This window comes from Pseudomonas sivasensis (assembly GCF_052938085.1).
Genome location: NZ_CP176442.1, coordinates 3,007,752 through 3,463,695 on the forward strand (window position 1 = coordinate 3,007,752; position 455,944 = coordinate 3,463,695).

Here is a 455,944-nt window from a genome sequence, read left to right on the forward strand (position 1 = left end):
TATCGGCACTGTCGGCTTGACGGAAGAAGAGGCGAAAAAGAACGGCCATAAGGTGCAGATCTTCGAAAGCCGTTTCCGGCCAATGAAGTTGACCCTGACGGATTGCCAGGAGAAAACCCTGATGAAATTGGTGGTTGATGCCGATACCGACAAGGTGCTGGGTTGCCATATGGTCGGCCCGGACGCGGGTGAGATCGTCCAGGGCCTTGCGATTGCGCTCAAGGCCGGCGCCACCAAGCGTCACTTCGATGAAACCATCGGCGTGCACCCTACGGCGGCGGAAGAGTTCGTCACCATGCGCACGCCTGTGGCGGACTGATCAGGCTTTAGGCGTTGCCTCTGGCGCCGTTGCAACGACGGCCGCCAGTCGCAATGCCTCGATACTGGCCTGAGCCTTGATAAGATCCAGTTCCAGGGTCTTATTGGCGTGCTGGTGTTCGGTCAGCGCTTCCTGGCGTGACTGGCTTTCCAGCACGGCTACCCGCAGACGCTCTTGAAGCAGGGCGCGCTCGCTATCTATCTGGTTCATCTGTTCGCTCAGCTTCGCCTGCTGCGCTTGATCTTTGCGGGTTTGCTCCTGCAGCTTCGTCAATTCCTTCGCCGTCACCCGATGCTCGATCAGTAGGCGCTCGTTGTCGCGATGCAGTTGAGTGATCTCATCCTGGCGCACCATAGCGCTTTGTTGGGCCTGGCGCAGTTCCGCCTGTACCTGCTGCAGCTGGCCTTCATGGCGCCGCTGCTCCTGCTCGCGTTGCTCCTTGATCGCATTGCGGTAGTGCTCCAGCGCGTCGCGGGCGTGAAGGTGCTTTTCTTCCAGTGAGCGAATCTGTTCGTCCTTATCGCTAATCCTCAGCTCGTAATCACTGCACGCCTGGCTAAGCCCTGCATTACGGGTTTGCTCGGTCTGAAGACTGGTACTGGCTGTTTGCAGCGCAGCGCTTTCTTCTGCCAGCGCCGCGGCCTGAATATCGAATTGCTGCTTGAGTTGGCCGTGGGCCTCTTGAAGCGCGTCGAGCTCGGCAAGCAGGGCAGCTTTCTGCTGTTCGAACTGCGCCAAGGCCAGGTCAATCGGCTCTTGAGCCTTCTCTTTTAAGCGCTGAGCCAGTCGCGAAACCAGTTCACCCAGCTCGTCGTCAATCGGCGCTTCGGTGATGGTTAGGCGACTTTCGCTGTCGTCCAGCTCCTTCAGGTAGCGATGGATCGTGGTTTTCGAACCGGTATTGCCCATTTCGATGCGTACTGCGTCGATGCTTGGGTTCTCGCCGCGGGCAAGGATCGCCAGGCGTGCCGTTTGAACTACTGCTTTGTTTATGCCGCCGCGAGCCATGGGGTCTCCGTCGATTTAGTATTGTGGTACATAGTATGTATATACGTACTATATCACGAATATAAAGTCCTTAAAAATCAAGCTTTCTCAGATGGGATATTGGCGTATTATCCCGCGTCATAAGCGCTTCACGCGCAGAAACGCATGCCCGCAGTACGAATAGGCCTCCCATGAGCGATCTTGATCGTTATCTCAACGCTGCCACCCGCGACAACACACGCCGTAGCTACCGCGCGGCGATTGAGCACTTTGAAGTCAGCTGGGGCGGGTTTCTGCCGGCCACCAGTGACAGCGTGGCGCGCTATCTGGCGGCCCATGCGGGCGTGCTTGCGGTTAACACACTGAAGCTGAGGCTGTCGGCGCTTGCGCAATGGCACACCAGCCAGGGGTTCCCCGACCCGACCAAAGCCCCCGTGGTGCGCAAAGTGCTCAAGGGGATTCGCGCCGTGCACCCTGTGCAGGAGAAGCAGGCCGAGCCATTGCAGCTCAAGCATTTGGAGCAGGTGGTTGCATCGCTTGACGCTGAAGCGCAAGAGGCAGCCCACGCACACGATCAGCCGCGCCTGCTCCGTGCCAAGCGCGACACCGCGTTAATCCTGCTCGGCTTCTGGCGTGGCTTTCGTAGCGATGAGTTGTGTCGACTGAGCATTGAACATGTTCAGGCCACACCCGGAACCGGCATCAGCCTGTACCTTCCGCGCAGCAAAAGTGACCGCGACAACCTCGGCAAGACCTATCACACGCCTGCGCTGCTGCGCCTGTGCCCCGTTCAGGCCTACAGCGAATGGCTCAGCGCAGCAGCGCTGGTGCGTGGTCCGGTATTCCGGGGCATCGACCGTTGGGGCAACCTGGGCGAGGAGGGCTTGCACCCCAATAGCGTGATCCCGTTGTTGCGTCAGGCGCTGGAGCGCGCAGGCATCGCCGCCGAGCAGTACACCAGCCATTCCCTGCGTCGGGGCTTTGCCACCTGGGCCCATCGCAGCGGCTGGGATTTGAAGTCGTTGATGAGTTATGTCGGCTGGAACGACATGAAATCCGCCATGCGCTATGTTGAAGCGACGCCCTTTCTCGGCATGACATTGGCCACTCAACCGCTGCTTTGAGATTTCTTCTATTAATACAGTCTCCTGATAGGGAAAACCAATCGTCAGCATCAGGTTTGCCAATGAGCCAGCGTCGGAAAGAGTGGGTAGGATTCACCCCATCAACTTCTTAACCCCTGACGGAGAGTCAACGATGCCTATCATCAACAGCCAAGTAAAACCGTTCAAAGCTACCGCGTTCAAAAACGGCAACTTCGTAGACGTGTCTGATGCTGACCTGAAAGGTAAGTGGTCGGTGTTCTTCTTCTACCCAGCCGACTTCACCTTCGTTTGCCCAACCGAACTGGAAGACCTGGCTGACAACCACGCCGAATTCCAGAAACTGGGCGTCGAAATCTACAGCGTTTCCACCGACACCCATTTTGCCCACGCTGCCTGGCACAACACCTCGCCAGCCATCGGCAAGATCCAATACACCATGATCGGCGACCCAACCCTGACCATCTCCCGCAACTTCGACGTGCTGATCGAAGAAGCTGGCCTGGCAGATCGCGGTACGTTCGTGATCAACCCAGAAGGTCAGATCAAGATCGTTGAACTGAACGACGGCGGTGTTGGCCGTGACGCTTCCGAGCTGCTGCGCAAAATCAAAGCTGCCCAGTACGTCGCTGCCCACCCAGGCGAAGTGTGCCCAGCCAAGTGGAAAGAAGGCGAGGCCACCTTGGCTCCGTCCCTGGACCTGGTCGGCAAGATCTAAGTCTATGAAGCATCAAGGGCGGGTTTCCGCACCTACCAAGTAAGCTGCAACCGCCCTCAAAAACGCCCGGGCGAGATTCGCTCGGGCGTTTTTTTATACCCAGAATTAAAGGAAATCGCCCGTATGTTGGACGCCAATCTTAAAGCTCAGTTGAAGTCATACCTGGAACGGGTCACCCAGCCGATCGAGATCGTCGCCTCCCTCGATGACGGCGCGAAATCCCAGGAAATGCTTGCCCTTCTGCAGGACGTAACCAGCCTCACCACGCTGATCGCCCTGAAGACCGATGGCAATGACGCGCGCAAACCGTCGTTCTCCATCAACCGCCCAGGTGCCGATATCAGCCTGCGTTTCGCCGGCATCCCTATGGGCCATGAATTTACTTCGCTGGTGTTGGCCCTGCTGCAAGTCGGTGGCCACCCGTCGAAGGCCAGTGTCGAAGTGATTGAACAGATTCGCGCCCTTAAAGGTGAGTTCAGCTTCGAGACTTACTTCTCGCTGTCGTGCCAGAACTGCCCGGACGTGGTCCAGGCGCTGAACCTGATGGCCGTTCTCAACCCGAACATCCGTCACGTCGCCATCGACGGTGCGCTGTTCCAGGCTGAAGTCGACGAACGCCAGATCATGGCGGTGCCAAGTGTGTACCTCAATGGCGTGAACTTCGGCCAAGGCCGCATGGGCCTGGAAGAAATTCTCGCCAAGCTCGACACCAGTGGTATTGAAAAAGCCGCCGAAAAAATCAGCGCCAAAGACGCCTTTGACGTACTCGTTGTCGGCGGTGGTCCCGCCGGTTCAGCAGCCGCCATCTATGCTGCGCGTAAAGGCATCCGCACCGGTGTTGCCGCCGAGCGTTTTGGTGGTCAGGTGCTGGACACCATGTCCATCGAGAACTTCATCTCGGTACAGGAAACCGAGGGGCCGAAACTGGCCAGCGCACTGGAGGCTCATGTGCGTCAGTACGACGTGGATATCATGAACCTGCAACGTGCCAGCAGCCTGGTCCCGGCGAAAAACCCTGGTGACTTGCACGAGATTCGTTTTGAAAGCGGCGCGACGCTCAAGTCCAAGACCGTGATTTTGGCCACTGGCGCCCGCTGGCGTGAAATGGGCGTGCCGGGCGAGCAGGAATACAAAGCCAAAGGCGTATGCTTCTGCCCGCATTGCGATGGTCCGTTGTTCAAAGGCAAGCGTGTGGCAGTGATCGGCGGCGGTAACTCCGGCGTGGAAGCAGCCATCGACTTGGCGGGCATCGTGAGCCACGTAACCTTGCTGGAGTTCGATAGCAAGCTGCGCGCCGATGCGGTGTTGCAGCGCAAGCTGTACAGCCTGCCGAATGTTGACGTGATCACCAGTGCGCTGACCAGTGAAGTCAAAGGCGATGGCCAGAAAGTCACGGGCTTGGCATACAAGGATCGTGACAGCGGCGAGTTCAAGACCATCGACCTGGAAGGTATCTTCGTGCAGATCGGCCTGCTGCCTAATACCGACTGGCTCAAAGGCACCGTAGAGTTGACCCCGCGTGGCGAAATCATCGTTGATGCGCGTGGCGAAACTTCACTGCCCGGTGTGTTTGCCGCGGGTGACGTGACGACCGTGCCGTACAAGCAGATCGTGATTGCAGTAGGCGAGGGCGCCAAGGCTTCCCTGAGTGCTTTTGATCACCTGATCCGCACCTCCGCGCCAGCGTAACTACCCGGCTGGAAATGAAAAACCCCATGATCACTCATGGGGTTTTTTCGTTACAGCGGCGTGGGCTGGATAATCTCAACCCAGTACGCATCCGGGTCCTTGATGAACGCCAGGCTCTTCATGCGGCCATCGGTCAGGCGCTTCTGGAAATCGCAGCCCAGGGCTTCGAAGCGTTCACACGCAGCGACGATATCCGGCACCGCGATGCAGATATGGCCAAAACCACGCGGGTCGGTGTTGCCGTTGTGGTAGGCGAAGTCGGCGTCGTTTTCGGTGCCGTGGTTGTGGGTCAGTTCCAGGATGCCAGGGATCGACTTCATCCACTGGGTGCGCGCGGCGGCGTCGGCCGGGATCTGGGATTTGTCCACCAGGGCCAGGAAATAGAGGCTGAATTCAGCCTCGGGGAAATCACGCTTTTCAACCAGCGAAAAACCCAGTACGCGGGTGTAGAAGTCCAGTGACTTGGTGATGTCCTTGACCCGCAACATGGTGTGGTTGAACACGAAGTTCGTGGTGGCGGTGTCAGGTTGGGCGGTGACGCCCGGGAAAGTGTTCAGTTCGTGCAGGCTCATGGGCCCTCCAGAAAAAAATGGGGCAAACGCGGCTCCAGGTGAGAGGAGCGTTCCCTTGGCTTGCGGCTGGCATCCGTGCAGCCGGGCCATGATACGCAAGGCCCGCCTGCTGCGCCAAATGAAAAAGGTCACGCGGGTCTTGCGATCAGCGGGTAGCGGGCCTCACACTTTGTCGCTTGAACCTTGGGTATCTTTCGCATGACCGAACGTCGTAATCCGCTGTTGAGTGCTGTATGCCTGCTGTTGGCCAGTCCTTTCGTTTCGGCGGCGGATCCGGAAATCCACTGGCCCAGCGGCTGGCAAGTCGAGGAGGTGGTGCGTGATGGTGAAACGCCGCCAACGCCACAGCCGGTTTCGCGTCAGCGTGCAATCAAGAACGATGAAAACGGCAACACGCTGATGGTGATGGAGTTGACGGCAACGCCGACTGAGGCGGGCCATAACGTTAATCTTCAGGGTGTATTGCTGGAAATGCGCAAGTCCATCCAGAAAGATTTTGCCCAGAGCGGTTACCAAAGTGTCTGCAGCAAAATGCACTCGACAACATTGAGTCGGCTTGAGGCCATGGAAACTACCTGTGTGATTACCGAGAATGGACGGCACGTGCTTTCACAAACATTGGTGGGAGCTGTTGATACCGATAAAGCGTATGTTTTCTCATACGCGGGTCAAGCCGATGCTTACGAGGCGAGTAAGGATGAAGTCCGTTCGGTGCGCGACAGCCTCAAACTTTAAGTGCGTGTTGCGCGTCGAATTTGAACAAAATGAAATGTTATTTAAGTTCGGTTTCGAACCCTTGAATAAAAAAGCCCCGCTGACGCGGGGCTCTTTATTAGTGCGGTGTAATCAGCCGCGAAGCCAGGAATCTACAGTGGCGGCGCCATACTGTTCTTTCCATGCTTTGAGGCCGCGGTGGTTGCCGCCTTTGGTTTCGATAAGCTCGCCGGTGTGCGGGTTGTGGTAGACCTTGACCACGCGTGCACGGCGTTGTTTTGGTGCGTTGGCAGCAGCAGCGCTGGTCTTGCCCGGGTTTGGATCAAGGATCAGGATGATGTCACGCAGGCCTTTGCCGTAGGTTTTCATCAGCCCTTGAAGTTTTTCTTCGAATTCGATTTCTTTCTTCAGGCCAGCATCATTCTTCAGGGATTCCAGCTGGGCAAGCTGCTCTTGAAGGGCTTTTTCTGCTGCGCGAAATTCGGCGAGTCTGGACAAAATCTGTACTCCAATAGTGTTGTTGGCTGATATCAACTGCAGACAAAGCTATTAGCCAATAGCGTTAAGGCGACTCAAAGAGGACGTCGTCCTGCGAGTTCTGCACAGGCAGGAAAAATTGTAGTAGTTAATCCGCTACGAGTAAATCATGTCTTTTGTCTTACTAACATTATTTCAACGCCGCTAATACGTGGCTATTCAATGGCTGGTCAGGTTTTTAATGAATTCATCGCTGGGTAGTGGCTTTCCAAACAGATAGCCTTGCAGGAAATCCACGCCGTGAGCAGCCAGGTATTCGCATTGTTCGACCGTTTCCACACCTTCAGCAACGACACCCAGATCCAGTTTGCCGGACAACTCTATGATGCTGTCCAGGATATGCCTCGACAGCGCGTCTGCACCGATCATGGCGACAAAACTCTGGTCGATCTTCAAGTAGTCCACATTGAAGTTGCGCAAGTAACCCAGGCTTGAGTGGCCGGTACCAAAGTCATCGATGGCAATCATGACGCCCAGTTGGTGCAAGGCGTCGAACAGGCGACGGGTGATATCGGTGGGCTCGATCAGCTCGCGCTCGGTCAACTCCAGCACCAAGGTCACCTGGCCCGGTATGAAGGCGGCGAGAAACTCACGGCAATCGTCCACCAGCGTCAGGTCGAGGCAATGGCGGGCGGTGATATTCACGCCGATGTGGAACCCCGGGCAAAACCGTGCCGCATGGGGAGCCAGTTGTACGGCGGTCTGGCGCAGCAGGGCGCGGGTCATCGGCACGATCAGGCCGGAATGTTCGGCCAGCGGGATAAATAGATCAGGCCGTACCAAGCCTTCCTTGGGATGCTGCCAGCGCATGAGCACTTCACAGCCGGCCCATTCGCGGGTGTCGCCGCGTACCACCGGCTGAAAATACGGAATGAACTCATCGGCGCCCAACGCCCGTCGCAGTTCATGGGTCGGTGCCGAGGAGCGTTTTTGCAGCCAATGCGCGAGCAGGCCTGCCATTGCGCCAAAGAACATCACCAGGCTGAACATCGCACGATAGCGCGCCTGCATGTAACGCCAGACCTCGCCGTCCGGCATGCCGGCGTCGACGCTGTAACCATAGCGTTGCGAGGCCAAGTGATGATGGGCTACGGCAAATTTCGGCACTTCCGTGGTATGAACACTGCCGTCGGCAGCCAGCCAGTTGGGCCCCACTTGCAGGACCAACTGTGCATAGCGGCTGATCAGGCGCAAGGCGTTGGTCAGGTGATAGCCGTCAATTGAAGCAAACGCGCCTTGGTCTCCGTCGACCAGTCGGTACACCAGCAGCGCAGTGTCCGGCGTCACCGGGTTGCCATTCATCAACCAAAGCCGACCGTCCACATAGTCGTCGGGGTTTACGGGCGACTCATAGTTGCTGCCGAACAGTGAGCTGCAATAGATATTCTTCTGCCAGGACAAGGTCGTGGCGCGCACGAACGGGCGCCTTGTGACCTGCTCGCGCAACGCCAATTGGGTGCCGTTATCGCAGGGCTGGCCTGCCAGCGGCAGCAGGGCCTGGGCGGCGAGGGCGGTGTTATCGAGCATCAGGTCGAACTGGCGCACCGCTTCCTCGGCGGTTTGCGCCGTGCTTTGCTCAAGGGTTCTTTCTGCTTGCCAATACAGGATGGCCAAGCCGAGCAGGATCGGCAGCAGACCGCAGAGGGCGCTGATCGAGTAGCGGACGATTGGCTCTCGCGGGCCTTTGACGGTGAGGGGCATGAGTTGTGCGGCCTGTTGCGGAGTAGGGGATGCGCCGGCAGGCCGGTCAGTATTATTTCGATAATAGATGGCTCGGTGGACAATTGCTTGCCCTACCACCGCGTTGCGCAATCTCGATGAACGCCAGCGTCGCGGGTGATGACTGGCGCCGATCAAGCACTGCCAAGCCAATCTGGCGCGGTACACGAGGGGATAACGGTCGTTTCACATAGCGCGGGTCGTCCAGCGGTGGCAACGACGCCTCGGCCACGATGCTCAAACCGTCCCCGCGACTGACGGCTTCCAGAGTGCTCAGCAGTTGGGCGCAGCGATACCGCACCTTGGGCCGTAATTGGGCCGCACCGAACAGTCGGGACACCAGTTCCGACGATCCTGCCTCGGTGAGAATAAAAGGGTCGTCACACAGCTCCTGAAGAGTCAGGGCATCGCGAGCGGCCAGTGGGTGCTCCGTGGGCAACAACGCGACCATTTGGTCGTCAAACAAGGCGAAGGTGTCGAAGCGCTCCTGCTCCAAGACCACAAAGCCTACATCGATCCGCCGCTCATCCAGCCACTGCAACACTTGCCGGTCAGGGCCTTCATCTACGTGGACCTCAATGCCCGGGTAGGCTGCACGAAACTGGCTGAGGATACCGGGCAGCAGGCGAATCGACGCAGTTGGCCCAAACGAGCCGACGCGCAGGGTGCCGCGCTTCATGCCACGGGCATCTGCTGCTTCCTGTTGCAGCGTGTTGGCCAGGCCGAGCATGGCACGGGCGCGTCCAAGCAATTGCTGGCCGATCTCGCTCGGCTCCACCAGGTTTTGATGGCGCCGGAACAGCTCGACACCGAGCTCTTGCTCCAACGCTTTGATCGCATGGGACACCGCCGACTGGCTGATGCCGAGCCGGTGCGCTGCGCTGGTAAAGCCTTGTAGTTCGGCCACCAGTGAGAAAATTTCCAGTTGGGTCAAGGTCATGAGCAAATACTCATTTTACGATGATTGATCATTAGCAGAAGAATACTCCAGATCTTCTGTCACTTGAGCCAACCCAATGAGCCCCGCTTCGGATCGCCTGACCTATTGCAAACTCGCCGCCGTCACCATGATCTGGGGCGGCACCTTTATCGCTGGTCGTTACCTGGCCGATCAGCTCAATCCGCTGCTGGCCGCGAGCCTGCGTTTTATCCTGGCGAGCCTGGCGTTGTTGCTGTTCATGGCCTTCGCACGCATCCCACTGGCTCGCCCGAGTCTTCGGCAACTTGCGCAATTGGCGCTGCTGGGGTTCTTCGGGATTTTCATCTACAACCTGTGCTTCTTTTATGGGCTGCAGTACATCAATGCGTCGCGGGCGTCATTGATCGTGGCGTTGAACCCGGCGGTGATTGGCCTGGCGTCGTGGTTGTTGTTCAAAGAGCACCTGAATCGCACCAAGGTGATGGGGGTTGCATTGTGCGTGGCTGGCTCAGTCGCTGTGATTGTCAGTCGCAACCCTCAGCTGATGCAGGCAGGCGCCCATAGTTGGCGGGGTGACTTGCTGATCCTTGGTTGTGTGGCGGCGTGGGGCGTTTATTCGCTGGCTTCCCGCGGGCTGAACGCAAGCCTGGGGCCATTGCAGACCGTGACGTGGTCGGTATTGCTGGGAACCCTGATGTTGACCGCAACCACAGCGCTGTCAGGAAACTTCACGGTCAAAGAGGTCGCAAGCCTTGGGCTTTCACAGCTGCTGAGCCTGTTGTATTTGGGTGTGCTCGGCTCGGCGCTGGCTTATATCGGTTACTACGACGGCATCCGGCGGATCGGCACGACACGTTCCGGTGTATTTATCGCGCTTAACCCGCTGACCGCAGTGATCTGCGGCGCCTTATTGCTGGGTGAAGCGTTGACCTTGCCCATGCTGATAGGCGGTGCCTTCATTTTGGCTGGCATTTACCTGTGTAACAAACCCCTTGCACGGGCAAGGGCAATAGGGATTTGATGAAGAGTACGGACAAACATCTTTACGCTGTGTAGAATCGATTTACGCATACAAGAATATGGACTTGCGCTCACGCAAGCCTCAGCCGTCAGAGACTGATGTAACCATGAAGCGACTCGGCTCCCCCCTCATCTTTGGTGACTTCCTCGCCCGCAGCGTGCGAGGCCTGTCCTGCGCGCCTCCCTCCCACCTCATCCTTGCTTGCAAATAACCCCTTGCTACCTACAAGAATGATGAGGCACCGACCATGACCGTCCAACACGAAAACCCAATGGGCCTGATGGGCTTTGAATTTATTGAATTCGCATCGCCGACCCCGGGCACCCTGGAGCCGATCTTCGAGATCATGGGCTTCAGCAAAGTCGCGACCCACCGCTCCAAGAACGTGCACCTGTACCGCCAAGGCGAGATCAATCTGATCCTCAACAACGAACCCAACAGCATCGCCTCGTATTTCGCGGCGGAGCATGGCCCGTCAGTCTGCGGCATGGCGTTCCGCGTCAAGGACTCGCAACAAGCCTATACCCGCGCACTGGAGTTGGGCGCTCAACCAATCCATATCGAAACCGGGCCGATGGAGCTGAACCTGCCGGCAATCAAAGGCATCGGCGGCGCGCCGTTGTACTTGATCGACCGGTTTGGTGAAGGCAGCTCGATCTATGACATCGACTTCGTCTACCTCGACGGCGTGGAGCGCAACCCACAAGGCGCAGGCCTGAAGGTCATCGACCATCTGACTCATAACGTCTATCGCGGGCGCATGGCTTACTGGGCGAACTTCTACGAGAAGCTGTTCAACTTCCGTGAGGCGCGTTACTTCGATATCAAGGGCGAATACACCGGCTTGACCTCCAAGGCCATGAGCGCGCCGGACGGCATGATCCGCATCCCACTGAACGAGGAGTCGTCCAAGGGCGCCGGGCAGATCGAAGAGTTCCTGATGCAGTTCAACGGCGAAGGCATCCAGCACGTTGCGTTCCTCACCGACGACCTGGTCAAGACCTGGGACGCGCTGAAGAAGATCGGCATGCGCTTCATGACCGCGCCGCCGGACACCTACTATGAAATGCTCGAAGGCCGCCTGCCGAATCACGGTGAACCGGTGGATCAGTTGCAGGCTCGTGGCATCCTGTTGGACGGCTCATCCATCGAAGGTGACAAGCGCCTGCTGCTGCAAATCTTCTCGGAAACCCTGATGGGCCCGGTGTTTTTCGAGTTCATCCAGCGCAAAGGCGATGATGGGTTTGGCGAGGGCAACTTCAAGGCGTTGTTTGAGTCGATCGAGCGCGATCAAGTCCGCCGTGGCGTATTGACCGCCGACTAGCCATCCAAAGCCTGGCAGGCTTTTCGGGCAATTCAAGAACATGCTCCGTATCGAAAGGTACGGAGCTTTTTTTTGCCTGCCAAACTCGTCAGAAAGGTTTTGCAACAGACAACTCCTCGGGGCTGTGGAACAAAATTTTACGAGACTCCACCCATGGACGTCGCAAGAGCTGATCCTCTCCTGCGTCACAAGTGTGCGTTTCGCGACCCCTAATTTTAAGGAAAGACTGATTATGACAAAACACACTCTGGCGGCTGCAGTGCTGGCTTTGTGCGGCTTCGCTGCCAGCTCCGCTTATGCAGCAGACGGTACCATCACGATCACCGGCTCGGTCAGTGGCACTACCTGCACCATCAGCGGCGGCACCGGAGCCTCGCCAGGTTCAGGTGCCAACTTCCCGGTCGTTCTTGATCGCGTGCAAACCTCGGCCCTCAAGGCCGCAGGCGATACGGCCGGCAGCAAGCGCTACTTTGTCTATGTGGGCGGCTCGGGCGGATGCCCGAACGGTACCAAGGTCGCCGTACGTTACGAGCCGACCAGCCCTGGCATCAACCCGGCAACCGGCAACCTGCGTAATACCGCCACTGCAACACCCGCCTCGCGGGTGGAGGTACAAATTCTCGATGGCGCTTCCAACACGCCAATGGACTTGCGCGTAGGTAATAACTCAACCGTTGCCACCGTGACCAATGGTCTGGCGACCTTACCGTTCTACGCACGCTACATCGCCAATGGCGGAGCGGCAGGCGCGGGCAATGTCACCAGCAGTGTGCAGTACTCGGTCACCTTTCCTTGATGCAGCCGCGCTGATAACCATTGCGTTTGTTGCCTGAGATCCTCGCTCGACCTTGCGGTCGGGCGCAGGACAACTGTTTTCAAGGATTACCCGATGCAGGATTTAATGATGTTCTTAAGTCATCGCGTGGTGTCCGTCGCGCTGAGTCTGGCCTTGTGCATAGCCTCGCATGCGGCGCACGCGGGGGTAGTTATCGACGGTACGCGACAGATTTACCCCGAGCAGCGACGCGAGGTCACCATACGAGTGACCAATGATGACAAACACGCACCCCGTCTGGTCCAGGCTTGGCTGGACGCAGGTGATGCCGAGGCAGCGCCGACACTGAGCGATGTGCCTTTCGTGCTGTCTCCCCCGGTATTTCGCCTGGACGCCGGCAAAAGCCAGTTCATGCGCTTGTCCTACACCAAGGCACCGCTGCCTGCGGATAGAGAGTCGCTGTTCTGGTTGAACGTACTTGAAGTGCCGGGCGCTACCAATGAGTTTGATCCCACCCTCGAAGACAGCCAGCGGAATCACTTCAAGTTTGCGTTCCGTATCCGCACCAAGGTGTTTTTTCGCCCGGCGCAGTTATCTGGAACGCCCGAGGAGGCGCCAGGGCTGTTGCGCTGGTCCCTGGAGCATGTCGCCCAAGACACCGTGATACAGGTGCACAACCCTTCGGCTTATCACGTCACCTTCAACGACATTTACCTGCTTATGGGCTCCCATCCCGACGCGAAAAAATTGTCACTGCCCGAAGCGATGGTGGAACCGGGAGGCACGTTGAAGTTGCCGGTGCCGAACGCCGCGAAGGTAATACCCGCCGATGCGCGGGTGAATTTCACCTACATCAACGATTTCGGCAGCTTTTCATCGGCGCAGCCTGCTGTATTGCATCGCTGAACGCGTCCCCGGAACGTTGCTGATCGCAAGCAAACGTACATTTCTCAGCGTCCACTGAAGTCATAACTATGCCTAGTCACATCCAAGTACGGGTGCATCGTTGCGCCCCGATTTTGCCATTCCAGCATCGAAAGATGATGTTGGGCGGTTTGATGAGTGCGGCCGTAATCGCAAGCGATTCCGCGCTTGCGTCTGAGTTGAGCTTTGATCTGAACGCATTCTCCAGCGGCCTGGCATCGTCGGTTGACATGTCACGGTTCAATACCGGCAACCAGATGAGTCCTGGCCTATATCGCATAGATATCGTGGTCAACGGCCAGGCTTTGGGGCGCAGGGAGGTGGAGTTCGTCGCGGCCCACGCAAAGACCGGTGCGCAGCCGTGTTTGAGTCGCGAAGTATTGGAAAAAATCGGTATCGCGATGGATAAAGTCGATACCGATACCCGTGGGCGCGAGCTCGCGAACCCTGCCGCAGCCGGCCAGTATTGCGGCGACCTGGGGCAGTGGATTCCGATGGCGTCCAGCTCGTTCGATCCGGGCGCCCTTGAGTTAGCCGCCAGCGTGCCGCAGGCCTACATGAACCGGTCCATGCGCGGCTACATTGACCCCGAGTTGTTGGATGAGGGCATTACCGCCGGGCTGCTCAATTACAACTTCAGTACCAATGCGGTCACTGCTGGTGAAGGCGACGGTCGCACTTACCTGGGCCTCAATGCGGGGATTAATCTGGGCGCCTGGCGCTTGCGGCACCAAGGTGCCCAAGCCTGGAGCAACCGCACAGGGTTTGAGACTTATCAGAACACGTCCACTTACGTGCAGCGCAGCATCATCCCCTGGCAATCACAACTCACTATTGGAGATACCTTCAGCAACGGACAGATTGTCGACGGGGTACGCGTGCGAGGCGTAAGCCTGGCAACCGACGACCGCATGCGTCCGCAGACGCAGCAAGGTTATGCACCGCAGGTACGCGGTGTCGCCGACAGTAATGCAACGGTCACCGTCAGCCAGAACGGGTACACCATTTATGAGACGACAGTCGCGCCTGGCCCTTTTGTCATCAGTGATTTGCATGCCACGGGTTATGGCGGTGATTTGATCGTCAGCGTGACGGAAGTCGACGGGCGTCGAAACACCTTCGTCGTGCCGTACTCGGTGGCCCCGGAATTACTGCGGGCCGACACGACAAAATACAGCGCCACCTTGGGTGAGGTGCAGCAAAAGGGCATCGATGCCAAGGGCGCAAACGTCTTTCAAGGCACTCTGCAACACGGCTTGACCGATGACTTGACGGTGTATGGCGGCGGCAGTCTTTCCAACGGTTATGAGCAGGGCAAGATCGGTATTGCATTGAATACGTCCATCGGTGCTTTCTCGCTGGACGGCGCCACCTCGCATACCAAGGTGGCTGATCATGGACGCCTGTCCGGCCAAAGCCTGGGCGTGGGCTACAACAAAAGTCTGCCCGCCTCGGGTACGCATTTTGCGCTGGGTGCATACCGGTTCTCTACAGAGGGTTACCTGAACCTTCCGGATGCACTGAATGTGCGTGAAATCGCTCGCCAGTCCGGTGATGTCAACGGTTATGCCCGGCAAAAAAGTCGGCTCGACCTGACCATCAGCCAGCAGTTGGGCATAGGCACCTTGAGCCTGTACGGCAGCTCTGTCGACTATTGGGGCGGGCAGGAAGGGCGCCAGGTCTCATTCACCGCCAGTTACGGCTCGACCTGGAACAAGGTCAACTGGAACCTCTCGGCGCAGCGCTCAAGGGTCCAGGACACGCGACAACTGACTCAAAGCGAGCTCAGTGACGATGTGTTTTTCGGGCGTATCGGCCAACCCGGGCGCATCGATAACCGCTACATGCTGACGTTATCGATGCCGCTGGGGAGCGAACCGAGGTCGCCGACCATCAATACTTCGCTGTCTCGGGACAGTGGCGATACACGGGGCAGCCAGCAGCAAGTGGGCATCAACGGCTTCCTGGGCGAGAACGCCGAGTTCGACTACGGTTTTTCCGCCAGCCGCGCGACCAGTGATCAATCGAGTTCCAGGCAACTTAACACCCACGCAGGGTACCGCACCGGTTCTGCCAGCGTGCGTGCAGGCTATGGTCAGAGCCGCGATAGATCCCAGCTTTCATTTGGCGCCGATGGCGGCATCGTCGCTCACGCTGGCGGCGTGACGTTTTCGCAAAGCCTGGGAGAGGCCTCTGCGCTGGTTCATGTGCCGGATGCCGAAGGCGCAGTGTTGGGCCACGACGGTGTTACACGCATCAATAGCAGCGGGTATGCCGTGGTTCCGTCACTCAGGGCATTCCAAAACAATACGGTGAGTGTTGATCCACAAGGCATGTCCATGGACGTGGAGCTTCAAGAGTCGAGCCTGGATATCGTTCCAACCCTCGGTGCAGTGCAATTGGTGGAGTTCAAGACCGTCAGCGGGCGGGCGGTGATCGTCCAGGCCAAACAGCAGAATGGCACGCCGCTGCCATTTGCGGCTCAGGTTCTGGACCAGCAAGGCCGGGAAGTCGGCGTAGTGGGCCAAGCCAGCAAAGCTTTTGTGCGCGATATCCCGGCTGCCGGCACGTTGATCGTCAAATGGGGTGAAAAAATTTCTGAACGATGCGACGTCCACTACCAGATGGCTGCGCATGCCGCGAACAGCCGCCAGCAAGACGTCGACTATCTCCAAGGGTTGTGCGTACCCAGCTCGGTTCGCCAAGTAGCCGGCAGTATTGAACGGCACCCGTGAATATTCGGTGCCACATCTGTGGGGCACCAGCAGAGGACTTTTGTATGAACTTATCTTGGCTTGCTGCCTCGACGTTGGGCGGCTGGATGCTAGCGATGCAAGCGCATGCTTTTTCAGGTGGGGATTGTTATCCGCAAGGGGCAACGGCGATCAACATTGCTCCCATCATCCCCCCGACCAACCCTCAGGTCGGGCAAGTGATCGGTTTGCCGGGAGGCTATCCCTTCAATGCACCGGCAAGTGTCATGCAGTGCCGTTACGACTTCTGGAGCGATTTCCACTGGGTAACTGCGACGATCAACGCGGTCAACTCCAGCTCCACTGGCAGGACATTCAACGCCAACGGTGTGTCCATGCCAGTGTTCGCCACAGGCGTGCCCGGGGTTGGTTTTGCAATGATGGCCCGCGACCCGAATCATGGCTTCGCCGCTGTCGGTCAATCGGCAGCATCACTGCTCAGGGTGAAGTATCCCAAGCCAGTTGTCTGGGGCCTGCAGGGACGGCTTTACCTGGTGGCCACGGGAGGGGCGATTTCTCCGGGGACTGTGCCCACACGCACTGTCGCGCATTACAGGGTGCAAAATACCAATACCTCAGCCCCGGGGTATCATCCGGTCAATATGCAGGCGTTGGTCATTAGCCCACCGCTAAAGCCGACATGCCGGGTTTCGACGCCCTCCATTGCGATGTCTTTGGGAAGCGTACCGGTTACGGCGTTCCGTGGCGTCGGCAGTCATGCCGGCAGCGTAACCCGCAATATCACGCTCTTGTGCGAAGGCGGCACCGGAGGCACGCGTGATGTGTTTATCACCGTCACTGACCATACCACCCGCTCTAATCGCAGCGATGTGCTGTCCCTGACCGCAAGTTCCCAGGCCAAGGGCGTGGCCCTGCAGTTGGTACGCGGCGGCAATATTCTGGTTCGTTACGGTGCGGACTCCTCAAGCGTGGGCAACCCTAATCAATGGCTGGTGGGGACGACGGGCAATGGCACGGTGCAAATTCCGCTGACTGCGCGCTATATCCAGACGCAACAGACGATCGCGCCAGGCAGCGCAAATGGCGTGGCAACGTTCACGATGAGTTACCGATGAGCCGGACGTTCCTGCGACGGCTCAACGTGATAGGGCTGCTGATGGCGCTGCAGGCACCTCTGGTCCACGGCGAAATCGTCATCGACCGTACCCGTGTGATCTATCCGGCTCAAGCCCGCGAAGTAACGGTCAACCTTACCAATGAAACGGATGGCCCGCGGCTGGTCCAGGTATGGATCGACGCCAACGATAGCGAGGCGTCACCTGAAAACAGTGATGTGCCGTTCACTGTCACTCAACCGATTTTCCGCATGGAGGCCGGCAGTGGACGAGCGCTGCGCGTGCTCTATCAATCGGCTTCACACACGAACGATGACCGGGAATCAGTGTATTGGCTCAACGTGCTTGCGATCAGGCCGACAGGCGAGCCCGCTGTGCAAAATAACCAAGTGAATCTGGCATTTCGTACGCGGGTTAAATTGTTCTTGCGGCCGAACCAACTAGCGGGGACGGCGGCAAGCTCGATTAATGACTTGAAATGGCAACTAGTTACCGGGGATGAGTCGACGCTACACGTGAATAACCCCGGCGATTACCACGTCACGCTGTCCGGCATCGTTGTGACACGCGAGGGCGTTGAATACCACAGCGAAGACCCGCCGATGATCGCACCACGATCCACCGCCGTCGTGACGATGCCAAGGCTGCCGCACGGCGCGGCGGGCAGCGCAACAGTGCGCTTCACTACACTTGACGATCAAGGTGCAACCCAAACGCATTCGGCGCTGTTGGGCAATACCAAGTAAAGACGGTTCAAGCCCTGCGCTGGCGTACCAGGTGCTTGAACCCTTCGAACACCAGCACCATGACTGCGATCCAAATCGGGATATAGGTCAGCCATTCGCCCGCGTTGATGCCTTCACCCAGCAGCAAGGCTACGAACAGCAAGAGCACCGGCTCGACATAGCTGAGCAGCCCGAACAGGCTGAACGACAGTAATCGGCTGGCAATGATGTAGCTCACCAATGCAGAGGCGCTGATCAGACCCAGCATGGGAATCAATGCGTAAAGCTTTGGGTGCACATCCATCACCGCAAAACCTTGCTCGCCGCTTTGCACGAACCACCAAGCCACCGGCAGCATCAGCGCCATATCCAGCCAGAGCCCACCCAAGTTATCGGTCTTAAGGTATTTGCGCACGATGAAGTAAAGCGGATAGCCAATGATCACCACCAGCGTTGCCCACGAAAACCCACCGGCTTGGTACAACTCGTTGAGTACCCCAAGGCCGGCAAAGAACACTGCGATCTTTTGCAGATAGGACAGCTGCTCACCCCATACCAGCCGTCCGGTGAGCACCATGGTCAATGGCAGCAGAAAGTAACCCACCGAAACATCCAGGCTGCGGCCGTTCAGTGGTGCCCACATGAACAACCACAGCTGCACGCCCAGCAAGGCCGAAGACAACACGACGCCTGCGATCAATCGAGGCTTTGCCGCCAGAACCTGCAGCAATTCCCAAACACGCCGCCATTCGCCGCTGACGATCATGAACACCGTCATGCACGGCACAGTCAGCAGCATGCGCCAGCCGAAAATCTCCAGACCGCTCAACGGCGTGAGCAACGATGTGAAGTAATACATCACGGCAAACAACACCGAGGCCGAGACCGATAACACAACACCTTTAGACACGCTGTCCTCGCGAAAACCGATTTGTACAAGAGAGGCGGGCATTATGGTGCTTGCGGCGTGAAACGGCTGCTCTGTTTTGGGGCGATTGGTGGGAAATTTTCTCACGCCATAAAATTTCTCCTATCCCGGTGGCGAGCGGGCTTGCCCGTGTTGGGCTGCGATGCAGCCCCGCAACCTCTTTCGGTCAACACCCGCTGCCGCTCGCCCCAACAGCACTCGACTACGAGCGAGCGACGCGCCCCGAGACATAGTGGCTAACATCATTGAACCCTGGGGTGGACGAGTGCCCCGATGTCACCAATGAATCGATAAACGCTTCATCCTCAGCCGTGATCTTCACGTCCAGCGCGCCGGTGTAGGCATCCCACTGGGCCTCGGTACGCGGTCCGACAATCGCCGAACTCACCGCTGAGTTGTTCAATACCCAGGCGATGGCAAACTCGACGATCCCCACACCACGTCCCTGGGTATATTGCTGAATTTGCTGGGCAATGCGCAGCGACTCCACGCGCCATTCGGTTTCCAGGATCCGTTTATCCTGGCGTGCGGCGCGGCTGCCCGGCTCTGGCGTGACATCCGGCGCGTATTTACCGCTGAGTACGCCTCGGGCCAGCGGGCTGTAAGGCACCACGCCAAGGCCATAGGCGGCAGCGGCGGTAATCTGCTCCGCTTCAGCCTGACGGTTGACGATGTTGTACAGCGGTTGGCTGATCACCGGTCTGTCCACGCCCAAACGCTCGGCCACGCGGATCACCTCGGCAATGCGCCAACCGCGGTAGTTGGATAAGCCCCAGTAGCGGATCTTGCCCTGGCGGATCAAGTCGCCAATCGCAGAAATCGTGACCTCCAGAGGGGTCGAGTGGTCTTCGCGGTGCAGGTAGTAGATGTCGAGGTAATCAGTGTCGAGTCGGGTCAGGCTGGCGTCGAGCGCATTGAAAATCCGTTTGCGACTCAAGCCACTGCGGTTGGGCAAACCGTCCGGTGGACCGAAACCGACTTTGCTCGCCACCACCCAATCCTGGCGGTGTCGGGCAATGGCTTCGCCGACGAGTTCCTCGGAGCGTCCGCCGGTGTATACGTCGGCCGTGTCGATAAAATTGATGCCCTGATCCCAGGCCTTATCGATGATGCGCAGCGAGTCCTCGGTATTGGTCTGCTCGCCAAACATCATGGTGCCCAGCGTCAAGGCGCTGACCTTCAAACCGGACTGGCCCAATGTGCGGTAAATCATGCAAAGCTCCTTGCGGCTGTGAGACGTCGTCCATGCAATACCAGACTCAGAGGCTCTGGAACAAGCCCTGAGCGTGTTTCTTCATTCGCTCAGCAACGCATGGCAGCGCACTTGGAGAAACCGATGCAGCACTTTTACCCGCTCCGACACTTGCAGGCGGTGCGGGCACATCAGGTTGAATGGCGTCGGTTCGCCTTGCCAATCCGGCAACAAGTGCACCAGGCGGCCGGCCTTCAGATCCCGGGCGATATCCAGGTTGGCTTTATAGGCGATGCCGTGACCGGCCAACGCCCAGCGCCGCACAATTTCACCGTCGTCGCTCAGGTAATCGCCTGTCACGTTGACTTCCTGCAGCTCGCTGCCCTGGCGAAAGAACCACGTACTGTTGGCGCGCCCCTGACGCATGTACCGCAGTGTGTTGTGTTGCGCCAACTGCGCGGGCGTCGTGGGTGTGCCGTGACGCGCGAGGTACTCGGGGCTGGCACATGCAATGCGCTGGTGACCGGGCACGACAGGCAGTGCCACCAGACTGGAGTCACGGGGTACGCCGAAGCGCAGGGCGATATCGACGGTGTCGCGGAAAAGGTCAGCATTGCTGTCGTTGAGCAGCAATTGCAGGCGGATATTCGGGTGTTCCGCCTTGAATTCGTCGAGCCAGCCCAAGACGACATTGCGTCCAAAATCCGACGGTGCGGCCAATTGCAGCAATCCGGTCAACCCCTGGCTGTGCTGCTTGAGGGCTTGTTCACCTTCGGCCAATGCGGCCAGGGCTTCGCGCACGCTGTCCAGGTAGCGCTTGCCTTCCTCGGTCAGGCGCATGCTGCGGGTAGAGCGCGCGAGCAGGCGAATGCCCAGCCGTGTTTCCAGACGCTTGAGGGCGATGCTGGCCGCAGCAGGGGTCAACCCCAGGCCGCGCGCGGCGGCGGACAAACTGCCCGTGTCGGCGGTGCGCACAAAAACTTCAAGGTCTAGGATTGAGCTCATTTGTAAAAATCCTTTAAAGATCTTGTCGTTTTACCGGGATTTTTCGTCGATTGCCAAGCTGGGAAGATGAACGCTCACTTTCTGACCCAGGACATCTCCCCATGGCATCTTCCCTCAACGGTAAAACGGTCGTCGTGATCGGCGGCAGCAGTGGCATTGGCGCGGCGGTGGCCAAGGCCGCCGCTGCACGCGGTGCTCAGGTGGTGTTGGCGGGGCGGCGCCTATCGTCGGGCCGCGACAACGGCCTACGCAGCGAGCCAGTGGATGTCACCGACCCCGACTCCCTGCAGCGTTTGTTCGAAACCGTCGGGCGTTTTGACCATCTGGTGTACACCTCCGGCCCTTCGGTACGCGCCAAGACCTTGATCGAAACCGATCTGGACGAGGCCCAGGACAACTTCAACGTGAAACTCTGGGGCGCGTTGCGGGCGATCCAGCAGGCGCTGCCTTTCCTAGATGAGCGCGGGAGTATCAGTCTGACCTCCGGGCAACTGGGCCGTAAGTTGGCGCCGGGCCAGTTCATCAAAGTTGGTATCAACGCGGCCACTGAAGCCCTGGGCAAGCAGTTGGCAAAGGAGTTGGCGCCGCGACGCGTCAACGTGGTGAGTCCCGGTGTGATTGATACCCCGGCGTATGCAGGGTTGGCCGAGGACCAGCGCCTGGCGATGTTTGCCAAGGCCGGTGGCGCGTTGCCGGTGGGGCGCGTGGGGCAGGCAGAGGAAGTGGCGGCGGGGTATGTGCTGGCCATGGAAAATGGCTACATGACCGGTGCTGTTATTGATATCGACGGCGGCGGGCTGCTGTAAGCGCGGACGAGATGTGGGAGGGGCTTGCCCCCTCCCACATGGACGCCGTCAAGCCTTGAGGGTGCGCGTCATCCGCAACGCCAACACACTACCGGCCACAATCACCGCCGCCAGTAGATACAACGCAATATCGGTGGACCCCGTCGTATCCTTCACAAAGCCCACGATGTACGGGCTGAGAAAGCCCGCCATCTGGCCCATGGAGTTGATCAACGCCAAACCACCCGCCGCCGCGCCCGCGCTGAGCATCGCAGTCGGCACTGGCCAGAACATCGGCAGACCGGTGAGGGCACCCATGGTGGCGATCGTCAGGCCCAGAATCGCAATCGCCGGGGTCGTGGCGAAGTTCACCGCAATCACCAGACCAATCGCGCCCATCAACATAGGCACCACCAAGTGCCAGCGACGCTCTTTGCGCAAGTCTGCGGAGCGGCCCACCAGCAGCATAAAGACCGCCGCCAGCAAATACGGGATCGCACTGAGCCAGCCGATCACCAAGTTATCGCTGAACCCCAGGTTCTTGATGATCGACGGCAGCCAGAAGTTGATCGCGTACACACCACTCTGGATGCAAAAGTAGATCAGGCCGAATGCCCAGATCGCTGGGTTCTTGAACACTTCGGCGAGGGAATCGCTGGTGGTTTTCGGCTTGTTGGCCAGGTCCGTCGCCTGGTCGGCTTCCAGTACCGCACGCTCGTGGGGTTTGAGCCACTTGGCGTGGGCAAACGTGTCACTGAGCAGGAAGTAGGCGAGGGCGCCGAGGATTACGGTGGGGATGCCTTGCAGCAGAAACATCCACTGCCAACCCGCCAAACCGCCTTGGCCGGCGGCGAAGTGGTTGAGGATCCAGCCGGAGAACGGGCTGCCGAGTAAGCCGGACACCGGAATCGCCGACATGAACAGCGCCATGATCCGTCCACGTCGGAACGTTGGGAACCACTGCGACAGGTACAGCACCACACCAGGGAAGAAGCCGGCTTCGGCGGCGCCCGTGAACAGGCGCAAGGTGTAGAAATGCGTCGGCGTGGTGACGAACAGCAGGCACGTGGACAAGGTGCCCCACACGATCATCATCAACGCGATCCAGCGCCGTGGACCGAACTTGGTCAGCGCCAGGTTGCTCGGTACGCCGCACAGCACGTAGCCAATGAAGAAAATCCCGGCACCCAGGCCGTACACGGTTTCACTGAATTTCAGCGCATCAAGCATCTGCAACTTGGCAAAGCCAACGTTGACCCGGTCAAGGTAGTTGAACAGATAGCAGATGAAAATGAAGGGGATCAGGCGCAGGGTAATGCGCTTGTAGATGGCGTTTTTATCGTCATCGGTGGCCAGTGTGGCAGCGGCGCTCTGTGACATGGCGTTCTCTCTTTATTATGATTTTTCGCGATGCGAGGGTAACGTTGATCGCTCAACGAGTCTCGGCCACGGGGCGGGGTGCTGTCTTTGTGCTCGCGCACAGTGATGGAAACTTTGCGCTGTGCCGATGAACAACCATGCTTTTTTAGGAATTTAGACTCATGTTCGAGTTGGATCATGACTTGGCACAGGACATCGTCGATCGGACCATGGCGATTTTGCCCTACAACGTCAATGTCATGGACAGCCAGGGCCTGATTCTCGGCAGTGGTGAGTCCGAGCGCATCAACACCCGCCATGAAGGTGCGCAACTGGTGCTGGCCAATGGTCGCGTGGTGGAAATCGACGGCCAGACCGCCAAACACCTCAAGGGCGTACAGCCGGGTATCAACCTGCCGCTGATGCACGATCAGCGTCTGATCGGCGTGCTGGGTATCACCGGCGAACCTGAACTGCTGCGCACCTACGCGGAACTGGTGCGTATGACCGCAGAAATGTTGGTCAGCCATCGCCATCAGCAAGCCGAGCAGCAATGGCGACGCCAGCGTTGCGACGATCTATTGGCGTTGCTCCTCGCCGAAACCGGTGATTCGCCGCGCCTGGTCGACGAAGCTCAGCAACTGGGACTCGAGCCGCAGCTGGCGCGCACGCCGTACCTTTTCGAACTGGGGCCGGGCCAGTCGGCGGAGGCATTAAGCGCGTGGCTGACGTCGCGCTATCCGGACAGTTGGTGCGTCAGCTCGGCGCAGTTCTCGTTGTTATGGTGCCGGCCCGCGGCGGTGCAAGTGGATAATCCGCGCCTGCTGGAAAAGCTCGAAGGCCAAGGTTGGAATGTGCTGCGCGTAGCCGTCGGCGGGCAAGCGGAAGGACTGGCCGGGCTGCGCCGTTGCTATCGGCGCGTGGGTGACTTACTGGCCTACGGTCGCGATGTACTGCCGCACTCACGGCTGCTGACCCTCAACCGTTATCGCCTGCCGGTGATGCTCTGGCGCCATCGCAACGACGACGCCCTCGATGAACTGCTCAACCCCCTGCGCAAAGTGCTCGCCAAGGACAACAACGGCCAATTGCTGGCCACGCTGCGCAGTTGGTGCGAGCACGATGGCCAAAGCCAGGCCTGCGCCGACGCGCTGGGTATCCACCGCAACAGTCTGCGTTACCGCATGGAGCGCATCGCTGAACTCAGTGGCGTCGACCCGCTGACTCTAGACGGCATGCTCGCCCTGTACCTGGGCGTCCAGCTGTTGCCCCAGGCTTTGTCGGAATGAACAACAAACCTCACCCGCACTTGTGCATCGGACCGGCGTCATTCCCGGTGCCAACTGGCAGCATGGGCGTCATAAAAACCGGAGAAAGCCCATGAAAATCATCATCGCCCCCGACTCGTTCAAGGACAGCCTGAGTGCCGAAGGCGTTGCCCAGGCCATTGCCCAAGGCTTGGCCGAGGTCTGGCCGGACGCGCAGTTGATCCAGTGCCCGATGGCGGACGGTGGTGAAGGAACGGTGGACTCGGTGCTCGCAGCCTGCAACGGCGAGCTGCGCCGCCAGGCGGTTCGCGGACCGTTGGGCGCGACGGTTGACGCGCGCTGGGGCTGGTTGGCCGACAGCCACACGGCGATCATCGAAATGGCCGAAGCCAGCGGCTTGCAATTGGTCCCACCAGGACAGCGCGATGCGTGTATCAGCAGCACTTACGGTACCGGCGAGCTGATCCGCGCCGCCCTGGATGCCGGCGCACAGCGCATCATCCTGGCGATTGGCGGCAGTGCCACCAACGATGGAGGCGCGGGGGCGATGCAGGCGCTTGGCGTGCACTTGTTTGATGCCCACTCCCAAGTGCTGGCGCCGGGCGGTTTGGCCTTAGCTGGCCTGGCCCATATCAGCCTTGAGCGGCTTGATCCGCGCCTGTCTGAGGTGCGCTTTGAAATCGCGGCCGACGTCAACAATCCCCTGTGTGGCCCCCACGGTGCCTCAGCCATTTTTGGCCCGCAGAAAGGTGCCAGTCCCGCACACGTCCAACAACTGGACGCGGCCCTCAGCCACTTCGCCGATCACTGCGCCAAGGTCTTGCCCAAGGACGTGCGCGACGAACCCGGCAGCGGCGCCGCCGGCGGCCTGGGCTTCGCCGCCAAGGCCTTTCTCGGTGCGCAGTTTCGAGCCGGTGTGGAAGTCGTCGCCGAATTGGTTGGCCTGGACGCCGTCGTACGCGACGCTGACCTGGTCATCACCGGCGAGGGCCGCTTCGACGCCCAGACCCTGCGCGGCAAAACCCCTTTTGGCGTCGCTCGTATCGCCCAGCAGCACGGCGTGCCCGTGATCGTCATCGCAGGCACCCTGGGCGACGGCTACGAGCAAATGTACGCCCACGGCGTCGACGCAGCCTTCGCCTTGCCGAACGGGCCGATGAGCCTGGAACAGGCGTGCAGTGAGGCCCCGCGATTATTGCGCGAGCGGGCGGCGGACATTGCGCGGGTGTGGCGGGTGGCGGCTAAGCACTGACGCCACCTCCCGAACATGGGACAATCCGCGCCTTTTTTTGACACGGAGAGTCCCCATGCTGCGCCCCGCACTCCTGGCCTTGCTGTTGACCAGCACTGCCACCTTCGCTCAAACCAACACTGAAACCGTTCCCTTGCTCCGGGAAATCAAGAATTGGGTCACGGGTTGCGACAACCTGCGTAATTGCCATGCCCTCAGCGCACCCAGTGGCGTCGACGAGGAGGACTACAGCTCGCTGACTTTGCATATCTGGCATCAGGCCGGGCCTGAAGGTTACCTGCGTTTGCGCTTCGACCACCGCGGTGAGGCGCTCGACCTGTCGACCCTGCTGTTGGACGGTCAGCCGCTGGGGCTGGAGTTGACGCAGGGTCTGCACGTTGAACTGGACGATCAGGGCGGTGATCCCGAGGTGCAGTCCTATGGCGTGATCGAGGAGGCAGTGGCGCGGCGTTGGTTGCAGCGTTTGCGTAATGGCCAGCGCCTGCAATTGCCGGGGGATGAACAGGCGCATGTGTCGCTGAGTGGGCTGAGCGCTTCACTGCTTTTGATGGATGCGGTGCAGGGGCGGGTGGATAACGTCACGGCCTTGGCCCGCCCAGGTAAGGGCGCGGCCAGCGCCGTGCCTGCACGTTTGCCGACACCGGTGCTGCGCAAATTCCCAGGAGCACCGATGTTGACTGCGCAGGAGCAGGCCGGCCTGATAGCGGCCGCGTTGCACACCGTCACGCCCGAGGACAACGGCACCGGCAGCGCACCCGAGGCGAACGCTGGTGCCCTCACCGCGCAGCAGGCGATGACCGTGGTGCGTTATGACTGCGCGGCCTACAACTGTGAATACGATGTGGTCAGCCGCCAGCGCCAGGCGCCGTATGCCGAAACCCCGATGCAGCTTGAGCCCTTGCCATTAGGGATCGAACCACTGCAAGGCTCTGTGGGATATGACGCAGCTAGTGGCACCTTGAGTTATTTCTACAAGCTCCGGGGAATTGGCGATTGTGGCGCGGGCGCCGTCTGGGTGTTCGACGGCAAGGGTTTCCAGCTCAGTGAATTGCTGTCCATGCCGCGCTGCACTGGGGTGGGTTACGGTGATTGGCCTGCGTTGTGGTCGACGGCGCCAGCGCCCTAGCCATCGGGCGGGCAGGGCCTCTACACTGGCTGGCCACGTGTCTTTCAAAGGATGAAACGCCATGCACACACCTGAACCCCATATCGTGATCCAGCGCTTTACCGAGGCCCATCTTGAGGGCGTCGCAGCGCTCTATAACGAACCGGCGGTGTGTCGACAGGTGCTGCAAATGCCTTACCAATCGGTGGAGGCCTGGCGCAACAAGCTGGTGATGGACAACGAGCGTCGGCTGCAACTGGTGGCGGTGCACGGCGGCGAGGTGATCGGTCAACTCGGCCTGGAACAGTACCTGCGCGTGCGCCAGGCCCATGTGGGTTCGTTCGGCATGGGCGTTGCGCCGGCCTGGCAGGGTAAGGGGGTGGGATCGCGTCTGTTGAAAGCTGCGCTGGACGTGGCTGACAACTGGATGAATCTTCACCGCGTGGAGTTAACGGTGTACGCCGACAACGAAGCCGCGCAACACCTGTACCGTAAATTCGGTTTCGAGGTGGAAGGGCTGCTGCGCGATTACGCCCTGCGTGACGGTGTGTTTGTCGACACCGTCAGCATGGCCCGCCTGCGTCAGCGGGGTTAACCCAGAGCAAACGCCACCGCAGCCTGCGCATGCAGCTCGGTGGTGTCCAGCAGCGGCAGGTCGCTGTGTTCGGGCTTGATCAACAGGCCTATTTCCGTGCAACCAAGAATGATTGCCTGGGCGCCACGGGCGGCCAGGGATTTGATCACCCGTTGATAGATCTGGCGTGAAGTGTCGCTGATCACGCCCACACACAACTCTTCGTAGATGATGCGGTGCACATCCTTACGCTCATCCGTGTCCGGCACCAACACCGTCAAGCCGTGATCGGCCAGGCGGGACTTGAGAAAGTCCTGCTCCATGGTGAATGCGGTGCCCAACAAACCGACCGTCAGCGTGCCGGCCTCCACTGCGGCCAAACCGGCTGCATCGGCGATGTGCAGGAACGGAATCGACACCGCCGCCTCAATACGCGGGGCCACTTTATGCATGGTGTTGGTACACAGCACCACACACTCGGCGCCGCCAGCCTGCAGGCGGCGTGCAGCATCTTCGAGGATCTGCGCGGTGTCATCCCAACGCCCCGCATGCTGGGCCTGCTCCACCGGGCCGAAATCCACGCTGTACATCAACAGTTGCGCCGAGCGTAGCGGGCCCAGCTGGTCGCGCACGCGCTGGTTGATGATGCGGTAATACTCGGCGCTGGACTCCCAGCTCATGCCGCCGATAAGGCCGATGGTGCGCATGTGATGTTCCTGACAAGGGATGTGACTTCACCTTACCCACTGGCCAACCAATAGTCATACGCAGTTGCCTGCCAAATGACCGGTGCAGTTTTAAGGCGTACGGCGAACCGTCGCATCTGCCATGATCAGTCTTCGCAACCTGGCTCACCCAAGGAAATCCGCAATGGACGATGTACAACAACTGGGCGAGATGCTTCGTCATTACGCCGACAGCGAAGCCCACAAAAAACAGCAATTCGACGTGCAGTCAGCCCGCTGGGCGCAAAAGCTCGGCGAGTTGTTCGGGCAGATTGAGCTTTGGCTGGAACCGGTCAAAACCGTCGGGCTGCTGGAAGTCAATCGTGAAGCCTATGTGGCCAGCGGCCCGAGCGTGCCGGTGGAGACGTCCACCTTCAAGACTGAGAAGCTCATTGTGCAGATCACCGGCAAAACCGTGGAGTTCGTGCCGGATGTGATGGGGGCGGGCGGTTCGATTTCCGTCGCGGTGATGGGCTTGACCGCAGCCCGCCATGGCAGCGTCTCGCTGGTGCTGGCGGCCGACAAGAACGACTGGCTGTGGAAGAAAACCAATGGCCTGAAACACCCCGACACCTTCGGCTTCGACGCCAACTTCCTGGCTTCGCAATTACAAAGCCTGATCCCGCGCGATCGCGCTTGAGTCGTCAGCTTTGACGCCGATCCCAGGCCTGGCAAATGCCCGAGGCTAAATAGGGCGTATTCCCCAGGATTGGCTATACCTACAGCTCACTGTTTCGATGATGACCGCCAAGGAGTTCGATGATGAAACTAAGGCTAATGATCGGCGCGCTGTGTATCGCCACGCTGGGGATGACCGGTTGCGCCAGCAAGGTCACGCAACCGGATGAGTATTCGGGCTTTCTGTCCGACTACAGCCAACTCAAACAAGCCCAGTCGCCGTCGGGCGCCGTGGTGATGCGCTGGGTCGATCCCAAGCTGGACCTGAGCCGCTACAACGCGGCGTACATCGAACCGACTCAGTTCTACCCCAAACCCCACGCCACCGCGAAAATCCCCGAGAGCACCCTCAACGGCATCAACGCCTACTACAACCAAGCGCTCAAGCGTGAGCTGGCCAAGTCACTGCCCCTGGCCAGCGCGCCCGGCCCTGGCGTGATCGTGGTGCGCGCGGCAATCACCGCCGTCAGCAGCAAGACCGAGGGCCTGAAACCCTATGAATTCGTCCCGGTGGCCCTGGTGGCAGCGGCGGTGAGTACCGGTACCGGCATCCGTGACCAGGAAACCACTTTGGGGACCGAAGCGCAGTTCCTCGACGGGGCCACTGGCAAGGTGATCGCCCAGGTGGTGCGCAAAGGCACCGGCAAGCCGTTGGACAACGCTGCCCAGGTAATGAAAGCCGATGACGTCAAAAGCGTGATCGATGGCTGGGCGTCGGACCTGCATCAATCCTATGTAAAGCTCAGAAACCACTAGAACGCATTTCTGGCCAGGCGGTTGTAATAGCTGAGCAGGGCGTCGTAGCGGCGGGTGACGCGGTAATAGTCGTCACTCAACTGCTGCGGCGCGGCGTGGTCCTGCCAGTCCTGGTGCAGGGTGGTCAACGCCTTGAGGTATTCATCGGCAGGCGCCTTGATGTTGTACCAGAGGTAAATCGCCTCATCGTCCAGCCTTCTGCTGGGCATGGCATTGAGAAAGACTCTGCTGTCCTCGGCGGCCTTGCGTACCCCCTCGGTCAAGTCAGCCACGCGCTGCGGGGTCAGGTTGGCGTCGCGCACGCCTTGCTCGATCTGGTTCACCGCCTGGCGCGCCGCGATCATGTAGTTGAGCAAGTGCCACTGCATGTCTCGGCCAAAGCGCGCTTCCAGCAACGCCAGTTGGGCGGGACGCACACTCAGGTCTTCATCCGCCAACTGTTGGCGCAGAGAAGTGGACGCTGCCAGGTATTTTTCGACGACCTGATCGTAGGCCAGCAGCAATTGCTTGCCAGCGGCCTCTGACGCTATTTCCTGCGTTGTCGGCGCCAGGCTGCGCGCCTGCACGCGAGTAACCCCATCGGCCAGTGCCGTGACGTTGTACAACGCTTGCGCGTAGGCACCGGCGGCGGCGAGCAAGTTGCTGTCGGGCGCCTGGCGTTCCAGCTTCACCGTGTACTGCTGCGAACATACCGACCGCTGGATAAGGTACGGCTCGGGCTCGTTGCGGTCGCCATAGGTATCGAGGGTGGGTTTGTCGGGCTCCACTTCTGGAATGGGGTAATACGCGAGGCGCGTGTCCCGGTCGACGCGGTTTACGCAATCAATGATCGGTGCCAGGGCACTGGCTCTGGCAGTGTAGGGACTGTCGCGCTGGTCCAGCCACAGTTGCACTTTTTGCAACGGTCTGGTGGCGCTGGCCACCCCGAGCAGGCCAAGGCCCAATGCGATGCTTATGGGTAACAACCATTTTGGATTCATAGCTTGCCCTCCTGGCCGTACCACTGCACTTGGGTGGCGGGCGCCTGGCACTCAACCACGCTACGTGGCATGCGGCTGCACAGGCGTTCGGTCCACTGCTGCAGACCTTGGTTGCGGGTAACCAGGTGCTGGTTGTCAAGCATCTTCAGCCCGGCATAGAGCGCGACCGCGCCAACAAGACAAAGCGCGCCGCCCAGGACGGCCCAGCGTGGATGCCGGGCGGTCCAAGGGGTGTGGTGATTCATGAACGGCCGCTTGATCAAACCCACCAGCGCCAGTGCGACCGCCAGGGTCAAACTGGCGAACGGGCTGAACACATAACCCAACGCTGCGGCCAGAATGAGACCCGGTACCAGGTCACGTATCGGCAGCAACGGCAAGTGGGTCGGGCTGAGCCAGCGGGGCAAGCGTTGGCTGAGCTGTTCATCCAGCACGCGGTAATGGTGGGCCAGCGGTCGCCAGGCCTGCCAGGCTATGCCCGCACACACCACGGCGCCGATCGACCACAGAATGCCCTGGCCCAGGGTCGGTATTACTTTGCCGGCCAAGGCTTCGGCCTTTACCAGCACACCCACCAGGCAACTGAGCACCAGCGCAACGATCCACGGCCAGGTGTCCATGGAGGCCTCCCAGCCCTGCCAGAAATACACCGTGCCACCGGGCATGCCTTCGGCAACGCTGACGTGGTCGGCATAAATATCGGGACTCAACGTCTTGCAGGCCTTCCAGTCGTCTTCGTCGAAGCGCTGGGCAAAGGCACGGCGCTGGCCAAGGCTCATGGGTGCCAGTAGCAAGCGCGCGGCACGCTGTTGCGGGCTGTCGGGCGGTTGTGTGGCCAATGCACGTTGGTGCGCCATAAAAGCAGGACCTTCTTGGCGCTTCAACATCTGCGCCCAGTCTCCAGCGGGGCACCCATGATCTGCGCCGCCGTGCCAGTTTTGTCCGGCGCAAACCGCTTCGAATACAGTGCTCGACCAGTAATCATGGTTGGCAAGCAGTCTGGCCAACCATTCGTTGAACCACTCGGCATGGGGATGATTGTTCACCCAGGCATGCGCGTTGGGTGTAGCGGCGTAGGCCGCCAGGAACGCAGCGTCGTCTTGCTGGCCAAGGGCTTGGTGCAAGGGGTTCTGCAATTGGGTCCGTTGCTGGAACTCCAGGGTGCTGACTAACGCACTGGGCAATTCCAGGCGTTGCCAGGCAGTCAGCCAGTTGAAGGTTTCGAAGGCCCACCGGGTGTCTTCGGCATTCAGATCGCATTCGATGCAGCGCTGCAACAGGTGGACTTCCAGCAACAGCGCGGTGCCATCGGCCATGGCCGCTTCGTAATGCTGAGCGAGGGTTTGGTCGGGCGTCTCGACCAGCACGTCATCAGCGACCTGCTCGTCCGGGTTCCACGCCAGTGCAGCCTCGTAGGCTTCGCGCAGGCGCTGAAAGCCTTGCGGGTCATCGTCCGGGCGGTTCTGTTTCAGCAAGGCGGCGTATTGGCGCTTGATCGTACGGCTATCGGCATCCGGCGTCAGGCCGAGGACATTCCAGCAAGTCATGTGCGGTACAGCTCCCTAGACAATCGCAGGCGCCATGCCTGTTTTACGGCGTGATATTCCAACGGTATGGGGCAGGGCGCGCCCGGTCCAGCGCTGTTGCGACCGGGCGCGAGGTGTCACTTAAGCGGTGTCAGTGGCGGTAGCTTCCATTGACCGGAACCTACCTCAGGCTTGGGCAGGTAGATGCGCAGCACAGCGAAGAATGGGCCGGGTGGAGCCGGCAACCAGTTGCTCTGTTCGGCTTTCGGTGGCTCATGGTGCTGTAGCGCCAGGGTCACGCCGCCATCGGCGTCGCGCTTGAGATCAGGCAACATATGCGAGTTGATCAGGTAGCGTTTCTTGTGGTTCGGCACCAGCAACTTGGTCTTTGCGTCGTACAGGGTCAGGGACCAGAACGCATCGGCTGGCGGCAGTTGGTCCTTGGCGAAATGCACGGTGTAACTGTGGCGCGCACCGTTGGCAGGCTTGCCTTCGCTGTCGACGACGTACTCGAGGTAAGCGGCCTCGTCACTGGAGTTGCCGAAGATCCCCAAGTCCGCACCGGCGTAGCGGTACAGGTAGTTGTTTTGCAGATGGTCGCGACTGCCGAACAAATCACCGCTGGACACTTGATGCGTGTCGATCCTGTCTTTTTTGAACGCTGCAAATTCAGCGCGGGCATCGCTGATGCCATCTTCCAGGGCTTTGCGCTGCTCGGCGGTCAACTGGTTGAGCGCGAAGGGTGCGCCGGGGGCGATGCCGATCCTGGCAAAACGCGCGAGCAGCTCTTTTTCACTGTCCTGAGGGGCGGCGAAGGAGAGCATGAAGTTCAGGTAGCGGAACAACTGCGGGCCTTCGACCATGGTCGCCGTAGGCTTGGGCCATTCGACCTTCGGCGCCTTGGCCGGCGCGGCTTGTTTCACATAGCTGCTCAGGGACTGGACTTTGTAGCCGTTCTGGATCTGCTTGACCTTGTTCAGGTCTTTTTCATCGAACAGCTGCGTGCGGTACAGGGCGTAGGCGATGTTGCTTTCGCTGTACACCACGCGGTCAACGTCCACCGGCTGCTGACCTTTCCAGTCCGGGCCGGCGATCATGTAGTGGCCGCCGTTGTTGCCGGTGCTGCGGGTGCCCAGGTAGGCGAAGTTCTGTGTGTAAAGATCGATCAACTGCACCGAGTAGTAACGGTTGTCTTCGATCTTCGGCAACGTCAGCACCAGCGGTTCGCTGCGCAGGTCCATCCATACAAACGAGTAGGCCGTGTCGGGGCTCGGGGTCAAGGACGCCGTGTCTTTGGGCGTAAACACCTGGGCGGTGTTGCCTATCCGGTTGAACGGCGCCTTGAAGTTGGCACCGCCTTTATCAACTGCCTGGGTGTAAAGCGTCTTGTACATCTGCACGACCGGGTAGCCATACAGATACGCTTCCTTGGCGATAGCCCGCGCTTCGCTCGGGGTCGCGGTGAAATCGGCCAAGGCGCCGGTACTCATGAGTATCGAGAGGCTCGCCAACAGCAGGCGCGTCGGTTGTTTGATCATGTTGTTGCGTCTCTTAATGAGCAGGGGTGATGTCTTCCAGTTTTCAGCTTTTATCGACGTTGGCCTCGGTCGGCGCATACAGCCGTAAAAAGCTGAACCCGTGTTTGCCGGACGAAGTTTGCACCCAGTTGCGCTCGAAGTCTTTTGGCGCGTGCGTTGAGGGGCACGATCGCGCTAGCGTCCTATTGAATGAGTAACGGGGCAGGGCGGCGACGAGTGTCAAACGTGGGGCAGCATCGCTTTGACTTTGTCACGCAGTTGATCGATGGAAAACGGCTTGGCAATCACCTGCATGCCGTCAGGCACATCGATGTTTTCGGCATAGCCGCTGGCGAACAGGATTGGCAGGGAGGGGCGCAGCTCACGCACTTTGGTTGCCAGTTGCTTGCCGTCCATATCGGGCAAGCCAACGTCGGTCATCATCAGGTCAATCACCTGGTCAGTATCTTTAACCTGTTCCAAGGCCTTTTCAGCGTCGCCTGCTTCAAGCACCTTGAACTCCAACTCCTCAAGCACATCGACGATCAGCATGCGCACGATGGCGTCGTCTTCAACGACAAGGATGGTGGAGATGACTGTGGACATAATATGGAATTCCCAAAAAAGGCGAGGTTTACCGGCTGCCGTTCTGACAGGCCTCTTCCTTGAGTAAGCGCGGCCTGTAGACAAGTTCCCGCAAGCGGTAAAAACAATGCAATACAAAAGGCTAGGGAGAATAGCTTGTTCCGCTGTAGGAATCTGTACAAAACAGCTTTAGAAAAATGGTCTTGCCCGCCAGTTTGGGGCAAACTCCCGGTTTTTCCGTATTTGGCCAAGGCATGCCCATGACTCCTGCGTCGTCCGTCGATGAAAAGAGCTTTCGTAACCTCCTGAGCCGGAACGTGGCATTGCCCCTGGGTGTGGGTGTGCTGAGCGCCGTGTTTTTCGTCTGCCTGATTACCTATTTGCTAACGGTGATTAAGTGGGTTGAGCACACCGATCGGGTAATTAATAACCTTAACGAGTCGTCCAAGCTCACCGTGGACTTGGAAACCGGCATGCGTGGTTTCCTGATTACCGGCGATGAGCATTTTCTCGACCCATACGAAGTGGCTAAGCCGCGCATCATTGCCGACCTGCGCAATTTGCAGGAACTGGTGGCCGATAACCCGCAACAGGTCGACCGCCTCAAACGCCTTGAGGCCATGCAGGACGAGTGGAATAAATACGCCCAGTCGATGATCGATATGCAGCGCCAAAGCGGTGATTACCGCGGCGCGGTCAAGGCTGGCCGCGGCAAGCGCCTCACCGATGAAATTCGCAAGGAGTACGACGATGCGGTGGCGATGGAGCAACAGCTTCGCCTCACTCGCAATGAGGACGTGACGCGCACCACGGTGATCAGTGTCACCTTGTACCTGGTGTTCGTACTCGGTTTGAGTGGCTTTCTGGCGTATATCGGCCGGAAGAATTTACTTGCTCTATCACAGAGTTACGCCGCAACCCTCGCGTCTCAGCAGAAGAGTGCACGGCGCCTCGAACAGCAGGCTTGGTTGCGCAATGGGCAAACCGAGCTGGCCGAACAAGTGCTGGGCCAACTGACCCTGAACATGCTGGGGCGCAATATCCTGCAATTTTTCGCTCAATACATGGGCTCGGCGGTTGCGGCGCTGTATGTACGCGAAGAGCACGGCGGCCTCAAGCGGGTCGCCACTTATGGCTTCTCCCGTGACCAGGAGCAACTGGAACAATCGATCTACAGTGACGAAGGCATCGTTGGGCAGGCTGCCCAGCTGGATCGCCTGATTCGCCTGGACGATGTGCCGGTGGACTACTTTAAAGTCAGTTCCGGCCTCGGCGAAGGCGCCACCCGCAGCGTGCTTGTGATGCCGACCAGCGATGATGACCGCGTCAACGGGGTAGTCGAACTCGGCTTCCTGCGCCCGCTGGAGGACCGTGACGTTGAGTTGCTGGAACTCATCGGCGGCAACATCGGCACCTCCATCGAAGCCGCGCGTTATCGTCAGCGTTTGCAGGAAGTGCTGGCCGAAACCCAGCAGCTCAACGAAGAGCTGCAAGTGCAGCAGGAAGAGCTCAAGACCGCCAACGAAGAGTTGGAAGAGCAGTCACGCATCCTCAAGGAATCCCAGGCCCACCTGGAGACCCAACAAGCAGAGCTGGAGCAGACTAACGAACAATTGGCCGAGCAGGCCCAGACCCTGGCCGAACAGCGCGACGCCATGGACCGCAAGAACATCCAGCTCAATCAGGCTCAGGTAGAACTGGAAGACCGCGCCGAAGAGTTGCAGCGGTCCAGCAAGTACAAGTCCGAATTCCTCGCCAACATGTCCCACGAACTGCGCACGCCGCTGAACAGCTCGTTGATTCTGGCCAAATTGCTGGCGGAAAACCCCCAGGACAACCTCAGTGCCGAACAGGTCAAGTTCGCCGAATCGATCTATTCGGCCGGTAATGACCTGCTCAACCTGATCAACGACATCCTGGATATTTCCAAGGTGGAAGCCGGCAAACTGGAAGTGCGCCCGGAAAACTCCAGCGTGACGCGTCTTGTGGACGGTCTGCGCGGGATGTTCGAGCCGCTGGCCGCCGACCGCAAGTTGGGGTTCCAGGTGGAGATCCAGCCAGGTGCGCCGATCATGCTGTACACCGACCGCCAGCGCCTGGAGCAGATCCTCAAGAACCTGCTATCTAATGCGGTCAAGTTCACTGAACAGGGCCAGGTCAGCCTATCGGTATCAAGCGCATCGGAAGGCGGCATTGCCTTTACCGTGCGCGATTCCGGGATCGGCATTGCTCCGGACCAGCAGGAAAGCATCTTCGAAGCCTTCCGCCAGGCCGATGGCACCACCAACCGGCGTTACGGCGGCACCGGCCTGGGCCTGTCGATCTCCCGGGACCTGGCGGCCTTGCTGGGTGGCTACATCAGCGTAACCAGTGAACCGGGCAAGGGCAGCGTTTTCACGCTGGTATTGCCGGAGCAGTACGTGGAGCGCGCCGAAGACGCGCCTCCGATCGAGCAGCCGCGCCAGGCCGTCGTAGTGCCGGCACCAACGCCGATCAAAGTGTCGCCGTTACCGGTGACCGACACTAAACTCATCCCGCGCTTTGCCGACGACCGCGACAAGGCACCGTTCACCACGCGCTGCATCCTGGTGGTAGAAGACGAGCCTAACTTCGCGCGCATCCTGTTCGACCTGGCCCACGAGCTGGGCTACCAATGCCTGGTCGCCCACGGTGCGGATGAGGGTTATAGCCTGGCTGAGGAATACATCCCCGATGCAATCCTGCTGGACATGCGCCTGCCGGACCATTCCGGGTTGACCGTGTTGCAACGCCTCAAGGAGCACGCCAGTACCCGTCATATCCCGGTGCATGTGATATCCGTCGAAGACCGCGTCGAAGCCGCCATGCACATGGGCGCCATCGGGTATGCGGTGAAACCCACCACCCGCGAGGAGCTCAAGGACGTATTCGCGCGCCTGGAAGCCAAGCTGACCCAAAAGGTCAAGCGCGTATTGCTGGTGGAAGACGACGACCTGCAACGCGATAGCATTGCCCGCCTGATCGGCGACGATGACATCGAAATTACCGATGTCGGTTACGCCCAGGCCGCGTTGGAGCTGCTGCGCACCAACGTCTACGACTGCATGATCATCGACCTCAAGCTGCCTGACATGCTCGGCAACGAGCTGCTTAAGCGCATGGCCACCGAGGACATTTGCTCGTTCCCGCCAGTGATTGTCTACACCGGGCGTAATCTCACCCGAGATGAAGAAGCCGAGCTGCGCAAGTACTCGCGCTCAATCATCATCAAGGGCGCCCGTTCGCCGGAGCGCCTGCTGGACGAAGTCACACTCTTTCTGCACAAAGTCGAATCCCAGCTGTCCCATGACCGCCAGAAGATGCTCAAGACTGCCCGCAGCCGCGACAAGGTCTTCGAGGGGCGCAAAATCCTGTTGGTGGACGACGATGTGCGCAACATCTTCGCCCTCACCAGCGCCCTGGAGCATAAAGGTGCCGTGGTGGTGATCGGGCGTAACGGCCGTGAAGCCATCGAGAAACTCAATGAAGTCGACGATATCGACCTGGTGCTGATGGACGTGATGATGCCGGAGATGGACGGTTACGAAGCCACCGCCCTGATCCGCCAGGACCCGCGTTGGAAGAAGCTGCCGATTATTGCGGTGACGGCCAAGGCCATGAAGGACGATCAGGAGCGCTGCCTCGCGGCGGGTTCCAACGATTACTTGGCAAAGCCGATCGATCTGGACCGTCTGTTCTCACTGATTCGCGTATGGCTACCCAAGATGGAACGCATTTAAGTGGAGCACGTTTTTTTGGACAAGAGCAGCGACATTGAGCTGCGCCTGCTGATTGAGGCGATATACCTCAAGTACAGCTATGACTTTCGCGACTACTCGGGTGCGTCGGTCAAACGCCGTGTGGCTCACGCCCTACGCCAGTTCGACTGCGCGACCATTTCGGCGTTGCAGGAACGGGTGCTGCATGATCCAGCGGCATTCATGCAATTGCTGCAATTTCTCACGATCCCGGTGAGCGAGATGTTTCGCGACCCGTCGCACTTCCTGGCGATCCGCCAGGAAGTCGTACCGCTGCTCAAAACCTATCCGTCGATCAAGATCTGGATCGCCGGCTGCAGCACAGGGGAGGAGGTGTACTCCATGGCGATCCTGCTGCGCGAAGAAGGGCTGCTGGAGCGCACGATCATCTATGCCACGGACATCAATCCCGCCTCGCTCGATAAAGCCAAGCAGGGCATCTTTTCCCTGGAGAACGTGCGCGCCTACACCGCCAACTATCAGCAGGCAGGTGGGCAGCGTTCATTTGCCGACTACTACACGGCGGCTTACGATTACGCGATCTTCGACAAGACGCTGCGCGAGAACGTGACCTTTGCTGATCACAGCCTGGCGACCGATAGCGTATTCTCAGAAACTCAATTAATTTCATGTCGTAACGTACTGATTTATTTCAATAAAAAGTTGCAAGACAGGGCGTTTGGGTTGTTTCATGAGTCGCTGTGCCATCGCGGCTTCCTGGTGCTGGGCAGTAAGGAAACCCTGGATTTTTCTGCCTACAGCAAGCAGTTCGAAGCCTTGGTCAAGCAAGAGCGGATCTACCGGAAATCATGAACGACGCGCAAGCCAGCCCGATTCGCGGGATTGAAGCCATCGTCGTCGGCGCGTCTGCCGGCGGTGTGGAGGCGTTGCTGCATATTTTTGGCGAGCTGCCTGCGGGTTTTGGATTGCCGATCATTGCCGTGCTGCACCTGCCAGATGAGCGCCGCAGCCAGCTGGCCGAGGTATTTGCGCGGCGCTTGCGTATCCCGGTCCTTGAAGCTCGTGACAAAGAAATTATTGCAGCGGGCTCCCTGTATTTCGCCGGTCCCGGCTATCACCTGTCGGTGGAGCATGACCGCAGCCTGTCCCTGAGCCAGGAGGATCGCGTGCATCATTCCCGGCCCGCCATCGATTACCTGTTCGCGTCCGCCGCTGATGCCTATGGCAAAAACTTGCTGGCTATTCTGCTGACCGGCGCCAACCAGGACGGCGCGAAAGGGTTGGCCCATGTCAAGCGCTCGGGGGGGATCACCGTCGTGCAAGACCCCGCCGAGGCGCGTATTTCGGTGATGCCGCTAGCGGCCCTGGCCTTGCATACACCTGACCATATTCTCACGCTGAGCCAAATTGGCTCGTTGCTGGCTTTGCTGGAATCCTCCCCATGTTAAGTACCTTCCAGGCCAAACTGCTGATCGTCGACGATCTGCCGGAGAACCTGCTGGCTCTCGAAGCGCTGATCAAACGCGAGGATCGCCAGGTCTTCAAAGCGTTGAGCGCCGACGAGGCCTTGTCCCTGTTACTGGAACACGAATTCGCCATGGCGATTCTCGACGTGCAGATGCCCGGCATGAACGGTTTTGAATTGGCCGAACTGATGCGAGGCACCGAAAAAACCAAGAACATCCCGATCGTGTTCGTCAGTGCCGCCGGCCGCGAACTCAACTACGCCTTCAAGGGCTACGAGAGCGGCGCGGTGGACTTCCTGCATAAACCGCTGGATATCCACGCGGTGAAGAGCAAGGTCAATGTCTTCGTCGACTTGTACCGCCAAAGCAAGGCCATGAAGCAACAGGTTGAAGCGTTGGAGCGCAGCCGCCGCGAGCAGGAGCAGTTGCTGAACCGCCTGCAGGCCACCCAGGCCGAGTTGGAACAGGCTGTGCGCATGCGTGATGACTTTATGTCGATTGTCGCCCATGAGGTGCGTACGCCCCTTAACGGGCTGATCCTGGAGACACAGCTACGCAAGATGCACCTGGCCCGGGATAACGCCGCCGCGTTCACTCTGGACAAGATGCACGCGATGGTTGACCGCGATGAGCGGCAGATCAAAAGCTTGATTCGCCTGATTGAAGATATGCTTGATGTGTCGCGCATTCGCACCGGCAAGCTGTCGATCCGCCCCGCAAGGTTTGACCTCGCGCAACTGGTCAGCAACCTGGTGGAGAACTTCGCGCCACAAGTGGCAGCCGCCGACTCGTCGATGCAACTGGTTGTGCAAGGGCCCGTCGAAGGGAACTGGGATGAGTTCCGCATTGAGCAGGTAGTCACCAACCTGCTGACCAACGCCTTGCGCTACGGGGCCAAAAGCCCAGTGGAGGTGCAGGTGTACAGCGAGCATGGCGAAGCTAGGGTCGAAGTGCGCGACCACGGTATCGGCATCAGTGCGGAGAACCAGAAGCGTATTTTCCAGCAGTTCGAGCGCGTGTCTGCCAGTCAAGTGGCGGCGGGCCTGGGCCTTGGGCTGTTTATTTCCGAGCAGATCGTTGCGGCCCATGGCGGCACCATCGAGGTCGAAAGCCAGATAGGCGAGGGCGCGCTGTTTCGGGTGTGTCTGCCCCTTGAAACGTCAGCGTGAAATCAATCGTCACTTCGACGCAACCTCTGCGTGACCCCATGGTCGTACTTGCAGCAATTGACCGAACGAAGGCTTCCCATGAGTGAAGATGCACAAGATGTCGTACTGATCGTCGAGGACGACGAATCCATTATGTTTGTGCTGGGTGAATACCTGGCAGGCCTGGGTTATCGGGTCCTGAAGGCGATCGACGGCAAGCAAGCGTTCGAGATTCTGGCGACCAAGCCGCACTTGGACCTGATGGTCACCGACTACCGTCTGCCGGGCGGAATTTCCGGGGTACAGATCGCAGAACCGGCGATCCAGTTGCGACCGGAATTGAAGGTCATTTTTATCAGCGGTTACCCGCAGGAAATTCTCGAATGCAACAGCCCGATCACGCGCAATGCGCCGATCCTGGCCAAGCCGTTTGACCTGGATACCCTGCACGAGCATATCCAACGCTTGCTGGCGTGAAAAAGTGGCGCGTGGGCGCCACTCAATTCAATCGTTAACGTTTTAACCTTTGAACATTGGCGTTGAGCGTACTGGCTGGCGTGTACGCGAACTGCCAACCGCGTTTTCCGTCAATACCATTGAGGAACGCCTGCAGACCTTTGTCGTTGCTCAGTGGATAGACCGTCATACCGCCGCTAATTACCGGAAGGTTGCCATTTTTGATCATGGCCATATCCAGATCCGGACTATTAGTGTTGAAAAGGTACAACTGATTATCTTTGGTTTTTTGGATGTAGACGGTATGCGCGAACGCTTCGCCCTCATTGGTATGCTTGAAATTCAATAGCCCGGACTCTGTAATGTCAGCGCTGTTGAACACCGTTTGGAGGCTATCTGTTTTTATCCCCATCAGGTCCAGGTAATGCGGCGAATAGTTTGTGCCGCCGCTGCGGTCTGTAGCCTTTATGACAGCATCGTACACTTCAGATGACAGGCTTTTTTCAGCCTGCCCCACACGCATAGACGCCTCGTAACAAACCAGGCCCTGATTACCCGGCGCTTTGTGCAGTATTTCCAAGTTCTGTCTCAACTGAGTGTTAGACAGTTTTTGGGGGCCGGACGGAGTGAGGGGGGCGCTGTACAAGCTGTTGACGTCCAGATTGAAAACGCTGTTTTTTTGCTGCCAGTCATCCGTGTGATCAAAGACCTTGAATTCCAACTTTGTTGGGTCGGTGCTATGGGTTTTATAGGGGGGCTGAAGTTTCTTGTCACGCGTCAGTTTTTCTAAGCCTTTTTGCATCGCCTCTGCGCTTGAGAAGTTGGCGAGACCATGGTTGGGATCATAAAAGTAATACGTTTTATACCCGCCATCGACTTTTACTCCCGCGGCCATCGCATGGCCTGGAGAGTCGATCATTAATGATTTCGAAACCGTCGAATTGGACAGCTCCCTGACCATGTCTTGAATGGAAACCTGACGGGTGGGCTGTCCTGCATGGAAGGCACTTTGGCCACCCGTTTTGCTTTGGATTTTACTGAGCTTGGCGACAAAATCCCTGGAGGCCGGATCTAAAGCAAAGGCCGCGGCGGTGTACATATTCTTGATTAACACTTGCTCCTTGCCTTGCGCCATCGCCGTTGCCATGGCACGTGCGAGAGCCGCGCACTGACCATCAGACAATTGTCCGGTTTGGGTGAGGTAAATGATTTGGGGCATAGGCGTAACGTCGCCGAAGCGCGGCTCAATGTTGCCTATAAATCGCGCCGATGTGTTTTTACCGAACTGATAGGCCATGTCGTCATATTTTTTGACCAACATGCCGACCTGTTCTGATGTCAGGGTTTTACTGGCGCCAAGCTTCATTAAGTCAGCCAATGACATCTTATTGGAGTAGCCATTGATCTTCCGCGGGTCTCCGTAAATATAGCCGCGGTCAAACGCCTCTTTATCTGGCCCTTCTCGATGGGTTCTAACGGATTTCTTCCAGTCGCCGACCACCGCGCCACTTATTCTTTTTGCAGGGTCCGTTGCTGTCGCAAAACTTCCCAAATCATTGCTGTGTACCGAAGGCAGGAAGTCTTTTATGGCAGGGCCGTAGGGTTGCCCGGTTGCCGGGTTGAAGGCGTGCCACTTTCCATCGAGAAGGGTTGCCGGTGCTTCAATGAACTCGTTGTTGACCTTGAATGTTCCCACCGAGGCCGCGTCGAAACGTTTACTGGCGGACACCAGGTCATAACTGCCAGCAGAATGAGTCAGTGTTCTAAAACCCTTTAGTACTGATGTGGAACCAGTTTTCGCGAGGTAAAAGGCCCCCTTGGCGAGGTCCGTTGCGCCGTCGAAGGGATTAAGACTTCCTATGGCTGTGCGCCCGACAATCTTAGCGCCGTGGAGCAGCTTGCTGAGTGCGGAAGCGCCGGACATCATTGCTTTTGCGCCCTTTGCCGCCACACCGGCCCCGACGATAAAACCAAACACATCCAATGTCAGATCCAAAACGCCTTCAGCGTAATCACCGTTTTGAAAGTTGAAAATCGCCGACCTTAATGGGATCAGATTCAACATGAACTCACGCACCTTTTTGTGAAAAGGCTCCTCAGTGTCAAAGGTCGTTTGTTGTTGGGCCTCCATTGTGAGTGCTTTGATATTGATGTGTTTGATAAACGCATCGGCAATATAAGAGGTACGTTCACTGTTAAAGCTATCGGGCGTGGCGGTTGCGCCAGTTTTTTCATCCGTGAGGCCTGACGCGGACGGTGTGTCGGGAATCACCTGGACAAGTTTTCTATCAGGATGGGTGTGACCGGTTGGGAATCTTCCAGGTCGAAAATCGCCCAGGTCGGTACGTTCGGTAATTTTTGCGTGTTTTAGATCTATCTCGTAGGTATGAATCTGACCCATGCGTTCAGTTTTGACCAACAGGTTGTGATCGTCACGCTCGCGTATTTTCGGCATGAGAGAGAAGGGTGAATAGTCAATGTATTGCTCTTTAACAATAGTTAATTTTCCGAGTTCAAGATTATTTCGCGTGGAAATGGGTTGTTGCGATATCAAGTGTTTGACTTGCGTGCCCAGGCTTTTTTCCATGCCTGAGCAGTACGCCGAAAACGCACTTTTGAAGGCCGAGGAAAGATGAGGGAGTTGCTTTATCGTATTCAGGACCTCGCTGATATTGACGCCAGAGGCTGACGAAACAAACCTGCTGGGCGAGTAGGGGGATCCGTCTGTGAAGAGCGCTCTATAAAAAGCATCGGGTTGGGCGGTGGGTGCGCCATGTGCACTTCTTCCATCCATGTACAAATCCAGGACCGAATAAGGTCCGGGGAAATCCGCAACAGAAGGCTCCAGCGTGATGCACTTTTCATCAAACAGTGCCGCAGCCATGTGCGGCAGCGCCTTCTGTAACTGTTCCCGCGCCATGTCCCTGGCTATCGGCATCGGTGCACGTTGCGCGTCGCTGGCAGTTTTCAATTCAGCGATCCGAGCATGAAACGCGTTGCGCACTGCGTTCATCTGCGTTTCGTTTTCAGGGTAAGGCAAGCCATTGGCACGCCCCCAGTCCTTGAGCGCTTCCTGCTGGACAAGGAACTCAGTACGGCGCTCCTCTTCAGAGATCGGTGCGATCGCCGCTTGCAGCATCACTTCGCCGTAGGTCATCGCCGCCGTTGATCCCGCTGCCTTGGCCTCAAGGCGCCCGACGGCGGTGACAAAACTGACCCAACTGTGAGAGCCGAAGGTCAGGCTTTCGGGGATGTCCTTGACCAGCAATTCCGGCGTACGACTTGCCAACAGCAGGTGGGCTTGCAGCGCGGCTTTCTCGGGTGACGATGCTTGGCCTGAGGACACCAGGTAGTCGCTCAGGTCCTTGACGATGCCCGCTACAGGCTTCCCGAAAACATTAGGGCCCAGAGTAGAAATGCCCGCTACGTAGCCTCTGGGAGCGCCTGGTTGAACCTTACGGTCAATACTCAGCGCAGCCAGCAGCCAGTCGTTGGGACTGCCTTTCACAGACTTTGCATCGAAACTGCTCTGCAGTGCTTCGCCAAGTGCCTGCCCCCTGGGCGACTGGATCAACCTGTCGAGGACCCGTTGAGGATGACGTAACTCGGAAGGCTCGAATGTCGCGTCTTGCGCCAGGTACTCCAGCACGCTCTTGAAAGGCTTCAGGTCAATGTCGCCGATCTTGCCGTGACGTAGGTTTGCCCTCAGTTGCCACTGGCTGCGGGTGTCGAGTGGTATCGGCCATGCCAGTGCACCGCCATAGTTGCCATGGGGCGGGTGTTGGGGTTCTGGTCGGAGTAGGGCCGCGGCGAGATTCTCCGCTTCCTGGTGATTGGTGGGAATATCCCAACCGTTTGCCTGCAGGTAGCGCTCAAGTGTGGCTTCGCCCCATGTGTTCATGGCAGCTTCTGGATAGCTGCTGTCGGGGGCGATCTGGACGTTGTTTTTCTGCAGGTGATCAAGAATCAGCTCGGAGGGAAGATCGCCGCGCTTTAAAAGCATGGCGAGATGCGTGAACGCAAACGCGGCATCACGGCGGGTATTCTTATCTCCCAGGGCCTTCTTTTGCCCTGTGAGTGCCTCCTCACTGCGCGCCTCGTGAAGGCCGGCGGGTAGCTGCGCAAAGGATTTATCCTGCGCCAATTGCGCCGCTCTGTCCTGGCGCTCTGCGACTGACGATTTTTCGGGCTCCCGATAGAAGCGCTTCACCAGCCATAACGGCGCGCTGTTGCTGTGTTCGGACAACGGCGGGGAGAAAGTGGAAAGTCCGTTGCCCGCCGCTATGACCTTCGCCGCCTCAACGACAGGGCCGCTTACCCCGGACCACTGCTTGTCTTCCTGGCCATGCGTCTGTGTCACTGGTGATGCGGTGATATAGCGCTGAACTTTGAAAGATACTTGACCCGATTCGGGCGTGATTTTCACTGTGCGGCTATCCACCCCGATGTGTCTCATCCACTCCTTGACATCATCGGACTGCATCGCTCGCCCTAATTGCGCCCACCACTGACCGAATGTGGAGTTGGGAGGAATGTTTTCTATCATCACCTCCCGATCCTGACTTTCAACATCAGTCAAGCGAAGGAGTGCCTTGCCATAAATCTCGGCCAGAAGGCTGTCGCCCTCGGAACGGGCGGTGTCATGGGAGGGGACGGGACCTTCAGTCCTGAGCCCAGGCTTATTGAACTGGGGTTGATCTACGGACGTCAGTGGCGCGTTGACGTTCATCGGGAGGTGATGACTGAGCACTACATCATTACGGGATGGGATCATTGGCTAGCTCGTCAGGTCGGCAGGGAGGAACACCCTAGGTGTCACTCTCAGTAACCAAAACCGTTCTGGCGATTCCGCTTATCCCGACGCCAATGATTTCCGAACTTTTCCCTCTTAACCTGGCTGTGCCGCAAGCAATACATGCATCACATCACGCCCGGATCATCTCCCGCACCTTCGCCGTCAACAAATCAAAGGTAAATGGCTTGGTAATCAACTGCATGCCAGGGTCGAGAAAACCACCGCGCACGGCGGCATGTTCGGCATAGCCGGTAATAAACAATACCTTCAGATCCGGCCGCATCTGCCGGCCGATCTCTGCCATTTGTCTGCCGTTCATGCCGGGCAAGCCGACATCGCTGATCAACAGGTCGATCCGCTGTTCAGATTCAATGATCGGTAATGCCGTATTGGCGTCCTCTGCCTCAACAAACCCATAACCCAGCTCTTTAAGTACTGCGCTGACCAGCACGCGTACGGCGGGGTCGTCCTCGACGATCAGCACGGTCTCCCCGGAATTGGCAAATGGCAGCAACGCAGGGTCGACGGGTTCGGGGACGACGGTCTCACCCAGAAAACGTGGCAGGAACAAGCTGACGGTCGTCCCCAGGCCCACCTCGCTGTGCAGGGTGACGTGTCCGCGGGACTGACGGGCGAAGCCGTAGATCATCGATAAACCAAGGCCGGTGCCTTGGCCGATCGGCTTGGTGGTAAAGAAGGGATCGAACACACGGCCAATCACGCTTTGCGGGATGCCGCAGCCGTTATCACTGATGCTCAGCTCAACGTAATCGCCTGGGGGCAGGGTGCCAAACGCAGCGGTGAAAACGCTGTCCAGGTGCCGATTCGACGTTTCCACCGTCAGCTTGCCGCCGTTGGGCATTGCATCGCGGGCATTGAGCACCAGGTTGAGCAGGGCGCTTTCCAGCTGATTGGGGTCGGCTTCAGCTGTCCAAGGCTGGTCGGTGAGTTGCATCTCAAGGGTAATGCTTTCATTGATGCTGCGTTCCAGCAGTTCACCCATGGAGCTGACCAGTTCATTGATATTGACCGGTTTGGAGTCCAAGGATTGCCGGCGGGAAAACGCTAGCAACCGATGGGTCAATCCGGCTGCGCGGTTAGCTGACGTGACGCCAAGATCGATGAGGCTATCGAGGTCGTCCAACTTGCCACGGGACACGCGCCTGCGCAGTAACTCGAGGCTGCCGATAATCCCGGTGAGCATATTGTTGAAGTCGTGGGCGATACCGCCCGTCAATTGGCCGACGGCTTCCATTTTCTGTGATTGGCGCAGCGCCTCTTCGTTGTGGCGCAGTTGCGCGGTGCGCTCTTCGACTTGTTGTTCAAGGGTTTCAAGTGTGCGTTGCAGGCGCAGTTCGCTTTCGCTCAAGTCGATCAGGCGGTCACGCGCCTCGTACTGGCGACGACGGCCGCGCAGAGCAGCGCTGACCAGGCTGATCAGGGTCACCGGGTGGAAGGGCCGCTCCAGGAAGGTCACATTGCCGAGCAGGCCACTGAGGTGGGACGAACCGTTCTGTTCGCTGCCGCCGTGATGGGTCATCAGCACGATGGGCATATCCGACCAAGCGGGCTGCTGGTGCAGTTTTTCCAGCAGCGGCTCCAGATCGATACCGCGCAAGCCTTCGGCGGCAATGATCAACAGACCTGCACCTTCTTCCATCGCGTCGCACAGCATCGGCAGGTGGGTCGCGACGATGCCGGAGTAACCGGCTTCGTTGAGCATCATCAACGCCAGTGAACTGTCGCGCCCCACTGGCGCCAGGATGATCGCGCGTTCGGAAACGCCAAGTAGATTCGGCACTATTGCTCATCCTTGAGCAAAGGGGAGCCTGCGCCCATGTAGGTCGGGATGCCGCGCAGTACGCCCTGGAAGTTGTCCAAGGGCTCGCCGACGGTCAAACCACGGTTGCTGATGCGGTATTCACGAATGGTCGACTCGTGGGCGCCGGTACGTTTCTTGATGATCGAAATCGCCCGGCGGACTTTGCCCAGCGCTTCAAAGTAACGCAGCAGAATCACTGTGTCGGCCAGGTAGGTGATGTCGACCGGTGCTTGCATGTCACCCACCAACCCGTGTTGAGCGACGGTCATGAAGGTCGCCGCACCGCGACGGTTGAGGTACAGCAGTAACTCGTGCATGTGCAGGATCAGCGCATTTTCTTCAGGCATCGCCGCCTGGTAACCGTTGATGCTGTCGATCACCACGGTTTTGATACCCCCTTCGTCGATAGCGCGGCGCACCCGGTGGGAGAACTCGCCAGGGGACAGTTCGGCAGCGTCCACTTGTTCGATCATCAAGTTGCCGGTGGCCTGCAGCGCTTCAAGGTCGATACCCATGTTTTTCATGCGTTCAAACAACAACCCCAGCTCTTCGTCGAAGATAAACAGCGCTGCCTTTTCGCCGCGTAACACGGCGGCGGCAGCGAAGATCATCGAGATCAACGATTTGCCGGTACCGGCCGGGCCGAGAATCAGGCTGCTGGAGCCCGTCTCGATACCGCCGCCCAACAATGAGTCCATCTCGCTGATGCCGCTGGTGAGCGTCTGGCGGTTGTAACCACCGCGGTGTTCGGCGGCCACCAGGCGAGGGAATACATGCACCCCGTCCTGCATGATGGTGAAGTCGTGGAAACCGCCGCGATACTTCTGTCCACGGTACTTCACCACACGAACCCGGCGGCGTTCGGCACCGTAGTTCGGCGTCAATTCTTCCAGACGGATCACGCCGTGGGCCACGCTGTGCACGGTTTTATCCAGGGATTCAGTGGTCAGGTCGTCCAACAGCAGAACGGTGGCGTCATAACGCACGAAGTAGTGCTTGATGGCGAGGATCTGCCGGCGATAACGCAACGAACTCTGCGCCAGCAGGCGGATCTCAGAGAGGCTGTCGACGACCACGCGGGTCGGCTTGACCCGTTCCACCACCTCAAAGATCTGCCGCGTGGCTTCACCCAGCTCAAGGTCAGAGGAATACAGCAGGCTCTGTTGGTGCTCGGCATTGAGCAAGCTTTCCGGTGGGGTCAGCTCAAAAATATGGATGTTGTCATCCAGGTCCCAACCGTGGGATTTGGCGCCCTGGCGCAACTCGCGCTCAGTCTCCGACAAGGTGATGTACAAGGATCGCTCGCCGTTTTTTGCCCCGGCCTGAAGGAAATGCAGGGCCACGGTGGTTTTACCGGTACCAGGTTCACCTTCCAGCAAAAACAGGTGGCTGCGCGATAGCCCCCCGGCAAGAATGTCATCAAGACCTTCGATGCCGGTGGCCGCCTTTTCACTGAACAGCTCTTTGGATGTAGACAAGAAGTGCCCTCGGGTCACGTACAAGTGGAAGGGCATGTTCGTCACAACACGCCATGTTTACTTGACCGTGGCACTATGCAACCGTTCAACAAACGGCTCAATTTATCGGTACAGGCGAGCCGTCCCCGAGGTGTCGTGGCGTGTCTTAGAGCCCTTGCTGCAAGGCCGGATCGTCCGGATTCTGTTGCTCAAGCTGAGCCAGCAGCACTTGGACATTCTGCAACTGCCCACTCTCTTTCCAGTAGTTGACCAGCAGCACCCGAGCCTTGCGATTGGCCGGGTGGCGCTGGACGATTTCTTCCAATTGGCGCTGCGCTGCCTCCAGCTCCTGCTGGTCGTGCAGGGTGGTGGCCAGGTCGTAGCGGTAATCCTGATTATCCGGCTCAAGCTCTACCGCTTTGGACAGGCCGAGGAGGGCATAAGGCCGCTCGCCATGGTGCAGCAGCCACATGCCGAGGGCGTGTTGCAAGTAGGCGGACTCGGGGTGAGACGCCAACTGCCGCGCCAGCAATTGGCGGGACTCGTCGGTCTTGCCTTGCTTATCCAACAGCTCGATCTGCGCGACCACTGCTTGCAGGTTGTCCGGTTGCAAACGCATCGCCTGTTCCAGGGCCTGTTGCGCCTCCGGCAACAGCGCGCTGTGGATGTAGAGGCGTGCCAGCTGAATCCACCCCTCGGCGGTTTCGGGCTGGGCCTTGAGGTATTTCACGAATTCGTCCAACACCTGCTGCAGCGGCCCGAAATACAGGCCAAGGGTGTCCGGCGAAAGGCCGAGCAAGGCATTGGCGGCGGCAAAGCGCACGCTTTGCTCGGGGTCATCCAGCGCCGGCCCCAGCAGCAGGGTGCGCTGGCCCGTGGGCACCAGGCCGACAATGCTGTGGATCGCCGCTTCGCGCACCACCGGCGATTCATTGATCAGGTCTTTATCCGCCAGCTTCAGGGCCTGGGGGCTTGGATAGTTGTGCAGTTCGGCATGCAGGGCGGCGCGGCGCTCATCGGTCAGGTCCGGGCGGCCCAATTGCTGATACAGCACTCGGGCGGCGCCAGGCTCGCCGTTACGCGCCTGTTTCAACGCTTTGGCGTACCCATGGGCAATCGCGGGAGCCACAGCCACCGGGGCGGAGCGGGAGAAATACCAGGTGAGCAGCACAATGAAGAACAGGGCGCACAGGCCGACGATGGCGTAACGGCGTGACTTTGACATGCAGGCGTCCGAAAGCTTGAGTAGCTATTACAAAGGCCGTCAGCTTCGGTCAGACCAGGGCAGGTGTCAAACCGGCGTCAGGTGAGCACGTACTCCACTGGCTCCAAGGGCGCTGGCAGTTCGGTTTCGCCCAGCGCCGCGAGAATCTCACGCTCCAAGGTGCGTAGGAGCGCATTGCAGGGCAGGTCGTTTTCATCAAAGCCGAACGGGTCTTCCAGGTCATCGCCGATTTCATCCAGGCCAAAAAAGGTGTAGCTGACAATGGCGGTGAACACCGGTGTCAGCCAGCCCAGAGGTTCGGCCATGGCGAAGGGCAGCAGAATACAGAACAAGTAGATGGTGCGGTGCAAAAGCAGCGTGTAAGGGAAGGGCAGTGGCGTGGTCTTTATCCGCTCGCACGAGGCCTGAACCAGACTCAGGCTGACCAAGCGGGTTTCCAGCTGGGTGTAGCGCCATTCGCTGATGACGCCCTGCTGAGCCAGTACCGAAAACCGCCCGCCGAGCTGTTGCAGCACACGGTCCGGCAGGTTGGGATGGTCCGCTTCCACACTGGCCCAGGGCTGTATCGCCTGGGCTTCATTTTCATGGCGCAGTCGTGCGATCAACCCATGGGCAAAGCCCCCCAGCCCGCGCAACACGCGCGCACGTTCAGCGGCATCGGCGAGTACTTGGGTTTCACGGATCAGCGAGCGCACCTCGATGATCATCTGCCCCAACTGCTTGCGGCCCTCCCACCAACGGTCATAGCAGGCATTGTTGCGAAAGCTCATGAAGATCGACAACGAGAGCCCGAGCAAGGTGAAGGGCGTGGCGTTGACCTTGGAGAAGTACGCGGGGTGCAGGGTTTCCACGAGCACGATCACTGACGCCAGCAACGTGACCAGTAGGCTGCGCAGGGCGATGCGCTTGGCAATCGAACCTTTTAGGGAAAACAGGATACCCAGGAGATTGGGTTTAGGACGCACGATCATGGGGGGGCTTCTTTGGTGGCGCAGGCCATCAGGTTAGAAGCTGATAGGGAGGGCGTCCAATCGCTTGGGCCTACCGGCTGATCGGTGGGGTCTATGATCGGAGGTGTGCCAGCTTCTGTGTCAAGCAGGCCTCTGTGGTGGGCGGGGCAAGTCCACTCACCACCAGTGCCTTGCCCCCCTTGGCCAAACCAGTCAGCCATGTTGAAAGCTTTGACCATTGTCGCTGTGCAGCACCCAAGCGACTATCTGGGCCATACGCTCGTTACCCGGTCCATCGTTCAAGGAAACAATGATGCAGATTGAAAACAAGGTTTTTCTGGTCAGCGGCGGCGCTTCGGGCCTCGGCGCGGCCACCGCTGAGATGCTGATCGCCGCTGGTGCCAAGGTGATGCTGGTGGATTTGAACGCCGAAGCGGTCGCCGCCAAGGCCAAGCAATTGGGTGAAAACGCCCGCAGTGCGGTGGCTGACATCAGCCAGGAAGCTGCTGCTGAAACCGCCGTTCAAGCCACGGTTTCGACCTTTGGCGGCTTGCACGGGTTGGTCAATTGCGCAGGCGTGGTGCGCGGCGAGAAAATTCTCGGCAAGAACGGCCCTCACGTGCTGGCGAACTTCGCCCAGGTGATCAACGTCAACCTGATCGGCAGCTTCAACCTGTTACGCCTGGCCGCTGCGGCCATTGCGGAAACCGAAGCGAATGCCGACGGTGAACGCGGCGTGATCATCAATACCGCTTCCGTGGCCGCCTTCGATGGGCAAATCGGTCAGGCTGCGTATGCCGCCTCCAAAGGTGCCATCGCCAGCCTCACACTGCCCGCGGCTCGTGAATTGGCGCGTTTCGGTATTCGCGTAATGACCATCGCTCCCGGTATCTTCGAGACGCCCATGATGGCCGGCATGACGCCGCAAGTGCGCGACTCCCTGGCCGCCGGCGTGCCATTCCCACCACGCCTGGGCAAGCCTGTCGAATACGCCGCACTGGTGCGGCACATCATTGAAAACAGCATGCTCAATGGCGAGGTGATCCGTCTTGACGGCGCCTTGCGCATGGCAGCCAAGTAAGGAGAGTGACCCATGACTGATCCCATCGTGATTGTCAGCGCCGTGCGCACGCCCATGGGCGGGTTCCAGGGTGACCTCAAGGGACTGACCGCACCTCAACTCGGTGCCGCCGCTATTCGTGCAGCGGTAGAGCGCGCCGGTATCGCCACCGACGCCGTGGATGAAGTGCTGTTTGGCTGCGTACTCCCTGCTGGCCTGGGTCAGGCGCCAGCGCGGCAAGCGGCATTGGGCGCCGGGTTGGACAAGTCCACCCGTTGCACCACCCTCAACAAGATGTGCGGCTCAGGTATGGAAGCCGCCATCCTGGCCCATGATTCACTGCTGGCGGGCAGTGTCGATGTGGTGATTGCTGGCGGTATGGAGAGCATGTCCAACGCTCCGTATTTGCTGGACCGCGCCCGCAGTGGCTACCGCATGGGTCATGGCCGCGTCCTCGACCACATGTTCCTCGACGGGCTGGAAGACGCTTACGACAAGGGCCGCCTGATGGGCACCTTCGCCGAAGACTGCGCCCTGCATAACGGCTTCACCCGTGAAGCCCAGGATGCCTTCGCCATTGCCTCCCTGACCCGCGCTCAGGAGGCGATCACCCACGGCAACTTCGCTGCCGAAATCGTCCCGGTACAGGTCACTGTCGGCAAAGAGCAAAAAACCATTCTGCACGATGAGCAGCCCCCCAAAGCCAAGCTGGACAAGATTGCCAGCCTCAAACCGGCGTTCCGCGAAGGCGGCACGGTGACAGCGGCCAACTCCAGCTCGATTTCCGACGGTGCTGCGGCGCTGCTGCTGATGCGCGAGTCCGAGGCGCACAAACGTGGGCTCAAGCCGTTGGCGGTGATCCATGGGCATGCTGCATTTGCCGATGAGCCGGGGCTGTTTCCCGTGGCGCCAGTGGGTGCGATTCGCAAATTGATGAGCAAGACCGGCTGGAACCTTGATGAAGTGGATCTGTTCGAGATCAACGAAGCCTTCGCGGTGGTCAGCCTGGTGACCATGAGCAAGCTGCAAATCCCCCATTCCAAGGTCAACGTTCACGGCGGTGCCTGCGCCCTCGGCCACCCGATTGGTGCCTCGGGCGCCCGCATCCTGGTGACCTTGCTCTCGGCCCTGCGCCAGAAGGGCCTCAAGCGTGGCGTTGCCGCGATCTGCATCGGCGGTGGTGAAGCCACAGCCATGGCCGTCGAATGCCTGTATTAAGGAGCCACGATGCTGCCCAATGACGAACAACTGCAAATCAGCGACGCGGCCCGGCAATTCGCCCAGGAACGTCTCAAACCTTTCGCCGCCGAATGGGATCGCGAGCACCGCTTTCCCAAGGAGGCCATCGGCGAGATGGCCGAACTGGGGTTTTTCGGCATGCTGGTGCCGGAGCAATGGGGCGGTTGCGATACCGGCTACCTGGCTTACGCCATGGCCCTAGAAGAAATTGCCGCCGGTGATGGAGCCTGCTCCACCATCATGAGCGTGCACAACTCGGTGGGTTGCGTGCCCATCCTCAAGTTCGGCAACGACCAGCAAAAAACGCAGTTCCTCACGCCCCTGGCCAGCGGGGCCATGCTGGGGGCCTTTGCCCTGACCGAACCGCAGGCCGGTTCCGATGCCAGCAGCCTGAAAACCCGAGCGCGCCTGGACGGCGACCACTACGTGCTCAACGGCTGTAAACAGTTCATCACCTCCGGGCAAAACGCTGGGGTGGTGATTGTGTTTGCCGTTACCGACCCAGCGGCAGGCAAACGCGGGATCAGCGCGTTTATCGTGCCCACCGATTCGCCGGGCTACAGCGTCGCGCGGGTCGAGGACAAGTTGGGGCAGCATGCGTCCGACACGTGCCAGATTCTGTTTGAAGACGTGAAGGTCCCGGTGGCCAACCGTTTGGGTGAGGAGGGTGAGGGCTACAAGATCGCCCTGGCCAACCTCGAAGGCGGCCGCGTGGGCATCGCCTCGCAAGCAGTGGGCATGGCCCGTGCCGCGTTTGAAGCGGCGCGCGACTACGCCCGCGAGCGCGAGAGTTTCGGCAAACCGCTGATCGAACACCAGGCGGTAGCCTTCCGACTCGCCGACATGGCCACGCAAATCGCCGTAGCACGGCAGATGGTGCATTACGCCGCCGCCTTGCGCGACAGTGGCAAGCCGGCGCTGGTGGAAGCGTCGATGGCCAAGCTGTTTGCCTCGGAAATGGCCGAAAAAGTCTGTTCGGCCGCCTTGCAAACCTTGGGCGGTTACGGTTACCTGAGCGACTTTCCCCTGGAGCGGATCTACCGCGATGTGCGGGTCTGCCAGATCTACGAAGGCACCAGCGATATTCAACGCATGGTCATCTCACGCAATCTCTAAGGAGCCGATACATGAGTTACGAAACCATTTTGCTCGACGTCCAGGGCCGCGTCGGGCTGATTACCCTGAATCGTCCGCAAGCCCTGAATGCGCTGAATGCGCAGTTGGTCAGTGAGTTGAACCATGCACTGGATGATCTGGAAGCCAATCCGCACATCGGCTGCATCGTGCTGACCGGTTCGAAGAAAGCCTTTGCGGCCGGCGCCGATATCAAGGAAATGGCCGAGCTGACCTACCCGCAGATTTACCTCGATGACCTGTTCAGCGACAGCGACCGCGTGGCCAACCGCCGCAAGCCGATCATCGCCGCCGTCAACGGTTTTGCTTTGGGCGGCGGCTGCGAACTGGCGCTGATGTGCGACTTCATCCTGGCGGGTGATGGCGCCAAATTCGGCCAGCCAGAGATCAACCTCGGCGTCCTGCCCGGCATGGGCGGCACCCAGCGCCTGACCCGCGCGGTAGGCAAGGCCAAGGCCATGGAAATGTGCCTGACCGGGCGTTTTATCGATGCGGTGGAGGCTGAGCGTTGCGGGATTGTCGCGCGCATTGTGCCGGCCGATGAGCTGCTGGATGAAGCGCTGAAGGTCGCCACGCTGATTGCTGGCAAGTCGGTGCCAATCAGCATGATGGTCAAGGAAAGCGTGAACCGTGCGTTTGAAGTGAGCCTGTCCGAAGGCGTGCGCTTTGAGCGCCGTGTGTTCCATGCGGCGTTTGCGACGCTGGATCAGAAGGAAGGTATGGCGGCGTTTGTGGCCAAGCGCGCGCCAGAGTTCAAGGATAAGTAAGCCAATCTTCATGTACTGAAGTGCAAATGTGGGAGGGGGCTTGCCTCCTCCCACAGTAGTTCGTTGGTGTCTGTCAGAGCTGGTAGTTCTTGAGTTCCCTGGCAATCACCATCCGCTGAATCTCGCTGGTCCCCTCGTAAATCTGCGTGATCCGCGCATCCCGGTAGTAACGCTCCACCGGGTAATCCTCCAGGTAGCCGTAGCCGCCATGTATCTGCATCGCTGACGAGCAGACCTTCTCCGCCATTTCCGAGGCAAACAGTTTGGCTTGTGACGCTTCCGACAGGCACGGCTTGCCGGCACTGCGCAGGCGCGCTGCGTGCAGGATCAGCAGGCGGGCCGCGTTCAAGCGGGTCTGCATGTCCGCCAGCAAATTAGCCACGCTCTGATGCTCGATGATCGCCTTGTCGAACTGCACCCGGTCTCGGGCGTAGGCCAGCGCCGCTTCAAACGCTGCTCGTGCGATACCCAGGGCCTGGGCGGCGATACCGATGCGGCCACCTTCCAGGTTCGACAGCGCAATCGCCAGGCCTTTGCCGCGTTCGCCCAGTAAGTTGGCTTCGGGAACTGTGCATTGGTTGAGGGTGACGGCACAGGTGTCAGAAGCGCGTATGCCCATCTTGTGTTCGGTGCGGTCCACCACAAAGCCAGGGGTGTCGGCGGGCACTAGGAAAGCGGAAATGCCTTTCTTGCCCAAGTGCGGATCAGTCACGGCAAACACGATAGCCAACTTGGCGCGCTTGCCGTTGCTGACGAATTGCTTGGCGCCGTTGATCACCCACTGGCCGTCACGCAGCTCAGCGCGAGTGCGCAGATTGTGGGCTTCGGAACCGGCCTGGGGTTCGGTCAGGCAGAAGCAGCCAATCGCCTGGCCACTGGCAAGTTCTGCCAACCAGGTTTCTTTCTGCGCCGTTGTGCCGTAGTTGAGGATCGGCCCGCAACCCACTGAATTGTGGATACTCATCAGTGCGCCGGTGGCGCCATCGCCGGCGGAAATCTCTTCCACCGCCAGGGCATAAGCCACGTAGTCGACGTAGGTGCCGCCCCATTCTTCCGGGACCACCATGCCCAGCAGGCCGAGTTCGCCCATCTTGGCTACCAGGTTGTCGTCAATCCAGCCGGCTTTTTCCCAGGCTTGGGCAGATGGGGCGATTTCACGTCGGGCGAAGTCACGCGCCATGTCGCGGATCATCACTTGTTCTTCAGTGTATTCAATATCTTGCATGGCTTATCTCGCAATTTGCTCGAACTGTTGGAAGAAACTTTCGACGTGGGCAACTGATAGCCCATGCAACGTTGGCGGGTTCCAGCGCGGGGTTTTGTCCTTGTCGATGATCAGGGCGCGCACGCCTTCGATCAGGTCGCCGCGCTTGAACCATTGCTGGTCCAAGTGCAGTTCCAGGGCGAAACACTGTTCCAACGACAGGCGGCGGCCTTTGCGCAACATCTGCAAAGTCACGGCCATGGCCAGGGGCGAGCGGGTCTGCATCAGGTGGGCCGTGTTGAGCGCCCATTCATGGCTGTCGGCAACGGTGACGGCCTGTAATTGCTCAACGATGCTCGGCACATCCGGCAACCCGAAGAAATGGTCGATCGCCGGGCGCAAGGCTGCCAAAGGCGCATCGGGCAGCTGCTGCACCGCAAGCTTTGCCAGCACACCTTGCAAGTCTTTGAGCGCAGAGTCGTGCCATTGCAGGTGGTCGAGTTTCTGGTCCAGGTCGGCGAGCCTGTTGCTGTCGAGGTACCAATCCGCTAAACCGCAATACAGTGCATCGGCGGCGCGGATCTGCACGCCGGTGACGCCGAGGTAAATCCCCAGTTCGCCCGGAATGCGCGGCAGGAAATAGCTGCCACCCACGTCGGGAAAATAACCAATGGCCACTTCCGGCATGCCCAGGCGGCTGCGCTCGGTAACGACACGTAAATCGGCACCTTGCACCAGGCCCATGCCACCGCCGAGGACAAACCCGTCCATCAACGCCAGCACGGGCTTACGGTAGTGGTGGATGGCGAGGTCGAGGGCGTATTCCTCGACGAAGAAATCTTCGTGAAGGGTGTCGCCATTCTTGAAGCTGTCGTACAGGGAACGGATATCGCCGCCGGCACAGAAGGCTTTGTCGCCCGTGCCTCGCAGGACCACGGCGTAGACCGATGGATCGTCGGACCAGGCTTCCAGGTGCCGGGTCAGGCTGCGAACCATGTCGAGGGTGATTGCGTTTAAACCCGCAGGGCGGTTAAGGGTGAGGTGGCCGATATGGTTGCGGACGTCGGCCAGTACCTCTTCCTGAGGTGAATCGGCGCGGCTTGCTTCGGATGAAACCTGAGCAGTCATCTCTAACTCCCTGCTTTTATTGTTCTTTATCAAGATGTTCGCGGACGAACCATCTCGCGATCGTACCAGTGCAAATTTGCGCAGTACAACCCGGAATCATGCAGGTGGTTGTTGCATTTATGCAGGGCGCCCGGGCCTCTGCTCAGGGCGCGCGGTTGGCCAGTACTTCGCCGATGCTGCGACGGCGCGCGTGGGTTTCGGCCGCGTGAATCAGTTGTTCAAGCTCTGCGGGCGCCACGTCGTAGAACTGCTCCATCTCGGCAAGCGCCAGCTTCAAATCGGCGGCGGTCACGGCAGGGTTTCGCGCTGCATCGGGGGTATTCAATACGGCCGAAGGGGACTCGACAGCACCCTTGGGATAACGCGTGCGAGTGGCGTTGTTGTAGGCCAGCGCACATGCCAGCAGGGCGCTGGCGCCGAGCAGCACAGCGCCCAACTCATGCCAGCCCAGTGCGGCGGAAGCCGGGTCGGCCAGCACCAGGGTCATGGCCAGGCCACCTGCGGGTGGGTGCAGGCAACGCAGCCAGCACATCAACACCACTGCCATGCCGGCCGCCAGGCAAGCGCCGCCCAAGGTGCGTCCGAGAACCCGCGCGACCAGCAATGCCACGACACCGGCGCACAGGTAGCTGCCGATGATCGACCAGGGTTGCGCCAGCGCACCGGAGGAGACGGCAAACAACAACACCGCCGAGGCCCCCAGCGGGCCGAGCAGGTGCAGCGCCACCTCCATGCCAAATACCTGGGCACAGAGCCAGACACTGAACAATGTACCCAGTGCCATGCCAATGGCGGCACGGCTCCATTCGGTAGGACGAGTATTGATTGCAGCGGGAAACCAGCGAGCGAGCATTGAAAAGAAATCCATAAACGGCGGGCAAAAAAAAGGCTTGTCTGGTTTCCCGGAAAAGCCCTTTGAACGTTCCTGCATTTGGGGGAGGAACCTGCGCAGTGTGCCGCGCCTCGATTATCGGCGCCAATGCATATTAATGAGGTTTTAATGCATAAATATTGAATTAAAACCCGTTTCATCAAAGGGGAATGTACGCGGTGTTCAGTTTGCCCAATACGCGGATATCGGTCTCTTCGTTGAACATATGCTTTTGCAGGTTTTCCAGGAGCCCTGGCTCGCCAGAGAGGGGACCTTTGAGTGCCACCAGAGCGTTGCGTAGCGACATCAGTCGATCCAACGGCGGAATGGGCAGGTAGCCGATATGCACTTCATCCCGGATCAAGGCAGCAGGAGTATCAGGTAAACGATCATTTGGCACGGCATTGTCCTCTCGCGAAGTGAGCCGCAGTGATGGCTGCCGCTCTTAACGTCCTTGTTGTGTTCCATGGCCTGTGGCGGTAAAGACCTACCCCACATGGCCATCGAGTTTACAGTTGGGTTTCAACCCCCGGAAAGTGAAATGACACCAGCCATTACGCATAGCTGCGTAGGATTCTTCCGGGTCGACTCAAGGCTGTGGGGGTTTGGCCAGGTACAGCAGGACAAAGGTGTTGCGATCGAACTCACCCGTTAAGGTCGGCGTGAGCGTGGCAAAGCGCGGATCTTTAAGCGCGCGGAAATCCTCTTCGCTCATCACCAGCCAGGCTGGTCCTTGCAGCGGCGTCAGGTCAGCAGCTTGCTGGGTAAACAACGGCACCTGATCGCAGTCGAGGTTGACCATGTATTTGATGGCCTTGGCGTCTTTGCCCAAACCGTGCAAGACCACGGGGGCACGCTGCTGCATCACCTGCTCATGAACGTTCAAGGTAAATGTGCGGGTGTCATAGACACTGCGCTCCAGCGGTTCCACCACCAGGATATAGGTAGCCCACACCGCCAACACCGCAGCGAAGGCCGGCCCCACCGGTCGTAAACGAGAGACGAACAACGACAACAGCGCCAATGCCTGCAGCGCACCAAGCACACCCAGCACCAAGCCTAGATGGCTCAGTTGTTCCGGATAACGTGGGCGCACGAACAGCAGCCCGGCGATCAGCAGCGTAGGCAGCAGCGTCCATAGACCCAGCATCAGGGCGCGCAGCCCGGCGAAAAGCCGCCCGCGTGCACCGTAAAAGGGATACGCCGCAATAATCGCCGCCATGGGCAGCATCGGCAGTACATAGCGCGCCTTTTTCGCCTGGGGGATCGACAGGCCAACCATCACCAGCAAGCCGGCAGCGGCGCAGTACAGCACCAATTGCAAGGCCGGCTCCGGCGTGCGCCGCCCACCGGTCGCCACTGCCAGCAGCACCAGCAACGCCAGGGGATAGGCCAAGGCGTAATTACCCAGGGAGCTGGTGAAGTAATACAGCACACCGCTGCTGCCTTCGCTGCCATCCATGCGCCCGAGGAACTGCATGCGGATCACGTCCTGCATGAAACGCTCACCGCCACTGAGTTTGGCCATCAGCAACAGCAGGCCGACACAGGCCAGCAGCAGCGCCAGCGCCAGGAGGCCGAAGCTGAGCAGTTGGCGCCATTGCCGGTTGACCAGGTAATAGCTGCACAGCACCCCGGTGGGCACGACCAGGCCAATCGGCCCGCGTATCGCGAACCCCAGGATCAAAAGCAGAAACAGCCAGTGCAGACGTTTACCCGCAGAGAAATGATCATGGGCGTAACCCAGATAAAACACCGTCAAGGTGATCGCGGCGAGCATCTGGTCCAGGGACACGGCGCGGGTTTCGCTGATAAAGGTGGTGCTCAACAGCAGCACCGCAATGCTCAACAAGCCCCAGCGCTGGGAGTAGGGCGCCGTGAGGCGATACACCAGGATGACGATCAGTGCCGAGGCCATCGAAGTGGGCAGCCAGGCCGTGAGGCTGGTGACCTGGCCCAGGGGCAGCGACAACAGCCAGGTCATCAGGGTCGAGGTGGCCAGATAATCAGCATACGGCTGGCCGTAAGTGGTGGGAAAAAAGCCCGGCCCATGGCGCAGCATTTCCTGGGCGAACAGCACGAAGCGTGAGTCGAAACCGATAATCGCCTGGTGCCAACTGCCGGCGATAAACAGCAACAGCGCCAGCAATCCCAGGCAGAGGGATTGGCGGCGGATCGTGGCACTCAGCAAAGGCGGTCGGGCTGTGTTCACGTATCAGGCTTCCACGACCTGTGGCACCCACTGCTGCTGCGGAATCGGCAACTGACATGAGTCGCCTCGCCCTATCGGGAAGTATTGGAAGCCCTTGCGCGACAGGCGCTCGCCGTCATACAGGTTGCGGCCATCGAAGATCACCGGGGTTTTCAGGCGCTGGTGGATCAGGTCGAAATCGGGGGCTTTGAACTGCTGCCACTCGGTGCACACGATCAGCGCATCGGCGCCAACCAGAGTGGACTCCGGCGTGCCCATCAGCATCAGCCGTTCTTCGTCGCCGTAGAGGCGCTGGGTTTCCTGCATGGCTTCCGGGTCGAACGCGCGCACGTTGGCGCCGGCAGCCCACAGCGCTTCCATCAGCACGCGGCTGGGTGCATCGCGCATGTCGTCGGTGTTGGGCTTGAACGCAAGGCCCCACAGGGCGAAGGTCTTGCCGCGCAGATTGCCTTGGAAGAACGCATTGACGCGCTCGAACAGCTTGCTCTTCTGGCGTTGGTTGATCGCTTCTACGGCTTCCAACAGGTCGCTGGAGCAGTTGGCCTGTTTGGCGCTGTGGATCAAGGCGCGCATGTCTTTGGGAAAACATGAACCGCCGTAACCGCAACCGGGGTAGATAAAGTGATAGCCGATGCGCGAGTCGGCACCGATGCCCAGGCGCACGGCTTCGATATCCGCCCCCAGGTGCTCGGCCAGCTCGGCGATCTGGTTGATAAAGCTGATCTTGGTGGCCAGCATGCAGTTGGCGGCGTACTTGGTCAGCTCGGCGCTGCGCAGGTCCATGAAGATGATGCGGTCGTGGTTGCGGTTGAACGGCGCGTACAGATCGCGCATCACCTCGCGCACTTCTTCGCGCTCACAGCCGATGATGATGCGATCCGGACGGCGACAGTCGGCAACCGCCGAGCCTTCCTTGAGGAATTCCGGGTTGGAGACGATATCGAACTCCAGGTGCCGGCCAGCGACGTGCAGGGCTTTTTCGATATGGGCGCGCAGGGTGTCGCCGGTGCCCACGGGGACCGTGGACTTCTCCACCAGGATTACCGGGGCCACTCGATGACGGGCCACGGCGTCGCCCACCGACAGCACGTACTTCAAGTCGGCCGAGCCATCTTCATCCGACGGCGTGCCGACGGCGATGAACAGCACTTCACCGTGTTCGACGGCGAGCTTCTCATCGAAAGTGAAATTCAGGCGGCCGCTTTCCAGGTTCTCCTTGACCATGGCGGCCAGTCCCGGTTCGAAGATACTCACATGGCCTTGCTGCAGCAGCTTGACCTTGTTTTGATCGACGTCCATGCAGATCACATCGTGACCGACTTCGGCTAATACGGTGGCCTGTACCAGGCCGACGTAACCACTACCAAATACACTGATTTTCATGGGGCATTCCTGGGACGAGTAGCACTGGCACGACGAGAGTTGATGATCAGCACACCGAGGATGACAAGCGCCACCCCCAGGGTTTTTGAAACGGAAAAATGTTCGTTGAACACCGGGAGGCTGGCGGCCAACAGGTACACCAGCGCATAGCTGATGCTGAGTAATGAATAGGCGCGGCCAAGGGGCAGGTGCTTGAGCGCGCCGAGCCAGCAGAGCATCGACAGCGCGTAGGCGAAGATCGCCAGGCTCACCACGCCCAACGCAGCGAAGTCGATGGCGTTGCTGTTCAACGCCGCCAGCCATTCGGTGGGCAAGGGCAGGCGCGTCATGCTCCAGCGCATGCCCAATTGGGCGGCGCTGACCAGGCCAACGCTGCCAAGGGCCAGGGCAAAACCACGCACGCGGCTCATACCTGGCGCCCCAACAGCACCACACCGGCAATGACCAGCACGACACCCAGCCAATGCCGTGTGTCGATGTGTTCCTTGAACACAAAGCGCGCCACCAGCGTGACCAGGACAAAATTGAGGCTGAGCATCGGGTAGGCGATACCGACTTCCAGGCGCTGCAACACCAGCAACCACACCAGCAAACCAAAACCCAGGCACAGCAGGGCCGACCACAGCCACGGCGAGCGCAGCTTCAGCGCCCAACCGTCGGGCTGGTCGCGCCAGCTTTCCACGGCGAATTTTTGCGAAACCTGGCCCATGCATGTCAGCAGGCAGGCGGCCAATAACAGGCACAGCGTGATCATGGCGCAACCTGCGGGAACACCAGGATCACGATGTTGCCTTGCTCGTAGCGCTTGCCGTCTTTGGGCAGCAAGTCCACCTCGGCGATTTCGTCGTCACCCTTCACACGCATGACCACCCCGACGGCGCCGTGTTTACGTGCATCGCTCATCCACTGCTGGACCTGTGTGGTGTCGACCTTGTGATGGGCCGCATCGTCAAAGGCCAAGCCATATTTCACTTCGCCGACGGTGTTATAGAGGGTCACGTCCGGGCGCTTGACACGCCAGGCCAAGGCGGAGGCTGCGCCCAGGTCATTGCTCAGCAACGCGCTGGTCTGGCTCAGCTCCTGGAGGTGATCGATGATGAACTGGTCCGGAGTCTTGTTGTAAACCACCGAATGGGGCAGTGCGGCCGGGACCAACGCCACCAGCAACCAACTGCCGACTACCGGCGCTGCCCACAAGCGCAGCGGGCGTGACGCTTGCAGCAGGTTGGCGATGATCCAGCCGAACAGGAAGACAAACACCAGCACCAGGCTGAGGGTTTCCTGACCGTGTTCGTAGACGGGCCTCTTCAGTTGAAACCACGTCAGCGCCAGTAACGCCGCGACGCCAATCACCAGGTTCAGCCAACCGTTGATACGCACGACACGGCCGCGGCCTGCGGCGAGTTTGTCCGCCAGTGTCGAGCCCATCAGCAGCGCCAGCGGCAACAGGCACGGCATGATGTAGGAGGGCAACTTGCCCTTGGCCAGGCTGAAAAACGCCAGCGGCATCAGCAGCCACAGCAGCAGGAAGGCAGTTTTCGCTGCACGTTTTTCCTGCCACGCCTGTTTCAGGGTGGACGGCAGCAGTGCGACCCACGGCAGGCTGAACGCGACCAGCAACGGTAGGTAATACCAGAAAGGCTCGGCGTGCTGGGCATCCTCGCCGGCAAAACGCTGGATATGCTCGTGCCAGAAGAAGAAATTCCAATAGTCCGGTTCTTGCAGATGCACGGCCAGTGCCCACGGCAGGCTCACTGCAATGGCGACAACCACGGCGACCAGCCCATAACCGAGCAGTTCGCGAAAGCGCTTCTGCCAGATCGCGTAGGGCAGGGCGATTAACACCGGCAACAGCCACGCCAGGAATCCCTTGGTCATAAAGCCCATGCCACAGGCGAAACCCAGCAGCGCCCAGGATCCCAGGCGGCCGTTGCGGGAGGTGCTGTCGAAGCAGAACCACAGGGCAACGCCGGTCAGGTTGACCCAGAAGGTGAACTGCGGATCGAGGTTGGCATAACCGCCCAAGGCCGCGACGCTGACAAAGCTCATGTACAGCACGGTGCTGACCAGGCTCTTTTGCGGGTCATTCCACAGCCGACGCGACACCAGGTACACCAGCAGGATGCTCAAACCGGTGCTCAACGCCGAGGCGAAGCGCACACCAAACAGGTTTTGCCCGAAGATCGCCTGGCCGAGCGCGATCATCCAGTAACCGGCAGCCGGCTTTTCGAAATAGCGAATCCCCATGAAGTGCGGCGACGCCCACTTGCCGGTCAGCAGCATTTCCTGGCTGATCTGTGCGTAGCGGGTTTCATCAGGAATCCACAGGCCATGGGTGGCCAGCGGCAGCAGGTAAAACACGCCAAACGCTAACAGGAGCAGGGGCAAGGCCCAACGCCGAATCATGCCTGCTGCACTCCAAGCCAACCCTCACGGCCGCTCAATGCGCCGCGCACCAACTGTTGCTGGGGCAGGGTGGTCAGGTCCGCAGGCAACAAGTCACCCAGCGGTTTGAAATCGATGCCGCGCTGCCCTGCCTGGGCAAGCAACTGGCGAAAATCGTTGGCCATCAGAATCCCTTCTACTTCTGCGTGGATCGTGTAGACGTTGAGCTTCGACTCGGCAAACCGGTCAAGAATGAAGCTATTGAAGTCTTTGGCGGCCACCACCGGCCCGACGACTTCGTCGAAGGTCGGCAGGTCCACCGGAATTTGTGGCGTACCTGCGCTGCCATCGGCCAATGTCGGCCGAAACAGGCTGGTACCCCGGCAATCGCTGTTGTAGCGAAAGTTGAAACCTTGCTTGGCTTGCACCACTCGCTCATCGGCACGCCAACCGGCGGCCGCCGAACAGTCGATGCGTTCGCCCAGGATGTCGCTCAGGGTCTCCACGCCGCGCCGAATTTGCTCGACCAGTTGTGCATCGCTCCACCGTCCGGTGTTGGCCTGCCAGCCATGGTGATCCCAGGCGTGCAGGCCGACTTCGTGACCCGCGGCCTTGGCCTGGCGCATCAAGTGCCCCAAGTCACGGCCGATCGGCTTGCCCGGCCAGGCAGTGCCGGCGAGCAGGATGTCCCAGCCGTACAGGCCGGCAGCGTTGGAACGCAGCATCTTCCACAGGAATTGCGGGCGGATCAGGCGCCACAAGTGGCGCCCCATGTTGTCCGGCCCGACACTGAAGAAGAACGTCGCTTTTACCCCGGCCTCGTCCAGGGATTCGAGCAACCGTGGCACACCTTCACGGGTGCCCCGATAGGTATCGACGTCAATGCGAAGACCTGCCTGCATTAGCGCTTATCCGCGATTTCGAGCATGGCCTCGCGCAGGAAGAAGTCCAGCGTGTTGCCGATGGTTTCGCTCATCTCCACGGTTGGCTCCCAGTTCAGCAGGCGCTTGGCGTTTTCGATGCTTGGCTTGCGGTGTGCCACGTCTTGGTAACCGGTGCCGTAGAACGCCTTGCTCTCCACATCGCGGAAACCGGCGAACGGCGGGAAGTTGCTGCGCAGCGGGTGCGCTTCGAACTGACGCAGCAGCTCTTCGCCCAACTGGCGGATGCTGGCTTCGTTTTCCGGGTTACCGATGTTGATGATCTGGCCGTTGCAGGCATCGTTGTCGTTATCAATGATGCGGGCCAGGGCTTCGATACCGTCGGCGATGTCGGTGAAGCAGCGTTTCTGCTCGCCACCATCGAACAGGCGGATCGGCGTGCCTTCCACCAGGTTCAGGATCAGTTGGGTGATCGCACGGGAGCTGCCGATACGGGCCGAATCCAGGCGGTCGAGGCGTGGGCCCATCCAGTTGAACGGCCGGAACAGCGTGAAGTTCAGGCCCTTGGCGCCGTAGGCCCAGATCACGCGGTCCAGCAGTTGCTTGGAGACCGAGTAGATCCAGCGCTGTTTGTTGACCGGGCCAACCACCAGGTTGGAAGTGTCTTCGTCGAAATACTGGTCCTGGCACATGCCATAGACTTCAGAGGTCGACGGGAAGATCACGCGTTTGTTGTACTTGACGCAGTAGCGCACCAGCTTGAGGTTTTCTTCGAAGTCCAACTCGAACACGCGCAGCGGGTTACGGGTGTATTCGATCGGCGTGGCGATGGCCACCAGCGGCAGTACCACGTCGCACTTCTTGATGTGGTACTCGATCCACTCGGTGTGGATGCTGATATCGCCTTCGACGTAATGGAAGTTCGGGTGGCTGCGCAGGCGCTCAATGGCGTCGGAGCCAATGTCCAGGCCGTAGACTTCATAACGGTCGTCACGCAGCAGGCGCTCGGACAGATGGTTACCGATAAAACCGTTCACGCCCAGGATCAGCACGCGGGTACGGCGTGGCTTGCGGCCGGATTCGGCACCGCGCAGCACGGAACCGTCGACCAGGCCCAGTTCGTTGGCCAGGGAAGGGCCGGCCAGGTACAGGCCGTTGTCGTTGCGCTGGCCGAACTTGACCACCAGGGAGTCTTCGCCGCAGGCGATGCGCAGCGGGTTGACGCTGATCACCCGGCCCGGTGCCAGGCCTTCGTTGCCCTTAACCACCTCGGCTTGCCACACGATCAGCTTGTGTTCGCCCACGGCACAGAAAGCACCTGGATACGGTTGAGTCACGGCGCGAACCAGGTTGAACAGGGTTTCAGCCGGGTGTTTCCAGTCCAGCTTGCCGTCTGCGGCCGTGCGGCGACCGAAGTAAGTGGCTTGGCTTTCATCTTGTGCGGTTTCAGTCAGCTTGCCTTCGGCCAGTTGCGGCAGGACATCACGCAGCAGGTTGCTGGCGGCTTCACGCAGCTTGGCATGCAGGGTCAGGCCGGTGTCGCTACGCTCGATGGTGACTTTTTGCTGGGCGAGGATCGCGCCGGCATCCGCACGCTTGACCATGCGGTGCAGGGTCACGCCGGTTTCGGTTTCGCCATTGACCAGCACCCAGTTGGCCGGGGCGCGGCCACGGTACTTGGGCAGCAACGAACCGTGCAGGTTGAACGCACCTTTACGGGCGGTGGCCAGCAGCGGCTCGCTCAGCAGGTTGCGGTAGTAGAAAGAGAAAATGTAATCCGGGTTCAGCTTGGCGATGCGCTCAATCCACAAAGGGTGGTTGGCGTCCTCTGGCGCATGCACCGGGATACCGTTGCGGGCGCACAGTTGGGCAACGGAACCGTAGAAGTTGTTTTCCTTGGGGTCGTCGGCATGGGTAAACACAGCAGCAATTTCGTAGCCGGTATTGAGCAGCGCTTCAATGCCTGCACAACCAATATCGTGGTACGCGAATACAACAGCTTTTGAACTCATGACTGAACCTGATCGGCGGAAGTGGAAGTATGGGAAGACACCAGGCCGTCAACGACGACCACAGGAGCCGGTGCTGCCGGTTGGTTGCGCAGCACTTTTTCGATAAAGAAGCGTGGGCGGGCGCGCACATCGCTGTACATGCGGCCCAGGTATTCACCCAAGAGGCCCATGCCGATGAACTGGCCACCGGTGAAGACGAACAGCACCGCGAACAGCACGAACAGGCCGTCGCCCGCCCAGTCGGCACCGAAGGCCAGGCGCAGAACGATCAGCGCGAAGGCAAACAGCATGCCCAGGGCCGCCAGGCTGAAGCCGACAATAGACAGCAGGCGCAGCGGCGTGGTGGTCATGCAGGTCAGCAGGTCGAACATCAGGCTGATCAGGCGCATGGCGCTGTATTTGGACTCACCGTGTTCGCGCTCGGCGTGGTGCACCAGGATTTCCGTGGTGTGGCGGGCGAAGCCGTTGGCGAGGATCGGGATAAAGGTGCTGCGCTCGCGGCAGGCGAGCATGGCGTCGACGATGGTGCGGCGGTAAGCGCGCAGCATGCAGCCGTAGTCGGTCATGGCTACGCCGGTAGAGCGCTGCACGGCAAGGTTGATCAGGCGTGACGGCCAGCGGCGAAACGCCGAGTCCTGGCGATTGTTGCGCACGGTGGCGACAACGTCGTAGCCGAGGGCGGCTTGCTCCACCAGGCGCGGGATTTCTTCGGGAGGGTTCTGCAGGTCGGCATCGAGGGTAATCACCACTTCGCCCTGGCACTGTTCGAAACCCGCCATGATCGCGGCATGCTGGCCGTAGTTGCGGTTGAGGATCACAGCCACCACGTTGCTGCCGTCTTCTGCGGCAGCGTCTTCCAGCAGTTGGGCCGAGTTGTCACGGCTACCGTCATCCACCAGGATGATTTCGTATTCGTAGGCCAGTTGCCTGCACGCCGCGGTGGTGCGACGCAGCAATTCAGGCAGGCTTTCTTCTTCGTTGTAGACCGGGATAACGATCGACACGCGATGAATAGGGTAGGGTTTCAAAGATTTATGACCTCGGGGTTAGAGCAGCGTGGCGCGTGAAAACGCCCGCAATCATTGGATACAAACGCCGTGCAACGGTTGGGAACCGCTAAAAATCGAATTCTAATCAAGAGGTTAGTTCAAAAATGTGAATATCACCTTGAGCTTCCGTATTTAAGATTAAGCTCAAAAATGTAGGAAAGGTATGAAGCGGAAGTCGAAAATTCGTTTATTTGACAGCCAGACAGCCAGGGTTCAGCTAAACGTGAGGGCGCTAAGGGGGGCTGGATCGCGGTGAAACAGGAACGGCATGCAACGCATTTGCTACAGCGTGGGCGAACACAAACAGGCTTCGACCACGATTGAAGAATCTTCTCTGCAATGCCTCTCAAGTGCCGGTAAAGTAACGCGTCTCTTGGCAGGGTAATCGGATGAATAGCGTGCAGCTTTTACGCGGCCAGTTGCGGCCAGTATTGATGGGGTTGTTGATGAGCGTGGCGTGTGTCACGACCGTTCGCGCCGATGAAAGCGTGGCGTTGACCAGCCTCGATCAGGTGCCGGATGGCGTGGAAGTACGTGGCAAGCAGATCGCCGCTTACACCTGGGACGACCGCCAGGGCAAGAATCTGCTGGTGCTGGCTGAACAAGTCAGCGAGCGGGATGACGACGGCACCCAGTCGTCCTTTGTGTATGCCGCTCAGTACCTGATCGACGGTAACCGCCCCAAGCGCGTGTGGATGCTCTACGACGATGTGCAGCATTGCGAATTTGACGCGGCGTTGCGTTTCGACCAAGCCGCGACCAAGGTCACCGACCTGTCTGGCGATGGCATCACCCAGGCCACTGTGGGCTATTCGCGCACCTGCACCAGCGACATCAGCCCCAATGAGTTCAAGCTAATCATGCATGTGGGCAAGTCGCAGAAGTACCGTTTGCGCGGTGTCGACCGCTACGGCGCCGCCTGGTGGGATGAAGAGGCCGGGGCGTTGCGCGGGATGCCGCTGCCCAAGGATTGCAGCACCGCCGGGCAACAGGCGCTCGTCAGCCAGTACAAGGAGCAGGGCACCGAATTGCCGTTACCCGGCTGCTATGGCGATGAGAAGGATTTCGCCAATGCGCCCGAGGCGTATCTCACGTTCATGCGTCAGCATTGGTTCGCACTGATGCAAAAGCAGGACGCCGAATGGAGCCAGGCCCAGACCCAGCCCCAGGAACCCACGGAGGACGAAGAAACCGCCCCATGATTTGGTAAGAGGGCCTGTGCTGCGCTAGACTCGGCCCTCGCCAATTCACTAAATACCTTGATTTAACAATGGCTTGTTCGAGGTATTTAATCCAAAGGCTGATCTATTTTGACTGAGCATATCCGCAACCCGCTGACCCTCTACCTCACCCGCCTGGCCCCCTCCAGCCAACTCACCATGCGCTACGTGCTGCAGGACGCCGCCGACCGCCTGGGCTTCGAGGATATCAACCTTGAAGACATCGACTGGCACCTGCTGCAACCCGAACACGTCATCGCCCTGGTAGCCGCCCTGCGCGAAGACGGCTACGCGCCGAACACCTCATCGTTATATGTAAATGCGGTGCGCGGGGTGATGAATGAAGCGTGGCGCATGAGCCTGATCAGTCAGGAACACTTGTTGAGAATGCGCACGGTCAAGCCAGCGCCCGGTACGCGTCTTGGCCAGGGCCGTAACCTGCGGCGCACGCTGATCCGCGAAATGATGGAAGTCTGTGCCGCCGACCCCAGGCCACAAGGCCTGCGTGATGCAGCGGTCATCGGCATCCTCTACGGCTCGGGCATGCGTAAGTCGGAGTCGGTCAACCTGGATCTCGCGCAGATCAACGTTGAGGAGCGCAGCTTGCGGGTCATTGGCAAAGGCAACAAAGAGTTGATCAAGTACGCGCCGCAATGGGCATTTGCCAAGTTGCAGGCCTGGTTGGCGTTTCGGCGCGAGCAGTTAAAAGAGGGCGAGCAGGACGACAGCTTCCTGTTCAATCGCATCCGCCGGGGTAGCCATATCACCCGGGAACGCATTACTAAACACGCGATTTACTACATTGCCCGGCAGCGAGGGGAACAGGTGGGGGTCAAGATCATGCCCCATGACTTCCGTCGCTCGTTTATCACGCGGGTGATCGAGGAGCATGACCTATCGATCGCGCAGAAGCTGGCGCATCACACCAACATCCAGACCACCGCCAGCTATGACGTGCGTGACGACAACGAACGCCGCCGAGCCGTAGATCGATTCGACCTGTAGTGAGCGGGCTTGCCCCGCGCCGGCTTGCATAGCAGCCCCCAAGTTTATTGGGTCTGCTTCGCAGACCAGCGCGGGGCAAGCCCGCTCACCACAAAAGCCTGATCATCACAAAAGCCCGATCACCTCAAAAAGCCCGGTCACCACAGGCGCTCAGTTCATCAAGGCGCTCGCCACAGGGAGGATGTTCAGCCTTCGAGCGCCTTCAAGGCTAGAGGATGGGTTTTCCCCCGGTAACCGCATAGCGTGAACCGGAGATGTAGCTGGCTTCATCCGAGGCAAGCAGCACATAAATCGGCGCCACTTCCACCGGCTGGCCAGGTCGGCCCAGTGGTGTTTCGCTGCCGAAGCTCTTCACGTCTTCATCGGTCATGGTCGCCACGATCAGCGGCGTCCAGATCGGTCCGGGGGCCACACTGTTGACGCGAATGCCCTTGCTGCCCAGCAACTGCGCCAAACCGCCGGTGAAGTTGGCAATCGCGCCCTTGGTGGCGGCGTAGGCCAGCAGGGTCGGTTTGGGCATGTCAGAGTTGACCGAACTGGTGTTGATGATCGAACTGCCAGCCTTCATATGGGGCAGGGCGGCCTTGCAGATGCGAAACATCGCCGTGATGTTGATATCGAAGGTCTTCACCCATTCCTCGTCCTCGATCTCTTCGAGGGTTTCGTGGGTCATCTGGAACGCAGCGTTATTGACCAGCACATCGATGCGACCGAACTGTTCGACGGTGCTGTCGACCAGTGCCTGGCACTGGGCTTTCTGCGCAAGGTCGCCGGGCAGTAACAGGCATTGGCGACCGGCCTCTTCCACCCAGCGTGCGGTTTCCTTGGCGTCTTCGTGCTCGTCCAGGTAGGCGATGGCAACGTCTGCACCTTCACGGGCAAACGCAATGGCAACCGCGCGACCGATGCCGCTGTCGGCCCCCGTGATCAGCGCGATTTTGTTGGCCAGCCGACCAGAGCCTTTATAGCTTTGCTCGCCACAATCGGGATACGGGTCCATTTTTCTCTGGGAGCCTGGGACCGATTGGGCTTGAGGGGCGAAAGGCGGGCGTGGGTAGTCAGTCATCTCAATCTCCATAGGTTCCTAAGGGTGCTATGGAGTTAGTAATTCCTTGGCCGGCGATAGTTGTGCTGGATCCTGCCCAGGGCCGACGAGTGGTTAACGCCGAGCCCTATTGTTACCCCTCAGGAGGAGGGCGGGGCACTCGCCAAGTGGGCGGGCAAACGGCGCAATGTCCAGATCACCGTGAGCATCGCCGCGACGGCACACATCGCAATACCGATGATCATTGGCGCCGGGGTGTGGTCGGCAAAGACTCCAACAAGGGTCATGGACACCGCCCCTGTGATCATTTGAATCGCGCCAAGCAAAGCGGATGCAGAACCCGCCACCGCGCCATGGTCCTCCAGGGCCAACACACCCGAGGCAGGCAACAGCAAGCCAAGGAAGCCGAAGCCGATAAACAGCAACGTCATCATCAGGACCAAGCTATCAACCCACAGCGTGGTGACCGCCAGCAGGAGCATCACTGCAGCCACCGCCGTAACTGACCAAAGTATCAACGGCACCAGACCGAAGCGTGCGCTCAGGCGCGCCGTCAGTTGGCTCATAGCGAAAAATGACGCCGCATTCAGGGCAAAACACAGGCTGAATTGCGTGGGTGTCAGGCCGAAATATTCGATGTACACAAAGGGCGCGCTGCCGATAAAAACAAAGAAAGTGGCCAGCCCAAAGCCGCAGACCACCGACAATCCGATAAACACAGGATCGCGCAGCAGAGCCCCATAACTGCTGAATGCAGTGCCCAGGGTTTTACCCATACGACGCTCGGGCGGGTGGGTTTCGGGCAATTGCACGGCCGTCATCACCAGGCACAACACGGCCACCACCGCCAGCACGGCGAACACTTCGCGCCAACTCCAGAGCGCAATCACCACACTGCCAGCCAGCGGGGCAAGAATTGGCGAGACACTCATCACCAGCATCAGCAATGACATCAGCCGCGCGGCTTCATGGCCGGTGTACAGATCGCGAACGATTGCCCGAGGGATCACCATGCCGGCGCACGCACCAAATGCTTGCAGGGCACGAAATCCAATCAGCACTTCAATGGTCGGCGCCAGGGCGCAGCCGATACTGCCTATGGCAAAAATCAGCAGTCCGGCATAAATCGGCGGTTTGCGTCCGAATACATCGCTGATGGGGCCGTAGAACAGCTGGCATACCCCCACGATCACAAAGAACACGGTCAGGCTCATCTGTACGGCGGCCGGCGAGGCGTGCAGGCTCGCGCCAAGGGTTGGCAGCGCAGGCAGGTAGATGTCGATGGCGAACGGGCCAACGGCCGTGATCAACCCCAGGAGCAGGGCCAAGTGGGCAATACTTCGAGACATGGGCATTTCCGGGCGGAGCAAAGGATGGCCAGCTTAAGGGATCCTCGCAGATCCGCAAACTTAGGCTTCACTAACCAGTGACTGCTGCCGATAACGTTAATAGAGGTTGGGTTCCCAACCCGCGGCCAAGGTATGGGGATACCCGCATGACGATCAAACTACGCTTGATGCTGTTGATAGCGACCGGGTTGCTTACCGCCCTGGTCATGAGCCTGGCCAGTTACCTGGGCAACACGCGGATGGGCGAGGCTGTGCAGGCCAACGAGGTCGCCATGACGGTACTGCGCAACCACATGGAAGCCGACATGATGCACGACGCCCTGCGCGCCGACGTGTTGTCGGCCATGTTGGTGGGCCTGGGGAAAAGCGCCAGTACCAAGGCCGAGGTGACGAGTTCGATCAAGGAACATTCAGAGCACTTCCGGGAGGTGCTGGGGGACAACCTCAAGTTGCCCCTGGATGACAGCCTTAAAGCCAGTCTGGAAAAAATCAAACCCAGCCTCGATACCTATATAAGCGCCGGCGAACGTATCGTCGCGCTGGCGTTGGAAAATCCCGAAGCCGCTCGCGCAGAACTGGAGAGTTTCAACACTGCGTTCAGCCGTCTGGAAGACCAAATGGCGGCGCTGAGTGAGCTGATCGAAACCAATACCCAGCAGACCGGCGCAAGCACTCAGCACGCAATCAGTAATGCGAACTTCACCCTGGGCACGGTGTTGATTGCCAGCGTATTGCTGCTGTTGGCTCAGGGCCGCTGGGTCATCCTGAGCATCATGGGGCCGCTGCAGACCGCCAGCCGCATTGCGGCGAGTATCGCCAGGGGCAACTTGAGCGAGCCGATTGTCGAACCTAAGCGCAATGATGAAGCCGGTGCGCTGATTCTTAGCCTTGCCACCATGCAGCGCGACTTGCGCGGCATGATCGAAGTGGTGCGCAGCAACGCTCATGGCGTCAATGGCATGAGCGAGCAACTGAGCCACGGCTGCCATGAAGTCGCCGGCAGCAGCCAGCAGCAAAGCGCTGCCGCCAGCACCATGGCCGCTGCTGCGAGTGAAATGACGGCGAGCATCGAAGAAATCACCCGGCACGCCGGCCGCGCCCTGGACATGGCCAATCAGGCTGAAGCCTTGGCCAAGGACGGCGGTCGCGTCATTCACCAAGTGGTCAAGGACATGGACGGTATTGCCCGTTCAGCCCAGCAATCGGCTCAGGTGATCCGCACGCTGGACAAGGAGTCCGAGGCGATTTTCAGCATTATCCAAGTCATCAAAGGCATCGCCGACCAGACCAACTTATTGGCCCTCAACGCCGCGATTGAGGCTGCCCGCGCGGGAGAACAAGGCAGGGGGTTTGCGGTGGTCGCCGATGAAGTGCGCAGCCTGGCGGGTCGCACCAGCGCTTCGACCCAGGAAATTGCCAGCATGGTCGGACGCATCCAGCAAAATACTCGGGAAGCGGTGACCAGCATGGAGGAGGGCGTCACTCAAGTGGACAAAGGCATGGCGGTGACCGCAGAAGTAGAACGGGCAATCCGCGAGATTCTGCAGGCCACGTTGAACACCACGGAGTTGGTGAACGACATTTCGCGCACCATCGGGGAACAAAGCCTGGCCAGCAATGAAATCTCCCATCAGGTGGAGATGATCGCTGGCATGTCGGAAAACAACAGTCGCGTGATCGGGCAAACTGCCTCAACTACGGATGAACTGGCCAATCTAGCAGGCAAACTGTCGCAATCTGTGGACCGTTTTCAGCTCTAACAGGGGTAGCGTAGGAATGACTCATATATAACTCAACTAAATAGATATTTAGTTGAGTTATATCATTATCGAATAATTGGGGCAGGGCCGGGCTAGGGGGATTTCTTAGTACCGTCACCGAAAACAATGCTCTTATGGACGAAATACCCGACGATTCCCCAGTGCTTGTCGTCGTCGCGCATGATCACTTTCTCTTGAACAGAGGTCGTGGAAAACATCGAGGCAAACTCGATCACCGCATAATTTCCGGCAGGCGCGTCAGGTAGCTGATCGATAAAACCAATCGCAACAGGTTCGCGCCTCTGGAATGAACCCAGCCCCAGTCGCAGGCCTTTGAGGCTACTGGCCCACATCAACTTAGAGGTTTTGGCTTGCAGCACGGGACTGACTGCGGGCCAAGTCATTTCGGCTGTGCCCGCATCAAGTAACCCCAAAAATCCCACAGCTGTATCGAAAACACGCTGTTGCTGTTGCGGCGTGCCAGGATCGGTTGCAGTGACATTAGGCGTGGTGTTGTTGAAGCTGACGTCGAAGCCACCGAGCATCGCGAGTATGAACACCATGACTGCAATCGACTTCATGCAAACCCCCCAAGGCACTGACATCCGTTGGAACGAGTAAAGATGACGCTTAAGGGGGTTGCCATCAGCTAGGCGGAAAATGCTGGGGTGGTGTGTGAATTCTGCAGGCCTACGGCTGGCATCCAGAAACATATGGTTACGCATAATGTATATTATGTTAAATCAGGTGCCATGTCAGATATGTTCATAAGACACGTAAGTCACTGATTCGACGAATTCGTATTTGACGTCTACTCTCTCAACGGGCCATGTCCATAGTGTTCATGACGATTCCTTGAATGAGGTGGCTGTCGATGAAACTGATTCAGTGCCGTTTCTCTTCAGGTCAACGACTACCGCTGCTTGTACAAGCTGGTGATGCGACGCCGTTGCCCATAGGCCCTTGCGCTAGGTCCCTAAGCGCCCTCCTCTAACCGACGATAATTTCAAGAGGGAATCATCTCTCGTATACGAGAAGCGATGGCGTCGACCGCGAAGGGTTTCGTCAGAACGGCCATGCCTTTTCCCAGAATAACGTCACCCATCACTGCATTTTCGGCGTAACCCGTAATGAATAAGACTTGAAGTCCAGGACGGGCTTCCTGAGCTGCATCTGCCATCTGCCGTCCGTTCATTCCGCCAGGCAGACCTACATCCGTTACCAATAAATCGATCCGAACATCCGACCGTAAAATTTTCAAGGCCGTGGCACTGTCGCTGGCTTCGAGAACCGCGAACCCCATGTCTTGCAATATGTCCGTGACCAGCATGCGTACGGTTGGCTCGTCGTCCACTACCAGCACCGTAGCCTCGTGCACTGAAGGCGTAAGCATAATCGCCTGTTCTACAGCCGATTCGGCATCGTCATGCCCATCATGGCGCGGTAGATAAATACACACGGTTGTGCCCTTGCCTACCTCTGAATAGATCCGCACTTGTCCACCAGATTGCTGGGCAAAACCATAGATCATAGAAAGGCCCAATCCGGTGCCTTCGCCAAGGGGTTTGGTCGTGAAGAAAGGTTCGAATACCCGCTCAAGCACGTCGCGTGACATTCCGGTGCCGGTATCGGTTACGCAAACCGATAGATACTGACCTTCCACCATATCGAGTTGGCGTGCGGCCTGCGCACTCAACCATCGATTTGCGGTCTCGATAGTAATACGCCCGCCGTCCGGCATCGCATCGCGTGCATTGATCGAAAGATTCAGCAGTGCATTTTCAAGCTGCGGTGGATCAACCAACGCCATCCAGAGATCCAGGACGGCGACGAGCTCAATTTGGATGGATGGCCCTACAGTGCGGCGAATCAAGTCCTCCATCCCTGAGACTAATCGATTCACATTGGTTGGCTTGGGATCGAGTGTCTGTCGGCGCGAGAATGCCAGCAGCCTGTGGGTTAAAGCGGCGGCTCGTTTTGCCGAGCTCTGCGCAGCATCAATATAGCGATCCACCTCGTTGAACCGTCCTTGACGTATACGAGACTGCAGCAACTCAAGGCTACCGGAGATGCCAGCCAGCAAGTTGTTGAAGTCGTGAGCAAGACCGCCGGTCAACTGGCCTACAGCCTCCATCTTCTGCGCTTGGCGAAGGGCTTCCTGCGTTAGGAGCAGGTCCGCGGTACGCTCTTGAACTCTGGCCTCAAGCGTGTCGTTCAACTCCTGCAAGCGCACTTGCGCAAGCTTGGTTGCGGTCACGTCACGTGAGGTAGACAGCAGTTTTTCCGGAAACCCATCGGGCCCCATCACGGGGGTGACGATCACGTCCCACCACCGCGGAGTGCCCTTCATGGTCTTAGCAAAACCTTGGAAGCGGCCGATACGGCCTTCTTTAGCCTCGGCCACGGCGTGCAAAACTTTTCCATGTTCCTCGCCTTGCCATAAGTCAGGCCAGCAAGCGCCTTGGATGGCACCGAAGTCATCGACCTCCATGACACACATGCCGCCCTCAGTCATGAACTCCAGACGGGCATCCAGGTCGAGCACTTTGATACAGTCAGCGGAGCTTGCAAGGACACGACGGTTGAATTCCTCACTGGCTCGCAGGGCCTCCTCCGCGTCTTTGCGCTGAGTCAAATCGACCGTGACCACCAAAAGATTTCCAAGCAAACCCTGGGCGTCAACAATGCGCTGGATGCTGCTGTTGGCCCAGACCAACGAGCCATCAAGGCGGCTATAACGCTTATCAACGGCAGTAATGCTGCCCGTACGAATCGCCTGCTCTACTGCTGCCAGGGTGGGAGGCAAATCCTCGACATAGGTGACGTCTGCGACGCCTAGTTGGAGTACCTCTGCCTCAGAACGCCCAAGAATACGGCATAGTTCGCTGTTCACTCGAATGAAGCGGCCTGCGGCATCCACCTCAGACATGCCCACCGTAGCGCTTGTAAATATGACTCGTAGCCGCTCCTCGCTTTCGCGCAATCTTGCTTCGGCGCTCGTACTTTCGAGCACCGACCACTGGCGCTCGGCCGTGCGTAACCTGTCGCATCGGGCAGCCTCCAGATGCAACGCAATGAGATCCGCGAAGCCTTTGCCCATGCCCAGAATTCGTGGGTTATCGAGTGAGACCGGGTGTTGATGCATTGCGGACAGACCGCCCCATAGGCGGCCATCTTTCAAGACGATCGGTATGAACAGATAGCTCTGAAATCCATGCAGCTGATGAATTGGATAACAAGGGTGTGAAGGGTGCGCTGCAAGATTGCCAATGACTATCGCTTGGTGAAATGTGCCAGCCTGATGGTTAAGGGCAGACAGACATTTCAGCTCATCGCCCGGATGCAAATTCAAACCGATGTCATCGCGTACCGCGCAGATCAGTGAAAGATCGTGGGTAACACGAGCAACGGCTGCAAAGCCCATCCCGGTCATAGCGCACGTGGTTTCCAGCAACGCAGAAATTGCGCCCATGCACGCGATGTCCGCTTGGTCGATTGCGAATTCAGACGGACCCACAAAAACGACCGACATATCTGGCATGGCAGGTTTACTCGAAAAGTGAATGTTCAGCGTTCATAAGATTTTTCGCCAGAATGCACCTGACCTTTCCCACCGCACGATTGGGTGCGGGGGCTGAGCCGTGATTTGTTCTGGTTCAAGCCAAGCCTAACCAACGACCTCAACCCTCAGACATCCGGATGGAGTAAACGTCCACCTGAGAAATGAGAAGTTCATACCTTTTAGCGACGTGGATACAGGTTCTATACAAATCGTTACCACAGCCCCATCCCTTAAAAAACGCGACAGAAAAGTGATGGCTAAGCGACATCAATGATCTCGAAGCGTTCCAAACTTGTACAAAAATAAATATCTGTACAACTTTCAATAAAGTTCTCAATCTCGGCGCCGACACCATGTGTGAAATGTTTAATTACATAAAGACGTGATTAGCCGACTGAGCCGAATAGAGCCAGGCACTCGAGAAAATGGAACGTTCTCAACTACACCTATCCACAAACTGTCCCATTCCGGGCTGTGAGAACTCCATGAATATCCTTGCTCCTGCCGTAAACCTGGCTAACCAATTACGCTTTCGCACGAAATTCGCTGTGCTTGCAGCAATCGTTCTGATCCCTCTGGTTCTGCTGGGTACGCGCGTCATCCATCAGATCAATGACAGCATTGAGGTCATTCGCTCGGAACAATTGGGCCAGCGCTATCTGTTGGACGTAACGCCTGTACTGCGCTTATCAATGTTGCAACGCGCGCTCACCAACCGCTTGCTCAGCGGTGATAGAGCCGCTCAGTCCGATCTATCTGCCAACCAGGAGAAGCTGGAGGCCGCGTTTTCGAAACTGGCCGCCACCGACAGGCAATTCAACACGCAACTGGAAACCGGTGATCGCGTGCAGCGCCTGCACATGGGAGCGCAGAGGTTGATCGAGCAAGCAAAAGCCGATGCCAACCAAAACGAGATGTTCGACAACTGGAACGATCAACTGACCGAGACACTGAACTTCGTTTACTACGTATCGGCCACGTCGGGCATGGTGTTGGATGAAGATTACGCATCGCTGTTCATGATCGACCAGAGCACCTTGAGGCTGCCACGGCAAATCAACATCGTCGGGCAATTGCGCGGGCTTGCCAGCGGACTGCATGACGGGCAAACGTTGAGTGCGGGTTCGCGCGGCGTGATCAAGTCGATGCTTAAAAATGAGTTACTCATCCACAAAGAACTTCAGCAAAGCCTGGCCCTATTGCGCCGCAGGGAACCTGCCCTCGCCGATAGTATCCAGGCACCGATCACCAGTGCTTTTGCGAGCCTGGACAGCTTCCGCGCCGACCTCGAAGTCTTGATTGGCGCACCGAGCGACACCATCACCGGCGTTCAGAATCTGCCAGCCAAAGGCAATGCTGTGGTGGCTGAGTTGTACAAGGCGCAAGACACGCTGCAAGACGCACTGCTGAATACGCTTGAACGCCGAGCTCAGGAGAAAACCTCGGAACGTCTGTTCATCCTGGGCATGTTTGCGGTTCTTGGCCTGTTGCTGGTGTATGTGTTCAGCGGCATCTACAGCGCTATGCGCCGCACCCTCAACGATGCTTTGGTAGCTACCCAACTCATTGCGCAGGGTGACCTGAGCGTGCGCATTCAAGTACGGGGCAAAGATGAAATGGCCGACGTGGGCAACGGCCTTAACCATATGGTGCAAGCCTTTAGCTCGTCGCTTGCTCAGGTCGAGCGCAGTTCACAAACGGTCTCCGACGCGGCTGAGCGAATAGGCGTGTCGATTGACCGGGCTAAACGGTCCATGAGCGCCCAGCAAAGCGAAACCGAACAAGTCGCTACTGCCATCAATGAGATGACCACCAGCGTTGCGGACGTGGCGCAAAACACCGAGGGGGCCGCCCACGCCGCCGAGCACGCCAGCCAATCCTCCAACGCCGGCCTGGCAAAGATGCAGGAAACCCGCGTGACCATTGAAGCCCTGGCGGATGAGGTGGAGCGTAGCGCGCAAAAGGTCTCGGCGCTTGCGCAACACAGCCAGCAGATCGGTGGCGTGATAGAGGTGATCCGTAACATCGCCGATCAAACGAATCTGCTGGCGTTGAACGCCGCCATTGAGGCCGCCCGCGCCGGCGAGCAAGGCAGGGGCTTTGCGGTGGTCGCGGACGAGGTCCGAACTCTCGCCTCGCGCACGCAAAACTCAACAGGAGAGATCCGCCGGATTATCCAAGAGCTGCAACTGGCGACGGACGCTGCCGTCGAGCAAATGAAAGCGGGCAAACTGCGCGCCCAGGAATGTATTGATTCCGCCGACCAAGCCTCCACCAGCCTGGACGCAATCAACGAAGGCGTTGAGCAAATCGTCGGCATGAACACCCAGATAGCCAGCGCGGCGGTTCAGCAGCACGCCGTATCGGAAGATATCAATCGCAACGTGACCCTAATACGCAACGGCAGTGTTGCGCTGATGGAGGGCATAGAAGACAACGCTGTGACGGCCGAAGAACTTTCGCTGCTGGCAGGGGAACTGCGTACTGTGGTTTCGCGCTTCAAACTTTAAAGCGACACACGGGGAACTCCAATTTATGAAGATCCCCGGACTTTGTTTGCGAGTCTTCCCACCCAACCGGCGGTTTCTGGATCGCCGTTGACTAAAGCGCCCGCCGTCACTCCAAAACCTTGGGGTGCAGCCACCCAATTTAAACGCGGTGCTTGAATGGAAGTGAGTCGTGCATACCGCCCGGGCCCCCGAAGCCCACTGATGGAAAGCTCTAGGGACGCAGGGCGATAAGTGCAAAAGGGAACGCCTCTGTCGAAACGTCCTTTTTCCTCAATTCAGCGGCGAAAGAGACGGTCTAGAACCAGCAGAGCAACTGCACCAATCGCGATTGCAGCAACTGGTTTTTCTTTAACAAACGTAGATACGCTTTCCAGTGCATCACCATAGGTCTGGGTCAACTGACCAGCAGCTTGGCGACCAGTACCTTCAGCCTCCAACTTCGAATCACCAAACAGTTTCCCGACTGCGCTCTGCGCTTTGCCGGCAACCTTTTCTACGACGCCTTCTACCTGTTCGCTCTTCATGATTCACCAAACCTTCGTGTGTGATTGAGTAACCCAGGATAACCCTGGGCTTGAGGCAACCTTCACGGCATTAGGGCGGCTCTGGTAATGATTAGTTCAAAGTTGATGAGGCTCATAGGCAACCAACTGTCATTAACCCGAAAACCTCAAGAAACGGCCCCCGCTGACGATATACAGACGCCCCCTGCCATACCCCATGTACTTGCTGATGAAACCGTTGAATCGCCATGAGCCGCACAACGCTCGCTGTTAGTGAAGTTGCTACTCAACTCGCAAAAATTACCTGGTTACGCCCTTGATGTTTGCCTCGATACAACGCCTGATCCGCGCGATTGAGGGCGCTTTCAAAGCTTTCTCCATAGTGAATTTCGCTCACGGCTAGGGTGGCGGTGACAGTAAGTGGATAGTCATTCAATTCCCCAACCCATTCGCGGATCCGCAGCAGGATTCGACCCGCCACGGCCTTTGCCGCATGTGCAGGTATGGAAGGCATCAGCATCAGAAATTCTTCGCCACCCCAGCGTGAAGCCACATCTGTGGCTCGCACATTACTGCTGATGGCTTCAGCTACTCGCTGGAGGATCAAGTCGCCCCGCTCATGGCCCAGACGGTCATTGATCTGTTTGAAATGATCGATATCCAGCAGGATGATCGTTGACGACCCCGAATCGGTTAACTGCAGCACCTCATGCATTCCCCGGCGACGCGTATAGAGATTGGTCAGGCTATCGCGATTGGCGGTCTGAAACAGTTTTGCTTGCATTGAGCGCGTGAAGCGTACTGACAAGGCTGTGCAATGCAGCAGCACGCCAAGGGCAGCTAACACATTGACGACGCCAAATATCTCAAGCCACTGTGGCGCCACGCCGGAGTTGATACCAAGGTGTTTACGCAAGGCGAAACCACCCACCGACACAGCCAGGATAGCCAGGATAGCCAGGTAGAGCAACAATCGTGGTAAGAGCGCATCTTGAAAACTGAACGCGATGATGGGGATTAAGCAGTAAAGGTAAAAATAACAATTGCTGTCCCAACCCAGCACCCAAGTTGCCAATAAAGCGTGCAGAATAATTTCTACATTCATCAATACGCCGGTGAGGCTGTAGCGTCCTGCGTGAATAGCCTTCAGGCAAGCTGCATAAACGAGGATGCTCGATACATTACTCACCGCAAGGGAAGGTAAGTGCATCACGCTAAAGATGAAAATGAATATGAAGTGAATGCAGAAGCCGAGCTTCACAATGGGCACGATATGCTTCCAGAACTGCGCGGTGGTTTCACGGAACAGTTGCGCATGGTCACTCGGCGATAAGGTATTCATGAAGCAGCCCCTTTAAGATGACGCATCGTTGCCCGATGGAGCGGGTCAGCATTGGATTTGTATCTATGTCATCGACTTCCATCTGGTTGACTTTAGGTAGAGGACCGGGCAGACACCTACCGACGCCGTCGTACACCAGGACTTTCATGGGATTAACCCGGCGATGGGCAATGGTTTCGAGATGGAGTTGTTCATCCATCGTGCTAGCGTTGTTTGACACCGTGCATCTCAAGGAAACTGGCCTAAGCGAAAGGCAATTTTGTAAGTCTGATGTCAGATTTGGGTCGATAGTGGCCAATCATGGAAGGCTGCAATCGGTTAATACCAGCCAGTTGGTGACCAGCAAAATCGAAGACGAGCCACGAAGACCTGCAGTGACTACGCCCGATCTATGCGCCCGGAGTAGTGAATCGCCCATGGTTTCGTGGACATATCCTAGGTTGAAAATCGAGATGTGGTTGTCGGTCAGCAGTGCCTGGATAAGGACCCAGATGCCGGTAAACGAAGGGAATGCAATAATCCAGATCGACCAGATGCCGCTCAAACGTGCAAATCGCTCCAGAAAACCCGTGCGCCGTGCTGACGGCGCAGGGTCGGTTTGAAAAAAAGACTCTCCAGAAGAGTTCGTAAACCATCAGCCCAGTGACTAGGGAGGCGAACTTCGGCAGTGTAAGGATCGATACCAGATACCAACCACGTGGGTATCGCCGCCTTTCACTTCAGCAATCAAAAAAGTCGCAATCAATGCGCAATGCACACCGATTTCAACTCGGTGTAAGCCTCAATCACCGCTCGCCCAAACTCGCGCCCCATGCCGGACTGCTTGACCCCACCAAACGGCATCGCCGGATCCAGCAGCACGTGTGCGTTGATCCACACGGTGCCAGCTTCGATGCGGGGCACCAGATTCAGTGCCTTGGTCAGGTCGTTGGTCCATAGGCTGGCAGCCAGGCCGTAGGGGTTGTCGTTGGCCTGGGCGATAGCGGCGTCTTCATCGTCAAACGGCATGACCGCGAGCACTGGGCCGAACACTTCTTCACGGGCTACCGCCATACTGTGGTCCACATCAGCCAACAGGGTAGGCTGCACGTAGAAGCCCTCCCCTTCATGCAACTGGCCGCCGCACACAACGCGCGCACCTTCCGCGCGCGCCTGCTCAATGTGTTTGAGCACGCCTTGTTGCTGCTTGCGCGATACTAGCGGGTTGATTACCGCATCGCCGTCCATGCCCGCGCCCATCGGCAACGCCGATACTGCTGCCGCGAGGCCGTTGACGAATGCGTCGTGGATCGAGCGATGCACGTAGAAACGCGATGCCGCTGCGCAGACTTGACCATTGTTCAGCAGGCCGCCGAGGATCGCGCCCTGGATGGCTTTGTCGAGGTCGGCGTCGGCGAGCACGATCATCGGATTCTTGCCTCCCAACTCCAGGGCAAACCGGGTCATGTTCTGCATGCACGCCACGCCGACGCTTTTGCCTACTACGGTTGAGCCGGTGAACGACACTTTGCTCACCAGCGGGTGTGTAGTGAGCACGCCACCCACCGAGGCGCCGCCGCCGGTCACGACGTTGAACACGCCCGCGGGAATGCCAGCCTCTATCGCAAGTTCGGCCAAGCGCATGGCGGTCAGTGGGGTTTCCATCGCCGGCTTGATGATCACAGTGCAGCCAGTGGCCAAGGCAGGCATCAGCTTCCAGGCGGCGATCATCAGCGGGAAATTCCACGGCACGATACCGACTACCACACCCACTGGCTCGCGTTTAGTAAACGCGGTGAACTTAGCGCCGGGTGGCAGTGGGATCGAAACGTCAAAGGTTTGCCCTTCGATCTTGGTGGCCCAACCAGACATGTAGCGCATGAATTCAACCGTGGCGTTCAGGTCAAGGGCCCGCGACATATTGATCGACTTGCCCTGGCTCAACGTCTCCAGTTGCGCCAGCTCTTCGGCATGCGCTTCTACCAGGCGCGTGAAGTTCAGCAGGATGCGTTCGCGGTCGGCGGGACGCAAACCAGACCACACGCCGGACTTGAACGCCGCATGGGACGACTGCACGGCACGTTCGATCAGCTCGTGCGGGGCATCCAGGGTTTCACACAGGGTCTGGCCGGTGGCCGGGTTGACCACCGCAATTCGCTGCCCTTCGGCAAAGACCCACTGGCCATCAATAAAGCAGCCGTGGCGACGGTCAAGGAATGCAGCAACCTGCGGCAGGACTTTAACGTTGCTCATGATTCACCTTCCGTTCCAATACGTTCACTGTTGTTGTTTGAGGTAGCACACGACCGCCTCGCGATCGCCCGCGTCGGCCAGGCCCATGTAGGGCATATAAGTACCCGGCATGTAGGCCTGGGGCTGGGTGATGAGTTGGGTGATGGTCTCGGCCTGCCAGTCGATGGCTTTGTCGCGCATAGCCTGAGAGTAATTGAACCCGGTCAACGTGCCGGATTTGCGTCCGATTACACCCGATAGATTCGGCCCCATCATGCCGGTGGCGCCTTTGCTTACCGCATGGCAAACCGCACATTCCCGGGCAAAAACCTCGGCGCCTTTTTGGAGGGCCGGAGCGCATTCGGCCGCCAGCACAGCATGGGCGAAGGTCAATGACAGCAAACCGACAAGGGGCAACCGCAGGGAGCAGAACATAAGCAAGCAACCTTTCAATCCAGGGAACTGCCGAGGGTTCGGCAGGGTTGTCGCAATTGTCGGTGCTCGTTGCACGCCTGGGTTTTCCCAGCGTGCCAGTTACTTTGGCCGGGCTGCCAAACCGCGCAATCTGGCAAGCAGAACCAAGGCTTTGGCAACCATACAAAAGGCCGAAAAAGTTCCGCGCCTTAATATCGAAAAGGAGCGCAAGCCCGCGTTCAAGAACAAAAACGGATGCCCCCCATGCTCAAGTCCCCCAAACTTTGCGCGTCGACTCTCGCCCTGCTGCTCAGTGGCGCCCACGCCCACGCGTACGAACTCTACGGTGATGGTGACAGCCATCTGAATGCCACGCTCGAAGCGGTATTCGGCCTGTTCCATAGCCAGGAAAACTACGCCCCGTCCGGCCGCCTGAGCCAAGGTTCCTCAGCGTGGCGCGAGGGCTATTTCAAATATGGCTTGAGCTTCGACAAGGACCTGGCCGGCAAGGGCACCGCCTATGGCGCGGCCAACATACTGAGCTCCGGCACCTGGGGCGACGGCGATGCCGCAGGCTTCAGCGACGGTTCCGAGCGCCGCACACAATTTGAGGACGTGTATCTCGGCTGGCGCTCCGGCAAGGTGTTCGAAGCTTTGGGAGACGACGGTGTAGACCTGTCTTTCGGCCGACAGAACATCGTCGTCGGCGACGGCTTCCTGATCAACGGCGACGCCTTGAACATGGGCAAGGGACTGGCCGCCGGCGACTACAATCGCGGCGGTGCCTACTACTTGGCAGCGCGCAAGGCTTTTGACCAGACCGCCGTGCTGCGCCTGGGCGGAAAACAAGGATGGCGCAGTGACTTGATGTGGCTCAAATCCGATAACAGCGCCCAGGCCAAGACTGAAATGTACGTCGGCACGCTCGAACACGTTACCCCCGAGGGAACAGTCGGCCTGACCTATATCGACAGTACCGAAATCGACATGCAATACGCCTCCCCCACCCAGACGGAGCGCGACGGCATGAAGACCTATAGCCTACGCGCCCAGGGCAATGCCGGGGTGACCAACCTCTTCCTATCCGGTGAATACGCCAAGCAGAACAGGCCGCACACCGCCAGTGAAAACGCCTGGTACCTTGAAGCCGGCTGGACCTTTTCCGACATCGCTTGGGCGCCAAGTGCCAACTATCGCTACAGCCGCTTTTCGAAAGGTTTCGACCCGTTGTTCTACGGCCTCAGCCGTGGCTACGGAACCTGGTTCCAGGGTGAGGTGGCAGGCAACTATGCCGGCCCGTTCAACACCAACTCGCGCATCCAGTCGGTCACGCTGAAAGCCGCCCCCCTCGAAAGCGTGAGCATTGGCGCGGTGCTGTTTGCCTTCGACACCCTCGACCGCGGCCAGGGCAATACCGATGGTCACGAGATCGACCTGTTCGCCGAATGGCGGGTGAACGCGCACCTCACTGTGATGCCGCTGATAGGCCTCTACCAACCGGACAAGAGCGCCGAAAACGGCGGCACCCAGCTGGGCAATAACGACAGGAATGTCTACAGCCAACTGGTCTTCGCCACCACCTTCTAACCCTGCCCGGTGCATAGGTATATGCCATTGCACCGGTGGACTAAGGCTTATCCGATGCCCATAAAACGCCTAACGATTCAGAGCAAGATCACCCTGCTCGCCGGCCTCTGTCTGCTATTGGTAGTGGGATTGTTGATGGGGTTGTCGTTCTACCAAACCCATCAAAGTCGCCAGCAAGTCGACCAAGCCAGCACCGCGATGCTGGCCGATGCAGCTAGGGAACATATGCAGGCCCTGGGTAAATTGCAGGCGATGCAAGTGCAGCGCACGTTCACGCAGACACACGAGTATGGCCAAGGCTTGTCACGGTACTTGCTGTACCTGCGCCAACTGCACGCCAAGGGCAGCCTGACGCGCCAGCAACTGCGCGAGGAAGTGACCAGGCAGGTTCACCAGGCCCTGATCGACAAGCCTGACCTCCTAGGACTTTACGTTATATTCGAGCCCGATGCGTTGGACGGTGCCGACATCGACTTTGCCAACAAGCCTGCACTGGGCAGCAACGACACCGGGCGCTTCTCACTCTACTGGGTGCAAAGCCAGCCCGGCGAACTGCAAGCCGTCGTCGGCGAAGAAGCACTACTCGCCAACACCGCTCCAGGCCCCAGCGGCGCGCCCTACAACGCGTTCTACACGTGCGCCCGCGACAGCCGCAAAGCCTGCGTGCTAGAGCCGTACTTCGATGAAGCCTCTGGCAGCCGCAAGCTGGTCACCAGCGTCGCATTCCCCTTGCTGGAGAATGGCAAGGTCATCGCCGTGGTCGGTCTGGATATCAACCTCGCCGACTTGCAACGCAAAAGCGAAGCCAGTGCTCGGCAACTGTTCAATGGCCAGGGCCAGATCAGCATCGTCAGCCCGCTCGGGGTGATCTCGGCCAACAGTCAAGACGCCAGTCGCCTGGGCACATCCGAAGCGGCAGGCATCGTGGACGCCCTGCGCCAAGGCCAGCCCCAGGTGTTTGTCGACCCGCAACAGATCAAAGTGCTTGAGCCGTTGCCACCGATTGCCGACGTGGCGCCATGGGGCGTGCTGGTCAGCGTACCGCAGGCCGTGTTACTGGCGCCGGTCACCGCACTGCAATACGAACTGGATGGGCAGAGCGCACGCAGCAAGCTGTTGGAGCTAATGCTGGGTGGCGGCTCGGCACTGCTTGGTCTGTTGCTGATCTGGTACACCGCATATCGCATCACCCGCCCGCTGCAGGTGCTGACACGGGTCATGGAAGACATCTCCTTGGGCGAAGGAGACCTGACCCGACGCCTGGACGTGAACTCAAGGGATGAACTCGGCCAACTCGCGACGGCGTTCAACCGTTTCGTCGAGCGCATTCAGCAGTCGATCCGCGAAGTGTCTTCAGCCGCGCTGGGCGTGAATGAAGGGGCTAAGCGCGTACTGCTGGCGTCCAACTCGTCGCTGCGCAACTCGGACGAGCAAGCCCTGCGAACCAACAGCGTGGCTGCGGCGATCAACCAGCTGGGTGCCGCCGCCCAGGAAATCGCCAGCAACGCCGCCGTCGCCTCGCAGCAAGCCTCCGCCGCGCGGCAACAAGCCTGCGACGGTCACGAAGTGGTTCAGCGTACGATTGAGTTAATCAACGAACTGTCCGGCAAGATCAGTACCTCGTGCGCCAATATCGAGGTGCTTAATGACAAAACGGTAAACATCGGGCAGATCCTCGAAGTGATCAAAAGCATTTCCCAGCAGACCAACCTACTGGCGCTCAATGCCGCCATCGAAGCCGCCCGCGCAGGAGAAGCCGGTCGTGGCTTCGCGGTAGTCGCCGACGAGGTACGCAGCTTAGCCCATCGCACCCAGGAGTCGACCCAGGAGATCCAACAGATGATCGAAGCCCTGCAAATCGGCGCCCGCGACTCCGTCACCACCATGATCGAGAGCCAGCAACACAGCGAAGCCAGCGTCAGCACCGTCCACTTGGCCGGCCAACGCCTAGGCAGCGTGACGCAACGCATCGGTGAAATCGACAACATGAACCAATCGGTCGCCGCCGCCACCGAGGAACAGACCGCAGTCGTCGAAGCGTTGAATGTGGACATCACCGAGATCAACGTGCTGAATAGCCAGGGCGTGGAAAACCTGCAAGCGACCCTACTGACCTGTACAGAACTGGAACAACAAGCCGAGCGGCTAAAACAGTTGGTGGGGAGCTTTCGTATCTGAACCTCCCCGCTAATCTGAAACGCCCCGCCAGCCGCGCCTGCGTTCGGGCGCACCGAACCTGGGCGAGATGCCGAGTGGTGGGGCGATGTAAGGGACACACTACCTTTGCGAGCCCCCCTCCTGCACTCGAACCGATTTAAATCCGATAAATCTTGGTGCCTGGCACCAGGCCGTCGCAGGCAAGCCAGCTCACACGAAGTCCGGCGACGCCCCATGCCCAACAACTGGCACAGACACACAAACGGTTGGCACGCAGCCTAATTCCCGCACCCGCCGCCCCAGGCAGAATCGAACTGCACAACTCTGCCACCGCGATCTGCAAGAACAATAACCAAGGGAGTCCCCCCGAATGCGAGCCACCAGAATCACCGTTCCTTCAGCGCTGGGCCTCAGCCTGTTGGTACTGGGTTTGAATACGGCCAACGCGGACCTGCCGGCCGACACCATCGGCAACACCGTGCTGGCGTTCCCACCCGAAGCCCACCGCGCGTTTATCGTCGATGTCGAATTCGAAAGCTTCGTGGTAGGCCGCGTCACCGTGGTCGACCCCGATAAAAAACGCGTGCTCGGCATGGTCCCCACCGGTTTTGCCGCCCCCTCCACGCTCAGCCACGATCAGAAAACCCTCTACAGCGCTGACATCTTCTACTCTCGCGGCACCCGTGGCACCCGCACCGACGTGCTGACCGCCTGGGACAGTTCCACCCTCTCGCCAGCCTGGGAGGTGTTGATTCCCAACAAGCGCGCCGAGTCGCTGACCCAGCGCTACGGCCTGAAAACCAGCGCCGATGACCGTTTTGTCTACATCTACAACTTCACACCGTCCACCTCGGTGACCGTGGTGGACACCCAGGCCAAGACCGTTACCGCCGAGCTGGCGATTCCCGGTTGCGTGCTCAACTACCCGGTGGGTAATCGTCGCTTTGCCTCACTGTGCGGCGACGGCAGTCTGCAGGTCGTCACGCTCAACGATCAGGGCCAGGAAACGGCTCGCAGCCGCACAGCGTTCTTCGACCCTAATGCAGAGAAGCTCAACGAGCGCGCCGTGAACGTGGGCGACACCTACTACTTCACCACCACCACGGGTACTGTGCGCCCGGTGGATTTCTCGGGCGATGCGCCGAAAATTCTCGGTTCCTGGACGCTCACCACCGAGGCGGAAAAGCAAGCCGGCTGGGCGCCAGGAGGCTGGCAGTTGATGGCGGTCGCGCCGAAGCTAAACCGCATGTACGTGTTGATGCACGACGCTCATGAACCAATGAAGTGGGAAGACCCCAGCACGCTGATCTGGGCGTTCGATCTCAAGACCCACAAAAAAGTCGCGACCCTGGAAGCGCCGGTGCCGGTGTGGAGCCTACAAGCGACCGGCGATGACAAGCCGTTGCTCCTTGGCGCCGACATCGAAGGGGGCCTGCAGATCTTCGACCTCAAGACCGACAAGCTCAACGCCAGCATGCCCAAGGTCGCCAAAACTGCGACCCAGATCATGAGCTACTAAGGGAGGCTCGGCTATGCACTTAGACCCGATCTTCATCCTCGCCAGTGCGCTCACGCTCGCGGTATTGCTGGCTAGCGCCGCGACCCACAAGGTGCGCGCACCGGCACGTTTCGCCAAGCAGTTGGCGGACTATCAACTGCTGCCCTATTCAGTGGTACGCCCCATTGCCCGAGTAATCCCCCTAGTGGAGTTGATGGTGGCTTTTGCGTTGTTGGTCCCCGCCAGCCGACGCGGGGCGGCACTGGCGGCCGGTGGACTAATTTCGCTCTACGCCCTGGCGATCGCGATCAACTTGTGGCGCGGCCGTCGGGATATCGACTGCGGCTGTGCAGGCCCGGACCAGGCACAACCACTTCGCCCGGTCCTGCTGCTGCGCAACAGCGCACTGGTGGGGCTGGCACTGCTTGCCGGCGTGGCACCAGTGGCCCGTGACCTGGGTGTTTTCGATAGTTTTGTCAGCGTTGCGGCCACCGCCGTGCTGCTGCTGGTTTACGCCGCGGCCGACGGCCTGCTGGCGAACTCCCCTCTTCTGCTCAAACTGATTGGTAGGTGATCAATGGAAGGCTTAATCGTATCCAACGTGTTGCTCTGGGTGTTGCTGGTGGCCGTGGCGTTTGTTGTCATGGGGCTGGTCCGCCAGATTGGTGTGCTACACGGCCGCCTGGCCCCAGCAGGCGCGTTGATGGTCGACAAGGGCGTGGCCGTGAACGAAGCCGCGCCGCAAGTCACTGCCGCCGACCGTAACGGTCGCCCGGTGAACTTCGGCTACGCCGGCGAAAAGAACCAATTGCTGTTTTTTCTCTCGCCCACTTGCCCAATCTGCAAGTCGCTGTTGCCAGCGATCAAATCCATTGCCAGGGAACAGGCAGGCCGCCTCGACGTGGTTTTCATCAGCGATGGCGACATGGACGCCCAGCAAGCGCTGATCCGTGAACACAAGCTGGAGCACGCCACTTACGTAGTCGGCCCGGAAGTGGGCATGACCTACCAGATCGGCAAGCTGCCTTACGCCGCTCTGATCGACAAGAGCGGCACCCTGCGCGCAAAGGGCCTGGTCAACTCACGCGAGCACCTGGACAGCTTGTTCGAAGTCGAGCACCTCAACAGCGCCACGCTGCAGGAATACCTGAACAGCCAGCCGCACCCACACGTCCACAGCCACTGATCAAGGCAGGAAAACCTTATGAAACTACTGGACCTGTTGTTTGAACGCTCCACGCGCCGGGTGGCCGACACAACGTCCCGGCGCAAATTGCTGTCGCGCATGGGCTCGTTAATGGTGGCTGGCGCCGCACTACCGCTGTTGCTGCCCCTGGACCGCACCAGCAAGGCCCTTGCTGCCGACAATCCGCAAGCCGGCGACCCCGGCGACCCGAATACCTGCGACTACTGGCGCTATTGCTCCATCGACGGTTTCCTATGCAGCTGCTGCGGCGGCTCGGTGACCTCCTGCCCACCGGGCACCGAAGCATCACAGGTCACTTGGATCGGCACCTGCCGTAACCCGGCTGATGGCAAGGACTACATCATTTCGTACAACGATTGCTGCGGTAAGCAAAGCTGCGCCCAATGCGCCTGCACGCGTAACGACAGTGAAGAACCGGCCTATCGCCCATTCAACAACAACGATGTGAATTGGTGCCTGGCCGCCAAATCCCACATCTACCACTGCACCGTGTCAGTCATTCGCGGCGTCGCGGTTTAAGAAGGAGGCGGTCATGCGTAGGTTGCTAGCCCTCGGTCTCGCCTGTGTGATGACCGCTCCCCTGGCGTATGCCAGGGCTATTCCCAACCCGGCGCAGCGGCATGCGCCGGGCAATGAAGCGCCGCAAACCCCGATTTCCCAAGCCGGCTACAGCAACAGCGTGAACTATCAACTGCAATGCGCCGGCTGCCACCTGGGCGACGGCATGGGTTCGGCTGCCAACGACACGCCCCGACTCAAGGGGTTTGTCGGTAACTTCCTCAAAGTGCCGGGCGGGCGTGAGTTTCTCGTGCGGGTGCCCGGTATGTCACAGTCGGCGTTGAACAATGCCCAGTTGGCCGACCTACTGAACTGGCTCGTGCGCAAAGACGGCATGGCTGGCAGCAGCACGCCAATGGACTACAAGCCCTACACTGCGAAAGAGGTCAATTCACTGCGCGAGGAAGCTATGCTCAACTTGCCAGGCACCCGCGCTGCGCTGATCAAGGCGATGCGCGCCCAGGGTATTGCGATTGATGATGGGATGGGCTACTGATTCAGGCACGCAGCCAAAGTATTTTGGCGAGAATCCAAAAGCATACCTCTACAGGCTGTAGCAAAGTGCACTGTCACTGTCCTCGGTTTTCCTCAAGGAACTCAGTCATGTTTTCGTCCGCCGCTTTGCTCAAAAGAACGCCCCTGGCCAGGCTAGCACTGGCCATTGCCCTGGGATCCTTCGGCCTGCCCGGCTTGGAATCCGCAGCACAGGCCCATGGCGGCACTGCCGAAATGGTGCCGCTGCAATCGACTCTTGAAGCGTTTGGCGCCTCCGTCAAATGGGACGACTACGCCAACTTATTCGTGATTGCCAAGGACGGTGCCTACGTCAAGGTCAAGCCTGACAGCAAGGTCGCCATACTCAACGGCAAGCGCATGGAGTTGAAGGTGCCGGTGGTGTTCAAGGGCAAGACCGCGTACATGTCCAAGGACTTTATAAACCAGGTGTTCCAATCCGGCCTGGACAAGACCTTTGTCGTCGAGACCCGCCCCAGCCCCCTCAACCCGCTGAGTGCGGATGAGATCAACAGCGCAGTTGAGATCATCAAGCAATCGGAACACTACAAGCCAGGTTTGCGCTTCACCGAAGTGTCGGTGCACACGCCGCCCAAGGATCAGGTGTGGAACTTCATCTACAGCGGACAGAAACCGACCCAGTCGCGCCAGGCCAATATCGTGGTGCTTGATGGCAAACATGTGATCGAGGGCCAGGTCGACCTGGACAGCAAGTCGCTGTTGTCCTGGAAGCCCATTGAAGGCGCCCATGGCATGGTGCTGCTGGACGACTTCGCCACCGTGCAATCGGTGATAACCACCAGCACTGAATATGCCCAGGCGTTGGCCAAGCGTGGCATCACCGACATCAAGAAAGTGGTGACAACGCCATTGACCGTCGGTTACTTCGATGGAAAGGACGGTCTGACCCAGGACAAGCGACTACTGAAAATAGTCAGCTACCTCGACACCGGTGACGGCAACTACTGGGCGCACCCGATTGAGGGCTTGGTGGCAGTGGTCGATCTTGAGCAGAAAAAACTGATCAAAATCGAAGACGGCGCGGTGGTCCCGGTACCGATGAAACCCACCCCATATGACGGCCGAGGCCGTAAGGGCGTGGCGCTCAAGCCGCTGGAGATTATTGAGCCGGAAGGCAAGAACTACACCATCACCGGCAACAGCATCCATTGGCAGAACTGGGATTTTCATGTGCGCCTCGACTCCCGCGTCGGGCCGATCCTGTCCACCGTGACTTATGACGACAAGGGCAAGAAACGCAAGATCATGTACGAAGGCAACCTGGGCGGTATGATCGTGCCGTACGGCGACCCGGATGCCGGCTGGTACTTCAAGGCCTACCTTGATTCGGGCGACTACGGCATGGGCACCCTCACCTCGCCGATTGCGCGAGGCAAAGACGCCCCGGAAAACGCCGTGCTGCTGGACGCAACCATCGCCGACTACTCCGGCGCCCCGACCACCATTCCCCATGCCATCGCGGTGTTCGAGCGCTACGCCGGGCCCGAATACAAACACCAGGAAATGGGCCAGCCCAACATCAGCGCCGAACGGCGTGAGCTGGTCATCCGCTGGATCAGCACCGTGGGTAACTACGACTATATTTTCGACTGGGTATTCCAGCAGAACGGCACCATCGGTATCGACGCCGGCGCCACCGGTATCGAAGCGGTCAAGGGTGTGAAGTCCAAGACCATGCACGAGTCAACCGCCAAGGAAGACACACGCTACGGCACCCTGCTGGACCACAACATCGTCGGCACGACGCACCAGCACATTTACAACTTCCGCCTGGACATGGACATCGACGGCGAGAACAACTCACTGGTGGAAGTGAACCCGGTGGTTGCACCGAACGAACGTGGTGGGCCGCGCACCAGCACAATGCAGACTGAGCAGCGAGTGGTCAGTACCGAACAGCAGGCCGCACAGAAGTTCGACCCATCCACCGTGCGCCTGTTAACCAACTTCGGTAAGGAAAACAAAGTCGGCAACCCGGTTTCGTACCAGTTGATACCCTATGCCGGCGGTACACACCCGGTGGCCAAGGGCGCCAACTTTGGCAAGGATGAATGGCTCTATCACCGCCTAAGTTTCATGGACAAACAGCTGTGGGTGACACGCTACGACCCGCAGGAGAAGTACCCGGAGGGTAAATACCCGAACCGCTCGCAAAGCGACACCGGCCTTGGGCAGTTCACCCAGGACAACCAGTCGATCGAGAACAGCGACGACGTGGTCTGGCTGACCACTGGCACGACTCACATAGCCCGGGCGGAAGAGTGGCCGATCATGCCGACCGAGTGGGTGCACGTGCTGCTCAAACCGTGGAATTTCTTTGATGAAACGCCGACACTAAACCTCAGCTCACCGAAATAACCCACGCAGGAAAAAGCCCCTGTCACCCTCGTGACAGGGTTTTTTTTGCTTCAGGCGTGTTGCTTGCGATACTCGCCCGGCGAAATGCCAAAGCGCGACTTGAACGCTGTAGAGAAGTAACTCGAATCAGAAAAGCCCCACGAATATCCCAACGCCGACAGTTTCTGTTCCGCACACGATTGGCGCAGGGACTCGGCACATAAATCCAGGCGGCGATTCTTGATGTAGCGCGCCACCACCAACCCCTTGCGCGAAAACATCCGGTACAACCCACGCATCGAAACCCCAACCTCCCGCGCCAGCAACTCAGGGCAGAGGTCTTCGGAGCGAATGTGCTCATCGATGTAGCCAAGGGTCTTGCGAAAGATTCGCTCGTGCAGATCATCGGCCACATCGCTGTGGGTGATAACCGGGCGCAACAGGCTGACCACCGCGTCCAGGGTGGCTTCGCTTTCCTGCTGGCTTAAGGTGTTGTGGCGCGTGGCGTCCAGTATCAAGTGGTGGGACAGCGTGGCGATGGGTGACGTTGCGGCGATTCGATGACCACACTTAACCGGATTGAAGCGCAGGGACTGCTCCACCAGCGGGTACGGCAAAATCAACGACAACTGCCGGGAGCTTTCGCTGTAGGTGAAATCGCTGGGCTGTGAAGCGTCGATCAGGGTGATATCACCGGCTGACAACGCCACCCGGTTGTCGCCCTGGGCCATGCAGGCCGTACCTTCGAGCTGAAACACCGCGAAGTACTTTCTGCCCTCGCCAGCCGCGACCTCCCGTGGAGTGCGGTACAGCCGCGCCTGGCAGGCATCGACAAAACTGAGTTTGAGCGCGCCGCTCTGGTATTCGCTGATATGCCCGGAAAATCCGTCGCCCAGGGTTTGGGCGCTGAAGGCGCCGCAGATCTGGTTAATCTGATGGACCCATTGATCGAACCCATCACGGCGTTGTGCAATTGAAGAATTCATGTGAGGCCTCACGCAGGCTTATTTTTATTATCTACGTCGATCCACGCTAAAACGGACAGCGATACTGCTTGATTGATGGCGGGTTATTTAAGCCCGCCGAAGCGTCGATAGAAACTCTCGCCGACATCCGGCAAGGGTCCGTCGGCGGTTTCCAGTGCGCTGTTCAACCACTCTTCGGCCTTGGCGAAGATCAGACGGTAGATGTTACGGCACAACTGTCGTGCGGCGCGGCCTTCCCAATCGCCGGGCAATAGCTCATCCGGCAACTGCGGGTCGCGCAACAGCAATTTGCGATATTCATGCACAAGCAGAACCCGTGCCAGGAAGCAGTCGGCTGGAAGCAGGTTTTCCTGCTCGCGCAGTGCTTGCCAGAGTGGGCGGAACAACTGAATGAATTCGCTGTAATGGGTCGCCAGTTCCTCGATACTCCAGCTTTCGCGCACTTGCAAACGCAGGGCCTTGGAGGCCAATACGTCCTGGGCGGTGGTTTCGAAGACAATGGTTTCTTCCAGAGCCCCAAGGTCCTGTAACGTCGCATTGACATCGGCGCGGTCGCTGCGCGGGCAGGCCAACAAGACCGGTGAGATCGCACCAAAACCTTGCCATTCCAGTTCTTCACGCACTTGTTTGCGCTTGTCCTGGGCTAACTGCGTGAGCATCACCAAGCACCAGGAACCGTCCCAGGCCGGCACGTTGGAGCTGTACACACGCTTGAAAGCCTTGTCGAAGCGCCGACGCCCGGTGCCGGTCAGGCTGTAGTAGCTGCGCCGCCCGACTTTTTCGGCGGTGAGCCAGCCCTCTTTGGTCAAGCGGAAAATCGAGGTGCGGATCAGCCGTTCATTGATGCCAATGGGCTCGAGCAGTTGGATAAGGCTGCCAAGCCAGACAGTGCCGCCGTGGGGTTCGATGGCATCCCCATAGAGGGTGATGATCAGCGAGCTGGCGCGAATCGGCGTCTGCTCCTGAAAGCGCGTGATCAGGGAATTCAATGGGGCTAGGGACGACATGGGCGTACCGGACAGGAAAAAAGGCTGAAATATACCCGGCGAGCGGGCCTTGTGACCATCCTGCACGTGCAATGCAGGGTCACAGCGTTGCACCCTTGGGCCGCAGGCCGCTGTCGCTAACCCGTGGCCGGTCGCGTTCAACCGCCTGCAGCGGCTCGCATTCCTGCATTTGCGTGAGGCAACGCTTGGCCAGTTTCTGGTACTCGCGGGTGCCGGTCTGCTTCCAGCTCACTTCCCCATCGCTGAGGCTACGCTTGACGCTGGCCGGGGCGCCCATCACCAACGATTGCTCGGGGCATTCGAAGCCCGCCTTGACGAACGCCGTAGCCGATACGAATGAACGCGGACCAATCCTGGCCCCGTCCATGACCACAGCATTCATGCCCACCAGGGCATCCTCGCCAATGCGGCAACCGTGCAACACCGCACCGTGACCGACATGACCATTGCGCTCGATCACCGTGTCGCTCTCCGGGAAACCGTGCATGACGCAGGTGTCCTGAATATTGGCACCCTCCTCCAGCACGATGCGGCCAAAGTCACCACGCAAGCTGGCCAGCGGCCCGACATAACAGTGCGGGCCAATAATGACATCGCCGATGAGCACGGCCGAAGGATGCACATAGGCACTGGGGTCCACCACCGGGGTGAGGCCGTTGAGGCTGTAGCACGTCATAGAAAACTCCTTGAAGACGCAAAGCGATGCACATACACGCATATTTTGTATCATATTGAATTTGGAATACAAACAACAAAAAACGTATCGCTTTTATCGACCCGCCTGCAGCCCTCGAAAAAAGCGAAAATTACTCATTAAATAAGGGCTATAGCCCATAATTTCACTTTATCCGAAGAGCATGACCGCATATATAGGACACGCTAATGTAATTTCATGCTTGATTTTGCGTATCGCTTTATAGGTATACTCGGCCAAAACCGGCCACCTGCGGCCGATCCAACAATAAGCCGGCGTCCACGCCGTGCGTACACCGAGGGCATCCGCCATGCCTCAGACCCTTGCCGTTGAGTTTTTTGCACCGGGCGTGCGCCTGATCACGCTGCAGCGTCCCCAGGCGCTGAATGCCCTCAACACCGAACTGCTGAGAGAGCTGGCCGCCGAATTGGCCATCGCCCAAGCAGATGAGGACACCCGTGCCGTAGTACTCACTGGCAGCCGCAAGGCATTTGCCGCCGGCGCCGACATCAATGAAATGGCCGAGCGAAATTTGGTGGGCATTCTCGATGACCCCCGCCAGGACGCGTGGCACGCCATCACCCATTTCAACAAACCCCTAATCGCGGCGGTAAACGGCTTCGCCCTTGGCGGTGGCTGTGAGCTGGCGATGCATGCCGACATTCTCATTGCCGGCGAAGACGCCCGCTTCGGCCAGCCGGAAATCAACCTGGGCATCATGCCCGGCGCGGGTGGCACCCAACGCCTGCTCCGGGCAGTGGGCAAATCCATGGCCATGCAGATGGTGCTCACCGGCGAGCCCATCGACGCCCGCCATGCGCAGCGCGCCGGCCTGGTCAGCGAAGTGACCCAACCTGAATTCACCGTCGACCGCGCCCTGCAGATCGCCCGCAACATCGCTGGCAAAGCGCCGCTGGCCGTGCGCCTGGCCAAGGAGGCGCTGCTCAAGGCGATGGACACAGACCTGGCCAGCGGCCTGCGCTTTGAGCGCCACGCCTTTACCGTTCTGGCCGGCACGCGCGACCGCGACGAAGGTATCCGCGCCTTCCAGGAAAAACGCCCGCCGACCTTCACCGGCCAGTAATCCCCAGTCTTCCCAGAGAGCACCCTGATCATGACCTTCGAGCACATCCTGTTTTCCATAGACGCCGGCGTCGCTCTGCTCAGCCTCAATCGGCCGGAGCAACTCAACAGTTTCAATACGCAGATGCACGGCGAAGTAAAAGAAGCCCTCAAGCAAGTGCGCCAGAGCCCGGATGTGCGCGTGTTGCTGCTCACCGGTGAAGGCCGCGGCTTCTGCGCCGGACAAGACCTCAGCGACCGCAACGTCGCACCGGGCAGCGCCGTGCCTGACCTGGGCGAGTCGATGGAGAAGTTCTACAACCCGCTGATCCGCCAACTGCGCGACCTGCCGATGCCGGTGATTTGCGCGGTGAATGGCGTGGCGGCCGGGGCTGGGGCGAATATTCCGCTGGCATGTGACCTTGTGCTGGCTGCACGTTCGGCGAGTTTTATCCAGGCCTTCTGCAAGATCGGCCTGATCCCCGATTCCGGCGGCACCTGGACCTTGCCGCGCCTGGTGGGCATGGCCCGGGCCAAGGCACTGGCGCTGCTGGGCAATCGCTTGAGCGCCGAACAGGCCGAGCAGTGGGGGCTGATCTACCGCTGCGTAGACGATGCCGAGTTGCGCAACGAAGCCTTGACCCTCGCCCGCCATCTGGCTACCCAACCGACCTACGGCCTGGCACTGATCAAGCGCAGCCTCAACGCCAGCCTGAGCAACACCTTCGACGAACAGCTAGAGCTGGAAAAAGACCTGCAACGCCTGGCCGGGCGCAGTGAGGACTACCGTGAGGGCGTCAGCGCCTTTATAGAAAAACGCACCCCTAGCTTCAAGGGACGCTGAGCCATGACCGTACTGAACACCACTGCGCGCGTTGGCGTGATCGGCGCCGGGGCCATGGGCGCCGGGATCGCCCAGGTCGCTGCCCAGGCCGGCCACCCGGTGCTGCTGCTGGACAACCGCCCCGGTGCAGCCGCCCAGGCCATCGACGGGATTGACCGGCAACTAGGTCAACGCGTCGAAAAAGGCAAGCTTTCGGCCGATGACCGTGCGGCCACCATCGCTCGCCTGCAGGCCGTGGAGTCCATCGATGCTCTGGCCGATTGCGCGCTGATCATCGAGGCCATCGTCGAGAACCTCGAGGTCAAGCGCGCCCTCTTCCGCCAGTTGGAAGGTATCTGCGGCGAGCAATGCATTCTGGCCAGCAACACGTCTTCGCTGTCTATTACCAGCATTGCCGCCCAGTTGGAACGTCCACAGCGTTTGCTTGGCCTGCATTTTTTCAACCCGGCGCCAGTGATGGCACTGGTGGAAATCGTCTGCGGCCTGGCCAGCGACCCGGCCTTGGCCGACCGCCTATACGCAACGGCCAAGGCCTGGGGCAAAAAACCGGTGCACACCCGTTCGACGCCAGGCTTTATCGTCAACCGTGTGGCCCGCCCGTTCTACGCCGAAAGCCTGCGCCTGTTGCAGGAAGACGTTGCCGACTGTCCGACCCTGGATGCGCTGATGCGTGACGCCGGCGGCTTTGCCATGGGCGCCTTCGAGCTGACGGACTTGATCGGCCATGACGTCAATTACGCGGTGACCTGCTCAGTGTTTGACGCCTACTACAGCGACAACCGTTTTCAGCCCTCGCTGATCCAAAAAGACTTGGTAGACGCCGGGCGCTTGGGCCGCAAGAGCGGCCAGGGTTTCTACAACTATGCGGACGGTGCTGAGCGCGCATCCGCAAAAACCACCCACAGCGAGCGGACCGTCACCTGCTGTGTGGTCGAAGGTGACTTGGGGATCGCCAACCCATTGATCCCACGCCTGCGCGAGCAAGCCATCGAGGTCCTCATCCGCGACGGCCAGGGTTTGCTGCGGGTCGGCGATGCGGTGCTGGCCTTGAGCGACGGGCGCATGGCCTGCCAGCGCGCCCAGGAAGATGGCCTGCGCAACCTTATTCTGCTGGACCTGGTGCATGACTACGGCACTGGGAGCCGCCTCGCCATCAGTTGCGCGGCCGGAATTGACCCGACAGCCTTTGGAGACGGCGTGGCGCTGCTGCAACACGCCGGGTTCAGCGTCAGCGTGCTCAGCGACAGCCCGGCCCTCGCCGTGCTGCGCACGGTGGCGATGCTTGCCAACGAAGCAGCAGACGCCCTCCTACAAGGCGTGGCCTCGGCCGCCGACATCGACCTGGCGATGTGCGCCGGGGTCAATTACCCCGAAGGCCCCCTGGCCTGGGCCGATGCCATTGGCCTGCCCCATGTGCTGCGCGTGCTCGAAAACCTACAAGCCAGTTATGGCGAAGAACGCTACCGGCCGTCGCTGCTGCTGCGCCGTCGCGTGGCCGAAGGGAGATGTTTGCATGACTAATCACGACGCGATGCGCTTGGCCAGTGCCTGCGCCCAAGCCCTGTTCGAGCGCGACAGCGCCAGCCTTGGAATGGGCATGCGCCTGCTCTCGACCGCACCAGGCACCGCCCGCGTGGGCATGAGCGTGCGCGCCGACATGCTCCAGGGCCACGGCACCTGCCACGGCGGCTACCTGTTTGCCCTGGCCGATTCGGCCTTTGCGCTGGCCTGCAACAGTTACAACGAAGCCACGGTGGCCATGGGTTGCAGTATCGACTACGTCGCCCCGGCCCGCTTGGGCGACACCCTGAATGCCGAATGCATCGAGCAAAGCCGCTCAGGTCGCACCGGCAACTATGACGTGCGTATCGAAAACCAACAGGGCGAGCTAATCGCGCTGTTCCATGGCAAATCCTACAAAGTGCGCGGCCCGGTGCTCGCGCAGGAGACCTCGAATGAATGACGCCCTGATCATCGATGCGGTGCGCACCCCCATCGGCCGCTACGCAGGAGCCTTGAGCAGTGTGCGTGCCGACGACCTCGGCGCAGTGCCGCTGCGAGAGTTGCTGCGCCGCCACCCTAACGTGGACTGGAGCACTGTGGACGATGTGATCTACGGTTGCGCGAACCAGGCCGGCGAAGACAACCGCAACGTCGCGCGCATGTCGGCGCTGCTGGCCGGCTTGCCGGTGAACGTGCCAGGCACCACCCTCAACCGCTTGTGCGGCTCCGGGCTGGATGCCATCGGCACTGCCGCACGCGCCATTCGCTGCGGTGAGGCGGGGCTGATGCTGGTGGGCGGCGTAGAGTCGATGTCCCGCGCACCGTTAGTGATGGGCAAGGCCGAGCAGGCGTTTGCACGCGAGGCCGAGATCCATGACACCACCATCGGCTGGCGCTTCGTTAATCCGCTGATGAAGCAGGCGTATGGCATCGACTCCATGCCGGAGACCGCCGAAAACGTCGCCGCGCAGTTCAATATTTCCCGCGCCGACCAGGATGGTTTTGCCCTACGCAGCCAGCAACGTGCCGGCGCTGCGCAAGCCAACGGGCGCTTGGCCAAGGAAATCGTCCCCGTCGAAATACCCCAGCGCAAGGGCCCGACCAAGGTCGTCGAGCATGACGAACACCCGCGTAGCAACACCACCCTTGAGCAACTGCAGAAGCTCGGCACGCCGTTTCGCGAAGGCGGCAGTGTCACCGCAGGTAATGCGTCCGGGGTCAATGACGGCGCGTGCGCGTTGTTGTTGGCCAGCCCGGACATCGCCAAGGCATATGGTCTGAAGGCACGCGGCCGAGTGGTGGCCATGGCCACTGCGGGCGTCGAGCCGCGCATCATGGGCATCGGCCCCGTGCCAGCCACCCACAAGGTGTTGGAATTGGCCAACCTGAGCCTGGCGGACATGGACGTAATCGAGCTCAACGAAGCGTTCGCCGCCCAGGGCCTGGCCGTACTGCGCGAACTGGGCCTGGGCGACACCGACCCACGGGTCAATCCCAACGGCGGCGCGATTGCCCTTGGCCATCCGCTGGGCATGAGTGGCGCACGCCTGGTAACCACTGCCCTGCATGAGTTGGAGGAGCGCCAGGGCCGCTATGCCTTGTGCACTATGTGCATCGGCGTCGGCCAAGGCATCGCACTGATCATCGAGCGCCTATAGAACCAAATAACCTAAATTCCCGAGGACCCGAGCGGTATCCTTGGGGCATGCACTCAAAGCCCTGGTGCAACAGGGCCGGAACACAACAATAATTCGAGTGAAGTCATGAACATGCCAATTGCCCAATCCGTGCTTGAACCTGTGTTGGACCCGCTGGAAACCGCCAGCATCGATGAGTTGCGCCAGCATCAACTGGAGCGCCTGCGCTGGAGCCTCAACCTCGCGTACACCAATGTGCCGCTGTACCGCCAGCGCTTTGATGCGCTAGGCGTGCACCCCCGCGATATCACTTGCCTGGAAGACCTGGCGAAGTTCCCCTTCACCACCAAGTCTGACCTGCGCGACAACTACCCCTACGGCATGTTCGCCGTGCCCATGCAAGACGTGGTACGTCTGCATGCGTCCAGCGGCACTACCGGCAAACCGACGGTGGTCGGTTACACCCAAAACGACATCGACACTTGGGCCAACGTAGTTGCCCGTTCGATCCGTGCAGCGGGTGGGCGACGGGGCGACAAGGTGCATATTTCCTATGGCTACGGCCTGTTCACTGGCGGCCTGGGCGCGCACTACGGTGCCGAACGCCTGGGCTGTACAGTGATCCCGATGTCTGGCGGGCAGACTGAAAAGCAGGTGCAGCTGATCAAGGATTTCCAGCCAGACATCATCATGGTCACGCCCTCCTACATGCTCAACATCGCCGATGAAATCGAGCGCCAAGGCCTCGATCCGCACAAGCTCGCGTTACGCCTTGGCATCTTCGGTGCCGAACCCTGGACTGGAGAGTTGCGCAGCGCCATCGAAAACCGCCTGGGCATCACCGCCCTCGACATCTACGGCCTCTCGGAAATCATGGGGCCGGGTGTAGCTATGGAATGCGCCGAAACCAAGGACGGCCCGACCATCTGGGAAGACCACTTCTACCCGGAAATCATCGACCCGGTCACCGGCGAAGTGCTGCCGGACGGCCAGATGGGCGAACTGGTGTTCACCTCCCTGAGCAAAGAAGCGCTGCCGATGATCCGTTATCGCACCCGCGACCTGACGCGCCTGCTGCCCGGCACGGCGAGGCCGATGCGGCGCATCGACAAAATCACCGGCCGCAGCGATGACATGCTGATTATCCGTGGGGTCAACGTGTTCCCTACCCAGGTCGAGGAGCAGGTACTGAAAGTCAAACAGCTGTGCGAGTGCTATGAGATCCATCTGTATCGCAACGGCAATTTAGACAGCGTGGACGTGCATGTGGAGCTCAAGGCCGAACATCAGCACCTGGGCGACGAACAGCAAAAAGTCATCGCCGGCGAGCTGAGCCGTCACATCAAAACTTACATTGGGATCAGTACGCGTATCGTTTTGCAGCCTATTCATTCGATCAAACGCTCTGAAGGCAAGGCCTGCCACGTGATCGACAACCGCCCTAAAGCATGACTGCTGCACTTTTTAGCCCCGCTCCGGCGGGGCTTTTTTTTGCCCGTTGAGAAACCATAACGCGCGAAGCGATACAAAAACCCTAATGACACGTTATTTTGTGTTTGATAAATATTTCTGTATCACTTATAAAGTTCTCCATGCCTTTAACAGATTCCAGGCGGGAGACTCACCATGTACGCACAGCTTGTAGAAACCGGAGTGAAGCGCATCAAGGACCTGTCGGAGATGTCCGAACAGGAGCGCCATTTCCAGGAAAAAATCGATGCCGAAATCAAGATCGAAGCCAAAAACTGGATGCCTGACGCCTACCGTCAAACCCTGATCCGGCAGATCTCCCAACACGCCCACTCCGAAATCGTCGGCATGCTGCCCGAAGGCAACTGGGTAACTCGCGCGCCGACCCTAAAGCGCAAGCTGCAACTGATGGCCAAGATCCAGGACGAAGCCGGTCACGGCCTGTACCTGTACAGCGCGATGGAAACCCTGGGCGCCGACCGCGATGAAGAGATCGCCAAGTTGCACAGCGGCAAGGCCAAGTATTCGAGCATCTTCAATTACCCGACCCTGAATTGGGCCGACATGGGCGCCGTGGGCTGGCTGGTGGATGGCGCTGCGATCGTCAATCAGGTGGTGCTGCAGCGCACCTCCTACGGACCCTACTCCCGGGCGATGGTGCGCATCTGCAAGGAAGAAAGCTTCCACCAGCGCCAGGGCTACGAAATCCTCCTGACCATGATGCGTCACGGCACCCAGGCGCAAAAAGACATGGTTCAGGACGCAATCAACCGCCTGTGGTGGCCGTCGCTGATGATGTTCGGCCCAAGCGATGAGCACTCGCCCAATAGCGCTCAATCCATGGCCTGGAAGATCAAGCGCCAAAGCAACGACGAACTGCGCCAGCGCTTTATCGACCAGACCATCCCGCAACTGGAACTGCTGGGCTGCACGTGCCCCGACCCGGACTTGAAGTGGAACGCCGAACGCGGCCACTACGACTTCGGCGAGATCCAGTGGAACGAATTCTACGAAGTGCTCAAAGGCAACGGCCCGTGCAACCAAGAACGGGTTGCAACCCGCCGCAAAGCTATTGAAGACGGGGCCTGGGTACGCGAAGCCGCCGTTGCCCACGCCCGTAAAAAACACAATAAGAACGCTGCCTGATCTGGAGTCGCCGCTATGTCTGAATGGACCCTTTTTGAAGTCTTCGTGCGCAGCAAGCACGGCCTTAACCACAAACACGTCGGCAGCGTGCATGCCGCCGATACCACCATGGCCATTGAGAACGCCCGCGAGCTGTACACCCGTCGCAGCGAAGGTGTGAGCCTGTGGGTAGTGCCCTCGGCACTGATCACCGCCTCGTCGCCGGATGAAAAAGACCCGCTGTTCGACCCTTCCGACGACAAGGTCTATCGCCACGCCAGCTTCTACGAGTTGCCGGCCGAAGTCGGGCACATGTGAGGTCGACCATGAACACGCAAACCGATCTGATCGAATACCTGCTGCGCCTCGGCGACAGCGCCTTGATCCAAGGCCAGCGCCTGTGCCAATGGTGCGGCCACGCGCCGGCGCTGGAAGAAGAACTGGCGCTGATGAACGTCGGCCTCGACTTGGTGGGCCAGGCACGCAACTGGCTCGAATACGCCGCCGAGCTGCTGGACGACGGCCGCACCGCCGACGACCTGGCCTTCCGCCGCGACGAACGCGCCTTCCGCAATCTGCTGCTGGTGGAACAACCCAACGGCGATTACGCGGTGACCATCCTCAAGCAATTTTTGTACGACGCCTGGCACTTGCCGGTGCTGGCAGGCCTGAGCCAGTCCAGTGATGAACGCATCGCAGGGATCGCCACCAAGGCCGTCAAGGAAGTCACCTACCACCTGCGCCGCTCCGGTGAGTGGGTGGAGCGTCTGGGCGACGGTACTGAGCAAAGCCATGCACGCATGCTCGCAGCGATTCCCGAGCTGTGGCGCTTCACCGTCGAACTGACCAGCGCCGATGAGAGCGAACAGCGCCTGTGCGCCGCCGGCACCACCCCGGACACCGCGCAGGTCGCCGCTGCCTGGCAAAAAACAGTCAATGAAATGTTCGCCAGCGCCACCCTGCCCATACCCCCGGCACCGAGCTACTTCTACCTGAATGCCCGGCGTGGCCTGCACACCGAGCACCTGGGCATTCTGTTGGCCGAAATGCAGTTTTTACCCCGAGCGTACCCCGATGCGACCTGGTGAGCTGATCGCCAGCGACCGGCCGGCGCAACCCACCGACCTGGCAGCTGCCTGGGCCACCCTGGCCTTGGTGATGGACCCGGAAGTGCCAGTGGTCAGCGTGGTCGACCTCGGCATCGTGCGCGACCTCGACTGGCAGGCAGGCCATCTACATGTGGTGGTCACGCCGACTTACTCCGGCTGCCCCGCCACCGAAGTGATCGAGAGCGATATTCGCGAAGCCCTGGAGCAGGCCGGTTTTCGCAAGCCACACCTGGAGCGCAAGTTGACCCCGGCCTGGTCCACCGACTGGATTACCGACGATGGCCGCGAACGCCTGCGTGCCTACGGCATCGCACCACCAGTGGGCGTTACCAGCAAGCGCAGCCTGCTCGGTGAAAGCCCGACGGTGGTCTGCCCGCAATGTGAAAGCGCCCACACCGAGGTGCTCAGCGAATTCGGCTCCACTGCCTGCAAGGCGCTGTACCGCTGCCGTGACTGCCTCGAGCCGTTCGACTATTTCAAGTGCATCTGAGGGGCCGTTGGCCCTCTCGGTTGGAGAATAAAAATGAGCAAATTTCACAGCCTGGTCATCAAGGATGTGCGCAGCGAAACCCGTGACGCGGTGTCCATCGCGTTCGAGATTCCGCAGCACCTGCAAGACAGTTTTCACTTCACCCAGGGCCAGCACCTGGTGATGCGCACTCAGTTGGACGGCGAAGAAGTACGCCGCTCGTATTCGATCTGCACCGGGGTCAACGACGGAGAACTGCGGATCGCCATCAAGCGCGTGGCCGGCGGGCGCTTTTCGGCGTTTGCCAACGAACAACTCAAGGCCGGGCACAGCCTGGAGGTGATGCCACCCGCTGGGCATTTCCATGTCGAATTGGACCCAGCACGCCACGGTAATTACCTGGCGGTGGCGGCCGGCAGCGGCATCACGCCGATTCTGTCAATTATCAAGACCACGCTGCAAACCGAACCCAACAGCCGCGTAACGCTGTTGTATGGCAACCGTTCCAGCTCTGGCGCGTTGTTTCGCGAGCAACTCGAAGATCTGAAAAACCGCTATCTGCAGCGCTTGAACCTGATCTTCCTGTTCAGTCGCGAACAGCAGGACGTCGACCTCTATAACGGCCGCATCAACGGCGATAAGTGCGAGCAACTCTTCTCCCGCTGGCTGGACGTCAAGCAACTCGACGCCGCTTTCATCTGCGGCCCGCAGGAAATGACCGAGACCGTTCGCGACAGCCTCAAGGCCCGAGGCATGCCGGCTGAGCGTATTCATTTCGAACTGTTCGCCGCCGCCGGCAGCCAGCAAAAGCGTGAGGCCCGCGAAGCCGCTCGCGAACTGGACGCCGCCGTCAGCCAGATCACGGTGATCAGCGACGGCCGCGCCCTGGCCTTCGACCTGCCGCGCAACAGCCAGAGCATCCTCGACGCTGGCAACGCCCAGGGCGCCGAGCTGCCGTATTCGTGCAAAGCCGGCGTGTGCTCCACCTGCAAGTGCAAGGTCATCGAAGGCGAAGTGGAAATGGACAGCAACCACGCCCTGGAGGACTACGAAGTGGCCGCCGGCTACGTGCTGTCGTGCCAAGCGTTCCCGATCAGCGACAAGGTGGTACTGGACTTCGACCAACTCTGACGCGTGCAGCCATACCCCAACACAACAATAAAAAGGACCACAGCGCCATGACTCCCGACGACATCGAACGCATCCACCGGCACCCCGACTTTCTCCAGTTGGTACGGCGCAAACAGCGCCTGTACTGGTCACTGTCGCTGATCATGTTGGTGGTTTATTTCGGCTTTGTGCTGTTGGTGGCGTTTTCCCCCGCCACCCTTGGGCAGTCCCTGAGCGGTGGCGTCACCACCGTGGGCATGCTGGTGGGCGTGGTGATCGTGCTGTTGGCCTTTGCGCTGACTGGTTTTTATGTGCACCGCGCCAACCATGTGATCGACCCGCTCAACGACAAACTCAAGCAGGAGTGCGCCGCATGAGCCGTTTGATCGCGTGGTTCCTGTTGCCCCTGGCGTTGGCCACCGACCTGGCCATCGCAGCCGATGACGTGGCGCGGCCACTGAACTGGAATGCCATCGGTATGTTCCTGGTGTTTGTGCTGTTCACTTTTGGCGTGACGCGCTGGGCGGCGTTGCGCACGCGTTCAGCGAGTGACTTTTACACCGCCGGCGGCGGCATGACCGGTTTCCAGAACGGCCTTGCGATTGCCGGTGACATGATCTCGGCAGCCTCCTTTTTGGGCATCTCGGCGATGATGTTCCTCAACGGCTATGACGGCTTGCTCTATGCCCTGGGCGTATTGGCCGGCTGGCCGATCATCCTGTTCTTGATCGCCGAACGCCTGCGCAACCTGGGCAAATACACCTTTGCCGACGTGGTGTCGTACCGTCTGGAGCAAACCCCGGTACGCCTCACTTCGGCCTTTGGCACCCTTACCGTGGCGCTGATGTACCTGGTAGCGCAGATGGTCGGCGCGGGCAAGTTGATCGAGCTGCTGTTCGGCATCGACTACTTGTATGCGGTGATGCTGGTGGGCGTGCTAATGGTGTTCTACGTGACCTTTGGCGGCATGCTCGCGACCACCTGGGTGCAGATCATCAAGGCGGTGATGCTGCTGTTCGGCACCACATTCATGGCCTTCATGGTGCTCAAGCATTTCGGTTTCAGCACCGAGGCGATGTTTGCCGGCGCTACTGCCGTGCATGCCAAGGGCAGCGCGATCATGGCGCCGGGCGGTTTGTTGTCCAACCCCATTGATGCGATTTCCCTCGGCGTGGGCATGATGTTCGGAACCGCCGGCCTGCCCCATATCCTCATGCGCTTCTTTACCGTCAGCGATGCCAAGGAAGCACGCAAGAGCGTGTTCTATGCCACCGGGTTCATTGGTTATTTCTACCTGCTGCTGATCGTGGTGGGCTTTGGTGCCATCGTCATGGTCGGCACCGACCCGGCGTTCCGTGACGCCAACGGCGCGATCATCGGCGGCGGCAACATGATCGCGGTGCACTTGGCGCAGGCGGTGGGCGGCAACCTTTTTCTCGGGTTCATTTCGGCGGTGGCGTTTGCCACGATCCTGGCAGTGGTGGCAGGGCTGGCGTTGTCTGGCGCTTCGGCGGTATCCCACGACCTGTATGCCTGCGTCATGCGCAAAGGCCAGGCCACCGAGCAGCAGGAGATCCGCGTGTCGCGCATCGCCACGCTGTGCATCGGGGTGCTGGCGATCATCCTCGGCCTGCTGTTCGAATCGCAGAACATCGCGTTCCTGTCCGGCCTGGTGCTGGCGATTGCTGCGTCGGTGAATTTCCCGGTGCTGTTCCTTTCGATGTACTGGAAGGGACTGACCACTCGCGGCGCCGTGACCGGCAGCCTGGCCGGGCTGGTCTCGGCGATTGTGCTGCTGGTGCTGAGCCCTGCGGTGTGGGTCAACGTGCTGCATTACGAGAAGGCGCTGTTCCCTTATTCCAACCCTGCGCTGTTTTCCATGAGTCTGGCGTTTTTAAGCGCTTGGCTGTTTTCCGTCACCGACACCTCGCCGCGTGCAGCCCTTGAGCGCGGCCGATACCTGGCGCAGTTCATCCGTTCCATGACCGGAATCGGCGCCTCGGGCGCCAGCAAACACTAACCCCTGATTTTCTACCCTGGAGGAATCGTGATGCCTCACGCCCCTACCCTGCAAAGCTTTATCGCCGGTCGCTGGATCGGCCAACACGGTGCCCAAGTTCTGCGTAGCGCCATCGACGGCCACGAACTCGCACGCACGCATGAAGAACGTCCGGACTTCGCCGAAGCCGTCGCCCACGGCCGCAGCCTGGGCGTCAGCGGCTTGATGGCGTTGGACTTCCAGCAACGGGCCCAGCGCCTCAAGGCATTGGCGCTGTACCTGAGCGAACGCAAGGAACAGCTCTACGCGATCTCCCACCACAGCGGCGCAACCCGCGCAGACAGCTGGATCGACATCGAAGGCGGCAACAGCACCCTTTTCACCTACGCCAGCCTCGGTTCGCGAGAATTGCCATCCGGCAATATCGTCCACGAAGGCCCGGCGCTGCCGTTGGGTAAAAAAGGCACGTTTGCCGGCACCCATATCCTGGTGCCACGTGGCGGCCTGGCGGTGCACATCAACGCCTTCAACTTCCCGATCTGGGGCATGCTGGAAAAATTCGCACCGAGCTTTTTGGCCGGCGTGCCGTGCATCGTCAAACCCGCCAGCGCCACCAGCTACCTGACCGAAGCCGTGGTGCGCCTGATGGACGAATCCGGCCTGTTACCGCCGGGCAGCCTGCAACTGGTGATCGGCAGCACCGGTGACCTGCTCGACCGCCTGCAAGGCCAAGACGTGGTGACCTTCACTGGTTCCGCCGACACGGCGGCCAAGCTGCGGGTGAACCCGAACCTGGTCCGCAATTCGGTGCCGTTCAACGCCGAGGCTGACTCGCTGAACTGCGCAATTCTCGCCCCGGATGTGACGCCGGACGATGAAGAGTTCGAGCTGTTCATCAAAGAGGTCGCCCGCGAAATGACCGTCAAGGCCGGGCAGAAGTGCACTGCCATTCGCCGCGCTATTGTCCCGGCCAAGCACATTGATGCGGTTGCCAGCCGCTTGCGCGAGCGCTTGGCCAAGGTGGTGGTCGGCGACCCGTCAGTAGAAGGTGTACGCATGGGGCCTCTGGCGTCCCATGATCAACAGAAGGATGTGGCCGAGCGCCTGGAGGCCTTGTTGCACAGCAGCGAGCTGCTATTCGGCGCTCGCGACGGTTTCGAACCGCGTGGTGAAAACGTCAGCCAAGGCGCGTTCTTTGCACCGACCCTGCTGCAATCACGCAACCCACACGCCGAAGGCGGCGCCCACGATATAGAAGCGTTCGGCCCGGTCAGCACACTGATGGCCTACGACGACCTGGACGAAGCCCTGGCGCTGGCGGCGCGCGGCAAAGGCAGCCTGGTGGCAAGCCTGATCACCAAAGACCCGCACATCGCCGCCAAAGCCATACCGGTGGCCGCTGCCTGGCACGGCCGCCTGCTGGTACTTGATCGCGAATCCGCCGCCGAATCCACCGGCCACGGCTCGCCCCTTCCTCAACTCAAGCACGGCGGCCCGGGGCGTGCCGGCGGCGGCGAAGAACTCGGCGGCCTGCGCGCGGTGAAACACTACCTGCAACGCGCCGCGGTACAAGGCTCACCCACTATGCTGGCGGCCGTCACCGGGGAATACGTACGCGGCGCCAAGGTCATCGAGACCGAAGTGCACCCGTTCCGCCGCTTCTTCGAGGACCTGCAAATCGGAGAATCCCTCCTGACCCACCGCCGCACTGTCACCGAGGCAGACTTGGTGAACTTCGGCTGCCTGTCGGGGGATCACTTCTACATGCACTTCGACGACATCGCCGCCAAGGAGTCCCAATTCGGCAAGCGCATCGCCCACGGCTACTTCGTGCTCAGCGCCGCAGCCGGCCTGTTCGTCTCGCCAGCCCCTGGCCCGGTACTGGCTAACTATGGCCTGGACACCCTGCGCTTTATCACTCCGGTGGGCATCGGTGACACCATCCAGGCCCGCCTGACGTGCAAACGCAAAATCGACCAGGGCAAGAAGAGCCCGCAGGGCATTGCGCAAGGGGTGGTAGCGTGGGATGTGGAGGTGACCAACCAGATGGGCGAACTGGTCGCCAGTTATGACATTTTGACGTTAGTCGTAAAGCGCTAAGAGTTACTAAACGTTAGCCGAAGAAAATCCAGTGCGCGTGGTCGATGAACTCGACCTGAGCGCACTTGGTTTTGATGGCATCGATCCTGCCACAACCGGCCGTCCGGCCTACCACTCACCCCCTGCGCCAGGTGCTCGACATACTCGGTGGACCAGCCTTGGTAAGCCTCAGCAAGTGGTTCTGCCGAAGTCCGGCATCAAGCGGCTCGCTCGGATGTCCCAATCGGCCAGCGTCAATCCCCCCAATGAGACTCCCCGCTCATCTACCGCAGCGTCCTAACCGCTGAGTAACCGCCCAAAGGCAGATCGACCAGATGAGCAGAAAACCTCGTCCATAAACATAATTTTATGAACATTTGCACTAATTTTTAGCGCGTCGAGCCATGTTTGGTCGGCTTTCGAGCGGCTTATGAACATCTGACATCGCCCACTTGTAAAACAGGATATTACGTAGAGATGCTCATCGGCCATATATCCCTCAACGCCTACTGTCCCTTTCCCAATTTTCTGCACTCACGTTGAATGGCGTCCATCAGGCATCAGTCAATTTCCAAAAAATGCCGATGCGATCGCCAAGCTGCAGGCTGTCACCGCTTCCAGCCGTCCATTTGTCAGCGTCTGGTACTGCCAACGATATTTTGCCTGGTTGGCACGTAGCTAGAATCCTGAGCAAAGCTTCTGGGGCTTGCTACGTCGAAACCACACGCCTCGGGCGCCTTCTAAACTCACCAGAGTATTCGGCGTTCTGAACTGGGCACACGTACAAGGAACCAGAAAGTCAGGGCTGTCGGCCAACAGTTGGTCAAAGCGCCGTAAGTGCTCGGTTTCTTTTCGTTCTGCAGCTGACGCTTGGGCTCTTGTATCAATGGGGCAACGGCCATGCGATTTCGAAGAATCCCGGCCATGCGCAACAAGGTAGCCTGGCCGATGGACGCTGCCGCCAATGGCGTGAAGGAAAACCGATCGAAGCACCCTTCCCATCCCTTGCCCCAGCTTTCGTTGAGGGATGCACATTGCCCGAAGTCAACAGCAAGTGCCGGACGTATATATTCCTTACAGCGAGCGCCTCTCAAAACTGTAGGCCCAAAAGACCCGCTTGGGCGAGGTAATCTCGACTGCGGCCGGCGTTGGGGATTTTTAAATCACTTCACCCTTCGACTTGGTAATAGAACCCCACCCAGCGATAGGGGTCTGCTCTTGTATCAGACCTCAGGAATACATCGAATGTCCGCGCAACATAGCCTGGTAATACTCGCTCGGGGAGGCTACGCCGCTCGGGGATTGCTTTATTTGATCATCGGTATCTTCGCACTGCTGGCAGCACAAGATTCGACGAAACCGAAGGACAGCCACAAAAGCCTGGAAGCACTGCTAAGCCAACCCTTTGGCTATTTTCTAGTTGGCCTTGTGGTGGCTGGCCTCCTCGCATTTGCGGCGTGGCGCATCCTGCAAGCTACACGCGATGTCGATCATCATGGCAAGAAATTCAAAGGGTTGGTGATTCGAGCTGGTCTGTTCGCGGGAGGTATGTTCAACGGCGCTCTAGCGTTTTTTGCGTTGGGCCTACTCATTAGCGGTATTAAAAGCTCGGGCGATTCTGGAGGGCAAACCAAAGACTGGTTAGCGCATCTCTTGTCATGGGATCACTCGAATGTGTTGGTATACCTGATCGCACTCGTTCCGCTTGGGGTTGGTATTGCTCACATCATCAAGGGATGGAAAGCGTCATTCGAGAGATATTTTGAGGCCGATGAAGACGTCATGCGATACGTCCGCCCGGTATCACGATTCGGACTAATCGCCCGTGGAGTCGTATTTTTAGAAATTGCGTTGTTACTGGCCATCAGTGGTTCCACTTATCAAGCCATGGATCCACCTGGTATGAAGGAATCGCTGGATGCGCTCCAAAATCTACCTGCTGGTTGGTTAATTTTGATGGTGATGGCCTTGGGGCTGATTGCCTTCTCGGTGTACAGCTTCTCTGAAGCCTTTTGGCGCAAGATCAACATGGATGTGCCGGGAGTACCGAGCAAGGATTGATGAGAAACGGAAGTCTCACGGCCATGGGGAGCCTTACTCGCACCAGGGCCACGATCTTGGCGGGTTATCCACGAGATCTATTGATCGCACCAGCCGGTAGTAATATCCGTGAAAAAGAGTGAGCTTCCCGTAAAAACCTGCGTGATCTGTGGTCTTCCCTTCACTTGGAGGAAGAAATGGGCGCGCTGCTGGGACGAAGTCCGTTATTGCTCGGAGCGCTGCCGGCGCAGCAAACGTTGACCAAAAAAGGGCCGTCACAGGCCCTCTTGTACTCAAGCTACATGAAACAATTTACGCCTGCCCCCTCCTCCCTTCTCCGCAACGACACTTAGCTAGTAGCTCCGAGTTTTTGCCCGATCAAGTAATTTATCTGGCGGCCCTCCATTGAGATTTTAATCACGCACTCAATCGTCGTGAGTTGAAAGGCGTAACTGTTCCACCTCGTCAAATAAATTACAGAAGACATCTACTAACAAAGGATCAAAGTGGCTTCCAGCTTGCTCAATGATGTAACGCCTTGACTGCTCGACATCCCATGCCTGCTTGTAGGGACGGTGCATTCGCAGGGCGTCATAGACATCGCAGATTGCGACGATTCTTGCGGACAGTGGGATTTCCTCATGCTGTAACCCATTAGGGTAGCCAGTGCCATCCCAGCGCTCGTGATGTGCCAACGCAATTTCCGCGGCTAGATCTGTAACCGGAGAACCATTCAGATCATGCAGAATCTCGTAACCAATTTGTGAGTGTTGCTGCATAATTTCTCGCTCCGCAGGCGTAAGCGATCCACGCTTTTGTAAAATGGCATCTTCTATGCCTATTTTTCCGACATCATGCATCGGTGCCGCCATACGGATCAGTTCACACCATTGGGCAGGCATGCCGATGGCTTTGGCCAGCATCGCGGCAGAGTTTCCAATACGCCTGATATGACTACCGGTGTCGTCGTCACGATAACTGGCTGCTCGGCTCAAGCTACTGATGATTGCGTTGTAGCTGGACGCCAACTGGGCCGTACGCAACTCCACCTTGCGCTCCAGTTCGCAATTCGCATCGCGTAAGAGTCTTGCCGCCTGCGCCAACTCCAGGCAACTGCGCACTCTCAATAATACTTCGGGCAAGTCAATGGGTTTGGAAATAAAGTCATTGGCGCCTCTTTCAAGACCTTTGCGCCTGTTTTGCGGGTCATTCAAAGCCGTTACGATAATGATGGGTGACTCGGTACGGTTGCGTTCTTTGAGACGCTCAAGAATTTCAAAGCCATCCGGGTCCGGCATATCCAAATCCAGCAATACCAAGTCCCAATCACTTGAGAGCAACCAGTCGAGGCCTTCGGCAGAGTTGGAAAAGGTACTGATGTTATCAAGACCAAAGGCTCGCAAACACGACTCTAATAGCCGAAGATTAGTGGCAACATCATCAATAATAACGATTTTACTTTCAGATTTTATTTTGGAAAACATAAATCCTTAACTCCCATTGTTATCGCAAGAACCACACTACGAACATTGACTGGCTCCAACGGAGGTACCAATACGGCCTGACACTCCAGCTCTTTCGTTATTTCTTTACCTTTAGATGTGCCCACGGCGATGATTGACATCCGGTTCGGTACAATATTTTTCCGCAGATTTTTTATAAACGCACTCAACACACTCTCTGGAGCTTGCGTCGCCAAAATTAAGACATTCACCAAAGAGTACTGAAGGTTAAGTTCAGCCTGCAGTAGCGTGCTGACCTGCTCCAGTTCCACATAGCCAGTTAACGCCTTATAGATTAGCTCACCCTGCTCAAGATCATCGCTCACCAACAACACTTTCGGCAAGGCAGACTGTGTAGCGCCTGTTGCATCGACTGGTACCGAATATTCAGCCGAACATAACTCAATCCAAAAAGTGCTCCCTCGCTCCAGTTCACTTTTGAAGCCCATGCTACCGCGCATCAAGTGTGCCAAATCCCTACACAGCGCCAGCCCAATCCCAGTTCCCTGTATGGATGAGTTTTCCTTGCCAAGTCTCTGAAAAGGATTGAAAAGCTCACTCTGAAGAGCCGCACTAATCCCGATACCTGTATCTATTACATAGAGCTGAAATAGCGATTCATTATCAACTTTACGCGCACCTAGCGTAATATTTCCATGGGGTCGATTGTATTTAATGGCATTGGATAAAAGGTTTATAAGCACTTGTTTGAGCCGCCGTTTATCCGCCCATACCTCCCAAGAATCTGGTACATCCTCAATGTGCAGGGTCTGGCCATGGTCCAGAACTTGCTGTTGAACCATATCAGCACAACTATGCAACAAGGCCAGCACCGGTATCGGCTTCATACCCAGCAGCGGCTTTTCAGCCTGTAAACTGGAGAGGTCAAGAAGATCATCAACCAACTGCATCAAATGTTCACTGGCATCGATGATTTCATGCAGGTTAGTGGCATGTTGAGACGGTTCGGCGGGGAGTTGCATAAGGCCCAATTGGGCAAAACCATAAATAGCATTCAACGGAGTGCGCAGTTCATGACTCATACTAGAAATGAACTTGGATTTAGCGGTGCTCGCAGATTCCGCCTCCAGCGTCTTTTCCCTTAGATCCAATTGAGTTCGTTTGAGAGTCGTAATATCAACACAAGCGACTACCAACCCGTCGAAACTTTCGAGTTGAGATGGTTGCAACATACGCCCACGGCAAAGAATCCACATGAACTCACCCTGGACATCACTAATCCGAAATTCGATTTCAAGTGCCATGCTGACGCTACCTTGAGCAGCCAACAGAAATTGCGTGAAGGACTCTCGATCTTCAGGATGGATTTTCTCCAGTAACAGCTCGATGGGTACATCGTTCGACGAAAAACCGAAACGCAAACACAGAGCCCCCTTGAGAATAAAGCGCCGGCTATTTGGGGAATACTCCCAAAGCCCTTCGGCAAAACTCTCCATAACCAACTCCAGGCGCTGCTGTGTAGCGATGCGAGTAGACTCCGCCTTTTCTAACTGCCTGCCCATGCCCAGCGCCTGGTTGGACATGGACCACAACTCCGTGATATCCGAGGGGCTGCCCATAGGCTGCCAGTTGCCTTGGCCGATCTCCCTCATCATTCGGGACACTCCAAGGACAGGGGAATGCAACTGCTGGCTCAGCGCGCGGGTGCGCCACCACATAAAGGCAAAAAACACGACATAGAACAGCACAAGCCCAGCGATCATTACGTACCCGACTTCTCGGTAATGATTAGCGAGCATATTGGTTTCATGCATCACCGCCGCTTCGTCCACCACGGCCAATAGGTACCAACCCGTGGATGGAATCGCACTCCAGGCAACCAAATGAGGACGACCATTGAGTTGCAGTGCAACCGTACCGTTATCAGTATCGCGCATGCTCTTATTAAGGGCGTCAAGATTGGGACGGCTCGCGAGGTTGAAATCTTGAGACTGTAACTGTTCCCGGCCTACCGATTCGGCAGACGCCAGGTTCGTGGCCAATAGAGAAAAATCAACTTCACCGGCTTGCGGTACGGCCATGACATTGAGCTTGTCGCTGACCATCATCAGATAGCCACCCCAAGGCACCTTCAGCTTCTCGATCTGCTTCAAAATGCCGTCAACCGTGACATCTACACCAACTACCCCCTCCAGCGTTTGACCGTTATAGACCGGTGCGATAGCCGACATCATCCAACCATTACCGGCAGGGTCTAAGTACACCTCGGTCCAAACTACTTTTCGCGTGGGATTGTGTTGCGCATCTGCCATATAGTAAAAATTATATTGAGGGATATCCATGTCATGGGGATACTGCAATAACGTGTTGAACCAAGGATAAATGCGGTTGTAACTATCCCTGCCATTGAAGTAAATACTTGAAATTAAGGGATTTTCTTCCTTTAACTGCTTCATCATGAAGTCTTGATTAGCTAGACGCGAAACCTTATACAGGTCTTGTTTTTCCAGGGGGGTGATGTTTGAGTAAAATGAAGCGGGTGCCCCGTCATTATCCGCGCTATAGCGAACACCGTCAGGACTTACCGCTAACGAGGCTTCTGTGACAGGTGGGTCTTCGGCAAGCTCATACTCAGTCGACTTAGCGAATAGACTTACTGTCTTGTAGATCTGCTCTAGTTGGCCTTGTATCAATAGAGCATTCTGTTCAGCCGAAGCCTGAATATCTCGAGTAGCGTTTTGGTGAAGATATTCAATTTGAGAGTTACGAATGGAGTGGTTGGTGATGAAGTAGGTGGTGATTAGCACGCCTTCAACCAAAAACAGCGGCAATAGGCTAGTACTTACAAAAGCACGCCAGATCCATCTACGTAGACTGGTCGTTTGGGTTGCGGCTGCTTTCATCGGCACTCTCCTTGACCTCAGACCAATAGATGGTGGCACCGTGACACCATGCTGCTCTCATCTCCGTCATTTGTCCAAGAATCCCAAACATATGCGGTGATTTTTTCCAGTCGAAAACACATTCGGGGTTTAGCGCCTATCAAGCACCGGCTAGCAACCATATGACCATAGTCGAACAACCCGTACTGTCATGTATGCCTTACGCTATGCTCCGGACTGGCTCAGAAGGAGTAAGGCTAATGGATACGGCCATCGCGGAAGCGGGAGCGTTCATAGAAGACGCAGATGAAACCGGTGTTCTTCTGCTGGATAGCCAAGGGTTGCTACTTGCAATAGACGATTGCGCCATCGCCCTGCTGGGCGTGGGAGAGCCATCTGGCAACCACTCTCCAGCCTCTTTTCTCTCCCTCGCGCCCTCTACTTTCGACAATCACCTCAACCATGCAAGGCTCCAGGGCTGCTGGCACTTTAAGAGTGTTTCGATCAGTGGCCACGCCCTGAGCATCAAGCTCGACTACAAGGTCCAACGAGGAACGTTCATAGTAAAGATCCGCCCAACTGGCTCTATAAGGCTTGCCGAGGAGGATTATCGTCTGGCATTCGACTCCGCAGGTACCGGCCTGGCCATGCTACGAATGACTGGCGAATGGATCGCCGCAAACCAGATGCTCTGTCAGATGCTCGGATACACCGAAAAAGAACTTCGTGCGACCTCATTCCAACACTTGACACACCCCGACGATGCGTACGCTCACAAAGATGAATTACAAGAACTCATTCAAGGGCAACGCGTAAGCCTGACCCTAGAAAAACGCTATATCCGCAAGGACGGCAGCATACTGTCGGCACGCTTGACGTTGGGTATCGCCCGCAACCACAAAGGAGAGCCGCTGTACTATGTTTCCCAGCTTGAGGACATCAGTGAACACCTCGCTTTGCGCCAGGCGTTGTTAAACAACGAAAAAAAATACCGCTCTCTAGCCCAAAACTCGCAAAACATTATTCTTAGGTACAACCGGCTCGGCCAACAAATTTACGCCAACCCTGAGTTCGAACGCGCTCGTGGGTTTCCCAAAACTCACATCTTTGAACACGTCGCAACCCAACCGGCGCCTCTAAATCAAATCGACGAGCGCTACCGTGCACAACTGCAGCACACTTTGTCCACCGGCACTGCCACAACATTTCTGCTGGAAAGCAAAGACCCCTACTCTGGCCGCTCCATCGATTTTCTATGCAGTTTGACCGCCGAGCATGATGATTCAGGGGAGCTCTCCGGGGTACTAGTCATGGCGCAAAATATCAGCACTTTGCGCATGCAAGAGCGCGCCGAGAATGCGCGTTCCGCGATTTTTCAGGGGATGATCACCCAGGGTGTCTTGGCTGATATTCAACCGCTGCTCAGTTCATATTTGCAGGTACTGATACCCGAGTTTCACAATGCCATTGTCTTCAAGACAATACCGGGCGACGAAAGCCACGATATGCCTGATCTAGGGCCTGTGACGATTGAAGGCTGTCTTGCAGCGGACGTTGAGAGCCATCCTGAGTTTTTCGACCGGCGTCGCTTGATAGGCAATTTGCAAACAGAAGTCGCACACCTGACATTCACCTTGCCAGCCGTGCGGGAAGGTTACCGAAGTTGTTGGCTGGAGCCGGTAGTCAATGCCGCCGGGCACACGGTGGGCATGATTTTTTTGTTTGTAAGTGGCGAGGCTGTGTTAAGCGCACAGGATCGCAAACATGCGCAAATAGCCAGCAATATCGGTGCTATTGCCTGGGAACGCTATTCAACTCTCAATATTCTCGCCCAAAGTGAACGCCGCTACCGCGAAGTCTTCGACCACTCGCAGGATATGCTTAGCCTGATGGGCATCGATGCCGACCAGCAGCTCGTTTGCCTGGAAGCAAATCCCCAACTGTGCCAGATATTAGCCAAGTCCCACGCACAGTTGATTGGCAAACCTTTGAATCAGTGCCTGGAAAGTGAGGCCGCAGAAATCGTAGAAGCCATCTGTCAACATTGCATCGCCGTAGGGGCTCCCATTGAACTGGATGCACAGGTGCCCTGCGGTGAGCGCTCGCTCGTCATTCACTTTAATCTGGTACCCGTGGCCGATATCAATGGCCGCTTGCACCGCATGGTTTGTATTGCCCGCAACATTACCGATATCCGCGAAACCCAACGCAACGAACGCGCCCGACAACAAGAAATTGGCACACTGGTCGAAAACTCCCCAGACGGCATCGCACGCCTGACTCCTTCTGGAAAGTTGCTGTTTATCAATCCGGCCCTGGAACACTGGCTTGATCGACCTCAAGTGGACCTGCTGCATAAAGATCTACTTGAGGTTTTGCCAAAAAGCCTTCAAAGCCAGCTATTTCATGCAGCAGTCATCGAGGCCGCGGAAAACGGCCACCCGGTGGAGCATGAGTATGTGCTCAATGACCATCGTCGCTTACGACGCGTCTATCACATCAGTCTCGTTCCGGAACACAATGTCCAAGGGCAAATCACCACCGTACTCGCGGTTGTTCGTGACATATCAGCATTAAGAGTGGCGGAACAAAGACTGGCATCGCTCAATAGTCAGTTGCGTCAATTGATGTCCAGCCGTGAAAGCGACCGAGAAGAGGAGCGCAAGCTGATCGCACAGGAGATACACGATGAACTGGGTCAGCATTTGACCGCAATCCGGATGGGCACTTCGCTGCTGCGCTTTCAGTACGGCGAACAACTCCCACTATTGAGTGAGCAAGTGACACGTTTACTGTCCCTGATCGACCAGACAGTGCAGGTGGTGAGGAACATATCGACCAACCTGCGCCCTTCCATTCTCAATATGGGAATCGCTGCATCATTAGAGTGGTTGACCGACACCTTCAAACAGCAATGGGCTATCGCCTGCGATTTGCACATTCGCCCCGAAAAAGTCGAGCTGGACGATGCCAGCGCCACTGCGGCGTTCCGCATCGCTCAGGAGTCACTGACCAATATCGCGCGGCATGCCGAGGCGACACGGGTCAGCGTCACCTTTGAACAAACAACCAGTGGCTGGATGTTGGAGGTCACCGACAATGGCAAAGGTTTCGATCAGCGTGTGCAACCCACAAAGACGCTCGGCCTGTTGGGCATGCGCGAGCGTGGCCTGAGCTTGGGTGGCACCACCAATATCTCCACTAGCATTGGCAACGGCACTACCGTGCAACTGCGTGTGCCCGATTCAAGGAAGCACAACTCATGATCCGACTGATGGTGGCCGACGATCACAGAATAATGCGTGAAGGGCTCAAGCAATTGTTTGCCTTGGTCAAGGATTTTTCCGTAGTGGCGGAAGCGGAAAATGGCTCCCAGGTCTTGGATCTACTTCGTAACATCCAGATCGACGTGCTACTGCTTGACATGACTATGCCCGGAACAAGTGGCGAGGACCTCATTGGCCGTGTCCACGCGCACTACCCCAAGCTGCCGATGCTGATCCTGAGCATGCACAACGAAGCCCATATCGCCCAGCGTGCTTTGCGCGCCGGTGCCTCAGGCTACATGACCAAGGACCGTGATCCGGAAACACTGTTAGCGGCGATTCGCAAGGTGGCCACCGGTGGTCGCTACCTCGACCCGCAACTTGCCGAACAGATCGCGCTACAGAGCACAGGTTTGTCCCCCGAAAGCCCATCGCAGAGTCTCTCCGCCCGGGAGTTCCAGATACTGCGCATGCTGGCCCAGGGCATGAGTGTCAACCAGATCGCAGAGCAACTGGTCATCAGCAATAAAACCGTGAGTACCCACAAGACTCGACTGATGGAAAAAATGTGCTTCACCACCAGTACTGACCTGGTGCGTTACGCCTTGAAGGAAGGATTAGTCTGAAACAGCGGTCCACGCTTAGCGATGATGCCCGCGTACACCGAGGATAGCCGCAGCGATCTGCTCCAGCGGCAACTCCCGTTCTACTGCTCCGAGCTTTAACGCCTCACGCGGCATTCCATACACCACACAAGACTCCTCATCCTGCCCAAGGGTCTTTGCGCCAGCATCACGCATTTCCTTCAAGCCACGTGCACCGTCATCGCCCATGCCGGTCATAATAATCCCCAGGGCATTGCTGCCCGCCCCGCGCGCCACCGAACGAAACAGCACGTCCACCGAGGGACGATGCCGGCTGACCGCAGGACCGTCCACGATATCCACTTGATACTGCGCGCCATTGCGCTTCAACAGCATATGACGGCCCCCGGGCGCGATCAGCGCGCGCCCCGGAATCACCCGATCGCCCTGCTCCGCCTCTCGAACTTCAATCTCACACACTTGATTGAGGCGTTCGGCAAAGGCGGCGGTAAATTTTTCCGGCATGTGCTGAACAATGACAATGCCCGGGCAAACCCGGGGCAACCCGCGCAGCACCTGCTCCAACGCTTGCGTGCCGCCAGTGGAAGTGCCGATGGCGACTATGCTTTCCGTGGTGCGGGCCATCGCTGCCACGCCGGCCGGTAAGATCGAGTCGGCACTGAGTCGAGGGGCAGCCTCAACAGCCGTTCGGGTACTCATTACCCGCTTCATATTGGCCTTGGCGGCAGCCTTGACCGCCTGGATCAGTTCGTCCGCGCTCTCGGTCAGGAACTGTCGCAAATTGGACTGCGGCTTGGTGACGATACTCACCGCCCCCGCCGACAGCGCCTGCAAGGTGGTCTTGGCGCCCTTCTCGGTCAGCGTCGAACAGATCACCACCGGCGTGGGGCGTTCGGCCATCAGCTTTCTTAGAAAAGTGATGCCGTCCATACGCGGCATCTCTACGTCGAGCACGATCACATCAGGCCATTGCTTGCTCATCTTTTCCATGGCGAACACCGGATCAACCGCGACACCGATGACCTCGATCCCGCTGGCCTGGCTCAAGCTAGCACTCAGTACCTGACGTACGACTGCGGAATCATCGACGATTAATACTTTAATATCCGTCATCTTGCGTTACTCCTGGGCGACTCGAACGGGTTCAACGTGCCGTCGGCATGCTTGAGTTGAACGCGCCCGGTGCCCACATCGAACACCAGGCTCCGATAACCTTGGCCACCGACGTGATAGACCTCACACACCAACCCATTGGCCTCGATCAGGCCTATGGCGGCATTCACGTTCCGTTGGCCAATGCTCAAGCCATCGGAACGCCTCACTCCGGGAAACATGTCTCCACCGCCGAACACGCTGACGGAAAACTGTTCGGGGGGAACCTGCGCCCGCACCATGAATTTGAACAGCAGCGCTAACGCATCTGCCGCATAGCGGCCATTGAGACTACCTACGTCCTGTCTGCGTCGACGAGGCAGCATGTAGTGACACATCCCGCCCAATAGTCGTTGTGGATGCCAGAACACCAGCGCAACACAGGACCCCAGCACAGTACGCAACCGCAATTGTCGACCGCCAAACGCCACGTCACCAGGTTGCAGGAAGTGTTCGATCAACCGAGGCATGTCACACCGCCGACTTGCGATAGATGGACGGTTTGACCAACTGCACATCGTCGCTGATGCCATTCAGGCTTTCCGAATGGCTGACAATGAAATATCCGCCCGGCTTCAGGTGTTTCAACAGACGTGTGACCACCTCGCACTTGGTTTGATTATCAAAATAAATCATCACGTTACGCAGGAAAATTACATCGAACCGACCAACAGCCGGCAGCGGATTGTTAAGGTTGATCGGATTGAAGGTAATGCGCGACGCTAAGGTCGGTTCAATCATGAAAATGCCGTTATTGCTGCCGACCCCCTTCAGGCAGTACTTATTCAGCAAGGCTTCGGGAATGCCCCTGAGTGCGTCGAGCGAATAACGACCGCATCGGGCTTTTTCCAACACTCGGCTGCTGATATCTGAGGCGAGGATTTCCCACGGCCTAGCACCCAGGCTGTCGGCCAGCACCATGGCCAGGGTGTAAGGCTCCTCTCCGCTGGAGCAGGCACCACTCCAGATACGCACCGCCGCGTTACCGCGCAGCTCGGGCAGGATCACGTCCCGTAGAAACTCAAAATGCTTGGGCTCGCGGAAAAAATAAGTCTCGTTGGTGGTCAGCAAATCCACCGCCATCTGCAACTCGATGTCGTCCTTCATCAACAAGCGATAATAACTGCCGTACGTGGTCAGATTGAAAAATTGCACACGTTTGGCCAAGCGGCCACTGATCAGCTGCTTTTTGGCATCGGACATGCTGATGCCGGCCACCTGGTGAATCAGGCTGCGAAACTGCTGGAACTCGTTATCGGAAAGAATGACGTTCATGACGCAAGCCCCTGACCTGGGAGGTCCAGCGGTAGCAACGCCGACCAGTCATCGGTGCTGAGCATCTGTTCAATGTCCAGCAACAGAACGAAGCGGTCATTGAGTTTGCCGATGCCGACCATGAAGGTCGGGCTCAGTCGCCCCTGGAGCCTGGGTGCCGGCTCGATCTGTTCGGGAGGGATCTCCAGGACTTCGCTGACTGCATCGACAATGATCCCCACCAAGCCTGCGCCACCCGCCCCGCGCACCTCCAACATGACAATGCAGGTACGGGCGCTTTCCTGAGTCAGGCCGCTCCCGAAACACAATCCCAGGTCAAGTACGGGGATCGCCGCACCGCGCAAGCTGGTGACCCCGCGAATGCTCGGCGGCGCCATCGGCAGGGCTGTGATTGGACCGTACTCGACGATTTCCCGCACGCTCAGGGTGCCCACGGCAAACATCTCCTGGCCGATGCTGAACGTCAGGTACTGGGTTGGCACTGCCGACCCGGAGACGGGTAAACACGAGGTGGAAACAGACATGACTCACTCCTCGGGCTGCACCGTGAACGGCGACATCCCTCTCAAGACTCAACTTAGGTACCGGATGATGACCAGCGCTCAGTGCAACTGACTGGAGATTTCATTGACCGACAACACCTGCTCGATTTGAAGCACCGTCAGAAACTCACCTCGTACCTTGACCATGCCTCGGATGAAATCTTCTCGGATTCGGTTGCCAATTGCCGGAACCGGTTTAATCTCGGCCAGCTCGATCTCGATCACCTCACTCACCGAGTCGACGACAATGCCAAGCACGTGAGGCTCTCCTGCCTGCATCATCTCCAGGATCACAATGCAGGTCCTGCTGCCCTGCTGCGTGGTGCCTTTGCAAAAGCGCGCCTGCAGATCGATAACCGGCACCACAGAACCACGCAGGTTGATCACACCCCGGATAAAGTCCGGCATCATCGGCACCGTGGTGACCTGCCCGTACTCGATGATCTCGCGCACACACAAGGTGTCGATGGCGTAGACCTCCTTGGCGGACATGAACGTCAGGAACTGCAGGAACGAGTCGTCATTATCGCTGTGCGAGGTGAACTCGCTGCTGATCAGGGCTTCAGGTTCCATGGCTCAACTCCCAAAGCGAATGAAACCGCCCTCTTGGGCCTGCTCACCACACTGCAAGCCGCTGTGGCTTGAGAGCGAGGTACGGGGTACGGCCGAAGTTGCTCCGCGACCGCTGAGGGTAAAAAAGCCCATCAACTCTTGCAGCTGCTCGGCCTGGCTACTCATTTCCTCGGCGGTCGCCGCCAGCTCTTCAGAGGCAGAAGCGTTTTGCTGAGTAATCTGACTCATCTGGGACATGGCCGTGTTGATCTGCTCCGAACCAATGGATTGCTCTTCGGACGCAGCGGCAATCTCCTGCACCAGGTCGGATGTCTTGGTAATCGACGGGACGATTTCATCCAGCAGGTTGCCGGCCCGCTCAGCCAGGGCGACGCTGTTTTTTGCCACTTGGCCGATCTCCTGAGCCGCGATCTGGCTGCGCTCGGCGAGTTTGCGAACCTCGGCAGCGACCACCGCGAAACCCTTGCCATGTTCACCGGCGCGGGCGGCTTCGATGGCAGCGTTCAGCGCCAGCAGATTGGTCTGGTAGGCAATCGAGTCGACGATGCCAATCTTCTCGGCAATGGTTTTCATCGCTGAAACGGTGTCTTTCACCGCCTGCCCGCCTTCACTCGCCTCCTTGGTTGCCTTGCCCGCCATGCCATCGGTCACTTTCGCGTTCTCGGTGTTCTGTGCGATAGACGCCGACATCTGTTCCATGGAGGCGGATGTTTCCTCAACCGACGCTGCCTGCACCGACGCCGACTGGCTGATGCTTTGCGCCGTGGCGGAGATTTCTTCCGAGGCGCTGGACAGGGAATCGGCCGAGCTGCGCACCTCGCCAATGATTTGCGAGAGCTTGCTCACCGTTTCGTTGACTGCGTTTTTCAAGTCTTGCAGGCTGCCCTGGTAATCACCCTTGACACTGCGGGTCAGGTCGCCACTCGACAGCGCCACCATCACGCTCATCGACTCGTTGAGCGGGGCAACGATCGAGTCCAGCGTACTGTTGATCCCCGCGACAATACGTCGGAAATCACCTTGGTGACGAGAGCTGTCGGCACGGGTATCAAGCTTGCCAATTGTTGCGTCCGAGCTGAGCGTCTGGCTGTCGTCGACCAGCGACTGGATATTGCGCCGCAGTTGCTCGATGTTGTCGTTGATAAAGGCTTTTTTGCCAGGGAAGCGGGCCAGAGGCGCCGACAGGTCGCCTTCACCAAAGGCACGTATACAAGCCATGGCTTGCTTCTTCACGCTGATGTGGCCGTTGACCATGTCGTTGATGCCTTGTGCCATCAGCCCGTAGCTTCCGGCAAAGCGCGCTGCGTCGATCTGGACATCAATGTCACCTTTGTCATGCTCTGCGGACATGTGGTTCATTTGGGTGATCAGTTGATTAAGCGTCGCGCTCAGTTGCTCCATGGAACCCAATAAGCCTGAATGCCCAACGCCATTGGTGATGGCTACTCCATCCAACTGCCCGGCGACGATGCGTTCCGACAGTATCCGCACCTCTTCAGGTTCACCGCCCAGTGTGCGCAGCAGACTACGTCCCAGGAAAAACCCGAACAGCGCGATAAGCAGCAAAGTCAAACCGCCCACCAGGACAATGGTGTAGTAAGCGGTCTGCTCGGTCGCACCCGCAATCAACGCATTTTTTTGACCAAGTTCAAGGTTGTACGTGCGCATTTCACTCAAGGCTGAGTCGACTTTTTCTCGTGTAAGTTCAAGCTCGGGTAACAGGCGGCGCGCTGCCGGGTCGCCAGATTTAAGCGCGCTGTCGAAACGCTCAGCGCCTCGGTTGTAGTCGGCAATAATGCTGCGCAAGCCGCTGAGTAAAACCCCATCGTGCTCATCGGAGATCAACTCCTTCTGATAGCGATCCAGCGCCTGGTCAATGGACTCCCTATCGCCCTGCTGCAGAGTTAGTGCGCTCGGGTCGGACAGACTCTGCCATTGACGACTGTGGCTTTCTGCCAAGTTCACGGCTAATTGATCCAGCAAAACCAGGCTGGGAACTGTATTGAATTCAGCATAACTGGCAGTCGTCCTAACCCCGCCCATCAGATAGAGACTTACAGCGCTCAGAGTGAGGATGCCCAGCAGGGCGAATGCGACCAACAGCGAGATATTCTTTTTGACCGTCATGATGGTGTACTCCAGGGAGCGAACTATTGAGTCAATTCAGGGCTGAGCGTCGCGCCGTGTCTCTGCTGGCTGGCGACTTGCCCGAGAAGTTTGGGAATATCCAGGATCAACGCTACTGCTCCGTTCCCCAGGATGGTGAAGCCGCCCAATCCTTGAGCCGTACCGAAAAGCTTGCCCAGTGGTTTGATCACGGTCTGGAATTCACCCAGCAACTGATCAACCACCAGCCCTACCCGGACCCCCGCGTAATGCACGACAACGATATTTTCGCGCCCATGGTTGGGCTCGTCGGTGGCAAACATATCGCGCAGACGGACGACGGGCAGAACGTCCCCCCTGAGGTCCAGGAACTCTTTAGCTTTGAGGTCTTGCGGCGTCAGCTCGATGCATTCCTCGACCATGTCCAGCGGCACCACATAGGAGGCGTTACCCACACCAATCAGAAAGCCGTCGATGATGGCCAGCGTCAGCGGCAGACGGATGCGCACCGTGGTGCCCACCCCCTCCTCGCTTTCCAGGTTGACGCTGCCTCGCAGGGCGAGAATGTTTCGCTTCACCACATCCATGCCCACCCCTCGGCCGGACAGGTTGCTGACCTGATCGGCAGTGGAGAAGCCAGGTTCGAAAATCAGATTGAGAATGTCGCTGTCCGCCAGCGTCTGCCCTTCGACCAACAAACCACGTTCATTAGCTTTGGCCAGGATCCGTTGTTTATTAAGGCCGCCACCGTCATCGCTGACTTCGATCACGATGCTGCTTGCCTCGTGATAGGCATTGAGGCGAACGGTGCCCTGCTCCGGTTTGCCTCGCTCGCGTCGCAGTTGCAGAGGTTCGATGCCATGATCCATGGCATTGCGTACCAAGTGGGTCAAGGGGTCGCCAATACGCTCGACCACGGTTTTATCCAGCTCGGTTTCCGCACCAAGCACCTGCAATACAATGTCCTTGCCCAGTTCCTTGGATACATCCCGCACCACCCGCTGGAAGCGGTTGAACGTGCCGCCGATCTGCACCATGCGCAGGGTCAAGGCACAATCGCGCACTTCTTCGACGAGGCGCGACAGGGAGCTGGTCGCTTCAATCAAGGTGCCGATACCGCTGTGGATCGCCCCCAGATTGGCGCCCGCACCGGCGATGATCAGCTCTCCCACCAGATTGATCAGCTGATCCAGCTTGCCGGCATCGACCCGAATCAAGTTGCCTTCGGCAGTACGCGCCTCTTTGGCGCCCCGGGCCTTGGATTCGTCATTGCGCTCCAGCGCCTGATCCGCGGCCTCCTGAGGGGGCGAAACTTCCACCGACGCCAAAGGCACCATGCTTGCCAGCCAGTCTTCACGAGTGAGGGAGCCACAGGCGATCAGGGCTTCAAGCATGACCTCGGGGTCAGCGCCAAGGCGCGAAATCAGCGCTTGGAAGTCTGCAGGCTCGCTGTCAGGGGGCAGCACGCAGATTTGGCTGCCTTCACGAACAAAATCGAAAGCACCCTCAATGGTTGCCTGGTCTACATCAGTGATAAAACCCAGCTCAAAGCCCAAGTAGCAAGTCTCTGGGTCCATCGACGCGACGTCCGGCAGGCCATCGGTGATGCAAACAATCGCGCTGATTTGCCCGAAGCTGTTGAGGTAGCGTAGGAAAGACAAGGGGTCCATACCGTTACGCAGAACATCGGCACAGAACCTTAACGAGAGGTGCCAATTACCAGGGAACCCCTGCTCTTGGCAGTCGTCCGCTGCTACGGATTGAAGCGTGTCGGTAGGATGTATGAGATAGCTGTTCAAGCGCTCCACCAGCGCCGCTCCTTGGCGCTCATGCTCGATGGTCATACCTTGAAGGTCGCCATGACTGGCCAGCAGATTGATCAACTCGCACAGGTGGTCTCGCACTTGTAAGAACAAGGCACTCAGAGCCTCATCCACTTTCAATTCATTGCCACGCACCCGGTCCAGCACACTCTCCGCCACATGGGTGAACGCGACGATCGGCGTAAAACCGAACAGACCTGCGGACCCCTTGATGGTATGGGCGACGCGAAACAGCGCGTTGATGGTGTCGATGTCATCCGGCGCTTGCTCAATCTGCAGCAATGCATCTTCCATCAGGAGCAAGAGTTCCTGACTTTCAGCGATGAAAGTCTGCAGTACGTCATCCATATTCATGGGCGAGCTCATGGCTTTATCCTCTGTGCTGACGGGCCGGGGCCGACTCATCGAACAAGCTGTACAACCCACTCAAGTCGAGGGCGTTGATCACCGCTGCGCTGGGATTGCTCAGAATCAGGCTGGAGCCTTGGCGCACAGACTCTTGCTTGATCATCACCAGCAGTTGCAAGCCGGCAGTGTCCAGTTCGTCGACGCCGCCCAGGTCCATTTCCACTTCCTGGGCCAGGGGAAATAACTCCAGCAACAGGTCTTTGCGTTCAGCGGCTGTGTAGATAGTCAGAGGTCCTTCAAGGACCAGAATCCGACGTAAGCAGGGCATGGTGTTTGACATGACAACCTCTATTCCAGGAACACTGGTCGGCTAAGGCATGATCAATTTGGAAACAGCACTGAGCATTTGAGACGGCTGGAACGGCTTAACCATCCAGGCTTTGGCACCGATAGCCTGCCCCTGCTGCTTCATCACATCCCCTGCTTCAGTGGTCAGCATGATCACTGGCGTGAATTTATAAGCCGGCAGCTGCTTGGCGGCTTTGACGAAGCTGAGGCCATCCATGTTCGGCATGTTCACGTCACTGACGATCAGGTGAATCTTGCGGCCGTCGAGTTTGCTCAGTGCGTCACGACCATCAACGCCTTCGATGACTTCGTACCCGGCGCCCTTCAGGGTGATGCTCACCACCTGACGTATGGAGGCAGAGTCATCGACAATCAAAATGGTTTTGCTCATGGGGATACTCCCTAGAAAAAAGTGACATCGGATGAACTGCTGCTCACCAGCGGCTTGCCGTGATGGATCGCGTGCTGCTCTGGCATCGTGTAGGTACTTGCCAATTGGTCAAGCCAGGTCTGGGCAATGATGAGGTCCGGTGAGCCGCCGGCTTGAGTGATTTGCTGGCGATCGGTGATATGCCCACGAAGCTTGCATAAGTCGTTGTTGACCAGGTTGAGCATCTGGCTGACGCGATCCTGGAACTGGAGGGCCACCAACACTCCCGCGATCTCGCTGGCAACGCTTTCGCTTTGTTGCTGAAGGCTGCTGCTGGTATCGACGATGGCCTGAGCGTTGTGCCGAAAATGCTCGATTACCTGGGACACCAATTGCTCTGAATGAGCCAAAGTCTGTGAGTCCTGCTGCGCCTGGTGCCGAGACAACTCAACAGTGCGAGAGATCGCCGCATTGACCGTGTTGACTGTCTCGCTGATTTTCAAGCCCGTCTCCCCCGACAGACTGGAGAGTTTGCGCACCTCGTCTGCCACCACGGCGAAACCGCGACCGGCATCACCTGCCCGGGCAGCCTCGATGGCGGCGTTAAGTGCCAGCAAGTTGGTCTGCTTTGCAATATCACCGACAAACTTGGCCATTTCCTGCAACTGAGAGGTGAAGTCGGACAGCATCAGTACTTCCTTGAGCTCCGATTCCTTGCGTAAGAGCGCGCTGCGCAGTGCCACCATGATCGAGTCCAGATCGCGCTGGCCCACCTCAAGGATTTCCAGCAACCGGCTTCCGGAATTCTGCCCGGCGCCATCAAAAGCAGAAGCGCAGATGTCTCCCGACAGCGTCGCAAAACGATCGCTCAGTTTTAGAATCGATTCTTCGCTGAGGGTCCGAGCGGCTTCGATCTGCTGCCCCCAAATCGGCAGGACCTGGGTGCACACTTCACCCAACCCTTCATCCGGCGAAACAACCGGAGGCCGGCTGGATTGCTCATGAATCTGCTGCTGTACAAGCCGTTGAGCACTCAACGCACGCTGGGCAAAGCCGCCAACCAGACAAGAGCCGAGTAATACCATTGCGCCGCTGGCGATGCTCAAGACACTCAGATCACTATTGAACAGAATAGCGACGCAACCGAAGACACCACTTAAACCCGCAGGTAGCAGAGTCAAGACAGCGGAGGGGTAAATCGTCTGTCCTTTCACCTTGGTCTCTCCACTTCAGCGCAAGCCGGATCGGTCGGAATGTGCGCATCCTCAGGAGCGAACGCACAGCTTTTCCGTTACATGGAGAGATAGTGGCTTTATGATGGCTCCGCTTGTATCAGAGCTTCCCTATTTGCCAGTAGGGATTGCAGTTTCACGGTAGGAAAATCCCTACTCTTATGACCCTCGAAGAAATGCGTAAAAAAACAGCGATGAGCGTGTTCCTATCGCTGACATGAAAAATCAAACGGTGAATCGCCTTGGGTTCTCTAGACACCTTGCAAGCTCGTGAATGCCTTCCTATAGCCCTCCCTCTGGAAGCTTGGTACCGAAGGGGCGGACGATCCCTTCACAACACTGGGCGTGCCCATCACGCAGCTACAACACAGTGCCCATTGTCAGCCCGTTTCTTTCAGCCTATCTTGTATAAACCTATACAAGGTCCATTACGATGTACAAGAAAATGAAGTGGCCGTTGACGCTGTATTTTGACGGTGAATGCCCTCTGTGCGCGCGAGAAATCAAGTTCCTGCGAGGACGCGCCGTAACGGATCGACTGCTTTTTGTGGACATCAGCAGCGGTGCATTCGATGCCAAGGCACTCGGGTTGACGTTCGCGCACATGCAGTCCTCGCTGCACGCTCGTTTCGCTGATGGCCGCTGGGTTACCGGCCTGGATGCCACTCTGTGGAGTTGGCGAGCGGCTGGCTTAGGTTTTTGGGCCACGCCACTGACGTGGAGTGCATTGCGCCCGCTGTTTGAATTCGGTTATCGCCTTTTCTGCCGTTTACGCCCCCATTTGGCGTGGTTACCTCATCCAGAGGGTGGCCGCCGCTGTGTCGATCAGCAGTGCGCGGTGCGGGCGTCAAAACCCGCATCAGACAAGCAGGCCATTTTGAAAAAAAAGCAGACCTAGAACGCTTTGCGTTGTCATGGTCCCGACGAAGAAGGTGGGTCATGGCTGATCTGGCGACCCCCGTGCCATCTGCGTCAGATCGTGCGCAGCAGATACGTTCCTACCGCCATGGATTGCCGACACTTAAACCGCAGCATGGCTGCGAGGAATCAAGATGAGCCCATTATTAGCCGAACACTACCGTGAAATTCTCGTCGGCGTAGGCGAGAACCCTGAGCGTGAAGGACTGCTGGACACCCCCAAGCGCGCAGCCAAAGCAATGCAGTACCTGTGCAATGGCTACGCAATGAGCCTGGAAGAAGTGATCAATGGCGCATTGTTCGAATCGCAAAACGATGAAATGGTCATCGTGCGCGACATCGAACTGTATTCATTGTGTGAGCATCACATGCTGCCCTTCATCGGCAAGGCTCATGTGGCATACATCCCTACTGGAAGGGTATTGGGCCTGTCGAAGGTGGCCCGAGTGGTCGATATGTTCGCCCGCCGCTTACAGATCCAGGAAAACCTCACAAAACAAATTGCTGACGCCATTCAGCACATCACCGATGCGGCCGGCGTGGCAGTGGTCATTGAGGCTAAGCACATGTGCATGATGATGCGAGGCGTGGAGAAGCAAAACTCGGTGATGACATCTTCGGTGATGCTGGGAGCCTTTCGCGAGTCGTCCGCGTCGCGTCAGGAGTTTCTGCAGCTGATTGGACGAATGGGTTAACACCAACAAATCGAACCAGACCGCGGGAGCGCCTAGATGAACAGTCCCTTCAAGATGAACTCGCTTGGTGAGGGCTATCGTGCCCTCGTGATAGGTGCCAGTGGAGCGATCGGCTCGGCTTTTTGTGAGTTGCTCAATCAGGATCCAAGTTGCGCATATGTGCGTGAACTGGGGCGCAACAGTGTTCCATGCCTCGATCTGGAAGAGGCCGACAGTATTGCCAGCGCGGCCTCCGAATTAGCTCAAGAAGCCCCCTACCAATTAATTTTGCATGCTGCCGGTTTGCTCCATCGCGACGAAATCAAACCTGAAAAGAGCTACTCCGCTATTGAAGCGGATACGCTCCAGACGATATTCCAGGTCAACACCATCGGGCCTGCGCTGGTTTTGCGTCACTTTTTGCCCTTGCTTGACCCACGAGGCGCGATGGCGATGCTCTCTGCCAAGGTGGGTAGCATCGGTGATAACCGTTTGGGCGGCTGGTACGCCTATCGCGCCTCCAAGGCGGCACTGAACATGATGATTAAAACGGCCGCCATCGAGCTGGTACGAACCCGGCCTCAGACGCGCTTGTTAAGTCTTCATCCCGGCACGGTTATTTCAGGCCTGTCACACCCCTTTCGAGGTGCCTCTGAAGCCAGGCCGGCAAACATTGCGGCGCATGAGCTGTTATCTCTGATTGACCGCTTAGGGCCTGCTGACAGCGGTAATTTCTTTGCCTATAACGGAGAACGCCTTCCTTGGTAGACAGGAAGTGAACCTTGAATCTCCAGGGGCCGACCGACAGGGCCGCGCACAGGGCCGTATGCGAATCAGAGCAGCTGCTGCAATTTCGCGTTCCTTTAATGGCAGGTGACTGCCCTCCTCCTTAGCGCCAATTTCCGCCTTGAACTGAACCGATCTTCCTGCACGTGGTTGTCAACCTGTGAGTAACGACCATGGCACGTCAAGCATCAGATGGCCGCAGACTTGCACTGTCTAGTCGGCCAAACGCACTCAGCCTGGGATCCTGGCTTGTCAGCTCGCCGCGAGATTGTTAGTGTCGATCCATGACTCACTATTGCCTCACCTCGACTACCACCACCACGACCGCTGTATGCGGAGCGTGCGAGGTGTCGTGAGCCAATAGCCTACGAACTTCAAAGGCCCGCCAGCGATGGACAGGGCCTTTTTTTATGCCCTTGTGTCGCTGGTTCATACGCAAGGAGATGCACCCATGTACGCCCTATTGATACTCGATATCCAAGTCGGGCTTGTTCACGGCCCGGAAAAACCATGGCGCGGCGAAGCGTTATTGGAAACAGTGAATAGCCTGATGGACAAAGCCCGCAGCGCTGGCGCTCCGATTTTTCTCGCGCGCCACGTCGGGCCCGCTGGATCGCCCATCGGCCCCGACAGTCCGTTGACGATGCTTGCGCAGGAACTCAACCTGGTGGGTACAGAGGTGGTATTCGAAAAGCGGCGGCCCAACGCCTTTGAAATGACTGAGCTGGCAGACAATTTGCGGTCTCGCGGAGCTACTGGTGTGGTCATCACCGGCATGAAAACTCAATACTGCGTCGACAGCACCTGCCGTGCTGCTCGTGATCTTGGCTTCGATGCGGTACTAGTTGCCGAAGGTCATACTTGTTCAGACACGCCAGTGATGAGCGCTAAGGACATCGTTGCTCATCACAATGCAACCCTTGATGGGCCGTTCTGCCGGCTGGTTCGGGCCGAAGAGTGGCGCTTCTAGCAGAGCCTAAATAACGGGAATGTGCGTGACTTGGGAGAATGGTTTCTTCTTGTCACGCTCTGCTACATTCATCGGAGGCCACAATCAGGGATAGAAACAAGTGACCATTCGCCTAAACGTTCGCCTTCTTTTATTCGTGCGATTCGCGAGCATCGCAATCGCGCTCACTGCAGCGACTGATGCCCACTCTGAGCAATACACAGTGGGCGGCAGATCGATTGAGCTGCCTTCGCCTCAAGGCTACTGCAAGATTGGCGAAACGCCCGGAGAGCAAAAGTTCGTTGAACTGACAGCCAAGGCCACAGGGCCGTCGAGCCGCATTTTGGCGTTGTTTTTGAGGTGCGAAGAGTTGGCAGAGTGGAGAAAAAACGCACCGTCCGAGTTAGTGAGCTCTTCCGACTGGGTGGTGTTGGGCGTCATCCTGGACCGTGATGGTCAACTGCGGCCCATGGAGGGCGTGAGCCGTAAGGAGTTTGTCCGCACACTTGGAAGTGCAATGTCTAAAGATCCAACCCTCTTCTCGCGCACGAATGCTGACGCCCAGATTCGACTCAATAGCTTAGTAACCGGAGCGGACTTCAGGATGATGGGCACCCAGGTTCTAAAGGCGGACGACGAAGCCATCTATTTCATTCTGGGAAGTGAAATACTCGCCGACAATGGTGAGCACCGCCGCGTAATCGCTGTATCAGCGATCACCCTACTTAAGGGCGTGCGCATCGTTTATGGCAACTATCGTCAAGTGAACCCATCACAGAATGGCAACGCGCTCTTTGGCAAGACGGACGCGCTGGTTCATGCCGCTGTGCAAGCCAATCCCTGAAACGGACCTCAGCGCCCACGAAGGAAATTAAAGACTGACTCAACCCTTTATTGAGTAGTGCGGCAACCGTTAAGTCGATAAGCGCTCAAGCCCCAGAACACTAACGTTTCGGTAGCATCCGCGTCAGGGTGTTGTCCCGCACCCAGTAGTGATGAAACAGCCCTGCAGCCGCATGCAAACCGATCAGCCAATAGCCGCTGCTACCGAGCAGCTCATGCCAATGTTTGAACTGCCTGGCCAAGTCTGGATCGGGCTGGACCAGCGCGGGTAAAAAGAACCCGAAGTAAGGCATCGGTTTACCTGCTGCAGACAACATTAACCAGGCAAGCACGGGCGTAGCGATCATCAGGCCATACAGGGCCAGATGCATCAGGTGCGATACCCCAGTCTGCCACGCTGGTAAGTGTGGCGTTATCGGTGGCCGAGGAGTCAGGCGACCCAGCAGGCGTATCCAGACCAGAGCAAAAATGCTCAATCCGAAGACTCCATGCAACCCGAGGAACATCGCTTTCCACGGATTACCCCGTGGCAAAAGCCCTTTGATTTCGATACAGGCATACACGCCGACAAACAGTCCCAGCATCAACCAGTGCAAGGTGATCGACAGTTTTCCGTAACGATGGTCAGTTGAGTCTGGGGTCATGATGCGCCTCTTGAATAATTAACGCGGGCAAGTCATTCGCCCGGCCACGATCCGACGTGTCACCTAATCGAATGCCAGCACAGTGCCCATCAAGCCTTAAGGTAATCTGAAGGTGCGTTTGCATCGGCTTTTGCCACATTCAGACTTCGTTAAGAAATGCCCTCGATACTCTTCCCAAACCTACCGGGGAGACGTTGTCCAATGGCCGATTTCGACTGGCACATCGCATTACCACTCCACTTCGGCCAAGCCGGCTCTCCACCGCTGAGTATGGCTCGGGCCCTGCCCAGCGATGCGGCAAGGCCTCACTTCGAAACCTTTGTGCAGCAACGCTTTCGTCAGGCACACGGTGCTGACATTCGTCATTTCATGCCGCAACTGTTTGGCATGAGCGATGCGGCCGGAGAATTGTGCGCGGTCGCTGGCGTACGCCTGGCCAGCGAAGAACCCCTCTTTCTCGAACGCTATCTAGACGATTCGATTGATCCACTGATCGCCGCCGCTGCCGGCCGGCCGGTTGACCGCGCCTGCATCGTCGAGGTGGGCAACCTGGCTGCCAGTGACAACGGCAGCGCGCGTCTGAGCATCATCACCCTCACTTACATGCTGGCCCTGGGGGGGCTTGAGTGGGTGGCGTTCACGGGGAATATCGGGTTGGTCAACAGCTTCCATCGCCTCGGTTTAAAACCCGTAACGCTGTGCGCCGCCGACCCGGCGCGGCTCGGCGATGACCGCCACAGCTGGGGCAGTTATTACGAAAGCAAGCCCTGGGTGCATGTCGGCAATATCCGCGCGGGCTTTATCCATTTGCGCAACATCGGGTTATTCAATCGCCTGGGCTTGCCCACGTCACTCCTGGAGGCCACTCATGTCGCCTGAAGTCGAGCATTTCAAGAGAACCCTGCGCAGCCATGCTGAGCGCAACACAAACACCATTTCTTTATGGGGCGATGAGCTGAAGCTGGACTACGCCACGTTGTATGCCGAGATCGTGTATCGCCAGGAACGCCTGCGTGACGAGAGCGTCAAGGTGGTCGCGCTGGTGTTGGATAACGGCGTCGAGGCGCTGATATGGGATCTGGCCGCGCTGTTCGAAGGGCTGACGTGCCTAACGCTGCCACCGTTCTTCACGCCCTCCCAGCGCAAGCATTGCCTGGACCAAAGCCAAGCAGAACTGTTAATCGCAGAAGTCGAGTTGGAGTCTGAACTGCAAACAGCGGGTTTCGAGAAAACCGGCGAATTCTGGCGTAAGGCTGTTCACGGCCCATCGCTGATGCCTGAGGGCACCGCGAAACTGACGTTTACGTCGGGCACTACCGGCACCCCCAAAGGCGTGTGCCTCAGCGCCGAGAGCATTGTGTGCGTCGCGCGTGAGTTGTATGAGGCGAGCCGGCCCAACGATCCGCAGCACCACCTTGCTGTTCTGCCCCTTGCGATCCTGTTGGAAAACATCGGCTGTTATGCCGCGCTGTATGCGGGCGCAACCCTTAGCCTGCCCAGTCAGGCAACCTTGGGTATTCAGGGCGCCAGCGGCGTTGATGTACCGCGACTGCTCGGCTGCCTGGCCTCTCGCGCCCCCGACAGCCTGATTCTCGTGCCACAGCTGCTGTTACTGCTGGTGACTGCTGCCGAACAGAACGCCTTCAATCCAAAGACGCTGCATTTTGCAGCCGTGGGCGGCGCGCGCGTTTCACACGAACTTCTGGACCGTGCGCAACGCGTTGGCATGCCGGTTTACGAAGGTTACGGGCTGTCGGAATGCGCATCGGTGGTGTGCCTCAATAGCCCAGGGGCGCGCCGCGCAGGCAGTGTCGGAAAACCGCTGCCGCACGTTGAGGTGCGTCTGGCCGAGGACGGCGAAGTACTGATTAAGGGCGCTACTTTGCTGGGTTATCTGGGCGAGCCGCCTCACGCCCATGAATGGTGGTCCAGTGGCGACATCGGCGAATTTGACGATGAAGGTTTCCTTTACCTGAAGGGGCGCAAGAAACATCAATTCGTGACCAGTTTCGGGCGCAACGTGAACCCTGAATGGGTTGAGGCCGAACTGACACAGCGCCGCCACATTGCTCAGGCCTTCGTGTATGGCGAAGCCATGCCAAGCAACCATGCATTGTTGTGGCCTCATCGACCCGATTGCACCGATGAGGCGTTGGCGGCGGCGGTTGCCGAGGCCAACGAGGCGTTGCCCCATTACGCCCAAGTCCATCACTGGACCCGCCTGCCCCACCCATTCACGCCCGCCAATGGCCTGCTGACCGCCAACGGCAGACCCCGCCGCGACGCCATTGTCGAGCTTTACCAGACACAACTGACTGCTCCCCTACGCACCGAGGAATCTGAATCATGAGTTTTTTTGACACGCTGCAACTGGCCACGCAAAAAGAACGGGCGGAATTGTTCAACCTTCCGGTCATTCGTGATGCCCTTGAGGGAAGGGTCAGCCTGGAAAGCTATCGGGCCTTTCTGACTCAGGCTTACTACCACGTACGCCACACCGTACCGTTGATGATGGCCTGTGGTGCACGCCTCCCGTCGCGCCTGGAGTGGCTGCGCAAAGCGGTCTGCGAATACATCGAAGACGAATACGGCCATGAACAATGGGTACTCAACGACATCCATGCCTGCGGCGGCGACAAGGACGCAGTGCGTGACGGGCGTCCGTCCTTGCCCATTGAGCTGATGATCAGCTTCCTCTATGACCTCATCGCCCGGGATAACCCAGTAGGCCTGTTCGGTATGGTCAACGTGCTTGAAGGTACCAGTATCGCTTTGGCGACCCATGCTGCAGGCGCTATTCGCGAACGCCTTGAGTTACCGGAAACGGCGTTCAGCTATCTCAGTTCCCATGGCTCGCTCGATATTGAACATATGCAAACTTATCGCCGATTGATGGACACACTGGACGACCCGAGCGATCAGGCTGCGGTTATACACGCCTCCAAGGTCGTCTACACCCTCTACACCGACATGTTTCGTGGCTTGCCGCGTGACGGGGAGCGTTTGCATGCGCCTGTCTGAGGCCCGTGCGGTATTGACCGGCGCCAGCGGCGGTATCGGTCTGGCGATCGCTCATGCCCTGTGCGCCAGCGGCGCCTCTGTGTTGGTGGTATCGAGGAACCGAGAGTCATTGGTGCCGTTGCTTGATCAGTATCCGAACCAGGTGTTGTGGGTGGGTGCCGACCTCACGTTTCTAGCAGATCGTCGTAAGGTGCTGGCGGCGGCCGAGGCCATGGGCGGGGTCAACTTGCTGATAAACGCTGCCGGGATCAACCACTTCGCCATGCTTGAGCAACTGGCGGACAGCGACATCAATGCAATGCTGGCGGTAAACATCAGCGCACCGATCTGCCTGACCAAAATCCTGCTGCCGCTGCTCAAGCAAGCCCCAAGCGCGATGGTCGTCAACGTTGGCTCCACGTATGGCTCTATCGGCTATCCCGGATATGCCAGCTATTGCGCGAGCAAGTTTGCGTTGCGTGGTTTTTCCGAAGCCTTGCGCCGAGAACTGGCAGACACCCGTGTTGGCGTTTTATACGTCGCGCCCCGGGCCACCCGCACCCCCATGAATAGTCCGGCTGCGCAGGCGTTGAATGATGCCCTCAAATCCAATGTCGACGACCCGGAAACCGTCGCATCCGCAGTGATCCGCGCAATTGCCGGCGACCACCGCGACTTGTACCTCGGATGGCAAGAGCGATTTTTTGTGCGCCTCAACAGCCTGCTGCCCAACTTGGTGGACCGAGGCTTGCGCAAACAGTTACCTCTGGTCCGTCGCCTCAGTGAAAAAAACGACAGTGAGCACCCTAAACCATGAAAAAAATTCTCTGTGGCCTGTTGCTCGGCGTTATGAGCCATAACGTCTGGGCCCTTGACGCTGCTGACCAGCAGCGCCTCGCTAATATTCAGCAAAGTTGGGCACATATCCAATACGAACTGCCCGCAGACCAGCGTACTGCTGCGTTTGAACAGCTCGCCACGCAGGCCGACGCCTTTACTCAGGAACGCCAGTCAGTCGCCGAGGCATGGATATGGTCCGGCATTGTCACCAGCAGTTGGGCCGGCGCCCAGGGTGGGCTCGGTGCCCTGAGCAAGGTCAAGCTGGCAAAGGCCGATCTTGAAAAAGCCATCGCCCTGGACCCCAAAGCCTTGCAAGGCTCGGCTTATACCAGCCTTGCTGCGTTGTACGATCGCGTGCCGGGCTGGCCCATTGGGTTCGGCGACTCGGACAAAGCAGAGGTGTTACTCAAGCAAGCCTTGCAACTGAACCCGAACGGCATCGATAGTCTGTACTTCTGGGGTGATCACCTCTACCGTCAAAAGCGCTATACCGACGCCCACGCAGCACTGCAAAAAGCACTGCTGGCCGCCCCAAGGCCAGGCCGCGAAACCGCTGACGCTGGACGGCGCAAGGAAATCGAAGCGTTGCTGCAGGATATAACCAAGAAACTCGGCTGACAGGAGTCCGTGTGCGCATATTATTGATCGAGGATGACGTCGCTCTGGGCGAGGGTATTCACCAGGCGCTGGTACGAGAAAGCTATACCGTCGACTGGTTACAGGATGGCAGTAGCGCCTTGCATGCTCTGCTCAGTGAAACGTTTGATCTGGCCGTACTCGACCTTGGCTTGCCGCGCATGGATGGACTCGAAGTGCTGCGTCGCTTGCGTGACAGTGGCTCCAATCTGCCGGTGTTGATCCTGACCGCTCGGGACGCCACAGAGGACCGCATCGCAGGGCTCGACGCCGGTGCCGACGACTATTTGATCAAACCGTTCGACCTGGCAGAACTCAAGGCACGCCTCAGGGCGTTGCTGCGACGCAGTGCGGGCCGCGCCCAGGTGTTGATTGAGCACGCAGGCATCAGCCTGAACCCGGGAACTCAACAAGTCAGCTATCAGGGCGAAGCGGTCGCCCTGACACCCAAGGAGTATCAGTTACTCCATGAGTTGCTTTCCCCGCCGGGTCGGATGATGACGCGCGACCAACTGATGCAGTTACTCTACGGCTGGAACGAAGAGGCAGAAAGCAACACGCTGGAGGTGCATATCCATCACTTGCGCAAGAAGTTTTCGAGCCAACTGATCCGCACGATCCGTGGGGTCGGTTACCTGGTGGAAGAGCGCCCATGACGTCTATTCGGCGACGTACGCTCAGGTTGATTCTGGGTCTGTTGTTCCTCGGGCTGTTGCTCATGACCGTTGTCAATCTCCACGACAGCAATCATGAAATCGACGAGGTATACGACGCTCAGCTGGCGCAGAACGCACGTCTGCTGCAGGGCGTGATGCGCATGCCAATGGCGAGCAACGAGCACGCAAAGCTGTATGAGGCGTTCAACCAGGCATTGGGGCTCGCCGCGCCCAGAGTGGATGGCCACCCGTATGAAAGCAAAATCGCTTTTCAGGTGTGGAACGCGGATGGCACGTTGCTGGTGCACACCTCCAGTGCGCCGTCCTTTAGTTCGCCTCCGGTCAAACCGGGTTTCAGTGACATCACGGATATCAACAACCGAACCTGGCGCGCATTTGTGTTGGATGATGCCCAATACAATCTGAAAATTTGGGTGGGAGAGCGGGACGATGTGCGTGCCGACCTGGTGGATCGCATCGTCCGTCATACGGTTTTACCTAACCTGATAGGTAGCCTGCTGCTTGCCGCGGTGATCTGGTTGGCCATTGGCTGGGGGCTCAAACCGTTGAGCAATATGGCTGAAACCTTGCGAGCGAGGCATTCAGGTTCTCTCGAACCCTTGCAGTTGAATCCGCTGCCTACTGAGCTGGAGCCCATGCAGGCCGCCCTGAATCGTGTGCTGGCACAGATCCAGGAGGTGATGGGCCGTGAGCGACGCTTTATCGCGGATGCCGCCCATGAAATGCGCACACCGCTCGCCGTGCTCAAGGTCCACGCAGAAAACCTCGTGGAGGCCGTCAGTGAGGAAGATCGGCGCGAATCCCTCAATTACCTGATCGTAGGTGTGGACCGCACCACGCGCCTGGTCAATCAACTCCTGACCATGGCCCGTATCGAGCCGCAACCCCAAACCCATGAGGCGCAGAGCATCGATCTAGTGGCGACGATTCGGGGCGGTCTGGTGCAAATGACACCCTGGCTGCTGAGCAAGGGGCTTGAACTCGTGTTCGAACCCATGGAAGAGGTCTGCCTTGTTAAGGTCGATGCAGCCGTCATACATATTGCCTTGAACAACTTGGTCACCAATGCCGCCAACTTTTCCCCTCCCCAGGGAGTGATTACCGTGCGGTTGATGAAAAACCAGGATCACTACGAATTATGTGTTGAGGACGAGGGGCCAGGCATCGATGAAGCAGAATGTGATCGACTTTTTGAGCGGTTCTACAGTCGTGGAAATGATCAAGGCGCTGGGCTGGGGCTGACCATCGTCCGGTCCATCGCAAGTCGTTTGGGAGGGAGCGTGCGTTTAGAAAACCGTGAATGCGGAGGATTGCGCGCAACATTCGAGATCTTGAGGTTCTAAAAATCCATGGCATTCGAAGTAGCCGGACAGCGCATTTTTTAAAGGCTATTGCTGTATGTCTGGGGGAAATCGTCACTGTCTGGCTGATAGCCGATAGCGAATGCCTTAACCCTGATTGGGTAGAGGCGAGGCATCACGAAGGACTCTCTGGATATGAGCAACCACCTGCATGGTTGCCTCTTCGATCGTTCCTTCATTGCGGCAGAGCACCCAGTCATGATCGGCAGCCGCCTGCTCAAACGCCTCGGTGCTAGCAACATGTTCTTCCAACGCATGCATGACCGTACTGCTCAACCCGCGCGTTCGTGCAGCCGCTCGCGCCCATGAAATCTCAGGCGCGGTGACAACCCCAACGTGCAGGTCTGGCACTTGCACGTTGCGGTCACGGTTCAGCTGGAGAATCTCTGCAAACGGCACCAGCCGGCGAAACGCCGCTTCTGACGGGTACCAGCGATCCATCAGGATGATGCTGCCCGGCGGCTGTTCCGGCAGCACCTGTTGGGAAATCCACCGGCGGCTATCAGCAAAGCGCTCGCACACCGTCAGCTCCAACTCCCTGCTGGGGTTTCTGACGAATTGATTAACCAGGGCCATGGTTTCAGCCCTGTAGGGATCGCTTTTTTTCTCGCTCAGTCGGATCACTGTGTGGTGGTCGACCCTCAGGGCTTTCGTCACGGCCTCCAACAGTGTGGTCTTGCCGACGCCCTTGGGACCATCCAGAGAAACAAACAACGCACGCTTCATTTTTCACATATCAACGGGTAACGGATGACCACTCTAACCCGGTTGCTGGGTCCACCGTAAACGTCGACCCACGATGCTCAAACCGGGGGATCTCCAATCCCAGGCTTTCACGCAAGGTTGTCCCTTCATACGCGGTGCGGTAGACACCACGCGCCTGCAACAACGGTATGACTTCCTGGGTGAAACGATGGAATTGCTCGGGGTGCCCGATGTAGATATTGAACCCATCCACGGCCCGCGCCTCGAACCATTCGGCCATTTTCTGCGCGACGGTTTCAGCCGTACCCACGAATGCACCGGGACGCAGTTGTCGGCCGAACTCTACGGCCTGGCGCAGCGTGAAGCCTTTCTCGCGCGCTTGGTCTGCAATGCGTTTGGCAGCGGTAAAGAAGCTGCTGCGCGCAGCCTCCAGGCTTTGCTGGGGAAACGGTGCATCGAGGTCGTACTGGCTGAAATCATGCCAGCCGAAATTGCGCCCGAACTCCTTCAGGGCGAGCTCAAAGCTGTGATCGATCTGATGATAGTGCTGCTCGATTTCCCGAGCGTGCTCGTCAGTGTCGCCAACATAAATTTCAGCGCCCGGCATGACCAGCAATTGCTCCGGGTCGCGCCCCTGTTGCGCCGCCCTGCCCTTTATATCCTGATAAAAAGCCTGGCCCTGCTCGATACTGGCGGCATGGGTGAAGATCACATCCGCCGTCGCAGCCCCCAGGTCGCGTCCCTGCTGCGAATCACCGGCCTGGAAGATCACCGGTTGGCCTTGCGCTGAACGTTGGATATTCAACGGGCCGACCACCGAAAAGTGTTCGCCCTGGTGATTCAGGCTATGCAGTTTGCTCGGATCGAGAAACTGGCCGGTCGCCCGGTCGCGCACGAATGCATCGTCCTCGTAGGAGTTCCACAACCCCTGCACCACCTGGACGTGTTCCGCCGCGCGGCCGTAGCGTGTGTCGTAGTCGTAATGTTCGTCGCGGCTGTAATTGCCCGCCGTGCCGGCGTCGCCGCTGGTGACCACATTCCAACCCGCACGGCCTTTGCTGATCAGGTCCAGTGACGCCAGGCGCCGCGCGACGTTATACGGCGAGTTATAAGAGGTAGTCAGCGTGCCCACCAGGCCAATGTGTCGAGTGCTCACGGCGAGCGCCGATAACAGCGTCAGCGGTTCCAGTCGATTCAGGTAATGGGACGGTGAGCCCGGCGTAATGAACTGGCTGTCGACGATGAATATCAAGTCAAACAGCGCCGCCTCGGCTTGGCGCGCAATGTCGATATACCAGTCGACGTTGACGCTCGCATCGACCGGCAATTGAGGGTCGAGCCACAGGTTGTGTCGGCCTGGACCGCCGCTGCCCATGGTCAAGGCACCCAGTTTGAGCTGTCGTTTGGTCATTTGCAGAGGATTCCTTGAGGCGTTCACGGCTGTTTAGTAGCGACGGCGGGCTGCAAAGACGCCGCGAACGAGTCATCAAACAAGCTGGCAGCAGGGAAAGACTTGACCAGTCCCTGACCGGCAAAAAAGTCCACGGTCTTTTGCGCTTCGACGGGAGATTGGGCCGTTACGGGCTCGACGGTGGTGCGCGCGCGGGCAAACCAGGCACGGGCGATTTCAGCATCCGCGCGGGTGCGTTTGGCCCACGCGTCGGCATAGGCGTCTGTGTTGGCCGGCGCTTGGCGAGCCCAGTCGCGTGCTTTCTTCAGGCGCTGGAGAAAATCACTGATGGGCGCCCGTTTGGCGTCCACAGCACTGGCGTTGGCGGCAATGAAACTCTGGGCTGGAATCAGCCCTTGCGCCGTGGCCAGCACCCGCGCGCCTTGTCGTTCCTGCTGTGTCACATAGGGTTCCCAGGTCGCGATGACGTCAACCGAGCCGCCTTCCAGCGCATGGGAGGCATCCAACGCGCTCAGGTAACGCAACTCCAGCGCGTCGCGCTGCACGCCGGCTTTGTCCAGCGCTGTCAGCAATAATTGCTGGCTCCAGGAGCCTTTCCAGATGGCCGCGCGCTTGCCTGCAAGGTCCGCGAGACTCTTGATCGGCGAATCCTTCGCAACCAGAATCGCCACGCCGTCGAGATTTTGCCGACTGACGGCAATCACCTTGATTGGCGCGCCCAATGCGCCCAGGAACAGCACAGGCGCATCCCCCAGCAGGCCGATGTCGAGGCTGCCGACGTTGAGCGCTTCGGCAACTGGCGAGCCGGCGGTGAATTGCTTCCATTCAAGGGTATAGGGAAGATCGTCCAGCACCCCCGCCGCTTCCATGACGGCTTGGGCGTTGTAGCTTTGGTCGCCGACCACCAGCGTTTGCGCGTTCGCGGTCAGGCTCAGCAGTGCGGCGGCTAACGCGGCCGCCAGTTTTGAAAGGTAACGCACGTTCGTCTCCAGATGCCTTGTCAGGCAGATCAAGTCGATCCGCGCGTGCGGTCTCGGTAGTGTTCACAGGAATAATCTGCCTCATACGATGAGGCCCATCCAGCCACCTGTAAAATACTGATAACGCATAACGTAATTCTATAATAATGCCACCTACACATTTTAACGCCGGCGTGCGACATCTGTTTGGCGCATACCCCATGCTCAAACGTCATAATCCCCGGCCTGCCTGCATGGTAATCTCGCGCGACCACGAATAGACATATGTCGTCACATGACGATCAGAGCCAGGAAAGAACATGCCCAAAAAATCTCACTCGACGCTGCGCCGTGACTTCCGCGAATTGCTTGCCAAGCCGAGCTGCGTTGAAACTGCTTCCGTATTTGACCCCATGTCCGCCCGTATCGCGGCGGACCTGGGGTTTGAGGTGGGTATCCTGGGAGGGTCAGTCGCGTCGTTGCAGGTATTGGCGGCGCCCGATTTTGCGTTGATCACGCTGAGTGAGTTCGTTGAGCAGGCCACGCGCATTGGGCGTGTCGCTCAACTGCCGTTTATCGCCGACGCCGACCACGGCTACGGCAATGCCCTCAACGTGATGCGCACCGTCGAAGAGCTTGAGCGCGCCGGCGTGGCCGCATTAACGATTGAAGACACCCTGCTGCCGGCGCAATTCGGGCGCAAATCCACCGACCTGATTTCCATCGAGGAAGGCATTGGCAAAGTCCGCGCCGCCCTGGAAGCCCGTGTCGATCCTGAACTCTCAATCATCGCTCGGACCAATGCGGGTGTGTTGCCCACCGAAGCGGTGATCGAGCGCACCCTGGCCTATCAAAAAGCCGGTGCGGATGGGATCTGCATGGTGGGCGTGAGTGACTTCGAGCATCTGGAAAAAATCGCAGAAAACCTCACCGTTCCACTGATGCTGGTGACCTACGGCAATCCCAAGCTCAACGACGCCCAGCGCCTCGCGAGCCTGGGCGTGCGCGTGGTGGTTGCCGGGCATGGCGCCTATTTCGCGGCGATCAAAGCCACTTACGACAGCTTGCGTGCCCAGCGCCAATTAACCCATAGCACCTCTAATCTCAGCGCGACCGAACTGACGCACACTTACACGCTCCCGGAAAACTACGTGGCGTGGGCTGAAGAGTTCATGGACGTCAAAGAGTAATCCTCCCCCCTCACAGCCAGGCAATGTCCTCGCGCTGGTAACGGTGCGCACGGAAGATCGCGTTGTTTTCTCCCGGCAGGTAACGCCGGGAGGCTGCATCGGGATAGGCGGCGAAGTGCGGATTGATGTACTCCCACACCACTTCGCCGGCTGGCGTGACTTCGAACAGACGGCCAAAGTTGGCTTCGGTCACCAGCGTGTTGCCATTGTGCAGACGCTGGGCGCCGCCCATGAATGGCGTGAAGAAGGCATAACCCGGCGTGTCCGCGTACTGCCATTCGATACGCTGCGTGTGCGGGTCGATCTCCAGGATGCGCGAGTGCGGCATGCTCACATGTGGGCGTGAAATGCCGTTGTCGAACACCAGCACATTGCCGTTTTCCAGCTCAGTCGGGCAATGCTGTTGCGCGACCAGATCGTGCCCCAGGCGCCACAACACTTCGCCACTGCCACGCTGGATAGCAATCACCGAAGAGACACTGCGCAAACTGAGAATGACCTTACCGTCACTGCCCGGCGAGACCGCGTTGGTCATCGGCCAGTGGTAACGCTCGAATGTGTCGTGCAGCGGGTAATCCTCGGGCCGCAAATGCTCCCAACTGCGCCACTCCCAGACCACCTGCCCTTGGCGGTCAACCTCCTTGACCACGTCCGCATAAATCACGCCACCCGCCGCCTCGCTGCCGGGAATGCCGCCGACCACTCGGCTGGCCAACTCCGCACTCAAGGGTTCCACCGTGGTGTACAGCAGGTGGCCGTTGTCCAGCCATTGAGCGTCGTGATGGTGCAGCAAATCGGTGTATTCCCACACCACCTCGCCTTGGGGGGTGACCTCGCTGAAGGCACCGCCGTGCCACACCGACCAACCGGGAAAGAGCTCCGGGGAATCCGGGTGATTGCCGTTGTAGCCCAGGTTGCCGTTGCCCAGGATCACAGCGTCGCGGCCGGGGCGCTGAGGCAGCTTCCAGCGGTGCACGACCTCGCCGTCGATGTCGATCAGGAACACATTGCCCCCGGCGGTTTGCGGTGCGAACAAGGTGTAGCCACCCGCGCTGCGGGCGTGGTCGACGGTGATAAGGCCGGTCTTCTGGCGTTTAAGCGTGGTGCTGTGCATGAGGTTTCTCCGGGTGCAGGAATCCCTGCCGAGGCTACGTCGACAAGGTCAGAAATAAGCGAATCAGTGGGGGGTCGGTAAAAGGCTGTTAAAGCGCGGGTCGAAGATTTGCCCGACGTCCAGCGCACGGGGAATCACCCGCTCGGCGGCGAACAGGTCCGCCAGACGCTGTTGCAAGGCAATGACGGCAGGATCAATCGGCACGTACTGCAAGGTTTGATGGGCGAGCATGTCGCGCACCAGAGCGATTGGCAGCCGCGTGGTCTGGGCAAACACCTCGGCCCAGGCATCCGGATGCGCCGTGGCCCAGGCTTGGGCGCGGGCGAGCCTGGTCAGCAAGTCACCGGCCTGCGCCGTACGCTCAGGGTCGGCCAGAGCCTTGAGGCTCGCCACCGTAAAATTCTGCCCGGTTTCCGGCCATTCGCTGCCGTCCAGCAGTACCCGCGCGCCTCGCGAAGTGGCTTGGCCAACAAAGGGATACCACACTGCCCAGGCATCGAGCCGGCCACTGGCAAAGGCGTTTTGTGCATCGACGGGGCTGGCATAGATCATGTTCAGGTCCCGCGTTGTGAGCCCGGCCTGATGCAGCGCTGCCAGGAACAGGTAATGCCCGCTGGTGCCTTTGGCGACGGCGACCCGTTTGCCCTTGAGATCGGCGACTCGCTGGACAGTGGTCCCCTCAGGTAACACCAGCGCGTTATTGTTCTGCGCCCCGCTCGCCACGCCAATGATGCGGATATCAAAACCGCCAGCCTGGGCAAAAACCGGCGGCGCGTTGCCGACCACACCCAGGTCGATGGCTCCGGCGCTCAGGGCTTCCAGCAGCGTGGTACCTGCGGTGAATGGATGCCACACCAGCGTTCCCGACAGCCCCGCATCCTCCCCCGCCGCGTGCAGCATGGCTTGGGTCAAACCGCTTTGGTCACCCACATGCAGCGCAGCCGACACCGGTTGCACGATCAACACCGCAGCCCAGCACACCAGCCCGGCCAAGCGTTGTCGTACAGCGTACTTGGCAGCACCCGGTTTTAACGTCATTGTCTTTCCCTCATCTTTGCGTTGAATCCAGTATGTCGAGGCTCGCCGTGCCGCTCCATGCCAAACACCCCTCCTTTACTGCCACGTCGGACATCGCTGAGCGCACGGTGGTGGTGCTAGCGTTCGATGACTTGCTGCTGCTCAACGCCGCTGGACCGCTGGAGGTGTTTGCCGCGATTCCACGCCTGCTGGGCGGCGCGTTTGCCACACAGGCGCCGTATCGGTTGCTGCTTGCCTCACCGTTTGGAGGCCAGGTCAGCTCGGTGTCGGGGATCAGCGCCAGCACCCAGTCACTGGAACGAATTGATCAACAAGCGCCCGACATTGATACGCTGATCGTCGCGGGCGGCCCCGGCATGGACGCCCTGGAAGCCAACGAGCATGCCTGCGCCTGGCTGCGCGGCCGCGCCCCGGCGATCCGTCGCCTCTGTTCAATCGGCACCGGCGCCTTCGCATTGGCCGCCGCCGGTTTGCTCGATGGGCGCAACGTAGTGACCCACTGGAAGTTCGCCGAAGCATTGCAGGCGCGTTACCCTAAGGTCATCTGCCAGACCGACGCGTTGTACCTGCATGACCGCAACCTGTGGACGTGCGGCGGCGCCACCGCAGGCATCGACTTGGCGTTGGGACTGGTCGAGCAGGATCTGGGGGCCGACGCGGCGCTGTCATTGGCGCGCTATTTCACCGTGTTCCTGTGGCGCTCGGCCGAGCAACCGCAGTTGAGCGCTTCGCTCAAAGCCCAGTCCACCGCTCTGCGCACTGATCCCGATGTACGCCTGGCGCGCTTGCATGCGTGGATTGCGGGCAACTTGAACGGTGATCTACGCGTGGAGCGCTTGGCCGAGCAATTCGGCATGAGCCCGCGTCACTTTGCGCGAGCCTATGTCGCCGCCACGGGCGATACGCCCGCACAGGCGGTGGAGAGTTTGCGCTTGGAAGCCGCCTGCCGGGTGTTGGCCACCACGAGTGAACCCATCAAGCGGATCGCGCAAACGGTTGGTTTCGGCCGTGAAGAGCGCATGCGGCGCGCTTTCCAAAAACAACTGGGCACCAGCCCGCTGGGTTATCGCAACCAAATGAAGGCAGCAACCCACCAGGCACCGTTTCCGATGGGGATCGCGCTGCAGGGTTTGGCGCATTGAGTTCAGCTAAGCCCAGCGCTCAAGGACGCCCCCACAAAAAAATCCGCCGTAAAACGTGAGCGCTGGCTTGCCCGCGACAGCGGCCGTTCGGTGTACCTATCCACTATCTAGGTAACGGCGGCTCACTTTTGGAAAAGAGCCCCAAAAGCAAGCCTGAGACCAACATCAACAGCGAGCCAGCGATTAGCCAACCCAGCCTATGGCAGTCTTGGGAATCACCTCCGACTCATCCAGCTTCGACGCAAACATACTCACCGCCTGCACCGCATCGCTGGTGCTGGTGCGAATCTGCAAGATCACCGAACCCGCCTGGTCCGCCAACTGGACGCCGCGTTGTGCGCCTTCCTGGGTGGCGCTCATGCTGGTCACCGCGTCGCGGGTTTCCGAGAGGATCATGCCGATCATCTCGGCGATTTCCGCTGTGGAGCGACTGGTACGCCCGGCCAGTTGCCTGACCTCATCGGCCACCACCGCAAAGCCACGGCCTTGGTCGCCAGCCCTTGCGGCCTCGATGGCGGCGTTGAGCGCCAGCAGGTTGGTCTGGTCGGCGATGCCGCGAATGGTGTTGACGATGGCGGTAATTTGCTCGGAACGATCGCCCAACTGCCCGACCAGGCGTGCGGATGAGCCGATGTTTTCGGCAATCCGGCGCATCTCCGTGGCGGTTTCCTGGATAACTTGGGTGCCGTGCTCGGCAAACCGCTCGGTCTCGGACGAGATGTGGTAAGCACGGGAGGCGCCACGGGAGTCTTCTTCGAACTTCTCTACACGTTCGGTGATGTCGCTGGCGAACTTGACGATCTTGATCAGCTTGCCGTCGCCGTCGTAGACCGGGTTGTAACTCGCTTCGAGCCACACGACCCGGCCATGTTTGCCAAGGCGTTTGAATTGCCCGGTGAAGAATTCGCCATTGTTCAAGCGCCGCCAAAAGTCCGCGTACTCATGGCTGTTAATCAGGGCCGGTTCGCAAAACAGGCGGTGGTGTTTGCCTTTAAGCTCGGCCAACGAATACCCCATGACGTTCTGGAAGTTGTCGTTGGCGTCCAGTACCTGCCCGTTCAAATCGAATTCGATAACGGCCATCGCCCGGTCCAACGCCGTCAGTTTGCTGCGCGTAGCGGCTTCCTGTTCAACCTTGGCAGTGACGTCCAACGCGTACTTGACCACTTTCAACACCTGGCCACGCTCATCCAGCACCGGGTTGTAGCTGGCCTCAAGCCAGATAGTCCTGCCTTGGGAGTCCACCCGCTTAAACGTACCTGACACGAACTTTCCGGCCTTGAGGTCAGCCCAGAACTGGCCATAGGCCGAGCTGCTGGTCAGCGCTGGCAAGCAGAAATCACGATGGGATTTGCCGAGCAGTTGCTCACGGCTGTAACCCAGCGTCCTCAGGAAGTTGTCGTTAGCACTCAACACCTTGCCATTGAGGTCAAATTCGACCACGGCCATGGAGCGTTCGAGTGCAGTAAACAGTCCTTTGTATTCGGTGACTTCGGCCGTCCTGGCCGCCAGTTCTGTTTTAACTGCTTTATTGAACATGACGTACCCTCAACCGTGCGAAGAAGCTGTCTGTAACTGGCTATCGGCGGCTGAATACGCGACTTTACGCGGTTTTTAATGTTTATTTTCTGGCGTCAAAAAGCCGCGCATTGCGGTTTGCCCGCGCGGCTGTTTTCGGGGACCATGGGCGCCTTTTCAACCTGCCAACGAGAGGCGCCCATGGCCAACCACGACCTGTCCTACACCCCCGATCCTGATGCTGACTCCATCTCATCCGACGTAATTGGCTTCAACGGTATCCTGGTCTCCACCCAGATCCCGACCCGCGCCGACGGCAGCCTGGAGCTGGGCGATATCTCCCTGCAATGCGAATGCACCCTGCAAGCGCTGAAAGTCGCGCTGGAAAAGGCCGGCAGCTCCATGGATCGGGTAATGCACCTGACCATTTATCTGACGGATATGGCCGATCGTGCGGCCTTTAATGAAGTCTACAAACGCTTCTTTGCCAAGCCCTGGCCCGTGCGTGCGGCGGTTGGCGTTGCTGCATTGGCGGTAGAAGGCATGCGCGTGGAAGTGACCGCGATGGCCGCCCAGGCCTGAGTTGATGCCGGTCAGGCATTTCACAGCTACAATGCGCGCCTCAACCGTGACAAGCCTGACTAAAAAAACTATGTCCATGCCCAAGCATCACCTGGAATTGCTCAGCCCTGCCCGCGATGTCGCCATCGCGCGGGAGGCGATCCTGCATGGCGCCGACGCCATCTACATCGGCGGCCCAAGTTTCGGCGCCCGTCATAACGCGTGTAATGACGTGAGCGATATCGCTCAGTTGGTAGAGTTCGCTCACCGTTACCATGCGCGCGTCTTCACCACGATCAACACGATCTTGCATGACAACGAACTGGAACCCGCGCGCAAGCTGATCCATCAGCTCTACGACGCCGGTGTTGACGCGTTGATCGTGCAAGACCTGGGTGTGATGGAGCTGGATATTCCGCCCATCGAGCTGCACGCCAGCACCCAAACCGATATCCGCACCCTGGCCCGCGCGAAGTTTCTCGACCAGGCCGGTTTCTCGCAGCTGGTCTTGGCCCGTGAGCTGAACCTGCAGGAAATCCGCGCCATCGCCGACGAGACTGATGCCGCCATCGAGTTCTTTATCCACGGCGCCCTGTGCGTGGCGTTCTCCGGGCAGTGCAACATCTCCCACGCGCAAAATGGCCGCAGCGCCAACCGTGGCGATTGCTCCCAGGCTTGCCGCCTGCCATACACCTTGAAAGACGATCAGGGCCGCGTTGTGGCCTTTGAAAAGCACCTGCTGTCGATGAAAGACAACAACCAGAGCGCCAACATCCGCGCCCTCGTCGAAGCCGGTGTGCGTTCGTTCAAGATCGAAGGCCGCTACAAGGACATGGGCTATGTGAAGAACATCACCGCCTATTACCGCCAGCGCCTCGACGACGTGCTTGAAGACCGCACAGACCTGGCCCGCGCTTCCAGCGGCCGCACCGTGCACTTTTTCCTGCCTGACCCGGAAAAAACCTTCCACCGTGGCAGCACCGACTATTTCGTCAGCGACCGCAAGATCGACATCGGCGCCTTCGACACGCCGACCTTCACCGGCCTGCCGGTCGGTACGGTGGAAAAAGCCGGCAAGCGCGATCTGCAAGTGGTCACCCATGAGCCGTTGTCCAACGGTGACGGGCTGAACGTGCTGGTCAAACGCGAAGTGGTGGGTTTTCGCGCCAACATCGCCGAACCCAAGGGCGAGTTCGAGGAAGACGGCCAGAAGCGCTATCGCTACCGCGTCGAGCCGAACGAAATGCCGGCCGGTCTGCACCAGTTGCGCCCGCACCATCCGCTGAACCGCAACCTGGACCATAACTGGCAACAAGCGCTGCTCAAGACCTCGGCGGAGCGCCGTATCGGCCTGTCGTGGGTCGCGCGCCTGCGTGAAGACCAGCTGGAAATTACCGCTACCAGTGAAGAAGGCATCAGCGCCAGCGTCACCCTGCCCGGCCCGTTCGGCGCGGCCAACAAGCCGGAGCAGGCGCTGGATACCCTGCGCGACCTGCTTGGCCAACTCGGGACTACCGAGTATCACGCGACGAATATCGAGCTGGACGCGCCACAGGCGTTCTTCGTCCCCAACTCGCAGCTCAAGGCATTGCGCCGCGAAGTGATCGAAACGCTGACTGCGGCCCGTGTCGCGGCTCACCCCCGTGGTGGACGCAAGGCCGAGACCACGCCGCCGCCGGTTTACCCGGAAGCGCACCTGTCGTTCCTGGCTAACGTCTACAACCAGAAGGCCCGCGACTTCTATCATCGTCACGGCGTCCAGATGATCGACGCTGCCTTTGAAGCCCATGAAGAAACCGGCGAAGTACCGGTGATGATCACCAAGCACTGCCTGCGCTTCTCGTTCAACCTCTGCCCTAAACAGGCCAAGGGTGTGACGGGCGTGAAAACCAAGGTCGCGCCGATGCAATTGATCCATGGCGACGAAGTGCTGACGCTGAAGTTCGACTGCAAGCCGTGCGAGATGCATGTGGTGGGCAAGATCAAGGGGCATATCCTTGGCTTGCCGCAGCCGGGCAGCGTGGTGGAGCATTTCAACCCGGATAAGATCATCTTTCAGGGCACGCACTAACCCTGCGGGAGCGGGGCCACCACCAGCCCCGCTGCAACCCGGCAGCCGCCAGCAGAATAGCCGCCACCCCCAGCCATTGCAGCCAACCCAGGCGGTGGCCAAAGGCAATCCAATCGACGACGATCGCCGCTATCGGGTAGATAAACGACAGCGCGCCGGTGATGGCCGTCGGCAGTTTCTGGATCGCCCCGTACAGCAACACATACATCAACCCGGTATGCACAACGCCCAGGGCCACCAATGCCGACCAGGCATTACTCGCCTGCGGCAGGCTATTCCAAGGCACCAGCGGCGCCAGTAGTAGCGCACCGGTAATCACTTGGATCAACGCCATCAAATGCGGCGGTACGTCCTTCAAGCGCTTGATGATCAATGCCGCTACGGCATACAAAAACGCTGCGCCCAACGCCAGGACGATTCCCGTCAAATAGTCCCCGCCACCGCTCTGCTGCTCGCCATGGGCAGTGACAATCGCCAGCATCCCCATAAACGCCACACTCAGCCAGGCCAGTTTCTGTAAGGTGATTTTTTCACCGAGAAACAGCGCCGCCAGCATGACCAACAGGAACGGCTGAACGTTGTACACCGCCGTACTGATGGCGATGGATGCGCGGGAATAGGATTCAAATAACAGTAACCAATTACCGACGATGGCCACGCCGCTGAGCATCGCCAGCCCGAGCCGGGCCCAACTGAGCAGGTCCAGGCGCAGATAACCCAGCACCGCGCAGACCAGCAGTAACGTGAGCCCACCGATCACACAGCGCCAGAACACCACCTCAATCACCGACACGCCCGACACCAGCACAAACCAGCCAATGGTGCCCGAGATGAGCATGGCGGCAACCATTTCCCAAGAACCGCGACGGATCGATGTATCCATGATTGGAACTCCTCAAGTGAGGCTCAATTATGGCAATCTGCGCGTGATCGGCTCCAGCGACTAAAAAAGGCAAACACCGGAAATCACCTTTTCTTATTAGGCGAACACCATGATTGACACCATCGACCAGCAACTGATCGCCGCCTTGATGGACGACTCGCGTTTGTCGCTCAAGGCCCTGGCGGGTATTACCGGGCTGTCCTCGCCCAGCGTTGGCGAACGCTTGCGTCGCCTGGAAGAACGCGGCGTGCTGACCCACTACACCGTGGACATTGACCCCAAGCATTTTGGCTATTTGCTGCAAGCCATCGTGCGCATCCGTCCTCTGCCCGGCCAGTTGCAGGAAGTGGAACGCCAGATCCAGGCGATCCCCGAGTTCACCGAGTGCGACAAGGTGACGGGCGAAGACTGCTTTATCGCCCGTCTGCATGTACGCACCATGGACCATCTCGACAGCCTGCTTGACCGCCTCAACGCCTATGCCGAAACCAACACGGCCATCGTCAAGAAAACCCCGGTAAAGCGGCGTTTACCGCCCCTCTAGGGTGCGCAGGGCGCCAGCCGTCGCCAGGGTTTGGCGCTGCCTGTGATGACCCAGTTCAAATCCGGCCGTTGGTTTTGCGTCCAGTGCGCCACCTCATAGTTGTAGCGGTCATACGAGACTTTCTCGTTGTTGACCGAATAGGCTTTGCTCGCCACCCACGGCGGCGCGCAATCCCCGGCTTGCTCCGGTGGGCTGATAATCACCGAATGACTGGCGCTGGCCGTGCGGTTGGCGGCGTCGGTGACAGTCAGCCCGATGCTTCGCGCGCCCGCAGTGGTGGGCGCGGTGAACGTTGGGCTGACTGTCACCGAAGCGGCCGGGGTAAAGCCCTCTGCCTGCCATGCGTAGCGTAACGAGAGCCCACTTGAGCCGGTCGCCGACAACGCCAGGGGTTTGCCTGCCTCGACCGTGGTGGGCCCACTGATCTGGGCGACGGGCCTGGCGGACGGTACGACGCTCACCGTCTTGCGCAGGTTCAGGCTGGCGTTCTTGCTGTCTGTGACGGTCAATGACACCGTGGCCGGGGTCACCACGCTGACCTGGGCCGCACGCAGTGTCAGCGACGGGCCATCGACCAGCGTACCCTCCAGTGGCGGCGAAATGGACCACGCGTACGTCAGTTCGCCGCCCGGCGGGTTCGAGGCTGCGTCGGTAGTTAACAGGATGGATGCACCGGTTTCTACGTCGTCCGCGCTGATGATTTTACCCACTGGCGGTAGCGGATCAGGCTCTGGATCTGGCTCAGAGCCGCTGGCCTTGACCAACACCGCGACGGCTTTTTTGACACTGTTGCGGGCCGCGTCAGAAACCGTCACCGCCACGGTGACCACTTGATCGGTGGTCACTTGCGGCGCGGTCCAGGTCTGATCGGCGCTGTTGGGCGTGGCGCCGATCAATGAGCCTTTGACCCACGCGTAGTTCAAGGGATTGCCAACGGGCGAAGTAAACGCGGCCTGGTAACGAATGCTTTGGCCACTTACGACTTCCAGAGGGCCGTTCAGTTGACCTTGGGGTGGATTGGCGCCGGACGGCTCTCCAACAACCACGCGAGGCTCGTTGTAAATCACCGTTCGAGGACCGCCGTCGCTGACCGTGGCCTGAACCACCAACCCACCGTTATTACTCGACTTGACCGCCTTCACTCGGGCCGTGGGCTGCTTGGGGTCGGCATCCAACAATTCGAAGCTGGCGGTGTTCACCCACCAGCGATAGCTCAGATCCCGGTCTTCAGGGTTATCAATGATCACCCGGGGCTCAAAGATGTCCCCCACGTTGACATGGTTAGGCAAGATCATGCGCCCGATCAAAGGAGGATATTCATACGCCTTGATCTGGATGGTTTTGTTCGGCAGCGATGCGAAGCCCACACCATCTCGGACCAACACCCTGACGTAACCATTCTTGTTAGCCATCAACTTAGGCGCCTTGAGGGTGATCTCCCGCTGATCGCTAGGGCCTATTACCGTCAAGGCGCCTTCGGGCGGCGATGTTACGGTCCATACGTAGGTCAGTTCACGATTGTGCGGGTTGCCGATTTCGACGTGCTGGGTGAAGGCCTGATCGCTCGGAACTTGCGTTTCGCCGACGATGGTTCCCCCGACCAACTGGGTATCTTTTTTGACGATTACGTTTTTGTGCAAATTCAGCGTTGCGCCGTTGCTGTCGCGTACGTCCAGGGCCAACTCAAGCGTCGTGTCAGCCGCGACCGGCGGTGCCGTGAGGGTCACGCTCGCGGTATTGCCCACCTGGCCCGTAAACCCAGGTGGGATCCGCCAGTCATACATCAAGGGCAAGTTGCCGGGGGATTTGACCAAGGCCGTAAAGGTCGCGGTGGTTTTTTCCACCACCTCCGCCGGAGCGTTCAGCTCGCCTTCGGGCCCGCCTTGTCCCTGGCTGCGCACCACGACCACATGCTCTTCACGGGCCTGGACCTGCCCGTCATCGACCCGAAGGGCCAAGGTGTACGGCGTCGGCGTGGTCACCGTCGGCGCGTTGAATTGCAGCCGCGCTCCGTCGGTGTATGCGCCGAGTTCGGGCGGCGCTTCCCACGTGTAAATCAGCGGGTTGGCGCCTGGGTTGATGGAACTCGAACCCGCGCCGTCCAGTTGCACGCTGTCACCACTGCTGGCCTCGGTGGGTCCGCTGATCACAATCATCGGCGGCATGGGCGGTGCGGTACCGGGCTGCCCTTCGCTGTCCATCACGTGCCCGACCACTTTCAAGGTGTCCGCGCCCGCATGGGCCAGCAGCAAACTGGCGTCCTGGGCAACGTTGCCGAAGCGGGTGTAAGTGACGGAGTTGGTCGGGATTTTTGTTTTGGTGATCAGACTCCCCCCCACGTTGGCCAGGAAATTACCGTAATCCACCGCCGGGTTTACGGTGAAGTCGCTTGCAAGGGACAGCCCCACGGCCCCTTGGTAGTCAATGAACCCTTCCTTGAGACGGACCCAGGGCGTGCTGTCGTCGGCACAGGCTTGCAACGTCACTGGCTGATCATTGCCGTTGTTGCGCACACACAGCTCCGGGGTATCCATGGCGTGCAGGCGTCCACTGCCATCGAGCAACCAGCGCGCCGCATTGGGCTCATGACAAGCCTCCTGCGCCACCAACCTGAGGGGGTTGGCCGCGTCCTTGACCACACAGTTTTTGGACTCGAACTCGATCGGGCGCAGGCGCCCCGCTGCCGCTGGCGCGGGCCAGTCCATGTGTAGTTGCGCCAGCAAATTGTGCAGCTGTTGCTGCAAGCCAACAGTCACCGGCGCGTCGCGGTTGACCCTTGCCCAGTGGTCCACCGCCGCCAGACGCTGCTGCAAAGTCCTTGCGTCGTCACAGGTCTTGATCAGCCGCCAGTTCATCGGGGCCACCAATCCGCTCCAGACGGCCGGTGCACGTCGCGCAGAGCTACCGCTCGCAGGCACGATGAGACGGTACAGATTGCCTTGGTAACTCACCGGCTGGCCGGGCACGGAATACACCTGCGCGGGGTCCCATGGCGCCACGTTTTCGCAAGCGTCCCCGAGGGTGCGCGGATACACCCGCACGCTGGCAACGGTGGTGTCCACGGCCCCCGTGGCATTCCTGACGGTGAGGCGAAAGCGATAGTCGGTGGGCATCTGGACTTCAGGGAAATGTGCGACGGCCATGTCCGACTGGCTGTTGTCGATCACAGCAGCCGGGGCACCTTCAAGCTGCGACCATTCGAATTGCAGCGCGTCCACGCCAGGATTGCGTGACGCCTTGGCATTGAGCGTGGCGCGCTCACCGGAAAACGGCAGGTCTTTTTGCCCCAACTCCACGAAGCCACTGGCGATGGGCGCCCCTGTTGGATCGGGAGGTGGGAAAAAGCCGGCGATTACCGAATGCCAGTTGTTGATGGAACGTACATTGTCATTCACGCCCTCCACCCCGGTGGGTAATCCCTGGTACGTCAATTGCGGATTGGAATAGACACCAATACGTACCGAGGACGGTGTGGCACCGCCGCAATACCCCATGAGGGTGTGCCAGTAAGGCAAGACGCTACGCTGGCAATAACCACGGGAATACGGATAGGGCGTCCCGGCATCTTCATGGTGTGCGCCCAATAAATGACCGACTTCATGGGCGTAGGTCTGGGCGCTGTGCATGGTCGCGTAGGCATGGCTCTGTCTCAGCGATGTAGGCCCTGCGGTGGACGCGAGGCCGCCATCGGTATCCAGCATGGCGATGACCACATGGGCCTTCAGTTGGGTGCGAATATCACTGCTTAACGTCCCGACCGGGCTCAGCAACCGATTCATGCAGGGCAAATCGCCCAGGCATTGTTTGGATGGCTGGTTGTAGTCGATGTGCGCCACACCTGCATTTTCAAACACCCCGGTCACCCCGCTGAGCTGGGCCACCGTCTTGAAATACTCGAAGTGCTTGATGCCTTGTGCGACGGGATCAACCAACGCATCGCGAACATCGTTGCTATAGACCGTCAGGACACGTATCGGCTGCTGCACCGTGTCGCCGTTGCGCGCAACTGCCTGCACATCGCGTGCGTTCAGGGTGTCGACAAGTGGGGGGTCAGGAAGGTCGGCGTCTTGCCTGCGCGAGACGGCAACCTGGCCATTCTCCATGGGTAAAATTTCATAACTGACCCCGTCCACGATAACGGTGCCGGTGACACGCTCATCATGGGCCACCAGGATCGCCAGGTTCTTGGGGTCTATGGCCAGGTCATGGGACAGGTCAGTACCGGGAGAGATGTAACGACGCCCGGATGCGGAAGGTTGCACCTCACCCACCCACACCGTGGCACCGGACTGCTGGGAAACTCGAAGTTTCTTGACCCTGACCGTCACGCTCCGGTCCAACGGAATGTCCAGCCACTGCTGTGTATCAAGCAACAATTTTGCGTTACCACGGCCCAGGCTGGCGGGCTGGCCCAGCACGGTTTTCGGGGCACCACTGTCAAGGATGATCAGGGAGGGAGCATCGTCAGCCCGGGCGGTGCCGGTCGCAACAGTCACCCACACAAAGGCAATTAATACCAAGGCAGGTAATGCAAGGCGAAGCGCCCCTTTCTGCCACGTTGCAAGGGTGGAAGGATTTTTTTCGGAGCGCATCGTGCTTCTCCCTGAGTAGTCAATTACCCAGTTGCAGCAGCTGATTCCACTCGCTCCGAGACTGCGCCGGCGAAATGCCCGTGGCACAGTAAACTCGCAACTGACGCCAGATTTAACTGTAGTTCAATATGCGCGACAGGCAGCCCTTCAATCACGCAACGCCTTGGCGGCGGGCAATAACTGCTTGAATTTGGCATAGCGCATTTCCAGTAACCCATGCTGAGCCAAATCAGGCTGATAACGCGCCTTCACCGGCATACCCGCCTGCAACAACTCCGCGCCCTGCCCCATCGCCAGAAACCCCAGCTTCGCCGCCCCAATACACGCACTCAGTTCGCTGCCGTGCAGGGTATGGACTTCCCGCTGGAGGATGTTGGCCAGCAGTTGAGCCCAGTACTCGCTGCGCGCACCACCGCCCACCAGCGCACAGGCGCCGACACTGGCACCAGCGGATTGCACGGCGCGCAACGCATCCAGCAAGCCAAAGCCCACGCCCTCCATCACTGCATAACCGAGCATGGCGGGGTTGCAGTCGTGACCGAGGTTCATAAACCCACCCCGCAACAATGGATCGTTATGGGGCGTGCGCTCACCGGCCAGGTAAGGCAGAAACAGCGGCGTATCCAACGGCACCGGCTGTCCGATCGGGAAGTGCGCCTGCACCTGATTCAACAGCGTTTGCTCATCCGCCGTCCCAGTGAGCCGAGTGATCCAGCGCAGGCAACTGGCGCCGGCGAGCATGGCGCCCATGGTGTACCAGCGGTTGGGCAGCGCATGGCAGAAACTGTGCACAGCGCTGGCCGGGTTACCGGCAGCGTGATCGGTGATCGCGACCAGGGCCGCGCTGGTACCAAGGGTGATAAACGCATCACCGGCATTGATCGCCCCCATACCCACCGCGGCCACCGGGTTATCGCCGCCACCACCGGCGATCACCACGTTTGTCGGCAAGCCCAGGCCACTGAGCGTCACGCACGCACTCGCGGCGCCGCCTTCCACCAACCGGGGCATCTGCGCAGGCGTGAGGCCCGTTGCATGCAGCATCGGGGCGAACCACTCACGTTGCGCCACGTCCAGCCACAGCGTACCCGCCGCATCGGACATCTCGCTGATCCGCTCGCCACTGAGCCGCAAACGCAGGTAGTCCTTGGGCGACAGCACACAGTCAATCGCCTTAAATACCTCAGGTTCGTGCTGTTGCAGCCACAGCAACTTGGGTGCAGTCAGCCCGGCCATGGGCAAACTGCCCGTGACCTCGGCAAAGGTCGGCCCCAACTGTTCGGCTTCGGCCACGGCGCGGGAGTCGTCCCACAGGATCGCCGGGTACAGCACGCGGTCGTCATCGCCAAGTAAAACCGCACCGTGCATCTGCCCGGACAGCCCGATACAGGCCACTCGGGCAAACGCTTCATGCTGGCGCAATTGGTCCAAGGCCTGCAGGCACGCCTGCCACCAATCTTCCGGGGCCTGCTCGGACCAGCCGCTGTGGCGCCGTGACACGCTCAAGCGCACGCCGGCATGGGCCAGTACAGCACCGCCGGTATCCATGAGGATGGCTTTGAGTTCCGAAGTGCCGAGGTCGATTCCGAGGGAAACAGGACTGTTCATACGTGCGTTATTCCAATCAATCACAGCCGCAGGAGTTACGTAATTGCAGGGTGGGTGCCAGTCGTACGCTCTGGGGTGGCGCGCCGGGCGCAGCCATGCGCTGCAGCAGCAACTCGACCGCGCGTGCGCCGAGGGCCTTGACCGGTTGCGCGATCAGGCTCAGACGCGGCACAAACAAATCCGCCCAATCGAAATCATCGAACCCCACCAGGGCCATTTGCCCCGGCACCTCGATCTGCGCCTCCCGCAGTGCCTGCATGGCACCGAGGGTCATCAGGTTATTGCCGGCCATGATCGCCGTGGGCGGCGCAGCCAAGCCCAGCAATTGAACGGTGGCCTGGCGTGCCGGCTCAGTGTTGGAGCCGCCGTCGACCAGCAGTTGCGGATCAAACACCAACCCCGCCGCTTGCAAAGCGGCTTTGTACCCCGCCACTCGCTCATCCGTGGTGCTGAAGCCGGCACGTCCGGCGATGAAACCGATACGGCGATGCCCATGGGCAATCAGGTGTTCAATCAGGGCCTGGGTCGGTTGGGCATTCTCCACCCCGACTTGATCGAAGTGCTCGCTCATCATGCGATCCACCAACACTGCTGGAATCTCGTTGGCCTGCAAATACGCCAGGGCCATCGAGCCGTTGGACGGCGCCAGGACAATCCCATCGACCCGTCGATGATGCAGCGCCGTGACCACCCGCAATTCCTGCTCCGGGTCATCATGGGTATCGACAAACAGCATCATGTAGCCGTGTTTGGCGCACTCGGTTTCAATCGCGTGAACGGTTTCGCTGAAGTAATGGTTGGACAACGCCGAGATCGCCACGCCAAGGGTGTTGGTACTGGAGCGGGCCAGCGAGCGCGCCAGGGTATTAGGGATATACCCCAACGCCTGGATCGCCCGCTGCACTGCCTGCACCGTGGCCGGGCTGACTTTGCGGGTGCCGTTCAACACGTGGGACACGGTCGACGTCGACACCCCCGCCCTGCTTGCCACGTCATCCATGGTGACCACGGCGCCGTTCCTCTCAATAGATCAATGTTTACTGGACCAACCGCTGTACGTACCGACGTTGTCGCGGGTGATCAGTTTGGGGGTCAGCAGGGTAACCGCTTCGGCCGGGGCTTTGTCATTGAGAATGTTATTGCCCACGTTCACGGCAGTCTGGGCCATGGCCCATGGGTCCTGGCTGGCGGACGCCTGGATCTGGGTGTCGGTCTTCAGGGCGTTCTCGATATCCGGCGCGCCGTCCACTGAGGTAATGATGATGCCGCTGCGCTTGAGCTGTTTGGCCGCCAGGTCGCTGCCGATGGCTTGCGGGTCGTTGATTGCGAACAGGCCGTCAATTTTGGCGAAGCGTGTCAGATAACCCTGCATCACGTTCAAGCCGCCCTCGCGGGAGCCTTTGCCGTCCTGGTCGTCGGAGAGCACCTTGATCTCTGGCGCCCCGGCCAGTGCAGCCTTGCAGCCTTTGACGCGATCGGTCACAGCGGTCACTTGCGGGCCGTTCTGGATAATCACATTGCCTTTGCCCGAGAGCTTGTCCACCAGGTACTGGCAAGCGAGCTTGCCGGCTTCGACGTTGTCGGTCTGCACGGTGGCATTCACGCCTTTGGCGTCCACATCCACCGCGACCACGACGATACCGGCATCGCGGGCTTTCTTGATCGCCGAGGCCATGGCGGACGGGTCGACGGCGTTGATCAGGATGAGGTCGACCTTGGACGAAATGAAGTTATCGATCTGCGAAAACTGCTTGCTCAGGTCATAGTCGGCCGACACCGAGGTGACCTTGACGTTGGGATTCAACTCCTTGGCGCGGGCGGTTGCGCCGTCGGCCAGGGTCACGAAATACGGGTTACCCAATGAGCCCATGCTGATGCCGAGGGCTTTGAGCTCCCGGGCCTCCACGGCTTGCGACATCAGGGCGGCCAAGGCAATGACAGGAAACAGGTGTTTAAGCTTCATGGGAGTCTCTCTTGTGATTGTTGTATGAGTGAAATCAGGTCCGCGCACCGGACTGGCGATAACGATCCAGCGCCACGGCGCCAATGATCACGATGCCCTTGATGATGTACTGCCAGATATCCGACACGCCCAGCAGCACCAGGCCATTGGTGAGCACCGCGATAATCAGCGCACCGATCAGCGTGCCTCCAATGGTGCCCACGCCGCCGGTAAAACTGGTGCCGCCGAGGATCACCGCCGCAATCGCATCCAGCTCATAGGATTGCCCGAGTTGCAGGCCATTGGCGGCAAACAGGCGCGAGGCGCTCATCACCGCGCCAAGCCCGGCCAACGCACCGGACATGGCGTAGACAAACAGCAGCACTTTCCACACCTTGATCCCGGACAGCCGCGCGGCTTCTGGGTTGCCGCCCACCGAGTAGATCTGCACGCCCATCACGGTGCGGCGCAGGATGAACCACGACAACGCCACCACTGCTACGGCGATCACCACCAGCCACGGCACGCCAAGGATCGAATCGTTGCCGATAAACGCAAAGGGCAGGTCGGGGTTGAACACGGTTTTGTCATCCGCCAGCAACCGTGCGAGGCCGCGCATCGCGGTGAGTGCACCGAGGGTGACGATAAACGGAGGCAGGCGCATAAAGGCGATCAGCCCGCCGTTTACCAGGCCCAGTAACAGGCCAAAGCCAATCCCGGCGGCAATCCCGAACATACCGAACTGCGGCGACATTGACGCCTGCAATGCCACCACGGCGGACGCCGCTAGAATCGCCCCCACCGACAGGTCGATGCCCGCCGTGAGGATCACAAAGGTCATGCCCGCCGCGAGCACCACGTTGACCGAGGCCTGCTGGGTGATGATCGACAGGTTTTGCACCGTCAGGAAGTTCTCGCTGGCCAGGGCGAAGCCCACCAGCAGCAAGATCAGCACCGGCAACATGCCGACCGTGCGCATCAGTTCGCGCACGCGCTCTGCCTTGCCTGTTGTTGCAATCATCGAATCAGCCATGGGCAACCACCTGATCGCCACCGGTGGCGAGGTCAATAATACGTTCCTGGGAAATAGCGTGGCCGGAAGCCCCGCCGACTTCGGCCACCAACTGGCCTTCGCGCATGATCAGCACCCGGTCGCAGGTGCCGATGATTTCCGGCAGTTCGCTGGAAATCACCACAATGCCCACGCCGGCCTGGGCCAGTTGATTGATGATGCGGTAAATCTCGGACTTGGAGCCGATGTCTACGCCCCGCGTCGGTTCGTCGAGGATGAGCACATGGGGCTTGACCTCCAACAGCCGTGCCAGCAACACCTTTTGCTGGTTGCCGCCGGACAACGCGCCGACATTGACCTTGCCCGAAGCGACGCGAATCGACAGGGACTTGATAGCGTCATTCGAGCGCTGCGCCGCATGACCGCGATCCAGCAAGCCGCCGGCATGGGCATCCGGCACACAGGCGCAGACGTTGATGTTGTCGGCCACGCTCATATCCAGGAACAGGCCCTGGGCCTTGCGGTCTTCGGTGAGGTACACCACGCCGGCGCGAATCGCGTCCGCCGGGGTGCGCAGTTGGGTGACGGTCTTGCCCACCACTTCCAGGGTGCCGCTGGTACGGGGGTCGGCAGCGAAGATCAGCCGCGCCAGCTCGGTGCGCCCTGCCCCCACCAGTCCGGCGATGCCCAGCACTTCACCGGCGTGTAAATCGAAACTGCAGTTGCGCACGCGTTTGCCATCGGCCATGTCGCGCACGCGCATCACCACGTTGCCGGGGTTGTAGGCGGCGTGTTCTTTCTTATAGAAGCCGGACAAGTCACGACCCACCATCATCTTCACCAGCACCTCGGCCGACAGCGCATCGCGGGTGAGTTCGCCGATGTACTGGCCATCGCGCAACACCGAGACGCGGTCCGACAATTCATAGATCTCGGCCATACGGTGGCTGATATAGATGATCGCCAACCCTTGGCTGCGCAGTTGCTTGATCAGCGCGAACAGCCGGTCGGTCTCGCGGGACGAGAGTGGCGTAGTGGGTTCGTCCATCACCAGGATTTTGGCGTGGGCGTGCAAAGCGCGGGCGATTTCCACCAGTTGGCGCTCGGCAATCGACAGGCTGCTGACCTGAGTTGCCGGCGTGAACTCCGCTCCCAGGCGTTGCAGCACTTCGACGCAGCCGGCCTGCATGCCTTTGCGGTCGATGGTCCAGCCTCGGCGCAGTTCACGGCCCAGGTAGATGTTCTCGGCCACACTCAGGTTCGGGCACAGGCTCAGCTCTTGATAGATCACGGCGATGCCGAGGGCTTTGGCAGTGGCGGGGTTGTAAGTGGCGATGGTTTGGCCGCTGATGCGAATTTCGCCGCCGGGGTCGGCCTGGTAGGCGCCGGAGAGGATTTTCATCAGCGTCGATTTGCCGGCGCCGTTCTCCCCCATCAAGGCGTGGATTTCGCCGGGGTAGACCTTCAGGCCGACACTTTTGAGCACGCGCAAACCGCTGAAGGTTTTACTGATGCCCTGCATCTCAAGCAAGGGTTCAAGGCTCATGGCTGAGCTCCTGGTTTTATTATTTTTGTGGTTAAGCGAGCCCGACTCTAATCCAGATACATTTTCGTACGCAAGCGCTTGCTTAGGCATTTTTGTCATTGAAGAAACGTTTCACCAAGCTGTTTGGTGAAATTTTGCGGGTAGCAGGATGGATTTGGTTACAACCCTATGCCCGTAGGGTAAGGGGCAAAGACAGATGACCTGACTAGAATGCGCGCCCCTCATTCACGCGGAAAAAATCGAAGACCATGCCCCTTTCCAGCGCCGTCGTTTATATCTGGTTTCCCGTATTTGCTAAGCAAGAGACAAACGTCGGCCACGCCGCCCTGTACATCGGCGACCCACATATCGGAAAAAATATAGAGCGCAATTACTACGCGTATGCAAATAGAGAGGCACGGCATGTCGACAGGGGGGCGATCGAGCATGTCAATACCAACTACGTGAGTTGGTGGCCGGAAAGTGACGCGCAGTGGTTAGGCAAGCAGCCGCAAGGACGCAACCTGTTCCTGGAGTCGGACATAAGCGCCGAAGGCAGCCCTCCCCATCTGGTCTATACAATTTCCGGGCTGGACGTGGCGAACATGCGGGCCGAGTGGTTCAAAATACGCAACAAAACCAACGCCCATTACGATTTGTTCCGCAAAAACTGCTCCACCATCGTTTTGCGGATACTCACGGCGGGCGGAGCCCTGAAGAACTTACCCACTGCCAAGCACCTGTGGTTTTCCAACAACCTTTACGTCACGCCGAAAAACATCGCGCAGATTTGCAACGAACTGCGCAATCTCAACATGGCCGTTAAGGCCAGAAGCAGCAATTGCCCACAAAGAGAATTCATGTTCGGTCTGCGCTGAGGTAAACCAGCGCTGGCGCAGGTCGTTTATCCATGAGTGAAACGATTCATTAACGACAAGCCTCAAAGGCACTCATATGAGTGCCTTCCAATCCGAAGAGATAGACCAAGACATCAAATCGCCATAATGTCTGCTATTGTCCAAGGACCTCATCTCCTCCTCGTCGCTTCATCGCGATCTTCTGTGAGCATGCTCTGCGCCCTCGCCCACTGACGATGGCGGGCCTTACGTTCACGGAACCCCACCACGATGGATAAAAGCTCAACCGACCACCCCAGCGAACCGCAGTCACGCGCTGAAAAAATCGTCGAATTCAAACGCCAGAAAACCCTGCTCAAGACCGGCGCGCTGCAAGACGCCATCTTCAATAGCGCTTATTTCTCCAGCATCGCTACCGATGAAAAAGGCGTGATCCAGATCTTCAATGTCGGCGCCGAACGCATGCTCGGTTATGCCGCTGTCGATGTGGTCAACCGCATCACCCCCGCTGACATTTCCGACCCTGCCGAGCTGATCACCCGCGCGGCGGCCCTCAGCGAGGAACTGGATACGCCGATCACCCCAGGGTTCGAAGCGCTGGTGTTCAAGGCCTCGCGCGGCATCGAGGACATCTACGAGCTGACCTATATCCGCAAGGACGGCAGTCGGCTATCGGCGATGGTCTCGGTGACGGCGTTGCGCAATCGCAATGACACGATCATCGGCTACCTGCTGATCGGTACCGACAACACTGCGCGCAAACAGGAAGAAGCCGAGCGCAAAGGCTTTGAGCGCGCCCTGGAAGAAAAGAACCTGGAGCTGGAACACGCCAACCACATGAAGTCCGAGTTCCTCGCGACCATGTCCCACGAACTGCGTACGCCGCTGAACGCGGTGATCGGCTTTTCCGAGGCGCTGAAGGACGGGCTTGTGGGCGACATGACTGATGTCCAGCGCGAGTACATCGGTGACATTTTCACCAGTGGGCAGCACTTGCTCTCGCTGATCAACGACATCCTTGACCTGTCCAAGGTCGAGGCCGGGATGATGGACCTGGAACTGGAGCCGGTGGAGCTGGCGGGTTTATTGGCCAACAGCCTGTTGATCGTGCGCGAAAAAGCCGCCCTGCAGCGTATCCAACTCAAACTCGATAGCCAGGACGACCTGGGCACGCTGATCCTGGACCTGCGCAAGACCAAGCAAATCGTCTACAACCTGCTGGCCAATGCGGTGAAGTTCAGCGCCCACGGCAGCGACGTGACCCTGGCGGTGCGTGAGGTCAGCCGCGATGAGGTGGGGCTGGTCGCCGGCGATTGGCCGGTGCATGGCTTTGCCCTGCAACCCAGCGCGCACCGCCGCTTTCTTGAGTTGAGCGTCAGCGACAGCGGTATCGGGATTGCCCCGGATGACATGGGCAAGCTGTTCAAGGCGTTCAGCCAGATCGACAGCAGCCTGGCACGCAAATTCGAAGGCACCGGCCTGGGCCTGGCGATGGTCAAGCAGCTCACCGATCTACAGGGCGGCAGCGTTGCCGTGGCCAGCCGCGAAGGCCTGGGCGCACGCTTTGTGGTGTGGCTGCCGCTGCATCGCGCCGCCGCTACTGTGGAGGCCACATGGCCAACATCCTGATTGTCGAAGACAACGAAGCCAACATGCGTCTTGCGCGCTTACTGCTGGTCAACGCCGGCCACATTGTGCTGTGGGCCGCCGACGCCGAGAGCGGCCTGACCATGGCCCGCGAACACCAGCCGGCTCTGATTTTGATGGACATTCAATTGCCAGGCATGGATGGCCTGGCAGCCACTCGCCTGCTCAAGCAAGACCCTCACACGGCTCACATCCCGGTGATCGCCCTCACCGCCATGGCGATGAAGGAAGACCGGGAAAAAGCCCGCCTCGCCGGATGCGACGCCTACGTGAGCAAACCCCTGCGCTACAAGGAGCTGTACCAGGAGATCGACACCCTGCTGAACCCAACCCTCACACCTCCTGAATGAGTCCTCTCCATGGCCAGCTCACCCGCAACGCTGTTGATCGTTGACGACGAACCCCAGGTTCGCAAGCTATTGGAAACCCTGCTGCAACACGAGGGCTACCTGACCCTGAGCGCCTGCAGCGGTGAAGAAGCGTTGCAGTTGGTGGCGCAGCAACCACCGGATCTGATCCTGTTGGACATCATGATGCCGGGCATGGACGGCTATGAAGTCGCCACCCAGCTCAAGGGCAACCCGGCCACGGCGAACATCCCGATCATCATGCTTTCGGCCTTGAGCGACATCAGCGCTCGGGTCAGCGGTCTAGAAACCGGCGCCGAAGAGTTCCTCAGCAAGCCAGTGGAGCACTTGGAACTCTGGCTGCGGGTGCGCAACCTGCTGCGGCTCAAGGCCCATGGTGACCAGTTCAAACAACGCAGCGAGCAGTTGGAGCAACGGTTGCACCAGCACACCGTGCATACCACCCAGGGCAATGTGCATGATCTGGTCCGCGTAGACATGGAGAAGGCCCTGCGTGAGGCCATTGAGCGGGGCGAATTCGCCCTGCACTACCAGCCCAAGGTCGAGTTGGCCAACGGCAATATCTGCGCACTGGAAGCCTTGCTTCGCTGGGACCGGCCCGATTATGGCGCGGTGTCCCCGGCGGTCTTCGTGCCGATCCTGGAAAGCCTGGGCCTGATCGTACCGGTGGGTCGTTGGGTGATCGAGCAGGTGTGCCAGCAGATTGCCGAGTGGCAACGCAGTGACATCGGCGCGGTAGAAGTGTCGGTCAACGTGTCCGGCCATCAGTTAATCGAGGGCGACCTGATTGCCGATATCGCCCATAGCCTGGAGAGCACCGGGGTTGAGGCGCACTGGCTGGAAGTGGAACTGACCGAAGGCTCGCTGATGGAAAACACCCAGCACACCATCGCCAGCCTGCAACGCTTGCGCGCCATGGGCGTGAAGATCTCAATTGATGACTTCGGCACCGGCTATTCAAGCCTGGCGTACCTGCGCAGGTTTCCTATCGATACGCTGAAAATCGACATCGCGTTCATCCGCGAGGTCACTACCAACCCGCAGGATGCGGCGATCACCCGCACCATCATTGAACTGGCGCACAGTCTGAAATTGCGCGTAGTGGCCGAGGGCGTGGAAACCCAGGCGCAACTGGCGTTTTTGAAGGAGGCCGGCTGTGATCAGATTCAAGGGTATCTGTTCAGCCGGCCGTTGCCGGTGGTAACGCTGGAGCGGCTATTGCTGGAGCGTCTTAAGTAACGGGCTCAGTCCTGATCTTCGGTGTTGCCCAGATCGGCTGCTTCATCCAGATCATTAAGCGGGACTTCGGCATCATCCATCAGTGACCCGGGATCTTCATTGCCTGGGTCGTTAAGTTCTTCGTCGAGTTCTTTAGACATGACCTTCTCCTCTAACCGCCTTGGGTGTCGATATCTGCATCCGTTTCAGGCTTGGGCTCGCGCTCGGGCTTGAAATCAGGGCTGTAGTCGTTGTCCTTCGCCTTGGGATCGCTCTTGGCCTTGGGATCCTTGGGGGCGTCAGCGCTGGTGCCGGGGGCCGGTTCGCCGCCGTCAATCGCCGGATCGTTACGGTTACTGACTTGTGGATCGATGGATGTGCTCATGGGTCACCTCTCACTGGTATCTGTAAGGTTAAGGCGCCGCGCTGCGCGTTGAAGTTCCGTCCAATTGCCTAGCGGATCGGATTGTCGACCTGGATATAAAACGCATAGATGCCCAGCAGCAACCAGAACACCATGAACAGCCACGGAGCGCGCATGGAGAACAGCAGCGACTTGCGGTAGCCCTTATGGGAAGACTCCATCTCGGAAAACAGCGGTGATTCGTCATAGGCCATGCCCATTATCGGTTCGCTGCGCAGCAACTCACTCTGCTTGAAGTGCCAGTGATCGATGATGTCATACGCAGCGCGGATGCCCGGCCAGGCGTTCAAGGAACTGAGAATCCCGAGCGCAGCGAGGAAAACCGGCACCACCAGGGTAAACAACTTGCCCCACTCGGGGTTGAGGTTGCCCATGCCGGAGACAAAGGCAATCACCAGAAACGACTGCGCGGTGAGATAGGCGTCGGTACGGTTGGCCAGGATTGAGGTTTCGTACTGAATTTCTCGACGGTAAAAGTCCAGGCGGTCCTTGGGCGAGCCGAAAATCTTGGCGGTGTGCTCGCTGTGATCGTCCAGGCTCGATTCGGGTGTGTCGGGTGAAATGATTCTGGGCACGGGCGTGCTCCACAAGGATTCGAGTTTCGTTAGAAGAACCGGGCGCGAATGAAGTTCAAGTTTGTTCATGCACCACACCAGGGCGCCCATTGCCTCTTTATGGTGAATGGGCTCCGTCAGGAAGGGCTCGCTGCTGGGAGGGGATGACTCGGCCAGCAGGCTTTATGGCGTTTGGGCGCGCTGTGGCGAGCAGGTTTGCCCCCTCGCCACAGCAAACCCAGTCACCTCAAGGGCATTCCGGCACACGCATTGCTTAACCAATTCATCTGCCCGGATACAGGAGCAATCGTTACCGCCCGACCCAGAGCCGCCCCCATAAGAAAGTAAGGACCAGGCCTGCTGGCACTCTGCGCCACAGGCTCATAAAAACATGCGTTTTTTGAAGCGGCAGTGCCACCCCCACGCAACCCTGGGCACTGACAAGGTACTGGAATGGCTCTATCTTTCTTTGACGAAATGAATGACGCAAATGGCGTATGCCGTGCGCACTATCAGGATTTCTCCCGCTGGCTGGCCAACACGCCGCCGGAACTGCTGGCCCAGCGTCGCCGCGAAGCCGACCTGCTGTTTCACCGCGCCGGGATCACCTTTACCCTCTATGGTGACGAGCAGGACACCGAGCGCCTGATTCCCTTCGACATCATCCCCCGCAGCATCCCCGCCAGTGAGTGGAGCGTGATCGAACGCGGCTGTATCCAGCGGGTCAATGCGCTGAACATGTTCCTCGCCGATATCTACCACGACCAACGCATCATCAAGGCCGGGATCATTCCCGCCGACCAGGTGCTGGGCAACGAGGGTTATCAGAAGGCCATGGTTGGGCTGGACCTGCACCGCGATATTTACTCGCATATTTCCGGCGTCGACCTGGTGCGCGACGGCGACGGCACTTACTACGTGCTCGAAGACAACTTGCGTACCCCCAGCGGCGTGAGCTACATGCTCGAAGACCGCAAGATGATGATGCGCCTGTTCCCCGAGGTGTTCGCCAAGCAGCGAATCGCACCGGTGGACCACTACCCCAACCTGTTGCTCAAAACCCTCAAAAGCTCAAGCCGCCTGGACAACCCCAATGTGGTGGTGCTGACCCCCGGCCGCTTCAACAGCGCATTCTTCGAACATGCCTTCCTCGCCCGGGAAATGGGCGTGGAACTGGTGGAAGGCGCCGACCTGTTCGTGCACGACCTCAAGGTGTTCATGCGCACCACCGACGGCCCGAAAGCCGTGGACGTGATCTACCGGCGCATTGACGACGCCTTCCTCGATCCACAGGCCTTCAATCCGGACTCGATGCTCGGCGTGCCCGGCCTGGTGGCCGCCTATTGCGCCGGCAACGTGGTGCTGGCCAACGCCATCGGCACCGGCGTGGCGGACGATAAGTCGATCTACCCTTACGTGCCGGAAATGATCCGTTTCTACCTGGACGAGGAACCGATCCTGCAGAACGTACCGACCTTCCAGTGCCGCAAACCCGATGAGTTGTCCCACGTGCTGGCTCACCTGCCGGAACTGGTGGTCAAGGAAACCCAGGGCTCCGGCGGATACGGCATGCTGGTCGGCCCCGCGTCTACTGCCGCCGAGATCGAGGACTTCCGTCAACGCATCAAAGCGCGGCCTCACGCCTACATCGCCCAGCCGACCCTGAGCCTGTCCACCTGCCCGACCTTTGTCGAAAACGGCATTGCGCCCCGGCATATCGATCTGCGGCCGTTCGTGCTCTCGGGTAAGGAAACCCGCCTGGTGCCCGGTGGCCTCACGCGGGTAGCACTGCGTGAAGGCTCGTTGATCGTCAACTCGTCGCAAGGCGGCGGAACCAAGGACACCTGGGTGGTGGAGGGCTGAATCATGTTGAGTAGAACCGCCGCAGATCTGTACTGGATGTCCCGCTATCTGGAGCGCGCCGAGAACCTGGCGCGCATGCTGGAAGTCAGTTATTCGCTGTCGTTGATGCCCCAGGCCGGACGCAGCGATGGCCTCGACGAACTGGCCATGTCGCTGCTCAGCAGCGGCACGTTGGAGAGTTATCTGGAGCGCCATAAGCAACTGGACGCCGAGCGCATGCTGCACTTCTTCGCCCTCGACGAAGAAAACCCCGCCAGTATCTACAACTGCCTGCGCGCCGCACGGGGCAACGCCCACGCCGTGCGCGGACGCATCACCGCCGACATGTGGGAAAACCTCAACGCCACCTGGCTGGAAATGCGCAGCATCGCCGCCGGCGGCCTGGCGCGGCACGGCATCAGCCACTTCTGTGACTGGGTCAAGCAGCGTTCCCACCTGTTCCGCGGCGCGACCTCCGGCACCATCATGCGCAACGACGCCTATCGGTTCATCCGACTCGGCACCTTCATCGAACGTGCGGACAACACCCTGCGCCTGCTGGATGCGCGCTACGAAATGTTCGGCGAAGAGTCCGAAGAAGTCAGCGACCTCTCGGCACGCGGCTATTACCAGTGGAGCGCCCTGCTCCGCGCGTTGTCGTCATTCGAGGCGTACACCGAGCTGTACCCGAATGCGCTGAATGCTCGGTCGGTGTCGGAGTTACTGCTGTTGCGCAGTGATGTACCGCGTTCACTGCATGCGTGTATCGAGGAGTTGAGTCATATCCTCGCGGACTTGCCCGGTAGTTATGGGCGTACGGCGCAACGCCTGGCCGCTGAGTTTGAAGCGCGGCTGAGGTATACGGGGATTGATGAGATTCTGGAGGATGGGCTGCATAGTCGGTTGACGGAGTTTATTGAGACGGTGAGGGAGTTGGCGGGGGCGGTTCATAGTTCTTATTTGGAAGTTGTTTGAGTGAGTTTCGGCCAGTTGCTTGTTTATTCGGGTGATTGGCCGAGCCTTCGCACTACCAAACGCATTATTAATTAAACCATTGAGCAGGTGCAAATCACGCAGTAAAGGTTGCATTGATTTTAAATGACATGCAAGTTTTACCGCATAATGAGCGCCTACTCCGAAGAACAAATATTTAAAGCTTGACAATCTTTATATTGTCGATATCTAAGGTTACGTTGCTGCTGTCAGCACTGTGGCTGATATCGATCTCCAGTTGTACATTGTTGGGATTCGCCGGCGGGGTAAAATCGAAAGACGCTGTTTCCCAAAAGCCAGTGCCACGATAATAGGGTGACCGATCACCTGCGGTGCCGACAGGCCTAACGCGAACGTAGCAACTAAATTTAGTTGAAATGCTAAAGTCAAAAGTGAGCCTATATCGGTGACCAACAAGAAGATAGCCGTAATCAAACCTTTTATGTAAGCCAGTGAACGACCATACACTGCCCGAACCCCGAAAGAACCAATTGGAACCACTACCAACAATTGAGCCCGCAACGTTGCTTCTTATCCAGTTATTCCAATTGCGGTCATTGAAGTCAGTACTTTCAACAAAATTGTTGACTGTGTAAACCGTCCTAGGAAAACTAACCGCTTCCGCTTCATCCGCATTCGGATCATATGCCACCTTGAAATCAACCCATATTTGATTTCCATTCGGGCAACTTTTGAGCCAGCTTAACAATACAAAGTGATCGATACCTGAAGCAGATGGGTGTGCGTATCCCGTCCATACATTATAGGGATTAGGATTTGCTCCCCCACAGTGGAAAGTCAGCCAAACTTTCTTGCCAGCGACCTGCAATGGCCAAGGTGTAATAGCAAGAGAAGCATTTGCTGTCATCGCGGCGACATCCAGCGTCCCGTTATGGGCGACACCATTGATCAACGATCTGGGCAAGTTAGCGTCGGGTATCGGCGTCACAGTCACTGTAACCACTTGCGATGAACGCACCACTCCGGCACGCGTTACATCGTATTTAAGCGTGAACGTCTTATTGGTATTGCCAATATTCGCGGCAATCGCAGTTGCAGGAATAGCAAATGTCACCACGCCACTGGTCAACCCGGACTTGGCTGCGATAACTGGCGAACCCGCACCGGCAGTCCCCACCATTGTGACCTTGATGCTGTCGGTGGTATACATCGGCGCATATCTCACCTCCACCGTGCCGCCATTTAATACATTCAATGGCGCCAGAGATACAGATGCGCCCGTACCGGTAGCCTGGGTTAACTTAGGTACTGGGAACTGAGCCGGCAGTGTATTGACGTTGTATTCCACCACTGGAAATACAATGGCGTCAGCCTCCGTTAGGCCAGTGCCTAACGCCGCTTTGAAATGCAGCGTCAATTTGGTGTTGTGTCCTAACTCTTTCAAGTACGACGCATAGGTTATTCCACTTTGCCACCACCCTTGACTGAACCAGGTTGCATTGACAAATGCAGCGCCACCATTCCAGTGAGTGCGGTTGTGCGCCTCTCCTCCATTCTTGAAACCTCTGAACTCAATCCAAACCGGAGAATTAGTCGCAATGAACGGCCAATTGCCGACCCGGAGCGTCCTATTAGCCGTACCGCTCGATAGATCCAATACCTTGGTAGTTTGGTTCGCCTCAATCATTTGGATCACGGTTTTTGCCAACTCGGCTTGAGGTATCGGCGTCACCGTCACTGTTACCACCTGCGATGAACGCACCACTCCCGCACGCGTCACATCATATTTAAGCGTGAACATCTTATTGATATTGCCAATGTTCGCGGCAATCGCAGTTGCAGGAATAGCAAATGTCACCACGCCACTGGTCAACCCGGGCTTGGCTGCAATAACTGGCGAACCCGCACCGGCAGCCCCCACCATCGTGACCTTGATGCTGTCGGTCGTGTACATCGGCGTGTATTCCACCGAGACTGTGCCGCCGCTTTGTGCATTCAAGGGCGCAAGGGTCAACACCGCCCCCGTACCGGTTGCCTGGGTCAATTTTGGGACAGGAAATTCGGCTGGCAAGGTGTTGACCCGGTACTCCATTATCGGAAAAGTCAGGGCCTCAGCTTCAACCTTACTAGTACTTACCGCCGCCTTGAGTTCCATCTTAAGCAAAGAGCCATTACCCAATCCATCCAGGTAGGACCTCAGGATACTAGATTCGACTTTCCCATCAGCGATCCAGGTCGCGTCAACCGCCGAACTTTCTGCCCCGTTGTACACCAAGCAATCATGGTCAACGTTGCCGGCTGTTTTACCCAGCAACCTCAACCACACTGGGTAAGATGCAGTAATAAATGGCCAGATGCCGACCGTGCCTCTGGCGTCTCCAGAAAAGCTGCTCAAGTCCAGTACCTTGGTAGCATTATTGGCCTGGTTGATTTGCAGAATTGTCTTTACCAACTCGGCGAGCGGTATCGGCTTGACCGTTACCGTCAAGGTGTCTGATGGATACGCCGCACCCAGGCGCGTCACCACGTACTTGAATGTGACAGTAGTGTCTTGGTCACGAAGATTGGCGTGTATTGCCGCTTTGGTGATATCGAACTCCACCTTCTGCAGCGCTTCATTACCGGGTTTGGCCGGAATGGTCGGCGACCCACCATTGCCTGCACCGATCATGGTGACCTGGATGGAGTCGGTACCCCGCATACCAAGGTAGGTCACCACCAGTTTGGTGCCGTTCTGTACCTTGAGCGGTTCCAGCGTAGCGGTCCCTGGGCCGGTCACCTGTGCTTCCAGCAAGGTCGGCGACGGCAGCTCGCCCACACCCTGGCTCACCAGAACCTCGGTAGTTTGTGAGTAACGCGGAACTTCATCGCCGCGCTTGAGCGTGTAGAACACCGTCACCGTTTCATTCAGGTTGCTGGTGACGTAGTAGCTTTCGATGTAATGCTCGGTGGTGGCACCGTCTACGGGCACCTGCACCGGCACCTCAATACGCGCCTTCGGCCCGACCCAGTGCATCCTGATCCAGTCATCGCGTTTTGTTTCTGCAAATGGTGCAAACACTTTGGCATAGGCGCCAATATCATCCGGATTCAACTGACCACTGATTGCCTTATCGATAATCGGCGCGGGCATCGTGCGTTGAAGCTGGCCCACAACAACTTGCAACCGCAAGGATTCCTGCGGCCGACTGCCAGGACGTGTGTGGGCGTAGAACACTTCCACCAGGTGTCCGTCAAAACGCGAAAGCTCGTCAGGGTATACGATGAACTCCATGTCCCCGTCGGGATTGGGTGGAATATCGTCGACTTCGCGACCCACCCGATGCTCGATGGTGATATCGGGGCTGCTTACCCGGAAAATCACTTCCAGATAGCCGTTTGCCGGCCAAATGGGTTGCAAGGGGAAATACACGGTTGCAGCGAAATCAGGCTCGATGTGGCCGCCCAGGTCCTCCTTGATCTGCGGCGCTGGCCATCTGACGATTTCGCCGACCACATCCAGGTAAAGCTTTTTAGAGGGCTGCTCAATCGTCCCATGTTGAAACAAGATATGCACGCTGACGGAGCCGTCGGCAATGGCAGCCACCAGCGCATTAGGCACATTGAATGTGTAAACACCCGGCGCATTCAGCGGCCTGGTTTCTGTATAAGGAATTGAGTTCCCTTCGCGGTCCACACCCGCCCAGATCAGCGTCAGTATTGAATAGGCGACGACCTCTGCGCTGGTGATCCACGCTTGGATTTGTGCATCCAAACTGCCCAGTTCGGCCAGGTCAATCACTGTGTCGGTGCCGGTGCCTGGAAATGCCAGCCACGGCGCTTCCGGGCGGATCTGATTCAGGTGCACATCAATCAACGTTGTCGCCGACCAACGTGCCCATTCATCCGGCTGGTTACCCCCGGCGTCGCGGACCTGATACCCCACTCTTGTGTCCCGGCTGTTGCCTGCGGCACTGATAGTGGCGTAGTCAACGGTCAACGTAATATCACGGCCTACTTCGTTAGGCTGCACACGATGGAGTACTCGCTGAGACCCCCAGACCAGAATGATCAGGTCGTAGGCATGCATGTGAATCCAATGGCGGATGATGATATTGACCCCTGCCAATGCATCGACTTCGCTGACGCCATTCAACAATATGGAGGGTGGAACCACATACACCAGCCCCTGGTGGCCGGGCAATATGCTATTGGGGTCACGGTCCCCTGGACGCGTCAGGCTAACCCGGTACTTGCGCTCTTCGGTAAACGACTCATTGCCACTGACACGTCTTAATTTGCCGAATACCGGGTTGGCCCAATATTGGACGACTTTGTGGGCAGGGACAGTCAAAGGGATACGGTCCAGGTGTTCCTCACCCTCGCGAATCTGGGTAGACGCTACGGGAACATTGCGGTTGCCCCAATAGAGATACGCAACGCTACCGGGGTTGACACCGTCTTTGGGGTTTCTGAGGTAAACAATGAAATCAACCTCCGTATGCCGAAGGCCGATACCACCGTGGGCGCCATCAGGATCGCCTTCGAAGGGAAGCTCCAAAAGCGACACTTCAATGGGGGGTAAGAGGGCTTTAGGTTTTTTTTCCGGGTCATGGCAAAAGTACTCGCAGGGCGCCGTGAGGGAGGCTTACCTGCATCAAACGCTTCAAACCCTGGGTTGCCTACTGTCAGAACTAACAGGTGGCGACGGGTGGTAATGAGCCGATGATTGAACAGTGTGCTCGCTATCGGCACCTGTTAATTCTGAATGAGCACGTAGTTGTGAGCGCTCCTTACTATGCTTGGCGCCAACCATACGCCGGGTCTAACCATCAGCCGACTACCCACCATTTCGGCAACAACTGACGCACCCGCCCTTCCCCAAACCGATCATCCATCAACATCACCACTCCCCGATCGTGCTGGCTGCGGATCACCCTGCCCGCCGCCTGCACCACCTTTTGAATACCGGGATACAGGTACGTGTAGTCGTACCCCGCGCCAAAAATCGCGGCCATCCGCAGCTTCATCTGCTCGTTCACCGGGTTGAGTTGCGGCAGCCCCAGGGTGGCGATAAACGCGCCGATCAAACGTGCACCGGGTAAGTCGATGCCTTCTCCGAAAGCACCACCGAGTACGGCAAAGCCGATCCCCTGGCTGTGTTCGGTGAACTGGTCGAGAAACGCCTGTCGCTCGGTTTCGGCCATGCCCCGCGATTGCTGCCACAGGGTGATGTGCGGGTGTCGTTCGGCGAGCAGTTGAGCCACCTGCTGCAGGTAATCGAAGCTTGAAAAAAACGCCAGGTAGTTACCCGGTTGCTGCCCGAACTGGCGGGCTATCAGCTCGACAATGGGGGCCAGCGAGGCCTCGCGATGCACGTAGCGGGTGGAAATTTCATCGATAATCCGCACCTGCAATTGCTCGGCCTTGAACGGTGATTCCACATCGATCCAGGCAGTGTCCGTCGGCAGGCCGAGCAGGTCGGCGTAATAGTGCCGAGGGCTAAGGGTCGCCGAAAACAGCACGCTGCTGCGGGCGGCGGTGAGCCGGGGGCGGATGAATTCGGCGGGCACCACGTTGCGCAGGCACAGGGTGGAACTGCTGCGTTTGCCGCTGAGCTGACGCTTGTGGATGTCGAAGATGAAGTGTTCATTGAACAGCTCGGCGACTTTGGCAAATTGCAGCGCTTCAAAGTAGAAAGCTTGCAGGTCACCGCTGAGGGCTTCGGGGTGGTCGTTGAAGTAATCGCCCAGGGCGCTGGTGCACAGGCTCAAGGCCTGGAGCAGCTTTTCCGGGCGCGCGGCGTAGGCCTGGTACGGCGCGAGCTGGTCTTTGTGAAGGGCATTCCATTCGCGATTGAGGCGCTGCAAGGGTTTCTTCAGGGGCTCGGGCGCTGTGTCGCGCAGGCCCTTGAGGCTGTACTGGTCGAGGCTTGCGCTGTACATGGAGCGTGCACGCTCCACCAGGTTATGGGCTTCGTCCACCAGCACCGCGACGCGCCATTGGTTGAGTTGGGCCAGGCCGAAGAGCATGGCGCCGAAGTCGAAATAGTAGTTGTAGTCGGCGACGATCAAGTCGGCCCAGCGTGCCATTTCCTGGCTGAGGTAATAAGGGCATACGTCATGGGCCAGGGCGACCGCGCGCAGGTTGCGCTGGTCGAGCAGGCTTACCTTGGAGGCGGCAATGCGCGCGGCGGGCAAACGGTCGTAGAAACCCTTGGCCAAGGGGCATGAGTCGCCATGGCAGGCTTTATCCAGGTGTTCGCAGGCTTTGTCCCGCGCCACCAATTCGAGCACACGCAGTTGCAAGCCGGGGCTGCTGGTGAACAGCACCTGCGATGCGTCGAGGGCAAGTTTGCGGCCCGGGGTCTTGGCGGTGAGGAAGTACACCTTGTCCAGTTGCTGCGGCGCAAAGGCCTTGAGCAGCGGGAAGATCGTGCCGATGGTCTTGCCGATGCCAGTGGGCGCCTGGGCCATCAGGCAGCGTGCGGTGCTGGCGGCTTTGTATACCGTCTCGGCTAACGTGCGTTGGCCGGGGCGAAAGTCGGCATGGGGGAAACTCAAGGCTTGCGCGGCGGTATTACGCGCTTCGCGGTGCTGCATTTCCTGTTGAGCCCAGCCGAGGAACAGCGTGCATTGCTGGTTGAAGAACCTCTCCAGATCAGGCGCGTGGAAGCGTTGATTGAGCAGGGTCTCGCCCTCGCCGACGATATCGAAGTACACCAGCGCCAGGTCGATTTCCGTCAACCCTAGCTTCTGGCACATCAGCCAGCCGTACACCTTGACCTGGGCCCAGTGCAATTGCCGGTGGTTGGCGGGCTGGGCATCAAGGTCGCCGCGGTAGGTTTTGACTTCTTCCAGGCGATTGGCATCGGGGTCGTAGCCATCTGCCCTGCCCCGTACCTTGAGTTGTTGGTACTCGCCTTCCAGTGCTACTTCGTTCTGGTAGTGCGCACTGCGGCGCGACGCGACTGTGCGGTGGCCCACGATACCTTCCTGGGCGCTGGGCGACGGGGTAAAGCGCAGGTCCAGGTCGCCGACCTTGGCCGTGAACTCACACAATGCGCGCACGGCCACGTTGTAGCTCAAGCCGGTTGCTCCGCCCAGCGCACGTAGCAGACGGTGACCGGCATCTGGTTCTCGCCACAGAACTCCAGCCAGCGCAGTTGGTTGTCCTGCAGACGGTCGCCCGGACCTTTGACTTCGATCATGCGGTAGGACTTTTGCGCAGGCCAGAACTGGATCAGGTCCGGCATGCCCGCGCGGTTGGCGCGGATGTCCAGGAGCAGGCGTTCAAACCAGTAGCGCAGGTGTTCGGCGGGCAAGCATTCCAGGGCCTGCTCTAACAGGTCTTCACTGAGCAGATTCCAGAATACGAAGGGCGATTGAATGCCCCACTTGGCGGCGTAGCGCTGGCGAATGAGGGCCTTGTACCGATCATCCTGCAGTTGCTCGAAACACGCGGCGAACAATGGTGCGCGGCGCTGGTGGAAGTCTTCGCTGTGCAAGTCGGCCGGGCCACGCTGGAACGGGTGGAAAAACGCTCCCGGCAGCGGTGCGAAGATCGCGTCCCAGCACAGCAACCCGAACAGCGAATTGATCAGGCCGTTTTCCACGTAATGCACCGGTGCATCGGGCGCGCTCAAATGAGCCTGGACGCAGTACTCCACCGACATCAAGGGTTCCGGCAGTACCAGTTCCAGGTCCAGGCGCATGACTTCCCGTGGTCTGAGCCTGGGCAGTTTGGGCTCACCCAGCTTGCGACGCAGGCGCGGCATGACGCGCAGCAGGTGTTGCTGTTCGGCGGCACTTTCCGGTGCCTGTTGCGCGGCACTCGCCAGAACCAAGGCCTGGGCGTAGTCCTCCTGGCGCTCCAGCACACGGATCAATCGCGCACGGGCGCCGGGGTAGGCGCAGGCACGGTAGATTTGCTCGGCCAAGGCCAACTCGGCGCTGCGCTCACAATACTGCCCCATCTGGAACAGCAGCTTGGCCCGGCGTTTTTCCAGCCAGGGGTTGTCGGTCGTCAGCGTGGCCACCTGCGCCAGCACGTCGTGCAGCGCGGTGCCGGTTTCAAACGCGTGCTGGCATTGGTGCAGGAACAGCACGCCGTGCACGTCGTCACGGCTGCGCAAACCCCGGGATTCAGCGCAGAACGCCACTTTTTCGTAGGTGTAGATACCGAGGTCCGCCAGCACGAATTCCGACCAGTCCTGGTGCAGATTGCCGAAGAACATCAAGCGCAGCCGGTCACACAGGTCCATCACGGTGAGGCTGTACAGCGGTTCGGCAAGCTGCGGGCACCACTGGGCAAAGCTGCGGGTTTCGCTGAACTGCGCCGCCAGACCCTCAAGCCAGTCGGCCTTCTTGCCTTTGGGTTGGTCGATCCACGGCTTGAACGTGCTGAGGATTTCGCCTTTTTGCAGCAAGGCGAACACCTCTTCAAAGGCCAACAGGCATTGATCATCAACCCAACCCAATTGCCGCAATGGCGTTGCAGCCGCGTGGGTACAACCGACCTCCTGATAGCTGAGTTTCCCCGCGCGAAAGTGCACGCCCTTGCGCATTACCATGCGCACCAACAACGCCTGGGACGGCTGCGGCAAGCTGTCGAATTGCTGAATGAAATGCTGTTCGTCAGGGTCCAGCAGATCGGCATAGCGCTGCCCCAGCCATTGCAGGACCTGGCGGAAGTTGTGCAGGTAATAGAGCGGGTCGTCGAGGGGGTTGGTCATGGCGCAAGCGAGTCAAATACTGGTTATGCATACAGAGTGCAGGTCCCGATGCTCTGTTGCAATCGGTAATAGATAAATGGCTCACGCAACTTTTTGTATAAAAGTGATCAGATGGTGGAGTCGATGGCGTAACATTTGCGGCCCGCAGCCGCACGCTGCGGGACTTTTCAGGGTTAAGGTAAGGGTTATGAACATGAAGAATTTGGGTCTGCCACTGGTTGCACTCACATTTCTGGTATTGGCCGGTTGCGCGACGCAAACCGTAGTGACACTGCAAAATGGCACGCAGTATTTGACCAAAGACACCCCAAACGCCAAGACCGCCGATGGCTTTTATGAGTTCACCGACATCGCCGGCAAACGCATCCGTGTCAAAGCTGACGATGTGGCGACGGTGCGCAAGGAAAAGTGAAGTGGTTCTTCAGTCGATATCTTTATTGACTGAGCCGCCGCCATCGGGGGCAAGCCCCCTCCCACAGGGTTGACCGCGTTCCAATTTGACCAATAGCGTCCGCTGCCCACTGATGCGCAAGGAAGACTGATTCTCCGCTGCCAACACTGCCCAAATGTGGGAGGGGGCTTGCTCCCGATGGCGATCTTCCAGTCAACATCTCCATTGACTGAACCACCGCTATCGGGAGCAAGCCCCCTCCCACAGGGTTGACCGCGTTCCAATTTGACCAATAGCGTCCGCTGCCCACTGATGCGCAAGGAAGACTGATTCTCCGCTGCCAACACTGCCCAAATGTGGGAGGGGGCTTGCTCCCGATGGCGATCTTCCAGTCAACATCTCCATTGACTGAACCACCGCTATCGGGAGCAAACCCCCTCCCACCGTTTTAACTGATGACAATCCCCTCCCCCGACAACCCAACCACTCCCACCAGCGTCACTGAATCCCCGCCAAAACTGATCACGGTATCTCCGCCCACCACCTTGGCGTGATCACGATAATCGCCACTGCTCTGCACGTCCGTAAACACCAATTTGTCCGTTGGCTGATAACCAATAATCCGGTCCTGGCCAAACTGCCCGCTGAATAAAAACGTGTTGTGCCCGCTGCTGTCACGGATCGTGTCGTTACCCTTGCCGGCCTCGATAAAGTCCGCGCCCTTGCCGCCCTGGATCAAGTCATTGCCAGCGCTGCCAATGATGAAGGTGTCGCCTTTGTGGGGCTCGGCGTTGCGATTGAGGTCCTGCACCCACGTGTTGGCCCGCGCAGGGTCCGACAGGTTGGCGACAATAATCGTCGAGTCGCGAGTCATCACCTCATAGAACCCGGACTCCAGAACACGCGTCATGCCGTCGCCATATCCGGTGGGCAAATGGGAGATCCAAGTCGGCAGGTTGGTGATGGAAAACGGCAGCACGTTCCACAGCGTCGAGGCGTAATGGTCGTTGAAGCTGACGATATTGTCGGTGGTCGATTCATGGGGCTTGTCATGCACGCCCAACGACGACCAGTTGACGGATGAGCCGTCCAGCGCACGGAAAACCGGATCGTTTTCATAGCCGACATTGAGCACCTTGTCGCCGCTGCTCTGGGTCGGCGAGGCGTAGGCCACATAGTTGGCGTCCCTGAAGAAGCCCGCCCATTTGCCGTTGCTCAAGTCCGCCATGCTGTTCACCGCCAGGCCGCCCAGGCTGTGGCCGCTGACTACCACGTCGTGGCCGCTGAGGCCGTGGGCACTGGCGTAGTCGGCGATGTTCTTGAGCAAACCGCCGAAGGCTTCGCCGGCGAAGTTTTTCGCGTAATCCTTGGGCCCCAGGGCCGCGAGCAGATCGCTGACCAGATCGCCGATGGAGTCGCTGATCAGGCTTTCCCGTGGGCCTGAAGTACCACGAAAACCGATGCCGATTTCCAGCAGTTTGCCGGCGTCATCGTACTTGCCGAGCACTTCGACCTGGGCCGTGGTGTAGCCCGGTTTTTCGCCAAAGAAGGTGCCCCTGGCGTCGACCTTGCCGGTATAGCCCAGGGCGCTGGCGCTGATAGGTGTCCAGCCGGCGTGTTGCACGGCCTCCAGGGCGGCTTTTTCCGAGTCGGGGTTCCAGGGAATGCCGGGGATCACGCCCTGGGAATCACTACTGCCTAACAACGCGCCGACCAGGGTGGCCGGCAAGCCAATGCCCAGACCGTTGTGCTGATAACCCACGGCAAAGCCGTTATCCAGGTTGTGGTAGGTGTACAGCGTGATCGCCATGGCATCGGCGAACAACGCTTTGGAGCCTTCGGCGCCCAGGTTTTTATAGTCGAATACGCCCATGGTATTGCCTCTCTTTTGTTGGAGTTGTCGAGAAAGCTGGTTAACGCTGTGCGGGCCCGAACGCTTCGTCCACCTTGGCCAGATCGGTGTCGCGCAAGTTGCCGGCGTAGTAATGCAATTTGGTCCAGGCCATCAAATAGTCGTAGCGAGCCTGTGCGAGGTCGCGACGGGTGCTGTACAGCTGCTGTTCGGCATTCAATGCATCGAGATTGACCCGTTCACCGCCGAGAATGCTCTGCTTGGTCGACACCACCAGCGCCTCGGCCGACGCCAGCGCCTTTTGGTACGCACGCAGCTTGCTCACGCCCGACAAACAGGCACTGAACTGCCGACGCAGTTCGATCAGGGTTTCCCGAGTCTTGCCCTCCAACTCGTACTCTGCCTGCTCCATGGCGCGACTGGCCTGGCGGGTAGAGGCCGATATGCCGCCACCCGCGTACAGCGGCAGGCTGACTTCCACGCCAATGGTGTTGGTGTCATAGCGCTGATTGTAGGTGTTGCCGCTGTCGGACTCCTGCTGGCGTGAACTCGCGTACGCCGTGACCTTGGGCAGATGCCCGGCGCGATTGCGCTCCACTTCGTAGCGCGCCACCTCCAGGGCCTGGCGCTGAGACGCGAGGGTGGGGTTATTACTGATTGCCAGTTCATGCCAAGTGTCGTAATTGGCCGGGGTCAGGGCGAGTGCGGCGAAATCCTGGTTCAGCGGCGCCAAGTCGTGGATGTTGACGCTCTGAACGCCGATCAAGGCGCCCAATTCCCTTAACGACGCGTCTTGTTCGTCCAGCGCTTCGATCTCTTCGGCGGTGGCCAGCTCGTAGCGCGACTCAGCTTCGAGAATGTCGGTACGGGTGCCCTCACCCTGCTGGAATAGATGCTGGTTCTGCTGAAACTGCTGCTCGAAGGCCTTTTTCTTGGCGCGGGCGATGTCGATCTGGTCCTGGGCGAACAGTGCTTGGGTGTAGTAGGTCAACACCCGCACCAGCAGCGCCTGACTCTTGTCACGAAAACTTTCGTCGGCAAACAACGCCTGGGCCACGCCTTTGCGGTAGTTGGCATAAGCCTCGTAGTCAAACAGCGGTTGTTGCAGGCTGAAGGTGGAACCGTAGCTGTTGTAGTTGCGGTCGTCGTGATAATTGCCGCCGCGCCCGTCGGGCAAGGTGGCCTGGGAGTTGTTGCGGCCCTTGTTGTAGTTGTACGACAGCTTGGGCAGCAAGCCAGCACGGCCGATGGTGCGGTTTTCCAGGCCGGCGTCGCGCTCCTTGATCGCGCCAAGAAACACTGGGTCGTTGCGCAAGGCTTGCTCGTAGACATCAAACGGGCCCATGGCAGCCTGGGCACTGGCGCAGCAGAACAACAAGGCAATAAACACAGGTTTCATGTTCATTCCTCGGTCAACGCTGAGCCGGCGCGATCCAGCAGCGGTTTGAACAGGTAATTGAGCAGCGAGCGCTCGCCCGTACGCACGAACATCTCGGCGGGCATCCCCGGCTTGATCACCAGACCCTGGAGTTTTTCCAACGCTGCCTCGCTCACCGTGGTGCGCAGCACGTAATAGGGCGCACCGGTTTTCTCATCAAGCATTTGGTCGGCAGAAATCAGGCTGACCTCCCCCGGCACGCGCGGCGTACGGCTCTGGTTGAACGCGGTGAAGAGAATATCCACCGGCAAGTGCGTGCCGACCTTGTCCACCAGATGCACCGGTAGATGCCCTTCCACCTCCAGGCGTGTGCCTTGGGGCACGATCTCCAGCAGGGTTTCACCGGCACGCACCACAGCGCCTTCGGTGTGCACGCCGAGGTTGACCGCGATGCCGTCGGCCGGCGCGTTGATTTCGCTGTGTTGCAGGTCGAACCCGGCAGAGGTCAGTTGTTGCTCCAGGGTCAGGCTGCGCAGTTGCGCGTCGGCCAATTGGCTGCGCACTTCCTTCTGATACTCCTCGCTGTGCTGCTGCAATTTGAGACGCGACTCGACGATGCCCTGCTCTACCCGGCCGCTTTCCCCGGTGTTTTGCGCCAGGTCTTGTTGCACTTGGGACAATTGGCGCTGGTACTCCATCAGCCGATTGCGCGGGATGTAGCCGTTGTCGGCCAAGGGTTGCAGGTTGCTCAGTTGATCACGCAGGGATTGGGCCTGGGCGGTCAAGTCGCTGCGGGCACGACGCATGCCGCCGAGTTGCGCGGTGGCGCCGTCGATATTCGCGCGAATGCCGGCTTGCTCGCGGGCGAAGGCCTCGCGGCGGCTGCTGAACAGCTGACGCTGGCCTTCGAGCACCAAGGCCAAGGCAGGCTCGGGATTGCTGCTCAGCTCGGCGGGAAAGGTGATGGAGGATTGATTGTCGCGCTCGCTCTGCCAACGCGCCACACTGGCCCAGGCCATACGGTACTGGGCTTGCAGCGATTGCACGTCGGCCTGGTTCTGGGTCTGGTCGAGACGGAACAGCGGCTGGCCCTGTTTCACCAGCTCGCCTTCACGCACCAGAATACGGCTGACCGCGCCGGGGCTGAGGGTTTGCACAGCCTTGCGCTTGCCAGACACCACCACCGTGCCTTGCACGGGAATCCCTTGATCCAGCGGCGCGAGGCTGGCCCACAGAAAGAAACCACCGGCACCGACCACTGTCAGCAGCCAGCCCATGCGGGCGAAAAAACCCGCGTCGCGTTGTTCGAAAGTGATGCTGCTCATGCGCCTGGATTCCTTCCGGCTTGATACTGACGACTGAAACTCACACCCGGTTTGTCCTTCGGCGCTTCCTGCTGGCCGGACAACGCCCTAAGCACGTCCTGGCTTGGCCCGAACGCCTGTAAACGGCCTTCGTTGAGTACCAGCAACTTGTCGGCCTGGGCCAATGCCGACGACCTGTGAGTGACCAGCACCACGCTGCTGCCCTGGGCTTTCATCTGCACAATGGCAGTGGCCAAGGCCGCTTCGCCCACGGTGTCGAGATTGGAGTTGGGTTCATCCAGCACAATCAACCGTGGCCCGCCATACAGCGCACGGGCCAGGGCCACGCGCTGCTTCTGGCCACCGGACAGGCCGCCGCCGTTATCCCCCAGCACCGTGTCGTAGCCTTGGGGCAGGCGCAGGATCAGTTCATGCACGCCGGCTTGTTGTGCGGCCTTGACGACAAGCTCAGGGTCCGCCTCGCGAAAGCGCGCAATGTTGTCGGCGATGCTGCCGCTGAACAGTTCGATATCCTGGGGCAGATAGCCGATGTGCGGGCCGAGGTCGTCGCGGTCCCAGCGGTGTATGTCCGCGCCATCCAGGCGCACGGTGCCGGCCAGGGTCGGCCACACGCCCACCAGCACACGGGCCAGGGTGGATTTTCCGGAGCCCGAGGCACCGAGCACGCCGAGCACTTCGCCCGCTCCCAAGGTAAAGCTGACTTGATGCAACGTCGCCACGCGCTTACCCGGCGGACCGGCACTGACCTGCTCGAAGCTGACCTGGCCCTTGGGTGCGGGCAGTTTCATCTGCTCCGCTTCCGGAGGGAACTCGCGCAGTAATTCGTCCAGCCGCTGGTAGGCCAGCTTCGCCGAACTCCATTGCTTCCACACCGCAATCAACTGGTCGATGGGGCTGAGCACACGGCCCATCAGGATCGAACCGGCGATCATCATGCCTGCCGTCATATCGCCCCGGATCACCAGCAATGCGCCCAGGCCGAGTACCAGTGACTGCAGGCATAGCCGCAAGGATTTGCTCAACGAGGTGATCACCGAACCCGTGTCACTGGCCTTGTTCTGCAGGCCGAGGAACTGCGCATGCACCGCAAACCAGCGCTTGCGCAGCGCGCCGAGCATGCCCATGGCCTGGATGGTTTCGGCGTTGTGCAAATGGCTGGTCGCCAGTTGCGTCGACTGTTGGGAGAAACCACTGGCCTCACCCAATGGCTTCTTCGTCAGGTATTCGTTGAGGCACGCGAGGCCGATCAACAGCACAGCGCCGGCGGTGGCCAGCACCCCAAGCCAGACGTTGAACAGGAAAATCACAAACAGGTAGATCGGAAACCACGGCGCATCAAAAAACGCGAACAGCGCCGGCCCCGTGATGAATTGGCGGATATGGTTCAGGTCGCCCAGGGATTGCCCGGCATGCCCCTGGCCGCGTTGCAGATTGCGTTCGAATGCGGCCTTGTACACGCGTAAGTTGAAACGCCGTTCCAACTGACTGCCGATACGGATCACGATGAAACTACGGATCACTTCCAAGGTGCCAATAAACGCAAAGAAGCCCACGACCATCAGCGTCAACATCACCAGGGTAGTTTCGTTCTGGGAGGACAGCACGCGGTCGTACACTTGCAACATGTAAATCGACGGCACCAGCATCAGCAGGTTAATTAATGCCGTGAAACAGCCAACGCTGATCAAGATGCTCTTGTATTCACCCAGCGCCTTGAATAAGGGCGCTACCGCAAAGGGCTTGGCCATATGTTCTGATCTTCCTTGAGCCAAATTTCGCGCATAAGTTGCCCAAACCCTGATAAAGGCCGGCCAACTAATAAAATCGAATTATAAAGTTATAGCGATAACTAAGGCATTCGTTTTAATTCAACCACGACGCCCGCCTGGGTGCGGGCTTGATACTCCCCGTCTTTCTGGCGATTCAAATGAGTGATGCCGCTGCCTTCGGCATTGAATAGCCAGATACCGTCCGGAGTGGGCGACCAGGTCAGGGGGGTGTCGCCCAGCCATTGGGCGGCACAGGCCACATCACCGCTCAACGCGTTGGCCTGTTCGAGCAGGTCGAGGGCGCACACCTGATCCTGCTGGTGCAGTTGCCAATGCCCGGCCAATTGAGCGCTGGAAGGTAAAACAAGACTGCTCGCCATTGCGTGGGCTCCTGCCGACACGAACATCACCTGCAATACGCAGGCGATAAAGTTGAAAAAACGCTGCATCTTCACGCTCCATCCTGGAGGCGCGACGCCGAGACGCCGCGCCTTTGTATCACGCCACGATGTCGCTGACGGCTGCCTGGCCTACGGTGGTGACGAGGAAATCCGCCACGCCGTGCCCGGAGAAGTCGACGGCCAACGTACCCAGATTGGTACCGGCTGCGTAGGTCAATACCGCGTCGCCGGCATGCCCGGTGAACGCGTTGACGAAGGTCAGGCCAGCACCTTTGGTGATGCCGCTGAGGTCGATCTTGTCCGAACCCGAGGTGAAGTCAAAGATCTTGTCCGCCGCCCCTGGCTTGGAGTCGGAACTGGCACCGAACACAAAGGTGTCATTGCCGGCGCCGCCCCACAGTTGGTCCGCACCGCCAGCACCGTAGATCAGGTCGTTGCCGGCCCCACCCTTGATAATGTTGGCGGCGTTGTTGCCGATGATCAGGTCATTACCCGCACCACCGAAGGCGTTTTCGACCGTCACGCCCTTGGCGATGGACACGTTGCCCACCAGGCCGCCTACGTCGGAGAACGAGGCTTCATTGAGGTTGATCTTCTGGTTCTGAGTGAAACCGGAGAAGTCCAGGGTGTCGTTGCCGCCACCGTCCCACACCGAGAACACCAGCTTGTCGGCGTTGGAGGTAGCGCTGAGGAAATCACGCCCGGTGTTGGAATTAAAGCCGTAGGTGGTGTCGCCGGCGCGTGTGTTGTAGTTGGCGCCGTATAGCTTCTGGATTGCTGCGATGTCGTCGATCAGCGGGCCGGAAGCGTAGGCCTCGACGCCGCCTTTGCTGAAGTTCTGGTTGGTGTTGCTCTCGCTCCAGTAACTCATGAGGCTGTAGCCGCGCGTGTCCTGTCCATAGGTCGCGTCTTTGTAAGTCGGCGCGCCTTCGCCGGCGTTGTAGTCGCCAGGGTGAGCCAGGCCGAGGGTGTGGCCGATTTCGTGGGTCAGGGTCTGCCGGCCGTAGTTGTTCAGGTCCGGAGTCTTGTTAGGCGTGTAGCTGTTGTTGGTCAGGTACCACGAGGTGCCGTCGTAGCCTGCACCGGTGCCGGGCAGGTAGGCGAAGGCCGCTGCGCCATCCTGGCCGCTGCTGTAGTTGCCGAATGTCATGTGGCCGTCACCGCCGGTGGCTTTCTCGGTGAAGGTGACGTTGGCCACGTCAGACCAGGATTGCATGGCCAGTGCGGCCTGTGCTTTCTGCTGGGCGTTGAACTGGCTGAAGCCCGAGATGCCATGTTTGTTCATGGTGCTCGACGACGCCGAGGTCAGGAAGGTGTAGGTCAGGTCGATCTTGCCGTTGCCGTCAAAGTCCCGGTACGCGGCGCCGTCGCGCAGCAGCTGGGTGGCGGCCTGGTCGACGGTGTAGGACGGTTTGCCGTTGATCGTGAGGTTGCCGCCACGGTCATACAGATGGCTGAAGCTATCGATTTGCGAGTAAGCGGTGCTGGCTTGCGCCGCCGACACGATAGCCTTGTCTTTTACTTTGGACATAAACGTACTTCCTTGTTTGCAAGTGCATCAGTCTTTGATCGATAGGAACCCCGCGGGCGAGATCGTCCTATCACTCGCCTCTTTTGAAGGCGTAAGAAAACTGACACAACTTGAAATCTTTCGTCTACATCTATTTCCGCCGTAAAAAAGTAGCAAACTGCCAACTAGTGAAACTTTTGTGCCGGGTTTATTGGGGCAACTTGGTTTTGTCCGACAAAAAGCAGCGGGCACGTATTTAAATATTAAATAGCACCGATGCCGCTCAAGTTGAGCGGCACAGTTAATAATTGGATCCACTATATTGCCACGGTGTCATTGGCAACATTAAACAGCCATTACTTCAACTAATAATAGGCGTTGTCCCCCATTACCGGGACACACTCCACCCCGTATCGTGTAATGCCTGTAACAGCGTCTCGCCCATCAAACCCGGAACTTGCACGCCATCGTCGGTGTTCATGGTTTCACCCGCCAGAATGGCGTTGATGATTGCCTCTTCCACCGCCTCTGCTGCGGCGCTGAACAGCGGCGAAATGTGGTCGTTATTGACCATCTGCAACGCACTGCTGAACGGCAGGCCCTTGCGGCCGTAATCCGCGGCAGGCAGGTCCTGGTTCCCAGTGGCGAAAGCCAGGAACAGATCGCCACTGGAATCTTCGGTGCCGCCGCCGGTACGGGCGATGCCGATGGAGGCGCGTTGCGCCAGACGCTGGCATTGATGCGGCAGCAACGGCGCGTCGGTGGCCAGGATCACCACAATGGAGCCCATGCCCGGTGTACCACGCTCGGTGAAGGGCGATGGGATGTCCATCAACCGGCGTCCCACCGGATAGCCATCCACCCGCAGCTCCTGGCGCTTGCCATGGTTGGCCTGGACCAGCACGCCGACGGTCCAACCGCCCTGCTCCGCCGGCAAACGCCGCGACGCCGTGCCGATACCGCCCTTGAATTCATGGCAGATCATTCCGGTGCCGCCACCCACCGCGCCCTCTTGTACCGGACCGGCTTCGGCGTTGACGACGGCTTCGCGCACATGTTCGGGTTTCACATGTTGGCCCCAGATATCGTTGAGCAGGCCGTCGTAGGTCTCCATCACCACCGGCATGCACCAGTACACCGCCGGGTCCGCGAGGCGCTCGCGCTCCAGGGCGATCAAGGTGTCGCGCACAATGCCGATGCTGTGGGTGTTGGTGATGGCCAGCGGTGTGGTCAGCAGCCCTGCTTCACTGATCCACTCCAGGCCCGTTGCATCGCCATTGCCATTGAGCACGTGGTAGCCGGCGAAGCAGGGTTGCTGGCGCGCTTCCCCGGCGCGCGGCTGGATCACCGTCACACCGGTGCGCACTTGCTTGCCGTCGATACGGGTGTTGAGGGTACTGTGGCCCACCCGCACGCCCGGTACATCGGTGATGGCATTCAACTCACCGGGTGTGCCCAGCCCCAAAGTGATGCCCAATTGACGTGCGCGCATAACCGCTCCTTACAATTTCTGGAAGACCGGACTCGACCGGCCGCTGATGCAATAGAAAATCACCGACAAGGCCAGCAAGCCGAGGATGATCATGATGTCGCGCACAGACGCCGCATAGATCAAGGTCACCAGCAAGTAACCTGCACCGATGACAGCCAACAACGCCGGCAACGGCCACAGCGGCATGCGATACGGGTGTTCGCGGTCGCGCAGCAACACGCGGCTCATCAACGCGCTCAACGCCACTACCAGGTACACCAGCATGATCAGCAACACGCTGAATGAGGTGAGGTCCGCCAGGTTGGAACTGAAGCTGAGCAGCGCCGAAGGGATCGCCAGGAACAGCGTCGCCAACCAGGGCGAATCCCAGCGCGGGTGAATGCGGGTGAATAGTGTGTTGATGGTCGGCGTCCACAGCGCATCGCGCCCGCTGCTGAATACCACGCGGCCGATCTGGATCACGATGGCGACAATCGCGTTGAACACCGAGAGGAAGATCCCGGCACTGACCAAGCGCGACAAGGTTTCATTGCCGTGGCTGGTGAGCAAGTAGCCAATGGGGTCTGGGCTGCTGATCATTGCGCTCAGGGACGGCGCGCCGATCAGCAGTGCGGTGATCGGCACCAGTTCGATCACCACCACCAAGCCCAGGGACCACAACACGGCCTTGTGCACGCCTTTGCCGCCGCACTTCATGTCTTCGGCCAGCAGCACTGCGGGGCCGTAGCCATTGTAGGAAAACAAACCTATGCCCACCGCACCGATCACCAAGGCCCACGGCGCGAGATGCAGCACGCCGTTTTCGACGATCTGGGGCTGGAACAACACACTCGCCGGCTGCACCGGGTTACCAAACCCGATAAATACGATCACCAGTAGCGCTGCCACTTCCAGCAGCAAACAGGTGCCGGTAATCCAGGCATTGAGCTTGATATTGAGAATGCCCAGGGCGTAGCTGCACACCACAATCACCAGGGCGACGGTTTGCGAGTCGAACGTCGTACCCAAAGCGTTGTTGAGATAGGTCGCGGCCCCGGTGGCCAATACCGGCGGGATGAATAGCAACATCACCAGCACCGTGAGAAAGGTCGCATAGCCAGCCATGCCACCGAACACACGCTTGGCGTACACATATTCACCACCGGCACTGTTGTGGGCGCGACCCAGTTCGGCATAACAAAACGCGAACATCAGCGCGAGCAGGCCGGCCATCACAAACGCCAGGAACACACCACTGCCCGCCTGCTGGATGGCAAAGGGCGCGATCACAAACACGGAACTGGCCGGCGTCACTGCGGAAACGGTGATGGCCACTACATCGAAAACGCTAAGGGTAGGTTTCAACACGCCGTCAGGCGTGGGGGAAGTGCTCATATCGTTATCCTCTGTCGTTGTTCTTGGTGTGAGGCAGAAACGAAAAATGATGTTTTTCGGGATATGTTTCCCGTTGGATGATGAAGACGTTATCGCCCAGGAGCTTGTCAGCCAATTCCCCTATTGGCGTACTCCCCTTGACGGTTCCCGGCAAAAGCCGAACCCTTGAGCGATCTTTTGCTGGCGGGAGCCTGTGATATGAGCCTGTTCCGTGAGGTCGGCATGCACGCTGGCTTGGGCCGTACCGTCGCGCACATCGGTACCCAGGGTTTCTGGAAACAGTTGGTGCTGTTGTTGCACCAATGCCTGCCCTTCGATAACGCGTTGGCGATTTTCTACCCGTTGGAGGGCGCGCCCCAAGCCCTTGAGGAATACGACGCTCAGCCCAGCAGCAAACCGGCGTCGATGCTGACGTACCTCAATGGCCTGTATTTGCTCGATCCGTTTTTCCAGGCGTGTCGCGAAGGGTACTCCAGCGGTGTATACCGCCTGGAAGAAGTGGCGCCGGACCATTTCCGACAGAGTGAATACTTCCTCAATTACTTCCATGACAACGTGCTGGAAGACGAGGTGCAATTGATCCTGCAACTGCCGGGGATGGGGACATTGTCACTGTCGCTGGGGATGCAGCGGCGGTTCAGTGCAGAAGACACTGGACTGATGACGATGATGGCGGCCTGGGTACTGCCGCTGATGCAGCAGCATTGGCAGCAAAGCACCCAGCGCGCCCCAGCCATGGACAGCCAGATCAGGGATGCCTTGAGCCAGTTCGGCTGTGGCGTGCTGTCGGACCGAGAGCTGGAAATCGCCCGTCTGGTGCTGCGCGGGTTTTCCTCTAAGGCCATGGCTGAACGCCTGAATATCTCGCCGGACACGGTGAAAGTGCACCGTCGGCATTTGTACGCAAAGCTGGATATCTCATCGCAGCCGGAGCTGTTTTCGTTATTTATCCAGTCGCTGGGGCATGATCTGGAAAATCCGTAGAGCGATATCGACGTAAAACGGCCGGGCAGCACACGCTGCCTGACCATTTTGCGGTGAGTGGATTTAACTAAAGAATTTAACGTGATCGGCCAACAACTTTACATTATCAATACGGATGGAGAAGTTAGGCCCCTGCGCATTGACTTTCATATCCAGCGTACTCCAACCAAAAGGGCTGTGCTTTAACTGTACATCGCCTACTTCAGCGGGTGCGCGAGGCCGAATATGAATTATCTTTATCTTGTTATTCTTTACCATGTCAGACAAATCAACTTTATCCTCCCTTGGATTGAAGTTGAAAATAGTATCCGGATCATTGCTCGTAGAGTCTGTGAAGTGTTCGTACTTGAAGGTATTCGCACCTCGCGCGCCCACCAACTGGTCACTGCCCCCGCCACCGACAAGCACCGAAGCCTCGTCGGGCCTGGCGTTCAGGCGTTCGCGAGCGTCTGTGCCACGCAATACAGGAAGGCTGTTTTCGGGACGAGTCCACGTTCCGCCATTTGGCAAACTTTGTACTGAAGACATATGAGGTACCTTTTCATGTAATGATCAATAAAGAAGCTTCGTGAATTGCGGACGAGAACTTCTCACACTGATACCTCTCTTCCCACTCGAACTGTTTTTCCTGTCGTTTCCGGAAAACAGCAAAACATCCCTTAGCCTAATAATTCAACTGAACGTTGCTGGCCACGCTTCGTAGACCAGCAACACTTTCAAATATATTTTGCAGTACTCGACAGCGTTTGATCAGCGGCCCATACGAATCGTATTCCACACCCGCGTGCGAATCCGGTCGATATTCAGCGGCATTGATTCCAGCGCGAACAACTTGCCCATCATGGCTTCGCTTGGGTAGATCTTGGTGTCCGCCTTGATCTCTGGATCGACCAGGCTGTCCGCAGCGCTGTTGCCATTGGCGTAATGCACGGAGTTAGTAATGTCCGCCATCACTTGGGGCTCAAGCAGGTAGTTCATGAACGCGTAGCCAGCCTTTTCATCGGGGGCATCCGCAGGCATGGCCACCATGTCGAACCAGATAGCGGCGCCTTCCTTGGGGATCTGGTAACCGATTTTCACGCCGTTCTTGGCTTCCTTGGCGCGACTCTCGGCTTGCAGCACATCGCCGGAGAAGCCGACGGCCACGCAGATGTCGCCGTTGGCCAGGTCGCCGGTGTATTTCGAGGAATGGAAATACGCCACGTAAGGCCGCACTTTCATCAGCAAGGCCTCGGCCTTTTTGTAGTCTTCGGGCTCCTTGCTGTGGGGCGGCAAACCCAGGTAATTGAGGGCGATAGGCAACAGCTCCGGGCCATTGTCGAGGATGGCTACGCCGCACTTGCTGAGTTTTTCCATGTATTCGGGCTTGAAGATCAAGTCCCAGGAGTCCACCGGGGCGTTATCCCCCAGCACGGCCTTGACCTTGTCGATGTTGTAGCCGATGCCGGTGCTGCCCCACAGGTACGGGAAGCCATGGGCATTACCCGGATCGTTGTTTTCCAGAGTTTTGAGCAGCACCGGGTTGAGGTTTTTCCAGTTGGGCAACTGGCTCTTGTCGAGCTTTTTGAGGGCGCCGCCCTGGATCTGCCGGGCCATGAAATGGTTGGACGGAAACACCACGTCGTAACCCGAGTTGCCGGTCATGAGCTTGCCGTCGAGGGTTTCGTTGCTGTCGTACACGTCGTAGCTGAAACCGATCCCGGTCTGCTTCTGGAAGTTCTTCGTGGTGTCTGGCGCAATGTAGCTGGACCAGTTGTAGATTTTCACCGTCTCGGCGGCCTGGCTGATAGAGGCCACCAACATCAAGGGCAACAGGGCAATGGCTTTCATGGTTCGATTTCCTGGCGGTTTTAGGGCTGTTTTTATGGCAGGCGATCAAGGATCAAAGCGTTACAGAATCAGTACGTAGGTCTTGCGCACGGTTTCCTGGATATCCCAGATTCCGGTGCTGTTGGCGGGCAACATCAGTGCGTCGCCGGCTTGTATGTGGACGATTTCACCGTTGTCGGGGGTGAAGGTGCAGCGGCCCTGGATAAAGTGGCAAAACTCCTGGGATTTGATCTGGCGACGCCAACGACCCGGCGTGCATGCCCAGATGCCGGTTTCGACGCCGTCGCTGCGCTCTACGCTCAAGGTCGAGGCCACCGCAATCGGCTCGCCCAGGGGCACGGCCACGGGTGACGAGTCCGGCAGGTGGGCATTCAGCGTGTCTTTGAAGTGCGTGATGCTCATGGGTTTTTCCCGTGTAAGTGAAACGACTCAGTGCATGAACCCTTCCATGAGTCCGGCCAAGCCGGTCGCCAGCTTGCGGCGCCAAGGGGCGGTGTTGGGGTTCGCCAGGACTTGGTCTTCATGGACAAAACTGCGAATGATCGCGTTGTAACCCAGCCAACGGCAGGGTTCCGGTTCCCAGGCCTTGAGCGCATCAAGGCCGCGCTCGCGGATCACCCAAGGTTGATAGGTCAGTGGCGTGTCGCGACGGAGGATCAAATCCGCCAGAGTGCGGCCACCCAGGTTGGTGGCTCCAACGCCCTCCCCGCCATAACCGCCGGACAGCGCGATGCCGGTGGTGTGATCACAGAGCATGTGCGGTCGAAAATTGCGCGACATACCAAGGTTGCCGCCCCACGAATGGGTAATCCGCACGTTCTTGAGCTGTGGGAAGAGTTCGCCGAACAGATAGCGACGTAGCTCCACTTCGCTATCGGTCAAATCGAAGTTGTGGCGAAGTTTGCCGGCGAACTGGTAACCGCCGCGGGCCCCGAACACCAGTCGGTTGTCTGCCGTGCGCTGACCATAAGTGACCTGACGGCTACTTTCGCCAAATGCCTGGCCGTGGCGCAGGCCAATCTCGTCCCAGGTGCTGGCGGGCAGCGGCTCGGTGGCGACGATCAGGCTTTGCACCGGCAACTGGTAGCGGCCCAACGGCGGCAAAGTGTTCGCGTAACCCTCGACGGCGGGCACTACCCAAGCGGCGCGGACACTGGCCTTATCAGTGCACAGGCTGCCGGACTGCCACTGGGTGACCGGACTTTTTTCGTAAATCGTAACGCCCATGCGCTCCACTGCCCGCGCCAGGCCGCGCACTAGCTTGGCCGGGTGGATCGTGGCGACGTGAGGTGCATAGATACCGCCATAGGGTTTGGCAATGCGGATCTGTTCGGCCAACTGCTGTGGGGTCAGCCAGCGATAATCGGCTTCGGTGAGGCCTTGGGCGTAGAGCTTGTCCAGGTAGGCACGCAGGCTGCTCTCCTGCTCGGGGTAACGGGCCGCGCAGTACAGCGCGCCGCCCTTACGGTAGTCGCAGTCGATGCCTTCGCGGGCCAACACCTGGGCGACTTCATCCGGAATGCTGTGCAGCAGGTCGAATGAGGCCCGGCGTTGTTCAGGTGCCAGGCCGGCCAGCAGGCGATCTTCGCCCAGCAGGTTGCCCATCAGCCAGCCGCCGTTGCGGCCCGATGCACCGAAGCCGGCAGTTTGAGCCTCGATAATCGCAATCTTCAGCTCGGGCGCCTGGCGTTTGAGGTAGTAGGCGGTCCAAAGCCCGGTGTAGCCGGCGCCGATAATCGCCACATCGACGTCCAAGTCGTATTCCAGGGTCGGCCGCGCCACCAGCGGGTCGTCCAGTTGGTCCATCCATAAACTGATGTTGCGCCATGCCGGCATGCCAAGCTCCCCAACCACGTTTCGATGGGGCTGATCCTAGGGCCGGCGGTTATTCGTTGTCTTGCGCGCGTGCACGCAGGGAAATTTGTTTGACGTAGGCCTTGGGCGACTGGCCGGTGTGCTGGCGGAAGGCACTGTAGAACGCCGACAGCGAATTGAAACCGGCGGCAAAGGCCAGGTCGTCTACCTTGATCGGCGGGCGCGCGTTATCCAGCGCGGCGAGCAAATGCTGCAGGCGCGCCTGGTTGACGTAGCGATAGAAGCTTTGACCCAGCACTTGGTTGAGCAGGTAGGAAATCTGATTGCGGCTGTAACCGCACTCCTTGGCGACTCGCTGCAGGTCCAGTTCCGGGTCCAGATAAGGCTGCTTGTGCTCGAAATACTGCTGCAGGTCATTGGCCATATGCCCCAATTGCTGGGGCGACAGGCCCAGGCGGCTGACGCTGGGGCGTTGGGCCTGGGACGGTTGTTCGTGCACCAGTGACGCGTATTCATTGACGCGCCAGATCAGCCCATCGCGCACGGTGATGGCCTCGCTGGTACGGAATGACACCAGCCCATGGCCACCACGCAGGGTGATGCGGTACTGAATAAAGGCGGTATCGCCGTCAGCGCGGATGCGGTCGGTGTGTTCAATTGCTTCGTCAGCTTCGCGTGGCATGCTGGCTTGCAGGTAATCGCGCAGCTCGGCGTAACCGACTACTCGGTTCTGGAAAAAGTCGTGGTACTGGATGTCCGGGTGGTAGTAGGACATCACCCCGTCCAGATCGCGATGGCGCCAGCACAGGTGATGGCGTAATACCAGGTCGCCCGTGGCTTGGGTATGCAGGCAATCATCGTCGGGAGCGATGTCAGGCATGGTGAGCTCTGCAGCGGGAAAACCGTGGAGATTGCCGAAATTCGGTGGTGCGTTCAATGGCCAGGTGCAACTTCGGACTAATGGCCACTTGCCCATTTCTGAGCAGGACATGACCCACATCAACCGTTAGGAAAACAACCGCCGAACGGGAGGAAAAAAGTCACCTCCAGTTAAGAGCGAATGCTATTTTTAAGCTCTACAACGCCAAGACCAGTGACGGTCATGGCCCCCTGCCGCGAGCTAAAGGAAGCGCTCAATGAACAAGGTGGGCAACATGAATAAAGTGACGTTCCCCAACGCCTGCCAGCTGATGCGCTGGCATTTTCATCCAATGGGCTTCGAGGGCAGCATGGACGCGCCCGGCAGCATGATCGCCCGCCTGTTTGACCGCGTCAGCGGCGAAACCCTGATTGCCATCGCCGGCATCCCTTGTGCCACGGTCATGAATGCCGCTGACGTAGAGCGGATTATCGAGGCGGTGGAGGATGAACTGGCGTCGTTTGTGCCACCGCTGTCACTGCGGGCCTGAGCCATCAGCCATCAGCCGCGCTGATCGTCAAAAAACGCTTTCTTTCCATCTACATGCTCCGAGGCCTTCGGCATATTCACGGCCTGGCCTTCGGGCTTCTCCACATACCAATAGCAATGGCTGACCGCCCGGGTAATGCCGACGTAAGCCAGGCGCAGCGCTTCGTCTTTTTGTGCCGTGTCATAGGGTTCGCTGTCGCCAGACTTGCCCAGACCGGCCATGCGATAGACCTGGTTTTTGTAGGGGGAACGGGTGAGGTGTTGGCAATCCCCAAGCAGGAATACGGCGTCCGCCTGTAAGCCTTTGGCACTGTGATAGGTCAACTGTTTCAGCCTGCGAGCTTGAATCGGCAAGCTAGAATCCACATTAACTACAGACTGAATATGCTCTTGAATCAGTAACTTATCGCTACTTTTTCGATACAGCATTAATACCGACTCGCCCTTCTGATAATGCTCCAGCAACTGACGGCCCAGCGCCGCGTCGTCACGCTCCAGCACCTTGACCGGCTGCAACGCCTTGGGCGCGCCGCTGGCTTTTGCCTTCTTTCCGGGGATCGCCGGCGCGGTGCGCACGATGTGCTCGGCAGCATCGATAATGTGTTGGTGGCTGCGGTAATTCTCGCCCAGCATCACCCGCGTGGTGCTCGGCGACGGGAATTCCTGATTGAACTCCATGAAATACTTGGGTGAACTGCCCCGCCAGCCATAGATCGATTGCCAGTCATCGCCCACACACAACAGCGAAGAATGCTGGGCACCACGGCCCACGTGCATCGCGGGGCCACGGCTACGGATTTCCCGCAGGCTGGCGCGGATCCACGAGACGATCTGCGGCGACACGTCCTGGAACTCATCGATCATCAGATGCGACAGCGGCCGTAACAGCGGGTCGCTGAGCAGCTTGAGGTTTTCCGGAGTGTTTTCACCGAACAGCGAGAACATGCGGTTGTAGGTCATGATCGGCGGTGACTGGTCAAGCAGATGGTCTTCCAGGGCCTTCCAGAAAATGCTCAGCGCCTCGAAGAAGAAGCGGTCCGGATCGTCCTTGGCGAAAGTCATCTGACCCACGGCGGTCGGAACATCCACCCCAAGGTTTTCAATAAAGCCGGCCGCCATGACAAAACTGTCGAGCAACGGGGCACCAGCCAGTTCACCTTTAACCTTGTAATCAAACCCGGGGCCGGAGGACGCATCCCCAGCCAAGCTGCTTAAAAGGCGCTTGGATGATTCATAATTATCCAACCAAATTAGAGGCTTACGACAGAAAGCTTGAAACAAGGTTCGCTTCACTGCCCACTCCGCACGCAGTGACAGCTTGGCGTTGGGCCGACTGAGCTGGGCGTTTTCCCGCGAATCGAAACCCAGTACTACCCACGCGTCCAGCTCAGGGATATAGCCATGGCAATGGAACTGCGCGCCATTGATCTCAATGGTCTGGCGACTAGGCTCAATGCCCTTGATCGGCCAGGCACCTGCGCGAAACCATAGATCTTCGATTGCATCGCACAGCTCTTCATCTCGTTTAGCAGCCAGTTCGGTCACCGCCACGCGCTTTTGCACATCCGGGTGGTCACGTTCCAGCTCCTTGAGCTGCAAGCCATGCCGAGCCAGGGGCGCGATCAACGCTTGAAAGCGCGGGTGCTGCCCGTAAAGTCGGTGGTAGCAGGCATTCATTTGTTGGCGCTGGGCGTCGTTGATGCGCAGGTCGAACGGATTACTGTCGGCATCCTCGAAACCTGAACTAAGGTTCTCAAACGCTTGCAGGCGCTCAAAACCCGGCAGGCTGCGGACCATCGGCAGGATGCGCGAGTGAAAGGTGCGCACTACCGCCTGGGCTTCTTTCATGCCAAGCGGTCGACCCCACAAGCTGAGAATATCCATAAGCTTGTTGATGAAATCCTTGCGCGACTCGCGGGTGAAGGTCACCACGGTCATCGAACTCAATTCAAAGCCCAGGTAATGGGTAAGCAACAATATGCGCAGGACCAGCGAGGTGGACTTACCCGCACCGGCCCCGGCGATCACTGAGGTGGACGGCGTGTCACTGAAGATCATCTTCCATTGCGCCGCACTGGGCTGGGCATGGGCCGGCAGCAAGCGGGCCACGTCGGCCTTGATGCGTTTCTTCACGTCCGCCGTCAAGGGCAATCGCCAATCATCGAACAAACTGTCATCGACACCGGGCGCAAGATGCTCTTCGGGACGAAAGTCGCGTATCAACAGGACTTGTCGACCTTCCTCGATACCATCGGCCTTGCCCTCACGATAGCCATACTCCACACCCGCTTCGTGACCGCTGCGAAAACCATCGGCCTGACCGTGCAACCAGGAAAACCGGTGCTGTGCGCGCAAACGGGTCAAGCCATGGCCAAACAGGCGTGCAGCCAGGCGTTTCAACAGAGGCATTTGCGCCAATGGGAGCAGTTCGGGGGGCAGATCAGGCTTTTGTTGCGGCACGCGGACTCCTGCGGTGAGCTGGTTTGTGACAAGTGCGCCATGGTCGCCGGAATCGGCGCTCAGTTCCAGGCAATTGCTTTGCTGTCATGCAGTTAGCCGATGAAGTGAAAGTCAAAACACCGCTAATCAATCGCTTTACCTGATAGGAATCAGGCATTTTTTACGCTTTTTATCGATCATGGCCTACGGGATCATAAGCGCCATCAACAGGAGACGATCATGCTTGAACTTCGACCTTTCAACTCGCTGGGCGGCGCCCACCATGGCTGGCTTGATGCCCATCACCACTTCTCGTTCGCCGAGTACCACGACCCCAAGCGCATGCACTGGGGCAACCTTCGCGTGTGGAACGACGACATTATCGCGCCAGGTACGGGCTTTCCACAGCATCCGCACCGTGACATGGAAATCATCACCTATGTGCGCGAAGGCGCCATCAGTCACGCCGACAACCTGGGCAATAAGGGCCGGACTGAAGCCGGCGACGTGCAGGTTATGAGCGCAGGCACTGGGATCGCCCATAGCGAATACAACCTGGAAGCGACGCCGACAAAGATTTTTCAAATCTGGATCATCCCGAACGAGGCCGGTTTGCCGCCCTCCTGGGGCGCAAAGCCATTTCCGAAAGGTGACCGCGAAGGGTTTGTCACCCTGGCCAGTGGCAAAGCCGGTGACAGCGAAAGCCTGCGCATTCGGGCTGATGCACGCTTGGTGGCAGCCAACCTGAAAGCTGGGGAAACGGCAGAGTATCGCTTGGACAGTGGCCGCCGTGCCTATCTGGTGCCAGCCACGGGAGTGATTGAAGTCAATGGCTTGCGTGCGCAAGCGCGGGACGGTGTTGCGATTGAAGATGAGCGGGTGTTGCGGGTAACGGCGATTGAAGACAGCGAGATCGTACTGGTCGATCTGGCCTGAGCTGAGTCTTCATCCCGATAAATGTGGGAGGTGGAATGTCCCCTCCCACATGGTTTTCGGTGTTACTGGGAAATGGCGCCGTCTACCAGTACCTGGGCCTCTTCTACCAGCTGTTTGAGGTGATCTTCGCCGATAAAGCTCTCTGCGTAGATCTTGTAGATGTCTTCGGTACCCGATGGCCGTGCGGCGAACCAGCCGTTTTCGGTCATTACTTTCAGACCGCCAATGGCTTGATCGTTGCCCGGCGCGTGGCTGAGGATCTGCTGGATGCTTTCCCCAGCCAGTTCGGTGGAGGTCACCTGCTGTGGGGACAGCTTGCCCAGCAAGGCCTTCTGCGCCGGGGTGGCCTTGGCGTCGACGCGAATGGCGAACGGCTCGCCAAGGGCGTCAGTCAAGCCACGGTAGATCTGGCTCGGGTCCTGGCCTTTGCGCGAGGTCATTTCCGCAGCCAGTAGCGCTGGGATCAGACCGTCTTTGTCGGTGCTCCACACCGTACCGTCTTTGCGCAGGAACGACGCGCCGGCGCTTTCTTCGCCGCCAAAACCCAGCGACCCTTCAAACAAGCCATCGGCAAACCACTTGAAGCCTACCGGCACTTCATACAGCCGACGGCCAATGCGCGCGGCCACACGATCAATCAGGCCGCTGCTGACCACGGTCTTGCCCACGGCTGCATCCGCGCGCCAGTCGGGACGGTTCTGAAACAGGTAATCGATGGACACGGCCAGGTAGTTATTCGGCGCCAACAGGCCGCCGGACGGGGTAACAATACCGTGGCGGTCGTGGTCCGGGTCGCAGGCGAAAGCGACGTCGAAACGCTCCTTGAGCCCGATCAAACCCTGCATGGCGTAGCTGGAGGACGGATCCATGCGGATCTGGCCGTCCCAGTCGACGCTCATGAAGCGGAAGGTGGAATCGACTTCAGTGTTCACCACGTCCAGGTTCAGGCGGTAGTGCTCGGCAATCGCCGACCAATAGCGCACTCCTGCTCCGCCCAATGGGTCCACGCCCAGGCGCAGATCAGCGCTGCGGATAGCGTCCATGTCGATCACATTGACCAAGTCGGCCACGTAGCTGTTGAGGTAGTCGTGACGATGGGTGGTGTCAGCCTTGAGTGCCTGGGCGTGGGTGATGCGTTTGACCCCGGCCAGCTTATTGGCCAGCAACTCGTTGGCTTTGGCTTCGATCCACTTGGTGACGTGGGTATCAGCCGGGCCACCATTGGGCGGGTTGTACTTGTAACCACCACTTTGCGGCGGGTTGTGGGACGGCGTAATGACGATGCCGTCCGCCAGCCCGCTGGTACGGCCACGGTTGTAGCAGATGATGGCGTGGGAAATCGCCGGGGTCGGCGTGTATTCATCACCCTCCGCCAGCATTACATGGACGCCGTTGGCCGCCAGGACTTCCAAAGCGCTCGCGCCGGCAGGCGTCGACAGCGCATGGGTGTCTAGCCCGACAAACAGTGGACCGTTGATGCCTTGGGCTTCGCGGTACAGGCAGATGGCCTGGCTGATGGCGAGTACGTGCCATTCGTTAAAGCTCAGCTCGAAGGAGCTACCACGGTGCCCCGAAGTACCGAAGGCCACACGTTGGGTGGAGATCGCTGCATCAGGCTGGCCGGTGTAATAGGCCGTAACCAGTCGCGGGATATCCACCAGCAACTGGGCCGGCGCCGGTTTGCCCGCAAAAGGACTGATTGTCATGCATAAACCTCGGATAGAAGGATCTGGAAAAATGGCAGTTTACTGAGAGTTCGACTACGGCGCGACGGTATCGATCCTACAACCGTAAGAGAAATTTCACCCAGTCTGCGCCTGCCGCAGTGCGTCACTCAACGCTGCCAGTGCAATATCCAGATTAGGCTGCCCGTGAAAGGTGTGACTCAAGCGCAGGTTTTGTTGATGCAGCCCGCTGACACTGAACAACTCGCCGGGCGAGATCACTACCTGCCGTCCCAGCAACCGCTGGAATGCCTGACGCATGTCCACCGCACGGCTGGAGGCCAGCCAAAAGGCGGCACCGGCGGCAGGCATTCGATAGGTCACCTGGTCGCCCAAGTGCTGCTCCAGGCGCTGACTCATTTGCACGGCCTGCTCGCTCAGCTGCTGGCGCAGTACGCGCAGGTGCTGGTCCAGTCGCCCGCTTTGGTACAGGCGGGCAATCGCTCGCTGACGGATCGACGATAAGCGGAATGAGCGCAACAAGAATTGGCGCTGTAGCTCGTTGCTCATGCGTCGGGACAGCAGATACCCATAAGGAGCTTCAGAACCAAGCACCTTCTCGAACGAAGAAAATACAATCAGCCGCTCAGGGTTCACTAATTCGCGCAATGCCGTGTGCGGCGCTTCGAAACCCAGCTCACCGAAGGTGTCGTTTTCCAGCAACCAGCAACCGTGTTGTTCCAGCAGTTGTGCAACGTAAAGACGCTCGTCAATGGACATAGCCACCCCTGACGGCAGGCTGACCGAAGACGAGAGCAACACCAACTGCACCGACTCATCGCGTAGCAGTCTGGCCAACGTGTTCCGGTCAATACCGCCCTCCTTCGTCCAGGGCAACTCGATGATGCGCACCCCAGCGCCCTGCAACAACCGCAGGATCACCCAATCACAGGGTGACTCCACGATGACGGTAGTGCCCCGCAGGCCCAGCACTTCGATCAGAATATCCAGCACACCGCGAAGGTCGGCACCGATATACACATCGTCGGCATGCCAGCAGCGCGTAGCTGAAGAGGTATACCGTGCCGCCAGCGCCGCACGTAACTCCCACACACCACATGGCTGGGACCATGGCTGCAACTGCGGCGGATACTGGCGCACCAACTCCCGCTCCAGTCGCAGCAGCGTTTCATCCAGCGCTCCCAGCAAGGCCGGCTCGTCACCGCTGAAGACCGCCATGCCAGGGCGCCGAGCGGCAGCGTACAAGCGGTCGAGCAAATCCCCTCCCGCCCACGGCATCGGGTTTGCGGACATTGGCCAGGCGTAATAACCGGACTTGGCCACCGAATAGACCCTGCCCTCCTTCTCCAGCAGCGCATAGGCATACTGAATCGTCGAAATCGACACATTCAGGCGCCCGGCCAACTGCCGCAGGGACGGCAGTTTTACCCGGGTGTCGGTGCTGACTTCGTTGATCAGACTGATCATGTAGCGATAGACCGCCTGATACGCGAAATCCGCCTGACGCTCGCCACGCAGCGTCATCGACCGAACAATGGCACGGCCTGAGCCGCACTTTGGACGGCACCGTCTTGACGTACGTCTTTCGCACTGACCACCTGCCGTTTGCGGTACAGATGCTGCAACAAGGGCAAGGGCAAGCCGCTGGTGTCCATTACCCACTGCTGCAGCATCTCGGCGCAGGGCTTGCCTTGCAGGACTTTGTGCAATTCGGGCAGTGCCACCAGCATGCCCGGATGGCATTGGCGCAAGTAACCCTCCAAGCGCTGGCCGTGATCAAGAAAGGGAGAGAACAGCATGCAGATCAGCTGAGTTTCATCCAGGCCAAAAAATTGCTGGGCGTAGGTGCTCGACAGCATCCGCCCTTCAGGGGTCCCGGCCTGAGCCAGCACATCTTCGGGCATACGCAGGCGACGCATGTAGGAATCGGCCTGTTGGATAAAGCCGTCGACACCGTCTTCATAATCCAGTTCATGCAGAAACTCGGCCTGCAGCCCGCGCAGATGCGCCATCAGCAACGGATTGGAATAGGCCGGATGGCTGAAGTGAAAGCCCAGCGGGTCTGGAACGTAAGCCATGAACTCAGTCAACAAGGGGGCCGACGCCATGTCGACATCTTCCAGCAGATCGGCGATGCCGATGTAGGCCAAGTGACGGTGCCCGGCCTTGCTGGGATTATCGTTGGCGGTGTATTCCTCACCGAATACATCACGGTAGTAACCGGTGCTGCACTCGTCCATGCGCGCAAACAGCGCGTTGAGCGACAGCGAGCTGCTCTTGGGAACAGCGATACCCGCACTTTGAGCAGTTTGCTTGAACCAGGCTAAAAACTGACTCTGCTTACGCGGTGAATCACCGCTGACCAGCGCATGGACGCCGCCGTTGTAAGTGGTGACGCGCTGGTAAAAATCACCGACCGCCAAGTAGGTGTCGTTGCACAACGTAGCGCGACAGTCTCCGGCACTCACGTGGCCCACCATCAACATATTGCGCTGGCTGACCTCCCGCCCGATCGCTGACGCGGGGCGCAGGTGGTTGAAGGGCTGGACTTCCCGATTTTCCACCATCAATAACTCCACGCGCGGGTCGTCGTGGAGAAACAGCCGGCCGTAGCCGCGATTGAGGGTATCAAGTTGGCCCTCGGTCATGCCTGCGTGCCGTAACGTCGCGACCCTGAGATGAAAGGTACGCGGTGCCCGACCGGCAATGGTCAATTGGGCGGCGCGCAGCAATGCCAGGGAATAACTGCTGACTTCACCGCCACCATGGGCCACCAGCACTTTGAAATCCCCAACCTGCTCCATGCCCCCTGCTGCGACAACGATTCGCTGCACCAATAACTGCAGGGCGGTACGGCCTGCGCGAGTAAAGTGCCCAATCAAACGTTGCAGAACTTGCTGGTAGACATGATTCATAGCCTGTTCGTGAATAGTGCTCATAGTTCTACTACCTGAGTTGAAATATCAGTTTCAAGCAACTGCTGACAGTGTTTGCTCGACCTATTTTGCGTGTAGGAAAATCGCGCACCGCATTGTGCGCCGATGATTAAACACTAGCACCGCGCAACAAAACGACAGGGATCGCCAGGGGTTTATCCCTCACCCTTAAAAACCCATAACCAAATGAATCTAAAGGGAAATCCAGAAAAACAAACTAGACTTAGGACTCTTCCGACAAGTTCCTACACATTTTTAATCAGCCTTTTAAAGAGGCGTCCGACAAATAGACTCAAACAACTTTCCCTTTTGCAGGGCAGGTACGACTTATGAAGGCTCCTTCCGTCACGAGCCCGTGTGCGCGCCACACTCATAGTTCGAATAAGTATCTGCAGAGTTTTCATAGATTCAATCATTGCTCAATCCTTGAGATGAAAGTGAAGACGCAATTATCAAGGCTGGAATAATGATTAATAGATACAGAAGCCCGCCTAAAACCAGTTCAGATGAGCGCGGGATGTCGCGTACGGGACGCACAAACAACAACGCCGCACTGGGATTCAGCGCGGCGTCAGGGAGGAAGAGCAGGATTTGGGGGCTAAAGTGCCGAATCGGCACCTTCTGGGGCGAGCGGGTTAAGCCCTGTCAAATGGCGTATTTGCCCCATTCACTCAGGCACCGGAACACTCATTTACGAATACTCCTACAGCTCAAACAGCCGCAACCTGCAAAGCAACTCGCTCGCGGCACGGGCATTCGTCCATATAACGGTGCGCTTCCACGAACTGGTTGAACGGAAACACCGTGGTTTTCAGTGGAAGCAGCACGCGGTCGGCGGTGAGTTGGTTGATATCACGCAACGCACGCTGCAATGCCACCTGGTCCTGAATGATGCCCAGCTCCGGTTTACCGGTGAAATTACCGATGCAGTGCACGAAGAACTGAATGTTCTTCTGGAACGCCGCACACGCGGGGAATGGCGTCTGGTTGCCGCCCTGCAAGCCATACAGCACCAAGCTGCCACGGGGCGCCAGCACATCGCCGAGCAATGACATCTGCGGGCCACCCAAGCCATCGAACACCACGTCAACGCCACGGTTGTCGGTGAACTTGTTGATTTGCATCAGCAGGTCCTGCTCTTCGGTGACGATCACCTTCTCGGCCCCGAGGGACAGCAGGTACTCACGCTCAGCGCTGTCCTTGGTTGCGGCAATTACCCGCACACCCAGGGCCTTACCCAGCTGGACAAAGGAAGGGCCGGCGCAATGACTCGCATCGGTGACCAGGGCAAATTGCCCCGGTTTGACCCGAGCCAGATCCATATAAGCAAAGTAAGCAATCAACAGCGGCGTGTAATGCACGCTTGCTTCAATAGGGCTCAGCACGTCCGGGTAGCGAGTCAGGGCTGAACGGGGCATGACGATTTGTTCGCCATACACCGGGTAATCATTGGGGCTCTCGGCCGGAAAACTGGCCACCTTATCGCCCACAACCAAGTCGTCCACGCCCTCGCCAAGGGCGACGACCACCCCAGCCATCTCGTGGCCAAGGCCAGATGGAAGACGGGCGTGGGAAGACGCCAGGTTCTGGCGCCACAAAATGTCATACCAACTGATGCCAATCGCCTCGACACGCACCTGCACTTCGCCCGGTGCAGGCTGCGCGGCTGCATGCTCTTCGCATTTGAGCACCTCGGCCGGACCAAACTTGTGAAAACGGATCGTGCGGGACATCGCAAACCTCGTCAAAGTAACCTCTAATGCCATGAACTTTATCTGGGCTTTGCGGGTAAGACCACAGGTCGCCATTAATAGTCGACATGCCTGTCATCGATTCCACGCCTGAGGAATAGACCCCAACTATCGTAGGAAAACTCAATTATCCTGTGCAGAGTACCAGCCTTTCCCCGTAAGATTAATGCTGGTCATCGTTTCCATGTGGCCGCTCACGTCAAGCTAGCTGACTCTTCCAGGACACAAGATGAACCGTAACGACCTGCGTCGTGTCGACCTTAACCTCTTGATCGTATTCGAAACCTTGATGCATGAGCGCAGTGTGACCCGTGCCGCCGAGAAACTCTTTCTCGGCCAGCCAGCCATCAGCGCGGCATTGTCGCGGCTGCGTGGTCTGTTTGACGACCCGCTGTTTGTACGCACCGGGCGCAGCATGGAGCCATCGGCCCGAGCGGTGGAAATCTTCGCCCTGCTCTCGCCGGCCCTCGACTCAATCTCAACCGCCGTCAGCCGCGCCGCCGAGTTCGACCCGGCAACCAGCACCGCCGTGTTCCGCATCGGCCTGTCCGACGATGTCGAATTCGCCCTACTGCCTCAACTGCTCAAACGCCTGCGAGCTGAAGCCCCAGGCATCGTGCTGGTGGTGCGTCGCGTCAACTACATCCTGATGCCGGGCCTGCTGGCCTCTGGCGAAATCTCCATCGGCGTCAGCTACACCGCCGACCTGCCGGCCAACGCCAAGCGCAAAGTGTTGCGCCGCAGCCTGCCCAAACTGCTGCGCGCCGACAGCGTGCCCGGCTCCCTGAGCCTGGACGACTTCTGCGCCCGCCCCCATGCCTTGGTATCGTTTGCCGGTGACTTGAGCGGGTTTATCGATGAAGAGCTGGAAAAGCTCGACCGCAAGCGCCATGTGGTGCTTGCCGTGCCGCAGTTCAACGGTTTGGGCACCCTGCTGGCGGGCACCGATATCCTCGCGACCGTACCGGATTATGCGGCTGAAGCGCTGACATCCGCCGGCGGCTTGCGCGCCGAAGACCCACCGTTGCCGGTGCGCTCGTTTGAACTGCACATGGCCTGGCGTGGGTCGCAGGACAATGATCCGGGGGAGCGGTGGTTGCGGTCGCGGATTCAGATGTTTTTTGGGGACCCTGACAGTCTTTAGGGATCGTCTGGCAGGCTGTTCGGCCGATCAACCCTACCTCCATGCTCACGTCCTTTCAGTCCATTGCCCATGAGCATTTGGCAGTCACAGCGCCACGGCGTCGGGCATGGCGATACGGGTGCGCCGCTCATTCAGGGCAAATACCGTCATTGCCAGCGCCGCAATCGCGCCGGGGATGGCGAAGGCCATGAAATTCAGTTGCAGAGGCAGTTCGATCGCCATCAGCGCGCCGCCTAACAGCGGGCCGACAATCGCGCCATTGCGACCGATGCCGGACGCCCAGCCCAGGCCTGTGGCGCGAATCGACAAGCCGTAGAGCTGCGCAGCCCCCGCGTACAGCAGGATCTGCGTACCAATGGTGGTGGCACCCGCGACGAAGATCAGCAGGTACAGGACCGGCATCGGGCTGTTGATGCCCAGCAGGCTGATCGAAACCATGGCGGCGGCGAAGAAGCAGATCACAACTTTCACCAGGTTCAGGCGGTCGCCCAGACGGCCGCCGAGCAGCGCCCCGGCCATGCCGCCCAGGTTCAGCGCGATCAGGAACGACAGGCTCGACCCCAGGCTGTAACCGGCGCCGGCCATCAGCTTGGGCAGCCACGAACTCAATGCATAGACCATCAGCAGGCAACAGAAAAACGCGACCCAGATCATCGCCGTACGCACCGCCAGGCCATGGCGGAACAGCTCCACCACCGAGGCGCCTTTACCTTTGCTGTCGGCGATCACCAGCGCATCTTCGACCTCGATCCTGGTACCTGGCGACAACCGATTAAGCAGCGCGCGAGCCTTGTCTTGTTGGCCCTGGCGGATCAGGAAGCCGATGGATTCAGGCAGCCAGTAAACAATCAGTGGCAACAGCAGCAGCGGAATCACCGCCACAAAAAACATCGACTGCCAACCATAGGCCGGCAGCATGAAAATCCCAACGCTGGCGGCGAGCATGCCGCCCAGGGAATAGCCGCTGAACATGAAGGCCATCAGGGTGCTGCGGAATTTCTTCGGCGCGTATTCGTTGATCAGCGCTGCCGCATTGGGCATCAACCCGCCGCAGCCGAGCCCGGCGATGAAACGGCAGATACCGAACTCGGTTGGGCTGCTGGCAAAGCCATTGGTCACGGTGGCCAGACTGAACAGGGTGAAACAGAACACGATGCCTTTCTTGCGCCCGAAACGGTCCGCCAGGGTGCCGAAAATCAGCGCACCGAACATCATGCCGAACAGCGCATAGCTGCCCAGGGCACCAGCCTGCAACGGCGTCAGCCCCCACTCGCGCATGATTGACGGCAGAACCACGCCGTAAATAAACAAGTCATAGCCGTCAAAGATCAACAGCAAGGCACACAGGCTCACGATCAACCAGTGGAAGCGGTTGAACGGGGCATTATCGATAATCGAATGGACATCATGGCTACGCATGGCAGTGCTCTCTTTATTGTTGTTGTGAGTCAGTGTCAGCAGATGGAAATAGCCTTAGCCGAGGTCGCCGCCGCCCACCGGCAAGGTCACGCCGGTGATGTAGGAAGCCTCGTCGCAGGCCAGGAACAGAATCGCGCCAGCTTGTTCGTCGATGCTGCCGTAGCGTTTCATCGGGCTGCTGTCGAGGGTCTGGTCGACGATCTGCTGGTACCACACGCGCTCCTGCTCGCTCTGCGGCTGGCTGTTGCGCGGGATGCGCCGTGGCGGTGCCTCGGTCCCGCCGGGCGCGGTGGCGTTGACCCGAATCCCGCTGCCGGCAGTCTCCAGGGCCAGGCAGGCCGTCAAGGCATTCACGCCGCCCTTGGCCGCGCCGTACGGCACGCGATTGACCCCACGCGTAGCCACGGAAGACACGTTGACGATGGCGCCTTCGCCCTGCTCCAGCATGTAGGGCAGCACGCAATGGCAGCACCACAACGTAGGGAACAGCGAGCGGCGCACTTCGGCCTCGATTTCGGCCTCGGCGTAATGCTCGAAAGGCTTGGCCCAGATGGTCCCGCCGACGTTATTGACCAGCACGTCGATGCGCCCGAAACGGGCCGTGGCGGCGGCCATCACCCGCGCGCACTCGCTGTATTGTTCCAGGTCGGCGGTCAGCAGCAGCGCTCGCTCATGCTGCAATTCATGCACAAGCTCGGAGCGATCCACCGCGACCAGCCAGGCGCCCTCCTCCAGCAAGCGCTCGGCGACACGCCGACCGATCCCTTGGGCAGCGCCGGTGACCAGCGCGACCTTGTTGTTAAACCGTTGAGTCATGGGGCAGTCCTCAGGCGGCATCGCACGTGGCGACCGCGTTAGGGGTGAATTTCTCGTAATGGAAGCTGGCCGGGGTCACGCCCTGCTGCTTGAAGTGCTCGCGCACCGCATCGACCATCGGCGGCGGGCCGCACAGGTACACGTCGACATCGCCGCCATTAAGGGCTTCGTCGGCCATGTGCTGAGTCACATAGCCCTGGCGCGGGTGAGTGGTGTGCGGATCAGCCACGCAGGTCACCAGGTTGAAGTCAGGCAAACGCGCGGTAAAAGCTTGCAACGCTTCGACCATCACCAGGTCCTGATCCCGCGTTACGCCGTAGATCAACCGGATCGGGCGGGTTTCCTGGCGCTGCGCGAGCACTTCAAGCATCGACAGGAACGGCGCCAGGCCGGTACCACCGGCCAGTAACAGCAGCGGCCGCACCACCTCACGCAGGTAGAAACTCCCCAGTGGGCCGGTGATCGCCACGCTGTCGCCCGGCTGGGCGCGCTCGAGCCAGCTGCTCATCAACCCGCCGGGCACGTGCTTGATCAGGAAGCTGGCGCGCGTGTCGCCCGGGCGACTGCTGAAGGAGTAAGCGCGTGTCTGCCCACTGTCGGGCACGCTGATATTCACGTACTGGCCGGGCAGGAATACCGGCGCCTGGTCCAGCTCGAAACTCGCCTCCAGCGCGGCATCGGCATGTCGGGTGATGCCGGCCAGCGTCGCGGTAAAGTGCGTAGTGCCGGTCTTGCAGGCGCTGGACGGCACCGGCACGGCGATCACGCAGTCGGACTGCGGCACCATCTGGCAGGTCAGTACCTGGCGCGCCTGCGCTTCGTCGGCGCTCAGGGCGTCGTCGATATAATCGTCACCCAAGTCGTAGGCGCCGGTTTCACAGCGGCATTTGCAGGTGCCGCATACACCGTCCGAGCAGTCCATGGGCAGGTTGATGCGTTGGCGGAAGGCGGCATCGAGCACCTTTTCCCCCACCTTGCAGTCGATGAAGCGGGTCACCCCATCCTCGAAGTTCAGGGCGATGGCATACGTCATGGCGGTGTCCTCAGATGTGGTAGATGTCGATGACTTGGTGGATGTAGTCGTTTTTCAGCACTACCTTCTTGCGCGTGATCAGCGGCTGCTCGGCACGGATGTCGAGGCGATAGAAGGAGGTACCGAAATAACTGTCGGTGGTTTTGTAGCGGTGGCTGAGGGTGTGCCAGTTGAAACGCAGGTCCACCTGCACGCCGTCGTCGGCCAGCACTTCGAGGTTGCACAGCATGTGCACGGTGCGCGGCTCGGGCGTGCTGGCGCTGGAGCGCTCGGTCTTGATGCGGAAGATACGGTCTTCCAGGCCGTCACGATTGGGGTAGTAGATCAGCGAGATTTCGCGCTGCGGGTCTTCGGTGAGGGTGTCGTGATCGTCCCAGGCGGGCATCCAGAACTCGGCCTTGGGCGAATAGCAGGCCAACCAGTCATCCCATTGTCGGTCGTCGAGCAGGCGCGCTTCACGGTAGAGAAAATCCAGCAGGTGGTCACGGGCAAGGCTCATGGCTGCACCTCGCGGTCGCTGGCAATCAGCCCTTGCTGTTCGCGCTCGATCGCACGCTGCAGGCTTTGGGCCCAGTGCGCATGCTGGCGCACAAACAAGCCCTCGTCCTCGGTCTTGACCCCGCTGAGCTGCGGTTGCATGCCCATGGCCAAGGCATTTTCGTCCGCGCCTTCGACCCACTGCCTGGCGCCACGGCTCAAGTCATTCCACAGGGTGCTCGCGCCCTGGTAACCGGTCTGGCAGGCGCGGAATTCCTCGAGGTCATCCGGGGTGCCCATGCCGCTGACGTTGAAGAAGTCTTCGTACTGGCGAATCCGCGTGGCGCGCTCCTGGGCGTTTTCGCCGATGGGCGCCATGCAATAGATTGTCACTTCGGTTTTATCCACGGCGAGGGGGCGCACCACGCGGATCTGGGTCGAGAACTGGTCCATCAGGTACACATTGGGGTAGAGGCAGAGGTTGCGGGTCTGGTCGACGATAAAGTCGGCGCGCGCCTGGCCCAGGCGTTCGGCCAAGGCCCCCCGGTGAGCGTGCACCGGGCGCACTTCGGGGTTGAGCAGGCGCGTCCACAGCAGGATATGCCCGTGGTCGAAGGCGTAGACGCCGCCCAGGCTTTTCGACCAGCCATTGGCGTCGACGGTGCGCGTGCCTTCGGCTTCGTAGTTGCGCCGGCCCATGGTCGCCGAGTAGTTCCAGTGCACGGAGCTGACGTGGTAACCGTCGGCGCCATTTTCGATTTGCAGCTTCCAGTTGCCGTCATAGACATAGGATGAGCTGCCGCGCAGCACCTCCAGGCCCAAAGGAGCCTGGTCGACCATCTGGTCGATGATGACGCGGGTTTCGCCCAGGTAGTCGCTGAGTTCCGGCACCGCATCGCTGAGGCTGCCGAACAGGAAACCGCGGTAGTTTTCAAAGCGCGCCAGGCGCTTGAGGTCATGGGAGCCGTCGCAGTCGAAGCTGTCAGGATAGGCGCCGGTCTTCGCGTCCTTTACCTTGAGCAGCTTGCCGGCGTTGCTGAACGTCCAGCCATGGAAGGGGCAAGTGAACGAGCCCTTGTTGCCTTGTTTGCGCCGGCACAGCATGGCGCCGCGATGCGCGCAGGCGTTGACCAGACCATGCAGCGCGCCGTGTTTGTCACGGGTGATGACCACCGGCTGGCGGCCGATCCAGGTGGTGAAGTAATCGTTGATCTCCGGCACCTGGCTTTCATGGGCCAGGTAGATCCAGCCGCCTTCGAAGATGTGTTTCATCTCCAGGGCAAACAGGTCGGGGTCGGTAAAGATGTCGCGGCGGCAGCGGAACACCCCAGTGGCGGGATCTTCCTGTACAGACTCGCGCAATTGGCAGGCGAGTCGGTCGAGTGTACTGATCATGGGGCGGGCCCTCCGTTGTTCTTGTATCAGGCACCCTCACCGTACGTGTTCGCCCTGCGCGTCAATATCCGCTGCCTGCACATCGCTATCCGCCAGGCGCACGTCGCTTAACGATGGCGTTTCCAGGTCTGCGACGGCAGTTCGCCGAAGCGTTTGCGATAGGCCTCGGAAAACCGCCCCAGGTGCATGAAGCCATGGTCCAAAGCCACCTCGGTCACGCTGCGCGTGCTGCTCAGTTGCAAGCGTGCGTGCACCCGTTCGAGCTTGCAGCGGCGTATATAGTCGCGCGGTGACAGCCCCACCTGGCGCGCAAACAGGCTGTACAGCGAACGTTCGCTGACGTTGGCCACGGCCATTAACTGCTCGACGCTGATGTCATCGCACAGGTGCTGCTGGATAAATTCGCGCACCGCTTCAAACCCACCGCCGTGGGCAGCCTGGGGGATCACCCGCAACACGTTGCTGCCCAGCAATGCCAGCAGCTTGTTGGCCAAGATGCGTTCGTACAGGCCCTGCATGTGGGGCTCGGCAGCGTTTTCCGCCTCATGACAGATCAGCCCGAGCAACGGCAGGAAGCCGCCCATTTCACTGAGCGCGTGGCGGGCCGTCGCGAAGCGGATACCCACCTGCGGCAGGCTCCAGTGCTGCTCCAGGCAGGCGTTTTCCAGCAGGCGCACCGGCAGTTTGATGATGAATTTCTCGCAGTCGGCGGAATAGGTCAGGTCTACCGGGTCGTCCGGGTTGATCAGCAGGATTTCCCCCGGCCCGAACACGTCATTCTCGCCACGGGAGCTGGAGCGGCAATGCCCGCTCAACAGGATCTGCAGGTGATAGATGGTCTCCAGCGCCACCGATGTGACCCGCACCGGTGCGCCGTAGCTGATGCGGCACAGGTCCAGGCTGGCGAAGGTGCGATGGCTGATACTCGCCCGGGGCCGACCCTTGGGAGGCAGGCGAATGCAGTGGCTGCCCACGTGCTGGTTGACGTAGTCCGACACCGCGTAGGCATCGGCGCCCTGGAAAATCTGGCTGCGCTCACTCAATAGCACGGTCATGGTTGCGGCTCTTTTATAGTTATTGGGCTCAGGCTGACGCCTGGGTAGGGGGGCGTCCAATATGGATAAAGTCTGAAGGGATACCCTGGAGGTATTGTCGGGCGTTCTGCGCCAGGCTTTCAGCGCTGCGTCGGGGCGCGCAGGGCTTGAGGTGAGAATGTTGGCCTAAAACTTTGAAACAATACGCTTGGCCGGATTGGACGGGGACCTAGCGATACCCCCGCGCCTGAACATCGAACAACTCGGCATAGCGCCCACCCGCTACCATCAGCTGTTGATGGCTGCCCTCCTCCAGGATTCGCCCGCCGTCCAGCACGATGATGTGGTCGGCATTGCGCACGCTGGAGAATCGATGGGAAATCAACAACGTCATGCGGCCCTTGGCGTGTTCGCGAAAGTGCTCGAACACCGCCGCCTCGGCGCCGGCGTCCAGCGCAGCCGTCGGCTCGTCAAGAATCAGCAGATCCGCCTCCTGGCGCATATACGCGCGTGACAAGGCGACTTTCTGCCATTGCCCACCCGACAACTCCTGGCCGCCAAGCCAGCGCCCTAACTGTGTGCCGTAGGCCCTGCTCAGGCGCTCGATGAATTCGGCGGCCACCCCCAGGGTGGCGGCCGTGCGCCAGCGCGCCTCATCATTCAGCGCATCGACGTCACCCACTCCAAGGTTCTCGCCGACGGTCATCTGGTAGCGGATGTAATCCTGGAAAATCACCCCAATGCGCTGGCGCAGTGTCTGTTCATCCCAGTCTTGCAAGTCGCTGCCATCCAGCAGAATGCGCCCCTCGTGCGGGGTATACAGGCGCGTGAGCAGTTTGATCAGGCTGGTTTTGCCCGAGCCATTCTCGCCCACCAGGGCCAGGCTTTGCCCAGGCGCCAAATGCAGGTTGATGTCAGTCAATGCCTGCCGCTCAGCGCCGGGGTAACTGAACCCTACGTGCTCGCAGCGCAGACCGTCGCCGGGACGCGCGCCCTGGGTAAGGCGGCCACTCGGCACGACCACAGGGGTTAGCAGGTACTCATAAAGGTCCGACAGAAACAGACTGTCGTCATACAGGCCGGCAATCGCGCTGAGGCTGGCGGTGATCGCGCTTTGCCCCTGCTTGAACAGCACGATGTACATGGTCATCTGTCCCAGGGTGGTCTGGCCGCGCACGGTGTCCAGCACCACCCAGGCGTAAGCCACATAAAACGCCGCGGTGCCCAGCAGTCCCAGGGCAAAGCCCCAGGCATCCCGACGGACCGTCAACTGGCGGTCCTCGCTGTACAAGCGCCGGGCGTTGTCGCGGTAGCGCTTGAGGAACAGCGGCGCCAGGCCGAACAGCTTGACCTCTTTGGCATGGGTCTCGTGGGACAGCAGCGATTCCAGGTAATTCTGCTGACGGGTCTCGGGCGCGCGCCGGTGGAACAGGCGAAACGCATTGCCCGAGAAATGCGTCTCGGCGAAGAACACCGGTAAGGCGCCGACCACCAGAATCACCAGCGCCCACGGCGAAAAGTGCACTAACAGCACGGCAAAGCTGATCAGCGCGATCAGGTTCTGCACGAGCCCCAGGCCCTTGGTGACCAGGCTCAGCGGCCGTGTCGAGGCGCCCTGACGCACGCGCACCAGCTTGTCGTGGAACTCGGCGTCTTCAAATTGCAGGAGTGAGAGGGTCTGGGCTTTCTCCAGAATCATCAGGTTGACCTTCACCCCCAACTGCACCCGCAGCAACGATTGCTGCATTGACAACGCGCGCTGGGCGGCGGCCAGCAGCGCCAACACGCCCGCCTCGGCCAGCACGTACTGCATCACTGGCCACACGGGCGCCTGGCTGCCGGCTGCATGAATCTGCATCGCGTGCACCACGCCATCGACAATACGCTGGCCGATCCAGGCAGCCAGCGCAGGCAACAGACCGGCAACGATGGTGGCCAGCAGCAGGCCTATGAATAAGGGACGCGAAGTCCCCCACACCAGCTTCAGTGCCCTGCGCGCCTGGATGGAAAACGCGCTCAATCGATTGAACAGCACCATGAATGGCATGGACTCCGTGTGGGGGCTGGGGTGAGATGGGCGGATTATGACAGGCGATGACGTTGCGCACATCCAACGGCGAGGCGACAGGGGCAAGTGGTGGAGCAAGGGGCAACCACGGCAGATTCTCGGCGCGCCGCAGCATGACTCCACCCGCGCCTTGATCGCCGCCGCGCCGGCGCTCGCCAAGCGCCGCCAGCCACTGGCCCGACCGGACCCGACGCAGCCGCCGATCCGGCAACTGCAAAACGTTGGCAAGACGTTCGCGCGGCCCAAGGTCAGGGCGAAAACGCGACCTTTGTGGCGTTGGAGGACTGAACCTGCAGGTCTACCCCGGGCGGACCCTGGCGATTGTCGGCGAGTCCGGCTCAGGCAAAAGCACCGCGCTGCGCATCGCCCTCGGCCTGGAAAAACCCAGCCGCGGGTGGGTGTGGTTCGAGCAACAGGACGTCACCGAGTAAGCACCCCTTTTCTCAACGATTTGCTACCCCGGCAATTTCAATTGCGGCGTAACAGCGTATTCGGCGCCACACCAAATGCCTTGCGAAACGCATGGCTGAAATGGGAAAAGTCAGAAAACCCGAAGTCCAGCGCCGCCTCGGACACGCTGCGTACCTGGCCGCGCTCAATCGCTTCTCGACTGGCATTCAGGCGCTCTTTCCAAATCTCTGCAACGGGGGTTTTCTGGTAGCGTGCGAAGGCCCGTGTAACGGTTCGGGTGGACACATTGTGGGCTTTGGCGATGGCTTCAATCGACAGGTCCGGCTCGGTCAAGTGTCGTTGGATGTACTTCATGATGCGGCCGTAGAGGTCCATCTCCTGGTGGCTTGTTTTCAGGTCCTGGAGTTCCAGGCTGATCACAAGCAGATCAAGCAACGTACTTGAGTAACGATTCGAGATGCGCTCATCCTGCAGCGACGCAGGCGTGCTCGCGGCCTGATGCAGCATTTCGCGTAAGGGAACTACGCCGGGACGCCGGTCGTCGAGGACCATCGCGGTGTACTCGGCAATACGCGGCAGGCGCTCGGTGAGCAACGCTCTGGGAATACGGATCAAGTGGTTTTCGGTACCACCCAGGCTGAAGCGAAACGCCTGAGTTGCGTCATAAAGAAACAAATTGCCAGTTGCCAGGCTGGCTTTTCTTGAGCCTTGTTCTATTTGCCCATGACCATTTCGAGCGAAACCCAACCATAAATCTTCGGCCGGACCGCTGCGCAGGTGCTGCTCGGAACGCTCCCAGTAGTGCAGCGGCGAAGACAGCGAGCAGATGTCCAATTCGCCGACTGTATTAACGGTGAGCGAGCCATCAAAGCTGCTCTGGGACAAGGGTTTGCTATCGGCGGCCAGGCAGTGGCGACAGACCACTTCTTTCCAATAATCAAACCGACGTGGTGCCGGAACAGCAAGGGTCGAATACTGAGAGCTTGGGTTCATGACACTGACCTCGACAACGATGCAAGAGGCGCTGGCGACGTTGTAACGTGCGACCAATTTTCAGCTATGAAAGGCAATTAACAGGCCAAGCGCAGTAGCAGGCCTGCTTGAGTACGCTGCCATGTGATGTCCCTCGCGACTTTCGGCAGCCTTCGGAGGCTGTCGCACGGTGCAGCCATCACCATTTAAGGGCATCGCACGTCACTCGGTCGGCTCACGCGCACCAGCGCGGATCACGGGTGAACGTCAGCCTCAGCCTTGTCTTTTCCAACCAAATGGTTGTCTCGCCGAACAAAGCGCCCCCTCCTCGCCCAGCCTAATTTCCACCTCACAGCAGCTCATTCATCCGCTGATGAGGCACGCCATGCATCGACACGACTTAAAACGATTGGCTGATTCCTCCTGGCTTCTGCAGAGGCGCGACCTTGCGCCTGAAGAGTCGGCTTATTGGTTGATTGAATGGAGTGCCATGCAGCTGCTGCAGCGACGGCAGATCGCCAAGCGCGACCAGCCACCGACGCGCTGACGCCCAACCGTAGGCCTGAACGAAAATAACGAGGAGCTCAAGATGGAATCTGCAATCGACACACATCTCAAATGCCCGCGCACCCTGTCCCGCCGTGTACCGGACGAGTATCAACCGCCGTTCCCTATGTGGGTCGCACGCGCTGACGAGCAACTGGAACAAGTGGTGATGGCCTATCTTGGCGTGCAATATCGCGGCGATGCCCAGCGCGAGCCTGCATTGCAGGCAATGCGTCACATCGTCAGCAGTTTCAGCCTGCCAGATGGCCCGCAGACTTACGATTTGACCCACCACACCGACAGCAGCGGCTTTGATAATTTGATTGTGGTCGGGTACTGGAAAGACCCGGGCGCCCACTGTCGCTGGTTGCGTTCCCCCCCAGTGAATGACTGGTGGAGTTCGGCGGATCGGCTCGGTGAAAGCCTTGGTTATTTCCGCGAAATCACCGCGCCGCGCACCGAGCAGTTCGAGACGTTGTACGCGTTCCAGGAGAACCTGCCCGGTGTCGGCGCGGTAATGGATACGACCAGCGGAGAGATCGAAGAGCACGGTTACTGGGGTTCAATGCGCGACCGTTTCCCGATCTCCCAGACGGATTGGATGAATCCCACGAGCGAGCTACAGGTGATCGCGGGTGACCCGACCCAGGGCGGACGGGTCCTGGTCCTGGGGCATGACAACCTCACACTGATTCGCTCCGGCCAGGACTGGGCGGATGCCGAGGCAGAGGAGCGCTCACTCTACATCGACGAAATCTTGCCGACGTTGCAGGACGGCATGGACTTCCTGCGTGACAACGGCCAGCCGTTGGGCTGCTACAGCAACAGGTTCGTGCGCAATATCGACCTGGACGGCAACTTTCTCGACCTGAGCTACAACATCGGTCACTGGCGCTCGGTTGAGAAACTCGAACGCTGGGCTGAGTCTCACCCGACTCACCTGCGTATTTTCGTGACGTTTTTCCGCGTGGCCGCAGGTTTGAAGAAGTTAAGGCTGTACCACGAAGTGTCCGTGTCGGACGCCAAGAGCCAGGTATTCGAGTACATCAACTGTCACTCGCAGACCGGTATGTTGCGCGACGCGCTGCCACCAACGACCTGAGCGCCATCGGCGTTTACCTCCCCAACTTCTGCCGCCTTGCCACCCTCCTCGGGTGGCCGGTCTCCCTGTGCGAGGAATAAATGATGAATAAGATCCGCCTGTTGACGCTCTCTACTCTGTTGCCCGTGCTTCACGCCAACGCCGGTGAAGTAGCGCCCGGCGATTATGAGCAATATCCGGTCGGCGCTACGATCGGGGCGATTTACTACCAGCACGCCACCACGGATTCGGCTTATAGCAACGGACACAAGGTCAGCTCTGACTTCAACGTGAGCTCTGACGTCGGCATCCTGCGTCTACTGCATGTCTACGCACTCTCTGACACCGTCACCATCGACCCGCAATTTCTTTTGCCTTTCGGACACGTCTCCAGCGCAGGTGACGCCTCAGCGCTGGGCAGTACTCGCGGCGTTGGCGACTTGATCCTCACCGCACCGGTCAAATGGCGGTTCAACGAAGCCCGCGACACCCTCAGCATCGCCCCCTACCTGTATGTGCCTACTGGTACGTATGACAAGGAGGACGCGCTCAATCTCGGAGAGAACCGCTGGAAATTCGAACTGCAGAGTGCGTACGTCAAACACTTCACAGAAAAATGGGCGATGGACCTGGTTGGCGGTGCTACCTGGTATGGCGACAACACTGATTACGGCGCAAATGCAGACCGTATGAAGCAGGACGTTTCCTACGCAGCACAGATCATGGGGCGTTACATGCCAGACGCCAGCACCGCATTTGGTATCGGCTTCGGGCGTACCTGGGGGGGCGAGACGAACATTGAGCACGTCAATCAGGATAACGAGTTGGGCACCACCAACTTTCGTCTCACCGCGACCAAATTCGTCACCCCCCAAGACCAGATTCAACTGCAGTTGGGCAAGGACCTTTCGGTGGACAACGGCACCAAGGAAGACTTCCGCATGAACCTGCGTTATGCGCGCATTTTTTAACCCAAGGATCTGCGACCGCGTGCCCTTTACGCCTTTGCACAGCGGTGTCCGGCTCAGCCAAGTCGATGTCTTTCTCAACCAAGCCTGCGACTTGAGGCGCGGACTATCTTGAGCGCCAGGCCCACTGAATTTGATGAGCCGCAGCGCTCTTCGGCCACTTACGATAAGGACAGCCCAACCATGCCAATTGTTCGCCCCACCCTTGAACAGCTATTGGATGTATCGACCAGCCTGCACATGCAGATAAGTGCGGAGCAAGCCCATGAATACCTGGCTCTTATGCAGTCAAGCTTCGACGCTTATGACCTGATTGACGAGCTGCCTGACTTCATTCCGCCGGTACGTTACGAACGCAGCTCGGGCTATCGACCCTCGACTGCACACAACCCACTCAACGCCTGGTACTACCGAACGGAAGTCAGCGGCGCCCGCGAAGGCAAGTTGGCGAATAAAACCGTCGCACTCAAGGACAATATTTCACTCGCTGGCGTACCGATGATGAATGGTGCAAAGCCCCTTGAAGGCTTCGTTCCCTCATTCGATGCCACCGTTGTCTCCCGCTTGCTGGATGCCGGCGCAACCATCCTCGGCAAGGCAACATGCGAGCATTACTGCCTATCCGGTGGTAGTCACACCTCCGATCCGGCGCCGGTGCACAACCCCTATCGCCACGGATTTGCCTCGGGTGGGTCGTCTTCCGGCAGCGCAGCACTGGTTGCCGCGGGCGAGGTCGACCTGGCAGTCGGCGGTGACCAGGGCGGGTCAATCCGGATTCCTTCCGCATTCTGCGGCACTTACGGAATGAAGCCGACCCACGGACTGGTGCCTTACACCGGGATCATGGCCATTGAGGCGACTATCGATCATGCCGGCCCCATCACGGCAAACGTACGGGACAACGCCTTGATGCTGGAGGTCATGGCGGGAGCGGATGGGCTCGACCCGCGACAAGCCGCGCCCCAGGTCGACGCTTACAGTGATTACCTGGAGCGCGGTGTAAGCGGGCTGAGGATCGGCGTCCTGCGCGAAGGCTTTGAACTGCCCAACCAGGATCCGCGTGTCGCCTCGTCTGTGCGCAATGCCATCGACGCATTTACACGGATGGGCGCGCACGTCGAAGAGGTGTCAGTGCCTGAGCACAAGATTGCCGGTTCGCTGTGGCACCCCATCGGCTGTGAGGGCCTGATGATGCAGATGATGCACGGCAATGGGGCCGGCTTTAACTGGCAAGGGCTATATGACCTCGGGTTGCTGGACAAACAAGCCGGATGGCGCGATCAGGCGAATGACCTGTCCGCCTCTCTCAAGCTGTGCATGTTCGTCGGGCAATACGGTCTGGAGCGCTACAACGGTCGCTTCTACGCCAAGGCACAAAACCTCAGGCGCCTGGCACGCTCCGGGTATGACGCCGCATTGGCGCGCTATGACCTGCTGGTGATGCCCACCGTGCCGATCATTGCCCAACCCCACCCGGAGCCCGGTTGCTCGATCACCGAGTACGTGGCCCGAGCGCTGGAAATGATCGGCAATGCCTCCGCACAGGACATCACTGGCCATCCGGCCATGTCGATTCCCTGCGGCCTGGTAGACGGTTTACCTGTCGGGCTGATGCTAGTGGGCAAACACTATGCCGAAGGCACGATTTACCAGGCTGCAGCGGCTTTCGAGGCATCGGTTGACTGGAAAAACAGCTAGTAGCCGATGCGTCCCATGCAGCGCAAAAGAATAAGCCGCCGGGCGCTGCCTAGAAGCTCAACGATGAGGAACCAACTGATGACCACACCTGAAATAAAACCATCAACCCCGGGTGAGCGAGCACAGGCGTTACTGCAAGTGCTCAAACAAAAAGACCTGATCCCCGACGGTTACATCGAGCACATGACACAGCTCATGGCACACGAATGGAGCCCGCAGAACGGTGCTCGGGTAGTGGCCAAGGCATGGGTGGACCCGCAGTTTCGCGAACTGCTGCTCAAGGACGGTACCGCTGCGTGCGCCCAATTTGGCTATACCGGCCCGCAGGGTGAATACATTGTTGCGCTGGAAGACACGCCCAGCGTGAAAAACGTGATTGTGTGCAGCCTGTGCTCCTGCACCAATTGGCCCGTCCTGGGCTTGCCGCCGGAGTGGTACAAGGGCTTCGAGTTCCGCGCCCGACTGGTTCGCGAAGGGCGCACCGTGCTACGGGAGCTGGGCATGGAGCTGCCGGACGGGGTCTCCATCAAGGTGTGGGACACCAGCGCCGAAAGCCGCTATCTGGTGCTGCCTCTGCGGCCAAAGGGCAGCGAATCCATGGATGAAGAGGCGCTTCGAAAATTGATTACCAAGGATGTCCTTATTGGCGTGGCGCTACCGTACGTCGCGTAACCGGGGTGCTTTGTTTCTTTCAATTTTCATTCTCTATTCATTCTCTATTAAGAGGTATCCACGATGGATGGCTTTCACGATCTCGGCGGTTTCCAAGGCTTTGGCAAAGTCCCTCACACCATCAACAGTCTGAGCTACCAACCCGTGTTCAAGCAGGACTGGGAGCACCTGGCGTACAGCTTGATGTTTATCGGTGCCGATCACTTGAAGAAGTTCAGCGTGGACGAAGTGCGCCACGCCGTCGAGCGACTGGACGTGCGTCAGCATGTCGGCACCCAGTACTACGAACGCTATGTCATCGCTACCGCCACCCTGCTGGTCGAAACCGGCGTCATCACCCAGGCGGAGCTCGATCAGGCCCTGGGTTCTCACTTCAAGCTGGCGAATCCCGCGCATGCGCAGGGCCGCCCGGCGGTCACTGGCCGACCGCCTTTTGAAGTCGGCGACCGGGTAGTCGTGCGCAACGAGTATGTAGCCGGGCATACCCGCATGCCGGCCTATGTTCGCGGCAAGGAAGGTGTGGTCCTCCACCGGACTTCAGAAAAATGGCCTTTTCCGGACGCCATTGGTCATGGCGACTTGAACGCTGCGCATCAGCCAACCTACCACGTCGAGTTTCGCGTGAAAGACCTGTGGGGGGATGCGGCCGATGAAGGTTTTGTGGTGGTCGACCTGTTCGAAAGCTACTTGGACAAGGCCGCCAGCTCACATGCGGTGAACGTATGATTGACGGCGCCCAGGCGAGCCGACTGCCGGTGACCGTGCTTTCTGGTTTCCTCGGCGCCGGCAAAACCACCCTGCTCAATCATATCTTGCGCAATCGCGACGGCCTGAGAGTGGCAGTCATCGTCAATGATATGAGCGACGTCAACATTGATGCCGAAGAGGTGCAGCGCGACGTGGCGCTGCACCGTGGTCGAGATGAGTTGATCGAGATGAGCAATGGATGTATCTGCTGCACGCTGCGCGCCGATTTGCTCGAACAGATCAGTGCCCTGGCACGCCAGCAACGTTTTGACTACCTGCTCATTGAGTCCACGGGAATCTCCGAGCCGATGCCGGTTGCCGAGACGTTCGCATTTCTTGACGCACAAGGCTTCAGCCTCAGCGAACTGGCGCGGCTCGATACCTTGGTGACGGTGGTCGATGGCAGTCGTTTTCAGACGTTGCTCGAATCGCCGGATATCGTGGCGCGCGACGACGCACAAGCGGACACACCCAAACGCCATCTGGCAGATCTGCTGATTGAGCAGGTGGAGTACGCCAACGTCATTCTCGTCAACAAACTGGACCTGATCGACGAGCCCGGTTATCAGGCCGTGCACGCGGTCCTCACCGGCCTTAACCCGACCGCGCGGATCATGCCGATGACACACGGCAACGTTGAGCTATCAGGCATTCTCGGTACCCATCTGTTTGATTTACCCAGCCTGGCTGCATCACCCGGCTGGATGAAAAAAATGCAGGCCGACGACACACCGGCCTCCGAGTCGGACACCTATGGCGTGACGTCATGGGTGTACCGCGAGCGTGCCCCCTTTCACCCACAGCGATTACTCGATTTTCTGCAACGCCCCTGGCGCAACGGGCGGCTGTTGCGTAGCAAGGGTTACTTCTGGCTCGCCAGCCGGCACCTGGAAACCGGCCTGCTGGTGCACAGCGGCAGGCAGTTCCAGTGGGACTATGTCGGGCACTGGTGGAACTTCATCGAGCAGTCGCAATGGCCGCGGGATGAATATCGGTTGCGAAGCATCATGACCAAGTGGGACAGCATTGTCGGTGATTGCCGGCAGGAGTTGGTCTTTATCGGCCAGGATCTGGATACCCACGTGTTACAGCGCGCCCTCGACGACTGCCTGCTGAGTGCCCAGGAAATAGCCGCCGGCCCATCAGCCTGGCAAACGCTGCCGGGAGCGAAAGTCTTTGACGCCCAGGCCTTATCGGCCCCGATGCAGTCCTTGCAGGCTGTTCCCATTTGACCGAGGTAGAGGTGCCCCATGCTCTTTTTCAGCCGAACCACACGCCGGGTATTGGCGCAGCTCGCCGACCGACTGGAGCAGCCTGATCAGGCGAGCACGCCATTGTCGTCGAACAACCGGTTGGTGCGCCGCATCCTGGCAAGCGTCGAGCGACTGCTGCAAGAGCGGCAAGCCGTTAAGGAGCAGGCCTGCGCACTGACGTTTCGCGTCAGCCAACTGGAACAGCACCTGGCCTGCCGTGACACGCTGTTGCGGCAATGGGAGGCGCGCTGGGTACTGATCACACAGGGCGCAGATGAACTGTTCTGGGAACTGGAGCTGGATGGAACCGCTGCTCCTGGGCCGGAATGTTCAATGACGTGGACGGGGCCAGCGTCGAACCAGGCCCAGGCTATGAATCAGCTCGGCGCGTGGAGTGAACAGTTGCACCCGGATGACCGGCAAGTGCATCTGGCAGCGCTCGCCAGGCACCTTGCTGATCGCAGCGGGCGGACGGCATTTGCGCTCCAGGTGCGGATGAAACCTGCTCCCGGCGATGACTATCGCTGGTGCAGCATAAGCGGTGCCTCGCGTCGCGATGCGCAAGGCGCAGCGCTCTGCATCGCTGGGACCGTACGTGACATTCATGACCAGTACCTGCACAACGAGGCGCTCGAACTGGCGGCCACACGTTTCGACATTTCCCGGGAAATGCTGCATGACGGGCTTTGGGATATCGAGGTTGTAGCAGGCGACCCAGCGAACCCGAAAAATACCATTTGGTGGTCTTCGCAAATGCGCCGACTGCTGGGATGCAACACCGTTGAGGAGTTCCCCAACACCCTGGAAAGCTGGACCTCGCGCTTGCATCCCGACGATAGCGCGCGGGCCATCGGCGCATTCGTCGCCCATGTGGACGACCGCAGCGGCAAGACGCCGTTCGATGTGGATTATCGACTCAAACATAAAAACGGTACTTACCGCTGGTTTCGCGGTCGTGGGCAAACGCGCCGCGCGCAGGACGGCTCCCCGCAACGGGTGGTGGGTGCCATCACCGACATACATGCCCACCATGAAGAAAGCACGATGCGCGAGGCGCAGGCGCAACAACATCGGGTGATGCAGGAAACCCTCACCAAGCTGACGCAGATTGTTGCCACCATTCAGGGCATTGCCAGCCAGACCAACCTGCTGGCGTTGAATGCCGCCATTGAGGCGGCGCGAGCAGGCGAAGCCGGTCGCGGGTTTGCAGTGGTCGCCGATGAAGTGCGCAAGCTAGCCACGCGGACCAGCCAGGCGACCCAGCAAGCCGCAGAGATGATGGACAACTAGCAACATCCCTGCGCCTGCGCGGCTTGCGTGGGTGTAGGGCAAATTCCAACAATAATAATCAGGTACGTTATGCGCGATTACGACTCAGCAGTGTCAACCTTCGACTATCTACAACTGGCTGCTCAAGACTTGCACGGCGAACCGGGAGCCTTGAACGCCTGCATCGAGTGCTGCGACCGGCACGCTCATGGCAATGCCGTGGCGCTGTACTGCGAAACGCGGGATGGTCGCGCCACGCACTACACGTTCAGCGAACTGCAGGTGCACGCTGCGCGCTTTGCCAACTTTCTGCGAGCGCAAGGGGTACAGCCGGGAGATCGTGTCGCCGGACTCATGCCACGCACCGTTGAACTGGTGATTACTATCCTCGGGACCTGGCGCATCGGTGCGGTCTACCAACCTCTCTTTACCGCATTCGGGCCCAAGGCGATCGAGCAGCGATTGGATTGCTCCGGGGCACGCTGGATCGTGACCGATGCCCACAATCGTCCCAAGCTGGATGACATTCCCGACTGCCCTCGCGTCATCGTGACAGACGGCACCCCACAGCACCCGAGCGATTACGGTTTCTGGGACGCCCTCGGGCGCCAACAGGCCGACTGCACGCCTGAGCTGCTGGACGCGAGTGCGCCTTTCCTGCTGATGTGTACCTCGGGCACTACAGGACCTGCCAAGCCGCTTGAGGTGCCTTTGAGCGCCATTCTGGCCTTCAAAAGTTATATGCGCGATTCAATCGACTTGCGCGAAGACGACCATTTCTGGAACCTCGCCGACCCCGGCTGGGCCTATGGCTTGTATTACGCAGTGACCGGGCCACTGGCGTGCGGCCGAGCCACGCTGTTCCATGACGGCCCTTTCACCGTGGAAAGCACCTGCCGGATTATCGCCAAGTATGCGATCAGCAACCTGGCCGGTTCGCCCACGGCCTATCGCCTGCTGATTGCTGCCGGGGCCGAGTTCGCCGACGCCGTGCGTGGCCAGTTGCGTATCGTCAGCAGCGCCGGGGAACCGCTCAACCCGCAAGTCATCCGTTGGTTCGCCGAACAGCTCGGGGTGGTCATTCACGACCATTACGGCCAAACCGAAATTGGCATGGTGCTGTGCAATCACCATGGGCTACGCCATCCGGTACGTGAGGGTTCTGCCGGTTATGCGGTGCCCGGGTACCGGATTGTCGTGCTGGATGATGCGCATCGGGAACTACCGACGGCTCAGCCGGGCGTACTGGCGGTGGATCGCGCGCGCTCGCCCCTGTGCTGGTTCAATGGCTACTTTCACATGCCCACCAAGGCGTTTGTCGACCGTTACTACTTAAGCGGCGATATCGTTGAGCTCAATGAGGACGGCAGTATCAGCTTTGTAGGCCGTAACGACGATGTGATCACCACGTCCGGCTACCGCGTGGGGCCTTTCGATGTCGAGAGCGCGCTGATCGAGCATCCGGCAGTCGTCGAAGCCGCGGTGATCGGCAAGCCCGACCCGCAACGCACCGAGCTGATCAAGGCGTTTGTGGTGCTGAACCGTCAGTACCTGCCCAGTGCCGAGTTGGCGGAAGCTCTGCGTCTGCATGTCAAACAGCGCTTGGCCGCGCATGCGTACCCACGGGAAATCGAGTTCGTCGAACAACTGCCCAAGACCCCGAGTGGCAAGTTGCAGCGGTTCATTCTGCGCAACCAGGAAATTGCCAAACAGCAGGCACTCGACACATGACTCACGGGCGTATGGTTCCCACGCTGAGCCGCTCGGAGTTTCAGCGCAAAGCCCTGGAGCTGTTCAAGGAGCGTAGTTTCAGCCAGGTCAGCATGCGGGAATTGGCGGCGCATGTTGGAATCAGCCCGGGAGCGATTTATCACCATGTAGAGAGCAAGGAAGCAATGCTGTTTGAATGGCTGACAGAGCTCTATCAGGCGCTGTTGTCGCACGTCGACCTGATCAAAACCCGAAGATTGACGCCCGCGCAGCGCCTGACAAAACTGATCGAAGGCCATCTTAAATTGCATGAACAGATGACCGGGCACTTCAAGTTAGCGGTCATGGATGCCAATTGCCTGGGCGCTCCGATGCAGGCACGCGTTGAGCGATTGAGGCTAGCCTATGAGTCAGAAATCATGAAGTTGGTCGGCCAGTTGGGCCATCAACCCGGCGGCCCGTTGCGCGAGGGGGCGCTTACTGCGATTTTGCCCATGCTCAACAGCCTACCCATATGGCTGAGCCCGAAGGTTGATAACAGCCAGCGTCGGCTTATTACAAAGACCATCGCCGATGCGGTAATTCACGCAATAAACGCCCTACCTTGAGTGCCCCTGCCCTGCTCTGGATTTCAAACCTGATGCCCATCATGGCGTGGAAAGCCGCTTCTGCGTCGGCGCATTGTCCCAACAGTTTCCACGACGACTCATGCTTTGGCGCATGCGGTAACGCCAAAGCCGTTGACGAAACTGGCGATTGCCCTATTGCGAGCCTTGATCCGAGTGCAATAACAATCCTTGAGGCCTGCCCCGCTGCTTGTAAGCTCGGCCGAGCACGATTCCTTATCAGCGGCATCGAGGGTTCAGCAAGCGTCGATCAGTTGAGCTCAGGTCGCATGATTCTGGGGGAGGCTTCCGGCGATCGTCCGATAGAGTTTTCGGCTTTTGGCGTCGATCCCGAAAGACGCGGAGAAATCTTTCGAGAGCACTACGAGGTGATTTGCCGACCCCACAGCACAAGTTTTGAGCCCATCCACTGGAGCGCTGTTGAAATGCGCGGCGCAGACCTGATTCCTAAACCCACCACCTAACACCTTCCAATGCTCGTGACCGGCGATAGTCGCCAGTCACTGGATTGGATCGCGCGCGCGAGCACCGGATGGGTCAATTACCCACGCATACCGAACATGCAGCGGCTGGTCGTGGAAGTTTGGCGGCTGGACGTCATGAAGCAATGTAGTTCCGTCTAGAGGCCCTTCACTCAGTCGCATTACACTGACCTCGATCAGAATCCGTTGAAGTGTAGTTCAGGACAACCGGCGTCGTCTGAATCTGAAAATTCGCTTTGGCGTTTGATTTTCATGCCTGGGACAAGACAGGATCGGGCGTCAGGGTCCGGCACGCGCGATGACTCAGGAAAGCTTCGAGGTCTGCAAAGGGCATCGGTTTGGCAAAGTAATACCCCTGAAAAATATCGCAGCGACTGCCTTTAAGGAAATCCACTTGAGACGTGGTTTCCACACCTTCGGCGACCACCGTCAGGCTAAGGTGATGGGCCATGGAAATAATGCCTTGGGTGATCGCCGCATCGTGACGATCGGTAGCAATTTCCTGGATGAACGAGCGGTCGATCTTGATCTTGTCGATCGGCAAACGCTTTAGGTAACTGAGGCTGGAAAAGCCAGTGCCGAAATCATCCAACGCAATGCGCACCCCCAACGCCTTGAGCCGATGCAACGTGTCGATCGCCTGTTCAACGTTATGCAGCAGAAGCGACTCGGTAATCTCCAGTTCCAACTGTCCGGTGCTGAGGCCGTATTTGCTCAGCACTGCCTGGATAGACTCGACGAACTGGCCACGCTGGAAATGCATCGGCGAAATATTCACGGCCATCGAAATGTCCTTTATGCCCTGCTCACCCAGCAGGCGTAATTGCGCGCAGGCCGTATCGAGCACCCAGAGGCTCAGCGGGATGATCTGCCCACTGTCCTCTGCCACCGGCACAAACACTGCAGGTGAAATAAATCCTTTTTCAGGGTGCTCCCAGCGCAGCAACGCTTCGATCCCGGCCACCCGCCCAGTGCGCGCGTCTATCTGCGGTTGGTAATGAAGCTGGAATGACTGAGTTTCGATAGCCTTTTGCAGGTCATTGCGCAGGCTCGCGTGCTCGCAAACACGCTGATTGAGGTCGCTGGTGTACCACTGAAAGTTATTGCGCCCTTGCTGCTTGGCTTTGTACATAGCCATGTCAGCTTGCTGGATCAGTTGCATCGGCTGCTCGATGTGACCATCGCTCAGGGTGATTCCGACACTTGCAGTCACATGCAGGTCAATACCCTGGATGCAGTAGGGTCTGGCAATGCCGGCCATCAGCCGCTCGGCCACCGGTACAACGTCCTCATCACGAAGCAGGTCGGGCAGCAGCACGATGAATTCGTCACCGCCCATACGCAAGATGGTGTCACCGGGACGAACTTGCTGGGTCATACGTTGCGCCACTTCGATCAGTACCTGATCGCCGAAGTAATGCCCGATCGAATCGTTGATGGATTTGAATCCATCCAGATCAATGCACATCACCGCCAGACAACGCTTATGCCGACGACTGATGTGGCAATCCAGAGCAAGCCGTTCTTCAAGCGAAACACGGTTAAGCAAACCGGTTAACCGGTCATGGCTGGCATTGAAGCGCAATTGGCGCTCGAAATGTTTCTGTTCGCTGATATCTCGGGCAATGCCGAATACTCCGACGATCTCTCCGTTGACCATGATGGGCAGGTTGGAGATATCCATGGTCAACAGTCGCTCACTTTCGTCGCGAAGCTGTGCCTCGAAGCGCTGAGGCACTCCGGCACGGGCAGCGCAAAAATGCTGACTGACCCGTTGCAGATCCTCATCGAGCACCAGCTGGGAAAAATGATGGCCAATGAAATTGATTGCAGTGTGCGGTTTCAGCTTCAGGCCTGCAGGATTCACGCTCTGGATGTTGCCGGCCAGATCGAGGGCGAACACTGGGTTGGGGTTATAGGTGAACAATGAACGAAAATGTTGTTCGCTTTCCTCCAGTCGCCGTCCGTCACGCTCGTGGCGGATTGCAATGACTGCAAGTTGGGCGGCAAAGACCAATTGTTGAATCTGCGCCTCGTCCGGCGCATGGGTACGCTTTTGGTACAGGGCAAATGTACCCAACACGGTACCTTGATGGGAAAGCAAAGGGACTGACCAGCAGGAACGCAGGTTATGTCCCAGAGCCAGGCTGCGGAAGCGCTCCCAGTTCGGGTCATGGGCGATGTCTTCGGTGACCACAAGCTCGCGCCGAAACGCTGCGGTGCCGCATGTCCCTTCTTGTGGACCAATGGCCATACCATCAATCGCCTCGGTGTACTCGGCCGGTAGGCCGGGTGCCGCGCCGTTGAGCAAGTGCTTACCCTCAGCATCCGTCAGCAGGATAGAGCAGAGGCTTTCGGGGGACTGTGTGTCGAGCATCTGGCAGATGGCACAGAGTACGTCGCCCAGATGCTGATCGGTCGCGATCATGCCAAGAATGTCACGTTGCGACTCGGGGAAGGTCTTGCAGTGAAAGCTCGGACGGATATTCATGGTAATTCCTGAAGACTCTCGAGGTCGTCCGGTCTTCAGAGAGCCAGAAATAGTGGCGGCCGATCACTGTCCACTTGTGCGTCGGATATACACTCTATAGAGCGTAGCCAAGTTAAATACAGACTCAGATCCAACATAAAAAACAGTATCAGATGGCCGCCATTTGGCTAACTTCGCTTTCTCGACTCGTAGCAATTTCAACCTCCTCCTATCCGGCATCGCGCTTGCCGTACGAACGGGTTTGTTTGTCTGATTTTCGAACTTGCGCGCTCGGCTTCAATGTCACCAATGACTATGCCGTCTGCAACGCCTGCAGCAGCTTGGCCAGTGACTCCGTCGGCACTTGCCCTTGCCGGGTGATGCAGTGAAATGATGCGCTATACCTTAACCGCTGCGGTGCAATTACACGCAGCATCCCACGCGCGACCCAGATATCGGCATAGTGGGTTGGCAGGAAGCCGATGCAGGTACCGGATGCAATCAGCGTGGCGATGGCTTCCATGGAAAAAGCGCTTACCGAGTTACCGAAACGCAATTTGTGTGGCCGGCGGCTTTCGAGCATATAGCCACGGTCGACGTAATCTGCAGCACCGATTTCCTCGTCCGTAAAGTGCTCGTCGGGACGCTCGAAGAAAGGGTGTCCGCGCCCGCAATACAGATTTTGTTCTTCCTCGAATAGCTCTTGGTAGTGCAGGCCCGAAAGCTGGTGGTTAAAACAACCAATCGCGAGGTGCAGACGTCCTTCGAGCACGGCTTGCTCAAGCTCGTCGGCGCGCATTACCTGCAGGTCGATGCGTGTACGAGGCGAGACTAGTCGAAAGGAAGCGAGGGCCCGCGGTAGCGGTGCCTGGTCGAGCGAAAGCAGGTTATCGACGCTGCCTATCTGCAAGAACTCTGGATACTTCTGGTTAAGCATGACTACCCGCTGATGAAAGCGGTCGATATCAGCATACAGCTCCTGCGCCGCAGCATAAGTTTGGGCGCCTTGCTCAGTAAGTTGAAAACCGCTCTTGCCGCGACGGCAGAGGGTGTAGCCAAGGCGAACCTCCAGATCTCGCACCAATGTGCTCAAGCGGGGCAGGCTGGTATTTAGGCGTACCTGCGCGGAGGTGAAGCCTCCAGCCTCGACGATAGTGCAAAAGATGCGCAGTTTGCGCAGATCCACGTCTGAGAAATTGGTAAGCATCAAGACCTCCGGTGCAGATTCACAAATGCCATAGGCACAGCCCTTATACCAGTAAATTTGCCTTGCGAATCAATGCGCCTGAACGGTACCGAAAGAGGCCGTGCTTTAGTTGCGATTTCAAGCAAGTCAGGTTCTGTACTGGAGGATTTACCGGCCATTTCTTTCTTTCGATACTCGCAGTGCTGCTGGGCAGAAGTGCTGCAGGAAGGGGAGCAACTGCGGCCCACGCGAGCACGACTTCCCCCAGAAGAAAAATAATGTTTACGGAGTGCGGTATGACAACTCAACGACGTAGAGGGTCGGGCAGACCCACCATTGAAACTCGCTCAATCGATTATGTGCCTAGTACAGAGCGACACGGTAAGGTCTGGCACCAAGGCCCGTTCTGGTTTACCGGAAACTTTGTGTTTCTCACCATGATGGTCGGTTTCGTTGGGCCGAGCATGGGGCTCAGCATTCTGTGGAGTGTACTGGCGGTTATCATAGGTGCTGGCTTCGGCACCGTGTTCATGGCCTTGCACGCCAACCAGGGCCCGAAGATGGGCATGCCGCAGATGATCCAGTCACGCGCGCAATTCGGCAGCCGTGGGGCCATTGTGCCGTTTGCGGCGACCATCTTTGTTTACATCGGTTTTATAGTGTTCGGCGTCATTTTGGTAACCCAAGCCATACAGTTGGTTCTACCGGGCTCTACGTGGTTTTGGTACCCCACGTTGATTACGATCAGCATTGTGATTGCAGTGGTGGGCTATGACCTATTGCACTTTGTGCAGCGTTGGCTCACATACCTGCTAATTGCGGTGTTTGGCATCGTGACATTGATGGCTGTTACTGCACTGCCAGCGGCGGCCCCAACACCGGTTGGCTCGGGATGGAACACCACTGCGTTTCTAGTGCAGTTGTCACTCGCAGCGGGCTATAACATCAGCTACTCGGTTTATGTCTCAGATTATTCGCGCTACCTGCCCCAAGACTCGTCCAGCTCCAGGCTGATCTTCTGGACGTACCTGGGCGCGGCTGCTTCGGCGGCCTGGCTGATGTCTCTGGGGGCGGTGTTGTCCAGCTATATACCGGGCGCCGATGGCATCGTTTCGCTGGTGCAAACCGGCAATTATTTATTCCCTGGCTTTGGCATATTCGTCGCGCTGGTAGGCGCCGTCGCACAGTTATCGGTCACCGGCATCAACTGCTATGGCGCCATGCTAACCGGCATCAGCGCAGTGGACGGTTTCCGACCAGTGCGCCCAGGTGTCCGCGTGAGAGTGATCGGCCTGAGCACAGTTGGCCTGTTGTCGCTGGTGATCGCGTTGACGTTACCGGATGCCTATATGGCCAGCTTCAACGGCTTTGTGCTGCTTATGCTGTACTTCTTGATCCCATGGACGGCGGTCAACCTTGTCGACTTTTATGCGATTCGCAAAGGTGAATACGCCATCGCCGAAATATTCAATCCGCACGGCGTATATGGCCGTTGGGCCTGGCGCGGCGTGCTTGCCTATCTGGTCGGGTTTGTCGCGATGGTGCCGTTCTTCTCTATCCCGTTTTTCGTTGGCCCGGTAGCTGAAGTAATGGGCGGTGCGGATATCGCATTCATCCCCGGCCTGCTGATTTCCGGTGGCCTGTATTTCGTGCTGACGCGCAACCTCGAACGTTCCTCGGAGATTGCCGCGCAACGCAAAAGTCAACTGGCGCTTGAAGGTATTGCCGGCTGAGCACTCACCGATAAACGACCAAAAGAAAAAGGTTTTTAAATGACCAGCAAACGCGAAAAAACAGTCGCCATTGTGCAAATGCCTGCGGCTCTCCTTGATCGAGCCGAGTCGATGCGTCGGGCAGCCGAACATATCAAAAAGGCAGCACTCCAGGAGGCTCAACTTGTGATATTTCCGGAAACCTGGCTGAGCTGCTACCCAGCATGGGTATTTGGAATGGCGGGCTGGGACGATGCGCAAGCAAAGTCCTGGTACGCCAAGCTACTAGCAGACAGCCCGGTCATTGGCCAGCCTGAAGACATGCACGATGACCTGGCGGAGCTTCGCGAGGCTGCGCGCGTTAACGCAGTCACCGTGGTTATGGGGATGAACGAGCGCTCCCGACACCATGGCGGCTCGCTGTACAACTCACTGGTCACTATTGGCCCCGATGGCGCCATTTTGAATGTGCACCGCAAACTGACGCCCACCCACACCGAACGGACGGTATGGGCCAATGGTGATGCCGCAGGGCTAAGGGTGGTCGACACCGTGGTTGGTCGCGTAGGCGAATTGGTGTGCTGGGAACACTGGCACCCGCTGGCGCGCCAGGCTCTGCATGCACAGGACGAACAGATTCATGTGGCGGCCTGGCCGGACATGCCGGAAATGCACCATGTCGCTGCCCGTTCCTACGCGTTCGAAGGGCGCTGCTTTGTGCTCTGCGCCGGCCAGTACCTGGCCGCTGGGGATGTGCCGGCCGAGTTGTTGGCGGCTTACCGGCGTGGGGTTGGCGGCAAGGCACTGGAGGAAGACGTACTGTTCAATGGCGGATCTGGTGTGATCGCCCCTGATGGTTCCTGGGTGACGGCACCGCTCTTCGGAGAGCCTGGAATTATACTGGCAACCATCGACCTAGCGCAGATCGATGCCCAGCACCATGACCTCGATGTGGCCGGGCATTACTTGCGTCCGGATGTTTTCGAGCTCTCGATTGATCGACGCGTACGCACCGGGTTAACGCTGCGCGACGCCTGAACTCTCGCCTCAACCATATGTTCCGGGCGGCCGTGCATAGGTCGACCCGGAATCAGTAAGGCTAATTGATGGTTCATGCGCTTCTGGCTACCGCTCTGTTATCCATCGCGCCGGGGGCGCTCTGCGGTTTCGCCGTTCTGGCTTCTGTCGACTACCCGGCCCAGCTTCGCGCCCTGGGCATGGCCAATCCGATACGCGTGCGGCAGGCGCATCTGGACTGAATCATCATGGGGACGGCGGTGGCGGTCACTGCGTTTTCCAATCCGCAGCTTCCCGACTGGGTCGCTGCACTGGTGATGTTCGGTGGAGTGGTAAATCCGCTGACGTTTGTGCCAATGGTGTTCTCCACCACCATGGAGACCACCAAGGCGTTTCAATGGGTGTCGTTTGTTTCGCTGAGTTTGGGCCTGGACGCGCAACTTCACGACTTAGATTTGGCAGGCAACTATTCAAGACCTGACATCTTTGAACTTTCAATTGATCGGCGCGTGCGCACTGGTATCACCATTAGTGACAAGTAACGCTGTTGAGACTACGAAGGGACCAAAACTGCATGGACGCGTAATTTGCGGTCACGAAGCTTTCAGCTTCCATGCATCTCGACTGGATTGCTGGCCTCTTGCTCTTTCACAGCGCTGGCGTCGATAACCCCGTTTACATTCGTGCCGATGCCAAGACAACTTCCTTCACCACATTTTTTGCAAAGGCTCGGATTGTGCGAAAAAATCTCGGACCCAACAGGCTTGTCGACGGAGGCCAGGGCTCATCTCGCAACGGGACAAACAGCAATATCCACCTGCCGCTTTTCACCAAAAAGGATACTTAAATGTCTATCTTCACGCACATCACCGTCGGCACCAATAATATGCAAAAAGCCCGCGATTTTTACGACCATGTATTGGGTGCGCTGGGACAAAAACGCATCATCGATTTAGAAGATGATGGCTCGGCCTGGGGGGAGAGCACCCCATCGTTCTACGTTCTGAAACCAGCCAACGGTGCTCCTGCAACCGTGGGTAACGGTGTCACTATTAGCTTCGCAGCACCCGACCGCGCAGCCATCGACTCCTTCCACGCCGCAGCGCTGGCCAGTGGGGGAACTGACGAAGGTACGCCGGGGCCACGAGACTGGGCACCCAACGCGTATGCTGCTTACGCGCGTGATCTCGACGGCAACAAGCTGGCCGCCTACTGTTTCACGCCAGAGTAGGGGTCAAGACACCTTGCTGACGAATAACTACGTTGAACCTGCGTCAGGATACCTCTGCCTTTTTCATCGCCGCCTCCCCTACCACCTCCCGAATCTTATCCATCAACGCCTGCGCCGCAGGCGATTGAAGCGCCCCCGCTCTGGAGATCAGGCCAATAGGTCGCGTGGTGTGGCTAAGGGAAAGCGGCAGTCGCACCAGCTCACCGCTGACCATTTCGTGTTCCAGTTGATGCGCCGAAACGGCAGCGAGCATGTCTGAGCGCAGCAACACACCGCGCAAAATCGCCAGGTCGCCCGTTTCAATCACTGGGCTGGGTGCGGCGATGCCGATGTGAGCAAAAAACGCGTCTAGCAGTTGCCGTGCCGGAGAGCCGGCGCGAGGCAAGATCCAGCGGGCGGCACTCAAGTCCTCATAAGCAGGCGTCCGCTCCAGCCAAGGGTGGTCGCGGCGTACCAGGATCACCATTTCCTCCCGCAGCAAGGCTTCGCTATGCAGATCGCTGGCGTAGGCCGACGGGCGCAGAGCGCCGAGTACAAAATCCACATCGCCAGCGCGCATTTCACTGGCTAGCAGGTCAAACGGGCTTTCGTTTGTGACGACTCGTACGTGGGGGTGTTCCAGGGTCAGGCGCACGATGGCTTCTGGCAGTATTCCCGTGCGCCCGAGCGGCAAGGCCCCTACGTGCACGGCACCTTGAAGAGAACCACTCAACGCAGCGATATCCGCATCGATGTGACGCAGTTCATTCAGTGCTCGCCGAACTCGCAGCAACATTGCAAGGCACGCGCGGGTCGGCAGCAAACCGTGAGGCGTGCGTTCAAACAAGCCAGCACCACTGCCCTGCTCCAGCACTTTGATGGCGGCACTGATCGCGGGCTGCGAAACGCCAAGCGCACTCGCCGTGGTTTGCATATGGTGGGTTTCACAGAGTTTCGCGAACATTTCCAGGCGGCGGGTCTGGAACAGGTAAAGCGGCTCGGCGGAGTGGCCCAATACCTGCCCCAGCAAAGACGGAACGGCCAGCAATTCCTCCAAGGCCCGGCGAGCCCGAGGAATGACACGGTCTCCGTAATCGGTCAGACGCATACCATTGACGGTGCGTTCGAACAGCGAGGCGCCGAGGCGCTTCTCCAGCGCCAGGATGGCGCGTGTCACGACAGGCTGCGCACGAAATAGCACGGCAGATGCCTTGGATACGCTGCCGTATTCGACAACGCGAAGGAACGCGCGAACCTGCATCAAATTGGGCAACTCAGGACTGTGCATGCCTACCTGCCGAGTTTTTGAGAAAGCGGGTGCACAGCATGCATAACTCATCCCGATAAGTAAAACGCATACCTATTGCCGCCGAACGCATTATTCAACCTCCCCCTCAAATGCGACTGTGGGTGCTATCAAACAGCCGCAAGAAGAGCACTTCGATGATCAATAAAACAAAAACTGCATTAGTCGTCAGCGCCCACTCTGCCGATTTCGTTTGGCGCGCAGGTGGCGCCATCGCTCTGCACGCCCAACAAGGTTATGCCGTACACATCGTGTGCTTGTCCTATGGCGAAAGAGGTGAGTCGGCCAAGCTCTGGCGCAAAGGGGAGATGTCTGAAGACAAGGTCAAAACCGCGCGTCGCAGCGAGGCTGAAGCCGCAGCGGAGATACTTGGCGCGAGCGTGGAATTCTTCGACATCGGCGACTACCCGATGCGCGCCGATAAAGAGACGCTGTTTCGTTTGGCCGATGTGTTTCGTCGCGTGCAACCGGAGTTCGTCCTCAGTCACTCGATCAAAGACCCCTACAACTACGATCACCCGCTGGCGATGAACCTGACGCAGGAAGCGCGCATCATCGCTCAGGCCGAAGGCTACAAGCCTGGCGAAAAAATTGTGGGTGCCCCACCCGTTTACAGCTTCGAACCCCACCAGCCGGAGCAATGCGAATGGCGCCCGGATGTGCTGTTGGACATCACCGAAGTCTGGGACAAGAAATACGCCGCCATCCAGTGCATGGCTGGTCAGGAACATCTCTGGGAGTACTACACCCGTGTCGCCCTGCAACGCGGTGTGCAGGCCAAACGCAACGTGGGTATCGCCTCTACCCGTAACATCGTTTACGCCGAGGGCTATCAAAGCATCTTCCCAAGGGTGACGGAGAACCTGGCATGAGCACACTGATCGGAAAAACTGGAGTTGTCGTGCGCAACATTCCCCGTGGCGACTCGGCGCTGATCGACGAACTGGATCGCTTTGGTGTTGCTACCGTGCATGAAGCCCAAGGACGTAAAGGTTTGTTGGAATCGGCCATTCGTCCCATCCAGCAGAACCAGAGCATCAGCGGAACGGCGGTGACCGTGTTGGTTGCGCCGGGTGACAACTGGATGTTTCACGTGGCGGTCGAACAATGCCAACCCGACGATATCCTGGTGGTCGCGACATCGTCTCCCTGCACCGATGGATACTTCGGCGACTTGCTCGCCACCTCGTTGATGGCCCGAGGGGTACGTGCCCTGATTATTGACGCCGGGGTGCGCGATACCCGAACGCTTCGGGAAATGGGCTTCAAGGTATGGTCGCGGGCTGTGCATGCCCAAGGCACGGTCAAGGAAACCCTGGGTTCGGTCAACGTGCCCATCATCTGCGCCGGCCAATTGGTCGAGCCCGGGGACGTCGTAGTGGCAGACGATGACGGCGTGGTCATTGTGCGCCGCGAAGAATTGCCAGACGTGTTTGAAACCAGCCGAAAACGCGCCCAAATCGAAGAGCAGAAACGCGTGCGCCTGGCGGCTGGCGAGTTGGGCCTGGATATTTACGCGATGCGTCAGAAGCTCATCGATCGGGGCCTGACTTATTACGACAGCCTCACTGACGTACAAGGATGACCTTCATGCGCCAGACCCGAATTCCATGCCTCATGATGCGTGGAGGCACCTCCAAGGGCGCTTACTTCCTGGCTGACGATCTACCGCCGGAAGGTAAGCTGCGTGATCAAGTATTGCTGGCCGTCATGGGCTCACCCGATGCACGCCAGATAGATGGCATCGGCGGCGCAAATTCGCTGACCAGCAAGGTCGCCATCATCCGCCGCTCGGATCGCCCGGATGCTGATGTCGATTATCTGTTTGCTCAGGTTTCAGTCGAACAGGCTCAAGTTGATTACGGTCAGAACTGCGGAAACATCCTTGCCGGCGTCGGCCCCTTTTCAATCGAGCGTGAGCTGATCAGCGCAGACGAGTTGTTGACGACCGTGCGGATTTTCATGGTGAACACCGGGCAGATCGCGGTGGCTAAAGTCCCCACTCCAGGCCGCATCGTCGAGTACGCAGGTGATACCCGCATCGACGGTGTTCCTGGCACCAGTGCTTCTCTGATTGTCGAGTTCGAAGACATTGCCGGCTCCAGTTGCGGAGCGCTCTTGCCTACCGGAAATGCCATTGACCGCTTCGATGGCATTGAAGTGACGTGTATCGACAATGGAATGCCTGTTGTGCTGATCAGGGCGACTGATGTGGGGTGCACGGGCGATGAAAACCCCGAGCAACTGGACGCCAACATGGCGCTCAAAGCGTTGCTGGAATCGATCCGGCTGCAGGCGGGCCCGTTGATGAATCTGGGAGATGTGCGCGAGCGCACAGTACCGAAAATGTCCCTGATAGCAGCCCCCCGCAACGGAGGCGCTATTGGCAGCCGTACCTTCATTCCTCACCGCTGTCACACATCAATAGGGGTGTTCGGCGCTGTCAGTGTCGCCTCTGCCTGCCTGATTCAAGGGACAGTCGCGAGCAGTTTGGCCCAAGTAGAAACAGGTGATCGAGTCCAATTGTCTGTCGAGCACCCGACCGGCGAGTTCACGGTGGAGCTGCGTATAATTGACGGTCAGTTAGCCGGTTGCGGGTTGGTGCGCACGGCACGGCTGTTGTTCGAAGGCAACGTGCTCATTCCTGGCGACGTCTGGCAAAAACCGGTGAAATCGTAATGACCACGACCGTATCTATGATCGGCTTCGGCGAAGCCGGTGCCATTCTGGGCGAGGATCTTGCAGCACAGGGCGTGAAGATCTACGCCTATGATCGACTCCTTGAAGACCCGGCCAAACGAGCCGCGCTGCATGAAAAAGCCCAGCGGTGTGGCGTTCAACTATGTGAGAGTACGGCTCAAGCGATAGCGCTTGGCGAGTGGATCATTTCAGCCGTCACAGCGGATAACGCACTCGAAGTCGCACTGAACGCGGCGCCACTGATGAAGCCCGGACAACTGTTTATCGACATCAACTCGGTGGCGCCCTCTACGAAGCGGGCAGCAGCCAAAGCGATGGAGCTGCATGGCGTCGATTACATCGATGCTGCAGTCATGGCGCCGGTACCGCCACAACGCTTGAAAACACCCATCTTGTTAGGCGGCCAACACGCCACCCTGGTCGCTGAACGATTAAGCGGGCTAGGCATGAACGTGCGGGTAGTGGCAGATGTGATTGGCGCAGCTTCAGCGATAAAGATGTGTCGAAGCATCATGATCAAAGGCCTGGAAGCGCTCACCACCGAATGCCTGAGTACCGCTCGCCAGTACCATGCCGAGGGTGAGGTGCTGGCGTCATTGCACCAGAGTTTTCCGCAGATGGGTTGGGACAGCGCCCTACCCCACTACTTGATCAGTCGCGTGGCCGAGCACGGTCGGCGTCGCGCAGAGGAAATGAAAGAGGTCGCAAAAACCGCTCGCGACGTCGACGTGGTTCCGAACATGAGCCAAGCCATCGTCAGCGCTCAGCTCGGGCTCGTCGATGCCATGCTTGATGCCGATATTGATTACTCACACCTTGAGCCATTCGACTGGATAAACCTGATCGACACGGTGTATGGCAGCCCAATCGCTCATGAAAGCACTGTCCGGGAAAAGCGGTAACATAGCTTTTTTCCCAGAGTCGCACTCATGGATCTAAAACAGCTCGAATGTTTCGTACGGGTGGCCGAGTTCGGCAGCTTCACCAAGGCCGCCGCCGTACTGAACATTTCTCAGTCGGTCGTTAGCCGTCAGGTCAGGCAGCTTGAAGTCGAGCTGCAGGAGCATCTGCTCTTGCGAAATGGTCGAGGCGTCTTACTGACCGCTTCCGGGCAACGCTTGTTCGATCACGGCAAAGGCATCTTGCGGCAGGTGCAGGTGGCGCGTGAAGACCTGCGCGAACAACGCGATACGTTGTCTGGCAAGGTCGTCGTCGGGCTTCCTCCCAGTATTTCCCGACGCCACACTGTGGCAGTGGTCTCTGCCTTCCGAGAGCGCTTTCCTGACTGCATATTGGGGATCAAAGAAGGCCTGACTCATTCGATGCGCGAGTGGCTGCTCCTGGGTCGCCTCGATTTCGCACTGCTCTTCAATCCTGGCCACAGTGCACAACTGCAGTATGAGCACATACACTCAGAACCATTGATGCTCATAGGTAGCCAGCACTCGAACCTCCCTTCCCAGGTAGCGATGAAAGACTTGGGCCAATACCCTTTAATCACTCCCAGCGAACCTCACTCCATACGCCGCCTCATCGAGAATGAAGCGTCGAGGCATGAGGTGCATCTGAACGTTTGCCTGGAGGTCGATAGCATCCCGTCGCTATTGGAATTGATCAATCTCAACATGGGCTACGGCGTACTGTTTCGCTCGGCCTTGGCCAACGGCGACGGAAAACTCGAAGGACTCAAAGCTGCACAGATCGTTGATCCATCAATCCAGACGCACTTATTTATCGCAACGTTTGAGCAGCGCCCGCTGTCTCGCCTGGCACAACAGACCATGTCATTGGTTCGTGAGATCTGCATAGACTGAATAGACGCATGCAAAATCCGCATAACTGCTAGAGCCTGTGTCTTGTTGTTGTAAGGCGTCGAGGCGGCCACCATCGGCTATCGCTTCCGCTAACGATAATAAAGGACACGAGATGAAAAGCTGCCTCGCCCCTGACGCCAACCCAACAAAACCAAAGCAGCCGCTTCCTGTCGGTGCGTGGGATGCGCACTGCCATGTATTCGGTCCTGCGGCTGATTTCCCTTATGCCGATGATCGTAGCTATACCCCACCAGACGCCCCATTTGAAACATTGCAGGCATTGCACAACCATTTGGGATTCACGCGCGGTGTAATTGTCCAGGCCAGCTGTCACGGCAGTGACAATCGCGCAATGCTCGACGCTATTGCACGGAGTGAAGGACGGTATCGAGGCGTAGCAATCGTTGACGGCAGCGAAACCGATGAACAGCTTGCCGAGATGGACGCCGGCGGTGTTCGTGGCGTGCGGTTCAACTTCGTTGCACATCTGGGTGGCGCGCCAGACCTGGACGTCTTTGATAGCACTGTGGATCGCCTTGCGGATTTGGGGTGGCATGTCGTCCTGCACCTGGATGCACAAGACATCCTGACTTATGCCGAAAGATTGGCGCGGATACCCGTACCTTTCATCATCGACCACATGGGTCGCGTCAAAGCGCAGGATGGTATTGAGCAGCAGTCCTTCCTGGCATTGCAGCAACTGATGGAAAATCCGCTTGCGTGGGTCAAGGTATGTGGCGCAGAGCGTGTATCGGTCGGGCGGCGACCATTCGAAGATGCCGTTCCGTTCGCGCAGAAGCTGATTGAGCTAGCGCCGGAACGCGTCCTGTGGGGCACTGATTGGCCGCATCCAAACATCAGTAAAGACATGCCAAACGACGGCGGGTTGGTGGATCTGATGTTCAACTTCTGTACCGATCCTCTGCTGCGTCAAAAACTGCTGATCGATAACCCGATGAAGCTCTACGGCCGTTAAGTGCACCCAGCTTTGTTGCACCTCCAAAAATAAGACTTACAGTGAGTGAAAGCCATGAACCCCAGCCCTGCATCTGCTGAGGCAGAAGTAACCCTTCCCGCCAAGGTGAAAACCAAGCCGCCGTTCTATCGCGCGATGTACTTTCAAGTCCTGCTGGGTATTCTCGCGGGAGTCGCCGTCGGCCATTTCTGGCCAACCTTTGCGGCCGATCTCAAGCCGCTGGGCGATGCGTTCATCAAGCTGATCAAGATGATCATCGGCCCTGTAGTTTTCTGCACAGTCGTCACCGGCATCGCCGGTATGCGCGACCTGAAAAAGGTCGGTCGGGTCGGCGGGAAAGCACTGCTCTACTTCGAAGTCATTTCGACGGTATCGCTGCTGATAGGCCTTATCGGTGGGCACCTTTTCAATCCAGGGGCAGGCTTCAATGTCGATGTGAATACCCTGGACGCGTCGGCAGTCACCGGGTTCGCCGAGAAAGCTCAGCACATGCACATGGTCGAATTTCTGATGGGGATCATTCCCTCGACGTTTGTGCAGGCCTTTGCCGAAGGTAACGTGCTTTGCATATTGCTGGTCTCCGTGCTCTTCGGGTGCGCGCTGTCAGCCATGGGCGAGAAAGGCAAACCGGTCTACGACATGATCGAAGGGCTGTCCGGCGTGTTCTTTCGCATTGTTCACGTCATCGCCAAGCTTTCCGCCATCGGCGCGTTCGGCGCCATCGCTTTCACCGTCGGTACTTACGGTGTCAGTGCGCTCCTGCCGCTGATGAAACTGGTCGGCAGCTTTTATATCCTGTGTGCATTGTTTGTCATCGTGGTGTTGGGTGGCGTGGCGAAAGTTTGCGGGTTCAGCATCCTGCGCTTTATCGCTTACATCAAAGAGGAGTTGCTGGTCGTGCTTGGCACCAGTTCATCGGAAGTGGTGCTGCCGCAGATCATGGAAAAGATGGAGCGACTCGGGTGCTCTAAGCCCGTCGTCGGGCTGGTCATTCCCACCGGCTACTCCTTCAACCTCGACGGTACCAACATCTATTTGACGATGTCGGTGCTCTTCATCGCTCAAGCGCTGAACATCGACCTGTCACTTTCTCAACAACTGACGTTAGTCATCGTGGCCATGCTCACTTCCAAGGGTGCCAGCGGTGTGTCAGGCGCCGCCTTTGTCATGCTGACCAGCACCTTGATGGTGGTGCCGCTTGTACCGGTGGCGGGCATGGTGTTGATTCTGGGTATCCACCGCTTCATGGGCACCGGACTCGCCATGACTAACCTGGTGGGAAACGGTGTCGCCGCGCTGGTTGTCTCAGCGTGGGAAAAAGAACTGGATCGCGACAAGCTCGCCCAGGAACTTGGCACCAAGCCGTAAACCTTCTGCTCTATCGATCACACCATTTCTAAACAGTCACTGTTCGGTCCAGCACCGAGCAGCGACTCCCTGCGTCAGGAAAATAATAAAAATGAACCGCGCCTTATATGTTGCTTTGCTCACACCTGCACTTATCTCCATCGACACCTCAATGGCCGATGATTTTATCGCGGACAGCAAGATTCGCCTGGAAGCACGAAACTTCTACTACAACGGGGATTTTCGTCAGGGAACGGGCGTATCCAAAAGAGAAGAATGGGCCCAAGGTTTTTTGCTCAACTATGAGTCGGGATACACGCCGGGAATCATCGGCTTTGGCGCCGACGCACTGGTATTTGCGGGTTACAAACTGGATTCGAGCCCAGACCGTTCCGGTAGCGGCCTGCTCCCCAAACGAGCTTCCGGTGAGGCCGTTGATGAATACTCAAAAGCAGGCTATGGCGTCAAACTCAAAGTATCTCAAACATCACTGCGCTACGGCATGTCATTGCCAAAGGTTCCAGTGCTTCAGTACAACAACAGCCGGCTGCTTCCTCAGACGTTCCAGGGCTGGCAGATCAACTCTACCGACGTAGATCGCCTGACCCTGAACCTGGCGCAATTCGATAAGACAATCACACCCGACTCTACCGACCTTCAGGACATAACCCTCGCAGTGAAAGATGGTCGCTATCGTGCAACCGGTATCGGCGACAACTATCGATATGGCGGCGGGACCTACAAGCTGACGCCAGAACTGAGTGCAACGTACTTTTATGGCGAACTTGATGACGTTTACCGTCAGCAGTTCGCTGGATTGATACACAACACGCGCCTCGGCAAAGGCATGTTGACCACTGACCTGCGTGCCTTCTCAAGTCGTGATGTTGGCGCAGCCAAAGCGGGAGAGGTTGATAACCGCGCATATGCTGCCGCGCTCGGCTACGCCTTAGACAATGGGCATAGCGTCATGGCGTCCTACCAAGTCATGGGCGGTGCTACGGGCTTTCCTTACATCAATAACCCCTACCTGCCCAACTACGTTCAATACCACGACTTCGGAAGCGCAGGCGAACGTAGCTGGCAGCTGCGCTATGGCTACGACTTCGCAGCCATGGGTATCCCAGGGTTGAGCTTTTTCACGGCCTATATCCGGGGAGACGGCCTGAAGACGGTCGGTGCCGAGAAAGAGTGGGAACGTGATGTGGACGTAAACTACGCCTTCCAGGGATCGTTAAAGGGGTTCTCTGTGCGATTACGGAATGCAACCTATCGAAGTGACGCTGCCAGAGATATTGACGAGACACGCTTGATCGCAAGCTACTTGTTCACATCCTTTTAAACTTGGATCGAGTATCGATGTAAAGAAGTCAGTTCGAACGGGTCAAGTGATCTTGTAAGCCGGCTAAGGTTTCACGCCGCAAGCTTTTCCCTGACGTCGGGTGACCGAGAGTCGTTGAAGCTTTGAGGCCTGGCGATTTGTAGCGCGATACGCAGCGCCACACGTCCGCTCGGGCCTCATGCTCCGATCTGTAGCCAGTTTGGGTACCCACTCTGAATTCAAACGACCAAAGTAGTGCCTCATCGGAGCGTTGCACCCAACACTCCCCTTTATCGCTCATGCTCTGCCTGAGCCGATCTTGCCCAAGGTACGACGCACACAGACTTCGAAGCCCTGTGATGCTTGAACGCCAAAAACTCTGTCCCGCTGAACTTACCTGTGAGCGATTAGGCAATTGCATTCTTGGTTAAGACGGTCGGTTCGGGTATCCCCATGAACCTTCTGACTCTCTCAGCAGAGTCCGCTTCTCGAATCTCTTGGGGAGAAGCATCAAGCTGGACTTTTCCATTTTCCATGAAAATGACTCGGTGAGAAATTGACATCGCGAACTCCATTTCGTGGGTGACGATCAGCAATGTCATGCCGTCATCAGCCAATCCCTTGATCACCTCCAGCACTTCTCCAACCAGCTCTGGATCCAGTGCTGAAGTGGGCTCATCGAACAGCATGATGTCTGGCGACATCGCCAGCGCGCGTGCAATTGCCACTCGTTGCTGCTGACCTCCTGAAAGCTGATGCGGGTACTTGTGGGCATGCTCAAGCAGTCCAATGCGATCAAGGAGGGAATAGGCGTTAAGCTGACATTCATTCTTCGAGCCGCCGTGATGCAATGGTGCGAGCGTTACGTTATCGACCAGCGTTCGATGGGGGAACAAGTTGAAGCTTTGGAAAACCATTCCTATGTGTTTTACGCGTCGCCGAAAGGCACGCAGGTTACCGCCATCCAGTGTGTCCTTTTCGATGAAGTCGGCGCCAAAGAGCTTGATGCTTCCCTTATCAATTTTTTCCAGCCCGTTAATGGTTCTGATAAGAGAGGTTTTGCCTGAACCAGATGGGCCAATAATGGAAAGAACCTCGCCCTTTCTGATCGACAAGTCGATTCCTTTCAGAACCTCATGACTCCCATAGCTCTTATGCAAATCCTGAAGATGCAGCACTGTATCGCCCTCGTATGAACGGCGCAGGCTTTCCTGTTTAAAGTTCTCCGTGGATTTTCTTAAAGCGTTGGCCTGGTCACTACCCAGGGTATGCGGCTTACGCAGGCTAAGATCCAGTGAGCGCTCGAAACGCTCAAGCATGTATCCGAACACCGTAACGATTAACACGTAATACACCGCAACAGCTGCCAACGTCTCCATCACCAAAAAATTCTGGGAGTACAAGCGCTGACCGACCGTGAGAATCTCTGTGAGGGAGATGACGGATGCCAGCGATGTCAGTTTTACGATGGTGACGTATTCGTTGATCATCGTCGGCAGCGATATACGAATGGCCTGAGGGATGACAATAAGCCATTGCGCGCCGACCGTACCGATGGCCAGCGCCTTTCCGGCCTCCTTTTGCCCCTTGGCAACAGAAATCAGTCCCCCTCGATGAATCTCAGCCATGTACGCCGCTTCGGTGATCACCAGGGCAATGAGGCCCGAATAAAACGGATTCGAAAGCAGTCCACCGGAAGAAGGAATCAGTTGCGGTAGGTTGTAGGTAAAAACGATCAAGACCAACAGGGGAACGCTGCGGAAAAACCATATGTACACCGAAGCTGAGCCGCGAAGTAATGGGGAACTCGACATCTTGGCCAATGCCAGAAGAAACCCCAGAAGACCGCCCAGCAGCCATGCCGCAGTACTGAGCTTGATGACCTGAAGACAGGCTACCCAAAACGAATCCACCGCGAAGAGGGAGACGAAGTAACTCCAATCAAATGACATAGTTGCCCCTTGATAACGCCACCGCTATAAACAGCGGTGGGCTATGCTTGTTATTCTGAGATGGGTTCAAGGCTGTACTTTTTGAGGATGATCTCGTATTCGCCGCTTGCTCTGCTTAGCGACAATGCTTTCATCAGAGCTGCGTGCGTGGCGCTGTTGCCTTTCTTGACGAAGATCCCCAGAGTTTCAGGGTAAATGAGTTCTTTAGAGCTGATGACTACTCGACCTTTGGTTCGCTCGGAAATGATGTGAGCCGCACCTGCGATCTCTACTTGAGCCTGCACGTTGCCGGAAAGCAACGCTTGGGTCGCCTCTGGCGCAGATGGATACTCGCTCACCATCACTGCGGCTTTATTATTGGGTATGCAGTATGCCTCAGACAGTTTTTGCAGCTTCGGAAGCCACGAGTTCCCTTGCTCCAATCCAATCTTTTTGCCACATAGATCTTCCGGAGATTGAGGCTGAAATACGCTGTCCCGTGCCACTAAAATGGCTGATCCTGTTTTGGCGTAGGGAATGACCAGCGCCTGGGTCTGACGCTCGGCTGTGATGTACATACCTGAGATAATCGCGTCGTATTTTCCCGCGTTGAGTCCGTTGATCAGGCTCAGAAACTTTGTGTCGATGAACTCCACTTTCCTGTCCAAAGACTTTCCTATCGAAGCGGCAAGCTCAGGGTCCGCCCCCACAATATTGTTCTCGGCGTCGTAGTATTCAAACGGTGGGTAGGTGATCTCCATGCCAAACTTCAAAGGAGATTGTTCTTCAGCGTGGACTAGCGGCACTCCAAATCCAATGACTGCAACTAAAGAAAAGCTTTTCACGAGGGCGTGCTTGTTCATGGCGTTTCCATTATTGAGAGGGCAGGAACGAAAAGGGCTCTTATATTTTTCTTGTTATGCGCAATAACGGATATAGCAGAAGCCTATTTTTAAACCTATCACTACGCAATCAACGACAGTAGTAATCTTTTTGAGAGGAAATTATGTGCAACCCACCCTGCCAGGCCAGTTCCACGATCCCGTAATCATAATCGCCTGCAAACGTATCATAAGTTTTTTTACACATATGCGGATCCGGAGTAACAATATTTTTATTCATACTGCGGATTTGCACATGTATCTGGCAGGCGCGCTCTAACATATAAATACTGTGAAAAGCTTCGCCAATAGTCCGCCCGCCGACGATGATTCCGTGATTTCGCAAGAGCATGGCGTTGGAATCACCAAGGCTATTAATCATATTTTGCTGTTCCAATTTGGTATCTATGAAAGAGCCGTAGGTGTGGTATTTGAGTTGCTCGTAAAACTTCATTGCATGCTGAGACAATGGCGGCAACCCTTCTTCAAGTGCCGAAACTGTAATTCCTGCCGCAGTGTGGGTATGTATTACGCAGGCCATATCGGGCCGGGCATTATGAATCGAAGAGTGGATCAAGGCACCTGCGATGTTCATCGCTTCGGACGTACCATTGGTACCAACACACAGTCCATCGAATCCAACTTTCACAAGATCACTCGCCTGCATCTTTTCAAACGGCACACCGTAGCGATTGATGAGAAAGACTCCCGGTTCTCCAGGAATGCATGCCGAGGCATGGGAGTCGACGAGGTCTGTCATGCGGTAGTAGGCCAGTAGACGGAAAAGAGCCGCAAGGTCACAACGAGTTGACCACTCCTGCGCGCTGATACCTTCGAGTGTGTTCATTTATTGGGCGCTCTCACAGTGTTGTTATTGGCTGACACCATATGAAATTAACTTTTCAGTGCCTATTCGCATTTTGTTATATTGGGTATTGGGCAAACCAATACGAGTACTATTTCATGGGTTTCCGACCGACCACCGCGATAAATTCCGGCGAATTGCGTTCTGTGAGCGAACGAATGGACTGGAATCTGCTGAAAACATTTTGTGTCGTGGCGATCGAGAAAAGCATAAGCAAGGGAGCAGCACGGCTAAATTTGTCTCAGCCCGCCGTGAGTCAGGCGATCAAACGCCTGGAGGAACAGCTTGGAGCTACGTTGATCGAGAGGGATAGTCACAGATTTGAAATTACCGAAGTAGGAATTTCGCTTTTAAAGATCGCTCTAGCGGCCAGAAAAAATATTCAGGAAGTTGATGCAGTCCTGAATGAAAAACGAGGCAACATTAAAGGCGCCATACGCATACTCACGGTCAGCGGTGTAAATTCCCCACTGTACGACAAAGTTTTACGAGAAATGCATTCGGACTTTCCAGAGGTCACATTCAACATTGAAGTTGAAACCACTCAGGAAATAATCAGCGCAATACAACGCAACGTAGTTCCGTTTGGCATTGGAATCAGTCAGCCCGGGGAGGTTGACATAAAACAATCCATACTTACCCGCGAGGAGACATTTTTCTACTGCAGTAACTATCACCCACTTTTCAACGAAGAGTCGGTGACACTTGATCAAATCAAAGCCACAAAACTGGTCAGTTTTTCAGGGGAGTCCTTGGGAGGCACCCTATCTAAGTTGTCTGAGCACTATGGCAGTCATTATATACACCAGCAGATATCTGCCTCATCAGCGAATACGGCAGAGATGTTGCGGCTTGTACTGGCGGGGATAGGGATAGGTTCTCTCCCCGAGCACCTAGGTAGGGAGTATGAGGAGCGAGGGCTTCTGCGAAAGCTCCTACCAGAAACGAGCGTTTGTGAGGTCTTGATTGTAATGATGTGGAGCCCCCATCAAGTACACACTGAAGCCGAGGCTATTTTTCTCGACAGAATGCGGGCTGCATTAAACTTGGAGTGATATCGGCAATATCAGAAATAAGCCATGGATCATCAAGCTTTGCATATTGGCTCAACTTGCATAAGCCGCAGAAGTCGACGACGCTAAAGTAGTCGCAGCCGTGTTTTCATTAAGGGCGGCGCCTCAAAGCGACCTCCTGCTTCGCTTTACGTCTCCAAACCGCCATCAGTAACCCATCAATGACCAAATCGCTGGTCATCTGCGACGTCATTGACCAGCCAACGACTTAACGAGAAAACAGATCCAGCACCACAGCCAAATATAGGCAGCGCTCATACGTGCGAATGCAGGTGATGTCCGGCGATCCGGACAGTCTCCAGGCTCCCTCAGGCACGCTGTTCATCTGATCATTTCCGCCTTGGCCTGCCGTTCAATACTCAATGATATCCATGGCGGCAGTTTCCCCGCGATGCACCTGCGGCGCTGCCAAACACAAGGTATTGCGCCCCAGGCCCTTGGCTTCATACAGAGCGGCATCTGCCCGCGCAAGCAGGCTGGCCGTGGTGTCATCCGGGTTTGGCACCACGCAGCAGACTCCGATACTGATGCGCGCCGAGATGGTTGCCTCGCCAAACCGAGCCGGTGAATCAGCGACCGATGCGCGCAATTCGTCCAGAACCTTCACCGCGTCTTCGGGGCTGGTGCGGGGAAGTAACACCAGGAATTCCTCACCCCCATAACGACCAATACTGTCGGACTCACGAATTCGCTGGGTGAGATGATTGACGCAATGGCAAATCACCTCATCGCCCGCCAGGTGTCCATACACATCATTGATCTGCTTGAAATGGTCGATGTCGACCATCGCCACGGCCAGGTAGGCAGCGTCTCGGCGCGCGCGTTCCAACTCTTTGGAAAACTGCTCCAGCACGGCTCTGCGATTGAGAATACCGGTCAGCACGTCGCGTAACGCCAGGCGCTGGAATAACGACTCGCTGCGTTCTTTGGCCAGCAGCACCAGTCCGAGGGAGATCATCATCGCGGTGAACGTGCCGATACTGACGGAGATGGTTTGCTTGAGGTTGCTGACGTCATAGCGCATCTCGGCGGCTCCCCCGCCGATGATGGCGACCACCCGCATGCCAAGGCCGATCAGGCTGATACTTGATCCGATGATCAACAGCATGCGCGCACGCCCCTGAGCGGGTATGTAGCGGCGCGTCCAATAGATGATCAAGGCGCATTGCACCATCAACACCAGCGTGGCGGCGAGCATGCGCGGTTCCAAGGTGTCGATCAGGCTTGCCATCAAGGCAAGCATCAAGGCAGCAGGCGCAAATATCCGCCACCAGGAGACGCGCAACTCAACGATCCGAAAGATGCTGGCCCCATAAAAAGCCAGCGCCACCGCCAGCAATGTGTTGGCTGCCCCATAGGTCAACCACAACGGGGCGTGGCCGAACAACGTGTATCCAATGTAAGCCAGGGCATGTGCCGCCAAACCAAAGCCAATGGTCAGCAAGCCGTCGCGCTGGTTGAACTGGCCGACCAATATCAGACAAAACGCCATGATCGTCGCCACTAAGGCGACGCAGGCAAAAAGCGTGGGGGTATGGGCAATCATGACGTCTCACCAGGCGCTGTCAGGAGCAGCTCTGGTGCAGTTTAGTTGAGTAGGCTGTCAGTTTGTCGGCCATCTGCAGCCTTGTCTTAGCGCCTGTCAGGGCAGCGCTCAGATACTCAAGAGCTCGGCTACGGGCAGTCGATTGGTAGTCTTCATTTCTCGCAGGGACAGGTTCGAGCGAATACTCGAAACGCCAGGAAGCTTCCTGAGTACTTTTTCGACAAAGCGGCTGTAGCTGTCCAAGTCCCGTGCAACCACCTCAAGTAGAAAGTCCGCCTCGCCTGTTGTGTTATGGCAACTCAAAACCTGAGGTGCCGCCTGAATAATCTTTTCAAACGTTGCCGTGGCTTCTTCGCTGTGATCGGTGCAAGAGATCTGGACAAACGCCTTCAGGCCCAGCCCTAGTTTCTTTCGATTGAGAATGGCTTGGTATCCCTCGATAACCCCGCACTCTTCAAGCCGGCGTTGCTTGCGCCAGCAGGACGCTTCGCTGAGGGACAGCTGCTCAGCCAGCTTGACGTTCGACAGCTTGCCGTCGCGCTGCAAACGTTCCGATATTGCAATGTCCGCCTTATCAAGCTGCTCAAGCATGAAATAACTCCTCAAATTAAGACTTAAAAATGAAGGTTAATTTCAATTTCTGGGTGACGTCAATTGCAACTTGAAGGGTAATTTCAAGGGGTTCATCCATAATGGAAATGCCTGGATCGTGACACTTCAACGTCACATCGCCCATCCAAACATAGGTCATTTGAATGAAAGCAGTCGTCTACGAAGCCTTTTCCAAGCCGCCGCGCCTGATGAACGTGGCAGACCCGTCCCCGGAACGTCATGGTGTGGTTATCCAGGTGCTTGGCACAGGGGTATGTCGCAGCGACTGGCATGGTTGGAAAGGTCATGACCCCGACATTGAGCTGCCCCATGTACCGGGTCATGAGCTGGCGGGCATCGTGGTCGAGGTGGGCAACGACGTCACGCAATGGAAGGTCGGCGACCGTGTGACCGTGCCGTTCGTGGGCGGGTGTGGTGCCTGCGCCGAGTGCAATAGCGGCAATCAGCAGGTATGCCACACGCAGTTCCAGCCAGGCTTTACTCATTGGGGTTCTTTTGCCGAATACGTCGGTATCCATCAGGCCGATCTGAACCTGGTCGCGCTGCCTGAGAGCATGGATTTCGCTACCGCTGCAAGTCTGGGTTGTCGGTTCGCCACCTCGTTCCGCGCAGTCGTTGACCAAGGAAAAGTCAGCGCCGGTCAATGGGTCGCGGTTCACGGTTGCGGAGGCGTAGGCCTGTCTGCCGTGATGATCGCCCAAGCCATTGGCGCGAACGTGATCGCCATCGATATTTCCCAGGACAAACTCGACCTGGCACGCGCGCTCGGCGCTGTCGCCACGATCAATGCCCAGTGCGTGGCGGACGTCGCCGAAGCCGTGCTGGAAATCACTCAGGGCGGTGCCCACGTATCGCTGGACGCATTGGGCCACCCAACCACCTGCTTCAACTCCATCAACAACCTGCGCCGTCGCGGTAAGCACGTTCAGGTGGGGCTGATGCTCGCTGATCACGCCACGCCGGCAATCCCCATGAGCAAGGTCATCGCCCACGAACTTGAGATCTACGGGAGCCACGGCATGCAAGCGCACCGCTATGACGCCATGATCGAGATGATCACCTCCGGCAAGCTGGCGCCTGAAAAGCTCGTGGGCAAGACCATCAGCCTGGAGCAGTCGATCGACGCATTGATCCATATGGACCGGTTTGAGACGGCGGGCGTCACCGTCATCACCGAGTTTTAATGCATGGCGCCACATTGAGCGGCGCTGAATTCACTAAAAATCCAGCGTTCACATGGGTGATCGCGCCCGCTGAAAACACGCGGACACCCTCCCCCTTACTGACTCAGCGATAGACCGGAAAACGACGGCACAGCGCGACCACGTGTTCGCGCACATGCTGCCCGACCTTGTCGCTGTCGCCGTTTTCCAGTGCGTCCAGCACGTCGCACAACCAACCAGCCACTTGCTTGCAAGTCTCCACGTCAAACCCGCGGGTGGTCACCGCCGGGGTGCCGATGCGAAGGCCGGAGGTCACAAACGGTGAGCGCGGGTCATTGGGCACCGAGTTTTTGTTGGTAGTGATGTAGGCACGGCTCAGCGCAGCGTCGGCGTCCTTGCCGGTGTAGGGTTTGTCGGACAGGTCGATCAGCATCATGTGGTTGTCGGTGCCGCCCGACACGATTTTGTACCCGCGCTGTTGCAACACTCCGGCCATGGCCCTGGCGTTGATCACCACGCGGGTCTGGTAGACGCTGAACTCCGGCGTAAGCGCCTCCTTGAATGCCACGGCCTTGGCCGCGATCTGGTGCATCAGCGGGCCGCCCTGCACGCCGGGAAACACCGCGGAGTCGAGCTTTTTGTAGAAGGCTTCATCCTGACCTTTGGACAAAATCAAACCGCCCCGTGGCCCGCGCAGGGTTTTGTGCGTGGTGCTGGTGACCACATGCGCATGGGGAAGTGGGTCCGGGTATTCGCCCGCAGCGACCAGCCCGGCGACATGGGCCATATCGACCCAGAAAATCGCCCCGACCTTGTCGGCAATGCTGCGCATGCGTGCCCAGTCCTTGTAGCGCGAATACGCGGAAAAACCACCGATCAACATTTTGGGGCGTGCTTGCAGCGCGATTCGCTCCATCTCGTCATAGTCGAGAAAGCCGGTTTCCGGGTTCAGTCCGTAAGGCACGATGGTGTAGTGACGCCCCGAGAAATTGGCGGGGTTGCCGTGGGTCAAATGACCGCCCTGGGCCAGGTTCATGCCCATCACCGTATCGCCGGGGTTGATCAGTGCGAGGAAGACCGCCGCGTTGGCCTGGGCGCCCGCATGGGGTTGCACGTTGGCGTAGTCGCAGTTGAACAGCGCCTTGACCCGCTTGATGGCAAGCCGCTCGGCCACGTCGACGTACTCGCAGCCGCTGTAATAGCGCTTGCCGGGGTAGCCTTCGGCGTACTTGTTGGTGAGCACCGAGCTCTGGGTTTTCATCACTAGCGGGCTGGCATAGTTTTCCGAGGCTATCAGCTCGATATGGTCTTCCTGACGATGTGCTTCGTTCTGAATGGATTCATACAGCTCAGGGTCGAAAGCGTTCAGGGTCAGCGTCGAGTCATACATGTGCAAAGTGTCCTTGGTCAAGAATTCAAACGGTCGGTGACAGCAGGCGCGTGATGCGTACGGCGATGTCGTCGATCTGTGCGTCATTGCAGGTCAGCGGCGGCATCAGGCGCACGGTGGTGCCCCGTCTGACGGTGATCAGCACACGTTGTCGCAACCGTTTCGGCCTGTCGGGCCGCCGTCTTTTCACGGCGTGGCAACTGCCCATTGAGCACGGCGTAGGCTGCCAGGCCGATGACCAGGCCCCAGAACGCGCCGCCGATGCCCAGCACGGTGATATTGGCCGCGCAGGCCAGAAAGGTGATCAGCGACGCTTCCCGGGATTTCACGTCCGCCATGGCATTGGCCAGGCTCGCGCCGAGTGTGCCCAACAGCGCCAGCCCGGCCAGGGTGGTGATGAAGGTCGCCGGGAAGGCCATGAACACCGCGGCCAGGGTCACGCCGAAGATCCCCACCAGGATGTAGAAGATGCCCGCGGCAACGCCTGCGACCCAGCGCTTGGACGGGTCTTCGGAGGCTTCCTTGCCCGTGCAGATGGCGGCCGTGATGGCGGCGATGTTGAAGGCATGGGAACCGAACGGCGCCATCAGCAGAGAACCCAGCCCGGTCACGCTGAGGATCGGGTTGGCACTCGTGTTGAAGCCGTCACTGCGCAGCACCAGCATGCCCGGCATGTACTGCCCCGTGAGGGTGATCAGAAACAGCGGCAGCGCGACGCTCAACAACGCATTGACTGAGAACTCGGGGCGTGTGAACACCGGAGTCGCGAACTCCAGCGCCAATCCCGTGAAGTCCACGCGCTCCTGCATCAGCAAAAAGCCAAGCCCCAGCACCAGAATGCCGACCACCGCGTAGCGCGCACTCAAGCGCTTGAACAGGATGTAGGCGCCGATCAACACGCCGACCAATAGCGGGTCGACGCTCATGCTGGCGAACGCACCGATGCCGAACTGCAGCAAGATGCCGCCCAGCAAGCCCGCTGCCACACCTGGCGGGATCAGCCGCACGGCTTTCTCAAAGTAACCGGACACGCCCAACAGCACGAACGCTGCCGCCGAAATCATGTAGGCGCCGATGGCCTCGGCGTAGGGCGTGGTCCCCAGGGCGACGATCAAAAACGCCGCCGCAGGCGTCGACCAGGCGGTGATGATCGGCTCGCGGCTTACCCCACTGAGAAACAGCCCGGTCACCCCTACCCCGATCGACACAGACCAAACCCACGACGCCGTCAACTCAGGGCTGAGCCCGGCAACCTTGGCGGCCTGAAACACCAGGATGAACGTGCCGCCGTAATTGACGATCACTGAAATCAACCCGGCAACCACCGGGTGCAGCAGGTCCCGCAGATGAACGGACGAGGGGGATTGAGTAGATGACATAGGTCTTGGCTCCTTGCTGGACGATGTATCCATCCGGTCGCTGTTAAGCGGTCATTTATAGCGATTGAATGGCAGGTTTAACCCCTACGCCTTAGCGCAACCGACCAGACCACTTGGCGAGCTCGGTCAAGCATGCTCTCGCGCAAACGCGCTCATGAACCCCCATAACGCCTCGAACGCCGGCACTGAAACGGCGTTGAAACCGTGGGATGGCGAGGGCCAGAGTCTACGGATAAACTGGCCTGCCCCTACCTGCCATTTCATGGAAAGAGAGCAGACCACATGGCAAAGACCTTCGAGCTTGAAACCCTGAAGATGCGACTCAACGACGCCGAGTTTCAGCTGCTGGATCTGCACCAGCGGATCCAACGTGCATTACGTGCGCTGATCCTCGACGGCGCCCTCGGCCCCGGCTTGAAACTGCCCGCCACGCGGGTGCTGTCCAAGTCATTGGGGTGCGCCCGCGACACCGTTGAGAACGCCTATGTGCAGCTGCATCGGGACGGGTTTATCGTGCGCCGCGAAGGCGCCGGCAGTTACGTCTGCGACACGGTGGGCGTCGAATTGCGCGGTGCAGGCCGCCGACGCCTCAAGGCTCAGGAAACCAGGAGCAGCGTCGCCGCACCGGGCGCCGAACTCAGCCAGCGCGGTCGGATGATCTTCGACACCGGCGGCGTGCGCGATCAGCAAGTCATCAAGGCATTCGCCACCGGCCTGCCAGAAACCCGCAGCTTCCCGACGGATGTGTGGGAGCGTTTGCAGCGCCAGGTCATGAAGGACTATCGCGCCAGCGTGCTGCTGCATGGCGACCCACAAGGCGCCGAGCCCCTGCGCAAAGCAATTGCCACCTACCTGAACCTCGAACGCGGCGCCAAATGCTCACCCGACCAGGTGCTGGTGTTGAGCAGCACACGTCAGGCGTTGTACCTGTGCGCGCAATTGCTGGTGGACGCCGGCAAGCCGATCCTGCTGGAAAACCCCGGCTATTACGGCGCCCGCAAGGCCTTCCAAATTGCCGAAACCAAGGTGATGCCCATTGATGTCGATGAACACGGCATCCGCACCGACCTGCTTTATGCCGACCGCAGCGGCGCCAACTGTGTGTATGTCACGCCCTCTCACCAGTACCCCACCGGCGCGACCTTGCCCCTGGAGCGGCGACTTGAGTTGATCAATTGGGCGGCGCAAAAAGGCAAGTGGATCATCGAGGATGACTACGACAGCGAGTTCCATTACGACGGGCAACCCACGGCCTGCGTGCAGGGCCTGGACAAGTATCAGCGCACGCTCTACATCGGCACCTTCAGCAAGACCCTCTACCCCGGCCTGCGCATGGGGTACATGGTGCTGCCCTCTCAGTTGGTGAAGCCCTTTGCCTATGCCCGCAGCATGATGGACGGCCACACACCGCAAACACTGCAACTGACCCTGGCGCGTTTTATGGAAGACGGTCATTACAACGCCCATGTGCGGGCCATGCGCAAGCTGTATGCCGGACGCCGCTCGATCATGCACGACGCGATCGGCAAGTACCTGAGCACCGTGGTCACCGCCGAATTGCCGCCGGGCGGGTTGCAGATCCCCTGCCTGCTGAAAGCCGGATGGTCCGAGGAGAAAACCATCCGCCAGGCGGCTACTGCCGGCGTGCAACTGTCCGGCCTCAGCGGCTTGTACGCGGGCGAACCGAAGCAACAAGGCTGGCTGCTGGGCTACTCCTCCCTGACCGCGCATGAAATAGAAGCCGCCATGTTGCGCCTGGCCAGCGCCCTGAAAATCTAATGGCCCAGCGCGCAGTTCAGCAGCAGTTGCCGGGCTTGTGCGGCCATCCGCGCGCGCCGGGGCAAGCGCCTGGGATGATCAGGCGTGGACGTTCCTGTCGGGCGATCTGCTCGACCTGATCCAGGTCGACCCTGCGCGTCACCGGATGTACGCCACAGTTGAGGGCTTGGAGAAGTTGAACGCAGCGCCATGGGACAAATGCCCACCTGACTTGAGGTCCAGGCCCAGGATCTTTTCCCCGGTTCCAGCAAAAACAAAACCAGCATATCCCCCCCGCCAACCATTAAAAAAAGCAGCCCTTTGGCACCGATAACATCGTTTCTCGGGGGCACCGCTTATCCCTATATTGATCCGCACTATCTGTGTGAACGACTCAACGTTCACCCCTCAGTGCGAGTAGTCTCAATGAACAAAAAACCTGACAGCGCAGGGCTTGATAATGCGGGCGCCGGGACACGGGCGGTCTGGGGTGGAGAGCAAGTCAGGCATCCCTATAACGCCACGCAGGCGCCTATTGTGCTCAGTGCGGCGTATGGTTACGACGATATCGACGTCTGGTACGACGTCGCCATGGGTAAAGCCCCGGGCTTTATCTATAGCCGCATGAGCAACCCGACGGTCGAGACCCTCGAAGCCAAGATTGGTGAGTTGGAGAAAGCCGAATCCGCAGTCGCATTCAGCAGTGGCATGGCGGCTATCAGCAGTGTGCTTTATACCTTCCTGGCCCAGGGTGACCGCGTGGTGTCGACCAAGGACAGTTACGGCGGCACCAACAAGATTTTCGAGGAGTTCCTGCCGCGCACGGGGGTGGAGGTGACCTTGTGCGAGACGTTCGATCACGAGGCGATCGAACGGGAAATCGCCAGGGGCTGTCAGGTGGTGTACCTGGAAACGCCGACCAATCCGACCCTGAAGATCCTTGATATCCAACGCCTGGTTGCGGCGGCCAAACGCGTGGGCGCGCTAGTGGTAGCCGACAACACGTTTGCCACACCACTCAATCAGAACCCCTTGGCCCTGGGGGTCGATGTGGTCATTCACAGCGCGACCAAATTCCTCAGTGGTCATGGTGACGTATTGGGCGGCCTGGTCTGCGGCAGTGAAGCCCTGATGGCCAAGGTTCGGCATTACCGTGAAATCAACGGTGCCACCCTTGATCCACTCTCGGCTTACATGATCATTCGCGGCATGAAAACCCTGGTGCTTCGCATGCGTCAGCAGCAACACAGCGCCCGTGCCCTGGCAGAATTTCTCTGCACAGAGCCGCTGGTGGCTTCGGTCAATTATCCCGGCCTGGCCGACCACCCGAACCACGCGGTGGCGTGTGCGCAGATGGGCGGTTTTGGCGCCATTGTCAGCTTCGTACTTGTTGGCGGCATGGACTCGGTCAAGCTGCTGCTGCCACGCCTGCGATTTGCCCACTGTGCGGGCAATCTCGGTGCGGTGGAAACCATTTACGGCCCTGCGCGCACTACCAGTCATGTGGAAAACACGCTGGAGGAGCGCCAGGCGCTGGGCATTTCGGAAGGATTAGTGCGGGTTTCGGTGGGTATCGAAGACACCGACGATCTGCTCGACGATTTAAAGCAGGCGTTCGCATTTGTCAGGGGTTTGCGCGATGACAAAAGTCAGCAGCCCGCCTTCAGCGAGGGCGTGAACTGACCTTTCAAACCTCACGACAGGGCCGTCTGTGAGGCGTTTCATGAAGAGGAATAATAATAAAACTGTGTGGCGACGCTTCTATCTGCCCTCACTACTTTCATGAGAACAACCATGTCCATAACAGAAGAAAAAACCAACACGCGTGCCGGCTTCAAACAGGAAATGCAGACGCGCCACATTGTCATGCTGGCCTTGGGTGGCGTGATTGGCACCGGACTCTTTCTAACCTCCGGCTATACCGTTAACCAGGCAGGCCCGCTGGGTGCGGTGATCGCCTACATCATCGGCGCACTCATGGTGTACATGGTGATGATGTGCCTCGGCGAACTGGCAGTGCAGATGCCGGAAACCGGCTCGTTCAGCACGTACGCGACCCGTTTTCTCGGCCCAGGCACCGGCTACACCGTGGCCTGGCTGTATTGGCTGACGTGGACGGTGGCCATTGGTTCGGAGTTCACCGCCGCCGGCATCCTGATGACGCGCTGGTTTCCTGACACGCCCGTGTGGATCTGGAGTGCATTGTTTGCCGGGGCGGTATTTTTTACCAACGTGGTCTCGGTCCGTTTGTTCGCCGAGACTGAGTTCTGGCTGTCCCTGATCAAAGTGGTGACGGTCGTGGTGTTCCTGATCATCGGCGGCGGCGCCATTCTCGGCCTGCTCAATATCGATCAGGCCCACAGTATCGGCCTCGGTAACTTCACACGCGAAGGCTTGTTCCCCACCGGTTTCATGTCGATTGCCATGACCTTGCTGGCGGTGTCGTTCGCGTTTTCAGGCACCGAACTGATCGGTATCGCCGCCGGTGAAACCAAGGACCCGCAACGCAATGTGCCACGGGCCATCCGCACCACCGTGCTGCGCCTGGCTATCTTTTTCGTCGGGACCATTTTCGTGCTGGCGACGTTGCTGCCGCGTGAGCAGGCCGGTCTGGTCGAAAGCCCCTTCGTCACCGTGTTCACCTACATTGGTATCCCCTACTCCGCCGACATCATGAACTTCGTGATCATCACCGCGCTGTTATCGGCGGCCAACTCCGGGCTGTACGCCGCCTCACGGATGCTCTGGACCCTGAGCGACCAAGGGCACCTGCCCAAGCAGTTCTCCCACTTGACCCGCATGGGCACCCCATTGAACGCCATCGTACTGAGCATGGTCGGTGGCGGCGCGTCCCTGCTCAGCAGCGTGTTTGCCGCCGACACGGTGTACCTGGCGCTGGTGTCGATTTCCGGGTTGGCGGTGGTGGTGGTGTGGATGAGTATCGCTGCGAGTCAAATTGCATTCCGCCGTCAGTTCGTGGCCAATGGCGGCGACGTGCGCGACCTCAAATTCAGGGTCCGGGGTTACCCATGGGTGCCTTTGGGCGCACTGGTGTGCTGCAGCCTTGCTTGTGTGGGGATCGCGTTCGACCCGGAACAGCGCGTCGCGTTGTACTTCGGTTTGCCCTTCATCGCCTGGTGCTACTTCGTGTATTACATTACCCGTAACAGCCGCGAACGACGCTTGTCGCTCGCCACCACGGTTCAGCCGTCCCCCTAGACGGTGTGGGCAAGCGTGCTGAGTACCGCGTCAATAAGGTCCAGACCATGAAGCAAAAGCCGCTCCCTCCGTTGAACTGGCTGCGCGCGTTCGAGGTGTCCGCCCGGAGCCTGAACTTTACTCACGCCGCCGACGAACTGTGCCTGACCCAGGGCGCGGTCAGCCAGCAGATCCGCCAACTGGAAAGTCATCTGGGCGTGGCGCTGTTCAAGCGCCTGCCCCGTGGACTGGGGCTGACCGAAGAAGGCCAGGCTTATCTGCCGGTGGTGCAGGATGCAATTACACGGCTGGCGGTGGGCACCAACGAGATTTTTGGCCAGCACAAACGGCGGCCGATCAAGGTGCGTGGCAGCCTGGCGTTTTTCGTCCACTGGCTGGCACCCAAGCTGGTGGACTTTCGTCAGGCTCACCCCCACGTCGATATCCGCTACATCAGCAATATCTGGATCAAGGAACTGGATGGCGAAGACGATATGGAAATTCGCTGGGGCCATGGTCAATGGCCTGGCCTCGTGTCCCAGCGGCTGACCTGGGACACCTTGTTCCCGGTCTGCTCACCCGCCCTGATGGCGCGATCACCGCTGACGGTGGCGAGCGACGTTGCGCGGCATACGTTGTTGCATGTGCTGGGTTACGAAGAGGGTTGGGGATACTGGCTGAAGATGGTCGGCGCGGACGACGTCGATTCGTCCCGTGGCATGCAGTTCGACACATTGATCTCGACGTTGCGCATGGCCGAACTTGGGCAAGGGATTGCGCTGGCACGCTCCTCAATGGTTGACGAGATGCTCCAGGACGGGCGTTTGATCGAGCCCTTCGACCAGCGCATCGAAGCCAGCGAGTCGTTCTACCTGGTACGCGGCTCCGGGGCAGACCAGCACCCCGACGCCATGATGTTTTCTACCTGGCTGGTCGAGCAGGCCCATCGCTACAAATAAATGGCCGGAGCCAAACCATGCACTACATAAGCACTCGAAGTTCGACCGTGCAGGCCGACTTTGAAAAGGTCGTATTGTCCGGCCTGGCCGACGACGGCGGACTGTTCGTACCCACCGACCTGCCGCTGTTCGAGCCCCAGGATATCGCCAACTGGTCAACCCTGCCCTACGACGAACTGGCGTATCGGATCATACGTCCGTTTGTTGGCGGGACCATCCCCGAAGCGGACCTCAAGCGCCTGCTCAAAGAAGCCAGCAGTCAGTTCAAGCACCGTGCGGTGGCGCCGCTGCATCAGGTCGATCGCAACGAATGGGTGCTTGAGCTGTTCCACGGCCCGACCCGCTCCTCGAAGGATTTCGCCGCGCAGTTGCAGGCGCAACTGGTGCAGTACTTTCTGCATAAGCACCCGCGACGCGCAGTGGTGCTCGGCGCCACCAACGGAGACACTGGGCTCGCGGCGATCGAGGCGTTCAAACACAGTAACGACACCCACGTGGTGCTGCTATACCCGGAGTCCGCGGTCGCGCAGCATCAACTGCACGAGTTGCAAGGGGTTGCGCATCCCAATGTGCATACGTTCGCAGTCGCCGGTAGCTTTGACGACTGCCAGCAACTCGCGAACCGCTTGTTCAGGCATTGGCCAAACCCGCGCCATGAGGCGATAAGCTTCAATTCCAGCAACTGGGTCAACGTGCTGGCGCAGCTCGTGTTTTATTTCTACGCCGTGCTGCAATTGGGCGCAGGTCAACGATCTGTCGGCTTCAGCGTGCCGGCGGCGAGTTTCGCCGAAGTCTACGCAGGCTACATCGCGCAAAAAATGGGCCTGCCGATTACCCAAATCATCGTCGCGACCAACAAAAATGACGCCCTGCATCAGTTGTTCCTCAAGAACCATTACAGCCGCCAGCGCGCTGACAAGACCCTGTCACCGGCCATGGACTTGTCGATTTTCTCCAACCTGGAGCGTTTTCTCTGGGAGTTGTATGGACACGACGCTGCGGCAGTCAGTGCGCTGATGGCTGAATTCGAAGCCAGCGGCGAGATGACCATCGCCAACGACTGCTGGTTGCAGGCCCGGATGATCATCGACTCCTATGCGGTCAGCGATGAAGAAACCCTGGCCGAAATCGCCTCGCTCTACCGTGACACGGGCTACCTGATTGACCCCCACACGGCCACCGGAGTACTCGCCGCAAGGCTTTATCGGCGCAGCCTGGTCGCGCCAATGGTCACCCTCGGGGAAACTTCACCGGCCAAATCCGCTGCGCTGCTCAACGCACTGGGCATCAATGTGCCGGGGCAACACTGCCAGGCGACAGCGCACTTACACGCGCAGCGTTACCGGATAACGCCCGACGACGCCGGCCTCCTTTATCAACTGCTCGATACGCTGTGAACGACGGGAGGCAGGGGGCCACATGAAGCGCATTCTGGATCCGCTCGATGAGCGCATCATCGCCGAGTTGCGGCTCAATGCCCGGGCCGCCCACGCTGAGCTGGCGGCCAAGGTCAACCTGTCCCGCAACGCCGTGCGCCAACGGATCGAACGGCTGGAGCGTGACGGTGCAATTCTGGGCTATACGGTACTGACCGGCGACGGGCGCCAAGCCTCATCCCAGATCAACGCAGTGATTTTCGTCTATCGCTATGACCGCATGCGCGGCGAGGATGTCTTGCAGGCCCTGCGGGCAATTCCTGAAGTGATCCAGTGCGATGTCATGAGCGGCGAATTCGACCTGATGCTGCGCGTCGGCGCATCGAGCCCGCAGCGGGTGCATCAGGTCTGGACTCAAATCTCGGCCCTGGAGGGGGTTGAAAATACCGTGACGTCATTCGTTCTATCCTCCGTTGTCTAAACCGGTTTCGCGGTAAAAAAAAAGCCAACGATCGTTGGCTTTTTTTGTTCCCCACGCAGCACCTACCCCTTGGTCAAAACGCCCATGAAATAGAGCAAATTGGCATATTTCACTGCCATGGTCGCGCCCCTAATCTTATGCCAGACCACTCATCACACAGATCAAGGGCATAAAAAAATGACTGAATATAAAATTGCGCTGGTGGGCTTCGGTGGCGTCAACCGAGCGTTGGCCCAGTTGATTGCCGAACGCAACGAAGACTGGAGAAACGCACTGGGTTTTACCCTGAAAATCGTCGGTGTCACCGACCTCTTCCTCGGCTCACTGATCAACCGCCAAGGGCTGGATACCGCCTCACTGGCCGCGCTGCCGGTGACCAAGGGCGCCCTGGCAAACCTACCGGGGGGCGACGCGGTCGCGCGCACTGAAGCCGTGATCAAAGACTCCGGCGCAGACATCATTGCCGAAGCGACCTTCACCAACCCGGTGGACGGCGAACCTGCGACCACGTTCTGTCGCTGGGCCCTGGAAAACGGCCAGCACGTGGTGACCACCAACAAAGGACCGATTGCCTTGCACGGTGCGGCGCTGAAGGCCCTGGCTCAGCGCAACCACGTGGCGTTTGAATACGAAGGCTCGGTGATGAGTGGCACGCCTGTGATCCGCCTGGCCAGGCAATTGCTGGCCGGCAGCAGCATCAACAGCTTCGAAGGCATTCTCAACGGCACCTCCAATTTCGTCCTGACCCGCATGGAAAATGGCCTGGGCTTTACCGAAGCAGTCGAGCAGGCGCAGGCCCTGGGGTACGCCGAAGCCGACCCGACGGCGGATGTCGAAGGCCATGATGTACGTCTCAAGGTGGTGATCCTGGCCAACGAGCTGCTGGATGCATCACTCACCGTCAGCGATGTGCGCTGCAACGGTATCAGCGCCCTCACCCTTGAGGACATCGATCAGGCCCGCCAGAACAATGCACGCTGGAAACTCATTGGCGCCGCCACACGGCATGCCGATGGCTCGGTCAGTGCCAGCGTCGAACCGCGCCTGTTGGGCAACGATCATCCGCTCTCCAGCATCGGCGGTGCGACGAATGCAGTGTCGTTCAGCAGCGACCTGATTGGCACGGTGACGGTTTCGGGACCGGGTGCCGGTCGTACAGAAACAGCCTTTGCGCTGCTGTCGGACATCATCAGCCTTCATCAATCCGCTGCACAGGGTCGGGAGTAAGCCATGAACGTATCGAATTTGGCCCGTACGGTTGGGACAGCACAAATACAGGTGTTCAATCCCTTTGACGGTGCGCTTGTCGGCACCGTAGCCGACGTGTGTGCGTCCCAGGTTCCGCACTTGCTGGAACAGGGTCGCCAGGGCGTTCGGGCCAGTGCGGGCTTGCCGCGTTATCGCAGGGCCCAGATTCTCGAACAGACGGCCTTGAACATCGAACGCGATGCATCGGCATTTGCCCGACTGATCGTCGACGAAGCCGGCAAGACCCTCAAGCAGGCGCAAAAAGAGGTCAAGCGCTGCGTCAACACCCTCAAGCTGTCGGCCGAAGAAGCCCGGCGCAATGCCGGCGAGGTGATCCCTTTTGATGCCTATGAAGGTTCAGAATCGCGCCAGGGTTGGTTCTCCCGCGAGCCCCTTGGCTTGATCGTCGCCATCACGCCATACAACGATCCCTTGAACCTGGTGGCGCACAAGCTCGGCCCAGCCATCGCCGGCGGCAACGCGGTGATTCTCAAACCGTCGCAATTGGCGCCGCTGTCAGCCATGAAACTGGTGGCGTACCTGATCGACGCTGGCTTGCCCGAATCGGTGGTCACGGTTGCCACCGGTGGTGCCGAACTGGGTAAAGCCCTGGTCGCGGCGCGTGACGTGCGCATGATTTCCTTCACCGGAGGCTTTGTCACCGGTGAGCAGATCTCCCGCACCGCAGGCTTGAAGAAACTGGCAATGGACTTGGGCGGCAATGCGCCCGTAATCGTCATGGACGACTGCGACCTTGAGGCCGCAGTGGCGTGTTGCGTGTCCGGCGCCTTCTGGGCGGCAGGACAAAATTGCATCGGCACTCAGCGACTGCTGGTTCATGGGTCCGTTTATGCAGCGTTCCGCGAACGTTTTGTCAGCCAGGCCCAGGCCCTGTTGGTCGGCGACCCGTTGCTTGCCAGCACCGATATCGGCCCGATGATTACCCGGCAAGCGGCGCAGAATGCCGAGCGCGTGGTAGCCGACGCGTTGGCCCAAGGCGCAACCTTGCTGTGCGGGCACACACGACAGGATTCGTGTTACGCCGCCACCGTATTGGAAAACGTCGATCACGCCAGCGCACTCTGGCGCAACGAAGTCTTTGCGCCCGTGGTGGTATTGCAACGGGTTGAATCCTTCGATGAGGCCATCACGCTGGCCAACGAGCCTGACTACAGCCTGCACGCCGGTATCTTTACGAGCGACCTGGCGACGGCCTTGAGCGCTGCCCGCAGGATTGAGGCGGGAGGTGTGATGATCAACGACTCGTCCGACTATCGCTTTGATGCAATGCCCTTTGGCGGTTCCAAATACGGCAGCCTCGGCCGTGAGGGCGTGCGTTTCGCCTACGAAGAGATGACCCAACCCAAGGTGGTGTGCCTGAATATCCGGGCTTGATCGATCCACGGTAGTCAGCAGTGGGAGCGGCTGCCTCCCATTGCCAACCGTCCCAGGCACTCACCGCTGACAGGCATTGATCGGCGGCACTCGCCGACGCCAGGGTTGCGCACGCTCCAACTGCGCAGCAAGGGCGAACAGCGTACTTTCCTCGCCAAAACGGCCCGCAAAGTGGGCGCCCATCGGCAGGCCGGCGGCGCTCCAGTACAGCGGCACCGACATCGCCGGTTGCCCGCTGGCGTTGAACAACGCGGTAAACGGTGAGTAGCTGTGAAACTGCTCAATCAGTTCATCCAGGCTCAAGCGGTCGTCCTGCACATCCAGCTCGCCGATCGGTGCCGGCTCACGGGCCAGGGTCGGCGTGAGGATCAGGTCGTATTCCTGCATGAACATCGCCAACTGCCGGCCCAAGCCATGAATCCACTCCACCGCGCCCGCGTAATGTGCCCCGCTGACATCGCCCTTGCTGCGCAAAATGATCCGGGTGCGCGCCTCAAGCTCCTCGGGCTGCACCGCAAAGCCGCGCATCTGTCCCAGCACGTCGAGATAGTGACGGGTACTGGCGCCAATGATGGTGAAGACCTGATCGAGAAATTCCGGCAGTGACACCGGCAACTTCACCGGCTCAACCCGATGGCCCAGGGATTGGCACAATCTGGCGGCCTCCTGCACCGATGCCAACGCTTCGCTGGACGTCGGCCAAGGCCCGAGTTGCTCCACCAGTGCGATGCGCAGCGGCTTTGGGTCGCGCTGTAACGCCGAAACATAGGGCTGCACCTGCACCGGTGCGGCATAGGGTGCGCCGAGGTCGATCCCGGCCGTTGCATCCAACAAGGCGGCGCTGTCACGTACCGACAAGGTGATTCCATGGGGCGTGCCCATGCCGGCCCAGCCTTCGCCGACCATCGGCCCTGATGGCAACAATCCGCGACTGGGCTTGAGGCCAAACACCCCGCAGCAGGACGCCGGCACGCGCAAGGAGCCGCCGCCGTCGTTGCCATGGGCAAACGGGACGACACGCGCCGCCACCAAGGCGGCCGCGCCACCGCTGGAGCCGCCCGCACTGTGGCCGGTGTTCCAGGGGTTGCGTGTGGCGCCAAAGCGCGTGGACTCGGTGGAGTACGATGTGCCGAATTCGGGCGAGGTACTGGTGCCGGCAATCACGCAACCGGCACGGCGCAAACGGGTCACCAGTTCGGCTTCAAAATCTGCGCGAAACCCTCCCAGTGCCTGGGAACCGTTGGTCATCGCCGCGCCGTTGACCGGCGAAAACAAGTCTTTGATCAAGGTCGGTACGCCCGCGAATACGCCGTGGCCGGGCTGCACGGTGCGTGCAGCTTCACGGGCCGACGTGTACAGCCGTTCGGCCACGGCATTGAGCTGCGGCTCGACCCACTCAATCCGGTCAATCACCGCTTCAAGCAACTCGCCGGGGTGCACTTCGCCACGGCGGACCCACTCGGCCAGGCCGGTGGCATCCTCGCTGTCCAACAAATTCTGGATGTTCATGTTTATCTCCTTTTAGTTACGAATGACTTGACCGGAAGGCACCCGGAGCCCCTTTACGTCGGGCGTGCAGGCCTGCCAGCGCCCAGATCGCCGCCGAGGCAAAGCTGGCCAGCGCCAGCCACTGGATGGAGGTGCGCAGGTCACCGGCGTAGACACTGAGCAGCGCCACCACCAGCGGGCTGACAAATTGGCCGAAATACAGGCAAGCCGTGAACCCGCCCAGGCCGCGCCCGCGTGTCCGGGCACTCAGGGCATTCATCACTGGCGCCATCACGTTGGGCACCAGCAGCCCGGCGCCCAGGCCGTGAATCAGCACCGCCACCAGCACCGCGATGTAGCTTTGCCCGTGCATCAGCAGCCACAGCCCCAACCCCAGCAGAGCCAGCAACAGCGCGTTGCAACCGACGATGCCGAAGCGTCGACGCAGCAATGGCCAGGCCAGCGAACCGCCCAGGGTCGCGAGCAAACCCAGGCCCGCCGACAGCCCGATCAGCGTGCTAGAGGTCACTCCCAGGCCGACCAGCAGAATCGGGGCCTGGATCGGCACGATAAAACTCAGGACCATCCCGCTGAGAATCAGCAGATAACCCAGTACCAACGGCACCACGGCTACCCTGCCCGGCTCGGGTTCGTCGAGGGACTCCGGGCGGCTAGCCGGTTCCCACAGCACCTTCATCATCAGCGGCACCAACAGCAATGGCAGCAGGTACAGCAGGAACGGCAGGCGCCAGGAATGCTCGCCCAGCGCGCCGCCCACCACAAAGAACAGCGAGCCCACCAGGCCGATGGTTACTACCTGCCGATTGATGTAGCGCAGCCGTTCCTCACCGTGCCAATAGTCGGCAATCAAGGTGGCGCAACAGGTCATCACGGCGGCTTCGGCGCAGCCGAACAACAGGCGCACGCCCACGATGGCCTGCAAGTTATCCAGCAGTGCCGGCAAGGCGCCGAGCACGGCGTATAACAAGGTCGCGATAACCAGCAACGCCTTGCGCCCGACCCGGTCGGCCAACCAGCCGGCCAACGGCGCGCACAGTGCAATCGCCAGCGCCGGCCCGGTGACCGCCAAGGGCACCAGCAAGTCGGCGCGCGGCTCCAGCGGACCAAACGTGGCGCCAAGCTTGGGCAGGATCGGCGCAACCATGACCGCGCCCATGATCGTCAGGCTGCTGCCGAGCATCAGCACCAACCCTTCACGACGACCGCTGGCTTGCCGGGGTGGTGCGTATTCAGAACGTGATGGATTCATGGCCAGCCCCTTAAAAGCTTTGAGAAATACGCAGCGCCACGGTGTAACCCTCGGCACGGTTGCGCGCGTCGGTTTCCTTGTAGGCATGCAGCCAGACCGGTGGCAGGCCCGGCTTGAAGTAACTCACCGCCGGCCCCACTGCCAGCACCCGTGCCCGGTTGCCCGACTGCAACCCTGGCGCATCGTCATCGCTGAACTGGCGGTAGTAATAACCGCCCAGGCCCAACGTCCACGGGCCGATGTGCTGGCCCACGGCAAACTCGTGGCGGTACTCGACACCGTTTTTGTAATCGGTTGCGGGGTTGCGGGTGTTGACGTCGACTTCAAAGCTTGAGGAAACCTCGAAGCCACTGTCGGTGAGGTAGGTGGCATTGACGATCGGCGAGAACGTCCAGTGATTGAGACCGGGGGAAACCAGACGGTTCTTGTCGTAGTCACCGGTAGGCGCCTGGATCTGCAATTGGGTGTTAATGAACAGATTCGGCGATGGGTTCCATTGCAGGATCACCGGCAGGAATTGCACATCGGCCAGTCGAAACGGATCAGCCTCCAGGCTCAGCGGCCCAATGGGGGTCGGCACCTTGACGGAAGCGTCCATCTTGAAAAACGGCACCACCACGCCAAACCCATAGTGGGCGCCCAGTACAGTGTGATCAGTCATGCGCATATAGGCGACGCCAATCGACAAGACGTCCAACGAGAAGTGGTTGTCGATCGAACGGCCGTTGCGGTCCTTCTGCACATTGGCCGAGTAGAACGCCGTACGCAGCCCGATGGTGCCGAACGGCGTGGCCGGTGGCATCATCCCCGCGCCGAAGTCATACACGCCGACCGCTGTGGTCGGCGCGCCGTTCTCGGTCGCCTGGACGCCGGCGCAGCAACCGAGCAGCCCCAGGGTGAACAACGTCTTGCGTGCAGCGCTTGCGTTATTGTTATTGCTCATCGAATGCCCCTCCCAGCAAGTGGTGTGGGTCATCCTAGGCAGCAGCGCCGTGGGCGGGTTATCCGTTTTCAGCAGAGTTGCGTACGGCGCAGGGTCTGTGAAGGGGTTTCACCAAACAGGGTGCGATAGTCACCGGAGAAGCGGCTCAAATGCCAGAACCCCCAGCGTGCCGCGACGTCCTGTACGTTCAGGGATTGGGTGCTCATTCGCAGTTCACGACGCACTGCATTGAGGCGCAACGCACGCAAATACGCCACCGGATTGATCCCCAGGGTTTCCTGGAAACAATATTGGAGTTTGCGCCGGCTAGCGCCGATGTGGTTACACAGGTCGAGGATCGACAACGGCTCGTCGAGGTGACTCAGCGCGTATTCCCGTGCGCGGTCTACCATCCTTTTGCGCGCGGTAGGGTTGAGCGGTGGCGCGTGATCCGGCGCAATCAGCTCAAGCACGTGCAGCATCACCGAATCCCGCAGGCCACGGCGGATCGAATCGTGGCCAAGCAACGCATCCCGCGCTTGCTCGGAGCCGGACAGTGCCTCGAACAGCGCCGCGAGTTCAGCCTGCACAGACGAGTCACCCAAGCGGTAACACTTGGGAAGATCGGTAATTCGAAAGTGGCTGCCCTGACGCTCCAGCACATGCTCAAGGACGTGCTCGTCAATGGCCACACTGAGCAAATCCAGGTGTTGGGGAGTGTGCAACTCAGGAAGATGCTCACCGTGGGCGACCAACAGGCTTGGCTCATGGATCGGATGCCCCGAGCAATACACCGGGCCATCGGCACTCAAGGGGATGCTGAACGTGATCGCGCCTTTCCACGCCATGCCACTTTTGATCATGGCCTGATTAGAGCGGTCGCGGGCCAATTGCATCCAGTCCGACCGGAACGCCACCAACTCCCCTTCAAAGGCCCCCGCAGACACTTGATCGTAGCGAACCTGCCAGCCGTGCATATTGCGAGCGTGCTCGTCGATATCGCGGGTCAGAAAACGTTGGAGCGCTGGCGCCCCTCGGGCAACCACCGCGGCCTCAGGCATCAGCACATTATTGTTGTTCATGGACCCAACCTTTTTCAGTTGCAAGGCTTACCGGTCAGGTAAAAGGCAAGTTCCATTCCGAACTCAGGTGATGCGGCACATTTGTGCCGAAAACGGATAGCGATCGGTGCTGCGCGGGGCGAACACATTCACTTATTAACTAAATTTAGCCCATCAAGGCTTTATGTTTTTCAGCTCGTTGAGCAAACCCAGCAGTTGCTCCATTTTTTCCGCGCCAAACTGTTCCTCGATTTTCTGGTAGTTGCTTTCCATGCCTTCACTCATGGAGACGAAGCACTGCTGGCCGCGTTCGGTGAGGGCGACGAACACGCGGCGCTGATCCTGGCTGGACTTCTGCCGACGCACCAGGCCGTCACGCTCCAGGCGACTCAGCACGCCAGTCATGCTCGGTTTGAGAATGCATGCCTGCTGGGCGAGTTGATGGCTTTCAAGTTCCCCCTGCTGGCGCAGTATGCGAATGACGCGCCACTGTTGTTCAGTCAGTTCGTGCTGGTTCAGGGCGGGTCGGAAAAAAGCCATTGCGGCTTCACGGGCTTGCAGCAAGGTCAGGGTCAGCGAAGGTCGGGGGTTGGCCATATCGGCACCACTTGAGGGGGCGAGTCGGCAGCTTAGTGTCGCCGGCCTGTCCGTGCAAGCCGCGCGCAAGCCTGTGAAAAGTGCAATCGGTTCCGTGTAAAAGCCATTCTGTCGCACCGCTGCGCTGGTCATGCTGATCCGTACAAGATCAACAAGATCAAGGCGCAGTCTCCATGCCTGTCTCAACGCAGCCCCAATTGTCGCTGGCGGTACTCCCCCGGAGTGAGCTGTGCGTAGCGCTGGAAAAACCGACTGAAGTAGGCCGGGTCCTTGAAGCCAAGCTGGTAGCAGATCTCGTTGGCGGAGCTGCCCGTGAACATCAGCAGCCGCTTGGCCTCCTGCATCAGCCGCTCCAGGATCAGGCGCTTGGACGGCAGGTCGGCGATGCGCCGGCACACATCGTTGAGTCGCGCCTCGGTCACCCCGATGCCTTGCGCATACCGGGACAAGGGCCAGTGTTGCTGGTAGTGCGCTTCGATCAGCTCGTTGAAACGGTGGAAAATCCTCAAGTCTTCGTGCCGCGCAGGCGTGGCTTTCAGCGAGTGGGAGCACAGCCGCAGCAGGCTGATCATGATCAAGCGCGTCAGGCTGTCCAGGGCCGCACTGTGCCCTGGGCGCTGGGCCTCGACCTCTGCACTGAGTTCCTCGAACAGAAAATCCAATCGACGGACCTCACTCGCGTCATGCAGGCCCAACTGCGCCAGCGCCACGCACGCGGCCGGGAGTTGCGCGCCCGCCGGCGCCAGGCTGGGATCAGCATCGATCAGTTGCCAGACCAGTTGCTGGCGCACCGTCAACACATGCCCGTCACTGTCGGCCTCGGTCACAAAGGAGTGCGGCACCGTGGGTGGCGTGAGAAAGAACATAGGCCCGGACTCGACGTATTGCTGGTCATCCAGATACACCCGCACCGTACCGCTTTTCACGTAGTGAACCTGGAAGAACCGGTCGTGCCGGTGGATCGGCATGTTGCGCCCGAAGAAACCCGCGAGGTTGGCCAGCCGGTCGTAGTGGACCTGCGCGTCGCTGTAGCGCTGGTCGTACACCTGGCCAATGTTGATGTTGGGAATGGGTTGTCGGTCGGTCATCGCACGCTACTCATTTTTATTCTGATTGCCGGGGTGCTGCCACGCTCATCCTGCACCGATTTGGGCAGCGCAACCACCGCGAGAACAGTCTGCCACGCTTGACGATAGTTAACATCTTAATTATAACTGTTAACACATTAACAATATTCAGAGCCTTCCCATGGCTCTGCCAGGAGAAAGCATGAGCCATGCCTTGCATGACGTCGCGACCGGCACTCTTTTCGGTGTGGCGCTCAACTACCAAGGGCTGCTGAAACAGCGCCTCGCCGAATTCGAACAGCCGCCATATCAGAAGCCGCCGGTCAAACCGGTGCTGTTTATCAAGACGCCCAATACGCGCAATCAGCACGGTGCAGCGGTGGTGCATCCAGGCCAGGGCGAGCGTCTGCAACCCGGCCCCGCCCTGGGCGTGGTGATGGGCAAGAGCGCCAGCCGCGTCAGCCAGCGCGACGCACTCGATTACGTTGCCGGATTCACCGTCATCAATGAATTCAGCCTGCCGGAAGACAGCTACTACCGCCCCGCCGTCAAAGCCAAATGCCGGGATGGCTTCTGTTCCGTCGGGCCCGAATTGATCCCTACCGCCCAAGTCACTGACCCGCATAGCCTGGCGATCACGCTGTACGTCAACGGCGAGATTCGCCAGCAAAACACCACGGCTAACTTCGTGCGCAACATTCCTTTGCTCATCGCCGAAATCAGCGAGTTCATGACCCTGCACGCTGGCGATGTGTTGATCACTGGCACTCCGGAAGGTCGCGTGGATGTGCTGCCGGGTGACACCGTCGACGTCGAAATCAGCGGTTTGGGCCGCCTCGTTAACCACGTCGTGGCCGAGTAACAGGAGCTTCCATGAAACACGCCCGTATCCAGTTTGAAGGCGAAGTGCACCTCGCCCATGTCGAAGACCACAACGCCGTGCGCCTGGCCGATGGCCGCCTGCTGGCCGAACATCAAGTGCAATGGCTGCCACCGGCCACAGGCAGCATGTTTGCCCTGGGCCTGAACTATGCCGATCACGCCGCCGAGCTGGCGTTCACGCCGCCGACCGAGCCGCTGGCCTTCATTAAGTCTCCAGGCACTTACACCGGTCACAACCAAGTGACATGGCGCCCGGACAACGTCGCCTACATGCACTACGAGTGCGAGCTGGTGGCCGTCATTGGCAAGCCCGCGCGCAACGTCAAGCGCGAAGACGCCCTGGACTACGTGGCGGGCTACACGGTGTGCAACGACTACGCGATTCGCGACTACCTGGAAAACTACTACCGCCCCAACCTTCGGGTGAAAAACCGCGACGCCACCACGCCTGTCGGCCCGTGGATCGTCGATGTGGCCGATGTGCCGGACCCGAGCAACCTGACCCTGCGCACGTGGATCAACGGTGAACTGCGCCAGGAAGGCAGTACCAGAGACATGATTTTCGACATCCCCTACCTGATCGAATACCTGTCCAGCTTCATGACCTTGCAGCCCGGCGACATGATCGCCACCGGCACGCCGGAAGGCCTGGCCGACGTGGTGCCCGGTGATGAAGTGATCGTGGAAGTCGAAGGCGTCGGCCGCCTGGTCAATCGAATTGTCAGCGAAGCGGCGTTCTTCAACGCCCGTAAAGAGGCTTGAGCAGCATGATCAAACATTGGATCAACGGCCGTGAGGTCGAAAGTAAAGACGTGTTCGTCAACTACAACCCAGCCACCGGTGAAGCCATCGGCGAAGTCGCCAGCGGCGGTGCCGAGGAAGTCGCGCAAGCTGTGGCCGCCGCCAAGGAAGCCTTTCCCAAATGGGCTGGCACACCGGCCAAAGAGCGTGCGCGCTTGATGCGCAAGCTGGGCGAACTGATCGAACAGAACGTGCCGCACCTGGCCGAACTGGAAACCCTCGACACCGGCCTGCCGATTCACCAGACCAAAAACGTGCTGATCCCCCGCGCCTCGCACAACTTCGATTTCTTCGCCGAAGTCTGCACCCGCATGGACGGGCACAGCTACCCGGTCGATGATCAGATGCTCAATTACACCCTGTACCAGCCAGTGGGTGTGTGCGCGCTGGTCTCGCCGTGGAACGTGCCGTTCATGACGGCTACCTGGAAGACCGCGCCGTGTCTGGCGCTGGGTAATACTGCCGTGCTGAAAATGTCTGAATTGTCGCCATTGACCGCTAACGAACTGGGGCGCCTGGCCGTCGAAGCCGGCATCCCCAACGGCGTCTTGAACGTGATCCAAGGCTATGGCGCAACGGCGGGTGATGCGTTGGTGCGTCACCCGGACGTGCGCGCGATTTCCTTCACCGGCGGCACCGCCACCGGCAAGAAAATCATGCAGACCGCCGGCCTGAAAAAGTACTCCATGGAACTGGGCGGCAAGTCGCCGGTGCTGATCTTTGAAGATGCCGACCTGGAACGCGCCCTCGATGCCGCCCTGTTCACGATCTTCTCCCTCAATGGCGAGCGCTGCACCGCCGGCAGCCGCATCTTTATCCAGGAAAGCGTCTATCCGCAGTTCGTCGCCGAGTTTGCTGCGCGCGCCAAACGCTTGATCGTCGGCGACCCGCAAGACCCGAAAACCCAGGTCGGCTCGATGATCACCCAGGCCCACTACGACAAGGTCACCGGCTACATCAAGATCGGCCTCGAAGAAGGCGCCACCCTCCTCGCCGGCGGCCTCGAACGTCCGGCCAACTTGCCGGCGCACTTGAGCAAAGGCCAGTTCATCCAACCGACGGTGTTCGCTGACGTGAACAACAACATGCGTATTGCCCAGGAAGAAATCTTCGGCCCGGTGGTGTGCCTCATTCCCTTCAAGGACGAAGCCGAAGCCCTCAAACTCGCCAACGAAACCGACTATGGCCTGGCGTCGTACATCTGGACCCAGGACATCGGCAAGGCGCATCGTCTGGCCTATGGCATCGAAGCCGGGATGGTGTTCATCAACAGCCAGAACGTGCGCGACCTGCGTCAGCCGTTCGGCGGCGTGAAGGGCTCCGGCACCGGCCGTGAAGGCGGCCAGTACAGCTTCGAAGTGTTCGCCGAGATCAAGAATGTGTGCATCTCGATGGGCAGCCATCACATTCCACGCTGGGGCGTTTGAGTCACACCAGCCCCCTAAGACAACAACAATAATTTCAGGAGAATCATCATGGGCGAAGTCGTCCTGGCGGCGAAAATCTGCCACGTTCCCTCGATGTATTTATCGGAGCTGCCCGGCAAGCACCATGGCTGCCGTGAAGCAGCGATTGCCGGTCACAAAGAGATCGGCCGCCGCGCCCGCGAACTGGGCGCCGATACCGCCGTAGTGTTTGACGTGCACTGGCTGGTCAACAGCGCCTATCACGTCAACAGCGGTGAGCACTTCAAGGGCACCTACACCAGTAACGAGCTGCCGCACTTCATCAAGAACATGGACTACGAATACCCAGGCTGCCCGGAACTTGGCGAGTTGATCGCCGCCGAGGCCAATGCGGCCGACGTGCGTACCCTGGCCCACAACATCCCCAGCCTGGAGCTGGAATACGGCACCCTGGTACCGATGCGCTACATGCACATGGGCGTACCGGACGCGCAGAAATTCAATGTGGTATCGATTGCCGCCTGGTGTGCCTGGCATCGCCTGCAAGACAGCTTCACGTTCGGCGCCGCCGTGCGCCGGGCCATCGAGAAGAGCGACCGCAAAGTCGTGGTGCTGGCTTCCGGCTCACTGTCGCACCGGTTCTCCGACGACCGTAATGCCGAAGCCAATATCCATAACTGGACGCGCGAGTTCGACAAACAGGTCGACCTGCATGTGGTGGAGCTCTGGCGCCAAGGCCGCTGGAAAGAGTTCTGCGCGATGCTTCCGGACTACGCCGAACACTGCTTCGGCGAAGGCAAGATGCACGACACCGCGATGCTTCTCGGGTTACTCGGCGGGCCGGATTACGACAAGCCTGCCGAAATCATCACCGCCCCGTTCGGCAGCTCCGGCACCGGGCAGATCAACGCCATTTTCCCCGTTTGACCGTATGGCCGCACGGTGTCCCCGCGCGGTCTGAAGGAGCCGTTCATGCCCCACTTCATCGCTGAATACACCGACAACATCGAGCAGCAGGCGGACTTGCCTGGCCTGTTTGAAAAAGTCCATGCCACCCTGGGCGACAGCGGTGTGTTCCCGCTGGGCGGCATCCGCAGCCGAGGCGTGCGCCTGGATACCTGGCGCATGGCCGACGGCAAGCACGACTACGCCTTCGTGCACATGACGCTCAAGGTCGGCCATGGCCGCGACCTGGCGACCCGTCAGCAAGTCGCCGAACATCTTTTTGAGGTGATCACCGCGCACTTTGCCGAGCTTCAGGCCCAACGCCTGCTGGCCCTGTCGTTTGAAATGATCGAGCTGCACGAGCAGCTCAACTTCAAGCAGAACAACGTGCACGCCTTCCTCAAGGCCCAGCTGGGCTAGCACGCCCTGCCCGTTCACTCCATCGGCCTTCTCAGACAAAAAGTATAAAACCATGAGCACAGCCAATATCGCCGACAGCCTCGGCAGCCTCGCCCGCGACCGCACCCACAGCACCATCACCTGGCGGCTGATGCCGCTGTTGTTGATCTGCTACCTCTTTGCCCACCTCGACCGCATCAACATCGGCTTCGCCAAGATGCAAATGAGCGCCGACCTGAATTTCAGCGACACGGTCTACGGCTTCGGCGCCGGTCTGTTCTTTGTCGCTTACGCGCTGTTCGGCGTACCGAGCAACATGGCCCTGGACCGTGTGGGTCCCAGGCGCTGGATCGCCACGTTGATGGTGGTGTGGGGCGCGCTGTCGACCTGCATGTTCATGGTCGACAGCGCCACGGGCTTCTATGTGCTGCGCTTTTTGCTCGGAGTGGCCGAGGCGGGTTTCTTCCCAGGCATCCTGGTGTTCCTCAACCGCTGGTACCCGGCTGGTCGGCGTGCGCAAGTCACCGCCTTGTTTGCGATTGCGGTGCCCATGGCCGGGGTGATTGGAGGGCCACTGTCGGGCGGCATTCTTGAGCACTTCCATGACCTGGGCAGCCTGCGCGGCTGGCAGTGGATGTTTGTCATCGAGGGCGCGCCGGTCATCCTGCTCGGGCTGGTGGTGCTCAAGTGCCTGCCGGACAGTTTCGAGACCGTTACCTGGCTGACGCCCGCGCAGAAGCAACAACTGCGCGAACAACTGACGAAGGAAGAACAGCGCAAATCGATCACCTCGTTCTCCGCGATTCTGCGTAACCCGCAAGTCTGGCTGTTGGTGGCGGTGTATTTCGCGGTGATGCTGGCAGTCAACACCCTGGCGTTCTGGATGCCAACACTGATCCACGGCGCCGGGGTCGGCAGCGACGGCAAGGTCGGACTGCTCAGTGCAGTGCCGTATCTGGCGGGTTGCTTTTTCATGATCGGCTGCGGGCGTTCGTCGGATCGCCAGCGTGAACGCCGCTGGCACCTGTGCGTGCCGTTGCTGATGGCGGCCGCCGGTATTGCCATTGCCGGGCTCGCTCCAGCCAACCCGACCCTGGTGCTGAGCGGCCTGATCCTCGCCGGCATGGGCGCCAGCGCAGCATTGCCGATGTTCTGGCAGTTACCTCCGGCGTTTCTCTCCAATACCACTCAGGCCGCCGGCATCGCCTTGATCAGTTCCTTCGGCAGCATCGCGTCTTTCTTTGCGCCCTATCTGATTGGCTGGATGCGCGACACCACCCACAGCGCCAGCCTGGCCCTTTACGCCCTGGCGCTGCTTATTGCACTCGGTGGCCTGCTGGTGCTGCGCACCCAGGCCGCCATCGTCAACCCTCACTGAGAGACCTTTGTCATGCTTGATCAACAGCTCATCCAGCAAGCCGCCGCCCGTCTTGACCAGGCCGAAAGGTCACGGGAACAGGTGCGCCAGTTTTCCCTGGAGCACCCGACGATCACGATCGAAGACGCCTACGCCATCCAGCGCGCCTGGGTCGCCCAAAAGATCAAGGACGGGCGCAAGCTGGTCGGCCACAAGATCGGCTTGACCTCCCGCGCCATGCAAGTGTCGTCCAACATCACCGAGCCGGATTACGGCGCGCTGCTCGATGACATGTTCTTCGATGAAGGCACCGACATCCCCTTCGAGCGCTTTATCGTGCCGAGGGTCGAGGTGGAGTTGGCGTTCATCCTGGGCAAACCGCTTAAAGGCCCGAATGTGACGGTGTTCGATGTGCTGGACGCCACCGAGTGGGTGATCCCGGCGCTGGAGATCATCGACGCGCGTATCCAACAGGTCGACCCGCACACCAACGCCACCCGCAAGGTGTTTGACACCATCTCCGACAATGCCGCCAACGCGGGCGTGGTCATGGGCGGACGCGCCGTGCGCCCCACTGAAATCGACCTGCGCAAAGTGCCGGCAGTGCTCTACCGCAATGGCGTGATCGAAGAATCCGGCGTATCGGCCGCCGTGCTCAATCACCCGGCCAAGGGCGTGGCCTGGCTCGCCAATAAACTCGCCGCGTATGACGTGACCCTGCAACCTGGGCAAATCATTCTCGGCGGTTCCTTCACCCGGCCGGTGGCGGCCAACCCTGGCGATACCTTTCATGTCGACTACGACATGCTGGGCTCGATTGCCTGCCGCTTCGTTTAACAGGAGATCGCTCGATGGACATGCCTATCAACACCTTCAAGCAACGCCTGCACAGCGGTGAGGCCCAGATCGGCCTGTGGTTGGGTTTATCCGATGCCTATTGCGCAGAACTGGCCGCCAACGCCGGGTTTGACTGGCTGCTGATCGACGGCGAACACGCGCCCAACGACCTGCGCGGCATGCTTGGCCAGCTCCAGGCCGTGGCACCCTACACCAGCCACCCGGTGATCCGCCCGGTCATCGGTGACACCGCGCTGATCAAACAAGTGCTCGATATCGGCGTACAAACCTTGCTGGTGCCCATGGTGGAAAGCGCAACGCAGGCACGGGAACTGGTCAAGGCGATCCACTACCCGCCCAACGGCGTGCGCGGCGTCGGCAGCGCGCTGGCACGGGCATCGCGCTGGAACAGCATCCCCGATTACCTCGACAAAGCCGACGAGCAGATGTGCTTGCTGGTGCAGATCGAAAGCCGTGAAGGCCTGGCCAACCTGGATGCGATTGCGGCGGTAGAGGGCGTGGATGGTGTGTTTATCGGCCCGGCGGACCTGAGCGCCTCGATGGGTTTTCGCGGCAACCCCGGCCATCCTGACGTGCAGGCGGCGATTGAACACGCCATCGCCCGTATCCGCAGTGCTGGCAAGGCCGCCGGCATCCTCAGCGCCGACCAGGCCTTGGCGCGGCGTTACATCGAACTGGGCGCGGCGTTCGTCGCAGTGGGCGTCGACACCACCGTGCTGATGCGCGGATTGCAAAGCCTCGCGGCGGCCTTCAAAGATGCACCGGCGCCCACAAGCACTGCCGGTGCTATCTACTGACGCTGCGGTATTCGCGTTTGCTTTGGCTACGCCGTCAAACACGCTGGCCGAACACAGGCTTGAATCCGTGGGCAACCCGGCAGGACGCCGGGTTAGCCCTATCAACGCTTGAGCGTCTTCAGCTCATTGAGCAACGCCAGCAACGTCTGCAACTTCTCCTCACCAAAGCCCGCCTGCAAGCGCTGATAATTCGCCTCCATGCACTGACTCATCGAGGCAAAACACGCCTGACCTTTGTCGACCAACCGCACCAGCACACGCCGTTGGTCCTGCTGCGCCTTGCGCCGTTCAACCATGCCCGCGGCCTCCATACGAACCAGCACACCGGTCATGCTCGGTTTGAGGATGCACGCAAGCTCCGCCAGACGATTAATCTCCAGCTCATCGTGCTGGCTCAGGATGCGAATGACCCGCCATTGCTGCTCGGTCAAACCGTGTTGGTTAAGCGAAGGACGAAAAAACCCCATGGCGGCTTCACGCGCTTGGAGCAAAGTAAGGGTCAAGGATTGGCGCGGTTTGGGCATGGGTGCAGGCGTCGCAATTAGTTAACAGATTAACAACATTCTAGCACCCGCGACTGATCACCGTGTGCCGCTTTACCGCCTGGCCGGCTCCAGGGTGGACAGTGGCAGCCTGGGTCAAGACCGACGGCACACAGAATCAAGACACCTACCGCTCGGAAGGCAGTTAATAGACCCCAACAGGCACAGAGCTTCTTGTCGGCTCTGCAGTGAGTTCCCCTTCACTTTTCCAGGCTGCGCCATGATCAATATCGAAACGCCGACCTACTACTCGGCAACCAAAAAATACAACCTCAGTTTCCCAACCCTCGAACAGGACGTGGAAGCGGATGTGGTAGTGATTGGCGGCGGTTTCTCCGGCATCAACACCGCGCTGGAACTCGCTGAAAAAGGCATCACCAACATTGTGGTGCTCGAAGCGCGCTACCTGGGCTTCGGTGGCACGGGCCGCAATGGCGGGCAGATCATGGCGGGGATCGGCCATGACTTGGAGAAGATCAAGCAACAAGTCGGCGACGAAGGCCTGCGCCAGATTTTTGAAATCAGCGAGCTGGGCGCCGGGATCATCAAGGACCGCATCGCCAAATACTCGATTGACACCGACTTCTGCCACGGCTACGGCTACATGGGCTTCAACGCCCGCCAGGAAAAAACCCTGCGCGCCTGGGAGAAAGACTTCAAGTCGATCAATACCAAAGACGAAATCCGCTTTATGGCAGGGTCCGAGGTCAAGCAGATCATCGGTTCCGACGCCTATACCAGCGCGCTGCTGCACATGGGCGGCGGCCACGTGCACTCGCTCAATCTGCTGCTGGGCGAAGCCAAGGCACTGGCCGGCCATGGCGTGCGCATCTTTGAGCACAGCCCGGCCCTGGACGTCAGTTATGGCGAGCGCATCACCGTGCGCACCGGCCGCGGCTCGGTCAAGGCGTCCAAGTTGCTGTGGGCCTGCGACAGTTTCCTCAACAAGCTCGAACCCGAACTGCACAAGACGACCGTTAACACCTACGCCTTTCAGTTGATGACCGAACCGTTGTCGGACGAGATGATCCATCGCATCAGCCCGATACGCGGCGCCTACAGCGATATTCGGCCGGTGATCGACTACTACCGCGTCACCAATGAAAACCGCCTGCTGTTCGGTGCCGCCACGCCGTTTGTCGAGCACATCCCGCTGGACCTCAAAGCCTGGAACCGCAACCTGATGCTGAAGATTTTCCCGTACCTCAAGGACGTGAAGATCGACCTGGCGTGGGGCGGGCCGATGGCGACCGGTGCCAACCTGTTTCCGCAGATCGGCACCCTCAGTGGTCGCCCCAACGCCTTCTATGTGCAGGGTTACGCCGGCTTTGGCGTCACGCCCAGCCACATCATCTGCAAGGTCCTGGCCGAAGGCATGAGCGAGGGTTCATCGCGCTATGACCTGATCAGCTCGGTCAAGCATGCGCAGATCCTGGGTAAGGACCATATCCGCCCACTGCTGCTGACCGCCGGTAAAAGCCTTCATCAACTGTCGGGTTACTTCAACGGTCGCCGTTGATGCCCACCGTTTCATTCTCAGGAGAACTGCCATGCCCGTTACGACGCTCAAGAAAGACATCCAATTATCCGACCTCGATGCCTGGGGCACCGTCGCCGACCTTGGTTCCGAGATCCTCGAAGGTGAAGTCAACGCCTTCGGCAAAATGACCTTTGGCGCACCGACCGACCCGGTCAGCAGTGCCTATTTCGGCACCACCCAAGGCAAGTTCCGCATCGTCTATCCGTTTGCCGAACAGGCCACCGTGGTCACCGGCGAAGTGGTATTGACCGATGAAAGCACCGGCCAGAGCAGCCGTTACAAGGCCGGCGACAGCTGGTTCGTGACCAAGGGCACGCCGGTGCTGTGGGAGATTGTGAGCGAGAGCTTTGTGAAGCACTATTTCGCGGTTGTTTGATGGTTCTGCCTGCCGGCTTCGGTCGGCAGCATTTTCTCCGGCGCAGGTGACCGACCATGCACGCCATCCCCGCTCAGGAAGTCGCCGGCCATTGCCTGCAGGCTTTCACCCAGCTCGTCCCCGCCAGCCAGGCCGCGTTTTATTGTGTCGACCGCCAACTCCAAGCCCGCGATTTCCAACTGCAAGGCATGAGTGGCGAGATGCACCGCGACTACCTGGACAACTACCGGCAATTCGACCCGTTGCAGCCGCGCAATTGCCTGTCCACCGGGCTGGCCGTGGTGCCGCTGGGTTTGGCCATGGCCCGCCAACCCCAGCGTGACAGCCGCCGCTATCGCGACTTCCTGCAGCGCTACGGTGTAATCGATGTGGTGGAGATCGTTGCCCATCGCGCCGACCAACCCCAGGCGGCCATCTCGTTACTGCGCACTGCCGAACAAGGCGCCTTCACCCCCGACCAATTGGCGCAGCTCACTGCCTTGCAGGCCCTGCTGCAAATGGCAGTGGCCAATATGCAGCCCTGTGAGGATGCATTCGCCGCCTTCACGCCCAAGGAGCGCCAGATCGCGTGGTTATTGCGTCAAGGCGCGAGCAACAAGCAACTGGCCCTGGAACTGGACGTGGGCCTGCCCACCATCAAGACCCACCTGATCCACCTGTTCCGCAAGGCGGGCGTGAGCAGCCGCACCGAACTGGTGGCGGCGCTGTTTCTGTAGCGGCCTCAACCCTTCGGTTGATAGGCGCGCGCCCTGCTCCACCTCATGCTCCGGGTTGTCCATTCAACCCACTGGAGCCATGCAATGACCACCCCATCCGACTGGATCACCGTAGGCGCCCTCGCCGACGGTTTCGCCCCCGCAGCGTTCATCCTGCCCAACCTCGCCGACCTCAACGGCAAAACTTTCACCCTGCACTTTGCCAACGGCTGGCAGATCGAGCATCGCTTTGAAGCCGACGCGCTGCACTGGCACGCTGCCGACGGCCACTCCAGCGGTTCGGCCACGTACCGCGCTACATCGGTGCGACCGGGGCTGTACCTGGTCGATTTCATCAAACACGAAGCCGGCCAGGCGTGGTCGATCAGCCTGGTGCTGGACACCGCCACCTCGTCGTTCACCGCCGTGATCGGCCGCATGCCGCGCCGCGAGCACACCGAAGAAGGCCTCTACAGCCGCGCCCTGGCTGGCAAAGCGTTGACCTCGGTTGAGGTGGATTTCCTCCACGGCAGCCTGGACCAACCCTGGCAACCCGGCCATTGCCCCCACGCGCCGACCCAGGAGCTGACCGGCTTGCGCAACCTGTACCGCTACAGCCCGAGCGAAGTCTACGAGCACATCTACCTGAACGATCAGTTCTACGCCTGGCAATGCATCAAGGGCGTAGAGCAAGGCCTGTGCGATACCGACCGCTGCCACTACTACAAGATCGCCGACCAGTTGTACCTGTTTGTCTGGCGCGAAAAGATCATCCCGACCTTGGGCCTGGTATTGATCGACCTGCACCAGCACCGCAGCGACGGCAAGATCTTCGGCTATGCCGACGCGTCCTTTGCTGAGCTGTCGAACTTTCCGGTCAGTTCCTACTGCCAGGTACTCAACCGTACGGAGTATCCCGATGCCTGATCCACGCACCGTCGTCATCACGGGCGCCGGCACCGGCATCGGCGCCGCCTGCGCCAGGCTGTACGCCGCCGAAGGGGCCAATCTGGTCCTGATCGGCCGGCGTCGCGAGCCGTTGGAGCAGGTGGCGGCCCAAACCGGTGGCCTGATCCTGGTCGGCGATGCGGCCTGCCCGGACACTTGGGAAGGCTTTATCGCGCAGATTCGCGCGCTCCATGGCCGCCTTGATGTATTGCTGGCGTGTGCCGGTGGGCATGGCGTGGGCAGTGCCAGCCAAACCAGCCCGGCCACCTGGGAAGCCGCGTTGCGCAGCAACCTGGACAGCGCGTTTTACAGCGCCCGGGCTTGCCTGCCGCTGCTGATCGAAAGCGCCGGCAATATCGTGCTACTCGGCTCCATCGCCTCCCTAGCCGCCGGGCCTGAAGTGTGCGGCTACACCACCGCCAAGCATGCGCTGCTCGGGCTTAACCGCTCGCTGGCACGGGACTACGGGCCGCGTGGGGTGCGGGTAAACGCGGTGTGCCCCGGCTGGGTCACCACGCCGATGGCCGATCAGGAAATGCAGCCCTTGATGGAGGCTTACGGCGACACGTTGCAGCAAGCCTATGCCCGCGTATGCGCCGACGTACCGTTGCGCCGCCCCGCCAGCGCCGACGAAATCGCCAAGGTGTGCCGCTTCCTCGCCAGCCCTGACGCCTCAATCATCACCGGCGCAAGCGTGGTGGCCGACGGCGGTTCGAGCATCGTGGATGTGCCGACGCTGGCCTATGCCCATATGGAGAACGCCCATGCCTGAAGATTTAAATTTCAGCGGCAAAACCGTGCTGGTCACCGGCGGCGCCCAAGGCATCGGCCAGGCCATTGTCGAGGCGTTTGCCTGGCGCGGCGCGCGCGTGATGATCGCCGACCTGCGCCTGGCGCAAGCCCAAGCGCTGGCCGAAGCGCTGCGCGTGCGAGGCTGTCAGGTCGAAGCCATGGAACTTGATCTGGCTGACGCCGCCGCCGTGTTCGACGGTATCAAGGCCATAGACCTGGACTGGGGCCGCCTGGATGTTCTGGTGCACAACGCCGGCTATTTCCCGCTGACACCCTTCGCGCAGATCACCCCCGCCGTCCTGGAACGCACCCTGGCGGTCAACCTCTGCGCATTGTTCTGGCTGACCCAGGCCGCCTTGCCCATGTTTCAGCGCCAGGGCGGTGGCTGTGTGTTGGTCACGTCATCGGTCACCGGGCCACGGGTTGCCTATCCGGGCCTCAGTCACTACGCGGCGTCCAAAGCCGGGGTCAACGGTTTTATCCGCAACGCAGCGCTGGAGTTGGCCTGCGACGGAGTGCGGGTCAATGGCGTCGAGCCAGGGATGATCGCCACGCCGGCCATGGGCAATCTGGGCGACGAACAAGTCAACGCCGACATCGCCAGCCGCGTTCCTCTGGGACGACTCGGCGCCCCGGAAGATATTGCCGCAGCCATGTTGTTTCTGGCGTCTGACCTGGCCGCCTACATCACTGGCCAGACCCTCGTGGTGGATGGCGGATCGACGTTACCTGAGGTGAAATAGCCTCTGGGTCTCTGTAAACCGAATCAACTGTGGGAGGGGCTTGCCCCCTCCCACAGGTTGATCTAGCGCTCGGCCCTTTCGAGCATCGACAGTGAGTCACCGAACACTCGCGACAACGCCGCTAGCCGTTTGACGTACCCCTGAGACGTCGAATAAATCAACTCCACATGCAAGCTGTCGACAATCCCCAGATAGGCATCACAAAACACCTCAAGCGCCTCGGGCTCTACCCGGCTGTACCGACTGCGCGCTGCATGCTGAAAACCCTCGCGTATGCAGGCCAGATACCCCTCGAATCCCGCCGTAATCACGCTGCGAATCCGCGCAGGCGGAAAGTACGCCGTACGCAACAGAAAGCGCAGATGCGCAGAGCCTTCATAGCGGCCGATCAAGCGCTCAAGGTGCAAATAACCCGGCATCCCCGTGTACCCGGCCTCGTCCTGAAAGCACCCAGCGATAGAGTGGTGTTCATGGTCCAGGGCAATCTGGAAGACTGTCTGAAACAACGCATCCTTGCTCACAAAGTGCGCATACAACGACGCCTTGCGCATACCCGCCCCCACCGCGATATCGTTCAGCGACGAGGCGTCATACCCATGATCGGCAAAGTGTTCGACCGCCACCGCACAAATATTACTGGCCGACAGGCTGAGCGCTTTCATTGATCGATGGACAACCTACGCCGCACCGACCGCTTGCTGCAGATGGGTCGAACGAAAGTCCTTGGGCGACAGCTCGAATTGCTTCTTGAACGAGCGACTGAAGTGAGCCGAATCGGTGAACCCCCACTTATAGGCAATCGAGGTAATCGACTCACTCTTGAGGAACGGGTTGGTCAGGTCATCCGCGCTACGCTTTAGCCGCGCCCGCTGGATGTAGCGGCAGACGCTGTCGTCCTGTTCTTCAAACAGGCGGTACAAGTGTCGCACCGAGATGTTCAGCCGATTGGCCAGGCCCACGGGGCTCAGGCCCGGTTGGGTCAGGGACTCATCAATGACTTTCTGCACATAGCTGCGCAGGTTGCTGCCGTGCAACGAGGCGGTGCTGTCACCTTGGGTGTCATGCGCGTCAAACGCCGAACCCAGCAAGGAGACAAAGGCCGCCTGCAGTGCCTGCGCCTCTTCCTCTGAATCCTGGCCGTCCAGCCCTTCCCTGCACAGTTGGTCCATCAACACATGGAGCATCCGCCCACAGGCTTTGCTCGACGAGATCTTGCCGAAGGTTTTCGAGGCGTTGCCCAGCTGTTTGCACACTGCGTTGCGCGAAAGAGACAGGGATGCATGTTCAATCAGGCCGAAGGGGCTGATTTCGATTGAACCGGTGGAATCCATCAGCAGCATGTCACCGGGGGCCAACTGGATGACCTCGTCGTTCTGGGTGATCTGGCAATAGCCGCTGCGCTGGCTGACGAGGAAGCAATGCTGGTCCATGTCGTGATCGGCGTTGGGCCGTGGGCGCTTGATCAGGCCGGCATTGGTCCGCAGGGAGGCCAGTGAGAGGCAACCACGGGAGAGCGTGGAGACTTCACCGATGAACAGCGAACGGTTGAAGGCCAGTTCAGTGTCGAAATGGCCACAGGCCGCTCGCAAATCCTGAGTCCAGGTGTCCAATCCAGTGTGCGCAGATTGATAGGTGCTCATGGCAACTCCACAGTGGCTTCTTGTTTTTGTTGGCCAATAGTTAACATGTTATCTATATAGGCGCAACAAGTACGTAGTACCGACTGTGGAAGCAGTAATGATGCCAAGTCGCCAAAAATCAGAGCGCGCCCAGCACCCGGTGTAACCCCGCTAGAACATCGAACAAAGCCCCTCGTTGCGCGCCGCTCAAGGCGATGTAGCGACGAAACGCGGGCATGCGGTTGACCACTTCGCTGCCGCCCATATGTTCAAGCCGAACGTGCCACTGCTGGCCGTCCAGTGCGATGCACAGGCGCTTGAAGTCGAGCGCCATCAACGCTTGATGCAGGGTTTGATCCTGCGTCAACGCAGCCTCAAGCCTGGACAGCAAGCTCGGCGTACCAGCGCGTTGCCGACATGCCAGCCCCGTGCGCCGAATCGACCCGCGGTGGTGCAGCTCGAAGCGTGCATTGCCCTGCTCTGAGGCGGGCACGTTGACCATGAATTCGGTCATGACCAAGTGCATCAGCAACTGCGATTCGGTGCGCTCGCCAACCGCCACCTGCACGTCGCTATCGCCCAAACCGAACACTGCGCTTGTCGGCCCCGTCGAGGTAAAACTCGCCAAGCCAAGGTTGCGTCGCAGGTACTCAAGCGTGACGCCGGGACGATAACCGGCCGGGGCCCGTTTGGCACTGAACAGCTCAGACAGCTTTTGCAACATGCTCGATATACCCAGGGTGAGGGTTGCCAGGCTCATGGGAAAACTCCTTGGCCAGCACGTCTTCTACCGACGCTGGCTTGAATGGATTGACCTTCTGCACCACCAGTGTCCAGAACAGCGCATAGCTCGCGGTGATCCCAAGCATCACGCCAAACGGCACATAAATATCGGCGGGGTTCATGCCCGGTGGGGTGATGAACCACATGCCCAGCAAGATGCCGACGCTGGACAGGATCTGCGGCAACGGGAAAAACGGCGAGCGATAGGCACGTGGCAGATCAGGGCGACGAATCCGCAGGATCACCACCGACAGTGTCACCAGCAGGTAGGAGAAACTCCACGCACACACCGCCGCCAGCACCAGGTGCATGATGTTATCGGTGTTGCCACCCAGCCACAGGGCATACAGGCACGGGATCAGCATCGCCACGAGGATGCACAGCAGCGGCGTCTTGAAGCGCGGGTGCAAGTAGGTGAACACCTTGGGCAACGCACCGTCCACCGCCATGCCATAGAGAATCCGCGGTACACCGGCCATCAACGTGTTAATGGTGGCGGCGCCCGCGAACAGAAAACCGATCCCCAGCCACAGCGGGCCTACCTGGCCCATGACCTGCTCGGCAAACTTGGGAATCGCCATCGGCGTGTCGAGCAGGTGCACGCCCGACGCGGCGTCCAGCAGCACGTTTTCGACCTGGCGCTTCATCGCCGCGCCATAGATAAACATGCAGGTTGCCACGCTCAGCAATCCAAGAATCATCGCCTTGGGCATGACCTTGGCCGAGTTGCGCAAATCCGGGGCCAACGGGGTGACGAACTCGCAACCGACGAACATGAACATGGCCATGCCCACCAGCGACAGAATGGTGATCAGGTCAGTGCCCACCAGCGACACACCAAACCAGCCCTCCAGCTGCACCGCCGGTGCGGCGATCAGGCCCATCACGCCAAACACCATCAGCGTGGTCCACATGCCGAAGGTCAGGATGATCTCGGCCCGGCCAAAAGCACTGACGCCGAAAGCATTGAGAATGCCGAACACCACCACGAACCCGACCCCCAGCAACCAGGAACCGCCGGCCGACTCCGCCAGGGTATTGAGGTGCTCGAAGTTCACCAGGGCCATGACCCCGGACAGAATGGTCTCGGCCGTGCCCGCGAACACGTGCACGATCAGGTACGCCGACAAAGTGCCGGTGATAGCGAAGAATCGACCCATGCCGCAATTGATGTAGTCGTAGACCGAACCGGTGGTCGGCAGGATCGAAGCCGCCTCGGCAAAGGTAGTCGCCTGGGCCAGCATCATCACCACTGCGATCAGCATGGCCACCGCGAAGGCGCTGCCGCCGATCCCGAAACCCATGGTCGCGGTAAGAATCACCGGGCTGGCCATGATCAGGCCAATGGTGCTGGCCAGCGCGGTTGGAAAGCCGACGCTGCCTCGTTTCAAATGCTGCGTGAGCCGGTCATTGATCGACATGGTGCGGATCCTCGAAAGCGGATTTCTTAGTGGATGCATCGAGCCCTACAGGGAGCCGGCGATAACGCCCTCCCCAACCAGTCCCTGATCAAAACGGCATCGAGCGAAATCACTGTGCGCCCATGACCTATCGAGCGTCTTGCCCATGTCTGCCGTCACTTTTGTTGCTGCCTGCCACGGGCAAAGTAAACAGATAACTCAAATTGATCAGGTGTAACACCCACAAAATGCGGGAGGGGGCTTGCCCCCGATAGCGGTGGATCAGCCATCACATCAGTGACTGACACACTGCCATCGGGGGTAAGCCCCCTCCCACATTTGACCGACTGCGTCTGCCCGCTCGGTGAACGGCTCACCACCTATAGCGCCAGCCCTGCAACATTTCAGATCGGCTTACACTCACCCGCCCATCAGCATTGGCTGATCAACTGCTTAAGCACGGCCTTGAACGTTTCGACCTGAGCTTGGCTGAACTCGGCAAACACCTTTTCCTGCTGCTCCCGTGCAATCGCCCACAGATCTTCGGTTTGCTCGACACCGGCAGCGGTCAGATGCACGCCCTGCTCATCATCATCCACCAACCCCTTGCGCTCGAGGTTGGCCACCGCGTCGTCGATCTCCCGCACCGGCATCGCGACTTCCCGCAGCAGGTCGCCGGGGCTCAGGCGGGCGTCGTTCTCCAGCACCATCAACATCCGCGCCTCGTTGGTGCGCAGGCCGGTGGACAGCTGTCGGGGTTGATAGCTGGATTGGTAGGCGCGCACCGCCTGGGTCATCAAGTAGTAGAGGTTGTGGCGCAGGCGCCCCTGGAAATGGCTGCTCGGCGGCTGGCTTTCGTCACGTTTGGTCATGCGGGTATGGGGCAAGACCATGGAATAGGCGCCCTGATGGTAGAGCAGCGGCGCACGGCCAAAATCGTCGAAGGCCACCACCTTGCCGATCATGATCCAGTGATCGCCGCCGTCCACTTGTTGGTAGTTCTCGCAGTGAAAGCGCGCCGCACAATCGGCAAATACTGGCGCGCCACCCTCTCCCGGTTCGTATTCGATCTCAGCGAAGCGATCGTCCTTGGGCCGCGCAAAATTGTTCGACAGGTCGATCTGGTCCGCCGCCAGCACGTTGACGGCGAAATGGCTGGCCTGCTCGAACACCTCATGGCTGTTGGAGCGTTTGTCGATGCTCCACAGCACCAGCGGTGGATCAAGGGACACCGAATTAAAGCTGTTGGCGGTAACGCCCACCTTGCGCCCGCAGGCGTCAGCGGCGGTGACCACGGTGACGCCCGTGGCGAAGTTGCCCAGGGCGCGGCGAAAGGCCCGTGGGTCGAAGGTCGATTCAGACATGCAAGACTCCCGGACTGCGGCATGCGCAGCCCCTATTGTTGTTTTCAAAAACGGGTTCAGATCATGCTCGGATCGGGCTCCAGGCCCATCAGCTCACGCCCGAGGATCTGCGCACAGACGTCGTAGTCGGTGTAGGCATGGGCGCCGGTCATGTGCGAATCGCGGAACAGGCGCTGCATCTCGTTATGTTCAAACCAGGCATTGCCGCCAGCGGCTTCGAACAGGCGGTCCACCGCCTGGATGCACATCTTGGTGGCGTAGGCTTGGTTGGTGCGCCAGAACGCCAGGGTTTCGCGGCTTGGGTAGCGTTGCTGCTCACTGTGCTCGGCGTGTTCGGCCCAGGTCTTTTCCAGGAACGCTCGCGCGGCGCCCACCTGGTGCGTCGACTCGGCCAGCCGCATCAGCGCCGGGGTGGCGGCACCGACTGCGGCACCGGTGTAGGCGCGTACTCGCGTTTTGGTCTTCTCGCGGAACACTTCCAGCATCCGCTCGGCGACGCCCAGGCTCACGGTGGAAAAACCGCTGGCGAAATAGGGTCGATACGGCGAGTAGAACACCTTGCTGTTAGGGTACAAGCCGAAGCCTGCGGACTTGCCTTCCATCATGTCCTTGGCCTTCTGGATGCGGTGCTCCGGCACCCTGGCCTTGTCGATGATCAAGGTCTTGGTGCCGCTGCCTTTCATGCCCGCCGCAAACCAGTCATCGCGGATCTGATAGTCACTGCGCGGCAGCACCGCAAAGCAGTAATCCTGAGTGCCCTCGGCATTGGGCCGACGGAACCCGACAATCGCCCATTCGGCGTGATCGCAGCCGCTGCTCCAACCCATCTCACCGCTGAACAGCACGCCACCCTCGACCTCTTCGGTGCGACCGAACGGCGCGATACTGCTGCTGGCCGTGGCATTCGGGTCCAAACCCCAGACTTCCTGCTGCAACTGGGCAGAAAACAGTGCCAGTTGATGGCTGTGCGTACACAGCAGGCTCATGGCCCAGGCCGTGCTGGCGCAGGCTCCGGCGAGCAACGCGATGCAGTCGGCAAACTGTGGCAGCGACAACTCCATGCCACCGAACGCCTTGGGCTGGAACGCACGGTGCAGGCCGATGCCTTTGAGCAGCGCAATATTCTCGGCGGGCACCTTGCGATCCTGCTCGGCCTGAAAGGCATTGGCGGCAATGGTCGGCAAGACGGACTTGAGGTCTTCGAGGAGCGGGTTTGGCTTTTTCATGGATGGCCCTGCTTATTATTGGATGTCCGGGCAACCCCAAAAAGCGAGGCGTTGCGCCGGATGCAGGGCCAGTATGGAGCGCAGTTTGCCGGCCGAACATGCACCTTCCAGAGTCAAGATTGTACTTTTCAAAGGCTTAGAATGATCCGTCGCGCACAGGCGTTGGCAGCCACAGACATGCCACTCGGCAGCCAGAGTCAAGCCCGTTCCGGCCACTGCAATTAACCTCGGGCTTTTCAATGTCTGCCACCAGGAAAAACCCATGAGCGATATTCCACTGCTGCCCCAGGTTGAAGCCTTCCTCCGTCGAAACCATACGTTGTTCATCGATGGTGGCTACGTCGAGAGCCATTCGAGCCAGCGGTTGGAGGTGATCAACCCGGCGACCGGCCAGGTCATCGCCGATGTCGCCGACGCCGACCCGGCCGACATCGACGCAGCCGTGGCGTCGGCGAGCCAAGGCTTCAAGCAGTGGTCGCAGGTCGCACCGGCGGTGCGCGGCAATGTACTGCTCAAGCTGGCCGACCTGCTGGAGCAACACCGCGAAGAACTGGCACAGATCGAAACCTGCCAGTCGGGGAAGATCATCCAGATTTCCCGTGCTTTCGAAGTCGACCAGGCCGCGCATTTTTTGCGTTATTACGCTGGATGGGCCACCAAGATCAGCGGCCAGACCATCACCCCATCGCTGCCCTCCTTCGCCGGCGAGCGCTATACCGCGTTCACCCTGCGCGAGCCGGTCGGGGTGGTGGTCGGCATCGTGCCGTGGAATTTCTCGACCATGATCGCCATCTGGAAACTCGCCTCGGCGCTGGTAACCGGTTGCAGCATCATCATCAAGCCCAGCGAGTTCACGCCGTTGACCATCCTGCGCATCGCCGAGCTGGCGATTGACGCTGGCCTTCCCGCCGGTGCGCTGAACGTATTGACCGGCGGCGGCAGCGTAGGCAAAGGCCTGATCGAACACCCCGGCACCGACAAGGTGTCGTTCACCGGCTCGGTGCCGACCGGGATTGCGGTGGGCCAGAGTGCCATGGGCGCCGGACTGACCCGGGCCACCCTTGAGCTGGGCGGGAAAAACTCGGCCGGGTTCCTGCGCGATGTGGACCTGGACAAGGCCGTCAACGGCATCATCGAAGCGGGCTTTTTGCACTCCGGGCAAATCTGCGCCGCCGCCGAACGCTTCTTTGTGCACCGTTCGCAGATCGAAGCGGTCATGGGCAAACTGGCCCAGCGCCTGAGCGCGCTGAACATCGGCTCGCCCCTGGATGAGCGCACCGAATTCGGCCCGGTCACCAACCGCCAGCACCAACTCAAACTCGGCGAGTTCTTCGCCAAAGCCCGCGCCGAAAACAACAGCATCATTCACGGTGGCAACTTGATCGACCGTCCTGGCTGTTACGTCGAACCGACGATCATCCTCGCCAACAGCGTCAACGACACCCTGCTCAACGAAGAGACCTTCGGCCCTATTGCCACGTTCTTGCCGTACGACAGCGAAGAAGAACTGCTGGCCTTGATGAACAACACGCCCTACGGCTTGAGCGCCAGCCTCTGGACCAACGACTTGGGCAAGGCCCTGCGCATGGTGCCCGCCATCGAGGCCGGCACGGTGTGGGTGAACATGCACACGATGCTGGACCCGGCGGTGCCGTTTGGCGGCAACAAATCCTCAGGTGTGGGTCGTGAGTTTGGCGGCGCCTTTATCGAGGATTACACCGAGCTGAAGTCAGTGATGATTCGTTACTGAAAACTCTTTATTGGATCCACTGGAGCATATCGACCGATAATCGCCCAACAAAATATCAATACAAGATTGACTCCCCATCCAGCGGCCCATTTAATGGATCCATTAAATAAAAATAATCCGTTGCCTGGAGAGTCATCATGTACCCCAAGAACACGTGGTATGTCGCCTGCACCCCCGATGAAATCGCGCACAAGCCCCTGGGTCGGCAGATCTGCGGCGAAAAAATGGTGTTTTATCGTGGCCAGGAAGGCGCCGTGGTGGCGGTCGAGGACTTCTGCCCCCATCGCGGTGCGCCGCTGTCGCTGGGTTATGTCGAGAACGGCAACCTGGTCTGCGGCTACCACGGGCTGGTCATGGGCGGCGACGGCAAGACCGTGGAAATGCCCGGTCAGCGGGTACGCGGCTTTCCGTGCAACAAGACCTTTGCCGCGGTTGAACGCTACGGCTTCATTTGGGTGTGGCCCGGCGATCAGGCCCAGGCCGACCCGGCGCTGATCCACCACTTGGAATGGGCCGTGAGTGACCAATGGGCCTATGGCGGCGGGCTGTTTGACATCCAGTGCGACTACCGCCTGATGATCGACAACCTGATGGACCTGACCCACGAAACCTACGTGCACGCCTCCAGCATCGGCCAGAAGGAAATCGACGAAGCGCCGCCCGTGACCACGGTGGACGGCGATGAGGTCGTCACGGCCCGGCACATGGAAAACATCATGGCCCCGCCGTTCTGGCGCATGGCCCTGCGTGGCAACAACCTGGCCGACGATGTGCCGGTAGACCGCTGGCAGATCTGCCGCTTCACCCCGCCCAGCCATGTGCTGATCGAGGTCGGCGTGGCCCACGCCGGCAAGGGTGGCTATAACGCCGCCCCCGAGCATAAGGCTGCGAGCATTGTGGTCGACTTCATCACCCCGCAAACCGAGACCTCGATCTGGTACTTCTGGGGCATGGCGCGCAACTTCAACCCCCACGATGAGGCACTGACCGCAAGCATTCGCGAGGGCCAGGGCAAGATTTTCAGCGAAGACCTGGAAATGCTCGAACGCCAGCAACAGAACCTGCTGGCCCATCCGCAGCGCAATCTGCTCAAGCTGAATATCGACGCGGGTGGCGTGCAGTCACGCAAGATCCTGGAGCGACTGATTGCCAAGGAACGCGCCCTCGAACCGCAACTGATCGCCACCACCACCGCCTGAACAGCACGACAACTTTGCGAGGACTGAACATGATCGATGTGGTGGTGGTATCCCGTAACAACGAAGCCCAGGACATTTGCAGCTATGAACTGGCCAGTGTCGATGGCCAGCCGCTGCCGGCCTTCAGTGCCGGCGCGCATATTGACGTGCACCTGCCCGATGGGGTGATCCGGCAATATTCCCTGTGCAATCACCCCGAAGAACGTCATCGCTACCTGATCGGCGTGCTCAAGGACCCGGCCTCCCGGGGTGGCTCGCGCAGCTTGCACGAGCAGGTTCACGAGGGCGCACACCTGACCATCAGCGAACCCCGCAACCTATTTCCCTTGGTCCACGATGCGCGTCGCAGCCTGCTGTTTGCCGGTGGCATCGGCATCACTCCGATCCTGTGCATGGCCGAACGCCTGGCCCATGCGGGGGCCGACTTCGAACTGCATTACTGCGCCCGCGCCAGCGAGCGTGCGGCGTTTGTGCAGCGGCTCAAGGCGTCGCCGTTTGCCGAGCAAGTGTTCCTGCATTTCGATGAGCAGCCGCACACAGCCTTGAATGCTGCCGAGGTGCTGGCGGCGCCCGCAGGCGACGTACACCTGTATGTCTGCGGCCCTGGCGGGTTCATGCAGCATGTACTCGACAGCGCACGCGCACAGGGCTGGCAGGAAGACTGCCTGCACCGCGAATACTTTAGCGCGGCACCGGTGGACAGCAGCCTCGACGGCGGCTTTTCGGTGAAGCTCGGCAGCAGCGGCCAGGTCTTCGAAATTCCCGCCGATAAGACCGTGGTCCAGGTCCTGGAAAGCCACGGTATCGAGATTGCGGTGTCCTGCGAGCAGGGGATTTGCGGCACCTGCCTGACCCGCGTGCTGGAAGGCATACCGGAGCACCGCGATCTGTTTCTCACCGAGCAGGAGCAGGCGCTGAATGATCAGTTCACGCCCTGCTGTTCGCGGGCGAAAACGCCCTTGCTGGTACTCGATATCTAACCGGGTTACGACGCGGGCAGGATCACCTTCATGCGCGCGTCGGCGGTGGCTGAACTGAAAATCTCGGCATAGCGCAGGGTCGCGTTGGCATGCTCGCGCATGATGGCTTCGGCCCGTGCGCCCTGGCGATTGACCAGGGCGTCGAAGACCGAGTGATGCTGCATGTGGGCATAGTTGAAGCGTCGGTACTCGCGGGCCATGTCCTCGCGATCCACCGCCAGCGCGGTCACCGAGGCGAACGGCAAGTGATCATTGCGCGCCAGGGCGTCGGCGATCGCCGGGTTGTGGCTGCCTTCGACGATGACCTGGTGAAAGCGCATGTTCAGGTCGTGATAGACCTCAAGGTCATCCTCGGTCACGTAGCCCTTTTCGAACAGTTGATCGCCCTCGACCAGGCAGCGCTCCAGCGCGGCGCGGGCCTCGTTGGATAACCCAAGCTCCGCGGTTTGACGCGCGGCCAGGCCTTCGAGCACGCCGCGCACTTCAACCGCGCCGGCAATGTCGCTGGGGCTGACCGAACGCACCTGATAGCCGCGCCCGCCAAACGGCACCAGCAGTCCTTCTTGTTCGAGGGTACGAAAGGCCATGCGCACGGGCATGCGCGACACGCCGAACAACTGCGCCGTGGGAATTTCCATCAGCCGCTCGCCCGCCGCCAACTCCCCGCTGGCAATCATCTTGCGCAGTGCAACCAGCACCAATTGACCGGGCTTACTCATCCAGGCAACTTCCAGAAAACGTGGGTCGCCATAGTACCGCAAGCCTCTGCCGCCGTCAGACGAATGCCAGTGCCGCCCGCGCCCCGTCTATCGCGCCCAAGTGCTGGGCCAGCCTTGATGGCAGGTAATCAAAAAAGAACCCCGCGCTTTGCAGCTTGGCGGCGCGCAACGGATCCCCTTCGGGCAATGCCCTGGACACCCGTGCCGCCCGCGCCCAGGCAAAGGCCAGCAGCGCAACGCCACACAGCTGGAGGAAATCCGGCGCAGCGCGATACGGGTATTCGCTGTCTTCCAGGGAGCGTTCACGGATGGCACTCACCACCGTGTCCAAGGTATCGCATAGGCTGCCAAGTGCCCGGGAGAAGGCCGCGCATTCGACGAACTCGCTGCCCTGCCCGGCCTCTGCACGCAACTCGCCCAGCAGCAGGCCGAACACCCGACCGTCATCCCCAAGCACCTTGCGCAGCAACAGGTCATTGGCCTGGATCTCATTGCTGCCCTCGTAGATCATCGCGATGCGACTGTCGCGCAGGGTTTGCTCGATGGCGAACTCGGCGACGTAACCGTAACCGCCGAAGACCTGCAAGGCATTGCTGGCCTGGCGGAAGCCCTGTTCAGTGAAAAACGCCTTGATGATAGGGGTCAGCAACGGCGCCAATGGGTCGTCCCGATCCAGCAGGTGCGCCGCCCAGTAACCGATAGCGCGCATTCCCTCGCTGGTGGTGCGCAGCTCCAGCAATACACGCCGCATGGCCGGGTGATAGCAGATCGGATCGGCCGCCTGGGCCGCCACTTCTTCAGGCCTGATCGGTGCGCGCATCTGCACACGTTCGGCGGCGTATTGGCGGGCGTTCTGCCACGCCGCCTCGGCATGCCCCAGGCCTTGCAGGCCCACGTGCAGGCGCGCCGAATTCATCATCACAAACATCGCCGCCAGGCCGCGATTGGCCTCGCCGATCAGCCAGCCCTGGGCAGCTTCGAACGTCAGCGAACAGGTGGCGCTGCCCTTGATGCCCATCTTGTGCTCAAGGCCGTCACAGCGCACGCCATTGACGTGGCCGTCGTCCAATCGCTTGGGCACCAGAAACAGGGAAATACCGCGACTGCCGGGCGGCGCATCGGGCAGGCGCGCCAGCACCAGGTGCAGGATGTTGGCCGTGAGGTCGTGCTCGCCACCGGAGATAAACAGCTTGCTGCCGCTCAGGCGATAACTGCCATCCGCCTGGGGTTCGGCGCGACAGCGCAGCAAGCCGACGTCGCTGCCGGCCTGGGGCTCGGTCAGGCACATGGTGGGCAAGGCCTGGCCGCTGACGATTTCAGGCAAGTAGCGCGCCTGCAACCACTGCTCGGCGTGGGTCTTGAGGCACAGGTAAGCGCCGTGGGCGATGCCGGTGTACATGGCCCAGGCGTGGTTGCTGGCGTAGAGTATTTCTTGCAACGCCGCGTCGAGCAATTGCGGCAAGCCCTGCCCGCCCACTGCCTCGGCGCACGCCAGCCCTGGCCAGCCACCGTCCACATAGGCCTGGTAAGCCTCGACAAAACCATCCGGGGTGCTGACCTGCCCCGCCTGCCAACGGCAGCCCTGACGATCACCTTGACTGTTCAGCGGCGCCAGCACGCCCTGACTGAAGCGTGCAGCCTCCTCCAGCACCTGCATCGCCAGGGACAGGTCCAAGGCCTGCCATGCAGAGGGCGCCTGCAGCCAATGCTCCAGGACAAATTGCATATCGCGCAGGGGCGCCTCATAGCTCCACATCGGGACACCTCATCATCGAATAAAACGTGTGTGTTCAAGCGCGCCAGTCAGGGTTCTCGATCAGCAGCGCCATGCCCTGCCCGCCGCCCACGCACGCAGCAGCAATGCCGTAGCGCAGGTTGTACTGACGCAGTTGCCGGGCCAGGCTCATGACCAGGCGCAGACCGCTGGCAGCCAAAGGATGCCCCAGCGCAAGGGAGCCGCCCTGGACGTTGAGCCGGGTGCTGTCCAGCTCCAGCTCCTGGGCCACAGCGAGTACCTGGGCCGACTGCGCTTCGTTGATCTCGAAACGGCCGATATCGCTCAGGTTCAACCCGCTGCGGTGCAGCAACAGACGGATCGCCGGTGCCGGGCCGATGCCCATGAATTCGGGGGCCACGCCGACCACCGCGCTGGCCACCAACCGGGCCAGGGCCGGGCGCGTGCAGTCTGAAGCGCGTCCCACCAACGCGGCCGCCGCACCATCGACCACCGCACAACTATTGCCGGCGGTCTGCACCCCGTCCGCATGCACGGCGCGCAAACGCGCGAGTGCCTCAAGGTCGGTAGACCGTGGGTGACTGTCCTCGGTCACCGCAGCGGCGCGACGTGCCAGGGTGAGGCGTCGGGGTTGATAACCGTCAAGTTCGAACACCTGGTTATCGACGCTGACGATCTCTTGCGCCCAGGCCCCCTCACGCTGCGCCTGCAACGCACGCTGATGACTGTCACAGGCATACCGGTCCACCGCCTCGCGGCTCAGACCATAACGGCGCGCCAGGTTATCGGCGGTGGCGATCATGTCCAGGCCGGGAGCCGGGTCGTACAGTGCCTCCCACAGAAAATCCTTGAATTGCACCTCGCCTCCCAGGCGAAACCCGCCCCGGTGGGTGTAAGCAGCAATCGGATTGCGCGACATGGATTCAGCCGCCACGCACAGGGCCAGTTGCACCTCGTCGCGCAGTTGTTCAGCGGCCTGACGCAACAGCTCGAAACCGGTGGCGCAGATGCGCTGCACCCCCAGCGCCGGGACTGATTGCGCCACACCGCTGTACAACCCGATATGCCGTGGCAGCAAGTAGGCATCGAAGCTGGCCTGGGCCATGGAACCCGCCAACACGCTGTCCACCGCCTGCGGATCGATATTCGCCCGGGCCAGCACTTCACGGCCGACCTTGATTCCCAGGTCGATGGGCGAGACCTGGGACAGCGCACCACCGAGGTCGACCCACGGCGTGCGCACCGCCTCGAAAATCGCCGCGTCGGCAAACGCCGAATACTGCCCTGCGCCGCTCAAGGCTTGGGCCCGGCGCGCAGGATGGTGGGGTCTTCACCGCGATACAACGCCTCGACCTTGGCCGCGCGCCACTGCAGTACCGCCCGCTGGTTGATCGAACCTTTATCGGTGATTTCCCCACGGTCGATGGACGCGGGTTCGTCGAGCACGGCAATCCATTCCAGGCGACTGGCATTACCGGTGGCGTCGCGATTAAGGCGTTGCAACCAATCGCCGAACCATTGGCGCACCGGCTCGCTGGCCAATACCTGGGCGTCGCTGGCGTCGGCGCTCAAACCCGCCAAACGGCGGCATTCGTAGGCTCTGGGGAACACCAGCGCCCCCAGGCATTCGCGGTCCGGCGCGGCAATGACCAGGTCTTGCACGTAGGGCGAGCCTTCCAGTACCGCGCGATTGCGCAACGGGCCAACGCTGACAAACACCCCGGAAGACAGCTTGAAGTCTTCGGCAATGCGCCCGTCGAACATCAGCCCCAATTGCGGCTGGTGGGGATCGGCGAGTTTGATCGCGTCTCCGGAACAGTAGAAACCCTGGTCATCGAACACCTCGGCGGTTTGCTCGGGCGCGCGCCAGTAACCCGGCATGATGTGCGGCCCGCGAAAGCGCCCTTCGAACTTGCCGTCCACCGGCACCAGTCTCACTTCGCATCCCGGCGCGGGCAAGCCGATATAACCGGCCATGGACAACGGCCCAGTGGTGAACGTGCAGGACGGCGCGGCTTCGGTCATGCCCAGCCCGGCCATCATGCGGATGCGTTCACCGCAATGCAGCTCGGCCACGCGATCGAGGCGATCCCAGATGCTCTGTGACAGGCCCGCAGCGGCAAAGAAGAACAGTGTCATCCGCGCAAAAAAGCGCTCGCGCAACTCGGCATCCTGCTCCAGGGCGCTGACCAGCTCTTCCCAGCCTTTGGGAACGGTCAGGTAGGCCGTTGGCGAAATTTCCTTGAGGTTGCGCAGGGTCTCGGCAAAGCCCTGGACCGTGGGTTTGCCGTCGTCGAGGTAAAAAGTGCCGCCGTTATAGAGCACGATGCCGACGTTGTGGCTGCCGCCAAAGGTGTGATTCCAAGGTAGCCAGTCCACCAGCACCGGCGGTTCCTCGCCGAACACCGGAAAGGTCTGCAACAGCATTTGCTGGTTGGCGCAGAGCATGCGTTGAGTGGTGATCACGGCCTTGGGCAGTTTGGTCGAGCCCGAAGTGAAGAGGAACTTGGCAATGCTGTCCGGGCCCGTGGCGTCAAACGCCGCTTCAGCCTCGGCGCCACTCGGCGTTTTAAGCAGGCTGTCGAAGCTCACCCGAGTGCGCCCTGGCACTTCACCGCGCACACTGATCAACGGCGTTTCGGCGGGCAACACGGCCTCGATTGCGCGCTGGTAGGCGGCCGCATCGCTGACGAACACCAGCCCCGGTTTCAGCAGGTCACACACATGCCGCAGCTTGGCGAAATCCTGGGACAGCAGCGAATACGCGGGCGATACCGGGCAATACGGAATACCGGCATACATGGCGCCCAGCGCCACCTGCAAATGCTCGATATCGTTGCCCGACAACAATGCCAGCGGCTTGTCCGCCGACAGTCCGTAACTCAACAGGCCTTGGGCAATAGAGCGCACGCTGTCGAGCATCTCCCTGTAGCTCACGCGGCGCCAGTCACCACCGTCCTGGCGTGCGGCGATAAACGTCTGCTCGGGGCGCACCCGGGCCCAATGCACAAGGCGATCGAGCAAGCGCGCAGGCAACTCGGCCAACGGCTCCAGGGAACGCATATGCAGCACGCCCCGCTCTTCGGTGACCTGCACCGGTGCGTGGCCGATGGACACTTCGCGGTATCGCGACGCGGACTGGGGTTGCGGTCTGAATTCGGAACTCACAAGGACGTCCTCCATCAAGGCGAATCAACGCCGCCTTGTTATTGTTATGTCGCAGCGCCTGCTCAGATCGGGTAGTGCCGTGGCCCGTTCTGCAAGGTCACCCAGCGCAGTTGCGTGAAGTGTTCAATGGACGCCTTGCCGCCAAAACTGCCGTAGCCGCTGGACTTGACCCCACCGAAGGGCATCTGCGCCTCGTCGTGTACGGTCGGGCCGTTGATATGGCAAATGCCCGATTCGACCCGCTGTGCCAGGGCCAGGGCACGGCCGGTGTCACGGCTGAAAATCGCCGCCGACAGGCCGAATTCCGAATCGTTGGCGAGGCGCAGCAAGGCTTCGTCGCCGTCACCACGCAACAGCACCGCCACCGGACCGAAGGACTCTTCGCGGTACAAACGCATGTCTTCTGTAACGCCATCGATCAGCGTCGGTTGCAGGATGCTGCCGTCCAGTTGCCCTCCGGCCACCAGCCGCGCGCCTTTGCACAGCGCATCGTCGATCAGGGCCTTGATGCGCGTACCGGCGCTGGCGTCCACCAGGGAACCCAGTACCGAGTCCGCCGCCGTGGGATCACCGGCGCGCAGGGTCGCGACCTTGGCCGCCAGCTTGGCGACAAAGGCATCGGCGACCTTGGCGTCGACAATCAGGCGCTCGGTGGACATGCAGATCTGCCCTTGGTTGAAGTAAGCGCCAAAGGCTGCTGCCGATACGGCGGCGTCCAGGTCGGCGTCGTCCAGCACCAGCAACGGCGCCTTGCCGCCCAGTTCCAGCAAGGCCGGCTTGAGGTGACGGGCCGAGAGTTCACCGACGATCCGCCCGACATGGGTCGAGCCGGTGAAGTTGACCCGACGCACCGCCGGGTTGGCGATCAGCCGTTCGACAATTGCCGCCGCATCCGCCGGGGCGTTGCTGATGACGTTGACCACGCCATCGCCCAGGCCGGCGTCCTGCAGCACCTGGCCAATCAGGCGGTGCACTGCCGGGCTCAGTTCCGAGGCTTTGAGCACTACGGTATTGCCGCAGGCGAGCGGCATGGCAATGGCGCGTGTAGCGAGGATCACCGGAGCATTCCACGGCGCGATGCCCAGCACCACGCCGCAGGGCTGACGCAGGGCCATGGCGAAGCTGCCAGGCACATCGGAAGGGATCACGTCGCCGGTGATCTGGGTAGTCATCGAAGCCGCTTCGCGCAGGATATTGGCCGCCAGGCGCACGTTAAAGCCATACCAGTTGGCCATGGCGCCGGTCTCGCCGGCGGCCGCGATAAATTCGTCGCTGCGCGCCTGCAACTGCTCGGCAGCCTTGAGCAGCCGGGTACGGCGTTCGTTGGGCGCCAGCGCCGCCCACGCGGGGAACGCAGTTTGGGCAGCGGCCACGGCGGCGTCAGCATCTTCCAGAGTGGCAGCGGCGACCCGCGAGACCACTTCACCGGTCACCGGGTTGCGACGCTCAAAGGTTCGACCGTCGCGTGCGGGGCACGACTGGCCGCCGATCAACAGGGGCACGTCCAGCATGGTGATTCCTCTTTATTGTCTTTATCGGGAATACGTTCAAGCAGGGTAAAACGGTGCGGCCCGCAGGCCGCATCCTTCAGCGCTTATACGCCTGCAGACCAGGCTTGATGCTCTTGTCGTCGAGGAATTGCTTCATGCCCTGCTCGCGACCGCCTTCGGTGTCGAGCAGGCGCGATTGGTCGAGCTTGGCGTAAAGGTAATCCTCGTTCTGCTCCCACGTCAGCTCGCGGCAACGCTTGAAGCCATGCTTGGCGGCACGCAGCACCACCGGGTTTTTCTCCAGCAGGTTGCGCGCCAGGTCAATGGTGACTTCACGCAGTTGCGCCAGCGGCACGCTTTCGTTGACCAGGCCCATTTCAGCGGCTTTCTGCCCGCCAAAGGTCTTGCCGGTCATGATGTAGTACAGCGATTGGCGATGGCCCACGGTGTCGGCCATGGCCTTGCTGACCAGGTTTCCAGGCGGGATGCCCCAGTTGATTTCCGAGAGGCCGAAGGTGGCTTCGTCGGCGCAGATCGCCAAGTCGCACGCTACCAGAGGGCTGAAGCCGCCGCCGAAGCACCAGCCGTTGACCATGGCGATGGTCGGCTTGGCGTACATGCGCAGCAGTTTCCATTGCCATTGGGAGGCTTCGCGGCGGATTTTTTCCTGGAGGATTTCCGGGCCGGCATCCACTTCGCGGAAGTATTCCTTGAGGTCCATGCCGGCGGTCCAGGCCTCACCGGCTCCGGTCAGCACCAGCACACCGGCGGCGGGATCCTGTTCCAGGGTTTCCAGCACGTCGATCATTTCCCGGTTCAGGGTCGGGCTCATGGCATTGCGCTTTTCGGGGCGATTGAGAATGACCCACGCGATGCCTTCCTCAATCTCAACCTTGACGGTGGTCCAGCGGCCTTCGTAATTGCTCATGGCGGTGTGCTCTTGTTCTGGGTTTGAAGATGATTCGAAATTAAACCGCAAATATAGTTATGTCAATTAACTATTAATCCGAATAACCAATATTTAACGACTGTGAAAAACCGTCGTAGCCACAGCGCGCCAACCCCGGCAAACTAGATAGCCTTGTTAACCGCTACCTTCTGAGGATTGCACTGCTAATGGCCAAGCCTTCCAACATCGCCACCAGCCAGGTCCTGCCCGACCATGACGAGGTACAGCCGCCGCTGGATTCAGCCCTGGACGATCTGATCGGTTATGCCATGCGCCGCGCCCAGCTCAAGCTGTTCCAGAACCTGATCGGCCGACTGTCCGACCACGACCTGCGCCCCGCACAGTTCTCGGCCCTGGCGATCATCGAGCAAAACCCCGGCCTGATGCAGGCCGACCTCGCCCGCGCCCTGGCAATCGAACCGCCCCAGGTCGTGCCGTTGCTGAACAAGCTGGAAAGCCGCGCCCTCGCCGTACGCGTGCGCTGCAAACCCGACAAGCGCTCTTATGGGATTTTCCTGAGCAAACCGGGCGAAATCCTGCTCAAGTCCCTCAAGGACATTGCCGCGCAGAGCGACCTGGACGCCACCGCAGCCCTGGACGTCGAGGAACGTGCAGAGCTGCTGCGTTTGCTCAAGAAGGTGTATCAGGACTGATCCCGCGATCTACCACAGCGCCACGGTGTAGAGCACCAGGAAGCGGGTCTGGTTTTCATCGCGAAAGGCCGCGCCGCCTGGGAAGTCGTTGCGGTAGATCGACTTGCGTGCCATCAGCCCGACGTTCTTCAGCGGGCCGCTTTGGATCACGTAACCCAACTCCATCTGGAACTCGCGCTCCTTGCGGTCCTCGGCATTGAACGCCGCCAACTCGATGTTATCGCCGCGCACATAACGCAGCCGGCCCTTCAGGCCCGGCATGCCGGATGCGGCAAAGTCATAGTCGTAAATGGCCTGCCAGGTGCGCTCCTTGGCGTTGAGAAAATCCGAACTCATGGTCAGTTCGCTCATGCCCATCAGCTCCGTGCCGGAGATATAGGGCGTGGCAGTGTCGCCGCTGGAATGCATGTAACCCAGGCTGACGCGGTGCCCACCCAGGCGGTAGGCAAATAGCGCCGAGAGGTTACGGTTATCCACGTCCCCAGCCTTGGCACTGCCGTCCTCGCGGCTGAAGAAACTGCGCAGGTCGCTGGTGAATACCCCATCGCCCACCGGCAGGTTGTGCAGCAACGCCAGGGTGTCCTGCTGGTAAAGGTCCGCCACTTGGGAGTGATAGACGCGCAGGCTGAGGTCTTTATTGACCTGGTAATCCCAGCCGACATACGCCAGGTGTGAGGTGGTCGCCGTCGCATTGAACCGCCGGTTGGGCGATGCGATGGTCATAGCCTGGTAGTCAGTGGAATCACGCTTGTTGATACGGTCGATATAGCCCGTGTTCAGGGTCAGCCCGTCGATGTCCTTGGAGCTCAAGGTGGTGCCGCGAAAGGTCTGGGGCAGCAGGCGGGACGGGCTGGCGAAGGCGAATGGCAGGAAGATTGACACGTCACCGGCCTTCACCGTGGTTTGTGCAAACCGCAATTTGGCGGTGGGCGCCAGGCGTGAGTATTCATCGGCGGCACGCTTGTCGCTGGCCGACACCGGCAATAGCTCGGTGCCGCTGCGGTCCGGCGACGAGTCGAGTTTGACCCCCATCAGCCCACGCACATCCAGGCCAAAGCCTACGACGCCAGGGGTGTACCCAGACTCCAGGTTGAGCATGAACGCCTGGGCCCATTCTCGCGCGGCGGTCTTGGCGCCGTCGTCCTTGTAGTCACGGTCCAGGTAGTAATTGCGCAGCGTCAGGGTGCCGTGGCTGTCGTCGATGAACCCCGCCGCCCACAGCGGAGTGGGCAGGATGCTGAACATCAGCAGTGCACTGATCAGGCGTGGAGTGCTGTTCGACACACAGCAGGCCGCCGCGACGGCGTCCGTGGGGAGTTTTGGCATGTTCGATTTCCATTTTTTGTTGTTGTTTTTGGGGGTAGCACAGGCGTGGCCCAGTGGGCTTCGCGGACAGAGAATGGAAACAGCTGGAGCCCTTCGTCAACCGCCACTGACCGATAATCGAACATTAATAAACCTATCTATTTTCATATTTTCGACTGACGTTAATCTCAAACACCTGCGTTAGACGGCTTGCGTCATGATTTTAGACTGGGGCCCGGTACCCTTCTTTTTATAGTTATATTTGTTATCTTAATTTCCAGCAGCCGGTCAGGCTCGCCACCACAACAAAAACAACAACGAGGTTTGCCCATGAACAGTTCATCGCGTCGTTCGACGCTGACGATCGCTTTGTGTTTTATCGTTGCGCTGATCGAGGGTTTCGATCTACAGGCGGCCGGCACCACCGCTGCCGGGCTGCGCAACAGTTTTGCCCTTGACCCGAAAATGCTCGGCTGGGTATTCAGTGTCGGGATCATCGGCCTGCTGCCGGGAGCGTTTTTTGGCGGATGGATCGCCGACCGTATCGGCCGCAAGAAAATCCTGGTGATCGCAGTGCTGCTGTTTGGGCTGTTCTCCTTGAGCACGGCATTTGTGCAGAGCTATTCAAGCCTGTTGCTGGTGCGTTTTCTCACCGGCCTGGGCCTGGGCGCCGCGTTGCCCAACCTGATTGCGCTGTGTGCCGAAGCGGTGAGCGAGCGCAACCGCGGCACCGCCATCAGTGTCATGTACTGCGGTGTACCGCTGGGGGGTGCATTGGCCGCCGTGGTGGCGATGTTTTCCAGTGAACACTGGCAGACCACCTTTATCATCGGCGGCCTGGCGCCGCTGCTGGCAGTGCCATTGATGATCCTGCTGCTGCCCGAATCCAACGCCTATCGCCAACAGGTCGATCACACGCCAGGCGCCCGCCCATCCACGGGCCAGGCGCTGTTCGGCGAGGGTCGCGCCCGCACCACCCTGGCGCTGTGGCTCAGTTACTTCTTCACCCTGACCGTGATGTACATGTTGCTTAACTGGCTGCCTTCATTGTTGCTGGAACAAGGTTTCAGCAAACCCCAGGCGGGCATGGTGCAGATGCTCTTCAATATCGGCGGCGCCCTCGGTTCACTGCTCGGTGGCGTGCTGCTGGACCGTTGCAACGCGCTCAAAGTGGTGCTGTTTGTGTACGCCGGGTTGCTGGCGGCGCTGGCCGGTGTCGGCCTGTCGGTGGGCATCGTGCCCATGGCCGTCGCGGGTTTCGCTGCCGGGTTGTTCGTGATGGCTGCCCAATTGGTGCTGTATGCCAGCGCCCCGCCCTCCTACCCCACGGCAGTGCGCGCCACCGGCGTGGGTGCGGCCGTGGCCATCGGCCGTCTGGGCTCGGTGGCCGGGCCACTGGCGGCCGGGCAACTCCTTGCGGCAGGCGCCGGTACCGCCGGCGTGCTGCTGGCTACCTCTCCCGGCGTGGTGATCGCCGCACTGACCATCATCAGCGTGATGGTGCGTGCGGCGCCACTGAACCTGCCCGGCACCTCCACGTCTAGAACTGGTGCAGCCAGTTAAGCACCAGCTTATTGCCCTGGGTGCGGTTCTGCGCCTCCTGCTCAAAGTACGCGTTCACCGACAGGACATTCTCCTTGTTGAACGCGTACACCAGGCCCGGGCCAATGGCCCAGACCTTTTCCCGCCGACCGCTCACCGCATGCCCCTCTACCTCGGTGTCTGTGATCTGCTTCAACCAATAGCCATTCAAGCCCACGCTCAACTGCTGGTCGATTGCGTATTGCAACGTCAGGTTGGCATGCAACGCCTGCCCCGCCTGGGTGTCGGAGACATCGCCAAAACTGGCCGATGGTTGGTCATTCTTGCCATTCCACAGGTACATGAAGCGCCCGCTCGCCGACCACTTCGGGTTGAACCAGTAGGTCGCCGCGTAATACGGGTTGAATGACCAGAAGTTGCTGCCAGGGTTGATCGAGCGCTTGCGATCGTAGGCACCTACCGGGATCGCCACATCGAACTCGACCCGCTGGGTCAACAGCGGGCTGCCATCGGCGCGGTTCAGGGTCGGCAGTTGCAGGAAGGGGCCGACGACCACGTCGCCAAAGCCTGCCCGCGAACTCAGTGCCGCGTTATTCAAACCATCGTCCACATCCACATGGGCCAGGGACGTGTTGATCACGGTGAATCCGGGCATCGCACCATTGGCCAGGGGTTGGCCGACGTAGATGATCTGCGTGGTCGGCGCCACCACTTCCACGTCCTGCTTGGGCAGCGCCAGCTTGTTGCCGTTGGCGTCATTGAAGCGGCTGGCGCGCGAGTACGTCAGGTATTCCTCCAGGTACCAACCGGGTCCGGCAGGCGCTGGCGAGCCATCGTAGAAACTGGTGCTGCCCAGGTTGAGTCCGGGCAGGTCGTAAGCGTGTGCAGTCGATGAAAGTGCGACAAATGTTGAGGCCGCAACGGTCCGCAAGATTGGCTTGAGCATCTTGTATGTCCTGTATTTTTGTTGTTGTTCAAGACCCCCGGCGCGGTGGATCCGCCCCGGGGTTTAACGCGATTGCAGCACCTACACGTAGGTGGCCGCCAACCCGCCGTCCACCGGCAGATTGACCCCATTGATCCATCGCGCAGCGTCCGAACAGAGGAAGGCAATCACCGACGCCACCTCATCGGCCAGGGCGGGACGCGTCATGCGCTGGCTGTCCTGGGCCACCCGTTCCGGGCCGAGCATGCTGACGAAATCCCCCAGAATCGGGGTGAACACCGGCCCCGGCGCGACGCAGTTGATGCGTACCGAATGATCGCGAAACCATCCTTGGGATTGCTGCAGGCTCCAGACGATCAGCGCCTCTTTGAAATACTGATAACAGGTGCCCTGCTCCACCGGATTGGCGGCCAGCCACTGCTGCCCGGCCCTGAAACTTTCGGTCGCCGCCAGCGCTTTGTGCAGCGCCAACCGCTGCGGCCACTGCGCACCGAGTACCGAAGCGACATTGACGATGCTGCCGCCCGCTGGCATGCGCGGCAGCAGCGCTTGAGTCAGATGGCGCAGGCCCAGGTAATTGACCTCGGCCACCGTTTGCATCGGCGCCGTACCGGGCACGCCGGCAATGTTGCACAGGGCATCGACCTGCTGCGGCAGGCGCGCCACCAGCGCATCGATGCTGGTGGGATCGCTCAAGTCGGCATGGAAAAAGCCATCAAGCGTCAACTGCGGTTCATGGCGATCGACGCCGATCACCGTGGCGCCCTGGAAGCGCGCCAATCGCGCGACTTCCGCACCTATGCCCGACGCCACGCCGGTCACGATCAAGGTTTTGCGGTACAGGTTCATGGTCAAGCCCTCTTATTGTTGTATAGGCATGCGCGAGCCGGGGCTCAGAAGGGATAGGTCGGCGGCGTGTTTTTTACGGTGACCCATTGCCACTGTGTGTACTCGTCCCAGTCGGCCGGCCCACCCACACTGCCGCCATTGCCCGAGGCGCCGCGCCCGCCGAAGGGGTTGATGCATTCGTCCGCCACGGTCTGGTCGTTGATGTGCAGCAGGCCGCAATCAAGTCGTTCGCCAATGGCCATGGCGCGCCCCACCGAGGGTGAAATGATCGCCGCCGAAAGCCCGTACTCGGTGCGGTTGGCCAATTCGATGGCCTCCTCGTCCGTGGCAAAACTGACCACCGTGGCCACTGGGCCGAACACTTCGTCCTCAAAGGCGCGCATGCCCGGACGTACGCCACTGAGCACGGTGGGCTGGTAGAACAACCGGTCGTATTCGCCGCCCGCTTCCAACCGCGCGCCGGCTTGCAGGCTGTCGCTGACTATCTCGTGCACGCGCTGCAATTGGCGTTGATTGATCAATGGGCCGAGCGCGGCCTCACCCCGGGCGGCGTTGCCCACGGTGAGCGCCCGGGCCTTTTCCACCAACTTGCGCGTCAGGCTGGCGGCGATGGATTCATGGACCAGAATCAACCCGGTCGCCATACAGATTTGCCCTTGATGCAGCCAGGCGCCCCAGGCGGCATTGCTTGCGGCCAGGTCGAGGTTGGCGTCTTCGAGAATAATCAATGGGTTCTTGCCGCCCAGTTCCAGCGCGACTTTTTTCAGGTGCCGACCGGCCACCTCGGCGACTTTGCGCCCCGCCGCCGTGGAGCCCGTAAACGCGATCATCCGTACATTGGGATCGCGGCACAGCGCCTCACCGGCCGCTGCGTCGCCGGGCAACACGTGCAGCAGGCCCTTGGGCAAGCCTGCTTCTTCGAAGAGTCGGGCAATGAGAAAACCACCGCTGACCGGCGTCTGCGGGTCAGGCTTGAGCACCACCGCATTGCCCGCCGCCAAGGCCGGCGCCACCGAGCGCAGTGACAGTATCAGCGGGAAATTGAACGGTGAAATTACCCCAACCACGCCATGGGGCTGGCGCCGAGCATAGGACAATCGCCCCGCCGCACTGGGCAGCACCACTCCGTGGGGTTGAGACAACAAGCCCGCCGCCTGATGCAGCAGCACAATCGCCTCGCGCACTTCGTGTTCGCCCTTGAACAGCGCGCCCCCGGTTTCCCGCGCGACGTACAGCGCCAGTTCGGCGAAAGACTGCTCGGCGACGTCGGCCGCCTTGCGAAACACCTCGGCGCGCTCCCGTGGACCGAGTGCGGCCCACGCCGGTTGGGCCAGGGCCGCGCTGCGACTGGCCAGGGCGACATCGGCCGGGCTGGCCATGGCGCAGCGCAGCAGCGGCTCGCCGGTGGCGGGTTCGATCACGGGGCTCACGGATCCCGAAGCGGGTATCCAATCGCCGTTAAACAGGCATTCGGACTCAAGGGCCCGCTGTAACAGGTGGGTGGTTTCAGACACTGACATGGCAACTCCCGGTTCTTGTAATTGTCATCGCCTGCACGAGTGCAAACGCCGCATTTGGCCTTGAGCAAAGGCTGTGCCGCTTGCACGTGCTGACGCAGACATAAACCGCCGAGGGCTCTGGACCGGGGCCTGACACGTGCCGCCCATTGACCACTCGCCCATCGGCCGCAAAAACCAGGGGCCTGGCACTTGTTCAATTGATAAGGTTATGTTTAGTAACTATCTGAGCAGTTACTCATATCGTTCATTCGCTTTGCAGGGGCATAACAATGACTAACCCCCACAGCGCGCCAGCCACCGCGCCCTATCATCCGCGCGGCGACAGTCGCCACCTCAGCGACAGCAGCTCGCCGACGCCTGCGGAACTGACCGACTGCCTGTTTTTTTCTCCCGAAGACGGAAGGATCTGGCTCAACGACCAACGCATGCTGCTGCTGCACAGTTCCTCGTTCGGCGCCCTGCGCAGGGAAGTCATCGAGCGTCTGGGGCTGGAGCAGGCGCGCGGTCTGTTCACCCGTACCGGCTATGCCTCCGGAGCGCGGGATGCCCGGCTGATCCGCGAGCGCTGGCCAAACGCTGATGCCGCTGCGGTGTTTCGTGCCGGGACGCACCTGCACACCCTGGAAGGCATGACCAAGGTCGAGCCGCTACATTTCAAGTTCGACGCCGACTCGGGCTTTTATGAAGGCGAGTTTCTCTGGCACCACTCCTGCGAGGCCGATGAGCATGTGGGCGCCTACGGCATCGGCCAGGACCCTGTGTGCTGGACGGAGACCGGCTACGCCATCGGTTTTGTCAGTGGTCTGTTCGGGCAACTGGTGATCTTTCGCGAAGTAGAGTGCCGAGGCATGGGCCACAGCAGTTGCCGGGTGATCGGCAAGACCGCCGAACAATGGGGTGATGTTGAGCAGGACTTGCGCTACCTGAACGTGTCCTCGACCGTCACCCACACCGCCGACGCCTGTGCGCGCCACAGCCCGGTAGACCGCCTTGCCAGCACCAGCGCGCCCCGACCTTTGGTGGGCGCCAGTGCCGCGTTCAACGCAGCAATGCAGGCCCTGCAACGCGTCGCACAGACGCCCGCCACCGTGCTGATCAGCGGGGAGTCCGGCGTGGGCAAGGAAATGTTTGCGCGCCAGTTACATCAACTCAGCCGTCGCCATGACAGCCCGTTCGTGGCGCTCAATTGCGCGGCCATCCCGGACAACCTGATCGAGGCTGAACTCTTCGGGGTTGAACGCGGCGCGTACACCGGCGCCACCCACTCACGGCCCGGGCGTTTTGAACGGGCCCAGGGCGGCACGTTGTTTCTGGATGAAATCACCAGCCTCAGCCTGGCCGGTCAAAGCAAACTGCTGCGGGCGTTGCAGGAGCGCGAGATCGAACGCGTCGGAGGCATACGCGGCATCACGGTGGATGTGCGGGTAGTGGCCGCCACCAATATCGATCTGCGCAAAGCGGTGGCTGACGGCACCTTTCGCGAAGACCTGTTCTACCGGCTGAATGTCTACCCCATCGCCCTGCCGCCGTTGCGTGAACGCCGCGATGATATCCCGCTGTTGATCAACGCGTTCCTCACCCGCTTCTGCCAGGAGTACGCCCGTACACCCGTAGGCCTGACCATGCGCGCCCTGAAAGTCCTGCTGCGCTACGACTTCGCAGGGAACGTGCGCGAACTGCAAAACCTGATCGAACGCGGCCTGATCGCCAGCGACGAAGGCCAGGCCATCGACTTGGTGCACCTGTTTCGCAACGAGCCACTGCCGGCGGATCCGTACGGCCTGGACGACCATGGCAGCCTGTCAAACACCGCACCTTTGCAGCGACCAGCACTGCTGGACACCCTTGGGCAGTTGGACCAGGGGTTTTCCATCGAGGGCCTTGAATCACGCCTGATCACCGAAGCGCTGCAACAGAACGCCGGCAACCTCGCCGCCGCCGCCAGACTCGTGGGGCTTAGCCGTGCTCAGTTTGCCTATCGGTTGAAGAAGCACCAGCGGCAACAGCCTTGAAGGGATTGCCTGAAAATGAGTGCTTTAAATGTTTTATCCGATTAAGTATTTTGCACGGGTACCGAGCCCCCTTTGAATCGTGACCAGGAGCACCCGTGACCGGACTGCGTGAACGTCAGAAAGCCGAACGCCGACAAGCCATCAGCAAGGCGGCCATCGAACTGTTTGAGCGCCAGGGTTTCCAGAACACCACCATCGAACAGATCGCTAGCCAGGCTGGCGTATCGGCGCCCACGGTGTTCAAGTATTTCGGCAACAAACAGGAAATCATTCTGGAAATCCTGCACCACGCCGATCAACGCGCGATCACCGACACTCGCCGCCTGATCCAGGAAATCGAAGATCCGGTTGACGCGCTGTGCCACCTTGAACGGCTGCTGACCGGCTACGCCCTGGAAGTCATGCACCCCAGCCTGTGGCGGGAATTGCTGCCACTGATCCTGTTCGGCGGCACCAACGAACTCCCCGCCGGCTATCGCGCGATGAACGACGCACTCAGGGCTGAGATCAGCCAACTGCTGCGCGAACTGCAACTGGCCGGCAAGCTACGCCCGCAACTGGACGTGGAAATGGCTGCGTTTTTACTGAACGATTACTCACACCTGCAACTGTTCAGACTGGTGAATCAGGAACACCCGGATATAGAAGCGCACTCCACGCAGGTCAGACGTATTACGGAGCTGGTGTTTTATGGCATGCAGGCCTGACTGAGGGGTTGCCCCCATGAGCATGGTTATCTGCACGATTCTTACAGGTTGACGCCTCACTCTGTGGTGAGCGGGCTTGTCCCGCGCTGGGGTGCGCAACGGCCTTAGAGCCGGCCGGGTTTTTGTCTCGTGTCCTCAGGTAACCGTGTGGGAGGGGGCTTGCTCCCGATGGCGGTGGGTCAGTTACAGCTCTGTTGGCTGACACACCGCCATCGGGAGCAAGCCCCCTCCCACAGTTTGATCTCCATAGATCAGACAGATAGGTCTCAGTCTGCTTTTTGCTCTGCTTTTGCTCTGCTTTTGCCCTGCTTTTGATCCGGCCCTTACATCCTTTTCGCTGACGAAGTCAGCGGTCTTTTGATCTGCGCTTTTGATCTTGATCTCAGGCGCCCCATCAAACACGCTGGCCGAACGCAGGCTTGAATCCGTGGGTAACCCGGCAGGACGCCGGGTTAGCCGCGCTGGGCCATGGATGGCCCATCGCGGCGGCCCACGGATTCAAGCCGGAGTGAGGGCACACCGAGCCTAGGCGAGGTGCCGAGTGTTGGGGCGAAGCGTTTTTGGTTACTTTTTGCGCTCTTCAAAAAGTGACCCGCTGTAAGAGCGGAACCCATAGCCGCCGTTACCCCAATAACGGATATGTACACCGACAAACCGCCATCGCGCTCGAACTCGGTACCCCGGACAGAGCCCGCACATCACTGCACCAAACGCCCTCAGTAAAACCGATAACACCGAACCACCACCTGATCAGCACTGGGGTAATGCACCAACCCAATAAAACTCGCACGCCCAAGCCAATCCAACCGCCCCTTCGGCACCTGAAACACCGGCGTGCAGGTACACCGATACTCCGTCTCGGGAATCGGCCACTGCCCCTCACGCTCCAACTGACGCCCATACTCCGTCATGTTCAGAACCCCCCGATTACGCAGATTAATCAGCTCTCCCTGATCAGTCCTGAGGCTATAGCGAGCGTCCAGTTGACCCAGCCCATCCGGGCGCAGAACAAACAAATCCTCGCCGCCCGCCAGCACCTGACCGCGAATACCTACCCCCTCGAAATCCCCCCCCACAATCGGGTAGTTGCAGCGCAAACCGTCAACACTGTCGCCCAGCATCACCCCACGCCCTATGGCCACGCGCAACGTCAGCACGCGCTGCAAATTAGGCGCAACGTCCATCAAGTCCAAATGCTCACTCATGGCACAACTCCAAACCCGGCGCGCACGCACCGGGTCGCAGGGGATCAGCGGTTGGTCTTGATGTTGGTCCAGGTGCGCGTACGGATTCGCTCGATCGCAGGCGGAATCGGCTCCAGGGCAAACAACGTCTTACGCACTTGCTCCGGCACATACATGTTGGGGTTGTCGCGGATATTGGCGTCTACCAGTGCAGTGGCGTCCTTGTTCGGGTTGGGGTAGCCGATCTTGTTGCTGATGCGGGCAATCACTTCCGGACGCAGGATGTAATTGATGAACGCATGGGCCTCGGCCACGTCGGGGGCATTGGCCGGGATCATCATCACGTCCGACCACATCGGCGCGCCTTCCTTGGGCAAGGCCATCTCGACCTTGACGCCCTTGCCGGCGGCATCCGCCAATTGCTTGGCCAGCGCGACACCACCGGACCAGCCCACGCCGACGCAGATATCACCGTTGGCCAGGTCCATGCCGTAGCGCGATGAGTTGAAATAGGTGATGTAGGGACGGATTTTCATCATCGCCGCCTGGGCCTGCGCATAGTCCTCGCGCTTCTGGCTGTTGGGGTCCAGGCCCTTGTAGTGCAAGGCGATGGGCACGATTTCGTTGCCTGCGTCGAGGAAACCCACGCCGCAAGTGGCGAGTTTGGCGAGGTTTTCTTCCTTGAAGATGATGTCCCAGGTGTCAATCTTTACGTCGGGCCCCAGGGCCTTGCGCACCTTGTCGACGTTGTAGCCGATCAGCGTGGTGCCCCACAGGTAAGGTGCGGCGTAGCGATTGCCAGTGTCACCCACTGCTTCCAGGGACTGCATGAATTGCGGGTCCAGGTGCTCCCAGTTCGGCAACTGCTTGCGATCCAGGGGCTGGACGGCACCGGCGGTGATCAGGTGCCCCAGGTTGGCAGTGCCGGGGAAGACCACGTCGTACCCGGAGTTGCCCGTCAGCAGCTTGGACTCCATGGTTTCGGCGCTGTCGAACACGTCATAAATCGGGCGAATACCGGTTTCTTCCTGGAAGCTCTTGAGCACTTCCGGCGGCAGGTATTCGATCCAGTTGTAGATCCGTACGGTCCGTTCTTCCGCCAGGCAAAAGCCACTGATCAGAAGGGAGGCGACAGTACCCAGCAAGGTGTGACGCAAAAACCTGTTCATGATTAAACACTCCAGCGCGGCCACGATGGCTCGCGGCACTTAGTAGCGATAGGTGAAATACAATTCCAGCGCGCTGAACCTCTGGTCATCGCCAAAGACTTGCTTGGCAGCGGCCAGTGGCTTGACCCAGTTGTAGGACAGCGATGTATAGAACGACGGCGTGGGCGTCCAGTCGAGGAAAACCACGCTCTCATCGGCAAAACGCCGGTCACTGACCGCCGCGCCCAGGTAGTTCTTCTCGTCCAGCCAGAACTGATAGTGAATCGTGCCGAGGGTCACGGTGTCGCTGAGGTGGGTCTTGAGCGAGAACTGCTGGACCTTTTCGTTGCTGTTGAACAGCAGGTAGTTACCGACCACGTCGCCGATAAGCCACGTGCTCCAGTCGACAAAGCCTTTGCTCAGCGGGTCCCAGGCTTTCTGGCGGTTGTCGGTGAGGTTGTCGTCACCGGAAAAACTCGCGTAGCGGTAGCCGATGATCGGTGTCAGCGGCAGCGTGCTGAAGGCATAGTCGGCCTGGCCATACCAAGCGTTGGCATCGTAGTCGGCACCCTCGCCGCTGCCGCGCTCAATGGCGTATTCGGCGTTCAGCGTCAGTGCCTGCACACCGGGCACCGTGGCGTTGAGCGCCCTGATGTTGTAGACCTGCATCCCGTCACGAAGACGCGGGAATGTGCTGCCTCTGGGCCCCAGGGCATGGACCTTCATGGCCATCGCCCCCAGGGTCACCTGGTCATCGACGTTGTAATCGAGGTTGACGCCAGTCATGCGGAAGTCGCCCAAATCGTCATCGGTGCGCAAGGTGAATGCCTGGGATTTGAGTGCGCCATGGTTCCAGGCCAGGACCGCCGAATCCTTGAATGCGGTTCGAGGGCCCAGCCAGTAGGCGGCGTCTTTGTACTGGTCGAGGTTGCCGTCCATGACGATGAACCCGGTGCCGATCATGTAGTTCTGGCGGCCTGCTGTGAAGGTCCACTCGCCGGCCCGAAAACCAGCGTAGAGCTCTTCAAACGCGGCTTTACCGTCGGAGCTGCGGGTGAAGCCGCCCGCATCGCCATCGCCGAACGTGCTGGCAGCCACCAAGGAGCCGCCCGCCAGCAGGCTGAAATCGGGCTGCAGCGCGTAGTCGAGTTTGACGCCGGGCTTGATGTAGAGCTCTTGCCAGTTGATGTTCGCGCCGCCGTTTTTACCGCTGCGTGCATCAACCTGGCCACTGCCAAAGTTAACGCCACGGGTAAACAGCGTCCCACCACCCGCCGTGAAGTTGACTTCGCCCTTGAGATTGCCGTCCTCAAAGGTGTAGCCCGCCAACGCGACGTGGGTGGTCAGGGGTAAGCCGACCGCTAAGAGCGCTCGTGAGAAACGCTTGGTGAAAACCATAAGAAGCTCCTGTGGAATTATTGTTGTTACAGGGCAGTCAATGGCGACGCAGCGCGCCGCCAACACCTGGCCGGGGCCAGGTGAATAGAACGCAAGACTCTTATTGTTGGGCGTGTGTCAGGGATTCAGGTGGGCCGCAATGGCACGCAGCATCCGCACGCTGTCGGCATCGAACGGGCCGACCGCTTCCGTCAGGGACGATTGCTTGACGATCACTACGCCGGACGGCTTGTCGATGAACAGGTACTGGCCGTGAATTCCGCCGGCCATCAGTGCCTGGCTGTGATCGTTGAACACGTACCACTGGCTGCGATAGGACGCACCCGGCGTCCAGCTGGAAAACTCGTCATTTTGCGCGTAGATCGCCGGATCGGAACCGGCGGCGATCCGGGAGACGGTCGCAGGGGACAGCAGTTCAAGCCCTTCGTGGCGTCCATTGTTGGCCAGCAGCCGACCGAAACGCGCCATGTCCCTCAAGGTGGCGCTGAAGCCTGCGCCCGCCACATTGCGTCCCCAGGCGTCGGCCATGAAGTAGCCGTCACGGTCGCAACCCAGGCGCTCCCAGATCGTCTCCAGCATCTGACTGCAAGCCTTGCCCGACGCACGTTCCATAACCCATGCCAAGGCTTCGGTGGTCGCGGTCACATAATGGAAAAATCCGCCATGGCTGCCGCGTTTCTTGAGGGATGGCAAGTACTGGTACAGGGATGCGAATTGCGCGTAAGCCGCCGGAGCCGGTTGAAAGCCGCAGGCATAACCGTACTGCGAACTCTCTGAGTTGGGATCGTCGTAGACCTCGCTGTAGTCGATGCCCACCGCCATGTCGAACAACTGACGCACCGTGGCATCGCCAAACGCACTGCCGGCCAGCTCGGGGACGTAATACGCAGCGAGCAACTCAGGTCTGAGCACGCCCTCGGTGACCAGTTGCTCACCCAACGTCCCAATCAACGACTTGGTCACCGAAAACATGATGTGTCGATCACCGGCGCGCTGTCCGTTGAAGTAACGCTCGAACAACACCGTATCGCCCTGCATCACCAGGAACCCGTCGGTCTGGCTGGCCACAAGGTGATCGATAACGCTGATGCTCAGCCCGCATTCGCTGTTGAAATACAGCGAATCCAAGGCTGTCGGGGCAACCTTGAGCGGGCTGGCAGGTGCTGCGCCCGCCTGCACGTCGATGGTGGGACGCAGTCGTGCGAGGTTGCGAAACCCCCATTGACTGAAGGGCGAACGCATCCAGTTGTCCCACGTAACGCGGCGTTCGGGCTCTGACGGGAAGCCCTGCATGAGTAAAGGTGCGAGGCGAGGCTTGGACAACGCCTCGTCAGTCTGGACATACAGGCTGGCCAATGACGGCGTGATTTTCTGACCCATGGTGTAACCCTGGAAATGACTCTGCATGCGAGCAGATGCGAAGCAATAATTAACCGGCAAATATTCTTTAGTCAATAAAAGATTTAACCGATCAAAAGCTTTTCCAGGCCAGGGGCCGCCGATCACCTTGCCGTCAGTAGAAGTACGCCACGCGAAACTGCAGCGAATTATCGATCTTCACGCCCTCGCGCACCGAGGTGTCATGCATGAGCTGCCCCATCACCTGCACTTGCTTGCCCAGCATCGTGGCGACAGTGAAACCGAGCGTGCCGTTACTGCGGCTGGTGGCGAGGGTTTCATGGTCAAGCGTCTGGCGCGCGCCCCAGTTATGTCGATACGAAATCGCGGCGTAAGTGTCCGGGGTGAAGTTGTAGCGTAAATGGTTGTGCAACTGGAATAGCGGCGCTTTTTCGGCGTCGGTGGCGCGCTGCTTGTCGTAGAACTCCGTTTCAGCGATCACGTCCCAGGTGATTTTATCGGTGAGTCCCTTGATGTAGCCGACTTGAAAGTCCAAGGCCCAGCGGTTATCGCTCAACGCAAAACCCTGGTTTTTATCGCTGCCGGTGGGTGCCGTGACGAACACTGACCAGCCCAGGTGTTCATTTCTGGCAAGGTCTGCGATGGTCCATACCGTTCCACCGAAGGTGATATCCCCCAGCCCAGAGTTTTTGCTGTCGGTGGCGCCGATCTTCTGATAACCGAAGGGGATCACAATCTGTGGATCCCAGGTCAAGCCTGTGTTGAAGAACTCGGTGAAGTGGATCAATCGCAACACGCCGACAGTCAGGTCGAGGTCGAGGTTGTCGGCGACTTTCTTGCCGCCGGAATACACCTTGTCCCCTCGCGGATTCTGCTGGTACAGCACCACCACATCGGTGCCTTGGGGCAGCGCGGTGTAGTCGCCGGGGTCGGGTTTGACATCGGCCTGGGCCAAGGGCGCCAGACTGGCAAACAATGCGCTGAACGTCAGAGTGCTAAGTATTTTCATGGCGGGTCCCGTTATTTTTATTGGAGGCAGAGCTTCGCCATGACGACTCTGTGGGGAGTCGCCAGGCTTAGGTGAAACGGATTGGAATCAGTGCGCGGTGGTGTGTCCGCCAGCCTTGAGATCGGCTTGCAGATCCTGGGTCCGCTTGACGAGGTATTGACGGATCAATTCCATGTCTTCGCGCTGAAGGATGTCAGAAAAATTCGGCATCCCTCCATTGATCAGCGCCCCGCTGAGAAAGGCGGGAAACGCCGCGTGCTTGTTGTCATCCAGGTAACGCAGGTCTGGCACCACACCGCCGCTGATAGCATTGAGGCCATGGCAACCGGCACACAATCCATTGAACAGGCCGCGCGCCTGGGTCAGTTGCTCGGGGGTTGCAGTGAGTGCCTGATGGGTCGTCGGCATGACGGGTGCAGCTTTCGGCGCAGGCAATTCCCCGTGCGCACCCAGTTTGAAGGCGATCACCCGCGACTCTGCTCGCACCTTGCCTTTGTTGGTCAATGGGCCGGTCAGCAAAGGAATGATGCCGCCCCACCCCACAGAGAACGCCACATATTGCTCGCCATTGACGGTGTAGGTGACGGGCCCGGCCATTACTCCTGAATTGGCTCGATGCTCCCATAGCGGCTTGCCGGTGTCGGCGCGGTAGGCGACGACGCGCCCATCGGCGGTGCCCTGGAACACCAGGTTACCCGCCGTGGCCAACGTGCCGCCGTTGCCGGCGCTGATGTACGGTTGCTTCCAGGCGGCTTTCTGTTTTACCGGGTCCCAGGCGATCAGTTCGCCGCTCCAGGCGTCGCGGATTTTATTCAGGATTTTCGGGTCCTCAGGCAGGTCCGGCACATCCAGGCCGAAGTTCACCACGGACTTGTTCGATAAGAACATCGGCGCCTTGGCCGCTTTCAGTTCGGCCAGGGTGTATTGGGCCGGGATGTAGACGTAACCGGTCTTGGGGCTGAACGACATCGGGTGCCAGTTGTGCCCGCCGAGGAAACTCGGCTGCACCACTTTCGGCTCCTTGGAATAGTCGGCCGCGCCGGTGAGGATCGGACGCCCGGTTTTCAGATCGATACCGCTGGCCCAGTTGACCGGGACGAAATTCTTCGCCGAGAGCAATTGCCCGTTGGTGCGATCGAGGACATAGAAAAACCCGCTCTTCGGCGCCTGCATGATCACTTTGCGCAGGCTGCCGTCGATCTTGATATCGGCCAGGATCATGTGTTGGGTCGCCGTGAAATCCCACTGGTCCTGCGGCGTGATCTGGTAGTGCCACACGTATTCGCCGGTCTCTGGGCGCAGTGCCAGAATCGACGACACGTACAGGTTGTCACCTTTGCCATTGGTGCGGAACTGGTAGTTCCAGGGTGAGCCATTGCCGGTGCCCACATAGAGAAGATCAAGCTGCGGATCGTAGGCCATGGAGTCCCAGACCGTGCCGCCACCGCCCCACTTCACCCAGCCGTCGCCATCCCAGGTTTTCATGGCCTTGGCCATGGCGGGGTTTTCCGCTGGCAGCTTGGGGTCACCCGGCACCGTATAAAAGCGCCATACCTGTTTACCGGTGTCGGCATCGTAGGCCGTAACGTAACCGCGCACGCCGAACTCGGCGCCGCCATTGCCGATCAGCACCTTGCCCTTGACGATGCGGGGCGCGCCGGTAATCGAATAGCTTTTTGTGCGATCGATAATGGTATCGACGCTCCACACCGGCTGACCATTAGCCGCATCCAGGGCGATCAAGCGTCCATCGAAACTGCCCACATAGACTTTGCCCTGCCACACCGCAACGCCCCGGTTGACCGGCCCACAACACCCCTGGCTTAGGTTTTCGGCGGGCACTTTCGGGTCGTATTTCCACAGCAAATCACCGGTGGCGGCATTGATGGCATACACGATGCTGAAGGCGCCGGTGGTGTACATCACACCATCGACCACCAGCGGCGTGGCCTCGGTGCCGCTGTCGATATCCAGCTTGGTCGTCCACGCCAAGCCCAGCTGTGCGACGTTGCCGGCATTGACGCTGTCCAGTGGGCTGTAACGCTGCTCGTCATAGGTGCGACCGTGGCTCATCCAATTGCCGGGCTCCTGGTCGGCCGCGATGATTCGCTGGCCATCGACCTGCGCCGGGCCCGCCCACACAACAGAGCAGAACGTAGCCATCAGTAAGGGAATGCCTGGCAACAGGCTGCGTGATCTCATTATTATTTTTCTCCAGCGATAAGCGGCTCGGTGTCACCCCCAGCCCAGGCAAGCTTATTAGAGGACTTGGCGCGCTGCTCGACTTGACTGACGCTGCCAAAGCGCTTGGCATTCTCTGCCAGGCGCGCACTTACGTAGCGTGCTGGCGAAAATCCCGAGGGGCGTGCTGAAAATGACGCTTGAACGCGCGGCTGAAATGCGCGGCGTCGACAAAACCCCATTTAAAGGCGATCTGAGTGATGGATTCATGGCGCAGATCCTGGCAGCGCAGATCCTGGGCCACCCGCTCCAGGCGGCGCTGCTGAATGTAGCGAGAGATGCTTTCGTGGCGCTGCTCGAACAACCGATAGAGCTGGCGGACCGAGACGTTCAACTGCCGCGCCAGATAGTCAGGGCCCAACTCAGCCTCTTGCAGGGAAGACTCAACCAGGCGGGTGGCCAAGCCATACAGATCATCATGACCCACGCAGGCAAAGGCGGGCTGCCCGTCGGTGCGTTCATCCAGGCCAGCGACAGCCAACCGGATTAATGCATGTTCCAGCGCGGGCCCATCGCTCCTGCCGCCGGAGTCACCGCTCAACGCAACGTCACCCAACGAACGCACCAGAGCGCGAATCATGTGAGTGGCGACACTGTTGCGCGCGAGCTTGCCAAACAGCGGTTGCGGGCCAAGCTGATGGCTGACTTCCTGGCGTGACAGGTGAATCGAGATATTCTGCACCAGCCCTCGCGGCTCTATGTCGAAGGCCTGGGCCGAGTCCACCAGGGCGATGTCTTCAGGCCCTAACTCAATCACCTGATTTTGCCCGCGGATGCGCTGGTGGCCGCTGCTCTGAAGAATGAGAAAACAGTGACGATCGTCATCGCCGTCACCCGAGGTGCGATGGCGGCTGATCAATCCTGCATTGGTGCGAATATGGGCCAACTCCAGGCCGCACACATCCTGACCGTGGACGCTGCCGATAAACAGTGTGTGCTGTTCGGACAGGGCTGTGCTGAAATTACCGCACACCGTACGCAAGTCGCGGTTCCAGTTGGCGAACGCCTCACGAGTGCTCAACAAGGCAGGCATATCCTCGCTCCCACAGGTTATTTATAGTTATACCGTTAACATATTATCTATTTTTTCCGGGTGCAAGCGGGCTGGGCTTGATGTGGGTGAGCAACCGGCCGCTCCAAGACCGTCGCGCTATTGCTTTTGACCTCAAATCACCCGTCACACACACTGCCCGGGAACTAAAATCAAGGCTCAAACAGGAGTGGTGGTTATGCGCAATTTTTCAATTCAACGCCTCGACCATGTGGTTCTGCGGGTGCAGAACATCGAGCGCAGCCTGGCTTTCTATACCTCGGTGCTGGGATGTGAGGTCAAAAAGCGCCGGGAAGACCTGGGCCTGATTCACCTGAGCGCTGGGGCATCCATGATCGACTTGGTGGACGTGAATGGCTCCATCGGACGCCAAGGCGGGAAGCCGGCGGGCAAGCAAGGGCACAACGTCGATCACGTTTGCCTGCGGGTCGAGCCGTTCGATGAGCAGGCCATTCTCGGCCACTTGGCTGACGCGGGTATATCCGCTGAAAAAGCCGAGATGCGCTATGGCGCAGAGGGCACAGGCTGGTCGCTCTATTTCAATGACCCGGACGGTAATCAAATCGAGTTGAAGGGCCCGGCTGTGCAGCCTTGATGCAGGCTCGGCCCCGTCGCCCCCGTGACACAACATCATAAAAATAGATGATCTTAAAAAACCACATAATGACAATATCTAATAATTAGCTTATTCCAAAAAAGACTTTCCCTCGGGTTTTTTATAGGAATATCTTCACTTCACAGACCGACCCCATACCTGGCGGAGGACGTACCCCCGACCACCAGGAGCCTGCTATCAGGCTAAATGGACCGATCTCGACATGCCAGACCTCACCTCCCCGCTGCCCCTCAAGAACTTTCACCTGTCACTGCTGACCAGTTCCCTGCTGCTCGCCACTGCGCCCTCCTTCGCCGAAGCCGCGACGGAAGACGCCCAACTCGGCACCGTCACCGTGATCTCCACCGGCCTGCGTGGCCAGGAGCGCACCATGGCCGACAGCCCGGCGCCGATCGATGTGATCAACAGCGAGCAACTGCTCAAGACCGGTCGCGCCGAGTTGTCCGAAGCGATTGCCAAATTGCTGCCGTCGTTCAACTTCGGCACCAATATCGCCGGCTACAACTCGGTGACTCGCCCACTGAGTAACCGCAGCCTCGGCCCGGCCTACACGCTGGTGCTGGTCAACGGCAAACGTCGCCACAACGGCGCCACCGGTCAGCGCGGGTCCATCGACAACAGCGGCGCGAATGCGGTGGATATCGACCTGATCCCGGTCAGCTCGGTGGACCATATTGAAGTGCTCAAAGACAGCGCTGCCGCCCAGTACGGTTCCGATGCGGTGGCCGGGGTGATCAACATCATCCTCAAGACCGGCAACAGCGGCGGGCACCTGGAAACCAGTTACGGCCAGTTATTCTCCGGCCAGGGCGAAACCATCAAGGTGGCCGGCGACCAGGGTTTCAAGCTGGGCGACGGCGGCTTTTTCCACCTCTCCGCCGATGCACGCAAACGCGGCGAAGCCTCTTGGAACGACAAGGCCGACGGCAGCGTGAGGGCCTTCAACGATCCGGCCAAGGAAGCCGCCTGGGACCGTGTGGCAATCAAGAACGGCGACCCGGACCTCAAGGCCTTCAACCTCGCCTACAACGCCGAACTGCCCCTTGAAGACCTGACCCTCTACTCGTTCTCCACCTACGGCGAGCGTGATGCCGAGGCGGCCAACTACTTCCGCCTGCCCACCGGCCGCGCCGCCGTGCCCGAGGTGTTCCCGGACGGTTACTACCCCTTGAACAACATCAAGGACCGCGACTATCAATTGCTATTCGGCGGCAAGGGCCAGGCGGCCGAATGGAACTGGGACCTGAGCACCACCTACGGGCGCAACAATGTCCACCACTCCAGCGACCTCAACATCAACCCGTCCCTGGGCACCGCCTCACCGACCAAATTCGACAACCTGGCCACCTTCCGCTTTGAGCAGTGGGTCAACAACCTGGACTTCACTCGCCGCTACGACAGTTTGTTTAACCTGACTTCGCCGGTGCAGGTGTCGGCCGGCCTGGAACATCGCTGGGAACACTTCAGCACGTTCGCCGGCGACCCCGAGGCCTATATCACCGGGACCTACCCGGCGGCATCGGGCGCTCAGGCGGCGGTGACGATTCGCCCGGAAGATGAAGTCAGCCTGATCCGCAACAACTACGCCGGCTACCTGGATTTAGGCTTTGACCTGACCGAGCGCTGGTTTCTCGACGTCGCCGGGCGTGTCGAACATTACGACGACGACTCAGGCAACACCTTCGGCCTGAAAGTGAACTCGCGCTACGAACTCACCGACAGCGTGGCCGTGCGCGGCACCGTCGGCACCGGTTTCCGTGCGCCATCCCTGACCCAGATCGGCTACACCGTGGCCGACAACCGAGTCGCCGTAGACGTGAACGGCAACGTGGTGCCTGCCGTCACCCGCCTGACCCCGTCGGGCAGCAACCTGGCCAAAGCCTTGGGTGGCGATGACCTCAAGCCGGAGAAATCACGCAACCTCGGGCTGGGCTTGACCTGGCAACCGGCACCGCGCACCAGCATCACCGCTGACGCGTACCTGATCGACATCGACGACCGTATCGCCTTGACCAGCAACATCTACGACCAAGGCAATGGCGTGATCAACGGCATCCTCACCGCCCAAGGCGTGCCATCCGGCACTTGGGTCAACTACTACACCAACGCTTTCGATACCCGCACCCGTGGCCTGGACGTGGTCGCCGACCACACCACGCCGCTGGATGCCTGGGGTGATGTGCGCTGGAGCCTGGGTTTCAACTGGAACAAAACCACTATCGAAGGCAACCGCGATACCCCGAGTGCGCTGGCCAACTCCGGCGTCACCCTGGTAGGCCGCGACCGCGAAGGCGACCTGACCGAAGCATCGCCCAAGACCAAATGGATCCTGGGCGCCAACTGGAAGGTCGAGGACCTGGCAGTGAACCTGCAAACCAGCCGCTACGGCGCGGTCAAGACCTTGGCGGTCAACCCCACGGGCGACCGCAGCTTCGGCGCCAAATGGATCACCGACCTCGACGTCAGCTACACCTTCGTCGACCAGATCACCGTGAGCATCGGCGGCACCAACATCTTCGACGTGCGCCCAGACCGGCACGCCGTCTACAGCAACCTGGGCCTGGCGCCCTACGGCAACCCGCCGTTCTACCCCGGCGGCGGCTACTGGTACACCAAGCTGGCCTACGACTTCTAAGCCAATCGCCATACGAGGGCATCCCATTGAACACCTCCAACTTGATGAGCCGTCTATTGGCCCCGTGCGCCCTGGCGCTTAGCCTGGCCGCCTGCTCGCCTTCGGGCAGTGACGCCCAGGCCGGCAAGACCCTGAACATCGCCTTTTTTGGCGACAACACCACCCTGGTCAGCGTCGACCCGTTCCAGGTCTATTGGCTGGAACACCGCGTGCTGCTGCGCAATGTCGCGGAGTCCCTTACCGACCAAGACCCGGAGACCGGCAAGATCATTCCCTGGCTGGCCAAAAGCTGGGAAGTCAGTGACGACGCGCTCACCTATACCTTCCACTTGCGCGACAACGTCACCTTCAGCAACGGCGAGCGCTTCAATGCGGTGGCGGTCAAAACCGCCTTCGACAGCAACAAGGCGTTAGCCACCGAGTTGCCGGCCACCTTTGGCGCCACCTACCTGGCGGGGTTCGACCACGCCGAAGTGGTGGATGACCTGACCGTCAAACTGGTACTGGCCAAGCCCAACGCCGGCTTCCTGCAAGCCACGTCTACCACCAACCTGTCGATCCTCGCGCCGGCCTCTTACACACTCAGCGCCAAAGAGCGCTCGTTGGGCAAGATCATCGGCACCGGGCCGTTCGTGCTGGCCAGCTACACCCCGGAAGTCGGCGCGCACCTGACCAAGCGCAAGGGTTACGCCTGGGCTTCGGCGAATATGAAGAACCAGGGCGAAGCGCACCTGGATGCGGTGGACATCAGCTACATCCCCGAGGAAAGCGTGCGCAACGGCCTGTTCCTGCAAGGCAAGGCCGACATCCTGTGGCCGCGCAACCCGTTCTCCGAGGTGGACCTGAAGCTGTTCCAGTCCAAGGGCGCCACCATCCAGAGCCGTTCGCTGCCGGGGCCGGCCCTGAACCTGTATCCCAACACCCGTGATGGGCGTGCACTGAGCGACAAGCAAGTCCGCCTGGCCCTGCAAAAGGCCATCGACCGTAAGAGCTACGCCAGCACCGTCTACAACGCCGAATTTCCGGTGGTGGACGGCATCTACGACGTCACCACGCCTTATTTCAAGAGCCAGGGTGCAAAGTTGGCCTACGACCCGGCAGGCGCGGAGCAGCTGCTGGACCAGGCCGGCTGGGCCAAGGGCGCGGACGGCTACCGCCAGAAAAACGGCAAGCGCCTGAGCCTGAGCTACAACATCACCCCATCCGAAACCGCCGGTGACGTGCTGCTCCAGGACCAACTGCGCAAGGTCGGTATCGAGGTCAAACTCAACGTGGTCACCCGTGCCGAATGGGTCGCCAACAACTCGGCCGGCAACTATGACCTGACCAGCACCTACATGACCCGCGCCGACCCGATCATCCTGCAAACCATCCTCGACCCACGCACCGCCAACAGCTCGACCCTGGCCACCAACCTCTACGAACCGACGGTGCTGAACGCTGCCAAAGACCTGTTCGATGCAGGCATCACCGCCACCCAAAGCCAACAACGCGCAGCGGCCTACGGCAACCTGCAAGACCTGCTGGTGGATGAAGGCTCGGCGTTCCCGGTGTATGAGCGCGTGTGGCAGGCCGCAACGTCGGCCAAGGTGAAAAACTTCCGCTGGACCGCCGAAGGTTTTGCGCTGCTGGGTGATATCGAGGTCGCCGCGCCATGAGTCGTTACCTGATTAGCCGGGTCGGCCAGGCGCTGCTGGTGCTTTGGGGGGCCTACAGCATCACCTACTTCATCCTCTATCTGCTGCCCGGCGACACCTTGTCGATCATGCTCAGTGCGTCCGGCATGGAAGCCGACGCGCTGTCGGTGGAAGACCTGGCCAAGGCGCGGGCCTATTACGGATTGGATAAAGGTCTGTTTGAGCAATACATCGACCTGCTGCTGGGCGCGCTGCGCGGTGACTTTGGGCAGTCATTGTCACTCAACCGCCCGGTGGCCGAGTTGCTCGCCGAGCGCCTGCCACAGACGCTGTCCCTGGCGGGGCTGGCGATTGTGCTGTCGCTGCTCGGCGGCATTGGCTTGGCGTACCTCACCGCGTATATCCGTTGGCAACCCCTGAAAAAAGCACTGGCGCGCTTGCCGTCCCTGGGCTTTTCGGTGCCGGTGTTCTGGATGGGTTTGTTACTGATCCAGGTGTTTGCGTTTGGCCTGGGTTGGTTTCCCGCGACCGGCACCCGTGGCTTCGAAAGCTTGGTGTTGCCGGCTATCACCCTGGCGATCCCAAGTGCCGCGGTGTACGCCCAAGTGCTGCAACGCAGCTTCCAGGGCGTGTGGAAAGAGGCCTATATCGTCACCGCCTACGCCAAGGGCCTGAGCCGGGGCCAGGTGCAGGCACGCCATGGGTTCAGGAATGCCGCGCTGCCCATCCTCACCCTGATCGGCCTACAGGTGGGTAATACCGTGTCCGGCGCGGTGCTGGTGGAAACCATCTTCGCCCGTTCCGGCATCGGCCGCCTGGCCCAGGAAGCCGTACTGCGCCAGGACATTCCGGTGGTGTTGGCCATCGTTGCAGTGTCGGCGGCAGCCTTCGTCCTCGTGAACCTGCTGGTGGACTTGCTGTACCCCTGGCTCGACCCGCGCATTTCCCACACGCCAAAGGTGTCCTAGACCATGACGACGCTCACCCAGAAACGCGTGCGCAGCGAAACCCTCTGGCACCGCCGCAGCCACTTGCAACGCGCCACGTCCACCCTGCTGCCCTTGCTGCGCCGGCCGGGGTTCAGCCTGGCCGTGGCAGTGGTGGTGTTCTCGCTGGTCGCCGCCCTGGCGCCGCACCTACTGAGCAGCTTCGACCCCTACGCCACCGCGCCGCTCGCCAAACTCACGGCGCCCAACTTGACCCATTGGTTCGGCACCGATGAACTGGGCCGTGACCTGTTTACCCGCGTGGTCTACGGCGCGCGCCTGTCGGTGCTGGCGGCCTCGCTGGCGGTGGGGATCGCGCTGGTAGGCGGACTCGGGCTGGGCATTTTGTCCGGGTTTGCCGGTGGCCGTATCGATGCGGTGATCATGCGCGTGGTCGATGTACTGCTGGCTCTGCCTGGACTGCTGCTGGCCCTGGCGATCGTCACGGCCATCGGTTTCGGCACCGTACCGGTGGCCATCGCGGTGGGCATCGGCATTATTCCTGGCTTTGCCCGTACCACCCGCGCCGAGGTACTGCGGGTGAAAACCCTGCCCTATGTCGAAGCCGCACGGCTGGGCGGTGCCAGTTGGGGCCGCACGTTGTTGCGGCACATTCTGCCCAACGCCTGGGGCCCGGTAGCGGTACTGGCAACGTTGGACTTCGGCGCAGCCATCCTCGCCACCGCAGGCTTGAGTTTTCTCGGTTTCGGCGCCGCACCACCGGCGGCGGAATGGGGCACCTTGATCGCCAACGGCCGGCACTTTCTGATCACCGCACCTTGGGTGTCGTTGCTGCCCGGCCTGTTCCTGGTGGCCGTGGTGTTCAGCCTCAACCATATCGCCCGCACCTTCGAGGAGATCCAGCGATGAGCCCGCTTTTGGTCGATGTACGCCAACTCAGTGTCGATTACCGCTCCAGCGGTCAGGTCAATCCAGCGGTGCGTTCGCTGTCGTTTTCCCTCGCCCAAGGCGAAACCGTGGCGATTGTCGGCGAGTCCGGCTCGGGCAAATCCACCCTGGCCAACGCCATCCTTGGCCTGCTGCCAGACAACGCGCAAATCAGCGCCGGTCAACTGTGGGTGGATGGCCATAACTTGACCCACGCCAGCGAACGCCAGAAGCGCAACCTGCGCGGCCGCACCATTGGCCTGGTGCCACAGGACCCGATGGTCAGCCTCAACCCTACCCTGCGCATCGGCCAACAGATCGCCGAGGCGTTGATCCTGGCCAAGGGCAAGCGCTACCCCGGCGTCGATGCGGATATTGTCGAGTTGCTGCAACAGGTGGGGATCGACAAACCGGTGCTGCGCGCCCGCCAATATCCCCATGAACTCTCCGGCGGCATGCGCCAGCGCGTGCTGATCGCCATCGCCCTGGCCGGTAATCCGCGCCTGATCATTGCCGACGAGCCCACCAGCGCGCTCGACGTCACCGTGCAGCGCAAGATCCTCGATCACCTGCAACGCCTGGTCAGGGAGCGCGGCATTTCGCTGTTGATCATCACCCATGACCTCGGCGTGGCCACCGACCGCGCCGACCGCATTCTGGTGATGCAGCACGGCGAGGTGGTCGAACAAGGCCCGCCACAGCAGATCCTTTCCCGCCCCAGCCACGACTACACCCGCGCACTGATTGCCGCCGCGCCTGCCTTCGCCAAGCGCCGCGATCCGTTGATCAATCTCGATCTGGGGCGTCAGCCGATCCTCAGCCTGCACAACGTCGGCAAGACGTTTGCCCTACCCAAGGTCAAGGGCGAAGCCTCGACCTTCCTGGCCCTGGAAGGTCTCAACCTTGAGGTGTACCCCGGCCAGACCCTGGCCATCGTCGGCGAGTCCGGTTCGGGCAAGAGCACCGCGCTGCGCATCGCCCTCGGCCTGGAGAAGCCGAGCCAGGGCCGGGTCTGGTTCGAACAACAGGACGTTACAGACCTCAGTTGGCGCGACTTCCGCCCGTTGCGCCAACGCCTGCAACTGGTGCAGCAAAATCCCTTCGCTGCGCTGGACCCACGCTTCACCGTGTTCGACAGCATCGTGGAGCCGCTGGTGTCGTTTGGCTTGCTCAAGGGTGCCGCCCTGGAACAGGCGGCGCGGGAGCTGATCAGCCGCGTGCACCTGCCGGTGAGCTTTCTGGACCGTCTGCCCCGTGAACTGTCCGGCGGCCAGTGCCAACGCGTCGCCATCGCCCGCGCCCTGGCGTTGAAACCCGACCTGCTGTTGCTGGATGAACCGGTCAGCGCCCTGGACGTTTCGGTGCAGGCACGCATTCTTGACCTGCTGCAAGAGCTGCAACGGGAGATGGGCATTGCGTATGTGCTGGTGTCCCACGACTTGTCAGTGGTGGCCAACTTCGCACATGAGGTGCTGGTGCTGCGCAATGGTCGCGTGGTTGAACAAGGCTCGGTGGCGCAAATCTTCAACCAGCCGGCCACCGAGTACACCCGCGAACTGATTGCGGCCATCCCTGGCCGGCAAGTCGCGGCAAGCGCCGCCTGAGGTTTACTGCGCCGAGCAATCACGCGCCACGATGCCCTTTTCCTGGGCATACGCGGCGGACTTGGCTTCGATCAACGGACGCAAGGTGGCGCGGTCGGCTTGCAGCCAGTCGGTCACCAGCACCCACTTTTGCCCATCCCACTGCTGCACTCGGGCCGAACCGCCGCCTTCGTGGTCGGCGCAGGACAATGTCAACGGCGCCAACAGCCCTTCGAAGCCCATGGCCTTGAGGCGTGCCGCATCGATATTCAGGTGCTCGAACGCCCAGCGGGTTTCCTCACCGTTCAGCGCGCGGTTGCCGAATTTTGCCTGACCGGTGCGCAGCGCTTCGACAGCAATCGCGGCGTTGATCAGGCCGATGTTGTAGTAGACCTTGCCGAAGTAGCTGGTGTCCTTGAGGTTGCTCTTGCCGGGATCAAGGATGAACTGCTTGAGCTTTTTATGGATTTCGAAACCGTCGCCACCGGGGAACGGCGCCAGCGCCTGGTAGCCTTTGGCGGCGGTGCCGGCGGGAATCACATCGGCTTCAGAGCCTGCCCACACATCACCGATCAGACGGTCCACGGGAACGCCAAAACGCACGGCGGTCTTGATCGCCACCGGTGTCGAAACGCCCCAAGTGCGCAGGAATACCCAGTCCGGGTTGATCTGGCGCACTTGCCGCCATTGAGTGGACTGCTCGTTACCTGGGTCTGCTACGGGAATCTGGATGTTCTCGAAACCGTACTTTTGCGCCAGCAACTGCATGGCCGCCTGGGTTTCGCGACCGTAGGCAGAGTCGTGATAGACAGTGACGATCTTCTTGCCCTTGAGCTTGTCCAGCCCACCTTCGCGCTGGGCAATGTAATTGATGCCCACCGAGGCCTGGCCGTAGTAGTTGAGCAACAACGGAAACGCGTAAGGGAACACGCGGCCATCGGTGGATTCGGTACGCCCGCCGGCGCCATCGATCAAGGGGATGTGATCGACGGCAGCACGGTCCATCAGCGCATAGGAGGCCGGGGTGCTGTGGGTAAAGAAGAACCCGGTGGGCGCACCGTCCAGGCCGCCTTTGTAGCGTTCGTAGCATTCGATGATGCGGTCGGTCTTCCACTCGGTCTCGCATTCCTGCCAGACCAGCTTCACGCCGTTCACCCCGCCTTCGACTTCGTTGATATAGCGAAAGTAATCAATTTCCCCTGCCCACCACGGAATACCGCTGGAGGCGTAGGCGCCAACTCGGTAGGTGGCCAGCGGGATGAACTGTTGATCGTTGGCGGCCTGGGCGATGGTCGACAATGGCCCGCCCACGGCGCCGAGTGCCAGCAGGCTGGCGATGACTGTGCGTTGCAAGACGTTGTGCATGGGTGTGGTTTCTTATGAAAGGTGAGGTTTCCCCTCCCGTTGTCGGGTCAGCGCCAATCGGGTCACAACACAATTCATGCCAAGCGCATAAGCCGTCTTATTCAAGGGGTTGCGCTGTACCGGTCACCCCGCACGGCTCGGATAATCGAACACTTTATTGAACCGCTGTTGCGCCACCAACACCGCGTTTGGTCGCCAGGCCTGCGGCAAAATAGCGCGTTTTACTTCATGCCTGAACTGCGGCTAAATACGCGCCCCTTTGCGTCGATGGCTTTATGGCTATGTTCAAACGCATCAGCCCCTGGATCGCCTGCCTGGCCCTGTTGCTCAACATGCTGGCCATGCCGTTGAGCCGCGCCCTGCAAACGCCGGACATCGGCCTGATGCTGTGGGGTGGATTCTGCTCAGGCGGCGCCTCCCAAGCCCTGCCACCAGGCTTTGACAAGCTGATCGACCCGCTCAAATCTGCGCCTTCGACTGCCGCCATGAAGCATGGCGACTGCTGCTGCGGGCATGCCGGCCTGGCCGCGCTGCCGTCCAACTATTACCGGCATTGGCTGCCGCGCTATGCCCCGGATGTCGCCCTCGCTGATCCGCTGTTACCCACGTTGCATCCCAGGGTTCGCTGGCCGAGCCTGAGCCCGCGCGCCTCCCCTGTTGCCTGACTGCCCCGAAACCCTGTGTTTTCTGCCGCCCCTTGAGGGTGGCTGAACGTCCTTGAAGTCTTTTGGTCATCAGGAAGCGTGCTCATGCCTGCTCCATTTACTCTGTCCCGCGCACAGCGTATCGCTGTGCCCTCCTCACTCTGGCCGCTGCTCTCAGTGTTTGCACTCACGCCACTGGCCCATGCAACCGAAAGTTCGGCCCTCACCCTTGGCACCGTCAGCGTCCAGGGCAGCACCAACGCCAGCGGCCCGCTGAACACCGCCAGCGTGCTCAGTTCGGTCGACATCCTCGGTGCCGACATCCTGGAGAAAATGCCGGTCAACTACAGCTGGGAGCTGTTCAGCCGTGCGCCAGGGGTCATGCTCACCGAATTCAACCAAGGCACCACCTCCGGCAAGATCTCCTTTCGCGGTTTCAACGGCGAAGGTGAAGTGAACGCGGTGAAGCTGCTGATCGATGGGATCCCCAGCAACAGCAACGACGGCAACATGCCGTTCATGGACATGATTTTCCCCATGGAGCTGGACAGTATCGAAGTGGTACGTGGTACCAGCGACGCGCGCTACGGCCTCAACAACATTGCCGGCAACGTCAACATGCTGACCCGCACAGGAGGCGACTACACCAAGGCGCGAATCCGCTACGGCAGCTACAACACCCGCGAGACGCAACTCGCCAAGGGCATCGAAGGCAGCAACTGGACGCAGAATTACTTCTTCGCCTACCAGAAAGCCGATGGCTACCGGGATCATGCCCAGGCGGATAAATTCTCGATGTCCGGCAAATGGTTCTACACCCCGGACGACAGCAGCTACCGTGTCGGCCTGATCGCTCGCCATTACGAAACCGAGGCGCAAGAGCCGGGATATTTGAGTGAAGACGACGCCCGCCACCACCCCACCATGACCAACCGCTACAACGCCACCGACAAAGGCACGCGGCGGATGAACCAACTCAGTGTGCACGTCGATACCGAACTGGCCGAAACATTGGCCTGGTCGGCAAAAACCTACCTCAACACCTTCGACGACCGACGCTGGACGCAATACTGGCGCACCAGCTCCCAGCAGGAGCGCGACGCCTACGAAACCCAGTACGGCGCCCTCACCTCCCTGACCTGGCGGCCCGAGGTAAGCTGGCTCTACGCCTTCGCCCTGGAAGGCGGCGCGGACGTCCAGCAGCAACAGAACACCAGTGAACGCTACCGGACCCAGAACCGCACACGCCTGGCGCAAACCCGCGACCAGCAGTTCGACTTTGACACCTACGGGGCTTACATCCAGGCTGAGATCAAACCGTTTGAATCGCTGAAAATCATCCCGGCCTACCGCGTCGACAAAATCCACGGCGACTTCACCAACCAAATGACCGGCATGGATTACGCCATCAACGACTATGGGCTGATCAAACAACCCAAGCTCAGCGTGGTGTACTCGCCGTGGGACGTGGCCAGCGTGTACGCCAACTGGGGCCGTACCTTCCAGGTCGGCACCGGCGCCGCTGCCTACAAGATCCCGCCACGGGATACCGACCTCGCGCCGTCGATCAACGAAGGCTGGGAAACTGGTATCAAGTTCACCCCCGCCGACTGGATCGACGGCCGCGTCGCCTATTGGCAGCAGGAAGCCAGCGGCGAAGTCAGCCGCCGGCTCAATGACCCGAGTGGCGAATCGGATAACGTCGGCGAAACCCGCCGCTGGGGTTACGACGCGCAGTTGAACCTGCACCCGAACGACCGCACCGACATCTGGATGGCCTACGCCTGGCAGTACTCGAAAATCCTCCAGCCCAGCGCCACCCTGCCCAACAGCAAAGGCCAGGAAATCGACCACATCCCCCATCACCTCTACAACGCAGGCATAAACTACAAAGCCACCCCCGCGCTGCAACTGACCGCGTGGATGAACGGCCAGACCCACTACTACCTGGAGCGCGAAAACACCAAGGGGACTTACGGCGGTTACGTGTTGATGAACCTGGGTGCGACGTACCAAGTGACTGAATCCGTCAGTGTCGACCTGCAACTGAAAAACCTCACCAACCGCTACTACGAATACGTCTGGTACGACCCGGACGGCGCGAAGGCGTCACTGCACTCACCCGGCGACGGGCGTGCGCTCTATACCGGCGTCACCTTGGACTTCTGAAAGACAACCCCTTGTTATCAAACATAAAATAAGTCACTGATTTTAAAGGGTTAACTATTTCCCTAAACGGGCCTGTTTTTGTGACGAGCGTGGCCTCTCACATTTGGATAGGGAGAGGTCGTCAAATGCCCATGGGTTCCGGGTCCGTCACAGGGGCACTCTCCCAACCACCACAAAAAAATGCCTACCCCCGCCAAGGGATAGGCATTTTTCCTCCCGCCGTTACTGCTTAGCGTGCTTGACCTGCACCTCAGGCATCGCCGAAGAGTGGTGATTAAGAATTTTCCACTGGCCCCCCACCTGCTCATAAACGAAGGTGTAGCGCGCCTGCACATGGCTGACCTGCCCCTTCGCGTCGGTCAGGGTGAAGGTGTAGACCCCGCTGTCCATGGCTACGTTAGTGCCCAGTTGGCGGATTTCACGGTAGTTGATCTGGCCTACCGGCTTGAGTGCCAGGAAGTGATCGAAGTAGTCCTTGATCTGATCCGGCGTAGTGCGCACTTGGTTGGACACGGTAGGCTGCAGCACCGCACCCGGCGCATACAGGTCGACCACCGAGGTGACGTTGCCGGTCTGCAAAGCGCTGTTCCAACGGTCAAACAAACCGGCAATCTCCCGGTCCTTCACATTGGCCGGCGCCTGGGCCACCTCACGGTAGACATACGGCGACGTTTCGGCGGCCTGAACAAACGGAACGCTCAAGGCAAACATCAGGGCGATTGCTGCGGGCTTGAATTGCATTGGGATACTCCAGTGGTGTTCGTTGAGCCCACTTTGCCAAGCCGACCGTGGCGCGCCATCGGCCAACCGGAGTCATTTACCTATGCCATTTGGCAGATAGCGCCCAAGGTGTTTAACCATGTTTAATAGAAGCCCCGCACGCCCGCAGCACTGGAGCATCACCCATGCATAACCCGCCCCATGACCCCGGCAGCGCCTTGGCCATGCGCGCGCATTTCCGGCAATCGGAAAGCCGCACGGCGCGGCTGCGGCTGTTAGTGGATACCGGGCAGGAGCTGAGCCAACTGGCCCCCGACGCCATGCGCGAACGCGTGCTCGCGCGGGCTTGCGCGTTTCTTGCGATGGACCATGGCCTGCTGCAGGAATGGGCCGCCGACGGAGCTGTTCACACCACGGCGAGCCATGGCAGCCCGGCACGCCTGACCAGCCTGGCCGCCCTCGCTGACCGCGATCTGCGCGCACCTCGCTGGAAGGAGCAGCCTCACAGCGTGCTGCAAGTGCCGTTGCGAGGCAGTGACGGCAAAGCGTTTGGCCTGCTGGTGTTGGGCAATAGTGTCAGCCTGCGGGCACCGGAGCACGAAGACAGCGAATCCCTGCAACTGCTCGCCACCCTGCTGGCCACTCACCTGGAAAACGATCGCCTGCTGACCACCCTCAAAACCCGCGACAAGACGCTGTCCGACCTGGTCAACCGGCTGTTTCGCGCCCAGGAAGACGAACGCAAGCGCGTGGCCTACGACCTGCACGACGGCCTGGCACAGACCCTCGCGGGTTTGCACCAACGGCTGCAAGGGTTTGCAGGCCGCTGCCCCGTACTGCCGGACGCACTCGCCGCCGACTTGCAGGCGATTCTCACCCTGGCCCAGCACTCCGTCGGTGAAGGCCGTCAACTCATCGCAGGTCTGCGCCCCACCGTGCTGGATGATTTCGGCCTGTTCAAAGCCCTCGACAAAGAAGCCGACCGCCTGCGCGACGCTGGCATCAACGTGGTGTGGCTCGCCCACTGTGAAACGCGATTGCCCAGCCAGGTGGAAATCGCCCTGTTCCGGATCGGCCAGGAAGCCATCAACAATATCCTCAAGCATGCGCATGCCAGCCGGGTGACCCTGACCCTGGCCTTGCACGACGGCCAGGCTTCCCTGCGCATGGACGACAACGGCAGAGGCTTCACTTCGGCCCCCTCACGCGATGACGCCCAGCATCTTGGCCTCGCGACCATGCAGGAGCGTGCCAGCCTGCTGGGCGGCAGCTTCACCTGCGTCAGCGCAGTCGACTGCGGTACCCAGCTGCACGCCCGCGTGCCTGCCCACTTACCTGGAATTCCTCAATGACCGACGTCCTGCGTCTCGTGCTGGCAGACGACCATGAAGTCACGCGCACCGGTTTCGTCTCTCTGCTGGCCGGCCTTGCGCAGTTCGAGGTGGTCGGTCAAGCCAGCGATGGCCTGCAAGCAGTGGAGCTGTGTGAGCAACTGCTGCCGGATATCGTCATCCTCGACATCCGCATGCCTGGGCTCAACGGCTTGGGCGCCGCTCGGTTGCTGCAAGAGCGCCTGCCAGCGGTGAAAGTGGTGATGTTCACCATGGACGACAGCCCCGAATACCTGGAAGCGGCGATGAATGCCGGTGCGGTCGGCTACTTGCTCAAGGACGCCAGCCGTGCCGAGGTGATCCAGGCCCTGCAAAAAGTCGGGGCCGGCGGCGAAGCGCTCAACACAGCGGTCAGCACGCGGCTATTGCGCCGCATGACCGAACGCCAGGCCGGCGGCGCGGCCCCCACCGAAAACCTCACCCCGCGCGAGCGCCAGGTCCTTGGCCTGGTGGCCAACGGCATGAGCAACCGCGCCATCGGCGAGCAGCTCGGGATCACCACTGGCACCGCCAAGGCCCATGTGGAACGCGTGATCGGCAAGCTCGGCGCAGCTGATCGCACCCAAGCCGCCGTACGCGGCATCGCCTTGGGCCTGGTGACGTCACCATGAAACGGCGTTGGGCCGATCTGCCACTGCGGGGCAAGGCGCTGGTGGTGATCTCGCTGCCGCTGGTGGTGCTGTTGCTGTCGCTGGTGCTGATCTACACCACCGAACGCCAGACCGCCCGCGCCGAAGAGGACGTGCGCCGGGTGCTGCGCGTGCAAGGCGATATCCAGGCCGTGCACACCCTGCTCGCCGAGGCCGCCGCCAGTGTGCGCGGCTACCTGCTCACTCGCCGCGAAGACTTCCTGCCCAGCTACCTCAACGCCAGGCCGCAGATCGAGTCCGCCCTACGCCGGCTTGACCACAACGTGCGTGATCAACGGGTACGCGAGCAACTCAGCGCCATCAAGCCGCTGATCGATGGCAAGGTCGACGGGCTGGAAGAGATGCTCAAGGACCGCGACGCCACGCCGCAATCGATCAGTGCCATCCTGATCAGCAACAAACACATCCTTGATGCGTTGCGCCAACACATCAGCACCATGCTCACCCTTGAGGCGTCGTTGCTGGCCGAGCGCAGCGCGGCGGCGGCCGAAACCCGTCAGCGTTTGTTGCTGTCCACCTGGCTGGCGGCGATTTGCGGCTTGTTTGGCGCCATCGTCGCCGTGCTGTTCCTGTCCAAAGGCATTGTGGCGCGGGTCCAGAATGTGCAGCGCAACGCCCAACGCCTGGCCCTTGGTTCGCCGCTGCTGCCGCAACCGCCGGAGCACGATGAAATCGGCCAATTGGGCACCAGCCTGGTAGAAGCCGGGTTGCTGCTGGCCGAGCGCGAGCGCGCATTGCGTGACAACGAAGAACGCTTGCGGCTGATCATCGATGGGGTCAAGGACTACGGGATCTTCGCCCTCGACACCGCGGGCTATGTCACCAGTTGGAACAACGGCGCCGAGCGGATCAAGGGCTACACCGAACAGGAAATCATCGGCCAGCATTTCTCGGTGTTCTACTTGCCCGAGGAATGCCCTCAGCACCCGGACATGGCGCTGCGCGAAGCCACCCGCAACGGCGATTACACCGAAGAAGGCTGGCGTTGCCGCCAGGACGGCACGCGGTTCTGGGCCAGCGTGGTGATCACCGCGCAGTACGACGGCACCGGCGCCTTGCGCGGTTTTTCGAAGATCACCCGCGACATCACCGACCGCCGCGCGGCCGAGATCGCTCTGCGCAAGGCCCGTGAGGAAGCCGAACGTGCCAGCCGTGCCAAAAGCGAGTTTCTGTCGCGCATGAGCCACGAACTGCGCACCCCGCTCAACTCGATCCTGGGCTTTGCACAACTGCTGGACATGGACGCGCCCAAGGCGCAAAAGGCCGACGTCGGGCATATCCTGCGGGCCGGCCAGCACTTGCTGACACTGATCAACGAAGTGCTGGACATCGCCAAGATCGAGGCGGGAAGCCTGGCGTTGAATATCGCGCCGATCCCTTTGGCGGAGGCGTTGCAAGAGGCGCTGTCGCTGGTGTCGCCGATGGCCGCCGAGGCGGGCATTCGGTTACAGCCATTGCCCGCCTTGGCGGCGGATGTTGGCATCGTGGCCGACCGGCAACGCCTGACCCAGGTGCTGCTGAACCTGCTGTCCAATGCGATCAAATACAACCAGCGCGATGGCGACGTCAGCATCGAAGTCAGCGTTGATGGGCCGCGTATCGCCGTGTCGGTGTGTGATACCGGCAACGGCATCGCGGCGGATCACCTGGGGCAACTGTTCAAACCGTTCGAACGCCTGGGCGCCGACCCCAATGTGGAAGGCAGCGGCTTGGGCCTGGCCCTGAGTAAAAGCCTGTTGGAAAACATGGACGGCCACCTCAACGTGCAAAGCCAGGCCGGCATTGGCTCACGCTTCACGCTGGAGCTCCCGTTCGCGCGCGTAGCGGCATTCCAGCGCAGTACCACGCCCGTTATCGACACCCAGTTGCCGCGCCCAGTCCCCGCCGCCTGCACGTTCCTGGGCAAGGTGTTGTGCATCGAAGACAATCTCTCCAGCCTGGCGCTGATCGAAACCCTGCTGCAACGCCGACCGGGGATAAAACTGCTGTCCAGCATGCAAGGCCAACTGGGTCTGGACCTGGCCGCGCAGCACGCGCCACAGTTGATTCTGCTGGATGTCTGCCTGCCGGACCTCGACGGATTGAAGGTGCTGCAACGGTTGCGCCAGTCACCGATCACCCGTGACACACCGGTACTGATGATCACCGCCGACGCCAGCGACCTTACCCGCCAGGCCCTGCAGGACGCCGGCGCAACCGCCGTGTTGAATAAACCGATCAACGTGCCCGCGTTTCTCGCCCACCTCGACCAGTCTTTCCCGGAGCCCGCGTGAACCTCGACCTGCGCATTCTAATCATCGACGACCAACGCCCGAACCTCGACCTGGTGGAGCAACTGCTGGCGCGCGAAGGGCTCACCAACGTGCTGAGCAGCACCCAGCCGCTGCGCACCCTGGAGCTGTTCAACAGTTTCGAACCGGACTTGGTGATTCTTGACCTGCACATGCCGGAATTCGACGGTTTTGCAGTGCTGGAACAACTCAACCGGCGTATCCCCCAGGGCGAATACCTGCCGATCCTGGTACTCACCGCCGACGCGACCCGCGACACCCGCCTGCGCGCCCTGGCCCTGGGCGCCCGGGACTTCATCAGCAAACCCCTGGACGCGCTGGAAACCATGCTGCGGGTGTGGAACCTGCTGGAAACCCGGGTGCTCTACAAAACCTTGCGCACCCTGGTACCCGCGCAGCACATCGAGTTGTTGCAACGGCGTGAATCAACGGGCAATCTGCCCGCCGCCGGGGAGGACTCGGCTTAACTTCCCCCTCGGTTCATGCACCTCAAGGACGATCCGCACATGGCGGCTTCAAACAAATGGCTGATGTCGTCAGTCGCGTATTACCTGGATTTCTTCACCGTTCCCCTGTTTATCGGCCTGGCGCTCTGCCTGGCGCCACTTGATCCGCTGCAACTGCTCGCGGGCTTCATGGCCTGGACGCTGGTGGAGTATTCGGCACACCGCTTTCTGTTCCACTCGCTGTATCGCCACGAGCACTGGACCCACCATGTGGATGTGCTGGCCTATATCGGTGTGTCGAGCTGGAAAACCAGCTCCATCTTTGCGGCATTGCTGCTATTGGCCTGGTACGCCGGTTTGACCTCGGCGTTTGTCGGCGCGGTGACGGGCTACTTTTATTACATCTCGGTGCACTACGTGATGCACCGCCCGGCGCATTGGGCCTATCGGTTTATACCGGGGCTGGTGGCCAATCACGACCTGCATCATCGCAAAGGCATCGAGAAGAACTTCGGCGTGTCTTCACCGCTGTGGGACCATGTGTTTCGCACCTATATCCGCGCAGAGCGTGCCTGAAGCGCCTCTGAGCGATTGTTTTTATTACGAATAAATCTAGCGTCCCGTACACCGGCATTTCCAACCTTATCTACGCTCAAGCCCGTGCCAGGAGGCGCATTGAAGAGTCCATGACGGACCCACTGTCTCCTGGCGTCTGATGCCTAGGAGATACCGATGAGAATGGAAACCCATCGCCCCCGGCCCGGGTTCGGCTGTGCGCTGTTTGGCGCGTTGCTGAGCCCCCTGGTCGTCGCGGCCCCCACGTTGTCTACGCAAATACCCTTCGATGTCACGGCGACCCCGCCCTTCTCTCTCGACAGCCTGCAAGCCAACTTCGATGAAATGTCGTGGCAGACGTTCATTGCGCTGAACTGGCCGGTCCTGGCCGATGGCAAGCCCAATACCGGCGTGCAGATCGGCCAGCAGGACGCGGCCACGGTGTGGGAAAGCTACAAGGAGAGCTACCAAATCTTCCTGCCCCAAGGGCAGAAACCAGCGGCCTGGCAGGCGCCGGCCAGTGTACCGGCGGCCTGTGAAGGCAAGGGGTCGGGGCGCTTGTTGCAGCAAATGGGCAAGGTCCCGGATGTGCTGGACGAGTTTATTCAGCCGTTTCAAAGCGGCCCGTTGGTGGACCAGAGCGGCGTGTACACGCGCAATGAAATCGTGGTTAACCAATCGATGTTCGACGGCATCGTCAACAATGGCCTGTACAGCATCCAGGGTCAGCAGGCATTTTTTGCCGCCAGTGCGACCAATGCGGTGGCATTCAGTTGCGGCAACCCGGCCACCAGTGAAGTGGGTTCGTTGATGGTCAAGGCCTCGTGGAAGGTGCTGGACGGCAACGACAACCCCAGCAGTTTCCACACCGTCGATGCCCTGGTGTATACGCCAGGCAACAGCGACCCGAGCAAAGGGCCGGTGGTGGCCGAGTCCTGCGTTGCCGAGCCGGTGGGGCTGGTGGGACTGCATATCGTGCATAAGACCACCAGTGCGCCGCAGTGGGTGTGGTCGACCTTCGAGCACGTTGACAATGTCCCGGAAAAAACCACGCCGCCTGCCGAGCGCAAAGGCCCGTACCTGTTCTATAACGCCAGCAGCCATGCCGAGGTCAACCAACCGCCGCCACGGCCCTGGAACCCGGCGGTAAAGGCCACGCCATCGCAGATCGTGCGCGAGATCCCTTTGACCGATGAAACCAAGGCGCTCAACAGCACTTACCAGAACCTGCTGCGTACGGTTAACCCCAACAGCGTCTGGGCCAATTACCAGTTGATCAGCACCCAGTGGCCTACCCTCAGCGGCCAGCCACCGTGCCAGATTTCGGCCACCAAACCGTTGGGCAATCCAGCGCCTTCGTTCCTCGCCAATGCAACGCTGGAGACCTATATCCAGGGCACGGTGCCCCAGGCGTCCTCCAGTTGTATCGCCTGTCACGGCAATGCCGCCACCCACGTGACGCAATCACCGCGCACCAGTTTCGCCGACTTCACTTACCTGCTCGAACGCGCTCAATCCACCGGTGTGACAAGGAGTCAGCCATGAGTACCGACTTGGACAATTTTACCGGCCTGAGCGTGGTGCTCACCGGCATCAATCAGGAACTGCTGGCGCCGTCGGTAGACCCCATCGGCCTGCCCACCCTGTTTCTGAATTTCGTTGGCCCTCGCGTGGGCCAAGACGTGCTCAGCACCCTGCTCGCCCAATACGCCGCGCTGGCGAGCGAGCAGCAGACGCCGCAGCAAATCGGCAACGCAATCCTGATGCAGAACGGCCAACCCGCCGCCACGCAAACCGCCCAAGCGGCGCGCGCGATCATGAAACTGTGGATGCTCGGCGTGTGGTATCAGCCGTACACCCAAGGCGCGTTCCCGGTGAACGAGCAAACCGTGGTCAGTGCCGAGGCCTACACCCAGAGCTGGGCGTGGAACATCGCCCAGGCCCATCCGATGGGCTACAGCGAGTTCTTCTTCGGTTACTGGAACAGCCCACCACCGAGCCTGGAAGACTTCACCGGGGTTACCGCCAGCCCACAGCCTGGAGCATCGTCATGAGTACCGAACAAGCAGACGTAGTGATCGTCGGTGCTGGCCTGGCGGGCAGCATCATTGCCTATCAATTGGGCTTGGCGGGGGTGAAGGTGCTGGTGCTGGAATCCGGCCCGGAAGTCCCGGCCAACCGAAACCAGTACCTGGAGCGTTTCTACACCGCCACGCTGAAGACCCCCGAGTCCCCCTATCCGCCGGTGAGTACCCTCAGTCCGACGCGCAACCCAGCCGAACAGAACGCACCGCGCGCGACCATCGCTGACCTGCTCGATGACAACTGGAAAAATCCCGAGGTCAGTTACCTGGTGCAAAAAGGCCCGTTGCCGTTCACCAGCACCTATGAGCGCGTCGGCGGCGGCACTACCTGGCATTGGGTCGCCACGTGCCTGCGCATGCTGCCGAATGATTTTAAGATGAAGACGCTGTACGGCGTGGGCGTGGACTGGCCGATCAGCTACAACGACCTGCAAAGCGCTTATTGCCGCGCCGAAGCAGAAATAGGCGTGGCGGCCAACGTCGCCGACCAGGCCTACCTGGGCATCACGTTCCCGACCAACTATGAATACCCGATGACCAGCATTCCGCTGTCGTTGGTGGATGGCAGCTTCGTCAGCGCGGTGCAGGGCCAATCGTTCCAAGGACTGCCGCTGGTGGTGAGCCCCACCCCAGCCGGGCGCAACTCGCAGCCGTATGCCGGGCGACGGGTGTGCGCAGGCAATACCAACTGCACGCCGATCTGCCCGATCCAGGCCAAGTACGACGCCACGGTGACCCTGAACAATGCGCTCAACACCGGCAATGTGCGGGTGCTGTACAAGACCGTGGCGAGCAAGGTCACGGTGGCAGCGGACAAGACTGTCAGCGGCATTGAGTTCATTCAGTATCAGTTGGGCGATGGGCCGGCCACCGGCACTGGCGTCGCGATCGGGCAGCGCTACGTGATCGCCGCCCATGCCATCGAAACGCCCAAGCTGCTGCTCAACTCCACCAGCAGCGCCTGGCCCAAGGGCGTGGCCAACAGCAGTGGCCAGGTCGGTCGTAGCCTGGCGGACCACCCGATCTACCTGGCGTGGGGCTTGATGCCCGAAGGCAAGACGGTGTTCCCGTACCGTGGCCCGGTGTCCACCGCCGGTATCGAAAGCCTGCGCGACGGCGCCTTTCGCAGCCAGCGCGCGGCCTGGCGGATCGAGATAGGCAACGAGGGTTTCAACTGGCCGATCGGCGACCCGTACACCACCGTGGCCGACCTGATCGATGGCACCAACGTCAGCCGCACCAACCCACTGCCAAAGTCCACGGACGCGTCCCAGGTGCTGTTCGGCACGGCACTGGTGCAACAGCTGAACAACCTGCTCACCCGGCAGTTTCGGGTAGGGTTTCTGGTGGAACAAGTCGAGGACGATCCGAACAAGGCCAACTGCTACATCGTGCCGTCCAGTCAGTACAAAGACCGTCTGGGCATCCCGCGACCGGAAATCCATTACAACCTGTCGGACTACACCAAGGAAGGCTTCAAACAGGCGCGGATTCTTGCCAGCCACGTCATCACTGAGCTGCTGGGCGCCACCGAACTGACCACCAATATCAAGCCCGGTTTGTTTGAATACCAGGGCGAGTCGTACTCCTTCCAGGGCGCCGGGCACTTGATGGGCACCTACCGCATGGGCGCCGACCCGGCCACCTCGGTGGTCGACAAATACCAGCGCAGTTGGGACCACAACAACCTGTTCCTGGTGGGCGACGGCGTATTCCCCACCACCGGCACCTCCAACCCGAGCCTGACCATTGCCGCGCTGTCGATCCAGGCCGGCGACACCCTGTGCAACGACCTCAAAGCCGTCACCGTGCAGGTGCAAGCCAACCAGCCATGGCAAGGCACTGGCGTGCAGATCAGCGGCCCAAGCCCGCGTGTGGTGCGGTATGTCAGCGGCCATTGGCTGGCCAGCCCGGTCGGCGGCATGGTTGATGGCAATGGCAGTCCGGGGTTGATCGCCAAAGCGGGCTACACCCTGCCGGGCGCAAATGAAGGCGCGCTGGTTGGGCGTGTGGGCAGCAGCGGGACACCGTTTCTGGTGGGGGATCTGGCCGAGATTCCGCCGGGGCAGACGGGGGAATTGCAGCTGTGTATCAACGATGATCTGGAGGGGCGCTATGGCATTGGTTTGGGGGATAACCAGGGAGCGCTGACGGTGCAGATCGGGTTCGGTACAGCGTAGGGCCCACGGCCAAAAACCGTCCGGTCGTTTTGACTGGACGGTTTCATCCGTCCATACGCCCACCTCAATGCAATGCCTGACACCCCAACCGCCACACCCTCTCAGTGCTTGTTGCGAACCACGCAACAGTCCTTTGTCATCACGCCCATTGATAGCACCCTAACGAAACCCCCATCCTAGAGGGCTAATCTCGCGCTTATATCATTCGCAATGATAGTTACCTTTGCTTCATTCGATTCGTGACATACCACCCCGCCGCGCATGATCCGCCCATCTCAAATACATTGGCGGATGCACCTCATGGAACAGTCACTCAAACATTTGCGCTTCCCCCTGGCGATTTTGGCCGTGGTGGTGATGAGCGCGTGCGGCAAGACCCCGGAACAAGCGGCCGCCATGCCAGCCGCCAAAGTCAGCGTGGCCAAGGTGCTGGAACAACCGGTGAACGAGTGGGATGAGTTCACCGGCCGTTTGGAAGCACCGGAAACGGTGCAGATCCGTCCACGGGTTTCTGGCCAGATTGACCAAGTCGCTTTCACCGAAGGCGCTTTGGTCAAGAAAGGCGACCTGCTGTTCCAGATCGACCCGCGTCCGTTCCAGGCTGAAGTGCGCCGCCTTGAAGCCCAGTTGCAACAGACCCGCGCCGCCGCCACCCGCAGTGACAACGAAGCCCAACGCGGCGAGCGCCTGCGCCAGAGCAATGCGATCTCCGCCGAACTGGCCGACTCGCGCACCACCGCCGCCCAGGAAGCCCGCGCCGCTGTCGCCGGGATCCAGGCGCAGTTGGACCTGGCCAAGCTGAACCTGAGCTTTACCCGCGTAACCTCGCCAATCAGCGGCCGCGTCAGCCGTGCCGACATCACCGCCGGCAACCTGGTGACCGCTGACGTCACCGCACTGACCAGCGTGGTTTCCACCGACAAGGTCTACGCCTACTTCGACGCCGATGAGCGCGTTTACCTCAAGTACACCGAGCTGGCTCGCCAAGGCCGCCGTGGCGCTACGACCCCGGTTTACCTGGGCCTGTCGAATGAAACCGGCAACCCGCACCTGGGCCAGATGAACTTCGTCGACAACCAGGTCAACCCGGCCACCGGCACCATTCGTGGGCGCGCCGTGTTTGACAACAGCAAGGGCGAATACACCCCTGGCCTGTACGCACGCCTGAAGCTGGTGGGCAGCGGCACCTACTCCGCCGTGCTGATCAACGATGAAGCCGTGGGCACCGATCTGGGCAAGAAATTCGTACTGGTGATGGACGGCGACAAACCGGCTTATCGCGCCGTGGAACTGGGGCCGAAGATCGAAGGTTTGCGCATCGTACGCAGCGGCCTGAACAAGGACGACACCATCATCGTCAAGGGCCTGCAGCGTGCACGCCCCGGCTCGCCGGTCGCCCCGGAAACCATCCCGATGGCCAGCAAAGAAACCCTCGCCGCCTTGGCCCAACAACGACAAGCGCTTGAAGCCAGCAACCTGGAACAAGTGGCGCCGGATAAAGCCGCGCCCAAACTTGCCAGCGTCGCGACTCCACGCGGTTAAGGGATACGACTCAAGATGAATTTTTCCAAGTTCTTCATTTCGCGGCCGATCTTCGCAGCGGTGCTGTCGCTGCTGATTCTGATCGCCGGCGCGATTTCGCTGTTCCAACTGCCGATCAGCGAGTACCCGGAAGTGGTACCGCCGACCGTGGTGGTGCGCGCCAACTTCCCCGGCGCCAACCCCAAGGTCATTGGCGAAACCGTGGCCGCGCCGCTGGAGCAGGCCATCACCGGCGTCGAGAACATGCTGTACATGTCCTCGCAATCGACTGCTGACGGCAAGCTGACCCTGACCATCACCTTCGCCCTGGGCACCGACCTGGACAACGCGCAGGTGCAGGTACAAAACCGCGTGACGCGGACTCAGCCAAAACTGCCTGAGGAAGTGACGCGTATCGGTATCACCGTGGACAAGGCCTCCCCCGACCTGACCATGGTGGTGCACATCACCTCGCCGGATCAGCGCTACAACATGCTCTACCTGTCCAACTACGCGATCCTGAATATCAAGGATGAGCTCGCGCGGCTCGGCGGCGTGGGCGATGTGCAGTTGTTCGGCATGGGCGACTACTCGTTGCGTGTATGGCTGGACCCGAACAAGACCGCCTCGCGCAACCTGACCGCCACCGATGTGGTGACGGCGATTCGCGAGCAGAACCGCCAAGTCGCCGCCGGTGCCTTGGGCGCGCAGCCCTCACCTAACGACACCAGCTTCCAGCTGTCGGTCAACACCCAGGGGCGCCTGGTCACCGAAGAAGAGTTCGAGAACATCGTGATTCGCGCTGGCGATAACGGTGAAATCACGCGCCTCAAGGACATTGCACGGGTCGAGCTGGGCTCCAGCCAATATGCCCTGCGCTCGTTGATCGATAATCAGCCAGCGGTGGCGATCCCAATCTTCCAGCGTCCTGGCTCTAACGCCATCGACATCTCCAACGATGTGCGCGCCAAGATGGCGGAGCTGAAAAAAAGCTTCCCCGAAGGCATGGACTACCGCATCGCCTACGACCCGACGGTGTTCGTGCGCGGCTCCATCGAGGCGGTGGTTCACACGCTGTTCGAAGCACTGATCCTGGTCGTGCTGGTGGTGATCCTGTTCCTGCAGACCTGGCGCGCCTCGATCATCCCGTTGGTGGCGGTGCCGGTCTCGCTGATCGGTACGTTTGCGGTGATGCACCTGTTTGGGTTCTCGCTTAACGCACTGTCGTTGTTCGGATTGGTATTGGCGATTGGTATCGTGGTGGACGACGCCATCGTGGTGGTGGAAAACGTCGAACGTAATATCGAGTTGGGGCTTGAGCCCTTCCCCGCCACTGAAAAAGCCATGAGCGAAGTGACCGGTCCGATCATCGCGACGGCGCTGGTGCTTTGCGCGGTATTCGTGCCAGCAGCCTTTATCAGCGGCTTGACCGGGCAGTTCTACAAGCAGTTCGCGTTGACCATTGCGATCTCGACAGTGATCTCGGCGTTCAACTCGCTGACCCTGTCCCCTGCACTGGCAGCGGTGTTGCTCAAGGGCCACAACGCGCCGAAAGATGGCTTCTCCAGGTTCCTCGACAAGCTGTTGGGTGGCTGGTTGTTCCGTCCATTCAACCGCTTCTTCGAAAAAGCCAGCCACGGCTATGTCGGCACCGTTCGCCGGGTGATTCGCGGCAGCGGCATCGCACTGTTCCTGTACGCAGGCCTGATGGTCCTGACCTGGCTGGGCTTTGCCCACACACCGACCGGCTTCGTACCGGCCCAGGACAAGCAATACCTGGTGGCTTTCGCCCAACTGCCCGACGCCGCAAGCCTGGACCGCACTGAAAACGTGATCAAGCGCATGTCTGACATCGCCTTGAAACAGCCCGGCGTGGAAAGCGCTATCGCCTTCCCGGGCCTGTCGATCAACGGGTTCACCAACAGCCCGAACAGCGGCATCGTGTTCGTGACCTTGAAGCCATTCGATGAGCGCAAAGACCCGAGCATGTCCGCCGGTGCGATTGCCGGCGCGTTGAACGGCAAGTACAGCGACATCCAGGAAGCCTACATGGCGATCTTCCCGCCACCACCGGTACAGGGCCTCGGCACTATCGGCGGGTTCCGTCTGCAGATCGAAGACCGTGGCAACCTGGGCTATGACGAACTGTACAAAGAAGTGCAGAACGTCATCACCAAGAGCCATGGCGTGCCGGAACTGTTCGGCCTGTTCACCAGCTACACGGTCAACGTGCCCCAGGTCGATGCCGCCATCGACCGCGAAAAGGCCAAGACCCACGGGGTGGCGATCAGCGACATCTTCGACACCCTGCAGATCTACTTGGGCTCGTTGTATGCCAACGACTTCAACCGCTTCGGCCGTACCTATCAGGTCAACGTGCAGGCGGAGCAGCAGTTCCGCAATGATTCGGACCAGATTGGCCAACTGAAAGTGCGTAACAACAAGGGCGAGATGATCCCGTTGGCAACCTTCATCAAGGTCAGCGACACCTCAGGCCCGGACCGCGTGATGCACTACAACGGCTTTATCACCGCTGAAATCAACGGCAACGCCGCACCGGGCTACAGCTCCGGCCAGGCAGAAGCGGCGATTGAAAAACTGCTGAAGGATGAACTGCCCAACGGCATGACCTATGAGTGGACTGACCTGACTTATCAGCAAATCCTCTCGGGCAACACCGCGCTGTTCGTGTTCCCGCTCTGCGTACTGCTGGCGTTCCTGGTACTGGCTGCTCAATACGAGAGCTGGAGCCTGCCACTGGCGGTGATCCTGATCGTACCGATGACGCTGCTGTCGGCCATTACCGGGGTGATCATCTCGGGTGGCGACAACAACATCTTCACTCAGATTGGCTTGATTGTACTGGTGGGCCTGGCGTGTAAGAACGCGATTCTGATCGTCGAGTTCGCCAAGGACAAACAAGCCGAGGGCCTCGACCCGCTGGCCGCGGTGCTGGAAGCCTGCCGCCTGCGTCTGCGGCCGATTCTGATGACCTCGTTCGCCTTCATCATGGGTGTGGTGCCACTGGTGTTGTCCAGCGGTGCCGGTGCCGAGATGCGTCATGCCATGGGCGTGGCGGTGTTCTCCGGGATGATCGGTGTGACCTTCTTCGGTCTGTTGCTCACGCCAGTGTTCTACGTACTGATCCGTCGTTATGTGGAGCGCAGCGAAGCGCGCAAAGCGGCCAAGGCCTTGAAGCTGGAGACACAGCAATGAGTGTGAAAGTATTCCTGCCGAGCTTGCTGGTACTGGCGCTGAGCGCCTGTGCCGTGGGCCCGGACTACAAGACCCAGACCCCGGAGGCGGCGAACATCACCGCCGCCGCGGACGCCAAGCAGTATGACCACGCCAAGTTCGAAGGCATCTGGTGGCAGCAGTTCGAAGACCCGACGCTTAACCAGTTGGTGACTCAATCGCTGCAAGGTAACCGCGATTTGCGCGTAGCGTTTGCCCGCCTGCGCGCTGCTCGTGCAATCCGCGATGACGCCAGCAACGACGCCATGCCGACGATTACCAGCCGCGTCAGCAGCGACCAGGGCAAGGGCCAGATCCCGGGCCAGACCACCCGCCGGGTCAAGACCGAGCGTTACGACCTGGGCCTGGACATGGCCTGGGAACTGGACCTGTTCGGCCGCATCCAGCGCAACCTGGAAGCCACCGACGCCGACCAGCAGGCCGCCGAAGCCGATCTATACCAGTTGCAAGTCACCCTGATTGCCGAACTGGTGGACGCCTACGGTCAACTGCGCGGCGCACAACTGCGTGAAAAGATCGCCCTGGACAATCTGAAGAACCAGCAGGACTCGCGCACCATCACCGTCAGCCTGCGCGACGCCGGTGTGGGTGACCAACTCGACGTGGAACGCGCCGACGCACGCCTCGCAGCCGTTGAAGCCAGCGTGCCGCAACTGCAAGCCGAACAAGTGCGCGAACGTAACCGCATCGCCACCCTCCTCGGCCAGCGTCCGGACAAGTTGAGCGTGGACCTGGGCCCGAAAGACCTGCCGGCGATTGCCAAGGCGTTGCCGATCGGTGATCCAGGCCAACTGCTGCAACGTCGCCCGGACATTCTCAGCGCCGAACGCAAACTGGCCGCCGCCACCGCACGTATCGGCGTGGCCAAGGCCGACCTGTTCCCACGGGTCAGCCTCAGCGGCTTCCTCGGCTTTACCGCCGGGCGCGGTTCACAGATCGGTTCGTCCGCCGCGAATGCCTGGGCCCTCGGCCCGAGCATCACCTGGGCCGCGTTCGACCTGGGCAGCGTGCGCGCCCGTTTGCGTGGCGCAGACGCCGAAGCCGATGGCGCCCTGGCGACCTATGAGCAGCAAGTGTTGCTGGCACTGGAAGAATCCGAAAACGCCTTCAGTGACTACAGCAAGCGTCAGCAACGCCTGATCTCACTGATCCGTCAAAGCGAATCCAGCCGCGCCGCCGCCGACCTCGCTGCCATCCGCTACCGCGAAGGCACCGTGGACTTCCTCGTCCTCCTCGACGCCCAACGCGAACGCCTCGCCGCGGAAGACTCCCAGGCCCAGGCCGAAGTGGACCTGTATCGCGGGATCGTGGCGATCTACAAGGCACTCGGAGGTGGATGGAAGCCAGACACCGTTGTAGCAACAGCGAAGTGATGTAAAGAGCTCCTTTGGTTGGTCGCATCCAACCAATTTTTAGCCCCGTGGCCTGTTTGGTCATGGGGCTTTTTTTTGGTCGGATACTTTTCAGGCGTGTGCATTGGGACGTGCCCCCCACACTCCCCAGCGATATCGGTCAGAACATTCTCCATTCACATCGCAAACTAACGTTGGCCGATTCATGGTCGACAAGGAATGGAATGCTTAATACAAACAGCAGATTGATATGCGTATGGTCGTTACGAATGCATTCAGTGTTGATGACGAAACATGGAGGAAGGAAAAATGCAAACCAAGCAATGAATGATCTTGCCTACTTTGTCGCCTCTGCGAACTATAGTTCCTCCGTAGGTGAGCGTGCGTATGCGATGACAAAAGGGAGCGGCGTCAACAAAACTCTCTCCATGCCGCTCCCGATTCTCGCTCAACGCCCAACGACATCCAAGATACCGCTATAACTCTCAGAAACACTCAAACATAAAGCGGACACATGTAACGACAACCCCATTAACAATGCAAACGACAGCGCAACATACCTTTTCATACATTCACCCTCTTAAACTAAACTTCATAAGTTAATGATCAACATTTCCGCATGCAATACATGCATTAAAACGACCTCACTCTTTCAGCTACCCATACGTTCTCCTCATAGCAGGCGCAGGTTTTTTTGCATTGAGTGCTTATGCCGCGACACCTGAGTAGGAGTCCGCGAATACATCGGTGAGAACCGCGCCACCACTGTGCATGAATTATAAATCCATGTAAGCCGGACACTTCCCCAAAAGCCGTAGGATCGCACTGTCAGACGTCGACGAAGGATATAGCTAGCTACTTCTTAGTCCTTTATACCCCGGGCACAAATTCGAATAATCTCATTCAACATCAAATTCCGGTAATGCCCAGGATTCGACCCCGCCCACTTACGAAACGCCTCATAAAATGAGCTCGCAACCGCAACCTTGCAGTAATCTCGACAAATATGATCTGCGGTTCCGCCACCCACACAATCGCCCGTTCTTTGCGCATAGGGCCTTGGGGCCTTCGGTTTCCAGCCAGGTGCCAGCAGGCAGTCAGAGATACGCTTTAGGAAGTTGCCCTCACGCTACCTTGCAGTATCTGTCAGACCATTCTGAAATTACAGCGCTGACTAAGGTTGGCCGGTCCAAGGTCGATAAGGGATGGAGTGCTTAATACAAACAGGAGATTGATATGGGAATGCTCGTTACGAATGCCGCAGCCACGCTATCGAAGCAAACTGATGCTCGCGTAGTCAGAAATCCGACGATGGTGACAAATGCGTTCACTGTGAATGAAGAGGCCAAGGCGGCGGAGACACTGAAGCTGAAGGACCAAGAAAAAACCAATAACTTAAAGGCATTCTTAAAAAATTATGACATGACATCTATTAGCACGTACGAGCTGAAAGATGTAGGAGGAAGGCTATACGAGGCAGGTCTGATAGATGGGAACACATTTAGTATGTTCATTTCCGGCGATGGCGCATTCGATGAAAATGGGCACCAGACAAAACAGGACGTTAAGTTCAATGCTATAGCGCTATTCAATGAGAAATATGAAGATCAACTGGCATATTTCAGTACCGACCGCTACTCGAAACCCGAAGATGTCACCTATATTCTTGGTGGAATGAAAAGTGCAAATCAAGTGATCAATGCCCTGGCCTATTTTGTAAACTCTGAAAATAACAACCTGTCGGTAGATGAGCGAGCCTGAGCCACGGCTCGTAGAATTGCAGTGCAATCAATCGCGCATGAATTATCAATCCAAGTAAGTCGGGCACTTCCTAAAAATTCGAAGGATCACGTTGTCGGACGCAAACGCAAGACACAGCCAGTTATTTCTTAGTCCCTTGCGCCCCGAATTTAAACCCGAGTGACTTCATTCAAAATCAAACTCCGATAATGCCCAGGATTGGACCCCGCCCACTTCCGAAACGCCTTATAAAACGAGCTCGTGTCCGCAAACCCCAACCGCGCGGCAATCTCGGCGAAGCTGATCTGCGGTTCCGCCAGCCACACTATCGCCAGTTCTTTGCGCACGCTGTCCTTGAGGCCTTGGTAGGTTTGCCCTTCTTCCGCCAGACGGCGGCGCAGGGTTGAGGCGGAGATGCATAAGGTGGCCGCAAGGCCTTCGGTTTCTGGCCAGGTGTCGGGTGGCATTTGGCGCAGGTCGTGTTTGATCCGTGTGGCGAGGCTGTCGGGGTCGCGGTATTTGACCAGGATGTTGGCCGGCGCGTGGGCGAGGAAGCGCTTGAGTTCTTCAGGGCTGCGCTTGATGGGCAAGTCGAGGCAGTCAGCGGAAAAGATCATACGGGTGCGTGGTCGGTCGAAGCGCAGGTTGTCGGAAAACATCACTTGGTAGTCGTCGTAAAAGTCTGGCTGTGGGCAGCGCAACTCAATAGCCAGGATGGGAATGCGCCGTCCCGCCAGCCAGCAGGCGACGCCGTGCACGATCATCCAATAGGTGAAATAGGTGAACGCGCGCTGCGGCTTAGGCTCGGGCTCGTGCAGGACAATCTCTGCCAGGCTCTGTTGGCGCACCAACTGGGCGGGCATGCGTTCCAGCATCAGCGAGAGGAACCCCAAACCGGTTTCCAGGCTGGTAGCAAGCGTTGGTTGCGCCACGCAGGCATGGCACAAAAACGCCAGGCTGCCGGACTTGAGCTTGCGCGGGTCCATGCCGAAGAATTCATCGTCCATGCGCCGTGCCAGCAAACGCCACAGCCGCGCATAAGCGGTAGCCGAAATGCGCGCGGTCGGCAGTTCGAGCAACCCAGGGTCAATCCCGACTTTGCGCAAGACTTCAATCGTGGCCGCACCGGTTGCACAGCTCTGCAACAAGGCCTCGCGCACGAGGTGGATGGAGATGGTGTCTTTTTCCAACATTGGCGCCGCCGTGCCCTGTGTGGCGTGAAGTGCGGCCATCTTAGGCAGTCGCGCGGCAAAAGAGTAGGCACCGAGGTATTGGTCTCGGGTATTCTGCGCCGGGATTTTACCGACAGGGAGTGGAATCGATGAGTTGCTGGGAAGTACTTGGGCTGCCGTCCGACGCCGATGCTCGCAGTATCAAGCGCCAATACGCGGTGTTGCTCAAACAGCATCGCCCGGATGAAGACCCTGTCGGCTTCCAGCGCCTGCGCGAGGCCTATGAGCACGCGCTGCAATGGAGCCGTTATGAAGCGCCCGTCGAAGTGCCGCAAGCGCTCCCCGTCGACACAGTGCAGCCCGCTACGACCGAGCCCGACACGCGCTTGGACCAGGTGCAAGCCTTGGTGGACGACGCCAAACCGGCCAATCTTGCGCGTCTCTATGAGCAAGCCCAGCACATTGGATGCGCCGAGGATTTTGAGGCCCTGCTGCTGCAACGCTGCCTGAATGGCACGGAACCCGCGATTGCGGCCTGGGCCGTCACTCATCTGCACTGGCTCACGCCCTGGCAACGGGAAACACCCGTGCGACTGCCCGACTATCGTCTGGCTGCCTTGTTGGAGCAGATGTTTACCGACGTCGAGCACACGCTCACCGAATTACTCAATCAACAACAGGTCGAGGCCTTCACGGCGGCCTTGATCGAGTTGCATAACACCGAATGGCTCAAGCCCCTGGCGCGCCATGCGCGGCTCAATGACGTACTCGCGCGCACGCTGCTGGCCAGCACCTTCTGGTCCGAGCCGCTGTTCGAAACCCTGTGCACCGAGCAGGCCTGGTCCGATCAGTACCTGGAAAACCACTGCCCCGAGCCTGAGTGGTCGGCGCTCAAGGCACGCAATGTATTGGAGCGTTTCAGTGCACAGGTCTACCACCAGGCCAGCCTGGACAGCCGTGACCCCAAGGCGCGCGCGGCCAGGTTGCTGTTCGGCGACATGACGCTGGAACAACGCCAACGCTTTGCCCGGCGCTTCGGCGAATCCGACTGGAACGCCTGCCGCACCCTCAGCGAAACCCTGCTCAACCAGTACCCGGCCCTGTGCGCACACATGCCCGGTGAGGATCCCTACTTCTGGCGCGACTGGGAACGCATCAGCCGCCCCTGGCCGATGTTTGTGGCGTTGCTGGGCATGGCCGTCGGCTGGGCGATCCACGACCAGCAAATGACCGACCACACCTTGATGGAATCCCTCGGCATGGCCCCTACCTGGGCCTTCCTGATCGCCATACCGGCGCTGCTCATCCTCGCGATCTGGCGTCCGGCCACCGACGGTTTTGGTGAAATCGATGAGCGGCTTGCCGTGCACCTGTCGCCCTGGCTGAGCTTTCGCCGGCCGCCACCGTTGGTGATCCGCGAGATTCTGCCGTGCTGGGTGCTTGGCCTGTTGATCTGGATGATCCTCGGCAACTACGCGTTGGCGGGCTATGTGTTGACGTTGCAGGGCCTGGGCCTGGCGCAGCGCGTGCTTGGTCGGCCGGGATTACGTGCAGCACTCAGGTGGCGCTGGCCGGCGCGACCGTCGACGCGCCAATGGGCCATCGGCCTGGGCCTTGGTGCCCTGCTGCTGAGCGCCGCGCAGATGTACGAAAACAATCAACGTATCCACCGTGATGAGGGCTTGCAGCCGTTCTTGATGAGCCGTTGCAGCGGACTCAAAGCTGGCGCGCCGGGGTGTACACCATGAACCGCATCACCTTTGCTGCCCTCTGCACCTTCGTGCCCCTGGCGCTGAGCACTGTGGGCCTGCTGACGAATACCGATATGCTCGCCCCGCTGAAAACCTGGGCCAACCGCCCGGCAGCGCTTGAGCACCAGCAAGCCCAGGCGCTGCGTCCGGTGATCGACTGCCTCAACCGAGTCGACAGCAATTGGCGAGTGGCGTACTTCAACTACCGCAGCCGCAGCCCCCGCGCCAACGACCCGAATCTGGCGTTCATCGAGCGTTTCCCCGAGCTGTATCAGCGCACACAAGGCCCGCAATTGAGCCTGCTGGACTACGACGCCAAACGCCCGGACCTGTGCCTGCTGACGTCCTCGCAAAGAAGCGCGCTGCAAAAATACTTGCCGCAGATCGCCGCGCTTCGCAACGACTATATGGACCACCTGCTGCAGGTCTATTCATCGGTGAAAGCGTTCGACTTCTACCCCAGCGCAACCGTCCCCGGCCTCGACCCTGCGCAGCGGGCGATCAGCGATGCACAGTTCTTCCCTGTGGCGGAAAAATTCCTCACGGTCTCGTCCGAACTGCGCGCCGCCGTGGACGTAGCCGACCGCCGGATACGCCTGCAACAACTGCAGCACTTGCAGGTACGTGACGAACACCAGATGGCGCTTATCGCCGGCCTGATCCTGCAGACCCGCGACACGATGCACAGCCTTGACCCACGATCCCCCAAGCAATTGGCGGACGCATTGAGCGACATACAGCAGACCTGGGATTACGCCCAGCGGTACCTGCGCCCCAACCTACCGACCTCCGAAGCCAAGGCCCAACAGTTGTGGCAGCGGATTAAACAACCCGGTTACGACTACCTTGGCGCGCTCCAAGCACTTGCCCAGCATTCCAGCGAAACCCCCGATCCAGACCGGCTAAACGCTGATTACTTTGAAACACAACGGCGCTTTGACTTGCTGGTGGACGCCTATAACCAGGCCGTCGGACAGGACTACTGAGCGGCCTTCTCTTGGTCGTTCAGCCACTGTTCAGCAAACGTCAATATTTCCTGTTTAGCAATGAGTATCATTATGTTACAACTTAGGCTCCTATCTAGTTACGCTCTGGTGCCGAATGCTTGTCCCCTTTCTCATCATGCTGCGCGAAGGCATTGAAGCAGCATTGATCGTTGGCATCATCGCCAGTTACCTGCAACAGACTGGCCGCGGCCAATGGATGCCCGCGGTGTGGATCGGGGTGTTCCTCGCCGCCGCGTTGGCTTTGTTGGTGGGCGGTGGCCTGGAGCTGGTCAGCGCCGAATTCCCGCAAAAACAACAGGAACTGTTCGAAGGCATCGTCGGCTTGGTCGCCGTGGGTATTCTCAGCTCCATGGTGTTCTGGATGCGCAAGGTCGCGCGCTCCATCAAACATTCCCTGCATGCCTCCCTTGATCAGGCGTTGACCGGTTCCAAACACCAGGTCACGGCCCTGATCCTCATGGTGTTCTTCGCCGTGGCCCGGGAAGGCCTGGAAACCGTGTTTTTCCTGCTGGCGGTGTTCCAGCAAAGCGAAGGCCCGGGCGCGCCGATTGGCGCCTTGCTCGGCCTGGTCCTGGCGATCATCGTGGGTTTCCTGATCTACACCGGCAGCATGCGCCTCAACCTCGGCGCGTTTTTCCGCTGGACCGGCCTGTTCATCCTGGTGGTCGCCGCCGGCATTCTGGCCAATTCGGTGCAGGCCCTGCACGAAGCAGGCGTGTGGAACCACCTGCAAACGGTGCTGTTCGACTTCAGCGCCGCATTGCCGATGGACAGCCCTCTGGGTTCGGTGCTCGCCGGCATGTTCGGCTACCAGGAAGCGCCGACCGTCAGCACCCTGGGTGCCTACCTGATCTACCTGGTGGTCGCGCTGGTGATGTTCTTCCTGCCTGCCGCACCGGCCAAACCCGCCAACATGCCCTCTTCCGTTTCCAGCCAGTAAGGACCGTCTCTTGTCCAACCCAACGCCTCAACCCGCCTCGCCACCCCGCGCCCTGCGCTGGGCGGTGGCCGGCTCGGTGGTCGTGATGATCGCCGCCGGTGGCCTGTTCTATTACGCATCGCAATTGGCCGCCGCCAAGCGCCAGACCAACAGCAATGAGATCGCGGTAACGATTCATGGCCACGCCTGCGAGCCCAACGCGTTGACGGTTCCGGCCGGGCGCGCGAGCTTTCGTATCATCAACCGCTCCGACCGCGCGGTGGAATGGGAAATCCTCGACGGCGTGCTGGTGGTCGAAGAGCGGGAAAACATCGCCCCTGGCCTGAGCCAGGTGATCAACGCCAACCTGCTGCCGGGCGACTATGCGATCACCTGCGGCCTGTTGAGCAATCCCCGTGGCACCCTGCATGTGACGCCAACGGCAGCCTCCGATGCCCAGGCCAAGGCCAAGCCGTCGATGGTGGCGTTTATCGGCCCGCTGTCGGAATTCCGCGTGTACTTGAGCGGCCAGGGCAGCTCGCTGGTCAAGGCTGCGACCGCCTTGCAACAAGCAATCGACGCCGGTGACCTGGCGCAGGCCCAGGCCCTGTATGCGCCGGCCCGTGAGGCTTACCAACGACTGGCGCCGGCGTCCCAACGCCTGGCAGAGCTGGACAACGCGATCAACGCCCGCGCCGATTACTTCGAGAAACGCGAACAGGACCCGGCCTTTAGCGGCTTCCATCGCATCGAATACAGCCTGTTCCAGCAACGCAGCCTCGACGGCCTGGCCCCAGTGGCGCAGCGCTTGCTGACCGATGTCACCACGCTTAAGCAGCAACTGCTGGCTCAATCGCTGCCACCGGAGCAACTGGTGAGTATCGTGGTGCGCAACCTAAACAGTCTGGCCGATGTGCGCGCCATCAGCGGTGAGGAAGAGCGCTACAGCCACCTAGACCTGAACGGTTTCGCCGCCAACCTGCAAGTGGCGCACAAAGTGGTCGAGTTGATGCGTCCACTGTTGACCAAGTCCGCTGCCGACCTGTTGCCCGACATCGACAACGCCCTCGCCGCGTTCGATGCCGAGCTCGCGGGGTTCAAGGTCAATGACAGTTACAGCACGTACGACAGCGTGACCGCCGATCAGCGCAAGCAGATCGCCGACAAGGCCAAGGCTCTGGCCGATGCACTCGATGGAATCGACCCCGCCCTTGGCCTTTCCGGCCTGCAGTGAAGACGACCGAATTTTATGAGTGACTCAGAACAGTTTTCAGCCCAACGTCGCCGTGTCCTCTTGGGCATGGCCGCCACCGGCGCGGCCATCGCCGGCAGCACCCTGACCTGCCCGGCCATGGCGGCCGCCGCCGAGCAAGTCACTACCGCACCGCGCAGTGACAAGACCCAGGACCACCACGATTTTTTCGGCAAGCACCAAAGCGGTATCGTCACCCCGCGCCCGGCCTGCGGCATGCTGGTGGCGTTCGACGTATTGGCCAGCGACCGTGAAGACCTGGAGCGCCTGTTCCGCACCTTGAACGAACGCATCAGCTTTCTGATGACCGGCGGCACCGTGCCCCAGGTCGACCCGAAGCTGCCGCCCACCGATTCCGGGATCCTTGGGCCGGTGGTCACACCGGACAACCTGACCATCACCGTGTCTGTCGGCGAATCGCTGTTTGATGAACGCTTCGGCCTGGGCGCCGCCAAACCGAAGCGTCTGAGCCGCATGGTCGGTTTTCCCAACGATGCGCTGGAGCCGGCGCAGTGCCACGGCGACCTGAGCCTGCAATTCAGCTCTAACACACCGGACACCAATATCCACGCCCTGCGCGACATCGTGAAGAACCTGCCCGACCTGTTGCTGGTGCGCTGGAAACAGGAAGGCAGCGTGCCGCCGCAGGCGCCGGCCAAACCCGGCGAGCCGGCGCAGAGCGCGCGTAACTTCCTGGGTTTCCGTGATGGTTCGGCCAACCCGAATTCCAACGACAACAAGGCGATGGACCAGATTGTGTGGGTCCAACCCGGCAGCGACGAACCGGCATGGGCCGCCAATGGCAGTTACCAGGCGGTGCGCATCATCCGCAACTTCGTCGAGCGCTGGGACCGCACGCCCCTGCAGGAGCAAGAAAGCATCATTGGCCGCGTCAAGACCACCGGTGCGCCCATGGATGGCCAGAAAGAATCCCAGGTGCCCGACTACAGCAAGGACCCGGAAGGCAAGCTGACCAAGCTCGATGCCCATATCCGCCTGGCCAACCCGCGTACCCCGCAGACGCAGGCCAACCTGATCCTGCGTCGACCGTTCAACTACTCCAACGGCGTCAATAAAAACGGTCAGCTGGACATGGGGCTGTTGTTCATCTGCTACCAGGCTGACCTGGAGAAAGGCTTTATCAGCGTGCAAACCCGACTCAACGGCGAGCCCCTGGAGGAATACCTCAAGCCCTTCGGCGGCGGGTATTTCTTCACCTTGCCGGGAGTCACCGGGCCCAAGGATTTCATCGGTCGCACGCTGCTTGCCGCCACGCACCCTCAAACCACTGCCAACACCTGAAACCAACCCCCACAGCGGAAACCGCCCTATGAAGAAGTCGACCCTCGCGTTGTCGTTGTTAGTGACCCTCTCACCCCTGGCCGCCTTCGCCGCCACCACGGCGCCGCTGGATCTGGTAGGGCCGGTGTCGGACTACAAGATCTACGTCACCGAAGAAATCGGTGAATTGGTCACCCAAACCAAAGCGTTTACCGACGCCATCAACCAGGGCGACCTGGCTACCGCCAAGAAGCTCTACGCGCCGACCCGCGTGCATTATGAGTCCATCGAGCCGATCGCCGAGCTGTTCAGCGATCTGGATGCGTCCATCGACTCCCGTGTCGACGACCATGAAAAAGGCGTGACTGCCGAAGACTTCACCGGCTTCCACCGCATCGAATACGCGCTGTTCTCGCAGAACTCAACCAAGGGCCTGGAAGCGTTGACGGCTAAGCTCAACACCGACGTCAACGACCTCAAGACCCGGGTCGACGGCCTGACCTTCCCGCCGGAAAAAGTCGTGGGCGGCGCCGCAGCCCTTCTGGAAGAGGTCGCCGCAACCAAGATCTCCGGCGAAGAGGACCGCTACAGCCACACCGACCTGTATGACTTCCAGGGCAACATCGACGGTGCGAAGAAAATCGTCGACCTGTTCCGTGGCCAGATCGACAAACAGGACAAGGCCTTCCTGGCCAAGGTCGACAAGAACTTCGCCACCGTGGACAAGGTCCTGGCCAAGTACAAGACCAAGGACGGCGGTTTCGAGACCTACGATAAGGTCAAGGACAACGACCGCAAGGCGTTGGTAGGCCCGGTGAACACGCTGGCTGAAGATCTGTCGACGCTACGCGGCAAGCTGGGCTTGAACTGATCAAGACCTGACGCGACGTCCCGCGCTCCGGCGCGGGGCATCACCGGTTCGGCGCTGCTCGCCTGCCCCCCCGCAACCATCATGTACGTACGCAATTTTTCTTCAGCCGTGAGCAGATGCGGCGCCGTCTTGCCCCATTTCGTCGCTCCCCCCGCCAGCAGCACCGGCAGTTTTACCAGGCCCTTCGTCGCGGCATGGATCATCTGCGGATAACCATCCAGCGGGTTTAACGCGGCATTGGCAAACAGGCCGGAGTGCTTGATGAAGTCAAACGCGCGCTCGCTGAAACTGGCCGCGACTTTAGCCGTATTCGCCGTAGCGGCCGCGGGTCTGAACCGCGTGGCAAGTCGCTGCACCGGGTTGGGCAGCAAGGCCTTGGCCGAACGCAGCAGGCCACTCGCCTGACCGCCGGCGCCGATGGCCACGCCGATCATATCCACGGTCAAATTGCCCAGGCCCTGGGCGATATCGCCACGCTTGAACGCCTGGTACGCACCGAGGAACGGCACAAACCCCAATAGAAACTCGTGCTCGCGGGCCCGGGCTTCCCGGCGTTTTTCAAGTGGTAACGGATCACGCGCGCGCTGCAAGAGAGCCTCGGCGGGCTCATAGAAATTGTCCTGAGCGATTCTGCCGGCAATGGCCGCGATCTTGCGCGAGCCATAAGTGTTGGGCACGAAGCTTTGCAGCGTGTGGTTGGCAGGCAACTCGCCTGGCGCAATCGCTCCTCCCAGCGGTTCAACGATAACCGACGACGCCATCGCCTCCGGCCGTGGCGCAGAGCCGGTCGTGTAGGCAGCAAGATCGAAGGGCATCTGTGTGCCACGGACTATCGGCACATACACCGAACCATGGGGCGCGCTGATGCGCTGCTTGCGAATCACGCCGTGTAGCTCGATGGCGTCGGGCAGGTCTGTACGCTTGATCAGCTCGCCGCTGGCGAAGACCTCGTAATAGGCCACCGTCTGGTCATGCTCCACACGCATCAGGGTTGCGTGGCGACCGCGCTGCGCATCTTTGCGGGCCTGGGTCTCCTCGACCTGAACGACGCCAGTTTCGCCACGCAGGGTGAACAATTCGACCTTGCCCAGCTCGATCAACGTGCGCTCGGCAAGGGGTAACTGGGCAAACATCAACTTGAGCTTCGTGGCATAGGCGCCCTGGAGCTGTTTGAGGTGACGGTTGACGGTGCTTTTGAGTAACGGTTCAAGCTCGGGCAGATGACGAATGCGTCGATCCAGTAACTCCAGGGCGCCCTCCGCCACCTGCGGCGCGCGGTCTGGCTGATAGGGCGTTTGCGCAGACGTCGGCGGTGCTAGCAAATGCTTGCTGAGCACCCACTTTCCCGGTGTGAGGTCGCCGGTCATGTAGGTTTCCACCAGCGAACGGCTGCGCGGTTCGGTGACCGGTGCGTTGCGGCGATCTTTGCCGTTGGCCAGTTCCAGGCTCATGCGCTCAAGCTCAGACGCCGTGCTGTCGGGGAATACTCGCAGCAACTCCCGGATGGCCAGCGCCTTGCGCGTCGGCAGTTCCACGCTGGCGCTGGCGAAGGCCTCGGCCGTCTCTTCTTGCTGTTTGAACAGTGCCCGCGACGCCTCCTGGAGGTCGTGTTGCGAATACTCGCCGTCACTGCGCAGCCTGACGGCGCCGTTCAACACGCCCCAGTCGGCGAGGATTTTCAGCGCATTGAGTTGCATCAATTCTGCTTGCGCCTCACTGGTGGGCACCAGGGTCGTCAGTGCACGGACCTGGTGTTCACTCATCATCCGTGACGTGCCCGGCGCAGCATGATCGGCCAGCGTGCAGCCCAGGCGTAGCTCCATCCAGGCCAGAGTGCCGATACGCAACGTGTCCGGCACTTCCTTGACCAGCATTTCCGGCGCCGCTTGCGCCAGGTATACCGGGGTGACCAGCGCCGCCAGGTCGGGCGTCAGCTTTTTATATTGCTGCAGGTGCTGCTCGATATCGCGCCGCACCTCGCTCAACGAACGGCCCATATTCGCCGGTTGATAGATCGAATAACCACCGATGTGGCCAGGTTTGACGTCGTCCAGGTTGATCCGCGCGACTTTAGTCAGTGTGGCCTTATCAGCCTCGCTCAACGTGTCGGGGGTATATGGCCCGGTGTAGTCACCCACTGCGGGCGCCGGCGGCAGCGACAGCCGTAACCAGCGGATGACATTGCGTGTCTCGGCCACGGTGCGTGGCGACCCCAGCCCCTTCAATTCGAGGAGCTGGCGTGCGTCAACCCGTGGCGTCGAGTACACGGCATTCCCCAGTGGTTCGGTCAGTGGGGTCAACGCCGCAAGCTCATCACGCAACGTGTCTACGTCGTTGACGTAATGGGTCAGATTCACCCAGCCCCCCACCGGGCTCAAGCGTTCAAGGCGGCCTTCAGATACTCGAAAGGGCTTACCGTCCCAATCGAACCGCTCGCGCTGCAGCAGGGCGAGCATTTGCGGGCGAGACACAAATGCCTGCAAACGCTCCATCGCCGCTTGGCTGCGCGCGAGCAGTGGCGATGTGTGGGGAACGTCCCAGGCCTCGGCGGACCAGTCGGTGCGTGCGCCGTCCGGCAGGTCTTCAAGCCCGGCTTCAAGGCGCTCGGCCAGCGCGTCCCGTTCCACCAGTTCAGGACTCAGGCGCGGCGCCTGGGCAAGGTTGGCGACGTTTGCCGGGGCGGCCCATAGGCGCGGCTGCTGGACCGTGGGCTTGGCACTGTCCTCTCCGACTACGGGAGCCTGCACAGCATATTGAAGGGGCGAGCCGGTGCTCGACAGTGGCGTCAACATATTCAATCCTCTCTGCGCTAGGCCGTGGAATACGGCTTCGTCTGGAGAGGCAATCTAAGGAAAGCTTAAACGCGCTGAATGTAAGCAGAGTCTTGCCGCCTTACGCGTTGCGTTGCGGCGGATTACAGGATCCGGTAAAGCAGTCGCTCGATCCGCACGCGGCTCACCCGACGCAGAAACTTGCCGACCGCCGGGGGGTAATCCACCAGTGTCTGCAACTGCGCGTACCCGTCGATGCGGGTGGTGTGCTGGAAAATCTGCTCAAGCTCGGTCCGCCGTGGTTCCAACCATTGCCCCTGGGGATCGTCGATCAACAAGGCGTTTTCCAAGTCGAGACGGAACGCCCGAGGGTTTAGGTTGTTGCCAGTGAGCAAGGTGTAACGCTGGTCGATCCACATGCCTTTGAGGTGGTAGGTGTTGTCGCCATCGCGCCATAGGTGCAGGTTCAATTGGCCGCTGTCGATCATCGGCTGGTGGCGCTTGGCAAAGCGACGCAGGCTGATTTCGTACAGGTATGGCAGTGCCGCGATGACCTTGAAAGGCTCGCTGGGTGGGATGTAGAAGTCGTTGGCGGTCTTGTCACCGACGATGATGTCGATCTTCACGCCACGCGCCAGGGCACGGTTGATCTCGCGCGTGACCGCCAATGGCAGGTTGAAGTACGGCGTGCAAATGGTCAGTTGCTGCTGGGCGCTGGCGATCAGCTCCAGGATCACCCGGCTCAGCGGGTTGTTCTTGCCGACGCCGAGCAACGGGCTGACTGACAGGTGGCCATTGGGCAACTGCCCGGCCGTGGTGTCGTAGGTCGCATGCTTGAGGCGGCTGCGCAGGTCGCCGATGTCGTTGCGCAGGCTGCGGGTGGTGGGCGGGTTTGGCAGGTCGAGGCGGTGCACCGCTTTGGACGCTACCAGGCCGTGTTCCACCAGGTGCTGCATCGAATCGGCCAGGGGCTTGCTGTGGATCAGGTGATAACGGTCAAACCGGTATTTGTCGAACTTGTGCAGGTACACGTTGTTCAGACTGGCGCCGCTGTACAGCACGCTGTCATCGATCACAAAGCCCTTGAGGTGCAACACGCCAAACAGCTCGCGGGTTTGTACCGGAACGCCGTACACCGGCACTTCGCTGGCATGGCTCTGTGTCATGGCCTGGTACCAGGCGCTGTTGCCGGGCTGTTTGCCCGCACCAATCAACCCGCGTTGGGCGCGCAACCAGTCGACCACCACCACGATGTCCAGCTCCGGCCGTGCAGCCTTGGCGGCGTGCAAGGCGTCGTAGATCTCCTGCCCTGCCTCGTCCTGCTGCAAGTACAGCGCCACGATGTAGATACGCCGGGTGGCTTGGGAGATTTTTTCCAGCAGGCAGCGGCGGTACGCATCCGCACCGGACAGCACATCGAGCGCGTCGGGAGTGAGGGGGAAACCACGCAGTTTGGGCAACAGGGAGCGTTTGAAGAACGACGGCATAGGGCTCGCAATGGGTCGAATCCGAAGAGGCCCCGAGCTTACACCATGGGGTTGCTCAGGTCTCGTTGCCTCGTAGGAAAAAGCCCATTGACCATGAAGAACGATCGTTCTACTGTGTGCGACATGAACGACATTACTGGCAATGAAACCCGCGACATTATCCTCGACGTCACCGAGAAGTTGATCTATCGCCACGGCATCGCCGCCACCGGCATGGACTTTCTGGTGAAAACCGCTGGCGTCTCGCGCAAGAGTATTTACCGCTACTTCGCCAATAAAGACGAGTTGGTGATCGCGGCCCTGCAACGCCGCGATGAACGCTGGATGCACTGGCTGCGCGGCGAAGTGGAACGCGTCGACGGCAGCGGCGAACGCCTGCTCGCGCTGTTTGACGCGCTCAGGACGTGGTTCGGCTCGGCGGATTTTCGCGGCTGTGCCTTCATCAACACCAGCGGTGAAACCGGCGATCCGCACAGCCCGGTGCGCCTGCTGGCCAAAGCGCATAAACAGAAACTCTTCGAGTACGCACTTGAACTGTGCCAAGCCCATGGCACCTGCGATCCCGAACGGCAGGCAGCACACCTGCTGATCCTGATCGATGGCGCCATTACCGTTGCCCTGGTCATGGGCGATACAACCGCTGCTGATAACGCGCAATGCATGGCGCGAACGTTATTAGCGCTTTGAATGCACTGGCCGAGCCACTTTGTCTAAACAGGAGCGTTGAAATGTCATCCACCCCAGAAACACGCCCGCCGCTGCCGCCATTCACCCGCGAATCAGCGATTGAAAAAGTCCGCCTGGCCGAAGACGGTTGGAACTCCCGCGATCCACAACGTGTGTCCCTGGCTTACACCCTGGACACCCAGTGGCGTAACCGCGCCGAATTCGTCCATGGCCGCGAAGAAGCCAAAGGCTTTCTCACGCGCAAATGGGCCAAGGAGCTGGATTATCGGCTGATCAAGGAATTGTGGGCCTTCACCGACAACCGCATTGCCGTGCGGTATGCCTATGAATGGCATGACGACTCCGGCGACTGGTTCCGCTCTTACGGCAATGAGAATTGGGAGTTCGACGAAAACGGCCTGATGGCCAACCGTTTTGCCTGTATCAACGACAGGCCGATCATGGAAAGCGAGCGGCTGTTCCATTGGCCGCTGGGCCGACGCCCGGATGAGCATCCGGGGTTGTCCGATCTCGGCCTGTAAAACCTGGTGCGGTTCAAATGTAAGAGGGGGCAAGCCCCCTCCCTACGCTGAGCGCCTCAGTCCTGATTAAGGCCGACCCGATACAACGCACCATCATCCTCATCCGTCAGCACATACAAAAAGCCATCCGGGCCCTGCCGCACATCGCGAATACGCGCCTTCAAACCTCCCAGCAAACGCTCCTCGTGGATGACCTTGTCGCCCTCGAACTGCAACCGAATCAGCTCCTGGCTGGCCAGCGCGCCGATGAACACGTTGTGCTGCCACGCCTTGAACCGGTCACTGTCGTAGAACGCCATGCCGCTGATGCCCGGTGACTTTTCCCACACGTGATGGGGCGCCACGGTACCTTCCGCCGTCTTGCCTTTGGCCTCCGGAATCGGCGTCAGGGAGTAGTTGATGCCGTGCGTCGCCAGGGGCCAGCCATAGTTTTTGCCACGTTCGACGATGTTGATCTCGTCACCACCACGGGGGCCGTGCTCGTTTTCCCAGATCGTGCCGCTCCAGGGGTTCAGTGCCAGTCCCTGTGGGTTGCGTTGGCCGTAGGACCAGATTTCGGGGCGTACGCCCGGCTGACCGACGAAGGGATTGTCATCCGGCACGCGGCCGTCGGGGTAGATCCGTACGACCTTGCCTTGCAGCTTGTCCAGGTCCTGGGCAGTGGGTCGGTCGTTGTTTTCGCCCAGGGTCACGAACAGGTACCCATCCTGGTCGAAGGCCAGGCGCGAGCCAAAGTGATTGCCGGTGGAGAGCTTCGGCTCCTGGCGCAGGATGACTTTGAAATCGATCAGGCCGCTGAGGTCCGCCGCCAAACGTCCACGTCCCACCACAGTGCCGGCCGTGCCGCCTTTGCCGCCGCCTTCGGCGTATGACAAATAGACCGTGCGGTCCTCTTTGAAATCGGGCGACAGCACCACATCGAGTAAACCGCCCTGCCCCTTGGCCCACACCTCAGGCACGCCGCTCAGCGGAGCCGAGAGCTTGCCATCCGGGCTGACAACGCGCAGGTGGCCAGGGCGTTCGGTAACCAGGAAACCTTGCTGGTCCGGCAGAAACGCCACGGCCCATGGGTGGTCCAGGCCTTTGACGATCGAGGTGACAGTGAGGCTGCCTTGTTCACTGGGGAACTGTTGCGAATCGGCGGCGTAGACCGTCGTCAGGGTCGTCGCGCACATAACGGCTAACAGGGTTTTGCGTATAAACATAAGACGAGTCCTTACCGGCGATTGCCGTTGGCATCAAACGTGGGGGCTTTAGTGTCGGTGGCCGGGCGGCTGGGCGCGGCCTCACGCTGGGGGTAACGGTTGCCGATGCCGCCGTTTTCCAGGGTCGGCGGGCGCGTGGCCGGCACGGTCTGGATACCGCGAATCGCCGGCGCATTGGGCTGCGTGCCCTGCATGCTATTGGGGTTGGCCCGGTGAATGGGGCCATTGTTGGTGTTGTTGCCGCCAGGCAGGTTCTGCGCTTGAGCGGTGGCTGCAAGTGCCAGGCTCAGCGCCAGCACTGCAAGATGACGCACGCGGGTGATCATGACAAAGCCTCTCTGGGACGAGGAGTACCTGCTTTCGATACCACGCTACGCCTGGGGTTCGGCTTTGGTAACTAAATACTTCCTCATCAGGTGTAACACGATCTGTCCGCGCATCCATCCAGGGAAACTTTTTTAACCGCCCGCGAGTCACCCGAACACAGTCTCTTCTCAAGGAATCGCACTTATGCCACGGGCCATCTGGAAAGGCGCCATCAGCTTCGGTTTGGTTCATATCCCTGTATCGCTGGTTTCCGCCACGTCCGCACAGGGCGTGGATTTCGACTGGTTGGACAAGCGCAGCATGGACCCGGTGGGCTACAAGCGCATCAACAAAACCACCGGCAAGGAAGTGACCAAGGAGCACATCGTCAAAGGCGTAGCGTTTGAGAAGGGACGTTATGTGGTGCTCAGCGAAGAGGAGATTCGCTCGGCCCACCCCAAGTCCACTCAGACCATCGAAATCATCGCCTTTGTCGCCAGCGACCAGATCCCCTTGCAGAACATCGACACGCCCTACTTCCTGGCGCCGGACAAACGCGGCGGCAAGGTCTACGCGCTGCTGCGGGAAACCCTCAAGAAAACCCGCAAGGTCGCCCTGGCCAATGTGGTGCTTCACACCAAGCAGCACCTGGCGGCATTGATGCCCCTGGAGTCCGCACTGGTGCTGGTGATGCTGCGCTGGCCCGCCGAGGTGCGCAGCCTGGATGAATTGGAACTGGGCAGCGACGTAACCAAACCCTCCCTGGCCAAAGGTGAACTGGACATGGCCAAGCGCTTGGTGGAGGACATGAGCGCCGACTGGCAACCGGATGCCTACCGCGACAGCTTTCAGGAAAAAATCATGGCGCTGGTGGCGAAGAAGGCCAAGGCCGGCAAGATTGAAGATGTGGAATCCAAGGAAGGCAGCGAAGAGCGCAAGTCGGCCGATGTGCTCGACCTGACCGAACTGCTCAAGCGCAGCCTGGCGGGTAAGCCTGCGGCGAAAAAAACCGCCAAGAAAAAGGCCTCTTGAACCTGGCATTACAGGGAGAACGCCATGGCAAAGCCGCTGAGTGAATACAATCGCAAGCGCGATTTCGAGATCACCGCAGAACCTTCCGGCAAGGCGACCACGGGCAAACGAAAGACGTCGGCACTGTCGTTCGTGATCCAGAAGCACGACGCACGCAACCTGCACTATGACTTTCGCCTGGAACTCGATGGCGTGCTCAAAAGCTGGGCCGTGCCCAAGGGCCCAAGCCTCGACCCCAGCCAGAAGCGCTTGGCGGTTCACGTGGAAGACCACCCGCTGGGCTACGGCAGTTTCGAAGGCAGCATCCCGGCCGGTCAATACGGCGCCGGTGATGTGATTGTCTGGGACCGTGGGGTCTGGCAACCCCATGATGACCCACACAAGGCTTACGCTGCCGGCAAACTCAAATTCACGCTGGTAGGTGAAAAACTCTCGGGCGATTGGGCGCTGGTGCGCACTCGCTTGAAAGGCAGCGGTGACAAGGAACAGTGGCTGCTGATCAAAGAGCAAGACCCACAGGCGCGCCCTGCCGCCGACTACGACATCGTGCAGGCTGAGCCTAAAAGCGTGCTCAGTGATGCCTCCATCGCCCCCACCAAGACCCAGCCGAAAGCCAAGAAAGCAGCCGCTGCACTGCCCGAGCAATTCACACCGCAACTGGCAACCCTGGTAGACCGCGCGCCCGACGGGGACTGGCAGTATGAAATCAAGTTTGATGGCTACCGCATGCTGGCGCGGATTCGCGAGGGCGAAGTCCGCCTGTTTACCCGTAACGGCCATGACTGGACCGAGCGCCTGCCGCGGCAGGTCAAAGCCCTGCACGCGCTCAAGCTCAAGGACAGTTGGCTGGATGGCGAAGTGGTCAGCCTCAACCCTGAAGGTTTACCGGACTTCCAGGCCCTGCAAAATGCCTTTGACAGCGGCCGTAGCCTGGACCTCGTCTATTACCTGTTCGATGCGCCGTTTCTGGATGGCGCAGATCAGCGCCAGGCCCCCGTAGAAGATCGCCGGGCCATGCTCAAGGCCGCGCTGTCTGGAAGCAAAAGTAAGTTACTGCGGTTTTCTGAAGCCTTCACCGCCCATCATCAGGACATTTTACAGAGCGCCTGCAACCTGGCCCTGGAAGGCGTAATCGGCAAACGCATGGGCAGCCCCTACACGTCCGCTCGCAGCACTGACTGGATCAAGCTCAAATGCCGTTTGCGCCAGGAGTTTGTGATTGTCGGACATACCCGTCCCCAGGGTTCGCGCAGCGGTTTTGGCGCATTGCTGCTGGCGGTGAATGACGACAGCGGGTTGAGGTACGCCGGTCGCGTCGGCACCGGTTTTGATCAAGCGTCGTTGGAGGCTATCTACACGCAGCTCAAAGCGCGGGCGCGCAAAACCTCGCCTTTGCACAAACCCCTGACCAGTGCCCAGGCGCGAGGCGTGCAGTGGGTGGAGCCGACGCTGGTGGGCGAAGTACAGTTTGCCCAGTGGACCCGTGACGGTGTGGTGCGCCACGCCACTTTTATGGGCCTGCGCAGCGATAAACCGGCCGCGCAGATCGTGCACGAACAGCCGCAGGTGGCTGAATCCATGAAAGCCCCGCAAGCCAAGACCGTGTTGAAGATCACCCACCCTGAGCGAGTGATCGATCCACTAAGCGGCACGCAAAAGCAGCAATTAGCGCAGTTCTACGAAAGTATCAGCGAATGGGTCCTGCCCTTTCTGCGCCATCGCCCGGTGTCCTTGCTCAGGGCTCCGGAAGGCATCGAGGGCGAGCAGTTCTTTCAGAAGCACTCGGAACGCCTGGCGATTCCCCATATCAAGCAATTGGACGCCGCGCTGGACCCAGGCCACGCGCGGCTGATGGAGATCGACAGCGTCCAGGCACTAGTCGGCGCTGTGCAAATGGGCACCGTCGAATTTCATACCTGGGGCGCCACCTCAGACAAGATCGAAACCCCTGACCTGTTTGTGCTGGACCTCGACCCGGATCCCGCGCTGCCCTGGAAAAGCATGCTGGAAGCGGCACAACTCACCTTGTCGGTACTGGACGAACTGGGCCTCGATGCGTTCGTCAAAACCAGCGGCGGCAAAGGCCTGCACTTGGTAGTGCCGCTGGCACGACGGGACGGTTGGGAGCCGGTAAAAGCCTTCGCCAAAGCCATTGCCCAGTTTATGACCGCGCAACTGACGGAACGCTTTACCGCCACCTCCGGGCCGAAAAACCGTGTGGGCAAGATCTTTATCGATTACCTGCGCAATGCACGGGGCGCGAGCACCGTGGCCGCCTACTCGGTACGGGCTCGGCCAGGGCTGCCGGTGTCGGTGCCGGTCAGTCGTAAGGAATTGCAGGGGTTGCGTGGCGCGCAGCAGTGGACGGTGGCCAATCTGCACCAACGCTTACAGGGACTGAAGGAGGATCCGTGGGCGGGTTATGCCCATCGGCAGAAGATCAGCAAGAAAATGTGGGACAAACTGGGCGCCCAGCCACCGCAGTGAGGACGCCCTGGCCGAGCGTTAGATGAGCACGAAGACCAGCGCCAAGGCCGCGAAAATCGCCCATTTTTCCAGGTAGTAACGGGTGCGGTTGCGTTTCTTCAGCTCTTTGCCGCGCAGACGGATCTTGTACAGCCGCGTAAACGCGCGGTTCAGTCCGCCGGTCTTGTCGCCAGCGTCGTTGGGCGAACCCGCCGCCGCCATCACTGTGCGGCTGAACCAGCGATTGAACGCCGCAGCCCAGCGGTATTTCATCGGCCGCTCGACATCGCAGAACAGGATGATGCGGTTCTGCTGCGTGGTGTTTTCGGCGTAGTGAATATAGGTCTCGTCGAACATCACCGGTTCACCGTCACGCCAGTAGTAGCTCTCACCGTCCACGTTGATGTAGCAGCCAGGATCATTCGGGGTATCCAGGCCCAAGTGATAGCGGTAAGAGCCGGCGTAGGGATCGCGATGGCGTACCAGTTTGGAACCCGGCGGCAGCTCGGCGAACATCGCGGCCTTGATCGAGCCGATGCTCTGCACCAGCTCGGTGGTGCGCGGGCACAGCTTCATTGCGGAAGGATGGCTGTCGCCGTACCACTTGAGGTAGAAACGCTTCCAGCCCGACTTGAAAAACGAGTTGAAGCCCACGTCGTTGTACTGGTCGGAGCGCTTGATCGCCCCTGCCCTCATGAGGTTCTGGCCCTCCTGGCGAATCTCTTCCCAATGCTCCTGCAACGGGCTTAGGTCAGGGAAGTCGCTGGGCGAGAGAAACGGTCGACCGGGGAGTTTGGAGAACAGGTATAGAAAACAGTTGATGGGTGCCAGGAAGGTTGAATGGTCACTGAGCTGGCGACCCAGCTTGTGTCGCACCCGGCCACGCAGGTGTACATACGCAATGGAGGCGACATAGAGAACAACAATGATGAGCTTCAAGGGATTTCGTCACACGTCAGTAGAGAACAGGCTGCTCCTGCGTGCCCACGACGGCCGAGGATGAATAGCAGCACCTGAAATCACAATTCACAGACAGGCAACATGAGCGGCTTGATGACAAGCGGTTACATGGCCATTGGCAGTTATTTAGCCATATTCTGTAACGAAAAGTTAACTAAGAATTGCGAAAAGCTGTCTACTTAGGCAGGGTTCGCACCTGCACAACTACAAGGAATGGTTATGTCGCCCACTTTAGATCCGGATCATCAGGCCCTTCAGGGCGCCTGGGAGCAAACGTCACTTGAGGACAACGGTGTCCTGAACCCGGTAGACGCTCACACTGCTCCCGGTGCCATCACCACCATTTCTGGCGACCGCTTCGAAGTGAAAACCGTGCAGGGCGACCTGTTGCTGGCCGGCCGATTCTCCCTGGACAGCAGCACTACACCAAAAAGCATTACGTGGGTCGATTCCATGGGCGATGACGCCGGCAAGCCGTTGCCTGCCAGCTACCGCCTTGATGGCGACGAATTTGTATTTATCGCGGCCGATGAAGGGATGCCCAGGCCCACCGTCTTCAGCACCGGCCCCGGTCAGACCATGCGCAGCTTCGTGCGGCGCGCTTGATCAATACGCCGTCCGAACCTGCGACATGCTTTTCACACAGCCTTCACTTTCGGCGCGATAGGGTAAAGCCTACCTACTCCAGTGAATCCCTTGGCCCGCCTCTTTAAGCGGGCTTTTTTTTGCGTGGACAAACCGTATCAGGCAGGCCTTTTAGTGGCGGTCAAGGTAAAGCACAGCGGCAATTGCGCCGCTTGGTGCTCGTACTGATCGTAGAGTTCTTCACGATTGGAATGCGCGTATTCCTGCAAGTGACTGATCTGCAGGTCTGCGCAAATCGCGGCGCTCACCACATCGCCCAACGTGTGCACGTACCAATAGGAAGTCGGTCCGACTACCTCACCCTGACCTTCATAGACAATCGACTCCTGCAGCACAAAGGGTTCACGCTGAAAGTACGAGCTGGCAGGTAGCAGCGGGTTCTGCGCCCTGGGGTCGAACACTTCCAGGAACGGATGGGTTTCGTACATCACCAGCGAACCGCCGGGCTTCAGCGTGCTGGCGACATGGCGCATGAACAACGCCACATCCGGCATCCAGCCGAGCACGCCGATGGTGACCAGGGCGATATCAAAGCGCTCGTGTAACCGCTGCGGCAACTGGTGGATATCGCTTTCGATAAATTCAGGAGCATGAGGCGACACATCGGCAAGCTCACGCGCTTGCCGGAGAAACGCGGCGGACTGGTCTACCCCCACCACCGAGCGTGCGCCGAGGGCGAACAGCGACAGGCTTTCTCGACCGTTGTTGCAGCCCAGTTGCACCACGTCCTTGCCGGCGACACCCAGGTCCTGCAGAACCCCTGTAATGGTTGGGTCCAGGCAGGAAAAATCGGCGTTACCAACACCGGTCAGCAATGCGCTCCAGGTGTCGGTGGTTTTATGCAGGCCGGCAGATTGGTCCCAGGCGTCCTTGTTGCTGGCAATTGCCTGTTGGGCTGAGGGCATGTCCATTGCGTCTCCAGATAAGTCTTACGGCGGGGCACCGAAGATAAGCCACATGCCGGCGTATTGAAACTCCAGGCAACTGCGGAAACTTAACGCTCACCGCGCAGGTCATTAACGCAATGAGTGTTCAGCCGTTGAACGCCCCCTCTGCGAAGCCGTCATCGTGGCCAATCACTCCGACCTGCGAAATGCCTTGTCCCTGGACAGCCTGAACTTCTTTCTGGCGGATGTGCGCGACGGCCTCGGCCCGTACCTGGCCATCTACCTGCTGGCCGTGCACAAGTGGGACCCGGCCAGCATCGGCGTGGTCATGACCCTGGCGGGCATCGCCGCGCTGCTCACCCAGGGCCCGGCGGGCGCACTGATCGACCGCACGCGCAGCAAACGCGCCGTGGTTGCGCTTGCCGCCATCCTGGTGACCGCCAGCTGCCTGGTGCTGCCCTTCGTCAGCTCCTTCAGCCTGGTGGCGTTGACTCAAGCTGCCAGCGCCGTCGCCGCGTCCGTGTTCGCCCCGGCGATTTCCGCTATTTCCCTGGGGATCACCGGCCCGCGGGCATTTACCCGCCGCACCGGGCGCAATGAAACCTTCAATCACGCCGGCAACGCCGTGGCCGCGCTGCTCGCCGGTGGATTGGCCTACCTGTTCGGACCGGTGGTGGTGTTCTACCTGATGGCGTTTATGGCGGTGGCCAGTGTGGTCGCGGTCAGTTGCGTGTCAGCCAAGGCCATCGACCATGAAGTGGCCCGCGGCTTCGACCCTGCCCACGCCACCGATCATGAACAGCCGTCGGGCCTGAAGGTATTACTGGCCAACCGTCCGCTGCTGCTGTTTGCCATTTGCTGCGCCTTGTTCCACCTGGCCAACGCCGCCATGCTGCCGTTGGTCAGCCAGAAGCTGTCCCAGATCAACCTGCAGATGGCCACCCCGCTGACCTCGGCCTGTATCGTCGCCGCGCAATTGGTGATGGTACCGATGGCCTGGCTGGTAGGGGTCAAGGCTGACGTGTGGGGACGCAAGCCGCTGCTGATATTCGGTTTCATGATTCTGCCGCTGCGTGGCGTGCTCTACACCGTGTCCAGCGATCCCTATTGGCTGGTGGCCGTGCAAATGCTCGACGGCATCGGTGCAGGGATCTTCGGCGCGCTGTTCCCGGTGATCGTCAAAGACCTGACCCAGGGTACCGGGCGTTTCAATGTCAGCCTGGGTGCGCTGTCCACCGTGTTTGGCTTGGGCGCGGCACTGAGCAACAGCCTGGCGGGGTTCGTGGTGCAACAGGCGGGCTACAATGCGGCCTTCTTAACCCTGGCGGGCGTGGCGGGCGCTGCGTTGGTGCTGTTGTGGGTGGCGATGCCGGAGACGTTGGAGAAACCGCTCTATGCGCCCCATGCGCCTGCTGCATGATAGAAGCGACACAGAAAACCCGGCACATGGCCGGGTTCCTTTCTCTACACATACTCAGTTGTCGGGATGTTCGCTGGCGACCGAATCGGCAGCATCGACATCGGACATGTCCTCTTCTAGAGGTGCATCATCGTCCGGCGGCAGAGGGATATTGTCCTCATCATTTCTCGGGTCGTGGCCTGTCTCGTTGTCTGTGCCACGTGTTACGGCCTGCTGTGAAAGATTGCCGGGGGCGTTCTCATTGATGTCCATGCTGGCTCTCCGTTCTTACGCTCGGGATATCCGCGCTTAAAGATGTGAGGCGGCAGATCCTGGCAAGTGCCAAGCATTAGACGAATGGCGAAAAAATACAGGCATCGTGTGCGGGCCTTTTAGCTACCAACTGCGTACGCACTGATTACCGATAGCCGTCCGGACTCGTCTTCCTCAGGTTTTCACAAATATCACGCAGGACATCCGCAAGTGGAGGTTGGAGCAGAAAGGACTTCATTTCCGAGACTGCCGCTTTGTATGAAGGATCAGCGTTGACCCTCCGGAACTCGGACTTTCTCTCTTCGCTGAAGGTGGGATCACTGACCAGTCCTTCTAGGGTCAAGCCACGCTCGGGATTTCGCTCGTCGCATATCTCAAGTGCAGCGATGAAGCTGACGGCGACCTTTTCTTCGCGTATCGGGTGAGTTGCTGTAGCTGCCTCGACTGCAGTGGCAGCGGATAGAAGCCCCCACAACGCTGCGCTTTTTCCTGAGAACACTTATTTACTCCTGATTTGGGCAACTGAAACTGCCTCTCACTTATGGACCGTATGAGTCGTTCATTTGTCCAGATTCAGTAGTTCGTGCATCCGCTCGCCAATTATTCCTCGCAGCCAGGCAGCATGAAACTCCATCTCTTCCAGGGAAGTACCCTCAGCAAGTTGGTATTCGAACACCTTGTCCTTCGGCCCCCGATACACAACGCTGAAATGACCATCGCGGTCATACGAAGCGACTACGTAGGGGCAGATGTAAATAATGTCGCTAAACAGCACGCGCACTTGGGTGGGTTTACGTGCGCGACGGATGACAGTGAGGGTAAGCAGTTGCTGTTTTTCGTCGAACGTAAAGGCCTGCACCCTAGGCTCAGAGAAAATCCACGCGAAGACCAATCCCATAACCACGACAGAGCCGAGCAGGAACAGGATGAGCGACAACGTTGTAAAACTCGACTCATCGCTGGACGGCACATCCTGCATCGCACCGAGCCCGATAACGAGCAAGATCGCCAGCCCGAAGGCAGGCAATAACATAATCACCGCAGCGCAAAAGCCCAAAATGGCCGAACCCGTGCTGCCAATGATCGGTAAGTCCGGACCACCCTGCCAAATAGATGGGTGGGCGGCGGGATTTTCAGTGCGTGGTGCGGCGGGTGGTGCGGCGACGTGGTGAGGTGGACTTGGACGATTCATTAGGCAGGCTCAAGGGTGCTGTATAGACGGTACCACTACTGCCACTTCTCTAACCCGCAGAGCGTATTGATTCAACGGGTATGAAGGCATGGCTACAGAAGCTGTTTCATGAACTCCTGAGTCGGAACATCAAGCCCCATGCTCTCACCGAACACCACCTTAATCCCATCATTGGCAATTAGCAGCATCTCGCAGTGCATACCAATGGCAGTCGTCAAATGGTTGAAATTACGCAGTTGTTCCACATACTTGTCTTTATAGGATTGCAGCCGATGAGAGGCCAGGTCTCTGAGACTCGGGTCAGTTTCTTGAGCTAAAGCGCCCTCTTCTGCTAAGAGACGTCGCTTAGTCAACCCCACTTGTAAGTTGGACATCCGAAAGCGCGTGTATGTGCGTATGACGCTTATGGCGCGAGATGTGAACTCGATTGCCGCGTCTTTTTTCGTCTCGGCACCCGACCAGTCGGCAGATTGCATCTCCAGCAAATCCGCTGTTAGCGCCTTCTCGGCATCTTCACCGCGCGCCAAGAAGCTAGACAGGTCTAATGCCGGCTCAGCGTCAAAAGCAAGTAGGTGCGAGGCGACTAATGATGACGCTTTAGCCACATTGTCACGGCCCTGATATGCGCTCCATCCAGAACCGGCTATTCCACATCCAAAAACAATCAGCAAAAGCGCGACGGTAATTTTTCTCATGGATCCCTCCAAATCATCCAGAAAGGCTATCACGGCGAGTTTCAAAAGCGGAATTGAGCCAATTGGCATCATGACAATGACTAGAGCGCGGGGCTTCTTGAGCGCGCGCAGTAAAGCCTAGGGCGCTCAGAACATCTTTCCTGTAATGCGTTGCTGGTGGAGGCCAGGTCCAGCACACTAAGTCCGCGCTTTTCACTTGAAGGAGTAGGTTCAAATGACAGCTCTACCAGGCTCGATCCCGCTTGTTATCCTGGACGTTCAAGATGCGATTGATAGACCAAACTGGGATGAAAAAAGTAATCCTGAATACTTGGCAGTGATCCAGCGCCTTCTAGGCCACTGGCGATCAAACGGCTGGCCAGTTATTCATGTGAAGCACGATGAGCGCACTCCTACATCCAGCTATTTCGTCGACGGCCCGTGGAATGGCATCAAGAAAGAGGTCGCCCCGATACAGGGAGAAGCCGTCATCATCAAACAGGAAAACTGCGCCTTTATTGGCACCGAATTGGATGCCACTCTCACACAGATGCAAGTAAAACGGTTGGTGCTGACGGGCGTTGTTATTCACAACAGTATGGACGCCACCGTCCGTGCAGGGAAAGCGCTCGGATACAGCATCATCTTACCGTCAGATGCAACGACCGCCGTGCCCGTTGTTGGGGCGAATGGAAAGTCTTGGGACGCGACAACCGTTCATGAACTGACCCTGGCAATACTCAATGATGAATACGCCGACGTAATGTCATCGGACGAAGTGATCGCACAGTTCACGCTATGAACTATGAAGGTACCCAGTGCCGCAGAAGCATTTGACACGCATCAATCGCCAGCTATTTCGACAGGCGTATGAGCATGTCCTTTGGGTACCAAAAATACCTAGGGCATATCGCAATTGGAGTGACCTTTATCTTTTCCCCCAACGCTGCTCCAAGCCAAACACCGGAGCAGACGATCATTCCAGCGTCTGCCAGTAATAGGGATGGCAACTTGCGCTTCATTGCGTGATCCCTCACAACAGAGTCGAACCCCTAACATACCGTCCTGTCCAGGCATCCAGCGTGGGTGGCATTCCAGTGAAAGTAACCGACAGGTTTGAACAGGCAGGCACTGCGCTTAAAAAGTTATTTTATGAGGAGGTGCATCCACTTTGATCGTTGGCTCGTAGATTCAATACCCTCACCCGGAGGGCATAAGAGCCAAGGAGATACATCATGCACGCTTTTTTCAAAAAACTTGCTGCAACAGCCTGCTTCGCGATTCTCTCCGTAACTGCAACGTTCAGCTTTGGTGCCGACCCCGTAATGGTCGGAGGTGCAGCTATGTACCCGACCAAAACCATCGTTGAGAACGCGGTCAACTCGAAGGACCACACGACACTGGTAGCCGCTGTCAAAGCTGCCGGCCTGGTTGATACGCTCAATAGCAAAGGTCCGTTCACCGTGTTCGCCCCCACAAACGAAGCCTTTGCAAAGCTGCCAGCGGGCACCGTCGATACTCTGGTCAAGCCTGAGCACAAAGCCGACCTAACTAAAATTCTGACCTACCACGTCGTGCCGGGCACTCACACATCGGCACAGCTGATGGCCGAAGCCAAAAAGAACGGCGGCACCGTTGTGTTGAAAACAGTTCAAGGTGAGTCGCTGAATATCAAGCTGCATGACGGCAAGCTTTGGGTGGTGGATGCCAAAGGCGGTAAGGCTGGTATCACCATCGCAGACGTAATGCAGTCCAACGGCGTAATCCATGTTGTGGACTCAGTGTTGATGCCTTAAGCGCTCTTTAAGCCCGGCAGACGCAAAGCTTGCCGGGTATTGGCAACCTGCATAGACACTTCAGTTAATCCGAATTCAAGGTATGGAAATTTCGCCGGGTGGCGCTGGGTGAGAGCCTAGGTAAATCCCGGCATGATGAGGGTGAACCGTGTGCCCGACCTGCATCACGATCATGTCGCCACGCTGCGGCCGTCTAAGTGAACGAACCTGCCAGCAGTCCCAGGCACCGTGAACAAACGAACGCTTGAGCAGCGGCGTCTGTCCGTTCGGCATGATCATCCAAAGGTCACCGGCCTGTTGAGGCACCCTGTAGCGTCAGGCACACTTGCGCGGACTCATCGCCCAAAAAGGAATTTACGATGCCGTTTTCACCGGAGGAAAGAGCCGCTTTGCTCGCGCTCAAAGGCGTAGGACCAACCGTCATTACTCGGCTTGAGCAAATGGGTATCGAATCGCTCGCCGAACTCCGCAAATCAAATGTTAGTGACATCCTGGCTCAAGCATCCGCGGCATTAGGCTCGACTTGCTGGAAGAATAGCCCTCAAGCCAGAGCGGCCATCACCGCTGCAGTGGAGCTTGCGAAGCGCTCTACAGAGCAAATCCCGGCCCGGTAGGCACGTTCGATTGACTCCCAGTCGGGTTGCTTTTGGTCATGGAGAATCCCCTACCATCTGATGGGTCTGTGCATGGGCATGGAGCAAGCGTTGGGGCAGACCGGAAGCCTTTGCAACCGTCCACAGCATCGGCAATTGCCTTGTCGAGCAGGCGCAGCAGACAGTCCATGCGCTCGTCTCCGCGGGGCATGATTGAACAAAATGTCTTCTTAGCCAAAAACGAAAAAGCCCAGCAGTCGCGCTGGGCTCAGATATGAAAACTCAGTAAAAAATATGAGCCGTGCTACTTAATCCTTGCAACGCGTTTGCGGCGACTCCGTACCTGCAAGCCTTTTTGGCAATGCAAACGGCAGGTTAGGGATAGAGGTAAGCTCGACTACGCCAAACATGCACATAAGCACCGCATTCCCATCCGCGTTTGGTGCGCTGCTGAGTCCAACCAGGGCCTCATAGTCTTTCCCGGGCTCTAGAGTGAATACTTTCGCCTGGCCTGGGCAAACAGCGTAAGTGCTGCCGTAGCTGCCGGCGGACGCACCCAATGTTGCGATCTGAAAGGGTGCATCCGTTTTAACGCGGTACTCAGCCACAATCTCGGTGTATAAGCCTTCGGCCATCCGAACAGATCCGATGTACTGCTGAAGCTTGGGTGAAACCCTTCCCGGCATTCCAAGACTGGCGGGCTTAAGTGGGTACTGGGGGTAGTTAATGCTCGGCTGCCCTTCCTCTGAGAAGCGGCCAGCTTCAGCCATTTTGTGGCGAGTATCCGGGGCGCAGCTGCCCGTCACACTATCGCCAAACACATTAGAATTGGTGATCACACGAACGCGAGCCGTATTGTCGGCCTGAGGTGGATCGACATAGGGAACAGAAGGGAACCCCCCACAACCAGCAAGGGCGATAGACGAAGAAAACAGGAGCAACCAGGTATTACGCATGTACTACATCCTTGAACTTACCTAAGCGCCATCGTGTGCGAATCAGACTAAAAACTCTAGACATTAATCCTCAGTAAAAACCTGACAACGCGCTTTATATTTTCTTGCTTGCCCGGTTTGTCCCGCCTCTTGGGCATCTAAAGTATCTGCGCTGCGACGGCAATAACAGTTTGCGTTTTTGAATCAGCTCAGGCATCACTCCCTGCTCAGAGCGGAAGATGTGGTGGGGTCGAAAAAGAAAGGACCTTAGTGACGGCTAAAGCCTCAAAAGTCTGCATGAAATTGATAGACCGAACGATCGGAAGGCTAACTAGTCCAACGCTTACCGGATCAGATAACGCAGCGTCCGCAGTTCGGCCATCACCCTATCTCTCGGTATCACCACCCGACAGACCTCTCTGAATTCCAGTTTCCAGGATTGACCCTTTTGGGTATGGCTTCGGCCAAGAGGCTCTAATGGAAAATTTAATACCCTATAAAATTCATTATCTACACGATGGGAAGCCGGAGCACTTCTATACGAATGCAACGGCGTTCAGCGAAAGCGATGCGATTCGCATGGCCACAAGACACGCTGGTGAGGGCCCTGAATATTGGATACCGATAGGTCTGTCTCGGGACTCAATATTAAAAATTGCCGACAAGCTGGGTATTACGAAGGTCCGTTGGAATAAAGCCGGGTAAAACCACGGGCGCCGCCGCAGTTCTAACTCGCAAAGTTCGCGAATAAAAAACCCGGCGCGGTGACCGGGCTTAGTTGGATGATCTCCAGCGCAAGCTCGGTCGTTGAATAAGCCCGAACCGCCCTTGGACGAGATTGAAAAAGAGACGAAGACGGCCCACGTCTGTCGCGGCGTCGCCTGGGGGGGAAGTGGTGGAGCGCACTAAAACGGGTGCAGACCGCTTGGTTTTGTGGAATGCCCCTGCCATGCCACCCCTTAAAATCGTCGGTGAATACGCAGAGCGTCAGAAAAAGGGAAAGCCACAGGGCCTTGAGACGCCTTTTATTTTCCTGACGTCATGGACTCCAGAGCCCCCTAACTCGAACGTTACCTGCAAAGGCATTAATAGGAGCCCGGCGCCGAAAGTTCTTAATACCCGTCGTCCTCTGCCATACAACTGTCGTCACACATATGCGACAATGCGCGCCAAATTCCAACACACATCCCCATTTTTTTGCTCAGCGACCGGGTTTCGCGCCTTGATGTCGCTGTTGATGCATGCCTGACGGCGCCTGCTGCCATGCTCGCAACCCATTGATAGGTAAAGTAATTGATCTCCACAGCTAACATCACCATGCGGTATGAAACGCATTCTGATGATTACTGCTGATCAGTGTTTACTGGGCCAAGTCGTCATGAGTAATCAACGATAAAGTACCGAAATGCACCCGTTGGTCCCAAGATTGGTCCCAACGGGTAAATTTCAGCCCATGCCGAAACTGCATAACCCTTCCCCGGCGGCCTGCCGACTGAACACAAACCACCAAATAGCCCCACTACTCCTGAGACATCTCACATCGCAGCATTCGGTCAAAAGCGGACCTTCGCGATGACTTCTCCAATCCTGAAACCCACGCAAGTGCGTTGCTGGCCACAGGTATTGCCTCAATCGATTGGATCGCTGAACAAATGGGGTATAGCAACGGGAACATGATTCGCCAGCACTATGGAACGTTGATCGACGAGGATGGGCCAGACGTGGTGGGGATACTGCAGTTGGCCCTAAAGCTTTCGCCGGTCACAGCTCTACACTGAACCCAGTGATACCCACCGTTCGGCAAAGCGGCCCACCGCCGTCAGGCTTGCCCAGGTGCGCAATGGCTCACGCCGCGAGCGCACCGGTACCAAGCTCGCAGTTGGGCCGCCCAGTCGGATAGACAATGTCCACTTGCTGATTTGGCCGGCAACACGGCCGACGACGGCTTCCCGGATAGCCTACTGGCTTGCTAGAGCCTTTAGCGTGTCCGATTGGATCGCCTCGCCGATCACGGTGCCAGCTCCTTACGGCGCAAGTCGGCGGCGACATCTACCGCAATAAATAGCGCCTCGACGGTGGACGGGGTCAGCGTGCGCGACGCTTGCACACCTTCCACAAAGCCTTCGGCTCGTTCCTGAGCCAGTTCCAAAGCGCGCAAATCTGCAACACGCCCGAGGCGTGCCAAGTGATTGGCCAACTTGGTGCGAATCAAATCTGGCAGGCTGATGCCGTTAAGAGAGAGCACTCCGCTCATACGTTTTTCGCCACCGTATTGGCTCCCAAGCGATCCGCGACAGCCATCCACACCTCCGCCAGAGTAGATGTCATGGCCAGTTCTGTTTCATTCGCAATCAGTTCCGCATCCCGCAGGGCCTGCGTGTAGCCAACGGTGTTATGGTAGTCACGTATAGCATCCGTCTGGTCTGCAGCAGCATGTAGAGCGTTCAACCGTAAATACCAAGCGCTCTGGGTCCTGGCGTTTGGTAAGCCTGGCTGATCGTTAGTCACGAGTACGCTGTTGGCTTGCATGCCCTAGTCCCTGATGTTATGCGCTAATCAGTACACGGGGCACTGGTACGCCAGTATAGGGGAGCATGGTTACCGCAGCCAACGAAAAAGCCCCCCCAATCAAGCCTTGGTGTGGGGGCCTTTTGAACATAAGCGGCGTATTAGAAACAGTTGTGACGCGGGCTATCAGCCAAAATTTTGCGGAACAAATGCCAGACCTCAGTATCTTTTACAAAAATAACGCATTTGTAGAGATTTTCATGGCCGCGCAAGGCGACTTGATCAATTGGAACAGCAGATGGCAAATTTCCGGAGGTGTCGTTTCCTGTAGGAGTTGCCGCTCCCAACAACTTGAGCATGAAAGAAGCGAGCCGTTTTTACACGCGTCCAACTGCTGATACCAGGGACAGCAACGCAGGCCATGGGATGAGCTGCAAGCTATATTTGAAAAGCTTCAGAGTTTTTAAACGCTAGTCAGATACTACCTACGTCTTGTCAAACGCGCCTGACGATACAGTCCACTAGTTCCGTAATTATCCTGCGCTCATGCAGCGGCAATCTGTTTAGTGCCACTGCAAAATCACTTTCCTCAGGTCGACGTAACCGTTGACCGGTCAGAACGTACAACACGTCGACTCCGATTTGAGCTAGCCGGGCCAAATACAAGGCGCTCGGGCTTCGCTCCCCCCGCTCGTACTTAGACTGTGCATTCGACAGCACGCCGCCAATCGCTGCGAACCTCTGCTGTGTGTACTTCAACCGAGTGCGTTCTTCTTTGAGCCGCATCCCAATTTTGTCCATACATGAACCCCACAAAATTCTCAGATGACTAAAGAATTTTAGGCCACCACTGCAGAGACGGAAACCCGTTATCGATCGCAAAAAGGGGCCATTCGGCGACTCATTGCTACAACGTACAAACGTGGCTCAAGTACGCTCGCCTATCGACACAAGTTCGCACCAAAATGGCGCGACAGTCCCATGGTGGCCCAATGGGGCTATTTCTTAGATGGAAAAACCAAAAATACAAGATTTTCTCTATTAAAATCATGGATTTGCGTGTTTTAAATTGGCGGTGAGGGAGAGCTTCGAACACAGCACGCGTTATCTCGACCTAGGCAAAACCTAAATTATTTACTCGCTCAAAATTTCAAAAAGTCGCTTCTCAAGCGCCACTTTGAACAAGATTCGTAGATTGTCTGCATCGAGATTGGAAATAGTCTGATCTAGTTGAAGTCTTAAAATCAGGTCATGCGTGCGAATCTCACGCCTCCGTGCTTCAAGTGAGGTAGGTGCGTACGCAATCCCGTCGAGTAAATGAGCCGACACGCCATTCGCGGGATGAACACTGGTCCTGGCAACAGACATGGCTTCTTACCCTCGGTCTCAAACGGCTGGAAAAACACGCATATGAATCTGCGCTCACCTGTAGTGAGTAGTGGGTCTAACACTAAGTTCATAAAGAAACGAGTGCCCCCATGTTGCTAGAAAAAATCGCACCAAAAAGACGCGCTAGTCCCATGGTGGTCCCATGGTGGTCCCATGGACCCATTTTTTGGACACCAAAAACCAAAAATCACAGACTTTATCCATTAAAATTAGTGACTTGCGCTTCTTAAATTTGGCGGTGAATGATAGATTCGAACCTTCAATAATTCACTCAGCTAAAGTATTTCACTCGACGCCCGTTCAATGACGGCGTCCGGCCATTAGCCGCCATTTACTAAAAGCCGCTTTCGACGCAAAGCTGGCAATGGCGATACCCCAGACTGATTCCGGCCCGATACGATAGAAGCATTTACAACACTTGGTCGTGCCCAGCCCCATTGTTCGGGAACCTTCTGGCCACTTAATAAGAACTAATGCTGATCGTCTGGAGGGACGGTAACGGGATTAAGAAAAGAGTTCCAGGCCTTGTATGCTTCATGATGCTTTTTGACTTCCTCATCCCAATCAGGCCCTGAAACTCTCTTCGAGACCACCATCATCATTTTGGTGTTGGCGGCATCAAGCTCAACTAGTAGCTCGTGGCATCTAAATCTAAAATCATCTATGTCTTCCATATACTCACCTTGCGACAGGTCTAGCCGGATATACCGGGTCATGCCCATTTTCGTAATGACAAGTCCCCAAAGACAAAGGTTCATTGAGCAGCCGAGTTTCTATTCGGCATGTTTTGAACAGACTGCATCGCACAGCAGCTCCAACAACTCATTCGCCAGGACCGCCGCTTCTTGTCGATAGTCGGTGTTCCAGCGGCACGACCAGTTATCAGGTTTTCCCTCATCCTCCCATTGCGCCAATGCAAGCCCGTTGAGTATTTCCAGCTCGAACCAAACACGCTGCCAAGCGACGGCGTCCTGGACTGACGCCGTGTCTTGCCATAGGAATTCTGTTTGCACGACAAATGCCGACCATGCAAACAGATCCTCTGAGGCTCGCTCACCGATCATTCGGAAGTATTTTGCGCTAGCCAATCAACGATTCCTTGTAGTCGTTTACCTGTTTAGTAAACGTCTATCCCCGGATAGAGATCCGCGGGTGGACGATAATTGGGGTTCTCAAAGCGGCTGTTCTCGTAATGGGTTTTGGCCGTCGGTCCATCGCCGTTATAGGTCACCTGCGGGTTTGGCGTGAGATGCCAACCGCTTCCTTCCTTGTCGCGCTCGATCAGTGATGCGTACAAGCTACAGTTGCCTGATGAGCCGGATGTCAGCCTGAACTGGTAATAGCGTCCGGCTTGGGGCGTGAACTTCGTCGAGACATAGCAGGAACGAGTGCGTGTCCCCTCCCAGAATAGATCCACTTGCGTTTCGATACCGGGTCGGATCTGCGTTTCGTAATAGTCCCATGTAAGGTCTTGCCCTGCCTTTGGCATGCCCACGTCCTGTGTGTGGGTGAACGGCAGGGGGCCGGTGCGAACGGCGCCGCCCGAACGTTTGCCGTTTTCGTATTGGTAAATTTCGGCGTGCTGCGTGTAGTCGACGATACGTACCCAGGCAGGGTTAGGCTCGTTTTCGGGCGCGGTAAAGTAGTTGGTATGGGGCAAAAACTGGCAGCCTGCGAACAACGGCAATACAAGCAGGCAGAGCAGAGGGCGTATCGACATGAAGCCTTTCCTTTTGCGGAGTCAGGGTTACAGACCGCAAAAGAGGAGGCGCATTGCGTAAAGGCTGAAAATTTTGTGGCTGAATCGTCGCGACGATATCGGTTTCAACCGGTCGCGACAGGCAGAAATCGGCCAGCAGCTGCCAGCCGCATGCGTCTTGAAAAGTAGCGGCGCTTCACTCCTTCCACATTTAATTATCTTCGCTGTGCATCTAGTGAATGGGTTGATCCGTATGTGCTCTTGAGGGCTCGAGTGCGATGAGTATCCGAGATTATCAAGCGATGCAGTGCGATGAGTGGTTAGGCATTTCATGATCCGAACCGTCATCTCTGCCAAGGACAGCTACGATCATGATACGACCACAGTTAGGTACTGCCATGAACGCCAAGGATGACGCTCATTTTTTGGACCGCCTATTGCGCGGAGAACAAGACGCATATCGTGATTTGGTGTGCACGCATCAGGGAGCCATGAAGGCCATAGCTTATGGAATCGTGGGGCGGCACCATGCAGATGACGTAGTGCAAGAGGCATGGCTTGCGATTGTGAAAGGCATAGGCAAATTTCAGAGACGATCTAGCTTAAGAACCTGGATGATGGCCGTCACGTCCAATACGGCGAAGTGCCGATATAAAGCTCGGCGAAGTGAGTCGAATTGTATTCCATGTACCTCGTGGATTGAGGGAGGAGGCGTTTTAGTCGTAGGTGATTATTCCTACACTCCTTCCGTGATATCGCATGAAGATAGCCCTGAAGCACTTCTGAGCGAATCCGAGCTATATGCTCGCATCAACATTGCTCTCGAGACTCTACCGGAATTGCAGAGAAGCGTATTGATATTGAGGGAGCGCTCTGGGTTGGATCTAAACGAAATTTCTACGCTTCTTGGGATATCGCTGACTAACGTAAGAGTGCTATTGCACCGAGCTCGTTTAAAGGTTTTTTCTGCAATAGCGAAGTACCAGTCCGCTCTTGATATGTGAGCATTAGGAGGATTTTTCCAACGGTCTGGATGGCTGATTGAATAGCCCCTGTTTCTGTAGACACCTGATGACCGCTTTTGGCCGATTCCTGCCTTCCATGAGGGGCAGCTTTGGGTCGGAAGCAGTCAGTCGCATGTACCTATAAATACTTGGGCCAATTCACCCTAAAGAGTTCAATGCCGACTCCCTCAATACCGTGCGACGCCTTTATGGCTTCATTGCGCCGACTCACAGGCCTTCAACGGCTCCTTCGGGTGCAATGCACAGATGTCGAAACCGTCACGCCGGGTATAGCCCGCACGCTTCATACATACAAATCGCTGGGCCATCTCTTGGAAGCTGGCATTAGGATCGATGCCGGAGCCATTTTTCTCACCGCAAGCTAGCATGGACGCCAAGACATCATTCCTGCTCGCTCCCGGCTTCTCCCATAAGTCAGCATCAGCCGTAGGGGGCTGAAAAGGCTCGCTGAAACATGCGGTGACGAGGGGGCAAATCAACAGCGCAAATGCCACATGTTTGAGCCACATGATCAATCTCCTTATTTTCTGGTGCTGACGGGCATCAGCGCGGGCTCGCCTTCCGGCTAATAATCTTGCACAGGCTCGTGTATCACTTTCATAACAGCTGTGCATAGTCGTGACACCGATGAAGATGTTACCCAACTCCTTTAACAAGCTACTGCCCTCAGGTAGCACGCTGAATCGTCCAAAATTTCGTAGGGACGACTGACCGCTTTTGGCCGATTGCTGACCCTTACGAAGGGCCGCAGTCGACCCAAAGCTGCCTGTCAGGAAAACGAGCGGGACGATTCGTAAATTCTATTAATTCAACAAAAAATTGATAATTAAACTTATTGTTGATATTTTCTCGGCCTTCGATAAATCACTTGCAGGCACCAATGACGGCTTCTGAAGTATCACCAACCGAGCGGAAGCTGATTCTTAATGTGCTTCATAGCACCCTCAAAATGCTCAGTAATGCGGTAGGCCCTCACACGGAGATCGTGTTACATGACCTAGCCAACCCGGAGCGGTCCATCCTTGCCATCGCCAATGGTCATGTCACTGGCAGAAAGGTGGACGGTTCAGTGTTGGGCGGCCCACGCCAGGACTTAGGGTTCATCGCCGTCAGGCGCGCCATGGAAGATCACTCAAGCTCTGATCCCATAATGGTGGAGAACTATTCGACACTCGCGCCTGACGGCCGTCTGCTCCGTAGTTCCACCGTGGTATATCGCGACAGCAGCGGGCAACCTTTCGCCAGTCTGTGTATCAATGCAGACTTGAGCGGTGTTGCCGCCGCCCACGCTGTTCTCGCTGGAATTCTAGGTCTGGAAGGCGCGCCTGAATCGCGCGCCGATGAGCCGAGAGATATGGAGCAGTTGATGGCGGAAATCATTCAGGTCGCTTGTCCCGGCGGTGTGGCAGGGATGAAAAAACCTCAAAAGGTTGAGGCTGTACGGCAAATGCAGGATCGCGGGATATTCATCGTCAAAGGTGGGATTGAAAAAGCCGCTGCCGCGCTCGGAGTAACCCGATACACAATCTACAACTACCTGGAGCAGATCCGGGCTACAGAAAACGCAAGCGGGCAGGAATGATCAACATGCAACTCGATATTTTCCAGGTAGACGCTTTTTCTTCTGAGTCTTTCGGTGGCAACCCAGCGGCGGTTTGTCCGCTGCAGGCTTGGTTGCCTGATGCGACGCTGCAACAAATCGCCGCAGAGAACAACCTGTCCGAGACCGCCTATGTTGTGCGTAACGGTGAGGTGTTCGAGTTGCGGTGGTTTACTCCCACGGTGGAAGTCGACCTGTGTGGCCATGCCACCTTGGCAGCTGCCTGGGTGCTGTTCGAACAGCTTGGTGAAAACAGCGACATACTGCGCTTTTCCACTCGCAGTGGTGAATTGCGGGTACGCCGTGAATGCGGACGCCTGGCCATGGACTTCCCGGCCAAGCAGCCTGAACTCGTAGCTGTCCCGCCAGGCCTTTTGCAAGCCTTGGGCCTGGAACGGATCGATGCGCTTTATCGCACAGATGATTACGTGGTAGTGGTCGAGGATGATGCCATCATCGCCGGCCTCAATCCCAACTTTACTGCGCTGGCCGCGTTCAACGTGCGCGGTGTCGCGGTTACCGCTCCGAGCCGTCACTTCGACTTTGTTTCTCGCTGGTTCGGCCCTAGAGTGGGCGTGAATGAAGACCCGGTTACCGGCTCAGCCCACACCTCTCTGGCGCCCTATTGGGCCAAGCGCTTAGGCAAGCGCAGCCTGAGTGCAGAACAAGGTGGGGCGCGCAAGGGTCAACTGCACTGTGAAGTCCTGGACAGCGACCGAGTCATTATCAGCGGCCACGGCGCGCTGTACTTACGCGGTACTATCTTTATCTGAGACCAGTTCATTCAGGCGGACTTGCTTAACAGAGGAATGGGGGCCACTGCGACGCTCATTCTTCTGCGACCACTCTCTCGAACGTACATTTTGTAAAGGACTCTGCTGAGTCGCACTCACTAATGAATTGATTTCGCTTTGAATGTCCGCTTCTGGCCGTTTGTGACGGGCAGCAATCAGCCAAAAGCAGTCATTCGTCCAGAACGTCTATGGCTCCGAGAAGAAAGAGGATAGAGACAAAAAAGGGGGGATTTCTGGAAAATACATTTGCCCCCTTTAGCTCTCTACTTGCGTAAACCCAATTGGCGATCTTGCCGGTTCACCTGACAGATTGTGCCCCAAACAGAATGGGAACCGCGTCCAAAAAATGGAGCATTTCAGGCTCCTTGGTGTTCAAGCTTCGCCAACCGTCATCCTCCTCCCTGATTGCGAAGTTACCACTTTCGAGTTGATCGACCAGCCACTCCATAAACTCATCAACGGACCTGCCCACAACGTATTTATCTTCTTCGTCACTGCCAAAATTAATGACTTGTCCCAAGGTTCCGCGCTCCCCTGGATCCAAATCAACCCCGAGATGATTGCCACCGTAGTCGAAGGCGAAGGGTATCCAGTATCTGTTGGCGTATAGAGCCTGGATAGCGCCGGAGTTTCCCGAAGTGCAGAATGCACTCGCCTCGGTCATTTCTTCGGGCGACCACTCATCGATGATATCTTTCCAAGACTCCCAATGTGCCTTGGCCGCTGCCAGCGACAGAAAACTAAGTCCATAAAAGGGCCCTGAATTCGCAGCACCGTGTTGCCCGTCGTGCAACCTGTAGAGCTGCTTCAAGTTTTCTGGAAAAGGTCGGCCAACAAGGCTTTCGAACTCTTCGATTGCAGCATCCGAACAGCCCGGGGCCAGATCCCGACGTACTTCAGGAAGATGGGCCTCTAACCATTTTTCCAGCCGTTCAATCACTGTCTTCATTAAGCGTTTCCAATCATGCAAAAGTGCACGCTAACTTAGATTGAGGTTTTGTGAAAGGCAGGCTGGAGCCTACGCTAATGCAATCTGACCTTCACCGTGAACGCTGGTTGCCATGCCTTGAGAATGGCTCAAACCGACGGTCCGCTCCTGGCCGTTTCCTGCCTCTCGCGACGGACAGAAAACGGCCAATAGCTGCCTGTCGGGACCGGCTGAAATCGACCCTAAGCGGTTGTTGATGAATTCTGTCGTCCAAAAACGGACACCAAGAATGTCTACGAAAACCAGGGTGATTCAAATTGTCTTGAGCGGCTGAGAGCTACTCGGAACCTAAGAGCTTTCTAACCTCGGCGATGATCAAATCGATATCGAATGGCTTTGCCAATACTGCATCAAACAGATCCGATCTCTGCATACCGATGTGTGCCTGAGCACCGCTCATCAATATGATAGGCAAGTCCTTAGCGGAAGGAAGTGCTCGAACAGCTGTAGCGAACTCTAGGCCGTCCATGACTGGCATCATGAAATCTGTAATGATCAATGCAGGCCGTTCTCTTTCGAGCACGTCCAGCCCTTTTCGGCCGTTGCTGGCGGTTACCACCATGAACCCCTCATCCTCCAGCGCGAAACTGAGAATGTCAGCGATCAAATACTCGTCGTCGACGACCAAGATGGTGGTCATTTCAGTTCAACCCACGCAAAAGCTTAAGAAATCGAACCTGGAGGTGTCTCAGTGGGGACTGACGGTTCATGTCTTGAAGCCTTTGTCAGGAAAACATCTTTATCATGGATGACTACCTCAAAGCGCGAGGGGTCATAAGAACTGTCTCGTACTTTAAGAATGGAAAGCGTCCTGCTTAGTTCAGAGTGATTCTCAGAGAAACGCATAAGCATCAGGTTGTCGACGATGCTGGACAGGTCAGAGTTTGGCGCGCTTACCTCGGAGCCAAATAGATCACGCATTTCCCAGGATGCAAACACGGTTACGCCCCTCGATCGCAGCTCATTCATCAGCGCACTGAAGAAGTCAGTAATTCGTGCCGGATTTGTGGAGACTCGCGTCATACCGCTAAGGCTATCTATGAACAGGCGCTTGATACTCTTTTCTTCAACGATACTCAGCAGTCGTGCGCCCAGCCCATCCAGCAGGCCTTCAGTGGTGGGCTGCCAGGCAATGCTCAAGGCGCCGCTGTCCTCCATACCCTTGATATCGATACCCAGTGATTGGCCTTTGAGTCGCAACCGTTGTGGGCTTTCGTAAAAGCCAAAATGCAGACCTGGAGCATCGACGGTCGACTCTGCAAGGAATTTGAGACCCAGAGTCGTTTTACCAATGCCGGAGGGGCCCATGACCAGAGACACACTGGAACTGTAAAGGCCTCCACCCAATATGCCGTCCAGCGAACCAATGCCACTAAGAATACGCGTCATGTCTGCGCTGTCAGGGGCGGACGGGTGGCTGTAAAGACTTTCGAGTCGAGGGTAAACCACCAATCCTTCGTCGGTAATCTCACACTCATGGAGGCCTGTCATTGCTCCACTGCCGCGAGTTTTACGCAGTTGAATACGACGTACCGAGCGAGTGCCAAATAGCTCTTCGCCCATTTCAATTACGCCATCAACCATGGTGTGCTCAGGGCTGCCGTCGTCGAGACGGGAGCTGGTTAGAAATAGCACAGTGCAACCCGCGAAAGCGGCGTGCCCTTGCAACTCAGAAATGAATTTCTTGGTGTCGATGTGCGAGTCGGCTTTTGAGCGAGCATTGAGCAGGCCATCTACCACCATCACTGTGGCTTTTTGGCGACTTATCTCGCGCCGAAGCAGTTTCACAACCTCGTCCAGTCCTTCGTTTTCTAGGGTGTCAAATGCGCTGACAAACTGAATTTCGGCGCCCACTTTGGAAGAGTCGAAAAAGCTCAGAGTAGAAAGAAACTGAAAAAGACGGTCGTGTGACTCGGCCAGCAGTGTGGCGACCAGAACCCGGCCTCCATTATTCGCATGATGGAAGCCAAGTTGATTGGCTAGGATCGTTTTGCCAGACCCTGGCCGCCCTTGGATTATGTATGAAGCGCCCTTGACCAGCCCTCCCTTGAGCAGAGCGTCTAGCCCTTCGATTCCACTTTGGAGGCGTTTTAGCTTTTCCACGATGCGACCCTGATCTGAAAAACAGGCTGTTTAAGCCGAGTGAGGCGGAATGCTAACGCCATTTTCGCTTTGGGGCCATTCTCGCCTAAAGCATGGCGGTCTAAGAAAGTGACATGCCCAATTTTTGCCGCCTTTACCTCGGACTTCGTTACTCTAAAGTCAAGGCGGAATCAACGTTGCTAGCCAGATGCCCCTCTAATCTTGCAGTAATTCAATTGCAGTAACCAACCCCGAGCGCTTGCATTCAAAATGCAGGGGGAACCTGAATCGCCCAGGTTTTATTAAATAGTGTGCGACCGGTTCTGGCCGAGAGCGAACAATCATAACTTTGGTGCTGGTTACTAAACACCTGCTGCTACGCTGTTGACTCCAACAGAGGAACGCCGATGCCAAACTCAGATCTACTCCCCTCCCTGCTCTCGAAGCTATACGAAAACCAATTAGCCCTTGAAGCCTCTATCATGGAGCTATCGAACTGGGTTGAGCAGCGTGGCTCTGCCGAGGTCGCAGAAAATATCCGGGGAGCGCTGCACACCATCGACGACAACGAAGAGTTCATCAAATTGACGCTCGCAGTTCTCATGGCACCAGAGTGATCGCTACTTGCAGGCCACTGACCAGAGCTGGTCCAGCTTGGTGGTGTAGATCGTCCGGATTGAACATGCCGGTGCGGATGCAGACCCGGACTTTCTTGCAGAGTGCGTTCTGTGCTCGGAGCTTATCGAGCCGTATCCATCAACTGAAAAACCACATGACGAACACGACGGCTGAGACCCAGCCGAGGGTGAGCAGGAATGAAATGCCTGCAAGCCGCTTATCCATTGTGCCCTGTCCATATCCAATGATATCGGAGAGTTCTGCTGTGCGCTCTGCCTGTAATCGCTGGCACATAGCATGGCACGTCCCGGACGTCGCGCTACCAAAACGGGCCAAATTCAGCAGACAGAGCGCACACGCATTTACTTAGCGCGCAATTATTTAGCGCCTCTATCATTCCAATGCATTCTTTTGCGTTCCTCGTTTCAGCCTTAAGCCTGCAAGCTGTAAATGGAATTCACTGTGCCGCATGAAAAGGCTGCCTTTGTTCGTGATCAGCAAAATGACGTGGAAATGCCACGCCACCAAATCCGGCCTTCGGATGCCTATATGAAATTGAGATCCTTAAGTATCGCGCGAAGAGCCTTCGTCTGTTTTGGCCTAATCACATTCCTGCTAATCAGCTTGGCAGGCTTCTCTTATCTTCAAATTGATCGGCTGCGTGCTACAGAGCAGGACATTGAGCAAAACTCCCTCCCAAGTATCCAAGTAATTGACGACATCCAGATCGCCCTCCTTCACGCCCGCCTTGAAAGTATCCGCATGCTCTCAAGTACCACGAGAGATGTGCATGATTTCTCACTGTCAAAGGTCGAAGAATCTATGCAGACACTTCAGGTAAAAACTGATTTTTATCGTGCACATTTAATGTCTGGTGAGCAGGACGAAATCCAGTTCGCGAAGGCTAACCAGGCTATGCATGCGTACATCGAAGGTCTCAAAAAAGTAATCGCTTTAGATTCATCCGATCATGATCAGGCTGTCATTTTTGCCAACACAGAGCAGGCAAATAGAGCCAACACCTATCAAGAGCAGCTGACGCTTCTGCGAGACCAAAATACACGCCAAGCCGAGGTATCTGGGGTCGACGCGACCGACGTATATAACCATAGCGTCAAAGTTTTGATAGCGGTGCTAATCGTGGCATTTATCTTAACTATAGCCCTGGCGATTTTGTTCACTAATAGCATCACTATTCCAATCAGCTCATCACTAAAATTGGCGGAGAATATCGCTGCTGGAGACCTTACTCATGATCTTGAAGTAACAGGTTCAGATGAAGCTTCGCGCTTGATGCATGCATTGAATCTGATGCAGAAAAATTTGCGACACACAATTCTAGAAATCTCGGGAGCTTCATCCCAACTGAGCACTGCTGCCGTCGAAATGACGTCGATCACTGAAAGCGCTGATCGCACACTTCAGCAGCAGAACAGTGAGATAGAGCAAGCTGCTACCGCAGTAACTGAAATGAGTGCGGCGGTTGAAGAGGTTGCACGAAACGCCAACTCCACGTCTGAAGCAGCGATGCAGTCGAGCATGGCTGCAGATCTCGGCAATCAAAAAGTCACTGAAACTTTGACGGCGATGCGTGGCTTGACGGGTTTGGTTGAAGTGTCATCAGATCAGGTAAGAGAACTTGCAGGCCAAGCGCAAGACATTAGCAAAGTTCTGAGTGTGATTAGGGCGATTGCTGAGCAAACCAACTTGCTTGCTTTGAACGCCGCAATTGAAGCGGCTCGTGCAGGAGAACAGGGTCGCGGTTTCGCAGTAGTCGCAGATGAAGTTCGAGCGCTGGCGCACCGAACGCAAACATCGACGCAAGAAATTGAACAGATGATATCCACGATTCAAGCAGGCTCATCTGCCGCGGTCGAATCAATGAAAAAAAGCACATCCGAGGTTTATAGCACGCGAGACACTGCGGAACAGGCGGGCCAGTCGCTGCGCCAAATCATTGATTCCGTGCTCGAAATTAACGATAGGAATATCCAGATTGCAACCGCTTCTGAGGAACAGGCTCACGTGGCGCGGGATGTCGATCGCAGCCTGATAAGCATCCGCGACCTTGCAGTGCAGAGCAGTGAAGGCACTCGGCAAACGCTTACAGCCAGCAACGAACTTTCTCGTCTGGCCGTCAACCTAAACGATTTAGTTCTTCGATTCAGAACATAGGAAATGGGTCAGCCAACTCTAGCTTTGTTGCCCAATCTCTCATAAGCCAATACGGCACGCCCAGCTAAACACAGCATAGGTGGAATATGGTTAGCCCTGAAGTCACCTTGCACTCTATGCTGAGTTTAGATGAACGATCAGCTTTAGCTGAAATTGAGGCGATCTCCAGCATTTTAAAACTCGTAACACGTCTTACGGGAATGCGATTTGCTGGGATCGCGAAGTTCACCGAAACAGACTGGGTGGTCTGCTCAGCTCACGACCCGTTGCATATGGGGATAGAGGCTGGTGACACGCTAGAGCTGGAAATCACGCTCTGCAGCGAGCTCAGGAGAGACCCTAAGGCACTATTTATGCCTAAAATCAGCGAAGACGGCAGATACTCCAGTCGTGCAGTGGTTAAACGGTATGCGATAGAAAGTTATGCTGGTGTTCCTATCTTCCTTCCCGATGGTAGGTTATATGGTGCTCTATGCGCCCTTAGATTCGCGCTCGATACTATTTGAAGACCCGGAGCTGGAAGAAACTTTAGCTTTATTTGCAACGTTGATAGGGTGCGTTTTTTTCACTAACCCGCTGCTGAATGAATCCGAATAACACGGCTTATCTGACATGCGAACTATTGAATTTCAATGAGATTGGTTTATAGCTCGGACGTAATCTTGGCATGCTCGTAATGCTATCAACCCATTATCACCTTCATCGGTTATGGCGATAATTCTTTGAGCATGCGCTGGGTCAAGTTGGGCTCGACGGGTTGCATGAACCACGCTGAAGGCGCCGGGGGCGGAAGGCACGTCGCAGCCACTGGCTGGATCCTCGAGGAGGACTGACAGCCGGACATCAGCAGTGGCAAGGCGATCGCGCAGAACAGCCTGGTTACGTCGGGCATCGGATAACTCCTTCGTGTGTTGTTGGTCCTGCGCGGCAAGTTGCTGCTCAGTGGCCAGGCGTTTGTCCTGCTGGGTTCTGGCCTGGGCGGCGGCGGCACTGCTGATCGCTGCCAGGTCATCCTTGTGCAAGCCGGCCTGCTCGGCGAGTTTCTTGCCCATTCGCCAGTCCTGGACCTGCCAGGTGACGCCGGCGGCGCTGGCCATCAGCACCAGGATCAGCAGCGCCAGCCCGGCCAAGTTCTGCACGGGCGTCATCACGGCACATCCTTGAAGAAGACGTGGTGCCCGAGGCGCAGCGTCTGCTTGGCCTTCGCCACCCAGGCAGGTGCCTTGGGCATCGTGGTTGCGTAGTAGTGCGTAGCGCCGCCAGTTGGATCCGGTACCGAGCCAGCTATAACTTGGTCAGCAGCGCGCTGGGCCTGGGCGAACTGCGCAGCAGGGATCGGTTTGGCGCCGCTGAGGTAGGCATAGTTCGGGTCGTTCTGGTTCCAACAGCTGAACTGCCATGGCTTCAGGCACACGCCCGCGTACCCCTCACCCCACCAAGACTTGTCCTTGCCGTCGAACACGCGGTTGCGGATGGTCCAGGCGACGGCGACTTGGCCGTCCGGGCCTTCGCCGCGGGCCTCGCCCCACAGCGTGCGCGCCAGGATGTCCCGGTCTTTTTCGGAAGTGGTCATACTTTTCTCCAGGCAATAAAAAACCCGCTCATGGCGGGCGTGGTGTTCAGGCAGGCTTTAGGTCTCAGCTTCTTCCGCCGGGGCTTGCTCGACGATATCGGTAGAAGCCTGAATTGGTGGCGGTGGTGACGGCGCCGCATCTGGGACAAGGATGTGCAGGGTTATCATGTGTTTCAGATCGTAAGGGGCGCCGTCCTTGGTCACTGTCACAGTTAGCAGCCCGTCGGCAAACTCGATTTCAACGTCTGCTCGTGAGTCTATCTGGTTGACCGTGTAGCCCCAGCCGTCGTCTACCGGAGGGAAGGGAACCATGCCGAGGCAGCCGACAATCTGATAAACACCCTTCGACAATCTCGCCGATGTCACAGCTGTATCGCCCTGGGTCACGAAATCATAGGTCGCGCCCGTTGCGCCAAGGATGTTGATTGCTGCTCTAGCCATGATCAGACCGCCTTAAGGGTGCCATCGGCGGCACGGGTAGTATTGGCTGTTGTGTAAACCTGGACCCACGGTTGCCAGGTATTGGCACGCTTTCTTCGGATCCATGTGCGGTCTGAGTCGTGACTGATAAGCATCATCGCCATAGTTGAGGGGTCGCCCCCCATAAAGGAGATGCCCTCGCCATAGTCCGCGCCACTGGGAATATTTGCTGTTGGTCCTGCCCCCCAAAAAAACATCCGCGCGGATGCAATCAGGTTCAAATCAGGTTCATATCCATTTGAAACGGCCCCGAGGCCACCATACCCGACAGTCATAACCCTTCCCGCCGTCGTATCAGTTTTGCTGGTAACGAGGTCTGCCGTCACTGCGTTGCCAAGAGCTGTGCGCCCTGTCCCCCCCTTATCCGCCGGCAAAATATCGTAGTTACCAGTCGTGCCAAGGGCTGCCAGTTTCGGGCCGAACTGGTTGTTCAGATTATTGAAGGCGTCCGACAGCATCTTGTCGTAGCCCTGCACCGGCATGATGGCGTAGGAGGCACCGCTGACTGTTGCGCCTCTGTAGGCGGGCAGAATCGAGATAACCGTTGCGCTCGCGACGTTGGCGACTTCATAGGTTGCGCCATCCGGGCCGACGAACGAATCTCCAACCCTGGAGGACGCAGCGAAATCTACGCCTGTGCCCGTAACTGTCGTGCTGCCATTCTGAACAGAGACTGTCCCAGCCCTTTGCCAAACCATAGTTTTCTCCAGGCAATAAAAAACCGCTCATGGCGGTTATTGATTTCAAAGTAAGTTGTGAAAAGCCTAAGAAACAGGCTTAGCGAAAACCACAGGGATGTATAGAGACGTTGTAAGGTCCACACCCACAGATTGAATTACAAGCCTGTCATTTTGATATTCCCAAACGGCATACATATTGCCCTGCCTAGACGTGCCGCCTGCAATATCCATCGCGATGTTGTTGAGCAACATATAATCACCAGACGCGAGACTAGATGCAGCAGTCCAACTTAATCGCGACGTTCCTTGCCCGGTTGAAGACGAGCCGAGATAGGTCCATCCGGTTATTGTTCTCGTGAACTGTGCACACGGCGTACCGCTGTCAAATAGAAGATTGGCTGCCCCATCCCAAATTCGGAATCCGAACTTTGCAGTTGGCTCTGACTTAAAGGCGGCGGCAAACCAATTTCCAGACGTGCCTTGCCCCACAATCCCCGAGAAAGAGAACCCAGTCCAAGCTCCGGCCGATCCCTGAACCACACAAAAGCAAAGCGCTACCGAAAGATTTGGCCTTACAAAAACCAAGGGAGGCTCGGCCGTTGTAATCGTTTTAGAGAAAGGTACGTAGACGCCAGAGCCGTTACCCGACCACGATCCTTTCTCAAGAACCACGAGCCTCGCAAACTCAGAATCAAGGGTGACTACGTTGCTGTTGTTTGTGAAAGTTACACCATAGGTCATTAGCGATACCTCATAACCAACAGCCTTTGAGGCGCAAGCCCAAGAGGACCGCTAGAGCGGGCTGGGTTCCCAAAATAAACAACTACACCATCATTCCCGACAACCGGAGTGTATTGAATTGCGTACGCACTCTGCCCCGAAGTATCGTAAGCGGCAACTGGAACACAGACAGCGGAATGTGTTGCCGCGGTAATGCCTGGAATGGATATATAGCGAGTTCGCCCAGGAGCCGGAACGCCAGCCTGAACAATCTCCGAGTAAACAACCCGCACAGTAAAGGAGTTTTCATCAAGCTCAAGGAGGCCGGTCGGCCCCCACACTCTTATCCCGTAACTCATGCGGAAAGGTCTCCCCACTGGTAGCGCTTGATCCCGTTCTCGTCGAAGACCTTACCGCCCGCGCTATTGATCACCTGCCGAGCCTGGCCACCAAAAGAACTGTTGATTTCAAAGGTCCCGTCGAAGAACAGTTTCCATCCAGAGAGCCCAGCCACGTAGTTGTTCGACTGGATGTAGTTCCCGATCTTTGCGTTGGTGATGGCGCCGTCCCGGATGAAGGCCGAGCGGATAAAGGTCTGTCCGCCCGTGACCGAGAAAGGCGAAACGGGCGTGCCGTTTTCCAGGTTCAAAAGCATGAACGTGTCGGCCCTGACCACGAATTGCGACGAGACTCCAGAAGGATCCACTTGCAGGCCCAGGCCAAACGATGTTGCGTATTTCTGGCCGCCGGCGGTGGTTTCCATCTTCACCGACCACAAGGTCTGCAACTGGCCGTTTGTGTTGGCCAGGGCCGTAGAGGTCTGCTGAATCGCCGCGGTGTTCTGCCCGACAGTGGCTTGCAACTGCGTAGTCTTGGTGGCTTCCGCCTCGATCGCAGAGGCCCTTACCTTTGCCTCTTCGACGATAGCGGTAGTACTCGCCCAGCCCTTCAATGCATCGGCCTTGGCGCCGCTTCCGCTGTTGTCGCGCGCCGAAGCCCGCAGCGCATTTGTGGCGCTGGCCTGAGCCGTGACGACGCCATCGAGCTTGGTGATGTTGGTCGTGTTGGTGGTGACCTGCTGAGCAAGGCCGTTGGCTGCTTCCACCGATTGCCCCACGTCCAGCCAGTACGTGGCGCTGGGCGGCGGGTTGTTGACCGGGACATCCACCTTCGCCTGGTAGATGCGATCCCCCTCCACCACCATCTGCCCTTTCAGGTAGATCTGCGTGGAGACATAGCCGCCAAGACCGTCCAGGCTGTCGATTTGATCCTGCAATCCGTCCAGCTCACTGAGCAAATCTTGGCCAAGCTCGGTCTTGGTGATCTTGCCGGTGAGCAGCTCAAGAATAGGACCGGCATCCGAGCTGGCCTGCCCCATCACGCCATCGCCCGCCGGATAGAACGGCCCCACATTGCCGGTGCGGTCCACCAAGCGCGCCCAGAAGAAGAACTGCGCGCCGGCCGCAAGTGACTGCATTCGATAATCGGGCTGCGGGTAGGTCAGGTCTGTCAGCTTTGTGGCGGCCGCCAGATCATTTGCAGGTCCATACCAAAACTCGGTTCGCTGGGTATCCTCCGCACCAGGTGGAAAGCCCACTTTCAGCCCAATGCCGAACAATTCGCTGGTGGTGCTCAGAAACGCCACCGCCGGCGGCAATCCGACCTTCCCTTCCAGGTTGGTAAGGTTGGAGCTTTTCCAGATCGACGATATTTCAAACGCGCTCACAGAGCGTACGCGGGCAATGTAGGCACCCGAGTAAATGCCGGTGACATCCACACTTGTCGCGCCAGTGCGCTGCAGCTTGATCCAGTTGCCGCTGTCCTTTCGCCACTCCACGTCATAGGCGACCGCGCCAGCCACTGCAGGCCACGAGATGTTCATGGTGCTGATCGCCAGGCCCTGGTCCACCGAGTAGTTCGACGTGATGGTGACGCTCGCCGGTGCTGGTACCACGGTGATCGGCACGACGCTGATGGGCCTTTCTTCCAGGCGCACACCGGTGTCGATGTGAGCAAACTTGCTCGGATCGTACTGGACGGCCGAGATTTCGAACACGCCAGGCTCTGGCCGGGCCACGCTGACCACACGGTACAGCGGGATTGCCAGGTCATCGGCGTCCAACGCCCAAACGAGTTCGCGCTCTGGCGGCACAGAGTAGGCAACAGTCACGGTGAGCTGTCGGCCACTTACCAGTTGCACGGTGCGGCCCTCACACTTGCCGTCTGGCAGGTTGAGGATCAGCCGGTCACCGGGTTTGGCCTGGGTGTCGCGGTCCAGGGTGATGACCTTGCCGTTCACCGCCGAGATGCGCCCGCCAACCGGCCGACCGGCCAGGAGTTCGTCAGCGATCGGGATCACGTAGCCAGGAAGCGGAATGCGTCCGTCGAGCCCTACCCTGAAGTTGACGGCCCGATCCTTGGAGTTGGTGAGCAGCGCCCACTTGCCCCGGCGCTGCGCCTCGGACTCACGAGTACAGCCGATGGCACTGATCTCCAGCGGATTGTCGCCATAGCGCCGCTGGAGCTTCTGGTCGGTCACAGCCGTGACATCAGTGTCGTAGTTGTTCAGCGGGTTGTCGTAGCTGATCAGCGCCCGGGTGTAGCGGGTGCGCTCCGACGCACTGGAGTACGTGAACTTGCCGTCGATCACGTTCGCCCGGGTGTAGGCGAAGTCGAAGTCGGTAGCGCGCGGCATATCCGCCAGCGTGAATACCTGGCCCTGGGCCCAGTAGGTCATGCCCCGGTAAATCGCCGAGATATCGCGCAGCAGCGACCAGGCGTCAGCCTTGCTCTGCAGGTTTAGGTTGCAGATGAAGCGAGGCTCCTGGCCGCCCTTCCCGTCCGGCACTAGCTGGTCGCAGTACTGCGAGATGCGGTATAGCTCCCACTTGTCCACCATCCAGGGCTTGATGCGGCGGCCAAGGCCGAAGCGGTCGGCCGTGGTGATGTCGTAGGTCATCCAAGCCGCGTTGTCGGTCCAGGCCTGCTTGAACGTGCCATCCCAGACGCCCGAGTAAGTACGCGACACCGGGTCATAGTTGCTCGGCACCTGCATCTTCTTCAGCTTGGTCTCGACGGTTACCGCCGGGATGCTGCGGAACTGTTCGGCTGAAAACTCGATGTAGAGCAGCGCGGTGTTCGGGTATCGAATCTTCGCGTCGATCACCTCGGTGAAGCCGGCGATCTGCATAGTGTCGGAAATTTTATTGTTGTTCTGGTTGACGGTCAGGCGCGTGATTTTCATCAGCCATCCAGTGGTCGCCTTTGGCAAATCGATACGGCGAGTGCGCTCGTAAAGGCTGGTGGTCTTGCCATCTACAGCCTCGCTTAGCACCTGCTGGTAGGCGCCGCCGTCGGTGGCCAGCTCAACTTTGTACTCGATCCGATAACCGTTGATGTTGCCGCTCGAATCCACAGACTGGAGCGCCGGCCAGGCGAAACGAACGCGCACGGCCGAAAGCTGGGTATTGGTGATGGCCCGAACCCATGGTGTGCCGCTACGCAGTTCGGTACTGATGGTGGTTTCGTTCTCGATTGAGGGAATGCCCTGGATATAGGTCTGGTCCACGGCTCCGGTGCGCCACTCCCACTTCACGTTCGGGAAGTTCATATTGCCTTGGGGGTCTTGCAGCGGCGTGTTGTCGAGGTAAATGTCCTTGGCCGTGGGCGTTCCTTCGAATTCACCCTCGCCCACCGCGATCAGAATTTTAGCGATGGCAACGGAGCGCAGGCTATCCGGGGCTTCTGTTGGCGTCTTTGGTTTCTCTTCGCCGCCCTTGGCGCCGTGGATATCAATCTTGCGTGCTGCGCCCATGCTTTTCTCCAGGCAATAAAAAACCGCCTCATGGGCGGCGTGGGTATTTGTACAGCGTGGATGGAATGCCAGTAACACCAGCGGACACTGAAGTAGTAGCGTTCTGCCTTTTTAGGACGCTCAGCTACATGGGCGCAATGACTTGGAGCGTCGCATGAAGTACCAAATTGGGCCGCAGCCGGAACTACTTCGAGAAATAGGCCAGATCATGGTCAACTACTCAGAATGCGAGCGCTCCATTCACGATATTTTTCGTGCAGTCATGTCGCTCGACAAAGGCCAGATGTATTTGCTTGTATCAAAGGCCAATCTGAATGCAGAAAAAATGGTTACCGTAATCAAATCTGAAATGCACCGAATCCGTCCGGCCACCCTGCACGACTCGCTCCTAGAGGGACTCGCTGACTTCACAAAATCAATTCCGAAGAGAAACGCTGTCGCCCACTGGCAGTGGGCGGTTACCAAGGGCGATGACGGGCTGGCTACAAACTCGCTGAAAGCTAAACCAGAACAACCTCCAGAAAGTCGCAATTACACACGGAAGGATCTTGAGCTGATCGCCTGGGAAATCGCTAGAGCCGCCATATTGCTTGCCAACGCCGCAATCTGTATGCGCTCTATCAATCGTCGCTCATTGGGTGGCACTGACTGGGGTGTGGATCGGTATGAATTTGATAGCGGCTATCTAGACCAAGCGGCTCAGTACGCCCTTGAAAGAAATCAAAGCTTTATCGCTAAGTTTGAGGCTGAGCACTTCGCAACCGAACAGCCTCCATCATCCGGTAAAGATCAGCGATAACTCTCTCATCGATGTAATAATTCAAATTGATCCGACATGAAGCTCGCAGGTAATCCAGGTGCTCCAGCGCAGCCTGGACCATTGGCTCATTAGGTTCGTTGATCGACATGCTCACATCTGATCCTCCGCATAAATGGCAGCACTGATAATCGCACCACCAACCCGGCGCTTGCCGTAGCAGAGCGGTACCGGGTTACCCGACGCCGTGGTGTTCTTGGCGCTGCCGAACGCATAGCCTGGGGTGTTCTCTGGCGCCGCGCTGGTCTTCAGGCCGCCGGCCTGGGGGCTGAGCATCTGGATAACGCCGCCCAGCACCATAGAACCGCCCATCATGATCAGCGCAGAACCGAATGGCGCACCTGCGCCGAAAGTGCCGCCGGTGATGACAAGACCGACAACAATCAGTACAGCACCGATAATGGTTTGCAGCGCCCCGCCGCGCTTACTGCCGGTGATGACCGGGGCAATACGAATATCGCCGCCGCCCGCAAATCCAAGCTCCTTTTCTGCCAGGTTCGTCTTTCCTCGGAATACGGCGAACTCAATCCCCCTTGATTTGGCGTTCGACAAAAATCGCTCGAAGCCGGGGATCTGCACGCACAGCGCCTTAATTGCCTCTGCCGGCGACTTCACTGCCATGCGGAAAGACCGGCCAAACTGTCGAAGCTGACCGTAAAGCATGATCGTAGTCATGGGCTGGTAATTGATGGCGAGTGCTGCCATTGAGTTTTCTCCAGACAATAAAAAAGCCCACCGAAGCGAGCCTTTGATGAAATGGTGCGGCCTATAGGCAGCCTTGCAGCGCGGTCAATCGCTTATTCGCAATCCAGTTGCCGACCACTACGTAATACTTCGCTTCGGACCCAGAACCCTTGGGCTGGATGTCAACGAAGTACTGAGATCCCTCGGTGAATACCGTGTATCCGGTGTCGCGGCCAGGCTGAAGGGTTGCGCCAGGCGTACCGCCGAAGATCGACTGGTTCTGCCATTCGTACTGAACGCATTTGGCCAGCGCGGCGTCGGTTTTTTTCGAGGTCAGCACCTTATACGGCCCCGCCTGGCGCGCCTCATTCATCGTCGGCGCCATGCACCCCGCTAGCATCGCCACCGCTACCGCCGCTATCAAAATCCGCATGATCGATCCTCGTCCTGAAAGTTGCGACTGTATCACCGAGCGTCACGATGACGAAGAATCAGGCGAGCGCGATCATGCCAAGGGCCGCCGAAGACGATAATTTCCGACGGCCTGCCGTACAGGTGGTGCAGCAGGAACGGGCCAGGGCCGAACGCGCCCGACTCCTCGCCAGGTAGCTCCGGATCAGTGCCTAGGTAGATCCCGGCATGGTTCGGGTGAACTGTCCGCCCGACGTGCATGACGATCATGTCGCCACGCTGTGGGCGGTCGACACGCACGAAACCGGCAGCCTCGTAGTTCGCCTCGTACAGGCTGGCGTTCTCCGCACTCTCCCACCAACCATCGGTGCGCTGGAATGCTTCGAACTCAAGGCCCCACTCACGTTGATACCAGTCAGCGCAGACCTGCCAACAGTCCCAGGCGCCGTGCACGAACGGCCGTTTGAGCAGCGGCGTGCTGCCCGTTGGCGTGATCGTGCGCATGTCGCCCTCGGGCCAGGATAGAATGTGCCAGGGCAGCGCCGTGGCCTCGCACATGGCCAAGTCATGCGGTGACGGCCTGCTGGTGGCGTCCGGGTGCGAGTGAACGATGCCGATCACCTCGCCAAGGTCTTCCGCCGCAGCGTAGTCCTCAGGATCAAGTCGAAACTCTTCGTTCGGCTCCGTGGCGATGTTCCGGCAAGGGAAGTACTTCTGCGCCAGCCCGATAGCCAGCAAAAGCCCGCAGCACTCTTTCGGATATTGGGCCGCCGCATGAGCCTGGATGGCGGCAATGATGTGCTTGCGCATGGTCAACTCCGGGCGATCAGGGACACGGCGGGGAATCCACCAAAGGAAAGTTCGTTGTTCTCGCCGAAGCGCAGCTTGCAGGACGACAGGCAGCCCTTGCACTGGTCCAGCGCAGGATCATCCGTGGGGTTGTCCTCGTCGTCGAACATCGCGGCGCCGGTATAACCACAATCCGGCCCCCGGTAACCGTTGGTCATTGCCCAATGGCACAGCGTCGTCATCTGCCGACCGGGCAGCCCGTGGTTGTCGATCTCGCCGGGGGAAGAAAGCTCCCAGACCACCGCTTCGCCGTCCTCGCTGGTTTTCTGGTCGATGTACCAGATCTCCAGCGCCTCCTGAGTCGGGTCAGCAGTTGGGTTACCGTCAGGGTAGTTCGCCGCGTCCAGGTACTGGGCCAACGTCTCACGGACCGTCAGCTTGAACTTGAGCATGTCTTCGAAGGCCAGGCAAAGCGCCGTGACGCGCCCGTTGACGTTGCCGGCAGCGAACGTGGGCCGAGAGGCGGTGCCGTCGCTGCTAGAAGAAATGCCTTCAATCTGAACAGGCCAGGCCGCGTATTCCTGGCCCTGCCAGATAATCGACTTGGCGGGCAGATCCTCTTCAGAGCCTTCGTAGGCAAGCAATTCCTCTGGCGTGTGCGGGATAGCGTGACCGTGGAAGCGCAGGTAATCGGCGCCGTATTCGGTACCGTCAATTTCGAACAGGCGAATCTCGCCGCCGGGCTCCAGTTTCTGGATGTCCGTGATCAGTGCCATGGGCTGTTATCTCAGGGGTGAAAGGTTTGTTGGAAGGTCGCGGTGATGGCGTAGACCTGGCCGCCACGGTGCACAGGCTTGTAGCCATTGCATTTGTACAGGCCAAGCTCACCCAGGGGCGGCTCCCAGAGGAAGCCCTTCGCCCCTTTGTGCCGGTCAAGGAACGCCATGATGTCCTTGATACGCCCCTTCAAACCGGTGAAGGTCACCGGCCAGGACTGCGACCGGTTGTTGAGGCCATCCTCGACCGACTGCTCGTAGCCATCGCCAAACTTCTTGGAGCGAACGCGCTGGGCTATATCACCCTCTGCGCCCTTCTCCGTCGCCCAAGTGAAACGTTCGATAGCCATCAGCGCCCCTTGATTGCTTTGTTGATGACGCCACCCTGGCCCATGTCTTTGTTGCGCATCTGTTGGTATTTCTGCTCAACGAACGCGGCCAGCTCCTTGCCGAACAGGTCATAGCCGGGAGCATCAGCCGAGGACGAGGCGTTACCCTCGCCATCGATGTGCACCTCGACATTGATCTGCGTTGAGCCGGATCCACCGCCGCCCATGGACATGACCCCAAGCTTGCCGCTCGACGTCCGGGTCAGGGGCATGATTGCCTCTTGCCCTGCCTCACCCATAACGCCGGTCTTGCCGTTGGCCATGCCAAACGCCGTGGGCTTACTTACGACTGAGTTGGTGAACGCGCCGCCGTCGGCGAACATCTGCACACCGCCCGACCATGCGCCGCCCAAAGCCTGGGGAAAGTAAGTGCTGGAGTAGCCAGCCGAGGACGCGCCGAGGTTCGACGATGTAGCACCGGCGGAACCAGCCGCCATACCATTCCCACCACCGGCCGCGCTGCCGCCGAGGTAGCTCGCCGCCGCACCAACCAGGCTACCCAGCAGTGCCGAGCTGGCCTGGCGGGTAGCGATACGCGCCATGTCGGCCAGGATCGATTTGGCGAAGTCCGAGAACGACGCCTTTCCGGTCATGGCAAAGTTGACGATTGAATCCTCCATGGAGCTGAAGGCATTGCCGAACAGGCTTTTGGTCTGGCCTGCAATGTTCTGCGCCGAGTCCAGGTAGTTGTCCCATGCTGCAGTCGCACCCTTCGTCCAATCGCCCTGCGCATTCTCCACATCCGCATAGTTCTGCCGGATCTGGTCCGTCGCGGCCTTATTCGCATCTGCGAGCGCCTGAGACTTCCGCTTGAACTCCTCTTCCGACATGTTGCGCGACGGATCAGACTTCTGGTTGGCAAGCTCCAGCGACTGCTGAGCAAAACGGTCCTGCTGGCTGTTCAGTTCGCCGCTGAGCGCGTTCTGGCGGTCGCCCTGCCCTACGCCGAGAACTGCGCGCTGACCTGCAAGCTCCAAGGCTCTCTGTTGCTGCCCCAGCGCCTGCACGTAGGAGGTGATCGCCCGCTCCTGCTTGGCGAGTCGCCCGGTCTCGTTGGTCGCCAGAACCTCAAGCTGGCTATCGGCATCCTTCTGCGCCTTGACCATCCCTGAGCGAGCGTCGGCGATCTTCTGGTCCAGCTGGATGCTTTGCGCTGCCGAATTAGTCTTCTTGCCCTTGGCAGCCTCCAGTGCGGCAATCTCAGCCTCGTAGGCCGCCGTGGTTTGGTCGAGCTGATTGCCGATCAGCGCCTGGCGCCGCAGCAGATAGTCTTCCTCGGACAGCAGGCCGGCCTTTTGAGCCGCTTCCAGTTCCTTCTGGTAGTTTTTGTAGGTGTCGGTGATGGCGGCCAGCTCGTTCTTGGCGTCGTTGAAGCTGGTCAGGTCGACTTGCGTGCTGGAAGCTTTGGGATCCTTAAACTTGGCGTTGATGTTGGAGATGTTTTTATCGACAACGTCCTGCTGGAGACGGGGATCATTTGGCGCAACTTTCCGGATATCCGCGAGTTGCTGCTTATAGTCCTCAATCTCCTTTGTCCGCTTTTGCTCATTGGTCAACGACGACTTGGTCAGCGCATCAACCTTCGTCATTGCCGTGACTGCCGCTCCTTGGGCTTTGGCCTGCTCGCCCTCCCACTTGGCAATGTCCGCTTGAGCTGCCTTTTCGTCCTCCAGCATGTTCAGGCGGTTTTGCCTGAACTCAATCAATGCATCCTTGGACTTTTGGCTTTGGAACAGGCCATCCATGCCCTGAGCTTCAGCCAGGCCAGCGCGAGCATTCTCGATGTCTGAGTTGATGTCTCGGCGGCCGGCGTTTTTCAGACCGTCCGCTGCTTGGGCGACAGCGTTGTATGCCTTCTCCCAGAAACTCAGGTTTTCCAGAATCTTCGGAGTGCGCTCGTTGATCGCGTCGGCGTAGGATTCGGTGGCCAGCTTCACGGCGCCAGCATGGTCGCCCTGCTCTTCCAGCGCGGCAATCTGCGAGTAAACCGAGGCTGTCAGGTAGTGGTACTGCTCGTTCAGTGCTGCTGAGGCCTTCACAGGGTCATCAGCCAGCTTCACGAACTCGGCCACCGTATCGCTGACCGCCTTGCCCGTGGTTTCCTGCATCGACACTGCGGCCTGAGTGATACCGGTGAAGCTCTCGCTGGCGATCTTGCCGTTGTCCGCCAGCATCGCCAAGACCGCCGCTGCCTGTCCTGTAGTGCCCACGGTTGCGCTGACCTGCCGCGCCATGTCGCCCAGTTGACCGGCGCTGACACCGGCGTAGTTACCGGTGAGGATCAGTGACTTGTTGTAGCTGTCCTGTTCTTCGCTGCCTTTGTAGTAAGCGTATGCAAGACCGCCAACAGCAGCCGTTGCCAGCGCCAACGGCCCTAAAATTGCGAGCAGACCAGCAGCGCCCGCCCCAGCACCAGCGCCCAACTGAGCCACGGCACGCACGCCGCTACCCCAGTCACCAGAGGAAAGCGCATTGCCCAACTGCACCACGTTCTCCTGCGCCTGACGGGTGCCAAGACGCAGTTTGTCGAAACCGGTGGTGGTCTTTTCGAGCTTGGTGTAGTCCTTGTCGATCTTACCCAGGGCGCTGTTGTACTGGTCCTGGCTGATTCGCCCGGCATCTAGGTGTTTGCCCAGTTGCTCGACCTGCGCGTCCAGCTTGGACAGTGCAGCCCGAGCCGGGTCAATGGCACCCAGCAGGCTGTTCAGGGCCTTCTGTTCATCCAGGGCGGACTTGGCCAGGGCGATCTGCTGCTTGTCCAACTGAGCGGAGATCTTCGCCGCCTCAGCCTCGCCATAGGCGCCGGTCTTGGTCAGCTTGGCGAGAGCATCACGCTGCTTTGCCAGGTCCTGGGTGGTTTTGGCACTGGTGGAAAGCGATTTCTCCAGCGCCTGCATTTCGTTCATCAGCGAAACAGCGGACTGCTCGGCACGGCCGCCGGCCTTCGCCATTTCGTCCAGGCTCGTCTTAGCCTGGATTGCATCGGCCGAGTCGATTTTGACGCCGAGCTCTGCAATATTCATCGACTCACCTTGAATAAGTGCCCGTGGTTACGGGCTGTTTTCCCTTTCCTCCGCCATGACGCGCAGGGCTTCGCCTTCCAGCACCTGAAGGTCAGGGAAGATTTCAGCGAGTTTCTTTTTCTTGATGCCGAGGAACCCGGCTACATCGCGGATGCAGCTGTAGTCGAGACCGATCGCGCCGCCGGCGCCTGCTCGCCACTGGGTGGACATGCGGTTGAAAAGAAGGAATGCCGGCCAGTTGCATGGCCAGACCTCCACTTCTTCAACCAAGTCACCAGGGGCAAGGCCGAACATCCCGATAATCGCGTCGGGCACGCTCGGCGAGTACATGGCGCGGGCGGCGTCGGTCAGTTTCCCAGGCGGGCCTGGCTATACGCGCCTTCATAGGCCTTGACGACGGCCTCTGCAGCGCCCTGGCATGACTTCACGAATGCGACGATGTTGTCGTCGTTGTATTCGTCATCGAAGCCCCAGCCGACTACCAGGTCTTTGATTTGCTGTGTTTGCTGCTCGGTGTCCACGGCGACCACTTCCGACCAAGAAGGCTTCTCGCCCAGCGCGGCCCGCGCCTTGTTCCGCGCCTCGTTCCACTCATCGAACAGAGCGGCAAGCTCGGTACGATCCCGGTACTTGAAAGTGAACTCGACCTTCTCGGGTTCGCTGCCGACGATCGGGATCAGCACCGGCGCATTGAACGTAGCGCTTTGCGCAATACGAATTTTGGCCATGGGTTACACCGCCGCAGTCAGGTAGCGGGTCGGCTCGGCCTGCAACGCCAAGCTGACGGTACGGGTCAGCAGGTTGTTGCGGGATACCGCTGGCTGCTTGGAGAACGACGTGTAGGTGCCGTACAGCAGGGTGTCGTTACCGGGCAGGTTCAGCCGCGCTGCTTCGATCTGCTTGCCGGCGTCCGCCTTCAACAGCACCCCGTTGAAAGCCTGGGCCGAGTCATCGGCGATGGTGAGCACCATACTTGCCGCTGATTTGTCGGTGGGGATCTGCTTGCCCTGGTCATCTTCGAGGAAAACCACGTCGAGGTAGTTTTGCTCTCCGCCGGAGAAGGCCACGTCCGAGATCTGCGGGATCTGCACCCAGGTCAGCACCTTGCGCATAGTACCTGCGCCGCCTGCCGCCGGGAAAACCTGAGTATCGGTGGTGTCGATACCTTCCAGGGTGATAGCCGTGGCGGTGGCCGCCTTCACGCGCACCACTTTGCTATCCAGTTTGCTCCAGCCGGAAGTGAGCAAAACGATATCGCCAGCAGCAATGGTGCCGCCGACAACAGTAGCCACCGCCTCGCTCGCATTGCTGATGGCAGCGAACGCCAGTGCCGCGCCGTAGGTTGCGGCGTGCTGGAAGGTGCCGCCGTTCGGGAGTTTGTAGCCCATGGGGTATTTCCTCTTTGCAGATGTGAAAAAACCCGCTCAATGGCGGGTCTCTGGGTTTGCCCAATGGGCGGGATCAGTTGGTGTCGGCTCGGTACAAGAACGAGACCGGGACGGTGTAGGTCGAAGCGCCAGTGATGCCTGGCCCTTGGTCAACTGGCGACATTGTCACCACGGTAACCGCGCCCTTCGTGTCCCGCGCGTAGAGAGGGAACAGGTCGGTCAGTTCTGATGCGATTGGATTAGTCTTGGCCTTGCCGGTGCCGACCGGCGCGATAATGCTCACTTGGAATACTCCGGTGAACAGCCGGTGATCGCCCCCGAGCGTGTTGCTCGCAGTGTCGCCCGGGATCGTGAAAGCCCGCAGATACGTCTCGCCCGCCGCCGGCGTGTAGGCCGTGTTCTCGAAGACGATCTTCAGCTTCTCCGACCTGACAGCGTTCCAGGCGATGAGCTTTGCCTCGCAGATCGAGGCGATGATTGCGTGACTCATACCTGGTTGTTCCTGATGGCCTCAAGCACGATCTGCTGAAAGCGAGCCACTGTTACCCGGACCATGCCGCCGGGGGCCTGGGTGGAATGGCCGAACTCCAGCGGGATCGCGTAGGGCAAGTTGTTGATGATGTAGGCCATCTGGCCGGCGGTGAAGTCGCTCATTGCGGCCACCAGTGCTGCGGTGGTTTCTGCGCCGCTCGGGTCGACCTCGTCGAAGGTGACACTCTCGACAACGCCCAGCGAGATGTGCCAGTTCGCGCGGAACCGGCCGCCGACGTAGCCCTCTGGCGCCTTGAGGTCCATACCGTCGTTGAGCTTGCGGCCCTTCTTCAGCCGCCCGCCCTTCGTAAGGTTCACCGGGTCGCTGCGCAGCGCGCTGTTGTGGTCGTCGACAGCCTTGTTGAACTGCGTCGCCACAGCATTCTGCGCCCAGATCTCCGGGTTACCCACGGGAGACATGCGAATCAGGCTGCTGCCGACCTCGATGATGATCTCTCGCACACTGGCATCAATGGCTTCACCCGTCTGAGCGGCAAACTCGGCCAGGCTCAGGGCGAAACTGCCGGATTGATTCGCGTATCGAGTAGACACAATCAGCTCCTTGTAAACCAAGCATAAAAAAACCCACTCAACGGTGGGTTTAGTAACGACGAATAATTGGTCGGCGCGTACGAACGCAAATCAGGCAATTACGCGCCTCCAGCTCAGTACTCCTTAAGTGCTTTGTCGGCCTCAATATCCTGATCAGCACAGGCTTTGACCATGGCAAATCCGTATTGGCGCATTTGCTTCATGCAACGCGCCACAGTTTTCTTGTACTCGTCTGGAATTTGCTTGATTTCAGCCACTGCGCTTAGGTCCTGATCAACGCAAGCCTTCACCATCGCTGATCCGTAACTCCCCATCTGAACCTTGCATCGATCAATGATCTCTTTTTTTACATCGGTGTCCGCAAAAGCTGGAGTTGAGAAAAAAGCAGCCATGCCAACCAAACTGATAATGCCGCGCATATCCATATACTTTGCTCACAGCTAGAAGATTAAGGCACAACGCTATTACGACCTCAATTTTTTGTCCACTCATACGATAGCTTCAATTACGGAGCAGGCCTCAACTCCTGAATCATGACCGCACCTGCAGTTCATACACGATTGGCGTGCCGGCGGGGTTCACTCCTTTCAGCGGCGGAACGATAGCCCAGGTGCGGCCCTGGACAACGACCTTGTCCAGCAAGTCAGGCACCCAGGCCAAACCCTGCGCAGCGATTTTGAGCTTTTTGTCGCCCTGCTTGATGAGGCTGTTGTTTTGGAATTCTTGGCCGGTGAAGTCGACCAGGATGCCTTGCGCGACTTGCTCTACGGGCACGCCAGGAGCTTCGCCGCCCGTCTCCGGGTCGTACTCGCCCGGCTCCGTCTTGCTGATGGTCACTGCCTGGCCGAACTCTGTGATCATCTCCAGAGCCATCACGGCCATTTCGTCGTAGAAGGCCATGGTGGCTCCAGATGCATATGCGTTATTGGGCGGTTACTATCGACCGCTCAGCAAACCGCCGGAAAAGAAAAGGAAATCAAGATGACCACTGAAAATCAGCACGCAGTCGAAGTCATTGCCAGGATGCGCAGTCTGTGTTCTCAGGCCAATGACTTAATGGCATTGCACGCAGGTAAAACCAGATTCAATCGACTGGAGAAAGATGAGCTTCAGCAGGGGTTTCGGTCTCTCAAGGAGGAACTGAAGCGGTACGCAAAAACTGGAACGATCGATGGAAAAAAGCGCGATCGCACTGAGCTTGAAGAATTTTATTTTGAGCCCGCAGTAAGCACTGCTGCAGCTAATATCCTGGTAAGCGTGAATGCTGACCCAGCTTCACAGGCATGGTTCTCATGTGTCTACGGAATTCAAACGGACGTCGGCCATCTACTTTCTCAACTGTCAGAACAATTTCCAAACTAGGCCCGGACTGCGAACAGCCCACGCTTTTGTAGGTAGTCGGCAAACTGCGTTGCGCTCGGCCGGTCAGGTGCCGCCGGTAGCAGGCGGTTACTGGTGGAATGGATTGCTGCATACTGCCGCGTTACAGCACCCTCAACACGATCAAGCAAGACGGCGCCTTTGCGCTTCTCCACCGGGTCGATATCGTCCTGATGGATTTCGGTGGCCAGGGCCATCTGCCCGTACTGGATGCGTGCCGGCAGGTAGTTGTTCGGCTTGATCTCCTGATCCAGTAACACTTCCCGTCGCGGCCAGGACAAGCCCTGCTCGCTATTGGTCTTGCGCCCTTTCCAAGTCATGCCATCCATCGCCAAGGCGGCCCGGCGCAGCAACGCTTCTTGCTCGGGAATGCCAGCGGGGATGACCGTGCCGAACTTTACGGCATACATGGCCAGATCCTCGGCGCTCGCGTAGCTTTCGGCGTCAGGCTTGCCGGTGCCGTCCTCGATGATGAGTGTCATGCGTTAACTCGCTGGAATGGTTTGAAGATTAGCCGCCGGATCACCAACAGCCAGCAGTATTACTCCTTGGGCAGCTCAGCGACGAGCTTTTCCAGGGATTCTTTGGAGGCGTTGGCCCGGTACTGGACCTTGGCTTCATCGAGCCTTTGTTTAAGCGCTGCGATTTCACCGGCCTCGTCAGCCGGCGGCGTGAGGGCAGACTTCTTCAGCGCTTCAACCTCGCCGCGCAGTGCGTCGACAGTCAAGGTCAGGCCGTCACGTTCAGTGCTCAACTCATCAATCGAAGCATGGATGGTGCCCAGCACGTGAAACAAGCGCAACGCCAGGTCGCCGGACTCTGGACGATGGATTTCGCCAGCTTCCAGGCCGTCAACAAGGATCAGGATCGATCCATGCTCAGCGCGCAAAGCCGCGATCACCTTTTCCAGTTCGGCCTGGTTGCCCGCACCAACAATCTGCACCCGCTTGGCTTCCTTCACCGACACGCCAATGCCGGCTGCTTCGTATGCGTCGACCACGCTTGGCCAATCGCCAATCACCAGCACGCTGGTCACGCCGGCTTCGGGCTTATCGAAGTGTTCCGGATTGCGGTAACGCTTCTCCGGGTCGAAGCCGCTCAGCTGGTTGCTGTAAGTCAGTTCCATGTGTTTCTCCAAGGCGGCCATCGCTGACCGCGCGTTGAGTTTTTGGGTTAGCCGCCAGTTGCCGGAGGCGTCGCAGTCAAAGTGATCATCACGCCGGCGGTTACCTTGTTGCTGCCCGCATGCTTGACCCAGTTGGCAGCGGAGCCAACCGCCGCCAGGGTTGGGTTGGAACCGCCAGTGGTGGCTTTCCAGCTGTAACCCAGCACATCGATGTTCACGGTGCCTTCAGCGCGATAACCGATGCTCAGGTTTTCTTCGTCGTTCACTTCGTAGGAGCGGAAGCCCGGCGCCTGCGACTCGGTGATAGTTACGGCGTTTGGTAGCAGGCCGAAAATCACGTCCGCCGGTGCGGTGTCGGTCACTAGTACCGGCTTGCCCAGAGTGCCCGGCAGGCCGCCGTAGATCACGACGCCAGCTTCTTCGTAGATTTTGTTGGTGATGGCTTCATCAACGATGTCGAAGTAGGCGCTGGAGTGCATGACCCACAGTGCGATCCGACCGAACTTATCGCCGAACTTGCGCATGCCGCGAGTCAGAGTCTTCTTGCCGTCGGTTTCGATGTTGGCCGAAACCACCATGTCAGCGTTGGAGCCGATGGCCGCGCGCAGACCAGCCGTTGCGTACTGGATAAAGCCTTCAAGGGTCGCGTCAGCAACGTCGGCGCCGACGATCTGGGAGAACTCCTCGACCGGACGACCGCGGCGCTTGAACGCCTCTTCGGTGGTCTGGTACGGACCGTACTTCCATGGAGCCTTGACGCCCACAGCTTCGCCGGCGCTGATCTTCTTGGCGGTAACCTTGCCGTCAGAGTTGACGTCACGGTGTTCAAGCGATCCGTTCAGCTTGTAGAGAGCACGCTTGCGGAAATCGCCTTCGATCAGTTCGTTGTCCAGCACCATCGCGCCGTTCGACGATGCGTTGAACACATCCAGGTTGTCCTGGACACGCTCCAGGTATGCGGTTTGCGCCTCATCGTTGTAGATGATCAGGTCGCTATTTACGGTTGTAGCCATGGGTCAATCCCCTTACTTGGGCAATTGCAGATATGCGGTTTGGCCGTGCTTGCGCTGGAAGTCGCGCTTCTGCTCGGAGGTCATTTCGGAGCGCTTGAATGCAGCCTTGCCGCCACCCCCGCCCGGGGCAAATGTCCCTGAAGCCCTTGGCCACAGATGAGGTGCGCTTTCGCGCAGAGATTCCGCCCATTCGAGCGGAGTCAGAGGGGTCTTGCCGTCTTTACCGAGGATGACCTGGCCGGATTCATCAACGGCGACTGCATCGCCATCTTCGTTAAGGGTGAACACGCCTTTGGCGCGCAGGATGATGTCGTCTGTCGCTTCAGGGAGCGCACCAGCCTTCAGTGCTGCGCCGCGTACCGAGTCGCCCAGGACTTTGCCCTGGAACTTGGCAGCGAAGGACTCAGCTTTCTCGGCGCGCTCGCTGATGGTCTTCAGCTGCTTGTCGTAGTCACCGCGCAGACGCTCAGTGCGGCGGTTGAAGACCTCGTCCACCTTGCCCTCGGTCAGCAACTTGGTTTCTTCGTCCTGCCCGGCGCGGCTGAGCAGGCCTTTGACTGCGTCGATGTCGATGCCTTCAAACTGTGTTTCAAATTGGGTCAGCTTGCCGGAGGTTTCCTTCAGCTTGCCCAGCAGTTCCGAGTTCTTGGTTTTCAAACCGGAAACGGATGCTTCAACGGCAGTCGCGATAGCGGCCTTGATTGCCGGGTTTTCCAGGTCGATTTCGTTTTCTTCTGCCACTTTGATGCACCCCTTGGGTTTAGTCCGCCCGCTTTGCAGGCAATAAAAAACCGCCCGGAGGCGGCTGGTTGAATGTGTTCGGTTAAATCCCGGCCCTCTCAAATGCCAGCGGCTCTAGTCCCTTCATCTGCGCCAGAGTTAGCGGTGCGAAGTTGCGATCAAGCTGCAGCTCGGCGAAGCGCTCGACGGTCAATCCGCCCTCACGGAACAGCTTGGCCCGTACAGGTCCAATAGCCACGTCCTGGAACGATGCCGGTTGCTGCTGGAGCCAGTGGTAGTAATCGAGGTCGGCACTGACCTGCTGTCCGCCATCAGCACCCACCGAGGCACGCGTAGCGCCTTTGGCGAACATCACGCTGAGCTTGGTCAACAGAATGAAGGTGTTGCGGCAGTTCGGGTGGAATGGCGGCCGTGGCCCGGAATCGACCGGAAACTTGCGTTTGTCCATCGAGCGGCACAACTGGCTGGTCTTGCTGTCCAGCGTGGCCACCATCTGGATTTCTTCGACGATGTCCGTATTGGACTTCGCGACCTCCATGCGCGCCTGGGACGACACATGCTGAATCGCAGTGTGCACGACCGTGCTGGCATTGCGGCTGGTGGTGGCAAGAATGCCGTCCTTGTAGCCGGCCGCCTTAGTACCGCGAATGTTGCGGATGATCTGGAAATTCGTCTGCCCTTCGAAGAAGCCTTGCCGAATGGTGCCGGTGACGCGCTCACGCTCTGCGCTGTTCCAGCCTTTGATGAAGGCCTTCAATAACTTGCCTCCACCAGTACCGCGCACACTGAGCGGGTTCGTCAGCACTGCGGTGCGGATCGCTGCAGCCGTCGGCGCAACCACATCCAGTGAGACTCCAAGCGGCGCCGATCTGGTAATGCTGGTCGCCTCAAACTCAGCCTCGTAGTTGGCGATATCTACCAGGTCGAGGTTCAGTTGCGCGCTGTAGCGGTCGAAGATGCCCAGCAGCAGACTATCCACTTCCTTCAGCAGCGCTTCGAGGCGTTTGACGCTGTACTCAGACAGATCCGACTGGGTGAGGCGGTCGCGAATAGAGCGGTCAATCTCCTTGAGAAACGGGGCGAACTTGCCCACCTCTCCAGCCTTCAGCTTTTCGAGGAAGACCGCGTGCCGGATCGTGGCATCAAGTACTGCCGGATTTACCGCCATTTGGTTTGTCCTCATCGTCCAGGCCCAGGCCATCGCCCTGCTCTTCCAGCTCACCGTCAATCTGGTGGTCAGTACGCTCTGGCGCGATCAGCCCCAGTTTGCGCAGGTACGCCCGCAAATCAGCCTTGGCGAAGCCGCCGTTCTGCCACAAGCCAACCAAGGCGGTGATCATCTGCGGATCAGCAGTCAGCTCGACAAATTCCTGATTCACCTGGTAGGCGACCTTCTTGTCGGCAATCCCCATGTAAGCGCAGCACCACATGATGGCTCGCGTGTATGCCTCGCTGACGTTTGCCACACACCCAGCGAGCACCGATGTGGATGCCGACTGATCGGCGCGTGACTCGGTAGCTGTCTTGGTGGCAAGTGACGCCACCACCATCCGTGCGCCCAGTTCAATCATCATCTGGTTCTTATCGGCCATCGCCTCTTTGACCAGCGTATTGGGTAAGGGCTGCGCGTAACCGAACTGGCCGCCAGCTGGCAGCATCATCGGCGCCCGGGAGCCGACATAAACACCGTTCTTCTCCATCCAGTCGCGCCACTGCTCATCCAAACCAGAGATCCACGGCTGAGCCTGGCCACACCAGAAGACGCTGTCTTCGTAGTCGGCGCTGTTCCGGTAATGACCCAGGTTGATCATGGCGATGTCGTACAGCGGCGACTCGTCGATGCTTGGGTCGTTGTTCTGTGCGCCGACGAAGGTGAACGGGATTTCTTTGAAGCGCCCAGTGACACCTTCAGGCCTGAATTCTTCGATGACCTCCAGTGGGCCGCCACCCTTTGGTCCGGACCGGCGCCAAACCCGGCAAACAAAGCCGTCTTCCTCCAGCGCCAGTTCCCGGTACTGCTCAGCTGTCTTGTAGCCAAAACCTTCCGGTATCTCCGGCGACTCGCGCAGCACCACCAGCGTCAGCACGCTGTGGCCGTTCACCATACCCGTACGCCAGTTGATGATGTCTTCTGCGCAATAGGAAAGGATCACAGAGTGACCGCCGATGCCGTCGTCTTGGTGGTAGTCGACGTACAACCCGTGGCGCCCAGCCTCAAGCACCTTCTCCAGCGTGCCTTGGGAGTGCTGGTAAATGCTGACACCGGAGCCGTTAGCATTGTCCTGCAGGTATTCCAGCTTCTTCGGCACCGCGAGGGTCGGATCTTTATGGAAGGCCAGACCAAGCAGCCCGTTTCGGGTGTGCCCTGTGGCGTTCTTGAACACCGCCCGCTCGCGGTAAGCCCTGTTCCGGTCTACGTTCTCCGGCGACTTGTCGTGCGCGTTGATGTACGGCAGCCGATCGACTACCCGGTGCTGGCCGGCGCAGACGTCACGAACGGTCGCCCAGCGGTCCAGCACTGTCGTGTATTCCGCCCGCTTGAAGGAGACGTCGTTACTCATCGGGCGTATCCCATTTTGATAGCGGTGACCGGTTTGATGATCGGATACTCGCGGTGGATGAAGTAGCCGCCGGCGTCGTTCGCGTGATCGATGCCTGCGGTTTTATCTGGCTCCCCGTTCGCGCCCCACACCTGTTGCTCCAGCCCATCGGCATAGGTCGGACAGGTGAGCGAATTGATCAGGTAGCGGCGCTCGCCCTGCGCATTGCAGAAGACGGCGTTCATTGCGTTGATTCGATCCTTCACCGGCGGGTTTGCAGCTGGAGCGATGACCGCGAACCCGGCCTGTTTGAGCATGGCAAGGTCGGTGATGCTGGCGTTCACGGACTTGCGCGAATCGCCCGAGGCGTCCGGGTAGATCCTGATTTCGCAGGTCTTCTTGAAATCGTTGCCGTCGTGCTGCCAGTAGCGTTCTTTGATCCGCCGGATCATGTCAGGCGTGTCGTAGCCGTCGATCAGCTCATCTACTGCCCTGGGCAGCCCCTGGTCACGTTTGACGTGGGTAATTGCCGCCATCTTGCCGACGTTGAAGTCCATCCCAATAAACAGCGGCTCGCCGGGCTGCACGGTGTCGAAGCATCCGTTGAGCTTGCGGTCATAGGCCTTGTAGATCGTGCCGGACGTCAGGTTGACGAACTGGCCTTTGAGGTACGCCATGATCAGCTGCGGCGGATACGACTCCATCAGGGAGGCGATGTAGTCATCCGGCAGATTGAGCTCGTTGTCGAAGGTGCTGGCCTGCACCAGGCCGTACATCTCCTTGAGCGACGGCTTGTCGCGCAGCTGCTTCACGAACTGCAGGAAGACAAACTTGAAGCCTTCCGGCGTTGTGGTGACGTCCACCCCGTTCTTCAGCCCGGGCAGGTTGTAGCGCATCCGGGCGATGATCTTGCGCCAGGCCTGCTGTGCCTTGATGGCCGTCAGCACGTCCAGCTCATCCACCAGGGCGTGACCGATCTTGAAGCCAACGATGGTCTGAGGCTTCTCCATAGACCTGCAGATCACAGTGCCGCGGCACTGCCGGCCGCTGTAGATGTGAACCTCGTGGTTCGCCTGGTTGATCTTGGTCTTCAGCCCCCAGTCGTAGGCCACCTCATCCATGGTCGGATAGAAGATGTCCCGGATTTGCGGGTAGGTCGGTGCGAAGTAGCCAGCGTTAACGCCGGGCCACTCCATGAAGTGCTTACTGAGTGCCGAGCAGCCCACCCATGTTTTCCCCGAGCCGAACCCAGCAACGAAAGCACGAAACTTGTGGGGCAGCGTGAGGAACTGAGCCTGCGGAACATTAAGGCTCGGCATTCGGTTTCCTCGCATCAACCACGTCGACCTGAATCCGAGTCGGAATTACCGGTTCGTCGCCCGCCTCCTCCTTCCGCGCTCGATTGACGTAGATGTCGCCGGTTTCTTTCGCGGCCTGCTCCAGGATCTGCATAGCCAGACCAATGTTCTTCATCGACTCGGCCCTCTCCACGAAGCGGTTCATGGCACGGAGACGGAAGGCGCGGTTGGCGATCGGGATGTCAGCTGTCTCTTCGCGGAATCGCTTACGGGTGTCGTGGAAAAGGGTCACCCACTTCTTTGCCAGGTCTCGGCCGGCACGCTTGGTCGGGTCTTGCGCCTCGCACTGCTGACGGGTCACCTCAATGCCGAATTCCTCTCGGACAGCCGCTGCAACCTGGGAAGGTGTGTCGAAGCACGCCAAGGCCTGAACCATGAAGCCTTTCACCTCACTGTTCAGGGCTGCCATAGGGTAAATTCCGTCTTAGGTCTGTCAGGGGTCAGGCCGATCTGAGCAGACAGGTTCCGCAGGCCCTCGCATTGTTCAATTTCCCTACCTCGGCAGGATTGTGTGCAGCATCAGATGTGCGCCCACGACTTGCGGCGAACCACATCAAGGGCCGTTCTCTTATGGATGCCGTAGAGTTCAGCAAGAGTTTCAACATCAACGCCTGATGTTGAGTGAAGCGCTCGCATTTCCAGCACCTCACCCTCTTTCAGTTTGGCTTGTCCGTTAGATTCGCCCTTTGCCGTCTGCAACCCATGCTCATAGGAGTGGTGTTGATTGTCCGAAGACGTAACCCATTCCAAGTTGAAGACGGCTGCGTTTCCCCTGTCGGCGTCAATATGATTAACCTCAGCGCCATGAAACGGCGGCTCACCCAGAAATGCGATCGCTACGAGCCGATGAACAAGCTCAGTGCGTTTGCCTCCCGGGTAGCAGAGATCGACACTCAGGTATGGTCGAGCCTTACTGCGGCCAGGTGTCTTTAAGATTGTGCCTGCCTTCGCGCACGTCCTGGTCGTGAGGCGCTTGATTCGACCCAGGTTGCTTACCGCGTAGTCCGGGTAGTTTTGAATCGTCTTCCACTGCTCTTCCACTACACAGCCCTCATCAAGCAGGTACCGCAAGCACTCGCTATAGAGGCCCGGTTAACGGATGGTGGTTTTTTGGCCGCTTCGACCATTCGCGCAACATCGCTATCTGGCGCGCCAACGCCATATCGCTCAACGATGGCAACGAACTCGTTGACGTCGTGGCCGCGCATCTCAAGCTTGGGCGCGCCTTCCTTTGTGAAGGCTGGCTGGCCGTACTTATCGTTGGCGTGAGCGATGTGATAGAGCTCATGCTCAACCAAGGTGCAGAAGTCGGTATCGCTGCACTGGGCGCAGTAGTCAGCAGCCAAGGTGATGATGAAGGCCGGCACATCGCCGAACCAATCACGCATCTGTTGTTCCATCCGTGCTTTCTGCCAGCCGCCGGCGCGGAACGCTACCTGTTCGGCCTGGCCCAGAACTGTACGACCCTGCTTCTCGAAGCTCGACGAAGCCCACATGACCCGGATGTCTGCATCAAGTAGGTGGGCATGGTCTTCGTTGTGAATGGTGCCGGTGTCGGCAAGTATCTCAGCTTGGAGCCATTCCCACACCTCTGGCGCCGGTGTAAGGCGAATACCGAAATCGGATAGCTCAGACAGTTCCAGCAGTGAAACTGGAGGCAATGGCCTGCTCACAGACAACCTCCGAATTTGTACTAAAGTATGGATGACTGCAAATATGGCGCTCAACCGGCTAAGGAGTAGCAGATGGTAATGTCATGCACGGATCCGCGAACGCTCATCCAGCATCTTGGTACTACTTACCCGGAAGCTACTCGATTAGTCCAAAATGCTTTTGGCGCTCTGCAGTTTGTATTTCCAGATGGTCTTGTAATTAATATCTACCCGAGGGGCACCATTCACTTCCAAGGCCAAGCCAGTAGCATAAGGGCTGAAGTGGAAGCTCTTGTTTTAATTATGAACAAGAGGTAGAGGACCATCCCCGCCGCACTAAACCTGCGGCACACTTCAGTCATCAGTAGTCAGCAGAACATCAATCAGCTTCTGCTCACCCAGGCGCATCGCACCAAGGCATTGCAGGTCGTCGCACTTGGGGCCGAGGCCGAACACGGTCACCTCTCCCTTCGCGCCGATCAGCGTCAAGGCACCTACAGTGCACTCGGGATGCTCCCCGGCATCGAGGTCATCGGCGATCTTGCGCAGGGTTTTAGCAGCGTCTCGCCAGTCCTCCCGCTTGAACTCCAGTACCTTGACGGTCATTCGGTCACCATTTGGTGTGTCTGTGCATGGGCGTGCCCGTGAAGCAGGCTGACGACCAGGCCCTGAGGCAAACCGGCAGCCTTGGCAGCATCCACAGCATCGGCAATAGCCTTGTCGAGAGCGCCGACCGCAGCGTTGATGTCCGGGCTCATTGGTAGCACGTGTCGCAGCCGGCTGACGTTGCTCATTTGCTAAACCTCGCGCCACGATTTGGCGCATCCGAAAACGTGGCGCGGATTAATCGACCTTGCGACCTGGCAGCTTGAAGTCAGTCACGCGGTCAGCAATTGACCGGATCTTCTCCACACCCAGGAAGCCTACCCATCCACCTGCGAAGGTGGCCATGCTTTGGGGCAGGCCGAAGAAGTCCAGGCCGCTGATGATCGTCAAGGTGAGGCCGCCACAAATAGCGCCCTCCACCAGCATCTGGCGTCGTGTACCACCACCGTAGGTGATACGCAGGACAGCCATGGCGCAGGACAGCGCAGCCGCATAGAGGATTGGCGAATGCTGGCTCAACCACGCAAGCGCTATCGCCCAGGTGTCTGGTTTGTCTGGCATATTGGACATCTCGGTTCCTCCCCGTCAGGGAGTTATGAATATTACAGGCCATGACCTGAAGATTTGAATCATCCCCGGCGGCACTCCCTGCTCAGTGCGAAGGGTGTGGCGGGGCCGAAAACGAAAAGACCCCGATCAATGTCGAGTCCGTGAAAATATAGATTGATCGTAAAGCGCACGAACCGTAGGCCTAACGGTCATAATTTAACCAGCAAGAAAATAGAACCACCCGCAGTTCAGGCGCCACCATCTCTCTCGGCCTCATATCCCGGCAGACCTCTCTGAATTCCAGATACTTAGGATCGACCCTTTTTGGGTATGGCTTTGGCCAAGAGGCTCCAATGAAAAAGTTAGTACCCTATAAAATCCACTATCTACACGATGGGGAGCCGGAGCACTTCTATACGAATGCAACTACATTCAGCGAAGACGCTGCGATTCGCATGGCCACAAGACACGCTGGTGAGGGCCCTGAATATTGGATACCGATCGGCCTGTCTCGGGACTCAATATTAAAAATTGCTGACAAGCTGGGTGTAACGCAGGTCCGCTGGAATAAAGCCGGATAAAACCGCGGGGGGCTGCCGCAGCTCTAACACGCAAAGTTTGCGAATAAATAACCCAGCGCTTTTTCCGGGTTTTTTTATTGATATTTCAATCAGTTGTCGGGGTGCTCGCTCGCCACTGAATCGGCCGCGTCCACGTCCGACATATCCTCTTCGAGGGAGGGATCGTCATTCTGAGGCGGCAGGATCTCGCGCTCGCCACGACGAGGGTCGTAACCCGCTTCGTTGTCCGTGCCGCGTGTCACTTCCTGCTGCGAAATATTGCCTGGGGCACTCTTATTAATGTCCATGCTGTCTCTCCGTTCAAACGCTCGAAACAACCGCGCATAAACAGAGTAGTCGGCAGGTCACAGCGCTTGCCGAGCACTGGACGAACGGTGGAAAGCAAAAAGCCCCGCTGTAGGCGGGGCTTAGTGAAAACTTTAGTTAATTGAGGCTTGAGGGACCGGGGCCTCGTCGATGCTAATGCAGTGCTCAATGTCAGTTATTTTCTCCAGCGCAAGCTCGGCCGTTGAATAAGCCCCGAACATTCGGCCCTGATAAAAAACAACCCACGCAAACTGAATATCCGCGTTGCCAGCCTGCCCTACAACCAACTTCTTGAACCGTTCCGCCAAGTCGTCGACATGCATCTGTGCCATGCCACGCAAAACCATGACGCTCTCCCAGCTTATAGTCGGAATCTCTATTTTCGACTCTGGACAAACTGAGATCAACAAAAAGCCCGACATATTAGCCGGGCTTTGCAGTGCAATTCCCTGGCGCGCAAGATCGATAGGATGAATAAATAATCTCTCATTTTCTCACTCAGTGCAACATTTTTTGGATATCCGAATTTTGCTTGTAGCTCCGCCGTAAAACCTATCCAGGGCTTTCCAAATTTCTGCCTACACCCTTTCGAACGGTAAAACAGTCGTATCCGGCGTATGCGCCATACGTGTGACCGGGTCTAACCTATTGGAGCGATAGGTAAATGAAGTCGTAGGCCTGCAGGGGATCTGATACCGTTTAGCCATATGGTCGTGATACACGAGGTTAATTATGGACGTAAACGCCCATTTTCCTGAGTACGAAGCAGAACGCTTAAAACGCGTTGAGGCCCTGTGCCCGCAAAATGAACAAGACGATGAAGTCTTCGAAAAAATGATTTCGATGACTTCAGAATACTTCAGTGCTCCCATCGCGCTAATTTCTATTGTCGATAAGCACCGCCAATGGTTCAGGGCTCGGATTGGGATTGAAGAACACACTACACCACGGGACGTTTCGTTCTGTGCCCACTCGCTACGCGACAGAAAGCCGTTAGAGGTTTTGGACGCGCGAGATGATGAGCGCTTCAAAGATAACCCTATGGTCACCGGCCCGCCCTTCATTCGCTACTACGCTAGCGCACCACTTCTCACAAGTGATGGTTTCTCCTTGGGCAGCCTATGCATAATAGATACTTCAGCTCGAGAACCAATGAGCAAGCGAGATGCGGGAATGCTCGTTTATTTTGCTCAAATCGTTGTAATGAGGATCACAGGCTTACGGTCTCGGAATTTTATTGATCAGCCTACTGGACTTTTCAATCGACTTAGATTGGAAGAAGATATCCGCCTGGCAAGCTCCAGCGGCATTCAGCATTACCTTTTTGCGGTGGACGTAATATCGCCGAAATTTTTGAATGACGTAGTAAAAGCACTTGGTTACAGCTTCTCTCAAAAATTAATGCTCGACGTAAAGACTCGACTTCAGTCTTTACTACCTAAAGATTATCTTCTTTACAAAATTAGCCCCACACGTTTTGGGTTTCTTTTGAAAGCTGGCGAGCCGGTCGAGCGCCTCTGCCTTGGGATTCTTTCTAACTTTGGTGAACCGGTTGATTGTCAAGGAATTCCAATACCTATGCAGCCAGGCATTGGAGTTTTGAAGATCGCTGATGCAGAAGAGAGAGACTGGCTACGCTTGGTGGTAGGCGCTGCCGACGACGCCAGAGTTCGAAACTTGGGATGGACAATGTATCAGCCTGAGTTGGACGCAGCTCAGCAGCGAGCATTTGTGCTACTGAGTTCCTTGCCTGACGCCGTTCGATCTGGAAATCAACTGAGCCTAGTTTTCCAGCCCAAAGTCAGGTTACCTAGCCTAGCATGTGAAAGTGTTGAAGCCTTGATCCGGTGGAATCACCCTACGCTCGGACCTATCAGCCCTGCAGAATTTATACCATTGGCAGAGAAAACTGCATTGATGCATTCGATTACCTTTTGGGTACTTCATGCCGTAGTTTCCCAAGCGAAAGTATGGAGGAGCAAAGGTATTGAGTTACGAATCTCCATGAATGTGACTGTCAGTGATCTTGAAAACTCAAAATTCGTAAACAAAATCACAGAGTACATAAATGAAGGTGCACTCCTACCAAAAAATCTAGAACTTGAATTTACTGAAAGTATGCACATGTCAGACCCAAAGGCAGTTATTACTCAGCTAGAGCGCGCCCGTGGGTTAGGCATTGATATTTCCGTGGACGACTTCGGCACTGGCTACAGCAACTGGACATACCTAAGGCAACTTCCGGTAAGTACGGTAAAACTAGACCAGTCACTGATCAGTAATCTGGACACAAACGAAAAAGATAAGAGGTTAGTTGAGACACTAATCGAGCTTGCGAGAGGGTTAGGGTATCGAGTCGTAGCAGAGGGAGTCGAGACAAAAAGTATCTTAGATCTAATCACGCTCTGGGGGTGTTCAGAGGCGCAGGGATACCTATTCACACCTCCCCTGAAAGCGAAACCACTAGAAGAATGGCTGGAGCAAGGTGGTTTTAACGCGGCCATGTGATCGGATTACAGAGCCAGGTACTGAGTCCTTTTAATTCATTAGAACTTGTCGGCGGGAAGCTCGTTTCCAGCTCCCGCCCATCTCACAAAGCTGTGGGTCAGATAGGCCATCTTTCCAGTTCATCGCCGCGGCAATTTATTATGCAGCGAACGTCTCAATTAGCCCCTCCGCGTCAAGGAGCTCTTGAGCGGCCACCAGCGCCTCATTCATCTGACGATCCAAAGCTTTTCGTATGGATGACCGCCACCGATACCGAGTCGATTCCGGCTTGCCGTCGTTATCCCAGTTGGCTATGTCGTACCAGGCAGCCGGCAGCACCGCGGCGGAGCGCTTGCCCTCAGCCCCCGCCACTTGCGGAATGGCCCAGGTCAGCACAGCGCATTCCCGGAAGCGTTTCGGCGCCGGCGTGCGCACCGAGTTAAGCATCTCCAGAATGGCGTCGTGCTTGCGCTCCTGGTGCGTCGAGTACTTCGCAACGAGCACCCGCCAGTGAGCCGGGGTCAACGCCTTATGTAGCCGACCGAACACCCAGCAGTCCTGCAGAAATGCTGCCTCCTTGCCAACGATCTCCCCCTTCTGCTTGGCGCACTGCACCTTGGGCTCAAAGTCGCAGCCGCCGGCGGAAGTGATGGTCTCGGCCGCGAGGGCTCGAACTACTGCTGAAACAACGTTGCGATAGGTCATGCGACGGCCCTCTTCAGTTCTCTAGTCTTTGCCCGGTAGTCGGCTGTCATCGCCTTCAACTCTTCCACGGTGTACTTCTTGGCCTCATGAGGGCCTTCCAGCCACTCGACAGCCTCGGCGCCGATACGCTTCACCAGCTCAATGCGGTAATTAACGATGTTCCCGGAAAGCCGGGTGTTGCACGGCGAACACTGGCGGTGGCAATTCTTCGGCTCGAAGCGCAGGGCCGGATTGCTCCCCACGGTCCGGTAATGGCCAGCGTCATACTTGCCCTGGTGGTGGCGGCCGCAGCTCACGCATGGAAGCTCAGCGTCACGGGCGCGCACCCAGGCGTTGAAGGCCTGCTGCGTGTCTTTGAGGTGATCCGCCCTACTCTTCAGCTTCTCCTTGCGGACCTTAATCTGCCGGCGCCCTACTTCTGCCAGGGCCTTCCCGGCGATAGCTCGCCCCTTCTCGGACTTGCCGTATGCGATCGCGCACTCGATCTCCCCGCACACAACCTGCGATTCTCTGGAGCGCGTGAACATTACTCGGCACTCTGGGCAGCGCTTGCGCCGCGGTAGACCGGATTGAAGTGGGGTTTTTCGCTGTAGTGGGGTGCGCTTCATGCTGCCTCCTTGAATGCTTCGAACTCGGCCATCTCGGTCAGTCGCTCTTCCGTGAGGGTTGGCCAGTCGCGCAGCACCAAGTACGCGCAGCACTGACGCCAGAAGTCTTGGAATGTCTCCTCCCCCATCGAGTCGTAGGAAAGGCTTCGGGGTGTCTTGCGGGTGAGCTGGCCCAGACCTGGAATGTCGAACAGCTCCTCGTCGCAGTACACGCCCGACTCCAGCTGCAGGGCCTTGATTGCGTCGTGGGACTGCTTGCCGGAGAACCGGTCAATGTTCTGACTCAGCACCCGGCCCAGGCCGTGAACCAAGCCGTTGAACCGCGGGTTGCGCGGCTGCTTGAGGTCGGCGCGGATCTTCGTATTGATCCGGAAATCTCGCTCGCGAAGGATCGAACGGTCAGCATCGGAGGACGGCACGAACGCGGCGACCTCCTTGCCGGTGGCGGGATCTACCAGGCGGCGCAGAACCAGGTAAACGGGCATTGGGCGCGGCTTCGCTGACTTGGTCATTGTGCTGCCCTCTTCGCTTCCAGTTCCTGGGCCTGCTTGATCAGTAGCGCCCGGCGATCCGCCAACTCATTTGCCGCATCAATCCGCATTTCAGTTTTCCGCTCAGCACTGGCCTTCCGCATTTCCATCATCGAGCTCTTCACCAGCTCCAGCTTCTGGCGAATGGCCGGCTCTGGCCGGGTAACGTTGCCAGTGAGCAGGCCGGCGATAGCACGTCCGCCCTCGGTAATGGGCTCGGCGCTAAGGTCTGCCAGGTACTTCTGGCCGTGCTCACGAGGAATGCGTTTCAGCTCCATCGCCTTGGTCACAGCCTGGATACGGCGGTTGGCGTCGAAGCCTACGGACACATGCCAGTTGACCGGCTTCGCGTCCTCGCGGGCTTGGCTCACAAACCGCTGGTAGGCGTCGATGAACGCCATGCGCGCGCCGATTTTGTCGCCGCCATCCAAGATGGGTTTCGCAGCGGCCAGGGCCAGCTGGATCTCGTCGGTCAGCACCACGGTTTCAAATTCATCGTTGGTGGTCATGGCGATGGCCCAGGCCTCATCCTTCCCAGGGCGGCCGTCGGAGGTCTGGACACGCTGCAGGATGTCAGCCATCGCCAGCTTGCCCTTCACTTCGAAACGGCAAGCCTTCAGCGCGGCTTTGACGACTGGCACCGGGTAAGCACAAAGGTCTTCGGCCATCATAGCGGCGGTACCAGGGTTCATTTCCTGGCCCATGGCCTCGGCCGTCGCGCATATGGCGGCGGCAAGACCGGCGACCTGTTGGTCGTTCATTTCAGAGGTATTCATTGCGGTCACCTGCTTGGCGTTTGGCCAGAACAATCTGGGCTGCCTGCTCGGCTGCGGAGAGGTTTGCCTCGGTCCTTTCCATCTGGCGGGCGGTTGTGCCGTTGACACGCTGCCCGGTAACCCACTGGGTGTGGTAGCTCTCGGCGTTGGCCAGCAGCTCGTTCAGGCTATGGCATTTGCGCAGGACGGCGGCATCGCTGGTTTTCAGGAAGTGGGCCGCGACGTGGTGGGCAACATCGGCGCCGAGGCGGTCGACGAGTTGGCCTAGCTGGCCACCGACCTTGGCGTTCCACACCGGCCAGGCGATGTAGCGTTTGCGGTATGCCATGGCGTAGTTCGCCCACACCTTGAAGGTTTTGCAGGTCTGGTCCTTGGGCCCCGGCATATCGGCGGGAATCTCAACCCGTGGAGCGTCGGTACGATCAACCACCAGCACCAAGCCGCGGGACTGAACCGGCTTGCCGGTAGCGTCCTGCAAGTCCTGACTGGTGTCCTGACTGGTACCCTGATGATTGGTATCCTGATTTGTCGGAGATTTATCCGACCCTTGCTCGGATTTTTTTCCGACCTTGCTCGGAGATTTATCCGAGGTAGATCGGATATTTTTCCGACCTTTGTTTTTTGGCGGGGTCGGATATTTTTCCGACCCATCAAGCTTTTGGTTCCACTCGACGGCCTTCTCGGTGAGACGAAAAAGCGTGATGTTCGAAGTGCAGGAAAGCTCAATCAAACCGGCCTCTTCCAGGGCCTTCAGCATGCGGTAAGCGGTGTCCGGCTTATCAGTGAGAAGCGGCAGTTCCTCAATGATTTTGGCCTTGCTGAGCGCGAAGAAGATCCCGTCATCGGTCTTGATTGGCTTGGTCCAGCTCGGGCAGCCGTAGACGAAGGCGAACAGCAGGGCCTGTTGAGAATTCAGCCCCCACTCCAGCGCCTTCACCTGGTTAATCGTGACGGTGTATTGCATGTCAGACCGCCGGGAAAAAGATATACGAGCAAATGCGCGCCACGTTTTCAGATTGCGCAAAACGTGGCGCGAGATTGGTAGAGCTATTGATATGTGGCTGGGTTTCCATATAATCGGCCTCACAACGTGTTATCGAATTAGCCGACCTCGACCGTCGGCTTTTTTGTGGCTGTAATTCAGCGCCGAAGCGCCAACCTCCCCGCCCTACTCCCCGTTTCGCCTTTTCAAAAACTACTGGATAAAACTCCAGCGACATCAGGTTTCTTACCTCGCAGACCGCATGGGCCGATACTGGCTACATGGGCAGCAGTGTTTCCCTTTCAGGCGGCTTGGTCTTTCTTTGTCGCCTTGAACTTGCCCTTGGAAAGGACTTGGATCTGGTACTGCCGGGATTCGGGGATCGTTTCCCCCCACATGGTCACTGCGCTTGGACGGATGCCCAAAGCGAGTGCCAGCTTCGTCTTGCTGCCGAAGAATTCGGCGACCTCATGCGTATTCATTGCGCATCCTCGTTCGAGCCTGTCGCAATTTAAGCATGCTTAAGTTGTGGCATCAACGGCGTTTTTCCCCTACTGCATGCTTAAATTCAGTTAACTTAATATTGAGTACATGGAAAGACACGAACGCATCGCCCGCGCCATACAGGTCAGCGGTAAAAAGAAAGGGGAAATTGCATCGCTTTGCGGCGTTGCAAATTCGGCCGTCACTCAATGGATCACCGGTGAGAGCAAAAGCCTCAGGCCGGAGAACCTTTATTCTCTGGCGAAAGCGACTGGCTTCCGAGCTGAGTGGCTGGCCATTGGCGAAGGTGATGAGCGCGATGCTTCTGAATCAAACATTTCCCCCGCCGCCCAGCCCACCAAATCATTCCGCTACCCGGTAGTCAGCTGGGTTGCCGCCGGCGCCTGGGCGGAAGCCGTGGAGCCCTATCCGACTGGAATCTCGGACACCTACGAGTTTTCGGAGTACGACTCCAAAGGCCCTGCGTTCTGGCTGACAGTCAAAGGTGACTCGATGACAGCGCCCGCCGGCCAGAGCATTACCGAGGGCACGCTGATCCTTGTGGACACTGAGGCTGAGGTTGCACCAGGTAAGCTGGTGGTGGCCAAGCTCCCAGACAGCAATGAGGCGACATTCAAGAAGCTGGTCAGCGATGGCGGACGGCTGTTCCTAAAGCCACTCAACCCTAGCTACCCAATCGAAGCGGTAGACGAGAGCTGCCGGATCGTGGGCGTGGTAGTGCAGGCGCTGCAGAAGTTTTACTGATGCGTTCCAGGAGGCCCCATGTCCCTCACGAAACCTAATCAACTACTGCGCCGCGACCTTAAGGCGATAGCCTCCAACCTTGAGCAGTCCTGTGTCGACCTGGGCAAGATCGCTGAAAAACTCAGCAATGCCGACGCCATAGCCCTGATGGGGCTGGTGGGTACGCTTTACGAAGAAGCGGACAGGTTGGTGGGTTACGCTGACGAGGTGAAGGACGGCCGGATAAGTCGGGCCGCGGAACAGCGCAAATGACTGCATGGCGAAAGCAAAGCTTCTGGAGCAAGTATTGGGTATGGGCTTGGTTGGCGCTCCTCATGGTGCTTCCTTTCATTTCCGACGCGGGTCCTAGCTGTTGGGGCTCATCAGGTCGCAAGCGAGTCTTCAGCCCTGGCTTCGTTGTGCTCTGCACCATCGTGGCGGTGGTTGAGCTGATAGCGCTGAACCATTTCTACGGAGTGCGGATGAGGTGAGGCCGGGGAGAATCGCGGGAACGAAGTAACCCAAGCGGAATAAGTCATTTCAAATTCAAGGATGTGCAATGGTCGGTTGGAATGAGATGACTGGTGTTACCGGTCACATGAACATGAAGTACGAGGGACTAGACGCCAACCGCCATTTACTGGAAGCCGGGCAGTATGCGAAGTCGGTGGATGGAGCATCCAGGCTATATAGACTCATCAGCCATTACTGCATTTATGGCGAGGTATTGGCATCACGCCAACAGTCCGACATAAGGTGCTTCTCAGCACCTCCCAAAGAAGGATCTTTTGAGCAGACACTGGTTATACTTACAGGCATCACACACCAGATGCCTGCTTTTGCGGATGTCTATAAAAAGGCATTCGACTGGTTAACCGCTCAGGTTCTGGCCTACGTCAAGAAAGCACTATCGGGAAACTCGGACGTGAAAGAGCTGGTAGAGGTCATCAGGGAGCAAGCTAAGCAGTCTTCGGACCTCAATCATGTGATGGCGAACGGGTTAATCAAGGCAAACGATAATGCCCATCTTTCCTCTGAAAGGCTGACTGAGAAATTGCTCGCGACGCTCCCATTATTGGTTGAGGCAGCAAGGTCCCCCATGCGGAATGCCTTGGCCCCAATTGGTAAGTCGTGCGACCAAATCACGCAATTTTCGGACTCCGATCATCCAGTTGAGATTACTGAGCCGGAGGCCCTAGCCATTCGATCAAATGGCGAAGTTTCTGTTGGTGATCCTGGCGACTACGTTATTTCTCGGATTTACGCCCTTAGCGTTGATACAGGGGTGTGCCGCGTTCAGATCGAAGGTTTTTCAGGATCTGTTCATGGAAAGATCACTGACGTCGCCTTGTCCTTTCCAAATAATGCATACACACAAGCTATGGGCAGTCACGCGAGCCTCAAGGTGCGTGCGCGTCCGGTCTTCAAGGACGGGGACCTGCACAGGCTTTTCATTACAGAGACTTGATTCCTACCAATCAAAGGCCCGGCCCAGCGCCGGGCTCCTTTGGTCATCCCAATTCTCAGCACCCGCTTAAGCCCGCCCTCCGTAGCCGAATCCATCACGGCATATCTTGTTACAACCATTCGCCCGCAGGCACCGCCCATAGAGAACTACAAACTTCTACTCCAGTCCTAATACTAGGCGTGCTTCAAACCGTGAGCGCCTGCTGACAACCCATAGAGGTTCACAAAATGAAAATCACACTACCCGCGCTATTTTTGGGTGCCCTCATTTCGCAAGGAGCACTAGCTGCCGGAGATGGCACAGCCGCTCTTGGAGGCGGCGTTGGTGGTGCACTTGGCAATATCGTAGGTCAGCAACTCGGCGGCTCAACGGGTGCGGCGGTAGGTGCAGGCGTAGGTGGTGCAGCCGGCAGTGCTGTCGGCGCTCAAAGAGGCAACAGAGCTGAAGCAGCATTAGGTGGCGGTATCGGCTCGGCAGGCGGCTCTCTCATTGGTAATCGCCTCGGCGGCACAACTGGCTCGACTATCGGTGCAGGTCTCGGCGGCGCGGCGGGTGGCGCGCTAGGAAACAACCTGGCGGATGATGAGAGCGGTCATCGATCGGATGGTAAGAAGCACAGAGGCAACAACAAACATAAACACAAGAACAAGCATCGTTAGTCCCTGACGCTCCTACATCGAAGCCCGGCCCAGCGCCGGGCTTCTTGTATCTGGCGAGCGCTCTGCTCTGCTATGGTGGCGCACTCAGATCGCAATGGAAGCATCGAAGAATGGACTCATGGAAGATTGTAGCTGCAGCCCTTATGGTATCGATCAATGCTCATGCTTCAGAGGGGTCCGATGACTCCTATAACAACTCGATGCTATCAGTGCTAATGGCTCCAACCTACACCGTTGCGGGAACCACCGGGCTTACCGTGCTTGCATCGAACAACTTCAAGCCTGCTAAGGCTGACGCGCTCGCATTCATTGGGTCAGAAGGTCAGATTCGCGGAGCCCAATTTGAACAGGCAGTTCGCTTTTATCGCACGACATACCTGCCGCCTCTAATGACCGATCGGCAGTTGGCACAGGCAATCGCCACTTCGTACTGAGCACGAGCATTCACGAACTTTTCACACCTGGGCGCCTATGGTTATCCCAGCTCCTAGTGAAACCCTTTAAGCCCGCTACCCCCCATCGCGGGCTTTTCTTTGCCTGCGATTTGGAGGGCCGAAACTCGCCCTCCCCAACTTACCCAACGACGGCTATACACGCCCACCGTCAAAATGACACGATGACGCCTCGCCTTCGTAAGTAGGAATACAGGATGTTCAGTCACGTAACCGTTGGGACAAACGATCTTGATAAGGCCTCTACCTTCTATGACGCGGTACTGATCCCCCTGGGGCTCTGTCGTAGGCCTGTAACGCCTGATGGCGGGCCACCTTCGGCATGCTGGATTAAGCCAAATAGCGTCCTCCCTCGCTTTTATGTGTATAGCCCTTATGACCGCAATGAAGCCGGAACAGGCAATGGCAGCATGGTGGCTTTCACCGCACCCTCTTCAAATGCGGTAGACAGCGCCTATGCAGCTGGGCTTCTTGCGGGCGGATCTGATGAAGGTGAACCTGGCCAACGTCCCCACTATGGTGACGGCTACTACGGTGCGTACCTACGTGATCCAGATGGCAACAAGGTACATATCGCTCATCGTGGTGATTTGGACTTGGCGGGGTAGCCGACGCTCACCGTATTCGCTTAAAGCCCGCCCACCGCGGGCTTTTTCATTCCTGCCGGAAAGCACCCATCATAAAATATGCATTTATGCATTAAACTTCTTGCTGCCCTCTTGCCAATACATGACAGCACAAATACTGTGTATACATACAGTATTCGCAAGGAGCTACACATGAACCAGGAACCCTACCCCGCACCAAAACCGAGAAATTCCTACGAGCTTGTTGGCCGCCGCCTGCAAGGGTTGATCGCCTCTCCCCGGGTACAGCGGATTCAGTTGGTCGAGGTCTCCAGGCGCGACGATGAAAGCCCTGAAGCCTGGCACCAGGTCATCCAAGACATTGGCGATACCGCCGGGATAAGAGTCGAGCATCTGGAAGACGGAGCCGTCAGGATCGGTTGGCGCGAGTACTGCGACGCATAAAGGAGCCCGCCACTAAGCGGGTTTTTTATCGACTTGAATTTCAGCAATCTGAATTATTTATTTCAGCATGCTTGACACCTTTATTTCAGCTTGCTTAAATTCAACTCAAGCCAGCAATGAACATCGCCGGCCAGCAGCGAGAGCTGCGCCGCTCTTTAACAGTCAGCGCAATACAGAAATACCAACAGACCGCATTGCCTCTACTGGCGACCGGCGATCAGACGGGTCAGATAGCCCGCCCACGACAGGGACACCCTGTACGGCTGATCGAGAGCGAAACGCTCGAACCGTGCGAATGACCTGGCAAGCAATGCGCCCCGCGAATCCCAGCGGTAGAAGGGAGACTCAACTGAACAGAATTAGCGGTCCCGATAGCCTCGGCTGGGAACGCCGGACCTCATGCACCCTGCCCACCTAACCGGGCAAACGAGCTGCAGCGTGCATGTTGTAGGGACCTGTGATCCAAGGCGAACAGATGCTGATTGATGCCCTGGGGAGGAAGCTCACCGCCAACCTACGAAGACGAACGGCCAGCCCTGCAATCAGCAGCGGGCAACGGGCCTCACCGCTGACGCAACAACCCCGGCCTGACGCCAGTAGCGAGGTCGGGGGTTTCACCGATAGTCCTTGGCAACAGGGCCTAACGGGAAACCAACCGAGGGTAACGACGATGGAAGCAACAATCATCAACGGCGCATGGAAGGGTCACCTCGGACGTGGCCTGGCGCCGCGAGAGCTTCAGTTTCTGCTTTGGATTGCCCAGGGCTTCACCTCGAAAGAGATCGCCCGAGAGGCAGGCATAGAGGCAGGCACCGTGAAGAAGCGCCTGACCAATGCGATGTTCAAGCTGGGCGTGACGAAACGCACGGCCTTGGTGGCTGAGGCCATGAAGCGCCAGATTATCACGCCGGTGTGCTTTGTACTGGCGGCGCTGATCGCCATGCACTCAACGATCAGTGACGACTCGCTGCGTCGTGATCGCCGGGCGCCGGAAAGACGGATGGCTCAGGCTCGGATGGTGCGCCGGGCGGAATGTCCTAGGCTGACCGCTTAACAGAAACAGCCACGACAGCCTTTCGTTAACTGTCTGGTCAGCTGCGTGCCGGCCAGTTCCGGCACCTGCGGCCTTTCAAACATCAATGATGACAAGTGTCCCGTAGCTTCCAGACAAAACTGCATGCGGAACACCAGCTTCAGCCAGATAAATTTGTCCCTCTCCCACGCGCACGCACTCACCATCGACTCCCAGCAATAACTGTCCGGAGATGACTAGCAAGCCCTCGGTGTAGTCATGCACCTCTGCTTCAACGGACATTTCATCCATGCGCAGGACTTTGATATTGGAGCCGCCTACCCGTCCTAGAACGGTGGACTTCCAAGCTTGAGGCAAGGCCTTCGAGGTCAAATCAAGATCCACCAGGGACATAGAAAACTCCTTATTTCGAACTTCCCTACTTATACCCCTCCTCACCTCTACCCGTCAGCACTCACCCCGCGCCCATCGGCAACCAGCGGGAGGCATGAGTGTTGACGAATACAGGTGAACCAACGAACGGAGAGAGTTATGGCCAAGAAGGTTGGCGTAAAAACCAGGAGCGCCCAAATCGGCGTTCGAATCAGCCCCCGCGTTAAGTACATGCTCGACGTGATGGGTCGCATCCAGCGCAGAACCATGAGTGGAGTTATCGAATCGGCTCTTTTGGCTTATGCCAAGTACGACGAAAAATGCTTAGCCGACCAGACATGGTCAACGGATGAAAGCGAACGATTGCTCAACCTTTATCTAGTAGCGCCTCACCTTCTGTCATTCGACGAAGAGATTGCGGCCAAGCGGCTCATCGCAGCCAAAGCCACCGCCTAACCCCAAGCAATGGAAGCCGCCAATCGTCAATGCGCTCTGAGTCGAGATCGATGCCCGCAAGCGCCGGTAACGGTGGGCGGCACCCGGCGCCGGTTGCGGTCAGCTTAGGCTGACTGTGCGATGAGAGACTTCCAACGATGTCGGGCGCCAACCCCGCAAGTGCGAGACACCGAGCATAAGGTATGCGTTCTCACTTCTTGGGGAGGTAGTACGAGCACATATCTGGAAGCTTAGATACGACGACAGAGTTGCTCATATTGAACGCCAACGATTGGATTTTTGCTTTGGAAGCTGGATCAGCTTTGACTCGGCGAACTTCTGCTCTAAGCGACTCGGTCGTCTCCGGATCGCTATTTAAAGCGTTCTCAACGCTGCTATTCGAATCTGGATTGGCCTTGACGCAAAGGCTTTCAATGGCCAGCAAATTGACGGCGTTTTCGGTGTCGTCCTCTGCTGCGCTTGCCAAGGTACTTGCGACCGAAGAAACGCTCAATAGCAGAAGCGCTGCAGAAATTCGCTTTAAAAACATCATTGATCTCCCTGAAAAAACTGAAATTTATCATAGCGCTATTGATTGACGATTTTCCAGTTATCCCCCGCATAGACACCTCCCCACCCACTACCAACAACCTTACCGGTCAGGTGCCCGACAGGCCTATTTATGCCGGGATTCAAAGACGGCCACTTCAAATACGTCGCTTACACCGACTAACCCACGCAGCCGCCTCGGAGGCGACCATGAGCGCAGTATTGAAATTATGCCAAGAGCGATTCGACGCTCAGTTGCCTCCAGATGTCAGCGACGCGAATCCGGAACAGGAGTGGCTGGAACATTCGGCGGAACAGTTGGTGTGCGGCATGGACATCAAGTGGAAGCGTCGCAACGGCCAAACGCAAGTGGTGACGTTTGATCGGTACTGCACTTACCTGCAAGGACACCTGAACCAACGTCAAATCGACGGCCTGGACGAGCGCGACTCGCTGGCCCGGCTGTTCCTGTCTTCGATCCTTGGCAGCCAGGCGGATTCACGCGGCCATGCTGCTGATTTGATCGGCCAACCCCGCCCCATCGAAGCCGCCGAGAAGATCGCCATGGACCTGCTCAGGCCCTACGCCGCCGAAGCTGTAGCGGCCGAGCGGGAAGCGGCCGAAGACGACGTGGATGCAGATCTATGAGCCCGCACATCCTGATCGATGAAGCACTTGAATGCCTTGAGCACCCCGCCAGTGAGCCGGGCGCCCAGGTGGTCGTGCAACGAATGATCACGAACATGCTCACCGGCAACGTGATCACCGTCGAAGAATTCAACCACTACTGCCAGCGCCTGCTGAAAATCACCAGGCAGCGCAAGGAGGCTGCATGACCACGCCTATCGTGAAATCGCTGGCTGATGAGCAGCTCGAAGCCATTGAGCGCCGCATCGCCATCTTGGGCTTCGGCCTTCCATTCAATGAACTGATCGGCCGCAAGCGTGAAGAGCTGGTGCGGGATCTGCCGCAGCGCCTGGCCCCGACAATGAAGGGTGGGCGAATTACGGTGAGGGTTCGTCATGGATGACCGTGAAATGCTCTATTTGGCGGCCGAAGCTGCTGGCCTTCGTTGCAACGGCCATTGCCCAGACAAGAATGGTTACGTGTGCTTGAGCAGTCATACCTTTTCGTCTGGCTACTTCAGCCCTCTCGATTTCAATACCGGCCACGCTTTGATTCTTCAGGCGCGTTTGGGAATAAGCATCGACATGAACGTGGTGACTGAGCGCGGCTTCCAGACGGGGTGGGTTCAGGCTTATCACGACGATGGCCAGGCTTGCGAGGACGTGACGGGTGGGCGTGCAGAGTCTGCGATATGCAGGGCCATAGTAAGGGCTGCCGCTGCAATCAGAGAGTCGCGGTCATGACCACCCGCCAGCGCACCAGGCGCCTACTGATCTGGCGCGGCTCTTTCCCGGTCCTCGCCCTCTTCACCTTCCTGATGTTGCTCAGCGCCCTCGCTGATCGAATTACTCAATAACCAACACCTTCAATCGCTGCGAGCATCGCGGCAAGGAATTCCCATGTCCGCAGAAACTCAACTGGCTGTCGTGCCACCACAAGAAACGGCACTGGCCGTATTCAGTACCGTGAAAGGCCTCGATCCTTGGCTTGATCAGGTCCGCGCCAAGGTCGACGAATTCAAAAAAGTGCTTCCCGACCTGAAAACGGACAAAGGCCGCAAAGCCTATGCATCCATGGCGCACCAGATCGCGAAATCGAAAAACGCACTTGAAGCGGTGGGCAAAGAGATCTCCGCAAAGCAAAAGGAGATCCCGAAGCTGATCGACGCAGAACGTAAGCGCGTATGGGACACCCTGGAGTCATGGCAGAAGGAAGTCCGGCAGCCGCTGGATGATTGGCAGGCGGCCGAAGATGCGCGGGCTGCCAAGCACAACGAAGGGATTCAGCAGATCAAGGATATGGCGCTGTTCGGCGAAACACCTTCGGCGCCCGTAGTTGCCCAGATGATCGCCGACCTCGAAGCCATCGAAATCAACGATGCTTGGGAAGAGTTCCTGGCAGAAGCCGCTCAGGTTAAGGACCAGACTCTCGCGAAGTTGCGCACCCTGCTCACTGAGCGCACCCAGTACGAGGCAGAGCAGGCCGAACTGGTCCGGTTGCGTGCCGAAGCCGAAGCGCAGGCCCTGCGCGACCGCGATGCAGAGATTGCACGGGTAGCCGCCGAACAAGCCCGACTCCAGGCCGAGCAGCAGGCACAGGCCGAGCGCGAAGCTGCCGCCCGCCGTGAACAGGAACTGCTGGACCGGGCCGCCGCCACTCAGCGCGCCGCTGCACAGGCTGCGCTCGACGCAGAGGCAGCCGCCGAACGCCAACGCCTGCAACTGGAGCTACAGGCCGAACAGTCCCGTGCAGCAGCGGCACAGGCCGAGACGAACCGAATCGCCGCTGAGCAACGCGCCGAGCAAGAGCGAATCGCCGCGGTGCGCCGACAGGAAGAGGCTGTAGAGCAGGCGCGATTGGCAGAGATTGCCCGGCAGGCAGCAGAAGCTGAAGAGGCGCAGCGCCAGCAGAAGGCGCGCGAAGCGGACCAAGCTCACAAGGTGAAGATCATGGGCGCCGCCAAAGAGGCACTGATGTCGATGAACATCACCGAGGAGCTGGCCAAAGCCATTGTCCTGAAGATCGCACGTCGCGAAGTCCCGAACATCACCATCCAATTCTGAGGTAGCCAGCATGAGCGGCCAAATAATCGTTCCCGAACAGCGGCGCCAGGCTGTGGCACCGATCTCCACGGACAACAGCATCATGGCCGTCATCAGCCGTGCTGCCGCCGATCCAACCTGCGACATCGAAAAGATGGAGCGTCTTCTGGCCATGCATGAGCGCATGCAGGCCAAGGAGGCTGAGCAAGCTTTCAACGCCGCGATGGCCGAAATGCAGTGCAACATCCCCACGGTTTTCGAGGGCGCGGTAAACCTGCACACAGGAAACTCCTACGCCACGCTCGACCACATCACCCACACCCTGAAGCCGATCATGCAGCAGCACGGGTTTGCCATCACCTTCAAGGTTGAAAACGCAGAAAAGGCGATCAAGGTCACAGGGATTCTGATGCACCGAGGAGGTCACCGCGAGCAAACAACCATGAGCCTGCCGGCCGATATCGGCAAAGGCCGCAACGATGTACAGGCCGTCGGATCATCGACTACCTACGGCAAGCGGTACGTGATGTGTGCGCTGCTGAACATCACGACCGGCGAGAGTCGCGACGACGACGGGCAGTCTTCGGACGGTTCAGAAACGGAGGATATGCGCGCCCAGGTCGTCGCGGACATCCTGGAGCGTGTCGGGCAGACCACCACACCGGATGAGTTGAAGGACGTATGGCAGGCAAGCTTGAAAGTCCTGCAAGCATCAGGTGACAACAACGGGTATTCCACAGTGAAGACTGCGGTAACCGTTCACAAAGCCAAGCTGGAGGCGCCTCAATGATCATCGTGAATTGCACTCAGGGCTCAGCCGAGTGGCTGCAGGCTCGCGCTGGCGTGATCACCGCCAGCATGTTCAGCACCGCCCGCTCCAAAGTGAACGGCTTAACTTCGCAGCAGAAAACCTATGTGAATTCGATGCTTAATGGACACAGCGAGGCCCGCTCGCGCGAATTGGCCGGCTACAAAGCTGCGCCAAGAGCTGAAGTTGTGTTGCGCGCACTTGACGGCGAGATGGTAGGCGAACCGTCAAACGCTGCCCTCTCGTACGCCTTTGAGCTGGCAGTCGAACGAATCGGCGGCTTGCCTCTGGACGGTGGTTTCGAGACCTGGCAGATGCGCAGGGGTCACGAACTGGAACCCGAAGCGCGAATGGAGCACGAAATCCAGACCGGGCTCATCGTCACCCAGGTCGGATTGGTCAAAACCGATGACGGTGTGTTCGGCGCCAGCGCGGACGGATTTATCGGAGAAGACGGTGGCTCCGAGTACAAGTGCTTCCTCGCGCCCGACAAGCTCCGATCTTTCCACATCGACAACGATGCCAGCGAAGTCATCGACCAGGTGCAGGGCTGCATGTGGATCACCGACCGCAAGTGGTGGCACATCGGGATGTACTGCCCGCTGTTGAAGCCGGTGGGCCGCCAGCTCTGGTGGAAAGAGTTCAAGCGGGATAACGACTACATCGAAAGCCTTGAGGAAGACCTGTGGGAATTCAAGCTGCTGGTCGACGGGTACGAGGCAGCGCTCAGGAGTAAAGCAGTATGATCAGCAACCACCTAAGCCTAGTCGAGGCACTGCGCCCGGCCTCGGACGAACTGGCCGCCCAGGTCGAGCAGTACCTGGCGGCCGGAGGCCAGATTGAAGAAGCGGTGCCCATCGGCTACAAGCCCAAGCCCATCACCTACAGCAACCAGATGCCTCCGGCGCCGAAGCCGTTTGTTCGGCGCCGGGTTGAAGCGGCTCCCCTGCCCCTCGACAAAGACGACATCCGCACCCAGGCCCGCCTCAAGCTGGTTGAGCAGATACGGCAGCTCGGCGTCACGCACACCCAGACCGAAGTGGCTGCTGCCCTCGGCGTCAGTCGGCGGCTCATCTACAACCATGCCGCGCGGTACGACATCACGTTTAAGGCGCCAACCCGGGGCGGTGCACGCAACCTGGTCCACAACACGGTCGACAAGGAGCGCGACGCGAAGTACGCCGAGCGGATTCGCGCCTTCCTGGAACTGGGCATCACCCGGCGCCAGTGCTGCGGGAAGCTGGCAATTGGTAACAAGGCCTTCGAGCGGATCATCGCCGCCCACGGCATCGACTATCCCAAAGCACGCCAGGGCGGCACTTCATGCGCCGCATAGCCCGCGTCCAGCAACGCAAACGTCAAACCTGGCTCGCACTGCCGGCCAGCGGAATAGAAGAGGTAGGCCATGGCCAAGACTGTGCAGGAGCGATCAGCGAAAACCGCCAGGAAACGCATGGCACTTGCCGAAGAGGAACTGAGGCTCAGGGTTCGGCCCGGCACCCGTCAGGCGCTGGCCGACCTGATGGAGTGGTCAGGCATTACTGAGCAGGGCGAGGCGATGACGCTGATGATTCATCACCTGCATGCGATGGGCGCCGCAAAGTGCCAGCCGCTGCTGAATCCGCCGCGCCACGTTTTCGAACCTACGGAAAGTGTGGCGCGGGAATTCCGAAATAAAAGCCTGCTCGCCCTCCAGAAAGACCCCGGCGACGAGATTATCGGGCCAACTATTTAACCGATGCAGGAGGTGTTGCATTGACAACAGGGCCTGCGACATCAGCTGGCTGCCCAGTCTCAACGTCACGAATTTCATACCTCCACCATGTCAACGATGATATTCCGTAAAGTCCATAGGTACGGCCGCCCACCAGATCAACAGTCATTTCAATCGGAGCAGTTTGCTGTTGCGCGGTAATAAACTTACGAACTTGAATCTTATGCCTGCCTGCACCCAGTCGGTACTCGCTCTGGCGGCTCAACCAATAAAGGGTTTGATCGTCGTCGATCTTAAATATTGTTAATGATTTGTCGAACTGTTGGATCGTAGCGATTTGGGCGCTTGATTTTCCTTCTGCACTTTTGTGCTCGTAATGAATACATCCGGTCAGCGTGAAGCTGAACATAATCATCGCTATAAAACGCCAAAAAATATCGTGTCGCATCAGTGTCCCTCCTAGGCTCAAATCCAAGGTGCGGATTGATACCTTATCCTTTTCCAAAATTCCACCCTACTCGCTGCATCCGGTAACCGGAGGGCGGCGCTTATCCGGAGCAAACGAAATGCCTGTACGCCATAGCGTCATCCACAAGATCGACAAGAAGCCCGACGGCAGCCCGGCCGTTCTGTTTCTGGGCTCATCCGAGCAGGTTGAAAGCCAGGCCCGCGACGACCTGATGAGCCAGCTCAACGAAAGCTACAACGCCACTGTCGGTAAGGGCTGGGGGTTCTTCCATCAAGAGTCAGGTGCATTCCCATTCAGCGGTTGGCTTGGCAAGTATCTCGCCGGTGTCACTGACTTCATGGCGTTCAGCACCACCGCTGTCGAGCACCTGACCAAGCTGATGGAAGAGTCGAACCTTACCACCGGTGGGCACGCCCTCTTCTGCCACTATCAGCAAGGCATGACCGATTACCTGGTGATCGCCTTGGTGCAGGAAACCGAAGCGGTGGCCATGACCGAAGAACTGGCTCTGATGACAGTGAAGCGCCTGGACCTGGATCACATCCGTCTGGCTGCGCGCATCAACATCAGCGAATGGCAGACCAACCGCCAGTCGAAACAGTACATCTCGTACCTAAAGGGCAAGCAGGGTCGGCGGCTCAACGACTACTTCCGCGACTTCATCGGCTGCCAGGAGGGGATCGACGCCCCGAGCGAAACGCGCACGCTGCTGAAGGCGTTCAGCGACTTCGTTGAAAGCGAGGATCTGGGCGAGGAATCAGCGCGGGAGAAGATGAACACCCTGGTTAGCTACTCAATGGCCCAGGCCAAGCTGGGCGAGCCGATCACCCTCGACGAGCTGTCGGGACTGATCGACGAAGACCGGCCGAAGAGCTTCTACGACTTCATCAAGGCGAAGGACTACGGAATTTCCGAGGCGCTGCCGCCGGACAAGAAGACACTCAACAAATTCCGGCGCTTCACAGGCCGCGCCGAGGGTATGTCGATCAGCTTCGAGGCGCACCTACTCGGCGACAAGATAAAGTTCGACGAAGCCGGCGGCACGCTGACGCTGCGCGGACTGCCCACTCAACTGACTGAGCAGCTCAAGCGCGCAGCCGCCTGACACCAACCGCAGCGCCGCACTCCCGACGAAGGGCGGCGCTTACTGAGAAAGGCTCCGGCTAGTTTTTTTCGTCCGGAAAACTTTTCCGTATGCGTAGAAGCCTGCAGTGATTTCAGCGATAGCCATGAATCCGAAGATCATGCCGAAGGCGAAGGATGAAGCAATAAATGCGAGCCCCACTAGAACGATTAAAAGTTCAGATATGTTCTGCCACTTCTTCGACATCGACGGCCCAAATGCCTCGATAATTCCGGCAACGAACCCAATCAAAAGCCCCGTAATGAAGCGCGCAAGCATTACAACTCCTTAATCCGGCTCCATGCCGGTCACCCGTAATACCCCATATCAATCTCGGACGCAGATATTTTTAGATTCTAGCTTGAGCGAACTATGAAAACTGCCGCTATCGCAATCACAGCGACGACTCCAAACACCATCCGTGCGAGCCAAGGAGCTGTTAGCCAGACGCCGGTAACCCCGGCAATCTGCCCAATGTTTTTTTCGCTGAAATAGCGGCCAGATGGCGGCTCGCGAAAAGGATTTCCGCAGTGGGGGCAGGAGTAGGCTTTATCAGAGATTTTTGCAGAGCATTCAGGGCAGTCAATTAGGCTCATGATTTTTTGTCCGTTTTAATTAATGGCTGCAAACCAATATGAAGACTTCATTTTCTGATTTTGGTTCTGCGGGAAATCATATGAGCCCACTCATTAACGAATCACGCCAGCCGGCTCAGTAGCAGGCAGGCCGGCGAGGTCACGCCACTTCGCCAGGTCAGCGATCAGCTTAAGGCCTGGGCGCACATCAGCTTCGAGCGCTTCATCAGGAAGGCTCAGCAGCCGCACAAATTCATCGCCTATCAGGCGTATCGCTTCCACATCGGTTTTCGTGCTCATCTCAGTCACCGTCAGGTTTTTGCTGAGTGCAAATCATCATCCCAATTTACGAATCACGCCAGCCGGCGAGGAAATTATCTGTTCGGAGAATACTTTGGAATTCCTGCAAACGATTTAAAGATAGAGCTACAAGCTGCCCGCATATTTATTTAAATAATTTTGTACAGCTGAGCAATGTAATCAGAGATGCGCAAATAGGAATGCTTAATAAGTTCCAACGTATCATAAGCAGACCCTTCAATCTCAAATTTAACCCAATCAAACTCTCTCGAAAGTGACACAGGGATGTTGATATCCTTGACAGTTTCGGCAACTGTTCTATCAGACGAAATTGTAAGACTTCCATCTTTCCCTATCGGAACACCATTAAATGTACTGCCAACAAAAGTAATAGTCCCATGTCCCTCAATGCGCAAAAGATTGCCAAATGTAGTCGTAGATCTTGATGAGTTTTTTCTAACCTGGACGCTTAGGCCGTTGTGTTTGTTAAAATTAGTATGCTTGCACAGCTCGTACAACCAGTCACTTTCATCGACGAACGGCTGAATCGACTCTATCAGCTTATAAACCAATGGAGCCTGCTCCGGTAAAGCTGGAAGATTCTTTTTTATACTAGTAAGGAAAAGAACTTCTGTTTTTCCATAAGGGAAATAGACAGAGTTTTTCTTCCTCGTATATGACCTCCACACATCCTGGGCGGAGTATTCAAGACAACTCCTCAAATTCTCAAAACAAGACTTAATTTTTGGGCGAAGAACATTCTCTTGAACCTCATTAGAGCGAGCCTCAGCATAAGCTATGGATATTTGCTCTATATCCCCGCGAACAACATCAAGCAATTCCAAAATATCGGAATGACGATCCATTAATTTCCGCTCCTGAATATTGGTTGGCACCCGGCTTAGAGTTACTGCATTTCTGAAAATTAATCTAGATGTCCGGGCATGGCCCGGCAAGGACTCCCCATGCCTACAGAAAACAAACTCACCCTGAAGCAGCAGCGAGCCGACCAAGTCAATCAGGTGATCCGGATCATCGGCACCCACGGCCGGCGCTTCTTCTTCAACCAGGTCGCTGATCGCTACGCCAGCATGGAAGTGGATCAGCGCGGCAAGGTCTGGTTCATCGACGACTACAGCGCGCGGCGGATCTTCACGCACAAAACAACCTGGGGCGGACGCTGGCGAGGCTTCAGCCATGGCGGCACGCTTCGGTCACTCGTTGAGGGGTTCCGGGATTACATCCGCACAGGGGAGCCAATGCATCTTGGTTACCTCGGGCCCGAGCGGTTCGACGATAGCAACATCTGGGGTTACGACGAGGAAGGCATGAAGGCAGTGCGCGAGCAGGCCGGCGCCCTAGCGGTGTTTCGCCAGCCAGTCGCGGAGGCCGCATGAAGCGCATCTACCTCAGCGGCCCCATGACCGGCCTGCCCGGCCTCAACTTCCCGGCCTTCGCCGCAATGACCGATAACCTGCGCGCCGGCGGCCATACCGTCACCAACCCCGCCGAGGTCAACCCGGACGGCGGCACCTGGAACGACTGCATGCGCCGCGACATCGTCGCTCTGATGGACTGCGACACCGTGGCTACCCTGCCCGGCTGGGAGCATTCAAAGGGCGCCCGCTTGGAAGTCCTGATCGCCGAACGCCTCGGCATGACGGTTGTGAAAGCCCATGATCTGGTAACGAGGGAGGCTGTATGAACGAAATAATGCGCTACGACCTTGATCGCGACACCGATGAGGGGTGCGCGGACATGATTCCTATCAGCGATGGGCGCTATGTGGAGTTCGAGGATTTCCACCGAGTAAGCGCAGAGCGTGACGGCCTGCAGTTGAGCCTGACCACGGCGGATCAAACCATCGATGATCTCAGCGCGGCAGTTTCCCGGCGAACGAAGCGGGTTCGAGATCTGGAAGCGCAGTTGGCCTATGCCGTGGACGCCCTCAATGAGGTGGTCAAGGCGTCAGCAATATACGAAAAGCCCTTTGAGATTGCGACCCTAGCTATCGGTGAAACATCGGCCATGGCCGAGCAGCCAGCGCCGGTAGAGGTGATGCCCGATGGCTACTGCATCATGCCCCGCCAACTTACCGCTGAGAACGGCGCCAAAGCCTTGCTGCTCGGCGAGTTCAAGCTGCTGGTCACCAAAGAATGCCCAGAATGCTGCGAGCTTGAAGAACCAACCGAAGGTTGCTCAATCTGCGATGGTGAAGGTGAGTACGGGCAGAAACACACCATCCCGTGGGATCAGATCAAGTACATCTACAGCAAGGCCGTATCGGGCCTCGCCGTGAAGACTGAGTCAGCCAAATCCCGGTAGGAGTACATCCGTACTCCACCCGCAAAAACTGTAACCCCTCCCCCTTCAAAGTCAGCCGCTATAGCGGCAAGGACGAAGTCATGCCTGAAGAAATAAAATTGATCCAGCCAGCCCCGGTCGTGCGCGATGAATACGGGATGTTTGCTCATCCCGATATGCCCGACTTCGACGAGGGCGACGGTGATAAGTGCAAGGCCTGGGTAGCCGCACAGCGCTTGCAGGTGAAGATGGTGAGCCTCGAATACCACAGCGACGAAGCGGTATCTGAGCGCTATTTCGAAGCCGGCGACCCGGACTGCAGCTACTGGGAGCCTGATCGGCCTGATGGCGAAGGCTGGTTCTGCCTGGCCATTCACGACACCGACGACGGTCCGGTCTGCTGGTGGGCACGCCGCGAGGTGACGCCATGATCGCCACCCTCTGGTTCGCCTACGTCTTCATCTACAAGGGGCCAAGGCCATGAATGCGCAAGTCCTCGACCCTTGTAGCGCCAGCCGCATGATGTGGTTCGACAAGGGTGATCAGCGCGCCCTGTTCGGTGACATCCGCGATGAAGAGCATGTGCTGTGTGATGGCCGGGTGTTGAGGGTTGAACCCGACGTCATTATGGATTTCCGGCACCTACCATTCCCCGACGCCAGCTTCAACATGGTGGTGTTCGATCCGCCGCACCTGGTACGCGCCGGCCGTGAAAGCTGGCTCCGGCTTAAGTATGGAATCCTCACCGACGATTGGCGCGACGATCTGCGCAAAGGCTTCGCCGAGTGCTTCCGGGTGTTGCGCCCTGGCCAGTTCCTTATCTTTAAGTGGAACGAAACCCAGATCCGGGTCAGCGAGATTCTTGCCCTTACCGATGAGCAACCGTTGTTTGGCCACAAGTCCGGGAAGCGCGAAAAAACGCACTGGATGACCTTCATGAAGGGTGAAAAAAATAAATAGTCGGGAAACCGACGCCCCAACACATCAACCATTGAGGCTCACCCAAAAAGGAGTCTCTCATGAAATATTTCGCAGACGCAGTCATCGCAATCGCCCCAGTAAAAACCCGCAAGTCTAGGAATCGCTTCTTCCGCGAGTACGACCGATGGACAGACAGATTGCTTCGGCTGGGCTTCATCGATCTTAAAACGCGACAGGATATGCGGCAGCAAATCGCAGGCGCATATCTCGCCTCCTTGATGTAGCCATTCCCCCCTCTGAATATGCCTGCCGGAAACCGGTGGGCAACTTTCCGTCGCCCCGCGAGGCCAGGACCACCCATGTCAGCATCAGAAAAACTCAACGACGGGATCACGGGCGACAAATTGCCCGAGGCGCAGATGGCCGAGCTCCTCGGTACCACCCTCGCCGCCCTGCGCTCAAAGCGCGCCCGCAACCAAATCCCCCTCGGCGTCTGGAACAAGCAAGGCAGCCGCGTCATGTACAGCATCCGGAGATACTACGAATGGCTCGAAAGCCAATGGGTTTGCCCGCAGGAATGGACCTCCACCACGGATCGATCCGCATCCGCTTTATGTGGAACGGCAGCCGGCGCAGTGAAACGCTCCCCTATCCCCCGACACAGAAAGGAATCAAGTCTGCCTCACAGGTTGTTGATCAAGTAAAAGGCCTGATTAAGCTGGGGCTGCTCGACGACGATAAGTACGCCGAGCTTTTCCCCAGCTCCAGCAACGTCGCTGGGGGGAAGATCAACTTCGGCGAGTATGCCCAGCTCTGGCTTGATAGCCGTGAGGTGGTCGGTGGAACGAAGGCGAACTACAAGGGTGCACTGAACCGGTACTGGATGCCCGGCCTGGCCCTGGTGCGAATCGACCTGATCACCACTACGCTGCTCCGCCGGGTAATGGCAGCCAGCGAATGGAAGTCCCCCGGGGTGAAGCGCAACGCGATCTCAAAGCTGTCGACCATCCTGAACTCAGCAATGTCCGAAGAGCTTATCCCGAAGAACCCCGCGGCCATCCTGGAGTTACCCAAGCGCAGCAAGAAGGAAATTGACCCGTTCACTTTGGAGGAGGCAAACCTGATCATCGCCAAGATGTACGAGCACGATCATTGGCCCAGCACGATTTATGCGGCATTTTTTGAGTTTGTGTTTTTTACAGGAATGCGCCTGTCCGAGGCCCTGGCAATGCGCTGGGATGCGGTAGACGAAGAGAAAAGGACGGCCC

The 455,944-nt window shown here is 58.9% G+C and carries 422 protein-coding genes and 18 pseudogenes (2 of these 440 only partly in view); 221 read left to right on the forward strand and 219 right to left on the reverse strand.

Annotated features, from left to right (window positions below):
* Positions 1-319 carry the 3' end of a glutathione-disulfide reductase gene (gene gorA, locus ACKZ62_RS13955; RefSeq protein ID WP_032885704.1) on the forward strand. It extends 1,040 nt beyond the left edge of the window, so 319 of the gene's 1,359 nt are visible here — the last part of the coding sequence; its start codon lies off the left edge, out of view; its stop codon occupies positions 317-319.
* On the opposite strand, the gene ACKZ62_RS13960 is transcribed toward gorA, so the two are convergent.
* Positions 320-1,327, reverse strand: a complete 1,008-nt coding sequence (locus ACKZ62_RS13960) for a DNA-binding protein (RefSeq protein WP_447096884.1) — start codon at positions 1,325-1,327, stop codon at positions 320-322.
* Between the two features lie 170 nt (positions 1,328-1,497).
* Here ACKZ62_RS13960 and ACKZ62_RS13965 point away from each other — a divergent pair, with 170 nt between their 5' ends.
* From ACKZ62_RS13965 to ahpF, 3 genes are all read left to right on the forward strand, one after another.
* Complete coding sequence (locus tag ACKZ62_RS13965) at positions 1,498-2,430, forward strand: site-specific integrase (RefSeq protein WP_179178952.1); 933 nt, start codon at positions 1,498-1,500, stop codon at positions 2,428-2,430.
* A 133-nt stretch (positions 2,431-2,563) separates the two neighbouring features.
* The gene (gene ahpC / locus ACKZ62_RS13970) at positions 2,564-3,127 is read left to right on the forward strand and encodes an alkyl hydroperoxide reductase subunit C (RefSeq protein WP_032885701.1); all 564 of its coding nucleotides are present in this window, start codon (positions 2,564-2,566) and stop codon (positions 3,125-3,127) included.
* Positions 3,128-3,250: 123 nt separating this feature from the next.
* Positions 3,251-4,816 (forward strand): alkyl hydroperoxide reductase subunit F, encoded by a 1,566-nt coding sequence (gene ahpF, locus ACKZ62_RS13975; protein ID WP_447096885.1) that lies wholly within the window; start codon positions 3,251-3,253, stop codon positions 4,814-4,816.
* 50 nt (positions 4,817-4,866) lie between these two features.
* Here the strand turns inward: ahpF and gloA are convergent, their stop codons facing one another.
* The gene (gene gloA / locus ACKZ62_RS13980; protein WP_032885699.1) at positions 4,867-5,388 is read right to left on the reverse strand and encodes a lactoylglutathione lyase; all 522 of its coding nucleotides are present in this window, start codon (positions 5,386-5,388) and stop codon (positions 4,867-4,869) included.
* 198 nt (positions 5,389-5,586) lie between these two features.
* Here gloA and ACKZ62_RS13985 point away from each other — a divergent pair, with 198 nt between their 5' ends.
* Entirely contained in the window at positions 5,587-6,123 is a 537-nt protein-coding gene (locus ACKZ62_RS13985) for a DUF4946 domain-containing protein (protein WP_447096886.1), read from the forward strand.
* Positions 6,124-6,234: 111 nt separating this feature from the next.
* Here the strand turns inward: ACKZ62_RS13985 and ACKZ62_RS13990 are convergent, their stop codons facing one another.
* From ACKZ62_RS13990 to ACKZ62_RS14000, 3 genes are all read right to left on the reverse strand, one after another.
* On the reverse strand, positions 6,235-6,600 hold the full coding sequence (locus tag ACKZ62_RS13990) for a histone-like nucleoid-structuring protein, MvaT/MvaU family (RefSeq protein ID WP_095184729.1): 366 nt from the start codon (positions 6,598-6,600) through the stop codon (positions 6,235-6,237).
* Positions 6,601-6,798: 198 nt separating this feature from the next.
* The gene (locus tag ACKZ62_RS13995) at positions 6,799-8,340 is read right to left on the reverse strand and encodes an EAL domain-containing protein (RefSeq protein WP_447096887.1); all 1,542 of its coding nucleotides are present in this window, start codon (positions 8,338-8,340) and stop codon (positions 6,799-6,801) included.
* Between the two features lie 52 nt (positions 8,341-8,392).
* Positions 8,393-9,298, reverse strand: coding sequence for a LysR family transcriptional regulator (locus ACKZ62_RS14000; RefSeq protein WP_122765177.1), 906 nt, complete (start codon positions 9,296-9,298; stop codon positions 8,393-8,395).
* Positions 9,299-9,374: 76 nt separating this feature from the next.
* On the opposite strand from ACKZ62_RS14000, the gene ACKZ62_RS14005 reads away from it, so the two are divergent.
* The 7 genes from ACKZ62_RS14005 (at position 9,375) to ACKZ62_RS14035 (ending at position 17,896) form a co-directional block, all read left to right on the forward strand.
* Entirely contained in the window at positions 9,375-10,298 is a 924-nt protein-coding gene (locus ACKZ62_RS14005) for a DMT family transporter (RefSeq protein WP_447096888.1), read from the forward strand.
* A gap of 247 nt (positions 10,299-10,545) precedes the next feature.
* A complete protein-coding gene (hppD, locus tag ACKZ62_RS14010; protein WP_032885693.1) occupies positions 10,546-11,622 on the forward strand; it encodes a 4-hydroxyphenylpyruvate dioxygenase in 1,077 nt (358 codons plus the stop codon).
* A gap of 232 nt (positions 11,623-11,854) precedes the next feature.
* A complete protein-coding gene (locus tag ACKZ62_RS14015; RefSeq protein WP_032885692.1) occupies positions 11,855-12,418 on the forward strand; it encodes a fimbrial protein in 564 nt (187 codons plus the stop codon).
* A gap of 108 nt (positions 12,419-12,526) precedes the next feature.
* On the forward strand, positions 12,527-13,303 hold the full coding sequence (locus tag ACKZ62_RS14020) for a fimbrial biogenesis chaperone (protein ID WP_241089565.1): 777 nt from the start codon (positions 12,527-12,529) through the stop codon (positions 13,301-13,303).
* Positions 13,304-13,455: 152 nt separating this feature from the next.
* Positions 13,456-16,056 carry a fimbria/pilus outer membrane usher protein gene (locus tag ACKZ62_RS14025; protein ID WP_242461435.1) on the forward strand — a complete coding sequence of 867 codons (2,601 nt, stop codon included), beginning with the start codon at positions 13,456-13,458 and terminating at the stop codon, positions 16,054-16,056.
* 44 nt (positions 16,057-16,100) lie between these two features.
* Positions 16,101-17,150, forward strand: coding sequence for a fimbrial protein (locus ACKZ62_RS14030; RefSeq protein WP_122757468.1), 1,050 nt, complete (start codon positions 16,101-16,103; stop codon positions 17,148-17,150).
* On the forward strand, positions 17,147-17,896 hold the full coding sequence (locus tag ACKZ62_RS14035; protein WP_447096889.1) for a fimbrial biogenesis chaperone: 750 nt from the start codon (positions 17,147-17,149) through the stop codon (positions 17,894-17,896). The genes ACKZ62_RS14030 and ACKZ62_RS14035 overlap by 4 nt, the downstream gene beginning before the upstream one ends.
* 7 nt (positions 17,897-17,903) lie before the next feature.
* On the opposite strand, the gene rarD is transcribed toward ACKZ62_RS14035, so the two are convergent.
* The 3 genes from rarD to ACKZ62_RS14050 form a co-directional block, all read right to left on the reverse strand.
* Complete coding sequence (gene rarD / locus ACKZ62_RS14040) at positions 17,904-18,785, reverse strand: EamA family transporter RarD (RefSeq protein ID WP_447096890.1); 882 nt, start codon at positions 18,783-18,785, stop codon at positions 17,904-17,906.
* 220 nt (positions 18,786-19,005) lie between these two features.
* Positions 19,006-20,016, reverse strand: coding sequence for an aldo/keto reductase (locus ACKZ62_RS14045; RefSeq protein ID WP_032885691.1), 1,011 nt, complete (start codon positions 20,014-20,016; stop codon positions 19,006-19,008).
* An 81-nt stretch (positions 20,017-20,097) separates the two neighbouring features.
* On the reverse strand, positions 20,098-21,000 hold the full coding sequence (locus ACKZ62_RS14050) for a LysR family transcriptional regulator (RefSeq protein WP_099602511.1): 903 nt from the start codon (positions 20,998-21,000) through the stop codon (positions 20,098-20,100).
* 101 nt (positions 21,001-21,101) lie between these two features.
* Between ACKZ62_RS14050 and ACKZ62_RS14055 the strand changes: the two genes are divergently transcribed.
* A complete protein-coding gene (locus tag ACKZ62_RS14055; RefSeq protein WP_095184737.1) occupies positions 21,102-21,806 on the forward strand; it encodes an SDR family oxidoreductase in 705 nt (234 codons plus the stop codon).
* Positions 21,807-21,854: 48 nt separating this feature from the next.
* On the opposite strand, the gene ACKZ62_RS14060 is transcribed toward ACKZ62_RS14055, so the two are convergent.
* The gene (locus ACKZ62_RS14060) at positions 21,855-23,165 is read right to left on the reverse strand and encodes an MFS transporter (protein ID WP_447096891.1); all 1,311 of its coding nucleotides are present in this window, start codon (positions 23,163-23,165) and stop codon (positions 21,855-21,857) included.
* Positions 23,166-23,326: 161 nt separating this feature from the next.
* On the opposite strand from ACKZ62_RS14060, the gene ACKZ62_RS14065 reads away from it, so the two are divergent.
* The 4 genes from ACKZ62_RS14065 (at position 23,327) to ACKZ62_RS14080 (ending at position 27,364) form a co-directional block, all read left to right on the forward strand.
* Positions 23,327-24,433 carry a sugar diacid recognition domain-containing protein gene (locus ACKZ62_RS14065; RefSeq protein WP_447096892.1) on the forward strand — a complete coding sequence of 369 codons (1,107 nt, stop codon included), beginning with the start codon at positions 23,327-23,329 and terminating at the stop codon, positions 24,431-24,433.
* A gap of 91 nt (positions 24,434-24,524) precedes the next feature.
* Positions 24,525-25,664 carry a glycerate kinase gene (locus tag ACKZ62_RS14070; protein ID WP_099602508.1) on the forward strand — a complete coding sequence of 380 codons (1,140 nt, stop codon included), beginning with the start codon at positions 24,525-24,527 and terminating at the stop codon, positions 25,662-25,664.
* A 55-nt stretch (positions 25,665-25,719) separates the two neighbouring features.
* Positions 25,720-26,790, forward strand: a complete 1,071-nt coding sequence (locus tag ACKZ62_RS14075) for a DUF1176 domain-containing protein (protein ID WP_032885685.1) — start codon at positions 25,720-25,722, stop codon at positions 26,788-26,790.
* Positions 26,791-26,851: 61 nt separating this feature from the next.
* Entirely contained in the window at positions 26,852-27,364 is a 513-nt protein-coding gene (locus tag ACKZ62_RS14080; protein WP_099602506.1) for a GNAT family N-acetyltransferase, read from the forward strand.
* Here ACKZ62_RS14080 and ACKZ62_RS14085 read toward each other — a convergent pair.
* Complete coding sequence (locus tag ACKZ62_RS14085) at positions 27,361-28,050, reverse strand: amino acid racemase (RefSeq protein WP_122680975.1); 690 nt, start codon at positions 28,048-28,050, stop codon at positions 27,361-27,363. The genes ACKZ62_RS14080 and ACKZ62_RS14085 overlap by 4 nt on opposite strands.
* A gap of 163 nt (positions 28,051-28,213) precedes the next feature.
* Here ACKZ62_RS14085 and ACKZ62_RS14090 point away from each other — a divergent pair, with 163 nt between their 5' ends.
* Positions 28,214-28,708, forward strand: coding sequence for a hypothetical protein (locus ACKZ62_RS14090; RefSeq protein ID WP_447096893.1), 495 nt, complete (start codon positions 28,214-28,216; stop codon positions 28,706-28,708).
* Positions 28,709-28,830: 122 nt separating this feature from the next.
* Positions 28,831-29,502, forward strand: coding sequence for a DUF3313 domain-containing protein (locus ACKZ62_RS14095; RefSeq protein WP_032885681.1), 672 nt, complete (start codon positions 28,831-28,833; stop codon positions 29,500-29,502).
* On the opposite strand, the gene ACKZ62_RS14100 is transcribed toward ACKZ62_RS14095, so the two are convergent.
* From ACKZ62_RS14100 to ACKZ62_RS14115, 4 genes are all read right to left on the reverse strand, one after another.
* Positions 29,499-30,482, reverse strand: coding sequence for a DUF3829 domain-containing protein (locus tag ACKZ62_RS14100; RefSeq protein WP_339481375.1), 984 nt, complete (start codon positions 30,480-30,482; stop codon positions 29,499-29,501). The two genes, ACKZ62_RS14095 and ACKZ62_RS14100, sit on opposite strands and share 4 nt — an antisense overlap.
* On the reverse strand, positions 30,479-32,029 hold the full coding sequence (locus tag ACKZ62_RS14105; RefSeq protein ID WP_447096894.1) for a J domain-containing protein: 1,551 nt from the start codon (positions 32,027-32,029) through the stop codon (positions 30,479-30,481). The genes ACKZ62_RS14100 and ACKZ62_RS14105 overlap by 4 nt, the downstream gene beginning before the upstream one ends.
* 116 nt (positions 32,030-32,145) lie before the next feature.
* Entirely contained in the window at positions 32,146-33,546 is a 1,401-nt protein-coding gene (locus tag ACKZ62_RS14110; protein ID WP_447096895.1) for a DUF1254 domain-containing protein, read from the reverse strand.
* Positions 33,547-33,765: 219 nt separating this feature from the next.
* Positions 33,766-34,131 carry a response regulator gene (locus tag ACKZ62_RS14115; RefSeq protein ID WP_032885677.1) on the reverse strand — a complete coding sequence of 122 codons (366 nt, stop codon included), beginning with the start codon at positions 34,129-34,131 and terminating at the stop codon, positions 33,766-33,768.
* 239 nt (positions 34,132-34,370) lie between these two features.
* On the opposite strand from ACKZ62_RS14115, the gene ACKZ62_RS14120 reads away from it, so the two are divergent.
* From ACKZ62_RS14120 to ACKZ62_RS14140, 5 genes are all read left to right on the forward strand, one after another.
* The gene (locus tag ACKZ62_RS14120) at positions 34,371-37,868 is read left to right on the forward strand and encodes a response regulator (RefSeq protein WP_447096896.1); all 3,498 of its coding nucleotides are present in this window, start codon (positions 34,371-34,373) and stop codon (positions 37,866-37,868) included.
* Positions 37,869-38,699, forward strand: coding sequence for a CheR family methyltransferase (locus ACKZ62_RS14125; protein WP_177326419.1), 831 nt, complete (start codon positions 37,869-37,871; stop codon positions 38,697-38,699).
* The gene (locus ACKZ62_RS14130; RefSeq protein WP_032885676.1) at positions 38,696-39,295 is read left to right on the forward strand and encodes a chemotaxis protein CheB; all 600 of its coding nucleotides are present in this window, start codon (positions 38,696-38,698) and stop codon (positions 39,293-39,295) included. Before ACKZ62_RS14125 ends, ACKZ62_RS14130 begins: the two co-directional genes overlap by 4 nt.
* Positions 39,289-40,482, forward strand: coding sequence for a hybrid sensor histidine kinase/response regulator (locus ACKZ62_RS14135; RefSeq protein ID WP_095184745.1), 1,194 nt, complete (start codon positions 39,289-39,291; stop codon positions 40,480-40,482). The genes ACKZ62_RS14130 and ACKZ62_RS14135 overlap by 7 nt, the downstream gene beginning before the upstream one ends.
* Before the next feature lie 78 nt (positions 40,483-40,560).
* Positions 40,561-40,938, forward strand: a complete 378-nt coding sequence (locus ACKZ62_RS14140; RefSeq protein ID WP_032885674.1) for a response regulator — start codon at positions 40,561-40,563, stop codon at positions 40,936-40,938.
* 34 nt (positions 40,939-40,972) lie between these two features.
* On the opposite strand, the gene ACKZ62_RS14145 is transcribed toward ACKZ62_RS14140, so the two are convergent.
* The 5 genes from ACKZ62_RS14145 to ACKZ62_RS14165 form a co-directional block, all read right to left on the reverse strand.
* Complete coding sequence (locus tag ACKZ62_RS14145; RefSeq protein WP_447096897.1) at positions 40,973-45,691, reverse strand: Mcf1 protease effector domain-containing protein; 4,719 nt, start codon at positions 45,689-45,691, stop codon at positions 40,973-40,975.
* A 151-nt stretch (positions 45,692-45,842) separates the two neighbouring features.
* On the reverse strand, positions 45,843-47,513 hold the full coding sequence (locus tag ACKZ62_RS14150; protein WP_447096898.1) for an ATP-binding protein: 1,671 nt from the start codon (positions 47,511-47,513) through the stop codon (positions 45,843-45,845).
* Complete coding sequence (locus ACKZ62_RS14155; protein ID WP_032885743.1) at positions 47,513-49,012, reverse strand: ATPase domain-containing protein; 1,500 nt, start codon at positions 49,010-49,012, stop codon at positions 47,513-47,515. Before ACKZ62_RS14155 ends, ACKZ62_RS14150 begins: the two co-directional genes overlap by 1 nt.
* Positions 49,013-49,157: 145 nt before the next feature.
* A complete protein-coding gene (locus ACKZ62_RS14160; protein ID WP_095184748.1) occupies positions 49,158-50,216 on the reverse strand; it encodes a tetratricopeptide repeat protein in 1,059 nt (352 codons plus the stop codon).
* A gap of 77 nt (positions 50,217-50,293) precedes the next feature.
* Positions 50,294-51,187, reverse strand: coding sequence for a bestrophin family protein (locus ACKZ62_RS14165; RefSeq protein WP_447096899.1), 894 nt, complete (start codon positions 51,185-51,187; stop codon positions 50,294-50,296).
* Between the two features lie 292 nt (positions 51,188-51,479).
* On the opposite strand from ACKZ62_RS14165, the gene ACKZ62_RS14170 reads away from it, so the two are divergent.
* From ACKZ62_RS14170 to ACKZ62_RS14185, 4 genes are read left to right on the forward strand one after another with little or no spacing between them, the layout of a single operon-like run.
* Positions 51,480-52,247, forward strand: coding sequence for an SDR family NAD(P)-dependent oxidoreductase (locus ACKZ62_RS14170; RefSeq protein WP_447096900.1), 768 nt, complete (start codon positions 51,480-51,482; stop codon positions 52,245-52,247).
* Between the two features lie 12 nt (positions 52,248-52,259).
* Entirely contained in the window at positions 52,260-53,444 is a 1,185-nt protein-coding gene (locus ACKZ62_RS14175; protein ID WP_032885669.1) for an acetyl-CoA C-acyltransferase, read from the forward strand.
* A 9-nt stretch (positions 53,445-53,453) separates the two neighbouring features.
* Complete coding sequence (locus ACKZ62_RS14180; RefSeq protein ID WP_032885668.1) at positions 53,454-54,581, forward strand: acyl-CoA dehydrogenase; 1,128 nt, start codon at positions 53,454-53,456, stop codon at positions 54,579-54,581.
* 11 nt (positions 54,582-54,592) lie between these two features.
* Entirely contained in the window at positions 54,593-55,366 is a 774-nt protein-coding gene (locus ACKZ62_RS14185; protein ID WP_032885667.1) for an enoyl-CoA hydratase, read from the forward strand.
* A 73-nt stretch (positions 55,367-55,439) separates the two neighbouring features.
* On the opposite strand, the gene ACKZ62_RS14190 is transcribed toward ACKZ62_RS14185, so the two are convergent.
* The 12 genes from ACKZ62_RS14190 to arnC form a co-directional block, all read right to left on the reverse strand.
* A complete protein-coding gene (locus tag ACKZ62_RS14190; RefSeq protein ID WP_339481359.1) occupies positions 55,440-56,591 on the reverse strand; it encodes an acyl-CoA dehydrogenase family protein in 1,152 nt (383 codons plus the stop codon).
* Positions 56,592-56,594: 3 nt separating this feature from the next.
* Positions 56,595-57,698 carry an enoyl-CoA hydratase/isomerase family protein gene (locus tag ACKZ62_RS14195; RefSeq protein WP_099602494.1) on the reverse strand — a complete coding sequence of 368 codons (1,104 nt, stop codon included), beginning with the start codon at positions 57,696-57,698 and terminating at the stop codon, positions 56,595-56,597.
* Positions 57,699-57,840: 142 nt separating this feature from the next.
* Entirely contained in the window at positions 57,841-58,551 is a 711-nt protein-coding gene (locus ACKZ62_RS14200; protein ID WP_122765160.1) for an HPP family protein, read from the reverse strand.
* A 178-nt stretch (positions 58,552-58,729) separates the two neighbouring features.
* On the reverse strand, positions 58,730-58,969 hold the full coding sequence (locus ACKZ62_RS14205; RefSeq protein ID WP_122680988.1) for a type VI secretion system contractile sheath small subunit: 240 nt from the start codon (positions 58,967-58,969) through the stop codon (positions 58,730-58,732).
* Positions 58,970-59,158: 189 nt separating this feature from the next.
* A complete protein-coding gene (locus tag ACKZ62_RS14210) occupies positions 59,159-60,781 on the reverse strand; it encodes an ArnT family glycosyltransferase (RefSeq protein ID WP_447096901.1) in 1,623 nt (540 codons plus the stop codon).
* Positions 60,782-60,784: 3 nt separating this feature from the next.
* Positions 60,785-62,164: a UDP-glucose dehydrogenase family protein gene (locus ACKZ62_RS14215; protein ID WP_032885662.1), complete on the reverse strand. Its 1,380-nt coding sequence runs from the start codon at positions 62,162-62,164 to the stop codon at positions 60,785-60,787.
* Positions 62,161-62,574, reverse strand: a complete 414-nt coding sequence (gene arnF / locus ACKZ62_RS14220; protein ID WP_032885661.1) for a 4-amino-4-deoxy-L-arabinose-phosphoundecaprenol flippase subunit ArnF — start codon at positions 62,572-62,574, stop codon at positions 62,161-62,163. The genes ACKZ62_RS14215 and arnF overlap by 4 nt, the downstream gene beginning before the upstream one ends.
* Complete coding sequence (arnE, locus tag ACKZ62_RS14225) at positions 62,571-62,918, reverse strand: 4-amino-4-deoxy-L-arabinose-phosphoundecaprenol flippase subunit ArnE (protein WP_032885660.1); 348 nt, start codon at positions 62,916-62,918, stop codon at positions 62,571-62,573. The genes arnF and arnE overlap by 4 nt, the downstream gene beginning before the upstream one ends.
* Positions 62,915-64,570, reverse strand: coding sequence for a lipid IV(A) 4-amino-4-deoxy-L-arabinosyltransferase (arnT, locus tag ACKZ62_RS14230; RefSeq protein ID WP_447096902.1), 1,656 nt, complete (start codon positions 64,568-64,570; stop codon positions 62,915-62,917). Before arnT ends, arnE begins: the two co-directional genes overlap by 4 nt.
* A complete protein-coding gene (gene arnD, locus ACKZ62_RS14235; RefSeq protein ID WP_032885658.1) occupies positions 64,567-65,451 on the reverse strand; it encodes a 4-deoxy-4-formamido-L-arabinose-phosphoundecaprenol deformylase in 885 nt (294 codons plus the stop codon). The genes arnT and arnD overlap by 4 nt, the downstream gene beginning before the upstream one ends.
* Positions 65,451-67,442, reverse strand: a complete 1,992-nt coding sequence (gene arnA, locus ACKZ62_RS14240; RefSeq protein WP_032885657.1) for a bifunctional UDP-4-amino-4-deoxy-L-arabinose formyltransferase/UDP-glucuronic acid oxidase ArnA — start codon at positions 67,440-67,442, stop codon at positions 65,451-65,453. The genes arnD and arnA overlap by 1 nt, the downstream gene beginning before the upstream one ends.
* Positions 67,439-68,470 carry an undecaprenyl-phosphate 4-deoxy-4-formamido-L-arabinose transferase gene (gene arnC, locus ACKZ62_RS14245; protein WP_032885656.1) on the reverse strand — a complete coding sequence of 344 codons (1,032 nt, stop codon included), beginning with the start codon at positions 68,468-68,470 and terminating at the stop codon, positions 67,439-67,441. Before arnC ends, arnA begins: the two co-directional genes overlap by 4 nt.
* A 410-nt stretch (positions 68,471-68,880) precedes the next feature.
* Here arnC and ACKZ62_RS14250 point away from each other — a divergent pair, with 410 nt between their 5' ends.
* Both ACKZ62_RS14250 and ACKZ62_RS14255 read left to right on the forward strand, forming a co-directional pair.
* Entirely contained in the window at positions 68,881-69,693 is an 813-nt protein-coding gene (locus tag ACKZ62_RS14250) for a M949_RS01915 family surface polysaccharide biosynthesis protein (protein WP_447096903.1), read from the forward strand.
* A gap of 108 nt (positions 69,694-69,801) precedes the next feature.
* Positions 69,802-70,716, forward strand: a complete 915-nt coding sequence (locus tag ACKZ62_RS14255; protein ID WP_032885654.1) for a site-specific integrase — start codon at positions 69,802-69,804, stop codon at positions 70,714-70,716.
* Positions 70,717-70,924: 208 nt separating this feature from the next.
* Here ACKZ62_RS14255 and ACKZ62_RS14260 read toward each other — a convergent pair whose 3' ends face one another.
* Together ACKZ62_RS14260 and ACKZ62_RS14265 are read right to left on the reverse strand one after the other, a co-directional pair.
* On the reverse strand, positions 70,925-71,782 hold the full coding sequence (locus ACKZ62_RS14260; RefSeq protein WP_032885742.1) for an SDR family oxidoreductase: 858 nt from the start codon (positions 71,780-71,782) through the stop codon (positions 70,925-70,927).
* 119 nt (positions 71,783-71,901) lie between these two features.
* On the reverse strand, positions 71,902-73,110 hold the full coding sequence (locus ACKZ62_RS14265; protein ID WP_099602487.1) for a multidrug effflux MFS transporter: 1,209 nt from the start codon (positions 73,108-73,110) through the stop codon (positions 71,902-71,904).
* A 146-nt stretch (positions 73,111-73,256) separates the two neighbouring features.
* On the opposite strand from ACKZ62_RS14265, the pseudogene ACKZ62_RS14270 reads away from it, so the two are divergent.
* Positions 73,257-74,012 (forward strand): annotated as a pseudogene (locus ACKZ62_RS14270) (MCP four helix bundle domain-containing protein); the annotation flags it as partial.
* A gap of 132 nt (positions 74,013-74,144) precedes the next feature.
* Positions 74,145-74,870 carry a methyl-accepting chemotaxis protein gene (locus ACKZ62_RS14275; RefSeq protein ID WP_371260729.1) on the forward strand — a complete coding sequence of 242 codons (726 nt, stop codon included), beginning with the start codon at positions 74,145-74,147 and terminating at the stop codon, positions 74,868-74,870.
* A 92-nt stretch (positions 74,871-74,962) separates the two neighbouring features.
* On the opposite strand, the gene ACKZ62_RS14280 is transcribed toward ACKZ62_RS14275, so the two are convergent.
* Together ACKZ62_RS14280 and ACKZ62_RS14285 are read right to left on the reverse strand one after the other, a co-directional pair.
* The gene (locus ACKZ62_RS14280) at positions 74,963-75,451 is read right to left on the reverse strand and encodes a DUF4019 domain-containing protein (RefSeq protein ID WP_447096904.1); all 489 of its coding nucleotides are present in this window, start codon (positions 75,449-75,451) and stop codon (positions 74,963-74,965) included.
* Between the two features lie 425 nt (positions 75,452-75,876).
* A complete protein-coding gene (locus tag ACKZ62_RS14285; RefSeq protein WP_447096905.1) occupies positions 75,877-78,411 on the reverse strand; it encodes a PAS domain S-box protein in 2,535 nt (844 codons plus the stop codon).
* Positions 78,412-79,955: 1,544 nt separating this feature from the next.
* On the opposite strand from ACKZ62_RS14285, the pseudogene ACKZ62_RS14290 reads away from it, so the two are divergent.
* Both ACKZ62_RS14290 and ACKZ62_RS14295 read left to right on the forward strand, forming a co-directional pair.
* A pseudogene (locus ACKZ62_RS14290) lies at positions 79,956-80,078 on the forward strand (HAMP domain-containing protein); the annotation flags it as partial.
* Between the two features lie 159 nt (positions 80,079-80,237).
* A complete protein-coding gene (locus tag ACKZ62_RS14295) occupies positions 80,238-80,942 on the forward strand; it encodes a methyl-accepting chemotaxis protein (protein ID WP_447096958.1) in 705 nt (234 codons plus the stop codon).
* 275 nt (positions 80,943-81,217) lie between these two features.
* Here the strand turns inward: ACKZ62_RS14295 and ACKZ62_RS14300 are convergent, their stop codons facing one another.
* The 6 genes and pseudogenes from ACKZ62_RS14300 to ACKZ62_RS14325 all read right to left on the reverse strand — a co-directional run bounded on the left by ACKZ62_RS14300 (position 81,218) and on the right by ACKZ62_RS14325 (position 85,433).
* The gene (locus tag ACKZ62_RS14300) at positions 81,218-81,466 is read right to left on the reverse strand and encodes a CsbD family protein (protein WP_447096906.1); all 249 of its coding nucleotides are present in this window, start codon (positions 81,464-81,466) and stop codon (positions 81,218-81,220) included.
* Positions 81,467-81,731: 265 nt separating this feature from the next.
* Positions 81,732-82,787: a GGDEF domain-containing protein gene (locus ACKZ62_RS14305; protein WP_447096907.1), complete on the reverse strand. Its 1,056-nt coding sequence runs from the start codon at positions 82,785-82,787 to the stop codon at positions 81,732-81,734.
* Positions 82,765-82,986, reverse strand: coding sequence for a hypothetical protein (locus ACKZ62_RS14310; protein ID WP_122757343.1), 222 nt, complete (start codon positions 82,984-82,986; stop codon positions 82,765-82,767). Before ACKZ62_RS14310 ends, ACKZ62_RS14305 begins: the two co-directional genes overlap by 23 nt.
* Positions 82,987-83,232: 246 nt before the next feature.
* A pseudogene (locus ACKZ62_RS14315) lies at positions 83,233-83,491 on the reverse strand (PepSY domain-containing protein); the annotation flags it as partial.
* A gap of 37 nt (positions 83,492-83,528) precedes the next feature.
* Positions 83,529-85,019 (reverse strand): aldehyde dehydrogenase family protein, encoded by a 1,491-nt coding sequence (locus ACKZ62_RS14320; protein ID WP_447096908.1) that lies wholly within the window; start codon positions 85,017-85,019, stop codon positions 83,529-83,531.
* Positions 85,020-85,043: 24 nt separating this feature from the next.
* Complete coding sequence (locus ACKZ62_RS14325; protein WP_339481306.1) at positions 85,044-85,433, reverse strand: c-type cytochrome; 390 nt, start codon at positions 85,431-85,433, stop codon at positions 85,044-85,046.
* A 243-nt stretch (positions 85,434-85,676) separates the two neighbouring features.
* Between ACKZ62_RS14325 and ACKZ62_RS14330 the strand changes: the two genes are divergently transcribed.
* The 9 genes and pseudogenes from ACKZ62_RS14330 to tynA all read left to right on the forward strand — a co-directional run bounded on the left by ACKZ62_RS14330 (position 85,677) and on the right by tynA (position 95,311).
* Positions 85,677-86,999 carry an alginate export family protein gene (locus ACKZ62_RS14330; protein WP_447096909.1) on the forward strand — a complete coding sequence of 441 codons (1,323 nt, stop codon included), beginning with the start codon at positions 85,677-85,679 and terminating at the stop codon, positions 86,997-86,999.
* 252 nt (positions 87,000-87,251) lie between these two features.
* Positions 87,252-88,322: pseudogene (locus ACKZ62_RS14335) on the forward strand (HAMP domain-containing protein); the annotation flags it as partial.
* A 258-nt stretch (positions 88,323-88,580) separates the two neighbouring features.
* Positions 88,581-89,177, forward strand: a pseudogene (locus ACKZ62_RS14340) (methyl-accepting chemotaxis protein); the annotation flags it as partial.
* Positions 89,178-89,526: 349 nt separating this feature from the next.
* Positions 89,527-90,675: an amine dehydrogenase large subunit gene (locus ACKZ62_RS14345; RefSeq protein WP_339481300.1), complete on the forward strand. Its 1,149-nt coding sequence runs from the start codon at positions 89,527-89,529 to the stop codon at positions 90,673-90,675.
* A gap of 13 nt (positions 90,676-90,688) precedes the next feature.
* The gene (locus ACKZ62_RS14350) at positions 90,689-91,228 is read left to right on the forward strand and encodes a MauE/DoxX family redox-associated membrane protein (protein ID WP_339481298.1); all 540 of its coding nucleotides are present in this window, start codon (positions 90,689-90,691) and stop codon (positions 91,226-91,228) included.
* Positions 91,229-91,231: 3 nt separating this feature from the next.
* Positions 91,232-91,840: a methylamine dehydrogenase accessory protein MauD gene (mauD, locus tag ACKZ62_RS14355; protein WP_122757336.1), complete on the forward strand. Its 609-nt coding sequence runs from the start codon at positions 91,232-91,234 to the stop codon at positions 91,838-91,840.
* Positions 91,841-91,858: 18 nt separating this feature from the next.
* The gene (locus tag ACKZ62_RS14360) at positions 91,859-92,380 is read left to right on the forward strand and encodes a methylamine dehydrogenase light chain (RefSeq protein WP_122757335.1); all 522 of its coding nucleotides are present in this window, start codon (positions 91,859-91,861) and stop codon (positions 92,378-92,380) included.
* Positions 92,381-92,393: 13 nt separating this feature from the next.
* On the forward strand, positions 92,394-92,915 hold the full coding sequence (locus ACKZ62_RS14365) for a cytochrome C (protein WP_122757334.1): 522 nt from the start codon (positions 92,394-92,396) through the stop codon (positions 92,913-92,915).
* Positions 92,916-93,022: 107 nt separating this feature from the next.
* Positions 93,023-95,311: a primary-amine oxidase gene (tynA, locus tag ACKZ62_RS14370; protein WP_447096910.1), complete on the forward strand. Its 2,289-nt coding sequence runs from the start codon at positions 93,023-93,025 to the stop codon at positions 95,309-95,311.
* 50 nt (positions 95,312-95,361) lie between these two features.
* Here tynA and feaR (ACKZ62_RS14375) read toward each other — a convergent pair whose 3' ends face one another.
* From feaR (ACKZ62_RS14375) to paaY, 3 genes are all read right to left on the reverse strand, one after another.
* On the reverse strand, positions 95,362-96,276 hold the full coding sequence (gene feaR, locus ACKZ62_RS14375; RefSeq protein WP_122757332.1) for a transcriptional regulator FeaR: 915 nt from the start codon (positions 96,274-96,276) through the stop codon (positions 95,362-95,364).
* Between the two features lie 83 nt (positions 96,277-96,359).
* Positions 96,360-97,283, reverse strand: coding sequence for a phenylacetic acid degradation operon negative regulatory protein PaaX (gene paaX, locus ACKZ62_RS14380; RefSeq protein ID WP_339481291.1), 924 nt, complete (start codon positions 97,281-97,283; stop codon positions 96,360-96,362).
* A gap of 79 nt (positions 97,284-97,362) precedes the next feature.
* Positions 97,363-97,959: a phenylacetic acid degradation protein PaaY gene (gene paaY / locus ACKZ62_RS14385; RefSeq protein WP_447096911.1), complete on the reverse strand. Its 597-nt coding sequence runs from the start codon at positions 97,957-97,959 to the stop codon at positions 97,363-97,365.
* A 328-nt stretch (positions 97,960-98,287) separates the two neighbouring features.
* On the opposite strand from paaY, the gene paaF reads away from it, so the two are divergent.
* The 16 genes from paaF (at position 98,288) to ACKZ62_RS14465 (ending at position 114,685) form a co-directional block, all read left to right on the forward strand.
* Positions 98,288-99,061 (forward strand): 2,3-dehydroadipyl-CoA hydratase PaaF, encoded by a 774-nt coding sequence (paaF, locus tag ACKZ62_RS14390; protein ID WP_447096912.1) that lies wholly within the window; start codon positions 98,288-98,290, stop codon positions 99,059-99,061.
* 30 nt (positions 99,062-99,091) lie between these two features.
* Positions 99,092-99,883, forward strand: a complete 792-nt coding sequence (gene paaG, locus ACKZ62_RS14395; RefSeq protein WP_122757328.1) for a 2-(1,2-epoxy-1,2-dihydrophenyl)acetyl-CoA isomerase PaaG — start codon at positions 99,092-99,094, stop codon at positions 99,881-99,883.
* Between the two features lie 3 nt (positions 99,884-99,886).
* Positions 99,887-101,404, forward strand: coding sequence for a 3-hydroxyacyl-CoA dehydrogenase PaaH (gene paaH / locus ACKZ62_RS14400; protein WP_447096913.1), 1,518 nt, complete (start codon positions 99,887-99,889; stop codon positions 101,402-101,404).
* Entirely contained in the window at positions 101,397-101,846 is a 450-nt protein-coding gene (paaI, locus tag ACKZ62_RS14405) for a hydroxyphenylacetyl-CoA thioesterase PaaI (RefSeq protein ID WP_122757326.1), read from the forward strand. The genes paaH and paaI overlap by 8 nt, the downstream gene beginning before the upstream one ends.
* Complete coding sequence (gene pcaF / locus ACKZ62_RS14410; protein ID WP_447096914.1) at positions 101,839-103,044, forward strand: 3-oxoadipyl-CoA thiolase; 1,206 nt, start codon at positions 101,839-101,841, stop codon at positions 103,042-103,044. The genes paaI and pcaF overlap by 8 nt, the downstream gene beginning before the upstream one ends.
* A gap of 105 nt (positions 103,045-103,149) precedes the next feature.
* A complete protein-coding gene (gene paaK / locus ACKZ62_RS14415; protein WP_122757324.1) occupies positions 103,150-104,475 on the forward strand; it encodes a phenylacetate--CoA ligase PaaK in 1,326 nt (441 codons plus the stop codon).
* Between the two features lie 174 nt (positions 104,476-104,649).
* A complete protein-coding gene (gene paaA / locus ACKZ62_RS14420; protein ID WP_122486330.1) occupies positions 104,650-105,639 on the forward strand; it encodes a 1,2-phenylacetyl-CoA epoxidase subunit PaaA in 990 nt (329 codons plus the stop codon).
* A gap of 15 nt (positions 105,640-105,654) precedes the next feature.
* Positions 105,655-105,936, forward strand: coding sequence for a 1,2-phenylacetyl-CoA epoxidase subunit PaaB (gene paaB, locus ACKZ62_RS14425; protein WP_007943393.1), 282 nt, complete (start codon positions 105,655-105,657; stop codon positions 105,934-105,936).
* Positions 105,937-105,944: 8 nt separating this feature from the next.
* On the forward strand, positions 105,945-106,706 hold the full coding sequence (paaC, locus tag ACKZ62_RS14430; protein ID WP_122680994.1) for a 1,2-phenylacetyl-CoA epoxidase subunit PaaC: 762 nt from the start codon (positions 105,945-105,947) through the stop codon (positions 106,704-106,706).
* Positions 106,693-107,217 (forward strand): 1,2-phenylacetyl-CoA epoxidase subunit PaaD, encoded by a 525-nt coding sequence (paaD, locus tag ACKZ62_RS14435; protein ID WP_447096915.1) that lies wholly within the window; start codon positions 106,693-106,695, stop codon positions 107,215-107,217. The genes paaC and paaD overlap by 14 nt, the downstream gene beginning before the upstream one ends.
* A 33-nt stretch (positions 107,218-107,250) precedes the next feature.
* On the forward strand, positions 107,251-108,327 hold the full coding sequence (gene paaE / locus ACKZ62_RS14440) for a 1,2-phenylacetyl-CoA epoxidase subunit PaaE (RefSeq protein WP_122757323.1): 1,077 nt from the start codon (positions 107,251-107,253) through the stop codon (positions 108,325-108,327).
* A 47-nt stretch (positions 108,328-108,374) separates the two neighbouring features.
* Positions 108,375-108,683 (forward strand): DUF485 domain-containing protein, encoded by a 309-nt coding sequence (locus ACKZ62_RS14445; protein WP_122680997.1) that lies wholly within the window; start codon positions 108,375-108,377, stop codon positions 108,681-108,683.
* The gene (locus ACKZ62_RS14450) at positions 108,680-110,326 is read left to right on the forward strand and encodes a cation acetate symporter (RefSeq protein ID WP_447096916.1); all 1,647 of its coding nucleotides are present in this window, start codon (positions 108,680-108,682) and stop codon (positions 110,324-110,326) included. The genes ACKZ62_RS14445 and ACKZ62_RS14450 overlap by 4 nt, the downstream gene beginning before the upstream one ends.
* A 30-nt stretch (positions 110,327-110,356) precedes the next feature.
* On the forward strand, positions 110,357-112,405 hold the full coding sequence (gene paaZ / locus ACKZ62_RS14455; protein ID WP_447096917.1) for a phenylacetic acid degradation bifunctional protein PaaZ: 2,049 nt from the start codon (positions 110,357-110,359) through the stop codon (positions 112,403-112,405).
* A 1,224-nt stretch (positions 112,406-113,629) separates the two neighbouring features.
* Positions 113,630-114,445 (forward strand): DUF1206 domain-containing protein, encoded by an 816-nt coding sequence (locus ACKZ62_RS14460; protein ID WP_032887308.1) that lies wholly within the window; start codon positions 113,630-113,632, stop codon positions 114,443-114,445.
* Positions 114,446-114,553: 108 nt separating this feature from the next.
* Positions 114,554-114,685: a DUF2256 domain-containing protein gene (locus ACKZ62_RS14465; protein WP_081797726.1), complete on the forward strand. Its 132-nt coding sequence runs from the start codon at positions 114,554-114,556 to the stop codon at positions 114,683-114,685.
* A gap of 164 nt (positions 114,686-114,849) precedes the next feature.
* On the opposite strand, the gene ACKZ62_RS14470 is transcribed toward ACKZ62_RS14465, so the two are convergent.
* Both ACKZ62_RS14470 and ACKZ62_RS14475 read right to left on the reverse strand, forming a co-directional pair.
* On the reverse strand, positions 114,850-115,908 hold the full coding sequence (locus tag ACKZ62_RS14470) for an HD-GYP domain-containing protein (protein WP_442116190.1): 1,059 nt from the start codon (positions 115,906-115,908) through the stop codon (positions 114,850-114,852).
* Positions 115,893-118,790 carry an ATP-binding protein gene (locus ACKZ62_RS14475; protein WP_447096918.1) on the reverse strand — a complete coding sequence of 966 codons (2,898 nt, stop codon included), beginning with the start codon at positions 118,788-118,790 and terminating at the stop codon, positions 115,893-115,895. The genes ACKZ62_RS14470 and ACKZ62_RS14475 overlap by 16 nt, the downstream gene beginning before the upstream one ends.
* Positions 118,791-119,029: 239 nt before the next feature.
* Between ACKZ62_RS14475 and ACKZ62_RS14480 the strand changes: the two genes are divergently transcribed.
* The gene (locus ACKZ62_RS14480) at positions 119,030-122,035 is read left to right on the forward strand and encodes a sensor histidine kinase (protein ID WP_447096919.1); all 3,006 of its coding nucleotides are present in this window, start codon (positions 119,030-119,032) and stop codon (positions 122,033-122,035) included.
* A complete protein-coding gene (locus ACKZ62_RS14485; RefSeq protein ID WP_442116187.1) occupies positions 122,032-122,661 on the forward strand; it encodes a response regulator in 630 nt (209 codons plus the stop codon). Before ACKZ62_RS14480 ends, ACKZ62_RS14485 begins: the two co-directional genes overlap by 4 nt.
* 15 nt (positions 122,662-122,676) lie before the next feature.
* Here the strand turns inward: ACKZ62_RS14485 and ACKZ62_RS14490 are convergent, their stop codons facing one another.
* The 10 genes and pseudogenes from ACKZ62_RS14490 to ACKZ62_RS14535 all read right to left on the reverse strand — a co-directional run.
* A complete protein-coding gene (locus ACKZ62_RS14490; protein WP_442116186.1) occupies positions 122,677-123,753 on the reverse strand; it encodes a protein-glutamate methylesterase/protein-glutamine glutaminase in 1,077 nt (358 codons plus the stop codon).
* Positions 123,750-124,262, reverse strand: coding sequence for a chemotaxis protein CheD (locus ACKZ62_RS14495; RefSeq protein WP_447096920.1), 513 nt, complete (start codon positions 124,260-124,262; stop codon positions 123,750-123,752). Before ACKZ62_RS14495 ends, ACKZ62_RS14490 begins: the two co-directional genes overlap by 4 nt.
* A 1-nt stretch (position 124,263) precedes the next feature.
* Entirely contained in the window at positions 124,264-125,067 is an 804-nt protein-coding gene (locus ACKZ62_RS14500; RefSeq protein WP_447096921.1) for a CheR family methyltransferase, read from the reverse strand.
* Positions 125,064-125,591: a chemotaxis protein CheW gene (locus ACKZ62_RS14505; protein ID WP_442116183.1), complete on the reverse strand. Its 528-nt coding sequence runs from the start codon at positions 125,589-125,591 to the stop codon at positions 125,064-125,066. The genes ACKZ62_RS14500 and ACKZ62_RS14505 overlap by 4 nt, the downstream gene beginning before the upstream one ends.
* A gap of 78 nt (positions 125,592-125,669) precedes the next feature.
* The gene (locus tag ACKZ62_RS14510; protein WP_442116182.1) at positions 125,670-126,182 is read right to left on the reverse strand and encodes a chemotaxis protein CheW; all 513 of its coding nucleotides are present in this window, start codon (positions 126,180-126,182) and stop codon (positions 125,670-125,672) included.
* A 3-nt stretch (positions 126,183-126,185) separates the two neighbouring features.
* Positions 126,186-128,309 (reverse strand): methyl-accepting chemotaxis protein, encoded by a 2,124-nt coding sequence (locus ACKZ62_RS14515; RefSeq protein ID WP_447096922.1) that lies wholly within the window; start codon positions 128,307-128,309, stop codon positions 126,186-126,188.
* 23 nt (positions 128,310-128,332) lie between these two features.
* Positions 128,333-130,465 carry a chemotaxis protein CheA gene (locus ACKZ62_RS14520; RefSeq protein ID WP_447096959.1) on the reverse strand — a complete coding sequence of 711 codons (2,133 nt, stop codon included), beginning with the start codon at positions 130,463-130,465 and terminating at the stop codon, positions 128,333-128,335.
* Between the two features lie 16 nt (positions 130,466-130,481).
* Complete coding sequence (locus ACKZ62_RS14525; RefSeq protein WP_442116180.1) at positions 130,482-130,799, reverse strand: STAS domain-containing protein; 318 nt, start codon at positions 130,797-130,799, stop codon at positions 130,482-130,484.
* A 30-nt stretch (positions 130,800-130,829) separates the two neighbouring features.
* On the reverse strand, positions 130,830-131,198 hold the full coding sequence (locus ACKZ62_RS14530; RefSeq protein ID WP_442116179.1) for a response regulator: 369 nt from the start codon (positions 131,196-131,198) through the stop codon (positions 130,830-130,832).
* A gap of 11 nt (positions 131,199-131,209) precedes the next feature.
* Positions 131,210-131,812: pseudogene (locus tag ACKZ62_RS14535) on the reverse strand (methyl-accepting chemotaxis protein); the annotation flags it as partial.
* A 1,030-nt stretch (positions 131,813-132,842) separates the two neighbouring features.
* Between ACKZ62_RS14535 and ACKZ62_RS14540 the strand changes: the two are divergent.
* The 5 genes from ACKZ62_RS14540 to ACKZ62_RS14560 all read left to right on the forward strand — a co-directional run bounded on the left by ACKZ62_RS14540 (position 132,843) and on the right by ACKZ62_RS14560 (position 136,580).
* Positions 132,843-133,307 (forward strand): thiol-disulfide oxidoreductase DCC family protein, encoded by a 465-nt coding sequence (locus tag ACKZ62_RS14540; RefSeq protein ID WP_447096923.1) that lies wholly within the window; start codon positions 132,843-132,845, stop codon positions 133,305-133,307.
* Positions 133,308-133,461: 154 nt separating this feature from the next.
* The gene (gene folE / locus ACKZ62_RS14545) at positions 133,462-134,022 is read left to right on the forward strand and encodes a GTP cyclohydrolase I FolE (RefSeq protein WP_447096924.1); all 561 of its coding nucleotides are present in this window, start codon (positions 133,462-133,464) and stop codon (positions 134,020-134,022) included.
* Positions 134,023-134,058: 36 nt separating this feature from the next.
* Positions 134,059-134,769 carry an SDR family oxidoreductase gene (locus tag ACKZ62_RS14550; RefSeq protein WP_032887316.1) on the forward strand — a complete coding sequence of 237 codons (711 nt, stop codon included), beginning with the start codon at positions 134,059-134,061 and terminating at the stop codon, positions 134,767-134,769.
* A 469-nt stretch (positions 134,770-135,238) separates the two neighbouring features.
* Complete coding sequence (locus ACKZ62_RS14555) at positions 135,239-135,757, forward strand: isochorismatase family protein (RefSeq protein WP_447096925.1); 519 nt, start codon at positions 135,239-135,241, stop codon at positions 135,755-135,757.
* A 100-nt stretch (positions 135,758-135,857) separates the two neighbouring features.
* Positions 135,858-136,580 (forward strand): hypothetical protein, encoded by a 723-nt coding sequence (locus ACKZ62_RS14560; RefSeq protein ID WP_447096926.1) that lies wholly within the window; start codon positions 135,858-135,860, stop codon positions 136,578-136,580.
* Between the two features lie 100 nt (positions 136,581-136,680).
* Here ACKZ62_RS14560 and ACKZ62_RS14565 read toward each other — a convergent pair whose 3' ends face one another.
* A complete protein-coding gene (locus ACKZ62_RS14565) occupies positions 136,681-137,223 on the reverse strand; it encodes a cytochrome b/b6 domain-containing protein (protein ID WP_122757316.1) in 543 nt (180 codons plus the stop codon).
* 201 nt (positions 137,224-137,424) lie between these two features.
* Between ACKZ62_RS14565 and ACKZ62_RS14570 the strand changes: the two genes are divergently transcribed.
* From ACKZ62_RS14570 to ACKZ62_RS14600, 7 genes are read left to right on the forward strand one after another with little or no spacing between them, the layout of a single operon-like run.
* Positions 137,425-138,102: a thermostable hemolysin gene (locus ACKZ62_RS14570; RefSeq protein ID WP_032887326.1), complete on the forward strand. Its 678-nt coding sequence runs from the start codon at positions 137,425-137,427 to the stop codon at positions 138,100-138,102.
* A complete protein-coding gene (locus ACKZ62_RS14575) occupies positions 138,092-139,573 on the forward strand; it encodes an AMP-binding protein (RefSeq protein ID WP_447096927.1) in 1,482 nt (493 codons plus the stop codon). Before ACKZ62_RS14570 ends, ACKZ62_RS14575 begins: the two co-directional genes overlap by 11 nt.
* Positions 139,570-140,244, forward strand: coding sequence for an iron-containing redox enzyme family protein (locus tag ACKZ62_RS14580; protein ID WP_032887331.1), 675 nt, complete (start codon positions 139,570-139,572; stop codon positions 140,242-140,244). The genes ACKZ62_RS14575 and ACKZ62_RS14580 overlap by 4 nt, the downstream gene beginning before the upstream one ends.
* Positions 140,231-141,040 (forward strand): SDR family oxidoreductase, encoded by an 810-nt coding sequence (locus ACKZ62_RS14585; protein ID WP_032887333.1) that lies wholly within the window; start codon positions 140,231-140,233, stop codon positions 141,038-141,040. Before ACKZ62_RS14580 ends, ACKZ62_RS14585 begins: the two co-directional genes overlap by 14 nt.
* Complete coding sequence (locus tag ACKZ62_RS14590; RefSeq protein ID WP_122765144.1) at positions 141,037-141,681, forward strand: tetratricopeptide repeat protein; 645 nt, start codon at positions 141,037-141,039, stop codon at positions 141,679-141,681. Before ACKZ62_RS14585 ends, ACKZ62_RS14590 begins: the two co-directional genes overlap by 4 nt.
* An 11-nt stretch (positions 141,682-141,692) precedes the next feature.
* Positions 141,693-142,355, forward strand: a complete 663-nt coding sequence (locus ACKZ62_RS14595; RefSeq protein ID WP_447096928.1) for a response regulator — start codon at positions 141,693-141,695, stop codon at positions 142,353-142,355.
* The gene (locus ACKZ62_RS14600; RefSeq protein WP_095184774.1) at positions 142,352-143,719 is read left to right on the forward strand and encodes a sensor histidine kinase; all 1,368 of its coding nucleotides are present in this window, start codon (positions 142,352-142,354) and stop codon (positions 143,717-143,719) included. Before ACKZ62_RS14595 ends, ACKZ62_RS14600 begins: the two co-directional genes overlap by 4 nt.
* Positions 143,720-143,824: 105 nt before the next feature.
* Here the strand turns inward: ACKZ62_RS14600 and ACKZ62_RS14605 are convergent, their stop codons facing one another.
* Genes ACKZ62_RS14605 through ACKZ62_RS14615 form a run of 3 tightly spaced genes read right to left on the reverse strand, consistent with a single transcriptional unit; the run spans position 143,825 to position 146,833 of the window.
* Positions 143,825-144,463, reverse strand: a complete 639-nt coding sequence (locus ACKZ62_RS14605) for a dTMP kinase (protein ID WP_122757313.1) — start codon at positions 144,461-144,463, stop codon at positions 143,825-143,827.
* Positions 144,464-144,473: 10 nt separating this feature from the next.
* Entirely contained in the window at positions 144,474-145,853 is a 1,380-nt protein-coding gene (locus ACKZ62_RS14610; protein WP_447096929.1) for an LLM class flavin-dependent oxidoreductase, read from the reverse strand.
* A 23-nt stretch (positions 145,854-145,876) separates the two neighbouring features.
* Positions 145,877-146,833 carry an ABC transporter substrate-binding protein gene (locus ACKZ62_RS14615; protein WP_122681009.1) on the reverse strand — a complete coding sequence of 319 codons (957 nt, stop codon included), beginning with the start codon at positions 146,831-146,833 and terminating at the stop codon, positions 145,877-145,879.
* A 299-nt stretch (positions 146,834-147,132) separates the two neighbouring features.
* Here ACKZ62_RS14615 and ACKZ62_RS14620 point away from each other — a divergent pair, with 299 nt between their 5' ends.
* Entirely contained in the window at positions 147,133-148,002 is an 870-nt protein-coding gene (locus ACKZ62_RS14620) for an oxaloacetate decarboxylase (protein WP_032887345.1), read from the forward strand.
* 10 nt (positions 148,003-148,012) lie between these two features.
* Here ACKZ62_RS14620 and ACKZ62_RS14625 read toward each other — a convergent pair whose 3' ends face one another.
* On the reverse strand, positions 148,013-149,116 hold the full coding sequence (locus ACKZ62_RS14625; protein WP_447096930.1) for an aryl-sulfate sulfotransferase: 1,104 nt from the start codon (positions 149,114-149,116) through the stop codon (positions 148,013-148,015).
* A gap of 63 nt (positions 149,117-149,179) precedes the next feature.
* Positions 149,180-150,154: an ABC transporter substrate-binding protein gene (locus tag ACKZ62_RS14630; RefSeq protein WP_447096931.1), complete on the reverse strand. Its 975-nt coding sequence runs from the start codon at positions 150,152-150,154 to the stop codon at positions 149,180-149,182.
* 32 nt (positions 150,155-150,186) lie between these two features.
* Between ACKZ62_RS14630 and ACKZ62_RS14635 the strand changes: the two genes are divergently transcribed.
* Positions 150,187-151,296, forward strand: coding sequence for a GlxA family transcriptional regulator (locus ACKZ62_RS14635; protein ID WP_447096932.1), 1,110 nt, complete (start codon positions 150,187-150,189; stop codon positions 151,294-151,296).
* A gap of 183 nt (positions 151,297-151,479) precedes the next feature.
* On the opposite strand, the gene ACKZ62_RS14640 is transcribed toward ACKZ62_RS14635, so the two are convergent.
* Together ACKZ62_RS14640 and ACKZ62_RS14645 are read right to left on the reverse strand one after the other, a co-directional pair.
* Positions 151,480-152,076: a methyl-accepting chemotaxis protein gene (locus ACKZ62_RS14640; RefSeq protein WP_447096960.1), complete on the reverse strand. Its 597-nt coding sequence runs from the start codon at positions 152,074-152,076 to the stop codon at positions 151,480-151,482.
* Positions 152,068-152,835 (reverse strand): annotated as a pseudogene (locus ACKZ62_RS14645) (PAS domain-containing protein); the annotation flags it as partial. The pseudogene ACKZ62_RS14645 and the gene ACKZ62_RS14640, both read right to left, overlap by 9 nt.
* A 180-nt stretch (positions 152,836-153,015) precedes the next feature.
* Here ACKZ62_RS14645 and ACKZ62_RS14650 point away from each other — a divergent pair.
* Complete coding sequence (locus tag ACKZ62_RS14650) at positions 153,016-153,396, forward strand: RidA family protein (protein WP_032887358.1); 381 nt, start codon at positions 153,016-153,018, stop codon at positions 153,394-153,396.
* A gap of 70 nt (positions 153,397-153,466) precedes the next feature.
* Positions 153,467-155,446: a peptidase U32 family protein gene (locus tag ACKZ62_RS14655; protein WP_032887361.1), complete on the forward strand. Its 1,980-nt coding sequence runs from the start codon at positions 153,467-153,469 to the stop codon at positions 155,444-155,446.
* Here the strand turns inward: ACKZ62_RS14655 and ACKZ62_RS14660 are convergent.
* Positions 155,424-156,329, reverse strand: a complete 906-nt coding sequence (locus ACKZ62_RS14660; RefSeq protein ID WP_095184782.1) for a DMT family transporter — start codon at positions 156,327-156,329, stop codon at positions 155,424-155,426. The genes ACKZ62_RS14655 and ACKZ62_RS14660 overlap by 23 nt on opposite strands.
* Positions 156,330-156,438: 109 nt before the next feature.
* Here ACKZ62_RS14660 and ACKZ62_RS14665 point away from each other — a divergent pair, with 109 nt between their 5' ends.
* On the forward strand, positions 156,439-156,873 hold the full coding sequence (locus ACKZ62_RS14665; protein WP_032887368.1) for an Lrp/AsnC family transcriptional regulator: 435 nt from the start codon (positions 156,439-156,441) through the stop codon (positions 156,871-156,873).
* On the opposite strand, the gene ACKZ62_RS14670 is transcribed toward ACKZ62_RS14665, so the two are convergent.
* The 6 genes from ACKZ62_RS14670 to ACKZ62_RS14695 form a co-directional block, all read right to left on the reverse strand.
* Complete coding sequence (locus ACKZ62_RS14670; protein ID WP_447096933.1) at positions 156,870-161,465, reverse strand: hypothetical protein; 4,596 nt, start codon at positions 161,463-161,465, stop codon at positions 156,870-156,872. The genes ACKZ62_RS14665 and ACKZ62_RS14670 overlap by 4 nt on opposite strands.
* A gap of 147 nt (positions 161,466-161,612) precedes the next feature.
* Entirely contained in the window at positions 161,613-163,073 is a 1,461-nt protein-coding gene (xylB, locus tag ACKZ62_RS14675; RefSeq protein WP_447096934.1) for a xylulokinase, read from the reverse strand.
* 16 nt (positions 163,074-163,089) lie between these two features.
* Entirely contained in the window at positions 163,090-164,082 is a 993-nt protein-coding gene (locus ACKZ62_RS14680; RefSeq protein ID WP_099602468.1) for a LacI family DNA-binding transcriptional regulator, read from the reverse strand.
* Positions 164,083-164,103: 21 nt separating this feature from the next.
* Positions 164,104-165,036 carry an ABC transporter substrate-binding protein gene (locus tag ACKZ62_RS14685; protein WP_447096935.1) on the reverse strand — a complete coding sequence of 311 codons (933 nt, stop codon included), beginning with the start codon at positions 165,034-165,036 and terminating at the stop codon, positions 164,104-164,106.
* Positions 165,037-165,070: 34 nt separating this feature from the next.
* Positions 165,071-166,048 carry an ABC transporter permease subunit gene (locus ACKZ62_RS14690; protein WP_032887379.1) on the reverse strand — a complete coding sequence of 326 codons (978 nt, stop codon included), beginning with the start codon at positions 166,046-166,048 and terminating at the stop codon, positions 165,071-165,073.
* Positions 166,041-167,573 (reverse strand): sugar ABC transporter ATP-binding protein, encoded by a 1,533-nt coding sequence (locus tag ACKZ62_RS14695; protein WP_122681016.1) that lies wholly within the window; start codon positions 167,571-167,573, stop codon positions 166,041-166,043. Before ACKZ62_RS14695 ends, ACKZ62_RS14690 begins: the two co-directional genes overlap by 8 nt.
* A gap of 248 nt (positions 167,574-167,821) precedes the next feature.
* Between ACKZ62_RS14695 and ACKZ62_RS14700 the strand changes: the two genes are divergently transcribed.
* The 4 genes from ACKZ62_RS14700 to ACKZ62_RS14715 all read left to right on the forward strand — a co-directional run bounded on the left by ACKZ62_RS14700 (position 167,822) and on the right by ACKZ62_RS14715 (position 171,663).
* Positions 167,822-168,430, forward strand: coding sequence for a hypothetical protein (locus tag ACKZ62_RS14700; RefSeq protein ID WP_241150156.1), 609 nt, complete (start codon positions 167,822-167,824; stop codon positions 168,428-168,430).
* A 249-nt stretch (positions 168,431-168,679) separates the two neighbouring features.
* The gene (locus tag ACKZ62_RS14705; RefSeq protein WP_032887384.1) at positions 168,680-170,038 is read left to right on the forward strand and encodes a sensor histidine kinase; all 1,359 of its coding nucleotides are present in this window, start codon (positions 168,680-168,682) and stop codon (positions 170,036-170,038) included.
* Positions 170,023-170,406: a response regulator gene (locus ACKZ62_RS14710; RefSeq protein ID WP_032887385.1), complete on the forward strand. Its 384-nt coding sequence runs from the start codon at positions 170,023-170,025 to the stop codon at positions 170,404-170,406. Before ACKZ62_RS14705 ends, ACKZ62_RS14710 begins: the two co-directional genes overlap by 16 nt.
* 9 nt (positions 170,407-170,415) lie before the next feature.
* Entirely contained in the window at positions 170,416-171,663 is a 1,248-nt protein-coding gene (locus tag ACKZ62_RS14715; RefSeq protein WP_032887387.1) for an EAL domain-containing response regulator, read from the forward strand.
* 5 nt (positions 171,664-171,668) lie between these two features.
* On the opposite strand, the gene ACKZ62_RS14720 is transcribed toward ACKZ62_RS14715, so the two are convergent.
* From ACKZ62_RS14720 to ACKZ62_RS14730, 3 genes are all read right to left on the reverse strand, one after another.
* On the reverse strand, positions 171,669-171,803 hold the full coding sequence (locus ACKZ62_RS14720; protein ID WP_256583459.1) for a hypothetical protein: 135 nt from the start codon (positions 171,801-171,803) through the stop codon (positions 171,669-171,671).
* 11 nt (positions 171,804-171,814) lie between these two features.
* Positions 171,815-172,027, reverse strand: coding sequence for a hypothetical protein (locus ACKZ62_RS14725; RefSeq protein WP_447095428.1), 213 nt, complete (start codon positions 172,025-172,027; stop codon positions 171,815-171,817).
* A 68-nt stretch (positions 172,028-172,095) separates the two neighbouring features.
* On the reverse strand, positions 172,096-172,641 hold the full coding sequence (locus ACKZ62_RS14730) for a hypothetical protein (protein ID WP_032887390.1): 546 nt from the start codon (positions 172,639-172,641) through the stop codon (positions 172,096-172,098).
* Positions 172,642-173,073: 432 nt separating this feature from the next.
* On the opposite strand from ACKZ62_RS14730, the gene ACKZ62_RS14735 reads away from it, so the two are divergent.
* Both ACKZ62_RS14735 and ACKZ62_RS14740 read left to right on the forward strand, forming a co-directional pair.
* Positions 173,074-174,483, forward strand: a complete 1,410-nt coding sequence (locus ACKZ62_RS14735) for a circularly permuted type 2 ATP-grasp protein (protein WP_032887392.1) — start codon at positions 173,074-173,076, stop codon at positions 174,481-174,483.
* Positions 174,484-174,486: 3 nt separating this feature from the next.
* Entirely contained in the window at positions 174,487-175,437 is a 951-nt protein-coding gene (locus tag ACKZ62_RS14740) for an alpha-E domain-containing protein (protein ID WP_032887395.1), read from the forward strand.
* 175 nt (positions 175,438-175,612) lie between these two features.
* Here the strand turns inward: ACKZ62_RS14740 and ACKZ62_RS14745 are convergent, their stop codons facing one another.
* The 3 genes from ACKZ62_RS14745 to ACKZ62_RS14755 form a co-directional block, all read right to left on the reverse strand.
* Positions 175,613-179,956: a hypothetical protein gene (locus tag ACKZ62_RS14745; RefSeq protein ID WP_447095429.1), complete on the reverse strand. Its 4,344-nt coding sequence runs from the start codon at positions 179,954-179,956 to the stop codon at positions 175,613-175,615.
* A 271-nt stretch (positions 179,957-180,227) separates the two neighbouring features.
* Positions 180,228-182,483, reverse strand: a complete 2,256-nt coding sequence (locus tag ACKZ62_RS14750; RefSeq protein WP_447095430.1) for an ATP-dependent DNA helicase — start codon at positions 182,481-182,483, stop codon at positions 180,228-180,230.
* Positions 182,480-184,129, reverse strand: a complete 1,650-nt coding sequence (locus ACKZ62_RS14755; protein ID WP_447095431.1) for a VRR-NUC domain-containing protein — start codon at positions 184,127-184,129, stop codon at positions 182,480-182,482. The genes ACKZ62_RS14750 and ACKZ62_RS14755 overlap by 4 nt, the downstream gene beginning before the upstream one ends.
* Positions 184,130-184,316: 187 nt before the next feature.
* Between ACKZ62_RS14755 and ACKZ62_RS14760 the strand changes: the two genes are divergently transcribed.
* Entirely contained in the window at positions 184,317-184,541 is a 225-nt protein-coding gene (locus tag ACKZ62_RS14760) for a YgdI/YgdR family lipoprotein (RefSeq protein ID WP_122681023.1), read from the forward strand.
* Positions 184,542-184,968: 427 nt separating this feature from the next.
* Here ACKZ62_RS14760 and ACKZ62_RS14765 read toward each other — a convergent pair whose 3' ends face one another.
* From ACKZ62_RS14765 to ACKZ62_RS14800, 8 genes are all read right to left on the reverse strand, one after another.
* Entirely contained in the window at positions 184,969-186,393 is a 1,425-nt protein-coding gene (locus ACKZ62_RS14765; RefSeq protein ID WP_122765130.1) for a polyurethane esterase, read from the reverse strand.
* A 40-nt stretch (positions 186,394-186,433) separates the two neighbouring features.
* Positions 186,434-187,771, reverse strand: coding sequence for a TolC family outer membrane protein (locus ACKZ62_RS14770; protein ID WP_122765129.1), 1,338 nt, complete (start codon positions 187,769-187,771; stop codon positions 186,434-186,436).
* 2 nt (positions 187,772-187,773) lie between these two features.
* The gene (locus ACKZ62_RS14775) at positions 187,774-189,075 is read right to left on the reverse strand and encodes an HlyD family type I secretion periplasmic adaptor subunit (RefSeq protein ID WP_447095432.1); all 1,302 of its coding nucleotides are present in this window, start codon (positions 189,073-189,075) and stop codon (positions 187,774-187,776) included.
* Positions 189,072-190,823: a type I secretion system permease/ATPase gene (locus ACKZ62_RS14780; RefSeq protein ID WP_447095433.1), complete on the reverse strand. Its 1,752-nt coding sequence runs from the start codon at positions 190,821-190,823 to the stop codon at positions 189,072-189,074. The genes ACKZ62_RS14775 and ACKZ62_RS14780 overlap by 4 nt, the downstream gene beginning before the upstream one ends.
* 101 nt (positions 190,824-190,924) lie before the next feature.
* Complete coding sequence (locus tag ACKZ62_RS14785; RefSeq protein WP_032891485.1) at positions 190,925-191,293, reverse strand: AprI/Inh family metalloprotease inhibitor; 369 nt, start codon at positions 191,291-191,293, stop codon at positions 190,925-190,927.
* A 49-nt stretch (positions 191,294-191,342) separates the two neighbouring features.
* Complete coding sequence (locus ACKZ62_RS14790) at positions 191,343-192,776, reverse strand: serralysin family metalloprotease (protein ID WP_032891484.1); 1,434 nt, start codon at positions 192,774-192,776, stop codon at positions 191,343-191,345.
* A gap of 367 nt (positions 192,777-193,143) precedes the next feature.
* Positions 193,144-194,247, reverse strand: a complete 1,104-nt coding sequence (locus ACKZ62_RS14795; protein ID WP_179178994.1) for a DmpA family aminopeptidase — start codon at positions 194,245-194,247, stop codon at positions 193,144-193,146.
* A gap of 9 nt (positions 194,248-194,256) precedes the next feature.
* Positions 194,257-195,621 carry an APC family permease gene (locus ACKZ62_RS14800; protein WP_032891482.1) on the reverse strand — a complete coding sequence of 455 codons (1,365 nt, stop codon included), beginning with the start codon at positions 195,619-195,621 and terminating at the stop codon, positions 194,257-194,259.
* A 198-nt stretch (positions 195,622-195,819) separates the two neighbouring features.
* Here ACKZ62_RS14800 and ACKZ62_RS14805 point away from each other — a divergent pair, with 198 nt between their 5' ends.
* Complete coding sequence (locus ACKZ62_RS14805; protein WP_032891481.1) at positions 195,820-196,605, forward strand: helix-turn-helix transcriptional regulator; 786 nt, start codon at positions 195,820-195,822, stop codon at positions 196,603-196,605.
* A 63-nt stretch (positions 196,606-196,668) separates the two neighbouring features.
* Here the strand turns inward: ACKZ62_RS14805 and ACKZ62_RS14810 are convergent, their stop codons facing one another.
* From ACKZ62_RS14810 to ACKZ62_RS14830, 5 genes are all read right to left on the reverse strand, one after another.
* Positions 196,669-197,133 (reverse strand): M10 family metallopeptidase C-terminal domain-containing protein, encoded by a 465-nt coding sequence (locus ACKZ62_RS14810; protein WP_122757294.1) that lies wholly within the window; start codon positions 197,131-197,133, stop codon positions 196,669-196,671.
* A gap of 222 nt (positions 197,134-197,355) precedes the next feature.
* Entirely contained in the window at positions 197,356-198,435 is a 1,080-nt protein-coding gene (locus ACKZ62_RS14815; RefSeq protein ID WP_447095434.1) for a polyamine ABC transporter substrate-binding protein, read from the reverse strand.
* A gap of 60 nt (positions 198,436-198,495) precedes the next feature.
* Entirely contained in the window at positions 198,496-198,837 is a 342-nt protein-coding gene (locus tag ACKZ62_RS14820; RefSeq protein ID WP_032891477.1) for a cupin domain-containing protein, read from the reverse strand.
* A 27-nt stretch (positions 198,838-198,864) separates the two neighbouring features.
* Positions 198,865-200,271: an NAD(P)/FAD-dependent oxidoreductase gene (locus tag ACKZ62_RS14825; RefSeq protein ID WP_447095435.1), complete on the reverse strand. Its 1,407-nt coding sequence runs from the start codon at positions 200,269-200,271 to the stop codon at positions 198,865-198,867.
* Between the two features lie 49 nt (positions 200,272-200,320).
* Complete coding sequence (locus ACKZ62_RS14830; protein WP_095184808.1) at positions 200,321-201,130, reverse strand: helix-turn-helix transcriptional regulator; 810 nt, start codon at positions 201,128-201,130, stop codon at positions 200,321-200,323.
* A 256-nt stretch (positions 201,131-201,386) separates the two neighbouring features.
* Here ACKZ62_RS14830 and ACKZ62_RS14835 point away from each other — a divergent pair, with 256 nt between their 5' ends.
* A complete protein-coding gene (locus ACKZ62_RS14835) occupies positions 201,387-201,659 on the forward strand; it encodes a DUF1652 domain-containing protein (protein WP_032891472.1) in 273 nt (90 codons plus the stop codon).
* Positions 201,660-201,670: 11 nt separating this feature from the next.
* On the opposite strand, the gene ACKZ62_RS14840 is transcribed toward ACKZ62_RS14835, so the two are convergent.
* Positions 201,671-204,118, reverse strand: a complete 2,448-nt coding sequence (locus tag ACKZ62_RS14840; RefSeq protein ID WP_447095436.1) for a UvrD-helicase domain-containing protein — start codon at positions 204,116-204,118, stop codon at positions 201,671-201,673.
* A gap of 219 nt (positions 204,119-204,337) precedes the next feature.
* Here ACKZ62_RS14840 and ACKZ62_RS14845 point away from each other — a divergent pair, with 219 nt between their 5' ends.
* A complete protein-coding gene (locus ACKZ62_RS14845; RefSeq protein ID WP_095184810.1) occupies positions 204,338-205,033 on the forward strand; it encodes a pirin family protein in 696 nt (231 codons plus the stop codon).
* A 62-nt stretch (positions 205,034-205,095) separates the two neighbouring features.
* Here ACKZ62_RS14845 and pgm read toward each other — a convergent pair whose 3' ends face one another.
* From pgm to ACKZ62_RS14865, 4 genes are all read right to left on the reverse strand, one after another.
* Entirely contained in the window at positions 205,096-206,739 is a 1,644-nt protein-coding gene (gene pgm, locus ACKZ62_RS14850; RefSeq protein WP_032891469.1) for a phosphoglucomutase (alpha-D-glucose-1,6-bisphosphate-dependent), read from the reverse strand.
* Positions 206,740-206,835: 96 nt separating this feature from the next.
* Positions 206,836-208,242 (reverse strand): aminotransferase-like domain-containing protein, encoded by a 1,407-nt coding sequence (locus ACKZ62_RS14855; RefSeq protein ID WP_032891468.1) that lies wholly within the window; start codon positions 208,240-208,242, stop codon positions 206,836-206,838.
* Positions 208,239-209,657 carry a hypothetical protein gene (locus tag ACKZ62_RS14860; protein WP_447095437.1) on the reverse strand — a complete coding sequence of 473 codons (1,419 nt, stop codon included), beginning with the start codon at positions 209,655-209,657 and terminating at the stop codon, positions 208,239-208,241. The genes ACKZ62_RS14855 and ACKZ62_RS14860 overlap by 4 nt, the downstream gene beginning before the upstream one ends.
* Before the next feature lie 707 nt (positions 209,658-210,364).
* Positions 210,365-211,387, reverse strand: a complete 1,023-nt coding sequence (locus ACKZ62_RS14865) for a zinc-dependent alcohol dehydrogenase family protein (protein ID WP_032891466.1) — start codon at positions 211,385-211,387, stop codon at positions 210,365-210,367.
* 247 nt (positions 211,388-211,634) lie between these two features.
* Here ACKZ62_RS14865 and ACKZ62_RS14870 point away from each other — a divergent pair, with 247 nt between their 5' ends.
* Positions 211,635-212,549 (forward strand): LysR family transcriptional regulator, encoded by a 915-nt coding sequence (locus tag ACKZ62_RS14870; RefSeq protein ID WP_028616088.1) that lies wholly within the window; start codon positions 211,635-211,637, stop codon positions 212,547-212,549.
* Between the two features lie 84 nt (positions 212,550-212,633).
* On the opposite strand, the gene ACKZ62_RS14875 is transcribed toward ACKZ62_RS14870, so the two are convergent.
* From ACKZ62_RS14875 to ACKZ62_RS14905, 7 genes are all read right to left on the reverse strand, one after another.
* Positions 212,634-213,968 (reverse strand): MFS transporter, encoded by a 1,335-nt coding sequence (locus ACKZ62_RS14875; protein WP_447095438.1) that lies wholly within the window; start codon positions 213,966-213,968, stop codon positions 212,634-212,636.
* A gap of 54 nt (positions 213,969-214,022) precedes the next feature.
* Positions 214,023-214,784: a 1,6-dihydroxycyclohexa-2,4-diene-1-carboxylate dehydrogenase gene (locus ACKZ62_RS14880; RefSeq protein ID WP_095184814.1), complete on the reverse strand. Its 762-nt coding sequence runs from the start codon at positions 214,782-214,784 to the stop codon at positions 214,023-214,025.
* 10 nt (positions 214,785-214,794) lie between these two features.
* Entirely contained in the window at positions 214,795-215,817 is a 1,023-nt protein-coding gene (benC, locus tag ACKZ62_RS14885) for a benzoate 1,2-dioxygenase electron transfer component BenC (RefSeq protein WP_032891463.1), read from the reverse strand.
* 10 nt (positions 215,818-215,827) lie between these two features.
* Positions 215,828-216,316: a benzoate 1,2-dioxygenase small subunit gene (gene benB / locus ACKZ62_RS14890; protein WP_095184815.1), complete on the reverse strand. Its 489-nt coding sequence runs from the start codon at positions 216,314-216,316 to the stop codon at positions 215,828-215,830.
* A complete protein-coding gene (locus ACKZ62_RS14895; RefSeq protein ID WP_447095439.1) occupies positions 216,313-217,689 on the reverse strand; it encodes a Rieske 2Fe-2S domain-containing protein in 1,377 nt (458 codons plus the stop codon). The genes benB and ACKZ62_RS14895 overlap by 4 nt, the downstream gene beginning before the upstream one ends.
* Positions 217,690-217,796: 107 nt before the next feature.
* A complete protein-coding gene (locus ACKZ62_RS14900) occupies positions 217,797-218,744 on the reverse strand; it encodes an AraC family transcriptional regulator (RefSeq protein ID WP_122765115.1) in 948 nt (315 codons plus the stop codon).
* A gap of 208 nt (positions 218,745-218,952) precedes the next feature.
* Positions 218,953-220,761: an ABC transporter ATP-binding protein gene (locus ACKZ62_RS14905; RefSeq protein ID WP_447096961.1), complete on the reverse strand. Its 1,809-nt coding sequence runs from the start codon at positions 220,759-220,761 to the stop codon at positions 218,953-218,955.
* Between the two features lie 251 nt (positions 220,762-221,012).
* Here ACKZ62_RS14905 and ACKZ62_RS14910 point away from each other — a divergent pair, with 251 nt between their 5' ends.
* Positions 221,013-221,222 carry an ATP-binding cassette domain-containing protein gene (locus ACKZ62_RS14910; protein ID WP_447095440.1) on the forward strand — a complete coding sequence of 70 codons (210 nt, stop codon included), beginning with the start codon at positions 221,013-221,015 and terminating at the stop codon, positions 221,220-221,222.
* A gap of 37 nt (positions 221,223-221,259) precedes the next feature.
* On the opposite strand, the gene ACKZ62_RS14915 is transcribed toward ACKZ62_RS14910, so the two are convergent.
* Positions 221,260-222,195, reverse strand: a complete 936-nt coding sequence (locus ACKZ62_RS14915; protein WP_122753278.1) for an AraC-like ligand-binding domain-containing protein — start codon at positions 222,193-222,195, stop codon at positions 221,260-221,262.
* 364 nt (positions 222,196-222,559) lie between these two features.
* On the opposite strand from ACKZ62_RS14915, the gene ACKZ62_RS14920 reads away from it, so the two are divergent.
* The 11 genes and pseudogenes from ACKZ62_RS14920 (at position 222,560) to ACKZ62_RS14970 (ending at position 232,726) form a co-directional block, all read left to right on the forward strand.
* Complete coding sequence (locus ACKZ62_RS14920) at positions 222,560-222,721, forward strand: hypothetical protein (protein WP_447095441.1); 162 nt, start codon at positions 222,560-222,562, stop codon at positions 222,719-222,721.
* Between the two features lie 42 nt (positions 222,722-222,763).
* Entirely contained in the window at positions 222,764-223,822 is a 1,059-nt protein-coding gene (oxdA, locus tag ACKZ62_RS14925; protein WP_447095442.1) for an aliphatic aldoxime dehydratase, read from the forward strand.
* 83 nt (positions 223,823-223,905) lie between these two features.
* The gene (locus ACKZ62_RS14930) at positions 223,906-224,772 is read left to right on the forward strand and encodes a transporter (RefSeq protein WP_032891456.1); all 867 of its coding nucleotides are present in this window, start codon (positions 223,906-223,908) and stop codon (positions 224,770-224,772) included.
* A gap of 180 nt (positions 224,773-224,952) precedes the next feature.
* Positions 224,953-226,467: an amidase gene (locus tag ACKZ62_RS14935; RefSeq protein WP_447095443.1), complete on the forward strand. Its 1,515-nt coding sequence runs from the start codon at positions 224,953-224,955 to the stop codon at positions 226,465-226,467.
* A gap of 78 nt (positions 226,468-226,545) precedes the next feature.
* Positions 226,546-227,139 (forward strand): nitrile hydratase subunit alpha, encoded by a 594-nt coding sequence (nthA, locus tag ACKZ62_RS14940; protein WP_447095444.1) that lies wholly within the window; start codon positions 226,546-226,548, stop codon positions 227,137-227,139.
* A gap of 63 nt (positions 227,140-227,202) precedes the next feature.
* The gene (gene nthB / locus ACKZ62_RS14945; protein ID WP_122753275.1) at positions 227,203-227,865 is read left to right on the forward strand and encodes a nitrile hydratase subunit beta; all 663 of its coding nucleotides are present in this window, start codon (positions 227,203-227,205) and stop codon (positions 227,863-227,865) included.
* Positions 227,862-229,118 (forward strand): GTP-binding protein, encoded by a 1,257-nt coding sequence (locus ACKZ62_RS14950; RefSeq protein WP_447095445.1) that lies wholly within the window; start codon positions 227,862-227,864, stop codon positions 229,116-229,118. The genes nthB and ACKZ62_RS14950 overlap by 4 nt, the downstream gene beginning before the upstream one ends.
* A gap of 393 nt (positions 229,119-229,511) precedes the next feature.
* Positions 229,512-230,135: pseudogene (locus ACKZ62_RS14955) on the forward strand (PAS domain-containing protein); the annotation flags it as partial.
* Between the two features lie 30 nt (positions 230,136-230,165).
* Positions 230,166-230,420: pseudogene (locus tag ACKZ62_RS14960) on the forward strand (methyl-accepting chemotaxis protein); the annotation flags it as partial.
* A 78-nt stretch (positions 230,421-230,498) separates the two neighbouring features.
* The gene (locus ACKZ62_RS14965) at positions 230,499-232,139 is read left to right on the forward strand and encodes an AMP-binding protein (protein WP_032891447.1); all 1,641 of its coding nucleotides are present in this window, start codon (positions 230,499-230,501) and stop codon (positions 232,137-232,139) included.
* A gap of 11 nt (positions 232,140-232,150) precedes the next feature.
* Positions 232,151-232,726 carry a TetR/AcrR family transcriptional regulator gene (locus ACKZ62_RS14970; protein WP_447096962.1) on the forward strand — a complete coding sequence of 192 codons (576 nt, stop codon included), beginning with the start codon at positions 232,151-232,153 and terminating at the stop codon, positions 232,724-232,726.
* Positions 232,727-232,783: 57 nt separating this feature from the next.
* Here ACKZ62_RS14970 and ACKZ62_RS14975 read toward each other — a convergent pair.
* Positions 232,784-232,951, reverse strand: a pseudogene (locus tag ACKZ62_RS14975) (DDE-type integrase/transposase/recombinase); the annotation flags it as partial.
* Positions 232,952-232,974: 23 nt separating this feature from the next.
* Here ACKZ62_RS14975 and ACKZ62_RS14980 point away from each other — a divergent pair.
* Positions 232,975-233,364 (forward strand): annotated as a pseudogene (locus ACKZ62_RS14980) (LLM class flavin-dependent oxidoreductase); the annotation flags it as partial.
* Between the two features lie 112 nt (positions 233,365-233,476).
* Here the strand turns inward: ACKZ62_RS14980 and ACKZ62_RS14985 are convergent.
* Together ACKZ62_RS14985 and ACKZ62_RS14990 are read right to left on the reverse strand one after the other, a co-directional pair.
* Positions 233,477-235,717, reverse strand: coding sequence for a putative bifunctional diguanylate cyclase/phosphodiesterase (locus tag ACKZ62_RS14985; protein WP_447095446.1), 2,241 nt, complete (start codon positions 235,715-235,717; stop codon positions 233,477-233,479).
* 292 nt (positions 235,718-236,009) lie between these two features.
* On the reverse strand, positions 236,010-236,903 hold the full coding sequence (locus ACKZ62_RS14990) for a LysR family transcriptional regulator (RefSeq protein WP_099602440.1): 894 nt from the start codon (positions 236,901-236,903) through the stop codon (positions 236,010-236,012).
* A gap of 275 nt (positions 236,904-237,178) precedes the next feature.
* Here ACKZ62_RS14990 and ACKZ62_RS14995 point away from each other — a divergent pair, with 275 nt between their 5' ends.
* From ACKZ62_RS14995 to ACKZ62_RS15015, 5 genes are all read left to right on the forward strand, one after another.
* The gene (locus tag ACKZ62_RS14995) at positions 237,179-238,615 is read left to right on the forward strand and encodes a purine-cytosine permease family protein (RefSeq protein ID WP_122753271.1); all 1,437 of its coding nucleotides are present in this window, start codon (positions 237,179-237,181) and stop codon (positions 238,613-238,615) included.
* A 39-nt stretch (positions 238,616-238,654) separates the two neighbouring features.
* Positions 238,655-239,632, forward strand: coding sequence for a carbon-nitrogen hydrolase family protein (locus tag ACKZ62_RS15000; RefSeq protein WP_447095447.1), 978 nt, complete (start codon positions 238,655-238,657; stop codon positions 239,630-239,632).
* 68 nt (positions 239,633-239,700) lie between these two features.
* Complete coding sequence (locus tag ACKZ62_RS15005; protein WP_177326467.1) at positions 239,701-239,853, forward strand: hypothetical protein; 153 nt, start codon at positions 239,701-239,703, stop codon at positions 239,851-239,853.
* Positions 239,854-239,859: 6 nt separating this feature from the next.
* Entirely contained in the window at positions 239,860-240,153 is a 294-nt protein-coding gene (locus ACKZ62_RS15010) for a hypothetical protein (protein WP_241089567.1), read from the forward strand.
* Between the two features lie 305 nt (positions 240,154-240,458).
* Positions 240,459-240,842, forward strand: a complete 384-nt coding sequence (locus tag ACKZ62_RS15015; protein ID WP_447095448.1) for a VOC family protein — start codon at positions 240,459-240,461, stop codon at positions 240,840-240,842.
* Positions 240,843-240,885: 43 nt separating this feature from the next.
* On the opposite strand, the gene ACKZ62_RS15020 is transcribed toward ACKZ62_RS15015, so the two are convergent.
* Positions 240,886-242,109 (reverse strand): LysR family transcriptional regulator, encoded by a 1,224-nt coding sequence (locus tag ACKZ62_RS15020; RefSeq protein WP_447095449.1) that lies wholly within the window; start codon positions 242,107-242,109, stop codon positions 240,886-240,888.
* 155 nt (positions 242,110-242,264) lie between these two features.
* Between ACKZ62_RS15020 and galB the strand changes: the two genes are divergently transcribed.
* The 8 genes from galB to ACKZ62_RS15060 all read left to right on the forward strand — a co-directional run bounded on the left by galB (position 242,265) and on the right by ACKZ62_RS15060 (position 250,306).
* On the forward strand, positions 242,265-242,999 hold the full coding sequence (gene galB, locus ACKZ62_RS15025; protein WP_032891429.1) for a 4-oxalmesaconate hydratase: 735 nt from the start codon (positions 242,265-242,267) through the stop codon (positions 242,997-242,999).
* A complete protein-coding gene (locus ACKZ62_RS15030) occupies positions 242,996-243,712 on the forward strand; it encodes a 4-carboxy-4-hydroxy-2-oxoadipate aldolase/oxaloacetate decarboxylase (RefSeq protein ID WP_032891427.1) in 717 nt (238 codons plus the stop codon). The genes galB and ACKZ62_RS15030 overlap by 4 nt, the downstream gene beginning before the upstream one ends.
* Before the next feature lie 5 nt (positions 243,713-243,717).
* Positions 243,718-244,806: a 4-oxalomesaconate tautomerase gene (locus ACKZ62_RS15035; RefSeq protein WP_447095450.1), complete on the forward strand. Its 1,089-nt coding sequence runs from the start codon at positions 243,718-243,720 to the stop codon at positions 244,804-244,806.
* The gene (locus ACKZ62_RS15040) at positions 244,806-245,729 is read left to right on the forward strand and encodes an NAD(P)-dependent oxidoreductase (RefSeq protein ID WP_447095451.1); all 924 of its coding nucleotides are present in this window, start codon (positions 244,806-244,808) and stop codon (positions 245,727-245,729) included. The genes ACKZ62_RS15035 and ACKZ62_RS15040 overlap by 1 nt, the downstream gene beginning before the upstream one ends.
* A 27-nt stretch (positions 245,730-245,756) precedes the next feature.
* Positions 245,757-246,641, forward strand: a complete 885-nt coding sequence (locus tag ACKZ62_RS15045) for a LysR family transcriptional regulator (protein ID WP_032891421.1) — start codon at positions 245,757-245,759, stop codon at positions 246,639-246,641.
* Between the two features lie 112 nt (positions 246,642-246,753).
* On the forward strand, positions 246,754-247,617 hold the full coding sequence (locus ACKZ62_RS15050) for an amidohydrolase family protein (protein WP_099602434.1): 864 nt from the start codon (positions 246,754-246,756) through the stop codon (positions 247,615-247,617).
* A gap of 54 nt (positions 247,618-247,671) precedes the next feature.
* Positions 247,672-248,985: a dicarboxylate/amino acid:cation symporter gene (locus ACKZ62_RS15055; RefSeq protein ID WP_050442880.1), complete on the forward strand. Its 1,314-nt coding sequence runs from the start codon at positions 247,672-247,674 to the stop codon at positions 248,983-248,985.
* A 91-nt stretch (positions 248,986-249,076) separates the two neighbouring features.
* Positions 249,077-250,306 (forward strand): OprD family porin, encoded by a 1,230-nt coding sequence (locus tag ACKZ62_RS15060; protein ID WP_032891418.1) that lies wholly within the window; start codon positions 249,077-249,079, stop codon positions 250,304-250,306.
* Positions 250,307-250,692: 386 nt separating this feature from the next.
* Here the strand turns inward: ACKZ62_RS15060 and ACKZ62_RS15065 are convergent, their stop codons facing one another.
* From ACKZ62_RS15065 to ACKZ62_RS15075, 3 genes are all read right to left on the reverse strand, one after another.
* A complete protein-coding gene (locus ACKZ62_RS15065) occupies positions 250,693-252,237 on the reverse strand; it encodes an amino acid ABC transporter permease/ATP-binding protein (RefSeq protein WP_095184831.1) in 1,545 nt (514 codons plus the stop codon).
* Between the two features lie 50 nt (positions 252,238-252,287).
* Positions 252,288-253,079 carry an ABC transporter substrate-binding protein gene (locus ACKZ62_RS15070; protein WP_179179007.1) on the reverse strand — a complete coding sequence of 264 codons (792 nt, stop codon included), beginning with the start codon at positions 253,077-253,079 and terminating at the stop codon, positions 252,288-252,290.
* Positions 253,080-253,188: 109 nt separating this feature from the next.
* The gene (locus ACKZ62_RS15075) at positions 253,189-253,944 is read right to left on the reverse strand and encodes a class II aldolase/adducin family protein (protein WP_447095452.1); all 756 of its coding nucleotides are present in this window, start codon (positions 253,942-253,944) and stop codon (positions 253,189-253,191) included.
* 176 nt (positions 253,945-254,120) lie between these two features.
* Here ACKZ62_RS15075 and ACKZ62_RS15080 point away from each other — a divergent pair, with 176 nt between their 5' ends.
* Positions 254,121-255,017 (forward strand): LysR family transcriptional regulator, encoded by an 897-nt coding sequence (locus tag ACKZ62_RS15080; protein ID WP_447095453.1) that lies wholly within the window; start codon positions 254,121-254,123, stop codon positions 255,015-255,017.
* A gap of 130 nt (positions 255,018-255,147) precedes the next feature.
* On the opposite strand, the pseudogene ACKZ62_RS15085 reads toward ACKZ62_RS15080, so the two are convergent.
* The 3 genes and pseudogenes from ACKZ62_RS15085 to ACKZ62_RS15095 form a co-directional block, all read right to left on the reverse strand.
* Positions 255,148-255,315, reverse strand: a pseudogene (locus ACKZ62_RS15085) (DDE-type integrase/transposase/recombinase); the annotation flags it as partial.
* A gap of 72 nt (positions 255,316-255,387) precedes the next feature.
* Positions 255,388-256,581, reverse strand: coding sequence for a GGDEF domain-containing protein (locus ACKZ62_RS15090; RefSeq protein WP_122753264.1), 1,194 nt, complete (start codon positions 256,579-256,581; stop codon positions 255,388-255,390).
* A gap of 108 nt (positions 256,582-256,689) precedes the next feature.
* Positions 256,690-257,172: an Lrp/AsnC family transcriptional regulator gene (locus tag ACKZ62_RS15095; RefSeq protein ID WP_032891412.1), complete on the reverse strand. Its 483-nt coding sequence runs from the start codon at positions 257,170-257,172 to the stop codon at positions 256,690-256,692.
* Between the two features lie 164 nt (positions 257,173-257,336).
* Between ACKZ62_RS15095 and ACKZ62_RS15100 the strand changes: the two genes are divergently transcribed.
* On the forward strand, positions 257,337-258,377 hold the full coding sequence (locus tag ACKZ62_RS15100) for a zinc-dependent alcohol dehydrogenase family protein (RefSeq protein WP_447095454.1): 1,041 nt from the start codon (positions 257,337-257,339) through the stop codon (positions 258,375-258,377).
* A gap of 103 nt (positions 258,378-258,480) precedes the next feature.
* On the opposite strand, the gene glyA is transcribed toward ACKZ62_RS15100, so the two are convergent.
* A complete protein-coding gene (gene glyA, locus ACKZ62_RS15105) occupies positions 258,481-259,746 on the reverse strand; it encodes a serine hydroxymethyltransferase (protein WP_032891410.1) in 1,266 nt (421 codons plus the stop codon).
* A gap of 83 nt (positions 259,747-259,829) precedes the next feature.
* Positions 259,830-261,125, reverse strand: coding sequence for a benzoate/H(+) symporter BenE family transporter (locus tag ACKZ62_RS15110; RefSeq protein ID WP_447095455.1), 1,296 nt, complete (start codon positions 261,123-261,125; stop codon positions 259,830-259,832).
* 282 nt (positions 261,126-261,407) lie between these two features.
* Between ACKZ62_RS15110 and pdxR the strand changes: the two genes are divergently transcribed.
* The 8 genes from pdxR (at position 261,408) to ACKZ62_RS15150 (ending at position 271,540) form a co-directional block, all read left to right on the forward strand.
* Positions 261,408-262,904 (forward strand): MocR-like pyridoxine biosynthesis transcription factor PdxR, encoded by a 1,497-nt coding sequence (pdxR, locus tag ACKZ62_RS15115; RefSeq protein ID WP_442116149.1) that lies wholly within the window; start codon positions 261,408-261,410, stop codon positions 262,902-262,904.
* Positions 262,905-263,309: 405 nt separating this feature from the next.
* Complete coding sequence (locus tag ACKZ62_RS15120) at positions 263,310-264,566, forward strand: cystathionine gamma-synthase family protein (protein ID WP_447095456.1); 1,257 nt, start codon at positions 263,310-263,312, stop codon at positions 264,564-264,566.
* A gap of 111 nt (positions 264,567-264,677) precedes the next feature.
* On the forward strand, positions 264,678-266,102 hold the full coding sequence (locus ACKZ62_RS15125; RefSeq protein ID WP_032891407.1) for an amino acid permease: 1,425 nt from the start codon (positions 264,678-264,680) through the stop codon (positions 266,100-266,102).
* A gap of 47 nt (positions 266,103-266,149) precedes the next feature.
* Positions 266,150-267,040, forward strand: a complete 891-nt coding sequence (locus tag ACKZ62_RS15130; RefSeq protein WP_032891405.1) for a LysR substrate-binding domain-containing protein — start codon at positions 266,150-266,152, stop codon at positions 267,038-267,040.
* 17 nt (positions 267,041-267,057) lie between these two features.
* The gene (thrC, locus tag ACKZ62_RS15135) at positions 267,058-268,437 is read left to right on the forward strand and encodes a threonine synthase (protein ID WP_447095457.1); all 1,380 of its coding nucleotides are present in this window, start codon (positions 267,058-267,060) and stop codon (positions 268,435-268,437) included.
* A gap of 22 nt (positions 268,438-268,459) precedes the next feature.
* Positions 268,460-268,897 (forward strand): Lrp/AsnC family transcriptional regulator, encoded by a 438-nt coding sequence (locus ACKZ62_RS15140; protein WP_401379533.1) that lies wholly within the window; start codon positions 268,460-268,462, stop codon positions 268,895-268,897.
* 177 nt (positions 268,898-269,074) lie between these two features.
* Positions 269,075-270,124 carry a homoserine dehydrogenase gene (locus tag ACKZ62_RS15145; RefSeq protein WP_447095458.1) on the forward strand — a complete coding sequence of 350 codons (1,050 nt, stop codon included), beginning with the start codon at positions 269,075-269,077 and terminating at the stop codon, positions 270,122-270,124.
* A gap of 3 nt (positions 270,125-270,127) precedes the next feature.
* Complete coding sequence (locus tag ACKZ62_RS15150) at positions 270,128-271,540, forward strand: aldehyde dehydrogenase family protein (RefSeq protein ID WP_447095459.1); 1,413 nt, start codon at positions 270,128-270,130, stop codon at positions 271,538-271,540.
* Between the two features lie 60 nt (positions 271,541-271,600).
* On the opposite strand, the gene ACKZ62_RS15155 is transcribed toward ACKZ62_RS15150, so the two are convergent.
* The 6 genes from ACKZ62_RS15155 to hpaA form a co-directional block, all read right to left on the reverse strand.
* A complete protein-coding gene (locus ACKZ62_RS15155) occupies positions 271,601-273,049 on the reverse strand; it encodes an amidase (RefSeq protein ID WP_447095460.1) in 1,449 nt (482 codons plus the stop codon).
* 16 nt (positions 273,050-273,065) lie between these two features.
* On the reverse strand, positions 273,066-274,298 hold the full coding sequence (locus ACKZ62_RS15160; protein ID WP_447095461.1) for an MFS transporter: 1,233 nt from the start codon (positions 274,296-274,298) through the stop codon (positions 273,066-273,068).
* A gap of 10 nt (positions 274,299-274,308) precedes the next feature.
* Complete coding sequence (locus ACKZ62_RS15165; protein WP_122765090.1) at positions 274,309-275,241, reverse strand: SphA family protein; 933 nt, start codon at positions 275,239-275,241, stop codon at positions 274,309-274,311.
* A 68-nt stretch (positions 275,242-275,309) separates the two neighbouring features.
* Positions 275,310-276,302 (reverse strand): helix-turn-helix domain-containing protein, encoded by a 993-nt coding sequence (locus ACKZ62_RS15170; RefSeq protein ID WP_099602418.1) that lies wholly within the window; start codon positions 276,300-276,302, stop codon positions 275,310-275,312.
* 153 nt (positions 276,303-276,455) lie between these two features.
* Complete coding sequence (gene hpaR, locus ACKZ62_RS15175) at positions 276,456-276,878, reverse strand: homoprotocatechuate degradation operon regulator HpaR (RefSeq protein ID WP_032891392.1); 423 nt, start codon at positions 276,876-276,878, stop codon at positions 276,456-276,458.
* 182 nt (positions 276,879-277,060) lie between these two features.
* The gene (hpaA, locus tag ACKZ62_RS15180) at positions 277,061-277,966 is read right to left on the reverse strand and encodes a 4-hydroxyphenylacetate catabolism regulatory protein HpaA (protein ID WP_032891391.1); all 906 of its coding nucleotides are present in this window, start codon (positions 277,964-277,966) and stop codon (positions 277,061-277,063) included.
* Positions 277,967-278,147: 181 nt separating this feature from the next.
* Here hpaA and ACKZ62_RS15185 point away from each other — a divergent pair, with 181 nt between their 5' ends.
* From ACKZ62_RS15185 to hpaI, 8 genes are read left to right on the forward strand one after another with little or no spacing between them, the layout of a single operon-like run.
* Complete coding sequence (locus ACKZ62_RS15185; RefSeq protein WP_447095462.1) at positions 278,148-278,807, forward strand: fumarylacetoacetate hydrolase family protein; 660 nt, start codon at positions 278,148-278,150, stop codon at positions 278,805-278,807.
* An 11-nt stretch (positions 278,808-278,818) separates the two neighbouring features.
* The gene (locus tag ACKZ62_RS15190; protein ID WP_095184845.1) at positions 278,819-279,589 is read left to right on the forward strand and encodes a fumarylacetoacetate hydrolase family protein; all 771 of its coding nucleotides are present in this window, start codon (positions 278,819-278,821) and stop codon (positions 279,587-279,589) included.
* 5 nt (positions 279,590-279,594) lie between these two features.
* Complete coding sequence (gene hpaE / locus ACKZ62_RS15195; protein WP_032891388.1) at positions 279,595-281,055, forward strand: 5-carboxymethyl-2-hydroxymuconate semialdehyde dehydrogenase; 1,461 nt, start codon at positions 279,595-279,597, stop codon at positions 281,053-281,055.
* Between the two features lie 48 nt (positions 281,056-281,103).
* The gene (gene hpaD / locus ACKZ62_RS15200) at positions 281,104-281,961 is read left to right on the forward strand and encodes a 3,4-dihydroxyphenylacetate 2,3-dioxygenase (RefSeq protein WP_032891387.1); all 858 of its coding nucleotides are present in this window, start codon (positions 281,104-281,106) and stop codon (positions 281,959-281,961) included.
* A gap of 45 nt (positions 281,962-282,006) precedes the next feature.
* Positions 282,007-282,399: a tautomerase family protein gene (locus ACKZ62_RS15205; RefSeq protein WP_099602413.1), complete on the forward strand. Its 393-nt coding sequence runs from the start codon at positions 282,007-282,009 to the stop codon at positions 282,397-282,399.
* A gap of 52 nt (positions 282,400-282,451) precedes the next feature.
* Entirely contained in the window at positions 282,452-283,756 is a 1,305-nt protein-coding gene (locus ACKZ62_RS15210; RefSeq protein WP_447095463.1) for an MFS transporter, read from the forward strand.
* Positions 283,757-283,768: 12 nt separating this feature from the next.
* Positions 283,769-284,572, forward strand: coding sequence for a 2-oxo-hept-4-ene-1,7-dioate hydratase (gene hpaH, locus ACKZ62_RS15215; protein ID WP_032891384.1), 804 nt, complete (start codon positions 283,769-283,771; stop codon positions 284,570-284,572).
* Positions 284,573-284,586: 14 nt separating this feature from the next.
* Positions 284,587-285,390 (forward strand): 4-hydroxy-2-oxoheptanedioate aldolase, encoded by an 804-nt coding sequence (gene hpaI / locus ACKZ62_RS15220; RefSeq protein WP_447095464.1) that lies wholly within the window; start codon positions 284,587-284,589, stop codon positions 285,388-285,390.
* 101 nt (positions 285,391-285,491) lie between these two features.
* On the opposite strand, the gene hpaR (ACKZ62_RS15225) is transcribed toward hpaI, so the two are convergent.
* Positions 285,492-285,914, reverse strand: coding sequence for a homoprotocatechuate degradation operon regulator HpaR (gene hpaR / locus ACKZ62_RS15225; RefSeq protein ID WP_447095465.1), 423 nt, complete (start codon positions 285,912-285,914; stop codon positions 285,492-285,494).
* A gap of 238 nt (positions 285,915-286,152) precedes the next feature.
* On the opposite strand from hpaR (ACKZ62_RS15225), the gene ACKZ62_RS15230 reads away from it, so the two are divergent.
* The 6 genes from ACKZ62_RS15230 (at position 286,153) to ACKZ62_RS15255 (ending at position 291,026) form a co-directional block, all read left to right on the forward strand.
* On the forward strand, positions 286,153-287,451 hold the full coding sequence (locus ACKZ62_RS15230) for an NAD(P)/FAD-dependent oxidoreductase (RefSeq protein ID WP_447095466.1): 1,299 nt from the start codon (positions 286,153-286,155) through the stop codon (positions 287,449-287,451).
* Positions 287,452-287,482: 31 nt separating this feature from the next.
* Entirely contained in the window at positions 287,483-287,848 is a 366-nt protein-coding gene (locus tag ACKZ62_RS15235; protein WP_447095467.1) for a cupin domain-containing protein, read from the forward strand.
* A 56-nt stretch (positions 287,849-287,904) separates the two neighbouring features.
* Positions 287,905-288,564 carry a helix-turn-helix transcriptional regulator gene (locus ACKZ62_RS15240; protein ID WP_032891377.1) on the forward strand — a complete coding sequence of 220 codons (660 nt, stop codon included), beginning with the start codon at positions 287,905-287,907 and terminating at the stop codon, positions 288,562-288,564.
* 84 nt (positions 288,565-288,648) lie between these two features.
* Positions 288,649-289,470: a molybdenum cofactor biosynthesis F family protein gene (locus ACKZ62_RS15245; protein WP_447095468.1), complete on the forward strand. Its 822-nt coding sequence runs from the start codon at positions 288,649-288,651 to the stop codon at positions 289,468-289,470.
* Positions 289,463-290,263 (forward strand): SDR family NAD(P)-dependent oxidoreductase, encoded by an 801-nt coding sequence (locus ACKZ62_RS15250; protein WP_447095469.1) that lies wholly within the window; start codon positions 289,463-289,465, stop codon positions 290,261-290,263. Before ACKZ62_RS15245 ends, ACKZ62_RS15250 begins: the two co-directional genes overlap by 8 nt.
* Complete coding sequence (locus tag ACKZ62_RS15255) at positions 290,256-291,026, forward strand: SDR family oxidoreductase (protein ID WP_181640032.1); 771 nt, start codon at positions 290,256-290,258, stop codon at positions 291,024-291,026. Before ACKZ62_RS15250 ends, ACKZ62_RS15255 begins: the two co-directional genes overlap by 8 nt.
* A 62-nt stretch (positions 291,027-291,088) precedes the next feature.
* Here the strand turns inward: ACKZ62_RS15255 and ACKZ62_RS15260 are convergent, their stop codons facing one another.
* From ACKZ62_RS15260 to ACKZ62_RS15285, 6 genes are all read right to left on the reverse strand, one after another.
* Positions 291,089-291,688 (reverse strand): TetR/AcrR family transcriptional regulator, encoded by a 600-nt coding sequence (locus tag ACKZ62_RS15260; protein WP_122757271.1) that lies wholly within the window; start codon positions 291,686-291,688, stop codon positions 291,089-291,091.
* Between the two features lie 15 nt (positions 291,689-291,703).
* Entirely contained in the window at positions 291,704-292,666 is a 963-nt protein-coding gene (gene feaR / locus ACKZ62_RS15265; protein ID WP_179179026.1) for a transcriptional regulator FeaR, read from the reverse strand.
* A 118-nt stretch (positions 292,667-292,784) separates the two neighbouring features.
* A complete protein-coding gene (locus tag ACKZ62_RS15270) occupies positions 292,785-293,405 on the reverse strand; it encodes a DUF3156 family protein (RefSeq protein ID WP_447095470.1) in 621 nt (206 codons plus the stop codon).
* Positions 293,350-294,849 carry an APC family permease gene (locus tag ACKZ62_RS15275; RefSeq protein ID WP_401379552.1) on the reverse strand — a complete coding sequence of 500 codons (1,500 nt, stop codon included), beginning with the start codon at positions 294,847-294,849 and terminating at the stop codon, positions 293,350-293,352. The genes ACKZ62_RS15270 and ACKZ62_RS15275 overlap by 56 nt, the downstream gene beginning before the upstream one ends.
* A 410-nt stretch (positions 294,850-295,259) precedes the next feature.
* The gene (locus tag ACKZ62_RS15280; protein ID WP_447095471.1) at positions 295,260-296,192 is read right to left on the reverse strand and encodes a p-hydroxyphenylacetate 3-hydroxylase reductase component; all 933 of its coding nucleotides are present in this window, start codon (positions 296,190-296,192) and stop codon (positions 295,260-295,262) included.
* Between the two features lie 56 nt (positions 296,193-296,248).
* Positions 296,249-297,418 (reverse strand): p-hydroxyphenylacetate 3-hydroxylase oxygenase component, encoded by a 1,170-nt coding sequence (locus ACKZ62_RS15285; RefSeq protein ID WP_447095472.1) that lies wholly within the window; start codon positions 297,416-297,418, stop codon positions 296,249-296,251.
* A 262-nt stretch (positions 297,419-297,680) separates the two neighbouring features.
* Here ACKZ62_RS15285 and ACKZ62_RS15290 point away from each other — a divergent pair, with 262 nt between their 5' ends.
* From ACKZ62_RS15290 to ACKZ62_RS15300, 3 genes are all read left to right on the forward strand, one after another.
* Entirely contained in the window at positions 297,681-299,168 is a 1,488-nt protein-coding gene (locus ACKZ62_RS15290; protein ID WP_447095473.1) for an aldehyde dehydrogenase family protein, read from the forward strand.
* A gap of 137 nt (positions 299,169-299,305) precedes the next feature.
* The gene (locus ACKZ62_RS15295; protein WP_027603468.1) at positions 299,306-300,367 is read left to right on the forward strand and encodes a Rieske 2Fe-2S domain-containing protein; all 1,062 of its coding nucleotides are present in this window, start codon (positions 299,306-299,308) and stop codon (positions 300,365-300,367) included.
* 29 nt (positions 300,368-300,396) lie between these two features.
* Positions 300,397-301,347, forward strand: coding sequence for a PDR/VanB family oxidoreductase (locus ACKZ62_RS15300; protein WP_447095474.1), 951 nt, complete (start codon positions 300,397-300,399; stop codon positions 301,345-301,347).
* A 5-nt stretch (positions 301,348-301,352) separates the two neighbouring features.
* On the opposite strand, the gene ACKZ62_RS15305 is transcribed toward ACKZ62_RS15300, so the two are convergent.
* The 6 genes from ACKZ62_RS15305 to ACKZ62_RS15330 form a co-directional block, all read right to left on the reverse strand.
* Complete coding sequence (locus ACKZ62_RS15305) at positions 301,353-302,066, reverse strand: GntR family transcriptional regulator (RefSeq protein ID WP_095184855.1); 714 nt, start codon at positions 302,064-302,066, stop codon at positions 301,353-301,355.
* A gap of 55 nt (positions 302,067-302,121) precedes the next feature.
* Positions 302,122-303,822, reverse strand: coding sequence for an acyl-CoA dehydrogenase family protein (locus ACKZ62_RS15310; RefSeq protein WP_447095475.1), 1,701 nt, complete (start codon positions 303,820-303,822; stop codon positions 302,122-302,124).
* Positions 303,823-303,856: 34 nt separating this feature from the next.
* Positions 303,857-305,098 carry a thiolase family protein gene (locus ACKZ62_RS15315; RefSeq protein WP_447095476.1) on the reverse strand — a complete coding sequence of 414 codons (1,242 nt, stop codon included), beginning with the start codon at positions 305,096-305,098 and terminating at the stop codon, positions 303,857-303,859.
* Positions 305,095-306,969, reverse strand: coding sequence for a feruloyl-CoA synthase (locus ACKZ62_RS15320; RefSeq protein ID WP_447095477.1), 1,875 nt, complete (start codon positions 306,967-306,969; stop codon positions 305,095-305,097). Before ACKZ62_RS15320 ends, ACKZ62_RS15315 begins: the two co-directional genes overlap by 4 nt.
* Positions 306,970-307,031: 62 nt before the next feature.
* Complete coding sequence (locus ACKZ62_RS15325; RefSeq protein ID WP_447095478.1) at positions 307,032-308,480, reverse strand: aldehyde dehydrogenase; 1,449 nt, start codon at positions 308,478-308,480, stop codon at positions 307,032-307,034.
* A 76-nt stretch (positions 308,481-308,556) separates the two neighbouring features.
* Positions 308,557-309,387 (reverse strand): p-hydroxycinnamoyl CoA hydratase/lyase, encoded by an 831-nt coding sequence (locus ACKZ62_RS15330; protein ID WP_032891354.1) that lies wholly within the window; start codon positions 309,385-309,387, stop codon positions 308,557-308,559.
* A 188-nt stretch (positions 309,388-309,575) separates the two neighbouring features.
* On the opposite strand from ACKZ62_RS15330, the gene ACKZ62_RS15335 reads away from it, so the two are divergent.
* Positions 309,576-310,061 carry a MarR family winged helix-turn-helix transcriptional regulator gene (locus ACKZ62_RS15335; protein WP_447095479.1) on the forward strand — a complete coding sequence of 162 codons (486 nt, stop codon included), beginning with the start codon at positions 309,576-309,578 and terminating at the stop codon, positions 310,059-310,061.
* A 9-nt stretch (positions 310,062-310,070) separates the two neighbouring features.
* On the opposite strand, the gene ACKZ62_RS15340 is transcribed toward ACKZ62_RS15335, so the two are convergent.
* Complete coding sequence (locus tag ACKZ62_RS15340) at positions 310,071-311,387, reverse strand: OprD family porin (protein WP_447095480.1); 1,317 nt, start codon at positions 311,385-311,387, stop codon at positions 310,071-310,073.
* Between the two features lie 309 nt (positions 311,388-311,696).
* Between ACKZ62_RS15340 and mhpT the strand changes: the two genes are divergently transcribed.
* Positions 311,697-312,929: a 3-(3-hydroxy-phenyl)propionate transporter MhpT gene (gene mhpT / locus ACKZ62_RS15345; RefSeq protein ID WP_338104104.1), complete on the forward strand. Its 1,233-nt coding sequence runs from the start codon at positions 311,697-311,699 to the stop codon at positions 312,927-312,929.
* On the opposite strand, the gene ACKZ62_RS15350 is transcribed toward mhpT, so the two are convergent.
* From ACKZ62_RS15350 to ACKZ62_RS15360, 3 genes are all read right to left on the reverse strand, one after another.
* Complete coding sequence (locus tag ACKZ62_RS15350) at positions 312,907-313,854, reverse strand: SphA family protein (RefSeq protein ID WP_095184860.1); 948 nt, start codon at positions 313,852-313,854, stop codon at positions 312,907-312,909. The genes mhpT and ACKZ62_RS15350 overlap by 23 nt on opposite strands.
* A gap of 81 nt (positions 313,855-313,935) precedes the next feature.
* Positions 313,936-314,703 carry a coniferyl-alcohol dehydrogenase gene (locus ACKZ62_RS15355; protein WP_122757262.1) on the reverse strand — a complete coding sequence of 256 codons (768 nt, stop codon included), beginning with the start codon at positions 314,701-314,703 and terminating at the stop codon, positions 313,936-313,938.
* Positions 314,704-314,747: 44 nt separating this feature from the next.
* Positions 314,748-316,223 (reverse strand): benzaldehyde dehydrogenase, encoded by a 1,476-nt coding sequence (locus ACKZ62_RS15360; RefSeq protein WP_122753237.1) that lies wholly within the window; start codon positions 316,221-316,223, stop codon positions 314,748-314,750.
* 269 nt (positions 316,224-316,492) lie between these two features.
* Here ACKZ62_RS15360 and ACKZ62_RS15365 point away from each other — a divergent pair, with 269 nt between their 5' ends.
* Entirely contained in the window at positions 316,493-318,235 is a 1,743-nt protein-coding gene (locus tag ACKZ62_RS15365; RefSeq protein WP_032891343.1) for a sigma-54-dependent Fis family transcriptional regulator, read from the forward strand.
* Positions 318,236-318,330: 95 nt separating this feature from the next.
* Positions 318,331-318,942, forward strand: coding sequence for a TetR/AcrR family transcriptional regulator (locus ACKZ62_RS15370; RefSeq protein ID WP_032891341.1), 612 nt, complete (start codon positions 318,331-318,333; stop codon positions 318,940-318,942).
* Positions 318,943-319,658: 716 nt separating this feature from the next.
* On the opposite strand, the gene ACKZ62_RS15375 is transcribed toward ACKZ62_RS15370, so the two are convergent.
* The 7 genes from ACKZ62_RS15375 to feaR (ACKZ62_RS15405) form a co-directional block, all read right to left on the reverse strand.
* The gene (locus tag ACKZ62_RS15375) at positions 319,659-320,147 is read right to left on the reverse strand and encodes a DUF3237 domain-containing protein (protein ID WP_032891339.1); all 489 of its coding nucleotides are present in this window, start codon (positions 320,145-320,147) and stop codon (positions 319,659-319,661) included.
* Between the two features lie 44 nt (positions 320,148-320,191).
* On the reverse strand, positions 320,192-321,295 hold the full coding sequence (locus ACKZ62_RS15380; RefSeq protein WP_122753234.1) for a polyamine ABC transporter substrate-binding protein: 1,104 nt from the start codon (positions 321,293-321,295) through the stop codon (positions 320,192-320,194).
* A 39-nt stretch (positions 321,296-321,334) separates the two neighbouring features.
* Positions 321,335-322,672 carry an alginate export family protein gene (locus ACKZ62_RS15385; protein ID WP_447095481.1) on the reverse strand — a complete coding sequence of 446 codons (1,338 nt, stop codon included), beginning with the start codon at positions 322,670-322,672 and terminating at the stop codon, positions 321,335-321,337.
* Positions 322,673-322,789: 117 nt separating this feature from the next.
* Positions 322,790-324,052 (reverse strand): serine hydrolase domain-containing protein, encoded by a 1,263-nt coding sequence (locus ACKZ62_RS15390; protein ID WP_099602628.1) that lies wholly within the window; start codon positions 324,050-324,052, stop codon positions 322,790-322,792.
* Positions 324,053-324,185: 133 nt separating this feature from the next.
* Complete coding sequence (locus ACKZ62_RS15395) at positions 324,186-325,040, reverse strand: transporter (protein ID WP_095184865.1); 855 nt, start codon at positions 325,038-325,040, stop codon at positions 324,186-324,188.
* 87 nt (positions 325,041-325,127) lie between these two features.
* Entirely contained in the window at positions 325,128-327,242 is a 2,115-nt protein-coding gene (locus tag ACKZ62_RS15400) for a PQQ-dependent dehydrogenase, methanol/ethanol family (RefSeq protein WP_447095482.1), read from the reverse strand.
* A gap of 130 nt (positions 327,243-327,372) precedes the next feature.
* Positions 327,373-328,314, reverse strand: a complete 942-nt coding sequence (gene feaR / locus ACKZ62_RS15405) for a transcriptional regulator FeaR (protein WP_447095483.1) — start codon at positions 328,312-328,314, stop codon at positions 327,373-327,375.
* A gap of 196 nt (positions 328,315-328,510) precedes the next feature.
* Here feaR (ACKZ62_RS15405) and ACKZ62_RS15410 point away from each other — a divergent pair, with 196 nt between their 5' ends.
* The 6 genes from ACKZ62_RS15410 (at position 328,511) to ACKZ62_RS15435 (ending at position 336,698) form a co-directional block, all read left to right on the forward strand.
* Positions 328,511-328,927 (forward strand): VOC family protein, encoded by a 417-nt coding sequence (locus ACKZ62_RS15410; protein ID WP_447095484.1) that lies wholly within the window; start codon positions 328,511-328,513, stop codon positions 328,925-328,927.
* A gap of 223 nt (positions 328,928-329,150) precedes the next feature.
* The gene (locus ACKZ62_RS15415; RefSeq protein ID WP_447095485.1) at positions 329,151-331,583 is read left to right on the forward strand and encodes a TonB-dependent receptor plug domain-containing protein; all 2,433 of its coding nucleotides are present in this window, start codon (positions 329,151-329,153) and stop codon (positions 331,581-331,583) included.
* Between the two features lie 44 nt (positions 331,584-331,627).
* On the forward strand, positions 331,628-333,241 hold the full coding sequence (locus ACKZ62_RS15420; protein ID WP_447096963.1) for an ABC transporter substrate-binding protein: 1,614 nt from the start codon (positions 331,628-331,630) through the stop codon (positions 333,239-333,241).
* The gene (locus ACKZ62_RS15425) at positions 333,238-334,188 is read left to right on the forward strand and encodes an ABC transporter permease (RefSeq protein ID WP_447095486.1); all 951 of its coding nucleotides are present in this window, start codon (positions 333,238-333,240) and stop codon (positions 334,186-334,188) included. The genes ACKZ62_RS15420 and ACKZ62_RS15425 overlap by 4 nt, the downstream gene beginning before the upstream one ends.
* A 3-nt stretch (positions 334,189-334,191) precedes the next feature.
* A complete protein-coding gene (locus tag ACKZ62_RS15430) occupies positions 334,192-335,076 on the forward strand; it encodes an ABC transporter permease (RefSeq protein WP_032891314.1) in 885 nt (294 codons plus the stop codon).
* Positions 335,073-336,698: a dipeptide ABC transporter ATP-binding protein gene (locus tag ACKZ62_RS15435; protein ID WP_447095487.1), complete on the forward strand. Its 1,626-nt coding sequence runs from the start codon at positions 335,073-335,075 to the stop codon at positions 336,696-336,698. Before ACKZ62_RS15430 ends, ACKZ62_RS15435 begins: the two co-directional genes overlap by 4 nt.
* Positions 336,699-336,701: 3 nt before the next feature.
* Here the strand turns inward: ACKZ62_RS15435 and ACKZ62_RS15440 are convergent, their stop codons facing one another.
* Entirely contained in the window at positions 336,702-338,042 is a 1,341-nt protein-coding gene (locus ACKZ62_RS15440) for an ABC transporter substrate-binding protein (protein WP_447095488.1), read from the reverse strand.
* Positions 338,043-338,317: 275 nt separating this feature from the next.
* On the opposite strand from ACKZ62_RS15440, the gene ACKZ62_RS15445 reads away from it, so the two are divergent.
* Positions 338,318-338,707, forward strand: coding sequence for a DUF2946 family protein (locus ACKZ62_RS15445; RefSeq protein ID WP_122753223.1), 390 nt, complete (start codon positions 338,318-338,320; stop codon positions 338,705-338,707).
* Positions 338,708-338,791: 84 nt separating this feature from the next.
* Positions 338,792-340,855, forward strand: a complete 2,064-nt coding sequence (locus ACKZ62_RS15450; RefSeq protein WP_095184872.1) for a TonB-dependent receptor — start codon at positions 338,792-338,794, stop codon at positions 340,853-340,855.
* 222 nt (positions 340,856-341,077) lie between these two features.
* Here the strand turns inward: ACKZ62_RS15450 and ACKZ62_RS15455 are convergent, their stop codons facing one another.
* On the reverse strand, positions 341,078-341,596 hold the full coding sequence (locus ACKZ62_RS15455) for an SgcJ/EcaC family oxidoreductase (RefSeq protein ID WP_095184873.1): 519 nt from the start codon (positions 341,594-341,596) through the stop codon (positions 341,078-341,080).
* Positions 341,597-341,760: 164 nt separating this feature from the next.
* Here ACKZ62_RS15455 and ACKZ62_RS15460 point away from each other — a divergent pair, with 164 nt between their 5' ends.
* From ACKZ62_RS15460 to ACKZ62_RS15510, 11 genes are all read left to right on the forward strand, one after another.
* Positions 341,761-342,927 (forward strand): sensor histidine kinase, encoded by a 1,167-nt coding sequence (locus ACKZ62_RS15460; RefSeq protein ID WP_447095489.1) that lies wholly within the window; start codon positions 341,761-341,763, stop codon positions 342,925-342,927.
* A complete protein-coding gene (locus ACKZ62_RS15465; RefSeq protein WP_095184875.1) occupies positions 342,924-343,577 on the forward strand; it encodes a response regulator in 654 nt (217 codons plus the stop codon). The genes ACKZ62_RS15460 and ACKZ62_RS15465 overlap by 4 nt, the downstream gene beginning before the upstream one ends.
* Entirely contained in the window at positions 343,574-345,889 is a 2,316-nt protein-coding gene (locus ACKZ62_RS15470) for an ATP-binding protein (protein WP_122757251.1), read from the forward strand. The genes ACKZ62_RS15465 and ACKZ62_RS15470 overlap by 4 nt, the downstream gene beginning before the upstream one ends.
* Positions 345,886-346,374, forward strand: a complete 489-nt coding sequence (locus ACKZ62_RS15475) for a response regulator (protein WP_095184877.1) — start codon at positions 345,886-345,888, stop codon at positions 346,372-346,374. Before ACKZ62_RS15470 ends, ACKZ62_RS15475 begins: the two co-directional genes overlap by 4 nt.
* A 39-nt stretch (positions 346,375-346,413) precedes the next feature.
* Complete coding sequence (locus tag ACKZ62_RS15480) at positions 346,414-346,929, forward strand: sterol desaturase family protein (protein ID WP_447095490.1); 516 nt, start codon at positions 346,414-346,416, stop codon at positions 346,927-346,929.
* A gap of 156 nt (positions 346,930-347,085) precedes the next feature.
* Positions 347,086-348,453, forward strand: a complete 1,368-nt coding sequence (locus ACKZ62_RS15485; protein ID WP_122757249.1) for a cytochrome C — start codon at positions 347,086-347,088, stop codon at positions 348,451-348,453.
* Complete coding sequence (locus tag ACKZ62_RS15490) at positions 348,450-348,962, forward strand: sorbitol dehydrogenase (protein WP_447095491.1); 513 nt, start codon at positions 348,450-348,452, stop codon at positions 348,960-348,962. The genes ACKZ62_RS15485 and ACKZ62_RS15490 overlap by 4 nt, the downstream gene beginning before the upstream one ends.
* Positions 348,959-351,172, forward strand: a complete 2,214-nt coding sequence (locus ACKZ62_RS15495; RefSeq protein ID WP_032891298.1) for a GMC family oxidoreductase — start codon at positions 348,959-348,961, stop codon at positions 351,170-351,172. The genes ACKZ62_RS15490 and ACKZ62_RS15495 overlap by 4 nt, the downstream gene beginning before the upstream one ends.
* 300 nt (positions 351,173-351,472) lie before the next feature.
* Positions 351,473-352,714 (forward strand): multidrug efflux RND transporter periplasmic adaptor subunit MexE, encoded by a 1,242-nt coding sequence (gene mexE, locus ACKZ62_RS15500; RefSeq protein WP_032891296.1) that lies wholly within the window; start codon positions 351,473-351,475, stop codon positions 352,712-352,714.
* 15 nt (positions 352,715-352,729) lie between these two features.
* The gene (locus tag ACKZ62_RS15505; protein ID WP_032891294.1) at positions 352,730-355,909 is read left to right on the forward strand and encodes an efflux RND transporter permease subunit; all 3,180 of its coding nucleotides are present in this window, start codon (positions 352,730-352,732) and stop codon (positions 355,907-355,909) included.
* On the forward strand, positions 355,906-357,321 hold the full coding sequence (locus tag ACKZ62_RS15510; RefSeq protein ID WP_095184880.1) for an efflux transporter outer membrane subunit: 1,416 nt from the start codon (positions 355,906-355,908) through the stop codon (positions 357,319-357,321). The genes ACKZ62_RS15505 and ACKZ62_RS15510 overlap by 4 nt, the downstream gene beginning before the upstream one ends.
* 841 nt (positions 357,322-358,162) lie before the next feature.
* On the opposite strand, the pseudogene ACKZ62_RS15515 reads toward ACKZ62_RS15510, so the two are convergent.
* A pseudogene (locus tag ACKZ62_RS15515) lies at positions 358,163-358,353 on the reverse strand (hypothetical protein); the annotation flags it as partial.
* A gap of 183 nt (positions 358,354-358,536) precedes the next feature.
* Between ACKZ62_RS15515 and ACKZ62_RS15520 the strand changes: the two are divergent.
* Positions 358,537-359,061: a hypothetical protein gene (locus ACKZ62_RS15520; RefSeq protein WP_447095492.1), complete on the forward strand. Its 525-nt coding sequence runs from the start codon at positions 358,537-358,539 to the stop codon at positions 359,059-359,061.
* A 149-nt stretch (positions 359,062-359,210) separates the two neighbouring features.
* Here ACKZ62_RS15520 and ACKZ62_RS15525 read toward each other — a convergent pair whose 3' ends face one another.
* Positions 359,211-360,233, reverse strand: a complete 1,023-nt coding sequence (locus ACKZ62_RS15525; RefSeq protein ID WP_095184882.1) for an AraC family transcriptional regulator — start codon at positions 360,231-360,233, stop codon at positions 359,211-359,213.
* A gap of 128 nt (positions 360,234-360,361) precedes the next feature.
* On the opposite strand from ACKZ62_RS15525, the gene ACKZ62_RS15530 reads away from it, so the two are divergent.
* From ACKZ62_RS15530 to efeO (ACKZ62_RS15555), 6 genes are all read left to right on the forward strand, one after another.
* Positions 360,362-361,960 (forward strand): J domain-containing protein, encoded by a 1,599-nt coding sequence (locus ACKZ62_RS15530; RefSeq protein ID WP_447095493.1) that lies wholly within the window; start codon positions 360,362-360,364, stop codon positions 361,958-361,960.
* Complete coding sequence (locus ACKZ62_RS15535; RefSeq protein ID WP_447095494.1) at positions 361,957-362,949, forward strand: hypothetical protein; 993 nt, start codon at positions 361,957-361,959, stop codon at positions 362,947-362,949. The genes ACKZ62_RS15530 and ACKZ62_RS15535 overlap by 4 nt, the downstream gene beginning before the upstream one ends.
* Before the next feature lie 115 nt (positions 362,950-363,064).
* On the forward strand, positions 363,065-363,910 hold the full coding sequence (gene efeU / locus ACKZ62_RS15540; protein WP_032891284.1) for an iron uptake transporter permease EfeU: 846 nt from the start codon (positions 363,065-363,067) through the stop codon (positions 363,908-363,910).
* Between the two features lie 10 nt (positions 363,911-363,920).
* On the forward strand, positions 363,921-365,123 hold the full coding sequence (gene efeO / locus ACKZ62_RS15545; RefSeq protein ID WP_447095495.1) for an iron uptake system protein EfeO: 1,203 nt from the start codon (positions 363,921-363,923) through the stop codon (positions 365,121-365,123).
* Positions 365,124-365,138: 15 nt separating this feature from the next.
* Positions 365,139-366,443: an iron uptake transporter deferrochelatase/peroxidase subunit gene (efeB, locus tag ACKZ62_RS15550; protein ID WP_447095496.1), complete on the forward strand. Its 1,305-nt coding sequence runs from the start codon at positions 365,139-365,141 to the stop codon at positions 366,441-366,443.
* Between the two features lie 28 nt (positions 366,444-366,471).
* Entirely contained in the window at positions 366,472-367,293 is an 822-nt protein-coding gene (gene efeO / locus ACKZ62_RS15555; protein WP_095184888.1) for an iron uptake system protein EfeO, read from the forward strand.
* Here the strand turns inward: efeO (ACKZ62_RS15555) and ACKZ62_RS15560 are convergent.
* Positions 367,191-370,085, reverse strand: coding sequence for a hypothetical protein (locus ACKZ62_RS15560; protein WP_447095497.1), 2,895 nt, complete (start codon positions 370,083-370,085; stop codon positions 367,191-367,193). The genes efeO (ACKZ62_RS15555) and ACKZ62_RS15560 overlap by 103 nt on opposite strands.
* 122 nt (positions 370,086-370,207) lie before the next feature.
* Positions 370,208-371,551: a CDP-diacylglycerol--serine O-phosphatidyltransferase gene (pssA, locus tag ACKZ62_RS15565; RefSeq protein ID WP_032891275.1), complete on the reverse strand. Its 1,344-nt coding sequence runs from the start codon at positions 371,549-371,551 to the stop codon at positions 370,208-370,210.
* 123 nt (positions 371,552-371,674) lie between these two features.
* Between pssA and ACKZ62_RS15570 the strand changes: the two genes are divergently transcribed.
* On the forward strand, positions 371,675-372,238 hold the full coding sequence (locus ACKZ62_RS15570; protein ID WP_447096964.1) for a TetR/AcrR family transcriptional regulator: 564 nt from the start codon (positions 371,675-371,677) through the stop codon (positions 372,236-372,238).
* 41 nt (positions 372,239-372,279) lie between these two features.
* Positions 372,280-372,759, forward strand: coding sequence for a nuclear transport factor 2 family protein (locus ACKZ62_RS15575; protein ID WP_447095498.1), 480 nt, complete (start codon positions 372,280-372,282; stop codon positions 372,757-372,759).
* 56 nt (positions 372,760-372,815) lie between these two features.
* On the opposite strand, the gene ACKZ62_RS15580 is transcribed toward ACKZ62_RS15575, so the two are convergent.
* The gene (locus tag ACKZ62_RS15580) at positions 372,816-373,964 is read right to left on the reverse strand and encodes a PQQ-dependent sugar dehydrogenase (protein WP_032891272.1); all 1,149 of its coding nucleotides are present in this window, start codon (positions 373,962-373,964) and stop codon (positions 372,816-372,818) included.
* Between the two features lie 11 nt (positions 373,965-373,975).
* The gene (locus tag ACKZ62_RS15585; protein ID WP_032891269.1) at positions 373,976-374,290 is read right to left on the reverse strand and encodes a hypothetical protein; all 315 of its coding nucleotides are present in this window, start codon (positions 374,288-374,290) and stop codon (positions 373,976-373,978) included.
* Positions 374,291-374,474: 184 nt separating this feature from the next.
* On the opposite strand from ACKZ62_RS15585, the gene ku reads away from it, so the two are divergent.
* The gene (ku, locus tag ACKZ62_RS15590; protein ID WP_032891268.1) at positions 374,475-375,302 is read left to right on the forward strand and encodes a non-homologous end joining protein Ku; all 828 of its coding nucleotides are present in this window, start codon (positions 374,475-374,477) and stop codon (positions 375,300-375,302) included.
* 24 nt (positions 375,303-375,326) lie between these two features.
* A complete protein-coding gene (gene ligD / locus ACKZ62_RS15595) occupies positions 375,327-377,789 on the forward strand; it encodes a DNA ligase D (RefSeq protein WP_447095499.1) in 2,463 nt (820 codons plus the stop codon).
* Between the two features lie 18 nt (positions 377,790-377,807).
* Here the strand turns inward: ligD and lpxO are convergent, their stop codons facing one another.
* On the reverse strand, positions 377,808-378,707 hold the full coding sequence (gene lpxO, locus ACKZ62_RS15600; protein WP_447095500.1) for a lipid A hydroxylase LpxO: 900 nt from the start codon (positions 378,705-378,707) through the stop codon (positions 377,808-377,810).
* Between the two features lie 240 nt (positions 378,708-378,947).
* On the opposite strand from lpxO, the gene ACKZ62_RS15605 reads away from it, so the two are divergent.
* Positions 378,948-379,334 carry a TIGR03067 domain-containing protein gene (locus ACKZ62_RS15605; RefSeq protein WP_032891263.1) on the forward strand — a complete coding sequence of 129 codons (387 nt, stop codon included), beginning with the start codon at positions 378,948-378,950 and terminating at the stop codon, positions 379,332-379,334.
* Positions 379,335-379,471: 137 nt separating this feature from the next.
* Here the strand turns inward: ACKZ62_RS15605 and ACKZ62_RS15610 are convergent, their stop codons facing one another.
* Positions 379,472-380,284 (reverse strand): class I SAM-dependent methyltransferase, encoded by an 813-nt coding sequence (locus ACKZ62_RS15610; RefSeq protein WP_032891262.1) that lies wholly within the window; start codon positions 380,282-380,284, stop codon positions 379,472-379,474.
* A 157-nt stretch (positions 380,285-380,441) separates the two neighbouring features.
* On the opposite strand from ACKZ62_RS15610, the gene ACKZ62_RS15615 reads away from it, so the two are divergent.
* Complete coding sequence (locus tag ACKZ62_RS15615) at positions 380,442-381,680, forward strand: MFS transporter (RefSeq protein WP_099602364.1); 1,239 nt, start codon at positions 380,442-380,444, stop codon at positions 381,678-381,680.
* A gap of 54 nt (positions 381,681-381,734) precedes the next feature.
* Here ACKZ62_RS15615 and ACKZ62_RS15620 read toward each other — a convergent pair whose 3' ends face one another.
* From ACKZ62_RS15620 to ACKZ62_RS15635, 4 genes are all read right to left on the reverse strand, one after another.
* Positions 381,735-381,932 carry a hypothetical protein gene (locus ACKZ62_RS15620; protein ID WP_095184895.1) on the reverse strand — a complete coding sequence of 66 codons (198 nt, stop codon included), beginning with the start codon at positions 381,930-381,932 and terminating at the stop codon, positions 381,735-381,737.
* Between the two features lie 145 nt (positions 381,933-382,077).
* On the reverse strand, positions 382,078-382,431 hold the full coding sequence (locus tag ACKZ62_RS15625) for a hypothetical protein (protein WP_032891258.1): 354 nt from the start codon (positions 382,429-382,431) through the stop codon (positions 382,078-382,080).
* Between the two features lie 60 nt (positions 382,432-382,491).
* Positions 382,492-383,124, reverse strand: coding sequence for a hypothetical protein (locus tag ACKZ62_RS15630; protein WP_447095501.1), 633 nt, complete (start codon positions 383,122-383,124; stop codon positions 382,492-382,494).
* 92 nt (positions 383,125-383,216) lie between these two features.
* Positions 383,217-383,819: a hypothetical protein gene (locus ACKZ62_RS15635; protein WP_164440546.1), complete on the reverse strand. Its 603-nt coding sequence runs from the start codon at positions 383,817-383,819 to the stop codon at positions 383,217-383,219.
* A 214-nt stretch (positions 383,820-384,033) separates the two neighbouring features.
* Between ACKZ62_RS15635 and ACKZ62_RS15640 the strand changes: the two genes are divergently transcribed.
* The gene (locus tag ACKZ62_RS15640) at positions 384,034-384,600 is read left to right on the forward strand and encodes an isochorismatase family protein (protein WP_099602360.1); all 567 of its coding nucleotides are present in this window, start codon (positions 384,034-384,036) and stop codon (positions 384,598-384,600) included.
* 433 nt (positions 384,601-385,033) lie between these two features.
* Positions 385,034-385,594 (forward strand): fasciclin domain-containing protein, encoded by a 561-nt coding sequence (locus ACKZ62_RS15645; RefSeq protein WP_122681587.1) that lies wholly within the window; start codon positions 385,034-385,036, stop codon positions 385,592-385,594.
* Between the two features lie 90 nt (positions 385,595-385,684).
* Here the strand turns inward: ACKZ62_RS15645 and ACKZ62_RS15650 are convergent.
* Positions 385,685-385,885, reverse strand: a pseudogene (locus ACKZ62_RS15650) (phage tail protein); the annotation flags it as partial.
* Between the two features lie 68 nt (positions 385,886-385,953).
* On the opposite strand from ACKZ62_RS15650, the gene ACKZ62_RS15655 reads away from it, so the two are divergent.
* Entirely contained in the window at positions 385,954-386,208 is a 255-nt protein-coding gene (locus ACKZ62_RS15655; protein ID WP_032891253.1) for a Pathogenicity locus, read from the forward strand.
* Positions 386,209-386,495: 287 nt separating this feature from the next.
* On the opposite strand, the gene ACKZ62_RS15660 is transcribed toward ACKZ62_RS15655, so the two are convergent.
* A complete protein-coding gene (locus tag ACKZ62_RS15660; RefSeq protein ID WP_095184900.1) occupies positions 386,496-387,143 on the reverse strand; it encodes a hypothetical protein in 648 nt (215 codons plus the stop codon).
* Positions 387,144-387,599: 456 nt separating this feature from the next.
* Here ACKZ62_RS15660 and ACKZ62_RS15665 point away from each other — a divergent pair, with 456 nt between their 5' ends.
* A complete protein-coding gene (locus ACKZ62_RS15665) occupies positions 387,600-387,827 on the forward strand; it encodes a DUF6555 family protein (RefSeq protein WP_032891251.1) in 228 nt (75 codons plus the stop codon).
* 887 nt (positions 387,828-388,714) lie between these two features.
* A pseudogene (locus tag ACKZ62_RS15670) lies at positions 388,715-388,900 on the forward strand (site-specific integrase); the annotation flags it as partial.
* Here ACKZ62_RS15670 and ACKZ62_RS15675 read toward each other — a convergent pair.
* The 8 genes and pseudogenes from ACKZ62_RS15675 to ACKZ62_RS15710 form a co-directional block, all read right to left on the reverse strand.
* Positions 388,884-389,077: pseudogene (locus tag ACKZ62_RS15675) on the reverse strand (hypothetical protein). The pseudogenes ACKZ62_RS15670 and ACKZ62_RS15675 sit on opposite strands and share 17 nt — an antisense overlap.
* Before the next feature lie 53 nt (positions 389,078-389,130).
* The gene (locus ACKZ62_RS15680) at positions 389,131-389,376 is read right to left on the reverse strand and encodes a hypothetical protein (RefSeq protein WP_099602356.1); all 246 of its coding nucleotides are present in this window, start codon (positions 389,374-389,376) and stop codon (positions 389,131-389,133) included.
* On the reverse strand, positions 389,373-389,651 hold the full coding sequence (locus tag ACKZ62_RS15685) for a hypothetical protein (protein ID WP_099602355.1): 279 nt from the start codon (positions 389,649-389,651) through the stop codon (positions 389,373-389,375). Before ACKZ62_RS15685 ends, ACKZ62_RS15680 begins: the two co-directional genes overlap by 4 nt.
* Before the next feature lie 140 nt (positions 389,652-389,791).
* A complete protein-coding gene (locus ACKZ62_RS15690) occupies positions 389,792-389,989 on the reverse strand; it encodes a hypothetical protein (protein WP_143521221.1) in 198 nt (65 codons plus the stop codon).
* 136 nt (positions 389,990-390,125) lie between these two features.
* A complete protein-coding gene (locus ACKZ62_RS15695; protein WP_122753198.1) occupies positions 390,126-390,431 on the reverse strand; it encodes a helix-turn-helix domain-containing protein in 306 nt (101 codons plus the stop codon).
* Positions 390,432-391,489: 1,058 nt separating this feature from the next.
* A complete protein-coding gene (locus tag ACKZ62_RS15700) occupies positions 391,490-391,693 on the reverse strand; it encodes a hypothetical protein (protein WP_241150260.1) in 204 nt (67 codons plus the stop codon).
* 99 nt (positions 391,694-391,792) lie between these two features.
* Entirely contained in the window at positions 391,793-392,107 is a 315-nt protein-coding gene (locus ACKZ62_RS15705; RefSeq protein ID WP_371919444.1) for a hypothetical protein, read from the reverse strand.
* Positions 392,108-392,136: 29 nt separating this feature from the next.
* Positions 392,137-392,739 carry a hypothetical protein gene (locus tag ACKZ62_RS15710; RefSeq protein WP_099602351.1) on the reverse strand — a complete coding sequence of 201 codons (603 nt, stop codon included), beginning with the start codon at positions 392,737-392,739 and terminating at the stop codon, positions 392,137-392,139.
* A gap of 377 nt (positions 392,740-393,116) precedes the next feature.
* Between ACKZ62_RS15710 and ACKZ62_RS15715 the strand changes: the two genes are divergently transcribed.
* Positions 393,117-393,722: an RNA polymerase sigma factor gene (locus ACKZ62_RS15715; RefSeq protein WP_065881608.1), complete on the forward strand. Its 606-nt coding sequence runs from the start codon at positions 393,117-393,119 to the stop codon at positions 393,720-393,722.
* Positions 393,723-393,937: 215 nt separating this feature from the next.
* On the opposite strand, the gene ACKZ62_RS15720 is transcribed toward ACKZ62_RS15715, so the two are convergent.
* The gene (locus tag ACKZ62_RS15720) at positions 393,938-394,252 is read right to left on the reverse strand and encodes a hypothetical protein (protein ID WP_099602350.1); all 315 of its coding nucleotides are present in this window, start codon (positions 394,250-394,252) and stop codon (positions 393,938-393,940) included.
* A 371-nt stretch (positions 394,253-394,623) separates the two neighbouring features.
* Here ACKZ62_RS15720 and ACKZ62_RS15725 point away from each other — a divergent pair, with 371 nt between their 5' ends.
* Both ACKZ62_RS15725 and ACKZ62_RS15730 read left to right on the forward strand, forming a co-directional pair.
* Positions 394,624-395,325: a helix-turn-helix transcriptional regulator gene (locus ACKZ62_RS15725; RefSeq protein ID WP_122753961.1), complete on the forward strand. Its 702-nt coding sequence runs from the start codon at positions 394,624-394,626 to the stop codon at positions 395,323-395,325.
* Between the two features lie 5 nt (positions 395,326-395,330).
* Complete coding sequence (locus ACKZ62_RS15730) at positions 395,331-396,116, forward strand: PhzF family phenazine biosynthesis protein (protein ID WP_122754061.1); 786 nt, start codon at positions 395,331-395,333, stop codon at positions 396,114-396,116.
* 319 nt (positions 396,117-396,435) lie between these two features.
* Here ACKZ62_RS15730 and ACKZ62_RS15735 read toward each other — a convergent pair whose 3' ends face one another.
* From ACKZ62_RS15735 to ACKZ62_RS15745, 3 genes are all read right to left on the reverse strand, one after another.
* Positions 396,436-397,086, reverse strand: coding sequence for an SMI1/KNR4 family protein (locus ACKZ62_RS15735; protein WP_099602620.1), 651 nt, complete (start codon positions 397,084-397,086; stop codon positions 396,436-396,438).
* Between the two features lie 316 nt (positions 397,087-397,402).
* Positions 397,403-397,765 carry a response regulator gene (locus tag ACKZ62_RS15740; protein WP_099602621.1) on the reverse strand — a complete coding sequence of 121 codons (363 nt, stop codon included), beginning with the start codon at positions 397,763-397,765 and terminating at the stop codon, positions 397,403-397,405.
* A 23-nt stretch (positions 397,766-397,788) separates the two neighbouring features.
* On the reverse strand, positions 397,789-399,231 hold the full coding sequence (locus tag ACKZ62_RS15745) for an ATPase domain-containing protein (RefSeq protein ID WP_164558489.1): 1,443 nt from the start codon (positions 399,229-399,231) through the stop codon (positions 397,789-397,791).
* Positions 399,232-399,614: 383 nt separating this feature from the next.
* Here ACKZ62_RS15745 and ACKZ62_RS15750 point away from each other — a divergent pair, with 383 nt between their 5' ends.
* The 3 genes and pseudogenes from ACKZ62_RS15750 to ACKZ62_RS15760 all read left to right on the forward strand — a co-directional run bounded on the left by ACKZ62_RS15750 (position 399,615) and on the right by ACKZ62_RS15760 (position 402,597).
* Positions 399,615-399,824, forward strand: coding sequence for a hypothetical protein (locus tag ACKZ62_RS15750; RefSeq protein WP_095184905.1), 210 nt, complete (start codon positions 399,615-399,617; stop codon positions 399,822-399,824).
* Between the two features lie 550 nt (positions 399,825-400,374).
* Positions 400,375-402,000 carry a methyl-accepting chemotaxis protein gene (locus ACKZ62_RS15755; RefSeq protein ID WP_099602640.1) on the forward strand — a complete coding sequence of 542 codons (1,626 nt, stop codon included), beginning with the start codon at positions 400,375-400,377 and terminating at the stop codon, positions 401,998-402,000.
* An 86-nt stretch (positions 402,001-402,086) separates the two neighbouring features.
* Positions 402,087-402,597, forward strand: a pseudogene (locus tag ACKZ62_RS15760) (GAF domain-containing protein).
* 32 nt (positions 402,598-402,629) lie between these two features.
* Here the strand turns inward: ACKZ62_RS15760 and ACKZ62_RS15765 are convergent.
* The 6 genes from ACKZ62_RS15765 to ACKZ62_RS15790 form a co-directional block, all read right to left on the reverse strand.
* Positions 402,630-403,148 (reverse strand): lysis system i-spanin subunit Rz, encoded by a 519-nt coding sequence (locus tag ACKZ62_RS15765; protein ID WP_421560648.1) that lies wholly within the window; start codon positions 403,146-403,148, stop codon positions 402,630-402,632.
* Complete coding sequence (locus ACKZ62_RS15770) at positions 403,148-403,573, reverse strand: cell wall hydrolase (RefSeq protein ID WP_421560647.1); 426 nt, start codon at positions 403,571-403,573, stop codon at positions 403,148-403,150. The genes ACKZ62_RS15765 and ACKZ62_RS15770 overlap by 1 nt, the downstream gene beginning before the upstream one ends.
* 57 nt (positions 403,574-403,630) lie before the next feature.
* Complete coding sequence (locus ACKZ62_RS15775) at positions 403,631-404,014, reverse strand: phage tail protein (RefSeq protein ID WP_421560706.1); 384 nt, start codon at positions 404,012-404,014, stop codon at positions 403,631-403,633.
* A gap of 2 nt (positions 404,015-404,016) precedes the next feature.
* Positions 404,017-404,751 (reverse strand): hypothetical protein, encoded by a 735-nt coding sequence (locus ACKZ62_RS15780; protein WP_447095502.1) that lies wholly within the window; start codon positions 404,749-404,751, stop codon positions 404,017-404,019.
* Between the two features lie 66 nt (positions 404,752-404,817).
* Positions 404,818-405,474, reverse strand: a complete 657-nt coding sequence (locus tag ACKZ62_RS15785; RefSeq protein ID WP_447095503.1) for a hypothetical protein — start codon at positions 405,472-405,474, stop codon at positions 404,818-404,820.
* A gap of 334 nt (positions 405,475-405,808) precedes the next feature.
* A complete protein-coding gene (locus ACKZ62_RS15790) occupies positions 405,809-409,267 on the reverse strand; it encodes a TipJ family phage tail tip protein (protein ID WP_447095504.1) in 3,459 nt (1,152 codons plus the stop codon).
* 154 nt (positions 409,268-409,421) lie between these two features.
* On the opposite strand from ACKZ62_RS15790, the gene ACKZ62_RS15795 reads away from it, so the two are divergent.
* Positions 409,422-410,066 (forward strand): hypothetical protein, encoded by a 645-nt coding sequence (locus ACKZ62_RS15795; RefSeq protein WP_099601865.1) that lies wholly within the window; start codon positions 409,422-409,424, stop codon positions 410,064-410,066.
* Positions 410,067-410,177: 111 nt separating this feature from the next.
* On the opposite strand, the gene ACKZ62_RS15800 is transcribed toward ACKZ62_RS15795, so the two are convergent.
* The 13 genes from ACKZ62_RS15800 to ACKZ62_RS15860 form a co-directional block, all read right to left on the reverse strand.
* Positions 410,178-410,789, reverse strand: a complete 612-nt coding sequence (locus tag ACKZ62_RS15800; RefSeq protein WP_447095505.1) for a tail assembly protein — start codon at positions 410,787-410,789, stop codon at positions 410,178-410,180.
* 61 nt (positions 410,790-410,850) lie between these two features.
* Complete coding sequence (locus ACKZ62_RS15805) at positions 410,851-411,201, reverse strand: hypothetical protein (protein ID WP_447095506.1); 351 nt, start codon at positions 411,199-411,201, stop codon at positions 410,851-410,853.
* 32 nt (positions 411,202-411,233) lie between these two features.
* The gene (locus ACKZ62_RS15810) at positions 411,234-411,989 is read right to left on the reverse strand and encodes a C40 family peptidase (RefSeq protein WP_447095507.1); all 756 of its coding nucleotides are present in this window, start codon (positions 411,987-411,989) and stop codon (positions 411,234-411,236) included.
* 2 nt (positions 411,990-411,991) lie between these two features.
* On the reverse strand, positions 411,992-412,744 hold the full coding sequence (locus tag ACKZ62_RS15815) for a phage minor tail protein L (RefSeq protein WP_447095508.1): 753 nt from the start codon (positions 412,742-412,744) through the stop codon (positions 411,992-411,994).
* An 11-nt stretch (positions 412,745-412,755) separates the two neighbouring features.
* Positions 412,756-413,094, reverse strand: coding sequence for a phage tail protein (locus ACKZ62_RS15820; RefSeq protein ID WP_095184924.1), 339 nt, complete (start codon positions 413,092-413,094; stop codon positions 412,756-412,758).
* Positions 413,094-416,156: a phage tail tape measure protein gene (locus ACKZ62_RS15825; RefSeq protein ID WP_447095509.1), complete on the reverse strand. Its 3,063-nt coding sequence runs from the start codon at positions 416,154-416,156 to the stop codon at positions 413,094-413,096. Before ACKZ62_RS15825 ends, ACKZ62_RS15820 begins: the two co-directional genes overlap by 1 nt.
* A gap of 27 nt (positions 416,157-416,183) precedes the next feature.
* Positions 416,184-416,486, reverse strand: coding sequence for a DUF1799 domain-containing protein (locus ACKZ62_RS15830; protein WP_012724063.1), 303 nt, complete (start codon positions 416,484-416,486; stop codon positions 416,184-416,186).
* A gap of 17 nt (positions 416,487-416,503) precedes the next feature.
* The gene (locus tag ACKZ62_RS15835) at positions 416,504-416,884 is read right to left on the reverse strand and encodes a phage tail assembly chaperone (protein ID WP_099601326.1); all 381 of its coding nucleotides are present in this window, start codon (positions 416,882-416,884) and stop codon (positions 416,504-416,506) included.
* 3 nt (positions 416,885-416,887) lie between these two features.
* On the reverse strand, positions 416,888-417,544 hold the full coding sequence (locus ACKZ62_RS15840; RefSeq protein WP_447095510.1) for a phage tail protein: 657 nt from the start codon (positions 417,542-417,544) through the stop codon (positions 416,888-416,890).
* Between the two features lie 73 nt (positions 417,545-417,617).
* Positions 417,618-418,034 carry a phage tail terminator-like protein gene (locus ACKZ62_RS15845; RefSeq protein WP_099602670.1) on the reverse strand — a complete coding sequence of 139 codons (417 nt, stop codon included), beginning with the start codon at positions 418,032-418,034 and terminating at the stop codon, positions 417,618-417,620.
* On the reverse strand, positions 418,031-418,627 hold the full coding sequence (locus ACKZ62_RS15850) for a hypothetical protein (protein WP_427584152.1): 597 nt from the start codon (positions 418,625-418,627) through the stop codon (positions 418,031-418,033). The genes ACKZ62_RS15845 and ACKZ62_RS15850 overlap by 4 nt, the downstream gene beginning before the upstream one ends.
* A gap of 113 nt (positions 418,628-418,740) precedes the next feature.
* Complete coding sequence (locus ACKZ62_RS15855; protein ID WP_427584153.1) at positions 418,741-419,046, reverse strand: hypothetical protein; 306 nt, start codon at positions 419,044-419,046, stop codon at positions 418,741-418,743.
* 112 nt (positions 419,047-419,158) lie between these two features.
* Entirely contained in the window at positions 419,159-419,527 is a 369-nt protein-coding gene (locus ACKZ62_RS15860; RefSeq protein WP_427584154.1) for a hypothetical protein, read from the reverse strand.
* Positions 419,528-419,608: 81 nt separating this feature from the next.
* On the opposite strand from ACKZ62_RS15860, the gene ACKZ62_RS15865 reads away from it, so the two are divergent.
* The gene (locus ACKZ62_RS15865; RefSeq protein WP_427584155.1) at positions 419,609-419,989 is read left to right on the forward strand and encodes a hypothetical protein; all 381 of its coding nucleotides are present in this window, start codon (positions 419,609-419,611) and stop codon (positions 419,987-419,989) included.
* Here ACKZ62_RS15865 and ACKZ62_RS15870 read toward each other — a convergent pair.
* From ACKZ62_RS15870 to ACKZ62_RS15935, 14 genes and pseudogenes are all read right to left on the reverse strand, one after another.
* Positions 419,986-420,489: a DnaT-like ssDNA-binding protein gene (locus tag ACKZ62_RS15870; protein WP_427584156.1), complete on the reverse strand. Its 504-nt coding sequence runs from the start codon at positions 420,487-420,489 to the stop codon at positions 419,986-419,988. The genes ACKZ62_RS15865 and ACKZ62_RS15870 overlap by 4 nt on opposite strands.
* A 59-nt stretch (positions 420,490-420,548) precedes the next feature.
* The gene (locus ACKZ62_RS15875) at positions 420,549-421,133 is read right to left on the reverse strand and encodes a hypothetical protein (RefSeq protein WP_427584157.1); all 585 of its coding nucleotides are present in this window, start codon (positions 421,131-421,133) and stop codon (positions 420,549-420,551) included.
* 47 nt (positions 421,134-421,180) lie between these two features.
* Complete coding sequence (locus tag ACKZ62_RS15880) at positions 421,181-422,146, reverse strand: major capsid protein (protein WP_311903502.1); 966 nt, start codon at positions 422,144-422,146, stop codon at positions 421,181-421,183.
* A gap of 12 nt (positions 422,147-422,158) precedes the next feature.
* Complete coding sequence (locus ACKZ62_RS15885; RefSeq protein ID WP_093546469.1) at positions 422,159-422,887, reverse strand: hypothetical protein; 729 nt, start codon at positions 422,885-422,887, stop codon at positions 422,159-422,161.
* A gap of 82 nt (positions 422,888-422,969) precedes the next feature.
* Positions 422,970-424,055: a phage minor head protein gene (locus ACKZ62_RS15890; RefSeq protein ID WP_447095511.1), complete on the reverse strand. Its 1,086-nt coding sequence runs from the start codon at positions 424,053-424,055 to the stop codon at positions 422,970-422,972.
* Positions 424,030-425,448 (reverse strand): DUF4055 domain-containing protein, encoded by a 1,419-nt coding sequence (locus ACKZ62_RS15895; protein WP_447095512.1) that lies wholly within the window; start codon positions 425,446-425,448, stop codon positions 424,030-424,032. Before ACKZ62_RS15895 ends, ACKZ62_RS15890 begins: the two co-directional genes overlap by 26 nt.
* The gene (locus ACKZ62_RS15900; protein WP_427584160.1) at positions 425,445-426,746 is read right to left on the reverse strand and encodes a terminase large subunit domain-containing protein; all 1,302 of its coding nucleotides are present in this window, start codon (positions 426,744-426,746) and stop codon (positions 425,445-425,447) included. Before ACKZ62_RS15900 ends, ACKZ62_RS15895 begins: the two co-directional genes overlap by 4 nt.
* The gene (locus tag ACKZ62_RS15905) at positions 426,733-427,194 is read right to left on the reverse strand and encodes a DUF2280 domain-containing protein (RefSeq protein WP_442116078.1); all 462 of its coding nucleotides are present in this window, start codon (positions 427,192-427,194) and stop codon (positions 426,733-426,735) included. Before ACKZ62_RS15905 ends, ACKZ62_RS15900 begins: the two co-directional genes overlap by 14 nt.
* A 31-nt stretch (positions 427,195-427,225) precedes the next feature.
* Positions 427,226-427,306, reverse strand: a pseudogene (locus ACKZ62_RS15910) (putative metallopeptidase); the annotation flags it as partial.
* Positions 427,305-427,826: an HNH endonuclease gene (locus tag ACKZ62_RS15915; RefSeq protein ID WP_427584162.1), complete on the reverse strand. Its 522-nt coding sequence runs from the start codon at positions 427,824-427,826 to the stop codon at positions 427,305-427,307. The gene ACKZ62_RS15915 and the pseudogene ACKZ62_RS15910, both read right to left, overlap by 2 nt.
* A complete protein-coding gene (locus tag ACKZ62_RS15920) occupies positions 427,826-428,458 on the reverse strand; it encodes a putative metallopeptidase (RefSeq protein WP_099602857.1) in 633 nt (210 codons plus the stop codon). Before ACKZ62_RS15920 ends, ACKZ62_RS15915 begins: the two co-directional genes overlap by 1 nt.
* Positions 428,459-428,791: 333 nt before the next feature.
* Positions 428,792-429,043: a hypothetical protein gene (locus ACKZ62_RS15925; RefSeq protein ID WP_099602855.1), complete on the reverse strand. Its 252-nt coding sequence runs from the start codon at positions 429,041-429,043 to the stop codon at positions 428,792-428,794.
* Positions 429,040-429,231: a hypothetical protein gene (locus ACKZ62_RS15930; protein ID WP_032891197.1), complete on the reverse strand. Its 192-nt coding sequence runs from the start codon at positions 429,229-429,231 to the stop codon at positions 429,040-429,042. The genes ACKZ62_RS15925 and ACKZ62_RS15930 overlap by 4 nt, the downstream gene beginning before the upstream one ends.
* A 49-nt stretch (positions 429,232-429,280) precedes the next feature.
* A complete protein-coding gene (locus tag ACKZ62_RS15935; protein WP_032891196.1) occupies positions 429,281-429,613 on the reverse strand; it encodes a phage holin, lambda family in 333 nt (110 codons plus the stop codon).
* A gap of 332 nt (positions 429,614-429,945) precedes the next feature.
* On the opposite strand from ACKZ62_RS15935, the gene ACKZ62_RS15940 reads away from it, so the two are divergent.
* Positions 429,946-430,173 (forward strand): DUF6555 family protein, encoded by a 228-nt coding sequence (locus ACKZ62_RS15940; RefSeq protein WP_099602854.1) that lies wholly within the window; start codon positions 429,946-429,948, stop codon positions 430,171-430,173.
* Positions 430,174-430,262: 89 nt separating this feature from the next.
* On the opposite strand, the gene ACKZ62_RS15945 is transcribed toward ACKZ62_RS15940, so the two are convergent.
* Positions 430,263-430,460 (reverse strand): hypothetical protein, encoded by a 198-nt coding sequence (locus ACKZ62_RS15945; RefSeq protein ID WP_099602853.1) that lies wholly within the window; start codon positions 430,458-430,460, stop codon positions 430,263-430,265.
* Between the two features lie 132 nt (positions 430,461-430,592).
* A complete protein-coding gene (locus ACKZ62_RS15950; RefSeq protein ID WP_099602852.1) occupies positions 430,593-430,826 on the reverse strand; it encodes a hypothetical protein in 234 nt (77 codons plus the stop codon).
* A gap of 385 nt (positions 430,827-431,211) precedes the next feature.
* Between ACKZ62_RS15950 and ACKZ62_RS15955 the strand changes: the two genes are divergently transcribed.
* Entirely contained in the window at positions 431,212-432,987 is a 1,776-nt protein-coding gene (locus ACKZ62_RS15955) for a sensor domain-containing phosphodiesterase (RefSeq protein ID WP_099602851.1), read from the forward strand.
* Between the two features lie 138 nt (positions 432,988-433,125).
* On the opposite strand, the gene ACKZ62_RS15960 is transcribed toward ACKZ62_RS15955, so the two are convergent.
* The 6 genes from ACKZ62_RS15960 to ACKZ62_RS15985 form a co-directional block, all read right to left on the reverse strand.
* Positions 433,126-433,671, reverse strand: a complete 546-nt coding sequence (locus tag ACKZ62_RS15960) for a hypothetical protein (protein ID WP_122681622.1) — start codon at positions 433,669-433,671, stop codon at positions 433,126-433,128.
* Positions 433,668-434,279, reverse strand: coding sequence for a recombination protein NinG (locus ACKZ62_RS15965; RefSeq protein ID WP_421560683.1), 612 nt, complete (start codon positions 434,277-434,279; stop codon positions 433,668-433,670). Before ACKZ62_RS15965 ends, ACKZ62_RS15960 begins: the two co-directional genes overlap by 4 nt.
* Positions 434,276-434,791: a hypothetical protein gene (locus tag ACKZ62_RS15970; protein ID WP_122681624.1), complete on the reverse strand. Its 516-nt coding sequence runs from the start codon at positions 434,789-434,791 to the stop codon at positions 434,276-434,278. Before ACKZ62_RS15970 ends, ACKZ62_RS15965 begins: the two co-directional genes overlap by 4 nt.
* A complete protein-coding gene (locus ACKZ62_RS15975; protein ID WP_122753982.1) occupies positions 434,788-435,585 on the reverse strand; it encodes a hypothetical protein in 798 nt (265 codons plus the stop codon). The genes ACKZ62_RS15970 and ACKZ62_RS15975 overlap by 4 nt, the downstream gene beginning before the upstream one ends.
* Complete coding sequence (locus tag ACKZ62_RS15980) at positions 435,572-436,549, reverse strand: phage replication protein (protein ID WP_421560684.1); 978 nt, start codon at positions 436,547-436,549, stop codon at positions 435,572-435,574. The genes ACKZ62_RS15975 and ACKZ62_RS15980 overlap by 14 nt, the downstream gene beginning before the upstream one ends.
* A gap of 320 nt (positions 436,550-436,869) precedes the next feature.
* Entirely contained in the window at positions 436,870-437,049 is a 180-nt protein-coding gene (locus ACKZ62_RS15985) for a Cro/CI family transcriptional regulator (RefSeq protein ID WP_017255748.1), read from the reverse strand.
* Between the two features lie 109 nt (positions 437,050-437,158).
* Here ACKZ62_RS15985 and ACKZ62_RS15990 point away from each other — a divergent pair, with 109 nt between their 5' ends.
* The 9 genes from ACKZ62_RS15990 (at position 437,159) to ACKZ62_RS16030 (ending at position 442,458) form a co-directional block, all read left to right on the forward strand.
* Entirely contained in the window at positions 437,159-437,815 is a 657-nt protein-coding gene (locus ACKZ62_RS15990; protein WP_421560685.1) for a LexA family protein, read from the forward strand.
* An 18-nt stretch (positions 437,816-437,833) separates the two neighbouring features.
* Positions 437,834-438,067: a hypothetical protein gene (locus tag ACKZ62_RS15995; protein WP_122763729.1), complete on the forward strand. Its 234-nt coding sequence runs from the start codon at positions 437,834-437,836 to the stop codon at positions 438,065-438,067.
* Complete coding sequence (locus ACKZ62_RS16000) at positions 438,064-438,285, forward strand: hypothetical protein (RefSeq protein WP_421560686.1); 222 nt, start codon at positions 438,064-438,066, stop codon at positions 438,283-438,285. The genes ACKZ62_RS15995 and ACKZ62_RS16000 overlap by 4 nt, the downstream gene beginning before the upstream one ends.
* Positions 438,286-438,353: 68 nt before the next feature.
* Positions 438,354-439,262, forward strand: a complete 909-nt coding sequence (locus ACKZ62_RS16005) for a DUF7946 domain-containing protein (RefSeq protein WP_421560687.1) — start codon at positions 438,354-438,356, stop codon at positions 439,260-439,262.
* A gap of 227 nt (positions 439,263-439,489) precedes the next feature.
* A complete protein-coding gene (locus ACKZ62_RS16010) occupies positions 439,490-439,921 on the forward strand; it encodes a hypothetical protein (RefSeq protein ID WP_081797892.1) in 432 nt (143 codons plus the stop codon).
* 215 nt (positions 439,922-440,136) lie between these two features.
* Positions 440,137-440,355 (forward strand): DUF2388 domain-containing protein, encoded by a 219-nt coding sequence (locus ACKZ62_RS16015; protein WP_338104994.1) that lies wholly within the window; start codon positions 440,137-440,139, stop codon positions 440,353-440,355.
* A 215-nt stretch (positions 440,356-440,570) separates the two neighbouring features.
* Positions 440,571-440,981 (forward strand): VOC family protein, encoded by a 411-nt coding sequence (locus ACKZ62_RS16020; protein ID WP_099601551.1) that lies wholly within the window; start codon positions 440,571-440,573, stop codon positions 440,979-440,981.
* Positions 440,982-441,152: 171 nt separating this feature from the next.
* Entirely contained in the window at positions 441,153-441,404 is a 252-nt protein-coding gene (locus ACKZ62_RS16025; protein ID WP_122681634.1) for a DUF1654 domain-containing protein, read from the forward strand.
* A gap of 670 nt (positions 441,405-442,074) precedes the next feature.
* Complete coding sequence (locus ACKZ62_RS16030; protein ID WP_099601549.1) at positions 442,075-442,458, forward strand: response regulator transcription factor; 384 nt, start codon at positions 442,075-442,077, stop codon at positions 442,456-442,458.
* A gap of 75 nt (positions 442,459-442,533) precedes the next feature.
* On the opposite strand, the gene ACKZ62_RS16035 is transcribed toward ACKZ62_RS16030, so the two are convergent.
* Positions 442,534-442,830: a cupin domain-containing protein gene (locus ACKZ62_RS16035; RefSeq protein ID WP_095184960.1), complete on the reverse strand. Its 297-nt coding sequence runs from the start codon at positions 442,828-442,830 to the stop codon at positions 442,534-442,536.
* A 138-nt stretch (positions 442,831-442,968) separates the two neighbouring features.
* On the opposite strand from ACKZ62_RS16035, the gene ACKZ62_RS16040 reads away from it, so the two are divergent.
* From ACKZ62_RS16040 to ACKZ62_RS16090, 11 genes are all read left to right on the forward strand, one after another.
* Positions 442,969-443,265: a hypothetical protein gene (locus tag ACKZ62_RS16040; protein ID WP_421560688.1), complete on the forward strand. Its 297-nt coding sequence runs from the start codon at positions 442,969-442,971 to the stop codon at positions 443,263-443,265.
* A 257-nt stretch (positions 443,266-443,522) separates the two neighbouring features.
* Complete coding sequence (locus tag ACKZ62_RS16045; protein WP_164558487.1) at positions 443,523-443,843, forward strand: hypothetical protein; 321 nt, start codon at positions 443,523-443,525, stop codon at positions 443,841-443,843.
* Positions 443,844-444,003: 160 nt separating this feature from the next.
* Positions 444,004-444,441 carry a hypothetical protein gene (locus ACKZ62_RS16050; RefSeq protein WP_421560689.1) on the forward strand — a complete coding sequence of 146 codons (438 nt, stop codon included), beginning with the start codon at positions 444,004-444,006 and terminating at the stop codon, positions 444,439-444,441.
* Complete coding sequence (locus ACKZ62_RS16055; RefSeq protein WP_421560690.1) at positions 444,438-444,629, forward strand: hypothetical protein; 192 nt, start codon at positions 444,438-444,440, stop codon at positions 444,627-444,629. Before ACKZ62_RS16050 ends, ACKZ62_RS16055 begins: the two co-directional genes overlap by 4 nt.
* Positions 444,626-444,823 (forward strand): hypothetical protein, encoded by a 198-nt coding sequence (locus ACKZ62_RS16060; RefSeq protein ID WP_421560691.1) that lies wholly within the window; start codon positions 444,626-444,628, stop codon positions 444,821-444,823. Before ACKZ62_RS16055 ends, ACKZ62_RS16060 begins: the two co-directional genes overlap by 4 nt.
* Positions 444,816-445,163, forward strand: coding sequence for a hypothetical protein (locus tag ACKZ62_RS16065; protein ID WP_421560692.1), 348 nt, complete (start codon positions 444,816-444,818; stop codon positions 445,161-445,163). Before ACKZ62_RS16060 ends, ACKZ62_RS16065 begins: the two co-directional genes overlap by 8 nt.
* 156 nt (positions 445,164-445,319) lie before the next feature.
* A complete protein-coding gene (locus tag ACKZ62_RS16070) occupies positions 445,320-446,483 on the forward strand; it encodes a coiled-coil domain-containing protein (RefSeq protein WP_421560693.1) in 1,164 nt (387 codons plus the stop codon).
* A 10-nt stretch (positions 446,484-446,493) separates the two neighbouring features.
* On the forward strand, positions 446,494-447,252 hold the full coding sequence (locus ACKZ62_RS16075) for an ERF family protein (RefSeq protein WP_421560694.1): 759 nt from the start codon (positions 446,494-446,496) through the stop codon (positions 447,250-447,252).
* The gene (locus ACKZ62_RS16080; protein ID WP_421560695.1) at positions 447,249-448,016 is read left to right on the forward strand and encodes a lambda exonuclease family protein; all 768 of its coding nucleotides are present in this window, start codon (positions 447,249-447,251) and stop codon (positions 448,014-448,016) included. The genes ACKZ62_RS16075 and ACKZ62_RS16080 overlap by 4 nt, the downstream gene beginning before the upstream one ends.
* Positions 448,013-448,606: a hypothetical protein gene (locus tag ACKZ62_RS16085; protein ID WP_421560696.1), complete on the forward strand. Its 594-nt coding sequence runs from the start codon at positions 448,013-448,015 to the stop codon at positions 448,604-448,606. The genes ACKZ62_RS16080 and ACKZ62_RS16085 overlap by 4 nt, the downstream gene beginning before the upstream one ends.
* 69 nt (positions 448,607-448,675) lie before the next feature.
* The gene (locus ACKZ62_RS16090) at positions 448,676-449,005 is read left to right on the forward strand and encodes a hypothetical protein (RefSeq protein WP_099602850.1); all 330 of its coding nucleotides are present in this window, start codon (positions 448,676-448,678) and stop codon (positions 449,003-449,005) included.
* Here the strand turns inward: ACKZ62_RS16090 and ACKZ62_RS16095 are convergent.
* A complete protein-coding gene (locus tag ACKZ62_RS16095; RefSeq protein ID WP_099602849.1) occupies positions 448,998-449,432 on the reverse strand; it encodes a hypothetical protein in 435 nt (144 codons plus the stop codon). The genes ACKZ62_RS16090 and ACKZ62_RS16095 overlap by 8 nt on opposite strands.
* A 118-nt stretch (positions 449,433-449,550) precedes the next feature.
* On the opposite strand from ACKZ62_RS16095, the gene yejK reads away from it, so the two are divergent.
* A complete protein-coding gene (gene yejK / locus ACKZ62_RS16100; RefSeq protein ID WP_099602848.1) occupies positions 449,551-450,558 on the forward strand; it encodes a nucleoid-associated protein YejK in 1,008 nt (335 codons plus the stop codon).
* Positions 450,559-450,597: 39 nt separating this feature from the next.
* Here yejK and ACKZ62_RS16105 read toward each other — a convergent pair whose 3' ends face one another.
* The 3 genes from ACKZ62_RS16105 to ACKZ62_RS16115 all read right to left on the reverse strand — a co-directional run bounded on the left by ACKZ62_RS16105 (position 450,598) and on the right by ACKZ62_RS16115 (position 452,317).
* Complete coding sequence (locus ACKZ62_RS16105; RefSeq protein WP_068936809.1) at positions 450,598-450,855, reverse strand: hypothetical protein; 258 nt, start codon at positions 450,853-450,855, stop codon at positions 450,598-450,600.
* A gap of 410 nt (positions 450,856-451,265) precedes the next feature.
* Entirely contained in the window at positions 451,266-451,451 is a 186-nt protein-coding gene (locus ACKZ62_RS16110) for a hypothetical protein (protein ID WP_099602847.1), read from the reverse strand.
* A gap of 149 nt (positions 451,452-451,600) precedes the next feature.
* Positions 451,601-452,317 (reverse strand): hypothetical protein, encoded by a 717-nt coding sequence (locus tag ACKZ62_RS16115; protein WP_099602846.1) that lies wholly within the window; start codon positions 452,315-452,317, stop codon positions 451,601-451,603.
* Positions 452,318-452,416: 99 nt separating this feature from the next.
* Here ACKZ62_RS16115 and ACKZ62_RS16120 point away from each other — a divergent pair, with 99 nt between their 5' ends.
* The 7 genes from ACKZ62_RS16120 to ACKZ62_RS16150 all read left to right on the forward strand — a co-directional run.
* Positions 452,417-452,848 (forward strand): YoqU family phage-derived protein, encoded by a 432-nt coding sequence (locus ACKZ62_RS16120; RefSeq protein ID WP_099602845.1) that lies wholly within the window; start codon positions 452,417-452,419, stop codon positions 452,846-452,848.
* Positions 452,845-453,156 (forward strand): DUF4406 domain-containing protein, encoded by a 312-nt coding sequence (locus ACKZ62_RS16125; protein ID WP_099601539.1) that lies wholly within the window; start codon positions 452,845-452,847, stop codon positions 453,154-453,156. The genes ACKZ62_RS16120 and ACKZ62_RS16125 overlap by 4 nt, the downstream gene beginning before the upstream one ends.
* On the forward strand, positions 453,153-453,776 hold the full coding sequence (locus ACKZ62_RS16130; protein ID WP_099602844.1) for a hypothetical protein: 624 nt from the start codon (positions 453,153-453,155) through the stop codon (positions 453,774-453,776). The genes ACKZ62_RS16125 and ACKZ62_RS16130 overlap by 4 nt, the downstream gene beginning before the upstream one ends.
* Positions 453,777-453,856: 80 nt before the next feature.
* On the forward strand, positions 453,857-454,186 hold the full coding sequence (locus tag ACKZ62_RS16135; protein ID WP_068936817.1) for a hypothetical protein: 330 nt from the start codon (positions 453,857-453,859) through the stop codon (positions 454,184-454,186).
* A gap of 49 nt (positions 454,187-454,235) precedes the next feature.
* Positions 454,236-454,715, forward strand: a complete 480-nt coding sequence (locus ACKZ62_RS16140) for a class I SAM-dependent methyltransferase (RefSeq protein WP_099602843.1) — start codon at positions 454,236-454,238, stop codon at positions 454,713-454,715.
* Between the two features lie 59 nt (positions 454,716-454,774).
* Positions 454,775-454,960: a hypothetical protein gene (locus ACKZ62_RS16145; protein WP_099602842.1), complete on the forward strand. Its 186-nt coding sequence runs from the start codon at positions 454,775-454,777 to the stop codon at positions 454,958-454,960.
* Positions 454,961-455,220: 260 nt separating this feature from the next.
* Positions 455,221-455,944: the 5' portion of a tyrosine-type recombinase/integrase gene (locus ACKZ62_RS16150; protein WP_099602841.1), read on the forward strand. Its footprint extends 470 nt past the window's final position; the window shows 724 of its 1,194 coding nt (coding positions 1-724); its start codon is at positions 455,221-455,223; its stop codon lies beyond the right edge, outside the window.

Bases quoted from the DNA above. Each gene is read 5' to 3' on its own strand.
- ACKZ62_RS15520 (WP_447095492.1), top strand. From the start codon at position 358,537: ATGGGAATGCTCGTTACGAATGCCGCAGCCACGCTATCGAAGCAAACT.
- ACKZ62_RS15335 (WP_447095479.1), top strand. From the start codon at position 309,576: ATGGCCAAGCCTTCCAACATCGCCACCAGCCAGGTCCTGCCCGACCAT.
- ACKZ62_RS14620 (WP_032887345.1), top strand. From the start codon at position 147,133: ATGCCCAAAAAATCTCACTCGACGCTGCGCCGTGACTTCCGCGAATTG.
- ACKZ62_RS14105 (WP_447096894.1), bottom strand. From the start codon at position 32,029: ATGACTTGCTGGAATGTCCTCGGCCTGACGCCGGATGCCGATAGCCGT.
- ACKZ62_RS14075 (WP_032885685.1), top strand. From the start codon at position 25,720: ATGCTGCGCCCCGCACTCCTGGCCTTGCTGTTGACCAGCACTGCCACC.
- ACKZ62_RS15785 (WP_447095503.1), bottom strand. From the start codon at position 405,474: ATGACCTATGGTGTAACTTTCACAAACAACAGCAACGTAGTCACCCTT.
- arnD (WP_032885658.1), bottom strand. From the start codon at position 65,451: ATGCAGGCAGGTCTTCGCATTGACGTCGATACCTATCGGGGCACCCGT.
- glyA (WP_032891410.1), bottom strand. From the start codon at position 259,746: ATGTATGACTCGACGCTGACCCTGAACGCTTTCGACCCTGAGCTGTAT.
- hpaR (WP_447095465.1), bottom strand. From the start codon at position 285,914: ATGCCCAAACCGCGCCAATCCTTGACCCTTACTTTGCTCCAAGCGCGT.
- ACKZ62_RS14530 (WP_442116179.1), bottom strand. From the start codon at position 131,198: ATGAGCAAAACCATTTTGATTGTCGATGACTCTGCCTCCATACGTCAG.
- ACKZ62_RS14200 (WP_122765160.1), bottom strand. From the start codon at position 58,551: ATGCTCGCTCGCTGGTTTCCCGCTGCAATCAATACTCGTCCTACCGAA.
- ACKZ62_RS15470 (WP_122757251.1), top strand. From the start codon at position 343,574: ATGAAACGGCGTTGGGCCGATCTGCCACTGCGGGGCAAGGCGCTGGTG.
- ACKZ62_RS15900 (WP_427584160.1), bottom strand. From the start codon at position 426,746: ATGCCGAGCCTTAATGTTCCGCAGGCTCAGTTCCTCACGCTGCCCCAC.
- ACKZ62_RS14505 (WP_442116183.1), bottom strand. From the start codon at position 125,591: ATGTCTGTTTCCACCTCGTGTTTACCCGTCTCCGGGTCGGCAGTGCCA.
- ACKZ62_RS15165 (WP_122765090.1), bottom strand. From the start codon at position 275,241: ATGAGCAATAACAATAACGCAAGCGCTGCACGCAAGACGTTGTTCACC.
- arnA (WP_032885657.1), bottom strand. From the start codon at position 67,442: ATGAGTTCAAAAGCTGTTGTATTCGCGTACCACGATATTGGTTGTGCA.
- ACKZ62_RS15480 (WP_447095490.1), top strand. From the start codon at position 346,414: ATGGCGGCTTCAAACAAATGGCTGATGTCGTCAGTCGCGTATTACCTG.
- ACKZ62_RS14550 (WP_032887316.1), top strand. From the start codon at position 134,059: ATGAACAGTCCCTTCAAGATGAACTCGCTTGGTGAGGGCTATCGTGCC.
- ahpF (WP_447096885.1), top strand. From the start codon at position 3,251: ATGTTGGACGCCAATCTTAAAGCTCAGTTGAAGTCATACCTGGAACGG.
- hpaD (WP_032891387.1), top strand. From the start codon at position 281,104: ATGGGCGAAGTCGTCCTGGCGGCGAAAATCTGCCACGTTCCCTCGATG.
- ACKZ62_RS15810 (WP_447095507.1), bottom strand. From the start codon at position 411,989: ATGCGCAAGCACATCATTGCCGCCATCCAGGCTCATGCGGCGGCCCAA.
- benC (WP_032891463.1), bottom strand. From the start codon at position 215,817: ATGACGTATGCCATCGCCCTGAACTTCGAGGATGGGGTGACCCGCTTC.
- ACKZ62_RS16105 (WP_068936809.1), bottom strand. From the start codon at position 450,855: ATGCTTGCGCGCTTCATTACGGGGCTTTTGATTGGGTTCGTTGCCGGA.
- ACKZ62_RS14450 (WP_447096916.1), top strand. From the start codon at position 108,680: ATGAGCCGTTTGATCGCGTGGTTCCTGTTGCCCCTGGCGTTGGCCACC.
- hpaH (WP_032891384.1), top strand. From the start codon at position 283,769: ATGCTTGATCAACAGCTCATCCAGCAAGCCGCCGCCCGTCTTGACCAG.
- ACKZ62_RS15280 (WP_447095471.1), bottom strand. From the start codon at position 296,192: ATGTCTGAATCGACCTTCGACCCACGGGCCTTTCGCCGCGCCCTGGGC.
- ACKZ62_RS14170 (WP_447096900.1), top strand. From the start codon at position 51,480: ATGCAGATTGAAAACAAGGTTTTTCTGGTCAGCGGCGGCGCTTCGGGC.
- ACKZ62_RS14600 (WP_095184774.1), top strand. From the start codon at position 142,352: ATGACGTCTATTCGGCGACGTACGCTCAGGTTGATTCTGGGTCTGTTG.
- mauD (WP_122757336.1), top strand. From the start codon at position 91,232: ATGGAAGGCTTAATCGTATCCAACGTGTTGCTCTGGGTGTTGCTGGTG.
- ACKZ62_RS16085 (WP_421560696.1), top strand. From the start codon at position 448,013: ATGATCAGCAACCACCTAAGCCTAGTCGAGGCACTGCGCCCGGCCTCG.
- ACKZ62_RS14635 (WP_447096932.1), top strand. From the start codon at position 150,187: ATGTCGAGGCTCGCCGTGCCGCTCCATGCCAAACACCCCTCCTTTACT.
- paaD (WP_447096915.1), top strand. From the start codon at position 106,693: ATGCGACCTGGTGAGCTGATCGCCAGCGACCGGCCGGCGCAACCCACC.
- ACKZ62_RS14860 (WP_447095437.1), bottom strand. From the start codon at position 209,657: ATGAGCACTATTCACGAACAGGCTATGAATCATGTCTACCAGCAAGTT.
- ACKZ62_RS15145 (WP_447095458.1), top strand. From the start codon at position 269,075: ATGACTGAATATAAAATTGCGCTGGTGGGCTTCGGTGGCGTCAACCGA.
- ACKZ62_RS14135 (WP_095184745.1), top strand. From the start codon at position 39,289: ATGTTAAGTACCTTCCAGGCCAAACTGCTGATCGTCGACGATCTGCCG.
- ACKZ62_RS15055 (WP_050442880.1), top strand. From the start codon at position 247,672: ATGAACCCCAGCCCTGCATCTGCTGAGGCAGAAGTAACCCTTCCCGCC.
- ACKZ62_RS14900 (WP_122765115.1), bottom strand. From the start codon at position 218,744: ATGACCGTGCTATTGAGTGAGCGCAGCCAGATTTTCCAGGGCGCCGAT.
- ACKZ62_RS16110 (WP_099602847.1), bottom strand. From the start codon at position 451,451: ATGAGCACGAAAACCGATGTGGAAGCGATACGCCTGATAGGCGATGAA.
- ACKZ62_RS14920 (WP_447095441.1), top strand. From the start codon at position 222,560: ATGCATCGACACGACTTAAAACGATTGGCTGATTCCTCCTGGCTTCTG.
- ACKZ62_RS15865 (WP_427584155.1), top strand. From the start codon at position 419,609: ATGACCACTGAAAATCAGCACGCAGTCGAAGTCATTGCCAGGATGCGC.
- ACKZ62_RS15450 (WP_095184872.1), top strand. From the start codon at position 338,792: ATGCCTGCTCCATTTACTCTGTCCCGCGCACAGCGTATCGCTGTGCCC.
- ACKZ62_RS15715 (WP_065881608.1), top strand. From the start codon at position 393,117: ATGAACGCCAAGGATGACGCTCATTTTTTGGACCGCCTATTGCGCGGA.
- ACKZ62_RS14070 (WP_099602508.1), top strand. From the start codon at position 24,525: ATGAAAATCATCATCGCCCCCGACTCGTTCAAGGACAGCCTGAGTGCC.
- ACKZ62_RS16020 (WP_099601551.1), top strand. From the start codon at position 440,571: ATGTTCAGTCACGTAACCGTTGGGACAAACGATCTTGATAAGGCCTCT.
- ACKZ62_RS15985 (WP_017255748.1), bottom strand. From the start codon at position 437,049: ATGAATACGCATGAGGTCGCCGAATTCTTCGGCAGCAAGACGAAGCTG.
- ACKZ62_RS15980 (WP_421560684.1), bottom strand. From the start codon at position 436,549: ATGCAATACACCGTCACGATTAACCAGGTGAAGGCGCTGGAGTGGGGG.
- ACKZ62_RS15635 (WP_164440546.1), bottom strand. From the start codon at position 383,819: ATGAGAAAAATTACCGTCGCGCTTTTGCTGATTGTTTTTGGATGTGGA.
- ACKZ62_RS14045 (WP_032885691.1), bottom strand. From the start codon at position 20,016: ATGATTTACCGCACATTGGGCCAGTCCGGTTTGAAGGTCAGCGCCTTG.
- efeB (WP_447095496.1), top strand. From the start codon at position 365,139: ATGAGTGACTCAGAACAGTTTTCAGCCCAACGTCGCCGTGTCCTCTTG.
- ACKZ62_RS15385 (WP_447095481.1), bottom strand. From the start codon at position 322,672: ATGGTTTTCACCAAGCGTTTCTCACGAGCGCTCTTAGCGGTCGGCTTA.
- ACKZ62_RS15725 (WP_122753961.1), top strand. From the start codon at position 394,624: ATGACGGCTTCTGAAGTATCACCAACCGAGCGGAAGCTGATTCTTAAT.
- ACKZ62_RS14705 (WP_032887384.1), top strand. From the start codon at position 168,680: ATGGATAAAAGCTCAACCGACCACCCCAGCGAACCGCAGTCACGCGCT.
- ACKZ62_RS15295 (WP_027603468.1), top strand. From the start codon at position 299,306: ATGTACCCCAAGAACACGTGGTATGTCGCCTGCACCCCCGATGAAATC.
- ACKZ62_RS15340 (WP_447095480.1), bottom strand. From the start codon at position 311,387: ATGCCAAAACTCCCCACGGACGCCGTCGCGGCGGCCTGCTGTGTGTCG.
- ACKZ62_RS15580 (WP_032891272.1), bottom strand. From the start codon at position 373,964: ATGTTTATACGCAAAACCCTGTTAGCCGTTATGTGCGCGACGACCCTG.
- ACKZ62_RS14475 (WP_447096918.1), bottom strand. From the start codon at position 118,790: ATGAAAGCAGCCGCAACCCAAACGACCAGTCTACGTAGATGGATCTGG.
- ACKZ62_RS15700 (WP_241150260.1), bottom strand. From the start codon at position 391,693: ATGGAAGACATAGATGATTTTAGATTTAGATGCCACGAGCTACTAGTT.
- ACKZ62_RS14670 (WP_447096933.1), bottom strand. From the start codon at position 161,465: ATGCGCTCCGAAAAAAATCCTTCCACCCTTGCAACGTGGCAGAAAGGG.
- ACKZ62_RS14325 (WP_339481306.1), bottom strand. From the start codon at position 85,433: ATGTTCTGCTCCCTGCGGTTGCCCCTTGTCGGTTTGCTGTCATTGACC.
- ACKZ62_RS16075 (WP_421560694.1), top strand. From the start codon at position 446,494: ATGAGCGGCCAAATAATCGTTCCCGAACAGCGGCGCCAGGCTGTGGCA.
- ACKZ62_RS14845 (WP_095184810.1), top strand. From the start codon at position 204,338: ATGCTTGAACTTCGACCTTTCAACTCGCTGGGCGGCGCCCACCATGGC.
- ACKZ62_RS16035 (WP_095184960.1), bottom strand. From the start codon at position 442,830: ATGTCCCTGGTGGATCTTGATTTGACCTCGAAGGCCTTGCCTCAAGCT.
- ACKZ62_RS14740 (WP_032887395.1), top strand. From the start codon at position 174,487: ATGTTGAGTAGAACCGCCGCAGATCTGTACTGGATGTCCCGCTATCTG.
- paaX (WP_339481291.1), bottom strand. From the start codon at position 97,283: ATGTCGTCCCTAGCCCCATTGAATTCCCTGATCACGCGCTTTCAGGAG.
- ACKZ62_RS14025 (WP_242461435.1), top strand. From the start codon at position 13,456: ATGAGTGCGGCCGTAATCGCAAGCGATTCCGCGCTTGCGTCTGAGTTG.
- ACKZ62_RS14815 (WP_447095434.1), bottom strand. From the start codon at position 198,435: ATGAAAGCCATTGCCCTGTTGCCCTTGATGTTGGTGGCCTCTATCAGC.
- ACKZ62_RS15465 (WP_095184875.1), top strand. From the start codon at position 342,924: ATGACCGACGTCCTGCGTCTCGTGCTGGCAGACGACCATGAAGTCACG.
- ACKZ62_RS15830 (WP_012724063.1), bottom strand. From the start codon at position 416,486: ATGTACTCGCCGAGCGTGCCCGACGCGATTATCGGGATGTTCGGCCTT.
- ACKZ62_RS14365 (WP_122757334.1), top strand. From the start codon at position 92,394: ATGCGTAGGTTGCTAGCCCTCGGTCTCGCCTGTGTGATGACCGCTCCC.
- ACKZ62_RS14610 (WP_447096929.1), bottom strand. From the start codon at position 145,853: ATGACCAAACGACAGCTCAAACTGGGTGCCTTGACCATGGGCAGCGGC.
- ACKZ62_RS14780 (WP_447095433.1), bottom strand. From the start codon at position 190,823: ATGGCCAAGCCCTTTGCGGTAGCGCCCTTATTCAAGGCGCTGGGTGAA.
- ACKZ62_RS16060 (WP_421560691.1), top strand. From the start codon at position 444,626: ATGACCACGCCTATCGTGAAATCGCTGGCTGATGAGCAGCTCGAAGCC.
- ACKZ62_RS15185 (WP_447095462.1), top strand. From the start codon at position 278,148: ATGAGCCATGCCTTGCATGACGTCGCGACCGGCACTCTTTTCGGTGTG.
- ACKZ62_RS14090 (WP_447096893.1), top strand. From the start codon at position 28,214: ATGGACGATGTACAACAACTGGGCGAGATGCTTCGTCATTACGCCGAC.
- benB (WP_095184815.1), bottom strand. From the start codon at position 216,316: ATGAGCCTTGCCCGTGACCACCTGCTGGATTTTCTCTACCGTGAAGCG.
- ACKZ62_RS15895 (WP_447095512.1), bottom strand. From the start codon at position 425,448: ATGAGTAACGACGTCTCCTTCAAGCGGGCGGAATACACGACAGTGCTG.
- ACKZ62_RS14985 (WP_447095446.1), bottom strand. From the start codon at position 235,717: ATGAATATCCGTCCGAGCTTTCACTGCAAGACCTTCCCCGAGTCGCAA.
- ACKZ62_RS16025 (WP_122681634.1), top strand. From the start codon at position 441,153: ATGAACCAGGAACCCTACCCCGCACCAAAACCGAGAAATTCCTACGAG.
- ACKZ62_RS15300 (WP_447095474.1), top strand. From the start codon at position 300,397: ATGATCGATGTGGTGGTGGTATCCCGTAACAACGAAGCCCAGGACATT.
- ACKZ62_RS15940 (WP_099602854.1), top strand. From the start codon at position 429,946: ATGAAAAAGTTAGTACCCTATAAAATCCACTATCTACACGATGGGGAG.
- ACKZ62_RS14345 (WP_339481300.1), top strand. From the start codon at position 89,527: ATGCGAGCCACCAGAATCACCGTTCCTTCAGCGCTGGGCCTCAGCCTG.
- ACKZ62_RS15905 (WP_442116078.1), bottom strand. From the start codon at position 427,194: ATGGCAGCCCTGAACAGTGAGGTGAAAGGCTTCATGGTTCAGGCCTTG.
- ACKZ62_RS14825 (WP_447095435.1), bottom strand. From the start codon at position 200,271: ATGCCGGCATGGCGCAACATCAGTTTATGGATGGACCAACTGGACGAC.
- ACKZ62_RS14570 (WP_032887326.1), top strand. From the start codon at position 137,425: ATGGCCGATTTCGACTGGCACATCGCATTACCACTCCACTTCGGCCAA.
- ACKZ62_RS14190 (WP_339481359.1), bottom strand. From the start codon at position 56,591: ATGCAAGATATTGAATACACTGAAGAACAAGTGATGATCCGCGACATG.
- ACKZ62_RS15100 (WP_447095454.1), top strand. From the start codon at position 257,337: ATGAAAGCAGTCGTCTACGAAGCCTTTTCCAAGCCGCCGCGCCTGATG.
- ACKZ62_RS15770 (WP_421560647.1), bottom strand. From the start codon at position 403,573: ATGACCACTTCCGAAAAAGACCGGGACATCCTGGCGCGCACGCTGTGG.
- ACKZ62_RS14580 (WP_032887331.1), top strand. From the start codon at position 139,570: ATGAGTTTTTTTGACACGCTGCAACTGGCCACGCAAAAAGAACGGGCG.
- ACKZ62_RS15960 (WP_122681622.1), bottom strand. From the start codon at position 433,671: ATGACCTATCGCAACGTTGTTTCAGCAGTAGTTCGAGCCCTCGCGGCC.
- ACKZ62_RS14725 (WP_447095428.1), bottom strand. From the start codon at position 172,027: ATGAGCACATCCATCGATCCACAAGTCAGTAACCGTAACGATCCGGCG.
- ACKZ62_RS15730 (WP_122754061.1), top strand. From the start codon at position 395,331: ATGCAACTCGATATTTTCCAGGTAGACGCTTTTTCTTCTGAGTCTTTC.
- ACKZ62_RS14700 (WP_241150156.1), top strand. From the start codon at position 167,822: ATGCCCCTTTCCAGCGCCGTCGTTTATATCTGGTTTCCCGTATTTGCT.
- ACKZ62_RS14175 (WP_032885669.1), top strand. From the start codon at position 52,260: ATGACTGATCCCATCGTGATTGTCAGCGCCGTGCGCACGCCCATGGGC.
- ACKZ62_RS16070 (WP_421560693.1), top strand. From the start codon at position 445,320: ATGTCCGCAGAAACTCAACTGGCTGTCGTGCCACCACAAGAAACGGCA.
- ACKZ62_RS15585 (WP_032891269.1), bottom strand. From the start codon at position 374,290: ATGATCACCCGCGTGCGTCATCTTGCAGTGCTGGCGCTGAGCCTGGCA.
- arnT (WP_447096902.1), bottom strand. From the start codon at position 64,570: ATGATTCGGCGTTGGGCCTTGCCCCTGCTCCTGTTAGCGTTTGGCGTG.
- ACKZ62_RS15170 (WP_099602418.1), bottom strand. From the start codon at position 276,302: ATGAACAACAATAATGTGCTGATGCCTGAGGCCGCGGTGGTTGCCCGA.
- ACKZ62_RS14735 (WP_032887392.1), top strand. From the start codon at position 173,074: ATGGCTCTATCTTTCTTTGACGAAATGAATGACGCAAATGGCGTATGC.
- ACKZ62_RS15245 (WP_447095468.1), top strand. From the start codon at position 288,649: ATGACCACCCCATCCGACTGGATCACCGTAGGCGCCCTCGCCGACGGT.
- ACKZ62_RS15050 (WP_099602434.1), top strand. From the start codon at position 246,754: ATGAAAAGCTGCCTCGCCCCTGACGCCAACCCAACAAAACCAAAGCAG.
- ACKZ62_RS16005 (WP_421560687.1), top strand. From the start codon at position 438,354: ATGGTCGGTTGGAATGAGATGACTGGTGTTACCGGTCACATGAACATG.
- ACKZ62_RS15620 (WP_095184895.1), bottom strand. From the start codon at position 381,932: ATGGACATCAATGAGAACGCCCCCGGCAATCTTTCACAGCAGGCCGTA.
- paaZ (WP_447096917.1), top strand. From the start codon at position 110,357: ATGCCTCACGCCCCTACCCTGCAAAGCTTTATCGCCGGTCGCTGGATC.
- ACKZ62_RS14665 (WP_032887368.1), top strand. From the start codon at position 156,439: ATGATTGACACCATCGACCAGCAACTGATCGCCGCCTTGATGGACGAC.
- ACKZ62_RS14300 (WP_447096906.1), bottom strand. From the start codon at position 81,466: ATGAAGAGCGAACAGGTAGAAGGCGTCGTAGAAAAGGTTGCCGGCAAA.
- ACKZ62_RS13985 (WP_447096886.1), top strand. From the start codon at position 5,587: ATGACCGAACGTCGTAATCCGCTGTTGAGTGCTGTATGCCTGCTGTTG.
- feaR (WP_447095483.1), bottom strand. From the start codon at position 328,314: ATGCCTGCCTTGTTGAGCACTCGTGAGGCGTTCGCCAACTGGAACCGC.
- ACKZ62_RS15375 (WP_032891339.1), bottom strand. From the start codon at position 320,147: ATGAGTGAGCATTTGGACTTGATGGACGTTGCGCCTAATTTGCAGCGC.
- ACKZ62_RS14360 (WP_122757335.1), top strand. From the start codon at position 91,859: ATGAAACTACTGGACCTGTTGTTTGAACGCTCCACGCGCCGGGTGGCC.
- ACKZ62_RS15875 (WP_427584157.1), bottom strand. From the start codon at position 421,133: ATGGAACTGACTTACAGCAACCAGCTGAGCGGCTTCGACCCGGAGAAG.
- ACKZ62_RS14710 (WP_032887385.1), top strand. From the start codon at position 170,023: ATGGCCAACATCCTGATTGTCGAAGACAACGAAGCCAACATGCGTCTT.
- ACKZ62_RS15880 (WP_311903502.1), bottom strand. From the start codon at position 422,146: ATGGCTACAACCGTAAATAGCGACCTGATCATCTACAACGATGAGGCG.
- ACKZ62_RS14990 (WP_099602440.1), bottom strand. From the start codon at position 236,903: ATGCTTACCAATTTCTCAGACGTGGATCTGCGCAAACTGCGCATCTTT.
- nthA (WP_447095444.1), top strand. From the start codon at position 226,546: ATGACCACACCTGAAATAAAACCATCAACCCCGGGTGAGCGAGCACAG.
- ACKZ62_RS15425 (WP_447095486.1), top strand. From the start codon at position 333,238: ATGAGTCGTTACCTGATTAGCCGGGTCGGCCAGGCGCTGCTGGTGCTT.
- ACKZ62_RS14005 (WP_447096888.1), top strand. From the start codon at position 9,375: ATGAGCCCCGCTTCGGATCGCCTGACCTATTGCAAACTCGCCGCCGTC.
- hpaR (WP_032891392.1), bottom strand. From the start codon at position 276,878: ATGGCCAACCCCCGACCTTCGCTGACCCTGACCTTGCTGCAAGCCCGT.
- ACKZ62_RS15845 (WP_099602670.1), bottom strand. From the start codon at position 418,034: ATGAGTCACGCAATCATCGCCTCGATCTGCGAGGCAAAGCTCATCGCC.
- pgm (WP_032891469.1), bottom strand. From the start codon at position 206,739: ATGACAATCAGTCCTTTTGCGGGCAAACCGGCGCCGGCCCAGTTGCTG.
- xylB (WP_447096934.1), bottom strand. From the start codon at position 163,073: ATGAACAGTCCTGTTTCCCTCGGAATCGACCTCGGCACTTCGGAACTC.
- ACKZ62_RS14060 (WP_447096891.1), bottom strand. From the start codon at position 23,165: ATGTCACAGAGCGCCGCTGCCACACTGGCCACCGATGACGATAAAAAC.
- ACKZ62_RS15230 (WP_447095466.1), top strand. From the start codon at position 286,153: ATGATCAATATCGAAACGCCGACCTACTACTCGGCAACCAAAAAATAC.
- ACKZ62_RS14695 (WP_122681016.1), bottom strand. From the start codon at position 167,573: ATGAGCCTTGAACCCTTGCTTGAGATGCAGGGCATCAGTAAAACCTTC.
- ACKZ62_RS14790 (WP_032891484.1), bottom strand. From the start codon at position 192,776: ATGTCCAAAGTAAAAGACAAGGCTATCGTGTCGGCGGCGCAAGCCAGC.
- ACKZ62_RS15095 (WP_032891412.1), bottom strand. From the start codon at position 257,172: ATGCTTGAGCAGCTTGATAAGGCGGACATTGCAATATCGGAACGTTTG.
- ACKZ62_RS14015 (WP_032885692.1), top strand. From the start codon at position 11,855: ATGACAAAACACACTCTGGCGGCTGCAGTGCTGGCTTTGTGCGGCTTC.
- ACKZ62_RS15665 (WP_032891251.1), top strand. From the start codon at position 387,600: ATGGAAAATTTAATACCCTATAAAATTCATTATCTACACGATGGGAAG.
- paaI (WP_122757326.1), top strand. From the start codon at position 101,397: ATGACTAATCACGACGCGATGCGCTTGGCCAGTGCCTGCGCCCAAGCC.
- ACKZ62_RS15030 (WP_032891427.1), top strand. From the start codon at position 242,996: ATGAGCACACTGATCGGAAAAACTGGAGTTGTCGTGCGCAACATTCCC.
- ACKZ62_RS14500 (WP_447096921.1), bottom strand. From the start codon at position 125,067: ATGAACGTCATTCTTTCCGATAACGAGTTCCAGCAGTTTCGCAGCCTG.
- paaY (WP_447096911.1), bottom strand. From the start codon at position 97,959: ATGACGTGCTACAGCCTCAACGGCCTCACCCCGGTGGTGGACCCCAGT.
- ACKZ62_RS15925 (WP_099602855.1), bottom strand. From the start codon at position 429,043: ATGACCGTCAAGGTACTGGAGTTCAAGCGGGAGGACTGGCGAGACGCT.
- ACKZ62_RS14525 (WP_442116180.1), bottom strand. From the start codon at position 130,799: ATGTCAAACACCATGCCCTGCTTACGTCGGATTCTGGTCCTTGAAGGA.
- paaH (WP_447096913.1), top strand. From the start codon at position 99,887: ATGACCGTACTGAACACCACTGCGCGCGTTGGCGTGATCGGCGCCGGG.
- ACKZ62_RS15035 (WP_447095450.1), top strand. From the start codon at position 243,718: ATGCGCCAGACCCGAATTCCATGCCTCATGATGCGTGGAGGCACCTCC.
- ACKZ62_RS14495 (WP_447096920.1), bottom strand. From the start codon at position 124,262: ATGCCTCGGTTGATCGAACACTTCCTGCAACCTGGTGACGTGGCGTTT.
- ACKZ62_RS15510 (WP_095184880.1), top strand. From the start codon at position 355,906: ATGAGTGTGAAAGTATTCCTGCCGAGCTTGCTGGTACTGGCGCTGAGC.
- ACKZ62_RS15235 (WP_447095467.1), top strand. From the start codon at position 287,483: ATGCCCGTTACGACGCTCAAGAAAGACATCCAATTATCCGACCTCGAT.
- ACKZ62_RS14120 (WP_447096896.1), top strand. From the start codon at position 34,371: ATGACTCCTGCGTCGTCCGTCGATGAAAAGAGCTTTCGTAACCTCCTG.
- ACKZ62_RS13960 (WP_447096884.1), bottom strand. From the start codon at position 1,327: ATGGCTCGCGGCGGCATAAACAAAGCAGTAGTTCAAACGGCACGCCTG.
- ACKZ62_RS16055 (WP_421560690.1), top strand. From the start codon at position 444,438: ATGAGCCCGCACATCCTGATCGATGAAGCACTTGAATGCCTTGAGCAC.
- ACKZ62_RS15570 (WP_447096964.1), top strand. From the start codon at position 371,675: ATGAACGACATTACTGGCAATGAAACCCGCGACATTATCCTCGACGTC.
- ACKZ62_RS14770 (WP_122765129.1), bottom strand. From the start codon at position 187,771: ATGAAACCTGTGTTTATTGCCTTGTTGTTCTGCTGCGCCAGTGCCCAG.
- ACKZ62_RS16050 (WP_421560689.1), top strand. From the start codon at position 444,004: ATGAGCGCAGTATTGAAATTATGCCAAGAGCGATTCGACGCTCAGTTG.
- ACKZ62_RS15205 (WP_099602413.1), top strand. From the start codon at position 282,007: ATGCCCCACTTCATCGCTGAATACACCGACAACATCGAGCAGCAGGCG.
- ACKZ62_RS15690 (WP_143521221.1), bottom strand. From the start codon at position 389,989: ATGCTCAAGTTGTTGGGAGCGGCAACTCCTACAGGAAACGACACCTCC.
- ACKZ62_RS14575 (WP_447096927.1), top strand. From the start codon at position 138,092: ATGTCGCCTGAAGTCGAGCATTTCAAGAGAACCCTGCGCAGCCATGCT.
- ACKZ62_RS14930 (WP_032891456.1), top strand. From the start codon at position 223,906: ATGAATAAGATCCGCCTGTTGACGCTCTCTACTCTGTTGCCCGTGCTT.
- ACKZ62_RS13995 (WP_447096887.1), bottom strand. From the start codon at position 8,340: ATGCCCCTCACCGTCAAAGGCCCGCGAGAGCCAATCGTCCGCTACTCG.
- ACKZ62_RS14030 (WP_122757468.1), top strand. From the start codon at position 16,101: ATGAACTTATCTTGGCTTGCTGCCTCGACGTTGGGCGGCTGGATGCTA.
- ACKZ62_RS14470 (WP_442116190.1), bottom strand. From the start codon at position 115,908: ATGTTTTCCAAAATAAAATCTGAAAGTAAAATCGTTATTATTGATGAT.
- ACKZ62_RS14800 (WP_032891482.1), bottom strand. From the start codon at position 195,621: ATGAGCACTTCCCCCACGCCTGACGGCGTGTTGAAACCTACCCTTAGC.
- ACKZ62_RS14630 (WP_447096931.1), bottom strand. From the start codon at position 150,154: ATGACGTTAAAACCGGGTGCTGCCAAGTACGCTGTACGACAACGCTTG.
- ahpC (WP_032885701.1), top strand. From the start codon at position 2,564: ATGCCTATCATCAACAGCCAAGTAAAACCGTTCAAAGCTACCGCGTTC.
- ACKZ62_RS14140 (WP_032885674.1), top strand. From the start codon at position 40,561: ATGAGTGAAGATGCACAAGATGTCGTACTGATCGTCGAGGACGACGAA.
- ACKZ62_RS14490 (WP_442116186.1), bottom strand. From the start codon at position 123,753: ATGACGGATATTAAAGTATTAATCGTCGATGATTCCGCAGTCGTACGT.
- ACKZ62_RS15890 (WP_447095511.1), bottom strand. From the start codon at position 424,055: ATGGCGGTAAATCCGGCAGTACTTGATGCCACGATCCGGCACGCGGTC.
- ACKZ62_RS15535 (WP_447095494.1), top strand. From the start codon at position 361,957: ATGAACCGCATCACCTTTGCTGCCCTCTGCACCTTCGTGCCCCTGGCG.
- ACKZ62_RS14720 (WP_256583459.1), bottom strand. From the start codon at position 171,803: ATGTCTAAAGAACTCGACGAAGAACTTAACGACCCAGGCAATGAAGAT.
- ACKZ62_RS14555 (WP_447096925.1), top strand. From the start codon at position 135,239: ATGTACGCCCTATTGATACTCGATATCCAAGTCGGGCTTGTTCACGGC.
- ACKZ62_RS15285 (WP_447095472.1), bottom strand. From the start codon at position 297,418: ATGAAAAAGCCAAACCCGCTCCTCGAAGACCTCAAGTCCGTCTTGCCG.
- ACKZ62_RS15775 (WP_421560706.1), bottom strand. From the start codon at position 404,014: ATGGCTAGAGCAGCAATCAACATCCTTGGCGCAACGGGCGCGACCTAT.
- ACKZ62_RS16065 (WP_421560692.1), top strand. From the start codon at position 444,816: ATGGATGACCGTGAAATGCTCTATTTGGCGGCCGAAGCTGCTGGCCTT.
- ACKZ62_RS14875 (WP_447095438.1), bottom strand. From the start codon at position 213,968: ATGCGTAGCCATGATGTCCATTCGATTATCGATAATGCCCCGTTCAAC.
- ACKZ62_RS15530 (WP_447095493.1), top strand. From the start codon at position 360,362: ATGAGTTGCTGGGAAGTACTTGGGCTGCCGTCCGACGCCGATGCTCGC.
- ACKZ62_RS15840 (WP_447095510.1), bottom strand. From the start codon at position 417,544: ATGGGCTACAAACTCCCGAACGGCGGCACCTTCCAGCACGCCGCAACC.
- yejK (WP_099602848.1), top strand. From the start codon at position 449,551: ATGCCTGTACGCCATAGCGTCATCCACAAGATCGACAAGAAGCCCGAC.
- paaK (WP_122757324.1), top strand. From the start codon at position 103,150: ATGAACATGCCAATTGCCCAATCCGTGCTTGAACCTGTGTTGGACCCG.
- ACKZ62_RS15155 (WP_447095460.1), bottom strand. From the start codon at position 273,049: ATGAACATCCAGAATTTGTTGGACAGCGAGGATGCCACCGGCCTGGCC.
- ACKZ62_RS15040 (WP_447095451.1), top strand. From the start codon at position 244,806: ATGACCACGACCGTATCTATGATCGGCTTCGGCGAAGCCGGTGCCATT.
- ACKZ62_RS14690 (WP_032887379.1), bottom strand. From the start codon at position 166,048: ATGGCTGATTCGATGATTGCAACAACAGGCAAGGCAGAGCGCGTGCGC.
- folE (WP_447096924.1), top strand. From the start codon at position 133,462: ATGAGCCCATTATTAGCCGAACACTACCGTGAAATTCTCGTCGGCGTA.
- ACKZ62_RS14810 (WP_122757294.1), bottom strand. From the start codon at position 197,133: ATGTCTTCAGTACAAAGTTTGCCAAATGGCGGAACGTGGACTCGTCCC.
- ACKZ62_RS15355 (WP_122757262.1), bottom strand. From the start codon at position 314,703: ATGAACCTGTACCGCAAAACCTTGATCGTGACCGGCGTGGCGTCGGGC.
- ACKZ62_RS15995 (WP_122763729.1), top strand. From the start codon at position 437,834: ATGTCCCTCACGAAACCTAATCAACTACTGCGCCGCGACCTTAAGGCG.
- ACKZ62_RS15330 (WP_032891354.1), bottom strand. From the start codon at position 309,387: ATGAGCAATTACGAAGGCCGCTGGACCACCGTCAAGGTTGAGATTGAG.
- ACKZ62_RS14870 (WP_028616088.1), top strand. From the start codon at position 211,635: ATGAACCGTAACGACCTGCGTCGTGTCGACCTTAACCTCTTGATCGTA.
- ACKZ62_RS15060 (WP_032891418.1), top strand. From the start codon at position 249,077: ATGAACCGCGCCTTATATGTTGCTTTGCTCACACCTGCACTTATCTCC.
- ACKZ62_RS16145 (WP_099602842.1), top strand. From the start codon at position 454,775: ATGAAATATTTCGCAGACGCAGTCATCGCAATCGCCCCAGTAAAAACC.
- ACKZ62_RS15075 (WP_447095452.1), bottom strand. From the start codon at position 253,944: ATGAACACACTCGAAGGTATCAGCGCGCAGGAGTGGTCAACTCGTTGT.
- ACKZ62_RS15955 (WP_099602851.1), top strand. From the start codon at position 431,212: ATGGACGTAAACGCCCATTTTCCTGAGTACGAAGCAGAACGCTTAAAA.
- ACKZ62_RS15605 (WP_032891263.1), top strand. From the start codon at position 378,948: ATGTCGCCCACTTTAGATCCGGATCATCAGGCCCTTCAGGGCGCCTGG.
- ACKZ62_RS15660 (WP_095184900.1), bottom strand. From the start codon at position 387,143: ATGCGTAATACCTGGTTGCTCCTGTTTTCTTCGTCTATCGCCCTTGCT.
- ACKZ62_RS15485 (WP_122757249.1), top strand. From the start codon at position 347,086: ATGAGAATGGAAACCCATCGCCCCCGGCCCGGGTTCGGCTGTGCGCTG.
- ACKZ62_RS15010 (WP_241089567.1), top strand. From the start codon at position 239,860: ATGGGGACGGCGGTGGCGGTCACTGCGTTTTCCAATCCGCAGCTTCCC.
- ACKZ62_RS15275 (WP_401379552.1), bottom strand. From the start codon at position 294,849: ATGTCGATCAATGACCGGCTCACGCAGCATTTGAAACGAGGCAGCGTC.
- ACKZ62_RS14165 (WP_447096899.1), bottom strand. From the start codon at position 51,187: ATGATCGTGCGTCCTAAACCCAATCTCCTGGGTATCCTGTTTTCCCTA.
- efeO (WP_095184888.1), top strand. From the start codon at position 366,472: ATGAAGAAGTCGACCCTCGCGTTGTCGTTGTTAGTGACCCTCTCACCC.
- ACKZ62_RS15560 (WP_447095497.1), bottom strand. From the start codon at position 370,085: ATGTTGACGCCACTGTCGAGCACCGGCTCGCCCCTTCAATATGCTGTG.
- ACKZ62_RS15860 (WP_427584154.1), bottom strand. From the start codon at position 419,527: ATGGCCTTCTACGACGAAATGGCCGTGATGGCTCTGGAGATGATCACA.
- ACKZ62_RS15310 (WP_447095475.1), bottom strand. From the start codon at position 303,822: ATGTGGAGCTATGAGGCGCCCCTGCGCGATATGCAATTTGTCCTGGAG.
- ACKZ62_RS13965 (WP_179178952.1), top strand. From the start codon at position 1,498: ATGAGCGATCTTGATCGTTATCTCAACGCTGCCACCCGCGACAACACA.
- mexE (WP_032891296.1), top strand. From the start codon at position 351,473: ATGGAACAGTCACTCAAACATTTGCGCTTCCCCCTGGCGATTTTGGCC.
- ACKZ62_RS14865 (WP_032891466.1), bottom strand. From the start codon at position 211,387: ATGTCCCGCACGATCCGTTTTCACAAGTTTGGTCCGGCCGAGGTGCTC.
- ACKZ62_RS15325 (WP_447095478.1), bottom strand. From the start codon at position 308,480: ATGCTGGACGTGCCCCTGTTGATCGGCGGCCAGTCGTGCCCCGCACGC.
- ACKZ62_RS15965 (WP_421560683.1), bottom strand. From the start codon at position 434,279: ATGAAGCGCACCCCACTACAGCGAAAAACCCCACTTCAATCCGGTCTA.
- ACKZ62_RS16090 (WP_099602850.1), top strand. From the start codon at position 448,676: ATGGCCAAGACTGTGCAGGAGCGATCAGCGAAAACCGCCAGGAAACGC.
- ACKZ62_RS15440 (WP_447095488.1), bottom strand. From the start codon at position 338,042: ATGCACAACGTCTTGCAACGCACAGTCATCGCCAGCCTGCTGGCACTC.
- ACKZ62_RS14080 (WP_099602506.1), top strand. From the start codon at position 26,852: ATGCACACACCTGAACCCCATATCGTGATCCAGCGCTTTACCGAGGCC.
- ACKZ62_RS15020 (WP_447095449.1), bottom strand. From the start codon at position 242,109: ATGCACAGTCCTGAGTTGCCCAATTTGATGCAGGTTCGCGCGTTCCTT.
- ACKZ62_RS15740 (WP_099602621.1), bottom strand. From the start codon at position 397,765: ATGACCACCATCTTGGTCGTCGACGACGAGTATTTGATCGCTGACATT.
- ACKZ62_RS14515 (WP_447096922.1), bottom strand. From the start codon at position 128,309: ATGACGGTCAAAAAGAATATCTCGCTGTTGGTCGCATTCGCCCTGCTG.
- ACKZ62_RS15395 (WP_095184865.1), bottom strand. From the start codon at position 325,040: ATGAAAATACTTAGCACTCTGACGTTCAGCGCATTGTTTGCCAGTCTG.
- ACKZ62_RS15495 (WP_032891298.1), top strand. From the start codon at position 348,959: ATGAGTACCGAACAAGCAGACGTAGTGATCGTCGGTGCTGGCCTGGCG.
- ACKZ62_RS15835 (WP_099601326.1), bottom strand. From the start codon at position 416,884: ATGGCCAAAATTCGTATTGCGCAAAGCGCTACGTTCAATGCGCCGGTG.
- ACKZ62_RS15685 (WP_099602355.1), bottom strand. From the start codon at position 389,651: ATGCAAGCCAACAGCGTACTCGTGACTAACGATCAGCCAGGCTTACCA.
- hpaE (WP_032891388.1), top strand. From the start codon at position 279,595: ATGATCAAACATTGGATCAACGGCCGTGAGGTCGAAAGTAAAGACGTG.
- ACKZ62_RS15750 (WP_095184905.1), top strand. From the start codon at position 399,615: ATGCCAAACTCAGATCTACTCCCCTCCCTGCTCTCGAAGCTATACGAA.
- ACKZ62_RS16000 (WP_421560686.1), top strand. From the start codon at position 438,064: ATGACTGCATGGCGAAAGCAAAGCTTCTGGAGCAAGTATTGGGTATGG.
- ACKZ62_RS15210 (WP_447095463.1), top strand. From the start codon at position 282,452: ATGAGCACAGCCAATATCGCCGACAGCCTCGGCAGCCTCGCCCGCGAC.
- ACKZ62_RS14950 (WP_447095445.1), top strand. From the start codon at position 227,862: ATGATTGACGGCGCCCAGGCGAGCCGACTGCCGGTGACCGTGCTTTCT.
- ACKZ62_RS14880 (WP_095184814.1), bottom strand. From the start codon at position 214,784: ATGACTCAACGGTTTAACAACAAGGTCGCGCTGGTCACCGGCGCTGCC.
- ACKZ62_RS15695 (WP_122753198.1), bottom strand. From the start codon at position 390,431: ATGGACAAAATTGGGATGCGGCTCAAAGAAGAACGCACTCGGTTGAAG.
- ACKZ62_RS15130 (WP_032891405.1), top strand. From the start codon at position 266,150: ATGAAGCAAAAGCCGCTCCCTCCGTTGAACTGGCTGCGCGCGTTCGAG.
- ACKZ62_RS15420 (WP_447096963.1), top strand. From the start codon at position 331,628: ATGAGCCGTCTATTGGCCCCGTGCGCCCTGGCGCTTAGCCTGGCCGCC.
- ACKZ62_RS15630 (WP_447095501.1), bottom strand. From the start codon at position 383,124: ATGAATCGTCCAAGTCCACCTCACCACGTCGCCGCACCACCCGCCGCA.
- galB (WP_032891429.1), top strand. From the start codon at position 242,265: ATGATCAATAAAACAAAAACTGCATTAGTCGTCAGCGCCCACTCTGCC.
- ACKZ62_RS14260 (WP_032885742.1), bottom strand. From the start codon at position 71,782: ATGACTGACTACCCACGCCCGCCTTTCGCCCCTCAAGCCCAATCGGTC.
- ACKZ62_RS14095 (WP_032885681.1), top strand. From the start codon at position 28,831: ATGAAACTAAGGCTAATGATCGGCGCGCTGTGTATCGCCACGCTGGGG.
- ACKZ62_RS15640 (WP_099602360.1), top strand. From the start codon at position 384,034: ATGACAGCTCTACCAGGCTCGATCCCGCTTGTTATCCTGGACGTTCAA.
- ACKZ62_RS14485 (WP_442116187.1), top strand. From the start codon at position 122,032: ATGATCCGACTGATGGTGGCCGACGATCACAGAATAATGCGTGAAGGG.
- ACKZ62_RS15305 (WP_095184855.1), bottom strand. From the start codon at position 302,066: ATGAGTAAGCCCGGTCAATTGGTGCTGGTTGCACTGCGCAAGATGATT.
- ACKZ62_RS14970 (WP_447096962.1), top strand. From the start codon at position 232,151: ATGGTTCCCACGCTGAGCCGCTCGGAGTTTCAGCGCAAAGCCCTGGAG.
- ACKZ62_RS14180 (WP_032885668.1), top strand. From the start codon at position 53,454: ATGCTGCCCAATGACGAACAACTGCAAATCAGCGACGCGGCCCGGCAA.
- ACKZ62_RS14350 (WP_339481298.1), top strand. From the start codon at position 90,689: ATGCACTTAGACCCGATCTTCATCCTCGCCAGTGCGCTCACGCTCGCG.
- ACKZ62_RS14565 (WP_122757316.1), bottom strand. From the start codon at position 137,223: ATGACCCCAGACTCAACTGACCATCGTTACGGAAAACTGTCGATCACC.
- ACKZ62_RS15270 (WP_447095470.1), bottom strand. From the start codon at position 293,405: ATGAGCCTGGCAACCCTCACCCTGGGTATATCGAGCATGTTGCAAAAG.
- ACKZ62_RS15710 (WP_099602351.1), bottom strand. From the start codon at position 392,739: ATGTCGATACGCCCTCTGCTCTGCCTGCTTGTATTGCCGTTGTTCGCA.
- paaG (WP_122757328.1), top strand. From the start codon at position 99,092: ATGACCTTCGAGCACATCCTGTTTTCCATAGACGCCGGCGTCGCTCTG.
- ACKZ62_RS14100 (WP_339481375.1), bottom strand. From the start codon at position 30,482: ATGAATCCAAAATGGTTGTTACCCATAAGCATCGCATTGGGCCTTGGC.
- ACKZ62_RS14625 (WP_447096930.1), bottom strand. From the start codon at position 149,116: ATGCACAGCACCACGCTTAAACGCCAGAAGACCGGCCTTATCACCGTC.
- pcaF (WP_447096914.1), top strand. From the start codon at position 101,839: ATGAATGACGCCCTGATCATCGATGCGGTGCGCACCCCCATCGGCCGC.
- ACKZ62_RS14585 (WP_032887333.1), top strand. From the start codon at position 140,231: ATGCGCCTGTCTGAGGCCCGTGCGGTATTGACCGGCGCCAGCGGCGGT.
- ACKZ62_RS15765 (WP_421560648.1), bottom strand. From the start codon at position 403,148: ATGACGCCCGTGCAGAACTTGGCCGGGCTGGCGCTGCTGATCCTGGTG.
- feaR (WP_122757332.1), bottom strand. From the start codon at position 96,276: ATGAATTCTTCAATTGCACAACGCCGTGATGGGTTCGATCAATGGGTC.
- ACKZ62_RS14330 (WP_447096909.1), top strand. From the start codon at position 85,677: ATGCTCAAGTCCCCCAAACTTTGCGCGTCGACTCTCGCCCTGCTGCTC.
- ACKZ62_RS15655 (WP_032891253.1), top strand. From the start codon at position 385,954: ATGCCGTTTTCACCGGAGGAAAGAGCCGCTTTGCTCGCGCTCAAAGGC.
- ACKZ62_RS15065 (WP_095184831.1), bottom strand. From the start codon at position 252,237: ATGTCATTTGATTGGAGTTACTTCGTCTCCCTCTTCGCGGTGGATTCG.
- ACKZ62_RS15250 (WP_447095469.1), top strand. From the start codon at position 289,463: ATGCCTGATCCACGCACCGTCGTCATCACGGGCGCCGGCACCGGCATC.
- ACKZ62_RS14785 (WP_032891485.1), bottom strand. From the start codon at position 191,293: ATGCAGCGTTTTTTCAACTTTATCGCCTGCGTATTGCAGGTGATGTTC.
- ACKZ62_RS15240 (WP_032891377.1), top strand. From the start codon at position 287,905: ATGCACGCCATCCCCGCTCAGGAAGTCGCCGGCCATTGCCTGCAGGCT.
- ACKZ62_RS14520 (WP_447096959.1), bottom strand. From the start codon at position 130,465: ATGAATATGGATGACGTACTGCAGACTTTCATCGCTGAAAGTCAGGAA.
- ACKZ62_RS14160 (WP_095184748.1), bottom strand. From the start codon at position 50,216: ATGTCAAAGTCACGCCGTTACGCCATCGTCGGCCTGTGCGCCCTGTTC.
- ACKZ62_RS15410 (WP_447095484.1), top strand. From the start codon at position 328,511: ATGCGCAATTTTTCAATTCAACGCCTCGACCATGTGGTTCTGCGGGTG.
- ACKZ62_RS15755 (WP_099602640.1), top strand. From the start codon at position 400,375: ATGAAATTGAGATCCTTAAGTATCGCGCGAAGAGCCTTCGTCTGTTTT.
- ACKZ62_RS14265 (WP_099602487.1), bottom strand. From the start codon at position 73,110: ATGTCTCGAAGTATTGCCCACTTGGCCCTGCTCCTGGGGTTGATCACG.
- ACKZ62_RS14310 (WP_122757343.1), bottom strand. From the start codon at position 82,986: ATGGATGAACAACTCCATCTCGAAACCATTGCCCATCGCCGGGTTAAT.
- feaR (WP_179179026.1), bottom strand. From the start codon at position 292,666: ATGAGCACCTATCAATCTGCGCACACTGGATTGGACACCTGGACTCAG.
- ACKZ62_RS15015 (WP_447095448.1), top strand. From the start codon at position 240,459: ATGTCTATCTTCACGCACATCACCGTCGGCACCAATAATATGCAAAAA.
- paaB (WP_007943393.1), top strand. From the start codon at position 105,655: ATGTCTGAATGGACCCTTTTTGAAGTCTTCGTGCGCAGCAAGCACGGC.
- pssA (WP_032891275.1), bottom strand. From the start codon at position 371,551: ATGCCGTCGTTCTTCAAACGCTCCCTGTTGCCCAAACTGCGTGGTTTC.
- ACKZ62_RS15360 (WP_122753237.1), bottom strand. From the start codon at position 316,223: ATGTCAGTGTCTGAAACCACCCACCTGTTACAGCGGGCCCTTGAGTCC.
- pdxR (WP_442116149.1), top strand. From the start codon at position 261,408: ATGGCAAAGACCTTCGAGCTTGAAACCCTGAAGATGCGACTCAACGAC.
- ACKZ62_RS14215 (WP_032885662.1), bottom strand. From the start codon at position 62,164: ATGAAAATCAGTGTATTTGGTAGTGGTTACGTCGGCCTGGTACAGGCC.
- ACKZ62_RS15645 (WP_122681587.1), top strand. From the start codon at position 385,034: ATGCACGCTTTTTTCAAAAAACTTGCTGCAACAGCCTGCTTCGCGATT.
- ACKZ62_RS15505 (WP_032891294.1), top strand. From the start codon at position 352,730: ATGAATTTTTCCAAGTTCTTCATTTCGCGGCCGATCTTCGCAGCGGTG.
- ACKZ62_RS14660 (WP_095184782.1), bottom strand. From the start codon at position 156,329: ATGGATACATCGATCCGTCGCGGTTCTTGGGAAATGGTTGCCGCCATG.
- ACKZ62_RS14935 (WP_447095443.1), top strand. From the start codon at position 224,953: ATGCCAATTGTTCGCCCCACCCTTGAACAGCTATTGGATGTATCGACC.
- ACKZ62_RS14795 (WP_179178994.1), bottom strand. From the start codon at position 194,247: ATGCGCGCACGTCAATTGGGCATCACTTTGGGGCTGGGCACACCCGGT.
- ACKZ62_RS14285 (WP_447096905.1), bottom strand. From the start codon at position 78,411: ATGCCAGATATGTCGGTCGTTTTTGTGGGTCCGTCTGAATTCGCAATC.
- ACKZ62_RS15415 (WP_447095485.1), top strand. From the start codon at position 329,151: ATGCCAGACCTCACCTCCCCGCTGCCCCTCAAGAACTTTCACCTGTCA.
- ACKZ62_RS15950 (WP_099602852.1), bottom strand. From the start codon at position 430,826: ATGGTTTTGCGTGGCATGGCACAGATGCATGTCGACGACTTGGCGGAA.
- ACKZ62_RS14775 (WP_447095432.1), bottom strand. From the start codon at position 189,075: ATGAGCAGCATCACTTTCGAACAACGCGACGCGGGTTTTTTCGCCCGC.
- ACKZ62_RS15140 (WP_401379533.1), top strand. From the start codon at position 268,460: ATGAAGCGCATTCTGGATCCGCTCGATGAGCGCATCATCGCCGAGTTG.
- paaE (WP_122757323.1), top strand. From the start codon at position 107,251: ATGAGCAAATTTCACAGCCTGGTCATCAAGGATGTGCGCAGCGAAACC.
- ACKZ62_RS15400 (WP_447095482.1), bottom strand. From the start codon at position 327,242: ATGAGATCACGCAGCCTGTTGCCAGGCATTCCCTTACTGATGGCTACG.
- ACKZ62_RS15870 (WP_427584156.1), bottom strand. From the start codon at position 420,489: ATGACACTCATCATCGAGGACGGCACCGGCAAGCCTGACGCCGAAAGC.
- ACKZ62_RS15970 (WP_122681624.1), bottom strand. From the start codon at position 434,791: ATGACCAAGTCAGCGAAGCCGCGCCCAATGCCCGTTTACCTGGTTCTG.
- paaC (WP_122680994.1), top strand. From the start codon at position 105,945: ATGAACACGCAAACCGATCTGATCGAATACCTGCTGCGCCTCGGCGAC.
- ACKZ62_RS16030 (WP_099601549.1), top strand. From the start codon at position 442,075: ATGGAAGCAACAATCATCAACGGCGCATGGAAGGGTCACCTCGGACGT.
- ACKZ62_RS15815 (WP_447095508.1), bottom strand. From the start codon at position 412,744: ATGGCACTGATCACGGACATCCAGAAACTGGAGCCCGGCGGCGAGATT.
- ACKZ62_RS14855 (WP_032891468.1), bottom strand. From the start codon at position 208,242: ATGACGCTGCGTGGCGAGCGTCAGGCGGATTTCGCGTATCAGGCGGTC.
- ACKZ62_RS14760 (WP_122681023.1), top strand. From the start codon at position 184,317: ATGAACATGAAGAATTTGGGTCTGCCACTGGTTGCACTCACATTTCTG.
- ACKZ62_RS15455 (WP_095184873.1), bottom strand. From the start codon at position 341,596: ATGCAATTCAAGCCCGCAGCAATCGCCCTGATGTTTGCCTTGAGCGTT.
- ACKZ62_RS16040 (WP_421560688.1), top strand. From the start codon at position 442,969: ATGGCCAAGAAGGTTGGCGTAAAAACCAGGAGCGCCCAAATCGGCGTT.
- ACKZ62_RS14805 (WP_032891481.1), top strand. From the start codon at position 195,820: ATGAGCCTGTTCCGTGAGGTCGGCATGCACGCTGGCTTGGGCCGTACC.
- ACKZ62_RS15795 (WP_099601865.1), top strand. From the start codon at position 409,422: ATGAAGTACCAAATTGGGCCGCAGCCGGAACTACTTCGAGAAATAGGC.
- ACKZ62_RS15720 (WP_099602350.1), bottom strand. From the start codon at position 394,252: ATGTGGCTCAAACATGTGGCATTTGCGCTGTTGATTTGCCCCCTCGTC.
- ACKZ62_RS14460 (WP_032887308.1), top strand. From the start codon at position 113,630: ATGTCCGCGCAACATAGCCTGGTAATACTCGCTCGGGGAGGCTACGCC.
- ACKZ62_RS14445 (WP_122680997.1), top strand. From the start codon at position 108,375: ATGACTCCCGACGACATCGAACGCATCCACCGGCACCCCGACTTTCTC.
- ACKZ62_RS15350 (WP_095184860.1), bottom strand. From the start codon at position 313,854: ATGCTCAAGCCAATCTTGCGGACCGTTGCGGCCTCAACATTTGTCGCA.
- tynA (WP_447096910.1), top strand. From the start codon at position 93,023: ATGTTTTCGTCCGCCGCTTTGCTCAAAAGAACGCCCCTGGCCAGGCTA.
- ACKZ62_RS14765 (WP_122765130.1), bottom strand. From the start codon at position 186,393: ATGGGCGTATTCGACTATAAAAACCTGGGCGCCGAAGGCTCCAAAGCG.
- ACKZ62_RS14130 (WP_032885676.1), top strand. From the start codon at position 38,696: ATGAACGACGCGCAAGCCAGCCCGATTCGCGGGATTGAAGCCATCGTC.
- ACKZ62_RS14250 (WP_447096903.1), top strand. From the start codon at position 68,881: ATGAATAGCGTGCAGCTTTTACGCGGCCAGTTGCGGCCAGTATTGATG.
- ACKZ62_RS15790 (WP_447095504.1), bottom strand. From the start codon at position 409,267: ATGGGCGCAGCACGCAAGATTGATATCCACGGCGCCAAGGGCGGCGAA.
- ACKZ62_RS15045 (WP_032891421.1), top strand. From the start codon at position 245,757: ATGGATCTAAAACAGCTCGAATGTTTCGTACGGGTGGCCGAGTTCGGC.
- ACKZ62_RS14830 (WP_095184808.1), bottom strand. From the start codon at position 201,130: ATGCCTGACATCGCTCCCGACGATGATTGCCTGCATACCCAAGCCACG.
- ACKZ62_RS15160 (WP_447095461.1), bottom strand. From the start codon at position 274,298: ATGAATCCATCACGTTCTGAATACGCACCACCCCGGCAAGCCAGCGGT.
- ACKZ62_RS14915 (WP_122753278.1), bottom strand. From the start codon at position 222,195: ATGAACCCAAGCTCTCAGTATTCGACCCTTGCTGTTCCGGCACCACGT.
- ACKZ62_RS14820 (WP_032891477.1), bottom strand. From the start codon at position 198,837: ATGAGCATCACGCACTTCAAAGACACGCTGAATGCCCACCTGCCGGAC.
- ACKZ62_RS15190 (WP_095184845.1), top strand. From the start codon at position 278,819: ATGAAACACGCCCGTATCCAGTTTGAAGGCGAAGTGCACCTCGCCCAT.
- hpaI (WP_447095464.1), top strand. From the start codon at position 284,587: ATGGACATGCCTATCAACACCTTCAAGCAACGCCTGCACAGCGGTGAG.
- ACKZ62_RS15525 (WP_095184882.1), bottom strand. From the start codon at position 360,233: ATGTTGGAAAAAGACACCATCTCCATCCACCTCGTGCGCGAGGCCTTG.
- oxdA (WP_447095442.1), top strand. From the start codon at position 222,764: ATGGAATCTGCAATCGACACACATCTCAAATGCCCGCGCACCCTGTCC.
- ACKZ62_RS16125 (WP_099601539.1), top strand. From the start codon at position 452,845: ATGAAGCGCATCTACCTCAGCGGCCCCATGACCGGCCTGCCCGGCCTC.
- ACKZ62_RS15110 (WP_447095455.1), bottom strand. From the start codon at position 261,125: ATGTCATCTACTCAATCCCCCTCGTCCGTTCATCTGCGGGACCTGCTG.
- ACKZ62_RS15610 (WP_032891262.1), bottom strand. From the start codon at position 380,284: ATGGACATGCCCTCAGCCCAACAGGCAATTGCCAGCAACAAGGACGCC.
- ACKZ62_RS14895 (WP_447095439.1), bottom strand. From the start codon at position 217,689: ATGATCAGTACACTCGACCGACTCGCCTGCCAATTGCGCGAGTCTGTA.
- ACKZ62_RS14480 (WP_447096919.1), top strand. From the start codon at position 119,030: ATGGATACGGCCATCGCGGAAGCGGGAGCGTTCATAGAAGACGCAGAT.
- thrC (WP_447095457.1), top strand. From the start codon at position 267,058: ATGCACTACATAAGCACTCGAAGTTCGACCGTGCAGGCCGACTTTGAA.
- ACKZ62_RS14110 (WP_447096895.1), bottom strand. From the start codon at position 33,546: ATGATCAAACAACCGACGCGCCTGCTGTTGGCGAGCCTCTCGATACTC.
- ACKZ62_RS15255 (WP_181640032.1), top strand. From the start codon at position 290,256: ATGCCTGAAGATTTAAATTTCAGCGGCAAAACCGTGCTGGTCACCGGC.
- ACKZ62_RS14145 (WP_447096897.1), bottom strand. From the start codon at position 45,691: ATGATCCCATCCCGTAATGATGTAGTGCTCAGTCATCACCTCCCGATG.
- ACKZ62_RS15290 (WP_447095473.1), top strand. From the start codon at position 297,681: ATGAGCGATATTCCACTGCTGCCCCAGGTTGAAGCCTTCCTCCGTCGA.
- hpaA (WP_032891391.1), bottom strand. From the start codon at position 277,966: ATGACCGACCGACAACCCATTCCCAACATCAACATTGGCCAGGTGTAC.
- paaF (WP_447096912.1), top strand. From the start codon at position 98,288: ATGCCTCAGACCCTTGCCGTTGAGTTTTTTGCACCGGGCGTGCGCCTG.
- ACKZ62_RS14020 (WP_241089565.1), top strand. From the start codon at position 12,527: ATGTTCTTAAGTCATCGCGTGGTGTCCGTCGCGCTGAGTCTGGCCTTG.
- ACKZ62_RS15435 (WP_447095487.1), top strand. From the start codon at position 335,073: ATGAGCCCGCTTTTGGTCGATGTACGCCAACTCAGTGTCGATTACCGC.
- ACKZ62_RS15825 (WP_447095509.1), bottom strand. From the start codon at position 416,156: ATGAATATTGCAGAGCTCGGCGTCAAAATCGACTCGGCCGATGCAATC.
- ACKZ62_RS15805 (WP_447095506.1), bottom strand. From the start codon at position 411,201: ATGCGGATTTTGATAGCGGCGGTAGCGGTGGCGATGCTAGCGGGGTGC.
- ACKZ62_RS16130 (WP_099602844.1), top strand. From the start codon at position 453,153: ATGAACGAAATAATGCGCTACGACCTTGATCGCGACACCGATGAGGGG.
- gloA (WP_032885699.1), bottom strand. From the start codon at position 5,388: ATGAGCCTGCACGAACTGAACACTTTCCCGGGCGTCACCGCCCAACCT.
- ACKZ62_RS14305 (WP_447096907.1), bottom strand. From the start codon at position 82,787: ATGAATACCTTATCGCCGAGTGACCATGCGCAACTGTTCCGTGAAACC.
- ACKZ62_RS16080 (WP_421560695.1), top strand. From the start codon at position 447,249: ATGATCATCGTGAATTGCACTCAGGGCTCAGCCGAGTGGCTGCAGGCT.
- ACKZ62_RS15445 (WP_122753223.1), top strand. From the start codon at position 338,318: ATGGCTATGTTCAAACGCATCAGCCCCTGGATCGCCTGCCTGGCCCTG.
- ACKZ62_RS16015 (WP_338104994.1), top strand. From the start codon at position 440,137: ATGGCTCCAACCTACACCGTTGCGGGAACCACCGGGCTTACCGTGCTT.
- ACKZ62_RS16135 (WP_068936817.1), top strand. From the start codon at position 453,857: ATGCCTGAAGAAATAAAATTGATCCAGCCAGCCCCGGTCGTGCGCGAT.
- ACKZ62_RS15380 (WP_122753234.1), bottom strand. From the start codon at position 321,295: ATGAACAGGTTTTTGCGTCACACCTTGCTGGGTACTGTCGCCTCCCTT.
- ACKZ62_RS14000 (WP_122765177.1), bottom strand. From the start codon at position 9,298: ATGACCTTGACCCAACTGGAAATTTTCTCACTGGTGGCCGAACTACAA.
- ACKZ62_RS14510 (WP_442116182.1), bottom strand. From the start codon at position 126,182: ATGGAACCTGAAGCCCTGATCAGCAGCGAGTTCACCTCGCACAGCGAT.
- ACKZ62_RS14050 (WP_099602511.1), bottom strand. From the start codon at position 21,000: ATGAGCTCAATCCTAGACCTTGAAGTTTTTGTGCGCACCGCCGACACG.
- ACKZ62_RS15990 (WP_421560685.1), top strand. From the start codon at position 437,159: ATGGAAAGACACGAACGCATCGCCCGCGCCATACAGGTCAGCGGTAAA.
- ACKZ62_RS15150 (WP_447095459.1), top strand. From the start codon at position 270,128: ATGAACGTATCGAATTTGGCCCGTACGGTTGGGACAGCACAAATACAG.
- ACKZ62_RS15005 (WP_177326467.1), top strand. From the start codon at position 239,701: ATGGTTCATGCGCTTCTGGCTACCGCTCTGTTATCCATCGCGCCGGGG.
- ACKZ62_RS14995 (WP_122753271.1), top strand. From the start codon at position 237,179: ATGACAACTCAACGACGTAGAGGGTCGGGCAGACCCACCATTGAAACT.
- ACKZ62_RS15800 (WP_447095505.1), bottom strand. From the start codon at position 410,789: ATGGCAGCACTCGCCATCAATTACCAGCCCATGACTACGATCATGCTT.
- ACKZ62_RS15080 (WP_447095453.1), top strand. From the start codon at position 254,121: ATGGACTGGAATCTGCTGAAAACATTTTGTGTCGTGGCGATCGAGAAA.
- ACKZ62_RS14185 (WP_032885667.1), top strand. From the start codon at position 54,593: ATGAGTTACGAAACCATTTTGCTCGACGTCCAGGGCCGCGTCGGGCTG.
- ACKZ62_RS16095 (WP_099602849.1), bottom strand. From the start codon at position 449,432: ATGCGACACGATATTTTTTGGCGTTTTATAGCGATGATTATGTTCAGC.
- ACKZ62_RS14115 (WP_032885677.1), bottom strand. From the start codon at position 34,131: ATGTCCACAGTCATCTCCACCATCCTTGTCGTTGAAGACGACGCCATC.
- ACKZ62_RS14715 (WP_032887387.1), top strand. From the start codon at position 170,416: ATGGCCAGCTCACCCGCAACGCTGTTGATCGTTGACGACGAACCCCAG.
- ACKZ62_RS14605 (WP_122757313.1), bottom strand. From the start codon at position 144,463: ATGAAGCGTGCGTTGTTTGTTTCTCTGGATGGTCCCAAGGGCGTCGGC.
- ACKZ62_RS15820 (WP_095184924.1), bottom strand. From the start codon at position 413,094: ATGGCTATCGAACGTTTCACTTGGGCGACGGAGAAGGGCGCAGAGGGT.
- ACKZ62_RS16115 (WP_099602846.1), bottom strand. From the start codon at position 452,317: ATGGATCGTCATTCCGATATTTTGGAATTGCTTGATGTTGTTCGCGGG.
- ACKZ62_RS16010 (WP_081797892.1), top strand. From the start codon at position 439,490: ATGAAAATCACACTACCCGCGCTATTTTTGGGTGCCCTCATTTCGCAA.
- ACKZ62_RS15430 (WP_032891314.1), top strand. From the start codon at position 334,192: ATGACGACGCTCACCCAGAAACGCGTGCGCAGCGAAACCCTCTGGCAC.
- ACKZ62_RS15735 (WP_099602620.1), bottom strand. From the start codon at position 397,086: ATGAAGACAGTGATTGAACGGCTGGAAAAATGGTTAGAGGCCCATCTT.
- ACKZ62_RS14065 (WP_447096892.1), top strand. From the start codon at position 23,327: ATGTTCGAGTTGGATCATGACTTGGCACAGGACATCGTCGATCGGACC.
- ACKZ62_RS15930 (WP_032891197.1), bottom strand. From the start codon at position 429,231: ATGAGCAACGTCAGCCGGCTGCGACACGTGCTACCAATGAGCCCGGAC.
- ACKZ62_RS14685 (WP_447096935.1), bottom strand. From the start codon at position 165,036: ATGAAGCTTAAACACCTGTTTCCTGTCATTGCCTTGGCCGCCCTGATG.
- ACKZ62_RS15070 (WP_179179007.1), bottom strand. From the start codon at position 253,079: ATGAACAAGCACGCCCTCGTGAAAAGCTTTTCTTTAGTTGCAGTCATT.
- ACKZ62_RS14195 (WP_099602494.1), bottom strand. From the start codon at position 57,698: ATGACTGCTCAGGTTTCATCCGAAGCAAGCCGCGCCGATTCACCTCAG.
- ACKZ62_RS14590 (WP_122765144.1), top strand. From the start codon at position 141,037: ATGAAAAAAATTCTCTGTGGCCTGTTGCTCGGCGTTATGAGCCATAAC.
- ACKZ62_RS16120 (WP_099602845.1), top strand. From the start codon at position 452,417: ATGCCTACAGAAAACAAACTCACCCTGAAGCAGCAGCGAGCCGACCAA.
- ACKZ62_RS16140 (WP_099602843.1), top strand. From the start codon at position 454,236: ATGAATGCGCAAGTCCTCGACCCTTGTAGCGCCAGCCGCATGATGTGG.
- nthB (WP_122753275.1), top strand. From the start codon at position 227,203: ATGGATGGCTTTCACGATCTCGGCGGTTTCCAAGGCTTTGGCAAAGTC.
- ACKZ62_RS14035 (WP_447096889.1), top strand. From the start codon at position 17,147: ATGAGCCGGACGTTCCTGCGACGGCTCAACGTGATAGGGCTGCTGATG.
- ku (WP_032891268.1), top strand. From the start codon at position 374,475: ATGCCACGGGCCATCTGGAAAGGCGCCATCAGCTTCGGTTTGGTTCAT.
- arnF (WP_032885661.1), bottom strand. From the start codon at position 62,574: ATGAGCCGCGTGCGTGGTTTTGCCCTGGCCCTTGGCAGCGTTGGCCTG.
- ACKZ62_RS15090 (WP_122753264.1), bottom strand. From the start codon at position 256,581: ATGATTGCCCATACCCCCACGCTTTTTGCCTGCGTCGCCTTAGTGGCG.
- ACKZ62_RS15780 (WP_447095502.1), bottom strand. From the start codon at position 404,751: ATGGTTTGGCAAAGGGCTGGGACAGTCTCTGTTCAGAATGGCAGCACG.
- efeU (WP_032891284.1), top strand. From the start codon at position 363,065: ATGCTTGTCCCCTTTCTCATCATGCTGCGCGAAGGCATTGAAGCAGCA.
- ACKZ62_RS15945 (WP_099602853.1), bottom strand. From the start codon at position 430,460: ATGGACATTAATAAGAGTGCCCCAGGCAATATTTCGCAGCAGGAAGTG.
- paaA (WP_122486330.1), top strand. From the start codon at position 104,650: ATGTACGCACAGCTTGTAGAAACCGGAGTGAAGCGCATCAAGGACCTG.
- ligD (WP_447095499.1), top strand. From the start codon at position 375,327: ATGGCAAAGCCGCTGAGTGAATACAATCGCAAGCGCGATTTCGAGATC.
- ACKZ62_RS14275 (WP_371260729.1), top strand. From the start codon at position 74,145: ATGGCCGCTGCTGCGAGTGAAATGACGGCGAGCATCGAAGAAATCACC.
- ACKZ62_RS14835 (WP_032891472.1), top strand. From the start codon at position 201,387: ATGAACAAGGTGGGCAACATGAATAAAGTGACGTTCCCCAACGCCTGC.
- ACKZ62_RS15000 (WP_447095447.1), top strand. From the start codon at position 238,655: ATGACCAGCAAACGCGAAAAAACAGTCGCCATTGTGCAAATGCCTGCG.
- ACKZ62_RS14905 (WP_447096961.1), bottom strand. From the start codon at position 220,761: ATGGTGCTGTTCAATCGATTGAGCGCGTTTTCCATCCAGGCGCGCAGG.
- ACKZ62_RS14055 (WP_095184737.1), top strand. From the start codon at position 21,102: ATGGCATCTTCCCTCAACGGTAAAACGGTCGTCGTGATCGGCGGCAGC.
- ACKZ62_RS15120 (WP_447095456.1), top strand. From the start codon at position 263,310: ATGAACAAAAAACCTGACAGCGCAGGGCTTGATAATGCGGGCGCCGGG.
- ACKZ62_RS14655 (WP_032887361.1), top strand. From the start codon at position 153,467: ATGTCCATGCCCAAGCATCACCTGGAATTGCTCAGCCCTGCCCGCGAT.
- ACKZ62_RS15390 (WP_099602628.1), bottom strand. From the start codon at position 324,052: ATGGGTCAGAAAATCACGCCGTCATTGGCCAGCCTGTATGTCCAGACT.
- hppD (WP_032885693.1), top strand. From the start codon at position 10,546: ATGACCGTCCAACACGAAAACCCAATGGGCCTGATGGGCTTTGAATTT.
- ACKZ62_RS15680 (WP_099602356.1), bottom strand. From the start codon at position 389,376: ATGAGCGGAGTGCTCTCTCTTAACGGCATCAGCCTGCCAGATTTGATT.
- ACKZ62_RS14965 (WP_032891447.1), top strand. From the start codon at position 230,499: ATGCGCGATTACGACTCAGCAGTGTCAACCTTCGACTATCTACAACTG.
- ACKZ62_RS15490 (WP_447095491.1), top strand. From the start codon at position 348,450: ATGAGTACCGACTTGGACAATTTTACCGGCCTGAGCGTGGTGCTCACC.
- ACKZ62_RS15460 (WP_447095489.1), top strand. From the start codon at position 341,761: ATGCATAACCCGCCCCATGACCCCGGCAGCGCCTTGGCCATGCGCGCG.
- ACKZ62_RS14320 (WP_447096908.1), bottom strand. From the start codon at position 85,019: ATGAGCAACGTTAAAGTCCTGCCGCAGGTTGCTGCATTCCTTGACCGT.
- ACKZ62_RS15365 (WP_032891343.1), top strand. From the start codon at position 316,493: ATGACTAACCCCCACAGCGCGCCAGCCACCGCGCCCTATCATCCGCGC.
- ACKZ62_RS14755 (WP_447095431.1), bottom strand. From the start codon at position 184,129: ATGACCAACCCCCTCGACGACCCGCTCTATTACCTGCACAACTTCCGC.
- ACKZ62_RS14085 (WP_122680975.1), bottom strand. From the start codon at position 28,050: ATGCGCACCATCGGCCTTATCGGCGGCATGAGCTGGGAGTCCAGCGCC.
- ACKZ62_RS15935 (WP_032891196.1), bottom strand. From the start codon at position 429,613: ATGTCCAATATGCCAGACAAACCAGACACCTGGGCGATAGCGCTTGCG.
- ACKZ62_RS14280 (WP_447096904.1), bottom strand. From the start codon at position 75,451: ATGAAGTCGATTGCAGTCATGGTGTTCATACTCGCGATGCTCGGTGGC.
- arnE (WP_032885660.1), bottom strand. From the start codon at position 62,918: ATGATCACGCTGTGCCTGTTATTGGCCGCCTGCCTGCTGACATGCATG.
- ACKZ62_RS15575 (WP_447095498.1), top strand. From the start codon at position 372,280: ATGTCATCCACCCCAGAAACACGCCCGCCGCTGCCGCCATTCACCCGC.
- ACKZ62_RS14540 (WP_447096923.1), top strand. From the start codon at position 132,843: ATGTACAAGAAAATGAAGTGGCCGTTGACGCTGTATTTTGACGGTGAA.
- ACKZ62_RS15260 (WP_122757271.1), bottom strand. From the start codon at position 291,688: ATGAAAGCGCTCAGCCTGTCGGCCAGTAATATTTGTGCGGTGGCGGTC.
- mhpT (WP_338104104.1), top strand. From the start codon at position 311,697: ATGAACAGTTCATCGCGTCGTTCGACGCTGACGATCGCTTTGTGTTTT.
- ACKZ62_RS15975 (WP_122753982.1), bottom strand. From the start codon at position 435,585: ATGAATACCTCTGAAATGAACGACCAACAGGTCGCCGGTCTTGCCGCC.
- ACKZ62_RS14650 (WP_032887358.1), top strand. From the start codon at position 153,016: ATGGCCAACCACGACCTGTCCTACACCCCCGATCCTGATGCTGACTCC.
- ACKZ62_RS15855 (WP_427584153.1), bottom strand. From the start codon at position 419,046: ATGCGCGGCATTATCAGTTTGGTTGGCATGGCTGCTTTTTTCTCAACT.
- ACKZ62_RS15125 (WP_032891407.1), top strand. From the start codon at position 264,678: ATGTCCATAACAGAAGAAAAAACCAACACGCGTGCCGGCTTCAAACAG.
- ACKZ62_RS14295 (WP_447096958.1), top strand. From the start codon at position 80,238: ATGACCACCAGCGTTGCGGACGTGGCGCAAAACACCGAGGGGGCCGCC.